Consider the following 461,373-nt stretch of genomic DNA (forward strand, 5'->3'; position numbering starts at 1 on the left):
GGTGCCAAAACCACCAACATCAAAACCACCGACACCAAAGCCGATACCAGTCCCAATACCGCCAGCACCAGCACCGAGACCACCAACACCGAAACCGCCAACACCGAGACCACCAGCACCAACGCCAAGACCGCCAACACCAGTACCACCATCCAAACCAACACCACCAAAACCAGCACCACCACCAGCAGTACAACCAACAGTGCCAGCTCCCATACCGTTACCAACGCCAACACCAACACCAATGCCGATGCCAATGCCAATGCATCCGCCACAAACATTTGCTCATCCGATGATAGGTATTCCGTGTGGGTGGATGCCGATTTTTGACGCAGATTGTTTCCCGTTCATGCATTCGGGGCAAATCCAGGCGATGCCAAGGCAAGAACAACCGATGCACCACGCTCCTTTACCATCGACTCAATTTCCGATGTATGAACAAGAATCACCGATTTTCTCTGGCCAAGGCCCTGCAACATCTCCTTTAGAAATACCTATGGTAGAAGGGTGGCAGTTGCTCGAATCGCCTGATTTTATGTTTGAAGAGACGGCTGAAATGGTTATGCAACCAGCCGCTGAGTATTCACCAGAGTATATGTATGAAGAATCACCTGAAATTGACCTGCAACCATCTGCTCCGTGTCCACCTGGGCCGGGCTACGTACCGCAGGCTATATCACCAGCTGTACAAGGTCAATGGAATCCCGGACAATTCGGTTATCCTGCAATGCCGCAACCAGGTTATCATCAAGGGTGTGGCTGCGAGGGTCAGCACCAACAACATCGTCAGCAAATGATGGTTCCGATCTTTTATGGTCATCCATGCAATTGCCCTTCATGCATGCAACAGGCAACTCCTTATTCTGGAATGCCTCCTAATCAAGGTTCCAACTGGTTCGGAGCGTATTGACCGGCATATGGCGCTGGATGGGAAATTAGAAAAAATAAAAGATAATGTGTGGAAGTTAGAGAGTGATGGCAAGCGCTTTTCGGTGAAGCGATATCAGTCCAACTCCACCGCGATGAAAGTACAACGTGTACATGAAGCTCTTCATTCTGTTTCTTTCCCGCATATTGTAGATGTAGTGTCCCAAGAGAATCAACTGACGTTTGTTCAGCCATGGTTGGATGGTGCGAAGGCAGTCAACTTCAAGAAAAGGGCAGATCGGACGGATTCGCTTGCTGCTCTTCATGCACTTCATGAAACAAAAGCACAACTCGACTGGCACGCCTCACCCTATCTGCATCCGTACCCCCTTATCGTGAAGTGGGAAGACCGGATCAGCCGTTTCCGCGAAATTGGTGGAGAGTGTGAGGCGTATATTGGAAAAGGCCTTGTCGATGAAATCTTATTTTATGCATTGAACGCGATTAGCGCAGTGAAGAAAACTTATAAAGACAATCTGAATGGTACATTGCTTCACGGTGATGTCGTCCATCATAATATATTGCGTGATAGAGATGGCGTCATCCGTTTCATCGATTTCGATCTAGCGAGTACGGGGCCAGCCGGTACTGAAATTGCGCTCTGGATTCATCGAGTGTTGCCACAAATAGGATACGACATTGATTTTCTGTTTGATGAACAGCCGTCGCTTCGAAGACTGAATTATGCTTCCAAGACACTGCTCCTATTTCCAAATGAAATTCTTCGGGAATGGCTTCATTTCTTCACATTGTCACCGTCTGGAAGAGAAAGACAGGCGAAGCAACTGGTCCCCTTTACTGAGTCCGCACTCTCACATTGGCCAAAATTATGGTATGATGTAGAACGGATTAACACATAGGGGGTAAGGTTATGGCAGGGCATTCTAAATGGAAAAATATCCAAAACCGTAAAGGCGCACAAGATGCAAAACGCGGTAAGGTTTTCCAAAAGATGTCGAAAGAAATTTTTGTAGCCGCAAAAGCAGGCGGACCTGATGCAGAATCGAACGCATCTCTTCGTTTGGCTATTGAAAAAGCAAAAGGCGTTAATGTTCCAAACGACGTGATTAAACGTGCAGTCGATAAAGCGACGGGTGCTGGCGCGGATGAAAACTATGAGGAAGTAATCTATGAAGGATATGGTCCTGGAGGAGTGGCAGTACTTGTTTACTGCTTAACAGAAAACCGTAATCGAACTGCGCCGAATATGCGCGTCGCCTTCAGCAAAAACGGCGGTAATCTCGGTGAAAGTGGTTCGGTAGGCTATATGTTTGACCGAAAGGGACGTCTTTTCATCGAACGGACGGACAGTACTGATGAAGATGCAGTTATGATGGCGGCGCTTGAAGCAGGTGCAGATGATATTGAGTCGACAGCAGATGGCTTTGAAATTATTACGCAACCAACGGACTTTTTAACAGTGAAAGAGACCCTTGAAGCGGAAGGAATCGAATTCATTTCGGCGGACATCGAGATGATTCCTTCTATGTACACGGTCCTTAGCGAAGATGCTGAAGAGCAATTTGAAAAGATGCTCGAAGTACTCGAAAATGATGAGGACGTTCAGGATATCTACCATAATGCGGAAGACCAAGATTAAACCCTTTAAATAGGATTCATTCTAATATCCATCCACCGTTTAAGAATGGTGGATGGATATTTATTGTGATAGATGAACAGTGAAAATAATATACATATCAATCAGTAAACTAGTGTACAATCTAATTGTGTCTGTGCATCTAGAAAAACAGTAATTACGTAATAGGAGTCGTGGGAAGGTGATTTCTTTTGATTGAAACATTATTATTGAACTTTTTGTTTTTACTCTTTCCGATTCTGATTGCTGTAATTTTCATTGAAAATGGGTTGACTAATATTAATAAATATTTGCTTATGTTACTGTCCTCTGTGACGCTCGTTTTTTGTATGGCATTCCCAATTAAATTGGAGTTAGGATATATCGTTGATTTAAGATATGTTCCGTTTATTATTGTCGCCCTTTTTGGCGGATACAAAATGGCCTTTCCACTTTATATAATTCTAAATGTGTATCGGTTCTTTATCGGTGGAGATGGGATTTTTCAGTCGCTTGCTCTCTCGACGGCGGTCCTTATTTTGGTACCGTTATTAAGTGCGAAATTTAAGCAACAAAACTCGCGATGGCGAATTTTTATTGCGATCTGCGTCACTTTTCTTACTATGACGTATTACTTTTTCACATTGAGCTTTAAATTTCCGAAACTGACAAGCGAATTTTGGTACTTGGTATTTTATACGCTTAGCACTTATCTAATGGCGACCTTTATACTAATGGCTTTAATTGAAAAAATTATTTCTAACATCAAAAGGCGCGAAATATATGTGCAAGCAGAAAGAATGAGAGACGTTAGTCATTTTTCGGCAAGTATTGCTCATGAAATCAGAAATCCACTTACTGTAACACGCGGGTTTCTCCAACTGTTAAATGAGTCCAAAACGATTAATGCCGATGAAAAAATATATATTGAATTTTCGTTGAAAGAATTAGGACGAGCAGAAACTATTGTCAGTGACTTTTTAACGTTTTCGAAACCACAATGTGAAAATATGGTTTTCTCTGATTTTGCAAAAGATATAAAGTATGTTGAGAATATTATGCAACCGTATGCGAAGAGGAATAGAGTTGAAATCCTTGTTCGTTCAACAAATACGCTGAAAGCAACATATGATGAAAATCAGATGCAGCAATGTCTCATTAATCTAGTTAAAAATGGTATCGAATCAATGCAGGATCACGGTGGCGTGCTTTATGTCGATGTGTCGGAACACAAGAAAAAAATCTTGATAAAGATTCAAGACAGTGGGAGCGGCATGACAAGAGAAGGGATTTCACAAATGGGAAAACCTTATTATTCTACAAAAACAGAAGGAACAGGCCTTGGGATGTTCATGGTTTATAGCACCATCAGGAATGTTAAAGGGGAAATTAAAGTAAAAAGTACGGTAGGGAAGGGAACAACTTTTCTGTTATACATACCTGTATAACTGTATTGATAAATAGTGTGGTAATTGCTATGATAAGTGTAATCTAGATTAATGTGAGTGAATGACCGATGACCGCCGATAAAGCGGTCATCTTTTCTTTTGCATACCAACAACCAATTAACTACGCCTGGTCATAATTATGATCACTTTTTGAATTGGGCTAGCCACTGGATACGGTGTTTTCAGTCTGAGTTCCACTAATCAGCAGGAACTTCTGAAGATTCAAGTTAAAGGTAGAAAGTGCGTTCGTATGGTATAATCGGTTCTATATATAGGGGGAGAGTAGCGTGTACGACTACATAAAAGGGCAGGTCACACGTGTGACGCCTGAACATATCACACTCGAACAGGGTGGGATTGGCTGGCTCATCATGACGCCCAATCCATATGCTTTTCATAAAACAGAAGAAATCCAACAAGTATTTACTTATCTGCATGTACGTGAAGATATTCAGTTGCTTCTTGGATTCAAATCCTTGGAACAGCGAGAGTTGTTCAAAAAATTGATCACGGTATCCGGTATTGGTCCAAAAGGTGCCTTGGCTATACTTGCTAGCGGCATCCCTTCACAAGTAATTGGTGCAATCGAACGGGAGGATGAAACGTTCCTTGTTCAATTTCCGGGAGTTGGGAAAAAAACGGCACGACAGATGATCCTCGATTTGAAAGGGAAGTTGTATGATCTATTTAATGCGATGGACATGCCAGATGAGGATATCACACTTCTGACAATGGCGGAAAATGGTGCACTTGATGAAGCAATACTTGCACTAGAAGCACTCGGTTACTCACAGCGCGAGCTGACAAAAGTGAAACCTAAATTAGAAAAAGAAGAACTTGATACAGAAGGCTACATGAAAATGGCACTTCGGTTATTATTAAAACAGAACTAATTGTATGGATAAATTGAAGTAATGAATCCCGTGTTTAAACTAAGCGAAGGCGCCTTACAAGTGGTAGCCGTAGCGAATTCAATGGAATTCTTTGTCTCAACATATATAGCAACGGCAGAAAGGGGGGCGGACAATGGAGGAACGTGTTATTTCCGGAGAAGCATCGGATTTCGATGAACGTTTTGAACAATCGCTTAGACCGCAATTTCTTAGTCAGTATATAGGACAGGAAAAAGTGAAGGAAAACCTCGGTATTTTCATCGAAGCAGCAAAAGGCCGTAGCGAAAGTTTGGATCATGTCCTATTGTATGGACCACCAGGTCTCGGTAAGACGACGCTTGCAACGGTCATTGCCAATGAGATGGACGTCAATATCCGCATGACCAGTGGCCCGGCAATTGAACGCCCTGGCGATCTCGCAGCGGTCGTTTCCTCTCTCGAACCAGGGGATGTATTATTCATCGATGAAATCCATAGGCTGAACCGTACAATCGAAGAAGTGCTGTATCCTGCCATGGAAGATTTCTGTTTGGATATCGTTGTCGGAAAAGGGCCCTCTGCGCGTTCTATCCGACTCGATTTGCCGCCATTCACACTGATTGGTGCGACAACCCGTGCAGGAGCATTATCGGCGCCGCTACGTGATCGTTTCGGTGTTCCACTGCGCCTCGAGTATTACGAAGTTGCGCCGCTCAAGGAAATTGTCATTCGTAGCTCAGGCCTTTTTGAAGTAGCAATTGATGAACAGGCTGCAGTAGAAATAGCACGCCGTTCTCGCGGCACCCCGCGTATTGCAAACCGACTGTTGCGCCGTGTGCGTGACTATGCACAAGTAAGAGGCAACGGGAGCATTACAATGGAAATGGCAAATGAAGCACTAGAAATGCTGCAAGTCGATTCACGTGGTCTTGATCATATTGACCATAAGTTGATTACGGGAATGATTGAGCGCTTTCGTGGCGGGCCTGTTGGAATTGATACGATATCTGCAAGTATTGGCGAGGAATCGGTAACGATTGAAGATGTCTACGAACCGTATCTCCTTCAAATCGGTTTTATCCAACGGACACCGCGTGGGCGGATTGCGACTCGTCTTGCATATGAACATTTTGGCTATCCAATTCCCGAGCACAACGATTTCTAATTCAATTATAAAGGGAGAATTTATAGACGATGGATGTAAATGATTTTGATTTCGATTTACCAGATAATCTAATAGCACAAACACCGTTACTAGATCGCACAGCAAGCCGTCTTATGGTGCTTGACCCAAAAACAGGGGAAGTAGAGCACCGTCATTTTCGTGATCTTCTCGAAGAGCTAGAGTCGGGAGATATGCTCGTACTCAATGATACGCGGGTGCTGCCTGCTCGATTAATGGGTGTGAAAGAAGATACTGGAGCCATGATTGAAGTGTTACTATTGAAGCAAACGGCAGATGACGAGTGGGAGACGCTAGCAAAACCTGCGAAACGTGTGAAACTTGGTACGATTGTCACTTTTGGTGACGGACGTCTGAAAGCAGAGTGCACGGGGATTTTGGAACAAGGTGGACGTACATTCAAATTTATCTATGACGGTATTTTTTATGAAATCCTAGATGAACTTGGGCAGATGCCACTACCACCATATATTACTGAAACGCTGGATGATCAAGCACGCTATCAGACTGTGTTCGCCAAAGAACGAGGTTCGGCAGCAGCACCGACTGCAGGACTTCATTTCACCGATGAAATCCTAGAAAGTATCCAGAATAAAGGCGTCAATATCGCATTCATTACACTGCATGTCGGTCTTGGCACATTCCGTCCAGTCAGTGCAGATACAATTGAGGATCACACGATGCATTCCGAATATTATCATGTCACTGAACAAACAGCGGATGCAATAAATGAAGCCAAAGCACAAGGTGGACGCGTCATAGGGGTCGGTACGACGTCTGCGAGAACACTAGAGACAATCGCTTCGGAAAATGCCGGTAAAATTGTGGCTTCAAGCGGCTGGACGTCGATTTTCATCTATCCAGGTTATACATTCAGTATTTTGGATGGACTATTAACCAATTTTCATTTACCTAAATCGACGTTGATCATGCTGATTTCAGCGCTAACAACTCGAGAACATATTTTAGCAGCATATAACAGAGCGGTTGAGGAAAAATATCGCTTCTTCAGCTTTGGAGATGCAATGTTCATAAAACCGTCACAAAGGAAGGAATCATAAAATGACAGCAGTTACATACGAACACATCAAAACTTGTAAACAAACCGGAGCACGTCTTGGAATCGTCCATACACCACACGGTTCATTTGAAACACCAGCATTTATGCCGGTTGGTACACAGGCAACTGTCAAAACATTATCACCTGAAGAGCTGAAAGAAGTCGGAGCAGGCATTATTTTAAGTAATACCTATCATCTGTGGCTTCGTCCGGGTCAGGATATCATTGAAGAGGCAGGCGGACTACATAAGTTCATGAACTGGGATAGACCGATTCTGACCGATTCAGGCGGTTTTCAAGTGTTTTCACTAAGCGAATTCCGTAAAATCGAAGAGGAAGGTGTCCATTTCAGACATCATTTGAACGGTAGTAAATTGTTCCTTAGCCCCGAGAAAGCGATGGAAATTCAGAATTCACTAGGCGCAGATATTATGATGGCTTTCGATGAATGTCCGCCGTTCCCTGCAACGCGTGAATATATGAAAGCTAGCGTTGAACGGACATCTAGATGGGCTGAAAGATGCCTAGGAGCACATGCACGTCCGGCAGATCAAGCACTATTCGGCATTATACAAGGTGGCGAGTTTGAGGATTTACGTGCTCAAAGTGCAAAAGATCTTGTGTCACTTGATTTCCCAGGTTATGCAATCGGCGGCTTGTCTGTTGGCGAGCCGAAAGATATTATGAACCGTATCCTTGAACACACAACACCCCTTCTACCACAGGACAAGCCGCGTTACTTGATGGGTGTAGGTTCGCCTGACTCACTTATTGACGGTGCTATCCGCGGTATAGACATGTTTGACTGTGTCCTACCGACTCGTATTGCGCGAAACGGTACGCTTATGACGAGTGAAGGACGTTTGAATATCCGCAATGCGAAATTCGAGCGTGATTTCCGTCCTCTTGATGAAAAATGTAGCTGCCATGTCTGTAAAACGTACAGCAGGGCTTATATTCGCCATCTTATCAGAGCGGATGAAACTTTCGGAATCAGGCTGACTTCTTATCATAATCTCCACTTCCTACTTAATTTAATGGAGCAGGTAAGGGATGCAATTCGCCATGATCGACTGGGAGATTTCCGTGAAGAATTTTTTGAGAGCTACGGATTTAATAAACCGAATGCAAAAAACTTTTAAATCTAGTATAATGAATCTTGATTGAAGGGGGGATATATATATGGGTTCATTAACACAACTATTGCCATTCGTTGCGATGTTCGCAGTGATGTGGTTCTTGCTAATCAGACCGGCGCAAAAGAAACAGAAAGCGACGAAGCAGATGCAAGGAGATTTGAAACGTGGAGATAAGGTCATCACAATTGGTGGCATTCACGGCACGATTGACGCTGTAGATGATTCATCGGTTTTTCTTAAAGTTTCTGAAGGCACGACACTTCAGTTCGATAGACAAGCTGTTGGACGTGTAACAGAATCAATTTAAGTATTGTAAGAATTTGAAGAGGCGATTGGCTGAGTGGGAAATTTCCCATTCAGGCAATCGCCTCTTTTTCCGTACTGAACGTGTATATAAGCAGAAGTGTAAAGGGCATCCTTTCGTAAAAGGGGTAGATCTTTATGAACGATTTATTAATTATCGGTTTTAGGACGGTATTTCTTTATGTGCTCATCTTGATCATCTTACGGATTATGGGTAAACGAGAAGTCGGCGAGCTGGGTGTAATCGATGTTGTGGTCTTCGTCTTTATGGCAGAGGTTGCCGCATTTGCACTCGATTCCCCCGACAAAGATCTGATTCAATCCGTCATACCGATGCTTATTTTACTCGTCATTCAAGTCGTTTCTTCTTATTTTTCAATGAGAAGTAAGAGGTTTAGAGATATTGTCGATGGTGAACCAACACTTATTATTAGGCACGGTAAAATAATTGAGCATGAAATGCGGAAACAACGGTATAATCTTGACGATTTATTTCAGCAACTTCGTGAACAACAGATTGGCTCTGTTCATGAAGTCTCATTCGCTTATTTGGAACCATCGGGAAATTTGTCCGTCTTTAAACACGACAGTATCCAACCAGTACTTTCGCTTATTTCCGATGGTGTTATCCAAGGTAAACATCTTGAACTTATCGATAAAACCGAAGAGTGGCTTTTAGAAGAACTACTGAACCTCGGAATAAATGATGTTGAACAGATTTTCTATTGTTCATTTGAAAATGATGGACTGAAGTTTCAGTTGAAAGAGAGTTATCAATGACTTTTCAGTAGTCTCCTGAACAGAAACAGATCACTTTTTTTAACTTGACCCGTTAAAATAAGTATCACAAGAAGGAAAACACTTGTGATTGCACATTCTGTGAATAAACCAAAATCTCCAATTGGGATGAAAATTGGTCGCATAATACAGGTCATGATAAATGAAGCATAAGGCAGAGCAAATATGGTGAAGCCGGAAGCGGTCGATTTGTTTTTCCGAAGTGTTGCTATATGAAGGAATGATGTAATAAGCACGCCAAAGCCGATCGCAAGGACTGCCCCAGTCACCTGTAAACCAGGCTGTGAAGCGAGGATGAACATGACCGCCAGTTTAGCAATACCACCGTATACGGAGTTCATCATCCCTGCCTTGGCGTCGCCCGTTGCTTGTAAAATTGAATAGAGCGGGCCTTGGATATAATAAAAGAAAAAAACTGGAGCAAGTAACGCCATATAGGAAGCACCCTGGGTGACATGGAATAACTTTACTGCCAAATCCTCACCGTGAATGAAAAACACAGTTGCTGCAAACGTACCTGTTAAAGCGGACAGACGGAGCGATAGATGAATTCGTTCTTTCAGTTTTCTCGTATTATTTGATGCGACTGCTCCGCTTACGGCGGGCACTAGGACAACAGACAAGGCATATGGGATGAACGCCGGAAATAGGAGCAACGGGACAAGGACACCGGATACAATGCCGTACAACGTTGTGGCAGCTACAGCTGAAACACCTGAAAACGCGAGTGCACGGAGGAAGATAATCGGCTCAAGGAACCAAGTGAAAGTACCGAATAGGCGGCTACCAGACGATGGCAAAGCGATGGCTAGCAAAGGTTCCATTGGATAGCGCTTGAGTTTCTCCTGCTGTTTTGGTATTCGCTTCTTTTGTTGCCTATATTTGAACAACAAATAAAGGACGGATAGCATTTCCGCAAGAAGCGTAACGCCCATCGCATAAGCGGCACTCAGTGCTGTATTATCAGCTACGAGGAGATGTGGTAAAAGCCATGTGATTAGCGTGATACGGCATATTTGTTCTATGATTTGTGACCATGCGGTTTCTTCGATTCGTGCGATACCTTGGAAATATCCGCGGATCAAACCCCCGATAGCAGCGATAGGTACGATTGCGATTCCGACATACAGTGTGGTGGATGAAGCAGAATTACCGAGAAGTGTTTCAGCTAAGTAGGGAACGAACAAAATAGAAGCTGGAATGAATACTACTGCCGTCAAGATAGTGATGAAGGAGGCTGTCTTCATAAGGGAAGGGATTCTTACGGATTGCCCTTTCGCTTCGAGTTCGGCAATCACTTTGGCTATGGCAATCGGTACACCAAGCTGGACAAGTGACAGGAAAAAAATAAAAGCGGGATAAGCGGTCATGTAGATGCCGACCGCCTCTTCGCCTGCAATCCGCATGAATTGAATCCGGAAGACGAATCCTAAAAGCTTGGTTAGGAAGACGGCAACCATCAGTACGACAGTTCCGCGGATGAATGAAGACAATTTAAACAACTCCTTCTCAATTCCGGTCATTTCGTATACACTAAACCTATGCAGAAATATCCATACTTACGACTGTCCAGGAAAGGGATGGAAAAGATGCCAAGACGATTCGGACAACTGTTCACACATATGCTGCCTGCAATTGAAAGCAAAAAGACTGAATTTCATCTGTACGGCTATACAACAGTAACCGAAGAGGACATTTGGACATTTTGCGTCCAGAAGAAATGGCGTAAAAAAAATATCGAGGACATGGGGATGCATGAAATTGCAAATGGAATCCTCAAAATCTCACCAGCAGAATATATGACGTTTACACAGATTGAAGAACAACGTGGTGCAAACTGGTTTACCGACTTGAACAGTGAAGAACTTCAAATCTTATTGACGCCACATAAATCGAAAAATGAGTTATGATAGAGTGAAACGTGACAATTTGACACATGAATGACTGTGTTTCATAATAGACATATTGTGTTTTTATAATTGTGTAGTATTCAGCGCCTAGTTGTTGCGGGGCGCTGTCGCTATTCTCGGAGTATGTACATAGATAAATGCCGTACAGTTGCACTCCATATTTAGAGGGGGAAATTGGATTATGAAAAGAAGAGGACGGATCGTAGCGTTTCTATTATTAATCGTCGTGTTTGGCTTGACGATTGGAACGACTGCGAAACCGGTAGTGAACGATGTAAAGTTGGGTCTGGATTTACAGGGCGGTTTTGAAGTTCTTTATCAAGTGACACCATTGAAAGACGAAGCCCCGAAAATTACGGAAGAAATGGTTCAAGATACAGCGAATGCACTAAGAAACCGGATTGACGTACTTGGGGTAAGTGAACCAAGCATCCAAATCGAGTCAGGAAACCGTATTCGCGTGCAACTTGCGGGAGTAGAGGACCAAGAATCAGCTAGGGAACTCCTGTCGACTCAGGCAAATCTGACTTTCAGGGATGCCGATGACAATCTCCTTTTAGACGGGAACGACTTGAAAGAGGGGAAGGCCAAGGCTAACTTTGGCGAAAATGGTAACCCAGTTGTTACCCTTGAAATGAAATCACCGACTAAATTCGGTGAAGTGACAACGAAAATTTCACAAAAAGCACCAGAGAACGTAATGGTCATCTGGTTAGACTTTATAGAAGGTGAAGATTCTTTTAGAGCGGAAGTAGCGAAAGAGAAACCTAAATTCGTTTCTGCTCCTTATGTGAAAAATCCTATCAACTCATCAGACGTTGAAATATCAGGATCATTCTCTTTAGAAGAGACGAAAAATCTTGCGGGGATTTTGAACGCTGGCGCACTACCTGTTCTTCTTGAGGAAGTCTATTCAACATCAGTCGGTGCACAGTTCGGTGAACAGGCACTCAACAAGACAATTTTCGCTGGAATTATAGGTATCTCGCTTATCTTTATTTTCATGATCGTTTATTACCGTTTGCCCGGTTTAGTGGCAGTTATTACATTATCAATTTATATCTTCATCATATTGCTCGTCTTCACACTTATTAATGGTGTCCTGACTCTGCCGGGAATTGCGGCACTTATGCTCGGGGTCGGAATGGCCGTTGATGCAAATATCTTAATGTATGAAAGAATACGCGAGGAATTGCGTGTTGGGAAATCCATTAAGACCTCGTTCATGGCGGGTGCTAAATCATCATTCTCTGCCATTCTCGATGCAAATATTACGACCATTATTGCAGCGTTAGTCTTATTCTATTTTGGGACAAGCTCTGTAAAAGGTTTCGCGCTAATCCTTATCATCAGTATTCTAACCAGCTTCTTAACAGCAGTATGGGGAGCACGCATATTCTTAGGGTTGTTAGTCAATAGTGGTGTATTTGACGGCAAAACAGCATGGTTCGGTATTTCGAAAAGTAAGGTTCATGCACCTGAAGAACAAATTGAAACATTAGAACTTACAACGAAGTTTGACCGATTCGATTTCGTTCAAACACGTAAAAAGTTTTATGCTATATCTGCCGTTTTGTTAATTTGCGGTGCAGTTATGCTAGGAATTTTCAAGTTGAATCTTGGAATTGATTTCTCGAGTGGTACACGCGTTGAAGTGCTTGCTGACCATCCCTTGACGACTGATGAACTATCTTCGTATTTGGATGAAATCGGACATCCAACAGATGATATCGTCATTTCCGGTGATGCAGGTGATATGGGTGTCATGCGTTACAAAGATGAGTTTAAGCAAGAAGAAGTCAATAAGCTAAAAGTGGATCTTGCTGCCGAATTTGGTTCTGACCCGAATATCTCGACGGTTTCAGACACAGTCGGTAAGGAACTCGTGCAAAATGCAATTACATCGTTGCTCCTTGCCATGCTTGGTATCGTCATTTACGTTGCATTTCGTTTCGAATGGCGTATGGGAGTTGCGACCATTATCGGTCTTTTCCATGATGTGTTCTTTATGGTCGCTGTGATAAGTATTATGCGCCTAGAAGTCGACATCACCTTCATCGCTGCGGTGTTGACGATTGTTGGTTATTCCATCAATGACACGATTGTGACATTTGACCGGATACGGGAAAATATCAACCACCGCGGTCGCATTGATAATGTAGCAGAACTAGCAGATATTGTTAACAAATCATTGCGTCAGACACTTGGACGTTCTGTTAATACAGTGCTTACAGTCGTCTTTGTTGTAGTGGCGCTTATGCTATTCGGAGCAGAGTCAATCCGGACTTTCTCAATTGCACTTCTGATTGGACTGTTTGCGGGAACTTATTCTTCGATATTCATCTCAGCTCAAATCTGGTTTGATCTGAAGAAACGTGAAATCAATAAAAAAGGCGCAATTAAAGTCGAAGACACGAAGAAACAATGGGGCTCAGACGAACCTATCGTATAAGAAGTATTATGATAAGTTTCGGTTATTCATGGGACAGGGTATACTTTATGTATACTCTGTTCTATTTTTTTCTTAATGAAAGGGGAAAACTATATGAAGTTTCAGTGGAATTTGCTGCTAGGTCTATTATTCGCCATTATTATCGCCATCTTTGCTGTTTTTAATGTTGACGCGGTTCAAGTCAATTATGTGTTTGGCAAAGCACAGTGGCCACTCGTTCTTATTATTTTAGGTGCAGCACTTCTTGGTGCCGTAGTTAGCGGATTTGTCGCGATGTTCCTGTCATTTCAATCAAGCCGTCGCATAAAAGAGCTTATGAAAGAAATGACCACCAAAGAGCTTACAATTGCAGCACAACAAAATGAAATTGCGGAACTGCAAAAGTACACAGCCTTACCATCCAATGATGAAGTAATTATCGAAAATAAAAATGTATAAGCAAAGAGCGTCTTCCAGCTACTAATACAGGGAAGATGCTCTTTTTTGTTAACGATTTAGTGCAGACTTCTACTTCAGGGAATTTTAGCAGTCTTTTCTTTTAGAGTCGGAGCCCATCCGCTATAATGAATGTAAGGATGTGAAGGAATTTGATCGAATCAATGAAAAGATGGAAAGTGGAACGACCGAATGAAGAAATTGTAGCAATGTTGACAAAGGATCTCGGTATTTCATCTGTCCAGGCAAAAATACTTACTTCAAGGGGAATAATAGATTCCGGAGTGGCAAAAGATTTTTTACATATGGATGCATCTAGCATGCATGACCCTTTTTTACTATATGATATGGACAAAGCGGTGTCGCTCATAACAACAGCAATCGCTTCAGATAAAAAAATTGCTGTTTATGGCGATTATGACGGTGATGGTGTGACGAGTGTGACGGTCCTTACAACGGCTTTGGAGCGAATGGGTGCAGATGTGTTCTATGCGATACCCAATCGGTTCCAGCACGGCTATGGACCGAATAAAGACCTTTTCTTGGAGCTATACGAAAAAGGGGCCTCGCTTATTATTACTGTCGACAATGGCATTTCGGGTGTTGATGAAATTGCATATGCGAAATCACTCGGAATGGACATCATCATTACAGACCACCATGAAATCGGAGAAGTGTTACCAGCAGCAGATGCCATCATCCATCCTCGACATCCAGAAGGGGAGTATCCGTTCGGAGAGCTTGCTGGGGTTGGTGTAGCATTCAAACTTGCGTGCGCATTACTTGAAGATGTTCCGGAAGACTTATTTGAACTTGTTGCTATCGGGACAGTTGCAGATTTAGTTCCGCTTCGCGATGAAAACAGATATTTCGTCAAAGAGGGCATCAGGCAGATGCGTGTTTCAAAACGTCCTGCAATCCAGGCGCTCGCACGCATCGCTAGCACTGAACAAGCAACACTTTCAGAGGAGTCAATCGGATTTATGATTGGGCCTCGTTTGAACGCAGCTGGGCGTCTAGGCGATGCTACCCCGGCAGTTCAACTATTGAAAACAGAAGACGCGACGCTGGCGACAACATTGGCAAAAGAACTTGACACGCTGAATAAGGAACGACAAGCGATTGTAGCTGAAATAGCTAAAGAAGCGGAAGACATGATATTAAAAATGTATGGTGATACAGTTCCGCTCGTCTTCGTTATCGGAGGAGAAGGCTGGAATTCTGGTGTGGTGGGAATCGTAGCGTCAAGATTAACTGAGAAATATTACCGTCCGTCAATTGTCTTGTCGATTGACAGGGAAACAGGAATTGCGAAAGGATCTGCAAGAAGTATTGCTGGTTTTGATATGTTTGCCGAACTAACCAAAAATGCACAGCTTCTACCTCACTTTGGAGGTCATCAGATGGCGGCGGGAATGTCTCTTGCAGTGACAGACGTTGTTACGCTACGTGAAAACCTGAATAAACAGGCAGTTGAGGTGTTGACTGAAGAAATGTTGACGCCTGAAGTTCGTATCGATGTTCCGTTGTCAATTAGTGAAATTGATGTTAGCGTTTTGGAATCACTGGAACTGCTGCGTCCATTTGGAATGGCTTTTGAAAAGCCTGTTTATATGATCGAAGATATTACAGCCACGACTGTGCGGAAAATTGGTGCGGCAAAGAATCATATGAAGCTGGAATTAGCGGATGAGGGCGTTTCACTTGATGCCATTGGATTCGGACTGGGTCCTATTGCGGACCAACTGACGCCAGGTGTAAAGTTGTCGGTTACGGGCGATTTGCAGGTGAATGAATGGAATGGTAATAAGAAGCCACAGTTATTAATCAGCGATATCCGTTCAGATGATTGGCAACTGTTCGATTTGCGTGGCGTACGCGAAGCAACAAGATGGCTGCCAACCATTCCGTTAGACGATACAGTGTTTGTTGCTTTCCATGAACAAACGGTGACACATTTTCAATCATCCATGAAGGGGATTGATATTACTCTATTTGGACAAGAAGCAATAGCGAAGGCTGAAAATCTCGTCCTTCTAGATATACCGGATGATGTTATCCAACTTGAAGAACTTGTAGGTTCTGTCCATCCTGACCGCGTCTATGCACATTTCCATGCTTCCGAATCAAGGTATTTTGATGGGATTCCTGATCGTGAGCAGTTTGGCTGGTATTACAGTTTCTTGAAAAAACGTGAGAAATTTGACTTCGTTACGAACGGTGCTCAGCTCACAAAACATAAAGCATGGAAAAAAGATACGGTTTATTTCATGTCAAAGGTGTTTTCTGAGCTTGGATTTGTTAAGATTGAAGATGGTTTTGTTTCCGTTCAGGAAACAGCCGGTAAACGCGATTTGACGGAAGCACCAGCTTATAAAGAGCGCGAACGTCAAATTGAGCTTGAGAAAAGACTGCTATATGCGCCTTATATGGAATTGAAACAATGGTTCGATACTGTGCGAAATGGAATTGTCGACAGGGAGGAACACTAATGGATTTGAAAGAATATGTGACGATTGTACCGGATTATCCGAAAAAGGGAATCAGCTTTAAGGATATTTCAACAATCATGGATAATGGTCAAGCTTATAAATTTGCAACAGATGAAATTGTTAAGTTTGCGAAAGAGGTTAATACTGATATAATTGTTGGCCCTGAAGCGCGTGGATTTATCATTGGTTGCCCAGTTGCCTATGCACTGGAAGTAGGATTTGCTCCTGTCCGTAAACCCGGAAAGTTGCCAAGAGAAACAATTGAAGTCGAATATGATCTTGAATATGGAAAAGATACATTAACAATTCACAAAGATGCCATAAAGCCTGGTCAACGTGTATTGATTGTCGATGATCTTCTTGCGACAGGCGGTACGGTGGGAGCGACAGTCGAGCTAGTTGAAAAACTAGGCGGAGTTGTTGCGGGCTGTGCGTTTATCATAGAGTTATCGTATTTAAGCGGTCGTGAAAAATTGCAAGGTTATGACATGCGTTCACTGATCACATATTGAAAAAGGTCCTCCGCGATAATAAGCGGGGGATCTTTTCATATGTTCAGAATGAAGGTGCGAACCACTTTTCCATATACTAACCCTTTACACGAGCATGTATTTATACATACAATAGGTAATACAATCATTTTTGCGGATAAAGTCGGAAGGGGTAATCGTATGGCGAAAAATCGTGACATGACGGCGGAAGAAATATTCACACTTGTTGCCTCTTATATGAATGAAGAACATGTTGAGTTCGTCAAAAAAGCATATGAGGCAGCGAAAACTGCACACGAAGGACAGCATAGAAGTTCAGGTGAGGTATATATTATTCACCCTGTCCAAGTAGCGGGTATTCTTGCCGAATTGGAAATGGACCCTTCGACAGTTGCAGCTGGGTTTCTACACGACGTTGTGGAAGATACAGACATCAGCAGGGACGACATCATCCGAGATTTTGGAGAAGAAGTGGCAATGCTTGTCGATGGTGTGACGAAACTCGAAAAATTACAATATAAATCCAAAGAAGAGAAACAGGCAGAAAATCATCGTAAAATGTTCGTAGCAATGGCTCAGGATATCCGTGTCATACTTATTAAATTAGCGGACCGGCTCCATAATATGCGAACGTTAAAACATGTCCCGGAAGAAAAACAGCGCCGGGTTGCGGCTGAAACGCTGGAAATCTTCGCACCACTTGCCCATCGTTTAGGTATTTCAGCTATTAAATGGGAGTTAGAAGATACAGCATTACGCTATTTGAACCCACAGCAATATTATCGAATTGTCAATATGATGAAGCGCAAACGCGTCGAACGAGAAAACTATTTAGTAAACGTTATGGAGCAAATCAAGACGGAAATTGGAGAGATGGAAATTGACGCTGATCTTTCAGGACGTCCAAAACATCTGTATTCAATTTACCGCAAGATGGTTATCCAAAAGAAAGAATTCAATGAGATTTATGACCTTCTGGCTGTCAGAATTCTCGTTTCAAGTATTAAAGATTGCTATGCGGTTCTTGGTATCATTCACACATTATGGAAGCCGATGCCTGGCAGATTCAAAGATTATATTGCGATGCCAAAACAGAATCTGTATCAGTCGTTGCATACGACCGTAGTAGGGCCGGCTGGCGATCCGCTTGAGGTACAAATTCGGACCGAAGAGATGCACAAAATTGCTGAATTCGGAGTTGCAGCACACTGGGCCTATAAAGAAGGAAAAACGGTAGCCGAAACCCCAAGTAATATTGATTCGAAATTGACTTGGTTCAGAGAGATACTCGAATTTCAAAACGAATCATCTAACGCTGAAGAATTTATGGAATCACTTAAATTCGATTTATTCTCGGATATGGTCTATGTCTTTACGCCGGACGGAGACGTTATTGAACTGCCGGCAAGTTCAGTCCCCATCGATTTTGCCTACCGTGTCCACTCAGAAATTGGGAATCGGACAATAGGTGCAAAAGTGAATGGAAAAATGGTCCCGCTTGATACAGAATTGTTTACGGGAGATATTATTGAAATTTTGACATCGAAGCAATCGCTTGGACCAAGCCGTGATTGGTTAAAACTTGCCAATACATCGCAGGCGAAAAATAAAATCCGGCAGTTTTTCAAGAAACAACTCCGGGAAGAAAACATCCTAAAAGGCCGAGAAATGATTGAAAAAGAAATAAAATCACAAGAGTTTGATGTGAAAGAAGTACTAACACAGGAAAATATTAAACGCACAATCGAAAAATTCAGCTTCACTTCCGAAGATGATATGTATGGAGCTGTTGGGTTCAATGGTATAACCGCCCAGCAGGTAGTTAATCGTCTTGCTGAAAAGTTACGGAAAGTACGTGAACAACAAGATACAATTGACAAAATCGTTTCAGACATGAAATCCCCTCAACCGGAAAAAATGACTGAATCAGGTGTTATTGTTAAAGGGATCGACAATTTGCTAATTAGGTTATCGAAGTGTTGTAATCCAGTCCCAGGTGATGAGATTGTAGGATTCATCACAAAAGGTCGCGGTGTTTCCGTCCATCGTACCGACTGCCCTAATATTGTGGTCGAAGATGATGAGCATGATCGAATTATCGACGTCGAATGGGCGATAGGGCCTTCTAGTTCAAGGAAAGAGTTCCTGGTTGATATAGAAGTGTCAGCTTTTGATCGACAAGGGTTGTTGAATGAAGTGATGATGGTTGTCGCCGATACGAAAACGCCGATGGTTGCGGTCAGTGGCAAAGCGGATCGAGACAAAATCGCCCGCATTCATATGACGATTAAAATTATGGATATTGCACATTTGCAAAGAATTGTTGATCGGATTAAACAAATCCGCGATATCTATTCTGTAGAACGTGTCATTAATTGATTGGAAGGTGTAACAGATGAAAGTTGTGTTGCAACGATCGGGTCCAGCTACTGTCCGCGTTGATGGGGAGACAACGGGGTCAATTGATAAGGGCTACGTGCTCCTTGTTGGTGTAACTCACTCGGATAGCGAAGAAGACGCTGCTTATCTTGCGAAGAAAATTGCAGGCCTTCGTTTATGGGAAGATACGGAGGGGAAGATGAACCATTCAATCCTTGAGGTAGGGGGGGATATTCTTTCAGTATCCCAGTTTACTTTGTTCGGAGACGTGAAAAAAGGACGTCGCCCAAGTTTCATTGAAGCGGCAAGACCCGAACAGGCAAAACCGCTTTGGGAATTCTTCAACCAAAAATTAGTAGAAGAAGGCTTGAAAGTTCAAACCGGTGTTTTTGGCGCAATGATGGATGTCGAGCTCATTAACGATGGGCCTGTAACGATTATTCTAGACTCGAAATGACATGGAAAAGGACCTTCCTCAATACCTGGGAAGGTCCTTTATGTTTTTGGAGAGTGTTTGGTACGTCCTTTTCTATACAGTGCGTGGTGTCAGTAACTGGCACATTGCATTATTCTTCATACTACTAGTAATTGTATTCTATACAAACTAAGCGAAGGCATCCCCTAGCGCCGTGGCGAATTCAATGGGATTCTTTATCTCAACATTTCTAGTTAATTAGCATTGAAATAGTCGAGAAGCCCTTGATATATACCATGCGTCGCACGTTCACGGAACATGTCGCTTGTGACCGTTCGTTCCTCAGCAGAATTCGATAGGAAACCTAGTTCAATCAGAATAGCATTTTGCCTATTCTCACGAAGAACTAGGAAATCGCCAGGCTGTGATCCTCGGTTACGCAAATTCACTGATGAGGCAAGCCCGTCATTAACCGAAGAAGCAAGCGCTTGTTGATGTGCGTGTGAGTAATACGTCGTAAAGCCCGCTACGCTAGAATCGGGATTGGCATCATAATGGAGACTGATGAATGCATCCGCAGCATGCTGATTACTGATAGCGACTCGTTTTCTCAACGATACATAAGTGTCTGTTTCACGAGTTGTGATCACATTCGCGCCTGCAGCTTTTAATTTAGCTGCTAATAATTCAGAAGTAAGAATTGTAATGTCCTTTTCGTCTGTTCCACGGGCTCCTGTTGTGCCGCGGTCATTACCGCCGTGTCCAGGATCAATCACGATAGTAAGCCCCTTTAAAGTGCCGGCAACACGTGGGACTGATTCTTTCATAACGGGTTCTGTCAATAGTGCCTCGTCGCCCGTAGAGACTACCCATGTAGCAATAAATGCAGAAGCCCCTGTCGGTAAAGAAATTTCATACCAGTCGCCATCTTGTTTAACAATTGGAAACTTTTCTCCTGCATCTGCTCGAGCGGCAATCTGTGAAGAAGTCGTAGCGGCTTCACGGATATTCGTCCCATTTGATAGGATGGTAACCGTTCCTAAATTTGAGCTTTCGGAAGTCTGGTTGCCATTCGATGTCAGCGCGCCGTGGAATGAGTAGACCCAACCCAATTCGTTATCATCTAATGAAATTTGTACCCAATTGCCATTGACTACCTTAACGTCATACGATTCACCTTGACGGATGAGTCCTACTCGTTTGGAGGTCAGGTCTGCATTTTTTCTGACGTTGAGTGCTTCAACTGAAACGGTAAATGACTCGGGTGTTGCGGCTTGATTGGTTGTCAGTGGTTCAGTTTGATCTGCCACCGGTGTAATATAATCTGTATGTACCCAACCGCTTGTGCCGTTAAATGTAATGGAAGTCCATTCACCATCATTTCCAGTGGCAATTGCTTCGTCCCCAGCGGCCATCCGACCAAGTACTGCTGAATTGGTGGAAGGACTGGATCTCACATTTAACTGACTGACGCGTGAAACGACTGCGGTACTTGTCCCAGTAGCTTGATCTGCGGAAGCAGTTAGCCAAGATGCAATCCATCCAGAACTGTTGCCATGCTGGATTTGGTACCAGTCTCCAGAAACAGCAATAACGTCTACCCGATCACCCTGTTTTAGCGAGCCGATTACAGCAGAAGTAAGCCCGGCACCGGACCGAATGTGTACGGATTTTGCATCAACGACGACTGATTCCGTATTAGCGTAAGTCGTTGGAATGTCGTGGAATACGCTGAATAAAAGTATGAATGCGATCATCCATTTGCTCATTTTTGACAAAATATCATACCCCCTACAGTCCATTGTAGAAGTTTTCACTACAAAAAACTACAATTAATCGAAAAAGGTTGACACTATGACGCAGAATCATTAAGATGATGATTAATTAACAATTTAACTCACACGGATAGTACGTGTTATATTTATGCCAACGACATGGAAAGTAATTGTATAATTGACTGACAAGAGAGGGACGGACGTGGCTGAAATCCATCCTACAGCGATTTACAATGAATAACACCATCGAGGCTCTGTGCTGAACGATTTCTAATTCAGTAAGTACAGACGGAACCGGCCGTTATCCGGTTTTAGAGTGGGCGCAAACTTTTGCGTCAATTTGGGTGGAACCGCGGAAGCTATAAAGGCTCTCGTCCCTTGCATAGGCAAGGGATGGGGGTCTTTTTTTGTGTACCGACTAAGCGTGTCTAGGCTTCGGCGTGCCTACAGGAAGTAGGTTATGCAGTGGATAGGGATTGAACTTCATCCCTCTTAGTTGCTACAGGTCGTGGTGTACTTAGACTGCAATTCTTATTTAGGAAGGGGAATTTATATGATTTTCAAAGTGCCAAGAGGAACTCAGGATATTTTGCCATCTGAAACATGGAAATGGCAGCAAGCAGAAAAAATCATTAACGAAGTATGCGATATCTACCGTTATAAAGAAATCCGTACACCGATATTTGAACAAACGGAATTATTTCAACGTCTCGTAGGTGAGACAACTGATGTCGTTCAAAAAGAGATGTATACCTTTACGGATAAAGGCGATCGTTCAATGACGCTACGACCTGAAGGAACTGCAGCTGTCGTACGCTCTTTCGTGGAGAATAAAATGTTTGGTTACCCGGATCAGCCTGTAAAGCTTTTTTACACAGGTCCAATGTTTCGTTATGAGCGTCAGCAAGCAGGACGTTACCGTCAATTCGTTCAATTTGGAGCAGAAGCAATTGGCAGTGCAGATCCTGCGATTGACGCAGAAGTGATTGCGTTGGCACTGGATGTTTATAAGCGTGTGGGATTGACAAAGTTGAAACTTGTTATTAACTCGCTAGGGGATACAGAGTGCAGAATAGCGCACCGCGAAGCGCTTATTGCGCACTTCAATCCGCATATAGGGGAATTCTGTTCTGATTGTCAATCTAGATTGGAAAAAAATCCACTACGCATATTAGATTGTAAAGTCGATAAAGGCAATCCGCTCATTGCTTCAGCACCATCCTTAGCTGACTATTTGAATGAAACGTCTGCTCAATACTTTGCAGATGTAAAAGGTTATCTCGACGATGCAGGGATTTCTTATGAGGTCGATGCAAATCTTGTGCGTGGCCTTGATTATTATAATCACACGGCATTTGAAATTATGAGCACTTCGGAAGGATTCGGAGCGATTACGACTTTGTGCGGCGGTGGTAGATACAATGGTCTCGCTGAGGAAATCGGTGGACCTTCTGCACCAGGTATCGGTTTTGCGATGAGTATTGAGCGTTTACTTCTTGCGATGGCTGCTGAAGGGAAATCTTTTGAAGCTGAGCCAGTACTTGACGTTTATATCGTTACTCTTGGGGAAACAGCACGTCGTCCAGGCTTTAAATTGCTTGGTGCACTTCGAGAAGCTGGTATTCGGTCGGATATGGATTATATGGACCGGAAAATGAAAGCGCAAATGAAATCGGCAGATAGATTGAATGCACGGACAGTCGTACTAATCGGTGAAGATGAAGTAGCGGAAGGCGTTGCTTTATTGAAAAATATGGCTGACGGGGCGCAAGTAAAAGTTCCTGTTGCTGAACTGGTTCAAAAACTTAAAGAAACATTGATTGGCTAAAGAGAGGCGGATGAAGGCAATGAAACGTACACATTATAGTGGTGAATTGACAGAAGAGGTAATCGGACAACCGGTTACATTACAAGGATGGGTTCAAAAAAGAAGGGATCTTGGGGGACTAATTTTCGTCGACGTACGGGACCGTTCAGGAATCGTTCAGGCAGTATTTAACCCGAGTTTTTCAAGCGAAGCAATCGTGACGGCAGACAAACTGCGCAATGAGTTCGTAATCGAGCTAACAGGTTTAGTTGTTGAGCGCGCAGAAGGCCAGAAAAATCCGCTATTGAAAACCGGTTCGATTGAAATTCAAGTTACTGAATTGAACATCGTGAATGAGGCGAAAAACCCGCCGTTCATGATTGAAGATGAAACAGACGTGAATGAAGAAATTAGACTGAAATATAGATACCTTGATTTACGCCGTCCAAAACTTGCGAATACGTTCAAAATGCGTTCAGACATCACTAAAACAGTCCGTAACTTCCTTGACGATGAAGGATTTTTCGAAGTAGAAACGCCGATTCTAACGAAATCTACACCTGAAGGCGCACGCGACTATCTAGTACCTAGCCGAGTTCACGAAGGCGAATTTTACGCGCTGCCACAGTCACCACAACTATTCAAACAAATGCTGATGGTAGCCGGATTCGACCGTTATTATCAAATTGCACGTTGTTTCCGCGATGAAGACCTTCGCGCTGATCGCCAGCCGGAGTTCACTCAGATCGATATGGAAATGAGTTTCATGTCAATTGAAGATATTATTGAATTGAATGAACGAATGATGCAAAAGGTAATGAAAGATGTAAAAGGAATCGATGTTCAAATTCCATTTAAACGTCTTCCTTATGACGAAGCAATGGCGCGTTTCGGTTCAGATAAACCGGATACGCGATTTGCATTGGAACTGACAGATGTCTCTGACGTCGTTAAAGATTCTTCATTCAAAGTATTTACGGCAGCAATCGAGTCAGGTGGGCAAGTTAAACTCATCAATGTAAAAGGAGTAGCGGATAGCTATTCTCGTAAGGACATCGACGCACTTGGCCAGTTTGCAGCAGTCTACGGCGCAAAAGGCCTTGCATGGTTGAAAGTCAATGCCGAAGGTCTGAAAGGACCTATCGCGAAGTTCTTCGAAGGAGAAGAGGGCGAAGGACTAAAAGCTGCAGCGAATGCTGAAGTAGGAGATCTATTGTTATTTGTAGCAGACAAAAAGAAAGTTGTCGCAGATACATTAGGAGCACTACGTACTAAGCTTGCCAAAGATCATGACTTAATTGACGAATCGAAGTTCAACTTCCTTTGGGTAACTGAATGGCCTCTGTTCGAATATAACGAAGAAGCCCGTCGCTACCAGGCAGCACATCATCCATTTACAATGCCAGCAGATGTGGAAGAACTAGTAGCAAGCCCTGAGACAGTTAAAGCACAAGCCTATGACCTTGTTTTAAATGGGTATGAACTTGGTGGTGGGTCACTACGGATTTACAAACGTGATGTTCAGGAAAAAATGTTCGAAGCACTTGGATTCAGTAAGGAACAGGCGAACGAACAATTCGGATTCCTTCTTGAAGCATTTGACTATGGAACACCTCCGCATGGCGGAATTGCATTCGGTCTCGACCGTATTGTAATGTTGTTATCTGGTTCGACGAACTTGCGCGACACTATTGCATTTCCGAAAACAGCGAGTGCAAGCTGCCTGTTAACGTCAGCGCCTGATCACGTTGACGATACTCAACTAGCTGAACTTGGAATTCGAGTGATGGCAAAGAGTAAACGGTAATCAGTAATCAGTTAAGTTAGAAAAATGTAAAAACTATTTCCGTGAAATCGTTGAACTGACTAAAGATGTATGTTATTATACAAGTAATACGAATCCTGAAGTGTTCGTTATTTGCCAATCAGTTTTGACCGAACATTTTTTCGTCGGGAGTCCGCATTTCGAGTCGGATGACATGCCTTTAGTCGGGACCTCAAAAGAATCGGATAGGACACCCACCTGCTGAGAGCGGGTTCAAAGCGATACTACAAAGACGGCACATTTGGGATTCGTTACTTACATGATCATACACCCCTCTGACTTACGTGCGGAGGGGTTTTTTATTGGGGAAAATTTAAATTTATAATGGATGGAAAGGCGGAATTTCAATTGTTACATCAATTTTCAAGAAATGAATTAGCCATAGGTACAGAAGGTGTAAATCGTATGCGGGACATGACTGTCGCGATACTTGGTGTTGGAGGAGTCGGTTCATTTGCGGCAGAAGCATGTGCGCGGAGCGGAATTGGACGGATTATCCTTGTCGATAAGGACGATATTGACATAACGAATATTAATAGACAGCTAATCGCTAATTTGTCGACAGTTGGCCGTTCTAAAGCAGAAGTGATGAAAGAGCGCATTGCTGATATTAATAAAGAGTGTGAAGTGATTTCGCTCCATATGTTTTATACGGAAGAGACAGCTGAAGAGTTTTTCAGTTACAAACCTGATTATGTCATCGATGCATCTGATACAATCATCTTTAAAATTCATTTGATTAAAGAATGTGTCGCACGTAACGTAAAAATTATATCGAGTATGGGTGCTGCTAATAAGATGGATCCGACCCGTTTTCAAATTGCGGATATTTCAAAGACGCATACAGATCCGGTAGCGAAAGTAATTCGCCGCAAACTTAAAAAAGAAGGTATTTATCAAGGAGTGTCAGTGGTCTTTTCTGATGAAAGCCCCATTGTCGTGAGACCGGAAGTTGTTGACACAGTTGGTAAACCTGATGCCTTCATTCGAAAAGCGAAAATGCCACCTGCATCGAACGCATTCGTTCCATCAGTTGCTGGTCTTGTTTGCGCCAGCTGGGTAATGAATGATATCGTTGCCGATATTCCTATCCGGCGAGTGAAAGATAAAGTATAATGAATAGTACCGTGTGGATAAGCTTTTTCATGCGGTACCTTTTTGGTTGTCACCAAAATATGGGTAGAGGTATAATAGAGTGATTGCTTATGAAAATGAACTTGGATTGCTAGAAAGGGTGTTTATGTGTGAATAAAGTGTTTAAGGTATTTGTTTTTGGGTTAGTTGCCCTTTTATTAACAGCATGTGGCAATGTGGAAGCGAAACAGGGGATGACGGCACAAGACGTTTTCGAAAAAGCGAAAGATGCCTCTGCTAAATTGAAAAATGTGCGTACACATATCTCTTATGATGATTTTTGGAAAACAACAGCACCTGATGAAAGATATAGCGTGAAATATGAAATGACTTCAGATGCTGCGCTACAACCAGAAATAGTTAAACAGGACGTAAAAGTGCGACCGCAACCGATAAATGGGGATCCATGGGATGCGGAAGTATATAAAGTAAATGACCGTGTTTTCATTAAGGATACGAAAGTAAAGGAATGGGAAGAGTTGCAGTCCGGTTCGATTGCCGAATTATTCGGTTCGATGATTGAAAATGTTCAGCCAACACTGGACCTTGCGTTTTTTAACGACTTTAAAAACGATTTTGTGTTAGAACCGATTGACTATGGTTATAACTTAAGGCTGTCATTATCGAGAGAACAATATAAAGAATTTAAAAAAACACTGTACCTGTCGAACAACGGTAGCGATACGGATGTAGATGTAGTGGACAGTGAGTTCCCTCTTATTAATAAATTCGACATTGTGATTGGAATTGATAGCAAATCATTCTATGTAACTGATTTCAAAATGACACTCGATACAACAACGTACTCAATGGTACAAGTTGATGGTAATTCCCATCGAGTTAAACAAACGATCAATGCAGTTTATAGTCACTACGACAACGTGGATGATGTAAAGGTTCCGGCAGAACTATTAGAAGCCGCAGCTAACTAAAAATTACTCAGTAAAAACCCTCCCGAAAGTTTAACTTTTAGGAGGGTTTTGTATATTCTATTTTGAATATCGAGTAATTGTCTCGCAGGAGCTTATATTGAAAGTGTGGCGGGCATAACAAGCTTTATGCTAATTGGGCTGAACAACCATCCACATTACTAAGAAAGAACTTTCATTTAATTACATATTAATATGGTTGATAACTGGGATTTCAATCATGAGGGGTTACTCCACTGTTAAATTCGAAGTTTCTTATGATAGAGTAAGACTTTCAATATTTAACTGGAATAAAATTGAACAAATCAACTAGGAGTGTAATATCATGCCACTAACTTTTGCTCACCCAGCAGCCATACTTCCGTTCTCAAGAAAAAGTAAATATATTAACTTTTCTGCAATGGTATTCGGTAGTATGGCTCCTGATTTTGAATACTTTTTGAGAGGCCAACCAATGGGGGACATTGGACATACTTTTACTGGGCTCGTTTTGTTTAATTTACCCTTGGTGACAATCGTTTATGTAATTTACCATATATTTGTACACCAAATTCTATTCAATCATTTACCAACTATTCTACAAGATACTTATGTGAAAAGAGTAGATTCGACTATTATATTAAAGGTAGTTGTATTTTGTTATTCTGCACTGTTCGGTATGTTAACTCACGTTGTATGGGATTCTTTCACTCATATAAACGGATATATGGTGTTAAAATTTCCGGCTTTATTCACTCACAGCTATAACATCTATGGTTTTGCTATACCTTTGTATAAATTTTTACAACATGGGAGTACATTATTTGGAATAACAATGATTTTAGTTTACATGTATTATAGAGCATTGACCCAGAGAAAACATAAGCATATTACTGTTTATCCTAAGAAAAAAATTATTTTTTGGTTTTCTTTATTCATTTTAACAGTATTATTTGTATCGTTGTGGTGTCTTATTGACCCTGTTTCGATAACCAGTTATGGGATATTGGTCGTTAGAATTATAGACTCTTCTTTACTAAGTTTATTCCTAATTTCTTTGTTGAAAAAATATGTTCGAATGTAATTAATATTTCCTGGATTTTAGGAACATGAAGATAAGTACAGATTGGGGTAGGTTCTGTGGAAAAACGTATTTCATTTGATTATCAAATCCTAAATAAAACCAAGTAAAGCATATAATAAGCGCCCCAGAAAAAGGGGTACTTATTATATTCTTACTCATAATCTAATTTAATGTTACCCACTGAAAGAACACTCCACCTATTTAATTTAAGTATTTATTCGCATCAACCACCGTACATACTCCGGATTCCTCCAAAAACTGTTTAATAAGATGAACGTGGCCGCCGCCGATTAATAGCAAAACTCGATCCTGTGGAGTTGATATCAACCTTCTCACATTTGTATAGAGTATTAAATTTCGTTTGTACCACCAAGTTAACCAATCCATTGCGTAATAATCTTTCTCTTTTCCAATCATCGCAAATTCCATGTAAAATTGGTGCATCTTTTTAACAGTTTCTGCTTCATTCACACGTTTATAGCCTTCTAAAATCGGGAGTTTGGACCATTCTTCTGCCTCACGTTGCATGGGTTCCATGTACGTTGTCATTATTTTCTTATAGCGTTCGGGTTCATACTCTTTTGCATACTGAAAAATATCGCCTATTGTTGCTATTTCATTATCGTCCCCCCTCCAATCGATACAAGAAACTTCGCTTATGCCCGATTCCTTCGCTAAAGGGAAACCAATCGTTTCTATTTCATTTTTCATTGGGGTCGGATCATTCAATAGATACTTTCGATAACTTTCATTTAACTTCGATTGTACTTCCCGATCAGCTTCGACAGCTAACTTTGTCGGATTAAACCGACTTAGTGCGTCAACAACTTCCTTTGCTTCTAGCTCTAAATCAATATCGTTTTTGCGTTCAACATTGATTAAATCCGATGTGTCTCCTAAATGATACACCCCGACGATCATCACTTCTGGAATCATGTTAACCCTCCACTGTAAAGATATTGTAGTTGAAGATTGTTATTACTCTTTCAATTAATTGTATATTATCCAAAATGTAGCTTTTAACCAGAAAAAGTAATAAGGTGAATACTTTTTTGTAGATAGTTAATTAAGCTATTCCAAGAATCAAAAACGGTCATATAAGATTTCAGTGTTTTTGTTTTTAAACATACTGTTATCTCTCTTTTTTCGTAATTTTCCGCTTAAAATTTATAGCTAGAGTTAGATAGCGATTAATCTTTTGGTACTAACAGTATAGAGTAAATGGACTTAATTATCGGTCTTAGAGTAATTAATATCAAATTTTTGTAACGTTAAATGAAAGATGATTTTTATTTATTGAAACTATTCAGTCACAATGAACGTACTAGTAGTAGAGAGATTTCTAATTTAAGTAATGTGTAGATCGATTGTACAAGGGACCTGTCAATTCTCCGACAGAAAAAAATACAGCTAATGCTTACTACATGACATATGGTGGTGCCGCTGGAGGTGTCAATCTATGGATAGAAATCACTTATAATGATGTGGATGATAAAATTGAGACAGTTTATTATAGTGATGCAAAAAGTTATTTTTCTATGGAGTGGAAGGATGAAAACACTTTATATATTATAAATGAAGAAATTAAGTATCCAAATTCAAATAGAAGTATTGAGTTGGAAATCGGCAAAGAAATTTATCACGAAAGTGGGTTAGTATGTCAAAGCTGATTAATGAAAGATCAGTATGAGACTTGCTATCAAAACTAACGACTCTTGTTTCGTGTAGGGGCAGGACTGTTGAACAAGAATGAAGAAACGAAAAATATAAAGGGGGGATTAGATATGATTGTTTTGCTTAATCTTGGCAGCTTAGTGCTTGGGCTAATTGCTTGGATACTCCCTGTTGTTAATCTGATGCGATATGAAAAGCAGAACCAAAAGAATTGGGTCCCTCTTACTATTATGAGCATCAGTGCTTGTGCTATTTCGCTATGTTTCCAGATTTTCTATAACTATCACTTGGTAAAGATTGAGGATTGGTCTGCTCTTATGGACACAACGGGTGCTGTGGCGATCGTTGCGGCAGTTCTTCTCATCGTTACCATTCTATTAAATGTAATTACGCTGATTGTATATCGTGACCGAGCAGCGAAGTAGGATGTCAAATTCCAGTTTATAAGGTTGAAATAATTAATTCACACTTCTCTTATTAGGTATTTGGGATTGTGAAAAGGGAAGGGAATGTAATGCATTGGGTGATGTGGGTTTTCTGGGGTTCCATTGTAACTTTGCTTGTAGGTGTCTATCTTGTGGATTTTTTGACTGGGCGAAAATATGATTTTAAAGAACAGGAAAAGTCAGTGAATCAGAACTCAGCGGTAGCCGGTTCTCTACGAGAAGTGGGGCGGCATGACCAGCAAAATGGACCGTTTTAATAAGAGGAAAGTTGAAGGGGGGAGTCTTAAATTAAAAGATTTTTATTTTATTTCGTTTCCGTAGTAGTTATGGGATTTATTTTTTATCTAGGAATGGATTATAAAGTGCGATTAAGAGAAGAGTCGGCAACAACATTTAATATAATGCCTTATTTAATTTTTATAACTATTTTTCCTGTTTTTATTGGATTTTTTTTACGATTCCCTAAATTAATTATAGAGATAAAAGAAAAAAAGCAATGGTCGTTTGATTGGATTAAGGTTGTTGCAATTGGAATTCCGTCTCTTTATATAGCAATGATACCTATTCTGTCTATTTATTTCGGGTTGAATTTGTTATTCGCAAAAGAGTTTCTGCTATTAGGAGATACTACATTCACGTCAACAGCTGGGATTGTATTTGGTTATGTTTTGTTAGACAGCTTAAAAAAATAACAATTCCTCAACTAAAAATGCGGCACTACTCATTTTGGGTAAACTAGGTGGTATACCTCTCCCAGATAACGAACAAATCTAGCGAAGGAGCGACAAGCGTGAGGCCGTCACCAAAAGAAGAAGCATAGTTGGAAAAAAACCCATTCGTTAAGTACAGACTATATAACTGGGTGCGTTTCTACAAAAAAGTAGAGGCGCATTTTTTGTAACTGGCAATTTAGATGGGAATAAGTGAAAAATTACACTTTTGACTGTTTCCCTTCTGTGTAAGAAGAATACAGAAATGAGCATGAAGACTGTATTATGGAAATCATATTCAAGAAAAATAGGCAGTCTATTCTCTATTAGATTGTAGAGAATAGACTGCCTATTTGGGGGTTTATATGGGTCTTATATCGCTTGGGAAATTCATTTAGGGTGGGGTTTTAGATATTCCAGTCACTTCTTTTTCCGAAATTCTTTCAACCTATCATAAATTGCAGCCATCTTTTTTTCTTCTCCTGCTATAACCGGCTTGTAAAACTCCGAGTTTTTTAATTTATCGGGTAAATACTGCTGGTTAGTCCAGCCTCCGAAGGAACCGAGTGGTGTGTCATGCGGGTATTTGTAGCCGACGTGACCGAGCTTCGCCGCACCGGCATAATGTGCGTCCCGTAAATGCAATGGAATATCTCCGGTTTTGCCCTCGTTAATCGCTTTTACAGCCGCATCGAATGCTTTATAAGCTGAATTCGACTTAGAGGCCAGGCACATTTCGATAACAGCGTTTGCGAGTGGGATACGCGCTTCCGGCATGCCGAGCTTCACCGCTGCGTCTGTCGCCGCTAATACGTGTGGTCCAACCTCTGGTGAAGCTAATCCGACATCTTCGTAGGCCATCACAAGCAAGCGTCTATTGACGGCTACTAAATCGCCAGTCTCGAGAAGATTTGCAAGATAATAAATAGCGGCATTAACGTCACTACCACGGACTGATTTTTGAAGTGCTGACAATAAATTATAAAAGTGTGAACCTTTTTTATCCCCAAATAACCCGATACGTCCAAGCAGATTTTCAAGTAGCCAGTCTTCGATGATTATTTTTTCATCGACTTCATCGCTTGCGGAAACGGCAGACTCAAGAACAGTTAACGCTTTTCGTGCATCACCGTTAACACCTTCCGCAATCAATGTAAGCTGCTCATCAGTTATGGTAATCGGCATTTTTCCAAGCCCGCGTTCTTCATCTGCCATCGCCTTTTGAAGCACTTCCATTAGGTCTATTGGCTCTAATCTGGATAATTGTCGGATTTCACCACATCTGGAACGTATGGCGGGATTGACGTCGTGGTATGGATTTTCAGTTGTTGCTCCTATTAAGACGATTGCTCCACTTTCGACGTGTGGCAGTAATGTATCTTGCTGTAATTTATTGAAACGATGAATTTCATCTAAGAATAGTAGAACTTTCCCTGTAATGCGTGATTCTGCTACAACGTCTTCGACATCTTTCTTCCCTGAAACTGTTGCATTCATGGCGATGAAAGGCAGATTGCTAGTACCTGCAATTGCATGGGCGAGTGACGTTTTACCGATTCCGGGTTCCCCGTACAACAACATAGATGGAACATGACCGTTTTTTATCATCCGGTAAAGTGCCGTCTTTTCACCAATAATATCCTTTTGTCCAGCAATTTCATCTATAGTTCTTGGGCGCATGCGAAACGCCAATGGCTCATTTTGCAACTTATTCACTCCTTACCTAGTACATCCGTTCCTCTATTATACACGTTAGACAACCGTAAATCATTTTAAGGAAGCTTGAGGGGCAGTTATGCTATAATATTTTGAAGCAATCGTAAAAGGACGGGATAGATATGAAGATTTCTACAAAAGGTAGATATGGATTAACAATAGTTGTTGAACTTGGCTCTAAATTCGGGGAAGGTCCAGTACCGCTACGGAAAATTGCGGAAGAACAGAAGTTGTCTGAAGCATATCTGGAGCAACTTATTCCCCCACTTCGTAACAGTGGAATTGTGAAAAGTGTTCGCGGCGCTTATGGCGGATATATGCTGGCTAAGCCACCGACGGAAATTACTGCGGGAGATGTTATCCGAATTCTTGAAGGACCCATCCAAGTTGTAGAGGGACTAGAGGGATCTGATATTCCGCAACAAGAACTTTGGAAACGGATTGGCGAGGCGGTACGCAGTGTCCTCGATACAACAACGATTGAAGACTTGATGAAGTCGGGTGAAAAAGATGAGCGCGATAGTTATATGTTTTACATTTAAAGGAGTCTTATTATGACTAAAATTTATCTTGACCATGCGGCGACGACACCGGTTCATCCGGCAGTAAGCGCTACTTATATAGAAACACTTGAATCTGTTTTCGGTAACCCTTCCAGTATCCATAGTTTTGGAAGAGAAGCACGGAAATGGCTAGATGACGCACGGAAAACGCTAGCACAGTCAATCCACGCAGAACCGTCGGAAATCATTTTCACTTCGGGCGGTACGGAAGCGGACAACACCGCGGTTTTTGGGACTGTTATGGCGATGAAGGTCAAAGGGAACCATATTATCACGACGAATATTGAGCATCACGCTGTATTAAATCCATGTAAACAACTAGAACTGCTAGGTTTCGAAGTAACTTACTTAGAAGTCGATGACAATGGACAAATAACTGTGGAACAAGTGCAAAAAGCACTGACAGACAAAACGGTTCTTATCTCGATTATGTATGGCAATAATGAAGTGGGTACCATTCAGCCGATTCGTGAAATTGGGGCATTGCTGAAGGAACACCAAGCCGTTTTCCATACGGACGCTGTTCAAGCTTATGGAATCGTTCCACTTCATGTGGATGAACTCGGCGTTGATTTGTTATCAGTTTCAGCTCATAAATTGAATGGTCCAAAAGGAATCGGTTTCCTTTATCAGCGTAAAGGACTTGATACAACACCAGTTCTTTTCGGGGGCGAACAGGAACGCAAACGACGCGCAGGAACCGAAAATATTCCAGCGATTGTTGCTTTTTCTGAAGCAGTATTAATTGCACAACAGGCGATGGAACAAAATACTGTGAATTATTCTAACTACGCAACCATTATGACTGACGTATTTAACCAACAAGATGTCACTTACGAAATGAATGTAAAAAGTGCGGAAAAACTGCCGCATATAATGAATGTCAGCTTCCCTGGGACAGATATTGAATCGCTCCTAGTGAATCTCGATATGGCGGGGATTGCCGTGTCTAGCGGATCTGCATGCACTGCGGGTTCACTTGATCCGTCGCATGTCTTGACTGCTATGTTTGGTAAAGGGTCTTCCAAATTACGAAATTCGGTCCGATTTAGTTTTGGTCTCGGTCTTACTGAGGAAACGATTAAGGAAGCAGCGCAACTAACGGCTGAAATCGTCAAACGGTCTGTGAAATGAAAATATAAAGGATGAAAAATAGAATGAAAACAACTAAATCACCAGCAGAAACACGCGTTGTTGTCGGTATGTCGGGCGGCGTAGATTCGTCTGTTGCAGCACTATTGCTGAAAGAGCAAGGCTATGAAGTTATCGGTATTTTCATGAAAAACTGGGACGACACAGACGAATTCGGTGTCTGTACTGCAACGGAAGACTATGAAGATGTTATCAGTGTTTGTAATGATATCGGAATACCCTATTACGCGGTCAATTTCGAAAAACAATATTGGGATAAAGTATTTACGTATTTCCTTGAAGAATATAAAGCGGGTCGTACACCGAACCCCGATGTCATGTGTAATAAAGAAATCAAGTTCAAAGCGTTTCTTGAGCATGCAATGAGTCTAGGTGCAGACTATTTAGCAACGGGTCATTATGCACAAGTCGTAGAAGTAGAAGGCGGCGTATCAATGTTGCGCGGGAAAGATGCAAATAAAGATCAAACGTATTTCTTGAATCAATTGACACAAGATCAACTACAAAAAGTGATGTTCCCAATTGGCAATATGGAAAAAAGCGCTGTGCGTGAAAAAGCGGTTGAAGCTGGGCTTTCGACAGCGGCGAAAAAGGATTCCACGGGCATTTGTTTCATCGGAGAGCGGAATTTCAAGGAATTCCTTGGTCAATATCTTCCTGCTCAACCAGGAGATATGACGACGATGGAAGGCGAAACTGTAGGCCGTCATGATGGGCTTATGTACTATACGATTGGTCAACGTCACGGTCTTGGTATTGGCGGAGCTGGAGAACCATGGTTCGTTATTGGCAAAGACTTGAAGAAAAATATCCTTCTCGTTGGTCAAAACTTTGATAACGATGCACTTTATTCCGATAGTTTGACAGCAATTGACGTCAGTTTTTCGACTGTACGTGAACTTCCGAAAAAATTCAGTTGTACAGCGAAATTCCGCTACCGTCAACCGGATACCAACGTCACAGTTGAACTAACTGAAGACGGAAGTGCAATCGTCCACTTTGCACAACCAGTGCGTGCAATCACACCTGGACAGGCCGTCGTTTTCTATGATGGAGACGAATGTCTCGGCGGGGGAACAATCGATACAGTTATCAAAAACGGTAAACAACTTGATTATGTTGGATAAGGGGAAGTTAACTATGGAATACAATGAAATTGGAATCGCCGCACTACAAAATGGCGAATATGAAAAAGCAGTCGAATCATTTATGCAAGGGGTCGAAAAGGACCCGGAAAATGCAGTCGGTTATATCAATTTAGGGAATGTTTTCGCTTCACTTGGAGATGCTGAAAGAGCAGAACCATTTTTCCAAAAAGCGATTACACTTGATGCTGAAGCAGGCACAGCGTTTTATGGTCTTGCCAATCTTTATTACAATAAAGATCGTTTTGAAGAAGCAGCAAAATTATATGAAAAGGCAGTCCGCAAAGGTGTCGAAGAGGCGGACGCTTATTTCATGCTCGGGAAAAGTCTCGAACGTTCGAGTAATGAGAAATTAGCGTTGCCTTATTTACAGCGAGCGACAGAACTGGCACCTGAGGATCTTGAAATTCGGTTATCTTATGGGATTGTTCTTGCCAATTTGGAGCTATTTAAAGAAGCCGGGAATGAATTCCGTTTTATCATCGAACAGGACGAAGCAAGTGCCGATGCTCATTATAACCTCGGTTTCTTATATGCAGTGTCAACAGAAGAGAAACAAGATGCGCTTAATCATCTTGAAAAAGCATTCACAATCGATCCAGAACATGTTCAAGCACGCTATATATATGACATGATCAAGTTGGGTGAAGAAGGAAAATAAGAAGGGGTGGCGGTGATGGAAGGGAACAACATGGCGGGAAATACGGATGAAGTTTTTTTGATTGGACGACCAGTCGTGACAATCTTCCATAACCCCGACAGCCTTTTTACGATCGCGAAATTAAAAGTTCGTGAAACGAATAGTGGGAATGAAGATAAAGAAATCATCGTTAAAGGCAGTTTTCCACAACTGAATCCTGAAGATGACTATAAATTTACAGGTAAGCTTGTTAATCATCCGACATACGGTGCGCAGTTTGATGTGCATACCTTTGCGAAAGAGATGCCGGCAACAGAAACGGGACTGGTCCATTATCTGTCAGGTGATTTGTTTCCGGGCATCGGGATGAAGACAGCACAAACAATTGTTAAAAAGTTAGGCAAGGATGCTATTAAAAAGATACTTGACGATCCGTCTGTTCTTGGTACTATTCCGAAACTAGCGGATGATAAAAAAGAGACATTGATTTCCGTTTTGGAGCAGAATATGGGACTTGAGCGGACAATTATCCAATTGAATGAATGGGGATTCGGACCGCAAATCGCTATGCGCATTTATCAGAAGTATCGTGAAGAATCGGTTTCATTGCTGTCTGAAAATCCATATCGACTTATTGAAGAAATTGAAGGGGTAGGTTTTCAGCGTGCGGACGAACTCGGCAAAAACCTAGGCATTACAGGAAACCACCCATCAAGAATCAAGGCAGCCATTCTTCATTCAATGAACCAGGCGGTGCAATCAGCGGGGCATGTATACGTTGAAGCGGAAGCCATTTTGCCAGATGTCAAACGCCTGCTCGAAATGAGTCAGCGCATTGATATTCCATTTGCAGATATTTCCCAGGCAATTATTGTGCTTGTCGAGGAAGGCAAGCTATCTGCTGAAGAACGTAGATTATACATACCGTCCCTCTACTTTTCAGAAATCGGAATCGCTGCGAAGCTTGAGCGCATTATGGAAAATGACACAGCGGATCAATTTCCTGTGTCTGAAATAAGAAAAGCGGTCGGGGAAGTTGAAGAGCGGCTAGGTGTTAATTATGCAGAAACACAAGTGGCAGCGATTGAAACAGCCCTTCATTCGCCATTAATGATATTAACTGGCGGTCCTGGAACCGGGAAAACGACTGTTATTCGTGGTTTTGTCGAAGTGTATGCAGAACTTCACGGATTGTCGCTCGACCCGAAAGAGTATGCCAAAAAGAAAGAACCATTTCCGATTGTATTAGCGGCGCCAACTGGGCGTGCAGCTAAGCGTATGTCGGAATCGACTGGATTACCTGCGATGACAATTCACCGTTTGCTTGGATTCAACGGGCAGGAAAAGGATGAAGAGACTGAGCGGGAAGTTGAAGGGCGTCTCATTATCATTGATGAAATGTCGATGGTCGATACATGGCTTGCCCATCAGTTATTAAAGGCACTTGCCAATGATGTACAACTATTATTCGTTGGTGACCAAGACCAGCTGCCGCCTGTAGGACCCGGTCAAGTACTTCGGGATATGCTAGATTCCGGTAAAGTCCCTATCATTGAGCTGACTGAAGTATTTCGGCAAAGTGAAGGTTCGTCGATTATCGAAATGGCTCATATGATTAAACGGTCAGAATGGACAGATGACATTACGAAGAAAACATCGGATCGTTCATTTATCAAAGCGGGTAGCGATCGAATTCTCGAAGTCGTCGAACAAGTCGTAAAAAATGCCATTACCAAAGGTCACCCCATTAAAGATATCCAAGTTCTTGCGCCGATGTATAGAGGACCGGCGGGTATTGATGGTTTAAACAAAATGATTCAGGAAATGGTCAATCCACCAGGACCCAAACGCAAAGAAGTGGTTTTTGGCGAAGCGATTTACCGAATTGGTGATAAAGTGCTTCAGCTTGTCAACCAACCCGAGAGTAATGTTTTTAACGGAGATATGGGTGAAGTCATTTCGATTATCAAAGCCAAAGAAACAATTGATAAAAAAGAACTACTCGTTGTTTCGTATGATGGAATTGAAGTTACCTATGAACGCAATGATCTTAACCAGCTGACACTTGCTTATTGCTGTTCAATCCATAAATCCCAGGGCAGCGAATTCCCAATCGTCATTATGCCAATCGTCCGCGGTCATCGTAAAATGTTGCGACGTAATTTACTGTATACCGGCATCACTCGTGCGAAAAACTTCCTTATCCTCTGTGGTGAGCCTGAAGAGTTCAGGGCAGGTATAGCACGAACTGACGAATTGGAAAGGCAGACGACATTAAAAGAACGGTTAAACGGCGATGTCGTTGAACTGGTAGCTATGGAGTCTCCTGATCCTGAGCGTGGAAAGGTTTCTAATGAGGCGCATGTGATTTCAGAGGATTCCCAACCTGTCATTTTCTCACTTACGATGGAAACTTTCCTATCAATCGACCCGCTGATTGGCATGAAAGGGGTAACGCCTTATGAATTTCTTGAAGTTTCAGATTGACAACAAGGCGGAACTTTTCTATAATCCAATTACAAATGTTATTCATATGTAATACGTTGACGGAGAAAGTAGACAAGTTTACTCGTCCAGAAAGGAGCCCCTTGGCTGAAAGGGCTCTCGAGCAAAAATGTTGAAAAGCTACTCCCGAGTGCAGCTCATCACTGCCGTCCGCCGCGTTAAGGCAACCAGAGATGCCGGATTCAATTCGTCCGGTAATTAGGGTGGTACCGCGAGACTAACATCTTCGTCCCTTGCATTAGGGGCGGGGATTTTTTTGTGCTCACAGGATGCGGGAATGCAGCCTTTGCGACAGGACGTCGCGCACTTAGGCTGCATTCCTTCAGCGGTTTGCAATTATATCCCGACGTCGCGCTTGGAAATCAGGAGTTGTCGTTACGATTCGAAAGTTGCCATTAGAAATCAAAAGTTGTGATTAGAATTTCGGAGTTGCCATTAGAGCCTCCAAGTTGACATTACGATTCGAAAGTTGCAATAAGAGGCCCACACCCGATATCCACATGTTTTCAATTTAAAAGGAGGATTCATTCATGAAAAAACTAACAACGTCACAAATACGTAACATGTTTTTGGACTACTTTAAGGAACAGGGGCACAGTGTTGAACCATCTGCGCCGCTTGTACCAATCGATGATGCATCACTTCTTTGGATTAACAGCGGCGTTGCAACAATGAAAAAGTATTTCGATGGTCGTGTTGTTCCAACTAATCCGCGTATCGTCAATGCACAAAAGTCAATCCGTACAAACGATATTGAAAATGTCGGGAAAACAGCTCGCCATCATACATTTTTTGAAATGCTTGGGAACTTCTCAATAGGTGATTATTTCAAGGAAGGAGCAATTGTTCAGGCATGGGAATTTTTAACTGATGAAAAATGGATCGGTTTTGACCCTGAGCTGCTATCCATCACAATCCATCCAGAAGACGAAGAGGCATATGGAATCTGGCGTGACAAAGTAGGGATTGCAGAAGATCGTATCATCCGTCTTGAAGGAAACTTCTGGGACATCGGGGAAGGCCCGAGTGGTCCGAACTCAGAAATCTTCTACGACCGTGGACCGACATACGGCGACGATTTCTCTGATCCTGAATTATATCCAGGCGGGGAAAATGAACGTTATCTAGAAATTTGGAACCTTGTATTCTCGGAATTTAACCATAATCCGGATAATACATACACCCCACTTCCGAAAAAGAACATTGATACAGGAATGGGACTCGAACGGATGGCATCAGTTATCCAAAACGTTCCGACAAACTTTGATACAGATCTATTCATGCCTATCATGAATGCTATTGAAAACTTTACCGAAGAGAGATACGGTTCAGATGAACAAAAAGATACTGCATTTAAAGTGATTGCAGACCATATCCGTACAGTGGCTTTTGCAATCGGTGATGGAGCACTTCCGTCCAATGAAGGTCGCGGTTATGTGCTTAGAAGATTGCTACGCAGAGCTGTTCGTTTTGCGAAACAGCTGGGCATCAACAAGCCGTTTATGTTTGAACTTGTACCAGTTGTAGGAGAAATCATGCAAGACTTCTATCCTGAAGTGACTGACAAGAAAGAGTTCATCATGAAAGTTATTAAAAATGAAGAGGAACGCTTCCATGAAACATTAACGGATGGAATGACAATCCTTTCTGGCGTGATCGAAACTGCAAAATCATCGGGAACTTCTATCGTTCCAGGAGCTATCGCATTCCGTCTCTATGACACATATGGCTTCCCATTCGAGTTGACAGAAGAATTTGCTGAAGAAGCAGGGGTTACGGTTGACCGCGCTGGGTTCGATTCGGAAATGGACAGCCAACGTAAGCGTGCGCGTGCAGCTCGTCAAGACGTCGATTCAATGCATGTTCAGTCGGGTGTACTTGGTGAAATTCATGATTCAAGCGAATTCATTGGGTACAATCAACTGCAATGTGATGCAACAGTTGTCGCGCTCTTACTCGAAGGAACATTAGTTGACACTGCATCAGAAGGTGATGAAATTCAATTCATCTTGGATCGTACTCCGTTCTACGCGGAAAGTGGCGGACAAGTAGCGGACAAAGGAACAATTAGCAGCGCAACATTTGTTGCGGATATTAAAGATGTACAAAAAGCTCCAAACGGTCAAAACTTGCATACGGCAATCATTCGTTCGGGTGAAATGCATAAAGGTGCAGCCGTTCAAGCAGAAGTAAATCAAGCAGCTAGAAAACTAACGGTTCGAAATCACACGGCAACGCATCTTCTTCACAAAGCATTGAAAGAAGTACTTGGAGAACACGTTAACCAGGCAGGTTCCTACGTCGGTCCTGACCGTTTGCGTTTTGACTTCTCGCATTTTGGTCAAGTGACGAAAGAAGAACTTGAGAAAATTGAGCAGATTGTCAATCAAAAAATCTGGGAAGACATCGCTGTCGATATTGCAGAAAGACCGATTGACGAAGCCAAAAAACTTGGTGCAATGGCACTCTTCGGTGAAAAGTATGGCAAAGTGGTTCGCGTTGTTTCAGTTGGGAATTACTCATTGGAACTTTGCGGTGGATGTCACGTCGCTTCAACGTCTGTCATCGGTTTGTTCAAACTTGTATCTGAAAGTGGAATCGGCGCAGGCACACGACGCATTGAAGCACTTACGGGGCAGCAAGCCTACCGTTCATTCAAAGATGAAGAGGAAGTGCTCGTTAACGCTGCAAGCCTTTTAAAATCGAATCCAAAAGACGTTGTGACGAAGATCGCATCAGTGTTAGCTGAAATGAAAGAACTTCAACGTGAAAATGAATCACTATCTGCTAAACTCGGAAACAGTCAATTGGCGGACATTATGGCATCTTCTCAGCAAATCAATGACGTGACAGTGATCTCTGCACGTGTTGATGTGAAAGATAATAATGGACTTCGTCAGATGATGGACGAAATGAAACAGAAGTTATCAAAAGGAGTCATTGTCCTAGGTGCAGCGGCAGACGGTAAAGTGATGCTGGTTTCAGGCGTGACAGAAGATTTGAAATCAGGGAACTATCATGCTGGGAAAATCGTCAATCATGTAGCTACACAGTGCGATGGAAAAGGCGGCGGTCGCCCGGATATGGCAATGGCAGGTGCGAAAGATGTGTCTAAACTTGATGATGCCCTTCAATCCGTGTATGATTATGTCAAATCTGTTTAACTGGTGAATCAAATCGGGTATAATTAGAAATGTAATTATATCCGATTCATAAAACGGATGATCTGAAAGCGGGGTGTCGATTATGGAGTCATACGATAAGACGATGAAATTTAACTTTCCTGAAGAGTCAATGGAGCAAGAAGTGAAGCAGGTTATGCTTCATGTGCACAAGGCACTTGACGAAAAGGGCTACAGTCCAATTAATCAGATTGTAGGTTATCTTCTTTCGGGCGATCCAGCTTATATACCACGTCATGACGATGCACGTAACTTAATCCGAAAGTTGGAACGGGATGAGATCCTAGAAGAACTTGTGAAGTTTTACGTTCGTGAAAACGGAGGGAAAACAGAGTGAGGACAATGGGGTTGGATGTTGGATCCAAAACGGTTGGCATCGCGATCAGTGATGCGCTTGGGTGGACTGCCCAAGGCATTGAAACAGTAAAGGTCGATGAAGGTGCTGGCCAGTTTGGCATGGAAAGAATCCAGGAACTCGTGAAAGAATACGAGGTGAGCGGATTTGTGGTAGGATTCCCTAAGAACATGAATAATACAGTCGGACCAAGAGCAGTAGCATCTCAAGATTATGCTGAGCTTTTGAAACAAACATTCGGCTTTCCTGTTGCATTATGGGACGAGCGATTGACGACGATGGCAGCGGAACGCGTGCTAATCGATGCAGATGTTAGTCGTAAGAAAAGAAAGACTGTTATCGATAAGATGGCAGCAATCATGATACTCCAAGGGTATCTTGATTCAAAAAATAGATGAGGTGATCGTAATGGAACACGGACAAGAAACAATGACGATTGTAGATGAAAACGGCGAGGAACACGTATGTGAAGTAATCTTTACATTTGATTCAGAGGAATTCGGTAAATCATACGTTCTTTATCATGTACTTGGTGAAGAAGATACGGATGACGACGAAGAAGTCGAAATCCATGCATCTGCATTTGTACCTTCTGAAGACAATGAAGATGGCGAATTGATGCCTATCGAAGACGACGCAGAGTGGGAAATGATTGAAGAAATGTTGAACACGTTCCTTGCAGAAGAGGACGAAGAAGACGAAGAGTAAACTATATGTGCACGGACGGGACGGTGCGGTACAGGCCGTTCCGTTTTTTCATTGAGAGATGAGAAAGAGTAGGTCAGAACCTTGAGCAATGTCTTGACTCGAGCGCCTAGCCCCTCGAGTCGCTTCAGTCCTTAAGGCCCTCCGACATACAGGACGTACTAGTGTCGACGTTGCCACAGAACATCGCGAATTTAGTCGGTCTGCGCTTTTTCTTAGTGTCTAGGCTTCAGGCGCCAGCCGCTCGGGTCATAAGCAATCCAGTTATGTGGCAAAGAGCGCCACGTCGCTGGATCGACTTATGCCCGTCGCGGGCCTACAGGATGTAGGTCATGCAGCTGTTGCCATAGGAAGTGGCGCATTTAAGCTGCGTTCCCTATAGGTAGGCGCCTTGCGCTTTTCTTATTATGCTTCGAACGAAAGAGGTGGATTACGCATGGATGATGGTTCGAAAAAAGATATCATGTTCGAGCGGATGCGTGAAAAGAAGAAAGAAGTGAAAATCGTTAGAAGGATTGTGCTAGTAATCGTACTTGTTCTAGTGCTTATTGGCTTAATTGGTGGCCGTTACGTCTATAAATACATAACAGGGGCCCTTCAACCCATGGACCCAGATTCCGAAAAAGTCATTGAAGTAGAAATTCCTATCGGGTCTGGTGTAGACACTATTGCAGCGAAACTTGAAGAAAATGGGATTGTTAAAGATGCTCGTCTGTTCAAATATTACGTGAAGTTCAATAACAATTCTCAGTTTCAAGCAGGGACGTATGGCTTAACGAAATCGATGACGCTTGACGAAATCATCGAAAGTTTAAAAACAGGAAAAGTTTATAGAGAACCAGTCTTTACAATGACTGTTCCAGAAGGACTGACATTGAAACAAATTGCTAAAATTGTCGAAAAAAGTACAGGGATTTCAGAGAAAGAATTCCTTGCTTATGTAAATGACGAAGCAACCGTCAATATGTTGATGGGGAAATATTCGAAAATCTTGACAGAAGATATTAAAGCAGAAAACGTTAAATATCCGTTGGAAGGTTATTTATTCCCAGCAACTTATCCGTTTTTTGAAGAAAAACCATCTCTTGAAACAATAGTCAATTCGATGATTCAGGGGACTGCGCTAAATGTAACGCCTTATCTCGATTATCTGCAAAGCAATGATAAATCAGTTCATTGGTTGTTGACATTCGCATCGCTGCTTGAAGAAGAGGCGACGGCGCAATCAGATAGAGAAACGATTGCCAGTGTATTTTACAATCGCTTGGAGATAGATATGCCGCTTCAAACGGATCCAACAGTCCTTTACGCACTAGGTGAGCACAAAGATAGAGTACTTTATTCAGATCTTGAAATAGAAGATCCCTATAATACGTATGTCGTCAAAGGATTGCCGCCTGGACCGATTGCGGGAGCAGGAAGGTCTTCAATCGAAGCAGTTATAGACCCTTCTAAAACGAACTATCTATTTTTCTTAGCCGATAAGAAAGGTGTCAATCATTTTACGGATTCTTATGATCAGCATTTGAAAAACCGGACACTTTATTTATCAGGGGATTGACGGTCTTGAACTGGAGATGAACGCAATGGATAACTATAAGACATATCTTGCAAGTTTTGTGAAAGAAAGAGATACACTCATTGTTGAGATAGAACAATATGCGAAAGAACATCATGTTCCAATCATGGATAATGAGGGCATCGACTTATTTATTAGCCTATTAAGAATTCAAAATCCGGAACGTATCCTTGAAATTGGTAGTGCAATCGGCTATTCGGCGATACGGATTGCTGGGGCACTACCTAAGGCTTCTATTGTGACTATTGAAAGAGATACTGATCGGTATTTGAAAGCGGTTGACTACATCACGCGGAGTGGTTTTGAACAAAGGATTGCTATTATTGAAGCGGACGCGCTGTTAACCGACAGTGCTGAGATTTTCGATAAGACTTACGATGCGCTTTTCATTGATGCTGCTAAAGGGCAATATAAACGATTCTTTGAAAAATATGCGTCTAGCCTCAAAGCCGGGGGCGTTATTTATTGCGATAATATGTTCATGCATGGTATAGTGCTGCTCGAAGATAAGGATATCCCGAGGCGAAATCGCACAATGATACGCAACTTGAAAGAGTTCACTGAATGGGTTATGAACAATCCTGAGTACGAAACGTCTTTGCTTCCGGTTGGAGACGGGCTTTTAATTGCGGTAAAAAAATAAAAAGACATTAATGTGGATATCCTAGAATAACGGGATATTCTGATGCGTAAAGGGAGTTTGAAATGAAATCTAGAAAACCTCTCGTCATCGGTATTGCAGGTGGCTCAGGATCGGGTAAAACAAGTGTTACCAATTCAATCTACGATGTGTTTAAAGAGCATTCTGTGGTTGTTATCGAACAGGATTATTATTATAAAGACCAGTCTCACTTGGAATTTGAGGAACGGTTGAAAACGAATTATGATCATCCGCTGGCGTTCGATACAGATCTACTAATTCATCATGTTGAAACCCTTATTGACCGAAAGCTCGTAGAAAAACCCGTGTATAATTATACATTACACACGCGGTCTGAAGAGACGATTATTATCGAACCGAAAGATGTCATTATCCTGGAAGGGATTTTGGTTCTTGAGGACGCGAGGTTACGTGATCTAATGGATATCAAATTATTTGTCGATACAGACGGGGATTTGCGTATCATTCGTCGTATTATGCGTGACATTAATGAGCGGGGTAGAACAATTGATTCGGTCATCGAGCAATATTTGTCTGTTGTACGCCCAATGCACAATCAATTCATCGAACCAACGAAAAGGTATGCCGATATTATTATTCCAGAAGGCGGTCATAATGAAGTCGCAATCGACCTAATGGTTACGAAAATAAAAACAATTCTTGAATCTGGAACAGAATTGTAATATGATAATGACAGAATTCTATACAGATTTAGCACTATGTCGCATACCTGTCGTAGGAGCGGCATAGTATTTTTATGAACAGGAATATTAGGGAGTGGTGTGTGTAATGATTACAGAAAAGAAATTTCCAATGACTGCATCAGGTAAACAAAAGCTTGAAGAAGAGCTAGACTTTCTAAAATCAGTTAAACGAAAAGAAGTTGTCGAGCGCATAAAAATCGCGCGTAGTCACGGGGATCTTTCGGAAAACTCGGAATACGATTCCGCGAAAGAAGATCAAGGTTTCCTTGAAGGTAAAATTGCTTCTATTGAGTCGATGATCCGCAATGCGGTAATCATCACAGCAGACGAACTAAATACTGACGAAGTACGCCTTGGGAAAACCGTCACATTTAAAGAACTGCCAGACGGAGATGAAGAGACGTATACGATTGTTGGTTCTGCAGAGGCGAATCCAATCGAAGGTCTTATTTCAAATGATTCACCGATTGCAAAAGGACTTATCGGTCGTTCTAAAGGTGATCAAGTGAAAATTATTACACCGGGTGGAGAAATGTCAGTTACAATTCTTGATATAAAATGATTTACTGATAGCCGCCCTCTATTGTGAGGGCGGTTTTCGTACTTTATGATTTACGATAAAAGTTGAATAAATGAATGCCTATAAATAAACTGAGAGAATGCACCTTAACAGGAGTAACCGAGGCCCTTAGGCTGATGCCATCCCCGAGCAGTGCAGCGAATTCAATGAAATACCTTTTTAGAACTTTATGAAACAAATTACGTTGCTACTCGTCTATTACATACTGGCAATCGTCAAAATCTTAACAGGAGTTGATATGTGAATGACAGAACGAGAACCTGATCTTTCGAGAGTTGAACGAAAAAAAGGTCGTAACCGAAATAAAATTTTGAACAGTATGATTGCAGTTGTTGTAGTTCTTATTGTTATCGCTACAGTGGCCATTTTCTCTGGCAACAAGAGTGATAATGAACCGAACGATATTGAAGAAACTGCAAATGATAGCACTGTCAATGATGATAAGGCAGAAGACGTTGAAGATGACGATAAGGATAATGCGACAGAAGATAGTAATCCAACAAAGGACGAAGAGAGATCTGCACCAGAAAACACTACAGAAACCGAACAAGTCGACGAAACAACTAATGAAGACGGTAGTGAGGAATCTGGCTCGGTAACATCCGTTCCTTCAGACGACGCAATCATTGCCGAGACGATTGTCAATAATGCATGGAAGCCTGTAGGTACGACACAAACAGGCGAGCACGTATCCCAGTATGATGGCACTTCAGTGGATTGGAATGAGAAAAAGCAAGCACTTGCCTATGCAACTGGTCTACCACAAGATTCAATGATCTTTTTGAAGATTAAAAACGGCGGTGGACCACAGAAGTCTATTGGAATCGTTTCGTCAAGAGATAGTACACAGAAATACCGTGTCTATCTCGAATGGGTGGATGGCGAAGGCTGGAAACCTGTAAAAATGGATAAATTAACAACATTGGACTTTGATTATTAAATGCAGTTTAGTGGAGGGAATACTATGAAGATAGCAGTAATTGGCGCAATGGAAGAAGAAGTAATACTCTTACGTGAAGAAATAGATTCAGGTCTTGCGACAACAATTGCAGGGTGTGAATTCATCGAAGGGAAAATCGGTGAGCATGATGTTGTACTTGTGAAAAGTGGGATTGGTAAAGTAAACGCCGCGATTGCAACGACGTTATTACTAAGCAATTATAAGCCGGATGTTGTTCTTAATACAGGTTCAGCAGGGGGATTCCATGATTCACTTGAAGTCGGCACGGTCGTTATTTCCAATGAAGTGCGTCATCATGATGTCGATGTAACTGCTTTTGGCTACGAGCATGGTCAAGTTCCAGGACAACCAGCAGCGTATCCAGCAGATTTAGGGCTTGTGGATGCAGCTCGTGCTGCTGTCGATGAAGTAGGAGCACATGCACATGCTACAGGACTTATCGCTTCGGGTGACACGTTTATGAGCAATACTGAACATGTTAAAAAAGTGAAAGAGACATTCCCTCTGATGATCGCTGCGGATATGGAAGCATCGGCCGTCGCTCAAGTATGCCATCAGTTTGGTACGCCGTTTGTTGTCATTCGGGCATTATCAGATATTGCAGGAAAAGAGTCACCAATTAGTTTTGATGAGTTCCTTCCAGTTGCGGCACGTCATTCCACAGATATTGTTTTAAAAGTCATCTCGAAACTTTAAGCATTTCATGGTAAGATAGGTATATGAATAGATCTTGCAGATATTCTTTTTCGAGGAGGGATTTAACTATGTTATTTTTAATGGCAGGCGTGTTTATCGCAACAACAATTATTGCAGTTGTCATCTCCCGTGAGGTTAGCGCGGACTGAGCTGTAAAAGAAGAGGCGTTTCCTATGCTGGGATCACTCCCGCGTGGAAACGCCTTTTCTTTATTACTTATGGAATTATAAAATCTTGCACTGTGGATAACCTACAAATGAAGGTAATTCACGTCAAGACTCTAGTGCCACTGAACAGGTGCTTGCGCTTTTGGTCCTTAATTTGAATCATTGTATTCATGTTTGAATAGCTGGTACAGTTTAACGATTGCGCGTTTTTCGATACGAGAGACATAGCTTCTCGAAATGTCGAGCTGCTCGGCAATTTCTTTTTGCGTCATAGGCAGGTCATCTAACAGACCATATCGTCTTTGAATGATTTCAAGTTCCCGGCCGTCAAGTTTTCCAAGATGTCTGTACAACCTTTCTTTTCTTTCTTTTTGTTCGACTGCATCGACCGGCGATTCATCATCTGTTTGAAGCAAATCAGCAATTTGCAAGGATTGGCCATCTTTATCCATACCGATCGGATCAAAGAGGGAGACGTCTTTTTGTACCTTTTTCTGTGTTCGTAAATACATGAGTATTTCATTTTCAATACAGCGAGCGGCGTATGTGGCCAGTTTCGTTTTGCGATCCGGAGTGAAACTGTTTACCGCCTTCATGAGTCCAATTGTTCCAATTGAGATATAATCATCAAGTAGTTCGTGTTTTGGGTGGAATTTTTTTACGATGTGGGCGACGAGCCGCATATTACGTTCAATCAATTCATCTCGAGCATCTTCGTCGCCTTCTGCAAGACGTTGCAGGCAAGCTGCTTCTTCCTCTTTGGATAGAGGGCGCTGGAAAGCCTGCCCTCTAATATAGCCAATCACTGCAGGAATTTCGAGCCATAGCTGGACAATCGCCATGACAAACCCGCTCATCGGGCCACCTCCTGTGTCGTTGTATGACAGCATATGCGGTCGGCTCTTGCCGTATCACCGTTTTTTTAGTCGGACAGGCGATAAAGGATGTCCTAATTTAAGCCAGCTTGATGTGAGATGAACGTAACTTGCGTTTCTCTAATCGAGTCGGCGCCTTGCGCTTTTCTTAGTGTCTAGACTCCGGGCGCCAGCCCCTCGAGTCGCTTCGGTCTTGCCGAAAAGGCAAAGAGCGCCTTTATCGTCAAGCCTTCCAGCGCTTTTCGGGGCTAAACGGCGCCTTGCGCTTTTCTTAGTGTCTAGGCTCCAGGCGCCAGCCCCTCGAGTCGCTTCGGTCTTGCCGAAAAGGCAAAGAGCGCCTTTATCGTCAAGCCTTCCAGCGCTTTTCGGGGCTAAACGGCGCCTTGCGCTTTTCTTATCAATGCGTGTAAGTTGCATTGTTATGTTATAATCGTTTCAGATTAAGTACTATATCGGAGTGGATATCGTGTATAAGTATTTTTTACCAGATGAGTATGTAAAAGACATTTTTCATATTCAACCTGAATTATTAAAAGATAAAGGAATCAAAGGGGTAATCACGGACCTGGACAATACGCTTGTCGCGTGGGACAGGCCGGATGCAACACCTGAAATCATCGAATGGATAACATCAATGCAAGATGCGGGCATACAGGTTACCATTGTTTCAAATAACAATGAAATGCGTGTTAAAGCCTTTTGCGAACCTCTTGGCATTCCATTCATAAATGATGCACGTAAGCCAATGCGGAAATCATTCCAAAAGGCACTCATTTCTATGAACGTCAAAAAAGAGGAAGTCGTCGTCATCGGTGACCAGTTGCTAACCGATATACTCGGCGGTAACAGAAAAGGGCTACATACGATACTCGTAGTGCCTGTCGCGACGTCAGACGCCGCTATTACGAAGTTCAACAGGAAGATTGAAAGAAGGATCATGGCGGGATTGAAACGCCGTGGCTTGATTAAGTGGGAGGAATAAGCTTGGAAGAAATTAAATGTATCGGTTGTGGAATAACAATCCAGACTGAAGACCCGAAATTGGAAGGCTATACGCCACCAGCTTCTTTAGAAAAAGAAGACGTTATTTGCAAGCGTTGTTTCCGACTGCGCAATTATAATGAATTACAACCCGTATCATTATCGGGCGATGATTTCCTCGCTATTTTAAATGGTATTGGTCAAAAAGACGGTTTGGTCGTTAAAATCGTCGATATTTTCGACTTCAATGGTAGCTGGATAAACGGTCTGCACCGCTTTGTTGGCAATAAAGATATTTTATTAATCGGTAATAAGGCAGATATTTTACCGAAATCAATTAACCCGAACCGTCTTATCAACTGGATGAAAGCTGAAGCGGCTAAACTTGGCTTAAAACCTGTTGATGTTTTACTTGTTTCTGCTCATAAAGGCAAAGGAATGGAAGAAGCACTCACAGCGATTGATAAACATCGCCGTGGGAAAGACGTCTATGTAGTCGGCTGCACGAACGTCGGGAAATCAACGTTCATCAATCGCATCATTAAAGGGGCGACTGGTATTGGAGAAGTAATTACGACTTCTCATTTCCCAGGAACAACTTTAGATCTTGTTGAAATTCCATTTGAAGATGGCAAAGCAATTTATGATACACCTGGTATTATTAATCATCATCAGATTGCACATCATTTGGATGCAAATGATTTGAAGGCAATCACACCTAAAAAAGAATTGAAACCGTCAGTATTCCAGCTGAACGCTGAACAGACACTATATATCGCTGGTCTTGCACGTTTTGACTTTATTTCTGGTGACCGTTCGTCGTTTACAATTCATGTTTCGAATGAATTATCAATTCACCGGACAAAGCTTTCCAATGCGGATCATTTGTACAAAGAACACCTTGGTGGGATGCTAGCGCCGCCGTCTGGTGAATCACTTGAAACGTTACCACCATTTGTCCGTCATGAATTTTCGATTAAAAAAGCGAAAACAGACATTGTAATTTCAGGGCTAGGTTGGATCACGATTCAGCATCCTAATGTAGTAGTCGCAATTCATGCACCTCGTGGGGTAGACGTTGTACTACGCCCTTCATTAATCTAAGGAGGGACTCATTATGAAAAAGTGGTATGCGGTTATCGGAGATCCAATCAAACAGTCAATGTCTCCGAGCATGCACGAAGCTTGGTTTGATGAAGAAAGTATAGACGCAGCCTATATCCCAATACATGTAACTGAAGACAGACTCCGGGAAGCAGTAGAGGGCTTAAAGAACTTAGGCTGTTCAGGATTTAATGTCACTGTTCCGCATAAAAGTGCTATTATCCCGTTTCTTAATCAGTTGGATTCTTCCGCGCGACAAATGAACGCAGTGAATACTGTCCACGTACTCGAGGATGGCACACTTGTGGGCTCCAATACGGACGGCAAGGGATTTGTCCGATCTTTGGAGGTAGCCTGTGGTGAGCAGTGTAAGGATAAAAAAGTTCTCGTTATTGGCGCAGGCGGCGCTGCACGCGGTATCGCTTTTGCACTTCATTCCGCGGGATACGGCCCTATCTTTATCACGAACCGTACACTGGAGAAAGCCGTACAATTAGCAACTGAACTTTCCGATTCGGCGGTTCTATCGGTAGCGGAGGCAGAATTATCTTTAGCCGAATTTGGTTTAATCGTCCAGACGACATCCGTTGGCATGAACTTTTCACAACAAGGAATGCCTTTAAACCCGGAAAATATGTCTGAAGGAACTGTTGTTGCCGATATTATCTATAACCCACTTGAAACGGCATTCCTTGCAGAAGCCCGTAAAAGGGGAGCAAGCACAATGAATGGGGTCGGCATGTTCGTCCATCAAGGAGCGCTTACGTTCGAGACATGGACAGAAGTCCGCCCTGAAACAGGATTTATGATTGACAAAATAACGACAACTCTTGGAGGATAAATAACTATGTTAACTAATAAACAAAAAAGCTTTCTTCGCGGCGAATCGAATCGTCTACAACCACTTGTCCATATTGGTAAAAGTGGTTTAACAGAATCGGTCATCACGCAGATTGAAGAAGCGCTTGAAGCAAAAGAATTAATCAAAGTAACAATTCTACAAAACTGTGACCAAGATAAAAATGAAATTGCAGCGAAACTTGAAGAACAAGTAGGCATTGAAGTCGTTCAAGTTATCGGCAAGATCATTGTTTTATATAAAGAATCAGTTGAGAAAAAACGGATCGAACTTCCATAAGTGAGGTAAGCCCATATGAAAAAGATTGGCATTCTTGGCGGTACATTTAACCCGCCTCATATCGGTCATCTAATTGTTGCGAATGAAGTAAAGCAATCCCTCGGTCTTGATGAAGTTCGATTAATGCCGACGGCGGTTCCACCGCATAAAACTGCACCTGGTGATGCGACTGCTGAACAGCGTTTGCAGATGGTGGAACTTGCTGTGATGGCTATTGATGGCTTGACTGTGTCTGCTTTTGAAGTAGGACGTGGCGGTGTTTCTTATACGTTTGATACAATGAGACAATTGACACAAATTGAACCGGAGATTGAATTTTACTTTATAATCGGCGGTGATATGATTGATTTGTTGCCTAAATGGCACCGGATTGAAGAACTTGTCACTCTTGTCAATTTCGTAGGTGTTGGACGTCCAGGGACTAACGGAACAACGGATTATCCAATCATTATGGTGGATATCCCACAAATTGAGTTGTCTTCAACATTGATTCGACAACGCTTTTCTGAGAATGGTGCCGTCCAATTGCTTATCCCGCCTGCAGTGGAAGCTTTTATTCGCGAGGAGGGTTTGTATGGAAGTTGCACAGTTGAAAATAGAAATCGCTAAACGTATGCCGAAACAACGTTATGAACACGTTTTACGGGTAACGGAAACGGCAAAAAGATTAGCTGAGAAGTATCGACTTCCAGTGATTAAAGCTGAGCAAGCGGCGCTATTTCATGATATTGCAAAATTCATGGACAAGGCTGACCTGCATCAAGTTTTAAACACAGCAAACGAAGATTCACGGCTCTTGTCATTTCATCATGAGTTGTGGCATGCTCCAGTTGGGGCGATTATCGCACGAGATGAATTTGGGATTAGTGACGCGGATATCCTAAACGCAATCCGCTATCATACAACCGGTCGGGCGACTATGTCCCCGCTCGAAAAGTTGATCTATGTTTCTGATATGATTGAACCTGGACGCCGCTTTCCAGGAGTGGATGAGTTAAGAGTAAAAGCTGAAGAAAACCTTGATACAGCAATGGAAGCTTGCATTTATCAGTCAGTGCAGTTTCTTGTGAATAAAAGAGTACCGGTTTTTCCGGACTCAATAGACTGTTACAATCAGTTAATAAGAAGGGAACAGTGAAATTATGACTACTACATTACTAGAAACAGCTTATAAAGCAATCGACGATAAAAAAGGCGAGGACATTGTTGTACTGAATATGGAAGGGGTATCACTTATCGCGGACCAATTTATTATCTGTCATGCAAATTCAGGACGCCAAGTCCAAGCAATTGCAAAAGAAGTAGCTGACAAAGCTTCTGAAGCTGGATTTATTACAAAAAGAATCGAAGGAATGGATATGGCAAGATGGGTACTCGTTGATTTAGGCGATGTTGTCGTTCACGTATTCCATAAAGATGAACGCGGTTACTACAACCTTGAAAAGCTTTGGGGAGACGCACCAATGTTGGACATGGCTGAAGAAAGATGAATCAGGCTTATTCCGAATTCGCTTCTGTCTACGATGAACTAATGACCGATATTCCCTATGACGCCTACATTGATATTATTGATGTAGCGGCAGGGGGGATTGATGGTAAACGTGTGCTAGATATCGGATGTGGAACAGGCCTTTTATCCATGAAACTTGCTAAGCAAGGAGCACAAGTGACTGGGATCGATCTTTCTGCCGACATGTTAGTGGTGGCAGAAGAGCGTGCACAGTCGCTTTCTTTGCCTGTGCAATTTATCGAACAACCTATGCAACAGCTAGAGGGGTTTGCGGACTATGATATCGCGGTTATCGCCATTGATTCGTTAAACTATTTATCGAATCGTGAAGATGTGCTATCGACATTTCGGCAAATCCATTCGGCCCTTGCGGTTGGTGGAAAATTGATCTTTGATGTCCATTCAACTTTTAAAACGGATGTCATCTTCATGGAAGGTCCTTTTACTTTTGATAATGGTCGAATAACATACATATGGATAACGGAAGAAGGCGAAGAACTTCACTCCGTTTATTCTGAACTGGCTTTTTTCGTTAAGAGCGAAAGTGGGTTGTATAGGCGTTTTGATGAGGTTCACACGCAACGAACGTTTCCAGTAAGTGACTATGCAGATATGCTTATGGACACAGGTTTTTCGATTGAACGGATTTTTGCAGATTGGGAAGATGAAGCGCCACACGAAGAAAGCGAACGAATATTTTTCCAAGTCAGAAAATAAACCTTTTCATTTTATTCGGTGAGGGGTTAGCCCTCACTGAATAAAATTAAGCCTCCGACGGATGTCACAGATTTTCAGATGAATTATCGAGCAAGGTCAGGCCTGCGTGATGCAGGTCAGTTAGCCATTGTCGCAAGGATGCGACGTTCTTTGGCTAACTTCTTTACTTGATCTGGACGCAAATACGCCAAGGCAGATTTGATTTTTGGTCGGCATTCATTTATAGTTGAATGTACTCCATATGGATGCCGCCGAAGAAAGGGTGACTGTACTGTTTCTTTCGTTTGTATCCGGTAAATGGCGTAAGATTATAACCCCAATTGCAGCAATCGCTGTCATATCCGCTTTTCTGTTCTTCCCCAAAGGACAGGCTGACGATAATACGTTTGTCATGAGCGAACAAAACCCATTCCCTGAATTGATTGAAGAAAAGATTGAAGAAGAAATTGTAAGTAGTATTCAAATTGCTCCAGCTCCCATCGTTGTCGATGTGAAAGGCGCTGTTAGGCACCCCGGTGTCTATTCGATGCAAGATGGAGACCGCCTGATAGATGCTATAAACGCAGCAGGCGGCTATTTACCAAACGCTGACTCTAGAATGTTGAACCATGCTATGAAACTGGCGGATGAATTCGTCGTCTATGTACCGATCATTGGAGAAGAAGTACTAGATATTTCTTTCACTCCATTAAGCGGTGCAAGTGCGCCCCAAGATGACGGAAAAGTCAATATTAATACCGCGGATGAAAAAGAATTGATGACGATCCCAGGTGTGGGACCCTCAAAAGCGGCAGCAATTGTTCAATACCGAACGGATCATGGCGATTTTAAATCACCGGAATCATTGATGGAAGTGTCTGGAATCGGTCAGAAAACATTTGAAAAACTAGAATCTCAGATTACTGTGAATTAAATGGAGTACATTCTATATTAATTGAACTATTGAATTTCATATAAGAGCTTAGCGTAGGCGCCTTCCAGGGGTAGCCGAAGCGGTATGGAGTGGAATCTTTCATATAGCCTATATAGTAGGGAAACATATTAAACGAAATAAATATTGGAGGCATTCACAATGGAGCGAATAACGTGGGACCAGTTTTTTATGGCCCAGTGCCATCTATTAGCAGTAAGAAGTACATGTACAAGACTTTCTGTCGGAGCATCAATTGTAAGAGATAACCGGATCATTGCAGGCGGCTACAACGGTTCCATATCAGGGGGAGACCACTGTATTGACCATGGTTGCTATGTCATTGAGAGCCACTGTGTGAGGACAATCCATGCAGAGATGAATGCATTGCTGCAATGTTCGAAGTATGGCATACCTGTTGCAGGATCAACGCTGTATGTGACGCACTTCCCATGCCTACAATGTTCGAAAGCAATTATTCAAGCAGGCATTAAGCATGTCATCTATGCAACAGATTATAAAAACGACGAATATGCATTAAAGTTATTTACACAGTCGGATGTTTCCGTTCAGCATATTCCGTTCAATGAAAAGAAAGTCGACTTTTCCAGCGAAAGTAAGTTAGAACTTATCAATGAAATGCTTCTAAAAATGCAGGCACTAGGCGCTGGGAATGAAGAACTTGCCCCCTATAAAAAAAGGGTGGATAGCTTATTCGACAAATGATTTCACGTGTACGTTTCATGTATTTAGCAATCCCGGTCGCCGTATCAGCATTTGCTGTATACGGTCCGGTTTATCTATTACTCTGTAATTTATTTCTTCTTCCCATCTTCTTGAGTAGAAAAGAAGATTTCCTCACACCTATCCTCGCGGTTGCGACCGCTACCTTCTCTTTTTTCTATATTTCAGCGACGATTCCTATAATCAAAGAATCCGGCGATGCAACCCTTAGCATCTCTTGGACCGATAATGTGAAAATTGATGGTGGCAAGATGAAGGGATTTGCTAAAACATCTACCGGTGAAACAGTATACGCCATCTATACAATTAGCAGTGAACAACAAAAAACTCGTTTTCTTGAGATGAATATCCCGTCCGTGACATTCACGATGTCAGGTTCATTTCGCAAACCGGATATTCCTTCACATGATTATTCTTTCGACATGACGAAGTATATGAGAATGTATGGAGCATCAGGGCTATTTGAATCTGAGACGATTATTCAGGTAGAAAAAAATTCTGGTATCAGTACACGATTATCTGGACAGAGGCGGAAAGTGAAAAATCATATCGGGGCTACATTCCCTGAGACGCTGAAAGTGGAAGCTGAAGCTTTGCTTATTGGTGATCGAAGCGGGATGGATGAAGAACTGGCATCAAGTTATCGGACACTTGGCATTACACATCTTTTTGCGATTTCAGGGTTGCACGTCGGACTGCTTACATTCATGTTGCGGGAATTGCTACTAAGAGCAACTATAAGGAAAGAAACAATTGATACACTTGTTATGGCACTGTTGCCTCTGTATGCCGTTATGGCTGGAGGGGCACCTTCAGTCTGGCGTGCGGTATCGGTGACTATACTCGTCCTTCTCGCGTCGTCAGGGAGGGTGAAGGTGAGACTGGATGATGCACTGGCGATAAGTGCAGCTTGTTTTATCCTCTATCAACCATTTATTCTATTTCAGCCAGGTTTTCAGTTGTCTTACTTGGCAGCTTGTTCACTCGTCTATTCTTCCGGTATTTTAGCCAAGGCAAAGACTGCTTTTGGTGTATCGTTTCTCGTCACGTCAATCAGCCAACTTTCTTTGTATCCAGTATTACTATTTCATTTTCATGAGCTGTCGATTTCATCATTTGTTGTTAATCTTGCTTATGTACCTCTATATTCACTCATTATTTTGCCAGCAAACATTGTTTTACTAATCATGACATCGATATTGCCGAAGGTTGCTGGTCTATTATTCATGGTATATGAGCCTTTCAGGGGAATCGTAGGAGGAGTAACAAGTTGGATATCTTATTTACCCTATCAACTATGGACTCCAGGAAAACCGGATGCGCTTTGGACATCTATAGCTGTAGCAGGAGTCTTGCTGTTCTTTATGCGCAGTGAAGAAGGGGCCAATGTTTTTAAGTCGTTGCCAATTGTGCTCGTGCCTGCACTCGTCATTCATTTCATACCGTACATGGACAGCTCGTTAAAGGTAACATTTTTAGATGTCGGACAAGGGGACAGTATCGTTATCGAATTGCCTTATCGGCAAGCGGTATATGTGATTGACGCGGGCGGAACCATTACATTTGGCGACCCGAATTGGAAAACGCCTACAAAGCAGTTTGAAGTAGGTCGAAAAATCGTTGTTCCTTATTTGAAAGGCCGAGGTATTGCAAAAATTGATAAACTAATTATTTCTCACGCCGATGCGGATCATATGGAAGGGGCAGATGAAGTTTTAGAAGAGCTGACAGTTGGTGAAATTCATATTGCACCAGGAAGTGAATTTGAAGTAGCGATGAAAGAAATCATGCAGATTGTAGGGGACAAACGCATTCCGATGTTGTCGATGAAAGAAGGAGTCTCTTGGACAAAAGGGAGCTCGAATTTTCATTATGTGGCACCTAAAGAAGGGAAATATGATGGGAATGCAAGTTCACTTGTCCTTTTCATGAAAACATCGGGACCTTCGTTTTTATTGACAGGAGATATGGAAAAAGAGGGAGAAGCTCAATTTCTTCGCGACTACGGGCATTCTGATTTCGGTCCCGTCATTTTGAAAGCGGGGCATCATGGCAGCAGGACATCGAGTACGGAGCCATTTGTCGACGTGCTTCGTCCAGAACTAACCATCTTTTCGGCAGGTCGAAACAGCAGATACGGACATCCTCACCCTGAGGTCGTCGCAACGTTTGAAAAGAAGGGGTTACCAACAATGTCAACCGCTGAATTTGGGTCGGTTACTGTAACTGTTAAAAAAGATCATTTCGAAGTTTCGAGTATGAAAAAATAAAAAAACGAACACAACACCCTGGATAGGATGTGTTGTCCGTTTTTTTCAAACATATTAGCCAGCGACTACGTCGATTATAGTAGCAATAACAAAAATAGCTGAGAATGCTACGAAAGCGACTACAAAGCCGATTCCTGAATCGATTAAATCATTACGTTTGGACTGTACATCATGTTCAAACTCATTCATTGCTACACCTCCTGATTCCATTATAGTATAGATGATTCCATGGTAAAAATCCATAGCAATCAACTTTTTAAACATGTCCGGCTGGAACTGACACAATTTGTCCATACAGTCGTTTTGCTATACTGTATAATTGGAATGTATTTAATTTGATTCAGCAATTTTTTTGTACTGAAAGCGAAGCGTCAGATATAGAAGTTCCCCCTATTATAAGCAGTGGGATGAATGGTAAAACGCTTATACATCGATGGTGGGCAAGTTTCTTGCTGATTAGGGGAACCCAGACTAAAATCGTCGGATCCTGCGGGCACAAGTGCAATTAAAAATTTGGACGAAATTGCGCTGAGGCGTAATCGATTTGGAAGAGGTGAATAATGTGGCAAATGCAATATGGAAAAAAATAGCTGCTGGGGAAATCGATCCGGTCTACTTATTGACTGGTCTCGAACAACATCTATTCGACTCCACAATTACACGGCTGAAAAAAGCATTACCTGACATTGATGCTGCATCAGTCATTCGGTTTGATTTGGATGAGACACCTGTAGAAGCAGTCATGGAAGAGGCGGATACACTACCATTCCTTGAAGACCGAAAATTAATTATAGCTGGAAACGCATCATTTTTAAAAGCATCAGATAAAACCAGAGAGAAAGTGACACATAATTTGGAGCTGTTGGAAGCTTGGCTGGCAAATCCTTCACCAACGGCAACGGTTGTATTTATAGCACCATATGAAAAACTGGATGCACGAAAACGGATTACCAAAATAATAAAAGAACATGCGACTGTCATAGAATCAAAACGACTGCAAGGGAAGGATCTGTTCACGTGGATTCAGCAGGAAGCGGGGGCAAATGGATCACGAATTGGACCAACTGAAGCAGAATTTCTCGTGAAAATGGCGGGGGATGACCTGCTTGCTTTGTCATCTGAAATTGGTAAAATGGCTACCTATTTGAATGGTAATGGGGATATTACGGCAGATGTAATTGAGTCGCTCGTACCACGGACTCCAGAAATGGATGTCTTCCGATTAACAGATGCCTACGTTTCTGGAAAAGTGTCGAATACCGTGGCCATCTACCATGACTTATTACGTAACGGTGAAGAGCCAATCATGTTGACTTCACTTATTGCAAGTCAAGTTAGGCTCATGGTCCATGTGGGTTTACTTCAGAAAAAAGGATACCAGCAACATCAAATTGCAAAAACGTTAAGTGTTCATCCGTACCGTGTGAAATTAATGATGGAGAATAGAAGTCTGCCAAGTTCTGAACGTTTGCTATTGATCTTAAGTAAGCTTGCGGCCATTGACTATAAATTGAAATCATCTAGTGGGAAAAGAGAACGAATTCTGGAGTTGTTCTTTATGGAGCCGTTGAGAAAATAAAAAATGACAATAAAAAAAGAAAGGTCGTCCGATAATCGGGCGGCCTTTCTTAGGTTGAAAATTAAAGTGCTTTTTTAGTAAGACGTGCTTTTTGACGTGATGCAGTATTTTTATGGATAAGGCCTTTACGTGCAGCAGTATCCATTTTTTTGATCGCATCTCTTAGTAGGCCAGTAGCGTTTTCGTCTTTAGCGTCAAGAGCAGTTTCAGCTTTACGTACAGCAGTACGCATCGCGTGCTTTGTATTCGAGTTTTGCTCGTTCGCAGCATTGCTTTGTTTTACGCGTTTGATTGCAGATTTAATGTTTGGCATTTCATTCACCTCCAATTTCAGGTAAGGCAAGAGTGTTTCCACGAAGTTTCGGATATCTCTTTCACAACAAGCATTATTTTATCAAATCAAGCGCCAGATTGCAAGAACAAATGCGCAAGCATCTGTTCAGCCCCATCAAGTACTGGACGTGAAATCCTTATGTTAGAAAATATCTACAAGTCGAGATTTTTATTAATTCCCCAGCAACTAGAAATTTAAAGAAGTGGTGGCGTAGTTCGTAGCGTTCTGTCGGCCCTGAGCATAGAGCATGCTGGAGACAGGATAATTAATCAAAGAACAAAGAATATTTCTGAGTCACATCGCACAAACTTAAAGGTGAGGTGATTGTATGGAGAAGTATGATTTTTATCGAACGGATCTTCTAGATGAGAGTGAAGAAGTAGTCCGTCACCGGACGGCGGATGACAAAAATAAGTTGAAAGAATCAGATGGGGTTTTGTTTGGCGAAAAAAGATTAGGTCGGGTCATTGTGACTTCTGTAAAAGTCGATGCGCAAGGTGAGGAAAAGATCGGGAAGAAGCAGGGAACTTATATTACGCTGACAGTTCCGGCACTTACAGCGGATGATCGAGAAGGACTTGCTGATATGTCGCGTGTGTTAATCGAAAAACTGGATGAAATCCTTGTGGATATTACCACGCTCAAAACGGGAAAGATTCTTTTAATAGGTCTTGGCAATCGTGACATCACGCCCGATGCTGTGGGCCCACTGACGATGGACAGGTTGCGAGATATTGTGCCTGGCTATTATTCCGAAGAGGGCAGCGAAGTATTCGTCTATGCGCCTGGTGTGACGATTCAAACGGGTTTGGAAACATCGGACTTTGTAAAAGCTCTTGTTACTGAAATAAAACCCGACTTACTTATCGTCATCGACGCACTTGCGGCAAGAGATAGTTCAAGGCTTTGCCGAACGATTCAATTGACGGATACGGGTATCCATCCAGGATCTGGTGTTGGCAATAGCCGTAAAGAGATTTCAAAAGAAGTACTTGGAATACCTGTAATCGCAATCGGAATTCCGACTGTCGTTGACGGTCCTGTTCTAATAGCGGATGCCATCAATTCCATGTTTGGTTATATTGCTTCAAAAATAGAGGAGAAGGACAGTCCTTCATCAAGACTTTCCGTTACGCCGTGGCTGCACACTGAAAATAAGGATGCTGACCGAGCTAATCTGCTACCAATCTTTGGTGATTGGGCGACGTGGCCGCACGAAGACCGTATCCAGTTGTTTGAAGAAGTGTTGACGAACCATGAATTACGGACATTTGTCTCTCCGAAAGAGATTGATTCATGGGTTTCACTTTATGCGGAATCACTTGCCGATTCATTGACGAACTGGATTTCGACTATAAAAAACAGTCATTAACTCGTGTTCCAACGCATATAGTTGGAACACGGAGGGATGCCATTTGAAAAAAACACTGCAAATATGGGGCACACTTATCTTATTTCTCTTCCTGTTTCCAATGATTATCACAACATTTCCGAAGGGACAGTCGGCGAAATCTTCTAATCTCGTGAAAGAGTCTACTTACATGGTATACGCCGCAAATATTTTGGAAGAGGAAACAGAAACAGAAACAGAAACAGAAAAAGAGCCAGAACCAGAGTCGGAGCTAATGCCAATACAAGCATCAGAGGCAGAAGGGAAAGCATTACTCTATTTCACCCATTACCACGAAGCCTTTAAACCTGTGACACAGGCGAAAGAAGGAAAAATCACTGTATCCCACCAAACTGAAAACATTACAAAATTTGGTGAGAAATTAAAAACGCAACTACAATTCAACGGAATTGAAACGGATATGATAGCTGTAGAGGTGCCCCATACCGGTGCCTATAATGCAATCCGACCACATGTCAAGAAGAAAATACAGGAAAAAAAGTATGATTTGATAATCGATCTTCACAGGGATTCGGCTGGTCCGGATATAACAACAATTGCGTTCAATGATGAACAATATGCGAAAGTGGCATTTGTTATAGGCATGGAACATTCGAACTTTGAGCGTAATCGAGCAAATGCTGTGCTACTGAAGAATGAAATGGAACTGCTTGTACCGGGGATAACACGAAACCTAGTCATGAAGCACGGGCCAGGTGTTGATGGAAAGTATAATCAGGACCTTGATCCGTCTCTTCTTGTCGTGGAACTAGGAGGAATCGGCAACACTGAAGATCAACTAAATCGAACAATTGCTGTCTTAGCGAAGGCGGCTACAACTGTCATTGAAAATTCTAATCGTGCCGAATATTGAAGTATGCGCGGTTCACTGCTATAATTCATATAGCTAAAATAGGAGTGAACTGACTATGAATCATGAACAGAGAGCAGCACGTCAAAAGAATATCCGGAACTTTTCCATCATCGCTCATATCGATCACGGGAAATCAACATTGGCGGATCGTATTCTAGAACAAACCCAAACGTTAACAGCAAGAGAAATGAAGACACAAACGTTGGATTCGATGGATCTTGAAAGAGAACGCGGAATCACAATCAAATTGAATGCGGTGCAGTTGACGTATGCAGCTAAAGACGGGCAGGAATACACATTCCACCTGATCGATACGCCAGGACACGTCGACTTTACATACGAAGTGTCTCGAAGTCTTGCAGCTTGTGAAGGTGCAATCCTTGTTGTCGATGCGGCGCAAGGAATTGAAGCACAAACACTGGCAAACGTTTACTTGGCAATTGATAATGAGCTTGAAATTTTACCGGTTATCAATAAAATTGATTTACCCGCAGCAGATCCGGAACGTGTGAGAAAAGAAATTGAAGATGTTATTGGGCTGGACGCTTCAGAAGCAGTCCTTGCATCGGCAAAAGCAGGTATCGGAATCGTAGATATTTTGGAACAGATTGTAGAAAAGGTTCCAGCTCCACTGGGGGATCCGGATGCTCCGCTCCAAGCGCTTATTTTTGACTCGCATTATGACCCATACAAAGGGGTTATTGTTAATATTCGAATTATGCAAGGTACGGTTAAGCCAGGCGATAAGATTCACATGATGGCGACTGGTAAAGATTTCGAGGTACTTGAAACAGGTGTCTTCACACCAAAAATATCACCCCGAGATGAATTGACTGTCGGAGACGTTGGCTATTTATCCGCTTCGATTAAGAATGTTGGAGATACACGAGTTGGGGACACGATTACAAGCGTGAAAAACCCTGCAAGCGAACCGCTAGCTGGTTATCGCCGGATGAATCCGATGGTGTTCTGTGGACTATATCCAATTGATACATCAAAATATAATGAACTGCGTGATGCACTTGAGAAATTAGAATTGAATGACTCAGCACTTGAATTCGAAGCAGAAACATCACAAGCACTTGGTTTCGGTTACCGTTGTGGATTCCTTGGTCTCTTGCATATGGAGATTATTCAGGAACGGATTGAACGAGAATTCAATGTAGACTTGATCACAACAGCACCGAGTGTTATTTATAATGTCGTACTTACAGATGGTTCTGAAATGAAAGTGGACAACCCTGCAATGATGCCGGATGCACAAAAAGTCGATTATGTTGAAGAACCATATGTAAAAGCATCTATTATGGTGCCTAACGAATATGTCGGTTCTGTTATGGAACTGTGCCAGCATAAACGGGGGAACTTCATGACAATGGACTACCTGGATTCAACACGTGTCAATATCATTTATGAACTGCCACTTGCAGAAATCGTCTATGACTTCTTTGACCAATTGAAATCTGGTACGAAAGGGTATGCATCACTTGACTATGAACTGATTGGCTACAAACAATCGAAACTCGTCAAAATGGACATTCTCCTAAACGGCGAGCACGTCGATGCATTCAGTTTTATCGTCCACAAAGACTTCTCATATGATCGCGGAAAAGCGATTGTTGAAAAGTTACGTAAACTAATCCCAAGACAACAGTTTGAAGTGCCTGTACAGGCAGCTATCGGACAAAAGATTGTCGCACGTTCAACAATCAAGTCAATGGGTAAAAACGTTCTTGCTAAATGTTACGGCGGAGATATCTCCCGTAAACGTAAACTTCTTGATAAACAAAAAGAAGGTAAAAAACGTATGAAACAAGTAGGATCGGTTGAAGTGCCTCAAGAAGCATTTATGGCTGTCTTGAAAATGGACGAGGATTAATCATTTTAGGTATAGGCTTTTGGAGTTTGTAGAACTTGCGAAAATGGTCGTTTGCCATCCCCTTGCCATCCTTTGAAAAAGCGGGATGGCAAGTTATTCAATATCACGTATGGCTTGTTCGAAAATATCAACTGACGCATTTTGCATCTTCTGCGTTAAGTGTGAGTAGGTATCAATCGTGATAGCAGACCTACTGTGACCAAGACGCGCTTGGATGTCTTTCACCTTTGCGCCGTTCTCCATGAGCATCGTGGCATGAATGTGGGGTAGCGAATGGAAGTTGAATTCAATTCCAAGTTTTTCTTGCATTTTTTGTGTATTATATTTAATAACAGACGGCGTGACGATGCTTCCACATTCCTTCACGCATACATGATTTGATTCAGTATAGTGAGCACCGTATTTTAGCTTATTCTTTATAAGCCAAATGCGGTGCTTTTTTAATATATACACTAAGGTTTGACCAATATGAATTTCTCTTTCTGAGGAAGCAGCCTTTGTTGGATCTAAAACCCAAACACCTTCTTTGTTAATCATTGCCTGTTCAATCCTTAGCGTACCTCTATCAGAATTTTTTTGGGGATTTCACAACTGGAAAATTAGTTTCTTCGCGATTGAAAATATGGACATCATGAGTGATATACGCTATTTAGAAGGCGGCAAAGGAATCATGGAAGGAAGTTCCTTGAAGAGAAAGACATCACTACTTAAACGATGACTGAGGACGACAATGGTAAGTAGATCCTCGTGAACAATGATACTGATGAAATACAAAAAGCAAGAAAACCACGGCCGAAATACTTAAAAGTCGTGAAATAAAAAACTCACTTTCTAAGCTGTAACTTAGAAAGTGAGCAAAAAGTGGGGGTAACCCAATACTATATGTCACCACTATATCCTAAATGACTGGATTTTAGTAGTGGGTGCTGTTTCCATAGAAAAGTAGTACCCCGTACCAAATGGTATTAACTCCTGGACTGTTGACTTATAAAGGGAAGGTACTGCTAATTCCTTAAAGGGAAGGGAAACGAAATTTGGTAATCAGCTCAAAACTCAACAGTCGTCTCCTCCGTTGTTTAAGAAACATGCGCCAACAATAATCAAAAGAATAAACAGAACAATTAGTAAGGCGAATCCTGAACCGAACCCTGAACGATTTTCAGGTCCGCAACCGTATCCGTAACCTGCATAACCCATAAAGTACACCTCCTAAAACGAATTAATTCATTCTATGCCGGTAATTATCGATTGTCTGGTTCATTTGTTTAGTAAAAAAATATTCTTTATTCGCTGTAGGCACGATGAGCGAGTGTGAGAGAGAGCGCGCATGTGTACCTACAGCTCTTAAATAGTATATTCAAATATATTAAGAATGCTGGGGATTCAACTCAGAAAGAAATAAAAATAGTAGGACCAAAATAAGTGCCACTCACTGCAGGATAACGAGATTCATGTACCAACGGAAGAGTGAATCCATATGCCATCCATTCCAAAAAGAAAACAGCGCAGACAATAATCAGCTTCATTGCGGCAAGCTCTTCTGAACTCACTAGCTGAACTTGAGTCATTGAAAAAAGAGTTATGTGAAAAGTGTAAGGGTGTCGGAAGTAATAATAAAAGCACGCTCTATATATGAGGCTGCGGGGCGGTTGATTACACGTGTGAAATCGGTCAGGAGTTATTGAATTCAATAATTGAATGTTCTGAAGCAGAAGTGGAAAAAGTGAAAAAGGTGGCGAGGAAAGAACCTGCTGAAATTACTGAAGAAGCGGTAAACGAAATGAGGGAAGCGGTATGAAGTATGCAGCGATTGCGAAGGAGATAGGTGTGATTTTGCAGCCACTCACTAATTGTCGTCAAAACTGGGATTTGCAAAAGTAAGGGAGCAGCACCAGGAGTGGAATCATCATTCCAAAATCTCGTTTTTATCCGGTCTTGTATCCCATTTGTGGTTTAGCAATCTCCACAAATTACGAAAAAGGAATGTCAGGTAAAATAGCTAGAGAAGGTGCTTTAAAAGATCATGTATACGACGTAGCGCCATCTATGACTCGCAATGACACAATTGTAGGCTTTTCACGTATCCATTGATGACAAGCAAGCTGTACAAGCCATTCCTTTTACACGTAGTATTTATCATGCAAGGGATGGTAAGGGCAAAGGCAATCGAGCATCCATCAGAATTGAAATATATTACAGCGAAAGTGGTGAACAGAAGTATTTAGCTGCAGAAGAAAATACTGTTGAATACGTCGCTCAAGTCTTGAAGCTATACGGATGGGGAATTGATCGTGTGAAATGGCATCGTGATTGGAGTGGCAAGAAATACCTACATAGGATCAACGGCGAGTAAGGTACTCAGACTGTTGAAGCCGTATTGCTAAGTTGTTGACCGAACTTAATAACCCGAAACCGCCGAATTTATTGAAAAATAGCAACGAAAAGTCTGAAGTAGTAGAAATAGAGGGGATATTAACTTCTATAAATATTCCTAATAATAAATTCGGATCAACTTCCGATGAACATAGGAAAATAATTAATAATTATTTGGAAGAAGAACATTCGACAAAAAATAAGTTGATATCTTTTACCCAGAAAAAAGCATCTCTCGCGAGGGGCTTTTTTGTTTGTCGAAATAGAGAGGTATTCATATTTATAAGATTGAATAGGGAACAAAGCTCAGTTCTTCTTTAATTGACGGGGCAGTTAATTCAATAAATGTTATATTTAATAGTGATGGTTAATTATTCGAAAGGAGAATTAATTATGATACATATTATAAAAGCCAAACCTAATCATGTTGAGGGAATATCAAAAGTTTGTAGTGATGGTTATTGGGCGACATACAGCGAAACACATTCTGAAATGTACATCAAAGGAATAATTAAAGAGTTTTATAATCATGAAAGAATACTAAAAGAGGTTTTAGAAATCAGTAAGGAATGGGGAGGATATTTTGTTGCAATAGAAGGGAGTGAAGTGATTGGGGCTGGTGGAGGGGGTATGATTGAGGATACCTCTGGAGAAGTTTTTGTATTGTATCTAAATCCTGCTAGACGTAACGAAGGTATTGGCACAATGATATTAGATGCTATTACCAAACAACAAAAAGAAGAGCTTAATGCAACGGAACAATGGGTTTCCGTTGCGAAGGAAAATCAAAAAGGAATTCCTTTCTATGAGGCAAAAGGATTTATTTTTAATAATGAATTTGATGGACATGGAATTGTTGATGGAGAAAGATATACTTCATTGAGGTATTTTCGAAATATTTAATGTTTTTTTAAAAACAAACTTCTTTTTCTTATTTAATTAAAGGGAGAATTAGGGGATGACGACTTTCGTGAACCGGAGTTGTATAAACCTGTTGTGTATTGCGTATACAAACCCGTTCAACGATCAAATAGATGGTTTTAGGGTTTGATCTCATGTAGCCAAACCTTCTCCTCCTTCACCAAACTTGCCCGTTGGTTGAAGGAGGAAAGTGTACTTTTATATAAAAGTACAATACATTGTATGGTTAAGTAGAGATATTAAGTAGGAGGAATCTTAGTGAAAAAAACAGCTGTTTTATTGTATCCACAGTTCAGTGAGTATGAACTAACTGTAGCCTTATCTATATTAATGCAAGGGAAAAAACAAGTTATTACGGTTGGATTAAACAAACAACCTATAAAAGGTGAGTCAGGGTTATCTTGTGTAGCTGACGCTACAGTTGATGAAATTAATTTCGAAGAAATAGATAGCCTCTTATTACCAGGTTGTATGGATATTATGTCGCTATATGAAGAAGAAAGAATAGTTGATTTCATTAAACAAGTAGTTACTAAAGAAACGGTGATTGCAAGTATATCTAGCTCTCCATTCTTATTAGCAAAAGCGGGTGTTTTAGGAGATAAAAAATATACTGTAGGGATTATAAAAGAAAATATGGAAAAATCCGGTGTCTTTAACCTGGAGAATTATTCAGAACAGATTGTAGTACAGGATGGTAACATAATTACAGCTAGAGGAAGAGGATTTGTTAGATTTGGAGAATATTTAGGGAAAGCGTTAAACCTGGAATTTGATAAAAGATGGTATTCGGAATAATGTAATAAAATTGAAATTAATGAAAAAATATCACTATAGCACTAGTTTTAGGTGAAGTTGTTCCATTTGACACACAATTAGGATTTGGGATTTTAATGCTTTATAGGATTATACCGCCATCGTTGAAATCAGCTTTTAACTTGGATAGTGATAATTGGATTACGCAACATCAGGCCGAGTCAAGTAAGTCTAGGGCATTAGGAGCAATAAATGAGCTGTGCTCTGAAAACGGAATCACTAAAGATGAAGTTAATAATTTTAGAATAGTTTAAATAAATTTATCTAAAAAAGCAGCTCTCACGAGGTGTTTTTTATTTACTTGCAATACGAACGTATATTCTGTATCGTGGGTAAAAAGGAGATGAAGGTTGCATGCCGATTGCGAAGGACAGAGTAGAAGTTGACTAGGATCTGATTAGAGAGTACTTGAATGGAAAAATGGACGAGGCTAATCGCGAGGTTTTGGGATATCAATGAAATGTCAAAACGGTTGTGTATGGGCAGAACATTCCTAGAAGAAGAATTTCTACACGATCCACGAATGAAATTTCTACAACGTCAAAAGGAAAGCGATTTTGGTTCTACGAGCCATCGTTGAAAGTAATTAAGTTCAATACAAACAAGCAATGGACTTTATCTTCTGAAAATATATATAGAATTGGAGAGATTTTATTTTGACATATTTTGAAACAGCTGCAGAGTCACGTAAAGTATTCGATGAACAATTTGAAAAAGGCTTTTCACCGTTGCAGGCTCGTCATGAACAAGCTGGTATTTTTAAATCACGTTTAAACGAAACTGGATTTTTTGCTTTGACCCTACAACGTATCGGTCATCAATTAATTTTCCTAACAGCTTTATACGAAAAAACTACTGATAAGGGAACAAAATCCGGGGTCCTTCAAGAGATTGAAGCCATTATTAATGGTGAAACTGTCTCTGGTGTAGGATCACATGTTGGGACTAAGTCTTATACTTTCATTACTCTAGCGCCTACTATCACTGGCTATACTAAAAACACAAGCGGTGTTACGGGTTCGAAAGAAATAGTCAATGGAGTATCTACAAGCAATAAGTACTTTTCAACTCCGACGGTTTCAGATGGTATTATTGAACCGACGTTAGATAACTACTTAAAAGATCTTGGCTATATTGATGGTGGATTTGAAACAGATCCGGGATTTGGTCTTATTTTAGTGGGATATACGAACATCTTAGCTAATTTAACTTTACTATCATCCCTAGACCCTACAGTCCGAACTCATGTAGAAGAAGGGGCAAAAATTATGTTCCAAAAGCTCGCAATTTATTATGCTCAAAACCCTAAATTTACCGAGAAAAATCAAGCTACTTCTGACTTTGATTTTACACATACAACTATCGCTCGTTTAGCAGAGAACTACGGTTCTTCTGACTTACAAATCTTCGATATTGGTATTGCTACAGATCTTTCTACAACTGATGGTTTCAAAGCAGCAACTGGTGTACTAAACACAATCTACACGCACATTGCTTCATTGGCTTATTATTTAGCAGTTGGACTAGGAAAATCAAAGTCACAACTCAAGACTATTGAAACATCTGAACTGTTAAGTGGAATTTCTACAAACTCACCATTGCGTACTGGTCAATTAAATCAATACTTCGAACAATTCCCTGACTACCTTAACAAAATCGGAAATCCAACAACTTTCAGCTCGATCATCGGTCTTGCTCTTGGGGTTGGTGGTGTAAGTCAAACGTTCGCTCTTATTTCTTCTCAAATATCTGAGGCTCGTCTTACTGAACTTGGTGTATCTTCTGTTTCTCAGTTGAACGCTTCAAGTACTACCGATGGGAATACTTATTACTCTCAAGATCATATGAGAGGCTACTTAGGCTCAAATGGTTACGATTCATACGTGTCTATGGCATTAGTATGGCTGTCACATGCATCTGGAACCGAAACTGTAACTGATCGATATGCTACTGCACCTCAATTAAGTGGGACTGCTTTCACAGTTGCCAAACAGCTTGGTCATGAGTACCGTCGAAAGCTAAGTAACACAACACTTAACAATCCTATCGCAATGCATCATGCATCTAAGTCTGATGATGGTTTAGCATTAACAGCTTATCTTGGTCAGTTCCAAAACTACATTAAGAATGCAAGTGCAACAGAAACTAATGGACTTTATCCAACATTCGTTGATTTTGTCGATAGAGTTAATTTAGATAATCCAGAGCCAACTGGTTTCTTATACTCATTTGCATCTAATGGTGATGCTGATTTATTCAAAGAAATCAATGATCGTGTAATTGCAACTGGTGAATTCAACAACTTACATAACACACCTGCTAATATTTCTGCAGTTCGAGGTTATATCCGGATTTCTCCTAAAACTTCTCATCGAGGTATTCATGGTTTAGCTGGATTACTAGAAAGAGGACTCACATCAAATTGCTAAGAGTGTTTATTGCGGATACCTTATTTGACACAGGCTATTGAATGGAAAGGTGGTCCGCTAAGCTGAGTGATATTAATGAGGTAGGGAAATCCTTGAAAGATACAAAACCTAGCTGGTTTGATATTGATTAATAAATGGAACCTCTTTAAGAAAATGAAAGAATTGCAGATTAATTCCCAAGGGGTACTGAATATTGATACAACGGAACTATCGGAATTGTAATCAGTGGCGGTAAGGCCCAGGTGCAGAGAATCCTCCACATGCTAATAAGACGAATAAAGAGAAAGGTGACTCCGTGTTAATTGGGATGAGGGGGGATTTTGAAAGATGATGTATACTAATCTGCAATTTAGTACAGATTCTTGCAACTGAGGAGGAAAAGACTGTAGAAATTAATCAAAAGAGATGATTGAAAAGGTCTTCCTGATGCTTATGCATGCTAGTTAGTCAAGAAGAGTACCAGGGCAAGAGGTAAGTCAAAAGAACAGCTGGTTGGTAAGGAAGGGGCTGAATTGATAGGGACTAATCAACAGACGTACAAGCTTGGTAATTCGTAGACGATAATTAGGGGAGGATTTATGACTGAAAAGCAGATTGAGCAGTTGTAGTTCCATACATCCCATTTAGCTGATTCCGCCGCTATTAATATACTACAGTAGTTTTTTCTCTCTCTTTTATATCTGTGGGCTTAGTCGGAGTATCGGATAGGTTGACTACTACGAACATTACTACAAATGCGATACCTAAAAAATTCAACTGCTTTTTGCGCAGCACCTTGTCCTTTTTTACTATGGCAATAATAGTTTGTATGAAAAAGTAAAAAAATGCAAACACCGATAATAAAGTGATGAGTGAAAGTATACTATCCAAATAGACTACTCCTCCTATTTGATAGTAGTTTCATAGTACGATAAAGTCTGTTAATTAACTATATATGATGCGAAAGCCATTAACTTAATTAAGTAGATGTTAATTTGCTCATTTTTAAAGAATGTTGCGATGTATCTGTACTAATAAAAATTGTATAATGAAAGTAAAGATGGCGATATGTGTACCCCATAATCATTATATTTAACTATAGGTCGCCGGAGTGGGAGGAAAACAAGTGGTTATTTTAAAATCAATGAATCAACAGGAATTTCAGCAGTATATTAGTAGTGCAATTGATGACTATGCAAAAGACAAGGTCGCTTCTGGAAATTGGAAGGAAGATGAGGCGATTGATTTATCTAAGCAGTCATTTGATGATCTATTGCCAAAAGATGAGGAATCCGAATTTAATTACTTATTCTCTATCTTTAACGCCGAACAGATTGTTGGAATGATATGGATCGCACAAAAATCACCTACAAATAAGGATGAAGGTTTTATTTATGATTTCAATATTTTTGAGCAATATCAAGGATTGGGATACGGTAAGGAAGCAATGCGAGAACTTGAATGTATTGCAAAGGATTTAGGAATGAAAAAGATTGGACTTCATGTTTTTGGTCATAACAAAACTGCGCGAGGATTATACGAAAAGTTGGGCTACGAAATTACAAATATAACGATGGAAAAGTTAATTTAAAGTTGTTATATAGCGTATAAAGTGACCTCCATAGTCATTCAAAGAAAAAGAGATCCATCCACAGATTCAATAGTGGATGGGTCTCTTTTTTATGAGTCAAGACACAGTCACCTTCTTAGTGGTATTCACATAGTTCACTTTTCTCTAACGAAATAAACAAGAGTTGGAAATAAAAAAATTCGTTTGCACCAGATGGTTCGTCCAATCATTACGCGTACTCGTCCATATAATACGTAGAAGGCTGGCCAGCTTTAAAGAATAACAAAGGGGGGATAGAAAATGTGTTTTGAAAATCAAAATCGAAATCGAAATCGGCGGGTAGAGTTGATTTGTGAATGTCGTGAAGTAAGGTCTGATCGTGATAATAAACATCATTGTGACCGTAATCGTGACCGTGACCGCGACGATAAGTTGAAATGTCACTGTAAAGAATCTCGTCGCAGACGTTGTAATTTTGGCTGGTAAACGTAGTAGAGATTAAAAGATGAAATAAAGAAAATCCTGATGCGAACAAGAATTTTCAAGCAAAAGGTGACCATTCCATACGGAACGGTCACCTTTTGCGTTTGTTTTTTACTAAAGAAATACACTTTATGCAATTTATAACGTTATATGCTTTGGCTTCTTCCAAAATAGTGCAATAATCGTACCGATTGCTAAAACGATTGCGGCAAAATAGTATGGGTAGTTTAAGTCGATGTCAAATAACACACCTCCGATGATCGGGCCAAAGATATTGCCAATACTGGTGAAGGTTGAGTTCATACCGCCAATAAAGCCTTGTTCATTGCCCGCAATTTTAGATAAATAGGATGTAATAGCTGGGCGTATTAAATCGAATCCAACAAACAGGAAGAATGTTGTCAGTAATATTGTGAAGTACGAGCTCACGAAGGTCATCAATAGGACAAGAATCGCTGATACAGCTAAGCTGTAGCGAATAAGATTAATTTCGCCTATGCTTTTTGATAAGCGATCGAAGAGCAATAGTTGCGCAAGAGCACCGACAATTCCGCTACCCGTGATGACGATGGCGATATCTTTTGGCGTGAAGCCGAATTTATGGTCGACGAATAAGCTGAAAAATGATTCAAACGCTGCAAGGCCAAACGACAAAACGAAAATTAAAATGAAAGCAATAGCGTACATTGGGATGAAGAGCCGACGAAACCCTGTTTTTTGTCCTGGGATAGGCGCATCTTCAGCCACGCGTTCGGGTTCTGTTAATAAAATAAGTGAAAGAATCGCAGCAACCGCTCCGAGTACACCGGCCGAATAGAATGGTACACGTGTACCAATTTCAGCTAAAAATCCACCAATCCCAGGTCCGATAATAAAGCCAGTGCTAATAGCAGCGGACATATAGCCAATTGCCTTTGGTCTTGTGGCGTTCGTTGTAATATCTGCGATAAAGGCTGTTACAGCAGGCATAATGAATGCCGCACTGACCCCGCCGAGCATGCGCGAGATAAATAATACCTCAACCGATTTACCAAACCCGAATAAAAACTCCGAGAAACCAAATACAAACAGGCCGAGCACGATCATAATTTTGCGACCGTATTTGTCAGCCCATCGCCCGGCAAACGGTGAGACGATAAGTTGTGTAATCGCAAATGCCGCCATCATGTAGCCAACGACCGTACCGTTAATGTTTAGCTCATTCATGATCGTAGGAAGAACGGGAATAACGAGCCCGATACCAAGAAAGGCGATAAATAAATTCAGTAATAAGATAGCTAATGTGACTTTTTGATTTTTCATAAACAAAACTCCTCTACATTTAAGTTGCTATAAACCACTTCTTTCGATTGATTTTATAACGATTACAATTGGTATCTATATATGATGAAGTGATGGGTAGTCGTGTACGGGATTTAAGCTTTGTGTGACACATCATAATGCTGTATGATACAAGTTAGTACATCCAATTAGCAAGAAGTATTTATTGCTATCTTGGAGATGGACAAGGATTAATAAATGAAGAAGGGGGCGACGAGCCCTCTTCTTTTCCATGTATAGACTCTAAGGCGTAGGAATTCGGGGTCATAAGCCCTGAACAAGGCGTTAACTAAAGGAAGGAAGTGACGGATATGAGGGGTATGTATATCCACATTCCGTTTTGCCACCAAATTTGTCATTACTGTGATTTTAATAAAGTGTTTTTCAAAAATCAGCCTGTCGATGAATATATCGAATCAATGGGTCAGGAACTGGCGATCATGCGGCAGGAAGGTATTTCATTCAAAGAAGTGGAAACGGTTTTCTTAGGAGGCGGCACACCAACTTCGCTGTCTGAAAAACAGCTTGAACGGTTGCTTGAGATCATCCATGAATATGTTGATGTCAGTTCATTGAAAGAGTTTTCGACGGAAGCAAATCCGGACGAGCTAACATTCGGCAAATTGATTGTCCTGAAAAATGGCGGTGTGGATCGATTGAGCATCGGTGTTCAGTCATTCGACGCAGACTTATTGACAAAAATCGGTAGGACGCATGGTCCAGACGACGCCGCACGTGTTGTAGGAGAAGCGAGAAAAGCTGGATTTGATAATATAAGTATCGACCTAATTTACGGGTTGCCGGGGCAAACAATCGCGCAATGGCAGGATACTCTTGATAAAGCACTTGCCCTCGATCTACCCCATTATTCAGGGTACTCGTTGATTGTCGAGCCAAAAACAGTATTTTATAATTTGATGAATAAAGGCAAATTGCCACTCCCAGGCGAAGACATGGAAACGGAAATGTTTACGATGTTAATCGAACAGATGGAGAGCAAAGGACGCAAGCGTTACGAAATTAGTAATTTTGCAACACCAGGTCACGAATCAATTCATAATCTCATCTATTGGGAAAATGCTACGTACGCTGGTGTTGGTGCAGGCGCACATGGCTATGTTGATGGCACCCGATATTCCAACATCGGACCGATTGCGAAATATATGGAGAAAACAGCATTGGGTGAACGACCAGTTCAACAGACACATGTAGTTACAGCAATCGAAGCAATGGAAGAGGAAATGTTTCTTGGCCTACGCAAATCAAATGGTGTATCCATCTCTTTATTCCAAGAGAAGTTCGGACGGTCACTTGAAGAGGTTTACGGGGAAACGTTACACTCGCTTATTAAAGATGGACTTGTCGAGCGATTGGATGATGCGGTTAAGTTAACGCACCGTGGTGTTTATAGAGGAAACGATGTATTTCAGCAATTTCTTAAATAATCCAGAGTCAATTCGTTGACACTTCGATCTGCATTTGTTAAATTATCAGTAGTATTAGCACTCGCAGTTATAGAGTGCTAACAGGAGTGATGACTATGTTGACGAACAGACAATTGCTTATATTGCAACTGACGGTTGACGATTTCATCGAATCCGCACAACCTGTCGGATCAAGGCAGCTATCCAAAAAGCCGGAAGCACCATTTAGTCCTGCGACAATACGGAACGAAATGGCTGACCTAGAAGAAATGGGTTATCTTGAAAAGACCCACACTTCATCCGGCAGAATACCATCTGAAAAAGGGTACAGGTTTTATGTAGATAATCTATTAACAAAAGAAAAGTTGAACACGGAAGACAGTATTCACCTGCGTTCGGTTTTTCGGGAAAAAATTGTGGAGACTGAAGAGTTAATACGAAAGTCAGCGACAATTTTGTCTGATTTGACGAATTACACGTCGATTCTCCTCGGCCCCGATACATCGCTACATGCAGTGAAGCGTTTTTCAATCGTTCCATTAGATGAGAAGACAGCTGTCGCTATTATTGTCACGGACAATGGACGTGTTGAGAATAGACTCTTCAATGTACCGGAAGGCTTCACCGCGTCAGATATTGAGAAAATGGTAAACATCCTGAACGAGCGGCTCATTGGTACTCCGCTTGTCCATATTCAGAAGATACTTGCTCAAGAGACGCAAATGGTGCTGGAACGTCATATCCACCATGCAGGCGACTTGTTCGCTTCATTCCAACGGGCGATTTCAATCGAACCGGAAGAACGGCTGTTTTTTGGTGGCAAAATGAATATGATGAAGCAACCCGAATTCAATGATATTCACAAGATGAAAACATTTTTTGAATTAATGGACAAGGGCGCACCTGCAATGACGTTTTTTCAGGAAGGTATGACAGGAATTCATGTCCGCATCGGTTCTGAAAATAATCACAATGCGATGGAAGATTGTAGTGTGATTACAGCGACATATTCGGCCGGCGACAATATGACGGGTTCCATCGCTATCATCGGACCTAAACGGATGGATTATGCAAGAGTTATCACGATGCTTGATTTAATGAGCAGTGATTTGTCCAGAGAATTGGCGAGACTGACAATCGGCGGAACAGCAGGGAGGAACGACTAATGACAAATGTAAACGACGAATTTAAAGAGAACGAAGAAGTAGTAATGGAAACGCCCGATAATACAGACGACATCATCGAATCAGGTGAAGATACTGAGGAGATTGAAATCGTTGAAAACGGGGAAGAGACTATTGTGCAAGAACTTACTGAAAAGCTACAAGAAGAAGAGAATAAACGACTTCGACTTCTAGCAGATTATGAAAACTTCAAGAGACGGGCTACGCTTGATAAAGAAGCGCTACAGAAGTATCGTGCACAGAACGTCGTGACGAATCTAATACCAGTTCTTGATAACTTTGCACGGGCACTTACTGTGGAAGCGACAACTGAAGAGGCTCAAACGATGATGACGGGATTAGATATGATTTATCGTACTTTCCTTCAAGCCCTTGAAGATGAAGGTCTTGTTGAAATCCAAGCGCTGGATCAGGAGTTTGATCCGAATTTCCATCAAGCAATTATGACGGGTTCAGATGAAGACAAACCAGCAGGCATCGTACTTGAACAAATGCAAGCTGGTTATATGTTGAAAGATCGTGTATTAAGACCAGCAATGGTTAAAGTAAACGAATAAAAAATGTAGCATATATATAGGAGGAATTTGATTATGAGCAAAATTATCGGTATTGACTTAGGGACAACAAACTCAGTAGTAGCAATTTATGAAGGCGGAGAGCCTAAAGTTATTCCAAATCCGGAAGGTAACCGTACAACTCCATCAGTCGTTGCTTTCAAAAACGGCGAACGTCAAGTCGGAGAAGTAGCAAAACGTCAATCAATCACAAACCCAAACACAATCATGTCTGTAAAACGACATATGGGAACAGATTTCAAAGTGAAAGCAGAAGACACTGAATATACACCTCAAGAAGTTTCAGCAATGATTCTTCAGTATTTGAAGGGTTATGCAGAAGAGTATCTCGGAGAAAAAGTAACGAAAGCAGTTATTACAGTCCCTGCTTACTTCAGCGATGCACAGCGCCAAGCAACACAAGATGCTGGTAGAATTGCAGGCCTTGAAGTAGAACGTATCATCAACGAGCCAACAGCAGCTGCACTGGCATACGGCCTTGATAAAACGGACGAAGACGAAACTATTCTTGTTTATGACCTTGGTGGCGGTACGTTCGACGTATCAATCCTAGAACTTGGCGACGGTGTATTCCAAGTTAAATCGACGGCGGGCGATAACAAGCTTGGCGGAGACGATTTTGACGATGTTATCATCGACTTCCTTGTTCAAGAATTCAAAAAAGACAATGGCGTTGACTTATCGAAAGATAAAATGGCGATGCAACGTTTGAAAGATGCTGCTGAAAAAGCGAAAAAAGACCTTTCAGGCGTAACAACTTCACAAATCTCATTGCCTTTCATTACAGCAGGAGATGCAGGTCCACTTCACCTTGAAGTTTCACTTTCACGTGCGAAATTCGATGAATTGACTGCTCACCTTGTTGAACGTTCAATGGTACCAACTCGTCAGGCCATGAAAGATGCTGGTCTTACTGCATCTGAGATTGACAAAGTAATTCTTGTTGGTGGATCGACTCGTATTCCTTCAGTTCAAGAAGCAATTAAGAAAGAAACGGGTAAAGAGCCATATAAAGGTGTTAACCCGGATGAAGTAGTTGCACTTGGTGCAGCTGTTCAAGGATCAATCTTAAGCGGAGACGTTACAGACGTTGTACTTCTAGACGTAACACCTCTATCACTTGGTATTGAAACAATGGGTAACGTGTTCACTAAACTAATCGAACGTAATACGACAATCCCGACTAGCAAATCACAAGTATTCTCAACAGCGGCTGATAGCCAGCCAGCGGTTGATATTCACGTATTGCAAGGGGAGCGTCCAATGTCCGCGGACAACAAAACGCTTGGTCGTTTCCAATTGACGGATATTCCGCCAGCACCACGTGGCGTTCCACAAATCGAAGTAACATTCGATATTGATAAAAACGGTATTGTTACTGTTAAAGCGAAAGATCTTGGAACACAAAAAGAACATAATATTACAATTCAAGCAAGCTCAGGTCTAACTGACGAAGAAATCGAACGTATGGTGAAAGATGCTGAAGCAAATGCTGAAGCGGACCAAAAGCGTAAAGAAGAAGCGGACTTGAAAAATGAAGCGGACCAACTTGTATTCATGGCTGAAAAGACATTGAAAGATCTTGAAGGAAAAGTTTCAGAAGAAGAAGTGAAAAGTGTCGAAGAAGCAAAAGAAGAGTTGAAAACTGCGCTCGAAGCTGCTGACTTTGACGAAATTCGTACTAAAAAAGAAAAATTGGATGAAATTGTCCAACAGATGACTATGAAGTTGTATGAACAAGCTGCAGCTGAATCTGCTGAAGGCGCTGAAAACGCAGGCGAACCTAAAGACGACGATATAGTCGACGCAGATTTTGAAGATGTAATCGACGAGAAAAAGTAAATAAGAATGATCGTTGACGGAAAAGTCAAAGTCCGATATTCCGGCTTTGGCTTTTCCGATTTTTATTGTGCGTTCTATACATCAGTACCTAGCTTCAGTCTAGTCTTTAATGGCAAAGAATGCCTTTAAATTCAAGCCTTCTAGCGCTTTTTTAGGCTGAACAGGCGCTTACGCTTTTCAGTTTTTAATGATACAATAGATGATATTCAAAGTATTTCGGGAGAGTGAAGTAATGAGTAAAAGAGATTATTATGACGTGCTTGGTATAACAAAATCGGCATCAAAAGATGAGATTAGGAAAGCGTATCGTTCGCTTTCGAAAAAATATCATCCCGACTTGAACAAAGCAGATGATGCAGTTGATAAGTTTAAAGAAGTGACCGAAGCATATGAAGTGCTGAGCGACGATTCGAAAAAAGCGAATTACGACCAATATGGACATACGGATCCGAATCAAGGATTTGGTGGTTTTGGTGGCGGAGGCGGCGGAGCTGATGGATTCGGCTTCGATGATATATTCAGTTCGTTTTTCGGTGGAAATACACGACGACGTGATCCAAATGCACCTAGAAAAGGCGACGATCTACAGTATTCGATGAACATTGATTTCATGGAAGCTGTTTTCGGTAAGGAAACGGAAGTTGAAATACCGAAAGAAGAAGACTGTGATACTTGTGATGGGTCAGGCGCTAAAAAAGGGACTAAACCTAAGACGTGTACACATTGTGGCGGCTCGGGTCAAATCAGCGTTACGCAAAACACGCCACTTGGCCAAATGGTTAATCGTCGAGCGTGTCAGCATTGTCAAGGAACTGGAAAAATAATTCCTGAGAAATGTTCGACTTGTCACGGAGCAGGTAAAGTGACGAAAAGGAAGAAGATTAAAGTAACGATTCCTGAGGGGGTCGATGATGGACAACAGCTTCGGGTATCTGGACAGGGAGAACCTGGTCATAAAGGTGGACCTGCGGGCGACTTATATATCGTATTCCGCGTCAGGGCTCATGAGAAATTTATCCGTGAAGACGACGACATCTATTTGGAACTCAACCTTTCCTTCCCGCAAGCTTCACTCGGTGATGAGATTGAAGTGCCAACTGTACAAGGCAATGTGAATTTGAAAATCCCAGCAGGCACGCAAACAGGAACACGATTCCGCCTAAAAGGTAAAGGTGTTAAAAACGTTCATGGCCGCGGTATTGGAGATCAGCATGTTGTTGTGAAAGTGTTGACGCCTAAAAAGATGACAGAAAAACAGAAAGAACTGATGCGTGAATTTGCGGCAATTAGCGGCGATTCGCTTGACGAGTATTCAAGTTCACTGTTCGATAAAATCAAACGTTCAATTAAAGGCGACTGAAAGGGATGAATTCATTTGAAGTGGTCGGAAATTTCTATTCATACGACGCATGAAGCAACTGAAGCAGTAGCGAATATTTTACACGAAGCAGGTGCAAGTGGAGTCGTTATCGAAGATTCAGCAGATCCAAGTCGAATCCACGAAGACCGGTTCGGTGAAATATGGGCACTCGACAAGAACGATTTCCCAGTAGATGGCGTTATCTTAAAAGCCTATTTACCAGTCACTACTTTTCTTATTGAAACGGTGAAAGATATCGACCAATCTATCAAAGGTTTATCGGAATTCGGAATAGACGCAGGGGAAAATGCCATTCAGACAAATGAAGTCGATGAAGAAGATTGGGCAACTGCCTGGAAAAAATACTATCATCCTGTCAAAATTTCTGGACGTTTTACAATTGTACCGACATGGGAAGAATATGAACCTGTTGAATCAGATGAATTGATTATTGAACTTGATCCTGGCATGGCGTTTGGAACGGGCACACATCCTACAACGGTAATGTGTTTACAAGCGCTTGAGAAATACGTCAAGCCGGGAGACACAGTTGTTGACGTGGGAACAGGTTCAGGCGTGTTATCTATCGGGGCAGCACTTCTAGGTGCTTCACGTGTCCACGCACTTGATTTGGACCAGGTTGCAGTTGTAGCTGCAAAAGAAAACATTGAGCTGAATCATGTTGAAGAAACAGTGGAAGTGAAGCACGGCAATCTTCTGGATTCTGTAAAAGAGCCGGCTGAAATCATCATCGCGAATATCCTTGCAGAAGTTATCATTTCCTTTTCGCAAGATGCGTATTCAATTTTACCGGAAAATGGCTTGTTTATTGTTTCGGGAATCATTGGACAAAAACGTGATCTAGTAAAAGACGACCTAATCAGCAAAGGATTTGAGATTGTCGAATCTGTACTTATGGAAGACTGGGTTGCTATCATCGCTCAAAAAAGGAGCGTGTAACGATTTGCAACGCTATTTTCTGCAATCTCCTTTTGATGAAGATGGAAATGCAATAATTACTGGTGATGACGCTAAACATATCGCGCGTGTTATGCGAATGACCGTTGATGATGACGTCATCGCTGTTACTAATGGCGAAGCCTTCGTCTCCCAAATTACAGAGCTTTTACCTGATGGCATCGTAATCCGTCGCAAAGGAGAACCTCTTCAGTCAAACGAAATGCCTGTTAAAGTAACGGTAGCTTGTGGTCTCCCGAAAGGTGACAAACTCGATTTAATCGTTCAAAAAGGAACGGAACTCGGCATGGCAGGGATTTTTCCGTTTCAAGCCGAGAGATCTATTGTAAAATGGGATGACAAAAAAGGTGACAAAAAAGTTGAACGGCTTCGCAAAATTGCCAAAGAAGCTGCTGAGCAATGTCATCGCACAGTTATCCCGGAAGTGCGAAATCCATTTTCTGTTAAGCAGTTAATCGCTGAATCAGAGAACTTTGATGTCCTTCTAGTTGCTGATGAAGAAGACGCGAAAAGTGGGGATCCACATAAAATTTCGGACCGTTTAAAAAGTGTATTACCTGGTCAAACAGTACTTGCTGTATTTGGTCCTGAAGGCGGATTGTCTAGGACAGAAGCCGAAACACTACGTTCGGCAGGTTTTTTACCGATAGCGTTAGGTCCGCGAATACTGCGGACGGAAACGGCTCCATTGTATTTATTGTCCGCAATGTCATACGAATTTGAATGAAAGTGGTGAGCAGTTGTGTCTTCGGTCGCATTCCATACGTTGGGCTGCAAAGTGAATCATTACGAAACCGAGGCAATCTGGCAACTTTTTAAAGAAGCCGGTTATGTCCGCGGGGATTTCGAAAAAAATTCTGATGTTTATGTCATTAATACATGTACAGTGACGAATACCGGTGATAAAAAAAGCCGGCAAGTCATCCGTCGTGCTGTTCGGAAAAATCCGGACGCTGTAATTTGCGTAACAGGTTGTTATGCACAAACGTCTCCTGCGGAAATTATGGCGATTCCGGGAGTAGATATCGTTGTTGGAACACAAGATCGGACAAAGCTCCTCGGACTCATTGATGAATTCCGTACGGAGCGTCAGCCAATCAATGCAGTCCGCAACATCATGAAAAACAGGATTTATGAAGAACTTGACGTACCTACATTTTCGGATCGTACACGTGCATCGCTCAAAATCCAAGAAGGGTGCAATAACTTCTGTACGTTCTGTATCATTCCTTGGGCGCGTGGACTAATGCGTTCACGTGATCCACAAGAAGTCATTCGACAAGCGCAACAGCTTGTTGATGCGGGTTACCTTGAAATTGTATTAACCGGTATACATACGGGCGGTTACGGTGAAGATTTGAAAGATTACAATCTTGCTCGTCTTCTTCGGGACCTTGAAACACAAGTCAAAGGACTGAAACGCCTTCGCATTAGTTCGATTGAAGCGAGTCAGCTGACGGATGAAGTAATTGATGTTCTTCGAGATTCAACAACTATCGTCCGCCACCTGCACATTCCGATTCAGTCCGGTTCAGACACGGTGCTTAAGCGTATGCGCCGGAAATATACAATGGCGTTTTTCGCAGAACGTCTAGACAGACTTCGTGAAGCGTTGCCGCACCTAGCAATCACTTCGGACGTCATCGTCGGTTTCCCAGGTGAGACAGAAGAAGAGTTCATGGAAACGTACAATTTTATTCGTGATCACAGATTTTCCGAACTTCACGTTTTTCCTTATTCAAAACGAACTGGTACTCCTGCCGCTAGAATGGAAGATCAGGTTCCGGAAGAAGTGAAAAACGAGCGTGTTCACCGTTTAATTGAATTGAATGATCAGCTAGCGAAACAATATGCATCTACTTTTGAAGATGAAGTACTTGAAGTCATCCCAGAAGAGAAGTATAAACTTGAACCGGAAAGTGGTCTGTATGAAGGCTATTCAGATAACTATTTGAAAGTTGTTTTCGCTGCCGATGAATCAATGGTAGGGAAAATTGTTCGTGTGAAAATTGCACAAGCAGGTTATCCATATAACGAAGGGCAATTTGTCCGCATTATGGAGGAAGAAATACAACTTGTTTAAGGTTTCCATAAAAGCTGTTCCTACTTTATTTTGAGTAGAAACAGCTTTTTTCGTGCAGAAATGAATTGTTCTTGATATGATGTGAGAAGTACGGACAACTCGAGGAGGTATTCATTTGAATACAAATTTTGCAACTTACATTGATCATACATTATTGAAAGCTGACGCAAAGAACAATGAAATCGTAACATTATGTGAAGAAGCTCGAAAATACACGTTTGCATCTGTTTGTGTAAACCCTACATGGGTGAAAACAGCAGCTGCTGCGCTAGAAGGATCACCTGTTAAAGTGTGTACAGTTATTGGTTTCCCTCTAGGAGCTTCAACTTCCGAAGTAAAAGCGTTTGAAACTAGGGACGCAATTACAAACGGTGCTAATGAAATTGATATGGTTATCAATATTGGCGCACTTCGTGGCGGTGATGATGAAACTGTGAAAAAAGAAATCGAAGCGGTAGTTAATGCTGCAAAAGGAAAAGCAATTGTTAAAGTCATCATTGAAACGTCCCTTTTAACGGATAAGGAAAAAAGGAAAGCATGTGAACTTTCTGTCCTTGCGGGTGCTGATTTCGTGAAAACATCGACAGGCTTTTCAACAGGCGGTGCGACTGAAGATGATGTGAAGTTAATGAGAGCTGTTGTCGGACCTGAAATGGGTGTTAAAGCTTCAGGTGGTGTCCGGAATTTAGAGGATATGAAGAAAATGATTGACGCAGGAGCTACAAGAATTGGTGCCAGTTCAGGCGTTCAGATTATGCAGGGTCTTGAATCACAATCTGATTATTAATTTAAAAGTTTTATATTGACCTATAGTTAAATCCGCGGTATAATTTATGAGTACATGGCACTTGGTCATGTTCTAGAAGTGTGTTTGGAGGGAGGGACAAGAGATATGTCGAAAACTGTTGTTCGTAAAAACGAATCGCTTGAAGATGCTCTTCGCCGCTTCAAACGTACTGTATCCAAAAGTGGAACAATACAAGAGGTAAGAAAGCGTGAGTTTTATGATAAGCCGAGTGAAAAACGTAAAAAGAAATCTGAAGCTGCAAGGAAACGTAAATTCTGATTTCCTGTGGTGATGAGTTCGACCTTGTTTTGAAATTAAAATTTGGTAAACCGGAAAATCCTTTATGGGTTTTCCGGTTTATTTGTATATGAGATAAAACAAAAAAATTAAGGGAAAGTGAAACTTCTGAGCATTTGGAACGTATATAGAGATATAATAGAATCTATAGAGAGAGGTGAAAAATACTATGCATAAAATGATAGGAAGGGTTCTCCTGTTCATTTTATTCGTATCTGTGTTAGCATTCCCACTCTTAGAAACGGGAGCTGCAGCTTCGAAAGTCTATAAAGTGCCAGTTGAGAACGTAGTTGAGAAAGGATTGTACGCATTTTTACAGCGGTCATTTACAGAAGCGGAGGCGGCGGGAGCAGAGGCGATCATCTTGGAGATTAATACACCGGGTGGATTTACTGATGCGGCCGACCAAATTGCCAGGCTGATAAATGAAAGTGATTTGCGGGTAATCGCTTACATTAATAATAAAGCAATCTCTGCTGGTGCATTCATAGCGCTTTATGCCGATGAAATCTATATGTCACCTACAGCCACAATGGGCGCATCACAAGTAATTGATTCGGAGGGAAATGCGGCGGATGCTAAGGCTCATAGTTTATGGGTCGCGGAAATGAAAACGGCTGCTGAGTCGAAGAAAGACCGAGAACCGAAATATGCAGAAGCAATGGCAGAACCTGATATTGACTTACCCGCATATCGGGCTGGAGTTGGGAAACTGTTAACGCTTAAAGCGGATGAAGCAAAAGAAGTCGGTTACAGTCAAGGAACAGTTGGATCTTTCAATGAATTGCTAAAAGTAACAGGGCTTGAAAATGCAGAAATCATTTCAACAAATGAAACATTTACGGAAAGTATTGCTCGTTTCATCACCCATCCGGTCGTTGTACCGATTCTTTTATCAATTGCGGGACTTGGATTTGTGTTGGAAATGTACTCGCCAGGATTTGGTGTAGCCGGAACGATGGCTGCTAGTTCATTAGCTCTATTCTTTTACGGACATCTTGTTGCCGGGCTTGCGGGTTATGAAACGATTATCCTGTTTCTAATAGGGGTCGTTCTCATCGTAGCGGAATTCTTCTTGCCCCATGGTATAGCAGGTGTCATTGGAACGCTCGCAATTATAGGTAGTATCATTATGGCGGGCGGCAATCCGATGTATATGGCGATTTCTGTCCTTATCGCGGTTGCTATCGCTGTTATAGGGATGGTGATTATTATGAAATTTTTCGGTAAAAAACTGCACTTGCTCAACAAGGTTGTGCTAATGGATACAACTGATACGGAAAGTGGTTATGTTTCGAATGTGAACAGGGTTGAATTGCTTGGACGCATTGCAAAAACATCGACTGCACTTAGACCATCTGGTGCAATTGAGTTAGATGGAGAACGAATCGATGTTGTTTCTGAAGGAAGCTACATCGCTAAAGGAATACATGTTATCATTGTAAAGGTTGAAGGTTCCCGGATTGTAGTCAGGGAATCAGTAGAAAAGGGGGAAATTAAATAATGGCAGGACTCTTAGGTTCAGGAAGTTTAGTAATGGTCGTTGTAATAGCAGTTGTAGCAATCATCGTATTGTCAGCATTTTTCACACTCGTTCCTGTGGCGCTGTGGATTTCAGCAATGGCAGCAGGCGTTAGAGTAAGTATATTCACATTGATCGGTATGCGTCTTCGCCGGGTTATTCCGAGTCGAATTGTTAATCCGCTTATTAAAGCACATAAAGCTGGACTCGATGTTTCAATTAATCAGCTTGAAAGTCATTATCTTGCGGGAGGGAACGTTGACCGTGTTGTCAATGCTCTGATCGCTGCACACCGTGCGAACATCGAACTTACATTTGAACGTGCTGCTGCAATCGATCTTGCAGGACGTGACGTTCTAGAAGCGGTTCAAATGTCCGTTAACCCGAAAGTTATTGAAACACCATTCATCGCCGGTGTGGCAATGAACGGGATTGAAGTAAAAGCAAAAGCGCGTATTACAGTACGTGCAAACATCGACCGTCTTGTCGGTGGTGCAGGTGAAGAAACAATCGTTGCCCGTGTTGGTGAGGGTATTATCTCGACAATCGGTTCATCTATCGACCATGCAAAAGTATTGGAAAATCCTGATATGATTTCTCAAACTGTTCTAGCAAAAGGTCTTGACTCAGGTACTGCATTCGAAATTCTATCGATTGATATCGCAGACGTTGATATTGGTAAAAACATCGGTGCAGAACTTCAAACTGAACAAGCAATGGCTGATAAAAACATTGCACAGGCAAAAGCAGAAGAACGCCGTGCAATGGCAGTTGCAAACGAACAGGAAATGAAAGCGAAAGTTGAAGAAATGCGTGCGAAAGTTGTCAGTGCTGAAGCGGAAGTTCCGCTTGCTATGGCAGAAGCGCTACGTAAGGGCAATATTGGTGTCATGGATTATGTGAATTATAAAAATATCCAGGCAGATACAGGAATGCGTGACTCCATCAGTAACTTTGGCGGAGATAAGGAATCTACAGAAATTAAGAAGAACTAATACTTGAGGAGCCATTTCCTGGAAAGGGGATGCACGAATGGAACAGATAATCATTTTTATCATTTTGGCAATTGTCGGATCTTTTTTTAGGGGCAAGAAAAAAGATCCAGCTGAGGGGCCAAAGCCTAAGCCGTCCACGGCAACGGGGAACGCTCCAGAGGGTCCTACAACTAAATTAAAAGAGATGTACCGTGAATTGCAGAGAGAAATGGCAGGAGCAGATGCGGAACCACCTATCCGCCAGCTGCCAAAACAGCAGCAACAGGCAACAGTAACGGTTCCTTCAGCTCCTGTAGTAGTACCACCTGCAAGACCAACTGCTGACAGAAAAGAACGTACTAATTCATCAGCGAATCGTCACATCGAACGCCCAGATTCATCCGTGAATCGACATAGTGGAAGATTGTCTGCACATGGTGGTCAACGTCCAACTGTGTCTGCTATACAATCGCACGATTTAATGCCGAAAAGTCAAGGGGACTTGCTGAAAGGCATTGTGTTCTCTGAAATTTATGGCCCACCGAAATCAAAAAGATAAGCATTGACCCTCTATCCGAATCATACGATGTGGATAGGGGGTTTTATATTTTGAAAAGACTATTTCAGACCGGTTCATCAGTTACAATTGAAGATTTCGCTTCATTACGAATTAATGGCCCTTATTCTTTGTTGAAACTTGGCCCCGATTTCGCGATCATTAGCAGTGGTGAATACAGGATTGAGGCGATAGGCACTGATTTAACAGTTGAAACTTTATCAGAAGAAGTTGCTGTTTTCACATTCACTTCAATTACCACAATGAATGTGACTACAGGTGCAGACAAGGAAGCGGAGCGCAATGCGTAAAAGGTATGCTATCAAAATATCAGGCGACGGCAACCTTTCCGGATTCCTCACTAAACTTGTCACAATTGGAACAAAAATTACATCGCTATCAGTTGTCGATGGGGTGGCATATTTTCAAACAGATCGTAGCGGACTTCGTGCTATCCGGCGTAACAGAAGGCATTATCGATTAAAAGTAGCCATTTCAATTGCGAATCTTGAATCAGGCTCAATTGGACTTTTCACATCTAGCCGTTTCCTAATCGCATGTCTCATTCCTTTTGTTGCCTCATTTTTCCTTTGGACAGTAGATGTTGAATCGGATATGCCGGAAGTAGTGGACAGAATTGAGCAGAAACTTGAAAAAAGCTCTATCGTTTTGTTAAGACCCTTAGCTTTAATTCCTGATGAAGGTGAAATTCGACGAGAGCTCATGCTCGATGATCCTGCTTTATCGTGGGTTAGATTTAGACGAGTTGGAACGTCTCTGACAATTATTCCGATGTTATCACCACCCACAACTAACATTATTGAAGAGAACGAATCACCGTCACACCTTGTAGCGCGTACAGGAGGCGTTATAACGCGTTTTGCGTTAGAAAAAGGGGAAAGGGTCGGCCATGTTCATCAGACTGTAAAGAAAGGGGACGTGCTAGCCACAGGTATATTGGAACAAGGTGATAAAACGACAGTTGTTGGAGCGGATGGTGCCGTGTATGCGGATTATTGGGTTGAATACACCTTTACTCTTCCGAAAAAAATTAAATTCCAGTTACAGGGTGAGGAAATTGTGAACTATTCTTTTAACCTCCCATGGAAGCAGCAAGGTAAAGAAGGATGGTCTCTAGGGTCTTTCATCGAAACAGAAAGATATATGGAGGAAACCGCAGGGCACTTTGAATTGATTGAGGGAATGGAAGAAACAGTTATAATTCCCTTATTAAAAAACAAATTAATGTCGGAATCTTTTTCGAAAGCAATTATTAAAGATGAAAAAGTTTTACACGTGACATTCGATAATGATAAAGTTAGAGGGACTATATTGTTTCTTATCAATGACAATATTGCTGAAAAAAGACTGATTCCCAAGGAGACTGAGCCTATTGGATGAGCAAATGATTCAACTACATGTTGAAGACCCGAATGAAACAGTAATGCTTCTCGGAATTTCTGATCAGAATATGAAACTGATTGAAGAGCAGTTAAATGTTTCAGTATTAACTAGAGGCGACACGATATCAATCAGTGGTGCTGAAGATAGTAGGAATTCGGCTAAAGAGCTTTTGGAACAGTTGTTGAAAGTAATACGTAAAGGCATTAATATCAATCAACGAGATGTCTCGACTGCGCTCGAGATGGTGAAAAGTGGCACAATTGAATACTTTGCAGAGTTGTACGATGAAGAAATTTCAAGGAATATGAAAGGTAAAGCGATTCGTGCGAAGACAATCGGTCAGCGTGAATATGTCAGCGCAATTCGATCGAGAGATCTTGTATTCTGTATCGGGCCGGCTGGGACGGGGAAAACGTACTTAGCGGTCGTACTAGCTGTTTTAGCTATGAAAACGGGCTCTGCGAAGCGAATTGTCTTAACCCGTCCCGCTGTTGAAGCAGGAGAGAGTCTAGGCTTCCTTCCAGGTGACTTAAAAGAGAAAGTTGACCCATACCTTCGTCCGCTGTACGACGCGCTACACGATGTTCTGGGAGCGGAACAAACGGATCGACTTATGGAACGAGGGGTAATCGAAATTGCGCCGCTCGCTTATATGAGGGGACGGACACTCGATGATGCATTCATTATTCTGGACGAAGCACAGAATACGACAAAAGCACAAATGAAAATGTTTTTAACACGTCTCGGTTTTGGGTCGAAAATGGTTATCAACGGCGACAAAACACAAATTGATTTACCAAGAAACACTGAATCCGGTTTAATCGTTGCAGAATCAATCCTTAAAAAAGTTGGAGATATTCACTTTCAGTACTTAGAGCAAGGTGATGTTGTTCGTCACCCACTTGTTGCGAAAATAATTGAAGCATACGAACAGGAGCAGTCATAGAAAGTGACTGCTTTTTCTTTAGAATCATCGCTACTCTGATTATATCTATAGAGAAGCAGGGGGAGAGATTCCAATGTTCCAACCAATTAGAAAGTTATTTAAATCACTTAAATTCAATTATTTATCCTTATTTTTAATCGGCCTATCCACTGTACTCCTTTTTTCATTCATGTATGGCAGTGTGAAAAAAGAAACGTATGAATTGAAAGCTTTTCAAATTGCACCAGATACTATCCGTTCCTTAAAAACGGTTGAGGACGCAGTAAAAACCGAACAGGACAGAGAACGTGCCGCTAATGAAGTAGGACCTTCCTATGTATTTTCAGAAGATGTTGTAAAAAATAGACAAGCAATCGCTACGTCTTTATTCGATTTTCTAATCGAAGTAAAAAACCAAGATGAGCCTGATCAAACTACATCGGAGATAGCTACTAAGCCCTCTAAAGAATTAGTAGCAGAAATGCGCACTAAACTTTCCAGTTTGGAAAAGGAAGAACCTAGTCTGCGACTTAGTGATGACGCCATAGTTAATCTTTTATCCCAGAGTACAGATGCTTTACTGAACGCGCAAAGCGTATTAGTAGGTGTACTAGGTGAGGAATTATCGAAGCCGGTACGAACTGCGGATCTGTCGACAGTCCGCTATGAGGTAGATCGGAAAATTAGGCTCACAGATTCAGTTTCATCTTCAATCTTACAGACTCTAATAACGCTTAGCCGCTCTCTGGTAGTAGAGACGGAATCGATTCATGAGGAAATGACAAAGGCTAGGGTTGAGCAGGCGCGGGAAAGCGTTGAACCTACCCGTATCTTGCAAGGACAAGTGATTGTCCGTGAAGGGCAGGTCATTGACAAAGAAATATACAGGCAATTAGAGCTTGCGGGCGTATTGTCAAATCAGTCGTCCATGAAACCGCTGGCAGGTCTCATTTTATTTGTCCTGTTTGTCGGTGCGATTATTTATATGCATTTCCTATCCTGGAGTGAAAATAGGGTTGTAAAGAAAAAGGCATTGCTCATTGTATTAGTTGTTTTTTTCCTGCTCGTCATCATAATGAAACTCATTTCCCTTATTGAAAAAGACTTTGATGTCCTATTAGCATTCTTGTTTCCGACAGCACTCGCTCCAATGCTTATTAAGCTTCTGACGAACGAGCGACTTGCACTAATGACGACAATTATCACAGCAGCAACAGCAGGAATTCTTCTTCAAGAAGGTTACGCGGCAATCATTCAGATGGAAGTCGCATTGTACATACTTTTCGGAGGTATTGTCAGTTTGTATTTACTCGGTGACAACGGCAGACGTTCGAATATTTTACGAACAAGCTTAGGGGTTTCTGTTTCAAATATGATGTTCATTGGATTTTACCTCTTAATGACACAGTCATCTTACGATTTGACGGAATTAGTGTATTATATGATAGCGGCAATTGTTTCGGGTATATTGTCAGGAGCTCTTACAATTGGGCTTATGCCATTTTTTGAATCTGCCTTTCGACTATTATCGGATATGCGACTTATCGAACTATCGAACCCGAATCACCCGCTACTGAAAAAAGTACTAACCGAAACGCCAGGCACTTATCATCATAGCGTTATGGTCGCAAATTTAGCCGACGCAGCATGTGAATCGATTGGTGCGAATGGACTTCTTGCCAGAGTGGGAAGTTATTATCATGATATTGGAAAGACGCTGAGACCGGGTTACTTCATCGAGAATCAGCATGCTGGTCAAAATCCACATGATTCATTGCCACCAGAAAAAAGTAGGGACATCATTATTGCCCACGGAGAAGACGGTGCGAGACTTCTGGAAAAGCATAAAATGCCAGTAGAAATCATTGATATCGCTCGTCAGCATCACGGAACAAGTACATTGAAGTATTTTTACTTTAAAGCTAAGGAATCTGGGGAAGATGTAAAAGAAGAGGATTTCCGTTATGCGGGACCCAAACCTCAAACAAAAGAAATTGCAATTATCTCAATAGCAGATAGTGTTGAGGCCGCTGTACGATCAATGAAAGAACCGACTTCAGAAAAAATTGCAGCTCTCGTACGATCTATCATTAATGATAAAATGAACGATGGACAATTCGATGAATGCGATCTTTCTATGAAAGAATTGAAGAAAGCGGAAAGAGTTATGTGTGAAACGTTAAATGGAATTTTCCATAACCGGATTGAATATCCGAAGTGAGTACGAAGGGAGCTAGTAGTAGATGTTGGAAATACATTTTGAGGATGAAACAGCTAGAGTCGATGACAAAATCGAGGATTTAATCCGAAAGCTGTTAAACCATACCGCTAAAGAAGAGGAACTAGCAGGCGAATTAGAGGTTTCGGTAACATTCATGACAGATGCAGATATTCAGGAAGTGAATGCAACTTATCGCGGTAAAAATGTACCGACGGATGTCATTTCATTTGCGCTCGAAGAATTAACGGAAGGTGAAGTAGCTATTATTCCTGAAGAAGGCATGCCAACCGCTTTAGGTGATATACTTATTTCAGTAGAAACAGCTGAGCGGCAAGCAGGGGAATACGGACATGATTTTAATCGTGAAATTGGATTTCTTGCGCTTCACGGCTTCCTTCACCTTCTCGGCTATGATCATTTAACTGAAGAAGAGGAAGCTGAGATGTTCCGCAGGCAAAAGGAGATCCTCGCATCATTCGGACTCGAGAGGTGATTGATCAATGCGGAAGTTCCTTCAATCTTTTGTCTACGCATGGAATGGGATTTGTTATGGCATAGGAGCGGAACGGAATACGAAAGTGCATGTGATGGCCGCAATCCTCGTCATTGTAGCGGGTTTTATGACGGGTCTTTCGCGGACAGAGTGGTTCATCGTCATTATTCTGATTTGCGGAATGCTGGCGCTTGAGCTGATGAATTCTGCAGTCGAACGTGTCGTCGATCTACTAACAACTGAACGTCATATACTCGCGAAACAAGCGAAAGACCTCGCAGCAGGCGCGGTCTTAGTGTATGCGATTGGAAGTGCAATAATCGGTTTAATGTTATTTATTCCGAAATGGTTTAACTAAATTAAAGAGGTGTCTTTATGGATGTAGAAAAATTAATTGCTGAATCGAAAAAAGCACGGGAGCAAGCGTATGTCCCGTATTCAAAATTCCCAGTTGGAGCGGCGTTGTTAGCCGAAGATGGGACTATCTATCACGGCTGTAATATTGAAAACTCCGCTTATAGCATGACCAATTGTGCAGAACGAACAGCATTTTTTAAAGCTGTTTCCGACGGCGTACGTAGCTTCAAAGCGCTTGCAGTAGTTGCAGATACAGAAGGACCTGTTTCCCCGTGTGGAGCATGCAGACAAGTAATTGCGGAGTTTTGTAATGGCTCGATGCCTGTCTACCTCACGAACCTAAAAGGGGACATTGAAGAAACAACTGTAGCAAAATTATTACCAGGCGCATTTTCAAAGGAGGATCTTTCATATGCAGCAGAACAATAAAAAGGGGTTCAAATCGGGATTCATCTCGATTATTGGACGTCCAAACGTAGGTAAATCGACATTTCTTAACCATGTAGTCGGACAAAAGATTGCGATTATGAGTGACAAACCACAGACAACTCGCAATAAAGTGCAAGGTGTTGTCACGACAGAAAAATCTCAAATCATATTCATCGATACACCGGGGATTCATAAGCCAAAACATAAACTTGGTGATTTCATGGTGAAAACGGCCCGTAACACATTGAAAGAAGTAGATGTGGTCATGTTCATGGTCAATGCAGATGAGCCGATTGGCCGTGGTGACCGCTTCATCATGGAACTTCTTGAGAATTCAAAGACACCGGTATTCCTTATAATTAATAAAATTGATCTTGTTCATCCGGATGAATTATTCAAAATCATTACTTCGTATACAGCAGAATATGACTTTGCTGAAATCGTGCCAATTTCCGCGATCAACGGAAATAATGTTGAACGCCTTCTCGAGACGATGATAAAATATTTACCAGAGGGACCAAAATACTATCCAGATGATCAAGTAACGGATCACCCGGAACGATTCATCATTTCTGAATTAGTTCGTGAAAAGGTATTGCATTTAACGAGAGAAGAGATTCCACACTCCATAGCGGTTGTAATTGAGAAGATTGAACGCGAAGAAGGACGGGAAATGGTAAATGTTATGGCGACAATTGTTGTCGACCGTGATTCCCAAAAAGGTATTGTCATCGGTAAAAGAGGTGCATTGCTAAAAGAAATTGGAACAAATGCTAGACATGACATCGAAATGCTACTTGGTTCGAAAGTATTTCTTGAGTTGTGGGTAAAAGTGCAGAAAGACTGGCGTAATAAACCCGGCCATCTGAAGGAATTCGGATTTAGGGAAGACGAGTATTAATGAATTGAACGCATCCTAAGTTCGCCGCGTCCTGCGGCAACGGATGCATGCCCCACTTCGTGTGAGCCCAAAGCGTAAGCGGCCCGCCAAGACGCGACAGGCATAAGACAGTCTGGCGGAGCGGCGTACTTTGCCGCATAGCTGGAATGACTTATGACCCGAGCGTCTGGGTCGCTGAAGCTAGACAAAGAAAAGCATAAGGTGCCGCATAGCTCCGACAGGCACAAGGTAGTGTGTGAGGAGGCGTCTTTTAGCCTCCGCAGCAAAATGACTTGTGACCCCGAGGAGCTGGCACCTGAAGCTAGACAAAGAAAAGCGTAAGGTGCCGCATAGCTCCGACAGGCACAAAGTAGTGTGTGAGGAGGCGTCTTTTAGCCTCCGCAGCAAAATGACTTGTGACCCCGAGGAGCTGGCACCTGAAGCTAGACAAAGAGGTGATTGCTTCGCTGAACAAATGGGAAGGAATCATTCTAAGAGGTATCCCGTACGGTGAGTCCAATAAAATTGTGACACTGTTTACTCGTGAAGGCGGTAAGATGACAGCAATGGCCCGTGGAGCGAAGAAACCGGCGAGCAGGCTAGCTGCTGTGACGCAGCCTTTCACACATGGTTCATTCTTGATCCGTACGGGTAGAGGAATGGGGACGCTTGAACAAGGCGAACCCATTGATTCGATGCGGCATATTCGTGAAGACTTGGAAGCAACAGCTTATGCAAGTTATGTTGTTGAATTGATTGATAAGTTAACGGAGGATAATGAGCGAATTTCTGGTATATACAGCTTGTTGTATGAAGCGCTTCACGCTATCAATGAACAATATGATCCAGAAGCAATTGCATTATTTGTTGAATGGAAAATGTTGCCGATCGCTGGTATCCATCCAATACTTCATCAGTGTGCAAATTGTGGAGCGACAGAAGGTGAATTTGCTTTTTCATTTATGCAAATCGGCTTCATTTGTCATCGATGCTTCCATGTAGATAAGCATGCGATTCGAATTTCACCCAGTCAATTGAAATTGATCCGAACCTTTTATACAGTTCCCATTAATCGGGTCGGTAATTTGACGTTAAAGAAGACGACAAAAATCTTCATGAAAAAACTCGTCCGAACAATTTACGATGAGCAAGTAGGGATTCGATTAAAATCGAGATCATTCCTTGATCAGCTCGACTCGACACCCGAACTGCTACCTAGAAAAGAGAAACCAAAAGAGAGTGACGAATAGTCCTCTTTACAATAAACCCCGAACCTTGGATCCTATGAAAAAGGGTCTAGATTCGGGGTTTTTATATAGAAATAAATTGAAGTAAAGATTACATTCAAATATGCTTGGGCACTAGGGGAAGCCTTCTGCCCTGGGCCAGACTAGTCTCATAGCTTCTTCTACCACTTATAAGGCGCCATCGCCCGGTTTATCCATCGTATTCAATACTTGAACTTATGTAAAAAATATTACACACTGTTTACCCGTTCAAATCCACTAAAACGAGTCCCCTGGAAAGTGAGCATTCCCACATCGCCATCAGCCAACATACCATATTGGGAACCGTTTACAGCTAATTCCATACGATCTCCGCTGTCTACTTGAAATGTAGCATAATACCAAGTACTTGCCGATGAATCGCCTGATCCGCCGGAAGTCTTGGTTCTTTTTGTCACAACTTCGGCTGGTACTGTCAGTTTAGGGGAGTTATTATTTGAATTCCACGTACCGATAGATTTCACAGCAATGAAGATTATTCCACCAAAAATGATAATTGCAACTCCGCCGATAAAGATGGGAACAAACGTAAATATAGCTTCTCCAAAAGGTGAAAACATGTACAAAACCTCCTTATGTATTTTGAATGGTAGTTATAGATAATATACGTTCTATTTTTGAAATAGTTTCATTACGTCTTTGATATTTTACTTGTATATCTTTATACTGATACGAAAGGAGGCGGGATTTATCTATGAAATACATAAAAATAGTTCTTCAAATCATAGTGTTGTACAGTTTTGTCTTGATGGGGAACTGGCTTCAATTTTTTCTTCATTTGCCGCTTCCTGGAAGCATAATAGGACTATTAGTATTGTTAGCGGCCCTTTCATTGAAAGTATTTCGGCTTGAATGGATTGAATCAGGTTCTTTCTTTCTTTTATCTTATTTACCATTATATTTTATCCCGGCGACTGTCGGTGTGATGAATTACGGACATGTTTTTGCAGGAAAAGGATTTCTATTAATACCAATCACAATGATTAGCACGTTTTTGACGATGTGGATTTCTAGTTATATAAGTCAATTTCTTGCCAAAAAATCTGCTAACAAGGAGGGGATTTCATGCAAGTAATGATGTATTCAATCCTATTTGTTATTGTAACGATTGCAGTTTATCTTGTTATGAACTTGTTATACTTTAAGTATCGTAAAGCATTTTTCATACCAATACTAACAACAACAATTGGCATTATTTTGATCCTCATTCTTTTCAAAGTCCCATATGAAACTTATATGCTTGGTGGAAAGTGGGTTGACCTGTTGCTGGGACCCGCGATTGTATCATTGGCCATCCCTTTATATAAACAAAGGGAGTTAATCAAACAGAATATGCTTCCCATACTTGGTGGTGTATTGACGGGCGTTCTTTTTGGTATGGTAAGCGGTGTGCTTTTTGCAAAAATGGCAGGATTCTCAAAAGAAATCGTTCTGTCATTATTACCTAAATCGATTACAACACCTATAGCTATACAGATTGCTTCGGCATTGGGTGGAGCAACTTCGCTAACAATCACTTTTGTCATGATTGCAGGATTTACCGGTATCATTCTTGGACCAACATTTTTGAAATGGTTTCGTATCGATACTGCAATCGGTCGTGGCATCGGACTGGGAGCAGCAGCTCATGCTCTTGGGACATCGAAAGCAATTGAAATCGGGGAGCAGGAAGCATCCTATAGTTCCATTGCAATGACGCTCTCCGCTATCATTGGTTCTATCGTTGGACCGGTGATAGCTTGGTTGTTTTATTGAATGGAATAAAATCTAAAGTGGATGAACAAATAGAAATCGAGTTATTACAACAAAAAGACAAAGAGGAATTGTGTATGTTAAGTACACATTAGTTATGTAATCAGTAGCAGAGAATATAACTATGCATTCTCCGCTACTGAGAAAATTCAAATTAGATGAATCGATTACTATTATGCTTGAAGTATATTCTTCAATTCTTTGACGGCATCAAGAGAAATGCCTGTACCTAATGGTCCCTGTAATAATGCTGCGACGGCAACAGCGACCGCAACAACATCAACGTTATTTGTAACAGTGATTGTTGGACTTCCTATATTTTCGAAGGTACTTGTATCAGTATCAGCTTGAGTTTGCTTCTGGTTTTGATCTTGATCTTGATACTGGAATTGTTTCTGGTATTGATTTTGATATTGGAATTGCCATTGATTTTGTTGTTGAAGTTGTATCAAAATATCATCTAATTTTGCTTCCATGTTTCTTAAATCCTTTTTATTCTCACAACAATCGTACTTATCATAATGATTCTTTTCATTACAATGATAACAATCACACTTTTTTGAATGATTTCCCATTTTTTCTCCTCCTATTCTTAATTACAATATGAAATCAAATCCATCATGTAAGTTTTTTGTTCTTCTTTGACCCTGAAAAACTAATAATTAAAAATTAAAAGGAAACTTGGGTTTTAATAGCTAGAAGCGGAAAGAGAAGTCAGACCTTACAAAGCTATTCGTATTCACGGACGTTAGTTCAGTAATTTGTGGCAGAAAATTTTAATCATATATGTTGAAATAAAGAATTCTATTAAATTCGCTAGGAGGCTACCCGTGTAAGACGCCTTCCCTCAGCTTATATAGCTATTCAATTATTCAATATATATAGGTGAAACAAATACTATTATGCTTGAAGCATATTCTTCAATTCTTTTACTGTATCAAAAGAAAGACCTGCTCCTAATGGACCTTGTAATAATGCTGCGACGGCAACAGCGACTGCAACAACATCTACGTTATTAGTAATAGTGATTGTTGGACTTCCGATATTTTCGAAGGTACTTGTATCAGTATCGACTTGAGCTTGCTTCTGGTCTTGATCTTGATACTGTAATTGATTTTGGTATTGATTTTGATTTTGATACTGGAATTGCCATTGCTTTTGTTGTTGAAGTTGTATCAAAATATCTTCTAATTTTGCTTCCATGCTTTTTGAATCCTTTTTCTTCTCACAATAGTTCTTCTCATAATGATTATTTTCATGATATCCCATTTTTTTCACCTCCTATTCTTAATTACAGTATGAAACTAAATTCCTCGTGTAAGGGTTATTGTCTTCCCCTTGTCCTTAAAACAATTAGACAGTAGGAATAAAAAGGGAAATAATTTTTGATCGTAAAAGCGGAAAGGGAAGTTAGATATTACAAAGTTCATCGTACCAATTATTTGAGGACGCTATTTATCACTAAAAAAGTAGGGTTGTTTAAGAAACATTATTTTAGGTATAAATATGTGGAATACTATCTGAATGGTTTTAAGGTGATTCAAATAAGGCTAAAGGAACGTATACGGATAATTAGCCAAATAAGTCAAGTTGACTCCGAATTTGCATTTAGGGAACAGGTAGAGGCTAGTAAGAATCCTTTAACCCTTGAATGTTTAGAAGTAAATTACGGAAAACAAATAGATAGTTACATAGACAAGGTTATTTTATATATTAAAGATTAAACACCTTTTCCAAAGTTGAGGAAATTTTAAAATGGAATAACTTTTTCGATAAAAGTAAGTAATGTTTAACAGGTAATTGTTAATGAGTGACTATTCATTCAAGCTTGAAAGTGATACTCTTTATTCAATGAAGTCAGATTAATAGTGGGAGCGATTGAATAATGAAGCTTAAAGTTGGGGCTATTTTCACGTGATTAAAAACGTTTAATGTGGAAGAAACACAACAGTTTTCAGAGGTAATAGGTGATAAGGGAAAATATCATATGGAATGAGATGAAAAAGGGAGCTTTATGTACAAGGTCTTTTACTGCGAGTATCGGGGATTTAGTTAATATTGCAAGAGAGATGTTAAGTGGTTACCTTCGCCCTGTCAGGGGACACGATTACTTGTGAATTCACGATAACAGAAGTTGAATTTAAGACAATAGCCATGATTACCTTTTATCATAATCAAAGCGGAAAAGAAGTTCTGATTGGAATGAGTCATGGAATTATTAGGGGTTAATTAGCCTGTAAAAAAATATTAAAGCTATACTGCTTTAATTTGAATTGCTTTTTTATTTCCATTGTATTGTTATTAAATTATTCTTAATAATGAACCTTCTTGCTCAAGAGGCGTCAAATAAATAAAAGGAAGGTGCCTTTATGAAAAGATTAGTGTATCGACTTTTCGTAATGACTGTCTTTTTATCAATGATGATAGTAAGCGTAAGTGTTTCTGCTACAAGTTGGATCGAGATGGACCCGCAAGAAGTTAGCGACGAAGCTGAAGTAGTTATAAGTGGAACTTACGACTTTTCAAGTAAGCCGATAGACAGTGAATTTATTTTTCAAGGATATACGTTTGCCGTTGAAAATGTTTATAAAGGAGAGGCTACTAAACAAATAATCGCTGGAATTGACATGTATGATGTCGGTTGGGCTGAGGGATTTCAGAACGAAGGCGGTGAGTTTCTTCTGTTTTTAGAAAAGAGTGATTCTGCGACATTTCTTACACCTGTAGGAGGGCCAAATGGTATGGTTCAAGTCCTTAACGGCATAATAAATAATGAAAATGAAGAAATCGCAACTTATTATGCTGATTTTCTAAAAACGAGTCACAAGAATCCTAGCAGTGGAAACAATGTAGCGCTTATTGACAAGGAGAACTCAGATATATTTAATCCATTATATATCTGCGTAATTGCTTTGTTTGCAATCGCAGTTCTTATTTTACTATATCGTTTCGCAAGGAAGGGGAGGCGTTGAAAAAAGTTTTATTCATTCTCATAGTTTCAATGAGTGTATTTTTTAGTGCATGGCAAACAAAAGAATTGACATTCGTTGGTGAAGGCGAAAATTGGTGGGCAGAAGTGACCGTGACCCAAACTGACGGAGATGAACAATATGAAATTCAGATTATTTATAAAGGTAATGAGTTAGACAGTGTTAAAACCTTTGATTATTTCGTTGAAACAAGCACCAATGGAGTGCTGAATTTTGGTACAAACAATGTTTCATTGAACGAAAAAGGTAAGTTTCAACACAAAAGTTTAAGTTCTAATAGCCCTTCAACGAAACAAGAAGAGAAGCTGGTTTTGAAGGTAGTATGGAACGGGATTACCGAAAAAATCTTTTTAGAAAATTAGTAAATTAAGAACTAAATATGTCGAAACAAAGAATTCAATTAAATTCGCTAGGGGCTGTGATTGAGGCATCTCACTTTCTAAACGGAACTTCATCTTATCGCACTTTGGTAGATTATACAGAAGAAATGATTAAACGAAATGCCTGATCGAATTGCTTATCAGTTAGGGTGGGAAGATTGAGCGTTAAAGAAGTTATTAGCAGAGCGTTGCCGAGGAAAATAATAACTGCGGCGATTACAGTTCCTATTTATGCAATATTATTAGCGTTAGTGACACCATACTTCTACGAAAGTAACGTGTACTCACTATGGCGATATTTGGGAAAGATTTTAGTTACAACGCAAGGGTATATTCTATACAGTTTTCCGGCCATTCTTCTATATGGGGTGTTTACTTCTTCTAGTAAGCGACTTACTTTCATCCAAATTCACGAAAAATGAGTCAGTAAAGTTAGAGTGTTTTCTATCGTTACTTTTTCATATGATTTTCGGATTATTATTACTTTGGATTAGTCTGCCCGCGGCTCTAATTTACTTTATGATAGATAGGTATTTTAGCAAGCGAAAAACTCTGTATAAATGGAGCGAAACTTATATAAGCTTAATGATTCCAATTGGATTATTTCTATTGATAATATTGATTTTAGTAGTAGGAGATTTCACTGTGAACTGGAAGGACTATATTGTCTTTTGATTCACTATAACAATGATTTTATTAGTAGAAATGGGGTACCAGTTATGGAAGTTACGTTAGAAAAAGCAAACGAATTTGATGCGCAATCTCTTTTTGATATACAAGTAAATGCATTTTTACCATTACTTGAAGTTTATGAGGATTACAATACTAATCCAGCGAATGAAACGATTCAGCGAATGATAACAAGGATAAACAACACGTCAGGAGGAGTTTATAAAATAAAATCGGATACTATTCTTGTTGGCGCTATTAGTATCTGGTGGAAAGAGGAAACTGAATTTTGGATCAGCCCAATGTTTATACAACCGAAATACCAGGGGCAAGGAATTGCCCAGAAAGCAATATCACAAATAGAGGGACTTTTTCCTCAAGCGGTTAGTTGGGAGTTGGCTACTATAGCGGAAGAAAAACGTAATTGTTATTTATATGAAAAGATGGGCTTTATAAAAACAGGAGAAACCAAGAAAATAAATGACAGCACGACACTTATTTATTATAAAAAAGGTTTATGACTCTTATAAATTATTCTTGACCAACAGAAAGTGATCGAAGGGATGGAACACAGATTGCTAGAAAACTAGCACGTTTCGTGTGGAACAGGAAAAAGGCAGGGATAACAATAAATACTTATCTATTGCGGACAGTTAGTTGTAATTGGAAATGTCTGGAAATATTAAGAGGGGGATAATTGTGGGATATAAGTTTGAAATTATGACACAAGAACAAGCGGAAGAGATTGCATATAATTGGCACTATAATGCGGAATATTCTTTTTACGATATGGTAGCAGATAAAGAAGATTTAGTTGAGTTCTTAGAAGCTCAAAAACGGGGTGACTCAAACTTCTTTGTTACTAAAGACAATGATGCTATAGGCTTCTATACTTTTAATGAAGTAGCTAACAACACCATTGATATAGGGTTAGGCATGAGACCAGATTTAACTGGTAATGGCAACGGTTTGGAATTTGTCCAAGCAGGTTTGGATTTTGCTAAATCAAAATACAGACCAGAAAAAATAACATTATCAGTAGCAACTTTCAATCAAAGAGCTATAAAAATATATAGTGAAATCGGGTTTGATGAAGTTGATACATTTATGCAGGAGACAAATGGAAGTAGATTTGAATTTATTAGAATGCTTTATCGATGCTAATACAGGTTCATTACCTTTAATAGCTGGGATAACTTTTTATGTATGGCACTAACTTTATGACGAAAACAGAAGAAAGAATCTTTTATTACTTAATGTTACTTAGTGGTTTTATAATGCGGAGGTATTTACATTGAAAAATGGTCGTAATAGCGGTTTAATTTACTGGAGATTGAATTATAGAAAAAAGTTTATTAGGACTTTATGGATGATTCCACCTAGTATTATTCTGATTATAATGCTACTTATTTCCGAGATCTCTTATTCACTAAAAATAGTATTAACTTTGGCATTAATAGTTACTTTGCCTATTCAATTATTTTACACGCATTATAAGTGGAAAAGTGACATAGAATTTTAAAAATGAACTATTAAATTTTCTTGATGAGGAGAATATTGTTTATGGAAATAAAAATACTGACATTACAAACAGGTAAATTAGAAATAATGAAAGAATTTTATACGCAATATTTAGGTTTTTCTCTTTGTGGTGAAAGTCCAAAAAGTTTTCAAATTCAAGTAGGAACTAGCATTTTAGAATTTACGAATGAAAATGTAGTAGGGGAGCCATATTATCACTTTGCATTTAATATTCCACCCAATCAATTTCAAGAAGCGAAGGAATGGTTAATAGGAAAAACAACGCTTTTATTAGAAGACGGAGAAGACGAGGCTGATTTTGCATTTTGGCCTGCACATGCTTGCTATTTTGAAGATCCAGCAGGAAATATAGTAGAACTCATAGCTCGATACTATGTAAATCCAAATAGCGAATCGACATTTGCAGTAAATAACATTTTGAATATCAGTGAAATTGGTTTAATTGTAAAAGATTCACCAAGGGTTGGTGAGCAATTCAAAGAAATAAATATTTTTGATAGTGATAATGATCCAATTACTACTTCTTCTTTAAACTTTATGCAAGAAAATAAAAATGGTGTTTTTATTATTTTAGCTAGCATAGGTAGAAGATGGCTGTTCTCGGAAAAGAAATCTGAAATTTTTCCAATGAAAATAACACTTGATAAACAATATTGCGTAGGTATAGATGAAGAACATGAATTTTTCATTAAAATTATTATGGAATGAAGTCATATAGGGACTTAGAATTTGTTGATGATAATGAATCAAAAGAATACCCTATTCAATTTTGAGGAGATGGATGGCAATTACTTTTTGGTAAACTTGAAAAGGTCGATTTCTCGTATGGGAAATCGACCTTTTCAAGTTTGTATGCTATTTGCACCGAATGAAAATATAACTCCCGATTTATTTTTTCATTCGACGAGAATATCAGCTTTTCTAAGTGCTTCTTCCGCTTTTCTGATATATTCTTCGTCGTCCGCCAATACCGTATGAAGATGAATACCACCTTCTGTTAGCTTTGATAAATAAATTGCATCTGCCTCTTTGATTCGCTTGATGAATTCTTTTACTTCATTCCGATTGGAAACCATTATTGACGCACTAAGATCTCCATAGACAGGATGCTCAATTTTGACGTCCTTTACTGTAACGCCGTTATCGACAAAAATGTTCAACTCTTCCATCGTTTGGTCCGGAGTATGTTTGCAAACAATCGTCTTTTCGATTCTCTTGGGTGCCGCTTGCACATGCATATAAATATAGCCCTGACTTGTTGCGACAATAGGTTCGTTTTTTGCTTTCAGCAATGTAATATCTCCAACAATCACCTGACGGCTGACATTTGTCATATCTCCGAGTATTCTTCCTGTAATAGGTTTATCGGACGTCTGTAACGTATCGACGATTAATTGGCGACGTTCATCCCCAAGAATTTTTTCGTTTTCATTCATTATATAACCACCTCGCATAGCTATTTTACCATATTTAACGTATGTATAACCCTAAATGATAGCTCTATATATGTTGACCAAATGAATACGGCGTATGCGCATTACAAAGGCTTTTGGGAGGCCACTGAAAAAGTCCCAATACTTAGAACTAATTAGAATTCCCGCCAATATCGCTTCGACGCTTTGTGCATGTCTCCCGCGATAAGCCAGAAAGAAGACCGCTTGGGAGGGATTGAACTGCATCCCTCCTTAGTCTTATCGCTCCGGCTACCACGAAGTCGCGCCTTCGCTGAGCGCCAAGCGTTCTACAACCTATAATATCCGGAATTACAACTCTCTCCTTATTGAGCGTCACAGCAGGTTCAAGGGATTCATTAATTCAACATATATAGCAAGTAATTTTCGAGTAGTAATTGAAACAGAGGCTAAAGGTTCCCAGGAAAGTATAAGTATCAGAAAATACATTGTATTCCGCGAACAAGTATGTTAAGGTAATAAAATAATTAATATGAAGTCAAAACTTCATTTGAAAAGATAATGACGGAAGAACTTCAAAAAGGAAGAGTGAAGATGAAATTAAAGGATCTGATTCACGAGTATTACGACCAACTGTCAAAAAGCCAGAAAAAAGTCGCGACTTATATAATCGATAACCCAAGAAATATTGCGATGTCTACGGCACAAGAAATTGGGAAGAAAATCGGTGTCAGCGAAACGACAGTCATTCGCTTTTGCTATAGCCTGCATCTCTCTGGTTATGGCGAACTACAAAAGGTCATCCGTGAACAATTGCTATTTCAAGAGAGTAGCTTCACAACATATCAGAAATCTAAACTGGAACTTGAACAGGCACCGCATTTTTTCACAAAAGTGATGGAGCGGGATCGAATAGCGATTGGAGAGACGATGAAACAAATTAAAGAAGAAGACTACGAAAAGGCAATCGAGCAGCTCTCTCAAGCAGAAACCATTTATATTCTTGGTCTGCGCTCTTCGTATACTGCAGCCAATTGGCTCTCATACACGCTTGGTTTAGTGAAAGGAAATGTCAGACTGTTACGACCGGAAACGGAGGATGTAATCCAAACGCTCAGTCAAATGAACGATAAGTCCGTTGTCATCGCCATTTCGTTTCATCGGTACTTGAAAGAAACAATTCAAATTGCGGAATTGGCACATAGACAACAAGCTTTCATTATCGGAATTACTGATTCAATGTTAGCCCCGATTCATACATTCAGTGATTTGTTATTTCCAATTTATTCGCCTAACAAGTCGACGCTCGATGCAACGGCTTCTCTATTTTCATTCATGAATGCGATTATTGCAGGATTGTCCGTGAAGGAGAAGGACAGTTTCGAAAAAAGACGTGAAACGTATCAATCGATACCAAGCGATTTCTTATTTGTTGAAGGAGTTGATTGAAAATGAAAGCAGTGTTACAAGAAATGAAGCCGATTGTTGAAAAGGTTTTTAACCATTTACACTCACATCCTGAAATTAGTTGGCAGGAATTTGAGACGACAAATTATTTGCAACAATTGTTAGAGAATGAAGGATTTCAAGTTACGACATTCGACGATTCAACGGGACTTGTAGTAACACTGGGGTCTGGTGATCCTTGTATTGGACTTCGAACAGATATCGATGCACTCTGGCAGGAAGTGGATGGGGTCTTTCAAGCGAACCATTCATGCGGACATGATGCGCATATGACGATTGCAATTGGCGCTTTACTCGTTTTGAAAAAGCTTAGGTATCCGAAAAACGGGCGACTAAAAGTGATTTTTCAACCAGCTGAGGAAAAGGGGACGGGCGCATTATCATTTGTGGAAAAAGGGATCGTTGACGATATCGACTATTTGTATGGTGTCCATCTCCGTCCGATTCAAGAAATCGGTCATGGCTATGCATCCCCAACCATTATGCATGGTGCTGCAAAAATGATTAAAGGAACAATCGTGGGGACAGATGCGCATGGAGCAAGACCGCATCTTGGACAAAACGCCATAGAAGTGATGGCACTTCTCGTACAGGCAATCCACTCCATCCACGTTGACCCAATGGTCCCGCATTCTGCAAAAATGACGATGTTCCAAGCGGGTGGAGAGTCAGCCAACATCATTCCCGGAAGTGCAGTATTTAGTCTGGATTTACGCGCCCAAACAAACGTGGTTATGGACAAACTGATGAATTTAGTTGATAAAGCGATTAGTTCGGTTGCAGAACTGTCTGATGTTATCATTAATTATGAAATAATCGCGGAAATTGCAGCTGCCCAAGTCGATGACACTGCTGTCGAAATGATGGCACAAGCGATAAGGGAAACAGTTGGGGAACAATTTTTGGTGCCGCCTATTGTCACACCAGGCGGAGAAGACTTCCATTACTACACATTAAAAAGACCTTCTGTTAAAGCGACAATGCTCGGTCTTGGCTGCGACTTATCGCCAGGCCTTCATCATCCCAACATGACATTCAATCATGATAGTATACTGACCGGAATTGAAATACTCGTTCGAACGGTCATCCATTCATTCGGGCAGTTAGAGAGAAGGAAGTGAACCAAATGGACGTCAACCTATCCATTCGCAAACTAGAAACCAATGAAGACATGCGCCTGGTCCAATCGCTTGAACGAGCAATCTGGGGCCTTGAACCGATACCGACTCATCAAACCTATACAGCAGCGAAAAATGGCGGGTTATTGTTAGGCGCTTTCTTAGGTGATGAAATCGTTGGCTTTTCATATGGTTTTCCGGGTTTCACCAATGGTAAGCCGTATTTATGTTCACATATGCTTGGCATTCTTCCGAACTATCAACTGATGGGAATCGGAAAGTTGCTAAAGGATGAACAGCTTAAAATTGCCAAGGAAATGGGATACAATTTGATTACTTGGACATTCGATCCATTGGAAAGTCGCAATGCTTATTTAAATGTGTCGAAACTGTACGCAATTTGTGATACTTATTTAGTGAATTGTTACGGTGAAATGGAAGATGGTTTGAACAAAGGATTACCATCAGACCGTCTTCAAGTCGAATGGTGGGTTTCGAGCGAAAGGGTCGAGGACAAGTGGACACCGCAAGTTTCCGACTATGATCGACCATTTATAGTTGAGAAATCCCATAAAGGAAATCCAACACTAGTTGTGGATTCGGAAAATGTCCTGTTAAACAGTGTTGGTGTTGAAGTTCCGGTACCAGAACAATTTCAGTCGATCAAAAAGAATGAACCTGAACTAGCGCTCGACTGGCGATTGAAAATAAGGACCGTTTTTCAATCGTTATTTGGTTCTGGCTATGCGCTAGTAGGAGTGAATAGGTCTGAAGAAGGCGTTCATTATTATCAATTTGTAAAAAGAAACACAATTCCACTGACAATAAAAAATAGAGGAGAATCCGAATGATTATAAAAGAAATCAACATCCGAAAAATGAAAATGAGAATGAAGCACCCGTTCACAACTAGTTTTGGTACGTTCCAAGATAAAGATTTTCTGTTACTTGAAGTGAAAGATGAGCTGGGTAATACGGGATGGGGGGAGTCAGTGGCATTTCACTCGCCTTGGTACAGCGAAGAAACACTTGAAACGAATTTACATATGATCCGTGATTTTCTGATACCTATCGTATTAGGAAGGGAAATCGGACATCCCGACGAAGTAAGTGAATTGTTCGCTGCCATCCGTAAAAATAATATGGCGAAATCCACTTTGGAAGGCGCAATTTGGGATCTTTATGCTAAGCGTAACAAATTGACATTGGCGAAGGCTCTTGGTGGCGAACGCGATAAAATTGAAGTGGGTATCAGTATCGGGATCCATGAAAATATTGCTAATCTAGTCGAAACGGTACGTGGTTTTGTGGAAGAGGGATACAAGCGTATTAAAGTGAAAATCAAACCGGGCTATGACGTTGATGTAATCCGCGAGTTGCGCAAGAATTTCCCGGATGTGCCACTTATGGCAGATGCCAACTCGGCTTATACATTGGACGACATTGAACTTCTCAAACAGCTGGATGAATTTAACTTGACGATGATTGAACAGCCGCTTGCTTCAGACGATATTATCGACCATGCGAAATTACAAAAACAATTGAAAACACCAATCTGTTTGGATGAAAGCATTCACTCCCTTGAAGATACACGAAAAGCGATTGAGCTTGGTAGTACGCAAATCATTAACATTAAAATCGGTCGTGTTGGAGGTCTTACTGAAGCGAAGAAAATTCATGATTATTGCATGGAACGTCAAATACCTGTTTGGTGCGGCGGAATGCTGGAATCAGGAATCGGCCGTGCGCATAATGTAGCGCTCACAACACTTCCAAACTTCATATTACCAGGCGACACTGCTGGATCCTCACGTTACTGGGAGGAAGACGTTATTACTCCAGAAGTTGTAGTGGAGGACGGCTATATTACTGTTCCAACCGCATATGGAATAGGTTACGAACCCAACTTGAAAGCTATGAATAAATTCACGGTAGACGAGTTACACTTCAAAGCTGAATGAGGTGTGATGAGAAAGGCTGAATAGGTGTAGGGAAGGATGACTTAAATCGTCCTTTCTGATTGGAGAAATCAGAAAATAAAATCTATTGTAGTAGTTTGACTATAAAGAGACACTGCGGCTAAAACGGGGGATGAGTAATGAGAAAAAGTTTTCAAATCGCTGGAGCTTTTATCGGAGTGATTGTTGGAGCAGGATTTGCATCAGGTCAGGAAATTTTACAGTTTTTCACTAGTTTTGGACCAATTAGTATCGTTGGAACACTTGTAGCAACTGTCTTATTTGCATTTTTAGGGATGAACTTGACACAATTGGGAAGTCGTTTGCAAACTAAGTCTCATCAACGTGTAATCTATCATATATGTGGTCGTTATTTAGGGGTACTTGTTGATGTTATTATTACATTTTTCCTTTTCGGGGTAACTGTAGTCATGTTCTCAGGGGCTGGCGCAATTTTTGAACAGCAATTTGGCATTCCTAGTTTCATTGGAAGTATTTTGATGGCGATTGTAACCATATTGACGGTAACGTTGAGTGTTCAAAAAGTGATTACACTCATCGGAGCATTTACTCCGTTTTTACTATTAATAGTGATCGTAATTACAGTTTACTCATTAATAAATTTTGACTTTGCTACTGCTGATCTGTCAGCCGCTGTTGTCACTCAAAATAGAGGTGCATCCCATTGGCTACTGGGCGCAATTTTATATGTCTCTTATAATTTGGCAGCTGGAGCCGCGATGCTCACGGTTATGGGTGGCACTGTAAAGGATGAGAAGATTGCGGCATGGGGTGGAATCATCGGTGGTCTTGGATTGGGACTACTCATCCTGCTTATCAATGTCTCAATGCTGACTCAGTTAAAAGCGATTGCAAGTGTACCGATGCCAATGCTGTTTTTGGCAAATAATATTAGCCCAATAATGGGGGCAATTATGTCCATTATCTTATTGGGGATGATTTACAATACAGCGGTTGGAATGTTATACGCATTTTCAGCTCGTATCGTTAAAACTGAAACAGTGCGTTTTAAAGGTGCCGTTACAATTTTTGGTGTAGCTGCGTTCGGCGCGAGTTTTATTGGATTCATCACACTTGTTGGTACTGTCTATCCAGTGATGGGCTACCTAGGTTTCACATTAATTGCTGCAATTATCTTCACATGGGCAAGGAAAAAAGGAACAGTTGGTAAAATAGATTCTTCGAATTAATCAATGCTTCACAAATCAAATTCAGTATTGTTTGGTTATTTGAAACTATCGGTAATTGAGTGGTGAAGAAGGAGTAATATGTGGCAATAAGGTGTGAAAGAGAATGGGATTTATCAGCTAGCGAATCCCAACATCACAAACTCCTGCATTTGCCTTCGTAATCTTATGCAAAAACATAGAGGGAATTATCGCCGCGAAAGTTAAGCCCAATCGTCCTTAATACCAGGACGATTGGGCTTTTACTGGGTATAGGAAGAAGAGAAGGTGGGTTTGCTACTTTTTACAACAATAACAAAATAGTAATATCTTAGATTGCAGAATGTTATTGTTACGGATTGAACATGTGTTGATTAACCAAAGTTAACCTGAAGATAGGAATTTTTTTCGAAATGCTGTGAAATAATCTTGAAGGTAGAATGGAACAGGTTGACACATGATTATATAGAACTATAATTAGTAGAGATTTATCTTATAATAGTTGTAAAGGAGAACCGATTTTGTTTACTCATCCTTCCATGGAATCATATAGTGTAGTTGTTGGTGAATACTCTTTTTCAATCATTCTTTTGTCCGTTATCATTGCGAGCTTTGCTTCCTATACCGCGATATCCATGAATGAGCGAATGCAAGAGAATAGCTTTTTTCATCGAAATTTGTGGCTCATATTAGCATCGGTTGCTTTGGGGTTCGGGATATGGTCCATGCATTTTATTGGAATGGGTGCCTATTTATTACCCATTTCGATGACTTACAAACCTGAGCTTACATTTTTGTCGATTATTCCAGCAATTGCAAGTTCATTTTTAGTGTTTACTTTAGTCAACCGCACGCGAAAAACGATTGGATTAAGTTTGATTTCGGGTGTCGCAATGGGAATTGGTATCTCTGCCATGCATTACATTGGGATGGCGTCTATGGAATCAGATGCTATCTATACATATGATCGCACAATTTTTACTGCATCTGTGGCGATTGCAATTAGTATTTCTTTTATCGCAATCTACATTTTTTCTTCTCTTCAGCATCTTTTGAAAAATAAACTCCTGAAAACAGTTACTTCGCTCGTTATGGGGTTAGCAATTTCTAGCATGCATTATACCGGACTCATGGGGACTACTTACTATATTCATCGTGACAAGATTGATAGTCTGCATGAGATTCATCAAATGGATATGAACTATCTTAACATTTCAGTTTCAATTGGTTTGGGTCTATTGCTGCTATTATTACTATTATCGAGTTTTATTGATCGGTATATTGATTACCGCGTAAACTATTTCGAGTCCTTAACGAGAATCCCAAACAGGCGGAGCTTTGAGAAAATGTTGAACAGTCCCTCTTATGATGGAAGTCTTGCAATGTGGTATATCCCCGACATTGAAAAAATCAATGTTGAACAAGGGTATATTTTCGGAGACAAAGTTATTCAGTATTTGGGACGTTTTTTCTCTCAGTGGTCATCATCCTCTATGAAACTTTACCAGCTTCAGGGCAAGCGTTTTGTCTTTCTTCTTCAGGGGGTGGACGGAATCGTTGAGTTTGAACGCACCATGAATAAGGTTGCAGAGCAACTTAAAGCACTGACTGAAATCGATGGCAAATTAATTAAGATTGAAGCGGTCTGCGCGATGTCAACTACGGAAGAACATCGGGATCCGAAGCGTTTGTATACAGAAGCGCTTACTGTGTTAGAGCATCCATCGACACGCTATGATTACCAGGTGATTCGTTTTGATAATGCAATCCATTCTCATTCATTCGAAGAAGAAATCCTAGAGAGTATAGAAGGTGCGATGCACGAAGGACAATTATTCATGGTTTATCAGCCGAAAGTAAGGGCTAGTACTAATGAATTGTCGGGGTTTGAAGCTTTGATTCGTTGGAAGCATCCGAAATACGGTATGCTATCTCCAGTAACTTTCATACCAATACTTGAACAAAGCACACGAATAGGAGACGTCACGAACTGGATAATCGAGCAAGTTTGCAAACAGATTGCAGAGTGGGGAAAAACGACTTTCCAAGTACACCCCGTTTCAATTAATATTCCTGGGGATTATGTTACATCACCAATCCTACTTAATGTATTAACGGAAATGGTGAAAAAGTATAAATTGGAACCGTATAATTTAGAATTAGAAATTACGGAAACGAGTGTAGTGAATTCGATTGAAGATGCGGTGAAAGCCCTCAATACGTTTCGAGAAAAAGGTTTTTCTGTAGCATTGGATGATTTCGGAACAGGAGTTTCATCTTTGTCTTACTTGAAAAGATTGCCGATTTCGACTTTGAAAATAGATAAGTCATTTATTGACGATGTACCACAATCTGAGAAAGATTCATCTATTCTCAAGGCGATTCTCGCAATCGGTCGAACGTTAAATTTAGATATTGTACTAGAAGGTGTAGAAACTGAAGAGCAAGTACAATTTCTAAGCCAAGAGTCGGAGTCGTTAATCTTCCAAGGCTATTATTTTGCTAAGCCAATGACTTCGACAGAACTTTTGAATTGGTTAGCGCAGCGCAAGCCGGTTTAATTTTAAGAAACTATGCTGAATGGTTTAAAAGATTAAATGTTATGGATAATCTATAGGGTGCTCTAAATAGTTGAAAAACGTTCTAAGCTTGAACTAACGAAAAAATGTATAAGAAATTCGTTCTATTCGCAATTCTACCTGTTGTTCTCGTCACCATCTTGCTCATAATAAAATGAACTTCTATGCCTGAAAAGGCACCGACATATGGGAGTATTACTATTTGTCATTACTTTAGAGGGGCAGTGACGATATTCATTGTCCGTTCATAATATCTGAAGTAAAAGTAGTTCACTCATACACGCTTGACAATTCAGTTAAGTGTTGTATGATTGTTTAAAATCTTCTAAAACTTGAACGGTGATGAAGGATTACTATGCGAATCCATGTTGTGAAAGAGAGCGGAATTTATCAGCTGTAAGATTCCGTCACGACAATCGCAGAACCTACCTTCGTAGTCTTATGTAAAACATAGGCGCCCCCCTCGGCGTTATGGGGATAAGTGGGATGTGTTCGCATGCATCCAATTATGGTGGTACCGCGGAAGCTAAGCCCTTTCGTCCTTAATATCAGGACGAGTGGGCTTTTTTTGTTTTCCACCACAAGAAGGAATGGGGTATAGGAATGAAAAAACAACGGATTGTCGTGAAAATAGGAAGCAGTTCTTTAACAAATGTAAAAGGTGAAATCGATCAAACGAAATTCAACGATCATATCGATGCGCTTGCCGTACTACGTAAAGCAGGGCATGAAGTGATCCTTGTTTCTTCTGGTGCAGTCGCGGCTGGGTTTGCAAAGTTAGGCTATTCATCGCGGCCAATAACAATCAAAGGGAAACAGGCGGCTTCGGCGGTGGGCCAGGGTTTGTTAATGCAATCTTATATTGAAAAGTTTAGTGTTCATGGAATCGTGCCAGCTCAGATTTTATTGACACGAATCGATTTTTCGAATCGTGAGCGCTATAGGAATGCATTTGCGACTATGACGGAACTGTTGGAACGCGGAATCGTGCCCATTATTAATGAAAACGACACAGTCTCTGTTGAAGAACTGACTTTCGGTGACAATGATATGCTGTCAGCACTTGTCAGTGGCTTTCTCCATGCGGACCAGCTTATTATTTTAACGGATATTAATGGACTTTATGAATCAAATCCACGCAAATATCCATTAGCGAAACGACTTGATTATCTTGAACAGATTACAGATGACTTACTAAAAGGAACTGCCGATACGGGATCAAAAGTGGGAACAGGTGGCATGAAATCAAAACTACTAGCTGCAAAAACAGCAACATCACTAGGTGTTTCCGTTTTCATCGGAAGGGGAGAAGGTTCGAATAAACTACTAACGATTTTACAGGGGGGAGGCGACGGCACCTATATTTCCAATCCAGCTATCGTTAAGATTAATACGAGCAGACAATGGATCGTGTTGCATTCCGAATCGACAGGTGAACTTCACGTTGATCAAGGGGCGGAAGTGGCTATTTTATATAACGGAAAAAGCTTATTACCTGCAGGTGTTGTTAAAGTAAACGGGGATTTTCACAAAGGTGACGTTGTTGAAGTATTTGGCGTGAATGGGATTTTAGGTAAAGGAGAAGTAAGTTATTCTTCTGGTGAATTAAGAAACGCGATTGAAGACAGAAACAAGGAAAAAGAAGGTGAACTAGTTTCATCGGCTGTTGAAGTCATTCACCGGGACCGCTGGGCACAAATATGAAATGAGGGGATTTAGCATGAGCGAAGTACACTTAAAAGGGAAAACTGCAAAAGAAGTAAGTTATTCGTTGGTGAACATCACAACCGACCAAAAGAACAAAGCACTGGCATTAATTGCCGAACAATTAGTGGCCGATCAAACGCCCATACTTGCTGAAAATCAGAAAGACTTGGACGATGGAAAAGCGAAAGGTTTTACTGACGCAATTCTTGACCGCATCCTACTCACTGGAAAACGAATAGAAGACATGGCGAATGCAATCCATCTGTTAATCGAATTACAGGATCCGATTGGAGAGACAGTGGAGACCATTGAAAAAGACAATGCATTGCTTATTGAAGTGAAGCGGGTACCAATTGGCGTTATCGGTATGATTTATGAAGCGAGACCGAATGTCACTGTTGACGCGGCGACGCTTGCCCTTAAAACGGGGAACGCCGTCATTTTACGCGGAAGTTCTTCTGCGAAATATTCGAACTTGGCTCTTATAAAGTCAATTCATGCTGCTCTTGATAAAAGTGATGTTCCCAAAATATCTATCCAATTAATTGAAGATACGAGCAGGGAGACGGCAAAAGAACTGTTCCGGCTTAATGAATACTTGGACGTTCTAATTCCAAGGGGTGGCAAAACACTTATTGAAACAGTAATTCGTGAAGCAACAGTTCCGGTCATTCAAACTGGGGCGGGTAATTGCCACATCTATATTGACGAATCAGCAGAGCTAGAAATGGCTACTAATATTGCATTGAATGCAAAGATTCAGCGTCCATCCGTTTGCAATGCCATTGAAACAATCTTAATCCATGACAAGTGGTTTACGTTGTATGGAAAAGGACTTATCGAAAAATTGCAGGAGAACGATGTGGAGATATACGGAGATGAAACTGTTGTTCGAGAATGTGAAAAGGTGCGAGCTGCATCCGAATCAGATTGGTCAACGGAATATCTCGGGTTAACAGTTAGTGTAAAAATTGTAACGAGTATGGAGGAAGCAATTACTCATATTACCAAATACGGGACAAAGCATTCCGAAGCGATTATCACCAATGATGAAAAGCATGCTACGATTTTCTTGAATTATGTCGATGCCGCCGCAGTCTATCATAATGCTTCGACTCGATTTACGGATGGTTTTGAATTTGGTTATGGCGCGGAGATTGGAATTAGCACACAGAAATTGCATGCACGGGGTCCGATGGGATTAAAGGCGTTGACAACGACAAAGTATGTCATCCGTGGAAATGGGCAAGTGCGGGTATAGAGAGAATTATTGGTGGATCCGAGGGTATGTTCGGAAATCACGGGTAAATCCGTGAAACAGTAGGTACACTCAAAAGCAGCAAGTGGAAACCCATAGCAAACAACATCAAAAAATCCGCGGAGTTTAACATTCCGCGGATTACTTTAATTCAATTCCAAATGTTGCTTCATGGTACCTGTAACTTCCTGTAATTCTGTTTCATCCATAATGTAATACCATATACCGCCGTTCATTCGCTTGCCTTCACCTTTTTCAAAATGAAGTTGCTCCACTTTACCAGCCGCGTCACGGTAATTCTTTTGGACGTCTACCATTTCATCGAACGTCATATTTGTTTTTACATTGTCACCCAGGGCATTGAAGACACTGCGGTATTTTAACAGACTCTTTATGGAGGTTCCTTCATGCAGTACTCCTTCAATTACCTGTTTCTGTCGATCTTGACGCCCGAAGTCGCCGTTAGGGTCGCCTTTCCGCATCCGCACATAGGATAGTGCTTCTTTGCCGTCCAAGGTGATGTCACCAGTAGCGTAATGAATCGAATCCTGTGTAAATTCAAAAGGATTGTTAACACTGATACCGCCGACGGTATCTACAATTGTCTGGAAACCTTCCATATTGACTTCCATAACATAATCAATGGGAATATCCAGTAGATTCTCGACCGAATCCAGTGACATCTGAATGCCACCGAATGCATACGCATGGTTTAATTTATCTGTGGTCCCGTGGCCAATGATCTCTGTGTACGTATCCCTTGGAATACTGACCATTTTCGTCGTTTTTAACTTAGGATTAACGGCCATTACAATCATCGTATCCGAGCGACCTTTATCACCTTCGCGTTCATCAACACCCAAGACAAGCACTGAAAACGGATCTTGGTTACCCAAAGTAATTCCTTCTGCTCGCTTCTCAGATAATTCGCGGTCAATCGGTTTATACATAGCTTTCAACGTTGACGTCAAGTCAAAATAGACATTCAATGCAAAACCGCCGATTATTAGGCTGATTACTGCAATGACCCATGGCCATTTTCTACGTTTCTTAATTTTCTTCATATCTGCTCGATTCATTATAGTTCCTCCAGTAGGTGTCATTCGAAAAAGTGTACCAGGATATAGACGCTCAACCTTACGTCTAAGTTTCAATTAGATTAAGAAAGATCCAGCTAGATTAGTAAGGCTTCTAGTTTTTGACAGTTTAGAGCCTGGAATTTAATCGAATACAATTCGCATCAGTAATTAAATAAGTGTTGAAACAGCATTGTAATGTAGAAACTCTGCTGCTATAATTCGTATACTTAGTTATGAAATGTTTGGTTATTTTTACAAGCAAAGCATTATAAAATTCACAACGGTGTTTAATGAAGGAGAGACTGCATTGGAAGATAAGACACGATTACGCCTCGTTTTGACGGGGATTTTATTGGGAATATTAATGGCTGCAATGGATAATACAATTGTAGCGACAGCGCTCGGTTCAATATTGGGAGATTTGGGCGGTGTGGACAGCTACATTTGGATTACGTCTGCTTATGCAGTAGCTGTACTTGCGGGTATGCCGATTTTCGGAAAGTTATCCGATATGTATGGACGAAAAAGGTTCTTTTTATTTGGTATCATTGTTTTCTTAGTTGGGTCTGCTCTTTGTGGGCTTGCACAAACGGTTCCGCAGCTTGCGGTATTCCGGGCGATCCAAGGAATTGGGGGAGGGGCATTATTACCAATTGCATTCACTATTGTCTTTGATGTATTTCCTCCTGAACAGCGTGGTAAAATGACAGGCCTTCTTGGTGCTGTATTTGGCGCTTCAAGTGTTCTAGGTCCTTTGCTAGGCGCATGGATTACGGAATCAATAAGCTGGCACTGGGTATTTTACGTCAATATTCCAATCGGCGCGATTTCTTTATTCTTGATCATTCGCTATTATAAAGAAGCTGCACAACCGATCAAGCAGACAATCGACTGGCTAGGAGCAATTACACTTGTTACAGCTGTCGTCAGCCTGATGTTTGGGCTTGAATTGGGCGGGAAAAAGTTTGAGTGGTTATCATGGCAAAGTATTACCCTCTTTAGTATATTTATTGTCTTTTTTATTGTCTTCATATGGGCTGAAACGAGAGCAAAAGAACCGATTATTTCATTTTGGATGTTCAAGAACAGACTTTTTGCTTCATCCCAGGCCCTGGCATTCTTATATGGTGCTACATTTATTGGCCTGACAATTTTCATCCCTCTTTTTGTGCAGGCTGTATACGGTGGATCTGCCACAAATGCGGGAATTATTCTTATGCCGATGCTTCTTGGTTCGGTCGCTGGAAGTGCACTTGGGGGAATATTGCAGACGAAAACATCGTATCGCAATATCATGGTGATCTCGGTTATCGCTTATTCAATCGGTATGGTGTTAATGAGCACAATCACACCTGATACATCACGAATCGCATTATCCCTATTTATGGTACTTGTTGGATTTGGCGTAGGGTTTTCATTTTCATTATTGCCCTCTGCGTCGATGCATGAAATGGACTACCGCTATAGGGGATCGGCTAACTCAACGAACTCGTTTTTCCGTTCGTTAGGCCTTGCCCTCGGGATTACCATCTTCGGTGCGATTCAAACGAAATTGCTAACAAGTGAAATGACCACTGGTTTTGCGAAACTTGGCGGAAACGGGCAGGGCGGTCCGGAATCACTTGGAAATATCCAAACGGTATTTCAGCCAGAAGCTCGCGCCAACATCCCCCCAGATATATTGGATGTGATTGTAAGTGCAATGTCTACATCAATTTCAGCCACATATCTCTGGTCACTTATACCAGTTGGAATTGCAGTTATTGCCGTTTTCTATATGGGTAATGAAAGACTAGATGTAACTAAAAAACAGTAAAACAGTAAAGCTGTCACATCCATTTTTTACAATGGGCGCGACAGCTTTTCTTTGATTTATGACAGTTGTTACTACAACTAGTTTCGTTTGAAGCGACTGGTTTTCTTGGATTTTAACCGTTGTATTCTGTCGTCTACTTCTTGTTCCATTTCAGCTGTTTTTCCTTCATCTACTTGGAATGAAATGATTTCATCACCTTGGATTTCAACTGAAAACCATGTGCCAGCCTTGCTGTCAATTGGGAGCGTGTTTATGTCGACATGGAATTCTTTCTGCAATTTTTCAACTAAAAGAAGTGCTTTATCGTCGTCTGTGAACCGATCGAGATATGCTAAATACATAATTATCCTCCTATGCACGCAATGCCTTGCGTGAGAATGTCGGTAATCCGGGCAGGTCCGATGCCTTTTATTTTACTAAGATCGTCAACTGATTGGTAAGGGCGGAGTTGGATCAAATCTTGTGAACGGGCGGGACCGATGTGGATAATGCGCTGTACCTCCACTTCACTTGCTGAGTTGATATTAACACATGAGGCACTTGAAACTGGCTGTGTCTCATTTTTTGGTTCAGGTGTAGGTACAACTTCAGTTTCTACTTCAGGTGGTGTGTGCTTTATAGTCCCTTGGTTATTTGTATGGACGCTAAAAGTCTTGCCATCTGTTTCGACAATAACTGTTCCATGAATATCCGTTCCATAAACAAGAACACCGCTTTTTTCAAGCCGATTAATCGTTTCGATATGCGGATGTCCGTATTGATTGTCAACACTTGCCGAATAAATCGCTATATCTGGTTGAACGGCCTTTAGAAAACTATCGGTTGTTGATGTTTTCGAGCCATGGTGACCAACTTGTAAAATATCTGCCTTTAGGTTTGCACCACTACTAAGCATTTCACTTTCTGCTTCCTCTTCACTGTCACCAGTAAAGAGGAAGGAAATCTCTCCGTATTGTAAACGAATCGCAATCGAATTGTTATTTGTATCGCCTGACAGCGATTTCGGATGAAGTACTGCAACCTCTAGCGGCCCAATGTCGAATACATCGCCAACCTCCGGCTCATAGTAATCTACGTTATTGTCTTCAATTGCAGCAAGTGCACTCGTGAAAACTTGCGAATTCGTAGTTTCACCATTCATCCATACTTCTGATACATCAAATGTACGGATGATTTTATCCAGTTGCCCAATGTGATCTGCATGGGGATGCGTAATCGCGACAATATCGATGTCTGTTATGTTGTGGGCTTGAAGATAGGACACAACTTCTGTGGAGCTCCAATCTCCGGTATCGATGAGTACTGCAAATGCTTCATCACCCTGGTTGTATTCAATCAATGTGGCGTCTGCCTGTCCGACATCTATGTAATGAACTTTCATCTTCGAGAGCGGTAGATTTTGCTGTTCAATGGAATCTGCATTCTCCACTTCAACAACTTTGTTCTGTTCTTCGTTTGCTTGTTCTTCTACTAATTCGGGATCCCCATTTACATTATCAGGTATAGGTGACTGTGTTGTACTTTGACCGCAACCTGCAAAAACAAGTAAACCCGCGATTAAATAAAGACTGGTAAATATATTCTTAATCATTTTTTCTCCTCTATCATTCGGGTATTTTCTTACTAGTATAGTGTAGCAGACATAGGTGCTGTGGATAACATTGTTATTATGTGATAAATTAATGGGATTTAATACCAACGACCAAGCGTTCATACTTTGTACAAGCATATCCAATAATTCCACCTGTTATAATAGCTCATCAGCCCTTATAATAGAAGTATATTCTAAAAGGAGTTGTCGTAGGCTTGAAGCATGTTTCGAAGTTTGCAACAAAGATTATGGTTCTCGTCCTCTTAGTCACTGGAACAGTAGCAAGTGTGGGGTGGTACTTCTTTGATGCAAATAAAGGAATCGCAGTATCGTTTTCCGAATTGGAAAAGACAATTCAAGCTCAAAACAATCAAGTTGTATCGCTTAAAGAAACGTCGAACGGAACATTATACTTACAGACGAAAGATGAGAAATACGTAACTCAAGTTCGTCCTGAAAGCCAGTTAGTCGAACAATTAGTCGAAAAATATAATATATCATATAACTATTCCGATCAAAGCAAATTTAGTAGTTTATTGTTCGGAGGAGTGTTCATTACGCTGCTCATTACATTAATAGTGCTTCATAAAAAAGGAAAGATCGGCGTAGGTGCCTCTTCTATGAAAAATAGCGCATCTAAATCGACGCCTTTACCCGATATAACATTACAAGATATTGGTGGGCTTCCTGAAGAAATGAAGGAAGAGATTTTACAGACGTTATCTATTGTGAAAGATCCGAAACGGTCGGCCCAAGTTGGTATTCAGCCACCTAACGGGATTCTTTTATATGGTCCACCCGGTACAGGGAAGACTTTACTTGCACAAGCAATTGCGCGCGAAATAGGTGCAACCTTTTTTTCGTCCAGCGGGTCAGCGTTCACAGAACTATTTGTTGGTGTAGGTGCTTCCCGTGTACGATCTCTGTTTGAAAATGCAAGAAAGCAACGACCAGCAGTCATATTTATTGATGAAGTCGATGCACTTGCAGGTAAACGGAAAACACATGGTGGGGAAGAAGCGGAAAAAACATTAACGGAACTTCTTGTTCAGCTAGATGGTGGCAATAATAACGACGGTGTGCTATTCATTGCAGCAACGAACCGAAAAGATATGTTAGATGAAGCTTTTCTTCGTCCAGGTCGAATCGATTATTCATTCCAAGTACCCTTACCTGATACGACTGGAAGAAGAGAAATTATTGATATTCACACGAGAGGTAAGCTGTTGGCTGATGAAGTCTTTGCTGCATTAGATACTCTTGCCGAAAGTACATCAGGATTTTCAGGAGCTGAACTGAGTTCTCTCTTTAAAACAGCGAGCAGAAGAGCAATTCGAGATGGACGTGAACAAATTGCTAAGAGTGATCTTGACTTTGCAATTGACCGCACCATTCTTGGAAGCGCCTCCCGTTCGATGAATGACCCGGAGACGAAGAGAAGAGTAGCCATTCATGAATCCGGTCACGCGCTAGTAGCTGCAGTAACAAAGCCTGGTTCAGTAAGGAAAGCAACAATTATTCCACGCGGCCAAGCACTTGGGTATGTAGCACCGATTCAGAAAGAGCTTCACTTGTCTACGTATAGTGAATTATTAGACCAAGTCAGTATGATCCTTGCTGGTGGCGTTGCCGAACGAATATATCTTGGCGAACACAGTATTGGCGTAAGCGGCGATGTTCAACAAGCGAAAGAAATCATCGAGCGCATGGTTGATACAGGTTTATTACAAAACGGCTTCACGCTAACTTTCAATAAAAGCGAGAAAGAAGCGAAGATGCAAATTCTTTTTGATGAAGCACTTCGCAAAACAGAAAACCTCATTAAAGAACACGCGTCAGAATTCAAACAGTTGGTGGATCTATTAATGCAAAAGGAAACACTGGACGGCTCAGAAATACAACAGATTGTTAGCAGGCACGTAGTCGAAATATAAATGTGTTAAAAAAAGTAATCAACGGGAGAGGCATTTGCCTCTTCTTTTTTTATGCAGTAGAAAACGATAGGAAGCCGTTTGGTTGAGCTTTCATCAGTAGAATTTGTTAGCCGACTATATCTGTAAGGCGAACGATCATATATGCTACTCAACCAATCATAAGTCAGCCCTGACCGATCATATATGCTACTCAACCAATCATAAGTTAGCCCCGACCAATCCTATATACTACTTAACCAATCATAAGTCAGACTCAACCAAGCATATCTATAAAAATCATCCCATTCCCTAGCGTTTGAATCCACAAGTTCGTTCTAATTTCCTCCCGTTCCTCCTACAGTGTAACAAGGCATAGAAATGGGGGAGATTATCTATGTTAATAGATGGAGTTTTTTCAGGAGGAGGATTAAAAGGATTCGCGTTAGTTGGGGCTTATCAAGTCCTCGAAGAAAAGGGGTATCGATTTCATCGTGTAGCTGGAACGAGTGCGGGCGCAATTCTTGCCAGTTTCATTGCGGCTGGTTATTCGGCTAAGGAAATTGAAAAGATGCTGGATGAACAAGATTTTCAGGTGCTTCTTGATCCACGGAAGACAATAATTCCTTTACCGTTAATGAAATGGTTTCAACTGTATTGGCGACTTGGTTTATACCAAGGTAATGCTTTGGAGAATTGGTTTTTAGAAAAATTAGCAGCAAAAGATGTCTATACATTTTCAGATTTACCGCCGGGAAAACTAAAGCTTGTTGCTTCGGATTTAACGAATGGAAAAATGATTGTGCTTCCCGACGATTTGGAGGGCTATGGAATATCAGCAGAAACGTTTCCAATTGCTCGTGCATTACGCATGAGTTGCGGAATTCCATTTTTCTTCGAACCGGTACGATTAAAAGTAGGGAAGGGAGAGACGATTGTTGTGGATGGGGGGGTGTTGAGCAACTTCCCTATGTGGATATTTAACGACGAAGGTGGAAATACAGAACGTCCAGTCCTTGGTTTGAAGTTAAGTCGTAGCCAAGAAGAAATGCCGGGACATAAAATTGACAATGCCTTAGATTTATTTGAAGCCCTTTTTTCGACGATGAAAAATTCGCATGATGAAAGGTATATTTCGCGAAAGCATGAAAGAAATATCATTTTCATCCCAGTTGATGATTATAGTGCAACCCAATTTGATATGGATCAAGAAACAAAAGAGGGACTTATAGAAGCGGGACGCAACAGCACGATTCAATTTTTGAAAACATGGTGAAAAATACCGGGTACCAAAACGATTATGAGTCGTTTCGGTACCCGGTACTTTTTTTTAGAGCTTAGGAAACTATAAAATCTCGTACTATGAATAACCTGCGAAATAGGCTATTTCACGTCTAGACTCTAGTGCCTAGGGGCTTGCACTTTTGTTTACTTTAAAATTAGTTTTTTGCCCATTCAGTATGGAAATGGCCTTCTTTATCCAGGCGTTCATAGGTATGTGCGCCAAAATAATCGCGTTGAGCTTGGATAAGATTGGCCGGTAATGTCTCCGTACGGTAACTATCATAGTAAGCCAATGCACTTGAGAGAGCAGGAATTGGAATCCCATGTTGAGTGGCTACGGCTACTACTTCGCGAAGCGAATTCTGATAGTCTCCTACTATTTCTTGGAAATAGGAATCAACTAAAAGGTTTGGCAAGTCACTGTTAGTATCAAATGCCTCTTTGATATTCTGTAAGAACTGGGCACGAATGATACATCCTCCACGGAAAATCATGGCTACTTCTCCGTAAGGGATTTTCCAATCATACTCCTCAGATGCTGCACGCATTTGCGCAAAACCTTGGGCATATGAACAAATTTTACTCATATATAAAGCTTTACGAATCGCTTCAATCAACTCTTTTGGATCACCTACATACTTTTTCAGTTCAGGACCTTTTAGTAGTTTACTTGCTGCAACGCGCTCTCCCTTAATAGAAGAAATAAATCGTGCAAATACGGACTCTGTGACGATTGGAAGGGACACGCCTAAGTCTAACGCATTTTGGCTAGTCCATTTTCCTGTGCCTTTTTGTCCGGCTACATCTAGAATTTGATCAATGAGCGGTTTCCCAGTTTCTTCATCCATCTTTGTGAAAATATCTGCTGTGATTTCAATGAGATAGCTGTCGAGTTCTCCTTTGTTCCATTCTGAAAATATTTCATGCAACTCCTGCGCTTCAAGACTAAGTGCATGTTTCATGATGAAATAGGCTTCGGAAATCAGTTGCATATCGCCATATTCAATGCCATTATGAACCATTTTCACATAATGTCCTGCTCCATCAAGACCCATATATGCACTGCAGGGAATGCCGTCAACTTTTGCCGAAATAGCATCAAGAATGGGCTTCACTTGTTCGTAAGCTTCTTTTGAGCCTCCAGGCATAATCGATGGGCCGTTACGAGCTCCTTCTTCTCCACCAGAAACACCTGCACCAATGAAATGTATGCCTGATTCTTTTAAGGTTGCTGTACGTCTATTCGTATCTTTAAAGAATGTATTTCCTCCATCGATAAGAATATCCCCTTGTTGAAGATGAGGGACAAGGGACTGGATCACTGTATCTGTTGTTTCCCCGGCTTTAACCATTAATAAGATCTTACGTGGGACTTCTAGCGAAGCGACTAGATCTTCAATGCTGTAGCTACCATGAATAGCTTTATCTTTCGCTTCTTTGTTGGAAAATTCATCTGTTCGATCTGTCCAATAATCATAGACAGCTACCGAATAGCCTTTACTTTCGATGTTTAGCGCAAGGTTCATCCCCATTACGCCCAAACCAATAACGCCCATTTGTTGTTTGATCATATTTTACTCTCATTCCTTTGTATACGTTATTTGATTTTATCTAAGCGACTTTCTAAACTTTGTTTTTCTACTTCAAAACCAGACTTGCCAAGTAGCGCAAACATATTCTGTTTATAAGCTTCTACCCCTGGTTGGTCAAATGGATTTACCCCGAGCAATGTTCCACTTATTGCACAAGCCTTTTCGAAGAAATATATCATTTCCCCAAAGGTAAATTCATTGAGTTCATCCAACTCAATAAGCAAGTTTGGAACACCTCCATCAATGTGAGCGAGGGCAGTACCCAGTGCAGCTTTCTTATTTACCTCATCCAATGTTTTTCCTGATAGGAAATTCAAACCGTCAATATTGTCTATATCATCTTGAATCGTTCGTTCAATTTGGGGCTTTTTTATCTGTAGGACTGTTTCAATGAAAAGACGACGCCCTTCTTGTATATACTGACCCATCGAATGTAAATCCGTTGTAAAATTAACTGATGCAGGGAAGAGTCCTTTTTCATCTTTACTTTCACTTTCTCCAAAGAGCTGCTTCCACCATTCAGCTACATAATGTAGACCAGGTTCATAATTCACAAGTAATTCAATTGATTTCCCTTTATTATAGAAAATATTTCTTACCGCTGCATACTGGTAACTTTCATTCGTTGCGAGAACGGGATCATCGTATTTGATATAGGCGGCTTTTGCTCCTGCCATCATTTTGTCAATATCGAGACCGGCTACTGCGATTGGAAGTAAGCCAACAGGCGTCAGAACTGAGTACCGCCCACCTATGTTATCCGGAATAACAAATGATTCATAACCTTCTTCGTAAGCAAGGTTTCGAAGTGCACCTTCATTTTGATCAGTAGTTACATAAATTCTACTTCTTGCCTCTTCTTTTCCATACTTTTGTTCCATATATTCACGGAGAATACGGAATGCTAAAGCGGGTTCTGTTGTTGTACCTGATTTGGAAATAACATTTATAGAAACGTCTTTCCCTTCTAACACATGTAGTAAATGTTCGATGTAGGTAGAACTGATATTTTGTCCAGCAAAGTATACTTCCGTATTACCTTTGATTTGGTTATGAAACGTATGTGATAATGCTTCAATTGCTGCTTTAGACCCCAGATAAGAACCTCCAATACCAATAACAACTAGCACGTCTGACTGTTGTTGAATTCGTTTAGCAGCTATCTTCACCCTGGTAAACTCCTCTGTATCATAGGTAACTGGCCAGTCAACCCATCCTAAGAAATCAGAACCTGGTCCTGTTTGTTGATGGATTTGGTTATGAGCTTGTTTTACAAATCCGCTTAGATTTTCAAGTTCACTATTTTTCATGAACGATAAAACATTGGTGTAATCAAATGAAACTGTCATTTTTTTATCTCCTTTGGACTTTATCTTTTATTTACCACCAATTAAATTGATTGGATTGCAATAGTTGATTGGCTGCTTCTGGACCTGTAGAGCCAGCAGGGTAAGGATATAAAGGCAACATATCCTCCTGAAATGCCTCCAAAATCGGTTGGATCCACTTCCATGATAATTCGACTTCTTTCCAATGGGCAAAGAATGTTTTATTACCGAGCATTGCATCAAATAGAAGTAGTTCATATGCTTCTGGTTGGTCTTTAGAATTGGTCGAGTGGTTCATATAAACAGGATAAAAACGGTTACTAGAAGGATTTTTCATATTCACCCTTAAAGATATACTTTCGTTTGGACTAATCTCGAATGTTAATAAATTAGGAGTTATCTCTTCAGTTTGAAGTGCATTTGATTCTTCTACCTTATTCTTTAACTCAAAGACAATTCGTGTAGACTTCTTATCCATCCGCTTCCCCGTGCGTATATAAATTGGGATTCCATTCCAAGACGGATTATCAATATATAGACGCGCTGCGAAATAAGTATCATTCATTGAAGAGTCATTCACCCCGGGCTCCTCTTTATAGCCAGCAACTGGTGTATCAAGAATCGCTCCAGATTCGTACTGTCCACGAACAACATCCAGGTAAACTTTATCTTTAAGAATTGGTCGAAGAGATTCTATGATTTCCATTTTCTTGATTTCGTTTTCTTTGGTCGTTACTTCCCCGGGGAGGTGCAGTGCTGTCATCATCACTAACTGAAAAAGGTGGTTCTGAACCATATCACGTAAGGCTCCAGCCTGATCATAATAATCAGCTCGTGTTTCTACCCCAACCGTTTCACTTGCTGTGATTTGAACATTGGAAATTTGTTTATGATCTAATAAAGCTTCTAATGCTGGGTTGGCTAGTACTAAGGTTTCAAAACTTTGGACCATTGGTTTTCCAAGATAGTGGTCGATTCTATAGATTTCTTTTTCGCTGAAGGCTTTGCTCAAAGTATCATTCAATTGCTGTGCCGATTTCAGGTCACTTCCAAACGGTTTTTCAACAATGATTCGCTTCCAGCCTAAAGTTTGACTTATACCATTTGCGTAAAGATTTGACGTAATAACATCAACCAACTTCGGTGCGACAGACAAATAGAAAAGTCGGTTTTCTGGTATATCTAACTCGTTTTCTCTGTTTTTGATGAGTTCGAACAAATTCAGATAGGATCCACGGTCTGTTGCATCAAATGCAAAGTAGCGAAACTTAGTTAGGAAATCTTGCAAACCAGAAGTTTGAACAGCTCTTCTGGAATATAACCGGAGTGCTTTTTCCACTTTAGATTGAAAAAATTCGTTAGAACAATAATATCTACCTAAACCGACTATTGAGATAGAATCCGGCATTTTTCCATCGAGAAATAAATTATATAAAGCAGGAAATAGCTTTCGTTGAGCTAAATCTCCCGTTGCTCCAAATAAAATAAAAGTCATGTCTTGCATGATCCATTCCTCTTGGGATTCCGTTAAACAATGTTTAACATCAAATCTTTCCGAGGGATTTTCGGTATCCATATTCGATTCCCCCTACTTTTACAATTAATATTCCGTTTAAGCTTTGAATGATAATCGCAACAGTTCTCACTATACTAACTGCGATCAATTAATGTAAGTACGCACTTTACCATCATATAGTGACTAAAAGTATACTGTAGCTTGTAATTATAAAAAGAAATGATAAGGAGTGTGAAAATGAAACAGTTGGCTTATGTATATGTTGAATTAAAGAATCACACTGAATCTGCTGTGGCGCTCATTAATGAGAGAGTTGTAATTCGGGGTGTGGATTGTAGAACGCTTGGCGCTTTGGGGATGCCTCTACCGCGCCTGCGTTGGGGAATTCATTATTAACGGAGTTGTGATTTAGAGATGTATGGATTGAAATATAATGTGATTACTATTTGATACTAACTTCATTGAAGAAAGACGCACTACATGCTGCACTAATCTCCGATAATGAAATGAGCTTCCCTATATAGAGACTATATCGCGGGAGGCATCCACAAAGCGTCGAAGCGGTATTGGGATGAATTGTAATTAGTGCTAAGTATCGGGATTTTTTCAGTTGCTTCCCAAAAGTCCTTGTAAAGCACATACGCCGTATTCATTTGTTCAACATATATAGAGGATAGTAATGTCAACAGACACTGAACTCATTTTTTTCAAGAAAACTTAACTTTTTTATAATCAATATATTGACTTAGAGGCAGTAATGAAATGATGAAATCAATTTGTTATCTTGTAACTCCATTACTTAAAAGGATTTTCACAGTATACTATTTGTCTGTATGTGATTTAAAAGTGCGTACTTCACAATTTTGACTTTAGGATATACACTAAGTTTGCACCGAAAAACGAATAAAAGGAGAATGAAAAAATGAAATTACAATTAGCATTAGATCTTGTTAACATCCCAGAGGCCATCGAACTTATTAAAGAAGTAGAGGAATATATCGATATCGTTGAAATCGGTACGCCAGTTATAAACAAAGAAGGACTAAAAGCAGTTGCAGAAGTAAAAGCTGCATATCCTAACCTAGAAGTTCTTGCAGACCTTAAAATCATGGATGCTGCAGGTTATGAAGTAGGTAATGCTTCTGATGCAGGCGCTGACATTATTACTATTCTTGCGCAAGCAGAAGATTCATCTATTAAAGGTGCTGTTGAAGCAGCAAAAAAACTTGGTAAAAAAATATTGGTCGATATGATTGCAGTAAAAGACATTAAAACACGTGCTGCAGAGCTTGATTTGATGGGCGTAGATTATATCTGTGTACACACAGGCTATGATTTGCAAGCAGAAGGTAAAGATTCATTCGCAGACCTACGCACAATTAAAAGCATTGTAAAAAATGCTAAAACTGCTATTGCTGGTGGTATTAAGCTTGAGACATTACCAGAAGTGATTAAAGCACAACCAGATCTAATCATTGTTGGTGGTGGAATCACAAGTAAAGACGACAAAAAAGCAGAAGCTGCACAAATTCAAAAGCTAATTAAAGAAGGCGTGATGGTGTAACATGAACACCACAAGTTACGCAGATGAAATTTTGGCTGAGCTAAAGCGAACCATTAATCTAATTAATAGTGAAGAAGCCGAAAAATTAGTAGAAGGAATTTTATGTGCGAAAAAGGTATTTGTTGCAGGTGGGGGACGATCTGGATTCATGGCTAAGGCATTCGTAATGCGAATGATGCACGTAGGTCTTGATTCGTATATTGTAGGCGAAACGGTAACTCCGAATCTAGAACCAGATGATATTTTCATTGTCGGTTCTGGATCCGGTGAGACCCAAAGTTTGGCTGCAATGACTAAAAAAGCGAAGAGCATTGGTGCAACAGTGGTAGCTGTTACCATTAATCCTGATTCTACAATTGGGAAGTTGGCAGATATTAAAATTGAAATACCCGCCCAAGCAAAAGGGGAAGGCAATAGTGGGAAGTCAATCCAACCGATGGGATCACTGTTCGAGCAATCGCTTCTCTTATTTTATGATGCAGTTATTTTGAGATTTATGGAGAAAAAAGGATTGAATTCTGAAGTGATGTATGGACGACATGCTAATTTGGAATGATATCTCTTACCTATGTACCGAGCCTGTATGGGGATATTTTCGGACTATAAAGGTACTTATTTGTTTCTAGTCCAAAGTGTGCAAACTTTATGTGAGCTAATCGTACAACCAAATCTGCGATGGTTAAAAGAATAAACAAAAGAACTGATTTCGCTTTTTCGAAAAGGAAATCAGTTCTTTTGTTCATTCATACTATCGGTGTACTTTTTTAGTATATCTATCCTGTAACCAAAGTTGCTTTACTAGACAGCTAACTGAATAACATGCGAGGATAGTTAGGTATTGCAATGTGCAAAGCAGGAAAGGAATTAAAAGAGAGCGCTGATTATCGAATAGGAAATAGTTAATGATTTAGTTTTTAATAAAGTCTGTATATGATTGAATTCAAAGTACGTACTTTTTTCATACATAGTGGTGAAAAGTATACTATGATAGAGAATGGAGGTGGAGTAAATGCCGAACTTAGGGGAGAAAGCGTTTAATTGTGAAAAAGAATTGACGCTTGCTATTATTGGCGGCAAGTGGAAAATGCTTGTGTTATGGCATCTTGGCAAGGAAGGAACTAAACGCTTCGGTGAATTAAAGACCCTCATACCTGGTATCACCCAACGGATGCTTGTAAATCAATTGCGTGAACTTGAAGACCATTTGATTGTCCATCGCGAAGTATATGCTGTTGTTCCTCCAAAAGTTGAGTATTCACTTACTGAACATGGTAGAAGTCTTATGCCAATTCTAGAAACAATGTATGAATGGGGTAAAGATTATATGGAGAATGTCTTGGAAGTGAAAACTGACGACCTATAAATGGGTACGTCAGTTTTTTGATTTAAGAAGACTTATGCAAATCACTGATACAATACGACGCCTTTCTACATATGGTATATAAGTACTTATGATTTTAGAAAGGGTGATAATAACAATGGATTCCTACAAAAGAAAATATCCCTACAAGAAGAAACAACCCAACATTCTGTTCTTAATGGTTGATCAGGAACGCTTTCCATCGGTTTATGAAACAAAGGAATTGAAGGAATGGCGAAAAGAAAATTTAGTTGTGCAAGAATTACTACGGAAGAATGGTATGGAGTTTTATAATCATTATGCTGGGAGTACAGCCTGCTCACCAAGCCGGGCAACATTATATACTGGACAATATCCTTCGCTTCACGGCGTTACTCAAACGCCAGGTGCTGCTAAGGGATCATTTGACCCAGATGTATTTTGGCTTGATCCAAACACTGTTCCAACGATGGGGGATTACTTTCGATCTGCAGGATATGATACATTTTGGAAAGGGAAATGGCATGCTTCAGACGAGGATATCTTAATCCCGGGCACGCATAATGCATTACCTAGCTATAATCCAGCAACTGGCGTTCCAAATAAAGAGCAAGAAAAAATATATGAAAAAGCGAACCGACTCGAAAACTTTGGATACTCCGATTGGATTGGACCGGAACCCCATGGCGCAGATCCTCGAAATTCCGGTTCGTCTGCGGGAATAGGCACAAGTGGGCGGGATGAAGTGTACGCTGCTGAAACAGTAAAGCTTATCGAATCCCTACATGAAATTTCAAAGTGTACGAATAACACGACACCTTGGTTTATAAAGTGCTCCTTCATAAACCCTCATGATATTGCGTTATATGGAGTGCTATCCGCAGTTTCCCCGAATTTCAATTTTGAAGTCGACCCAACTCTCCCATACATCCCACCGGCACCAACAGTAGGGGAATCATTGTTTACTAAACCATCTGCTCAGGAAAGCTATCGTGTTACGTATCCAAAAGCATTACAACCGATAATTGACAATAATTTTTATCGTCAATTGTATTACAGCTTACAAAAAAAGGCCGACAATGAAATGCTTAAGGTCCTAACCGCACTTCAAAACTCAAGTTTCTATGACAACACAATCATTGTATTCACGTCTGATCATGGAGAACAACTTGGAGCGCATGGCGGCCTCTGTCAAAAGTGGTATAATATGTATGAAGAATCGATTCATGTCCCATTAATCATTCATAATCCAACCCTATTCAGAGGAGCTAAATGTACAAATATGCTAACAAGCCATGTCGACATACTTCCAACATTGCTGGGACTAACGGGAATAAACGTAGACTTAATCCGTGAAAATCTTTCAAAAGATCACACCGAAGCACTTCCGTTAGTTGGTAGAAATTTGACTCCATTATTTTATGGGCATGAAAGGTTTTTTGGTGCAAATGAACCACTCTATTTCATGACAGATGATGATGTATTCAAAGGTTTACATCAAACAAATGCAATCACGGGCAAACCCTATAAATCGGTTGTTGAGCCGAATGACATCGAGGCGGTGATTACTAGGCTTGAAACTGGAATAGATAAGAGTGATGAGATATGGAAATTCGCCCGTTATTTTGACAACCCAAAGTTTTGGACGAATCCAGGATCTAGTGATACAGTCATAACCGAACAAAATGGTTGTTATGAGCCGATAACAAAAACAGAACCGGTTCCGGAGCAATATGAGCTCTACAATCTTACTAAGGATCCACTAGAAAAAACAAACCTTGCCGATCCAGCATTTGCAACAATCGAATCGGCTATTATTCAACGCGTGTTAACAAAGGTGCTTGAAGAGCAGTGCAGAAAAAAAAGACTGACGCCAGCGAGTGGGAAAGTTCCTGGCATGCCGAATTGCAGTAAGGGTGAATAATTAGTAGGTGAGAAGCACAACTATGGGTAAGGAAATAAATCTTATTTGTTTCTATATCTGGTACTTTTTCTTGATAGTTTTTCACACAAATAGTAATTAATAAGCCAGCGATTCAGTCGATTAATCCGACTGAACCGCTGGCTTGTTTATAATTAATTCGTTCACAAAGTACTACTGAAAAGTCCCATCTGCGTTTACTTTTTGGGAAGAGGAGCACCATTCATGGGGCCAATGTAAAAATCTAGGGAAAAAGCGTTAAGTTAGTGCTCCTATCTTCTTCTCTATTCGAGCAAATGATTTGAAACTTATTAGTGTAGCTATATATGCAAATACGCTACCAGTAAATAGTGGGATAATCCCAGGGAAAAGTGTAGAGACAAAGTAGATACCACCGGCTAAAGCGCCAATAGTGATGACTTCGATCGGAGATGTAATTGCGATTAAGAAAGACTGTTTGATGTATTGAAAGAACTTTAAGTTGAAATGTACATAGACTGGGAAGAAAAATAGTAATGTGATGATGCTTGAAATAAGTATGAAAATTAGTACGGGGAATAAAAACTGTAATTCACCACTATTTAACTGTAAGAAATAAAAATTGAAATAAAAGCAGTAGCTAATGACTAGAAAAATAAGTCCAAAACCATTTGTCTTTAAAAAGTCAGTCCGAAATAAAGTCCAAAACATAGGAAGTATTTTGAATTTCTCTTCACTTCGAATTAATTTACGGACAACTGCAAACATGGCAGCTGTAGCTGGAAAGATACCGAAAGCGATTAAGCCAACTAATGTAAAAAAAATCCAAAGCAAATTAATATAAGCTAACTCGATCATTCTATAAGAAATTCTATTAAATTTTTCCCAACCAACCATGTCTATCACCTCTCAATAGTTAACTATATATTAAAAACATTGAAATTAGCAACCATTAATATACACAAATATGGAAGGATTTTAAAAAATTAATAATCGCATGTCCCCAATTAAAGACGCTTTAGAGACTTGTCTCTTGATGAGAAATAATGTAATCTGATAAAAATGGACGCGCAATTCAATTACTTCAGTCTATTTAATTGTTTTGAAAAGGTAATCACAAGTATTTTTGTTAACTGTAGTAGAGAAAGTTTGAAGGAGTACTCAAAAGATTCTTACCCAATCGGTTTAGAGCCGAGAAAAGTATATTGTGCAGTGAGAGTCGCTACCGAATTGCAAAGGGAGGTAATTCATATTGTAGTTTAATAGACCAATTATAACTAAATCAAATCAATATAATTTGAGAGGGGTTATTTAGATGAGAAGAATTGGATTTTTTCTATTATTACTATTACTTGGAGCTTTAATTGTAGGATGTAGTTCTACTGATACTGACACTGGCGCTGAAAAAGAAGAAACTGGTGAAGAAAAACCAGAAGTGGTGGGAGAAGAAACAGAAAAGGAAACGGGGCTCTCTGGTGAAATAACAGTTTGGGCACATCCATTTACCGGCGATCAAGAAACTGAGGGCGCGATGTGGGATGAAGTCATCGCTTCTTATGAAGAGCAAACAGGTGTGAAAGTAAATTTTGAACAGATACCATGGGCCAATCGTGATCAAAAAGTACTTACAGCTTTAGCAGCAAACAATGGTCCTGATGTGTTTTACGTAATACCTGATCAGATGCCACAGTACGCTGATGCGGGTATGTTACTAGCGTTAGATCCCTATTTAGAAGGCTTTGATATTGATGATTTTGTAGATACAGCGTTAGTTTCTACAACTTGGAAAGATGAGTTATATGGACTGCCAATCTTACAAGAAGCCTACACATATTTATATAATGTCGATGTAATCAAAGCGATTGGTGAAGATCCTGCAAATTTACCTGCAACTTGGGAAGATTTTGAAAAGTGGGCTGAAAAAGCAAAAGACAAGGGCTTTTATGCAACAAGTTTTCAAGGTGGAGGATCAATGAATGGAACGTTATATCCATTCCTATGGCAAGCTGGCGGAGATGTTATTACGGCAGATAATGAAGTATTAATTAACAATGAAGCAGGAGTGGAAGCATTTGAGTTCATCAATAAAATGTATAACGAGGGCTGGATTCCGAAAGATTCAATTACTGCATTAGAACATGATGCACTATGGGAAGGCGGAAAAATGTTAGCAGTTCAAGGTTCAGGTATTTCAGTAAGTCGTATGTTAAGTCAAAACCTTTTTGAATTCGTTATTGCTCCACCAATGAAAAATAAGGAACAATTAACATATGGAACAACAGGGATGTTTGTAGCGCCAATTAATACGGATAATCCAGCAGCTGCAGCAGAATTTATCAAAGTCGTGACGGATTCGGATAATCAGAAGAAATTTAACACAGTCACACAGTATATCCCTACTAGAGAATCAGCTAAAGATATCTTTGGAGAGCAAAAATATCTTGCACAGCTAGCGGATTATACACAATTTGCATTACCGGGAGTTATCCATCCAGAAGGACGTACAATCATGCCGTTAATACAAGCTGAACTTCAAACAATGATGGAAGGGAAGAAAACACCAAAAGAAGCAGCAGATGCCGCCGCAAAAGCGATTGAAGGTAAGATCGGCAAATAAAATGTTAGTAAAGCAGAGAGTTTGATCAATAAACGATCAAGCTCTCTGTTACTAACTTACATATGAAAGGGTGATTACACTGAGTAATGCAGTAGCTTCTAAAAAGAGTAAATTGCCACTGGGAGAAAGAGTGAAGCGTGAGTGGAACCGTAATGCTATCGTATATATCTTTCTCATCCCTGTTTTAATCCATTTCATAATCTTTCAGATATATCCTTTTGCATTGAGCTTTTATTTAACATTTATGGATTGGAAAGTAATTGGTGACCCGGAATTTGTAGGACTTAAACATTGGAAGTACTTCTTGACCGATTCATTGGCGTGGAAAGCTATTTGGAATACAGTGAAATTTTCAGCATATTATATTGTGCCAACGATGGGCTTAGGGTTAATTTTAGCGTTAATTATCAATTCGGGTGTTAAATCAGCAGGATTTTTTAAAGGAATCTTTTTCTTGCCAGTGGTCACTTCATTCGTAATTATTGCCGGGATCTGGGGTTGGTTATTTAGAGGTACAGAGGCGGGAATGATCAACTACTTGCTTAGTTTTATTGGTATCGAACCACAATTGTTTTTATCTAATTCTAGCCAAGCCCTAGCTGTTTTAGCGGGATTGAGTATATTTAAAGTTGCCGGAAGTACGATGATTTATTACTTTGCTGGACTTCAGTCGATTGATCGACAATTGTATGAGGCGGCACGAATTGATGGGGCATCATCATTTAAAATATTTTGGACGATAACATTTCCATTATTAAAGCCCATTCACTTTTTTGTCGCAATAACAACAACAATCGGTTCGTTCCAAATTTTCGATTCAGCTTATTTATTAACAGGTGGAGGTCCGAATTATGCTACGACAACCATTGTATATTATTTGTATGAACAAGGATTTACAAGTCTTAACTTAAGTTATGCAGCTGTACTTTCTTATGTATTATTTTTTATTATCCTAGTTATCTCGCTTATACAGAGAAAATATTTAGGACAAGAATCGAATAATTACTAATGTGTAGATGACCGCAGAAAGGAGATTGAAAAAATGCTTAAAAAAATGATCTCGTATATAGCGTTAATTGTTTTGGGATTTTGTTTTCTATTGCCGTTTCTTATTATGATTTTAGGATCTTTTAAGGATGTTCAATATGCACAATTAGATCCATTATTCTGGATACCGGACCATCCTACAATGAAAAACTATTTATATATAATGAGAGACGGAATATTTATCAGATGGATTTTCAACTCTGTTATTATTACCGTCATTCCAGTAGCGAGTCAAATGATATTTTGTGCGGTTTTAGGCTATATTTTTGCGAAGAAGAAATTCCCAGGACGAGAAATCGTATTTTGGGTTTTCATGGCAGTTATCATGATTCCGCAGCAACTATTAATTATACCTAAATTCATTATGTTCTCTGATTTCGGTTGGATAAATACTTATTGGGCATTGATTGTTCCAGAGTTATGGGGAATTATGGGTGTATTTTTAGTTAGACAATTTCTACAAAATATACCGAATGATTTGGAAGAAGCTGCATATATTGACGGGGCGAATGATATACAAATATTTTTCAAAGTCATTTTGCCACTTTCGATACCTGTTGTAGCTACAGTGGGAACATTTTCATTTATTTCAAACTGGAATGATTTATTCCAACCACTGATTTACTTAACACAAGAGAAAATGTTCCCAGTGACGCTTGGTTTAGCTTCAATGCTTGGGAAAGAAGGGAACTTTGGTATTGAAATGGCTGGTTCGACAGTTTCTTTTATACCGACTTTCCTCATATTCCTATTCTTCCAGCGTTACTTTACGGAAGGAATTCAAATGTCAGGATTGAAATAAACTGTCCCACTGAATAAGCTTCGGCTCTAGAGGATGCCTTCTGTCATAAGCCAAGCAGTTTCGCCGCTAGTCTTAGAGATTTAGCTGCCTCTTGTAAAGCGTCTTCGCTCAGTGTATATAAGGTATTCATTTGTTCAACTTATATAGGTGAAAATGATTAGAAAGGAGTGGAGGATACCGTTTGTACTTTGAAAATCGGCATTATTGGGCTAGATACATCGCATGTGTTGGCATTTACCAAGTTATTAAATGATCCGAGTGAAAGATACCATGTGCAAGGTGGAAAAGTAGTGATTGCTTTTCCAGGAGGATCACCTAATTTCGAGCTTAGCATGTCCCGGATTGACGGCTTTACTAGAGAACTCAGGGATAGCTTTGATGTTGAAATCGTGGATTCTATTGAGGAAGTTGCGCATGAAAGTGATGCGATTTTGTTGGAATCAGTCGATGGGACAGTGCATCATGAGCAATTACAAAAGCTTGTTGCGTTTAAAAAACCTGTTTTTATCGATAAACCTTTTAGTCTAAGTTCAAAAGTTGCTATCGCCATGATTCAATTAGCTGAGGGCAATCAGACACCCATTATGAGTACATCTGCGCTACGTTATGCAGAAAATTTAACAAACGTTCTTAGAATTTCGGATAGAGGAAGAGTTATAGGTGCTGATTGTTTTGGACCCATGGAACTACTGGATAAACAACAAGGCTTTTTTTGGTATGGGATTCATATGATAGAGATGCTGTTTACTATTCTAGGTCAAGGCGCAAAGTCGGTAACGACCATAACAGACAAAGAACATGACGTTATTACAGGTGTTTGGAAGGATGGGCGTATAGGAACGGTTAGAGGTAATCGAAAAGGAAACGCTCAGTTTGGCGCATTGATTCACTTTGAGAATGGTACTGAATATGTCGATATTAATTTATACCAAAAACCTTATTACGCTAGTTTATTGGAGCAAATTATGGATTTTTTTCACGATGGAATTTCGAGGGTTCCTTTAAGTGAAACAAAAGAGGTTATCCGTTTCGTTGAGGCGGCTAACGAAAGTAGTCATTATAGAAAAACAATAATTATTTAACAAACAGTGAAAATACTATATCTTTCAGAGCTGAGGTTTTAGTAGTCAAATGAAAGCCGATGAAAAATACAGTGATTTTCCCATCGACTTATAAAGTTGTTTGTTATCTTTGCTCTTCCTCAATAAAGCTTAGTCGATAAATACGACGGGGCCTTCCTTTGTGCGATAATTTTTCTTCGCCAACAATATCAACCAGTTCAGCATCCATCCATTTTAATAGAATTCGGTTGGCGCTCCTAATGGTTACATTTAATGTCGAAGCTAATTCTTGGGCAGTATAATCAATTTTTTTATGCCTAGAAACGCGTGCCATTAATTTTGTCATATAGGAAGCTGACATCCCGGCCTTTTCAGCTTTATCTAACAAATGTGGGTCTGTAATGGCTAAATTATATCTTTCATATTGTTTATGGCTTGTTATATCGACAGGCCCCAAGACACTGCGATCTTCACGAACAATATAGCAAACGTTTCCACCTAAATCTTTTGATTGACGGAGCGCTAATCGTGCGTGATTGCCTGCTTCGGCAGCGGTACGGCCAAAGCCGACACCAAGACTTATCGTAATGCCAAGTTCATTTTTAATATCTTGGAGTAAGGGAATGAATTTATAGCCCCTTGTTTCACGTTCGAAAATACCGCGGGTGGTAATGAATGAATATTCTTCTCCACCTAAATTGATTAGATGCCCATCAAGCAGTTTAATATAATCAAGTAGCATTTGTTGGATAGTTAATTTTAATAATTGAACATCATGCTCAGAAGAATACTTTTCCGTTACGCCTTTGAAATTGTCTATATTAATTAAACCGAAAACAATTTGCGATTCTTTATTTCTGCGTGTATTCGTTGCTAAGAGGGCTCGTTCCAAAGAAACGATCATGTCCTGTTGAGTAGGTGTTACCCATTCATGGGGAATATGGCGAGCAGATAATTGAATCGCTACGTCCTGAATCCCTGTAAGTGCAATTGCATTATAGTCCTGATAATTGCCAATATGGAATTGTACTATTTCCTCAATGATTGTACTTTGTAAAGGGTTTTTATAGATAAGAAGTTCATAATTAACTTCTTCAAGTTCTGATAAAATTTGTTCAACATACTTTTCTTCAACTGTATCAATGGACAGGCATTTTAAACTGTACCTACTTTTAATGATAAATAATGACCTGTAAAGTCCAGTGCCCATTAAGGGCATATGATGCACAGGGATTATAAAATCGACAACTTGTTTGACGATGTTATATGAGTGATATTCAGTAAACATTAATACTTCGACATCGTTCATTAATTCCCTAGTTATTTCTGTGATAAGACTAGTAGGTTCGATGATTCGAAAAACAGGTTTAAAGTTTGGAAACGTTTTCAGTGTTTCCCGTGTTTGATCGACAAGTGCTTTTGGCCCGATGATACCGATATTAATATCTGAATTATCTTGTACATTATTCTTTCTATGCATAAATAGTTCCCTCCTTATCGTTGTAGAAAAGTGAAATAACGGGATAGTGTCTCTTAACCTAATGTTTTGTTTATAATACTTTTTTCTAGTAATTCTGTCAAAAATGAGAAATAACAGCGCTAATGCATGATAAAAGAAATTCGACATAAAAGGACTCAAATAAGACTTGTCTTTTAATGAAAGTCTACATACAATACTATTGAATAGCAATTTAGAAGTATCAGATAACTAGTTTTTATTAAATGAAAATAGGGAGTGTTGAAATGAAGACAATTGCAGAGCTTGAAGATCTTATGACGAAACCATCAACAGAACTAATCAATGATCTTAGATTAGTAGATGGTGATATCTTAATTTTAGGTATTGGTGGAAAAATGGGACCAACATTAGCGAAGATGACGAAACGGGCGATTGATGAAGCGGGTTTGGATAAGAAGGTGATTGGCGTTTCTCGGTTTTCAAATGGCAGTTTAAAAGAAGAGTTAGAGGACTTTGGAATTGAAACAATCGCTGTTGATTTACTAAATGATGAGCAACTACAATCACTCCCGGATGTAAAAAATATTATTTTAATGGCAGGGAATAAATTTGGAACTGCTGGCAATGAACATTTCACATGGGCAATGAATGCTTATTTACCGGGTAGGATTGCAAATAAGTTTAAAAATTCCCGTATCGTTGCATTTTCATCTGGTAATATTTATCCACTGACGAGTGTGGTGAGTGGTAATTGTTCTGAAGAGACAGCTGTTAGTCCGATTGGTGAGTATGCACAATCTTGTTTAGGGAGAGAGCGTATCCTAACAAACTTTTCTCGTAAAAATGAAACGCCACTGCTTCTATTTCGACTAAATTATGCAATTGATATGAGGTATGGAGTGTTAGTAGAAATCGCTCAACAAGTTTTAGAAGGTAAAACTATTGATTTAACAATGGGGAGTGTAAACGTAATTTGGCAAGGAGATGCAAACGAATACGCAGTACGGTCTTTGCTACATTGTGATACTCCACCGAAAATAGTGAATGTGACTGGACCGGAGACCATTTCAGTCCGTTGGTTGGCTGAAGAATTTGGAACGCGATTTGATAAGAAACCTATATATGACAATGAAGAACAGCCGACAGCATTGTTAAATAATGCTTCCAAAGCGCATCGGTTATTTGGCTATCCAAAAGTAACACTTCAACAAATGATTGATATGACGGCAGAGTGGTTAGTGAATAATGGAGAAACATATAATAAACCAACCCATTTTCAAGAACGAAAAGGAGCATTTTAAATGTTGAATCCTGCTGTGAAAAAACAATTACTTGAGGGAACTGTTATTCCGGCGCATCCATTAGCCCTAACAGAAGAACAGCAACTAGATGAAGCCGGTCAGCGCGCACTTACTCGCTATTATATTGATGCAGGTGTGGGTGGGGTAGCAGTTGGTGTCCATACAACTCAGTTTGAAATTCGTGATCCGCAGTTTAGTTTATTTGAAAAAGTATTAACCCTTGCGATTGAAGAGATGAGGAAGGCACTAGTTCCCGATTCATTCATAAAAATTGGCGGAATTAGTGGTCCCATAGAACAGGCGATTAATGAGGCGGAATTTATAAAAGCGATTGGCTATGACCTTGGATTGCTAAGTATGGGAGGTTTACACAACGCTTCTGAGGAAGAGCTACTTGATCGGACTGAAAAAATTGCTGAGATTATCCCGGTTATTGGATTTTACTTGCAGCCGGCGGTAGGGGGCCGGATTCTTTCCTATGATTTTTGGAGGAAGCTTGCTGATATACCGAATGTTCATGGCATAAAGATCGCACCTTTTAATCGATATCAATCTCACGATGTGATTCGAGCGGTTTGCCATTCCAAAAGAAATGAAGAAATAGCTATTTACACTGGAAATGATGACAATATCGTTAATGACTTGTTAACGACCTACCGTATTGATGTAGACGGTAAAAAGATAGAGAAACAGATTGTCGGGGGGCTACTTGGGCATTGGTCAGTCTGGACGAAAACAACAGTAGATATGTTTAATAAGATAAAAAACATTCGATCTAAAGAGGACATTCCAAGCGAATTATTAACCTTAGGGCAAGAAATAACCGATGCAAACGCTGCTTTTTTTGACCCGAATAATCAATTTAAAGGGAGCATTGCAGGTATTAATGAAGTGTTGGCAAGACAAGGGCTGTTGAAAGGTCGTTGGTGCTTACTTGATAAAGAAAAATTAAGCCCAAATCAATCGGAGGAAATAGATCGTGTGTATGTCGATTATCCGCATTTACATGATGATGCTTTTGTGAAAGAAAACTTAGACAAATGGTTTAAAGAGTAAGGAGCGGATGAAATGAAATCAATTGTCACGAGAAATCAAAATGTTCATATTGTTAAGTGTATGAAACCGGCGATTAAACCTTCCTATCTATTAATTAAAACACTGCACTCGGTCATTTCACCTGGGACTGAACTAAGCTTGATTGGAATTAGTGAGGATAGAGATATCACATTAGGCTATAGTGCGGTTGGTGTTGTTATGGAGTGTGGTGAAGGTGTGGAAGATTATCAAAAAGGGGATATTGTTGCCTGTTATGGTGCTCCATATGTAGGGCATTCTGACTGTCTATTAGTTCCAACGACATTATGTGCAAAGGTTCCGTCTGGCGTGGAGGCAAAGGAAGCAGCTTTAGCAGGAATTGGTGCGATTGCGATACATGCCCTAAGGATTGCAAAACTAGAATTCGGGGAAACAATTATTATTATTGGCCTAGGATTACTTGGCCAAATGATTGCTAAAATAGCCAATGCTGCTGCATATAATGTGATTGCTTTCGATATTCAAGCAGAAAGAGCCGCAATGCTTCATGAAGAAACGAGTATTCGTTCTTTTTCTACTATCCCAGAGATGGAAAGCGAAATCGAGAAATGTACGAAAAAATATGGGGCAGATGCGGTTCTATTATGTGCGGGTGTTAAACGTTCATCGCTGACAAATCAAAGTTTAGAGTGGATTCGACATCAAGGAAAAGTCGTAATTGTCGGTGACATTGAACCGGACTTTCCTAGAAATTTACTGTTTGCGAAGGAAGCGCAAATACTTATTTCACGCGCTGGTGGGCCAGGACGATATGACCAAGTTTATGAGAAACAGGCAATCGATTATCCATACGGTTACGTACGCTGGACAGAGGGAAGAAATGTGGCAGAGTACTTACGTTTAGTAAATGACAAGCGTATTAATGTCCAATCATTTTTAACGGATGAAGTTGATTTTCAGGATGCGCCAGCTGCCTATGATGAGTTGTTCAATAAAAAGTCAACGACATTGACGAAGATTATTAACTATTAATAAGTCGAAGTAAAGATTCCCATCAAATCCGCTTCGGCTATCCCTTGTAAGGCACCTTTACTCAGTTTATATAATTAGTATTTTGAATAATTTAACTATTTAAACGCGTACTATTCCTATTATATAGAAGGGAGTTATGTCTATGTTGAAAGTTGGTGTGATTGGAGGAGGTTCTATTTCCGAGTTTCATATTATTCCATATATGAAAAACGATGGAGTAGAGTTAGTGGCGTTATGTGATAGCAATGAACAGCGTCTAGCCAAAGTTGGTGAGCGCTATAGTGTCACTGAACTATATAGTAACTATGAAGAGTTATTGCAAAATCCGGAAATTGATGCGGTTAGTATTTGTACGTGGAATAACACACATGCAGTGATTGCAATTGCGGCATTGGAAGCAGGTAAGCATGTTTTGGTTGAGAAGCCATTATCTATGACTGTTGCACAAGCATTAGCTGTCGAAGCGGCGGTTAAGAAGTCCGGTAAAGTACTACAAGTTGGGTTTGTCAGACGTCATGGAGAAAATACAAAGCTACTAAAGCAATTTATCGACCAAGATGAACTTGGTGAAATTTATTACGCAAAGGCTTCCTGTTTAAGAAGGCTGGGAAATCCTGGTGGCTGGTTTAGCGATCAGTCGAAATCTGGTGGTGGGCCGCTTATTGATTTAGGTGTCCATATGATTGACATCTGTTGGTATATGATGGGGAAACCACGACCTGTCTCAGTTAGTGGTAATACATATTCAAAGTTAGGCAATCGTAGCCATATACAAAATCTATCGTTCTACCAAGCAGCTGATTACGACCCTGCATTAAATGATGTGGAAGATTTAGCAAATGCACTCATTCGGTTTGACAATGGAGCCTCTTTGTTTGTAGATGTTAGCTTTACACTTCATGCCAAAGAGGATGAGTTATACGTTAAATTGTTTGGTGAAAAAGGTGGAGCAGAAATTGAACCGAAATTAGTGATGGTAACGGAGAAAAGCAACACGATTTTAAATGTTACACCACAAGTTGATAATTTGAGCTTCGATTTTGAAAAAGCCTTTAAAAACGAAATCAATCATTTCGTTGACTGTTGTAAAGAAGGAAAAGAAACCATTGCACCTGTTGCTGATGGTGTGCAAATCATGAGAATGTTGAATGCCGTCTATGAGTCAGCAAAAACAGGCAAAGAGGTATATTTATAAATGAAAACGGTGGATAAAGATGTTGTCATCATAGGTGGTGGACTTGGTGGTTGTGCAGCAGCGTTATCGGCATGTGCCAATGGATTACACGTCTTGTTAACAGAAGAAACCGACTGGATCGGTGGTCAAGTCACTTCGCAAGGGGTGCCGCCTGATGAACATCAATGGATTGAAGAATTTGGTTCAACGAAGAGATACCAAGACTATCGTAAAAAAGTTCGAGACACTTATTTACGAACAATGGATGTAAAAGTTACTAAAACACTATTTAATCCGGGGAATGGTTTGGTCAGTAGCATTTGCCATGATCCGAGAGTCAGTCTACATGTATTGAATGAAATGCTCCTGCCATATGTCTTAACTAGCCAGCTTACGATTGTATTGAACACGGTAGCTACCTCGGTTGAAAGAAATGGCAGAACATTAACTAGCGTAACCTATAAAAATACTGTAACTGGAAAAGAAGAAGTGGTTACTGCACCCTATTTCATCGATGCTACAGAAGCTGGGGATCTATTGTCGTTAGCAGCTGTCGATTACGTAACAGGTGCGGAAGCGAAAGCAGATACACATGAACCGCATGCAATGAAAGTAGCCGATTCTGACGATATTCAAGCATTCACATTTGTACTCGGTATGGAATACCGGCAAGGAGAAAATCATACGATACCGAAGCCGGAGATGTACGAGTTTTGGAAAGAATTCCATCCAGCTATATGGCCCGATAACTATTTAAGCTTTTTTGCGCCACATCCGATTACGAAAGAGAAAAGAGAATATACGCTTTTTCGTGAAGAAACAGGCTTCCCTCTTTGGGAATACCGACGTAGCTTTGATAAGCAACAGTTTAATACGCCAGTCGATGCTGGTGATGTCAGCTTAATGAATTGGCCACAAAGTGATTATTTCTTAGGTAACATTTACGATGTGCCCGATGTAGAAAAAGAGAAACATATCTATCAAGCAAAACAGTTAAGCTTGTCCCTTTTGTATTGGTTACAAACCGAAGCGCCGCGGCCTGATGGCAGTAAAGGATATCCAGGGTTGAAACTTCGTAAAGATCTATTCGCAACTGAAGATGGCTTAGCAAAAGCAGCCTATATTAGGGAATCGAGACGGATCAAAGCGGAATACACAATCGTAGAGCAGGATGTTTCACCTGATTTTAATGAAGGGAAGACAGGAAAGTTATATGTTGATCGTATAGGGATTGGCTCATATAGCATCGATTTACATCCAAGTATGACCGGGAGAACCTATCTAGATATAAAAGCGTTACCCTTCCATATCCCTTTAGGTGCGCTGATTCCGAAAGATACAGATAACCTGTTAGCAGGTAGTAAAAATATTGGAACAACACATATAACAAACGGTTGCTATCGCCTTCATCCAACAGAGTGGAATATAGGGGAGGCATGCGGTGCATTAGTTGCATTTTGTATGAAGAACAACACAGATCCCAAAACAGTTCGTGAAAATAAACTGTTGTTATCAGAGTTTCAAGATCAGCTAAGAGCAGATGGTTTTGAATTAGAGTGGCCAGCAGAATTTTATCGTTAGTGAAAGTCAATCGACTTGGAGGGATCGCATGAATATTAGTGTAAGTATGTATAGCTTGGCATCCACTATCCGGAAGGAAAACTGGTCGATTGTCGACTTCATTGACTATGCCAGCAGTATTTCAACGGAAGGGGTGGAATTGCTCGATATTTATTGGACGAATAAGGACGAAAAAGACGAAGAAATCGGAGAAGTACTTACCGCATTGAAAAGCTATAATTTACAAGTGTCTGCATATGATATCACGAATAATTTTGTGAAAGAATCAGTTGAAGAACGTGCTGAAGAAGTGGCAAAGGTTTTACACGGTATTCAAGTTGCGAAAAAACTTGGAACGACAATTGTTCGCGTATTTTGTGGCGATATCCAAGGTGACTTAACATATGAAAATGGATCGGCCTGGATTATAGAAGGTTTGAAGAAATGTGCAGAAATAGCTGAAAAAGAGGGAATCTATTTAGCTATTGAAAATCATGGCTTATTAGCCGGTAAGAGTAAGCAAGTAAGCGAGATTATAAAGGCGGTGAATAGTCCTTTTGTAAAATCGACGTTTGATACCGGGAATTTTTTGCTTGTCCATGAAAAGCCGACAGAAGCATTTAAGCGGTTGAAAGATGAAATTGTTCATGTTCATTTTAAAGATTTTCGTGAAAAAGTAGAAAATGAGTCACTCCGTGGCTTTCGTTCATCAGAAGGGGTGGAACTAATCGGGGTTATTCCAGGTGATGGTGAAGTGGATCTCGCTTATATTGTAAAAGGATTAAAAAATCGTAAGTATGATGGTTGGTTGTCTATTGAATATGAAGGAAATGACGATGCGAAAATGGCTAATGAAGAAGCAGTTAATCGTTTAAGAAACCTATTGAAATAGGGAGTTGAAAGTAATCATGAAAATTATATTTGCTAACTTAGAGAAACTCGACTTTCGAAATATATTTAAAAATGTAAGTGTTATAGACTCGGTTGACCAACTAAAAAATGCTGCTAATGAAGATGTTACATATGTTTCAGTCATTTCTGAAGAGCATTTGAAAGTTGTATGGAATAGCAAAAATGAAGTTTATATTCCATTCACTGAATTAACAGCTGACCATCAAATGCTAGGCTGGCATGTGTATTTTGATTTAGCAAACTATTCATTTTATCAAAAGGTAAAAGAGCTGATTGGAAAAGGAGATAAGCCCAAAGGTGTTTTTCGTTTTAGACGGATGGTGAATCAATATGAAAATAACTCATTGTTCACTGGTGACTTATATGTATTATCGTCATTACTTGGGGAGCCTCAACGTATTCAAGTAAAACAAACGGATCAAACTGTGATTCCAGTACATACGATTATTTTGATGGATTTTGGTGGAGGAACAATGGCGCATATTGAATATACAGTGACTAATCAGGAGCGAATAGAGCTTGAATGGAGCGGAATTAAAACGATCTTAGAATTTGATAGTGATCAGATGAGACCGATTCAGCAAGGAAGTAAGGCGTCTCTACCATTAGCCTATTCGGTCGATGCCATTTTAGCAACAGCTCAGAAAGTAGATCAGGTGCTCGTTAATCGATTGAATTATTTTAGTAACCTATTCAATGGAGGTGCTCATTCATGAAGGTTGGCATGATGAGTTTTGCACATATGCATGCATACAGTTATGCGGATGGCGTAAAGAGATTACCGAACGTTGAGTTAGTGGGCATCTTTGATGAAGATATTGAAAGGGGCCAAGAAGTCGCCAAAACATATAATACGGACCACTACAGTGACCAAGCAGAATTTTTAGCATTGGAAATGGATGCTGTTATTATTTGCAGTGAAAACAATCGTCACAAAGAAATGGTTGTAAATGCCGCGAAAGCAAAGAAACATATCCTCTGTGAAAAACCAATTGCAACGAATCTTAGAGATGCTAAGGAAATGATTCAGGTATGTAAAGATCATGCTGTTATTTTGCAAATTGCTTACCCTGTACGCTTTAGCTCACCGATTCAACAAGTAAAAGAAATGATTGATAACGGAGAACTTGGTGATATTATAGCTTTCCGGACAACCAATCGGGGGCAGAATCCTGGTGACTGGTTTATTGATGAAGGACAATCTGGTGGTGGTGCTGTATTAGATCATACCGTACATATGGTCGATATCATGCGCTGGTATTTAAATGTAGAAGTAACGGAGGTCAATGCAATTATTGATTCCTATTTTCATGATATTGCTATTGATGATGCTGGTCTTCTCACACTAGAATTTGAAAACGGCGTGATTGCTTCTCATGATGCAAGTTGGTCCCGTTTTACAGAGTACCCAACATGGGGGGATGTAACGATTGAAGTGATTGGGACAAAGCAAACAGTGAAAGTAGATGCATTAAAAGAACATATTAGGATGTTCAGCAGTGGAGAAAAATCATTGCAACATGTTTTTTATGGAAACGATATGGACTTTGGATTAATAAATGATTTTATCAACTGTGTAAAAGAAGGAAGAGAACCTTCTATCACAGGTTATGACGGACTGAAATCATTAGAGGTTTCATTGGCGGCCTATGAATCAAGTAAATTTAAAAAGGCGATTAGGTTATAGACACTAATAAGGGCACTAGTTTTCGTCAATTATGATAGGAAGCTGTAGTGTCCTTTTAATGTTTAATTTTTGGATATAGGAGAAAGCATTTAGAAAATGGAAGTATTAAATTGCTTTATGTGGTAGGCATTGGAGAATGTTCAGTGTTATTGTATGAGTATTCGGTTTACTCGGCAGTTAACATAAAGGATGTAAAGTTGGAGGAAACCGGTTTTGCATTAGTAAAGATATATTAAAGGCAACTCCAAAATTAGTAGATTAGGGGGATTAACTAAAATGTCATTAAGAAATAAGATATTCATTACTTTTTCCTTATTACTATTACTTCCCCTAATAGTTGTTGGAATAGTTGTTCAGAATATATTTATGTCTTCTAAAAGTGAAGAAGTTATTACTAAAGTTGAAAATACGATTATACAACTAAATTATAATTTAGATTTAATGTTAGAAGATGCATCAAGGTCTACAATCTCAATATTATACAACAAAGAACTTGTTGGTGTTTTAAGGGAATATGATATGAATACTCCTATAACCCATAAAAAGTATAGTCATGTTAAATTACTTTCTTTATTTTTATCGAGCATGACTTTTAATAAAGATCAAATATATGGGATACATATATTTGCAAAAAATGGTCAATTATTTAGTCATATGGATAACTACAGAATTGAAGATCAAATTAATCTACAAGAGCAAGAATGGTATCTGAAAGCTAAGGAACAAGAAGGTGGTTGGATAACATATTATGATGTTAAACCTATTTATTATAAAAATAACAGTGAAAAGTATGTGAGTTTTCTTAGGTTGCTGAGAGATCCGGAGAATCACAATGAATTAGGAGTAATAAGAATTGACTTTGCACCTAAGTATATAAAGGAAATAACTGAGCAACTTGGAAGCGAGAATTGGCAAATATCCACAACGCATAATGAACCATTAATAGGAAGTCAAAGTGATTATCTATTATCTAGTTGCCAAAAAAATCAAAGTTGGATTAAGACTGAGCAATCTAATCAAGAGTATTTTTGTGTTACACATACATCAAGTAAAACTGGTTTAAAAATAAGTAATGTTATACCCAAAGATTATTTATACAGTGAAATCAGTGAGTTCAACAACATTTTGCTTTTATTAATTGGATTTTGTTTACTTATTTCTTTACTTATCTCTTACTATATGACGAACTATCTACTAAAACCATTGGAGTTATTAAAAACACGAATTAGATGGTTTCAAGAAAATAAGTTGGCAAATAGTAGTAGTATCCAATCTAAAAATGAATTAGTAGAATTACATGTTGCTTATGATGGAATGTTATCTGATATAGATTATTTGGTTGCGGAAGTGTATGAAATAAATTTGAGAAACTCGGAAGCTGAATATAAAGCGTTACAATCCCAAATGGACCCACATTTTATCTTTAATACACTAGAATCAATTAACATGAAGGCCATAAATAATGATCAGTTTGAAATTTCAGACATGATTGCCGAATTAGGAAAATTAATTAGATATCGTTTAAAAAATGAAGAACAACAGATCCCTTTGCAAGAAGAAATAATATTTGCGAAAACCTATGTAAGCATTATGAAGAATAGATTAGAGGATGCACTTGACGTTCATTGGGATTTGGAAGATGAGATTGTGGATCATCTAGTACCAAAATATATAATTCAACCAATAATTGAAAACTCGATAATGCATGGTTACAGTAAAAGGGTCAAAAGGGTTGAGATATTTGTGAAAGTTAAAATGGAAGGATCCGCACTTACTATATCAGTTTGTGATAATGGTACCGGGATAGACAACTGCAACCTATTAAAAATAAAAGAATCACTAAAATCTACTTTAATGAATAAAGATTATGGGGAACATCCTGAAAGCGTTAAAAATGGTATTGCATTAGTGAATATCAACAGGCGGTTAAGACTTATTCATGGACCTAATAGTATGTTGCTTATTTCATCGAAAGTAGGAATAGGTACCCAGGTAGATATTATCATTAGAAAGTAGGTAATGAAGTTGAAAAATGTCCTGTTAGTGGATGACGAAAAAGTAATAAGGAAAGGGATAAAGAAGTTACTGGAGGATGTTATAACCGGTTATAAGGTTATGTGGGAAGCATCTAATGGTTACGAAGCCCTTGAAATTGCAAATATAGAAATACCTGATCTTGTGATTACAGACATTAGAATGCCTGAAATGAATGGTATTGATTTTATATCGTATTTTAAAAAGAGACATCCGTTAGTATCGGTAATCGTAATCAGTGGTCATGACGATTTTATTTATGTAAGGGAGGCTTTAAAGTTAGGAGTGAAGGATTATTTGTTAAAACCAATAAGTCGAAGCGAACTTGCAAGTACTCTCCAAAATATAGATAAAGAGCGTACTAGTAATAACGATATTATTAACCCAGGTGAATCTGTGAATATAAGTAAAATTAAAGATGTAATCAATCGGAACTTAGAAAAAGAGATAACTTTAAATTTCATTTCAAATACGTTAAATCTTCATCCAAATTATATTAGTCAACTGTTTAAACAAAAAACAAATATAAAATTATCCGAGTACATAATGCAGCAAAGAATAGAAAAATCCAAAGAATTATTAACTCAAACTCAACTTAAAATATATGATATTGCACATTTAGTTGGTTATGTGAACTCGAAACATTTTTCAGTGGTCTTTAAAAAAATAGTTGGGAAGACTCCTTATCAATACAGACAAAAGATTTGAATAATCTTAACATTACAAACCATTTCTTAATACTAACCGATTATGAAGCGCTTACATTATTGGTATTATGATAATAAGAAAAGGGGGCAGGGATATGAAAAAGTATTTATTGATTTTTTTCAGTCTAGTATTGATTTTTCTTGCAGCATGTAGTAAAGAAGATTCAAAAGACCAGAGTAAAGATGATGGAACAGCTAAAAGTGATGATAAAAAAGAGGATGTTGAATTGACGTTTTCAATATGGGGAAATGATCAACACGCAGAAATGTATGAGGAAGTTCTAAAAGGGTTTTATGATGAAAATCCAAACATTAAAGTGAAAATTGATCTTATTCCGTTTCCAGACTATCAGCAAAAGATGTCAGTACTTGCTGCAGGAAGTGAATTACCAGACGTAGGTTGGGTTTCCGAAGCAATGGTCTCTCAATTTACTAAGAATGATATTTTAAGTGATATTTCAGAGTTTAGTAAGGATGACGACTTTAATATGAATGATTTTATTCCGTCGACATTGGAATTATGGAAACATGACGGAAAGTTATTAGGGTTACCGTTTTCTACACCACCTATGATTTTATACTATAACAAAACAATGTTTGAAAAGGCTGGATTAGAAACACCGACTGAACTGGCTATGAAAGATGAATGGACATGGGAACAATTTGAGGAAGCTGCTAAAGCATTATCAGCGGGTGAAGGAATAAATAGAACTTATGGCGCAAGATTATTTAGGGAATGGACTAACTTTGCAACGTTACCTTCTCATACAATCTCATATGGAGGGTCAATCTTTTCCGATGATATGAAAGAGTTTAAGTGGAATTCTACAGAAGGCATTAAGACCTTTGAAATGCTGAATCGAATGATGTTTGAGGATAAGTCACATGTACCACCAGGTGAGAATATTGAATATGAAGGTGGAAAAGTTGGTATGTACTCCGCAATGTATAGCTATATGACAAATGCAAGAGAGATTACTGACTTCGAATGGGATATTGCCCCACTTCCTAAAGGTCCTGAAGGAAGGGCTCCATTACTTGGGCAAGCGGGAATTGTTGCATTCGAGGGTAGTAAGCATCCAGAAGAGGCAAAGGTATTATTGAAGTTCTTGGCTAGTAAAGAAGGTATTCAGGCACAGTCTGTATTCTTTGTTCCAGCAAGAAAAAGTGTACTAGAATCCGATGAATTTATTAATATCCCTAATAACCCTTCAAGAGAATCTATTCAGTTGGCCATGATTGATCAGATGAACCATGGTTATACGTATCCATTACATGAAGACTGGACAAAAATCGAAAGTGAAATTATCAAAGGTATTGATAAGCTGTTTGCACAAATGGAAACTCCAACTATAATACTTGAGCAAATGGAAAAAGATATAAAACCTTTATTAAAGTGAGAAAAGTTACAAGATTAAAAGTAACGGTTTCTAATCCGTTACTTTTAATCTTATAAAGGGGGATATTGGAAATGGAAACAACATTAAAAAAGATGTTATTTCGTAAGGAAATATCTATAATTGCTAGCCTTCCAGAGAATCGTATAGATTTAGCGCAAGCAGCTATAGATGCAGGAGTAGATGGACTTAAATTTCATATTAATGTTTCTCATCGGGCTAGTCGGAATGAATTTAAAGATATAGAGCATTATTTTGAGATATTTGAAGAAGTAAGACGAAAATTTAGTGGACCAATAGGTTTAGTTATTGGTGATGAAATTGAAAAGGTACTTGGCACAAATACGAAACAGTTAAAAAATTTAGGATTTGACTATTATTCACTATATGCAAAAGATATTGGGTCGAAAATGCTACTTCAGAATGACTTGGAGCGTACAGTAGCGGTCAATGATAATTTTTGTTTCGAACAGGTGCGGATTATTGAGTCATTTAACATCCAGGCAGTTGAACTGTCAATCGTGAGAAAGGAAGACTACGGACTTCCGATGAACTTTGAAGACTTTATTACTTATAAAAGTTATAGGGATAATACAAAGCTACCGCTTATTATACCTTCTCAAAAAAATCTTGTACCGGATGATATGGTTATTCTTCAAGAAATAGGTATCAATGCAATTATGCTAGGCGCGATAACAATTGGTAGTACAGTAGAGTCTATTTTTGAAACGATTTCACGGTTTACGAAAAAATAGAATGATTATTGAGGGTGAGATAAAATGCTTAGACACTTCACCAAAGGAAAAAGACTTAGTTCTAAATGGAGTGACAATATAGCAGGTTGGTTATTTGTCTCGCCTATGTTAATAGGATTTACAATATTTATGTTTGGACCTTTGCTATATGCTTTTTTTATTAGTTTGAATGACTGGCCACTACTAGGAGAAGAAACTTTTATAGGCTTAAAAAACTACGAAACGCTGGTTCATGATCCTACATTTATTAAATCCTTAGTTAATACATTATTATTTAGTTTAGGATTGGTCCCTTTTAACATAATACTGGCTATGTTTTTAGCATCTTTGTTAAAAACAAAGTTCTTTGGGATTGGCTTATTTAGAACTGCTATATTTGTTCCGGTAGTGACTTCTTTAATAGTCTGGTCGATTGTCTGGAAGTATTTATTGGCTTCTGAATTAGGATTTATTAATCAAATGTTAGCTTTAATTGGTATAGAAGGACCTTCATGGCTTTTAAGTGTATCAACTGCTTTACCAGTAGTTATTTTTGTAAGTGTGCTTAAAAATGTTGGACTAAATATGATCTTATTTTTAACGGCAATGCAACAAGTTCCGATAGAATTATATGAAGCATCTGAGCTTGATGGTGCATCTAATTTCAGGAAATTTAGAAGCGTAACATTACCATTAATTACTCCGACAGTATTTTTAACTATGATTATTACTACAATTGGTGCTATGAAAGTTTTTGGACAAATCTACGTCATGACCCGCGGAGGGCCAGTCGATAGCACTAAAGTCCTGGTTTACTATATTTGGGAAACTGCTTTTAAACATTTCGATATGGGCTATGCTTCAGCTTTAGCATTTGTGTTGTTCTTTATCTTATTAGCATTTACTATTCTATCTTGGATTGTTAGGAAGAGGTGGGTTTTCTATGAGGAATAAAGGAAGAAATCTGTTTAAGTATTTTACGCTTTTGATAATAACATCTTTAATGATCGGTCCTTTATTATGGATGATTGCAACCTCATTAAAAGAACCCGCCAAAACGTTCACACAAATCCTACCTAATCCGATAAGATGGGCAAATTATGCTGAAGTATTAGGTAATTCAACTTTTTTGAAGCAATACTGGAATAGTATTTATATCTCTATATTAGTAACACTTCTGGTTTTGCTGTTCTCTTCAATGGCAGGGTATGCTTTTGCTAGAATAAAATTTATGGGCAGGAATGTAATTTTTCTATTGTTATTAAGTGTACTAATGATCCCAGCAGAAGTGACTATTATTCCATTATTTTTATTCATGCGAGAACTTGGACTTATCAACACTCACCTTCCATTGATTTTACTGCCTACATTTGGTGCTTCAGGTGCATTTGGTATTTTTTTAATGCGACAATTTTTTATTATGATACCAAAAGAATTAGAAGAGGCAGCGATAATCGATGGTTGTTCAAAGTTTAAGGTTTATTGGAGAATTATGTTGCCATTATCTGTACCAGCTCTATCAACATTAACTATATTTACATTTTTGGCAAATTGGGATGAATTTTTGTATCCTCTGATATTCATAAATTCACGGGAACTCATGACACTGCCTATAGGATTATCACTATTTACTGATGAGACAGGTACAGCATGGCATCACTTAATGAGTGCAACAACATTAGCTACAATACCATTATTGATAATATTTTTCTTTGCCCAAAAGAAATTTATAGAAGGAATGACGGCAGGGAGCATTAAGTGAATTAAAATGTCAATAAGGGCACTAGTTTTCGTCAATTATGATAGGAAGCTGTAGTGTCCTTTTGTTGTTTGATGGAAAAGGGGTAAAACCTTCCATTATATATTGAACAAATGAATAACTATATCAACTGAGTGAAGGCGCTTTACAAGGGGGAGTGCGGGAGACATCCCCTAGCGCCGTAGCGGATTTGAAGGGAATCTTTATTTCAACTTCTATATTTAAGAAAGGTGTTGTTAATCATAGACAAAATTATTTACTGGAATAATCACGAAACGGTTTTGTTCGCTGTTGAAGAGTTAAGAAGGTTAATGAGAGAAGCAGGACATGAAAGTACAATCGATGCCCAGGCGGAATTCACTGCACTTAATAAAAACATGAATAGAGTTATCCTGCTAACAACAAACGAATATCATTCTTTGAAGGATATGAGAAAAACAATCATACTAAATGATGATGGTTTTGCATTGATTAGATCAGAGCATGATATGTGGATTATTGGGAATGAGCCCCGTTCTATTCTCTATGGTGTTTATATGTATTGTAAAAAGCAGTTTGGTTATCAGTGGATTGATTTGGACAAAGAAACAATCGTTAACCCTCATTCACCAAAGAAAGAAGAACTATATATCCATGAACCGATGTTTGCTAGACGTGGAAATATTATTGAAACCATTAATGATCCCGGTTATATCAATACCCTCATAGATTGGGGAGTTAAAAACGGACAAAATGAATATTTCTTCACGTTCTTCTTATGGAATGAGGTTAAATCATACGTAACTTCTGCGTTACGTAAAAGAGATGTTCAAGTGACGTTAGGCGGTCATAGTTTAAGTTACTTGCTTAGAGAGATACAAAAGGATACGAACGAGAATATGCTCAAGCAAGAAGAGAAACTAAAGTTCTTTGCTGAAAATACATATCTTCAGGATAAAGTCATTCAAAAAATAGTCGCTATCTGTTTGGAAAACAAAGTGATTACTAGAATATCGTTGTGGCCTGAAGATATCGGAATTGACGAGAAAAACGCGAGTGGATTTTTACCGACATATATTCGATTTACTGAAAAAATGAAAGAAGCGCTTGATAAAGAAGGATTACACGTAGAAGTAGAATATATTGTGTACAATGCTGGGTTGTCTTGGGACATGCTGGAAAGGGAAAAACAAACAGAAGCATCTGATCAAGTCGATGCGTTATATGCCTATTGGGGAAGGGATTATTCATCAGCCATAAATTCAAGTGATTCTAGGCAAGTTAGAGCCTATCAAACATTGCAAGACTGGAATGAGCAAACGAAAAAATGCGGGAAATCGTTAACAGTTCTTGAGTACTATAGTGATCATTTTATGTTAACGGAGCTATTCCCGCCACTTCTTATGAGAATACAGCAAGATTTACATGATTATAAACAATTGACTATAAACGGTGTATTAAATTTAATTGTACCAACGCATCAAAAACAACACTATCCAGAGCTAGAAGTTAACTACCCCTGGAAATGGATTCACCATTTTAATAATTACGTATACACAAGGATTGCCTGGGGTGAAAAATATGAAGTGATTGCAGAAGAATATTTCACTGTTTTTAATGAGGATAAAGCAGCATTTCATGAGATGCTGCTCGAATTAGAAAAACTTTTATCACAGCATACGAAGTGGAATGCACCACTTTTTCCTGCTCGAGTAGTGGATCCAGAAAAAGTCCGTGAGCCGATGAGTCAATTAAAGATACCTTCCTATTTACGCGATGTATATGAGCATTTGGCGAAGCTGGATATGACGGAGACTGAATCATTACTTGTCATTCAGACAAAGGATAATTTTAAATCATTTACAACAAAAGAAATGATGTCGATCTACTTCTATTATTTAAAAAAAGGAACCGAGATTTATTCAACTGCATGGGCATTAAAAGAAGAACAATAAAGCCTAACAGAATATACGGAGGTTTTACTTATGGATTTTAGTAATCTGCATTATTATGTACCAACAAAAAAAGTCAACAAGCCAACGTTAATTGAAAAAAACCTGATTATATACGGAGGAACACCAGCGGGAATAACGGCAGCTATTCAAGCGACAAGAATGGGTCTCACTGTAGCAATCATTGAGTTTAGCAGAAATATTGGTGGGATGACTGCGAGCGGATTAGGAGCTACAGATCTTGGCGCTGAAAATGCTGTTGGTGGTCTTTCAAGAGAATTTTATAATGAAATAGCGAAGTACTACCAAAAAGAGAAACAATGGAAATTCGAACCGAAGGCGGCTCAGTATGTATTTGATAAATGGATGAAAGATTATGATATCCCGGTTTATTTAAACCAACATCTAGCAGAGGTAATTAAAGAGAATGGGGCAATCATTGAAATTATAATGGAAAATGGGTCTCGCTATAAAGGAAAAGTCTTTATGGATTGTAGTTATGAAGGTGATTTATTAGCTAAATCAGATGTTAGTTATTTTGTTGGACGAGAATCAAATGCAACGTATCAAGAGATTTATAATGGCGTCCAATTTGGAGCACCGCATCATAAATTTGAAAAGTGGATTGATCCTTATGTTGTGGAGGGGGAGGCAGAGAGTGGTTTGTTGCCGGGAATTACAGAAGATGATCCCAAACAGTTAGGTTATCAAGGGCAGGGAGATCATCGAATTCAAGCGTATAATTTCCGGATTTGCTTGACGAAGGAACGAAAGAATCGTATTCCATTTCCAAAGCCATCACATTATGAATCAGATCGATATCAGCTTCTACTTCGTTATATTCAAGCGGGTGTTTGGGATGCGATGAACCTTCACACGAAGTTGCCAAACGGAAAATCCGATTTAAATAATTATGGCGCCATTTCGACGGACAATCTTGGGATGAATTATGACTGGCCTGAAGGTAGTTATCATAGACGTGAGGAGATTTTTCAAGATCATTTGAATTATGATTTGGGGATGTTGTACTTTTTAGCTAATGATTTACGTGTACCAGTAGAAATCCGTGAGGAAGTAGCTGCCTGGGGATTACCGAAAGATGAATTTGAAAAAACGGGAAACTGGCCACATCAATTGTATATCCGTGAAGGAAGAAGAATGATTTCTGATTATGTCATGACAGATCATAATTGTCTAAAGCAGACATTTGTTGATGATCCGATCGGTTTGGCATCATTCCATATGGATTCTCATAACTGCCGACGTGTCGTGATTGATGGCAGGTGTGTGAATGAGGGAGATGTTCAAGTACCAATTGCTCCTTATGCGATTTCGTATCGTTCCATTCGTCCAAAGTTTGAGGAATGTACGAATTTACTTGTTCCCGTTTGCTTATCAAGTTCACATATTGCTTATGGTTCGATTCGAATGGAGCCGATATTTATGATTCTTGGGCAGACAGCAGGAACGGCGGCAGCTCTTGCCTATAAACATGAAATAGCTGTCCAAAATGTAGATTATGAAGAATTGAAACAGGAACTTCTAAAGGCGGATCAAGTTGTCGAATGGGGAGAGGAGATGATGGATGATCCGATTAAACGAATGGAAGAAACGTTCGGAAAGGAATAACCATTACAGTAGTGGAGGGGTCTAGATGAAAATCATTGCTTGGAAACGCGATAGATTAGAAGAGCTAGTAGAGTTATGGAATAAAGAATTAGCCGTAGATTTTCCGATGCGTAAAGAGCTGTTTATACAGAATAGTTTCAATGACGTGAACGTTAGCTATGAAGGTTCTTATATCGCAGTAGATGATCAAGACCATGTGATTGGATTTGTAGTTGCTAAACGATGGCAAGAAACAATAGACGTGAAAATGGATCCTAAAAGGGGCTGGATCCAAGTGTTATTAATAGACAGTACACACCGGGGGAAAGGGCTTGGAACAAAGCTTCTTAAACGTGCAGAAGCACAATTAAAAGGAAATGGTGTTGAGGAGATGCAATTGGGTGGTGACCCCTTTCACTATTTCTCGGGTATACCGGATCAATATAAGAATGCTCAAAAGTTGGCGGAAAAACATGGCTACACTAAAAGAGTAGACACATATGACTTGATTAATCACCTGGATAAAAAATATGACTTACCTGTTGATAATTCAGTTGTATTTTCAATCCTTAAAAAGGAGGAAGAAGTTGATCTAATTTTATTTCTAGAAAGATGTTTTCCCGGAAGATGGGTCTATGAAACGATGAAGTACTTTGAAATGAATGGGGATGGACGAGAATTTGTTGTCGTCAAAAAGAAAGGTCAAATCATAGGTTTTTGTAGAATAAATGATAGCCACTCGCCATTCATTGCACAAAACGTTTATTGGAGTCCCCTTTTTGAACAAGAGGTCGGTGGGATTGGTCCATTAGGGATTGATGCGAATGAACAAAAGCAAGGGTACGGATTAGCGATTGTTCAAGCTGCAATAGCTTATTTACAAGAACGAAATACTGAAACTATCATTATTGATTGGACAATTTTAGTGGACTTTTATAAAAAACTAGACTTTAATCCATGGAAAATATATGGCGTTTATTTAAAGGATTTGAAGTGAAGATTTTAAAGAAGGTGTAGTGAGTAATGGGGGTCCGCCAACACGAAACCAAATTGTTTGAACAGGTGATCCAATTGGCTTATGAAACATTTCTTGAATAGGGCCAGACATCGATGGGGTGGCCTAAATAAGTTTTATCCCGCATTAACGGGCAGTAAGATCCCCACTTCAAACACGAGAAGAATAAGTGGAGAGTCAACTAATCGTAATAGCCCGAATGGTTATGCTAACAATCAGTGGAGGATGAAGAATCCCCACTGATTGAAGACTTTTTTAATTGCGGTGTAATTTCCGCAGTTTATACATAGCTTTGTTGCAGAAAAAATGAAAGCGATTAACATACATTCTTTATAGTTTACATTCAAGGTTTATGGTAAGATACTTTGAATGTAATTGGATAAAGAAGGGAAGTGTAGTAATGGCATCAGCCGAAACTGCAAAAAAACCAGACAAAAAACTGAATTTATTTCATTTAACATGGCCAATTTTTTTAGAAGTCTTTCTTTTTATGTTGATGGGTATCGCGGATACATTCATGTTGAGTGCATTGTCAGATGATGCTGTGTCAGGTGTAGGGGCGGCAAATCAGTATGTTCATATTGCCATTCTCATCCTAGAAGTTGTTGGGAACGGGGCGGCAATTGTTGTATCACAATATCTCGGCTCGAAAAGGTATCTTGAAGCATCCAAAATTTCAGCATTAGCGGTTACATTAAATTTAATTGTCGGTCTTCTTATGAGTGTTATTTTCGTTATATTTTCAAAAAACATGATGATTGCTATGAATTTACAAGGCGATGTACTGGAGCATGCTTCAAAATATTTAATCATTGTGGGCGGAGCGATTTTCTTACAAGCTATTATTAATTCGTTATCAGCGATTATTCGTGTACATGGCTTTACAAAACAAACGATGTTTGTTTCATTAGGTATGAACATTGTTCACGTAGTCGGCAACTATGCACTAATTTTCGGGAATTTTGGTTTTCCAGAGTTAGGGGTACAGGGTGCAGCAATTTCTTCTGTTGTCAGTCGCTTGCTTGCATTGATTGTTTTCTTTTGGATACTTTATCGAGTAATGGAATACCGTGTAGAGTTCCGCTATTATATTACATTGTCAAAAGAATATATTCGTAAAATATTACAGATAGGCATTCCATCCGCATTCGAACAGGTGATGTATCAAGGGTGTCAAATTGTCTTCTTATACTATGTAACTTACTTAGGAGCGGAATCATTAGCAGCAAGACAATATGCTGTGAACATATCAATGTTTACGTATTTATTCGCGATTGCGATTGGTATGGGAACGGCGATTATTGTTGGAAGGTTTGTTGGCGGAAACGAGCAAGACGAGGCATATACGAGTGTTTGGACAAGTGTCAAATGGGCATTTCTGTTTACGTTATGTATGGTGACACTCGTTATCATATTCCGCTATCCATTGATGAGGTTGTTTACTGATAACACTGAAATCATTGAAATAGGGGCATCCGTTTTACTTCTTAGTATTTTACTAGAAACCGGGCGTACGTTGAACATTGTTATTATCTCCTCATTGCGTGCAGCTGGAGATGCAAAATATCCGGTTATCATTGGTTCTTTTTCAATGGTAGCGATGAGTTTGCCATTAGGCTATTTTCTAGTGTTCGAATTAAACCTTGGACTCGTTGGAGTATGGCTAGCGATTACTGTAGATGAATGGACGCGTGCTATTATTATGTATTACCGATGGAAGAGTAGGAAATGGGAAAGATACGCTCTTGTATCGCCGAAAAAGAGTCGTCAGTGAATACAGATAGTCAAACATAGAACTTGGAACAGTTGAATAATATATAAAGCGTGTCACTTAGAGTTTTACTATCTAAGTGGCATTTATTTGACTCGGTGTAAAGTGGATATGCAATTTTAACGAGGTAAATAACTAAAGCCCCAGCAACTCAGGCGAAATTAATCGACAGAGTTACTGGGGTTTTTAGTTTAATACAATCATAATATCTTCTCTAAAAAGTCTTGTGCACGTTGACTTTTTGGTGCAGAAAAGAATGCGGCAGGGGGGGCGTCTTCAACTAATTGCCCATCGTCCAAAAATAACACGCGATCTGCGACTTCTCGCGCAAATCCCATTTCATGGGTTACAATCGCCATCGTCATACCGGTAAGTGCTAACGATTTAATAACTTCCAGTACTTCCTTCACCATTTCAGGGTCAAGGGCAGAAGTTGGCTCATCGAACAACATCATTTCGGGTGACATTGCCAAAGCTCTTGCAATGGCTACACGTTGTTTTTGTCCGCCCGATAATCGAACTGGATGTTCGTTCTCTTTTTCAGCGAGTCCTACCTTTTTTAATAATTCTCGCCCCTGTTCTTCTGCTACATCCTTAGAAGTTCCTTTGACCATCATCGGTGCATAGATAATGTTTTCAAGAACAGTCTTATGGGGGAAGAGGTTAAATTGTTGAAATACCATTCCAACTTGCTCTCTCACCTTCATAATATTGACCTTGGGATTTGTTACTTCAGCTTCATTCACCCATATATGTCCGCTTGTAGGTGTTTCAAGTAAATTAATGCAACGAAGAAATGTCGATTTTCCAGAACCTGAAGGACCAATAATTGCAATGATTTCCCCTTTTTGAATGGTGGTTGAAATCCCTTTTAACACTTCAACTTTTCCGAAGTTTTTACGAAGATCCTGAATTTTAATCACTTCGTCTCATCCTCCTTTCAACCGCTTTACCAATCAGTGTTAAAACAATTACCATCAGATAATAGATAACACCCGCGAAGATTAGCGATTCAAAATAACGATAAGTATTGCCGCCTACGATATACGATCTTCTCATAATATCTGTTACACCAATGACGGTGACAATCGCAGATTCCTTCGTTAAGGTAATAAATTCATTCATCAAAGCAGGTAAGATGTTTTTCAAAGCTTGCGGTAAAACAATATCCATCATCATTTTCTTATAAGGGATGCCGAGGGCCATTGAAGCTTCCAGTTGCCCTTTATCTACAGCTAAAATACCGGCTCTAATAATTTCAGAAATGTATGCGCCCGAATTAAAACCGAATGCCAAGACAGCTGCAGTATATGCAGTGACTTTAATATCGAATAACTGTGGGGTACCATAATAGATTAAAAGAAGTTGGAGAATCAATGGGGTTCCACGGAAAATGGACGTATAGATGTCCGCAAACCATTTTAGTCCTTTAAATCTCCCAATTTTACATAACGCTAAAAGAATTCCGATTACAAAACCTATAATTGCTGCAACGCCGACAATTTTCAGAGTGACCCCAATTCCTTGTAGAATATAAGGAATTGAGGGGGCAATTTGGGAAAAGTCTAAATTCATGGGCTAACATCCCTTTCTTTCCCGAATGAATTAGTTACTGAACCATTTCAAAACTAGTTTCTCTACTTCACCTTTATCCTGTAATTCCTTGAGGACACGGTCAAATTCAGCAGTTAAATCGCTGTCTTTTTGGAAAGCCATTGATAAACCTAATTTGTGCTCCTCTGGAAGTTCAAAGCTAGACAGTTCCTTATTTGACTCGATATAGCCATTTGCCACTACATCTGCAATGACGATTGCATCAAGATGACCAGATTTGATTTCTTGGAAAAGATCCGGAACGCGGTCACGGCTTTCAACAGAGTAACCATATTGTTCTTCAAGTGATTTCGCACCTTTTTCTTGAACAGATGCCGTTTGAGCACCAATTTTTTTGCCTTTTAGATCTTCCGCGCTATTGATGTTGCTGTCCTTCATCGTAATAACTAGATTTGTAGCTGTAAAATAAGCAGTTGAGAAATCAATTACTTTTTTACGTTCTTCATTGTTGCCATCCATACCTGCAACGACCATATCAATGCTTTTTGCTTGGAGCGCGGGAATTAAACCATTGAAATCCATGTCTTCAATTTCTAATTCATAACCTAGTTCTTTGGCAACCATTTTTGCCAAATCAATATCAAAACCGATGATTTCATCACTTACTGCTGTGTCGACATATTCGAATGGGGGATAATCTGCTGAAGTTCCCATTTTAAGTATCTTCGTATCTGATGCACCTGTTTTCTCACCATCTGCTTCATCTTTGGTTCCACATGCCACAAGTACGCTCATCATTAGAACGAGTAGAAGTGCAATCCCTGACCACTTTTTCATAATAAATCACTCCATTTCTAATTTGTTTTATTTTCAAATTCCGTTAAAGCTTCATCCAATACAGTCAATCCGTCATCGATCTGCTCTTTTGTTATTGTAAGCGGGGGAATCATTCGAATAACTTCACCAGAGTTGCCGCACAAGTAGAACAGTACACCTTTGTGGAGACAACCATCCAGGACAGCCATTACTGCTTCGCCGTCAGGTTCACCCGTTTCTGGATTGCCAAGCTCGATACCAATCATTAAACCAACACCTCTAACGTCATTTATGGTTGGATGTTGTAGTTTCATTTCAAGTAAGCGTTCCACTGCATAGGCGCCCATTGCTGTTGCGTTTTCCAATAGCTTTTCTTCTTTCAACACTTCAAGAGATGCGAGAGCAGCGGAACAAGCGATAGGATTGCCGCCAAAGGTCGTTCCATGTGTGCCGAGCGGCCATTGGTCCATTAGTTCTTTCGAGGCAACAGTAGCGCTAAGCGGAAGCCCTGCGGCAATCCCTTTAGCGATCGCCATGATATCCGGTTTGACATCGAATGTCTGTGCAGCGAACCAATTGCCTGTGCGGCCGAATCCAGTTTGAACTTCATCGAAAATAAGTAGAATGCCATGGCGGTCACAAATTTCCCGAACTTTTTTCAGCCAAGCTTTTGGTGGAATGATGTATCCACCTTCGCCGAGAATCGGTTCGATAATCATACAAGCGACTTCTTCCGGATCTACTTGGTGGTTGAATAGTTTTTTCGCATCTTGCTCAAGTTTTTCAGGGAAGAAGACGTCAGGATCTGCTCCTTCAGGAAGGTATTCAGGCAGTGCATATGGCAACTGATAGGAAAGCCATGTGGGCTGCAAATGTTTCCGGTATTTACTTTTCGATGTTGTCACACTTAATGCGCCCATTGAACGTCCATGGAAACAGCCAGTGAAAGAAACGATATAAGGTCTTCTTGACGTATATTTTGCAAGTTTTAACGCACCTTCAATTGCTTCAGTGCCACTGTTCGCGAAAAAGAAGTTATCGAGTTTTGGTGGTAAAATCGTTTGCAGTTCGGCTGCAAGTTTTAAGATGGATTCGTAGATGATAACACCTGATGGACCATGAATAAGGTGGTCTGCACTATCTTTGATCGCCTGTACGACTTTAGGGTGCCGATGTCCTACGTTCTCGACAGCAATGCCAGAAGTGAAATCTAGGTACCTCTTACCATCAGCGCCGTAATAATAACATCCTTCTGCTTTTACAACAGGTAAGTTCGGGTGATCTTTTGCCATACTTGGTGCGAGAAAGTTTCCAATGTTGTCGACCATATGAAGCCAGTCTTGTTGTTCTCCTATTTTTTGCTGCACAGTAAATCCTCCTACTCAATATCGGTATATTTTTTCAGTTTGCGAACGACAGAAGGTTGGCTTATTCCAAGGAACTTAGCGATTTCAGTCGTTGTACGATAGCGCTCCTGCGCATCCCTTAACACTTTCATTTCAACATCATCTAAAATACTTGGTAGTGTTCGTCCTTCAAGATGAATAATAGACAAGTCATCGTCTGTTTTTTTACGGTATTCTGGAGGCAAGTCTTTTGCCGTGATAATAGGGGAAGTACTTTGGACAACCAACCGTTCGATAACATTTTTGAGTTCGCTATGGTTTCCATGCCAATCAAGAAGTAGTAACTGGTTAAAGACATCATCTGAGAGCTTCTTTGTAGTAGTGTGTGCAATTGAAAACTGACTTAAATAGATGGAAATCAAAGCACTCAAATCTTCTTTACGTTCACGAAGCGGTTTTAAATGAATTGGAACAATATGGAGCATGTAATACAAATCTTGATGGAACTTTTTAACAGCAATTGATTCTGTCAATGCATTTTCAGCTGAGCTAATTAGCCTCACATCAAGTGGAGAAAATGTAGTTGCATTTATAGGGGTAAATCTACGTTCTTTCAGTACATTGGCAACTTTTCCTTGAAGATGAACCGAAAGTTTATCGATTCCCTTTAAATAGAGGGTTCCTTCATGGGCTAACGTCAACAGACCCGTTACCCTTTGCTCGAACTCTCCACCGAACAGTTCACGTTCAAACATCGCTTCCGGCATTGTTTCGCAGTCAATTTCAATGAAAGGTCCATTTTTTCGCTTACTTTCGTTATGAATGAACTTTGCCATTGTTGTTTTCCCAGTTCCTTGTTCTCCATAAAAGATGACAGAAACATCGAGTGCGGCCGCATTCCTAGCGGTTTCATAAGCAATTCGTGTCGTCCTGTTTTCCATCGTCAATCCATCGATTGTAAGATTCTCTTTTCGGAGTAGCGAGAGTTCCTCTTTTGCCAGGGACATTTCATTTTCAAGTTCTTTCATATATTCCTGAATGACGAGAAGTTCGGCTACTTCATAGGAATAACTAAGGACAAATTCAACTTCGCCTGACTCATTAAAGAATGGCACGCCTGTAATAAGTGCTTTTCGTCCAGAAGGGGTAGCTTGTATGACAACTACCTTCTTTTTTTGTAGAAGGACGAGTGGAGTAATAGCTGGAGAGAAAATACCCCTTTTTTCTAAATCATATACGGATTTTCCGAGGAGATCCTCAGCACGTATCCCGTAATAGCGTCCACTAATTTGTGAAGCTTTTACGATAATACCTGCGTGATTAGTAACAATGATATCTTCATCATACGAATCAATAATTTCTTCTTTTGAATTTGGATGTAAGAAAAATCCTGTCATACGACCACCTTTCCTAGAGGTAACAGTATTCAATAATGAATAATTATTTGTTTGTAAATAAAATATACGTTATTATCGGAAGATTAGCAATATATTTTTAACTCATTGGTGAATGTACTAGATACTTGTATTGGCGATGTCGAAAATTATAACATGCATTCAAATGCATTTACAAGTATAATTATACAAATAGGAGATATAAGTACTGAGAAGTTCCTTTTTTCGCTTATCTATGATTAGATACAGGTCAAGTGACTCGTTTATTATTCAGAAATGAATTGAAGGAAAGGGGATTAGATGATGTTAAAAGAAATACTAATCAATAGTATAGAGGAATCTATTGAAGAAATGATTCAGGTGCGTCGTCATTTACATATGCACCCAGAATTATCACATCAGGAAATTGAAACACCAGCCTTCATCGCGAACTACTTGGATGACTTAGGAATCGAAGTGCGCCGGGGAGTTGGGGGGAGAGGTGTGGTAGGAATAATACGCGGAGGAAAGTCGGGGAAAACGATTGCTTTCCGAGCTGATTTCGATGCATTGCCAATCCAGGATGCAAAGGATATCCCGTACCAGTCAACCGTACCGGGCGTTATGCATGCCTGTGGACACGATGGTCATACTGCAGCATTATTAGGCTTTGCAAAAGCGGTAAATGCAGTGAAAGATCAATTGCAAGGAACCATTATCCTCATTCACCAGTTCGGGGAGGAATTGCCGCCAGGTGGGGCGAGAGCCATGATTGCGGATGGTTGTTTAGATGGAGTGGATGCGATTTACGGTGCCCATCTTCAGTCTACTATGGATTCAGGTCATGTTTATGTACGTGACGGTTATTTACAAGCTGGTGAAGATACCGTCAAGATTATTGTAAATGGTTCTGGAGCACATGGGGCAGAACCACAAAAAGGAGCAGATCCAATTTTAGCAGCCAGTCACATCATGGTTGCACTTCAATCCATTGTGAGCCGGAATACAGATCCAATGAAAGAGCTTGTTATTTCAATTGGGAAGTTTCATGCTGGGGATGCAGATAATGTCATTCCAGAAAAAGCAGTGATGGAAGGGACGATTCGTGTTTTTGATGAAGAGTTGCGTACGTTGGCCGGCGAACGTCTGACGGATCTTGCACGTTCTGTGGGTCGCGGACTTGGTTGTGAGGTGGATGTGCAAATTGAAAGAGGGTACGATGCACTTTGGAATCATGCCGAGCAGGTGGACATCGTTCGAAAAGCAGCTTCGGATACATTTGGTAGTGATGCTGTAATTGAAACACAACCGATTATGCCAGTCGAGGACTTTTCCTATTACCTGCAACAAGTTCCAGGTGCCTATTTTTTTGTCGGTGCAAAAATGGAGGATACTAAAAAGGTGTTCCCACATCACCATGAAAAATTTGATTTTCATGAGCCAGCAATGGAAATGATTACTAAGACATTTGCTGGGATTTTGCTTGATTATCAAAAATAGTGAGGGCGTATCAGTTGGATGCAAGACCCATTTAAGGTAATCCGCAATTCCATGCTGGTTATGCAGTTCATTCAACAAGTTGGTTGCGGAATAGAGAACACAAAAAACTATAAAAAGGGATTGTATAGCAATGGAAATCAAAACGGTTGTTTTGTTTACAAAAGATTTAGTACAAATGAAAAATTTCTATATTAATATACTAGGTTTTTCTTTACTGAATGAAGACAAGAATAGCTTCCGAATCGCCATTGGTACAAGCGAATTAGAGTTTTCCACAAAAGTAGTAGAAGGCAATCCCTATTACCACTTTGCATTTAACATACCAGCTAACAAATTTTTTGAAGCAAAATTATGGACGAAAGAAAGAGTAAGTCTATTAGTTGAAGAGGGGAAAGATGAAGTTGAATTTGTTCATTTACCAGCTCATGCGTTGTACTTCTATGACCCAGCCGGTAATATAGTAGAGTTTATTTCGAGACAGTCAGTATCCAAAGATAGTAAGGAAGCATTTTCGATTAAAAGTATTTTAAATATTAGTGAAATCAGTATGACTGTAGATGATGCTATAAGTGTGGGCGAAAAACTTTCCGTTATTGGTGTGACTGAACGTGACAATAATGCAATAAGTACAAACATGCTTAATTTTTTGGGTGATAGAAAGAATGGGGTATTCATTTTATTAACTCAACCAGGAAGGAAGTGGTTATTTTCTGATAAAAAAGCTGCCATCTATCCTCTTGAGATAACATTAACGGATAATAATAAAATAGTAATCAAGCCCGATAATGAAGTACAAACATTTCCGGTTAAGCATGAAAAAACGTCTATAGAGTTGAAATAAAGAATTCTTTTCAATCATATAAACGTTTTGGAACTTTGGAGATGTCTACGCCCACATCGTAATTAAATAAGCTGCCAATCATGTTATTAACTGGTTACTTTTGGTTAATCAACAGGTGTGATTTAAATTAAGAATAGGGAAGTTCTTGATTTTCCAAATATGCGTTTAGATTTGCCAATGAATAGGCGAATCCTTCTTGGTTAAATTCTACTCTTGTTCCGTCAGGTTCAGAGCTTAATTCAATCGAAAAAAGTATTTGATTTGAATCCCAGTAATACGAAAATTTTTGATTTTGCACGACTTCTTTAATCGTAAATTTCATTGTCATGCTCTCTTCTTTTTTAAGATCATTGTATGAACTTGGCCTCAATGTGAAAGTGGCTTGCTCTCCAGCCTTAAAAATGGGTATGTTCCACTTGGAACCTGGAGCATACCAAATTGAAAAAACTTCATCATTGGCAATGGCATTCCAAACTGTTTCTAAATCTTTTTTGATTAATATGGACTTACTGTTAGTCTTCAATATAACAACCTCCGATACATAGTCTCTCAAGTATAAAAAAGGAATGATGGAAACACAAACATATGTCGATGGTCAGATGATCTAACAAAAGATATGATGACTCATGAAAGTAATTGGACAGTAATGGATAATGAAAAGTCGCTTGCAGTCTATGATAATCAAACGTTACAGGGGCATTCGCTTGTAATCCGAAGAAATAGTTACTAAGCCGAGCTGTAGTATCGCCCTTGGTGACGGTAAATACTTTTAATTTTGAATAAAAACAAGAGCCTTCTGGAAAGTATCCCGGAAGGCTCTAACGCATTTTTCATTCAAGTAGGTAAGATGAGATTAATTCCATAACCCTGCTTTTTCAAGTTTCTTTTTACCTCTAAACGCTAAGATGATAAAGACTATATTGAAAACAAGCATTGCAACGATTGTATAAAGTACTAATGTGTAAGTACCAGTTAATTCAAATACAAACCCATATCCAGGTAAAGCTACGATACCCGCAACAGCTAGTCCTAATGCAGCAGTAGAATAAATTTGACTGAATTCTTTATTGCCGAAAAGGGAAGTTGTAAGAATAGGTCCGAGTGTTCCAACCGATGCAGATACAACACCGAAAATCCCGATTGCAATCATAAAAATTGTTGAGTTATCTGCAATCGTAAGCAACATTCCGATTGAAACCAATCCCGTAATCATTGAGAAGATGGCTGTATTTCGTGCGCCAATCTTGTCGCTTAAGAAACCAAAAACGATAGATCCAACTAGCATACCAATCATCCAAATACCTAATGCATTACCGGCGAATTGAACGGAGTAACCAAGACCCATTGCGAATGTGGGAATATGTTGACCAAAGCTAGCAATTGCTGTTATGAAGAAGAAAAAGATAACTAATGCATAAAATGCAGTAGATTTTCTTGCTACAGCAGCAATTACACCTTTATTAGGCTCAACTATAGTTTCACTTGCACCTTTTTTAACTTCGTCCATGCCAATTGGTAGCAGACCTTTTTGTTGAGGTGCCATTCTGATTGTTAAAATAATAATGGGAATAACGATTGCCATTACGACAAGTCCTAATGTAATGTAAGCGGATCTCCAACCGTTGTTAGCAATAAGGTTTCCAACGATAGGTGAGATGATAGCGCCACCTATTCCAACAAATGCCATCATGGCCCCCATTGCTAATCCATTATGTTTTTTAAACCAGTTATTGATCAATACTGGCCCAGCCATTGTTGCAACGAAAACCGAACCAATTGCCATTGGAATAGCGAATAAATACCATCCCCACACTGAATCCATTAAGCCAAACATAGCAAAAGAACCAGCTTGTAAAATTACACCGACAATAAGTAGTAATCTGATGTCATATTTCGCCATCATCTTACCGGCAATCGGTAAAAATAGCATTGTAGCAATTGAAGAAACACTAAAGTATAATGTCAAACTACCCATACCAATTCCTAAGTCCTGAGAAACGGGTGTTAAAAATAATGCACCTGAGCTATTAATTCCACCTCGTGTAAATGCCGCCATAAGTGACACACCGATGAGTAACCACCAGCCAAAGTGAATTTTTTTCTTGTTATTCATTAAGTTAAACCATCCTTTTTTCTTGTACTTTGATCGTTCCGTATATCGAAATGTTCATTACCTTTTTCCACGATAATACTTACAGCCATATTAATTTAACATTAAACTATCTTATGTGTCAATAAGGTGAATTTTTTTAGTTGGTTAGATTTGAACGCAAAAAATTCTAAATAGTAATGTTGAAATAAAGAAATCCATTGGATTGATATGGCACTAGGGGATGCATTATGCCTAATTAGATAAGCTTCTGCGGCGTCATCACTCAGTAAATATTGCAATCCCTCAGTTCAATATTACATGTGTTGATTGGCCAAAGTTAACCAGTAAATGACTGCTTACTCCTTCTTTATAGCATTACTTTTTCGAATGTAAGGCAGTTACACTTGCAACCTTTCTTGAAAAATAGTTGCATTTTTTACTTGAACAATATAGACACGCGGTAAAGGTGTTGTGATCGTTTCGTCCAAAGCGAGCAAGAAATGTTCAAGTGAAAATGTAGACTTTTATGCATTTCTTACAAGTCCTTTATGTAAGAATGTAGTTAATCAACAGATGTGGTTCAATCTGTATGTACATTCGTAACGCGATCATTCCGCGTCTACTTTCACCTTGTGCATTTACCAAGTAGATCTGTATTAAATTTGGGGAATATCCGAACTTGGGTAACAGATGAATCCTTTTCCATTTATGAGTAGCATCCTTTCACTGAATAACTTTTGTACAGAAATCTAAAACATGATTTTGCTATTATCAATGAAAATGGAGACACTAGTACTTGTAACATATAGTGGAATGCCGATTTACTTTGTGGGCTAACCGAACAAGCGGTGTAGATACAATGATGCATTGGGTAACGAGGACATGGTTTTGAATGAATAGCTAAAAAGCACTAAGTACGGAATCTGAATTGATTCCGTGCTTAGTGCTGTTATTGTGAATTTATAGAAGGCGTGTATGCATTATTTAACCGCAGAAATCTCCTGCAAAATCCCATAGCCATTTTTCACTTTCAAGTGCGCCATCAATCGGCCTTTCGCTGATAAATCTTCAAGTTCTTTGCCGGTGTTTTCCGGTACGAAGTAGCGTTCCAAGCCAAAATCGATGGAATGGACGTTAACACCATCAACATTCTGGTAATCATAACTGCTCAGTTTCCCGGTTAAATAGACGCTACCTCTAGGCTTTTTATCAGATAAACTATCCAACACATAGATATCGTCTTGCTTAACAAGTTTTCCGTAAACAGTTAACCCATTGGAATTCACCGACTTGTTGAGTTTGTCCAAAATCACAGTCGAAATTTCATTTTTCGGAACTTCCTCAATTTCATAACGGAGTGTGACATAATCACCGTACAGTAAATCTCTTGGATCTACTGGCACTGTCAGCAATGCTATATCATCTCCGTATGTCAATGTCCATAATGGTTTGACTGTCAGGCCGATTAATAGGAGAAGGGGGACAGTTAGTGCAACAATGAAACCAATACCCTTATTTTTCATCATGTTCATGTGCAATCACCGTTCCTCTCCGAGTTTTCTCGAACCAAAAACCAAAACCGATTAAAATCAAGCCTCCAACGATAAAGAATAACGATTTTGGCATAAAATTATATGACAAATCGGCGTAGAAGCGGAAGATCAATGTGCACACAATAAGAACCGCTGGCAAACTGCCAATCTTCAAGAAGTACAACAGTATTATTGAAAAAATGATTGTGAAAATAATCGCTGCTATTCCTGTATTGTTTGCCGGTATAAAATCCCCCCATGTACTTGGGAAAGTCAGAAACAGCCCCGCCATTCCATAGACTACTGAACCAAGCCATTCGGATGGCAACTGGTATCGGCCAAATGGATAGAAGGCAAGAAACAATCCAAGTGCAAAGAATGTACATAAAATTAGTACTTCATGCAGATCAAAATAAATGAATAAATTGAATGAAAATAGTATAGTCAAAATGACATTGGAAATAAATAAAACTTTGGAATGACCCATCCGTCTTTCATTCATCCAAAATAGTAGCGGAATAATTAGTAGAAGCAGATAAGGTAATTCAACCGTTCCATTCAACACTTTGAAACCGTAAATGATGAAGAATAAGCTAGCAGTCGCAAAAATGAGTTTGTCTTTCAAGTGATAGGCGAGTGGTAAAATACCGAGGCCCCACATGAAGAAATCTGTATAAACACCTTCACCCAGATTAAACATTTGACCAATTAGAAAAATCCCGGCGCCAAACACAAATACACCAATATAATAGAGACTTCGTGAAGTTTTCGGGTAAATATCTTCCATCTTATGACCACCTGCATAAAAGCCGGCTGTCCCAAGGAATAATAGTAAGAACTTCGCAAGTTTCGGTATTTCTTGCCAATTACCTGCGATGAAGCTAAGAATGCCAACGCCGATTAAAATCGCTCCGATGACTAGCAATACCCGTACAAAACTTAGTCGCTCAGTAGGCAAATATTCTGCTAGAAGTTTGCGTGCCTGATTTGTTTCCAATTGTCCTGTTTGTTCCAAAAAGAGGAATTCCTTCTCAAGGATACGGTACTCTGATTTACTAATTTTCCTCTTCATCTCATTGACCTCCGTTTCTTTTAGACTCCCTTATGCTAAGTATACCCGCAATTATTGAGATGCAACAGTTTCCGTTTTTCGTAAATTAAGTACAATGTCCCTTATCTACTCCTTTCTTTTTTCTATTATCATTCCTGCTTTTTTTACAATTTTGATGGAATTTAACAAAATAAAAAGCACTCATATTGAGCGCTTTTTATCTTAATTTTTGTTTTCTCATCCATTGCGTTGCGACCCACTTTTCTCCGGCTATAACTGGTGCTCCACCATGTAAAGTTAACTTGTTTAAATCATCATCACTATAGAAATATTCGAAATAAACTGCCATACCCTTGTGTGGGGTTACTGAGAGATTCAGTTTAGGGAAAAAAGTTTCTCCGCCTTGTTCTACATCATTTAAGTACATAATGAGCGTACTAATTCTATTATTGTTTGCTACTTTACTTGTTGATGAAAAAAAATCATAATGAGCTTTATACTCTTGACCAGGAGTATACTTAAGGATTTGAATTCCCTCTCCGTGTTCAATAGGAATATTCATGATAGTCGCAATTCTCTTTTCGACTCTAGCAACAGTTTCGTTTTCACTTTCACTTTCTTGAAAAAACATACTACTACTTGTTCTCAGTTCATCTATTTCACGAGTCTTCCCAATTTTTGAACGTTGCATTTTGTCCTTTGACAATTTGATTAGTTCATCACATTCTTCGTTACTTAAAACATTACCTAAAATTACTATCAATGGCTCTTCGAATCTAGTGATTATATCAATTTCTCTGTCTGTTTTTATTTTATTTCCAGCGTGATCAAATATAGTTTGTTCTTTATTCTCCGTTATCATCTTCAAACGACCCCTTAAACTATCTAATTTTCAGAACGAGTACGTTTTATCCCGCATTAACGGGCAGTAAGACCCCCACTTCAAGTCTTAAAGGACACAAGAAGAATAAGTGGGGGATCAAATGCCCGTAAAAGCCCGAATGGTTAGGGCCAACGAGGAAGAATTGCAGTTCATTCCTCCCTGTTGGTTACTTAGGCTTTGCCACAGGACGTGGCGCACTTAGCCTAAGTTCTTTAAACAATCAGTGGGGGATGAAGAACCCCCCTCTGATTGAAGATTAACTTTATTGGTAATGATTATACGTGTTAACGGTCTACTTTCACTTCAAATATTTGATTATAAGAGCATGCTCTTATAGTTTCTTCTTTGAATGATTTTATTTTATCATAGAATTTTAACATATCGCAAATTTGGTAACCATTTTAATGTTGGGATCTTTTCGTTAATATTGTGGCTAATAGTGAGGAAATTTAGATGTGGAAAATGACAACGTGTCGGCTCAATCTGTTGTAAAAGTAATAGTTGAAGTGATTTCAATGGGGAGAATGGAAGATTGGAAGGGAACAAAAGAGGACCTTTTATTATTTTTATTGCCTTTACAAACCGATCAATTTAGAAAACTGCCTTCATCGATTTATAGTGAATTTCACAAGTAAAAGAACCAAGTGTCGGATTAGAACAATTCCGACGCTTGGTTCTTTATTAAATCATCTTTATATGTCAAAAATAGAGATGCAATACTGATCACAGAGAAATGAATAAGTCTTATCAGACGCCGCGTTTATTCCCCCATAGCAGAGTATGCAATTGTGGCAACACTTTGGCATCATTCATTATAGGGGAGTGGACTGTTAAATCAATTAACCACTCATATCGTTGTAACAATGTCGAAACGAGAAGTGCATCGTCAGTTGTCGTCGTATCGTCATTTCCTGTCTGTAGAAAGAAAGGAAACGCCGGATATCGCAGATGGACCTCTTCCGCAAACTTGAAATCCTTTTCATCGAAAATGACGACTTTCAAAGTAGCAGTCGTTTCAATCAGTTTCTCCATGAACGTATCCAGTTTACTGAAATCCGTCACCATCCCTGAACTTGGTGGTTTTGGGGAAAGCGTGATGTCATCAATTTTCAATAACCAATCCTGCCAAAAAGAAGCTTGCGTTTCAACTGCGACCTTCCAACCTTGTTCGTGGCACAAATCGACAAGTTCCCCAATTCCTTTATGAAGGGCAGGGTTCCCACCTGAAATTGTGACATGTGAAAATGACTGTCCGCCTATTGCTTTAAGTTCATCTATGATTTCTGCCGGCTGTTTCGAAGTGCTTTTTCCCGAACCGTCCCAAGTAAAACTGGAATCGCACCAAGAACAAGAATAATCACATCCAGCTGTTCGAACAAACATCGTCTTTAACCCCATGACCATTCCTTCGCCTTGAATAGTCGGACCGAATACTTCCATAACAGGAATCTTCATAGGACTACCTCCTGTTCAGGACGATAGATGACATAGCTAGTCGGCGTTTCTCGGACTATGACTTGAAGGCAGACAGGCTTGTTGTTTCTAGTTAGAAGAACTTCCTGGATTGATTTGCAAACCTGTTCTGCCAATTTCTCGGTCGTCGGGAAATTGTTCTTAAATTCAGGATGATCATTCAACACAGAATGATCGTATTTATCATGAATGAGGTTTTTGAGTTCCTTGAAATCAATCAGGAAACCGATTGAATCCAGTTCATTTCCTCCAATTGTTATGTTTAAGTAATACGTATGACCGTGCATTACTTGGCATTTTCCAGCATCTTCGCTTGGAATGAAATGTGCCGCAGAAAAATGCATGTCTTTGTTTAATTCAAAACGATATGAATGCTGAACTTGCGGATAAAATTGCTGCATCATTCAGAGACACCTACAGACTTTTTAGATAAATAGGTAGCGAGACCGTCATTCCGTAACACACAGGCAGGACATTTCCCGCAGCCTGTACTCGGAACTCCGTTGTAGCAAGTAAGTGTCTTGTTCTGCACAAAGTCGAACGCACCAAGTTCGTCAGACAAAGCCCAAACTTCGGACTTATCGAGCCACATCAAAGGCGTATGGATGACAAACCGCCCGTCCATAGCTAAATTCAGTGTCACATTCAACGATTTTATAAAATTGTCACGGCAATCAGGATAACCGCTAAAATCCGTTTCACTGACACCCGTAATTAAGTGCCGAGCACCAATCGCATCTGCATAGACCGCGGCAAATGACAGGAATAAATGATTCCTGCCTGGAACGAAAGTCGACGGCAATTCACCTTCTACTTCATTCACTTCGATATCATCTCGCGTCAAGGCATTTGCTGACAGTTGGTTGATCAAATTCATATCCAGTACTTTAAACGATACCCCAAGCTCATCTGCAATTTTTCTAGCACACTCGATTTCCTCCGAATGGCGCTGACCATAGTCAAACGTCACCGTAGCAACTTCACGGAAATTTTTCAATGCCCAAAACAGGCATGTCGTACTATCTTGGCCGCCGCTAAAGACGACAACCGCTTTTTCATTTTTCACTATAAAACATCTCCTTAGTTTTTTAGAGAGGGAGTTTTCGAACCTCTTTTTTTGAACAACGTTAATGATAACATAAATAGGTGATGGAAGGGATTAGAAGAGGGGTTTGGAAACAGTTGCGCACACAATTCTTATAATACAATCCGCGTATTATAAGTCTATCGTTTAATGAATTGTTTAATTAGGTGTATGATAACTATGCAAACAACTTAAGGAGATGAATTATCAATGAGAGCAGCAGTATGGTATAAAGCCAATGATATTCGTGTTGAAGAGCGTGAAGTGAAAGAAGTTCTTGCAAATGATGTAAAAGTACGAGTGGCATGGACTGGTATTTGCGGCAGTGACTTGCATGAATACCATGAAGGCCCAGTATTAATTCCAGGAAATGGTCCGGATCCATTGACAAACCAGGAAGCGCCACTAACGTTAGGGCATGAGTTTTCAGGTATTGTTGAGGAAGTTGGTTCTGATGTGACACGCTTTAAAGCAGGAGATCGTGTCGTTATCAATCCGTTGATTACATATGGCAATAAATCGTCTGAGTATGATATATATGATGGCTTCACGTTTGTTGGACTAGGTTCTGACGGTGGATTTGCAGACTTTGCAGTCGTATCTGAGAAAAACGTTTATGCACTTCCGAAAGGTTTATCTCTTGAAGAAGGCGCACTTGTAGAACCGATGGCAGTTACTGTACAGGCCGTGAAAGAAGGCGGATTGCAAGCTGGTCAAACGGTTGCTGTATTTGGTGCTGGCCCGATTGGATTATTGACAATCATTGCTGCAAAAGCACAGGGTGCTAACAAAATTGTTGTATTTGACTTGTCTGAAGAGCGCTTGGAAAAGGCGTTGGCAGTAGGAGCTACACATGTGTTCAACTCAGGTAAAGTGAATCCTTTGGAAGTTGGAAAAGAGATTGAACCTGAAGGCTTTGATGTCTCGTTCGAGGTAGCTGGCGTAGAAATTACGTTGAACCAGGCAATTAAAATCACAAAAACGAGGGGGACGGTTGTTATTGTATCTATATTCCCGAAACCAGTTTCCTTCTCACCAATGGATTTAACGGCTTCCGGTATTAAAATTACATCAACACTAGCTTATGAGCCTGCAGTATTCCAGAAAACAATTGATATGATGGATTCTGGCGAAATTAACCCTAAAGAAATTATTACGAGCCGTATTGAGCTTGAAGAGCTTGTTGAAAAAGGTTTTGATGCGTTAACGAATGACAAAACGCAAGCGAAGATTCTTGTTAAATTGAGCGGCGAACAATAATACGAAAGAATAGTTAAAAGTAAAGTACCCTGGTTGCATCTTTGGATGTTACTTAGGTACTTTTTTTAGGTGAATACCGTGGCGGACTAGGTTTATCTATCGCAAAAATAATCATTGATCTTCATGGCTAAAAAAACTATACAAAGCGAGAAGGGGAAGGGAACAATTTTTACGGTTACCATTACTCTCTAACTTTGTTCGGTAATTGATGTGATAAAGTGAGGGAAACAACAGATGTCATTTACAACTATTTTATTAATTTTGCTCGTCTTAGTGATCTATTTACTGTTATGTTTTTATATCGGATACAATGGCTGGGTATGGCTGAAAACAACGCAATTTGCTGCCTTCAAGAAAACCTATATAATGCTCATGATCTTACTTAGTTTGTCCTTTTTCATCGGACGGTTTTGGTCATGGATACCTATCCAATTCATCGGCGGATTTTGGCTCGTGATTTTTGGCTATAGTTTACTATTATTACCTTTGATCAATCTCGCGATCTGCTTATTGAAAAAGAAATGGATTTTTCAAATCGGATTAGGGACGATATTATTCTTTGTTGTTGTGCTTATCTACGGTTCGTACAATGCTTGGAGTCCCGTTGTCACAACGTATGAGGTAGCTATTGATAAACCAGCTACAGAAAAAGAGTTAAAACTTGTCGTTGTATCCGATCTTCATCTCGGAAGCATTGTCGGTGAAAAGCATTTGGAACGTTTAGTTGCCGAAATTGAGGTATTACGCCCCGATCTAATCTTAATTCCTGGTGATATTATCGATGACTACATTGCTCCATACCTGGATAAAGAGATGGGGAAAATATTAGGGAAACTTCATGCACCACTTGGCGTTTACGCAGTACCTGGGAATCATGATTATTATGGCAATGATGTTGATCAATTAGTTATCGAAATGGATAAAATCGGCATCCATGTACTAGCAGACGAAACAGCACTCGTTTCCGATGACTTTTACATCATTGGTCGAAAAGATCTGGCGGCAAAGAGTAGGATTACAACAACTGCATTAGTTGCCGACTTAGACCAAAACAAACCAATGATTATGATGGACCACCAGCCCGTTGAATTTGACGAGGCAAGTGACAGTGGCATCGATTTACTGTTATCGGGACATACGCATAGAGGTCAACTATTTCCAGCTAATCTAATTACTCGATGGATTTTTGAAAATCATTATGGCCACATAATGAAAGGTCAGCTTCACTCAATCGTAACTTCTGGTTTTGGTACATGGGGCCCCCCTCTTAGAATCGGTAGCCGTGCTGAAATCGTTGAAATCAATCTCAAATTCCAGAAATGAAACGCAAAATAACAGGAGACATTGAGACATTGAGACATTGAGACAATGGCAAGCTGAAAGTTGGGGTTCTTTACAAAAAGGAAAAAACAGCTGAAAGAAAAGGATTTCCTTTTCTTTCAGCTGTTTTACTTATGGGTATTTGTTTTCAAAATCACAGTCTTTCAATGGAATCAATTTTGATTTGTGTTCTACTTTATAGACTAGCCAAACGATTAAGAACAATAGTAAACCGACGTAGGGAATGACTACGCTATTCCAATCAATTCCGCTACCCATGAAAGCTTGAAAGTTTTGATCTAAAATAATGAAAATACATAGAAATAGCACCAATAATGGACCAAGCAGGAACCATTTTGTACGATTTGGAAGCTCTTTTATTTCGTGCGCCAAGTCCCAAAGAACGCGAGTGGACGTATACATGCCAGAGTTACCTGCAGATAATACGGCTGTTAGAATAATCGCATTCATAACGGATTCCATTGGTTTTACGAGTCAGGGTTTCTTTTTACAGCCGTTTAAAACTATCAAATTTTGATTTCCAGTAGCTGTTACTTAAGCTTGTTACTTGCGACTGCTTGCCCCCAGCATGCACGAACTTATTATTGCCAATATAAATGCCGACGTGTGAAATGCCTTTACGATATGTATTTTTGAAAAAGACCAAATCACCTGGTTTGGGCGAGGTTACTTTCTTCGATTGCGCAAATTGGCTAAGCGTGGTGCGTGAGATTTTTTTCCCTGATTGTTTGAAAGCATATTGTACGAAACCACTACAGTCAAAGCCGTTTTTTGTCGTCCCGCCAAATAGGTAGGGTATAAACCTTAGCTTCATTGCCTGATCAACAACGTTTTGAGAAGCAGTGGATGATTTGGAAGTTGATTTGTTTGCACTTGTTAAAAGAGAACTAAGTATCCATCCGGATGTTTTGTTAACTTTTACGTGAAACCAAACATCGTTCCCCAACTTTTTTTGCTGTGAAACAGTTAACGTCGTCCCTTTTTTTACCTTAGCAACAACCTTATTTGTTGTACCAGCAGCGGAACGCACATTGACATTGGATTTTGTCTTAAAGGTTCCCTTTTTTGCTGAAATGCCGTTAGACGCTGAATTGGTTTTCTTAGCTGATGTTTGTAAGATTTGATTTGGATAGAGTGAATCTGACGTTAAGTTATTCCATTTTTTTAGATTGGTTATGGATACCTTGCTTGATTTTGAAATGTTCCATAGTGACTCCCCATTTTTAACTGTATGCGTGCTCGCTTCTACATCGCTATTTGCTATTCCGAATACTAAAGTGCCTGCTAAAAGTAGTGAACATGCAATTTTTCTCATTATGTATTTCAGCCACCTTTTCTATTAATCATTGACTGGTCAATGCCTATACGTTTAATAGTAGAGAACTGAATATGCAAGTACAACAGCAATTTGATTACAGATTCATTACGCGTCCGTAAAAATAACGGGATATCTTGGACTTGCATCCAACTTTAGTTAACATTTGCCGTAGGTAGCTTAAATCATAGACTTCTCTCGGTTCACTGGTTGAACTGGGGAGAGGTTTTTTTATTGAATATGGCACAAAACAAACATTCATTTGTGGATTTCTCATTATTGTGCTTAACTGGAACTAAATTCCTGAAAATGAAAATGAATAATCTGTCCTAATTCTTGTTTCTAATCAATATACATATACAAAGGCTTGTACTTCAATTAAGAAGAATGGGGGGTCAACATGAAGGTCAAAAAATCTTTAGCTTTATTGTTAGCGGGAGTTTTGGTGGTAGGTATGTTAGTGGGCTGTGGTTCAAAGCCCAAAACGACTGGGGGAAAAGATTTACCGATTATTAAAATCGCTACTCAGACACCACTATCAGGAGGTAGTGCCGCAATTGGAGAAGTAATTAAGCTAGGTGCACAGCTTGCATTAGACGACCAAAAGGAAAAGTTTAAAGAATTAGGATTTGAGTTGCAACTCGTCCCTTTCGATGACCAAGCCGATCCCAAAAAAGGGGTGGCCAATGCTCAATTAATAGGTGCAGATAAATCTATATTCGCAGTTGTCGGTCACTTCAACTCAGGTGTTGCTATCCCATCTTCAGAAGTATATGAAAAATACAGTATTCCAATGGTTTCACCAGCCAACTCAGCAACTGAAGTTACAGATAGAGGATTAAAAACAGTGAATCGTATTGTTGCTCGAGATGATTCTCAAGGTCCAGCAGGGGCTGATTATGCAGTTAACACTTTAAAAGTAAAGAAAATCTTTATCGTTCAAGATAAAACAGCATACGGTACGGGGCTTGCGAAAGCCTTCGAAAAAGGTGCTGAAGATGCAGGAGCTGAAATTCTTGGGTTTGAAGGGATTACGCTTGGAGAGAAAGATTTTAATGGAGTTCTAAACCAAATCCTTTCTAAGAAACCAGATCTAGTATACTTCGGGGGAATCTACGCAGAAGGCGGGCTATTAATAAAACAAGCGAGAGAAAAAGGTATTGATATCCCGATTATGGGTGGAGACGGATTAGATTCTTCTACACTCGTTGAAATTGCTGGAGATGCAATTAAAAATACGTACATTACTACTCTAGCAGGAGATCCTGCTGAATCAGAAGCTGGAAAAGAGTTTATGGAAAGGTACAAAGAAATTAACAATCGTGATGCAGAAGCATACTCAGTATACGGCTATGACACTATGGGAGTGGTATTAAAAGGTATCGAGAATGCAATTACAGCAAATAATAATAAATTGCCGACACGCGAGCAAGTAAGAGATGCTGTTCGTGGAATAAAAGATTATCAAGGTGTGTTGACAACAGTAAGCTTTGATGACATTGGCGACAATAAGTATGCAAAAGTATTTATTTTTAATTATAAAGAAGCTAGTTATCCACCGCAATTAGAAGGTGAAGTCGAAAATTAAGTAGCTTGGAAGGGTACGATTCATTTTGACTGTCTAGCTCCAGGCGCCAGCTCCTCGGTCATAAGTCAGACCGGCTTATGTCTGTCGGAGCTGTGCGGCGCCTTGCGCTTTCTTTTATACACCTTGGACAAGGAGGTAGCTTATGCTGAACGAAATAATACAAACGATCCCGCAAGTCTTGATTGATGGCCTTGCCCTAGGAACTGTGTATGCTGTAATTGCTTTAGGGTACACAATGGTTTATGGGATATTAGAATTAATTAACTTTGCACACGGGGAAATCTTTATGACAGGTGCTTTTATTGGGACAGCCCTATTAATCTTTATGACAGGCACTGGATGGGGGGCGGCGCTACCTGCCATTGTTATGCTAATTATTGTACTCATTGTAACTGCTTTCCTTACAGGTTTTTTGGGGATGGGTATTGAAAGATTGGCATATAGACCATTACGCAATGCACCTAGATTAATCCCGCTTATTACAGCGATTGGCATTTCATTTTTATTACAAGATATTGTAAGATTCATAGCAGAATTAACAAAAGGAAACTACATTGTAACGGGACCTAGTCTTTTTACAGAACAAGTTTTGATTAAAACTTCTTCCATAAGTTCCATTTTTAATGATGCATCTATAAAAACATCATTTATTATTGTGTTAGTTACAGCGGTAATTATGATGATTGCTCTAGATATATTTGTGAATAGGACAAGATGGGGAATGGCGATGCGGGCTGTTGCACAAGATCGAGAAACAGCTTCCTTGATGACAGTAAATGTGAATAAAGTTATTTCAATAACCTTTTTTGTAGGATCTGCTCTTGGGGGCGCAACGGGGGTATTATTTGCTGTACAATACGGAACCATAGATCCTTATATTGGATTTATTCTTGGGTTGAAGGCATTTACCGCGGCAGTAATAGGGGGCATAGGAAATATTCGTGGCGCAATGATTGGCGGTTTACTACTTGGGGTATTAGAAATGTTTGCATCTGCTAATTTAACACTTTTAACTGGTGGAGTATTTGGTGCCGAATACAAAGATGTGTTTGCGTTTGCGATATTGATCATCGTGTTACTTTTTAAACCGGAGGGCTTATTAGGCAAACCGGTCACTGAGAAAGTGTAGGTGAGAAGATTGAAAACTCTATGGAAAAAATATGAACAAAACAAACTTGCGCATGGAATCTTTCTTCTAATTTACATCGGAGTTACATCACTAAGTTTATATACGGCACAGAAGTCAGTTGCCGCCTTTCTACTTCTATTAACTTCGTTATTACTACTATATTTTACAAAGTTTACTAATCTCACAAAATGGTTGATAGCGGGTTTTGTACTAGTGTTTTTACTGCCGTTCACAGCTAGTAATGGTGATGCTTATCAATCTTACATGGAAGTTTCGACACTTGTTGGTATCTATATTGCTATGGCTTTAGGATTAAATATTGTAGTTGGTATGGCTGGGCTTCTTGATTTGGGTTTTGTAGCATTTTTCGCAGTTGGGGCATACACATATGGTATTTTTGCTACAGCGCAAGCATCTAATTTTATGCCATTTGGAACTTTCCCTTTATCGGGAGAAAGCTTTTGGCTATTTATTATCATAGGTGGATTGGTAGCTGCGTTGTTTGGAATTCTACTTGGAATTCCAGTTCTCCGGGTTAAGGGAGATTATCTAGCTATTGTTACGTTAGGTTTTGGAGAGATCATTAGAATTATATTTAATAATCTAGATCGCCCCATTAATATAACAAACGGTGCAATGGGAATTTCTTCCGTAACTCCACCTAGATTATTTGGGATCGATTTCCTATATCCTAGCCAATTTTATTACATTGTACTTGTTCTCCTATTTTTCACGATCTTTACAGTTCGTCGTTTTGAACACTCCAAAATAGGGCGTTCGTGGAAGGCTGTTAGGGAAAATGAAATAGCTGCTCAAGCTATGGGTGTACCTTTAGTTCGGACAAAACTAATGGCGTTTGCGATTGGTGCTACCTTCTCAGGGATGATGGGTGTCGTCTTTGCTGCTAAACAAGCATTTGTAGACCCTACAAGCTTTACACTACTTGAGTCAATTACGATATTAGTAATGGTGGTTTTGGGTGGTATGGGAAGTGTCCCGGGCGTTATTCTTGGGGCGGCCGTTATGACGATTCTGAATCTCCAAGTATTGACGGAAATGACAAATTGGTTAAATCAACTAAGCTTGTCGGGGATAATTTCGATTCCATATGCATTATCACCAGCTAAAATGCAACGTTTCATATTTGGAGCCCTATTAATCCTCTTTGCTTTATATAGACCAAAGGGACTCTTGCCAGCAAAAAACCGTATATTTATCGAAAAGGATTTACAAGGAGTAAATAGGAAAGCTAAGTTAGTAACAACGCAGGAACAATCGGAAAATGAGAAGCTGTAGCAGAAGGGGGTGCAGTAATTGTCTATTTTAGAAGTTCGAAATATAACAAAAAAATTTGGCGGTCTAACAGCAAATCAAGATGTATCAATGACAGTAGAGAAAAACTCAATTACAGCAGTTATTGGACCGAATGGTGCTGGAAAAACAACATTTTTTAATATGATAACCGGTATTTATCAGCCAACGTCGGGCATAATCCTCCTTGAAAATGAAAAAATAAACGGATTAAAGCCGCATGACGTTTCAAAAAAAGGGATTTCGAGGACATTTCAAAATATCCGTTTGTTTAATGAAATGTCAGTACTTGAAAATGTCCTCGTTGGTATGCATACCCATTTAAAAGCAGGTCTAATGGGTATTTTATTAAATCTTCCTGCCATTCGGAAGGAAGAGAAGGCTTCAGAAATGAATGCATATAACTTATTGGAATATGTAGGACTAGCTCATCTTTTAAATGAAAAAGCATGTAATCTAAGCTATGGCGCACAAAGAAGACTGGAAATTGCAAGAGCCCTTGCTGCTAATCCAAAGGTTTTATTATTAGATGAACCTGCGGCAGGCATGAATCCAAAAGAAACAAAAAATCTAACTCAGCTTATACAGAGCATGAAACATGAATTCAATCTAACCGTTATCTTGATTGAGCACGATATGAAGCTCGTCATGGAAATCTCCGAACATATTGTTGTATTGGATCATGGCGAAAAAATTGCGGAAGGTAAGCCTGAGAACATCAGAAATAATCCAAAGGTTATAGAAGCATACCTAGGATCGGGAGCTATTCAAACGGGATAGGGGGACACTATATGCTTCAATTAGTAAATGTTGAATCCTATTATGGTGGTATACATGCCTTAAAGGGTATAGACGTGTTAGTGAAAAAGGGAGAAATTGTAACACTTATAGGTAGTAATGGAGCTGGAAAATCAACCACACTAAAAACCATAAGCGGATTGGTGAAAGTAAAGACTGGCAACATTATATATAATGGACAGGAAATCTCAAACAAGCCTGCCCATGAAACGACTTTATTAGGAATTGCTCATGTTCCCGAAGGTAGAAGGATTTTTTCGAAACTGTCGGTTAAGGAGAATTTGCTAATGGGAGCATTCTCTGTGAAAAATAAAAATGTGATTAATGAAAGAATGGAAAGAGTATTTCACTATTTCCCGAAATTAAAAGATCGTATCGAGCAAAAGGGCGGTACGATGAGCGGAGGGGAACAGCAAATGCTTGCCATTGGGAGAGCACTCATGATGGAACCGGATTTATTAATGCTAGACGAACCTTCAATGGGGCTTGCCCCAATAATTGTGGAACAAATTTTTGAAATCATAAAAGAATTAAATCGAGAAGGCATAACCATTTTACTTGTGGAACAAAATGCTTATCAAGCGCTGCAAATTGCGCATAGAGGTTATGTTATTCAAACAGGAGAAATAAAACTTCAAGGAAACGGCTATGATTTGATTACTAATGAAGAAGTCCGCGAAGCGTATTTGGCATAGTAGCAAGTAAGATTTTAAGTTTAGGATTTTGTAGCCAATCTATTCAAAAACGCTTAGATATTAAATATCCAAGCGTTTTTTTTAGGTGTTGTAACAGATGTATTAGGTACGTATTAGCATTGCGTTAGTTAAGAAGGCTGGGTTCGCGTTGATTTCGGAATTTCTTTATATCCTACTCACTTAATACTGAATTGTGTCGTAATTATATGCCTAATTTAGTATATAAATACTTTCACTTAGAGAAAGAGCTATCTTCTGTAAATAGTTGCAGAAAATTTCTTAGCGTAAAAGAATTATACGCATCTTTTTTCGTTTTAATACCTAATCTCCATTTATTGCCGGAATATACTCAGCCATTCTAGGGTTGTTACTCCCTTCAGACGGTGGAAAGTGGATTGTGGAAGCGCCGTACTTGCTCGCTGCCTCAAAAGGATTAAATATGAGCATGGCCTGGATTGTGCAAGTATACAATGCTTCAGAAGCACTTCCCAACATGATAAATCCATTCTTTATGTTACCTTTATTGGGTGTCCTTGATGTCAAAGCAAAAGATCGCGCTGGATATTCCATTTTGCAACTGATTTTTCACGCTCCCGTTGTCCTTTTCTTAGCGTAGATCTTAGCAAAACAATGCCCTATATTTGAATAGTATGTTTAATAGATTTTGAGCCCTTGGGAACTCCAGTAAGAGTTTCCAAGGGCTCTTTGTAGTATTGTGTTATGGGATATTCACTAGTGTTGTTGTTTTCCCTTAAAGGAGATTTCAAATGAAGTGAGAAGTAGCACACCTTCATACAAATTTTCAACTGACCAATCCTCTTAGCTCAGTAGATTTTCGGACTTTGATAACAATGCGTTCATTATTTGTCTGATAGACTATCGTATTTTTATCTGCTTGCATTAACGCTTTTGTTGCGTCCTCAACTATGTCTTGTTGATTTTGGGGCAATTATTTCATCGTTCCTATCAATAGTGGTAATTTTATCATTAAAGTCAGTGTTATCTTTGTAAAAATTCCGAGCAGATTCAAGGATTTGTTTCGTATTTCCATAATTAATGGCGAGTACATTTGACCTGCACAAAAGTCTAATCCTGTGTCATTTAAAACCCAAAATAATTCCGAAGTAAATAAGCCACCCATTTACAATGAGGATGATTTCGAATGTTTTCGAGTAACCCTTTCACAAGAGCAGGACTTAAAGTAGGTTTAAGTAGCTGTTGCTTAAGCAGAATTAACGATTCTTTTTCAATAGAATCCTCAATTTCTTTTATATTTTGTTCAATGATTTCAAGGATTTGCTCCTTTGTTGTTTCTTCCTGCATTGGTTGTTTAAACAGTTGAACTAGCTCGTTTGAAATAAATGGAAGGGTAATGTGCTTGGCTAGTATATTCGTTTTCTCAACCAGCGATTGAGCAAGTAATTTCGAATCTAATGGCAAGTTATAGAATAAAAATAACTCTGAATAGTTTTTCATAAAGCCTTTAATGCAGTAAATTAAATCGTGCTTTATCTGTTCAATTTCTTCGCCGTATAATCGTTCAACCATCGATAAAATTACTTTCTCCATCAATTGATCGTATGCACGAATTTTTAAGATGAACTCTTCGTTAAATGATTGCATTTGTTCTTTAATAAGAATTTTGCCAAAGTCAGAGTGCTTATGAAAAGAATCGAAAGTCGTGTAATAAAAATTGAATAACAAATCTTCATCATTTTTCGTGGTATTGACTTCATAGTCAATACTGGTTATAAATTGGATCATAAAATGATCAATCAATGCTAAAATCAATTCGTCCTTTGACTTGAAAGATAGGTAGAAGGCGCCTTTAGAAATCCCGCAATGTGCTGTTATTTGTTGTACGGAGGTAGCTTCAAAGCCTTTTTCTGCAAAAAGCTCTAAAGCTTTATCCATAATTAATTGTTTTTTTATCATTATGTTTTTTCGCTCCTAAGGTTTATTGTTGACAACTGACTCGTTAGTCATTAGTATAAATAATTGAGTTCGCAAAGTCAATTAAGGGATGGTGTAAGAATGAAAGGGTTAGTCAATTTTGTCCTAAAGAATAAATTAGCAGTCTGGTTGCTAACAATCATCATTGTTGTATCTGGAGTTTATTCAAGTACACAAATGAAAACGGAGACGTTGCCAGATATATCAATTCCTTACTTAATGGTAATGGGTGTCTATCCTGGAGCTACTCCAGAGCAAGTGATGAAAGATGTCTCCATTCCATTAGAGAAAGCGGTAGACAATCTTGAACATGTGAAAGCCGTTTTTTCAAATTCTTATTCTAATATGTCAAGTATTCAAGTGGAATACGAATATGGCATAGATATGGAAGAGGCGAAACGTGCATTAACTTCCGCACTAGATGCAGTGTCTTTACCAGAAGGAGCACAAGCGCCAACGATTACAGCAATTAGCATGAATATGATGCCGGTTGTCGCACTAAGTGTAAGTAGTCAAACAGAAGATATTGTTGAATTAACGTCAACAGTAGAGGAAATACTACTTCCGAAAATCGAGAAAATCGATGGAATTGCATCTGCAACGATTGCAGGTCAGCATATTGAAGAAGTGCAACTTACGTATAAAGATGAAAAGATGGCTGCACTGGGCATAACGCCAGATACAGTCAAGCAAATGATCGAAGCAAGTGATTTAGCTGTGTCACTGGGTCTTTACGAGTTTGAAGAAGGTGAGCAAGCTGTTTCAGTAGACGGCAAGTTCATGACTGCTGATGAATTAAAGGAAATGCTTATTCCTGTAACACCATCCGCAACAAACACAGCACCATTTGTGAAGCTTAGCGATATTGCTACAATTGATGTCGTAGGTAGAGAAGAGTCGGTTTCACGTACAAACGGTGAAAATGCCATTGCCATTCAAATTATTAAAGGGCAACAAGCAAACACAGTTGATGTTGTAAACGCTGTGAAGGACTTAATTAAAGAAGAACAGAAAACAATAGACGGTCTTGTCATCGATGTATCACTTGACCAAGGTGCGCCAATTGAAGCTTCAGTATCAACGATGATTGAAAAAGCGTTATTTGGTGGTTTGATCGCCATTTTAATCATTCTTCTGTTCCTTCGTGATTTCAAATCAACAATTATTTCGATCATATCCATTCCAGTTTCGATTTTCATGGCTTTACTGTTACTAAACTGGTTGGGTATTACGTTAAATATTATGACGCTTGGTGCGATTACGGTTGCCATCGGACGTGTAATCGATGACTCGATTGTCGTCGTTGAAAATATTTATCGTCGTTTGCATTTAAAAACAGAAAAATTATCAGGCCGGGCACTTGTGCGTGAAGCGACGATTGAAATGTTCAAACCAATCATGTCTTCAACATTAGTGACAGTTGCGGTATTTGCGCCACTTATTTTCGTTGGTGGTATGGTCGGTGAGCTATTCTTACCGTTTGCATTAACAATGACGTTTGCGCTTGTTGCTTCGTTAATTGTTGCCATTACAATTGTACCTGCATTATCTCACTTCTTATTTAAGAAAAAGTTATATAGTGAAAAGACAGAAAGCCGCCATAAAGAGGTCGGTAAATTAGCTACATGGTACAAAGGTGTTCTGGGCTGGACATTAAACCATAAAGTCATTACTTCACTAATTGCTGTCGTTATGTTGGCAGGCAGTGTGGCATTAACGCCATTAATTGGTTTTAGCTTTATGGGTAGTGAAGAAGAAAAAGTGATGTACTTAACGTACACGCCGGAAACAGGCGAGCTAATGGAAGATACGTTAGCAAATATTGAAATTGTAGAACAAAAGTTATTGAAAAATAAAGATATTGACATTGTTCAACTATCTGTTACTGATTCCGGCGATGCAATGTCCGCGATGATGGGCGGAGGATCTGGTGGCGCTTTAATGTACCTCATTTTCGACCCGGATATGAAGAACTTTGCGGAAGCTCGTACGGAAATTGAAGACTATGTGTTCGACATTGGTCAATCAGGCGAATGGAAGAGCCAAGACTTCACTTCAATGTCAATGCCTACGGGTGGGGTTAGCTACACATTCTACAGTGAAAATTTAGATAAACTAAATGAAGCTGTAAAAATGGTAGAAGGTGTTATAAATGAAAACGATCGCTTAGAAGATGTTTCTTCAAGTGCAAAAGATGCTTACGTTGAATACAAATTCAAAGTAGAGCAAGATGAATTACTGCAGTATGGCTTAACAACGGGGCAAATCGTCATGATGCTAAACCCGATGCGTACAAACGATGTATTAACAACGGTTGAAAAAGATAAAAATACATTAGAAGTAATTGTGCAGCAAGAAGAAGCTGTACAACCAAAATCAATCGATGATCTTTTGGCGACAGAGATACCGACAGCACTCGGTACGACAATGAAACTTTCTGAGCTGGTAACAGTTGAGGAAGGGACAACGTTAAATGCACTTGCTCGAAGCCAAGGTGAATATTACGCAACAGTTTCAGGAACAATCATTGATGCTGATATTTCAAAAGCGACATCTGAAGTAGATAAAGCAATTGATAAACTTGATTTACCTAAAGGTGTTACGGTCGGTGTTGCTGGTGTGGCAGCGGATATGACGGAAACATTTACACAACTTATTGTGGCAATGCTTGCGGCAGTAGCAATTGTCTTCTTCATCCTGGTTGTAACATTCCGTGAGGGCGTCGCACCATTCGCGATTCTCGTCTCGTTACCATTTGCAGTCATTGGTTCATTTGTTGGTTTATTAATCGCGGGTGAAACAATCTCTGTATCGGTCATGATGGGGCTATTAATGTTAATCGGTATCGTTGTTACGAACGCGATTGTACTAGTAGACCGTATTATCCGTATGGAACGTAGCGGTTTGAAAATGCGTGAAGCAGTTCTTGAAGCGGGTGTGACGCGTTTACGTCCAATTCTTATGACTGCGATTGCTACGATCGGTGCACTAATTCCATTAGCAATTGGATCAGGCGGCGGTGGCGGTTTGATCTCCAAAGGTCTTGGTATTACAGTAATCGGTGGTTTAATCAGTTCAACGTTATTGACACTGATTGTTGTTCCGATCGCTTACGAACTATTATCCAAGCTTTTCAAGAAAAACCGTAAAGAAATAGAAGAAGATTAATTGATCTAACTAACAAAAACGACCTCATCTATTTATAGATGAGGTCGTTTTTGTTAGTGGATGCTACCTACGGATACCAAACAAAATCACTTTCACATGTGGCACTCTATATTAAGCAATAAAATCAATTCATCTTTCTGAATTTCTCAATTGCTTCCTTTGAAAGTTAGTTTCAAGTTCTTTAAACCAATGATCCCCGCTCAATCTATTCGATTATTATGACGATGTGTCACATGGATTAATCGACAAAGCCATATTTTTCGATGTTTTTATGAAGTTTGATGTGTCAGTGGAGTTAAAGCTTCCTTGGTGAATTAAAGTGAAATCGAGGTATAATTGGGGCAGCAGTACTGTGTTTTGGCGGTGAAAATTGGGTCAGGTTGAATTGCAAGTGTATGCTAAATGCCACAAGCAGCTAGCTGGAAACTTCGATCAGTTTCAAGAGCGCTGTATATCGATCGAATACATTGATGAATATATGATATTTACAGTCTCTTTAGCGGATGAAGAGCAAGAGCCTGTTTATGCTTGGAGAGGATTTGGAAATTATAGGACGAGCATGGAATACGCTGTCTGATTGACCAGAGGATTTCGTATCGTCCATTGAAAAGGGCATACTATTTTCTGGGGATGGAGGAAGAAAGTCTACTTACTTCGGTCTCAATTCATGTATTTATGTTTTACAATAAAGGAGTTCTGACTGAAGTATTTTAAGAGTACTTGAAAGTTTATATGGTCAAATTATTGTTATCAAATGGCTCGCTGTGAAGGGTGCCTGGGACTAACGTATTAGTACTATATATGTTGAATTAAAGAATCCATTGAATTTACTGTGGCGCTCAATAAGGAGAGAGTTGTATTTCGGGGTGTGGATTGTAGAACACTCGGCGCTTTGGAGATGCCTTTTCCGCGCCTGCACTAGGGTATTCATTATCGAGAGAAATGTGATTTTGAGATGTATATGCCGAGACTATAATGTGATTACTAGTTGCTACTAATTCTATTCAAGAAAGACGCAGACCAGGTTGTAGATATCATCACGAATTATGAAATGCTCTTTCTTACATAGACCATCCACAAAGCGTCGAAGCGGTATTGGTGGGAATTCTAATTAGTTCTAAGTATTGGGACTTTTTTAGTGGCCTCCCAAAAGCCCTTGTAAAGCGCATACGCCGTATTCATTTGTTCAACATATATAGATCCCTAAAATTAAGTGGAAATGCCCAAAGTTAAATACGATAGAAAAGTGAATACCAATAGAACACGAACACTCAGACAACTTTTGTGACCAAATGTAATATTAAGTGAAAGCGTTTTCGAGTATAGTTTTTGTAAGGGGGAGCTAGTTATGTTGGAGAGCAGAAGCTTGAATACATATTTCCAATTAATGAAATTGAAGCCAGTACAGCTATCCTGGTTTATTGACATGCTGAACTTATCCGGACGTCAGTTTCAATATGATGTAGAAAAAATAAATAACTACTTAATTGGCGAGGGAATGTCACCGATTCGCATTTCAAATGACCGAATTCTCATCCCACCTGAGGTTATTAATTATTGGAAAGATAACAACACAGATTTTACAACAAATCAATTTTCTTTTGACCAGGAAGAACGCGTGATCATTATCTTGTTATATACCTTTATCAGGCGCGAACCCCTTTCTAATTTTCACTTTCAAAATACTTTTGGAATTAGTAAAAATACTGTCAGTGCAGATGTAAAACGGGTCAATCGGTTTTGTATCGATTTCCGAGTTGAGATGCGCTATACACGTGAGCAAGGATATCATTTAAAAGGATCAGAAGAAGATAAGCGGAATTTGATGCTCAAGGCGATTTCAAAATTGAAAGTTAAGCCACATGCACATGAGAAATTCACTTTTATATTTCAGCAGCAACAGTTTGAGAATCAATATGATCTTTATCAGCGAATTTTGAAGGATTTTGAACAGCAATATTCATTTACATTCATTGAAGAAAGATTGGATGAATTTATTTACTTACTCCAAATGATCCATATTCGCCAACAGCAACAAAAAAGGGTGTTGATTTATCCGGATACGGTGAGTTTTCTAGAAAAGAAAAAAGCTTTCATAGTTTCGGGATTGATTCAGCAACGTTTAGGATATACGACTCACCCTGAAGAAGTTTCCTTTCTAACAATCCAGCTGCTCGGTATATGCCAAGGAGAAGTTAGCCCTACTAGGACTGATACTCTGCTTGAAATCACGGAACAAATTGTTGTTAGTTTTGAACGTTATGCATGTATCCAATTGCTAGATAGAAACAAAGCAATTGAAACGTTATATTTGCATTTTAAACCGGCTTATTACCGAATGCTCTTTAAAATACCAATTACAAATGCGTTGCTTGCTGAAATTAAGGAAGAGCATCATGATTTGTTTACAGTTGTAAAGGAAGTACTAAAACCTATTGAAGAAATGCTGAATATTAAAATACCTGAAGATGAGGTTGGCTTCCTCACCCTTCATTTTGGTGGGTTACTTAAGCTGGATAGTGAGAGTCAAAGTAAAGTATTCAGGGCTCTAATTGTTTGTCCAAATGGGATTAGTTCCAGCATAATGCTAGAAAACCAATTAAAATCGCTTTTTCCGCAATTTCATTGGACTTCATCGCTTTCATCCTATGACTTTCAGCATCTCGATGAAGCGAAGTATGATTTAGTATTTTCCACTGTTTTACTTAAAACAAAAAAACCGTTGTATATGATTAGACCGATCATGAGCGAAATGGAAAAGAATGAACTCGTCCAAACGGTAAAAGGGATGACGCTTCAACAGCCTTACCATTATCCAACTTCGGATGAATTAATGAAAATCGTTCGCCAATATGCAGACATCAAACAGCCAGAGTTGTTAAAAAGTGCATTGCAGCACGCGTTATTTCAAAAGGATAGCTTGAATACGAGGAGGAAACAACCGGTGCTAAAAGATTTATTAATCGAAGAAAATATTCAATTTATGGATGAAATCGAAAATTGGAAAGATGCAATCAAGAAAGCAGCAGAACCGCTACTGTTAAACGATTCAATTACAAATCAATATATTGACGTAATGATTGAGAACGTTGAGACAATGGGACCGTACATTATCATTGGAGAGCAAATTGCAATCCCACATGCACGCCCAGAATTCGGTGTAAAAAAATTAGGAATGAGCTTGTTGAAACTAAAAAAATCTGCACACTTATTAAACAGTGAAGCCAATCAAGTTGAAATATTTATTTGTTTAGCTGCAATTGATAATCAAACACACCTAAAGGCGTTGGCTCAATTGACAAAGTTGTTAAGTGATCCTATTAAATTGCAACATTTAAAGGAGGCGGAGACAAAACAGGATATTCTTGACTTGGTTTCAGAGTTCTCAGTTCAGTAGGTTTGTAACGTTCTATATAAGAAATTGAAAAGTACGATTAAAACAATCAATCATAGGAGGAATATAAGATGAAAATTTTAGCAGTGTGTGGGAACGGATTAGGAACGAGTTTTATTCTGTCAATGAACGTAAATAAAGCACTAAAAGAATTGAATATTGATGCCGAATGCAAAAATATGGACTTAGCGAGTGCAAAATCAGAGGCAGCTGATTACTACATTGGTACCCCTGAAATTATGGAACAATTGCAAGACGGTAATAGAAAAACAATTGGTATCATTAATATGGTCAGTGCAGTTGAAATCCAGAAAGCGTTGACTTCTCATATCTTAGGGGAGCAATAATATGTTTGATCTGATAATGAAGGATATTTTAGGAACACCTGCCATTTTGGTTGGTTTGTTCGCTTTATTTGGTTTACTATTGCAGAAGAAAGCAATTACTGATGTTGTTTCTGGAACATTAAAAACCATAATGGGCTTCATTATTCTTGGAGCAGGTGCGGCTGTATTAGTAGGTTCACTTGACATCTTCGGAAATATGTTTGAAAAAGCATTCAATATTCAAGGTGTTATCCCGAACAATGAAGCAATTGTAGCTATGGCACAAACTGCTTTCGGTGCTGAAACAGCTATGATTATGTTAATTGGTATGCTGGTTAACATAGTCATAGCAAGATACACGAAATTTAAATACATCTTCTTAACTGGGCATCACACAATGTTCATGGCCTGTTTACTTGCTGCTGTTCTGTCAACTTCGGGCATGGGTAGTGTAATGATAGTAATCGTAGGCTCACTTATTTTAGGTGCATTAATGGTTCTACTACCTGCAATGCTACAACCTACAGTAAGAGAAATTACGGGCTCGGATGATATTGCTGTAGGTCACTTCGGTTCATTCGGTTATTTTGTAGCAGCTAAAGTTGCTAAATTGACTGGAGACAAAACGAAATCGACTGAAGATGTAAAAGTGCCAAAATCACTTGGGTTCTTACGTGATTCTTCTGTAGCATTGGCATTAACAATGGCAATTATGTTCTTTGTGGTTGCTTTGGTTGTTGGTCCTACATACATTGAAGAAAACCTGAGCGATGGTGCAAACTTCTTAGTGTTCTCTTTGTTACAGGCAATTACGTTCGCCGCGGGTGTATTCATTATCTTGGCGGGTGTTCGTATGTTAATAGCGGAAATCGTTCCTGCATTTAAGGGAATCGCAGATAAAATTGTTCCAAATGCGAAACCTGCATTAGACGTTCCTATCGTATTCCCATTTGCACCAAACGCAGTTATCATTGGATTCTTATCAAGCTTTGCAGCAGGACTGTTAAGTATGTTTTTACTACCGCTTGCAGGGTTAGCTGTTATCGTCCCCGGACTCGTTCCACACTTCTTCTGTGGAGCTGCTTCCGGAGTATTCGGCAACGCAGTGGGTGGGCGTAGAGGTGCTATAATTGGTGCTTTTGTACAAGGATTGTTAATCAGTTTCCTTCCCGCAATGTTGATGCCCGTTCTAGGTTCACTTGGATTTGAAGGTACAACTTTTGGTGATTCTGATTTCGGTGTTATAGGTATTCTAATAGGATATATAATCAATTTCTTCAACTAATTCAACTAATAACCCTAAGGGCTCCTTTTATGGAGTGCTTAGGGTTATTTTCATTTCTGTATATAGGAGTTTGAATCTCGGAAAATGTCCTTGTAATTGGAATGAATTAGGATTCCCCCTAATACCGCTTCGACGCTTTGTGGATGCCTCCCGCGATAAGCCAGAAAGGAAACCACTTTCAGTCTTATCGCTCCGGCTAGCACGAAGACGCTCCTGCGCTGGATGGTCTATTTGAGAAAGCGCATTTCATTATCTGTGATGGAATCTGCAACCTAGAGTGCGTCTTTCTTGAATACAATTAGTATCAAGTAGTAATCGCCTTGTGATCTCGGCATATTCATCTCAAAATCACATTTCTCTCGATAATGAACACCCTATCGAAGGTATGGAAAAGGCATCTCCAAAGCGCTAAGTGTTCTACAATCCACACCCCGAAATACAACTCTCTCCTTATTGAGCGCCACAGTAAATTCAATGGTAACCTTTAAATCAACATATATAATCAATTTCTTTTCAAAAAGAGTATCCTTTTGCGGATTCTAACCTAAATAAAGTGTGAAAACGCAATGATCAGTCGGTCATTGCGTGTAGGGAGCGATTATTTAGTGAAGTTCCAACCGGTTAAAACAAAAGAAATATTAAATGAAGCTGTATCATTAGTTCGACGATTCTATATGGGGATGAAAGTGCTTAAGGAATCATTTGCTCAGTGAATCTTCGGAACAGGTCCAACTTTAAACGTGGCGACCGACAATGGCCTTGCGCATGCAGCGAAACTATTCGGTGTTACGGTCTAGACTCCATAGAAATCGGTCGTCATCCGGGTGTGATTACAGTCACTTTGCAGGTACGGAAGTCATATCTTGCTCAAGCAAAGCTATGGGATATTGTTGATTAAGATGAAAAACAGAGTGGGCTACCAATTTTGGTAGTTCACTCTGTTTTTTGCGAAGAACTATAGGTAGAAACTGTTCGCCTTAATTTAAACATCAATATTATACTGTTTAATTTTATTATAAAGACTGACTCTCGAAATACCTAATTTTTTTGCTGCGGCACTTTTGTTTCCGTATGTTTCAATAAGTACTTCTTTGATACGCTCATGTTCCAATTGAGCTTTCTCTTGGGCTAATCCTTTTTTGTTTACAAGGTTGTCAGTTGTGACGGGGAATATAGCCATAATGTCTTCTGCATGAATCGTTGAATTATCAATAATGATAATCATTCGTTCAACAACATTTCGTAGTTCTCGAATATTACCTGGCCACTGGTAGTTTATGAACATCTCCATGGCGCTGTTCAGAAGTGTGGGTATTTCTTTTTGATATTTTGCGCAATACTCTTGAACGAAACTAGTGACTAAAATTGGGATATCCTCGATTCGCTCTCGGAGTGGGGAGATTTTCAAAGTAACAACATTTAAGCGGTAATATAAATCTTCGCGGAATAGCCCTTTTTTAATCATGTCTTCTAAATTACTATTAGTTGCAGCGACGATTCGGCTATTTACTTTTATTGATACGTTGCCTCCTATTCGAGAAACTTCTCTTTCTTGTAAGACACGAAGTAACTTTACTTGCATATCAAGAGGTAACATCCCAATTTCGTCTAGAAATAATGTACCGCCGTCAGCCATCTCCACTTTTCCAGCTTTTCCGTCCTTGTGAGCGCCTGTAAAAGATCCTTTTTCATACCCAAAGAACTCGCTTTCAAAAAGAGCTTCGGGAATTGCACCACAATTTATGGGGATAAAAGGTTGATCTTTACGTAAGCTTGCTTCGTGTACGCCTTGTGCAAAAAGTTCTTTACCTACACCACTTTCCCCTTGAATTAACACCGTCGCATCTGTCTTCGCAACTTTTAAAGCTAAATCCTTTGTGGATTGTATGGCACTACTATGTCCTTTAATTTCAGAGAAAGGACCTATTTGTCCCTGTAAATTATATTGTTGTTTGACCTTTTGTAATTCTGTAGTTGTTAATGATAACTTTTCATTTAATTTTACAATGCTTGTAATGTCTTGATCGATTGAAATGGCTCCGATTAAGTTCCCATCACTATCTAGAATAGGGGATGAGCTTATGAGGACATGCTTATCCGGGAGGGGTTGATGATAGACATTATAAACGGGCTTTTTCGTTTCAAGAATCTCTAATAACTTTAAATCTTCCTTTTTAAAAAAGGTACTAATCTTGTTGTTTTTTATAGCTGCCAGCGGTATTCCGTAAATTTGTTCAGCTTGAGAATTCCAATATTCTACTTCTCCTAAGGCGTTAATAATGGCAATTGCATCAGAACTCGTTTCGATTAATGTGTTCAAATAATAGTGCGAATGTTCAATGGGAATAGTATTCATTGCTTACAACATCCTCCCTGAGTAAAGTTGTTAGTGTTAATTTTGTATTTACAATACTGTAAACATAATGAACAGTTCCTATTGTAATGAATTATACGAACGATTGCAATATGGTGATTAGATATACTTTTGTGAGTTGGCACGCTTCTTGCAAGTATAGTAGTGAGCAAGAAATAACTATGTACTTGGGAGGTATAAACGCTTTATGGTGATGATAGGGAAAAGTATACGGACGATTGATGCTCATACTATGGGTGAAGCAGCCAGAATAGTGATTGATGGGATCCCATCAATCCAAGGGAATAGCATGATGCAAAAGAAAAACTATATGCAAACTGAAATGGATCATATACGGAAGCTGCTGATGCATGAACCAAGAGGTCATTTGAATATGTTTGGTGCAATTTTAACCGAACCTTGCAATGTGGAATGTGATCTTGGTGTATTATTTATGGATAGTGGCGGCTATCTAAATATGTGTGGGCATGGAACGATTGCGGCTGTAACAATAGCAATCGATCAAGGGCTGATTGAGAAACGGGACAAGGTAATATTGGATACACCCTCTGGAGTTGTTGAATGTTATATCGTGTACGAAAATGACAAAGTTAAAGAAGTTTCCTTTATTAACGTACCCGCATTTTTGTTGAAAAGGAATGTAAGCGTTTTAGTAGATAGCGTAGGGCATATCAATTTGGATATATCATTCGGCGGTAGTTTCTTTGCGATTGTGGATGCCAAGCAATTCAATTTGGAATTAAATATTGAAGAACAAGATAAAATTGCGGCACTTGGAATTGCGATTAGGAAAGCTGTAAATGAGCAACTAACAATAGTACATCCTGAAATTCCAGAAATTAATACAGTTGACCTTGTGGAATTTAGTTTAGAAGTAGAAAAGAATCACTATAAAAATACAGTTGTTTTTGGAGACGGACAAATTGACAGATCGCCTTGTGGAACAGGGACATGCGCGAAACTTGCAACATTAGATCTTAACAAAGGTGAAGAAATCATCCAAGAAAGTATCATTGGATCACGATTTAAAGGGGCAGTCGTTGATTATACGGAAGTCCAAAATATTAAAGCAATTATACCGAAGATTACTGGATCTGCTTGGATGACAGGGATTCATCAGTTTTCATTGGATGCAACAGACCCATATGTAGAAGGTTTTTTATTAAAATAATTAATAGTAATCACACAAAATGGAGGTATTGATCATGGGATTAACAAGAGATTTCTTTATTTTACTGTCACAAAACAAAGTTTTGAATAGCGGTGCAAAACGATGGGGGTTAAAACTAGGGGCACAGTCAGTTGTTGCAGGAACGAGCGTTGAACAAATGGTAGAAAGCGTAAAGCAATTAAATGCAAAAGGTATTGCTGCAACAATCGATAACCTTGGGGAATTTGTTTTCGAGAAGCAAGAGGCGATTGAGGCAAAAACACAAATCCTAGCAGTCATCGAAGCGATTCATGAACATGCATTGGACGCGCATATTTCTTTGAAGCCTACACAGCTTGGCTTAGATATTGACTATGATTTCTGCTTAGATAATCTAAAAGAAATTGTTGCGAAAGCAAACGACTATGCTATATTCATCAATTTTGATATGGAGGATTATGGACATTTACAGCCATCCTTTGACATCATTGATGAGCTTTCAAATGACTACACGAATATCGGAACAGTTATCCAAGCCTATTTTTATGAGGCGGATGAAAACCTTCAGAAATACAAAGACTACCGCATGCGAATCGTTAAAGGTGCTTACAAAGAGCCAGAAAACTTAGCGTATCAAGATAAAAAAGATATTGATCAGAATTATATTCGATTGATTGAATATCATTTGCTGAATGGTAAATTTTCGTCTATCGCAACACATGACCATCATGTTATCAATCATGTTAAAAAGTTTGCGAAAGATAATAATATCTCCAAGGACAAGTTTGAATTCCAAATGCTATATGGCTTTCGGAATGAATTACAACTGGAGCTTGCTAATGAGGGGTATAAATTCTGTACATATGTACCATTTGGAGTAGATTGGTATGGCTATTTCATGCGTCGACTGGCGGAGCGGCCACAAAACCTTAATCTTGTTGCGAAGCAGATGTTCAATAAAAAGACCAATACAATGATTGGCATTGGGGCTAGCGCATTTTTATTAGGTAGAGTCAGTAAAAAGAAAAGGATCTAAGCATATCAGCTAGCTATTTTTGGGGATGTACTAAACGATCTTATATGAAAATATGCATTTTTAGATGCGAAATTTAGGGGGAATTTACATGGAGAAAAAAATGCCGTTTTCACAATTAATAGCGATTGGTTTTATGCTTTTTGCTATGTTCTTAGGTGCTGGAAACGTTATTTTTGCACCAATGTTAGGTCAAGAGGCAGGAACAAATACATGGATTGCGATGGGGGGATTCTTAATAACAGGTGTTGGAATGGTTCTTCTTGCAATTATTGCATTAACGCGTGGGGGAGGAACTGTTGAAAAACTAGCGGGAAGGGTACATCCCCTATTTGCAACAGTATTCTCGATACTACTATTCCTAACGCTAGGGCCGATTTATGTGGTTCCACGAACAACATCGGTGGTCTATGAAATTGCAATCAATCCGTTAGTGCTAGATAAATCAAACACCAGTCTCTTTCTTTTTATTTTCTCGTTGTTATTTATAGTCCTGACGATTTACCTATCATGGAACACAACAAAGTTTGTGGATCGCTTAGGCAAAATCATAACGCCGATTTTTGTAGTGCTCTTAATTGTACTTGTTGGCAAGTCCATTATTACACCTATGGGGAGTTTTGGGGAACCCCAAGGTGATTATATAAAGGGGGCCTTCTTAAAAGGATTCACCCAAGGCTATTATACAATGGATGTTCTAGCGGCTTTTGTATTCGGGGGAATATTCATCAAATCAATTAGTGCCTTTGGCATAAAGTCTGAAAAAGAAGTATCCAAGTTATTTATTAAAGCTGGAATAATTACAATTATTGGTTTGGTGGCTTTACAAATCTCAATGGCATGGATAGGTGCTTCCAGTGTCAATCCAATTGGCTATATGGCTAATGGTGGAGAAGTATTAGCGCAAAGTGCTATCGTCTTATTTGGACAGTTTGGAATTTATATTATAGGAACTGTTATTTTGTTAACAGGAATTACAACAAACGTTGCTTGTTTAGCAGCTGTTGCGGAGTATTTTGAAAGAATTATGCCTACTGTTTCATATAAAAAGTGGTTGATAGTATTTGCTACTTTAGGTCTAGTTATTACAAACTTTGGACTTACGACTATTCTGACGTTGGCGTCTCCAATTTTGCTTTTACTCTATCCTATAGCAATTGCTTTAATCGTTCTAATATTTGCAAATAACTTGTTTAATGGCCATCAATCGGTTTATGTAGGAACTGTGATTGGTGTCGGTTTTGTTGCAATTCTTGATGCTTTAAAGGAGGCGACTATTTTTCCAGAAGCCATCAATACGATGTTTGGATTTATCCCATTATTTGAAAATGGTGCGGGATGGGTTGTAACGGGGATCATTGGGTTTGTTATTGGTCTAGTCGTAGCGAAATCGAGAAAAGAATCTGTTACATTAATCAATATCGCTGGTGAAGAAGTCCATTAATGATTAGTGGATTGAATAGTAGTTAGTTTTTATATGAAAGGTAAAATGCCGCAGGGGACATAAAAAATCCTGTGGCATTTTTATATCAAAGTTTTTTAAGGAACCTATACAAGATGTACCGTTAAAAGTTTAACTACCTCGCGCCAACTCATTGACTTCTATAAATCACATACGTATAATACCTAGTAAATAGGTAAGAATAGTTTATTTGGAGAGTATCCTTGAAAGGGTGTTTACTATGACAAGTAAAGCGATTTCAATTTATGCTAATCAACTTTATCTTTCGGGGGTTCTTCATTTTCCAGAAAGAGTGCATCATAGAAAGGTTCCGCTTATTGTATTATTACATGGATTTGTCGGTAGCAAAGTCGGAGAACATCGGTTATTTGTGAAAGCAGCACGGTATTTCACAGAGAAGGGTTATGCGGTTTTTCGATTTGATTTTAGTGGTTGTGGGGAAAGCGACGGGGATTATGCGGATGTTACGGTCACGAAGCAATTAAGTGAGGTTCAGGCGGTGTTAAATTATGTATCCATGTTACCTGAAATAGATGCAAACAATATTATATTAATCGGTCATAGTCTTGGAGGTGCTGTCGCTTCATTAACTGCTGCAGTAGATTGTCGAATTCGTAAACTTATTTTATGGTCACCAGTTGGGAAACCTTATAAAGATATTACCGGAATTTTAGGCGAGAACGCTATGAAAACAGCGGCACTAAATGGGGTAGTTGATTATCATGGGTTTTATGTGAGTCAATCATTTTTAACTGATTTGAAAAACCATCACCCTCTTGAAGCGATTCGTTCGTACCAAGAGGCAGCGTTGATCATTCATGCACAACAGGATAAGGATATACCGAAAGAACATGCTGCGCGTTATTCTGCATCATTGCAACAAAGACTTGTTCCTGACCGAGTAAACACGCATTATATTGAGGATGCAGATCATACATTTTCAAGCTACACATTTGAAAATGAATTATTCATGAAATCTACCGAATGGCTTGGTGATTGTTATGAGCATCCTGGAAAAGTAGCATTGTAGTTTTAAAGATGATTCAAAGAAGTTGATGGACTTAATAAAAGAGTCCGTCAACTTCTTTGAATTTCTTTTCAAAAAGAGTATCCCTTCTGCAGATTCCAACAGTTTACAAAAGAAAACTCTTTTATTAATAATATTGATTTTGATGAAAAATAAAAGGACCATAAATAACTTAGTATTAAGGGTGCTAAGTTACTCCTGGCCTTCTAATAAGAATAATTGCTCCCTTTCACTGGACTATTACGAATACTTTGATTGAGAAATGGTTTGTGATAGTCAAACAGTCATTTTTCTTTCATTTCATGATATAGGTTGCGATTATCCCAAGAATGATTCCAATTATTATGGTAGCACCAAATATTAATACTTGTTTCAATTCTCCATCCCTTCATTGTTATTATTTAAAGTTTATTGACGAGGTCTGGAACATATACAGTGGAAAAAATAGATATTCAATATAGTTTTGAAGATCTCCCAGGTGACGCGATTATTCGTATACATGGTTTTATAAAGAAAATGATGGTCGTATCACTTTGGGCGTAAAAGCCCTATATATACAATAAAAACAATTATCCTTGAAATTTTTTTTCGTAATTGGTAAGCGCAAGCAAAGGAAAGATATATTGATAGCTATGATAGTGGATATAAAAACCTCCACCCATTCCTTGTCCAACCGGATAGAATAACGTCCAATCGACTTTATTATAGGTTTCTAGCAAATAGGAAATCCCTGCATCAATTACGGGTGTTGCCTTTTCTGAAACCGCAATGAGTGTATCCAGTGCCCATGCTGTTTGAGTTAGGTTGCTGGAACCAAGAGGGATGTACTTAGATGCGAGGTCGCTTTTGCAAGATTCTCCCCAACCGCCGTCATGATTTTGTATCGAAAGTAACCAGTTTACAGCTTTTTGAATAGTTGGACTCCCTGGGCTTACACCTACCGCGATAAGACCAGTAATTGCCGCCCATGTTCCGTAAATATAGCAAATTCCCCAGCGCCCGTACCATGAACCATCCACTTCTTGATTATGAATTAGCCAATCTACCCCGCGTTTCATAAGGTCATGATTTTTCGGTAAGTTCGTATATTCACCTAGAAATTCAAGTGTTCTACCGGTTAAATCGGCACTGCTTGGATCTGTCAATAAAAATTTACCGCCTTCAATTGGAAGCAAGTTCAATAATTGATTATCAACATTTTTTTCGAATGCAGGCCATCCACCGTCACTATTTTGCATAGACATTACCCAAAGAATTCCTTTGTCCCAAGCTTGATGAATGCGAGTGTCTTTCTGAACTAGCTGTGAAATAGCCCTTAGTGAAGCCGTTGAGTCATCTATATCAGGATTCATCGTATTTACAGCTGAGAATCCCCAGCCCCCGGGTAAAACTCCAGGATTATGAATCGCCCAATCGCCATATTTAGTTTGCTGCTGCTCTAACAAGTATTCGCTTGCCTTTTCGATTACCGAATCAGTCGAAGGAACTCCTGCTTTTTGAAGAGCGTAGCTAATTAAGGACGTATTCCACACCGTTGCAGTTGTATATTGTATATGCTGCTGACCATGAATCGTACATTTCATCGCTTTTAGTCCTTCGACCGCCTTTAAAATTATCGGGTCGCTGTTGGAGTGACCAAGAGAGAGCAGGGAAAATATCATCAGAAACGTAGGACTAAAATAACTGTAAAGGGTTCCATCTGGCTCAATGTGATTGAGCATATACTGTTTTGTTTGATTGATGGCTAAAGAATTGAAAGTTTGAGATAAACCCAGAAAACTTTTAAGGTCATGTTCAATTATAGAAAAAAGTTCTTGGATATCTTGTATATTGAAAAAATCATCAGCTGTCTCTGGAAGGAATAATTCAGATAGATTAGGGCTGCTTTTTGTTGTTTTTACGTATTTCTTATTTGCTAAAATCATAATTGGAGCAAGATTTGCTCTTCCATACACAGAAAGGTCATAGAAATTGATGGGGAAATTGAGTGGCAAGAGGATAATTTCAACCGGTATTGGGAAATATGCGGGCCATGGATATTGACCGGTTAACGCCAGCATGATTTTTGTTAACATATGTGATTTTTCAAGACCACCGTTTGCCAAAATAAACTTTTTTGCCGCAAGCAATCTATAGTCTTCCTTGCTGACATAGCCTGAATAAAGAAGTGAGTAATAGGCTTCAACCGTAGCGGATATGTTCCCATCACCTTCATCATGGAAAAGTTTCCAAGCGCCATTTGCCTCCTGTTTACTCAATATTCTTTCAGTTAATTCGCGAACTAAATTTTCATCATCTATTTCCAGTGTCCTTACTAAAATAATCATATAGGCATCTGTTGAAATACCCGTTTCAAAGGGGTAATCCCACGAACCATCGGGTGTCTGGTCAGTTTTTAGTTGTTGGACTAATTGGCTAATCAACTGTTCGGTACGATATGTCAACGTCTCATCATCTCCTTAGTAAAGGTTATTCATATCTATATATCCCTATTCATAATCCTAAAGGAGGAATGATTTTTAGTAGGGGGGCGGCCCGTGTTTAATTTATTAAGAAAAATAGGGGGAAAACAACAACTTCCGGAAAGTTTACTATTAATTAAAGCTGATTTGAAGAAGTATAACTCTGTTCCTATTCTGGAGGAACAGCACTTATCTTGGGGGGATCAGCAACTTCTTCAACTGATTCGTTTAAAAACGAAACAGTTGAACCTGAATAATGTGACGAGAACAAAAGCTTACCTCGATTTCTATATTTTTCGGCCAGAAATTCACTGGGCATTCCTAGGACATATGGTTTCGAGAAATGGCGGATGGAATATGACGGATTTAAAAGGAGAGTTCCTTTCTAGACTTATGAATGAAAAAACAAAACAAGATTTCTATTCATTCTTGGAACGTGGGAACTGGCTTATATTCCAAGATGTATATCCGCAGTTCTTATTATATGAAGAAAGTCTATTTCAAAGTCGAAATTTGTTTTATTTGTTGCCTTACTTAAATGTTTCTGCTTTTATGGAAGTGATTTGGAATCGTTTCTGGGAGGAAAGTGATTCCTATACGCTTGCGATTGCACTCATAATTAATGAACAAAATTACTTGGAGAACAGAATCGTGCGAAATTCCTTCTATCAAAGAAAGGTTTTTCAGACGTTCGAATTCGTACTCCAGGATCTGCTTTCATTCAATCAAATTTTGTTTCCCTTTACTGACAGTGGAAAGTCAACTGAAAAGGCACCTCTTACGGGATTAACGCTTCATCAATTTGGATCGCTACATGAACGTATTATGCTCGGAAAGGATTTGTATCGATTACTATTTCATGAGGCAGACCTATTAGAAAAAGTTTATCGCTGGGCAACTACCCACCCACATACTGGTTCGCGTAAGGACTATTGGCCGGATGTTTTTAATGATGTGTTCGAAGGGGTGCCAGGATTGGCTATTACGAGGAGGTTAAAGTCTTGTGCGCTAAGAAAAGGAGCGCTTAGGTTGTATAGCCCGCGGCTTGAATATGTGTGGGAAAACATCCCTCATCACGAAGCGGAAACTGGAGATTGGTTCGAGCATTGGCGTGTTGTTGATTACTTAGTAGAAGTAAAAGAACCGATTAATGGAAAGGTGATGGGTGAATACTGTGAAACACTTGAAAGGCTTGAACTCGCCGCTATCGCGAAAACGGCTATCTTCACGTAATGCATTCTTGTATTTGCCATCTATTTTAGTGGCTTCTTTACTGGGTACCTATTTAGATTTGTATTTTGTTGGAAAACAATTATATGAGTTCCCGGTTCGCCCTTTCCCAGATGTATTTCCGATTAATATTGTATTTACATTAATCATCCTACCTATGTTAATAGGGCTATATCTTTATTTGGTAGATAAAATGTCAAAATGGAGTAGGCTGATTTTTACTTTTTTTCTTAGCGCACTCGTTCCATTCATTGAGAAAAAGTCAATGCAATTAGGTTTTTTTTATCATGAGAATCAATGGAACCATATCTATTCGTTCATAGGTTATTTCCTATTTCTGTTGCTGATTTGGAAGATTTTTGAATGGGTGAAATCAGAAGTTAGACTATATATGTTGACATAAAGAATTCTCTCAACAATGCCCGCGCTAGGGGATGCCTCTCGCAATAAGCCAGACAGAAAACCGCTGTCAGTCTTATTGCTTCGGCTACCCCTATGAGGCGCCTTCGCTGGACATTATATAGAATCATTAGTGCAACATATATAGGTCTGTATATGCTGAAGAATCATGGAGAGGAACTTATTTATTCTAGAGCCTAGATTATGGCGGTTAGTCTGGTGTCACCGCTATAGGAATAACGAAAGAAAAAATGACCGGAGATGAAAGTCAAGGAGTTAGTTGCTAAACGAAGTACAATTGAAGCTTTCGGTAATTTTTTTCAAGCGATAGGGAACACAGCACTATTCAACAATGAGCTACTTAAAAAAGCAGTGATTGTCGGTAATAAGCGATAATCACTGCTTTTTTATTTTGAAATTCAACTTATGGGTATCTGGACTAAGTATGATTTAAAGTATATTGAATTACATGAGTACCTTTTTTTACGTGTGTATGACAAGGGGAAAATCAATTATAAATATAACTTGATGCAGCAGCTACAGCGAAGCGAGGGAAACAATTGAATCAGGAAATACCATTTAGCATCAGTCTAGCGCCGGCAAGTAGTGAGACGGTTGTAGTAACTTGATACGTCTGATGATAGTGGTCGGTACCATGAATGGTGAAAATAGTGTTAGCACCATTCATGGAAGAACCATCTAGACATTGGTTGGTGGGGGGGAACGCTGGTACACCAAGCAATACTAAAATAGTACCCCCGATTGTATAGGAGACACCTATAAGAGGTAGAGGTCAAAGTTGTCACCGTAGGCTATGGTGGACTATTAGTTCCGTTAGAATATACAGTTGCCAAAAAATGCACCTATAATAATCATTTCTACTTTTTATGTCCTTTCTCTATTGAATTTTTTTGGCACAGCTTGCTTATGTGTGTAATAAAAAATAAGTCATTACCACTCTCAAAAAGCGGAATCCTTGTGTTATTCTATTTTATCTGATAAATGGTATACTAATAGGAAGAAATGAAATTGCTTTACTACCATTTAGGGGGTTCATAATGATTAATTTTCCGAAACCAACAGTCGAGCAATTTTTCCGTACGTATACGATTACAAACTTTGCAGTAAGTAGCGATGAAAAGCGATTAGTGTTTAACGCTAATTTAAATGGCAAAATGAATTTGTGGGCGATGGATTTGCCGGACACTTATCCATATCTGTTTGCTCATAGGGATGAATCATGTAATTTTATAAAATTCGATCCAGAGAACCGGTATGTGTTAGCGGGATTTGATAAGGATGGAGATGAGAATTATCAAATTTATGCGATACCGAACGAAGGTGGATTGCCGCATCCACTTATTACAGGAGATGCATCTGAAAAGTATTATTTTAGCCATCTGAGTGCAGACGGAAAGTGCGTGTACTATGAGACATCAAAAGAGAATCCATCTTTTTTGAACACGCGGATTCGTAATTTGGAAACAGGAGAGGATAGACTGCTGAATGTCGGAGAAGTATCAACTACCGAACTAGCTGCAGTATCCGAGAATGAAGAATCATTTGTTTATTTACGAGCATTTGCCAATACATATATCGTTGGCTTTGTAAAGATGGGGGTAGAGACCTTCAACATTACACCGGACCCAGAGAAGGTCCATGTTGCCATGGAACCAGTTTTCACAGATAATGAAACAATTTACTTTGCAACGGATTACGACAGCGACGAAATGTATTTGGCTAAGTTCGATTTGACATCCAAAGAGTTTTCCAAAGTCCTAGCCTTTGATGGGGAAAGTATTCAATCGGTTAAATGGGATAAGGACAACAAAGCGTTCTATCTTATCACTGTCAAAGGTGTTACAGATATTTTATATCGGTATGACGTTGCCACCGACAAAGTTGAAGAATGCTCGTTGCCTGTTGATATCATAGAACAAATACAAGTGGCGAAATCGGGAAATCTTTATATATTAGGACGCAGTGCAACCGTACCACATAATGTCTATCAATCGTCTAACGGTGTAGAGTGGAAGCAATTGACGAACAATCGTGTCTTGGGATTAAGTCCAGAGGATATGGTGGAGCCAGACATTGTTTCCTATACAAGCTTTGATGGGATGGAAATCGAGGCTTTATTGTTCAAAGCGAAGCCCGAAAATGATAACGGTTATACGATTTTCTGGCCACATGGTGGACCGCAATCAGCTGAGCGGAAAATGTTCCGTTCGATGTTCCAATGCTTCATTAATAGAGGCTATACAATTTTTGCGCCGAACTTCCGTGGAAGTACAGGATATGGATCGGCATTCACAAAGCTAGTTGAGCTGGATTGGGGCGAGGGACCAAGACTTGACTGTATCGCTGGAATCGAGTGGTTGTTTGAAAGTGGGTTTACAGACCGAAATAAGCTGTTCCTTGTCGGCGGTAGCTATGGCGGATACATGGCACTATTATTGCATGGGCGACATTCAGACTATTTCAGAGCAGTTGTTGATATTTTCGGGCCGTCTGATTTATTTACCTTCATCAACTCTGTTCCACCACACTGGAAGCCGATAATGGAACGATGGCTTGGGGATCCCGAGCGCGATAAAGAACGTTTCATCAAAGACTCACCTGTTACTTACTTAGACGGCATGGTAAAGCCTATGCTTGTCATTCAAGGAGCAAAAGATCCACGAGTCGTCAAAGAAGAGTCTGACCAAATCGTTGCAAAATTAAAAGAAAAGGGCCGTGATGTCGAGTATCTCGTTTTGGAAGATGAAGGACATGGGTTCTCGAAAAAAGAGAATGAAATTAAAGTATATAGTTTGATGCTGGCATTTTTGGAAAAGCATCAGGCGTAGATTATTAATTCAATACGAATAGCCGCTTTGAGAGATGGAACTCCCAATCTTAAAGTGGCTATTTTTTTCATTATTCCGTGGCACACGGCGTTGAAATTTAACCTAGACAAACACTAATGTATTGATTCACACACAAATTAGTAAATCGATAGGAGGTCGTTCTATGGACATAAGAACAAGCACTTGGCCCAAAGGCGTAGTTTACAAGAACTATTGAAAAGTAATATTTCCTGTCATACCAATAATTGCATGATTGGATTCAGTCAATGCTAAGCATTCACATCCTCCCGTTAGACCTGCTTAATAGGTATCGAAAATTAAAATAACGTGATTAGTCTTTAGATTTTCACGAATTATAATTTAATGTATTAAAACACTCTATTGGCAGAAGATAAGAACAAGTCTTAGCGATTTACGGATGAATTGTTTTTATTGTGACCATTCCTGAAGGTATCATCCAGACAGCACTCGGGAAAGATCTTACGATGAGAAAAAAGAATATTTCATTAGTGATTGCGGCGGCGATTAGTTTATAAAACGGAATAGTAATATGGAGGAGGTGTTAATTCATGAGAGCGATACAACGGATTGCTTTGGCATTAGTAATTATTGGTGCTATTAACTGGGGTTTAATTGGGATTTTTAAATTTGATTTAGTAGCATCAATATTTGGTGGGCAAGAGGCATTTTTGTCAAGGGTGATTTATGTTCTTGTTGGTCTAAGTGGACTGGTTTGCTTAGGGATTTTGTTTAAACCAATGGAAGAAGTAGTTGAGGATACAAATCATCGCAACTTTAACAATCTCAACTACGACACAGAATTCGGGGAGGAGACAGACTTTTCAAAAGAACAGGTATCAGTCGAAAAGAAATTTGTTGAAAATAATATTAAGGGTAAGAGTAAAGGTTCTTCAAAAAAGAAGAAATAATGGAAACAGAGTGAAGTTGCGATATTATTGGAAATATCCCTGTCTATGTCAACAGAACATAGACAGGGATATTTATTTGGGGAAAAGTATCTGATACAAATACAAATTGGTATTTCATCCGAACTAGGAGCCAGAAATTCCGGATACCGATAAGTAATTGATATCGGGAAATTTTTAAACCTTTATATGTTTGCATCAATTTTACGATTAAGAAAGCTACGTCAAAGGAAGCGCTATATAAAGTCGATATTGAGGATGCATTGACGAATTCAAATTTTGCTTAATCAAATCGGCCGAGGTGATTTTTTATAATCAGTGCGATGAATACCAATCCTGAATCGTCATTTTCTGTTTAATAATGAAAGGCGAATTGAAACAGATACTGGCTATGATTATGTATGAGACAATCTCGAATTTACGTCCATTACTTTTACTTGGCAATCGGTTTGAATTCAGATTTGGCGAGCGAAGAGCGGACCTCGAATAATGCCATTCCATTTATTATTCGAGGTCCTCTGAAAAAATACAGAGTAATTGCAGCCGAGAATTTCACCCTTTCTATGTATTACAATGCCCAATTGAACAAGCAAAGAATGATGATCTATCGCTCTGAACAGTTACGTTCATTTTCAAAATAACTAAAAGGCTATGCAGAAACTACAGTTGCATATTAATAATTAGAGTATCAGGTATGTAAGTGAATGTCTGGTATCTTTTGTATGTTTATATGGATATGTGAGTTGATAGTAATTTCGCATAAAGAAAATGCCTTACTAAAAACCGAATAGAACTCGTCTACAAACTGAAATTCTATCATATAATCAGAAGGTATTGTCTGGAAATTTAAAAAAGGGTGGAGGGGTGTTTAATGGAGGATTTTGTAAATGGACTGAATAACATTTTATGGAGTACCCCAGTCATTTATATTTTACTTGGGGTCGGTTTATTATTTTCTGTATTGACGCGTTTTTTGCAGGTGAGGCACATTAAAGAGATGGTTACATTGATGTTTCAGGGGAAAAGTTCAAATGCTGGTATTTCCTCCTTCCAGGCGTTATCAATTGCACTTTCCGGGCGGGTTGGGACAGGTAATATTGCGGGTGTGGCAACGGCAATTTATTACGGAGGACCAGGAGCTGTCTTTTGGATGTGGGCAATCGCTTTCATTGGGGCCTCAAGTGCCTTTGTTGAATCCACACTAGCACAAATATACAAAGTGAAACAAGATGGACAATATCGCGGTGGTCCAGCTTATTTTATTGAGAAAGGAATAGGATGGAAGTGGTTTGGAACTCTATTTGCAATTGCTGCTCTAATTGCGATGGCAGTCCTCATGCCAGGTGTCCAATCCAATTCAATTGCCGTTGGGATGAATAATGCATTTAGTATTCCCCAATGGGGAACAGGGCTTGTAATTGTAGCTATCTTAGGTTTCATCATTTTAGGTGGAGTCAAGCGAATTGCGAACGTTGCACAGATTATCGTTCCATTCATGGCATTGGGGTATATGCTGGTTGCACTCGTAATTATTGTAATGAATATCAATCTATTACCTGAAGTCTTTGCATTGATTTTTAAAAGTGCTTTTGCCATAGATTCCGCTTTTGGCGGTATCATTGGTATGGCGATTATGTGGGGCGTGAAGAGGGGAATATTTTCAAACGAAGCAGGACAGGGAACTGGAGCTCATGCGGCCGCGGCGGCAGAAGTATCCCATCCAGTCAAACAAGGTTTGGTTCAGTCTTTTTCCGTCTACATTGACACATTGTTCGTCTGTTCAGCGACAGCATTTATGATCCTGTTTACGGGAATGTATAACACACAGGCAGAGGATGGAACATATATCGTCAATAATATCCCTGGTGTAGAACAGGGCCCAGGATATACACAGGCAGCAGTTGACAGTGCTCTTCCTGGTTTTGGAGCAGGCTTTGTAGCCATTGCGCTATTTTTCTTCGCTTTTACAACAATCATGGCCTATTATTATATTGCAGAAACAAACATAGCTTATTTAATACGAAAAAAGAACACGAAAATGGCCATGCTCATATTGAAAATCGTCATTCTAATCATGACTTTTTGGGGAACAATCAGAACGGCAGAGTTGGCCTGGGCACTTGGAGATGCGGGTTTAGGTATTATGGTATGGCTGAATGTCATTGCGATTTTACTACTGTCCAAACCAGCGCTACTTGCCTTGAAAGATTATGAAAGTCAGAAGAAATTAGGGCTTGATCCTGTTTTTGATCCCAAGAAGCTGGGCATAAAAAATGCTGATTTTTGGGAAGAGGATTATAAGCAGGATTCCGATGATCGTTTATGAACCTAAATTTAATAACATAGTATGTATTTGGTATTTAAAATCATACAAAAGAGAATGGAATCGGATTCTAACATAATTCAGAATTAGGTTCCGGAAATATAGTTAAAATCAGCCATTTATGTGAATGGCTGATTTATTTTTGTGTTTTTATTCTTTTAAATGAAATTGTTAGTCATTTACTGTCATGAGACGGTCCTTATATATGTGGGCGAATACGGTAAATTTAGTGTGGTAAAATAGGGTAAGCAATGATCTGTGGAGTTGAACGGAATCAAGAGCAAACAGATTGTTTACGATGTAAATGGAGGAAACAATATGAGGCTGAATCAATTTATTAGTTCATCGGGGCTTTGTTCCAGGCGAAAGGTCGATGTGTTGATAAAAGAGGGGAAAGTGACTGTGAATGGGAATCAGATTTCACTAGGACATGTGATTTGTGAAGGGGACCGGGTAGAAGTGGATGGGCAACTTATCAAAGCGAAAGAAAATGATATTTATCTTATGCTCAATAAACCAACGGGTGTGACGTGCACCTCGGCGAGCCGAATTGAAGGGAATATTATCGATTTCGTCAATTACCCGGAAAGGATTTTTCCTGTTGGACGTCTAGATAAGCAGTCTGAAGGGTTAATTCTTCTGACGAATGATGGCAGCATTGTAAACGAGCTTTTACTGGAAGAAAATAATAATGAAAAAGACTATATGGTCACAGTTGATAAAAAAATAACGGCGGCGTTTATAGATGAAATGGCTAAAGGCGTGGAAATTTATAATCCTAGAAAAAAGGGGAATGTACTAACAAAGCCGTGTAAAGTCATTCAAATAGATGATAATTGCTTTAGAATCACCTTGTCACAAGGATTGAACCGACAAATTAGAAGAATGTGTAGACGGTTTCAAATTAATGTCACTCGTTTACAACGTGTGAGGATTAAAAAACTCCCCCTTGGTACGTTAGCTCTTGGTGAATGGCGTCAATTATCGAAAGAAGAAGTAGCTGGGTTAAAATGAAAGGTTGTATGATTAAATGTATATTCACGGGAGTGTATATACAACATTTGGACATACTATAATTTGAACTAAAAAATTGTAGTATGTCTAAATGGAGGTGAAAGAACTAATGACGAAAAACAAAAATATCAATAGTGATCACAATAACGATAAAGGGAAGAAAGCCACTAGTGTAACGCCTCAAGGTTATGGAGATACTGAATTCGCTGAAGAGCCAAAAAGCAAACTGGAAGAAAGAGCTAAAAAGAAAAATACCAAATAGACTTTAGGTGTTCAACACATTGGTATGACCAGATAGAAAATGCCCTGTCTCGAAACAAGAGACAGGGCATTTTCATTTTTACTATAAAAGACTATTTACGAATCACAGGACTTGTATTTTGTTCCGTTGGTTCTTATTTTTTCGTATTTGATAAATAGCAATCAGCAAAATGAACCAAACAGGAGTAATGAACAAAGCAACACGTGTATCTTCTGCAAGTGCTAGTACGACAAGAACGAATGCAAGGAAAATAAGGATTAAGTAATTGGAAAATGGATGAAGTGGCATTTTAAACTTGTTCACTTTCGCAAGGTCTGGTCTAGTTTTACGGTATTTCAAATGACAGATGACAGTTATTCCCCAAATAAAGATGAAACACACTGTAGAAATACTTGTAATCAGTGTAAATACGCCTTCCGGCATCACATAGTTCAAAACAACAGCGATCAGAATAATAACGGTTGAAAAGAACAGTGCATTGGAAGGGACTTTGTTGGTAGTCAGTTTTGTAAATGGTACAGGTGCATTATTATCTTTAGCTAGCGAGTATATCATACGGCTTGTGCTGAAGACGGCGCTGTTACATGCCGAAGCTGCAGATGTTAGGACGACGAAATTAACGATACCAGCAGCTGCAGCGATACCGACTGCAACGAAGACTTGGACAAACGGGCTTTCCAGTGGATTGATAGCATTCCACGGATAAATACTCATAATAACAATCAGAGCACCGATATAGAATATTAAAATCCTAATAGGAATATTATTGATTGCTTTCGGGATAACTTTTTCCGGGTCTTCGGTTTCCCCTGCTGTCAGTCCTACAAGTTCAATGCCTACAAATGCAAATACAACCATCTGGAATGATAAGATAAAGCCATGAATGCCATTAGGGAACATACCACCGTGGCTCCATAGATTAGAGAAGCTGGATGGACCTGAATCGGTAGAAAAACCTTTTATAATCATGAAGATTCCGATAACAATGAGTCCAAGAATCGCGATGATTTTAATTAATGCAAACCAAAATTCCATTTCGCCAAAAAGTTTAACAGTTGCAAGATTCATAAATAGCAAAATGACAAGTGCAATTAATCCTGGCATCCACTGTGGCACTGTAGGGAACCAAAACTGGGTATACAGACCAACGGCAGTTAAGTCAGCCATTGCGATTGAAATCCAGCAGAACCAATAAGTCCAGCCTGTAACGAACGCAGCCATATTCCCCATATAGTCTTGTACAAAGTCAACAAAAGAGTTATATTCCAAATTGGTTAAGAGCAGTTCTCCAAGTGCGCGCATGATTAAAAAGCAAACTATGCCTGTAATCAAATAAGCAAATAAAATGGAGGGTCCTGCTAAATGAATCGACTTTCCGGCACCAAGGAATAATCCTGTTCCGATTGCTCCCCCAATGGCAATTAGTTGTACGTGCCTGTTTTTTAGGCCTCTTGCCAATTGTTGTTCCTGCATACGAATTTCCCACTCTCTACTAGTTATATGTCTTGTTTAAAATATCATACAATTGCAAATTAATACCCTAATGAAAGTTTAACATGTTTTCAGTTAACCGAACAATAGAGGGGTTAATAGTCATTATATTGCGATAAAAAAGTTTTATCCAAAACTATTCTAGGTGTCTGCAGTAATGCTTCTTTATTGTTTTATTTTGAACTTGAAACTACGCTTGATTCTGAAGAGGTTGGTATAGTGAATTGAAAGAACCAAATTCACCGGACTAGGCTAAAATAGGACATAAGTATAAAAAAGCGTATCGATTCAGCAACTTTTGCTGTCCAATACGCTTTTACAAGACATGATTTTCTGTTTCAATAAATGTTCCGGAAACCGAAATTGAATTCGTTCCAGTTCTGAATTTCATATGTAGGTTTAGCGGTAGTTGAGTTTTTCTTTTGTTGCGGATTGAACCAACAAGTATCGATACCAAAGTTATTTCCGCCTTGAATATCAGATGAAAGTGAATCCCCAATCATTAGGACACGGGACTTGTCTGTTAGTTGCAATTTATTGAATGTATACTCGAATATCTTTGACTGTGGTTTTTGGTAACCTGCCTCTTCAGATGTAATAATAGCTTCGAAAGAGTTTTTTAAGACTGATCCACCGATTCGAGCTAACTGAACATCTTTAAATCCGTTCGTCAATATCGCCAATCTGGAACCTTTAAGGCTACTCAGCATTTCTGTCACACCGTCAATAAGATGAACTTCTTTACCCAAGTTATCAAGATAAGTTTGCCCAAAAACTTCCGCATTCATATCGAGGCCGTGTTGCATGAACAATCGCTTAAACCTTTCTGTTTTTAACTCCATCAGTGTGATATGCGCTTGTTCCAAATCATCCCATAGCAACTTGCTGATTGCGTTGTAACTATCCCTATAGTCCTTCAACCCATTCGGAAAGCCGTTTGATTCGAAAGAGTGAGTGAACGCCCGTTTTTCTGTTTCGCCAAAATCAAACAATGTATCGTCTAAATCAAATAAAAATACATCATATATCATAAAAATTTCATCCTTTACAAATTAAAATTTTCTATTGGATGATAGTATAACATGGTTTACACTTTTAACATCAGCAATAATTGGCACACAGAACTAGTTCCATTCATTAAAAAAGTGCGACTGCAGAACTAGCTCATCTGCACGCGCACTTTTTAGATTTTCGGAAATAACTTTCTTGCTGCTATAAATAACCAAGTACATAAGATGAAAGGGAACGTTAGCGCAGGCAGACCAAGTGGATCGAGAAGGAACTCCAATCCTGCAGTAATTGGAACTGTCAAGGTGGCAGCTACTATTCCAGTCAGCGGCGTTTTTTCTGGTTTATTATCAAATACGAGACTGACGGCTATGATTGTCAAAACAGCGTTGTAATTATATAAACCTAAATTCAATGATTGCGCATCTACACCCATAAAATAAGCAGCAAGCCAGGATACAAACGTACCGATAATTGCATAAACTCCAAATCGCCAACCTGCCAAGAAAAGCCCTACAAGAATTAGGGAGCCTGTCAAAAGAGAGTCAATGATGAAAACTTCACCAATTCCTTTTATCAATCCAACTAATAAAGTTGGCGTTCCCTCAGTTTGTAAATTCCAACGCGCGGGGGAGCTGATGACGAAACCAGGATCCATGTGAAGCACGTCGGTCCTGTAAGTAACAAGTAGCCCAATCCAAGTAATAAAAACGAACGGCACTGTTAGTATAGGGATTCCCCATTTAGCAATCCATTTCGTTAGTATAGCCATTGATAAAGCAGCAATTGCAGCGGCAATCAGTGCAATCAGCCAGCGATTTCCCCCAGTTAAAAAAAGAACTGCCGCCATTCCACTTAGAACGGAATTAAAACTGTAAATTCCAGCCCGAATCAGCGAATGATCTCCACCGCAATACTGCGCGGTTAGGGTTCCTATTATAGAAGAAAGAAAAGCCATTAGACCAAGAAATGGTGAATGAAGCGTAATCCCCATTAGTATTAAAAACCCTGAAAAAGCATTATCAACTAAAATAACTTGCGAAAAGCCTTTTAATGACGCTGAAATAAGAATTATAAACTTATTAAGAAGTGTGGGATTTGAATTAATTTGCCGCATTTGGACATCTCCTGTTTATTATTTGCGTTAAAGAGTTCATAATTAGTTGTCCAATGAGCGCAAAAAATAGTGATATAAAGTACCTTTTAAATACTATTTAAGTATAGTACCACGAAAAGGGCTTTACTTATACAAAAAAAAGTGTAAAATGTTAATTTGTAAATAAAAACTCATTTAGGAGTGTCCAATGAAATTATCAGAAAAAAATGTTCTGATTGCCACAGGCGTATTGTTTGTAATTGTTGTCGCCATGTTGAACCTTGGTAATAATGAGACTGCTAAGCAACTTGAGAATCAGTCTAATATAGAAATTTCTTCATCATCCTATAATGTGAATGATGGAAAATTAACATTGGGATTCGAGAAACCGACTAAAGAATTTGAATTAGCACGTATAACGATAATTGATCAGAACAGTAATTCGTTTAACGGAGAGCCTACGAAGCAGAAAAATTATATACTAATTGATGCCTATATCCCTGAATTAACTAAAGGGGATTTATTAAATATAGTAATCGAAGAAACTATTTCAACAAAGGAATTAAAGATCGAGTACAAGATTCCTAAAAATATAAGTATCACGATTTAATTATAAGTTGAAGACATTCGAGGGCTTTTAGGTGCAATATCCTTGTCTTCATTATAAGATTGAAAAACCTGTGACTGATTGTTTCCGAATATGGAGCAATCAGTTTTTAGTTGTCCAAATATAGGTCTGGAAATGTGGCCTTTATAAATCAGATTAACTGTCACCTCTATTAGTAATTGAACCAATTGAGTGATTGTATACATTTATCCTGAATACAGTGTCATACTTAAGAATAGACCCAATTTACGAAAGGAAGGCATGCTTAATGGGACATAAATCAACCATAAATGTGGCGATGCGCTGTGGGCTTGAAATTACGGCTAACGCACGCAAAGAACTCATAAAATGGTCAACGGATGAGCACGCCTTTTTTTCGATGCAGGTTGCCTTCGATGTACATATTGAAAAGCGTCCCAATAATAGACAGGGCAATATGTCCTTTTCGTTGTTCTTCGACAATGGCTCAAACGAAGCTTTATCGAAGCGTTTAAACGATAGAGTAGCTGTAATGGAATGTGTTTATCAAAATGATGGTTTTTTAGCGACTGGTTTCCACGTTAGGGGCCGTAGAGAACCCGTACAGACGAACAGACGTCTTCCAGTACGATTGAAGTTTCTTCTAGGCCGTAGTGCCGGCGTCGCGATGCCTATCGATTTGTACACAAGCATTAGAGAATTACCGATTGCACAAGAACGTTCTGAGTACGTGAAGAAAAGAATTGCCAGCTGGGAAGGTTATTTACGAATTCAAGAAAGTAATGCGGATGTTGCAGATTTGACAGCAACTTTTTCAATGGCCAGTTTTAATGAAGATTTCAGTAAACTGAGTATTGTTTGCAGTGGGTTAAAAGGAAATGAATGGAATACAATTAAAGGTTTTGGTGCCAAGATGAAAGGGCTATCAAATGACATTGGTAGCGTCATAAATACAGATAGGTCTAAGAAAGTTATTGAAATCGAACTGAGTCGGAATTATAAAGAGATGGCAAGACGGAATGAATGGCATCCGAAATCGTATAAGGAAGTTGTATTTAGTAACTTTGCTGAACTTAGCCAAGTAAAAAGATTAAGGAAAGGTTTTAAAGATCTCCAAGATGGTCTAGCTGCCAATGCAAATTTAGAAAAGGTCCTTTTCGAGGAGCGGCCAGTCGTTCGTATTTCAAAAAAACAGCAAGAGCTTGTTTTTCATAATGAATTAAATGAGTTTCAACAAGAAGCTGTAACTGGGGCCATGACGTCAAATGATTTGTACGTGATTCAAGGGCCTCCGGGGACCGGAAAGACGACAGTTATCTCTGAAATTTGTCATCAAAATGTCAAGGCGGGGTTGCGTACACTCGTCGCCTCACAAGCAAATCTAGCGGTGGACAATGCGCTCGGTAGATTATTAACGCATCAAGATATTCGGATTTTACGTTACGGTCGGACAGATAGTATTGAAGAAGAAGGAAAAAAGTTTATTGAAGAAAATGTAGCTTTGAACTGGAAAAACGTAACGTTAGATGCAGTGAATAATCAACTTCAGTCAAATACTGAAAAAGAAGCACAACTTCAAGATGAGTTAGTGAATTGTGAAGTGCGATTGAAAAAACTTCAACAGGACCTGCTGTCGCTAGATGAAAAAATAAAGCAAAAAGAAGAGGCCGAAGCACAACATCTTCTCCTCTCTAGCGAAATCATGAAGCTCAGTAAAAAAGCAGTAATCTATAAAAAGGAATGTGAAGAATTAGTAGGAAATGAAGCTGACTTCAACAAATTAGCGGACGCATTAAACAAGGAAATCACTCAACTTGAACAAGTTATACAAGTTGAAAACATGAGTCCAGAGACAATTGAACAGATGGAGAAATTAGAACCTCAATTAGAGCAAATGCGTTTTTACATAAGCTATCGTCAAACAATACACATGATTGACGAGTCAGAAAATGCTATCGCAAGTATAGGTAAAGAACTGGAACTAAAAAGCAATAAAATTGATACTATTCATGTGTTTGTGAAACAGTTAGATTCAATAACCAAAATTGACTTATTGAAAAATCGACTAGAGTTTTTCGGAATAGTGCCGACATTCAATACGAATTGGAAAATGACCGAATTAAATAAGTTGATTGATTCAATTAAATCCGACACGTCTAGTGGCGAATACAGTGAATGGCAAGAATTACAAAAAAGACTTTTAGCGGCTATTGAGATGATAGAGCGTTTGTTGAAAGAGCATGGATTTTTGCCAAATGCAGTTAAAAGAACTGTGAACCAAAAGTATAGTTCAGTAACAGATATTCATGGGCTCATTGATCGTGTTGGGAAATTTCTAATCGATCCAGCGACTAAAAGTAGTCTTGAAACGAGGAATTATTCGGCTCAAAAATATGATAATCTTGATAAAATCGCGATTGCTTTAGAAATGTTACGTGAAAGAAAGAATTATGTGCAGACACAGGGCGGAAATTTGGAAAAACAAAATCAAATTAGGTTGGATGCCAAAAAAATGTTTGCTGTTATTAAGACAGAAATAATTGATCATACCAATCAATTTATATCAGAAATAGAACAGGAAAGAAGCGCAATGCAGCGCAATGCGGAGAGTCACCAAATAACGCTAAGTGACCTTCAGCGAACTGCTGAAAAAATTCAAGAAGAAGTTGGAACTGTCGATGAAACGGTATCACTTAGAGCAGCGAAAGAAAAATTGAAGCAAAAAGAACAAGTCTATGCCGACTATATGGATAAGAAGGCGACACTTAAACGATATATCAATGAGTTGGATGCTAAAAACAGTGAAGTCGACGTTAATAATCAAAGATTACAAAACAATAGAGCTAGGCTTCAAGTCATAAGTGAAGAACTTGATTCGATAAATGCAGAGCGCCTGGAGCAGGAAAGTCAACTAGCACCTTTAGTGGAATTGCTAGCCCAGAATCCCGAAGAACAGCGTCAACAAGCGCAAACTTCACTCATGACTTTATCGAAAAAAGTGAAGAAACTCAAAATCGATAAAGAACGTTTGCCTATCAACCATTCACTTCAAAATGAATGGAGGACACTGCTCACGGAAGCGAATGAATATGATCTTGACGAAATCCGAAAACTATATGTACAGCATGCGAATGTCATAGGGACAACTTGCGTCGCGTCTGCGAGACGTGATTTCATGGAGGAGTATCCGACATTCGATGTGGTCATTATAGATGAAGTTTCTAAAGCAACACCTCCCGAATTATTGCTACCAATGTTAAAAGGGAAAATGATTATTTTAGTGGGGGATCATCATCAGTTACCACCACTTATGGGGCAAGATACACTGGAGGAATTACTTGAGGAGAGCGACAATACTGAAGAAAAGAATGAACTAGAAAAATTGTTGAAAGAATCATTATTTGAACGTCTTTTTAGAACATTACCGAAGCAAAACAAAACGATGCTAGCCATCCAGTATCGTATGCACGAAAGTATAATGGAAACAATTACGCCTTTTTACAAAGAAGGAAATTATGGTCTTCAGTGTGGTTTAACGGACTCAGATTCTGTTCGTGATCACTTGATGGAATCCCGCTATGTGCATAGGAAAGATCATCTTCTCTGGTTTGACATGCCAAATGAACCGAAGTATTTCGAGGAGAAGGTTAAAGGGGGTACTAGTCGCTTTAATCAGGCTGAATTGACGATGATAAAAAAACTCTTGATGGATTTAGATAAGGCAACTGAAAATGCGAAAAATGCTGGAAGAATGAAGCAGGAAGACAAAAAAAGTGTTGGTGTAATAAGCTTCTATGGTGAACAGGTGAAAAGAGTAGACCGGTTAATTCAGCAAGAATTAATCCCGCAGCATCTACATTGCAGAACAGGTTCAGTGGACAAGTTTCAAGGCATGGAAATGGACGTCATTATTTTAAGTTTCGTTCGGAATCACCAGGATAAGGGTGGTGACATTGGGTTTGCGAGGGACTACAGGCGTCTAAATGTTGCTTTGTCACGTGCACGCGAGTTGCTCATAATCGTGGGGAGTTCGGGTATGTTCACGATGAGGACAAAACATCCAAGTTCAAGGGAAATGTATGGACGTCTTTTAGAAAGCATCAAATTGAAAAATGGGCTTAGGAATCTTGAAGGAACTGCAAAAGTATGATTTATAGGGGGATCCCTGTGTATGAATGACTTAAAGGGACGGTTAACAAAAGAACTTCAACAGGACTTTAATGTAAAAATAAAGGGTTCTCTATCATGGAGTTTACCTGTTAATTCAGTCGAAATTGTCTACCAAACCGTTATGCGCACGAAAGTGGATATTCTGATGAAAATGATGTTGATTGCTTTTGGAAAAGCCGATATTGCAACTGCTGAAGAGTTGAGTGATATTCTACTCGTTGAACAGCTTTTTATCAATGATTTGATTGATAAAATGTCGAGAACTGGTGTAATCGAAAAAAGAGAAGGTTTTTACTCTTTAACAGAAGTTGGGGTCCGGCAGTTTAAAACGGGTATTTTCGTACATGAACCAGAAAGTGGCTCTACACATGCGCTTTACAGTCCATGCCATCAAGCATTTCTGAATGGAGAAATAAAGAATATTGCGTATGAAGAGAAGGAACTTTATCGCTTTAAAAGCGAAATTGATGATTGGTCTGTAGCGAAGCTTGAGGATTCGGTTCTCATAGATGCGCTTAAAGCGATGGGCGTAGAATCAGGAGAAGGAAACGTTCAGATTGTTGTGTCTGAAATTGTATCTGCTTCTGACATTCAAGTCGATTTGGTTCCATGCATTGAATATCATCTGTATAACGAGGCAGAGGATTTACTCTATGCAAGGGTGTGGAATACGCTGTCAGAACACTGGGATGAGACGCTCGAAGCACAATTGAATGAAAAAGAACGGAAAAAGTGGCGAGAGATATATTTATAATGAATTTGATACAGATATCTAGGTGAAACGGGAGAATCCTTTAGTTGGGGAATCTCCCGTTTATTCATTGCATAAACTTCGCCTTGTAGTTGTCCTAGTAGTACGTATGAAATAATTGTTAGAGTGTCAGATAGAAGTATTAAAAGGTCTCTTATTTGGGTGGATAGAATCAAAGACTTGTGCTACAGTTAATTCGCAGACAAGTTCAACTAGTTTAGTGTATAAAAAATAAGAAATGTAGGGATGGAATATATGAAAATAGTAGCAGTGGATATTGGGGGAACATCTATTAAGATGTGTATAGCTGATGAGAAAGGGAATGCTTCTGCTTTTAAAGAATTCGATTCTGAAGCTGAGAAGGGTGGACCACATTTAGTTGATAATATAATCACGAAAATCATAGACGCTTATACAGTATTTGATGCCATTGGTATTAGTACAGCCAGTCAAGTAAATAGTGAAGAGGGCTCTATCATTTATGCGAATGAAAATTTTCCGAATTATACGGGTATGAAAATAAAAGCGATTTTTGAAGCTAAGTTCGGCGTTCCTGTGAAAGTTGAGAACGATGTGAATGCGGCTGCACTAGGGGAAAACTATTTTGGTGCTGGTAAGAACTTTAACGATTTCTTATGCTTAACTTACGGAACAGGTATAGGCGGAGCAATAGTAATTGATTCCACTGTTTATAAGGGGCTTAATGGAGGTGCAGGTGAATTTGGACATATGATTTTGCATCCTGGAGGCGAGAAGTGTAATTGTGGCTGTGTGGGATGTTACGAGATGTATGGATCGACCACAGCTTTAGTAAAAAAAGCATCGCAACTTGATAAAAAGTATATCAATGGTCGAAAGATTTTTGAAGGCCTTGAACAAGGTGATGTGAAATTAGAAGAGGTTCTTAATGACTGGGTACTTGAAGTAGCATATGGCCTCGTTTCACTAACACATATCTTTAATCCTCCTGCGATTATTATAGGTGGTGGGGTCATGGAGCAAGAAAGATTAGTAGCAATGGTGACTAATAAAGCAAAAGAATTAATGTTGAAAAGTTTTTCTAATGTGGAAATATTGAAAGCTTCGCTTGGTAATAAAGCAGGATTATTAGGTGCGGCATCATTGCATTTTCCTAGCAAGGACTAGAGAAAGTATACACTATAAAGCTTTGTGAAGGTCGAAACTTTGAGAGATAGCTCCTTTTGTTACTTCTATGATTGAGAGTGATCACATTAAGTGGTTAACTCTCTTTTTGGTATTTGTATACGATGACACCATTCAATTTAGAAAATAGGGAGTGATATAAGTATGAACAACAAAACGGGTTTTATGGGTGGCTTGTATGCCATTAGTGAATGGATTATGAAGTTTTCTTTGATTAATCTATTTTGGATTCTCTTTAATATACCAATTGTTTTTTTGCTTTTAAATCTATTATTTATTGAACAAATAGAAGAATTACCCCTTTTATTGATTCCCTTAATACTATTAATGCCAATTTTATTCTTCCCTGCAACGACCGCAATGTTTGGGATGGTAAGAGGGTGGATTATTAAAGATGAAGATAGTAGTCATCTTTTCAAGACTTATTGGCGGTACTATAAAGAAAATTATAAAAGAAGTGCTTCAAGTGGCCTTATTTTAACAATAGCTTGGATGATTTGGGCGGTAGATGTCTATTATTTTGTTGATAAAAGTAGTATTTTGATGTTTCTTTTTATGATTTTGGGTATTATCTTATTTGTCTTTTCAATCAATCTTTTTTCGGTTACAGTTCATTATCATATGAAGTTGATTACTGCATTAAAAAATACATTTCTCCTAACGATAGGAAGTCCAGTATTATTTATTGCTGTGGCAATTAGTAGTGGTGTAGTCCTATATATAAGCCTAAACGTTTTCAGATTCTTCCTTCCCTTTTTAACAGGCTCGCTTATTGCCTTTTTATGCTTTTCCGCTTTTTATAGAAATTACCTAAAAATAATTGATAAAAGTAAAAACTGAAATCACCTAAAATTTAATGGAATCTAATAAATCAATTATTTGTATTGCACAAATAGAAATTGGATGTTAGTCTAAAGATGTAAATCAATGCAACCGGTTTCATGATTGGTCTAGGGGGATAAGTCGATAATTAATGGCTACTAGAATTAAATTGTGCAACCGCTTTCATTGGGGGAAAACAAAAAAGGGGAGATTATATTGAGAAAAAAGAAGCGTTTTTGGGGTTTAGTTTCCGTATTTCTAATTTCTAGTCTTGCATTAGTCGGATGCTCAGGTTCGGAAGGCGAAGGAAAAGACAATGCATCTGGGGATCAGGTAACAGTTGATATTTTTCAATTTAAAGTAGAAATTAAAGATCAATTTGAAAATCTTGTAGAAGTATATGAAAAAGAAAATCCTGATGTAAAGATTAATGTTAAAACTGTCGGTGGGGGAAATGATTATGGCGCATCTTTAAAAACGGCATTTTCTTCAGGTGAAGAACCAGATATTTTTAATGTAGGTGGGCCATCTGCTGTTGAAGAGTATAAAGACTATTTAGCAGACGTATCCGATACAGATGCAGCAAAAATTGCCCTTGAAGGTACACTAGACACTGTGCGAAATGGTGATGAAGTTCTGGGATTGCCGTTTAATCAAGAAGGCTATGGCTTAATTTATAATAAAAGAATTTTTAAAGAGGCTGGAATTAATCCAGATGAAATTATTACTTTTGACGATTTAGAGAATGCGGTTGAGTCATTGGACAGCCAAAAGAAGAAACTAGGCATCGACGCTGTATTTGCACTTGCAGCTAAAGAAAAATGGGTAATTGGAAACCATTTAGCAAACATCTTCTTTGCACCAGAATTCAATAATGATGCTATAGAGGCTTTTAATGGTAAGACGATAGCATTTGAAAAAAGTGATGAATTGAAAAGGCATCTTGACCTGGAGAATAAATATTCTGTTCAACCTGTTCTCAGCTTAGATTACTCCCAACAAGTAGAACAATTATTTTCTTTAGAAAAAGTTGCTATCATTCAACAAGGTAACTGGGTTTATAACTCGATTTATGATATGGATCCAGAATTAGCTGAAAATAACATCGGTATTATTCCAGTTCCTGTTGAAGGATTGGAAGGTCATATTCCAGCCGGAGTTCCGATGTATTGGGCTGTAAATAGTAATAGTGATGAAAAAGTAGTTCAAGCAAGTAAAGATTTCTTGAATTGGATGTATACATCTGAGACTGGTAAAAATGCTGTATTAGAAGACTTTAAATTTATTCCTGCGTATAAAGATTATGATTCATCTAAAATAGCAGATCCTCTATCTCAAACAATTTATGAATATGCTTCCAAGGGGAACACTATACAAGGATGGGTGTTCCAGGGGGCTCCAACGGGCTGGAGTGAAAATGTACTTGGAGCTAGCATGCAAAAGTATTTAAGTGGTGGTATCGCTTGGGATGAAATGATTAATGAAGTACAAGTTAAATGGGAAGAAGAACGAAAATGATTTGATCTACAGAAAAATACAGCTAACAAAAATTCATGCAAATTTTTGTTAGCTGTACTACATATTGGGGGTGCAAGTAATGCGTAACCGTGATTTATCATTTTGGTTATTTCTAATGCCAGTGATTTTGAGTTTAGGTATTGTGATTATTATCCCATTTATTTATGGTGTTATTTACTCCTTTACAAATTGGAATGGTATGGTAGTAACTGACTTTGTCGGCTTTAAGAATTATATCACTTTATTTAAAGATGCAGAATTCAGAGCAGCGATATGGTTTACTACTAAATTTGCAGTAACTTCCGTCATACTCCTTAACTTTTTAGGACTAGGTCTAGCTTTGCTAGTGACACGGAAAATGAAAACGAGTAGTTTTATGCGAACTGTTTTCTTTATGCCAAACTTAATTGGTGGGCTCATTTTAGGATTCATTTGGCAGTTTGTTTTCATAAGTGTTTTTGGGAGATTAGGAGATTTGCTGGGAATTGAGGCCTTAACAGGTTGGTTGTCTACGACCGCAACTGGCTTTTGGGGACTAGTCATTTTAACATCTTGGCAAATGGCTGGGTACATTATGATTATTTATATTGCTTACTTGGAAAACATACCAAAAGATTTGATAGAAGCGGCAGAAATTGATGGAGCATCTAGCTATCAGCGTTTTTGGAAAATCACTTTTCCACTAGTAGCACCTGCATTTACGGTTAGTATGTTTTTAACACTGTCTAGTTCATTTCAGATCTATGACCAAAACCTGTCGTTGACTAATGGCGGACCTTATAACTCCACGCAAATGGTTGCGATGAGTATTGTTAAAGCAGCTTTTACTGAAAATAAAATGGCCTATGCCCAGACGCAAGCCGTTATTTTCTTCCTGATTATAGCCGCTGTTGCCGTCACGCAAGTTTACTTTAATAAAAAAAGAGAGGTGGATTTGTAATGAAGCAAAGTAAACGTAATTTATATATTATAGAATTTTTTGGCCTATTGCTTGCTTTATTATGGCTCTCACCTTTTTACTTAATGATTGTTAATGCATTTAAAACAAAGCGGGAAATTTTCACGGATGTACTCGGATTACCTAAAGAATATACGATGGATAACTTTGTGAAGGCTTTTATTGATTTAGATTTTATGAGTGCCCTTTTGAACTCTATACTAATTACTGTTTCAGGTGTAGGAATTATCATTATTTTCTCATCTATGGCGGGATATGCATTGGCACGGAATAAGAGTAAGCTTAGTGGCATTATTTTCTTAGTTTTTGTTGCTGCTATGTTAATTCCATTTCAATCAGTTATGATTCCACTTGTCTCATTATTTGGACAAGCGGATATGTTGAATCGTCCAGGCCTTATCTTTATGTACTTAGGATTTGGTTCTAGTTTATCTATATTTTTATATCATGGTGCAATGACTGGAATATCAAGTTCAATGGATGAGGCTGCCATTATCGATGGAGCGAATAGATTTCAAGTGTTTTGGAAGATCATATTCCCATTACTTAAGCCTATTTCAGTTACAGTAGGAATATTAAATGTGATTTGGATTTGGAATGATTACTTATTACCATCTCTGATATTATCGGACTCGAGTGCGACAATTCCTATAAAAATGTTCCTATTCTTTGGTCAATACACAAAACAATGGCATTTAGCATTAGCAGGGTTAACAATCGCCGTGATTCCAGTTATTATCGGTTATTTCTTTGCGCAAAAGCAAATTATCGAAGGGGTATCAGAAGGTGCCGTTAAATAAAACTATAAAGGATGAAGGTTATGTCAGTAACGATCAAAGATGTTGCGGCTCAAGCAAATGTAGCCCCATCTACGGTTTCACGTGTAATTTCAGATAGCCCCCTCATTAGTGAGAAAACGAAACGAAAAGTCCAAAAAGTTATGGATGAAATGGGTTACCATTTAAACTATAATGCGCAAATGCTTGCTACACAATCAACGAAGACAATCGGTATTATTATGAAAAACTCTACGTCAGAGTTTATGCATAGCTCCTTTTTCCCAGAAGTTATTCGGGGTATCAGCGCCTTGTGCAGCAAGTATGACTTTAGTATCAGTTTAACCACAGGGGAATCTGAGGAAGAAATCTTTGCTGATACTGTAAAAATGGTACGCGGAAAAAGAGTGGATGGCATGATCGTTTTATACTCAAAAAAAGATGATAAAGTCGTTCCTTATTTAATAGAATCTGGTATTCCATTCGTCGTCATAGGCAAACCTCTAATTCAATCCAGTAAGATCATGTTTGTAGATAATGACAACGTCCAAGCGGCGAAAGAAGCTACTGATTTTTTACTAAACCTTGGACATAAAAAGATCGCATTTATTGGTGAAGATGATCAGTTTGAAGTAAGTGAAGCCAGGTTAAATGGCTTCATTCAAGCGGTAAAAGCGCAGGGGTTGGCTGTATCAGAGGGCTATATCAAAAATATTCAATTCGATCCTCATCATGGGAAACAAGTTATCACTGAATTAATGGGCTTAGCTGAACCGCCTACTGCATTAGTTGTCTCAGATGACTTAAATGCGTTAATTGTGTTGACTGCTTTGAGTGAGAAAAACATTAAAGTACCAGACGATATGAGTATGATTGTTTTTAATAATTCAGTGATATCAAAAGTAGCCAATCCACCATTAACAACTGTGGATACACAAATATTTCAATTAGGGTATGAATCGGCAAACTGTTTAATCGAACTGGTGAAAGATCCGCAAATGTTTAGAAAAAGTGTTATCATACCAACTGTTATTGTGGAAAGAAATTCGTGTTCAGCTTTGTAAATAAGGAGAATACGTAATTTTATATATAAATGCAACCGGTTGCTTAAATTCGTGCAACAGACTATTTGAAGGAGGAACTATTTATGAATATCGTCGTATGGAATGAAAATCGTCATGAACAAAAAAATCCAGTTGTTTCGGGTATTTATCCAAAAGGAATACACGGAGCAATTGCAGATTTCTTACAACAGGACGCTCAACATGTAAAAACAGCAACACTCGATGAACCAGAGCATGGTTTAACGCAAGAGGTTTTGAATGATACAGATGTACTCGTCTGGTGGGGTCATCTTGCGCATGATGAAGTACAAGATGAGGTAGTAGAAAGAGTTAAGAAGCGTGTATTGGAAGGTATGGGCTTAATTGTTTTGCATTCGGCTCATTTTTCTAAGATATTCAAGACGTTGATGGGAACGACTTGTGATCTTAAATGGCGCGAAGCAGATGAGAAAGAACGATTATGGGTTGTTGATCCGAGCCATCCCATTACAGAAGGCATCGGGGAGTATATCGAACTTGAAAAAGAAGAGATGTATGGGGAGCATTTTGATATCCCAGCACCTGATGAGCTAGTCTTTGTTAGTTGGTTTGAAGGTGGGGAAATATTTAGAAGTGGCGCAACATTTAAGCGTGGCAAAGGGAAGATCTTCTATTTCCGACCAGGACATGAAACATATCCTACATACTACAATAAAGATGTGCAACAGGTGATTCGTAATGCAGCAAAATGGGCTACCAATTCGAACACACCAACGCCAATCTATGGCAATGCTAAACCGTTAGAGAAAATTACTAATATGTTGAACAAATGAATACTTTTATAACTCAGTGAAGCCCTCTTAAAGGGATAGCCGCAATCCTAAGGCTGGCGGGGAAAATCCTTGGTTTAGGCAGGAAGCAGCCTCTCACGCTGTAGCGGATGTAATGGGATTCTTAATTACAACATATATATTCATATTCAATGAAAACAATAAGAGGAGTGAAAAAAGTGTCGAAATTACGAGTTGCTGTTATTGGATGTGGAAGTATTGCTAAAAATAGACATTTAGGAGAATTTAATAGCCATTCCGGAGTAGAAATTGTCGCAGTCTGTGACATTATCGAAGAAAGAGCACAAGAGATTGCACTACAATATGGAGCAAAAGCTTATACTAGCTATGAAAAGTTATTTGAAGTGGAAAAGCCGGATGCAGTGAGTGTTTGTTTACCAAACTATTTACATGCTCCTGTTTCCATTGCTGCTTTACAAGCGGGCTGTCATGTCTTATGCGAAAAACCGATGGCAACATCGAGAGTTGAAGCTACGGAAATGATTGAAGCTGCAAAAAATAATAATAAAAAATTAATGATCGCGCATAATCAACGCTTTGTAGCATCGCATGCTAAGGCCCGAGATTTAATTGCAAAAGGTGAGGTAGGTAAAATCTATAGCTTCAGAACTGCATTTGGACATGGCGGGCCAGAAGGATGGAGTGTTGACGGTAAAGACAGTTGGTTCTTCAATAAAGAGCAAGCCTTTATTGGTGCGATGGGGGATCTTGGCGTACATAAAGCTGATTTGCTTCGCTACTTACTTGGTGAAGAATTTGTCGAAGTAGCTGGTTTTATTGAAACAAGTGCGAAAGAAAATACAGATGTTGATGATAATGCCGTTTGTATTTTGAAATCTGAAAGCGGTGTGATTGGAACACTTGCAGCTAGTTGGGCTTATACGGCAAAAGAAGATAATTCCACAATTATCTATGGTGAACATGCTACATTACGTCTAGAAGATGATCCAAACTATTCGTTAATTGTTCAGTATAAAAATGGTGAAGTCGTTAACTATGAATTAGGTGGAATTCAGTCTAATGCCGAAGGTGGTCAAACAACAACACACATCATCGAACATTTTGTGGACTCGATTGTGCAAGATACTGAACCACTCATTAATGGCGAGGAAGGTATGAAGTCATTAGAGATAATTCTGGCGGCTTTGGAATCAATGGAAACAAAACGATTTACCAAAATTTGACTAACCATTGGAGGTACGATTCATGAAACTAGGCGTATTTGCAGTTTTATTTTCACAAATGCCATTTGAAGAGATGCTAGACTATGTAAAAGATGCAGGTTTACAAGCAATAGAAATTGGAACGGGTGGAAATCCAGGGGATGCCCATTGTAATGTAGATGAGCTACTTGCAAGTGAGGATAAACGGAAGGCGTATCTTGATAAAATTCAGTCCCGCGGATTAACGATTAGTGCGTTCAGCTGTCACGACAATCCAGTTTCTCCAAATAAACAAGTCGCACAAAACGCTCATGACACATTCGTGAAAACGGTTAAACTAGCACAGTTATTAAATGTGCCCGTTGTCAATACATTCTCAGGAACGCCGGGATCACATGAGGGCTCAAAACATTCAAACTGGCCGATATCTCCATGGCCAACAGAGTACTCGGATATTTATAACTGGCAATGGGAGCAAAAACTCATTCCTTACTGGAAAGAACAAGGGAAATTCGCGGAAGATCACGGTGTAAAAATAGGGATTGAGCTTCATGGTGGGTTTTCAGTACATACACCTTATACCCTGTTGAAATTAAGAGAAGCAACTTCACCGGCCATTGGAGCCAATTTGGATCCAAGCCATCTCTGGTGGCAAGGGATCGATCCGGTTGCGGCTATTAAAATTTTAGGGAAAGAAAATGCCATTCATCATTTCCATGCCAAAGATACTTTTATTGACCAGGACAATGTGAACATGCATGGCTTAACAGATATGCAACCCTACGGAGATGTGCAATCTCGCGCGTGGACATTTAGATCTGTCGGATGTGGGCATAGTATCCAAGATTGGTCGGATATGATGAGTGCATTACGCACATATGGCTATGATTATGTTGTGAGTATTGAACATGAGGATCCGTTAATGTCAGTTGATGAAGGGCTTTCACGTGCAGTGACGAATTTGAAATCTGTAATGATAAAAGATCAGCCTACTGATATGTGGTGGGTGTAACAAACGGAAAAAAGTTGCGTTGTATGAGGTAGATTTTCATGCAGCGCAATTTTTTTGACGAGTAAATTAATGAATGTATTCATATAGTAGACCTGTATTGAATGATCAACAACAACTTATAGACAATCCAAAACGAAAAGAGTGTTATGAATGAGTGTATTGAGAGTTGGAATCATTGGTGCTGGGGGAATTGCAAGTGGTGTACACATCCCTAATTATTTGAACAGCGGGTATAAGGTGGAAATAGTCGCTATTGCTGATGTTGTAGAGGAACGTGCACAACAAGTTGCAGAACAATTTACAATTCCTCATGTCTTTACTTCCTATAAAGAAATGCTTAAGAACGTAGAATTAGATGCGATAAGCGTTTGCGTGCCTAATAAATTTCATGCAGAAGCCACGATTGCTGCGCTTGAGGCAGGTTGTCATGTGTTGTGTGAAAAACCACCGGCAATGACTGTGGAAGAAGCACAATTGATGGTAAAAGCGGCTAGCGATTCAGGGAAAATTTTAACGTACGGTTTCCATTATCGCTATCGACCTGAAGTAGAAATCGCAAAATCGTTTATTGATGCTGGAGAAATGGGCGATATTTACTCAGCACGCATTCATGCTATCCGTAGGAGAGGTATTCCGGGTTGGGGGGTATTTACGAATAAGGAATTACAAGGCGGTGGTCCGCTAATCGATATTGGCGTTCATATGCTAGATACCGCGCTCTATCTCATGGGCTATCCAGAGCCTGAAGTTGTATTGGGGAAAATCCATCAACAAATTGGCCATAAAAAAGGAGTAGGGCTGTTTGGTGAGTGGGACTTTGAAAACTATACAGTAGAAGATATGGCTGTTGGTATGGTGACATTTAAAAATGGAGCTACCTTAACTTTGGAAACTGCTTTTGCTGCAAATGTCGAAAAAGATGAGACGATGCAGGTTTCCTTGATGGGGAATAAAGGGGGAGCCGATATTTTCCCTTTGAAAATTTATCAAGAGAAATACAACACATTAATCGATAGTACTCCTGCTTATCTACCAGAAGTAAATGGACATCAACTTGAAATCAATCAATTTGTAGCGTGCTGTTTGGAAGGCAAGACCCCATTAAGTACGCCAGAACAAGGGTTAATTATTCAAAAGATTGTTAATGCGATTTATGAATCTGCGGAGACTGGGAAAGCGATAGTGTTTTGAAGTATTTAGATGAGGAAAAAGCACGGGTGCACTAGATTTACAATTTTGGTCCATTCGAGAAGAAGTGGAAAAGGATAAATTGGGGATGATTGAAAGGTAGCGAAGATGGATGAGATAGGTATTAAACAGCGGGGCTATTGTTCAGATTGCAGACCTCGAATATAATCTTGATAAAATACCATAAAACGATTAGAAATGATTTGATATTCCAAAAAAGAATATAGAGGGGAGGAGTATAATTGAAAATAAAAGTTGGAATTATTGGATGCGGTTCAATCGCTAAACTACGGCATGCACCAGAATATAAAGCCAATCCATATGTTAGTGAGATTATTTTTTATGATAGAAATATAGAACGTGCACAAGCGTTAGCAGATTTATTCGGCGGTGGTGTAGCGGAAACTGCGGAAGAATTACTAGCCGACCCTTCTATTTTGGTGATCAGTGACTGCTCATCGAATGAATTTCATCATATTTTTTCTACAAAAGCATTACTGAGTGGAAAGCATGTATTATGTGAAAAACCAATCGCTTTAACAATCGAACATGCAGAAAAAATAATTGAAGCCCAAAGTAGATCGGGGAGAAAACTGATGGTTGATCATAATCAACGATTAACCCGGGCACATCAAAGGGCGAAGGAAATAATAGAGAAAAACCAATTGGGTGATGTGCTCACTTTTAGGACGACGTTTGGACACTCGGGACCGGAAAAGTGGGGAGTGGATAAAACAAACTCAACTTGGTTCTTTAAAAAAGATCGATCTGGCTTTGGTGTAGCAGGTGATTTAGGCATTCACAAAATCGATTTACTCCACTACTTATTAGACGATGAAATTGATCAAGTAAATGCTATGCAAGGAACACTTGATAAAGTGGATAAAGACGGAAATCCAATTGAAGTATGCGACAATATCGTATGTGTGTTAAAAACGAAACAAGGACGAATTGGAACGGCTACCTTTTCATGGACATATTATGGAGAAGAAGATAATAGTACGACAATCTACTGTGCAAATGGCATATTAAAAATATATAATAACCCTGACTACCCAATTGAAGTGATTATGAAAGAAGGAGAAAGAATCAACTACCAGCTTGAATCAATCCAGACGAATGACAATCAAATAAATAGCGGTGTTATCGATGCATTTATTGATAGTGTCCGGTTAGATCAAGAGCCGATTGTTACTGGGTTAGATGCATTGGCCTCATTGAAAGTAGTATTGGGTATTATCGAAGCCGCGGAAACGGGGAAAAGTGTAAGGATTGAGTAAAGATCGAATAAGTGTAACAAGTAATAAAAAAGGTTGTGCAGTATGAATGTTGAATTCATACTGCACAACCTTTTTTTATAAAGTAAGAACTTTTGTCACACTGCGAGAAATTTCATGCGTATTAATTGTAGATTCTATTTGATTATTTTTCACGCATTTTATAAACTCTTCAACTTCATAGTACATAGTATTAAATTCATGTTTAATAGAAATATCCTCAGTTTGACCGTCTTTGTATTTAATAATAATTTTTTCCGGATCACTGATTTTATCGATTTCGATGACGCCATTCTCGCCCTGTATTTCATTTGGTGAATGGGAATCTGAAATTTTTGAGTACATAATAACAGCTTCAAATTCATCGTAATTTAAGATCATACTTCCTTGACCATCTGCACCAGTGGATAGTAAATAAGTATTTTTAAGTACAGATTTAGGTTCGCCGACTAGATGCACAATAGGCGCGATACAGTAAACCCCTAAGTCTGTTTTAGCGCCATTCCCCAGTTCGGGTTTAAAAGCATTTTCAATAATGCCATCCTTATATTTATCGTAACGCGAAGAATACTGGTTATAATGAAATACGAATCGTCGGAGTGGACCAATCTTAGCTAGGTTCTCTTTTAAGTTGAGAAATGTAGGTGTAACTGTTGATTTCATTGCTTCCATATAGGTTGTTTGATGGTCATTAGATGCTTTAATTACTTGATCCATTTCAATTAAGGAAGTGACAGCGGGTTTTTCGCAAAGAACGTGAATGCCATTATTCATAGCTAAAATACTTTGTTCTGCATGAAACGCATTGGGTGATGCAATATAAACGGCTTCAATATCACCGCTTTGAAACATTTCTATCATATCTGTATACACATGTTCGATATTATGTTTCTCTGCAAATGCTCTCCCTGTCTCCTCAGTCCTTGAATAGACTGCACCGACACTAAATTCGGGATGTTCTTTAGCTGCTGCCAGTAATCGATCTGTAATCCAATTCGTTCCGATAATTCCAAACTTCATAGAAATAGCCCCTTTTAGTTATATATGTTGATGTAAAGAATTTCATTAAAATCGCTACTGCGCTCGGGGATGCCTCACGCTCTAAGACGAGCAGCTTCGCTCAGTTTATATAGATGTTCATTTGTACAATATATAGTTGATAATAAGTAGTTCTTGCCCTATAAGGCGGATCTAGCCCTCAATGCCAAATGAAAACACTGTTTGTTTGTCATATAATTCATGGGCCTCTAAGATAACGGAAGGAAAGCCCTTGTGATGCAATGAGGCAGGGGAGGCTTGTGTTTCAAAACAGACACCTAAATAAGGTTTTGAATTACCTTCTGCTAGATTAAGTCCTTCATCGAGAGTATTCGATGTGTACATAACCACGCCTGGTTGGTTGGTCTTAATCGTCATCAGGCGGCCACTCGTTTCTTCTTTTACACGGATGTTTTGTTGTTGAGTTTGATTGAGAATAAAGTAATGATCATATCCATGATTAGCAACCCTATTTTGTGTTGATATGGAGTTAATGCCGTCAACAAGTTTTCTTCCAGTTCGGAAATCAAATGGCGTATTCACTACATTGATTTTTTTACCTGTTGGAATTAGTTCCGTATCAAGTTCAACAAAGTCATCACTCTCCATTGTAACATGATGGTTGTGGATCGTGGCGGCTAGATTTCCACTTAAGTTAAAATAGGAATGATTTGTCATAGTAAGCACAGTCGTTTTATCGGATGTTCCTGAATAATCAAGGATGAGCTCGTTATTATTAGTCAATGTATAGGTAACAGCAACTTCAATAGTACCAGGATATCCACCTTCACCATCTAAACTTTTATGGTTTAATTTCACGCCAACTGTATCATCTGACTGAAAGGGACTAGACTGCCAGATTACTTGATGAAATCCTTCGTCTGCTCCATGTAAATGATGGCCACCTTCATTTGCTGCCAATGAATATGGTTGATCTTGGATAGTAAATGAAGCATCTTGAATTCTTCCGGCAACGCGGCCGATTATCGCACCAAAAAAATTTGGGTTTTCTTCATAATCGGTATAATTTGTATAGCCAAGGACCACATTTTCTAGTTGATTATGCCTGTTTGGAACGCTTATGTCAGTGATGATACCACCGAAGTTCAAAAAACTTACTGTCATACCGTTATTATTTGTTAATGTATACAACTTCCACTTATTCAGTATATCTTGGGTCTCTATTTTCATCTGGCTAGCCACCTACCTATTTAATGTTTGGATGAATCGTTCACACTCACTTTGTACTTTAAAAACGCCTGCATCTCCAAGCACTTTGGCGAATTTAATCCCAAGTTCTTTTTCTAAAATGGACTCAATTTGCTCTAGGTTTGATAATTCTCCATAGTTAGCTTTCATTTGCTCTGCCCATTGTTGATGATAGGGGGCTACAGAAGTTGTTTGATCGAGTAAAAACTTCTTGATTTCAGCTAATTCATCTTTAAGACGAGCCGGTAAAACTGCCAGACCCATTACTTCAATAAGCCCAATATTTTCTTTTTTTATATGATGGACATCTGCATGGGGATGGAAAATCCCTAGTGGATGTTCTTCAGTTGTTCGATTGTTGCGTAAGACGAGATCGAGTTCAAACTTGTTAGCACGCATTCGGGCAATCGGTGTAATTGTATTATGTGGAGTTTCATTACTAAAGGCTCTGATATCCGCTTCCTCATCACTATAACTTTTCCATGTGGTAAGGACATGGTCAGCTGCTTGAATCAATGGCTCAATCTCATCGCTCTGCAAGCGAATGGTTGTTAACGGCCATTCCAGGACAGATGCAGTTATGTTTGGAAAGTTTTCTAACGTAAACGAAAGTGCAGTTGTTGCAGTTGTCATTGGAAAATTATAACTTCCTGCTTGATAATGATCATGATTCAAAATAGAGCCACCGACAATAGGTAAATCGGCATTTGAGCCAATAAAATAATGTGGGAATTTCTCTATAAAAGTAAGTAACCGTTTAAAAGTATCCTTACCAATTTTCATATCACGATGTTCTTCAGCAAGTAAAATACTATGTTCATTATAATAAACATAGGGTGAATATTGCAGATACCAATTTTCATTTACAAGTGGTACTTGAATGATACGATGATTTGCCCTAGCTGGATAACCTGTCCGGCCAGCGTATCCTTCGTTTTCGATACATAATAGACATTTTGGATAATCAACATCATGTTTCAATTCGCTTTCTCTCTTGATTTGTTCAGGGTCTTTCTCGGGTTTTGACATGTTAATGGTAATGTCCATTTCACCATAGATTGTTGTAGCTTTAAAATGGATGTTTTTCTTGATGCGGTTCATCTGAATATAATTGCTGTTTTTACTTAATTCATAAAAATAATCTGTTGCGTTTTTTGGGGAGTTACTATATTTTTTCTGGAAAATTGCATTGATAACAGATGGCCTTTCCACAAAGCAATTCATGATTGTGGCTGAAAGTATTTCTTTGTCATCAAAAACATTGTCAATGACATTATTTTCGGTAGCATAGGCAATAATTTTGTCGAGTAGATTTGGAATTGAATCATCTGTTGTGCCTTCAGTTGTTGCAGGCATAGATTCGAGATGGAGCAGTGCAAGTACTTGATTCGTCACATAATTCTGATCAGCGGTATCGATTAGTCCCACTTCGATACCTTTTTGAAGGAGTCCTCTAATATCTGAGTAAATCATTTAGCTGTCACGTCCTTCTGGTAACCATTTGGGTTGTTGACATGCCAGTTCCAAGCATCTTGAATGATTTTTTCAATTGAAGTTCGCGTTGGCTGCCAACCTAAAAGAGTGGCAGCTTTATCAGAGCTTGCGATTAGGATACTAGGATCACCCGCACGACGTTTACCTGAATTCTCAGGGATTTCTTTACCTGTAACTGCTCGTGCTGTATCAATCATTTCTTTGACTGAAAATCCTTGATTACTGCCAAGATTGAAAATATCGCTTTCTCCATCATTTTTTAAATAATTAAGTGCTAGAAGATGCGCTTGAATAAGGTCTTCTACATGGACATAATCACGGATACATGTGCCATCGGGTGTATCATAATCTTCTCCGAAAATAGTGATATTTGAACGTTGTTCGAGTGCTGCTTGGAGAATGATTGGTACGAGATGTGTTTCAGGATGATGATCCTCGCCGATTTCTCCAGATTCCCGTGCACCTGCCACATTGAAGTAGCGTAAAGCAACATAGCGAATGCCATAGGCTTGTTCGCACCATTTCATCATTTTTTCCATCGTCAGTTTTGTTTCGCCATAAGTACTTGTCGGATTGGTTGGCATCTCTTCTGTGATTGGGACAGATTCTGGCTCCCCGTAAGTGGCTGCTGTTGATGAAAAGACAATTTTTTTGACATTAAACTCTGTCATCACTTGCAGTAATATTTGTGTGCCATAGACATTATTATCATAATACTCCAATGGATTTGCCATGGAATCACCGACAAGGGAATTCGCAGCAAAATGGACAACTGCATCAATAGGTTCATTAGTAAATACATTACGCATAAACTCGATGTCTCGACTATCACCTTCGTAAAATGTCGCATCAGGATGGATAGCTTCTCTGTGCCCAGTTTGTAGATTATCAATCACTACGACGTCCGTCTGTTGATCAATTAACTGATAAACCGCATGTGAACCGATATATCCAGCTCCACCTAGAACTAATACACTCATTTAGTACACTCCTTCAGTAAGTTCTCTTGCTCCGTCACCAATTGCAGCGGTGTAAAATGATGCCTCATAACCAATTTTTCCTCTATATATTTTATTTACATTGTTCTTGAAGCTATCAACTTTGTCTATTTCAACAATTGCAATTGCACAACCACCAAAACCTGCGCCTGTCATGCGGGCGCCCACAACGCCTGGTTGATCCCATGCTGCTTGGATAATCGTATCTAGTTCGATGCCTGTTACTTCATAATCCAGTTGAAGAGATTTATGTGACTCATTCATTAATTGCCCAAATGCCTCTAAATTGCCTTGTTGTAATTGCTGAAGAGCCTCAACAGTCCGTAGATTTTCATAGACAGCATGTTTTGCACGTTTTTGGTTTGTTTCATCAGTAATAAGGTGTTTGTGTTGTTCAAATTGTTCTTTCGTCAAGTCACCAAGCCCCTTAATTTGAAGATCTGTTTGCAAGTTCGTCAAAGCCTGTTCACATTGCACGCGACGTTCATTATATTTTGAACCAGCAAGTGTTCGTTGTTTATTGGTATTAATGATGATAATCACATGGTCAGCAAGCTCGATAGGGGCATAGTTGTAGGCTAAAGTTTGGCAGTTTAATAGGATGGCATGCCCTTTTTTACCTTTACCAATTGCAAACTGATCCATAATTCCACTGTTGACGCCGATATAATCATTTTCTACTTTTTGCCCAAGTTGAATCATCTTTACACGATCAATATTTAAATCAAATAGTCCTTCCAAAAGGACACCAGTGACCATTTCAATAGAAGCAGAAGAGGAGAGCCCGGCGCCGGTAGGAATGTCACCATAAAATAAGATATCCATTCCAGTCGTTATTTGGAGTCCGCTTTCCTTCATATAATGAATCATACCTTTGGGGAAGTTCGCCCAATCATGTGCTTCATTATAGTCTAAATCGGCAAGATCACATTCAATGGTCCCAATAGAGGGGAAGTTCAACGAGTAAAAACGTAACTTTTGATCATTGCGTTTTTGAGCAAGTGCGTACGTTCCAAATGAGATTGAGGCGGGGAATACATGGCCTCCATTATAATCCGTATGTTCACCAATTAGATTAATTCGTCCTGGTGCAAAAAACGTGCGTGGTGTTTCGGTAGAGTCGAAGATTGATCGGAATTTATTTGGCAGATCTGGATTAGTCAAAGGTGTTACCTCCCGAAGTTAATAAATTAATTTAATTAAGTATAGTGTACTATACTTTGAAAGACTATTCAATATAGTCCGCTATATGTTGAGGTGGGGATAAAGATGCGTATTCAATCAACTGAAAGGTTGAAAAATAGATTTCTTTCAAAACTGCTTCTGCGCTCTGGGATACCTTTGTTCGGTTTATAATCCGTATTCAATATCTAAGCTTATATAAAAAATGTTATAGCACGAAAATTGGTTAGTTGATTTCCGTCAAACTAGCGATTACTCTAGAAGAAAAAAAATGAAGTTAATCTATAATACGAATTAGGATCTATGAATAGTAGTGTGATTTTTTAAAATGTTAATACTCTTACGGATGAAGGGGAAAAGTGAATAATAGGTGGCTGCTTCTAATGATTTATTGCTACACGTGCAACGTGGTCAATTACTTAGTCTCGGAAAAACACCTTTAGCTATTTCAGCAATAGGAATTGTAATATAGAACTAGCTAGTATGGCTACTAAGACTTTAACAATAATTAATATCCCGAAAAAAGAAATAGGTAGAACACTAGCAGACCAATTAAGCTATCAAATCATTGGAAAGGCACATTATGACCGGATAGTTCAATATGATGTGGATTTAATAATAAGAGAGTCTTCCAAAAATACTTGACATTAAAGTATTTTTCAGTATATTCTTAATACTAGGAATGTATTTTTTTGGGTTCAGGAGTTCGATTTGGTGAAAACTGGTTTTTATTTTGATATCTGGTAAAAGACAGTTAATGAAATGTGTACAATATACGCTATTCAACAGAAACAAGGTATAGTAGCGATGTTAGATGGAACAAACTTACCGGTTCATCAGATTTACGTGTTTAGCATTCTTTATCGTTTATCACAAACAATGATGACTAGGCTTGGCCGACTACAATTCATGTGTATTTATATAATAAGAATGATCTTTTTGTTTTTTAGCGAAATTCAAAACAAAGTTGGAACAATCGTTTTTAGTATTGAAATAACTTTGGGGGCCAGAATATTGGCCTCCTTTTCTATAGTAATAAGACTTCTCTTGCAATAACTTACATATAGAATCAGGGAAATAGTTTAATGAAAACGGAAGGTATGTATTTACGAATTCGTATATTAAATAATGTTAAAGTAATCGAAATAACGACAGTTGGAAATGGACAAGGGCAGTATATTATTAATTGTTCAGATATATATATCAAGTGGTTGGATTGATTTACATGTCCATGCGTTCCCATCATTCAATGCTTATGGCGATGATATCAATGAAATCAGAGTTAAGCAGGGAGTGACAATGATTGTTGAAGTAGGAAGATGTGGCACCGAACGAATTTCAGATTTAATTGCTAGAGGTGAATGAGGTATACAGAATATATCGGCTTTTTTATTGTTTCAGTAATTTCTTGCAGGTTGATGAATTATCAAATTAGAATGGATTAATCGAGCAGTGAGAAAGTATTCGGATCATATCTTCAAATTAAAGGTGCTGATGAGTAAAAGTGTAAATGGAGACAACGGGAATAAACCGTAAAAAATTGCTCGCAAATTTGCGAATGAAATGTCACTCCTATTAAAGTTACATATCGGTTCAGGACCAATAGCTATATTGATATTATGACGTTCTTAGAAAGCCACTTTAAGTAGTAATTGATGTAACCGAACGTGGTGTTTAATTGACGGTGGACATGGAGTGTATTAAAAGGATGAAGGACTAAGTAGTGATTTACTTTTATTTGATTTATTAAGATTTTCTATATTAATATTCTTCCGTATAGATTTAATAAAGCGAATAATATGAACCCTGGATCTAGTAATGAAACTTTTGGCTGAAATCGGTTCTATCTATAGTTGGGTTGAAGATGATTTAAAGGAGGAACTAATCGTATGAAATCTTTAAATGGTATCTTTAAAGCGATTTTTGAAATAGGAAAATGGCTTAGTAAAATGATGTATCTCCACCTCTTATGGGTTATATTCTCATTAATGGGTCTTGTGGTGTTTGGTGTTATGCCGGCGACGACAGCAATGTTTACGGTAATTCGTAAATGGATGGAAGATGATAACGATATTCCAGTATTTCAGACCTTCCTCGCATCGTATAAAACCCACTTTCTAAAATCCAATGCGTTAGGGACATTTTTAGTAGCTATTGGTATATTTTTATATATTGATATGAAAATTTCAAAGCAGCTAGTCCAATCTTTTTATTTACATATTATTTTATTGATTATTGGTTTCTTGTATTTAATTACTTTACTATACTTTTTCCCTGTATTTGTACGATATAAGCTTAAGTATTCTCAGAACTTTAAGCAATCGTTTTATATTGCATTGGCTAGACCATTTGAAACAATCGCAATGGTTATTAGTTTGATACTTCTCTATTATTTATTTAACTTTCTACCGATTCTCTTGATATTTGTAGGGTCTTCACTTATTGCGTATTCGCTTATGTGGTTCGCCTCTCAAGCATTCAAACAAATAGAAGGAAAGAAAGCAACCTAGAATATTTACAACTTTTTTGTACAGAAAGGAAGTTGAATATATGCATTGGCTTAAGAGGACAAAATCCCGATTATTATTTAAGTACATTGTGTCGTATTTATTAGTTTTCCTCATTCCTTTCATGTTAATGAGTGCATTTATTTATTATAGTTCGGTTTACAATTTACGAGAGGAAATCGAACAATCTAATATTAATAAATTGAAACAAGTAGAAAACATTACAAACGAACGGATAAAGGAGCTAGAAAAAATTGCGACAAATATAGCCTATGATCCCCGCTTGACACCGTACATGATGAAACATAATTATTACAGTGGAGAGGCAATTGAAGAGTTGAAAAAATATAAGTCAAACAGTTCAATTATTGAAGATTTGTTTGTTTATTACTATGAAAATGACCATATATATACCTTAAGTGGCTCCTTTTCGCTGGATACATTTACACAGAGAATGTATAAATTCGATAAAGAAGAACAAGAGAGCTTGATAAATGATTTATATATTACAAAGCCAATGTTAAAGACTGTTGGGAACGTAACGCTGAATAATGGTACGCAAGATCGTATAATTGCTTTCCTATACCCAATAGTTCCAAATAGTCTTTACCCTTACGGAACCGTTATGTATTTTATCAAAGAAAAGGTCCTGACAGATCTCACTCAAAACATATTAGGTAACTTTCAAGGAAATACGTATATTTTTGACGAGAATAATCAGAAGGTTGCATCTAGTATTAATGTACAGGAGATTAGTGAGGGGAATTTAAATTTAACAACTATTAATGATCAAGAGATAAGGAATGTAGAGATAAATGGAAAAGAGTACTCTCTCGTTTCTGTCAAATCAGAAATTAGTGGATGGACATTTATAACACTGATGGATACAGATCAGTTTCTTGAACGGGTTTTCCATATGCGAACATTTATCATCACAATTTTGATTTTCCTCCTTTTTGTTGGTATTATAATAGCTGTTTTATTTGGGAGTAAACAATATAAACCAATTCGAAAGTTATTTGAACTAACACAAAAAAACGACAAACAAAATGTGGAAATTATGGAGTTAAATGAATTCGAGAACATCGGAAATACAATTGCAAAGGCATTCCTAACGCATCAGAGTTTGAATGAAACAATCTTTTTACAAAAACCATTTGCAAAAGAGCAACTACTTATTAATTTACTGAAAGGTGATTTAAGGGATAACAAAGAAATAGATTCATTAATGCATGCGCTAAATGTTGTAATGAGGGATGATTGTTATTTTGTTACAATTGTATATTTCGATAAAATGAAAGAAAAAGAGAATTTTCTACAGCTATTATCGAAACTAACAATACAGGATGCCGCAGTACATGGAGTTGATTTGATTTATAATGATGCATTGGCATTAATTATAAGTATGAACCAAGATCCAAATAAAGCTGTCAATCAACGCCGAATACTTGTCTCACAAATCCAACAGTATATACAGGAAACTACTGTAATTAACCCTACTGTTGCAGTAGGGAAAATGTATGAGGAAAAAAGCTATATTAATCGATCTTATATTGAAGCACTTGCGGCAATAGAATATAAGTTTGCAGTACCACAGGGGAGTATCATTTATTTTGAGGAAATAAGTTCCCAGTCAGAACGGGGGTTGGGTTATCCAGTAGAAGACCAAATAAAGCTTGCCCAAAGTCTGAAGCAAGGGGATCATATAGTTGCAACAGAAACACTGCGCGACATGTTTACAAGACTTGCGAAAGAGGAATTGTCCATACAAGTTTTAAAATGTATCTGTTTTGATATTATCAATACGGTAATGAAAACGGCTTCTGAAATGGAATTAACGAAGTATATAGACGACTTCAATAGCATTGTAGATTTTAATTCTATAAAACAATTAGAAGAACAGCTTTGCGAAGTAGCCATAAAAATATGTAAAAAGGTTGAGAGTAAGAAGAGGTCAAATAATGAGGAATTGCGAAATGATGTTCTTGAATACATTAAAGTGAAATATAAAATGTTCGATTTAAGTCTGGAAAGCATAGCAATAAATTTTCATCTTACCTTACCTTATCTTAGCCGATTTATTAAAGATCAAACTGGTAGCACTTTTACGGAGTATGTATTGAAACTGCGCATGGAAGATGTAAAGAGAAAATTAAAGGACACGGATTGGCCAATTAAGAAAATTGTTCTCGATGTTGGCTACAAGGATGTATCAAATTTCACACGGAAATTCAGGGAGAGGGAAGGAATCCCACCTGGTGAATATCGTAAATTGAATAGAAAGTAATCAAATAACTCTAAAGTCCTTCGTATTGTGTGAGGGCTTTTTTTTTTCGTTAATTTAAATGTAGGTTTAAGAACGGATTGGCAGTATGTGCTTCAGTTTCACTCTAAACATGACCTAAATCCTTATGTATTAAATCGACATATGAATATAAAATCGACATATCCATTTCATTATCAATCCCATGTCTCGCAAGTCTGAATTGCGTTACTACTCATCGCGGAAACAAGAATTAATAAAATCAACATATTGCTTACAAATTACATAACGAGCTAAGATGATGGTAGTTTCACATTAATGGATAAAGGAGGATATTTGAATGAGCATGAGTACAGCTACCCAACAAAAGGAAGCAAAATCAAAAAAAAAGCTTGGATCAAGTAAAATCCTACAGAATTGGCAATTATACATATTTATATTGCCAGCATTTTTATACTTTTTGATATTTCACTATATTCCAATGTATGGGGTGCAAATCGCATTTAAAGACTTTATTCCATCATTGGGTATATGGGGTAGTGAATGGGTAGGTTTCGAACATTTTATCCGATTTTTCGAGTCATATTATTTTTGGGATTTAATTAAGAATACATTAGGAATTAGCGTTTATGAGTTGATTGTAGGTTTCCCGTTACCAATTATTTTGGCACTAGCAATAAACGAAGCAAAAGATGGTTTATATAAAAGAACTGTGCAAACGGTTACATATGCACCACACTTTATATCAATAGTCGTAATGACAGGGATGGTCATTGCATTCCTTGCCCCAACAACAGGCATAATAAATCATGCTATTCAATTACTTGGTTTTGAACCTATTTCTTTTATGACGGATCCAAAATGGTTTAAGACGGTCTATGTATTTTCGGGAGTATGGCAAAATGCAGGTTGGGGAACAATTATTTACTTGGCTGCTTTAGCCGGTGTTGATACACAGCAACATGAGGCGGCCATTGTAGATGGAGCTTCACGTTTACAACGAATATGGTATATAAACATTCCGGGGATATTCCCAACAATGGTTATTCTATTAATATTGAACGTCGGGAATATGTTAGCAATTGGCTTCGAGAAAATTTTATTATTACAAAATCCGCTTAACCTCGAATCCTCGAACGTTATCGCTACATTTGTTTATCAAGCTGGATTATTAGATGGCCAATATAGTTTTGCTTCTGCAGTTGGATTGTTCAATGCAGTTATTAATGCTATTTTACTCATTAGTGTAAACCAAATTGCGAAAAAAACGAGTGAAACAAGTCTATGGTGAGGAGGTAAGAATATGGGGGCAGTAATAAAAGAAACAAATAAAGACAAATTGTTCAATGTTTTTAACTATATTTTTCTTACACTGGCAGCGGTAGTAGTGTTGTATCCCTTGCTTTATATTGTTAGTGCATCAATAAGTGATCCCGCAGCTGTAAACTCAGGAACGATGTGGCTACTTCCTAAAGGGATAACATTTGACGGATACAAGTTAATTTTTGAAAATAGTGATATTTGGAGGGGATATCTTAATACTATTTTTTATACCGTACTCGGTACATTTATAAACTTAGCCATTACAATTCCAGCTGCTTATGCATTATCACGTAGAGATCTTGCAGGTAGAAATCTATTCATGGGTATGTTTGTTCTGACAATGTTTTTTGGTGGTGGATTGATTCCAACTTATTTAGTTGTTAAAAATTTAGGGCTTATTGATACAATTTGGGCGATGCTTTTACCTAATGCCGCTGCGGTTTATAATATAATAATTGCTCGTGTATTTTTCGAAGTTACGATTCCAAAAGAATTGGAAGAATCGGCAACTATTGATGGAGCCACCAATTTTAAAATGTTTTTTAAAGTTATACTACCATTATCGGCTCCAATAATAGCGGTTATGGCACTATTCTATGGGGTAGCACATTGGAATGGCTATTTCAACGCCTTAATCTATTTATCAGACAGAAATCTTTATCCGCTACAATTAGTATTAAGAGAAATACTGGTATTACAGGAAATGTCATCACAGAATATAAATATGTCAAGTAGTATGGCTGAGGTACTTCATAGTAAGCAACAACTAGCCTCTATTATCAAATATGGAGTTATGATTGTGTCTACCCTACCTATTATCATTATGTATCCATTTATGCAACGTCACTTCGTTAAAGGGGTCATGATTGGATCACTTAAAGGCTAGTTAAGATGAACGCATAAACATAGATGATATTTAGGGGGTGATGCGTATAAGGATTGAAGCAATTCTTGGGAAATAATAGTAGTTAAAAAAGGAGAATGGAGCATGAAAAAAACAATTACGTTACTTTTTGTAGCTATATTAACTATATTGATTATGGTAGCTTGCTCATCAGATAAAGGGGAAAAGGATAAAGATGCATCCAAAAGTACAAATGTTGAAGTAAATAAAACAGGATTTCCAATTGTTGAGGAAAAAATAAAGTTATCTATGATTGCACCAGGTATTGGCCTAGCTGAATGGAAAGACATGGCTACATTACAAGAATATGAGGAAATGACGAATATCTCTTTTGATTATGAAACACCTCCAATGAGCGACTTTAAAACAAAATTAAATTTGGCATTTGCTAGTGGAGGAATAGCAGATATTATATATGCAGCTGGAACAAATAATTTAACACCAGCTATGGAAACTGACTATGGAGAACAAGGGGTTTTATTACCTTTAGAAGACCTTATAGAAGAGTATGCTCCTAATCTGAAAAAAGTACTTGAAGAAAGACCGGATGTGAAAAAGTCTATTACTACAATCGATGGACATATTTATTCATTACCAGTGATTTCTAGTGGGCCAACATCTATCTGGTATAAAGGACCAATGTGGTATAACGGTAAATGGCTAAAAGCGTTGAATGTTAAAGAGTTACCGAAAACTACAGATGAGTTTTATGAACTATTAAAACGATTCAAAAACGAAGATCCCAATGGAAATGGAAAAGCAGATGAAATTCCATTGCTTGATGTAAAAATGGATGGCACTCGTGCATGGTTTCTAGGTGCTTTTGGCATGAAAGAACAGGGGATTGAAGAAATTAATGGTAAAGTACGATATGCGCCGAAACTTCCGGAATATAAAGAGTATCTAACGTATATGAATAAGCTTTATGAGGAAAAACTATTAGACCCAGAGACATTCTCCCAATCCGATGAACAGAAAAAAGCAAAAGGACAAGCTAATAGAGTTGGGATATTCCCAGATTACTTTTCATTCTTTACAACAGGAGAAAAGGAAGAAGATGCAATGACTAATCCCATGTTTCAACCGTTAACTAGCCCCTTTTCGGATAAACCATTGGTACCACGCAGTCCGGGAATCAAAAGAGGGGCTTTCTCGATCTCAAGTGGGAATCAAAATCCAGAGGCTTCTATACGATGGATTGACTATTTCTATTCACCAGAGGGCTATGCATTTTTAAATATGGGTCCTAAGGGGGCACTTTGGGAATGGGCTGACGAAGAAGGAGGGGCTATAGTAAATCTTGATCCGCCAGAGGGCTATGAATCCTCAGAGGAATACCGTGGGACATTAACACCTGATTACGGAATTCCCGCACCTTCTTTAAGTGGTCCAGTAGAAGGGAAGAAGATATCAGAATTTGATAAGTTTATCGAGTCTGAAACTAATGGGAAAATCGATCCATTTGCAGAAGTACCTTTTCCACTTGTGTACTTAACGTCAGAAGAGCAGAAACAAGTTAACACAATTGAAATAGACCTACAATCGTATATTCAGCAAATGGAAGCAAAATTCATCACAGGTGTTGAGCCATTATCTAATTGGGATAAATATGTAAAAACAATCGAAGATATGAATATTGACAAGTACATTGAAATCTACCAGGTAGCTTATGATCGTTGGGCAGCAAGTTAAGTGAATTGATATAACTTGTAGTTCAAAGAGATGGAAAAGGTTAAAGTTTTCCTTTAGGAAAGGATTGAATATGACCAACTTCCAAATAAATAACAAAGCAAAGAATTAATCTGTTACCGAATTTTGAATAACGAGATATGGCCAGATTTAGATTGTCTGAATGAGGGGTTATTTTTGATGAAACCAAGTGCTGGCTGTTACTCATCTACACTGACATTGTAGATGAGTAGAGCGTTTGGGAATTTTGATTCGTAAGATTGGGAAAATAGGAAGTCCAAGGAGGAAAAAAATGATGGAAAAATTAAAACTGGGTATAGTTGGTTGTGGCGGAATTGCAAATGGGAAGCACCTCCCAAGCTTAAGTAAACTAAAGAACGTTGAACTTGTTGCATTTTGTGATATAGAACTAGATAAGGCTGAAAAAGCAGTTAAACAATATGGGACTGAAAATGCTAAGGTTTATGAGAATTATCAAGAATTATTAAAAGATGATTCAATTGATGTTATTCATGTTTTAACTCCAAATATCTCTCATGCAGAAATTTCAATTGCTTCAATGGAAGCAGGGAAGCACGTTTTATGTGAAAAACCAATGGCTAAAACATCTGAAGAAGCGCGACGAATGGTTGAAGTAGCTAAACGAACTGGTAAAAAGCTCACAATTGGTTATGACAATCGCTTTAGGCCTGATAGTCAGAGCTTGCATAAAATTACAAGACGTGGTGACCTAGGAGACATTTACTTTGCCAAAGCACATGCAATTCGTAGACGTGCTGTGCCGACTTGGGGAGTGTTCCTCGATGAGGAGAAGCAAGGTGGCGGTCCGCTAATTGATATTGGGACACATGCACTTGATCTAACATTATGGATGATGGATAATTATAAGCCGAAATCTGTAATGGGTAATGTTTATCATGTATTGGGTAAAAACGAAAATGCTGCAAATGCTTGGGGACCTTGGGATCCTGAAAAATTCAAAGTTGAAGACTCTGCATTTGGCTTTATTACAATGAAAAATGGTGCAACAATTACCTTAGAAGCAAGTTGGGCATTAAATACACTTGATGTTGATGAAGCTAAATGTTCCCTAAGTGGTTCAAAAGGTGGGGCAGATATGAAAAATGGTCTGCGTATTAATGGAGAAGACATGGGCAACTTGTATACTAGAAATGTAGAATTAGGTGCAGGTGGTGTTGCTTATTATGACGGCGCATCAGAAAGCAATGCCGATCTTGAAGCGCGTTTATGGATTGACTGCATTATTAATGACACAGAACCAACTGTTAAACCAGAAGAAGCTTTTGTTGTGACGCAAATTTTAGAAGCAATTTATGAGTCTGCTAAAACTGGTAAAGCTGTTTATTTCGACTAATAAGTATCTGTATTAAAATGGCGAGATTTGAAAGCGAGTACATTTAGCTTATGAAGTATTTATGTTTTAAATATAAAATATAGAAAAGTGAGTGATAAAAATGATTAAAGTAGCCTTATTAAGTAGATGGCATGTACACGCTGATGACTATGCTGGTAATGTTAAAGAAAACGACAACATGTCGATTGAAGTTGTTTGGGATGAAGAAGTCGAACGGGGAGAAGGCTGGGCAAATGAGCTAAATGTTCCATTTGAACAAGACTTGGAAGTTGTTTTAGCTAATCCAGATATTGATGCAGTCATCGTAAATACACCAACAAATATGCACAAAGAAGTTATCATTGCTGCAGCGAAACATAAAAAACATATTTTCACTGAAAAGGTTTTAGCATTTACGGTTCAGGACGCTGAAGAGATATATGCAGCCGTTCAAGAAGCTGGCGTCAAGCTAATGGTTTCTTTACCGAGACTAACTGATAATAACTTCCTATATGCTGAGAAATCAATTAATGAAGGTTGGATAGGAAAAGTTACAATGGTTCGTTGTCGTTTCGCTCATAACGGTGGCGTAGCGCCAGAAGGACAAGAAAATGGATGGTTGCCTGCACGTTTCTATGATAAGAAACAAACTGGTGGGGGAGCTATGATTGACCTTGGCGCACATCCAATCTATTTGACGAATCGCTTAGCTGGAAAAGCAGCAGGTGTTTATGCACGTCTTCATAAAGCAAACAGTACAACTGTAGATGATAATTCTGCACTATTAGTAGATTATGAGTCGGGAGCACTTGGTATTATTGAAACAAGTTTTGTGTCAAATGGCAGCCCGTTCCAGTTGGAGTTATATGGAACGGAAGGGACGTTACGTATTAGTGATGATAAAATTCACATTAATAGTGCCAATATAAAATCACAAGACTTAACAGAAGTATTACCGGCATTACCAATGCCAATGGTGCAGTGGGTTAATGCGATTAAAACAGGGGCACCGCCAACGATTACCAAAGAAGATGTCATTAATTTAACACTAATTAATGAAGCGGCAGTGAAATCTCATGATGAAGGACGTCGGATTGAGTTGTAATGCATTTCAAGTGAAATATTGAACTGTTATGTGGAACTGAAAATAGCTAATTATATAATTGAAACAAGAAAAAATAGTATGTTAAGAATTAGGGAGTATGACCAGCAAAATTAGTTATAAACTAAGTTTATAAAACCTTGCTGATCATCTCTCTTTTTTATTTTATTTACATTTTCAAGGGAGTAGATTATATGTTGAAAGTTGGAGTTATTGGGGTAGGTTCAATATCGGAGATGCATCTTACACCGTATTCTCAAAATAAGGAAGTAGAGTTAGTCGCATTATGTGATATTCATGAAGAGCGCTTAGTTGAGAAAGGTAAGTTATTTGGTGTTAGCCAGTTATACACTAATTATCAGGAACTATTAAATAATCAGGGAATTGACGCTGTAAGTATTTGTACGTGGAACAACACGCATGCGGAAATTGCTATTACTGCGCTCGAAGCTGGTAAACACGTCTTAGTTGAAAAACCATTAAGTATGACTGTCGAAGAAGCATTTGCAGTTGAGGCTGCAGCTAAAAAGTCTGGAAAAACTGTACAAGTTGGTTTTGTCAGACGACATGCAGATAATGTGAAAATTTTAAAGGCATTTATCGATAATGATGAGCTTGGTGAAATATATTATGCAAAAGCATCATACTTGAGACGATTGGGAAATCCAGGTGGTTGGTTTAGTGATCAAACAAAATCAGGCGGCGGTCCGTTGATAGACCTGGGCGTTCATGTAGTTGATATTATGTGGTATTTAATGGGGAAACCGCGACCCGTTTCAGTAAGTGGAAATACATACCATAGGCTTGGCAATCGTAGTCATATTGAAAATCTATCATCTTATCAAGCAGCAGACTATAATCCAACATTAAATGATGTAGAAGATCTAACAAATGCACTCATCCGTTTTGAAAATGGAGCATCACTTTTTGTTGATGTTAGTTTTACACTACACGCTAAGGAGGATGAAACGTCGGTTAAACTATATGGAGACAAGGGCGGGGCTGAAATTGAGCCTGCATTAGCACTTGTTTTGGAGAAGAATAATACAATCTTGAATGTTACTCCTCAAATTGACAATTTAGGTTTTGACTTTGTAAAATCATTCGCAAATGAAATCAATCATTTTGTAGAATGCTGTCAATCTGGCCATGAAACAATTGCACCTATAGCTGATGGTGTCGAAGTAATGAAAATGCTTAATGCAATTTATGAATCCGCAAAAATAGGTAAAGAAGTTTATTTATAAGGGGACTTTAGTAATAAAGTAGGAGGCTCTTTAAATTGATGAAAATGATATTCAGTAGATTTGACAGGATCGACTTTAGAACGACTTTAGAAAATGTAAGTGTTTTGGAGTCTGCTGAACAATTAAGAGAAAATGAAAATGGCGAAGCGATTATCGTCCTAGCAGCTACAGTTGAAAACTTGCAAGCAGTAAAGAATCATGCACACCAAGTTTATATTCCATCAAATCTGATAACAACCAACAATCAAAATCTGGATTCGAGTGTTTATTTTGATTTAGAAAACTATCCATTTTACCAAAAGGCGAAAGAGATTATTAGTAAAGAAGATAAACGTAAAGGTGTTTTTCGCTTTAGACGCACTGTGAAGCATGTTGAAGATGTTTCATTACTTGCGGGAGATTTATATGTGTTATCAGCACTTTTAGGTGAGCCACAAGATGTTCATGTAAAACGGACTGATCAAACTGTGACCCCGGCTTATATCATTATTATGTTGTATTTCGGTAGCGGAACAATGGCTCATATTGAGTATACGGTTACTGATCAGGAACGAATTGAGTTTGAATGGAGTGGGATTAATACTATTATTGAATTTGACAGTGATGAAATGAGACCAGTCCGACCTGGAAGTAAGACGGCATTGCCGTTAACCTATTCAGTTGATTCCATTTTAGCTACAGCATACAAAGTTGATCAGGCGCTTATTGATCGAATGAATCATCTTGGATTGCTTGTCGATGGAGGTGCAACTAAATGAAAATAGGTATGATGAGTTTCGCACATATGCACGCATATAGTTATGCAGAGGGGTTAAAGAACATACCCAATGTTGAATTAGTTGGTATCTATGATGATAACGTTGAAAGAGGACAAGAAGTCGCGGTGAACTATAATACAATACATTACAGTGATCAAGCAGACTTCTTAGCACAAGAAATGGATGCCGTCATTATTTGCAGTGAAAACAATCGACATAAAGAAATGGTTTTGAACGCAGCAAAGGCAAAGAAACATATCTTGTGTGAAAAGCCAATTGCAACCAATCTTGATGATGCTACAGAAATGATTCAAGTTTGCGAAGACAATAATGTTACTTTACAAATCGCTTACCCAGTAAGATTTAGCTCACCAATTAGAGAATTGAAAGAGATGATAGATAAAGGGGAACTCGGTGATATTGTCGCATTTCGTTCAACAAACCGTGGCCAAAATCCTGGAGGCTGGTTTATTGATGAAGAGCAATCAGGTGGTGGGGCTGTACTCGACCATACTGTTCATATGCTTGATATTATGCGTTGGTATTTAAATGAAGAAGTAACCGAGGTAAGAGCGTTTGTCGATTCTTATTTTCATGATGTTGACATTGATGATGCAGGGATTCTTACGTTTGAATTTAACAATGGTGTGATAGCTTCCCATGATGCCAGTTGGTCACGCTTTACTGAATACCCAACATGGGGTGACGCAACAATTGAAGTGATTGGAACGAAACAAACAGTAAAAGTTGACGCGTTTAAAGAGCACTTTAGAATGTTTGGTAGTGGTAGCAAGTCTTTAGAGCACGTGTTTTTTGGAAATGATATGGACTATGGTTTGATTCTTGATTTCGTAAACTGTGTGAAAGAAGGCAGGGAACCCTCCATTACCGGCTATGATGGACTCAAATCACTCGAAGTGTCGCTAGCAGCATATCAATCAAGTGAATTGAAAAGGGCTATTAAGTTATAAGTAACAGGATATAACTAATGAGTAAATGTGGAATTTGAAGGAGGAGAAAGTAATGGGGAAGTTAGGATTACAATTGTATTCAATTAAAGATGCAGCTGAACAAGATTTACTTGGTGTACTTGAGCAAGTTGCTAATATGGGGTATGAAGGTGCTCAATTTGCAGGTTTCTTTGACCATACAGCAAAAGATGTAAAAGCTAAAATGGATGAAGTAGGAATCAAGGCAGCAGGTGCACATATTCAAATTGAGGAATTACAAGATGATGTTGATGGTTTACTACGTTATCATGAAGGTATAGATAATCGTCTACTGATTTGTCCATATCTACCAGAAAACATGCGGACAACTGAGGATGATTATAAACGGACAGCTGAATTATTTAATAATTTGGGTGAGAAAGTAGCTAAAGCAGGTTTTTCATTTGGCTATCATAATCACGCATTTGAATTTGATTTATTTAATGGGAAATCAGGTTTTGAACTATTATATGAAAATACGAATCCGCAATATGTGAAAATGGAGTTAGATTGTTTTTGGGCTGCACATGCTGGGAACAGTCCAGTTGAAATAATAAAAAAGTATGCAGATCGCTGTGTTTCGTTACATATTAAAGATCTAAAGCTTGTTAATAGTAAGCCTGTTTCAACTGAAATTGGTACAGGAACACTTGATATTGCCCAGTTTTTAGAAGCGGGTAGAGAACATAAAGTTGACTGGTTTGTTATTGAACAAGAAGACTTTACAGGTGACCCAGTAGAAAGTGCAGCACAAAATGCTAAAGAACTAAGGAGAATTAGTGAAAAATCATAAATGTGAAGAAAGGTTATGCAAGTATAACGATACTCCGACCATTTTTCTATATGGAGATCAATTTAGCTCCATGAAAAAGTCTGTTGCTTTAAGGAAATGAATAACTCTATTATAGCTGATAATAAAAGAGTCTAAACGAAGAATAGGTTGTTGAAAATAATATTGAATGTATCTTATATGAACGATATCAAACTGATCAAATAAATTGATAAATAGTGTGCATTGACTATGCTCGACTACTTCAATAAAATTGTTTTGGTTTTCTATTGGACATAAAAATATAGATTTTAAAAACTGAATATATAGAATTGCTAATTTCGTAATTAGTATAATAATCTGGAGGATTAAGTGATGACAAAAGTAATTAAAATAGGCATTATTGGCAGTGGTGGAATTGCAGTCAGTCATGCAAAAGCTTATCAAGCAATGGCAGATGTTCAGATTGTAGGGGTGGCAGATGTTGTACCACGAAAGGCACAGGAATTCATTAATAACTTAGCGATTGAGGATGCCCAAGCATTTGAAAATCATAAACAAATGCTCGATCTAGATATAGATGGTGTTAGTATTTGCACCCCAAATATTTTTCATCATATGACAAGTATTGATGCATTGCAAGCCGGAAAACATGTACTTGTCGAAAAGCCTTTAGCAGTCACACTTGATCAAGGAATTGAAATGGTTCAAGTAGCGAAAAAGACAGGGAAAATGCTCTCTGTTGGTTTTCAACCACGATATGATCCAAATATGCAAAAGGTAACAAACATTGTTCAGTCTGGCCAGCTTGGAGACATCTACTATGTAGAAGTAGGGGGAGGACGCCGTCGCGGGATGCCAGGTGGCACGTTTATTAATAAAGCATTGGCGGGTGTAGGAGCTATGGGTGATATAGGAACATACTCGCTTGACTTAGCGCTAAATGCATTAGGTCATCCAAAGCCGCTAACAGTCTCGGCATATACATCGAATCATTTTGGGAAGAATCCGATTTATCATCCTGAAGCGGATAAGTTCGAAGTAGAAGATTTTGGTGTTGCCATGATTCGTTTAGAAGGCGGTATGGTACTTAACTTTAAAATATCTTGGGCAATGCATATGGATACATTAGGGCCTACGATTTTTCTTGGAAAAGATGCTGGTTTAAAGTTAATGCCTGCAGGTAGTGGACCCTGGAGTGGGGTTTGGGATGGAGGAATTGGATCAATTAGCATGTTTCATGATGTGGATAGTCATCAAACAGAAACAGCTATTCCTCTACAAGTACATGACATCAACATTTTTGATGCGAAAGTACGCGATTTTGTTGTTGCTATCAAAGAAGATAAACCTGCACCAATTCCAGGGGAAGAAATCCTAATCAACCAAGCAATCATTGATGGTATTTTCAGGTCTTCTGAAAAAGGGAAGGAAGTAGATATTCATATTCCAGTATTATAAATTGGATCCGTTATAAGGCCACTATTTAGACGAATTAAAGAACTTAAGAGAAATATAGACTGCCTTTTTCCTAACAGTAACAGGATATAAGCAGTCTATACTTCTAAAATAAATGTATTAGTTTACAGTTATTTCAGCACAAAAGTTAACTACCTATGCGACTAAAATTGGGAGGGAAAATAATTATGAAATTAGGAGTCTTTGCAGTACTATTTGCGGGGAAAACATTTGAAGAAATGCTAGATTATGTGCAAATAGCTGGATTGCACGGGGTAGAGATTGGTACAGGTGGATATCCAGGTAATGCCCATTGTAATTTAGATGAATTACTTGGGAGTGAAGATAAAAGAAAAGAATATATTGATCACGTGCATTCACGTGGTTTAACCATTAGTGCGTTTAGTTGTCATGATAATCCTGTTTCGCCCAATAAAGAAATTGCCCGAAATGCACATGAGACATTTACCAAAACGGTAAGATTGGCAAAATTATTAGATGTGCCTGTTGTTAATACCTTTTCTGGGACACCCGGGTCTCATCCAGATTCGAAATATTCAAATTGGCCAATATCTCCATGGCCATCGGAATATTCCGATATTTATAAATGGCAATGGGAAGAAAAGTTGATTCCTTATTGGAAAGAACAGGGTAAATTTGCCGAAGATCATGGTGTAAAGATTGGCTTAGAGCTACATGGTGGGTTTTCAGTTCATACACCATACACGATGCTGAAATTGAGAGATGCTACAAACAATTCTATCGGTGCTAACTTGGATCCGAGTCATCTCTGGTGGCAGGGTATTGATCCAGTAGCAGCGATTAAGATTTTGGGTAAAGAAAATGCAATTCATCATTTCCATGCAAAAGATACTTTTATTGACCAGGAAAATGTAAACATGCACGGATTAACTGATATGCAGTCTTATGGAGAGGTACAAAGTCGAGCATGGACATTCAGGTCTGTTGGATGTGGGCATAGTATTCAAGAGTGGTCAGATATGATGAGTGCTCTGCGAACATATGGGTATGATTATGTTGTGAGCATTGAACATGAGGATCCATTGATGTCGATTGAAGAAGGATTTTCGCGCGCAGTAAAGAATTTGAAGTCAGTCTTAATTGAAGAGCAACCTACTGATATGTGGTGGGCATAGAATATTTTATCGCAAGCATTATTTTAGACTAAAGATTTAACTAACATATACCAAAATTTCTAGACTAGCCCCGCTATACTACTATAGAAGGAGATGCTTATTATGAAAGTTGGTTTAAGTTCTTACAGTCTATATGGAATATTGAAAAGTAAGGAAATGTCAATTATTGAGGCGATCCAATGGGTAGCTGATCAGGGGGGAGAGCATATTGAAATTGTCCCGAATCTTGGTTTTAAACTTGAAGATAATCCAGCATTAGTTGATGCTATTCGAGAGAAAGCTAGTGTTGTTGGGATTGATATTTCTAATTATGCGATTGGAGCTAATTTTATCACAGAGGGTGAAGAAGCTTTTCAAACAGAAATTGAGCGAGTTAAAAAAGAAGTAGATATTGCTAATCGTCTTGGGATAAAATTCATGCGCCATGATGTAGCGTCACTACCTATTTCCGACTCAACAATCAAACAATTCGAATCTGACTTACCTAAGCTAACAAAAGCTTGTCAAATAGTTGCAGATTATGCTAGGAAATATGGAATTACAACTAGTGTAGAAAATCATGGCTTTTTTATTCAAGCAAGTGATCGAGTACAGTCGTTAATAAATCATGTAAATCGTTCTAACTTTAAAACAACATTAGATGTTGGGAACTTTATGTGTGTAGATGAAGATCCAGTATCTGCTGTTAAGAAAAACATCTCATATGCATCTGTAGTACATATCAAGGACTTTTATCTGAGACAAGCACATCTTTATCCTGGAGAAGGCTGGATGCAAACAACATCAGGTAATTATTTAAGAGGTTCAATTGTGGGTCATGGGGATATTAATATGAGAGAAGTTATCAAAGTTATTAAAGAGTCAGGTTTTAACGGCTATATATCAGTTGAATTTGAAGGAATAGAAGAGTGTAAACAAGCTTCGAAAATGGGTATGGATAATGTACGTCGTTTATGGGACGAAGCTTGAATAGAACAGTGTATAAAGCAATAGAAGATCACTGAGAGTTCAGTTGGAAATGTTAAGAAAAGTATTGTAGGTACTGCTCCTGTAATTAGTCAATGCAAGAAGGGATTGTGAGTCGTAAAACTTCACCGAATGACATTCTATTGAAATAACTTAGTTTGTTAAAGTAATAGAAGAGAGTGAATTTTGAGGTGTATCAAAAATAAAACAAATTGTTTAAGCTCATTGGCAGATGTGTCAGCAGATAAGGAAATTTTTGATCTACCTATTCATAAAGCATCTGCTCATTTAAATGAAACAAGGTTAGAAATGCTGGTTGTTAGAGTGGAAATAATTGAATTGCTAGAAGCAGCGCCATACGAGAAAAAGGCCATTTAACAAGCCAGCCAGTGGCGCCACAGTTCAATCAATTCAAACTTGCCATAACGCAGAAAATCCCTAATTCGATTTCCGCTAAACCAGTGATTACTATAGAAGGAATAAAATCAAGTTAATGGGGGAGTTATATTGACTATAAATGTAGGGATTATTGGAACAGGTTACTTCAGCATATTCCATGCAAAGATTTTATCGGGTTTAGCAGGTGTCAAAATAACAGCTATATATGGGACAAGTATAGAAAAAGCGGAGTCAATGGCATCAAAGTTTACGCATGCGAGAGGGTATAACAATTTGGAAGGTATGCTGGACGCCATTCACTTGGATGCTGTCTATATTTGTGTCCCGCCAATGGCACATGGAGAGATAGAACTGGAATTAATTAAGCGAGGAATTCCGTTTTTTGTGGAGAAACCATTGAGTCAAGACAATGAAACACCTTTAACTATATTTACGGAGATCAAACAAAAGTCTTTGCTTACATCAGTAGGCTATCATTATCGCTATAGTGATTCGATTTCGCATTTAAAAAGTATTCTAAATGACCAGAATATCGGTATTGTCCTTGGGCAGTATATGGGGAGTATGCCAAAAGTGCCGTGGTGGCGATATCAAGCTAGTTCCGGGGGACAATTTATCGAACAGACAACGCATATTGTCGATTTACTTCGCTATATTTGTGGGGAAGTAGAAGAAGTTTATGCGGTATTTGGTAGCCAGATTCTTTCTACGCAAGACGAATCTGTCACAGTTGCGGATGTAGGAACGGTAACCATGAAACTACGTAATGGGATTGTAGCTAATATATCGAATACTTGTATACTCCCAGAAAGCGTTGGGAAATCGGGAATCACCTTATTTACAAATCAAGGAATGGTAGATTGGTCACCCAAACGTTTAGAGATTAAGATGAAAGGGTCTACAGCAGACTATATCGACACGGTTAATCCTTATCAAACAGAAAATGAAGTATTTATCAATGCAGTACGCACAGGTGACCCATCTAGAATTTTGTCAGACTACGGAGATGCTTATAAGACGCATAAAGTAACCACGGCTGCGTTAGAATCGGCAATAAAAGGATCACCTGTGAAATTGAGCAATGCATTTTGAGTTAAAAAATAGATGATTGCTATGTATCGATAAAAAACAACAAAGAAACTCCTCTATAATTAGATAGACAATCGAAGAGGGGGATTTTGATAGATAAAGGAACTATAAGTTTTTCGATATGGAACAGTGTCTATGTCCATCTGTCGGCTTCTTCGAGTTGCCTAAGAATTGATGGCAATGGACAAGATTGCCCTTTCCATCAATTCCTCCAGCGCTTTCGCAATGAGGAGCGATTGAACGGCATCCCTCCTTATTGCGAAAGGATGTCGTGAACTAAGGCTACGTTCAAATATAACGGTGCCTTACGACTTACTTAATTTAAAGTTGACGTTGCAGAATAGCTTCAATTGCTAATCCAACACCATCATGTTCATTTGTTGTTGTGATTTCAGTGCAAGCAGCTTTAATTGCTGCTGGAGCATTACCCATAGCAACAGCGCGTCCTGCACGTACCATCATTGATAAATCATTATAGCTATCACCGATTACCATAACATTTTCCATTGAAATCCCTTTACTCTTGGCGTATTTTTCAACTGCTATTCCTTTTTGTGCATTGATATTTGTAATCTCGAGGTTTCCCGCTCCAGATGAACTGATAGCAAGTCCAGGCAACAACTGAAGTGCTTCTCTAGCTTTATCCAAATTCAGTCTATTAAAGGACGTTCCAAATACTTTATATATTTCACTTCCACGTTGGTTTATCAGCTCTTTGTAAGAATCAACTTGGCGGATATAACCTTGTTCTACTCTATCCATTACTTCTTGTCGAATTTTATCTACGACGGGGATCTGGTTAGCTGCCTCAGCAAGTTGAATGAAAGTATCGATTTGATCTTCAATACTATTAATATAAATGAGCGTATCAATATATAATTGATAATCGATTGTGTGAGTATCTAAAATAGATGTGATTTTTGTGATGTCATTTTCGACTATATGGGTTGCGGAAATCAATTCCCCAAATGCATCTCTAATTTCTGCGCCATTAAGACAAATGTATGAAAGATTCAATCCACTATCCCTAACAGGACCATAGGCTTCTGAGAAACCTCTTCCAGTAGCGATTACAACCTCAATTCCATTTGACTGCGCAGCTAAAATTGCTTGTTTGTTTCTAGTACTGATGCTGTGGTCAGGGCTTAATATTGTTCCATCCATATCAATTGCAATTAGGTGTATCATAATTGTCCCCTTTCTTATACATAGAGACTGATAATACCAATGAATGCGATAAATATCAACTTGCCTGTTCGACAGAGTTTTTCTTGTCCTAGCGAAATAATTATTATCAAAATTAAGAAGCTTCCAATGGAATGAATGAAATGCCTGACAATGAATTCATGAATTAGTATGGAATCTATAGTGAATCTAAATAAGCCAACTTAACGGGTAGTTTTGAGATAACCATTGATGAATTTTTTGCAAACTATGTTCGTTTGTAGGAAAATGGAAATCGTGCAAAGAATCACTGGGGAAGCTTCAATCGATTTGGAATTTGTCTAATTGCAGCAGATACTAGTTCTATATTTGATTTATAGAAAAGAGATTACATTGCTCAGCAATTGGGTGAATAGTAGAACGGTTTGGCTCGAATTCATGCGGCCAAAGGCAATTGGAAAAACATCAAAGAAAAATTGAACTTTTCACACTCAAACAATGCTGTCTGTCTATTCTACTAAAGAGATAAGTGGTAGTATTAATGCTAATGAGCGAAGCGTGTAATGATAATAATGGTTAGCCTTTCGAGCATAAATTGAGAAGCTAATAAATATCAACTAGTTAAAGCGGTTTCCTGTCATGAAAAAACGATTTGATTGGTATTATAGATTAATGTGTTAGAAGTAACATAGGGATGTTATTTATCTATAAATCTATAATAATAGGAGGCTTTAATATGCGGCAAGGCACATTCCAGTGGATGAAATCAGTAAACAAGTCCATTATATTAAATAAAATAAGGACGGACGCACCCATCTCTAGAGCGCAAATTGCTAAAGAGACTAAATTAACGCCGCCTACGGTTAGTAGTAATGTGAAAGAGTTGATTGAGCAAGGGCTTGTAAAAGAAAGTAAGCTTGGTGAGTCTCAAGGTGGCCGTAAGCCAACGATGCTCTTAATCAATAACCAAGAATTTTATGTAGTAGGAGTAGACGCGGGACCGGAAATGATAGAGTGTATCCTCACCGATTTGTCGGGAAAAATTTTGAATCGGACTTTAAGTAAGTTGACTACACCACTAACAAACAACCAATTTCTCATTATTTTAAAAGACTGTATTCACAATTGTATAAAAGACATACCCTCAACTAGTAAAAAAATTATTGGTATAGGTATAGCTATGCATGGAGTTGTGGACGTAGAAACTGGTACATCATTGTTTGCTCCTATTTTAAGTCTGACAAATGTTCCGATTAAAGAAGAATTGGAAAAAGAATTTGAACTAGAAGTTAAAGTAGAAAATGATGCACGCGCTATGGCGTTAGGCGAATCTTGGTTTGGAGATCACGGTGAATTAACGAGTATGTTAGTTGTGAATATTGGACGGGGTGTCGGCGCGGGCCTGATCATTGATGGGAATTTATACCACGGTGCACAAGATATTGCAGGTGAAGTGGGACATATGACTATCGATTTGAACGGAGAAATTTGTGAATGTGGTAATCGCGGTTGTTTGCAAACGTTCACAACGGGTCCCGCGATTGCTAGGCGAGCAATGAAGAGCATATCCCAAGAACTTATCACTGCAGAGGAAGTCTATGAATTAGCTATTAGGGGTAATGAAGAGTTTGTGACGTTATTAAAAGAAACTGGAAGAGTTATTGGAATAGGTTTAACAAATTTAATACATATCATTAATCCGCAAAAAATTGTACTTGGTGGTGGGGTAACAAAAGCAAAAGAATTTATTTTACCAGTCATACTAAAAACGATTGAAGAATGTGCATTGACACCACGGGCAAAGCAGACTGAAGTAACCATAACTAAACTGGGGGATGATGCAACACTTATAGGTGCTGTGTCTTTGCTTTTAGTTGACGTATTTGACCCAAATTGAATATATAATTAAACTAGAATATAACGTATAGCGGTTAGCTTAGCTAGTAAATTTAAATGAAAGAAGTGCAAGAAAACACTCAAATTACTACGTTGTTAAGCCGTTAAAGTAAATTTGAGCTAGATAAGTATCTGGTACTCATTTAATAGTTATTGAAGAAGTATGCTAATCTCTTATGTCCTTAGCGACATAAGGGATTTTTTAATGAGAGCATTTACATACAAATATTTTTTGTATTCTGTATAGACGGAATAATCCATGTATGTTATTATTGGAAAAACGTTAAGTAAACATTTTACTTACTAGATTTACTAAAGGTTTACTTGAATGCGAAAGCTTATTTATTGAGCAGCTAAAAAGAATGTGTGGTGAAATATATTTTGGGTGCAGATGGTCACACTCATGCGAATTGAACGCTATAAAAATACAGAAATTCGGCGGCAAGTGATTTTGTAGGTATGGAAAAATATGAGAACGAGTAATGAAACGTATTGTACAGATTTATAATTGGTTTCTCTAAAGTACTCTATTCTTGTGCATTGCGAAGTGCGAAGTGCCAAAAAGGCATGTTTACTTGTTTGAGTTATTTGAAAAATAATATACCAGTTTGAGAGATAAGTAGAGGAGGTAATCGATTTGAAGAATTATAAAACTGTTTGGATTATTAGTATGATGCTCGTACTTAGTGTGTTATTAGCAGCGTGTGGTGACGTAAAAGAAAGCGCTGACATTATTGATGGAGTAGAAAAAGAGGCGACAGAAGGATCGTTAAAAGATGTATCACAAGTTCTGAACTTGATTGAAGTAGCGGAAATTGCATCTGCTGACTCAGCAATTGCTGAAGACGCAATAAGCACTAAGGTACTCAATAACGTAATGGAAGGACTATACCGTGTGAATCAGGAAGGATTACTAACGCCAGCTATGGCTGAAGCGGAGCCTGAAATCAGTGCAGATGGAATGACGTATACGTTCAAAATTCGTGACGCACAATGGTCCAATGGAACACCTGTAACTGCGCATGACTTCGTATATGCATGGCAACGTGCTATCGATCCTGACATGGCTTCACCTTACGGACCGTATTTGATGGCGGGCATGATTGAAAATGCGACTGAAATCGAAGAAGGTGAGATGGAAGTAGCAGACCTTGGTATTAAGGCAGAAGACGATAAAACGCTTGTTGTTCAACTGGAACGCCCAGTTGCTTACTTCCTATCTCTTACTGCTTTTGCGACATTTTTACCACTTAACGAAGAATTCGTAACTGCCCAAGGTGACAAATATGCTGCTAGCTCTGATGCAATGATTTATAATGGTCCATTCTCATTGGGAGATTGGGACGGTACAGGTAGCTGGAAATACGTTAAAAATAACACGTATTGGGACGCTGCTTCTGTAAAACTCGATGAAATCATTGTTGATATTATTAAAGAAACAGCTACGGCAGTAAAATTATATGAACAAGGCAAGAAAGATCGTGTAGTACTGACTGCTGAGTATGCAATGCAATATGCCGATGATCCAAACATTATCAATGAGGTTGAAACGGCCGTATTCTATTTCAAAATGAACCAAATGCGTGATGGTAAACCAACGCTGCTTGCCAACGCTGACATTCGTAAAGCGATTGCAAGAGCATTCAATAAAGAAGAACTTGCAGAAGTGGTCTTAGCGAATGGTGCTGAAGCTGCTAACTTCCTCGTAGCAAATGACTTCGTGCTCGATGAAAACGGTAAAGACTTCCGTGATTACAGTAAGGATTTCACTGTTTACGATGTTAAAGAAGCTCAAGCTTTTTGGGAAAAAGGACTAAAAGCACTCGGGACAGATAACGTAACAATCGAGCTTCTTGGTGGAGACGCTGAAAGCTCTAAGAAACAACAAGAGTGGTTCAAGTCGGAACTTGAAAGAAATCTACCAGGTTTAACAATCAAACTAAAAGAAGTTCCTTCGGCAGTGCGTCTGGAACTTGATGATACTAGTGATTATGATATCCAAGCAACAGGGTGGGGCCCTGACTTCCAGGATCCAATTTCATTTATGGAATTGTTTGTAACGGGAAGCCCGCAGAATAAAATGGGTTACACAAACCCAGCATATGACGCACTAATTGAATCTACAAAAACAACTTATGCTAATGATCCAATCAAACGTTTTGAAGTATTTGCGGAAGCTGAAAAAATTCTACTTGAAGATGATGCAGCAATTGCGCCGACGTATCAACGCGGAGGAATGTTTCTTAGGAATCCAGCTGTAAAAGGGATTGCTATCAATCCCTTCGGAAGCGATTTCAGTTATAAGTGGATGTATATCGAAGCGGCCGGGAAGTAAGAAGCGTAAAAGAATTCTTTTACTCATTTCCTTGTAATAGTAACTTGAGGAGCGTCTTAGTTTTTGGCAACAGTTGTAGTGTAGTTTTTGTGGAGGGGATTATTTACTACTAACACTCTATATAGACAGAATAATGAGTGTCTGTTAGTATAAAAAACATTAGTAATAGTTTTACTTGTAATTTTACTTGGTTTCAGAGTCAGATAGAAAAGTAGATGAAGAGATTGTGTGGTGAATTATGTGGCATATGCATTGGGTGTTGATATTGGTGGTACAAAAATTGCGACCGTGATAATTGATCAATATGGAGAAATATATAAACGTTCAGAAGTTGCAAGTGATCCATCAGATAAAGAAAAGATGTTTGAGCAGGTCATTAAAAGTATTGAAATGGTGTTAGAAGGTTCAAAAATACATCTTAAAGACATCAAAGGTATGGGGGTTGGTGTACCAGGAAAAATAGATCGTGAGAATGGGATTGCGGTTTTTCAAAACAATTTACCTTGGAGGGACTTTCCAATTGTAAGTCGGTTGCAAGATTACTTTTCTTTTCAAAACATTGTAATCGATAATGATGTATATATGGCTACATTTGCAGAATGGAAAGTATCAGATACAAATAAACAGGATACATTTGTATATTTAACAATTAGTACAGGAATTTCCTGCGCTATTATTCATCAAGGCTCGTTTATGCGCGGGAATGGTTTTGCGGGTGAACTTGGTTTGTTTCCAGTTTTGGCAGGATCATCATTAAATGGAATCGAAAACTTGGAAAAGTCAGCATCTGGCCCAGCTATAAAAAAAATTGCGGAAAAGCGATTTAACAATCCAAATCTAACAACAGGCGAATTTTTCTCGAAATATGAAGAGAATGATGAAGATGCAATAGTGTTAATGAATGAAGTCGTCGGATCTTTAGCGCATGGTATTTATTCAATTATATGTTTGTTAGATCCACACAGGATTGTACTTGGTGGTGGAGTTATTAATAACAATACTCTTTTATTAAATTTAATAAAAGAGTCATTGAAACAATACTTAATCCCTGAACAACAACATATCCTAGAACGCTTATTTACAAGTAAATTAAAAGGAGATTCAGGGATTGTTGGTGCAGGTTTAAAAGGGATTGAGTAGTTAATTAGCAACTATAGAAAGGGGAGCGATAAAGTATTGGGAAGTATATTTTAGCGAATTTAGTAATGTTTAAGTCGAAAAGGGAATGAAATATGGGGAAAAGGGGTTTTTAAAAATGAGGAAAATTGTAGGATTACTTTTTGGTCTATTTTTACTCGTTATTCTTGGAGCTTGTGGAAGTAATAGCGAAGGTGCTAAAGCTGATAATGAAATAACTTTGTGGTATTGGAACAGAGGACTTGATGAAAGTGTTTTGGAGAAAGTGAAAGAAGAGTTCCCGGAAGTTGAGTTTAAAGCTCAGAAGTTACCACCAGGCGGTGATTATAAAACGAAATTGAGTTCTTTATTAGCATCTAAAAATAGTGATGATGCGCCTGATATGGTTTTAATGAACATCTGGGTTTCGGAGTTTTTACCCCATGCTGATCGATTTGTAAATTTATATGATTATGGTGGGGAAGAAATTGAAGAAATATATCCTAAATGGAAAACAAGTCAAGCTATCACTGGTGATGGAAAGACTATGATAGCGGTCCCAGTTGATACATCTCCAACAGGTTTCTTCTATAGAGAAGATGTTTTCTCACAAGCAGGAATAGCTAATTCACCAGAAGAATTATCAAAGAAAATGAGTACATGGGATGGCTATGTGAATGTGTTAACAGCACTTAAAGATAAAACAGACGGATATGCTGTTTCTTCAATTAAAGACGCTTTTTCTGGCCAAGTTAATAAACTAGATCAGCGCGTCTTTGATGAAGAGGACAACTTTATTGGTGACCAAAAACATATTAAAGAAATTTGGGATAAAGTAATTGAATTAAATGAAAAAGGACTTGTTTTTGGTAATATCGAAGAACAGTCACAAGAGTGGAATGCGGCAATTAATAATGATGAACTTGTTGGTTATGATGGACCAGTTTGGGCAAAGGACATACTAATTGATGCAACGCCGGATACTGCAGGTAAGTGGAAGGTTTCCAGATCACCAGTTAGTGATGGAAATGATGGTGGGTCATTCTTAGCAGTATTAAATTCATCGAAAAATCCTAAAGTAAGTGCAGAAATCGCTAAATTTATTAATTCGACTGATAATCAAGTTACTTCATATAAAAATTTGAGTTTATTTCCAGCAGAAATAAAAGCATTAGAGAGTGATGAGATTAATCATGACGAAGAGTTCTTTGGCGGTCAAAACACAACGGAAATATTTGCTGAATCTGCTAAAAATGTAAAAGAAGCATATAGAGGACCTAAAGAATCTATTGTGTTTACAGCGTTTAGGGACGAATTAGATTTAGTTAAAATAAAAAATAAAGATCCTGAAAAAGCGTGGAAAGATGCTCTCGCTAAAATAGAACGGGACCTCGGTCTGTAATATTTAATAGGGGGAATAGCCATTCCTCCTATTAAAATATAAATTCAGGTGGTGAGTTAAAATCGGGATTAACAATAGTCAAGTAATTAAAAAAGATACATGGAAAGAAATAAAGAAGAATAAAGGAGCCTATTTACTAATATCACCATTTTTCTTGATTTTTTTAGTATTTGGTGTATTCCCACTTTTATTCTCTATTTACCTTGCACTGTCTAGTTGGGACGGAATAGGAACGATGGAATTTGTAGGGTTACGAAACTTCGAATTTCTAGTTAAGGACTCCCTATTTTGGAAGTCGATTGCAAATACACTTATCATTTGGTTTTTATCAACACTACCTATGATAATTTTAGCTCTAGTTATTGCATTTTTGTTAAATTCAGCGTTTGTTAAGTTTAGTGGATTCTATAAGACTTTGTATTTCCTACCAAACGTAACAGCAATTGTAGCTGTTGCAATCGTTTTCAGTGTAATATTCGCACCAAGTTATGGGTTAATAAACTATTTTGTTACCTTACTTGGATTTGAAGCCATTGATTGGCATAATAATTCGGCTGGGGTGAAACTAGCTATTTCCGCTATGATTATTTGGAGATGGACAGGATATAATGCGATTATTTTTCTTGCTGGTTTACAAAAGATATCCGGTGATTTATATGAAGCTGCTAGAATTGATGGGGCAAATTCATTTGAAATTTTTACTAAGATAACAATACCATTATTAAAACCAGTTCTATTATTCGTTGTAATTACTTCTACTATTGGTGGAATGCAGACCTTTGTAGAGCCACAACTACTCGTAGGTAATTCTGGAGGAGCTGGGGGAGAAGGGTTAACAATCGTTTTATACCTTTATCAACAAGCGTTTGTGAAAAACCTTTATGGTTATGGTTCAGCAATCGCAATCGGGTTATTTGTAATAATAATGCTATTTTCATTGATTAACTGGAAGGTTATACAACGAAAAAGTTGATAAAGATAAAAGAGGTGAAATAATTTGACTAAAATGAAGAAAATAGTATTACATGCAAGTTTAACCTTAGGAGTTATTATATCAATATTTCCATTCTATTGGTTAATAGTTATGGCAACGAATGATTCAAGTGCAAGTTTTAAATTTCCACCTGTTTGGACATTTGGAGATCAACTCTTTGTAAATATCCAAAAGGTGTTTGCAGAAGTTGACTTTTTAAAATCAATTGCTAATACAATTCTTGTTTCAACGATATCAACAGTATTAGTTTTGTTCTTTAGTTCATTAGCAGGATTTGTTTTCGCTAAATTTGATTTTCCTGGTAAGAACAAACTATTTGTATTTACGCTTGCTACGATGATGATTCCGGCTCAACTATCTCTAATTCCAATGTTTATTATGATGCAACAATTTGGTTGGATTGATAGTTATAAAGCTTTAATAATTCCGGGACTTGTTAGTGCGTTTGGGATATTTTGGGTCAAGCAGTATGCTGAGGGAGCAATTCATGACGATCTATTGAATGCAGCGAGAATCGATGGTTGTGGTATTTTCAGGATGTACTGGAGTATTGCATTGCCAGTTCTAAGGCCAGCATTAGCCTTTTTAGGGATATTTACTTTTATGGGCGTATGGAACGACTACCTATGGCCGCTAATTGTATTGAATGACCCCTCTAAATACACATTAATGGTCGCTTTAGCAAATTTAAAAGGATTACATCAAACAGATGTTGCAGCTGTTATGACTGGAACATTACTAGGGACATTACCGCTGATTATATTATTCTTAATTGTAAGTAGACAATTTATTTCGGATATTGCAGCAGGAGCAGTTAAAGATTAAAAAAAGAAGGATGAGTAGACTTTGAAAAAGACAAAAGCTGTATTAATTGGTGCCGGTGACAGGGGAGCTAAAGCGTACGCTCCTTATGCCAACGATTATCCACACGAATTAGAATTTGTAGCTGTTGCTGAGCTAAATCCTGAGAGAAGAAAGGCGTTCGCACAACAGTACTCACTTTTAGAAAACCAATGTTATGCCACGTGGGAAGAGATGCTAGAAGCTGACATCGATGCAGATATAGCTTTCATCTGTACATTGGATAGGGAACATTATGAACCTACAGTAAGAGCAATCGAAAAAGGATACCATGTTTTACTAGAAAAACCTATGTCACCTGATCCTAAAGAGTGTATTTCCATGGTGGAGATTGCAAAGAAACATGATAAACTGCTAACGATTTGCCATGTTCTTAGGTATACACCATTTTGGCAAAAAATCAAAAGTATCATCGATGAAGGGAAGATAGGGGACATTGTTTCGATTCAATTGAATGAAAATGTCGAAGTTATGCATATGTCACACAGTTTTGTACGGGGAAACTGGAATAATAGTGATATATCTAGTCCAATGATTTTACAAAAGTCATGTCATGATATGGACATCTTAATGTATTTGATGGATCAGAAATGTAAGCATGTCAGTTCCTTCGGATCGTTGATGCATTTTAAGGAATCAAATGCGCCTAAAGACGGCCCTTTACGTTGTTTGGATGGATGTCCTATCGAAAACGACTGCGCATTTCATGCTGGGAAATATTATTTAGGTGAAGGTAAAGGTTGGGCGAAAAAGTTTACAACAGATCATTCGCGAGAAGGTATTATTCATGCGTTAAATACAACGTCATATGGAAAATGTGTCTATCGATCGGATAATAATGTTGTCGATCATCAAGTAGTCAATCTGGAATTTGAAAATGGGGCTACAGCTACTTTTAGTATGTGTGGATTCACAAGAGAGCAAACGAGGATTGTACAAATCATGGGCACAAAAGGTGAAATTAGAGGGAAAATGGATGAAAACTTGATATCTGTATTTGATTTCCTAACAAAAAATGAAACAATTACGAAATTGAATGAACCAAGTAGTGGCCATGGTGGTGGCGATGAAGCCATTGTTAGAGACTTTTTACAAGAAGCAAGAAACTACGATGGAAATGAAAGCAAATCATCCGCTGCTGTATCACTTGAAAGTCATTTATTAGCATTTGGGGCCGAAGCTTCAAGGCGACAAAATGGTAAAGTCATTCATATTGCTAATTTTGCTAACGAAGCTCTCTAACTAAAAAATAAAGGGGTTGCTTATTGTGTCGAATTTAATAGTACAAGGAAAAAGTCTATACATAAACAACGAGCCCATACAACTTATCTCTGGTGCAATCCATTATTTTAGAATTGTACCGGAATACTGGGAAGACCGTTTATTGAAGTTAAAAGCATGTGGTTTTAACTGTGTCGAAACATATGTACCATGGAATTTACATGAGCCAAAAGAAGGTGAATTTAACTTTGAAGGAATTGCTAATATAGAGGAATTCATTCGGATAGCAGATCGTGTAGGATTGCATGTCATTGTTCGCCCTAGTCCATACATATGTGCAGAGTGGGAGTTTGGTGGTTTGCCTGCTTGGTTATTAGCGGATAGTAATATGAGATTTAGGTCATATCATGAACCGTATTTAGAAAAAGTTGATAAGTATTATGACGTTTTATTAAAAAAACTAGTCCCATATTTAACAACAAATGGCGGTCCCATTATTGCGATGCAGATTGAGAATGAATATGGGAGTTATGGAAATGATAAAAAGTATCTTACGCATATAAAAGATGCGATGCTTATAAGAGATATAGATGTATTATTATTTACGTCTGATGGGCCAACAGATTCGATGCTCCAAGGTGGTTCGGTTGAGAACGTTCTTGCGACAGTTAATTTTGGATCTAGACCAACAGAAGCGTTTAACAAGTTGCAAGAGTATTTCCCGAATACACCTAATATCGTCATGGAGTACTGGAATGGGTGGTTTGATCACTGGGGCGAAGAGCATCATCAGCGGGACCCAGCTGAAACCGCCGCAACTTTTTCGGAGATGCTTGAACGTGGGGATTCGGTTAATTTCTATATGTTCCACGGAGGCACAAATTTCGGTTTTTACAATGGTGCCAACTACGGTGATGAATATCAGCCGACGGTTACGAGTTACGACTATGATTGTCCAGTAAGTGAGGCAGGTGATATCACACCTAAATTCCATGCAGTACGTAAGGAAATTGCCAAGCATAAAGACATTGGCGAATTAATATTACCTGAATCAATCCCTAAAATGAATTATGGACCTGTTACAATGACGGAGTCAGTTCAGTTATTTGATGCACTAGAAATGATTAGTAAGCCAATCCAAAAGGCAAACCCGGAAACAATGGAGAAGTTGGGCCAAGATTATGGATTTACACTTTATCGTACGTTTTTAGAAGGCCCAAAAGAAGAAGCGGCATTAACAATCCAAGAAGTCCGTGATCGTGCGCTGGTATTTGTTGATAATGAGTATAAGGGAGTCATTGATCGGTGGAAAAATAACACCATTTCATTTGCAGTACCTAAAGAAGGTGTACAAATCGATTTACTAGTTGAAAATATGGGGCGTATTAATTATGGCCCTTTGATGAATGATCCAAAAGGAATTACAGAAGGTGTTCGGTTTGAACGACAATTCTTATTTGACTGGACGATGTATCCTTTACCAATGGACAATCTTCAATTACTGTCGTTTAAGGAAAACAATGAAAAGACTACTGGGCCTGCATTTTACAAAGGAACATTTAATGTAGAAGAGATTGGCGATACTTTTGTGGAATTACCTGGGTGGACAAAAGGATTTGTCGTTGTTAATGGATTTAATCTGGGCAGGTACTGGGAAGTTGGGCCGCAAGAAACATTATACTTGCCAGGTCCGTTAGTAAGAAAAGGTGAAAATGAAATTATTATTTTTGAATTACATGGAACAGCGGCTCCTAAAGTCTCGCTAATAGACACACATAAACTAGGCTAAATCATAGGACAGTTGCTAATCTGTTCTATGACTATAAATACTGTATGATGTATATATTGTAGGTAATCTACTAAATACGGTAATTATAGAAATGGAAAAGGTGATTGAGAGTGGCAACGATTAAAGATATAGCAGAAAAAGCGGGTGTCTCTTCTGCAACAGTTTCTCGGGTGCTTAATTATGATGCAAGCTTATCGGTAGCAGATGAAACGAAGAAGAAGATATTTGAAGTAGCAGAAGAATTATCATACCGAAAAACTTCGTCAAAGAGGTATGTCGATCAAAAGGTCGCTGTTGTGCATTGGTATACGGAAAAAGAAGAATTAAATGACCTTTATTATTTATCAATAAGGCTTGGAATCGAAAAACGATGTAAAGAAATTGGTATGAAGCCAGAAGTATATTTTTTCAATAATATTAAAGATATAAAGGCTGCTGAAATAGAGGGTATTATTGCTGTTGGTAAATTTAGCGAACAACAAGTTAAGGAATTAACAACTATTAATCCAATGGTTGTCTTTGTCGATTACAGTCCTAATGAAGATAAATATGATTCAATTGTCATTGATTTTGAAAAAGCTACAAAGAAAATAATCGATTTTTTCCTTTCCACTGATCATCGTAAAATAGGATTTATTGGCGGGAGAGAATTACTGAAAGGCCAGACCGAACCTATAGAAGATTTAAGGGAAAAGACGTATAAATCCTATATGTGGGAAAATGGACTGTTTGATGAACGATTTGTCTATGTGGGCTCATTTTCAGTTGAAGATGGCTACAACTTAATGAAACAAGCTATAGAAGACTTAGGCGAAGACTTACCGACTGCCTTTTTTATGAGTAGTGATGTTATGGCCATTGGTAGTTTAAGAGCACTTCATGAGGCTAATATAACAATCCCAGACCGGGTCAGTATTATTGGGATAAATGACATGACAGTTTCGAAATATATGTACCCATCATTAAGTACGATTAGAGTATATACGGAAGTTATGGGTGAAACAGCTGTAGATACATTATTAGAACGACTAGAAGGCAGAAAAATAGCGAAGAAAATACTTGTTTCGACCAAACTTATTATTCGCGATAGTGTGAAAAAGTAAGGGAAGTATTCATTGAAGAAGTGGAGGATGTTAAAATGTTTAATCTAACTTCAGACCAAATTAAGGAAAGCAATGCGGTACATACGACAAGGGAAATACATCAACAGCCAGTTGTATGGAAGGAACTGGTTACAGATTTAGTAGAGCAGCAAGAAACTTTAAAAGGATTTCTTACATCCATTTACAAAAAACATGATACTGTTCGAGTTATTTTAACTGGTGCCGGTACATCTGCATTTGTTGGCGACACTTTAGTTCCAGAATTAGCACGACAAAATCAACAAAACGTCCAATTTGAATCAATCCCAACAACTGATATTGTCTCCAATCCAACAGAATACTTATTTAAAGAGATACCAACAATCTTGGTGTCATTTGCACGGTCCGGTAATAGCCCGGAAAGTGTTGCGACTGTTACATTAGGGCAAGAGATTGTTACTGACTTTTATCAAGTTGTTATTACATGTAATAAGGATGGACAATTAGCGAAAAATATTCAAGGCGATGACAAAAGTATTACGCTGTTAATGCCTGAAAAAGCAAATGATCAATCATTAGCAATGACAAGTAGTTTCACGAGTATGACCATTGCTGCTTATGTGTTGTTTACTGAGGATGTCTTTACGAAAGACGTAGCAACACAAGTTATTACTAGTGCGGAACAGTTAATTGAAAGACTAGGGAACACTGTTGATGAAGTATTGGGATTTGATTTTGAACGAATTGCATATTTAGGTTCAGGTTTACTTGCTCAACTGTCACATGAAGCAGCTTTAAAAATGCTTGAACTCTCCGGTGGACAAGTTGTTGCAATCCACGAATCATCACTCGGATTCCGTCATGGTCCGAAATCAATTTTGAATGACAAATCAGCAGTCGTTTTATTCATGTCACAAGATCCCTATACAAGAAAATACGATCTGGATATTTTACAGGAATTAGCGGCAGCAAAATCTGGCATGAAAATTGTAGCACTTACTGAAACGAAGGATGAAGAAGTTGAAAAACTAGCTGACTGGGTTATTTCAGTAAATACTGGCACAGAATCACTTTCAAGCGACTTCCATCTTGCATTATTGTATATCATTTTCGCCCAAGCTCTAGCATTGAAAAAATCAATTCAATTAGGAATCACACCAGACAATCCGAGTCCGGATGGAGCGATTAGCCGTGTCGTTAAAGGTGTTACTATTTACGACTATAAAAAATAAGTTATCCAGTTATCAAATCGATTCAATTCATTAATGGAATAACTAGGGGGAAAAGTGATGGGATACGTACAAAACACGAAAGAAATGCTCATTAAAGCTAGAAAAGAAGGGTATGCTGTTCCTGCTTTTAATATTCATAATCTAGAAACAATCCAAGTGGTCATTGAGGCAGCAGTTGAATTAAGATCGCCCGTCATCCTAGCGGCGACTCCTGGAACGATGGCTTATGGTGGTCGTGAATATATTCAAGCAATTGCTGAAGTAGCAGCAAAGAGCAATGATATACCAATTGCATTGCACTTAGATCATCATGAAACAGTTGAATCGATTGTAGAATCGCTTGAGTTAGGTGTAAAAGCGGTCATGGTGGATGGATCACATGGTACTTTTGAAGAAAATATTGCTCTCTCTAAAAAAGTAGTAGATGAAGCTCACAAATATGGTGCGACTGTCGAAGCTGAACTAGGGAAATTAGTTGGGCAAGAAGATGATATTATTGTTGAAGCAGCAGATGCAGCGTATACAGATCCAGATACTGTACAAGAATTTATTGAGAGAACAGGTATTGACTCACTCGCTGTTGCGATTGGCACAGGTCACGGTCTTTATGAGACTAAACCGAATCTTGACTTTGATCGTCTAGAAAAGATAAAAAACTTAGTAGAAATTCCAATTGTGCTTCATGGTGCTTCGGGAATTTCACAAGAGGATGTTCGAACATGTATTTCACTTGGTTGTGCAAAAGTAAATATTTCGACGGAGCTAAAGATCCCGTTCTCTGAAGCATTGCGCACGTATTTAATAGAAAATCCAAATGAAACAGATACAAGAAAGTATATGAAACCAGCTAAAGACGCTATGAGGAACGCAGTTAAAGAGAAAATAATCATGTGCATGAGTGACGGAAAAGCATGACGATGTGGAGTGAGGGAATATTCTCACTCCATTTGAGTATACAGGGGTAAACTTTGTAATGTATTATTGAGGATGGAGTGGTATACGATGATATTAACGATTACATTAAATCCAGCAGTAGATATTAGTTATAAGCTTGATAACTTATTGCTTGATACGGTAAACAGGGTCGAAGATGTATCTAAAACTGCGGGCGGAAAAGGGTTGAATGTAGCACGGGTATTGCAACAACTAGGCGAAGATGTCGCTGCATCGGGCTTTTTAGGTGGTAGCTTAGGAGATTTCATTCGTACGCAACTTGCGGTAATTGGAATTCAAGATTTTTTTGTTCCGATAGATGGTGAAACGCGCAATTGCATAGCTGTAATCCATGAAGGAAAACAGACGGAGATATTAGAAACTGGCCCAGTAATATCAGTAGGTGAAGCGGCACTTTTTTTAGATAAATTTACTGAATATGCAGAACAGGTTGAGATTGTAACACTATCTGGAAGTCTGCCAAAAGGCTTGCCGACGGATTTTTATGTTGAATTAGTGAAGATTTGCAACCAATATGATACCCAGGTTTTACTAGATGCGAATGGGGCTTTATTAACAGCACAAGTAGCAAGTGAACATAAGCCTTATTTAATTAAACCGAATGAGGAAGAACTTGCAGATTTACTTGGTCAAACGTCTCTTGATGAAACACAAATTATGGAAGCGCTAGAATCAGCGCTGTTTGCAGATATCCCTTGGGTTGTTGTCACGCTAGGCGCGGATGGCGCGATTGTGAAAAATAACAAGACTCTTTACAGAGCAAAGGCCCCTAAGATTAAGGCGATTAATCCTGTAGGTTCTGGTGATTCCGTAATTGCGGGGTTTGCTGCGGGAATAGCCCGTGGTTTAGAAGATGCAGCCTTAATCAAATATGGACTATCAATTGGTGTTCTAAATGCGCTGGAAGAAAAAACGGGTCACATTAATGCAGAAAAAGTAGAGTGGGCTGTTGAGCAGATGTTGGTCGATAGAATCGAAAGAGGATAAGTGTGATTGTGCATAATTGAATGAGTGTCGATTTATATTGCAATACTAGACTGAACGTATGGAAGGAAGTTATTCTTGGGAAACTTATATTTAATTAACGCTACACTAGTTTTGGAAGATAGTGTATTGCACGAAGGGTTTATACATATTAAAGAAGAAAAAATCGAGTCTATTGGTGTGATGGGAGATTGCCCCTCTTTGGCTACGGCAGATCGAGTAATCGATTGTAAAGGGAAACAATATGTGATTCCAGGTATGATTGATATTCATGTTCATGGAGCGGCAGGATTCGACTTTATGGATGGTAAACAGGAAGCTTTTGAAGGAATAGCGCTTGCTCTAGCAAAAGAGGGGACAACCTCATTCCTGGCAACAACCATAACGAATCCAGTCTCTTATACTAGTGAAACGCTAAAAAGTCTTGGGAGATATCGAGTAGAAAGCAATGATCCGGGAACCGCGGAAATGCTAGGTATTCATTTAGAAGGCCCTTTTATTAATAAAACACAAAAAGGGGCCCAACCAGAAAATGCTATTATTACGCCGGATGCTAATTTATTTAAAGAATGGCAGGAATTATCTGGATGTTCTATTAAAATCATCACATATGCGCCGGAGTTGGACAACGATTTTGAACTTCTAACTGAACTTAACAAAACCAATGTGATTCCATCGATGGGTCATACAAATGCATCCTATGATGAATCAGTTCATGCCATATCACACGGTGTTAGCCATGCAACGCATTTGTTTAATGGCATGAAAGGAATGCACCATCGTGATCCTGGAGTTGTTGGAGCAGTTCTTTTACAGGACGATATCCATGTTGAAATTATTCCAGATGGCATTCATTTTCATCCGGATTTAATGAAACTCATTGTGAAAATGAAAGGGCTTGAAAAAGTACTAGTCATAACTGACGGGATGCGTGCGAAAGGGATGCCAGATGGGGAGTATGATTTGGGCGGCCAGGAAGTGACTGTGCGCGACGACAAATGTTTATTAACGTCGACTGGTTCTTTGGCTGGAAGCATAGTGACGATGAATAGCGCTAGATTGAACCTCGCCAAGTGGCTAGAGTTGTCTATCCATGAACAACTGCAAATCACCTCAATAAACCAAGCGAATCGTTTAGGGCTATCAGGACGAAAAGGATCATTAATGACTGGTAAAGATGCTGATGTTGTTGTTCTAGGGCAAGAAGGTTCAGTCGAGTTGACAATTTGTAGGGGTTCTGTAGCATATGAACGTAGTGGTGCATTCAAATGACTTTGGGAGGTTATTCATGTGGCGTGGCAAGATGGAGCAGCAAAATGGTTTAATTATGGTGATTTAGAAGTTGCACTAAAGCAACAACTTCTGGTTGAAAAAAACAATAAAGAATTACTGGAAGATTGTTTTTATAAAAATCTCTCATTCGGCACGGCCGGCTTGCGCGGAGAACTGGGGTTTGGTACGAATCGGATGAATATCTACACTGTTAGGAAAGCGGCACTTGGGCTTGCTTTATATATAAAAAGCTGCGGGGAGGTTGCAGAAAATAGGGGCGTCGTAATTGCTTATGATCCGAGGCATCAATCTGCGGAATTTGGTCTTGAAGTGGCGAAAGTCCTTGGGTTTAATGGCATTCGTTGTTATTTGTTTGATGAACTTCAATCTACTCCATTGTTATCCTTTGCAGTGCGGGAGTTGAATACGTTTTCGGGCATTGTCATTACAGCAAGCCATAATCCATCAGAATACAATGGACTGAAGGTATACGGAGAAGATGGTGGACAAGTAACTTTAGAAGCCGCAAATGCGATTACTGCTCATACGGAGAGTATTAATGATCTATTTTCGGTTGAGGTCGCGGAAGAGGCTATTCTCTTAAAAGAGGGATTGCTTACTTATTTGAATCATGAAATGAGCGACCGGTATGTATTGCATTTGAATGGAATACTTTTAGGCGGAGAGCCGGATAAAGGTCTATCGATTGTATATTCTCCACTTCACGGAGCAGGGGGCAAATTAGTTAGTAGAGGACTAGAGGTAGCAGGCTTCTCGGACGTAACCATAGTTAGTGAACAGGCAATTCCAGATCCGAATTTTACAACCGTTAAGTACCCAAATCCGGAGGAATCACAAGCCTTCGAAATGGCACTTACATATGGCTATAAAGTGAAAGCGGATCTACTCATAGCTACTGATCCAGATGCAGACCGAATGGGAGTTGCAGTACGGGATTTAGAAGGAGAATATGTTTTTTTAACAGGTAATCAGATTGGTGCATTACTATTAAATGCATTGTTGGAAGATAAGTCGGACCGCGATACAATGCCGAAAAATGGTGTTGTTTTAAAAACAATCGTCACATCAGAACTTGGTAGGGCGATTGCAGACAAGTATGGTGTTAAAACGATGGACGTCCTTACAGGGTTTAAATTTATAAGTGAAAAAATCTTAGAATTTGAAGAAACTGCAGAGTCAACTTTCTTATTTGGTTATGAGGAGAGCTATGGCTACCTGATTGGCGATTTCGTACGGGATAAAGACGCTGTCCAAGCATCGGTTTTAATTGCTGAAGTGGCCGCTCGTTATAAAGCAAAAGGCCAAACATTATTGGATGGACTACACGAACTGTATGAAGAGCACGGCTTTTATCAAGAAAGTTTGGAATCAATAACGCTAAGAGGGAAGACTGGAATGGCGAAAATTGATGAAATCGTGAATTATTTCCGGTCGACATCATTTGTAAAAGAGTTTACCAAACCCCTTTCAATCATTGAAGATTATTCATCTGGACATTTTGTTAACGTTGAAACGGGGGATCGGCGGCCACTCAATTTACCTATCGCGAATGCTCTTAAATTTATATTGTCTAATGGTGCATGGTTCGCCATCCGTCCATCTGGAACAGAACCGAAAATTAAGTTCTATTTTGGAGTGAAGGGCGCGACAAAAGTTGAAAGTGACGCGCTTTTATTGAAATTAAAAGAGGCAGTTATGACGGTAGTAGAGGGGTTAACTTCTGACTCGTAATGAGGAGGCAAGTAGAAACTGGGAATGTTGAAAAGGAAACTTTGAATTAGTAGATATAAAGTTGTTAGAACTTATGGGCAAGATTTCCTTGTCATAGGGGATAGCAACTTTTTTGAAGTCAATGAATCGATAGATATTCCTTTCGAACAGATTACTAGTAGACTAAAGGATCATAGAAATCAAAATAAATTGATTGACAATTTAGAATATCGGTTCTATAATTCGTTGTAAGCTCATATATTAGTTTTTAAACAAAATCTAAAACGATTTCGCAAATGGTCATATTGAGCATCTCAATCAAAGCGTATATTTTTTTAGTTTAAAACTAAAACGTTTTCGTGAATTAATGAAAGCGTATTCACTGAAGGGAGGACTTTCATTGTATGATGAATTATTCGCAAGGTAAAGGAGAACTCAAGAATTGGGTTGTTTCCGAAGTTGAGTTTTCTCCTGATACATTAGGGAAAAGTGAATCAATTATGTATCTTGGAAATGGATATATGGGATTGAGATCTACTACTGAAGAGCCATACATAAAAGACAAAAGAAATTTGCTTATAAGTGGAACATTTAATAGAGCTGAGGAAAATGAAGTTACGGAGTTACCAAATTTAGCGGATGTTACAAGGTTTGATATACGGATAGATGGTGAACGTTTTAGCCTTGAATTTGGAGAAACGAAGAATTACCAGCGACAATTAAATCTGAAAACGGCTGAGCTGACAAGGTATTTTGACTGGACTTCACCAAGAGGAAAAGAATTACGATTCCATTTTAGACGGTTTGTTTCACTGGATAACTTACATTTAATTGGGATGAAAATGATGGTTGAAAGTCTTACAGATCCAGTTCGAATTTCCCTTGATTCCGGTATTGATGCACAAATGAGCAATTCTGGATCACAACATTTTCTTGAAGGTGAACGAAGAATTTTTGATAAGCAATTCATTCAGTTAGTCCAAACAACTAATGAATCTAAAATTGATGTTGTAATTAACACAACTCATAAAATTACGGTTAATGATGAGGAAAGAATCAAAGTTCCTGAGATGAATATGGATCGTCGAAAAGTATGGTTGACTTATGATTTCAGTCTTCAGCCTACTGATAAACTGGAAATAGAAAAAATAACAACAGTGTTCACTAGCCGAGATAAGGAATTCGAAAAAGCTGAATACAATATACAACAACTTCGCGACCATTCATTACAAGATTTACAAGACAGCTCCGGAAAAGGATATGATACACTTTTTCAGTCACATTTGGAGACGTGGCAGAACAAGATATGGGAAGCATATAATTTCGAGATTAATAGCGATGATGACTTTGATCAACTTGCATTGCGTTTTTCGCTTTACCATTTAACCATTATGACACCAGCACACGATGACAGAATGGGAATCGCAGCAAAAGCGTTAAGTGGAGAAGGTTATAAAGGACATTCGTTTTGGGATACAGAATTATTCATTCTTCCATTTTTCATCTATTCTAATCCCAAAGTTGCAAAATCGCTATTAACCTATCGTTACCATGGTTTAGTAGGAGCAAGGAAAAAAGCTAGAGAAAATGGTTACCTTGGTGCGATGTATCCGTGGGAAGTAGCCTGGCCGACAGATGGAGAAGTAACGCCAGTTTGGGGAGATATTGATATCGTTACTGGAAATCAGACGAAAATTTGGTCAGGATTTATCGAACAGCACATTACTGCAGATATCGCCTTTGCTGTTTATCAATACTATAATGTTACAGCTGATCAGGGATTCATGGACCACTATGGTTATGAGATTATTTTTGATACAGCAACGTTTTGGGCAAGTCGGCTTGAGTGGAACGAGAAAAAACAAAAATATCATATCAATGATGTAATTGGTCCGGATGAGTACAAAGAACATGTAGATAACAATGCCTTTACGAATTATATGGCGTATTTCAATATGAAACTAGCAATCCGCTATTATGAAAAGTTAACAATGGAAAACCCGATGTGTTTAAAAGAACTAACCAAAAAGTTGAATTTGGATAAAGCATATCAACATTGGCAGGATAAAGCAGGAAAAATCTATTTACCAGAACCGCGCGAAGAAGATCTAGTAATACCGCAAGATGATACGTATTTACTGTTAAAAGAAATTGATCTCGCGAAATATAAAAATCAGGAGAAAGTTAGAGGTATCTATCGAGATTATAATTCGGAACAAATAAATAAATTGCAGATTACGAAACAGGCGGACACATTAATCTTGTTTTACTTGTTAGAACAAACTTTTTTAAATGATGATGAACGCATTTCAGAAGCTGTTAAACGAGCAAATTTTAATTATTATGAACCGAAGACATTACATGATTCATCGCTAAGTTTGGCGACACACGCAATCGTAGCAAATGATATTGGTGACATTGATTTAGCCTATTCTTTATTTAAAAAATCTAGTGAAATCGACTTAGGACCACTGATGAATACATCAGATGATGGTGTTCATGCGGCTTCTATTGGTGGTATTTGGAAATCAGCAATCTTTGGTTTTGCTGGAATCAGGCTTGTCGATGGAAGACTTAGAATAAACCCAAGAATACCAAAACATTGGCATCATATGAAGTTTACGATTCATTGGCAGGCTCAGCCGGTTACTATTTCAATAACAAAATCTACCTTGTCAGTGAAGGTGGAAAACAAGGAGAGCATAACATTTGAGGTTTTTGGTGAAATTCATGAGTGTGATGATTTTATAGAAATACCATTTGGTTTAACAGAGTGAAATATCACTCGATGGAGGACCTGCATCCTCTGCATATAAAGCTAACTAATGCAGGATAACTAGTAAAGGGTGTATTAAATGTTGGTAGTTATAAAATGATTATTCATTTTATTTACTATAAAAATTCAAATGATAAGAGGGGGAAATTAAATGAAGCATCAAAAAAGAAAGATTGGTAGTCTATTGCTAATAGCTTTATTACTTCTTTTAACTGCATGTAGTAGTGGAAAAGAAGATGGTGAAAAATCGGAAGAAAGTACTAAAGAGCCTGAAAAATCAGCAGCTCAAAAAATCACGATTTTCCAAAGTAAGGTTGAAATATCTGATCAGTTGGAAGCACTGACAAAAGAATATACGAAAGAAACAGGCGTCGAAGTGGAAGTCTGGGGGACAACAGGTGATGATTACTTCCAACAACTACAAATTCGTCTGAACAGTAATCAAGGTCCGTCTATTTTTAGTCTTCAAAATGTGACAGAAGCTGAAAAACTAAAATCGTATGCTTACGATATGACTTCTGAAGGATATGTAAAACACATTGCTCCTGGAATGGAATTAGAAATTGATGATAAGATCGTTGGTGTTCCATATGGCGTCGAAGGATTTGGTATGGTTTACAACAAAGATTTAGTTAAACCTGAAGACGTTGCCGACTATGAATCTTTTGTACGTACATTAGAAAAGTTTAAAGCTGAAGATATTAATGGTTTTGGTCTTTCTAAAGAAGCTTATTTCTTAATTGGCCATATTGCAAACTATCCTTTCGCATTGCAAAACGATCATTACGAGTTCATCGATAAATTGACAGATGGTGGAGTTACGATGGCAGGCACGAAAGAATTCCAAGAGTTTGGGAAATTTATGGATGCTATTAAAACGAATACGGTAAGTCCATTGGATGTAACGTATGACAAAGAAGTAGGTGACTTTGCTGCTGGTAAATCTGCAATGATTCATCAAGGTAACTGGGCGTGGGGTATGCTGTCTGATTTCGATGTGGATTTTGAAGTAGGCATGTTACCGTTCCCATTAATGGGCAATGATAAATTGGCTGTTGGAGTCGGTAACAACTGGACGATTAATGGGGAAAAAGATGAGGCTGAAGTTAAAGCAGCAAATGACTTTTTGAACTGGATGTTTACAACTGAAACGGGTCATCAATACATTGTTGAGGAATTCGGATTTGTTCCAGCTTTGACAAATATCGATGCAGGCAATTTAGATCCACTATCTCAAGATGTATTAAAAGCTTCAAATAGTGGTCAAACAATACCTTGGGCACTAAATTATTTCCCAGCTAATATTATTCCGAATGATTTTGCGCCAGCTGCAGAAGAATTCTTCTTGTCAAAAGATATGACAGGTGATGAATTCATTCAAAAAATGGATGGAGCATGGAAAAACGCTGTGAAATAATATCACTATAACATCATAGTTATCATGAATAGGAAGATAGATTTTTATAATCTATCTTCCTTTATTAACTAGTTGAAAGATAGAAAAACTACTAGAAAGTGGTGGTTACATGCCAGGAAAAAATAATAAAGGGTGGTACATATTATTTACTGCTCCGCTATTGCTAATTTTTGTTACGGTAGTGATTATTCCTTTTTTAATAGGAATTTACTACTCCTTTTTCGAATGGGATGGGATTGCAGCAAACCCAAAAGTATTTGTAGGATTTGATAATTTCATCAAGTTATTTGGTGACACACGTTTTCTTGCATCTACATGGAAAACGACATTGTTTACATTTTTAGCAGTTATTTCAGTAAATGTGGTAGGACTAGCTTTTGCTTTACTGGTGACATCCAAACTCAGAATTGCAAATATGGCACGTACAATGGTATTTATGCCCTATTTGATCGGTGGACTAATACTAGGATACATTTGGCAATTTATCTTTTTGGATGTATTTACATTGATAGGTAAAGTGACTGGACTAGACAATGTATTTTTTAATTGGCTAATCGATATTGATTATGCATTATATGCCCTAGTTCTCGTTTTCACATGGCAAATGGCGGGATACATTATGATCATTTATATCGCGGGAATTCAAGGTATTCCCAATGACGTAGTCGAAGCATCTAAAATTGATGGTGCAAGTGGGTGGCAAAGACTTAGAAAAATCACTTTTCCTTTATTAATGCCAGCTTTTACAATCAGTTTATTTTTAACTCTTTCATCAGCATTTAAAATTTATGATGTAAACTTGTCCTTAACAGGTGGTGGCCCAGCTAATTCGACGGAAATGTTTGCGATGAATATTTATAATGAAATTTTTGGTTATGGTAATTATGGATTTGGTCAAGCGAAAGCAATTGTATTTTTCTTTGTTGTTGCTGCTATTACACTGACTCAAGTCTATATTACGAAGAAGCGGGAGGTAGAGATGTGATGGGAAAAATACGAGGAATTACAAAAGAAGTATTACTCTTATTGGCAGCACTTTTCTTCTTATCTCCCATTTACATAATCATTGTAAACTCATTTAAAGATCGCCGTGAACTTTATGAAAATGCACTTGCATTGCCTGGGAAATTCAGTTTTCAGTATTATCTAGAAGCTATGGAAAAGATGAATTTTTTGACTGCGCTGGGAAACTCATTATATATTACTATTTTCTCAGTTGTGATTATTGTTGTTTTATCTTCGATGACTGCATGGATGTTAGCTAGAACGGACAATAAGTTGAGCAAAATTATTTTCATGACTTTTATAGCAACGATGCTTATACCTTTCCAAACATTGATGATGCCTTTAATGCAACTCATGAGTACTATTACGAATACGTTACACATTCCAATGTTCAATACTCGTGAAGGTTTAATTTTTATGCATGTTGGATTTAGTTCAAGTATTTCTGTCTTTCTATATCATGGTTTTATTAAGTCTATTCCAATCACTCTGGAAGAAGCAGCTACGATTGATGGAGCTTCAAAGTTTGGGGTCTTTTGGAAAATCATTTTCCCGATGTTGAAACCGATTACTGTTACTGTGATGATCCTAAACGTTATTAATATTTGGAATGATTATCTATTACCGTCCCTAACACTTACTGACAAGGGGCTTCGAACAATACCACTATCAACTTTTTATTTCTTTGGCGAATTTACGATTAAGTGGAATTTAGCAATGGCGGGATTGATGTTGACAATCATTCCAGTTGTAATTTTCTATGTACTTGCACAAAAACATATTATTAAAGGTATTGGGGAAGGCGCAGTGAAATAAATTCGTTCTTGCAGTGGGAAAGAGAATGCAAGTTTTTTCGGGTTTTATGAGAGCATTATCGGGTTCGACTCTATAGATAATGCGATTGCCCGTTATTAATATTAACTAATTAAGGAAGTGATTCTAAAATGACTACAATAAAAGATGTTGCAAAAAAAGCAGGTGTATCCATTGGTGTCGTATCAAAAGCTTTCAATAATTATGTTGATATTAGTGAAAAAACACGACAAAGAATTTTCGCTATCGCAAAAGAATTGAATTATACACCTAATGTTGTAGCCAAAAATTTATCATCAAAAAAGCAAATGACTATTGGATTGATTTCATCTGGCGTTCTTAACAATAATGAAAAAGATAACAACGCATTCGATATATTCAAAGGAGTGTATACCGCTGTTGAAGAAAGTCAAAATGAATTGTCGATTTTTCTAATAGATTCATTGAAGCAGAAACAAAAAAGTTATGCTCAATATTGTCGGGAGCGAAATATTGGTGGTGCGATTTTACAGGGAATACGCACTGATGATCCATATTATAAAGAACTAATCGATACCAATATCCCCTGTGTGATTGTCGACATTATGACAGATATGAACAATGGATTGATTGGCAGTGTCTCTATTGACAACGCCAAAGCTAGTAGAGAGATTGCTGGTTACTTAATAGAACGCAATCATCGAGACATTGTTATCGTGGCGGGGACAAAAGAAACCGATGTAAATGCAGAGAGGATTAAAGGAGTTCAGGAAGCATTTAAAGAAAATGACTTGGTGATGTGTGATGAAGACGTGCTGTATGCTCAATTTTCCGAGCAGCAAGCGTATATTTTGGCGGAAAAGTATCTGCAAACTAAACAACCAACAGCGTTTCTTTGCTTTAGTGATTTGATGGCATTTGGTGTAATGAGGGCGGTAAAAGAAGCAGGATTAAGAATTCCTGAGGATATTTCTATTACTGGGTTTGATGATTTAGTACTTAGTGGCTATACCCAACCGAAACTTACTACAATTCGACAGGATTTCATTGAAATCGGAAGGCTTTCAGCGCAGTTGCTACAAAGTTTGATGGAAAACAAACTAGATAAGAAGCATATTTATGTCGACTATCAGTTACTCGAACGGGAAAGTGTCAAGGCGTTACGTAAGTAAAGAAGCTGCCAAATCCCGATATAATTACTTAAAAAGAAAGGGGAGTAAGACATGACACACTACCCAAAAGCTTTTATATTCGACCTTGATGGCGTTATCACAGATACAGCAGAGTTCCACTTTTTGGCGTGGCAAAAGCTTGCACAGGAACTTGGTGTATCGATGGATAGACAGTTTAATGAACAACTTAAAGGAATAAGTCGTATGGAATCTTTAGAGCGTATTTTGGAATTGACCCCCTCCTCGCGAAGCTTGTCTTATGAGGAGCGATTAAGACTGGCAAATCAAAAGAATGACCATTATTTGGAGTTTATAGACTTGATAAATCCAGATTATATATTGCCTGGCATTGAAAGTCTATTGAAGAAAATCAAAGCTCAGCATATTAAAATTGCGCTTGGCTCAGCTAGTAAAAATGCACTTAAGGTATTAGAGAAACTTTTATTGACAAATTATTTTGATTACGTTGTAGATGCTACAAAAGTAACGAAAGGAAAACCTAATCCTGAAACGTTTACAACAGCAGCGGACTTCTTGAATATTCCCTACTCTGAATGTATCGGTCTAGAAGATGCAGCCGTAGGTGTAGAGGCAATTAATAAAGCAAATATGTTTTCTGTTGGCGTTGGTGCATTAGAACATTTATCGCATGCAGACTATCTAGTAGGAAATACGTCTGAATTGATGTTTGAAGAAATTGTAAAACGATATAATGAGAAAATATAATTTAATCAAATTTGAATAAAGAAATTTAAATCTTCATACAAATATTAATTGACTAAGGAATGATATATCAATGACGTGGAAATTAACGAAGTCAGAGTTAGATAATGAAAACTTACTGCTAAATGAAAGTCTTTTGTCCTTAGGCAATGGGTATCTAGGTGTGAGAGGGAATTTCGAGGAGGGCTATAAGGATACATATAAATCGATTCGAGGTACATATATAAATGCTTTTCATGATGAAACAGAAATAAATTATGGAGAGAAGTTGCATGGGTTTCCAGAAACACAGCAAAAGATCCTGAATGTCATTGATGGGCAATTTATACATATTTATTTGGATGACGAACTATTTTCTATGTTTGAAGGGGAAGTAATTAATGTCCAACGAAATCTGCATATGGATGCGGGTTTTGCCGAACGAATTGTACATTGGAGATCACCTAAAGGAAAAGAAGTTAAAATCCATTTTAAACGACTCATTTCTTTTGTTAGAAGGGAATTATTTGCAGTAGATATTAATATAGAGCCTTTAAGCCATATTCAGCAGCTAAAAATTGTTTCGACTGTTAATGGCGATGTCTCTAACTTTGTTGATAAAAATGACCCCCGGGTAGCCTCAGGTCATGCTAAAAGACTACATGTAACGGAAGTTCGAAAAGAAAAAGAATTTAGCATAGTAAAAAATAGTACCTATGTTACCAAGCTTGAAGTGGCTTGTGTTACTTCTTCTGTGATTGAATCTGGAAAGTATATGTATGAAAGTAAAACCGCAGATAATTACGTAGAAGAGACTTACTCATGCGTTGGTGATGAAACAGTGCAATTTACAAAATACAATGTTTATACAGATACACTCAGACATGGAGAAACAGTTATTGAAAATGCAATTGCTATTCAACGGCAGCTTAAAGGATCTTCTTTTGAAGATCTTTTACTGGAGCAAAGAGAATATCTAGATAATTTCTGGAGTAAATCCGATGTGAAGATTGATGGTGATGCACAGCTTCAAGAAGGCATTCGTTTTAATCTCTTTCAACTTTTACAATCAGTCGGCAAAGATCCGGTAAGTAATATTGCAGCAAAAGGTTTATCTGGTGAAGGTTATGAAGGGCATTATTTCTGGGATACTGAAATCTATATGTTTCCGGTATTCTTAATGACGAGCCCTGAAATTGCGAAAAACTTATTACTTCATAGATACTCTATTTTAGGGAGTGCTAAGGAAAGAGCTATGGAGATGGGACATGAAAAAGGGGCTTTATTCCCTTGGAGAACGATTTCCGGTCCGGAAAGCTCGTCGTTTTTCCCTGCCGGAACTGCGCAGTATCATATAAGTGCAGATATCGCATATAGTTATATTCAATATTATTTAGTAACGAAGGACGAGGCATTTTTAAAAGAGTATATGGCAGAAGTCCTATTTGAAACTGCACGTTTATGGGGTGATGTTGGTCACATGAAAAATGGCTTATTTAGAATTGATAGTGTAACTGGTCCAGACGAATATACATGCGTTGTGAATAATAATTATTATACGAATGTCATGGCAAAACATAATTTACTGTGGGCTGCTAAAGTATATTATCTGTTAAAAGAAGAGGATGGTAATCATCTAAAACAATTAGCTGAAAGGTTAGAACTGACAGAATTAGAAGTAAGCAAATGGACTGAAGCAGGTGAAAAAATGTATCTGCCATATGATGAAACTTATAAAATCAATGCTCAGGACGATAGTTTTTTGCAAAAAGCGCGTTGGGATTTAGAGAATACTCCGAAAGATAAGTTCCCACTTTTATTGAATTATCATCCGTTAACACTTTATAGATATCAAGTATGCAAACAAGCAGATACTGTCTTGGCTCATTTTCTGCTAGAAGATGAACAAGATTTCGAAACAATTAAAAGATCCTACGATTATTACGAACAAATCACCACTCATGATTCATCATTATCTTCCTGTGTATTTAGCATAATGGCTTCCAAACTAGGCTACGAAAAGAAAGCATATGATTATTTTAATGAAACGGTTCGCCTAGATTTGGATAATACACATGGAAATACAAAAGATGGCCTTCATATGGCCAATATGGGTGGGACTTGGCTAGCAATCGTTTATGGATTTGCTGGTTTACGAGTGAAAGAAGGGGGGCTTTCATTAACACCCTCTCTTCCTAGTGAATGGGATTCACTCGGTTTTTATTTACAATATCTAGGCAGGCTACTAAAAATCCATATGGATAGAACTGAAGTAACTTATTTGGTAATAGAGGGAGAGGCGTTAACTATCTCACACAACGGAAAGTCTATTAATCTTGAAAATGGAAAAGAAGTGAAGGTCCAGTAACTTGAAATATGGGGAATATTATATATATATTGATATGCGGAATATTGAATCCCATTGAATTTACTATGACATGGGGGATTTTCCCCCGACGCTAAGTCAAGGAGCTTCGGCGCAACTCTTAGGGCTTAAGCTACACCTTTTAAGCACCTTTACTTAGTTTATTTAGGTACCCAGTTATACAATATATAGATTTATAAAAACTTAATAATAATACGTTGTTATATAGTACTGATATTATATCCTAGATTCCAGGCTAATCGAAACCCAGTATTATCAAATGATTCAAGGAAAGGGCTTGTTATCCCAAAACATCGCAAAGCTTAATTTAATCGAAGGACAATGAGAAAATAGTTCATTCGTGCTTCATGTCATTGTGATGTAATAGTTTATATACTTCTGTTTGTGTTTACTCAATCAAAAAAGACATGTGATTCCTATTGGAACACATGTCTTTTTGGGGTGATATTTGCTTCCACTCAGTTTAAATACAGGAATCTTTATATCCTTTCTTTATAAATAAAATAATCGAAATCAGCATGTCGATTCTGACCTGATGTATCTTGACACTGCATACCGACAAATGCACCAGTAAAGAAGCCTCCACCTTTGATATAGTCATCAGAAAGCTTATGTGACGCAAATTTGACAGGTATAACAGTCCAATTCACTCCGTCAAAGGAATAAGAATACTCGTAAAAATTGGTTTTTACATCAACTCTGAGGTGAACATATTCTATAGTATCTGGAATGACGATTTCTTTACCTTGAAGCGGTTGAGCAAATATAAAGTTATCGTAAGTGCTGAGTTCAAGGATTCTACCTTTCTCTTCGTGCCAGGAAATCTGAAGTGCTGTCCAGTTTTCTGTATTATAATAGTTGACTAGTCCTGCAGATTGCTGGAAAGAGTTTGGAGTGAAGTTCACTTTCGTTTCTGCAGTAAAGTTAAAATGTTGCCAACGTCTAGCTATAAAAGCCTGAGTGAACTTTGAAGTCAAGGATTCTTTTCCGTATAGTCGCAGGTGGCCAGGATTGTCTTTTAGTGAAACAATATCTTCGCCTAATGGGATACGCAGTGATTGAAAATGATTATTTAATTCATCAATATCAAAGTCATCTTTCTCATCATAATCATTCTTCCATTTTACTTCTTCGATATCAGGTCCTTCAATTTCAAGGGACGGTCCGTTACCCCCAACCACATATGGCCAATCATTTTTCCACTCCATTCTTTGAATGGCAGTTTCCCGTCCAAGTGGGCAATAGCCTCGATCATCCAACAATGGTTGGTTTTCTCTTGGTAAGGGCCTGCCTGTTAAGTGTACTAAAAACCATTCATCTGTATGTGTATGAACAATTGAAGCATGTCCAGACTTTTGAAGTGGATTTCTAGGATATGGCCATGATGTAATCAATGGATTCTCGGGATGCACTTCATATGGTCCCCAAAGATTTTTTGATCGTGCGATCGTGGCAGCATGATCGTATTTTGTACCACCCTCTGCTGTTAATAAGTAGTAATAATCATTGATTTTATATATATGAGGGGCTTCAACTAATTTGATATCTGTCCCTTTAAAAATTATTTTAGATTCTCCAACTAGTTTTTGTTCCTCGACGTTATATTCTTGAAGAACTATACCATAAAAATTATGATGATCGATACGATGATCCCAGTACATGTTCGCTAGATACTTTCTACCGTCTTCGTCATGATACAATGATGGATCGAAGCCGGAGCTGTTTAAGTAAGTACGCTCAGACCATTCTCCATCAATAGTTTCACTGGTTACAAGGTAATTGTGGCAATCTTTCCATTGTCCTTCTGTTACCTTCACATCCGTATAGATTAGCCAAAACTTACCGTCACTATGTGAGAGTTGGGGGGCCCATACACCCCCTGAATTAGGATTTCCCATCATATTTAATTGGCTTAATCGATTAAGGGGCCTTGAAACTAATCTCCAATTATTTAAATCCTTGGAATGATATATACCCACACCAGGGAACCACTCAAAGGTAGAAACGGCAATATAATAATCTTCTCCTACGCGGCAAATGCTTGGATCTGGATTGAATCCAGGTAAAATTGGATTTCGAATGATTGTCATTTTAATTCACCCTTTACATAATTTTTATCTTTCACCAAATCTGAGCACCCTGAAAAATAGTGAATGCATGTAAGTGCTTACAAAATGGAGAAAGGTTAAATACAATTATAAAAATACTAATTAATGACCTATTGTTTATCAATAATCCGACAGTTATTGGCAGGGGAGTAATGGGATTAATAAATAAATGAAATCATTAATTAGCAATTTTCACAATACTATATTAGATAATACACTAGTTAATTGAATTAGCAAATTAGTGATAGTTGATTAACGAATGACTAAAGTAACAAAAGGTTTGCCGTTACTACTACTTTAAATTTGAATTATACTTCTTTGTTGGATACTAACACTCAAAAAGTTTTCTATTGAAAAAGCAGCTACGCCTAATGCGGACGAGAGTGTGGATAACTCCGAAAAATCAATTTGTAAATCACTTCGTTGAAACCATAGAGCTTGGTTAGCTACTCTTGTATTCAAAGATTCCTCTAGCCACTTTTTAGAAGAGGCCATCCGGTTACCAATAATCACTTGTTGTGGATTAAAGATATTAATAATGTTATTTATGCCTACACCTAAATAGTCCCCAGTTTGTTCAAATAGTTTGATAACCTCTTTATTGCCATTCTCTGCGAGAGTTAATAAATTATTTAAGTCGCCTTCTTTGTTAGAAGGGAGGGGGATATCTAACAGTCCAGCGTTATTGATTAATGCTTGTTCTGACGCATACAATTCCCAACAACCATCATTTCCACAACGACATTTAGAACCATTAACTTGTATTGTCATATGGCCAAGCTCACCAGAAAAACCATTGGACCCTTTATACAAAGAACCATTAAGAATAAGTCCGACACCTATTCCAATCCCAGCACTTACATAAATGATATTTTCAAACTCTTTTCCAGCACCAAATTTCTTCTCTCCGTAGGCACCAGCATTTGCCTCGTTTTCAATAATGACTGGAAGGTTATATTTTTTTTGTAAAATTGACTTTAAATTAACGTTTGTCCAGTTTAGATTTGGCGCTAGCAAAACTTCCCCACTATTATCAACTATTCCCGGTACACCAACACCGATTCCAACGATTCCGTGAGGGCTAGGTGGCACAGAAGAAATTAGGGAATCGATGGTGTTAAATAATTGTTCTTCAATTTCATTATAAGAAAGGTTCTTAAAAGTCATTACTTTCTCTTGAAAAATATTTCCGTCTAGGTCAGTTAAAACGCCAAGTAAGTAATTCACCCCTAGATCTATTCCTATCGAATAGCCAGCTGAATTGTTAAATAATAACATGACAGGTCTTCTCCCGCCGCTAGATTCACCTGGACCAGACTCATAGATTAAGTGATCCTCTAGTAATTCGCTCACTAAGGATGAGACAGTTCCTTTGTTTAAACCAGTTTGATTTGCAACAGCAGCCCTTGAAATAGGGGAGTTATTTTTAATTTTATCTAAAACTAAAGATTTATTGCCTTTTTTGACTACATGATGATTCCAAGTTTGATTAGCATCCATCTTCATTCCATTCAACTCTTTCTCTCTTTTTTTTCATTCTAACAAATAAAAACTTGATTAGATACAACTTCGTATTCAACTGATTTGAGTGTCTACCTAACTTTTGTGGAAAGAATTATAACGTCATTTTCCTATTTTCGGGAAAAACACAATTGAAAATCACAAAAATAGACGTAGAAAAAACTTTGTTCATCCACTAGACTAACAACTTCCTCTTTGCTATAATGAAAATGCATACAACAATCTGAATATTGTTGTTTCAAAAACTTGAGTTGGGGGAGATAAATAATGAGGAAAAAGAAAGCGTTTACAATTCTGTTATCCACTTTTGTTTTGTCTTTATTATTAGTAGGTTGTTCAGATTCAGGTAAAACATCTAGTGATACTGAAATAAAGTTTATGCATCTATGGCCCGAGGGGAGCTCTAAACAGCATCATGAAATTGTAAGTGAAATTATTGCTGATTTTGAAAAGGAACATGAAGGTGTCAAAATTGATTTAGAAGTGTTAAGCAATGAGCAATACAAAGATAAGTTAAAGGTTCTATCAACATCTAAAGAATTACCAGACGTTGGAATGACTTGGGCAGCAGGATTTTTAGAACCCTATGTAGGTGGTAATATGTTTGCTCCATTAGATGATCTTATTGATAAAGAATTAAGCGATACATTCATTCCAGGAACTGTAGAGGCTTATGCAATAGATGGGGTGACTTACGGTCTTCCACTAGAATTGAACATTGCGACAATATATTATAATAAAACTATGTTTGCAGAGCATAATCTCGAAGCACCAGAAACATTTGAGGAACTAGAAAATGTAATTAATGTATTTAAGGCAGATGGAATACAACCTATCGCTTTAGGTAACAAAGATCCTTGGACAGGTTCGTTATGGTATATGTATCTAGCAGACCGAATTGGTGGTGCTGAAGTCCTTAATAAAGCGATCGATAGATCCGGTACTTTCGAGGATCCAGCATTAATTGAAGCAGCAGAAAAAGTACAAAACCTTGTTGATATGGGGGCATTTGTCAAAGGATTTAATGGTCTTTCTGATGAAGAAGCGAAAAGTATGTTTATGAATGAACAAGCACCAATGTATTTAATTGCAACATGGGATTTACCAAATTACACAACAAATGAAGATGTACCTCAAGAATTTAGAGATTCTGTAGAGTATCTCAAGTTTCCAACTGTGGATGGAAAGGGAGATATGAATAGTTTTATTGGGGGACCTGGAGTTGGATTATTTGTTGCGGAAGATTCTGATGTAAAAGAAGAAGCTAAAGAATTTGCCGCATTTTTTGTTAAACAATGGGGCGAGAAATCTGTCACAAAAGCTGGCGTTATTCCAGCATCAAAAGTGGATGCTGGATCCTTAGACCTGCCACAAATGTATATCGATATATTGGATGAACTTAATTCAGCAAGCAATATTACTATGTTTGCTGACGTTCAAATGAGTCCAAGTGTAGCACAAGTGCATTTAGATGCGATTCAAGCACTTTTTGGGAATCAAATGACACCTGAAGAGTTTGCGAAAGCGCACGAAGAAGCCCTTTCGAAATAGTAAAAAGCATTCTGCATTGCGTAAAGTCAAATTAACAATGAAGAGGACATATCCTTAACATCGGATGGTCCTCTTCTACTTCATAAGATATGGGGTTGAGTGTAATGAATAAAGTAATGTCAAATAAGCTATATATAGCACTTTATATTTTACCAGCACTCCTGTTGATTACTGTACTAATATTTATTCCGTTAATCCTTACGGGGTACTATGGATTAATGGACTGGGACGGCATTGGTGCAATGAAATTTATTGGATTAGAAAATTATATTAATGGGATTAAGGATCTCAAATTTTGGAGTAGTGCTTATCATTCGTTTTTACTAGCAATTTTCTCAACAATGAGCTTAGCGCTATATTTGTTAGTTTCATTAATATTGGCATCCAAAATAAAAGGCGCTGATTTACTGAGGAAAATATACCTGATTCCGATGCTTTTATCTTCAGTTGCAATCGCTCAACTTTGGATAAAAGTATATAATCCGTCGAATGGTATTTTAAATGCTATTCTTATCAAGATAGGGATTGATAATCCACCCGCGTGGTTGGCCGAGCCTTCACTAGTATTATTTGCTATTTTCATACCAATTTTGTGGCAATATGCTGGGTTTTATATTTTGATTTACTATGCAGCACTTAAAAATATTCCTGAGTCGATGATAGAGGCAGCGAAAATTGATGGTGCATCTGCTTTTCAAATTGCCCTTAGGATTAAGTTACCTCTAATTAAAGAAGTAGTAAGCGTCACGGTCGTATTAGCTATTGTTGGATCACTAAAGTACTTCGATTTGATTTATGTTATGACTGGTGGAGGACCAAATGGAGCGAGTGAGGTCATGGCGTCCTATATGTATAAATTAGCTTTTTCAAGTTATGATTTTGGATATGGAAGTGCCATTGGATTCTTATTGTTGATCATTACCTTAGTAGTAACGTTAGTTGTTCGGAAATTTACTACTTCCAACGAGCCAATAGAATATTAGAAGGAGGTTTATGATATGGGGCGCATTGGTTACTTTTTTCTTTACGTTTGTCTAGCAGTTGTAGCATTATTCCAGATACTCCCAATAATATGGCTTTTCATTTTCTCATTAAAAGATAATAAAGAGATATTTGCTGGATCGCCATTTGCTCTACCGTCGGAGTTTAGATGGGAAAACTACCAAAAGGTTTGGGATGGTGGAATAGGCATTTATTTCTTCAATAGTGTTTGGATTACTGGTCTAGCGATTATCCTAACAGTATTGTTTGCGAGCATGGCGACTTTCGCAATTACAAGAATGAAATGGAGGTTAAGCGGTTTCGTATTGGGATTGTTTATGGTTGGACTAATGATTCCAATACACTCTGCTTTGATACCACTTTTCAGTATGTTCTTAAGCATAGACTTAATTGATAATCCTTTCGCTGTTGTCATTACATATACGGCTTATAATTTACCAATCACAATGATGATATTACTCGGCTTTTATTACACATTACCTCGTGAAATAGAAGAAGCCGCAATTATAGATGGATCTTCAGTTCATCGATTGTTTTTCCAAATTATTCTTCCAATGACTGTACCAGTAATGTCTACTACTGTGGTTATTAATATGATTTATAATTGGAATGAATTTGTATTTGTAAATACGTTTATAAGTTCAGAAAAATATAAAACATTAACAGTAGGTATTCAAAACTTTATTGGGCAATATATGACAGACTGGGGAGCAATCGGAGCAACGTTAATCATTAGTGTGTTACCAATTATTCTTGCATTCATCTTCTTTAGTAATAAAGTCGTTGAAGGGATTTCTGCTAGTGCAGTGAAAGGGTAATAAGTGTATGGCACATAAAAAACTTCACACAACGGGGGATTGAGTTGCTCCGTTGTGTGAAGTTTTTTTCGTGAAAATAGTCGTTAATTCTCGATATTAACGGGATTGCCATTTTTCTTATTCGTTTTATTAAAAGCATGTAAACTGATCCACATTGTTATGTATGCGTATGAACTTCCACCAAATATGAATGCCAAGGCAGGAAAACCTTTCATAATAAAAAAGAGTGGTACAAGACAGAGTATTATCAATAAACTATTGAAGGGGTTTATTAACATAATAAAAAAGCTGTTTTTCATAACATATTGTACTTTTATATCGTAATGAACAAAGGCAGGAAAGATATAAAATAATAACATAATGAAAAGTAACATAAATGCAAATAAAGGTATATATGTCCATGTTAAATCCCCATTAGTATTACTTTGAATGTAAATAATATCAATCGTAATTAAGAAGATTATTATACTAATAAATATTCCCAAAAGATTGCTTTTTAAGAAGTCTCTCCGATAGTATTCCCAAAAGGCTTTTAAAATTGGCTTTTCTGTATTTCCTTTTAACCATTCTCTGGTTATTGCAAACATTGCTATAGTAGCTGGGAAAAAGCCGAAAATTATTCCGCCTGCTAATGAAAAAAGTATCCACAATAAATTTAAATAGGCAAACCTTGTTATCCATTCAAAAACGTTATAAATAAAGCCACTAGTAGGATTCATTGACAACCACCCTTATTTCCTGACTTATAGAATAAGCCAATCTCATTATTTAATAGAAAGAGGAATCATTAAAAGCATACACTACTCGTATAAAAAGTTCATCATTTCCAGTGATAAATGCAATCAGTTTTATAGTTGAAAACTTTGTTTAACTAATAGACAAACTAATGATTTGTGTTATAATTACAAATGTAAGCCTTTACATTCACTGTTGCTTTGTAACATAAAAAATCTAGGAGGTACAAACAATGACTTATTTCCTAAACATTGACAAGATTAAATTCGAGGGTTCATTATCAACAAATCCATATGCATTTAAATTTTATAATCCCGAGGAAAAAATCGGTGATAAAACAATGGAAGAAATATTACGCTACGGAGTCTCGTATTGGCATACATTTACGATGAATGGCTCAGATCCATTTGGCGGAGGCAACATGATTCGCTCGTGGGATAAGTTTAGTGGTATGGATTTAGCTAAAGCCCGCGTAGATGCTTCATTTGAATTTTACGATAAAATTGATGTACCATTTTTCTGTTTCCATGATATTGATATAGCACCAGAGGGTAGCAGTTTAAGAGAGTCTAATCAAAACTTAGATACAATTGTAAGTATGATCAAGGACTATATGAAAGATAGTAAAGCAAAATTACTTTGGAATACGGCGAATAACTTTACACACCCACGATTTGTTCATGGTGCTGCCACTTCAAGTAGTGCAGATGTATTTGCTTATTCTGCAGCTAAAGTGAAAAAGGGATTAGAAATCGGTAAGGAACTTGGTGCAGAAAACTACGTATTCTGGGGTGGCCGCGAAGGTTATGAAACACTTCTGAATACAAACATGAAGCTGGAGCTGGATAACTTAGCACGTTTCTATAATATGGCTATTGACTACGCCAAAGAAATTGGCTTTGATGCCCAATTTTTAATTGAACCTAAGCCAAAAGAGCCTTCAACACATCAATATGATTATGACGTAGCTACTGCACATGCATTCTTGCAAAGTTATGGTCTTGTAGATCATTTCAAGTTCAATATTGAAGCAAACCACGCGACATTAGCGGGACATACATTTGAACATGAACTTCACTATGCACGCATTAATAATATGCTGGGTTCAGTTGATGCAAACCAAGGGGATCCACTTATCGGATGGGATACAGATGAATTCCCTACGGATTTATGGTCAACAACACTTGCAATGTATGAAATTCTTAAAAATGGCGGACTTGGTAGGGGCGGCCTAAACTTCGATGCGAAAGTAAGAAGAGGTTCATTTGAGCCAGAAGATTTATTCCATGCACATATTGCTGGAATGGATGCTTTTGCAGTAGGTTTAAGGGTGGCACAAAATTTAATTGATGATAAGGTCTTGGAAAGTATAGTCGAAAATCGCTACCAGACTTACACAGAAGGTATTGGACTTGCTATTGTTGAAGGAAAAACAGACTTCCGTAAACTGGAAGAGTATGCTTATGGTTTATCAGATATAAAACAGACATCTGGTCGCTTAGAACAAATTAAAGCAACAATCAATCAATACTTATTGAAAGCTTTCGCTAACTAATTAAGTTTTGAATGGCAGGAGAGATGTAGCTATGAAGTATGTAATAGGTATAGATTTAGGAACAAGTGCTGTTAAAATTTTACTCGTCAATCAACATGGCGCTGTTGTTCAAGAGGTATCGAAATCTTACCCACTAATTCAAGAGAAAACGGGATATAGTGAGCAAAACCCTAAAGATTGGGTTGATCAGACTGTATCGGGTCTACTTGATCTTTTGAAGGATTTCGATGGGGATCCAGAAGATATTGAAGGCATTAGTTTTTCTGGGCAAATGCATGGACTTGTTTTGTTAGATGAAAATAATGAAGTATTACGTCATGCGATTCTCTGGAATGATACAAGGACAACAGCGGAGTGCAAGCGAATTTATGAAGTCGTTGGAGAAAAGCGTTTGTTATCTATTACAAAAAACCACGCATTAGAAGGATTCACTTTACCAAAAATAGTATGGGTTAAAGAACATGAGCCAGAGTTATTTAGTAAGGTTAAGACGTTTGTTCTTCCAAAAGATTACTTGCGTTACAAGCTTACAGGTAAATTACAAATGGAGTACTCTGATGCAGCTGGAACACTTCTATTGGATGTCAGTAAAAAAGAATGGAGTACAGAAATCTGTGAATTACTGGATATTGATACCAGTCTTTGTCCACCATTAGTTCACTCCTATCAGGAAGTAGGTAAGATAACATCTGAATTTGCAGAATCTACTGGTCTTGCCAACTCTACACGTGTATTTGCAGGTGGTGCTGATAATGCTTGTGGTGCTATTGGTTCAGGGATTTTAGAGGATGGAAAAACACTTTGTAGTATTGGGACATCTGGTGTTGTTTTGTCTTATGAAGCAAGTCCTGATAAAGATTTTCAAGGAAAGGTTCATTACTTTAATCATGGTGCTCCCGACGCGTTTTATACAATGGGTGTCACTCTTGCAGCGGGTTATAGCTTAACTTGGTTTAAAGACGTTTTTGCGGGGGACGAATCTTTCGATGATTTACTAGTCGATGTTGGGTCTGTCCCTGTTGGATCTAATGGACTGGTATTTACTCCTTATTTGGTGGGTGAAAGAACACCACATGCAGATGCTGCAATTCGTGCAAGCTTTATTGGAATGGACAGTTCTCATCACAGAAAAGATTTTGTTCGAGCAATTCTTGAAGGGATTACATTTTCGCTAAATGAAACTATTGATATTTTTCGTCAAAAGGGCAAACAAATCGATACGGTCATATCAATTGGCGGTGGTGCGAAAAATGAAGATTGGCTTCAGATGCAGGCTGATATTTTCGATGCTGATATTGTTAGACTTAAAAGCGAACAAGGACCAGGTATGGGGGCAGCCATGTTAGCAGCTTATGGATGTTCATGGTTTGATTCATTGAAGGATTGCGCGAATGAGTTCTTGAAGGAAGATAAACGATTTCATCCCAATAAAACTAATGTGGAAAAATATAAAAAGATGTTCGCTATTTATCAGGATATTTACGGTCAAACAAAAGATATTAATCGAAGGCTTTTAGAATTCCGTAGGTAGTCCTTTTAAATAAGAGTCTCAACTAGTTAGTTGGGACTCTTATTTATAGAAATACTAGTAACTATTCTGCATAACGGTGAAGAAGTTAATGACGAACATAACAGATAAGTGTGAAATTCTGACATAAAAGTCACTAATGAGATCTAACAAGAACAAGTGAATCCAAATAGGATAGAACTATTATATACAGTTTGAAGCATGTTCACCGAAGTTTTGCGGAAATGAAATGGATATGATTTGTTCGTAAAAGAGTGAATAATTAATATTATCGTGAGTACCAAAACGGCTTTTATTCATTAGTATACGTATTAAAGCTATTGTTCTTGTATTTCAAATCTGTTGTTATAGGCTTTGTTAAAAAATACTTGGATAAGTGGAGTGAGGAAAAATGAATTATCGTCAAATTGGCAATACAGATTTAAAGGTAAGTGAGCTCAGCTTTGGTACTTGGGCAATTGGCGGAGCTTGGGGAAGAACGAATGATCTAGAAGCATTGAAAGCTTTAGACCACGCAATAGGAAAAGGTGTAAACTTTTTCGATACGGCAGATGTTTATGGAGATGGCCATAGTGAGGAACTATTAGCGAAAGCAACCAAAGGAAAACAATCTGAAATTCATATAGCAACTAAATTCTGTCGAGCAGGGGATGTACATGACCCTAAAACATACTCAATGGAAAGTGTTACAAAGTATTGTGAAGACAGCTTAAGACGACTTAATCGCGATCAACTTGATTTGTTTCAAATTCATTGTCCACCAATGGAGATTTTAAAGAATGGTCAAGTGTTTGAAGTACTTGATCGTTTGAAAGAACAGGGGAAAATTCGCTATTATGGTGTTAGTGTTGAAACTGTTGAAGAGGGTTTATTTTGCTTGGAGCAACCTAATGTTAGTGCATTGCAAGTCATATTTAACCTATTTCGTCAAAAGCCGTTAGAAGCACTATTTCCGCAAGCAAAGGAACAGGGGGTTGGTATTCTCGCGCGAGTTCCACTAGCAAGTGGGTTATTAACAGGGAAGTTTAGAGCCAATTCACAGTTTGAAACAGATGATCATCGTAATTTTAATCGAGATGGAGAAGCATTTAATATTGGAGAAACATTTGCAGGGGTAGAATTTGCAAAGGGTATAGAGTTAAGTGACAAACTTACTTGGATAGCTGAAAATAGAGGGAATATGACACGGGCAGCACTCAAGTGGATTTTAGAACACGATGCAATTTCTTGTGTAATACCTGGATTTAAAAGCGTTGCTCAAGTAGAAGATAACTTGCAAACTGTAAACGTAGAAAGTTTTACGGAAAAGGAAATGACCAAATTGGCGAAATTTTACAAGGATGAAGTGCAACGGGAAATTAGAGGGGCGTATTGAGTTTGTAATGAGGCTGTAAAAAGCGTCTATGCTTGTTTCAGCAGAAACTTTTACTAATACATTGGTTATCACAAAAATGCCAAAGGGAAAATTCCTTAGGCATTTTTACATTACTTTGTTTTACTGGAACTGCATCATATTTATGTTTATGTGTAGTTGCAAAAACGGAATCATCTAATTGCAAGGCGTATGTAAGTATTAATGTGGTACTATTAATTTTGACATAATAATCTAAAGTAAAATGTTTTTCGAAAAAGGTAAAGAGGTGCTTTGATGATCAATCAATTACGTAAAATTTATTCTTCACTTCTTGTATATTCTGAGAGAAAGGATAACCTAGACCGTACATATAAGTGGTTTGTGACAGACGACAATGAAATTATTGGTATTAGTGAAGAAGAATTAACTTCCAAAGATTTATCATTATTAACTACTTTCTTATTACCATATAATATAAACTTACCATTACCTACCGCTGAAGAACAAAAGTGGAGAAACACAGTTCATTCGACTGAAGTAAATCCTAACTTTGAAATTAAAAATCCCTATCGCTTTATTTACTTTTCAATCAAAAAAAATCAAATTGACCCAATTATATTTAAAGATGCCATTCATGAACTATTTGCAAATCCAGTTCCTATTCTATGGGAAAATGGACATGAAGGGATTATCATAGAAGAACAGACAGTCTATGAAGATAGCATCTCTTTTGAAGAGATTAAAGATATACTCATGAGCGATTTATATGTGAAAATCAACTTCTTTATAGGATCTTATAAAGACGGTTTGGAGGACATCGCTCAGTATTATCACTCATTAATAAATGCGGCTAAGAAAGTATTTATATATACGAATAAGACAGTAGTAACGTATATTGATGCTGTGCCCTATCTACTTATCAATCAAACAGAATCAGATTTACGTTCCGATATTGGCAAAACTATTTTACAAGAATACATAAACGATGAAGAAACACTGAAAATGATTGAAACGTTTCTTCAATGTAATTTAAATATATCGGAGACTGCAAAAGTATTACATATGCACCGAAATAGCCTACAATATCGGTTGGATCGTTTTTTTGAAAAGACGGGGATTGATGTCCGACAATTTCATCATGCAATGACAGTTTACCTGGCACTTTTAGCCAGAAAGTAACTCCATTTGTTCGGAAACACCGTTCATAGTAAATATGCACGAATACTGTCCAGATCTTTGTGCATATTCACCATTACTCAAATAGTGTAAATATTGTATTCTATTAATAGTAGATGAAAGCACTTACATACACTGGAGGGAATAAAATGGCAGACTTGAAATTGGTAAATATAAGAAAAGTATATGATAAAGATGTTGTTTCCGTTAAAGATTTTAGTTTGGAAATTAGAGATAAAGAATTTTTAGTATTAGTTGGTCCATCAGGTTGTGGAAAATCAACAACACTTAGAATGATTGCTGGTTTGGAAGAAATATCAGGAGGCGATCTTTTCATCGGGGGTAAAAGAGTGAACGATGTCCCACCAAAAGATCGTGACATTGCTATGGTTTTCCAAAACTATGCATTATATCCACATATGGACGTTTACAATAATATGGCATTTGGTTTGAAGCTACGTAAATTTAAAAAAGATGAAATAAAAAAACGTGTTGATAATGCGGCTAAAATTTTGGGACTTGAGGACCTCTTAAATCGTAAACCAAAGGCACTTTCAGGTGGACAGCGTCAACGTGTTGCTTTAGGACGTGCTATTGTACGTGATGCCGAAGTATTCTTAATGGATGAGCCATTATCTAACTTAGATGCTAAGTTACGCGTACAAATGCGTGCGGAGATTCAAAAGTTGCACAGGCGCCTGCAAACAACAACTGTTTATGTAACCCATGACCAAACGGAAGCGATGACAATGGCCACGCGGCTCGTAGTAATGAAGGATGGATTTATTCAGCAAGTAGGAGCCCCTAAAGAAGTTTACGATGAACCTAACAATGTTTTTGTTGGTGGTTTTATTGGTTCTCCAGCAATGAACTTCTTAAACGGTAAACTAGAAGAGAATCATTTTGTCATGGGAGATGTAAAGGTTCTGGTACCCGAGGGTAAAATGAAATATCTTCGCGAGCAAAACTATATTGGTAAAGATATCATTCTAGGAGTTCGTCCAGAAGATATTCATGATGAACCGTTATTCCTTGATTTTTCTCCTGAAACAAAAATCAGGGCTTCGATTGAAGTTGCTGAATTAATGGGAGCCGAGATTATACTTTATTCTAAAGTAAATGACCAAGACTTTGTTGCACGTGTAGATGCGCGTTTCAATGTTGTGGCTGGAGAAACAATCGACTTAGCATTTGACCTTAATAAAGCACACTTTTTCGATAGCGAATCAGAATTACGAATTAAATAAGATTAAAAAGTAAAGCCACTAAGGGAATTAATTTTCCTTTAGTGGCTTTGTATTTGGATTCTTTGATGTTGAAAATGGTTGCCAAACACCACCTATATATCTATTTAACATCTTATCTACAAACACTACTTATTGTCGATCATAAAACTCATCTACCGGAACAAATAAACCGACTTTTCCATGTGTTTCATGATCTAACGTGGCGAAAACAATGCCAATCACCAGCCCCTTGCTATTAAATACGGGGCTACCGCTATTACCTCGATAAACCGGTGCCTTCATCATAACGACAGGTACATCCCAATCTGGTAGCTGGATATAATCAATTATCGTACCTTCATTTGCAATGCCCTTAAAACTTAAAGGATTACCAATAAAGTTTATGGCTTCATTAGCTGTAAAAGTCGTTTTTTCAGCGAGTTCTAAATGGGGTAGGTCTTGTCCATTGACTTTTAATACAGCAAGATCGACTGATGGATAGGTATATACAACTTCTGCCGTAAAACGTCCTTCTACTGGGAAAAAGACATTTACTGTGTCGGTTCCTTCGACAACATGATAGTTTGTTAGAATAGTTCCGTCACTCGAAATGGAGAAACCTGTGCCTTTGCTTTCAGCGGATTGAATAACAACAACAGATTTCTTATAGGTAGCAATGTTTTCTTGCTTCGATAATTTTGAGGAAGTTTGTAAGAATTCAATGGCTGGTATTGAATACACTTCAAAAATGATCGCAAATGTGTTGAAAACCATCACAATGGAGATAAGCCAAAATAGCCATGTTGGAAATGGGCGTTTCGTTTTGGGGTTTGTTTTTTCTTGCGCCTCTCTATAAAGGACCTCCTGTTGTGCTTCTAATACCAGTGCTTGTAGCTCTTCATCATCAATTTCCTCATTTGAATCAACGTCTTTTAAATCAGGCGGTTGTTTTTCATTCGAATTCATGCACGCACACCCTAACTATTAAATACATTTCGTTATAGTTCATTATAGCAAAGGAAAGAATACAACGTTTTTTCTTTTATTTGTTTGTCATCATTTATTAAGTCAGAACATATAATGAATGGTTCAATGACATTTAGATGGAAGAATGAATATTGTCCAAGCGTATTTTTCTTACACAATTATTTAGTAAAAGGGGAATGAGATATGAGCAGAGAAAAGCAGAGAATGTTGGTCCTTTCTATAGCATTAGCACTTGGGATTGGCGGAGTGATGCCATCTTATACTTTCGCAGCGGTGGAACAAGCTGGATCACACTTTCAAATTGGACAGATTGTCAAAGGGACAGTCGTTGAAAATTGGGGTAATGAAATAATCGTTAAAGGTGATAGCGGTGAACGCTACCATGTAGGATTGCATACTTTTACTGAGGAGAAAATCCAGGCGATGAATTTCTCAGTTGGAGCTTTGGTGCAAATCGAAGGAGAAGTCCTGGAAAGCATTGCGGATTTTTATAGCTTTGACTACTTTGTTAAAAATCTACCGCTCGGGGTGACAAAAGATGAAATTAAAAAGCTTGAACTTCTTTACAATGAGGTAATGACTTTAGAAAAGGATGAGTTATGGGAGGAGGCAGGAGAACTATGGGTGCAAATTAATCGAATAACCAATCCATATTATCTTGCAAATTGGGAGCCTGAAGCATTTGACGTCTATATAAGTATGTTTGAATATCCATTTACGTCTAATGACCTGCTGCAAATGGAAGAACTATATTATCAATGGGTTTCACTTGCAAAAAGTGGGGCGGAGATAGAATCTGGCGTTAAATTAGATCAGTTTTTTGAAATTGTCAATACTTATTATGTAGAGCCCACATTTGAAGAGTATATTATAGATTTAGGTACGACTATTTCCAAAACAGATTTTCCGGTGATAAAGAAATTATATGAGGATGCTCGCCAGGCTAGTAGTGATGGAGACGATCAACTGGCGATGGATAAATGGGAGGCATTTGACTCCGTGATGCGACCGTATTATCGCGCTGCCAATCCAATGCCCACATTTGATGAACAAATGGCTTATTATGATTTCGAAGTATCTAAGGAAAATCTTTCTAAACTACAAAAAATTTATACTGGCATCATTGACTTGGAGCTTAATGGTAAATATGATGAAGTAGATAGTCAATGGGAGTCATTTTATAGCATTTTGGAGCCGTATTTCTCAATGAATGTAAATATCCCATTCCGTGCCACACAAGTCATAATCAACGGCGAGACTTTTCAAAGATAAAACGTATGTTAAAATGTCTATCGTTTCGGTAGGCATTTTTGTGTTGTCTTAAATATAACGTAAATATTTCTAAAGCATTGAAAATTAGTTTTAGGTAGACGTCTGTGTAAAGCTACTCAGTCAATACACCCTAATTTCACTACAGCTTCCAATTGCTAGCCTGAATAACTTATGACAAGTAAGAGCATATTGATAAGTAAATTACATTTTCACCGCCGATAAACGCATTTAATAATTTACTCTTTAAATGCATTTATCATTGAAAGTAAATGAATATCTTCATTTTATGTAGAAATTCATAGGAGGACCTCCATGAAAAGTATTGTCAGGGTAACCAAAGTAGAAATAACTAATTTGAAAAACGTTAAAAATGGTGAGTTTCACACAAATTCAACTTTCAATACATTGGAGAAAGCTGATGTCATAGGGTTTTATGGTCAAAATGGTTCTGGGAAAACTGCGGCAGTGGAAGCGTTCAATCTGTTAAAGACTTTATTATCAGCCAATTATAATGCTCCACTTCCCAAGCTCACATCTAATTTGCTATATTTTAATGAAAAGACTATTCGTTTATTGTTTCAATTTATTGTTGAAAATCAATTCGGTGAATTCTACGTTAACTATTCAGTTTCTTTGACGGCGGGAAAAGGAAGGTATCAAGTTGTCGAAGAACAAGTAGTATATCGAGAAAATAAGGAAAATGAGCCATTCAAAGTTCTAATTTCGAAAACTGTTAAAGGATTAACGATAGGAGCTAATGAATCACATGAAATGAATGAATCTGCAAGGGTCTCAGTCATAGTAGCCAATAGAATGGCCACTAGTAACTCAACTTCTTTTGTATTTCGAGAAGAGTTAAAGGAAGTATATGAAGAGCATTTAGAAGAAACTGAAATTGAAATCATGAAAAGTCTTTCAGATGACCTTAATCGTGATTTACACATCATTGATACGATTCAATATGGTTTATTAGTTGCCAATCTTGTTATGCCTTTTAGTGTTCATTTGGAAAGAAAGCGTGGACATATACCCTATGAGATGGCGGACACAATGGTGTTACCACTGGACTTATTTAAAACGATTGACCAAGTGGTTAGTCAGACGAATATTGTCTTGCAGACCATTATCCCAGGCCTTCTAATAAAGATAAGGCAAATTAATAAGCAGAAGTTGAGTGATGGCAGTGAAGGGGTTCGCTTTGAGTTTCTATCAAAACAAGGGGAGATTGAACTTCCTTTACGAAGTGAATCGGAAGGTACATTGAAAATTATTTCTATCTTAAGTACTCTTATTGCAGTTTATAATAATCCGAACGCTTGTGTTGTAATTGATGAGCTCGATGCAGGGATTTTTGAATACTTACTTGGCGAAATATTAGAAGTTCTGAACGAAAATGCACAAGGTCAACTTTTTTTCACTTCTCATAATTTAAGAATATTAGAAGTGCTTCCAATTAGAAACTTATGGTTTACGACTCTTAACGAAGAGGATAGATACCAACAATTAAAAGGGGTTGAAAGGCTAAGCAATGCACGGGATATCTATCTACGTGCAGTGCAACTGGGCGGTCAAGACGAAGAAGTCTATGCAGAAACAAATTTATATGATATTAAAACGGCATTCCGAAAAGCTGGGATTATACATGACAAATACTAAAAAGAAGGTCGTGTTATTACTTGTCGAGGGAAGCTGCGAAGAGGTATTGCTATACAATCGGTTACGCAGTCTTTTCGAGCAGCATAATATACGTTTCCATATTCAGCACGGCGATATTTTATATGACTTGGACAGGCCGGAAGAACCTATCAAGTCTGTGATTGGAAATGCAGTAAATGAATTTATGATAAAAAGTAAATTTCGTCCTGAAGATGTATTCTGTGTGTTGCATATTATTGATATGGATGGCTGTTTCATCCCAGAAGATGCAATTGTTATTGATGACACCCAAAAAGAATTAACGCTTTACCACGAGGATCGAATAACTGTTCCGCATGAAAAACAAAAGCAACAAATAGCAGCTAGAAATATGGATAGAAGTACAAATATCAATATAATGAAGGCATTGGATAAGATAATTGCTGGTGAAATTGACTACCGTATGTATTACTTTTCAAGAAATTTGGAACATGTTCTATTCAAAGAACCCAATCCAGAAAAGGATAGGAAATTTCCAGAAGTAGAACGATTTATTGAGCAGTTGGAGATACCAATTGAAGACTTTTTACAGGGATCTATGCCATTGGTAGACGGTGCAGATTCTTATAAGGAAAGCTGGGAAAGGATTTCTGAAAGGACGGCTTCATTGCAAAAATATAGTAATGTGCCTTTGTTATTCGAATTTGTTAAATTACGGTCTGGCTTTCAGAGTCCCTAAAATAGCATATAGTCAGGTGTTAGTGTTCAGTTATAAGACAAAGAAAAAACCACTTTATTTCAAAAGTGGTTTCTTTTCTATGGCTTTCTATTTGATGTATTGACCTGCAACCTTACATGGAACGAATTAAAATATCTCTGACACTTTCTCGATCTAATTCTTTGTAAAGGCCAACCCCAGGTTTAATAAAAGTTTTATCGATAATTAATTCAATATCTTTGTCGTCAATCCCATAGTCGCTCAAACGATTGGGAGCATCGAGAGAATCCCAGAATGTACGAAGCGCTTTCGCTCCTTCTTTTGCGACTTCAATATCACTCTTGCCTTTATCAGAAATACCAAAAACGTTCATTGCCAACATTTTTACTCGGGATGGATCATCTTCAAGTACATGCTCTAACCAGTTTGGGAACAATATGGCCAGTCCTCCACCGTGTGGTATGTCATAAACAGCCGAAAGTGCATGTTCTATTCGATGAGACCCCCAGTCACCGCCATCTGTTCCATTCGACAATGTTTCATTAAATGCAGTTGTACTAATATACATCATCGTCTCACGATGTTCATAAGAAGTTAAGTCTTCAAGTAATTTTGGTGCAGTTCGAATCGCTGTTCGGAGTAGTGATTCAATGAATCCATCGATCATAGGCGTGTTTCTTGTACGATGGAAATAACTTTCAAGAGCATGAGACATACTATCGACAATTCCATATACTGTTTGTTTACGGGACACCGAGTACGTATAAGTCGGATCCAGGATTGAAAACTGCGGGAATACATGTGGCGAACCCCAACCAAGTTTATCCTTTGTGTCCCAGTTTGAAATAACAGATATCGGATTCATTTCAGAGCCAGTTGCCGCTAATGTAAGGACAGTTCCGATTGGGAGAGCTGATGTTATCGGAGCTTTTCGGGTAATTAAATCCCAAACATCTCCATCATACTTAGCTCCAACAGCAATAGCTTTCGTACAATCAATTGCACTTCCGCCACCGACGGCTAAAAGAATATCGATTTCCTCTGATTTGCAAATTTCAACGCCTCTATGCACCGTTGTTAAACGTGGATTTTGTTCCACACCAGGTAATTCAAATACCGTAGCTTCTGCTTTAGTGAGTTCTTTCATCACATCTTCATAGACACCATTTTGCTTAATACTGCCTCCACCATAAACTAGAAGGACTTTCTTATGAGCAACTTCTGTTGATAATTGACTAATTTGCCCCCTACCAAAATATAACTTCGTCGGGTTGTGTTGTGTAAATATATTCATCATTATTGCACCTCTTCTTAATAAAATCTTTCATCTCGCTGCAAAGGGGGATATGAGCCCCATTTAAAAAATTACAGTACGAACATTCTAGGTGGGATAACAGCTGAGAAAAGCCCTATTCGTTCAATTAATACTTTATCACGACTAGTGTTCAATCGTCGCAGATGCTGATCTAGGGTAAGGTATGTATCACTATATCTCCTATATATGTTAAGATAATGATGTCTGAAATATTGGACAATATTTTTCGGCTTGGCGACTAAAAAGATCCATCGAGCCTAAGTTCTTATTTTCTATCATAATTGAAGAGAAGAAAATCGTAACGATGTCCAATTCATTATCGAATTGCTTCATTAGATAGTTAGTGTAGCAGGGAATTAACCACCAAGCAAAGTGTATCAGTAGAGATTCAATCTCATTCAAGCTGATATACCGATTCAATTTCCTAGTTAGTTTCGGCAGTTGTCATTTAAATAATACTTTCGGGAGTGAACTACTTTTGGAGAATAATACGATATTTTTAATTGATCAAAAAGAGGGGTTAAGTCTAGAGTTCAGTAAACTGGTTTCTATGATGGATTATACTAGAGTTACAACGATTCGTGAAATCGAAAGTTTAACAGTTGAAGAATTGGATTTTCTTTATGGAGAAGAATCGAATTCAATCGGAATGTTGCTTGCTCATATGATATCGGTTGAAAAGGCATACCAAATCTTCACGTTCGAAAATCGAGATATTACAGATGATGATAGTAGTACGCTAAATCCAGGATTAGATTTAGGGAATAGTGCGCGAGATCAAATTAAAGGAAATAGCATTGATTTCTATTTGGAACAATTAGCTGAAACAAGGAACAAAACAATTGAAACGTTTAAAACATTGAAAGATGAATGGTTATTTGAACAAATGTCATTTTGGGATGGACTACCCACGAACAATTATTTTAAATGGTTTCATGTGTTTGAAGACGAACTAAATCATCGAGGTCAGATTCGAATTATAAAAAAGATGATAAATAAACCTAAAGGGCGATAAAGTGAAATAGGTGTCAAGTGACAGAATCTAACGCAAACAAGATTGTTGCAAATACTAGTTTAAAAGAGAGTAGAGAAGGGTTTCATTCGAAAAAAATGCAAATTGCAACTAAATATGTTGAATTAAAGAATCCCATTGAATTTACTGTGGCGCTCAATAATGAGAGAGGTGTGATTCGGGGTATGTAGAACGCTTGACGCCTCGCATCTAGTCTCACGGCTTCGGCTACCCCTTTGCCGCGCCTACGCTAGCGTTGTTCATTGTTGAAGAGAGTTATGATTCGGAGTGTATATGCCGAGGTTATAATGTGATTATTTTTTGATGGTGATTTAATTCAAGAAAGACGCACTAGAGATTGCAGGTCTCATTCCGGTAACGAAATGCTCTTTCTCACATAGTCCATCCAGCGAAGGTGCGTCTTCGTGGTAGCCGGAGCGATGAGACTGAAAGGGGTCTTCTTTCTGGCTTATCGCGGGAGGCATCCACAAAGCGTCGAAGCGGTATTGGCAGGAATTCTAATTTGCTCTATGTAGTGGGGCTTTTTCAGTGGCCACCCAAAAGCCTTTGTAAAGCGTATACGCCGTATTCATTTGTTCAACATATATAGTCGAAAAGCCTATCAACAGCGGAGTGAAATTATAGGACATTATCAACGAGCATGTGGTCAAAATGGTGCTGTCCCAGTCACTGACGAGTTGAAGCGGAAATACGATAGGCGACCAGCTTTTTAGATGAATTGAGGAATATGTACAGTGGAATTGAAACCCAATACATTATGATGAAAAACGGTTCAAGGGTATTATTCCTTGAACCGTTTTTATGTCCATATTAATCATTGTATCTTATTAGAAGTTTTTAGTATTTGTTGAAGTGCCTCCCCGATTGTACCAAATGTAAACTGAAAACCTTCCTTTTCTAATCGATCAGGAACAACCCAACGGCTTTTTAAAATCAATTCCGTTTCAGTGTTCATAAAGATGGCTCCCATTTCGAGCATCCATTTTGGCGAGGGTAATCCGATCTTTCGGTTCATCGTTTTTCGCAGTTGTGTCATGAATACTCGATTCGTGATCGGCTGGGGGGCTGAACAATTGAATATGCCATTCAATTGTTCGTTGCTTTGAAGAAATAAGATGACTCGAAACACATCTTCTATATGAATCCAACTAAACATTTGATTACCTGTTCCTTGTACTCCGCCGAGCCCAAAGCGCACGAGGTTGAGGTAGGGCTCCATCACTCCACCATCCTCACCGAGGACAATAGCAATTCTTAAAGCGACTTTCCTTGTTTGGGGTAGCTGAAAATCAAATAGGGATTTCTCCCAAGCTTGTGCTACTTCTACGGAGAATCCGGTTCCAATATCGCCACTAGCCTCCGTCATAGATCGATCCTCCGCATGTCGATAAATCGTAGCCGAGCTTGAATTGATCCATAATGGCGGTGGGTTTTTACAGGCTAGCAGAGCACTTCCAAGTATTTCTGTGGTCCCAGTTCTGGAGTCTAGGATTTCTTTTTTATTCTTCTCATTATAACGGCAGTTGACGGACTTCCCAGCAAGATTGATGAGCATCTCGGCACCTTCTAAGGCATCTACAATGCCTACGCTATCCGTCCAAAAAAGATGATGGGGTTGTCTTGAAATGATAATTACTTCATAGCCTATATTCGTAAACTTCTCTTCAAAGTATTGACCTATAAAACCCGTTCCACCAGCTATGACTATTTTCTTTTTCATATCATCCACTCGTTTCTTGTAGTTCTTCCTAATTGGACGATGCTTTGCTCAGTTATGTTGCAAAGTTAGATTTTGACTTAGAGAACCAAGCTCCCTTGTTGTTAGCATGAATTAAGCGACGAAAAATAATGAAACCAATGTTCTTATTGTGATACAATACATGCAAAGCATTTGCATAAGCAGGGGGAGTATGGCGTGTATCTTACCAATATCTGAATCAATATATTAAGGATTTCACTAGCTATATAGAAATCTATTTTCCCAGCTTAATTAGGAGGTAAATAGAATGATTTATGTAAAAGGAATTGTATCTTTTCTGTCCAACAGTAAATTACCAAAAACAAAAACATATATGAAAAACAAATTTGTAAGTATGAAAATTATTGAAATAACCGAGCGGTATTCAACTACTGAGGAAGAACAATCTGTAGTGATCACATGTAGTTTTACTGTTTCTATGGACGAAGACTATGTATGCAAATCACTTGAGGATTACAACGGAAAAGTTAAACCTTTTTTACAGAAACATATAAAAAGTTTAATTTATAGAGTAGAAATTCATCACTTAAATTATTTAAGGAACAGTGAAATGAAATCAACTGCTCGTATATCTTCATATTAATTAATCAAAAATTTCTTCTGATGTGTAAGCAATACTAATCGTTTAGTCCTATGACCGTTTAAATGTGTGAGATATGTATAATGAGCTCTGAAATAATCTGTGTAAATAAGGGAGGCAAAACGATGGTCCAAGCATTCGATACAGCAGAAAGTTACCAATGTCCTATTTGTAAAGGCAATAATAATTGCTGTAATTCAACAGAAAAATCTCTAGGTATATGTTGGTGTAGTGGAGAGTTCTTTCCGAAAGCAATTTTCGACCTAGTACCTTACGATCAATTGAGAAAATCATGCATATGTAAAAAATGTCTAGACGAGTTCGTAGGGTGATAGAAGAGAGGGGGTATAAAATATGTACGAACAAAAAATGAAGGCAACAGACAATGATGTTATTGAATTTATTGAGAATGTAGAAAATCCGAAAAAACGTGCAGATGCTTACACGCTACTCGATATATTTAAAGAGACGACTGGCTTTGAAGCAAAAATGTGGGGACCAAGCATTATTGGTTTTGGATCGTATCATTATGTATACAAAACGGGCCACGAAGGTGACGCACCTTTGGCAGGTTTCTCTCCGCGAAAAGCAAAAACTAGTTTGTATTTTGCACCCGGAGATAGCGAACGTGATGCATTGTTGGCGACATTTGGAAAACACACTTCTGGCAAAGCATGTGTGTACATTAATAAAGTCGATGATATCGATACGAACGTATTAAAAGAGTTAATTACTCAATCGGTTACGTTTTTGCAAACACAATATCCGGAGAATTAATTACGATTTATCAGCAGATAGATATGCGTTGACCATTAACTAGATCGAGAACTATTAATTCTGACAATAAAGCAGAGCTATGCGTATACTTAGTTCCATCAAGCACACACATGGCAACAATAGAAGTGACAAAATAGCGTTTACATTCAATTGCTTAACGAATGTAAACGCTTTATTATTGGTAGTAATCAAACAGTTGTCGCTTTATAAAAAAGGAAGGGAGTGTATGTTTATGGAAAATGAACAGCAAACAAATTCAGGATTCAAAATGAAAGTCCAACGTTTTGGAAGTTTTTTAAGTGGGATGATCATGCCGAATATCGGTGCATTTATTGCTTGGGGGATTATTACAGCATTATTTATTCCAACGGGTTGGATTCCGAACGCAAGCTTTAGTGAACTGGTAGATCCTATGATTTATTACTTATTACCAATTTTAATCGGTTTTACAGGTGGCCGTCTTGTCCATGATATTCGTGGGGGAGTCGTTGGGGCAATTGTCACAATGGGGGTTATTGTTGGAGCGCCAGATGCTCCAATGTTCCTCGGTGCAATGATTGTAGGACCTTTAGGTGGATGGTCCATTAAACAATTTGATAAATTAGTTGAAGGAAAAATAAAATCAGGTTTTGAAATGCTTGTCAATAACTTTTCATCAGGTATTATTGGCTTCATTTTAGCTTTAGTTGCTTTTAAAGGAATTGGCCCAGTTGTAGAGGCGTTGAATAAAGCTCTTGGAGCAGGTGTGCAAGCGATTGTCGATGCGAATTTATTGCCAATTGCTAGCATATTGATAGAGCCAGCAAAAGTGTTGTTTTTAAATAATGCTATTAACCATGGTGTGTTAAGTCCGATTGGGCTTGAGCAAGCTACACAAACAGGTAAATCAATTCTCTTTCTATTAGAGGCCAATCCAGGACCCGGTCTCGGGATATTACTTGCGTATATGATTTTTGGTAAAGGGATGGCGAAGCAAACGGCATCGGGGGCAGGAATCATTCATTTCCTCGGGGGGATTCATGAAATTTATTTCCCGTACATTTTAATGAGACCATTGCTATTGGTTGCTGCCATTGCAGGAGGCGCTACGGGCGTATTTACATTTCAATTATTGGGAGGCGGCTTGGTTGCCACGGCATCGCCAGGTAGTATTTTTGCCATCCTTGCCATGACGCCAAAAGGTGGCTTTGTAGCTGTTATCGCGGGCGTGCTCTTTGCAACAGTTGTGTCATTCATTGTAGCATCGATTATCTTAAAAACAGGCAAGGAAACTGAAGAGGATGACTTGTTAAAAGCTACGGAAAAAACGTCTGCGTTAAAAGGTAAAGAGAGCCGTGCAGCAGACTTTATGCAACAATCGATTGCTGAAGAAGCTGTTCAAGAAGTGTCATTTGCAAATGTCGAAAGTATTATTTTTGCATGTGATGCGGGCATGGGTTCCAGCGCAATGGGTGCCTCAATTTTGAGGAATAAAGTGAAAAAAGCTGATATTGATGTTGCGGTTTCGAATATGGCTATCAGTAACTTACCGCCTGATGCGGAAGTAGTAATCACTCATAAAGATTTAACTGAACGTGCGAAAGCAAAATCACCAAACGCATATCATATTTCTGTCGAAAACTTTTTAAATAGTCCGAGATACGATGAACTTCTTGAAAAACTGAAAAAGTAATGAGTGTACACTTAAACTCAGCCTAATTCGAAAGAAATTAGGCTGAGTTTTACCAATGATTATAGAGCATTTCAGTGGGGTGTTTAACGTGGATATTTCAGCTCGGGAAAAAGTTATCTTGGATGAATTGATCAACAGAAGTGAAGAAGTAACAATTAAAGAGTTATCGGAGAAAATAGCAGTCAGCCCTCGGACCATTCACCGCGATTTGAATACGATAGAAAAGTTATTGCGTCCATACAACCTTGAACTTATAAGGAAAACTGGGGTTGGCATTCAGATTCTAGGGGAAGAAACAAATAAGGAAATATTAAAAAAAAAGCTAAACACTTTCTCCTCTCGCGAGTATACATTGGACGAAAGGCGAACAATGATTCTTTGCACATTATATGAATCAACAGAACCTGTGAAGCTGTTTGCGCTCGCCAATGAACTAGGAGTGGCGATTGCAACGATTAGTTCAGATTTACTAAAGCTAGAGGAACAATTAAAACCCTTTCAACTTTTAATAGTGAAAAAAAGAGGGTATGGAATTAAAATAAGCGGATCCGAAAAAGCAAAACGAAGAGCAATGAGTTACGTGATTGCCAAGACTTTAAAAGAAGACGAGTTGTTTTCATTTATTAAAGAACGTATCCAGAAGAAGTCTGGGAATCACGAAAGTTCTATATCCAAACGGTTATTACATCTTGTTGATAGGAAAAAATTACTTGTTATTGAAGATGTCATGCAACAATTAAATCGAGTACTCCCATTTCCAATTACGGACAATGCTTATGTCGGACTCATCGTTCATTTAACTTTGGCAATTGAACGTATTATGTTAGGTGAAAACATTCAGATGGATACGATATATTTGGAGCAGTTAACAAAGGAACCGGAATACCATATTGCACACGAAATTATCACTAAATTAGCGACCCGTTTCCAGATTGATATCCCTAATGCTGAGATTGGATATATTACGATGCATCTTCAAGGAGCTAAGCTTCGTCATAATGAAGGACAATTACTTGAAGCTTCCAATTTGGAAACGTTCATGCAAGCGAAGAAACTGATTCAGTACATGGAAGATGCTACGGGTGAAGATTTGAAGGATAACGCGCCCCTCTTAGAAGGTCTTGTTACACATTTGAAGCCTGCGATTTATCGAATTCGACAGAATATGGGTATCACCAATCCATTGTTGAAAAATATTCGTAAAGACTATGAAGAACTGTTTCAACTAGTTAAGGATGCAGTAGGAGAAGTATTTCCAGAATTACGAGTTCCCGATGAAGAGACAGGTTACTTAGTTATGCACTTCGGATCTGTTTTACTTGGCTTGAGGGGCGAAAAGGACTTAAAAGCCTATATTGTTTGTTCTAGTGGCATTGGAACATCGAAAATGCTTGTATCGCGACTTCAACGGGTAATACCAGAAATTGCAGAAGTAGTGAATGTATCTCTATTTGAATTGAATGAACTTCAAATCTCAGATAGAGACTTAATTATTTCCACTATTTACTTACAAGATTTTACTAAGGAATATATGATCGTCAGTCCGTTTATGACACAAGAAGAAATTAAGCAAGTTCAGCTGTATGCAAGAAGGCAGATGCTGATAAAAAAACCGGTTGCCTTGTTAAATCGCGTTCGTTCAAGCGTTGATGAAATAATTAACAGAATGAAAAATATCCAATTATACACGGAAACTATAGCCGAGTTATTATCGGGTTTTCAGCATTCATCACAAAATGAATATATGTCGATAAAAAAGTGTATACGGGTAGCATGCCATCAATTGGAAAAACAAAAAATTATAAAAGATGATGAAATTGTAGCAAATGCTCTATTTGCAAGAGAAGCTCTTGGTGGGATAGGAATACCTGAAACAAAGCTCGCTTTATTTCACACCCGTCATGAACAAGTTCTAAAGCCTTCTTTTACGATTCAAACACTCAAAGACCCAATCGTTATGACAGCAATGGACGGAACTGATAGCGAAGTCAAGCATTTATTACTGTTGTTAGCCCCCCATCAATACCATAAGCAGGGTTTAGAAGTACTGAGTTTCATTAGTGCACTAATTATCGAAAACGAAAAAAGTGTCGAATTGTTTGAATCCAATCAGGGGACGCTTATCCATTCTTATTTGGCACAGAAATTTGAGCAGTTCATAGATGAAAAAATAAATTGACTAGAGGAGTTTTTATAATGACATTACCAATTTTATCAATCGAAAACATTGTGTTGAATCAAGTACTGGCAACAAAAGAAGAAGCAATCCGCTTAACAGGGAAAATCCTTTTTGACAGAGGCTATGTTCAGTCAAGTTATATAGAAAAAATGCTTCAACGTGAAGAAATGACATCTACGTACATGGGCAATTTTGTAGCCATTCCACATGGTACAGACGATGCAAAACAAGAAGTGAAGGAGTCAGGTATTGCGATTATTCAAGTGCCTGGGGGTGTGGATTTCGGAGATGGGAATATCGTGAAATTGATCTTTGGGATTGCTGGAAAAGGGGATGAGCATTTAGAAATCCTGTCGAATATTGCAATCGTAGTTTCTGATGAAGAAAATGTAGAAGCAATTGTGTATGCATCATCTAAAGATGAAGTCTTATCCTTCTTTGAAGGAGTGAACTAACATGATCGCTGTTCATTTTGGCGCTGGAAATATAGGAAGAGGTTTCATTGGAAACTTATTGTATCAATCCGGATTTGAAACATGCTTTGTAGATGTGAACAGCGAGCTTGTTAATTTGATAAACGAAAAAAAACAATACCGTGTTGAACTTGCAAATGAAGCTCACGAAGGACTACTTGTGAAAAATGTTCGGGCTATTAATAGTGCGACGAATCCGGAATTAGTAATCGAAACAATTGCCAAAGCCGATCTTGTTACAGCGGCGGTTGGGCCGAATGTATTGCCCTTTATCGCGGGATTACTTGCTGATGGACTTAAGGAGCGTCTCATTCAAACGGGACAACCGTTAACAATCATCGCTTGTGAAAATATGATTGGTGGAAGTGCTTTTCTAAAAGAAAAAGTATATGAAAAGTTAACTGAAGACGAAAAATCCCAATTCGATAACTGTTTTAGCTTTCCGAATGCAGCGGTAGATCGGATTGTTCCTAACCAGATAAATGAAGACAAGACAGCGGTTCAAGTGGAGCCTTTTTATGAATGGGTAGTTGAGGAATCAGAGATCATTGGTGAAAATCCGCCTGTTAAAGGGATTACGTTCGTTAAAGATTTGGAACCATATATTGAAAGGAAATTATATACGGTAAATACAGGCCATGCTGCCGTTGCTTACTTTGGTTATTTGGCAGGTATCAGGAGAATGGACGAAGCACTTGCGAGTGAAGAAATCAAAACTATGACTGAGAATGTCTTGCAAGAAACCGGTAAATTACTCATTGCTAAATATCAATTTAATGAGCAAGAGCATGGCGATTATATACAAAAAATTATGGGGCGTTTTGCAAATCCCTTTATATCTGATGATGTAACACGAGTGGGTCGTTCACCTTTACGTAAACTCAAATTCAATGATAGGCTGGTCGGCCCAGCAACTCAATACGTGGAGTTGTTTGACGAGACACCGACTTTCTTGGCGCTGGGAATTGCAGCAGCATTGCGTTATGATTATTTGGAAGATCCCGAAGCAAAGCTCATTCAAGAAACAATTCAGCGGCAAGGTGTTCGTCATGCAATTGAAACATTTACTGGTTTGAAGGCTGGAACAGCTCTATTTACAGCGATTGAAGAGGGATATCAAAAACTTAAGGGAAATTAAATTACAGTAATGACATAATTGAATGATGGCTGAAAGTATAAGGAGTTGTCATCTATATAAAAAGAAGCTCATTTGCATGCAGATGAGCTTCTTTTTATATAAGAAAAAATGAAGTTAAAATCGATCTTGTTTTGTCAGGTAGAGATGGATTAGCTGCTTAAGCATTTAGAATTTGAGATGGCTATCCATGTTTTCGAGATTACTTGCGGCAGTGATAATCATCCACTTACAACTTTTTCTAAGGGCTTAAGTGCGGGTTTTTCGCCTTCCACTTGAACTTTTCTAATATCAACTCTGATTAATATGGAAATAACGAATGCAACTACAAACAAACCAGCGAAATAGAGCAAGCTGCTTTCGTAACTACCCGTCATATCTTTCATCCATGCAGCGAACATAGGCCCAGCAAGACCAGCTGCCGACCAAGCAGTTAGTATATAACCGTGGATTGCACCAAGCTGTTTCGTTCCGAAAATGTCGGCAATGTATGCGGGAATGGATGCGAAACCACCGCCATAGCATGTGTAAATGACTGCGAGCATAATTTGAAATAGCAGTGCATTTGTTGTGAAAGGCAATAGTGCAAACAAAAAGATTTGGATTACAAAAAATGTGGTATATGTGTTTTGTCTACCTATATAATCAGAAGTAGCCGCCCAGCCAAGTCTGCCGGCTCCATTAAAGATACCGAGGACCCCGACGAGTGCTGCAGCCTGTATAGTTGTCATACCGATACTGTCAATTGCGAGTGGTTTTGCGGCTGATAATATACCAATGCCACATGTGACATTAATAAAGAGCATTAGCCATAAATAGTAAAAACGTTTGGTTTTCACTGCTTCATTCGCTGTCAATTGTGCCAAGTCTCTCTTTTGTTCGATTTTTCCTGCTTTAACTTTTTCAATAAATCCAGCGGGTGCCCAGCCTTCTTCAGGCTTTTCAAGATATAAAGAGGATAAAATCATAACTAAAAAGTAAGAAACACCCAAAATAAAGAATGTGTTTTTTAGCCCAACAGAAGTAATAAGCGCTTCCATAATTGGGCTACTAATAGCTGCAGCAAAACCGAATCCCATAATGGCAAGACCGGTCGCAAGTCCACGGCGGTCAGGGAACCATTTTACAAGAGTGGAAACTGGCGCAATGTAACCAACGCCAAGCCCAATCCCACCCAGTACCCCATAAAATAAATATAGTAATGGAAGCGAGGAAGCGCTTACAGCAAACCCGGAACCAATTACACCCGAGCCAAAACAAATAGCTGCCATGATTCCCGCTTTCCTTGGCCCATATTTCTCCACGAAGTGACCAAGAAATGCTGCAGACAGCCCCAAAAATAGAATGGCGATACTGAATGTGAGTTGTACTTGACTTGTGGACCAACCAAACTGATCGATTAATGGATTTGTAAAATTGCTCCAAGCATATACGGAGCCGATAGAAATATGAATACCAACTGCGGATGCGGCAATCAACCACCTGTTCTTCGTTTTACTCCCCTTCAAACCTTTTCCCCCTTTATGAAAATATGAAATTAAACAGATATAAACCTGTAATCCCCAAAGGTAATTTCGAGCAGCTGAGCCCCTATATTTAAATAGCCTTTTATTTACATGAAAGATGTATAATGTGTTAATGTTAGACATTTCAGTCATCTTAGCATTCATTGCCAATTTTGTCACGAATGTTTTTTTAGTGTTGAAAAATATTGTTGTTTTCTTCGATAATGATCCGATCCGGGTGAGTGTACAGATTGAATGAATTTTGCCGTATAAATCCGACTGTAGTAATTCCGAGTTCTTCTGCGAGTGTCAATGCCAATTCAGTAGGGGCTGATTTTGAAAGTACAATTTCACAGCCGATTTTTGCCACTTTCAATAAAATCTCCGATGAGATACGGCCACTAAACACAATTATTTTGTCTTTTACTGAAATAGTATTTCTTAAACAATGACCGTAAATTTTATCTAAAGCATTATGTCTGCCAATATCCATCCTTGACAGCACAATGCCAGTAGGATCACAGAGTGCTGCATTATGGACACCTCCAGTTTTATGAAACATGTCTGCTGATTGATCCATTTGCTCCATCAGAAAAAAGCAATCTTCCGGGGTAAGCGTTACATGGGTTCCTGTCATTCTTTTCACTGTTAATGCATCGTTAGCAAACACAAAACCTTGTCGGCTCATGCCGCAACAGGAGGTGATGTAGCGTTTGTTCAGCAATTTTTCGTAAAAAGGATACATCTTGTCCGTTTTGATATGGACAATACCCAATTCTTCCTGTAGAGAAATGTCTTTGATATCTTCATACTTTGGGATGACACCTTCAGATGCCAAAAAACCGACCGCCATGTCTTCGATGTACTCAGGCGAGCAAACGATTGTTGCAAATTCTTGGTCATTGATTTTGATAGTGACGGGGTGTTCGACTACAATTTGGTCTTCCTTTTTCGAGAAATATCCGTTTGAGTATCGAAAAACAGTCCGTTTCTTATCTTGTTCCATCTACTTTCCCCCCTTGTGTTCAATTTGCCGGTCGAAAAGAAATACGGAAATTGCAATGTCCTCTTCCAATTTGATGTCCGAGAAAAGGTGGACAAATTTAGCCCCGACGAGTTCTTCCATGCCATCGGGTGGTGCTTTTTGATAGACATCTTGAATCATTCTAGTTCTTGCAGCATGGATCATTTCTTTTCCTTCTGGTGTACTGGCAATAAATTTTTCAGTTGGAGTCAAGTTCCCGTAGAGTGTTGAAATAATCATATTATCAACAAAAACCGTGTGGATTCTTTCAGGTCCCTTCCCGAATAAGTCTTTGCGTAGCTTTCTGATAATATCATTAAAATCATGTATTCTTTTTAACATGTATTTATTCCTCCTCCGTGGTAAAAGAAAATAGTTCAAAAGCTGAAAAATAGATTGTTTATTCTTTCAACTTAAAATATACTAGTGTCTAAGAGGTGTTACAGTATGAACTGCTGTGGCATTATCGAACGTTAAATAGAAATATGGATTGGTAGTTTAACATGTCCTGTTAGAAGACTATTCCACTATGAAAGTGCACTTGTCAAGTCGGTGTATTTTTTCATGGTGGTTTTTTATTTATAAAAAAGGAGGCGCATACATGCCAATCAAGATTAACGGTTCCAATTATGACTTCGTGGAAGGCAAGACGATCCTTGAGGTGATCAATCAGTATCAAATTGATCATCCGCAAATATGTTACTTACCTGAAGTGGACCCAATTGAGACATGTGATACGTGTATCTTGGAAGTAGATGGCCGTCTAATGCGTGCTTGTTCAACAAAAGCTGTCTCTGGAATGAGCGTAGAGCTGGCTTCAACTCGTGCTAAAGAAGCGCAGACGGAGGCAATGGATCGAATTCTAGAAAATCACCTTTTGTATTGTACAGTGTGTGACAACAATAATGGCAACTGTAAAATACATAATACGGTGGATATGATGGAAATCGAACATCAAAAATATCCATATGAACCAAAATGCACACAGGAAAGTGTTGATTTTACACACCCATTTTACCGTTACGACCCAAATCAGTGCATTGCTTGCGGCCAGTGTGTTGAAGTATGCCAAAATTTACAGGTAAATGAAACCTTATCGATTGATTGGGAGAGGGACCGTCCAATTGTTCTGTGGGATGGGGGCGCGAAAATTAATGACTCATCTTGTGTAGGCTGCGGCCACTGTGTTACCGTATGCCCATGCAATGCACTAATGGAAAAATCAATGCTTGGTGAAGCCGGATTCATGACCGGGCTAAAAGAGGAAATCCTGACGCCGATGATTGAACTTGTCAAAGATGTTGAGCCCGGGTATAGCGGCATTATGGCCGTATCAGATGTTGAATCGGCGATGCGCGATACGAGGACGAAGAAAACGAAAACAGTATGTACATTCTGCGGTGTTGGGTGCTCATTTGAAGTGTGGACGAAAGATAGAAAAATTTTGAAAATCCAGCCCGTTTCAGATGCCCCAGTCAACGCGATTTCGACATGTATAAAAGGGAAATTCGGGTGGGATTTCGTCAACAGCGAGGAACGAATTACGACACCACTTATCCGAAAAGGCGATTCTTTTGTTGAAGCTACGTGGGAAGAAGCGCTTGACCTTGTTGCTTTGAAACTAGGTACAATAAAAAAAGAGTATGGAAAAGAAGCTGTTGGCATCATTTCATCTTCGAAGATTACAAATGAGGAAAACTATGTGATTCAAAAATTAGCACGTCAAGTATTTGAAACAAATAACGTTGATAACTGCTCACGCTATTGTCAGTCACCAGCGACAGACGGTCTATTCCGTACAGTAGGGATGGGCGGAGACGCTGGAACTATTAAAGACATAGCGAAGGCTGGTCTTGTCATTATTGTCGGGGCTAACCCAGCCGAAGGACATCCAGTTCTGGCCACTCGTGTGAAGCGTGCACATAAGCTGCACGGACAAAAATTGATTGTCGCCGATTTGCGAAAAAATGAAATGGCTGATCGCTCTGATATCTTTATAAGTCCGAAGCAGGGAACTGATCAAGTATGGCTCATGGCAGTGACAAAGTACATGATTGATAAAGGATGGCATGATCAGTCGTTTATTGATGAAAATGTCCATTACTTGGGTGAATTCAAAGAAGTTCTTGAGAAATATACACTCGACTATGCTGAAACAGTATGTGGTGTATCAAGGGATATGCTAATCAAGACAGCGGAAATGATTCGTGATGCAGACGGTACTTGTATTCTTTGGGGAATGGGTGTCACACAAAATACTGGTGGATCGGATACTTCCGCAGCAATCTCCAATTTGTTACTTGCGACAGGTAATTATCGACGTCCTGGTGCTGGGGCTTATCCACTACGTGGACATAATAACGTACAGGGTGCATGTGATATGGGATCGCTACCAGGATGGCTACCAGGCTATCAACACGTCACTGATGATAAAGCACGTCAAAAGTTCGAAAAGGCATACGGCGTGAAAATCCATGATAAGCCCGGACTTGATAATATTCAGATGCTCCATTCCGTCGATGCTGGAATCATGAAAGCCATGTATATAGTTGGTGAAGATATGGCGCTCGTCGATTCTAATGCGAACTATGTACACGATGTCATGTCTAAGCTAGACTTTCTCGTCGTGCAGGATATTTTCTTCTCAAGGACTGCGCAATATGCAGATGTCATTTTACCGGCGGTTCCATCACTTGAAAAAGACGGAACATTTACAAATACGGAAAGACGTGTGCAGCGTTTATACAAAGCACTTCCGGAATTGGGAGACGCACGGGCGGACTGGTGGATTGTACAGGAAATCGCTAACCGTCTCGGTGCAGAATGGAACTACAGTCATCCGAGTGAGATTTTTGCGGAAATGGCTAGCCTTTCACCGTTATTTAGTCAAGCTGATTATAGCGTAATGGAAGATTGGGACAGCTTCTTATGGGGCAGTTTGGATGGCGAAAGTACACCGCTGTTGTACGTGAACGGATTTAATTTCCCTGATAAAAAGGCTCGTTTTGCTCTGTCTGACTGGGTGGAACCTGTAGAGTTTCCCTTAGAATATGATCTCCACATCAATAACGGGCGTTTGCTAGAACATTTCCACGAAGGCAATATGACGAATAAATCGGATGGAATTCAGAAGAAAGTGCCGGAGGTTTTCGTTGAAGTTTCACCGGAACTTGCGAAAGAGCGTGGTGTGTTAAGCGGTTCCCTTGTACGCTTGATTTCGCCATATGGCGCTTTAAAATTACCAGCACTCGTAACGGACCGTGTAAAGAAAAATGAATTGTTCTTGCCGATGAACTCAGTTGAAAAAGAATCAGCCATTAATTTCCTAACCGGTCCTGCAGTCGATCAGCGCACGAATACACCAGCGTATAAACAGACGATGGTACGAATGGAAGTACTTCGAAAAGAAGGCGAAAACCCGTTGCCTAAGTCGAACCATCGTAATAAAGAGCGTCACCCACAAAATGGTGTTGAAGTGGGGCGGAAATGGGCTCGTCCAGGATATATACAATTAACTGAAGCTAAGAAAGAAAGGTGATATACGATGGCGGCACCAATTACTTCTATTAAATGGAACGAACTGACACCACAAGAAATCAAACAGAATAAACTGGGTGAGCTACAGTCATTAATTGCCGAACAAGACCAGGCACTCAATAAAATACTTGAAATTACTGGGGAGTTGGATGACGCAGGCGTCTTCGATGCACTGAAGGCGATGGTGAAAGCAAAGGATGATATCGCAAAAATTGCAGTAGACCAAGCATCACGTGACCCAGTAACCAATATTATCAACCATGTGCTATATGCAACTAGTGTGATTTCATCTATTGACCCTGATGTTACAGCGAAACTTGCTGCGAGCGTTAAAAGTGGATTGAATGAAGCTGAGCTTTATAGCGGTAATGGGCAAAAAGTAAGTATTTTTCAATTGATGACTGCATTAAATGATCCTGATACGAACCGTGCCGTGAAATTTGGACTAGATTTTCTGAAAGGGATGGGCAAAGGGTTAGAATAAGATAGCAAGTAGTAGAAGGTTCGAAAAAGTACCAGTAATACGTCTCGATTACACACAAATAAAATGAAATCAGCCATACATGTTAATGGCTGATTTCATTTTGTGTTACACAGTACTTAATTACGTCGATAACTCCATTGTTGGTATTGGAAGCGTATAAAGCAACCTATGCAAAAACCTAGGATTGCGATGAGTGCAGCTATGCCAACCATCGTCGTAGCGATATTAAATAATATAGTCCAATTCAATAAAAAGCTTACACATGCAACGAATAAAAATCCGACAGCCAACCATTGGTTAAATCGTAACTGCGCGTAGTCTTCTTGAATATATTGATTAGCTGGTTTAGCTAAAAAATGCTTAACAAGTACTAAAATCGGATGGAATCCCGTCAATAAACTTGAAAGATTTGCGATTAATGGAATGAGTAATATCCAAGCTGACTGTGTTAGAAGTGCAATAATTACAGTCAAAACAATCGTCCATTGATTTGCCATTACTAAAGGTTTTGGTATTGTTTTCACATTAAAACCTACTATTCTAATTGGATTTTATACTATTATATGTTATGGTGACCGGAATGTACATGAGTAAGAGGAATAAAAATAGTGTAAATGGACTTCTATAACTTCTTAGTGAAAAGTAGAAGCGATTTTTGGTATTTAGCTAAAATTGAAGTTCAAGGTTACCATGCATAAAAAAGAACTCAATTATATTTCGATTGACTTTAACTTGTGATTCTATTCAGTGTCTTGTATAAATATTCCATCTTCCTTTATTAGTTAAAATTTCAGGAATGAGATGAAGGTCGACTATCAGCTCTAGATGTACATAGCTGAAAAATGATTTTAGGAAATGATTACTGTATGAATGAATAAAAAAGCTTTTTTACTCGCGCTGTTTACAGTCATTGTATGGGGATCAGGTTCGCTGCTATACGTGCTAGTTTACTAGGTGGATATTCACTGAGCCATTTGATAAATACTCGCTTTTTAATAGCATCTAGCGTTTTCGTTATTTATGCCCTCTGGTCTGTAGTTAAATTCCTGTTACCCCTAAAAAAGAATATTCTAAAGATGGGTTTACTTGGTTGGATTGGGATTAGTATCTATCACTGGGGAGTTATATATAGAAGAAGTGACGGTGTCTGCAGGTGCCGCAGAAATGTTCATTGCTTCTGCAACAGCATTGATAGCTGTCATATTTCTGAAAGAGCGGTAAAGTACTCTCACGGGGATGTTTGTCGGGATTATCGAAATTGTTCTCATTACAGTTGGATCTAAGGGAACATCTTTCACTATTTCAAAAGGAGTTATTTTCGTTTTGAGCGCATCTATTGTAACATCTTTTTTCTTCGTTTTCCAAAAATCACTATTGAGATGTTATCGTCCCAATGAAATAACCACATACTTCACTTGGGGGGGAACTGCCATTCTTCATTTACTTCCCAGGTCTCTTACAAGGCATTCAGGGTGCTACAAATGAAGCTAATTTGTCGACTATTTATTTGGAGGTTTTCCGGAGGCAGCTGCTTATGTTACATGGGTTACGGAACTTTCATTGGGAGAGACGGGTTCAGTTGCAAGTATGTTATATGCTGAACCAGTTGTTGCCATTAATGTCGGCATTGCGAGTGATCCGATTTATGTAAATAAACACGTTATAAATTGTTAATTATTCAAGAAAATGAAAGACACCAGATTCCAAAACAGTCAGAATTGCTTTAGAATCTGGCGCTTTCCACAGTGCATGATACTAAGCTTGAACTAAATTATAAATAATCGAATACGTCGTCATTCAATCTCTTGGCACGAATGTTTTACAATCCGTTTCTTCACTACTTGTTGCTTTTTTTCCTTTTTGGCTGACTACGTAGATAGAATTCGCTTTACATTTGTTTCCGGGACCCCAGAATTTACAGTTACTCACTTCGCAAAGAATTTCTTGAGCCATAGTATCACACCTCCTTTTTATTATGATGAGCAAAAACAGAGGATTAATACTTTTTTCTTTTAAAAGCATCTATTAAGAAAACTATCATGATTTTAAAAAATGGGGTACAATTAAAAACATTGCTCAAGAGCGTAGTATGACCAATAATATTAACTATAGTAGTTGAATAAATGAATACCCTATATAAACTTACATGAGGGCACCTTACAAGGTGTAGCCGAAGTCCTAATGCTGCAGCGAAGCAAGTTAGCTTAGGGCGGGAAGTATCCTTAGCGATATAGTTAGTTCAATGGAGTTCTTTATTTCAACACATATAGCATGATTATCATTAGGAGCTGTTCGTAAATGTCTAGTAAAACAGAAGTTGAAATGAAATTGAAGCAACAGGGAAATCAAAGTGAAAATCGGGGGCGACTGTTAGTAAAATGTCCGGATAAACCTGGAATTGTATCGATGTTGTCGACATTTTTACTTAATCATGATTCGAATATCATTGAATCAAGTCAGTATTCGAATGATCCCGAAAAGGGAAACTTTTTTATTCGAATGGAATTTTACTGTGAAAATTTGAAAGAAAAGTCAGCGCAAATGGAAAGTGATTTTGAGGAAATTGCTACCAATCATTCTATGGATTACCACTTTGCTTACGAAAGTGAACGGAAGCGGACAGCTATTTTTGTTTCAAAAGAGCCACATTGTTTGATTGAACTTTTGTGGGAATGGCAAAATGGTGACTTGGACACAGATATTGTAGTCGTTGTAAGTAACCATGAGGACGCACGGGAGATGGTCGAATCTTTAGGAATTCCTTTTCACTATATTCCTGCCAATAAGGACATTCGGAAAAAAGTAGAAGAAGAACAGATTCGCCTAATGGAAGAATATAGTGTTGATTTACTAATTCTTGCTCGCTATATGCAAATTCTTTCGCCTGACTTTGTAAATCATTTTCAACATCGAATCATTAACATTCATCACTCTTTCTTGCCGGCGTTTATTGGAGCCCGACCATATGAACGGGCATATGATCGTGGTGTGAAACTGATAGGGGCTACTTCCCATTATGTAACAAACGATCTTGACGAAGGTCCAATAATTGAACAGGATATCGAGCGGGTAGATCATCGTGACGACGTAATAGATTTGAAGAAAATTGGAAGTCGAATTGAGCGACGTGTTCTTGCAAAAGCTGTAAAGTGGCACCTCGAAAATCGAATTATTGTTGAAGGTAACAAAACGATTGTGTTTCATTAATATGGGTTTTTGCGTTTGGTACAGATTTTAAATAGTTAAGGAATCTAGTTTCATAGCGCCTGGAATCGGTATGTAAGTCAATGTAACGACATAATAAATAAGGCCAATTTCTCAATTAAACACGAATGATTACAATGTCGTGTTTAGTAGAAACTGGTCCTTTTTATTTATTGAATTATTACTATGTGCACTGAAAAGATATGATTTTATCCAAGTCTATTCTCCATGGAAGCCATGCATAGCCATCCCATTTAAAACCCGTGGTTGTAATATAATCGATGTAAGTTGGATGAAACCAAAATGATGTTCGGTTTACGAGACTTAGGTAAGTATCGCGGTATAAGCAACCTCGCAACGCGCCTGGATCTATGGAAAGTGGTCCTGTTTGTTGTTTTGGTATAGAAGATGGCGGTGGATTGGTCGGTGCTGCACCTTGTTTCGTAAATTGAACTGGTTCTTGATTTTTTGGATAATGTGGCTGTCCAAAGGGGAGTTCCGAGTTATTGGGATTGTGCGGGACTGGAAACTGATCGTCAGACAAAATTGAGTGCCTCCTTTTTCGATATATACCTAGTAGTATATGTGAGAATCATATTTTGGGACCTGGTTAGTAAAGTGCTACCTTGCCGGAATCAAGTAAGTGAAGAGAATTTAGCTGTCTGCTAAGGGAAGAAGCCAGTATAGGAGTTATGTCCGTTCCTTATATGAGTAAGGGCCGATGATAACATATCGATTACAATTAAATGAAGGATCAGAAATGTGTAATGAAGATGTAAAAGAGTAGTTTTTTTGGGTTAGATCCTTTTCTATCCCGACCCAAAATGATAAGCTTGGTAAGTAAGTATTATTTTAATGAGGGAGTATGATTTAAATGGTTGAAAAACAATTTATAGTTACGGATGAGCAGGGGATTCATGCGCGACCCGCTTCAATATTAGTAAGTACAGCAACCAAATTCAAATCCGATATAAACTTGGTTTACAATGAGAAAAACGTCAATTTAAAATCAATTCTTGGCGTAATGTCTTTAGGTATTGGTTTAGGTGGAGAATTTAAAATTAGCGCCACTGGAATCGATGAACAGGATGCACTTAACGAACTTGAAGAAGCGTTGAAAAACGGAGGACTGACTAACTAATGAGCCTACTTCATGGGATTTCTGCATCAAATGGTATAGCGATAGCAAAAGCGTACCGTTTTGTTGAGCCAGATCTATCTTTCAGTAAAAAAACTGTTGAAGACATTCCGGAAGAACTTTCACGTTTTCAGTCAGCTGTCTCTATTTCGAAAAGTGAGTTAGAGTCAATTCGCGATACCGCTGCAAAAGGACTTGGTGCAGATGAAGCAGCTATCTTCGATGCACATATATTAGTTTTACTTGATCCGGAGCTTCTGACTTCAATTGAAGATAAAATTAAAACAGATCATGTGAATGCTGAACACGCACTCAAAGAAACGTCTGATATGTTTATTACAATGTTCGAGCAAATGGATAATGAATATATGAGAGAACGGGCTTCGGACATTCGTGATGTTGCGAAACGTTTGCTGTCCCATTTGCTAAATGTTGAAATTGTAAATCCGAGCATGATTTCTGAAAAAGTAATTATTATCGCAGAAGATTTAACACCTTCAGACACGGCGCAGTTAAATCGTGAATTTGTAAAAGGTTTTACAACTAATATTGGTGGGAAGACTTCCCATTCTGCGATTATGGCGCGCACATTGGAAATTCCCGCAGTTGTAGGTACGAAGGAGGCGACTAAGCTTATTCAGGACGGTGACATCATTATTGTTGATGGGTTTAAAGGAGAGGTACATATTAATCCTACTCCGGATGTCATTGCTACATACGAAAATGAACAATTGAAGTATGAGCAACAAAAAGCTGAATGGACAAAGCTAGTAGATGAAAAAACAACTACTGCTGATGGTCATCATGTTGAGTTAGCTGCAAATATCGGCACCCCGGAAGACTTAGAGGGAGTCATCAGTAATGGTGGAGAAGGGATCGGATTATACAGAACCGAGTTTTTGTATATGGGCAGAAACCAACTCCCAACTGAAGAAGAGCAGTACGAGGCATATAAGAAGGTTCTACAGGGAATGTCAGGTAAACCGGTCGTTGTTCGGACCCTTGATATTGGCGGGGATAAAGAACTCCCTTATTTAAATCTCCCTAAAGAAATGAATCCATTCCTAGGACTTCGCGCTATTCGTTTATGTTTGGAAGAGCAGGATATTTTCAGAACGCAATTAAGAGCTCTTTTAAGAGCCAGTTCATATGGGAATTTGAAAATCATGTTCCCGATGATTGCAACTCTTGATGAGTTCCGCCAGGCTAAAGCAATTTTGGAGGAAGAGAAACAAGAACTCCTAAATAACAATATAAATGTTGCCACTACTATTGAGGTTGGCATCATGGTAGAAATCCCTTCCACTGCAATACTGGCAGATCAGTTCGCGAAGGAAGTTGATTTCTTTAGTATTGGAACCAACGATTTAATCCAATATACGATGGCTGCTGATCGTATGAATGAACGCGTTGCCTATTTATATCAACCTTATAATCCAGCAATTCTACGGTTGGTCAAGATGGTTATTGACGCCTCACATAAGGAAGGAAAATGGACTGGGATGTGTGGGGAAATGGCAGGGGATGAAATCGCTATTCCTTTACTATTGGGACTAGGCCTTGATGAATTCTCGATGAGTGCCACATCCATTTTAAAGGCCCGTACTCAAATTCTAAAATTGAACAAAAGCGATATGGTAGAACTTGCGAATGAAGCCTTGCAGATGTCAACAGCTGAGGATGTAGTTCAAGCAGTTATGGCCCGCAGCAATTTGTAATTCAAAACAGTTATCATAAAACAGCATCCCAGAACTTGATTAATCGTTCAGGGGTGTTGTCTTTATTTATTGTTTTGCTGTATTCTTGTGTCAAACACCAACACCACTGTTATTCCTACGACGCCATTCTAAAGAATCTTATTTGTTGATGTATGTTAGAATTACCCCGCAATTAGCCTCGAATTAGTATGAAATAAGAATCACACTTTTAAAATTGAACCAAATATGAATTCATTCTGTAATGGGGGAAATAAAATGACTAAAAAAATGATTATGTTTGATATTGACGGAACTCTTTTAGACCACGATAAGAAATTACCTGCTTCTGCGAAGGAAGCTGTTAAATCTTTAAAAGAAGCAGGACATGAAGTTGCCTTTGCGACGGGGCGTGCTCCTTACTTTATCGAAGATTTGAGGAAAGAATTGGAGATTGATTCTTTCATTTGTTTTAATGGTCAGTATGTTGAAATTGAAAATGAAGTCATTTATAAAAACCCTATTGATAGAGAATTATTAGCGCATTTATCGGGTTTTTCCACAACGCAAAATCATCCACTTGTTTATATGGGTGCAGAATTTATGAGATCCACTTTTGACTATCATTCTGATATAGAAGAATCTCTTACCTCCCTTAATATTGATACTACTCAAATAGAAATGGACGCTAGTTACTACAACGATACTGAAATTTATCAAACACTCCTGTATTGCAAAGAACATGAAGAAACATTATATCGAGACAATTTGCGAAAATTGAACTTTATCCGTTGGCATGAATATTCGATGGATGTTCTACCTCTTGGCGGCTCTAAAGCGAAGGGAATTGAAAAGTTCATTGAGAAGAAAGGATTCTCGAAAGATCAAGTCTATGCTTTTGGTGATAATTTAAATGATATTGAAATGCTTCAGTATGCTGGACATAGTGTTGCGATGGGGAATGCACCTGAGGAAGTGAAAAAAGCAGCAAGATATGTTACGAAAGATGTGGGCGAAGATGGTATTGCTTACGGATTGCAGATGGTTGGATTATTATCTTAACTAATTGGAGACATAAATGATCTATTACAATTGCCTACAGTGAAAACAACAATTAGTCATTCAAATGAATGGCTGATTGTTGTTTTTATTTTCGTGGATTTAATTCGATAACTTACACATTATGTAATAAGATTTCATCGCTAAATCGCTAATAATACCCTATTCTCAAAACAAATTTTAGTTGTTTTGGAGAAGGGTTTCTTTTTATTTAATTAGAATGTTTGTTTTTCAAAGATTCGGGGCAATACTTGTGGAAACAAATTATCGATTGCTGTTTAGGATAAGCAATCGTATTTGAAATGAAGGAGGAGACTTTTGTTGAAAACGAAAATATTTTTGTTAGCTCTAATTTTTGCGTTTTCCACTTATTCAGTAACAGATGCGGCGATACTCTCAGATGCCCAACTGAGTGATGATGAACTGACATATTTACAAACCCTTTCAAATGCAGTTGACATGATTTTGGGAGAAGCAGAAGAAAGTAAGGTACCTGATCAAGAAGTAGTAGATCAGGAATTAGTCGCACCAGTGGAATCAACTCCGAAGCCGAAAAGCTATACAGTAAACGCAGGCGATAATTTGTATCGAATTGCACTTAATCATAACATTACTATAGATTCTCTCACGAGTTGGAACGGCCTAACAGGCGAGGTGATCCACCCTGGTGATGTATTAATCGTCAGTGGGCATGTAGCAGATGCGGGAACGAAAGATACAATTGCGGCTGCAATCGTGCCAACGCCACCACCTGCAAGTGATGGAAAAGAGATGCTGGTTACAGCGACAGCCTATACAGCCTACTGTACGGGCTGTTCAGGAACTACCGCTTACGGCATTGACTTACGTTCTAATCCAAATCAGAAAGTAATTGCAGTAGATCCAAAACTTATTCCGCTAGGTACAAAGGTTTGGGTGGAAGGCTATGGAGAAGCGATAGCTGGAGATACAGGAGGAGCCATTAAAGGGAATAAAATCGATGTTTTCATTCCATCTTATAATAATGCAATGGAGTGGGGAGTCAAAAAAGTGAAACTTAAAGTACTCAATTAATAAAGAAAACCTGTGCAAAAATAGTATTTTTGCACAGGTTTTTCATTTTGGTTAAGATAGACGGTTTCTAAAATCGTCATACCCAAACTGTTTAATCACTTGAATACCATCACTAACGGTATTTAAGGCGATAGAAGGTAAGTTAACACCATTAAATGTATTGTTTTTCACCATCGAGTAGTGGCCCATATCACAAAAGACAAGCTTATCACCAGGCTTTAAAGGCTCATCAAAAGAATAATCACCAATGACGTCTCCAGCTAGGCAAGTAGGTCCACCGAATCGATAGGTGTAAGCCTTTTCGTTTGGCATTCCTGCACCAATGATTTCAGGGCGATAAGGCATCTCCAGTACATCAGGCATATGACATGCTGCTGAAGTATCTAAAATAGCAATTGGCATACCGTTGTGGAGGGTGTCCAAAACAGTCGCAACAAGATAGCCAGTATTCAATGCAACAGCTTCACCAGGCTCTAAATACACTTGTACACCGTATTTATTCTTCATAAACAGTATCGAACGGATAAGTGTTTCGATATCATAATCGGGTCTTGTGATATGATGCCCACCGCCGAAGTTGATCCACTTCATATTTTTAATGTATTCCCCAAACTTTTCATCGACAACTTGCACGGTGCGCTCCAGCGTATCAGAGTTTTGTTCGCACATCGTATGGAAGTGTAAGCCATCGATGCCTTCAAGTTGATCCGCTTCAAAATTCTCAAGCGTAACGCCAAACCTTGAATGCGAAAAACAAGGATTGTACATATCGACTTCGATTTCAGAGTATTCAGGATTAATGCGAAGTCCAATTTCTATTTGTTTTGGATGGTTTTTAATTTTTTCTTTGAATTGATTATATTGTTGAAACGAATTAAAGACGATGTGATCTGAATAAGAAAGAATCTCATCAATCTCTGTTTCCGAAAAGGCAGGGGCGTAGGTGTGTACTTCCTTGCCCATTTCTTCGAAGCCCAGTCTTGCTTCGTGTACGGAACTAGATGTTACCCCGTTCAAGTATTCTCCGATTAACGGATAAACTGAGAACATCGAAAATCCTTTTTGAGCAAGTAGAATCTTACAGCCCGTCTGGTCAATAACAGACTTCATTTTTTCCAAGTTTTTAATAAGCAATCCTTCGTCCACTACATAGCAGGGGGAGGGGAGTGCATTTAAATCAATATTCAATTTCAAGCCCTCCTCAGTCAATCAATTCAGGATTGAAGCTTTCCTGCCATGGTAGACCATATTTGTTGAGTGCTTCCATGAATGGATCAGGATTGAACTCTTCGATATTGTGTACGCCAGGATTCTTCCATTTACCCGTCATTACCAGCATCGCACCGATCATTGCAGGGACACCTGTTGTATACGAAATTGCTTGTGAACCTACTTCTTTGTAACATTCTTGATGGTCACAAATATTGTAAACATAATACGTTTTCTCTTCGCCGTCTTTGATACCTTGGAAAATACAGCCGATATTCGTTTTTCCTATTGTTCTTGGCCCAAGAGAAGCTGGATCCGGTAGCACAGCTTTTAAGAATTGAAGGGGAGCGATTTCTTTCCCTTCGAAAAGGATTGGTTCAATAGAAGTCATTCCAACGTTTTCAAGCACTTTTAAGTGGTTCAAATAGTTCTCTGAGAACGTCATCCAGAAACGAATTTTTTTGATACCTGTAATATTGAGTGCAAGGGATTCCAGTTCCTCGTGATGTAATAAGTAAACATCTTTTGGACCGATTTCAGGAAGATTATAGACACGTTTAATTGATAATGGTTCAGTTTCGATGAACTCACCATTTTCAAAATAGCTTCCATTAGCTGTGATTTCACGGATGTTAATTTCAGGATTAAAGTTAGTAGCGAACGGATAGCCGTGATCACCAGCGTTTGCGTCCACAATGTCAATCGTATGAATTTCATCGAAATGATGTTTTAGTGCATGCGCAGAGAAGACACCTGTAACGCCCGGATCGAAGCCGCTTCCAAGTAGTGCAGTGATGCCAGCTTTTTCAAAACGTTCTCTGTAAGCCCATTGCCAGCTGTATTCAAACTTAGCTTCGTCAAGAGGTTCGTAGTTTGCAGTATCGACATAGTCAACGCCAGTAGCAAGACATGCATCCATGATCGTTAAATCCTGATATGGCAATGCAACGTTAATGACGATATCTGGTTGGAATTTATTAATAAGTTCAACCAGTTCTTCCACATTATCAGCATCTACTTGCGCCGTTTGAATTTTAGTACGGCCGCCATCCAGTTTTTCTTTTAACGCATCACATTTAGATACTGTACGACTTGCGATACAGATTTCTTCGAATACGTCAGGAACCTGACAACATTTATGAACAACTACTCCTGCAACTCCACCAGCACCAATAATTAACGCTTTTCCCATAATGAACACCCGCCTATAATATAGTTTTTTTTAGATTGAAAAGTTGAAGTAAAGAATTCCTTCAAATCTGCTGCGGCGCTAGGGGATGCCTCCCGCCAAGATTAGTCGAGATATCCTTGAACCTAAAGGAAATAACCTCTGGACATTAACTGTATAATTTCTGCAAAGTACTCAGAAATTATACAAACCGAACTCTTCGTTGTTCGGTTGGCTATCCCTTTTAAGGCGCCTACGCTCAGTTTGTACATGTATCCAAACGCCACACCCCGGTGCCAGTTACTGCCACCGAATTCAAATTGCCAATAACAATTCGCGTAGTACTTTACATGCTACCGCTGTCGAGACACCGCTTTGATCGTAAATCGGAGATAGCTCGTTTACATCACAAGCAACAATATTGAGGCCGCTTACTGTTAACATGGCATTCAGTAATTCCATAAAGCTGACTCCGCCGGCTTCAGGTGTACCTGTTCCAGGAAATACAGAAGGGTCCAATACATCCAAATCGATGGTTAAATAGACTGGTTTACCTTTAAGCTTTTCAACGACTTCTTCTAATCCGTTAAAGTTAAACTTGTTCGTAAACACATGGTCTTTACCCCATTGGAATTCACTGCGGTCTCCAGAGCGGATACCGAATTGGAAGATCTTGTCGTCTCCGAGTAAGTCCCATACTCTGTGAATAACGGTGGCATGAGAAAGGGTTTCCCCAAGATAGTCCTCACGTAAATCTGCATGTGCGTCAAATTGAATGACATGAAGGTCAGGATGTTTTTTGGCAACAGCACGCATTGCACCGAGTGTCACCAGATGTTCCCCGCCAATCATGCAGGGAATCTTGCCGTCATCCAAAATTTGAGTTGTGAAATCTTCAATTTGTCCTAATGCTCTTGTCGTGTTCCCAAAACTTAATTCTAAATCGCCACCGTCAAATACAGCGATATCCTCTAAGTCTTTATCCTGATAAGGGCTATACGTCTCAATTCCAAACGATTCACCACGCATTGCTTTACTTGCGAAGCGTGTACCAGGACGAAAAGAAGTTGTAGAGTCAAATGGAGCCCCAAAAATAACGATTTTCGATTCTTCATACTCATTGTCACAACCAATAAACGTTTCAACATTTCTATTCAACATCTTTTAATTGCTCCTTTACATAGTTTGGAAGTGCAAATGAACCAACATGAATGTCTGTATTGTAATACCTTGTTTTCAGGTCAAGGTCATTCCATGCTGTTGCATCCAAATCTTGAATAGGGTCAAATTTCTTTGACGCAAAACCAAACAACCAATGACCGGATGGATAAGTTGGCATGTGAAATTGATAAACTTTACAAACAGGGAAGAAGCCCACGATTTTTTGGTGTGCTTTCCTCATACCAAGCGCATCCTCAGCGTAAAAGGGACTTTCATGTTGATTCACAAGAATTCCATCTTCTTTCAGCGCTTTATAACAGTTGCCGTAGAATTCTTTTGTGAATAGCCCTTCACCTGGACCGAATGGATCTGTCGAGTCCACAATGATCAAATCATAATCATTTTCGATTTTACGAACAAATTTTAGCCCGTCTTCAAAGTACAGATTAACCCTCGGGTCATCTAATTTCGAGGCTGTCTGCGGTAAATATTCTCTGCAGACATCAACAACCATCTTATCAATTTCAACCATGTCGATTTGTTCAATAGTTGGGTAAGCAGACAATTCACGGATTGTTCCACCATCACCAGCCCCAATGACTAGTACTTTTTTTATAGTCGGATTGGTTGCCATTGCTACATGCGTAATCATCTCGTGATATATAAATTCATCTTTTTCAGTACACATTACGAGTCCATCTAGTGTAAGAACACGGCCAAACTCCGACGTTTGTAAAATATCGATTTTTTGAAAATCACTTTTACCCGTGTAGAGGTGCTCTTCCACTTCCAATGAAAAACGGACATTAGGCGAATGATTTTCTGTATACCATAAATTCATTTCGCCAACTCCTTCAACACATTAATATTTGCAATGTCGCTGTCTTCAGTACCTGTTAAGAAACAGCCTTTATCTTTGGAGTATTGAATGAAATCCAAAATTTCCTCTGTAATCCGTTCACCAGGCGCCAAAATCGGGATACCTGGGGGGTAACACATAACGAATTCACTGGAAATATAACCTGCGCTCTCCGAAATGGGCAACTTTTGCTTAGGCGCATAAAAGGCTTCTTGCGGTGTGAACGCAACTTGCGGACGAATGTAATCATGGATGAAAACGCTGTTTTTATTCTTAGAATAGCGGCGTTTTATTTCAGCGAGTGCTGCGACTAACCGTTCCAAATCTAGATGCCTGTCACCGACAGAAATATAAGCCAAAATATTACCGATATCGCCAAATTCAATTTGAATATCATACTCATCTCTAAGAATGTCATAGACTTCAATTCCGGCTAAGCCAATGTCGCGGGTATCCACCGAAAGTTTCGTAACATCAAAGTCGAAAATCGTATCTCCATTAATCAATTCTTTCGAATAGGCGTAATAGCCGCCAATCTTATTGATTTCAGTCCTTGTATAGTGTGCCATTTCGGCAACCTTTTGAAATATCTCTTTTCCGTTAAGCGCTAAACTTCTTCTCGAGATATCCAGGGAAGAGAGCAGTAAATAAGATCCGCTTGTCGTTTGTGTCAAATTGATAATCTGCCTCGTATAACCTTCGCTTACGTCATTGTTTATCAACAAAAAAGAGCTTTGTGTCAATGACCCGCCGGATTTGTGCATACTAACGGATGCCATATCAGCACCAACTGACATAGCAGAAGCGGGAAGATTATCACCAAAGTAAAAATGAGTACCATGTGCCTCATCGACAAGGACGAGCATATCGTGTTGATGTGCAAGATCGGTAAGAGCTTGCAGGTTTGAACAAATCCCATAATAAGTAGGATTGTTGATGAGAATGGCTTTAGCATCTGTGTTTTCTAAGATAGCTTGTTCTACATCTTTTACGGCCATACCTAAAGGAATGCCAAGTTCACTGTGTACGCCCGGATTAACATAGATAGGAACGGCACCACTTAAAATGAGGGCATTAATCGCACTGCGATGTACATTGCGTGGCATAATGATTTTATCCCCAGCTTTGCATGCCGTCATGATCATTGCCTGTACTGCAGATGTGGTACCATTCACCATGAAAAAGGCGTGCTTAGCATTAAATGCTTGAGCTGCTAATTCTTCTGCCTCTTTTATAACCGAAACAGGGTGGCAGAGATTATCAAGTGGTTTCATGGAATTGACATCCATACTCAAGCATTGTTCACCTAAAAATGCAGCTAATTCAGGATTACCTCTTCCACGTTTATGACCTGGAACGTCAAAAGGGACGACGCGCATTGATTTGTATTGATTCAGCGCCTCCATTATGGGGGCTTTATGTTGCAAAAGATGTGTCACGTAATCACCCCTCATTCATCTATATTAGAACCATTAAAAATTTCAGTCATCTCTTTTCGTAGCATGGTTGTGATTTCAAGCCTTTCATTAAGAGGTAGCTCCGAGACATCTGTATTGAACAAATAGTCCTGCAGGTTTATGTCTTTGATAAGTAGCTTTGTATGAAAGATATTGGATTGGTGTACATTTATATCTTTCCAATGGTATTTCAGCAATGTATTGCTGTCAATATAATCCCGAATGGACTCTATAGAATGATCTATATACAATTTTTCGCCTTCCATATTGCGTGTAAATCCACGCACTCGGTAATCAGTTGTAATAATGTCTGAGTCGAAACTCCCGATCAGATAATCAAGTGCATTCAACGGGGAAATTGTGCCGCACGTTGAAACATCAATATCGACTCGAAAAGTAGCGATAGAATTATCGGGATGATATTCCGGATATGTGTGAACGGTAACGTGACTTTTATCCAGGTGACCAACGACTGTTTTACGAGTTCCCAAAATGGTACGTTCACCTTTATTACACGATTCATCAATCAATGCGATAGGAAAGGCTTCCTCCGAAATAAGAATGGTCACACTTGCACCTTGTGGATCATAATCCTGTTTACTGACATTCAAGACATGTGCCCCGATAATATCTGTCACTTCGTACAGGATACTGGTTAATCTATCGGAATTATATTGCTCATCAATATAAGCAATATATTCACTTTGCTCCCGCTCACTTTTCGCATAGCAAACATCATAGATGTTGAAGCTAAGAGTCTTTGTGAGGTTGTTAAAGCCATAAAGCTTCAGCTTATTTTCCAACCCTACCATCACGCCTTTCATGTAAAACAAATCTTATTATAAAGTATAACATTTCTTAGTCAATAGAATTTATTCTTCATAAATTAAAATAAAGAATCCCATTGAATTCGCTTCGGCGCTAGGGGATGCCTCTCGCCTTAAGCCAAGCAGCTTCGCGGCCAGTCTTAAGGCTTCGGCTACCCTTTGTAAGGCGCCTACGCTCGGTTGATATAGGTATATGCAGATAAAATATTTAGTAGGCATTCACTAGAGTTGCAGTAGAAAAAAAGTGGAACTACTTTAAAATATTATTAATTACTTGCGAAAAAATGCCCCTAATTAGTAGTAAGGAAACGACGACTAAATCAGTTACCTATACTATTAAAAGGAGCTTCATGAAAAGTGTAAACTAAAGTTTAATCTTTCGTCAATAGTTTTTAAATTCAGTGTTAGTTGACTGTGAAAAAAATGGGATAGAAAATAGGTTGAAGTAGTGTAAATAAAAATGGAGAATTAATATTTTTGTAATATATATTAATTGTAAAAATTTATTTATTAATTAATTTTGTTCTTCGGGAAATAGGATGCTTTCAAAATGTTAGAAGATTATTTCCTGGGAAACTAATTTTGATTATTCTTAATACAAGGAATTCTTAACGAGAGTATGTGTATTTTAAAGATTACTTTGCGTTAGATAATTTATCTGACACGGTAAAAGATGGGAATAATATCTTTCGTGGCTGTATTTTCAGAAAAATACAACATGTTAATAAAGTGTATCCATTCCGCTTGTAGTTCATACGCTATTGAGTGAGTATGAAACGGAGGGAATATTGCATGATAGATGTTGTGAATTTACAGGCGATTATTGAGGAGCATCGAAGACAAATAAAGCCTAGGAGAATGACAAGTGGAGAGAAGCGAGTTCTTTCACTGCAAAAAGAGGACAGACGACTTAACGGGCAAAAGCCCTGACAGTCGTTTTTTTGATTATTTTAAAGGACGTGTGTCGTAGTATAGATGAGTATCCATTGTTCTAATAATTATCTTCAAAACTGATTCTGATTAGGGAAGAGTTATAAATCCATACCAATATAAACTGAGCGAAGGAGCTTTACAAGGGGCAGTCGAAGCCCTAGCGTCGTAGCGAATTCAATAAGGTTCTTTATTTCTACATTTATAGTACCGTAAATACACACGTTGTAGATGAATACACCAAACTGGCAAACTAAAATGTACACTTATTATTTTTGTATAGTCATGTTACACTTAAATGTATTCTTAATTAGTTAAAGGACGTGTTTATGTGATTGGACGTAATGATCCGTGCCTCTGTGGCAGTGGGAAAAAATATAAAAAATGTTGTGAATCGAAAGCGACATTTTCAATAGAAGAAGTGCAATCGGAAGAGCTTGAAAGAATTTTGCAAGCGTTTTATGAAGAGTATCCTGAAAAACGTGACCTAAATGAATTCTTGAGCTTGGTGAAAAAATGGAGTGAGCCACTTAAGGAATATTTAGTCGAGGAAATGATTGAAGCGATTGTCATGGATGAATTCTTTTTCCATCACAAACCGGACATTTGGACGAATTATATGAAGAAACAACAAAAGAAAATTATCCGTCCATCTGTAGTGAAAGTGTTAGAAACATGGTCTGATCCACGTATTTTCATTGGAGAAGTAGTAGCTGTAGATGATACATATATGTCCATTAAAAATATATTAGAAGACGAAACGATACGTTTACGACGTGAAAGTGAAAAGCCTGTTCCAGTAGGCGTCCATGTGTATTGCTTCATTTTACCGGATGGCTCATCCAAAGATAATCACTATTTGGCGATTTCAAGCTTGATTTTCTTCCCAACCGATTATACAAAAGCATTCGGGAGATTTGTGAAGCAATTTGAATCACAAGAAGAACAATCTGTTCCCTCATTTTTAAAAGAAAATGGAATTGCATTTTGGAAGCTACTTGGTGAGGATGGCTACGACGGAGGAGAATTTACAAACTTTGAAGCGGGTGTACTCCAAAAAGCAATAGAGTTTTTAGAGGAAAATGAACGTGAATCTGAGCAATTAATAGAAATAATAGAAGATTATTTAGTAGAACAGCAGCCGAACGCACGTAAAGAAGTGGCGATTGCAGCTGGAGCAATTCGATTTGGCCAAGAAAATGCCTTATTTGAACCTCTTACGATAACTGTGAAAGAGATTGCTGAATGGTTTGAAGTGTCTACCTCTTCATTGAATAAATATTATAATGATTTAAATGCGTATTATACTAGCAAAGATTGATCCATATTTTTATAAAGAACATCCTACTCATTTGAAAAAATGGAGTGGGATGTTCTTTTTTTATTTCATCAAAAAATGAATTGATTTGTATCTTAAACTCGTTATAGCAAGTGAATATGCTGACTCTTCACGGGTGGCATTGTCATTCAAAGTCTTGGAGAAAAACAAAAAATCATAAAAACTGTATTTAGTATGAAGAAAACAAAGAGAAATGGGAGGTGCCATTATATAGGTAGATTCACATATTTGTTTTGTCATGAAGCACTGCAAAGGAGGAACTCCATAAATTTTGGAGTCTTTTTTTTATTGCTTATAAGTGTTGGGATTTTCTTGCAAATGTTGGTGAATGGTAATCCTTTAATTGTAATGAAATAATTTAAGTTTGTTAGGGCAAGTGCTGATATAATGGAATTTAACTCTTTGGAATAATCGGTTCTCAGTAAACGCAGGAGGTGACGTAGTCATTTAAGTAATTGGTTATTATGTTAATGGCATACATAGAACTTCTTAACTGGAACGTACGTACTTTTGTGGAAGGGAGTAGAATACATGAAACTGCATTTTTATAATCATGCTTTTGCTAAACTCATAGAAAACTATACACTAACTAGCGAACAGCAACGATTTACGGGAACCCCAAAAGATTCTATTGATCTTTCGAATACGGAAGAGAATCGCTATTCGATTTTAGCGGTAGAAAATGAGCAACTTGTAACGTTCTTTAGCTTACATAAAGGTGAAGGGGTTAACCCTTTTTCTCCTAATGACGATGCTATATTAATTAGAAGCTTTTCAACGGATTTTCATCAGCAAGGTAAAGGTTATGGGAAGAAAGCATTGATGCTTATACCAGAATTTGTTAGAAGTAATTTTATTGGCATTGATGAGATCGTACTAGCTGTAAATATTAAAAATGAGATAGCTCAAGCCCTGTATAAAAAGTGTGGCTATATTGATGAAGGCGTTCGGGAGATGGGGAGAAGTGGTGAACTCATTGTGATGAGCTACCACCTGTAGGGAATTCTTTCATAACGAGCAAGTGGAGGGAATAAACAGTGGACCAACAAGTAATAGTGGAAGAATATCGTAATGACATTTTAGAAAACGTTCATATGGGTGTTATTTGTGGAATCAATGCAGATGGCGATATCCTTTATTCTGTTGGCAACGAAAATCATATGACATTTCTTCGTTCGGCAGCAAAACCATTTCAGGCGATTCCAGTTATTCAAAATGGAGTAGATGACAAGTTCGGACTTACATCCAAAGAAGCTACTTTATTTGCTGCTTCGCATCGTGGAGAAGACTATCACATTGAGGCGCTGGATTCGATTTTACAAAAGGTCGGAATTAATGAAGAGCAATTTTATTGCTGTCCAACCTATCCGCTGAATGAAGAACCAAAAGCGGACTATCATCGAAAGCACGGGAAGCAGCGAAAGCTTTACCATAACTGTTCAGGAAAGCATAGCGGTTTTATCGCTTTGGCAAAAGTGCTGGGATACGACATTGACGGTTATTGGAAGTTGGAACATCCGGTACAGCAGCTGAGCTTGGCCGCGATGGCTGATATGGCCAATTATCCGAAGAAAGACTTTGGCATTGGAATTGATGGATGTGGATTCCCTGTGTATGCAATGCCGCTTCAGAACATTGCTCAAGCGTACCTGAAACTTGCTTGTCCAGATTTGATTCAGCAACGAGAAATGAGAGAAGCTGTCGTTAAAATTACTCGCTATATGAATGCACATCCGGAAATGATTGCGAGTCATGATTTCATTTGCTCTGTTTTATTGGCGGACCCAAATATCGTTGCTAAAGGTGGAGCTAAGGGCGTGTATGGTTTTGCACTTAAGAATGAGCGAATGGGCTTTGCATTAAAAGTAATGGATGGATCCGAGCTTGTGTGGCCAATCATTATTGCATCTATTTTGGAGCAGATCGGTTATGAAAACCATGAAACGATTGAGCGTTTGTATAAGTTAGCGCCAAAAGAAATTATAAATGATAATAATGTGATTGTCGGGGAAAGAAAAGTCGTATTTGATTTACAAAAATAAAATGCATTCATAGGAGGTGTAACCAAAATGATGTTAGAAATTATAGCTACAAGTTTGACGGATGCAATTGCTGCAGAACGAAGTGGTGCCGACCGATTGGAACTTTGCGCAGCTTTGACTGAAGGTGGCCTAACGCCAAGTTTGGGATTGGTGGAAGCAGTGGTTGCAGGTGTAAATATTCCAGTCCATGTAATCGTTCGGCCACATAGTCGAACTTTTCACTATGATGACAACGATTTAGCTGTAATGATAGCTGACATTCGCCATATTAAACGTGCGGGAGCTGCGGGAGTTGTTGTTGGAGTACTAACTGAAGAGCGTAAAGTGAATACGGATGCCCTCTCACGTTTGTTGGAGGAAACTGGAGAGATGAAAGTCACTTTTCACCGTGCATTTGATGAGATAGAAGATCAGCTGGAAGCTTTAGAAGTCATTGCTCGTTTCCCACAGATTCAGCGGATTTTGACTTCAGGGGGACAAGCACCAGCGCCAGAAGCTGCTGAACAGCTGAAAAAGTTGGTGGACAAGTCTAAAGATACTTCTGTCCTAATTTTAGCGGGGAATGGTATGAACCCTGAAACGCTGTCTTCATTGGTGTCTGCAACAGGGATAGAAGAAGTTCATTTTGGGTCGGCTGTCCGTGTTAACAGGAGCTTCATGTATCCGATTGATGGAGCGATTATTACAGCGATAAAAAGTGAACTTGAGCATAGTTAAATTTGGAGAAAAGTGAAATTGTACCTACAAACATTGGGATTACGACAAATGAGATTATAGAAATAATAGTTGAAATAGGTTCGGAGGATCGAATGGAAAACAAAACCTTTATTGGAAATGTGAAATTACTAATACAAATGCATGCTGAAGGGTTGCTTGGTGGTGAAATAATGCCAGAGGATGCTCTGATTGGAATTGTTCCCAAAGATGATTTAATGAATGTACTGACATTAGGAATGGCTTTAAATTATCAAAGAAACTCATATAAATTATGGGAGTCGGTTGCACAAGCTTATTTGGATAAAAGTTCTCGTTGGATCTTTAATCCAAAAGTCGTATCTGAAAGTAATTTGGATGAATTACGTAGTATTTTGGTTTATTACCGAGTTGCTTTACAACCCAATCGCCACCCGGAAATTTGGCAACGTGTGTCTAAGGGAATAACTCAATCATCTCAAAGAGGTGACGTAATAGGATTGATTGAATCTGCTCAATTTGATATAGCCATCTTAAAAAGCATTATGGAAATCAATAGAAAGCCAGAATTTCCATATCTTTCTGGACCTAAGATTTTCAATTACTGGTTATATGCCATGGAAAGGTATACGGGAGTTTGCTGGAGGTCTCGAGAATTGATTACAATAGCTCCTGATACGCATATTTTGAAAGCTAGCGTAAATTTAGGTCTATGTTCTTCTGAGGTATTAGATGGTTCGTCGGATAATAGACAGATAGTTGCTAAATCATGGGAAAAGGCACTAATTGATAGTGAGTTATCTCCAATTGATGTTCATACCCCTTTATGGTTGTGGAGTCGTGCGGGTTTTCCATCTCTTTCAGTCTAATAACTTTGAAATGTTACACAAAAGCTAGCTATTAAAATGAATAGAATTATATGTTTGAGTAAGCAGTAACTGATAATTATAGTGTAGTTACAACTAGATAAGTAAGAGAACCGCTTGTGTTATTAGAATCAAATTATTCCCTTGTATGACATCGGGATAGCAGGATACTTTGATACAAAAGCTAATTAATCTTGACTGACTTTTTGTTCTTAAACCAATTGAATATAGGACGAGTAATCAGCCATTTAACGAAAGTGACTGATTTTTTTGATTTCCCAAAACTGTTGTGATCTCACTATCATTCTGCATATATTAGTGAATAGGGGGATTAGAAAAAAATCTAGTCTTACTCTCTTTATTTATTGACAAAAAAACAGCAAGTTATGTAAGATGATAAAGTTGATTCATAGCTACTAGTACTAGATAAGCTATTGGTCACCGCGTGTAAAAGGAGTGAAAATCGCGCGTTAAATGTAAATCGGAAAACAGTTAAAGCGCCAGTGCTGAAGAAATCGGACGTTACTAATTTTCAGCAGACGAGGTGGAGGAGTATCGAACTTTCGGCGGAAGCCTCCCAATCGCAATTGCCCGGTTGTATTTTTTGCTAGTAAATCATTTGAGCAATCGAATGGACAAAGGAGCAAAAAGGCAAAATCATTCAAGCAATATGTAAGGACACTTCGCTAATTCAGCTGAGGTGTAGTTAAGTATTGCTTATTTTGCAAATATCGGAGGAAAAAATATGTGTGGAATAGTAGGTTATATTGGTGATTTAGATGCGAAAGAAATTCTATTAAAGGGACTTGAAAGGTTAGAATATCGTGGGTATGACTCGGCGGGAATCGCACTCCGCAATGAAAAAGGTGTTACTGTTATAAAAGAAAAAGGACGTATTGCAGACCTACGTGCAGCAGTAGATTCAACAGTGTTAGCGTCAACTGGAATTGGTCAAACACGCTGGGCGACTCATGGCGTTCCAAATCAAACGAATGCACATCCACATCAAAGTACATCGAGTCGGTTTACACTTGTGCATAATGGTGTAATCGAGAATTATCATAACCTTCAAAAAGAATATTTACAGGACGTTCAAATGATTTCTGACACGGATACAGAAATTATCGTACAACTTGTTGAAAAGTTTGTTAAAGATGGTATGACTACTGAAACAGCTTTCCGTCACACACTGTCTTTACTCCATGGTTCCTATGCAATCGCCATGTTAGATGCTGATGAGGCAGACACTATTTTTGTTGCCAAAAACAAGAGCCCATTATTAATAGGAGTTGGAGACAACTTCAATGTGGTTGCTTCTGATGCGATGGCGATGTTACAAGTAACAAACCAATACGTTGAACTACATGATCAAGAAGTTGTCATTGTTCGTAAACAAGCAATCGAACTGATGACATTGGCTGGCGAAACTATTGACCGTGCACCTTTTACAGCAGAGCTTGATATGAGTGATATTGAGAAAGGCACGTACCCTCACTTTATGCTGAAAGAAATGGACGAACAGCCAGGTGTTATTCGTAAAATTCTTCAAGCATATGAAAACGAGCAAGGTGAACTTGCAATGGATGAGAATATTGTAAATGCGTTTAACGAAGCTGACCGTCTTTATATAATTGCAGCGGGCACAAGCTATCACGCTGGTCTAATCGGCAAGCACTATTTTGAAAAAATTGCTGGTATTCCGGTTGAAGTGCATATTTCAAGTGAATTTGGCTATAACATGCCACTTCTTTCGGAAAAACCGTTATTTCTTTTCATTACACAATCTGGAGAGACTGCGGACAGCCGTCAAGTATTGGTGAAAATAAAAGCGTTAGGCTACCCAAGCATTACGTTAACAAACGCTACAGGCTCCACACTTTCTCGTGAAGCGGATCATACATTACTGTTATACGCTGGTCCGGAAATTGCTGTAGCTTCGACAAAAGCATATACAGCTCAAGTAGCAGTTCTTGCTATCGCAGCTTATGTTGTAGCCAAAAAACGAGGGAAAACAGTAGAAATTGACTTGAAGAAAGAGCTTGCCATCACAGCGAATGCAATCCAAACACTTGTGGATTCAAAAGAGGAAATGGAGCAAATCGCACATGAATTCTTAGCAGTTTCTCGAAATGCTTTCTTCATCGGGCGGAACCTAGACTATTACGTTAGCTTAGAAGGTGCACTTAAAGTAAAAGAAATTTCCTACATTCAAGCAGAGGGCTTCGCAGGTGGGGAATTAAAACATGGGACGATTGCGCTGATTGAAGAGGGCACACCTGTGTTTGCAATTGTTACACAACAAGCAGTGAGTCTCAACACTCGTGGTAATGTTAAAGAAGTTGTCGCGCGCGGAGCGAATCCTTGCATACTGTCAATGGAAGGGTTGGAAGAAGAGAATGATCGTTTTGTTCTGCCCAAAGTGCATGCCTTACTTACACCTCTTGTTGCCGTTATCCCCTTGCAGCTAATTAGCTATTACGCTGCTCTTCATAGAGGATGCGACGTTGACAAACCTCGTAATTTAGCAAAATCAGTTACGGTGGAGTGAGGTTAGTTTGAGTATCAATTTTTTTGATGTGATGTAGCTTTGAAATAAAGTTGTGGATTTAAAATAAAGTCGCGATGTTTGTAAAAAAATGCGACGTTTATAAAAAAGTTACGAAACACCCCTTTGGATTTTTATCCAAAGGGGTGTTTCGTTGTAAAAGGGCTTATTTAATGAAATAGTTGAGTGTAAACTGGATTTATAGAAATAAATGAAATGATATATGGAAGTTTGTTGAGGAATGTACTTAAACTCCTAGGAAAATAAAAAAACTCATATTATTGATAATAGTGCATAAATGTACAAGGGGAGTTGAAACTGTACGGGTTCATTAAGGGAAATCTAAAGTAGAGAGCTTCATTCGTACTCGTTTAGCGCATATGGTGATCGCAATGAAGCCGTACTTCAAGACAGATTAAAGGTATGGAAATTTTTTCTTGGATGCGGAGATATGAATCATCCAAAATGGATAAGATGGTAAACAAAATCATTACGGAATTAATCAAGAAATAAGTTCGGAGTACACGAGTCTCTTTGAATGACTAATGGTTTCAGAACCTGGTATCATTCAATAAAAAGTATACTCGAAGTATTCTATAATTAAGGGAATATAGATTTTAAGGAAGGAGACATTTTACAATGGGAACTTCAAACAGGAGCTTACGAATATGTAGCAACGGACACAACTATTATAAAAGTAGTGATTGTCCAAGCTGTCCGATATGCGAGAAAGAACGTGAGCCGGACAAGGGATTTCTCTCAAAGCTCTCAGCACCTGCAAGGAGAGCGTTAGAGCATCACGGTATTGGAACGTTACAACAACTATCAATGTTTAGCGAAAAAGAAATTTTACAATTTCACGGTATTGGCCCAGCTTCTCTGCCTATACTTAGAAACTCTTTGGAGGAAATTGGATTAGTATTTAAACCTTAAAGACAGGATCGGTCTTCTTATTTTTGCGAAGGTACCAAAGCGAATTCAATGGGATTTATTGTATGAGTGTATCTAGATCGGTACTACGTGTTTGAATTATGAAATCTGCATACCAATCATTTTCAATTAATGTGGAAATAAATGCCATTTTAGTAATCAAAGAGGAGGTTAATCATGTATATTCCCAAGTATTTTAAAGTTACAGACGTAGATGAAATTAAAGAATTTGTTCAAGAGAACTCATTTGGAACTATTGTTACAATAAAACAAAATAAACCAATTGCTAGTCATTTACCTTTGGCGCTAAATAAAAAAGGAGATGATTATTATATTACCGGGCACATGGCATATGGGAATCCACAATGGAGAACATTCGAAGGCTGTGATGATGTACTAGTTGTGTTCCAGGGGCCACATGCTTATATTTCTTCTTCTTGGTACGGGCATGAAAATGTTCCAACATGGAATTATCAAGCCGTACATGTATATGGCATTGCGAGCATTTTGGATGAGGAAGAGTTAAAACAAGACCTAATAATGATGCTACAAAAATACGAGAAGCATCGAAAGAATCCGGTTTTATGGAACAAACTATCTCCTCAGTTAGTAGAAAAAGAACTAAAAGGAATTGTTGGATTTAAAATTAAAGTAGGAGAAATTCAAGCTGCCTATAAATTAAGTCAGAATCGCAATGAGGAGGATTATCTTAACATCGTTGATAAACTGCATGGGGAAGAAGAAACAAGTTCCCAACAAATGGCGAAGGTGATGAAAAAGAGAGTAGAGAATTACGGATATTCTGATTAATGTGTTAATAAATCCGATAATGGCGTGGAAAATCCTTTCCCTAAACGCCAAATAATGCTTACTTGAAAATCAAAAGGGTATTATTTGGCGTTTAGAATAAGAGGTTCACTAAATAGAAATACAAACAACAAATTTGAACTTCAAATCGGTATAATATTTCTTGGTCATGTCCTAACAAAATTTCTTTCGAGTAAAGCCCAATATAATATAGTTAAGTAGAATAATTCACTTGTGAATATAAGTATATTCTTATATGATGATCTAAGGAGGGATGACTAATGAATGAAACAGTAACGATTGATATGCAGCAAGCATCGCAACTCTTAAAATTACTCGGAGATCCAACCCGTTTGACCATGATGCAGCTACTCAAGTCACATGAATGCTGTGTGTGTGAATTTGTTGAGATTTTTAATATGAGTCAGCCAGCAATCAGCCAACACTTGCGTAAACTTAGAGATATTAAGGTAGTGAAAGAAGAACGTAGAGGACAATGGATTTTCTTCTCGATTAACAAAAATCATGAAGACTATCCGTTTATTCAAAGCATTCTTGAACAGCTTCCTGAACAGAATGAGTCTATAGCTAGACTGGAAGCGCAAGGGCTTAGAGTTTGCTGCGAGTAGGAAGGGGAATGGGCGTTGGTTTCAGTAATAATGGCATCATTGATATTCATCATTACAATTATTTTTGTTATTTGGCAGCCTAGAAATTTATCAATTGGATGGTCCGCTTGTATTGGAGCAATAATCGCTTTATTAGTAGGAGTGGTTAACTTTCAAGACGTTATTGATGTTACAGGGATTGTATGGAATGCTACTCTTGCTTTCATCGCCATTATAATCATCTCATTGATCTTAGATGAAATCGGATTCTTTGAGTGGGCTGCCTTACATATGGCTAGATTAGCTAAAGGCAGTGGGATTCGCATGTTTGTTTACGTCAGTATTTTAGGTGCAGTTGTTGCGGCTTTGTTCGCAAACGATGGGGCTGCATTAATACTAACGCCAATTGTTCTTGCAATGGTAAGAAATTTGAATTTCAATGAAAAGATGATTTTTCCATTTATTATTGCCAGTGGTTTTATAGCTGATACCACTTCGTTGCCATTAGTTGTGAGTAACTTAGTCAATATTGTTTCAGCAGACTTTTTCGGTATCGGATTTGTTGAATATGCAACCAGAATGATTGTTCCGAATTTATTTGCATTAGTTGCGAGCATTTTAGTGTTGTTGTTATTCTTCCGTAAAAGTATTCCTAAAGACTATGATGTCTCGGATTTAAAAGAACCGAAGGATGCTATCAAGGATATAAAAATGTTCCGACTAACTTGGCTGATTTTAAGCGTATTACTCTTAGGTTATTTCTCTAGTGGGTTTACGGGATTGCCTGTTTCTATTATTGCTGGGCTTACGGCGATATTCTTTATGGCCATGGCACAAAGAAGCCCAGCTGTACACACGAAGCAAGTACTTAAGGGGGCACCTTGGGCCATCGTTTTCTTCTCTGTTGGGATGTACGTTGTTGTCTACGGATTGCGTAATGTTGGTCTTACAGCTGTATTGGGCGATGTCATTCAATTGGCAGCCAATCAAGGACTCTTTATTGCAACGATTTCTATGGGATTTATTGCAGCGATATTGTCCTCACTTATGAATAATATGCCTACGGTCATGATTAACGCGTTAGCTATATCAGAAACGACTACGACAGGTCCTATTCGCGAGGCTTTGATTTATGCAAATATCATCGGATCGGATTTAGGTCCCAAAATAACGCCAATCGGTTCGTTGGCCACTTTACTATGGCTACATGTTTTATCTCAAAAAGGTGTGAAGATATCTTGGGGTAGCTATTTTAAAATCGGAATTATTTTAACGGTTCCTACACTTCTGATTACACTAATAGGACTGTATTTATGGCTGTCAATCATACAATAAAACACAAAAGGTGGCTTTAATTATGTCGAAAAAAACACTCTATTTCTTATGTACAGGTAACTCATGCCGTAGCCAAATGGCTGAAGGTTGGGGCAAAAAGTATCTTGGTGAAGAATGGCAGGTTCTCAGTGCTGGAATTGAAGCACATGGAGTTAATCCAAATGCTGTCAAAGCCATGAATGAGGCTGGCGTCGACATTTCGAATCAAACTTCGGATAGTATTGATCCACAAATCTTAAATGATGCAGATTTTATCGTCACGCTTTGTGGGGATGCTGCTGACAAGTGTCCGATGACACCACCCCATGTAAAGCGTGATCATTGGGGATTTGATGATCCTGCAAAGGCAGAAGGAACGAATGAAGAGAAGTGGGCTTTTTTCCAACGTGTTCGTAATGAAATTGGTGATCGTATTAGGTACTTTGCTGAAACTGGGAAATAAATAATTAATAAAGGTCGGGAGAAACCATCTCTCGACCTTTATTCCGAAATGCATATAAGTATATTATTATCTTTTTATGAAGGGGTCGATCCCAAGATGAATATCTAACGTACGACTTTGAATCAGCACAAAAAGTGGAACTGGATTTACCAAAAACAGGAGTATGCAATGTGAATCTGACACCAATAAGCAAGAACAGTCTTGATGCTGTTAAGTCAGCTAATGATTCTGCAATAATATAGGCGTTAGGTGATGAGATGAATAAAGAGGATCATGATTTTTATGCAAAAGGAAAAGTATTGTAAACCATTAGTCTTAAAAATAGAGTTGGATTAGTATTGAAGGGAAATCGAAAGCCTCAAGAACGCAACTGGGAGGGGATGGAAGAACGTGATATGCATTGACATACCATTAGGAACAAGTTAGTATAATTTAAGCTTTGAAAGGAGCGATAGAGGTGGGATTTTTACAACTATACTGATCGATATGTACATATTTTGTTAACCACTCTTTTGAGGGGTTATTTGTTGTGCGTACTAGGTTAGATAGGAAGTAGAAGCTTTATCGCTCTACAGATATCTTTACCATTTTTTAAGTAAGCAGTAAAATGCGTACTTTTTTTATAGAATCAGGGAGATAGGTGCTATAGTCGTTTCTAAGCAGTCGCATTGTGATTTTATGATCTGGAGGGATTTCACTATGATGATGTTACTTTTCTATTGATACGGGCTTAGTAAGTCAAGCTCGTATCGGTGAAGAATCGATACGCAAATTCAGGAGGTATCGATTATAATGGAAAATAGAAATTGGAAACGAAAATTTATTGCGTTATATACAGGACAGTTTTTCTCATTGCTGAGTAGTGCCGCTGTTCAATTTAGTATTATTTGGTGGTTGACAGATATAACGGGTTCTCCACTTGTATTAGCACTGGCTGGGATAGCCGGCTTTTTACCGCAAGCCTTGCTCGGTCCATTTGCAGGGACGATAGTTGATCGTCATTCCCGTAAAGTGATGATGATTTTAGCAGATCTGATTATTGCACTGGGTAGTTTATTCTTGTTTTTATGGATGTATTATAGCGAGCCAAATATCACGTTAGTCATACTTGTGTTAATTGTTCGATCCCTTGCGACTGCTTTTCATATGCCGGCAATGCAAGCTTCTGTACCATTGCTTGCACCAAAAGAGCATCTTACAAAGGTTGCAGGCTGGGGGCAGATGGTGAGTTCAATGACCAATATTGCAGGACCCGCAGTAGGGGTGTCGTTACTAGCAGTTAGCTCCCTTGAATGGGTGTTATTGTTCGATGTTTTTGGCGCTATTATCGCTTGTAGCGTGCTATTGTTCATCCGAATTCCGAGCGTAACAAGAACAGAAGAAATGGCCACTGATAACTTGATAGCTGAAATGAAAGAAGGCTATCATGCGATTGTGAAACATCGCCTTGTCTTAAAGCTAACCATCGTGATGATTGTTGTAGCTGTTCTATTCATTCCCGTTGGAACTTATTTCCCGCTTATGGTACGGAATCATTTTGAAAAAGGCGTAGTAGAAGCAGGTATCGTTGAGATCGTATTTGCAATTGGTTTGATTGTAGGCGCTTCGTTTTTAGGTGTACTGGGAGATCGGTTCGATAAGGTTAAAACAATGGCAGCAGGCATGATCTTGATGGGCATTTCCTTATTTATTTCCGGTCTGCTTTTGCCGTCGATGTTCTATGTGTTCGTAGTGATGAGTTTTTTAGTCGGTTTAGCTGGTCCATTATTTTCAGCGCCATTCTATGCTTTTATCCAAGCGGAAATTGAACCTCAATTGCTTGGACGGGTATTCAGTTTTGTGACAAGTCTATCGTTATTGGCAGCACCAATTGGATTAGGTTTAGCTGGATTTTTTACGGAACTCACGAATGTAGCCGTCTTCTTTAGCGCGGCAGGTCTCCTTATTGTTCTAAATGCGGCAGTGACTATAAAAGTGAAGGAGGAGGAAGCGACATGCAATTTTTATTATTCTTTTAATACGAGCTTGAAATAGAAGCTCGTATCGATTCTAGCTATCGGTACGAAATTATAATATTTCGGAGGTAGTGAATTTAGAACAAATCTGTTTTGAAATAAAAAATGTTGCTGGGAAAAGTACATTATTGAAATTGCTAGCTAATAATATTAAACCGACACGTGGAACAGTGAAACTTCATGTGGAGGGCGGTTACTTTGAGCAACTGGAAGCCCCACTGTTGTAGAAGCGGAAGGGGCCTTACTTGGAAGATTGGCAGTTCCGCAATATTCTGAAGAGCTAAGTGGTGGTGAGTAAACAAGGTTGAAGTTGGCACAGTTGTTTACGCATTATTACGAAGCACTATTGATTGATGAGCCGACTACGCATTTAGATCAAGAAGGTATATCTTTTTTACTCGATGAACTGCGCTATTACTACGGGGCACTAGTATTAATTAGCCATGACCGCGCTGTTTTAGACTCGCTCGTTACCACAGTATGGGAAGTGAATGACGGAGTAGTACATGTCTATTCAGGAAATTACAGTGATTACCAGACGCAAAAACAGCTCGAACGTGAACAACAAAGTCAATCGCACGAACAATTCGTAAAAGAGAAGAATCGTCTTGAAAAAGCAGTGCAAGAAAAAATGAAAATAAACAATTGAATCAAGTGTAATTTCAGTGGCCTGATGGAGAATATTCTGTTCGAGAACTGTTCACATCAGTCAAACTGATATATTGTACAGTAGGAAACCCTTTTTTTATATTAAATTTCTCTAAATTTGCTAAGAACCTGGTTTTTACAAAATTAGTAAGGATATCGATTGCTTACGCTTAGATAAACAAATCCGCAAATGATTTGCAGAAGAGGGGGTTAATTTCAGATTGAAGTAACTTTTGCAAGCTATGGATTTGATTGAGCGGGATAGGTTTTGCTTGACTGTCAAGGCTATGGTTCGATTTTCCAAGAAATTATCATTGTAATATATAAATACGATTAGTGTAGAGTGCTTCTCAATTCTTGTGGATAAAATAGTTACATGTGCATGAAAAGATAGAGCAAATCCCACAGTGAGTGGAATAGAAAAGCATTAGGAAATTAAACGTAGCAGGCAAGATTAATAATTGCATTGGTACAAAGAGGCTGTCCCATCAGCCGATAATTTACAACTCATGGACAGCCCCTTTTTAATTTGGGTAGTACAATACCATACTTAAACGAGTCAATGTTTCTCCTGAATTATGATAGCTATGGGGTCTGTCGGCTTTAAATCGGATGGAATCACCGCTTTCAATGGTATACTCCTCGTAATTTACACGTACCGTTAGCTCCCCCTCAAAAATTGTTAATAGCTCTTCGGTCCCCTCCATATGTGAATCTGCACTTAGGAATCCACCTTTGTCTATCTCAACTGCATACACTTCAAAGCGTTTGTCTTCATCAAATGGAAAATGGGGGTATACTCGATATTTTCCATTATCTTCGGACAAGATTTGAATATCACTTTTCGATACTATTATTGTGTCGGGCTGAGGGTGATTGATGAGTGAAGTAAAAGAAACTTTCAAACCATTGGCTATTTTCCAGATAGTTGTAATGGTTGGAGCTGATTCGCCACGTTCAATTTGACCGATCATTGTTTTACTTACACCAGTCAATTCAGCCACTTTTTCAAGACTTAACTTTTTACTCTCTCTTATTGCTTTTAAATTCTTGGCAATGATAAGATGAATTTCCATTTTTAAAACACTCCTATTTCTCTGTACAATATAACGTCTGAACTGTACAATAAAAAGAAAACGTTATAGTGCCCGTTATGGACAGTATAACATATTCATTAGGGGGAGGTCGAATATGCCAGTACTAACATTCTTGTTGTATGTTTTTGTCATGAGTTTTACGCCAGGTCCGAATAATATTATGGCGATGTTATTTGCGAATCAGTATGGATTTAAGAAGACACTTCGATTTTGCCTAGGCGTAGGCGCAGGTTTTTTTGTCATCATGATATTATCGAGTTACTTTAATCTAATCCTACATAACTTCATTCCGAAAATTGAGTTGCCTATGATGCTTCTAGGTGCGGCCTATATGCTGTATCTGGCAATCAAAATAATTACTAGTTCGACTAGTACTAATGGTGATGAGGGCGGTAAATATAACAGTTTTTTGGCAGGGATGCTGTTACAGTTTGTCAATCCGAAAGGTGTTTTATATGGTATTACGGTAATTGCAACGTTCATTCTTCCATATTATAGTTCAACAATTGACTTACTACTATTTTCGTTGTTTCTAGGTTTCGTCGGTATAATGAGCACTTGTTGTTGGAGCCTTTTTGGTTCGATATTTCAGAAATTCCTCTCGGATTATAGAAAGCAATTTAATATTGTGATGGCATTGTTATTGATGTATAGTGCAGTTTCGATTTTTTTGTAATAAGTAATATTAAGTGCGAGGGTTACAAATGAGGCTGTTGTTAAAAGATGCGCGAAGTGGATTGAATATTCTGAAGTACGCAAAACGCATTTAGAACTTGTTTTATCATGGAAGTTAAAATGAAAATACTGAGCTGTCAGTAATAATCTTGATGTTGTTTTCATTCAATTAAGATCTCCCTAAATAGAAAATCCAATCAAGATATAAAATATCTTGATTGGATTTTTAATAGCTATAAATTTTCAGTACACTTTATCTCCATTAAAAATGGAGTTTTTTACAATGACATAATCCACTGTTCGGATGGCTTCAAGTTTGCTACCGCCAGCATAGGAGATGGACGATTGTAAATCTTGTTGCATTTCGTCTAAAGTGTCCATTAGTGGACCTTTATATTCGACGTACATTTTTTTACCTTCAACGTTTTTCTTTTCGCCCTTTTGGAATTCAGAGGCTGAGCCAAAGTATTCTTTGAAACGTTGTCCATCTTTTTCAATTGTTTGACCGGGAGATTCTTCGTGTCCAGCAAATAGAGAACCGATCATGACCATTGAAGCACCGAAACGTACCGATTTAGCAATGTCACCGTGTGTACGTATGCCGCCGTCTGCAATGATAGGTTTAGTAGCTGCTTTCGCACACCAACGTAGTGCAGCTAACTGCCAACCGCCTGTACCGAAGCCTGTTTTTATTTTTGTAATACATACTTTACCAGGTCCAATACCAACTTTCGTAGCATCTGCCCCGGCATTTTCAAGTTCGCGTACGGCTTCTGGTGTGCCAACGTTACCAGCGATGACAAAGCTTTCAGGCAGATGCTTTTTAATATGTTGAATCATATTAATGACTGCATTGGAATGTCCATGAGCAATGTCGATTGTGATGAATTCAGGTGTAAGTTCGTCAGCAGCTAGTTGTACAATAAAAGTGTAGTCCTCATCTTTAACACCAACGCTAATAGAAGCGATTAAACTACGTGATTGCATGTCTTTAACAAAGTTTGCTCGTTTTTCTGGGTTAAAACGATGCATAATATAGAAGTAACCACTTTCAGCTAATTGGATAGCGATACTTTCATCAATAATTGTTTGCATATTTGCTGGTACAACTGGAATTTTAAATGTATGTCCGCCAAGTAGTATAGAAGTGTCACACTCAGAACGACTATTTACCACACACTTTGCAGGAATCAGCTGGATATCTTCGTAATCAAATACGTTTTCCATAGATAGCACCTCGAAATCCGAATAATATCATTCGTTTAGTTTGGAACGTTCGCACTTTAATAATTTACAACAATTTAGGTAGTATGTCAAAATATTTAATAGTGATTGGCAAAACGTATAAAATCTGATTCCATTTCCTTTTGAGTTTAATAACTACTTTTTGTTATACAAATAATTAAAAAATAAGCAAAAAGAGCTTTCGTGGACTCTTTTTGCTTATTCCTATGTGTCGATAGCATCTACTGTACAAACACGCAAAGAGAGGCATTGAATGGTGAGTATCCCATATTACCGAATCGGGGGTATCGAAGTTTCAATGGTTTAAAAGTCTGTTATCTTCTTACGAGACCTTTTTATCAATAGATCTTCATATAACGTTCAACTTCCCAAGGGTGTACGGTAATTCGGTAACTTTCCCATTCTAATTTTTTCTCTGCCATAAAGTTTGTGAAAATGTGATTGCCAAGAGCTTCTTGGATAATTTCATCCTTACCTAGCGCGATGAGTGCATGGTCAAGGTCAGTAGGTAGTGTCCCGATACCTAATTCTTGAAGTTCGAAAGGTTTCATTTCGTAAATATTGCGGTCGACTGGCATTGGCGGTTCGAGTTCACGTTTAATGCCATTTAAACCTGCTTTTAATATAGCCGCCATTGCAAGATATGGGTTTGCAGCCGAGTCGACGGAACGGACTTCGATGCGAGTGCTTATTCCCCGAGATGCTGGAATTCGGATAAGAGGGCTGCGGTTTTGGGCAGACCAGGCGATGTAACAGGGCGCTTCGTAGCCGGGAACAAGTCGCTTATAAGAGTTAACTGTTGGATTTGTAATTGCTGTAAATCCAGGAACATGTTCGAGAACGCCAGCCATGAACTGATATGCTGTTGTACTTAATTGTAATTCACCATTTTCGTCAACAAAGGCATTTTCACCGTCTTTGAATAGGGAAACATTACAATGCATACCTGATCCGCTGACACCGAAAAGGGGTTTTGGCATGAACGTTGCGTGCAAGCCATGTTTACGAGCAATTGTTTTGACGACGAGTTTGAATGTTTGAATGTTGTCACAAGCGGTAAGAACATCCGCATATTTAAAGTCGATTTCGTGTTGTCCTGGAGCGCACTCATGGTGCGATGCTTCAACCTCGAAGCCCATTTCCTCTAACTCCAAGACGATATCTCGTCGACAGTTTTCTCCAAGGTCCATTGGTGCAAGATCGAAATAGCCGCCGTTGTCATTCAATTCCATTGTCGGTTGCATATTTTCATCGAGCTTGAATAAGAAGAATTCTGGTTCTGGTCCCAGATTGAAATCAGTAAATCCAAGCTCCTTCATTTCTGTCAATACACGTTTTAAATTGCCACGAGGATCACCTGTAAACGGAGAACCATTGGCAAGAGAAATATCACAGATAAGACGTGCTACCCTTCCTTTTCCTGAGGGCCAAGGGAACACCATCCATGTGTTAAGATCTGGTATGAGGTACATATCGGATTCCTCGATACGCACAAATCCTTCAATTGAAGAGCCGTCGAACATCATTTTATTGTTAAGCGCCTTATCGAGCTGGCTGATGGGAATTTCCACGTTTTTGATCATACCTAAAATATCTGTGAATTGAAGTCGAACGAAATTCACATTTTCTTCTCCTACAAATTTGCGAATGTCTTCTTTTGTATAATTCCTCATCATACCACTCTCCTTAAGTATCATTAATTACGGATTACTCCATAACATTTTTCTATAATAAAGCAAAAAGTTACCATTAACAAGAATTTTATTTAAATCTAATTAATTTGTATAAAGCTAGCTTTCAATAATCTAATCATAATACTGAAAATAAACCATTTGTTGGAAAAATAAGGTAGGGGATTGCTTATTATTCTTAATCTTCATTTTTAGGGTGAACCGGAAATAATTCAACAGTAATTGAGATAAAAGAGTAAATAGGCTTGCGTAAGCAAATTAAAAAAAGCGAAGCCCCTTTTATTGAAATGGGCTTCGCTTTTTTTTGACAGAATCTATTATACTATAATATGTTGGCATAAAGAATCCTCTCAACAACGCTCGGGGATGCCTTTGCTGGAGATTATATAGAATCATTAGTTCAACATATAAATATATTTTTAGTTCGTTTTCAAGTTTTTGAGTCGTCTGTCCAAAATGAAATTGCCAAAGGGGATAAATGCTGAAAGAAGGGCACCAATCGTAAACCTAAACGGCCATTTCACCTTAATCATCGTATATACAATTGCTGCGATATAAGCTAGAAATATATAGCCATGAAGTGTTCCGACGATTGTTACTGCACTCTTCATACCGAACCAATACTTTAATGGCATTGCGATAAACAATAGGATCAGTAGTGAACTGCCTTCCAATATACCAATCAAACGAAAACGTCCTAAAGCATTTTTTAACATGATTCCACTTCCTCTACTTACTACATTTCATCAATTACTTTACAATATGAAAATTATCATGTACAGGAATGTGACTTGCTGTGAAGGAAAGGGGCAGGGAGAGTTGAAACTCAGGATTATTGACCTTCAGCCTGTAGCACCTATACTTCAAAGTAGAAATACAGTTAAAATCGTCGATACATTATTTAATTCTCTGGCTTTATTTTAATACCAACGATTGTTGTTTGAGAGAGCTTGCCAATTGTTCGGTGATTTTTTTCATCTTTCATTAATTTGTGGAGGTTACTTTTGAACACTTTTCAAGAACTTGCAAAAACAGTTATTATTAGAAAGGAAAATCGTTGCATTCCTATATAAAAAAGGACTCTTGTCATCATATAGGTCATGATTTAGGTTTTATTGTTCAAATTGAACGCATTATGGTCTAGGGACTAATCGTATGCTATTTCCGTATGTGAATTGACTGATAAAATAGAAAAACTATAGGTTTTTTAATTAATTTTAGAAAATCCCCAGTAGTCATCGAATTTCGGTTATACTAGAGAGAAGTAAAATCAATCATTATTCAATAGTAAGGAGGATTTTAAATGACTGAAAACAATGAAACAAATGAACACGAAGCGCCAAAGAAAAAGATAAGCTTAAAAGAAGTGATACAACAACAGTTAGAAGCGAAGAAGAACCAAACTGCTGATAACAACGCAAAAGGCAATCCAGCACAATCTGCTAAAAAAATGCAAAGCCAACAAGCAAAAAAAGTTAGCAGTGCCCGTAGAAAAATGGGGTCATAATGTAACAGCGCAAACCGATTACCTATTGGTTTGCGTTTTTTTTGAGAAATAAAACGTCTGTTGATTAACCATTTTATTGAATTACGTGCAGGTAATAAAGGATTGAAAAACTCCATATTCACTGGATCATTTCCGGTCCGCTTTCGATGAATTATTCAAGGCATCTCGATAATGGTATAGAAGTGGTTCAATTCAAAGCGAACCAAAAGCAACTATACACGGAGTACTTGATATTTGAGTAAGTCTTTTTGGTGAATTTTGGTTAATCAACACATGTGTAAGTCCAGGGGAGATCTAGTACTTTATGTGTTCCATTAATTAAAATACAAAGTTCGAAAAGTTGGCTATATTGAAGAAGAAACAAGCTCATTTTGAATGGTATACTGTCAATATTGGAGATGATGAACTTTGAGTTTACAGACTGAAAAACATAGATTACATCTAGAAGCCGAGCAATTCATACATAGATGTTATGCAGAACTTGGGATGACAACAGAGCAACAGATGAAGCGAATAGAGGAAGTGCGAAGTGAAATAAATGAAACTGGAACGTATAGCCATACTTCGCAAGAACTTCAACATGGAGCTAGAATGGCTTGGCGTAATAATAATCGTTGTATTGGACGTTTATTTTGGGACAGGCTTCAAGTGTTTGACGAGAGGGCATTAGAAACCGCTGAAGATGTGTACAGCGCATTATTGAACCATATTGAATATGCGACAAATGACGGAAAAATTCGTTCATCGATTACGATTTTCCCACCACGACATGGCGGAATTGATCCGATACGAATATGGAACCATCAGCTTATACGCTACGCAGGATATGAAGAGGCTGAACAGATTATTGGAGATTCCACATCAGTTGAATTTACGAGGATGTGCGAAATGTTAGGTTGGAAAGGGGAGAGGACTCCTTATGATGTTCTTCCTCTTGTCTTTCGATTGGAAGGAGAATCGCCCCGAATCATTGAAATACCAAAAAAACTAGTAAAAGAAGTGACGATTACCCATCCACAACTAGAGTGTTTTGAAGAACTGGGTATAAAATGGTATGCGGTGCCAATTATCTCGGATATGCGGTTGGAGATTGGTGGGATTAACTATCCGACCGCTCCATTTAATGGATGGTATATGGGAACCGAAATCGGTGCGAGAAATTTGGCGGATGAAGATCGTTATAATCTACTCCCAAAAGTTGCAGAGTTGATGGGACTGGATACAAGATCAAACCGTTCACTATGGAAGGATAAAGCGCTAGTAGAACTAAATATTGCGGTGTTGAATTCTTATCAAAAAGCGGGTGTTACGTTAGTCGACCATCATACTGCCGCCAAGCAATTTAAAAGTTTTGAAAAAAATGAGTGTACAGTAGGGCGAGGTATCACAGGAAATTGGACTTGGCTGATTCCACCGCTTTCGCCTGCAACGACTCATGTCTTTCACAAACCTTATAGCAATGACGTCGTTAAACCTAATTACTTTCATCAGAAAAATCCGGGTGAAAGCTAATAGGATTTTATACTTCCGCAAAAAATAAGAGTATCCATTTGCACACTTGTTTGAAAAACATAAATATATGAGATAAGAATAAAAACAGCCATGTAAGAGAATGGCTGTTTCGGGCAATCTATATTCAGGATATAGTAAGGGGAAAAATTAACTTTACTTTCATGGAAATCTATCTCGCAAAAAATATTTGAGCGGTTTTATCACTTTTAATTACCCGGTTATACAAGGGTGCATTTTTCTAAGATAACACCAATCCATCTTTCATTGTAATGATATGATCCGCAAAAGAAAGCATTTCTTCATCATGAGTTACCATCAACGTTGTAATGTTCAATGTTTTCGTCAACTCACGGATCAATGTCATGACGTCTTTCGATCTTTTAGAATCTAGGCTTGCTGTCGGCTCATCTGCAAACAACATCTTCGGTTTGTGGATAATCGCACGGGCAATTGCCACACGCTGTTTTTCACCCCCTGATAATGAAGCAGGGTAGGCATCTTTTCGATGATTCATATCCACCAATTTGAGGATTTTTTCGACTTCCACTTTTTGTTCACGTTTTTTAAGCTTGGTTTCAGAAACGTCAAGCATCAGCAATAATTGTTCTTCTACGGTTAGAAAAGGGACTAGGTGTGAGGATTGAAAGACAAATCCGAACTCGCTCGCTCTAATTTTTCTGATCTGATCCTGATTCATGTCAGTCATGTTTTGACCTTCAAATAGCACTTTTCCGTCCGTTGCACTTTGAAGTCCCGCTGCTATTGTAAGAATCGTACTTTTACCAGAACCTGAAGCGCCTACTAACGCTGTTATTTCACCTTCTCGAAGTGAAATATTAATCCCTTTTAATACTTGTTCGTCCACTTCACCATTCGTAAATGTTTTTGTAACTTCATCAATTGTGAAAATCGTCATATTAAACCTCTCCTTGTTGGATAGCTTGCAATGGTTCTACTTTTTTAATTTGCAGACCGGACAGCGTCGCCCCTATAAAGCCAATGATAAGGAATACAACCGATAATTGAACAGTTGTTTCAAGTGTTAAACTAAATGGCATTCCTTGAGGTGCAATTAAAGAGAAGCCTTGGCTTAAAGCAACTGACAGTCCAAGTGCAATCACGGTGATGAAAATCATCTGGTACCACATCATACCGAACAATCTGCTTGTTTTAACGCCAAGTGCTTTTAAGATGCCATATAATCCAATCTTTTGAACGTTCATCATGTAGAAGAATATTGCGAACAACATTCCGCTAATGGCAACCAAAAACCAAATGATCATATTAAGTGACATCTGTTCTGCACTGTAACTTGGAATTGTATTGAGGAATTCTTTATTTGAAAATGATTGTAAACCCGTCACCACTGGTGCATGTTCTGTACCTGGTACAAAAATCAATTGCATTTCATTGACACGGTAAATTTCTTTATAGTTTTCCATGTTAATAAAAGCAACAGGCGCATGGCTGTATTTCTTTTGTTCAACAAAGCCCATTACTTTAAATTCACCACTGAACTGATTATTGGTTAATATATCGCCAACCTTAATCCCTTCATCTTCTAATGAACGATCTAGGATGACTTCTCCTTTACCGACAGATTCAAACGATTTTGAATCTGTTGAAGTAACGAAAGCTATACTATACTGCTTGTCGTCCATATCGTTGACAAAACCCATCTGAATGGAGAGTGCAGCTGCATCTTTTTGTTCATTTAAAACAGTGGTTTGTACGCTTTCATCTATTCTTGAAAGGTTGTATGTTTCGTTTGCATCAGCGTTCATGTAAAATTGACCATCTGGTAAATCTTTAATTAACGCTGCGTTATCTTGGGATAAACCGTTCGATAACCCCGAGATGATAAATGTTAAAAAGCTGACGAGAAAAATGATTGATCCTAAAATAATAAATTTTGTTTTATTCTTCTTAATTTCTTTCCATGCAATATTCATCTTTGCGCCCCCCGTATTTCTTAATAACTTAACTATAATCTGACTAGGTGAACGGAATATGAACAGATGATTACATGAAAAAAGGTATGTAGTTCAGCAGATAATGGTACAATACATATTGAAGGGTATTGTATTTAATATGTAGCGTTACCCTTAACTAAACAGGATATTGAAATAGAAGGAGATTGGATCACTTGACTAATGGAATTAAAAACGAAATGCCGCCAAATTACGATGAATTACGGAAGGCAGTTAACCGAGCATCGAATTGGAGACTACGTTTAGAAGCTATTGAAGAATTAGGACAATGGAAACATAAACGGACTATCGATGTACTTTTACACAGAATGAACAACGATGCCGTATATAAAGTGGTAGAAGCCTCTCACCGTAATCTTGTGAAATTTGGTGAAGATGTTGAATTACCACCACGAAATCGATTTGAACTGATTAAAGATGCCAACAAAGTTTTCCTTCGAATTAAGAAAAGCTTGCCAAGAGATCACTCGTTCGAAGAGTACAAAGAAAAGTTGAAAAATATGAGACTTGATTTGTATGATACCTATGAAGGTGACAAAGGCGATGAATTTGAAGCATGGCTTGAAAACGTTTGGGAGACGGCAAATAAAAAGTAAAACGTTTCAAAGTTATATACATACTGAAAAACGATTGCAAAATAGCTGCAATCGTTTTTCAGTATGTGTTGATTGTCATATTAAGTCGCGGGTAGTTCTTTAGTGGTGTATTATACCTATAGGAAATATGGAGATGAGTCAATAACATGAAATATAGTGGTAGAATAATCGCGATGTTAGTAGTTAGTTTATTCAATATTCTACGGTATTTTTATTATCATCAATATTTGGAGCTTCCATTTAAAGCGAACTTTTTTATTTTGACATTCATCTTTTTATCGGTTGCTTTGTGGTGTGGAATGCAGTTCGATCGAGTAAAATACTACTCTGAAAAAGATCCTTTAACGGATACTTACAACCGTCGAACGGTAGAAAAATATTTTCGGGAAATCACACGAACAATTAGAAACAAGGATCAAAAATTAGGTGTCATTATGATCGACCTCAACAAATTTAAAGAAATTAACGATACATATGGACATCATAAAGGTGATGAACTATTGATCCATCTTGCCTATATTATAAACAAGTCTGTTAAGAAGAGTGATAGGGTAGCACGTTGGGGTGGAGATGAATTTTTGATTCTAGTACCTACAAGTACTAATGATTTTGAGTCAGATTATATACAGGAATTTCAACGAAAATTGGAAAATGAGAACTTTGATGAATTCCCATCTGTAGGAGTATCTCTTGGCTTTTCGATTTATCCGGATGATGGGCAAGATTTTCAAGAGTTGATACAAATTGCTGATGGGGCGATGTATAAGGCAAAAGGAAAAGAAGTGGCTATATGAATATTAATGGTCACTTAATTCCCTTAATCTGGTGTAACGTCTGTACTCCTCCTTCTGATGTGCTAAGTTTTTTGCGCATTAGAAGGAGGAGTATTTTTATATTCATATCTCATATGTTTAGTATTGGCTTTGTTTGAGTACGAGGCGAGAGGAAAAAAGGATGAATTTCTCTTGTTAGAGACCTGTCCAAACTCCCATTGTTTAGCACACGGGAATTTTTATCGGAATTGCTATAATTGGAGTTCCAAAGCGCTCAAAAGTCTATTAACTTGTTACGAATTATTGAGTAATCGATTTTAATTGGACTATATTCTTGTTCGATAATCGAAAAAAACACTGCCTACACCGCACGATGTTTAACGATTTATTGAGGATATGAATCTATATAAAACCATGTCTTTTTACTTGTTTAATTTACAGAAATTATTGAATTATTAGATATGTAGATTGACTTTCAAATACCTTTGTTCGATAATAAAGGAATAGGAAAGATGGTAGTTGCGCTACTGAGTACGGGGAAATTGGCAGGATAGATTATATTAACAGTGACTTTATCAGTATTTTAGTTGTATGATTCTTTAGTTTCTATTGCCATTCTAGTGTGTATGGAAAGCTAGTAAGCGTTTTCAATTCACATGAGACTAAACTGTTTTATCTGATGAAAAATGGAGAAAACAGATTAAAATAGTATGTAAATAGAAGGGGGAAAAGAAATGAAGAAGAATCTAATTTTGGTACTAATCACGATTTTTATGATTGGTATTATTGTGGGTTGTGGTACAGATAACGAAAAAGGGCAAGAAAAAGAAAGCAGTGGAAAAGGCGTGTTGGATCGCATTGAAAAATCGAAAGTATTGAATGTCGCTTTCGAAGGCACATATCCTCCCTTTAATTTTTTAAATGACAAAGATGAGTTTCAAGGTTTTGACGTAGATATCTCCAATGAAATAGCCAATAAATTAGGCGTCAAAGCCAACTTTATTGCAACAAAATGGGATGGACTAATCGGCGGTCTAAAGGCCGATAAATTTGATATCATCATTGGGCAGATGACTGTAACGGAAGAACGCAAAAAAAGCGTTGATTTCACTGACCCGTATGTCATAACTGGTTCCGTATTAATAACTCGTGAAGATACCGATGACATTACAAAACTTGAGGACATTAAAGGCAAGAAAGTCGGCGTTGGTGGTGGAACAACTTTTGAAGAAGTTGCGAATAGCGTCGAAGGTGCTGACGTGAAATTATACAAAGCTGTAAGTGACTATATTCAAGACCTTACGAATAAAAGGTTGGATGTCATTATCAACGACCAGTTATTAATGGCCTACAATATTAAAGAAAATAGCCTTCCATTAAAAATTACAAGTGACATAGTAAATAAAGATGAAATAGGGATGGCAGTTAATAAAGGAAACGAAGATTTTATTACGGAGGTAAATAAAGCATTGAGTGAAATGAAAGAGGATGGAACATATAATGATATTTATAAAAAATGGTTTGGAACAGAGCCTTTAGACAAATAAAAGTAAGCATAGAGTGATCAAAGGGGAGATATTGATTGCTCTATGTTTTATTACATGTAAAAACCAAGTATTGGGGGCAGATTAATTTGCATATTGCCATATTGGGAACCGGAATGATAGGTACGACAGTAGTTAGTGAAATTGCTAAATTTACTGGTATTGATGCAATTACAGCTGTTGATGTTAGTCAAGGGAGTATTGATAAGTGTTTAGAAATCGCCAATAATCCCAAAGTGATAGGGAAAGTGGCCACGTTAGAAACTGAGGATGATATTGCAAAAGTGCTAAAAGATGTAGACGTAGCTGTGGCATGTCTACCACACTCTTTGAGCTTATTAGCCGTAAAAGCTGCAATAAAAGCAAAATGCCATCTAGTGGACCTTGTCGGATCAAACTTTAATGAAAAAATAGCATTGGATAACGAAGCACAAGAAGCAGGTGTAATCATCATCCCTGGCTGTGGTGTTGCTCCCGGAATAACAAACTTTTTAGCTGCGCAAGGAATTGAGATGTTAGATGAAGCAGAAGAGGCAATCATGACTTGCGGTGGCATTCCAAGATATCCTGTTCCACCACTATGGTATCAAGTAGTTTTCCGTCTTGAAAGCGTATTAGGTCTTTATACAAAACCTGCAATGGCCGTTAAAGATGGAAAACTTGTAAAGTTGCCTCCTCTTTCAGGGCTAGAGAAGATTATTTTTCCAGATCCGGTAGGTGTCTGTGAAGCTGTTATTACAGATGCACATAGCACAGCGTTCATATTAAAAGATAAAGTGAAAAATTTATATGAAAAAACGGTTCGCTATCCAGGACATTGGGGGAAAATGAGTGTTTTAGGCGAATTAGGTTTTTTAGATATCGATCCCATTACAATTGATGGAATTACAACTACGCCTCGTGCATTAGCAGAAAAAATACTAGCAACAAAAATGGTTGGAGATTCGAATGAAGATATTACTGTAGTAAGGGTTGAGGTAAGCGGGGTTAAAGGTGGAAAGTCCACAAAGTATACTTGGGAAATGATTGACTACTATGATCATGGCCGGAATATCACTTCAATGGCAAAAACTACTGCTATTCCTGCTTCATTGGCAGCCAAATGGATTGCTATGAAAAAAATAACAGAGACAGGTGTTGTTCCAATAGAAAGCATAATCATCAAAGATCGGTTTCAACCATTTATTGAAGAGTTGGCCAGTTTAGGAATTGAAATTGAACGTAAAGAGGAAACCATAGTATAATCAATGGTTTTACTGAGTAGCTTGTCTGACAGGGGGAGGATGTATGGACGCCACAATCATTATTGATTCATTACCATCTCTACTTAAAGCTACGTTGATGACCATTTTTTTGGCAGCTATATCAATAGTAATTGCACTCATTATTGGTTTTTTCACAGCAATCGTAAGGATAGTAAAAGTTAAAATCTTAAATGGGATCGCTAGTACCTACATTTCAATAATCCGTGGAACGCCACTTCTTGTGCAAATTTTTGTTATCTATTATGGTTTACCGCAAGTAGGAATTGCTTTAGACCCGATATCATCGGGGATCTTAGCCTTAAGTTTAAATGCAGGTGCTTATCTGTCTGAATCTTTTCGCGCATCAATACTTGCTGTGGACAATGGGCAAATGGAAGCGTCAATGTCAATGGGAATGACCTATTCTCAAGCCTTAAGGAGAATAATACTACCACAGAGTCTACGAATTGCTATTCCCACATTGTCAAACACATTTATCGTGCTTATTAAAGATACTTCACTTGTCTCTGTCATCACTGTAACGGAATTATTACAAATGTCGAGCTTGATAATCGCAAAAACATTTGAACCCCTCACGATTTATTTAATTGCCGCTGCAATTTATTGGGTTCTCATAACTTTCTTTACAACGCTATTAAACAAACTAGAGATTAAAACATCCAACTATTTAGTTCGTTAAATAAAATATTTGAAAATACTAATGTGAGGAGAAAACCATGAGTATTATTCAAATTACCAATTTGAAAAAGAGCTTTGGATTGAATGAAGTTTTGCAGGGAATCGACCTAACTATAAATAAGAGTGAAGTGGTCGTAATAATGGGGCCAAGTGGATCTGGGAAATCAACTTTTTTACGTTGTTTAACTTTCTTGGAGGAACCATCCGATGGAATCATTGAAATTGGTGAGTTTACAGTGCTTGCAGGTGGAAAAATAGAACGCAAACGAAAAAAAGTAATAAGAGAATTAAGGAAAAAAACAGGATTTGTGTTTCAGTCGTTCAATCTATTCCCTCATAAAACCGCCATTGAAAATGTAATGGAAGGACCTATTATTATTCATGGAACTAAACCGGTCGAGGCGAGGAAATTAGCGGAAGCATTGCTTATTAAAGTTGGACTTGGGGACCGTTGTGATCATTATCCAGCCCAACTGTCGGGTGGCCAACAGCAAAGGGTAGCAATCGCCAGGTCGCTTGCATTGAATCCGTTGGTTATGCTCTTTGATGAACCTACTTCTGCTCTCGACCCAGAACTTGTTCGTGAAGTTTTGCAAGTTATTAAAGATTTGGCTCAAGAGGGAATGACTATGATAATTGTGACACATGAAATGAACTTTGCGAAAGATGTCGCCGATAGGATCGTATTTATGGATGAAGGATTAATTGTTGAGCAAGGAACGTCAGCAGAAATATTTCAAACTCCAAAAGAGGAAAGGACAAGACGATTTTTGTCAAAAGTAGAATAATTGCAGCGCCTCCTTCTATGGCATAAAGTCTTGTAAGTAGTTTTTATGTCTATAAAAATTACAAATTAACGCTTGATGCATATATGTTGAAAACACCTTTTCGCCTTTCATTTAATCTGAAATAATAGGAGCGCAATGAAGTTAATCATCAATCATAGTGGGGGGTCTTACTGCCCGTTAGTGCGCAATAAAGAATATCATATTATAATCAATGAAAATGGCTATAATTTAATTACAGATGTCTGTATTTCTGATTAAATTGGCATCGTGTATGAGGCTGTTAGTTAAGTAATCTTTTAACCATATAATATCTAATACCTCTTTCGATTTAGAAAGGGGTATTTTTTATCGTAAATTCATAAAAAAGCGAATTATCTTGACAGAGTAATTATTCGTAGCTTACTATTAGTTAAATTCCGATGAAACCTATCGGAATGATTAGTATAATATAAACTACTAATTAAAAGATAGCTTAGCTTCATTAGAAGACATTAGGGGGAGAAATGGTGAATAGCATATTTGTCAAAACAGAACGTCAAAAGACTTGGTTAGAGAAGTTGTATAAGAAAGAAATGAATTTCAAAAATACGTCAGCACAAACTGATGAGTTAGCCATCTTCCCTACGGAAAACATTCAAGAGTTAATCCAAATGGGTTATACGAGTAGTACAATTCCAACAGCATACGGCGGAGAAGGGTTAAAGGTGTACGATATGGTACTCCTTCAAGAAACATTAGCGAGTTTTGATGGAAATACAGCACTTTCCATCGGATGGAATCTCGGAGTTGTCGGAGAACTTTTCGGAAAAGGGTTATGGAATGATAAAAATCTTGAATTCTTTGCCAAGGAAGTTCTGAATGGAGCTTTAGTGAACCGCTCTGTGAGTGAAGCACAAACAGGGAGTCCAACTCGGGGAGGACGTCCTGGTACAAATGCGGTAAAACAAGATGGTTCATGGGTATTATCGGGACGTAAAACATTTACAACGGCTTCTCCAGTATTAACATATTTTCTAACATCTGCGTGGATTGAAGAACAACAACAAGTAGGATTCTTCCTGCTTCACAAAGATTTAGAAGGACTAACAATTGATCATACATGGGACGTCATTTCAATGAGAGGAACTGGAAGTCACGATCTCGTTCTCGATAATGTCAAAGTCGAAGAGTCAAAACTTGTTGAACTTCCTGACAAGCCAAGTGCCGCTCCGTTTAGTGGTTGGCTTCTTCACATCCCAGCATGTTATCTAGGAATTGCACAGGCAGCACGTGATTATGCTGTGCATTTTGCAAATAATTATTCACCTAACAGCCTGAATGGACCAATTAGTCAATTGCCAAATGTTCAACAATTACTAGGAGAAATTGATTTGGAATTAACCCAGGCAAGGCATCTGATTTATAGTGTGGCGGAGGCCTATGATGATGAATCACGAAGAGGCTATCTGACAAATGAGGTCGCTGTTGTCAAGCACACCATTACGAATTCAGCCATTACGATTGTCGATAAAGCAATGAGAATTGTAGGTGCAAAAAGTCTTCAACGGACGAATCCATTACAGCGCTATTATCGGGATGTCAGGGCAGGTTTGCACAATCCTCCTATGGACGATATGACAATTAAGAAATTGGCACTGACTGCAATTGAACAAGATACAATAAAAAACGCTATCCAAATGTAAGCATATTGGATTGAAGCGAAAAAGGGGATTTCATGATGAGAAGAAGAAGCGTGTTTCAACTTGCGACAATTGGTTTAGCATTAACTACTATTTTAGCTGGATGTAACTCAAGTAAAGCGGCCGATGGTAATGATTCAGACATACAAAAAGTAAAAATCGCCTATGATCAAGCTTCAAAACCAATGTCCTGGTTGGATGAAAAAGGAAATGCAACTGGATATGATGTTGAAGTGATGAAACTAGTTGATGAATTACTTCCACAATACGAATTTGAGTACGTTGGAACGACAAGCGATGACCTACTTGTGGGTGTCGAACAAGGGAAATACCAGGTAGGGGTTAAAAATGCATTTTGGACACAGGAAAGAACAGAAAAATTTATCTTCCCGAAAGAATTTATCGGCTTAAGCAGTGCGGGTCTTGTGCTTAAGAAAGAGAATGAACATATCAAATCCCTATCAGACTTCGCTTCTGCCGGCTTTTCGTTGGCACCTATTGCAGCTAATAATGCTCAATACACTGTAATTGATGAATATAACAAAGAAAATCCGGGTAATAAAGTGCAGTTGAAAGCTGGAGATGCTTTCACAGTTGACGTTGTTCAGTGGGTGAATGAAGGTCGCGTAGATGGTGGTGTTATCATTGAGGGTCCTTTTGAAAAGCAAGTGACTGCTGAAGATGGCCCGTATCATAATCTGGCAGACGAGGTTGTTTACAATGAATTTGCAGTCATAAAAACATGGCCTTTATTCAATAAGAAAGAACAGGAATTTGCGGATGCCTATGATCAAGCAGTTAAACAATTGAAAGAAGAAAAGAAGACAAGTGAATTAAGCACATCGTTTTACGGCAGAGATTTGTTTGAAGTGTTGGATGCTGTAGAGAGATAACGCTAAAGATATAAAGGCTGTTGGGTGTGCGATATGCTCAACAGCCTTTGTCAATCAAATGGTTACAATTTGAAAATGAAAGCGGGGTGGATACATGGAGAAGTATTTTGACGCATCATATATATGGGAGTCCATCCCACTATTAATTCCTTTTTTAAAAATGACATTTATGGTTGCAGGTCTTTCCGTCCTGTTCGGTACGTTCCTGGGCTTTATCTTAACGGCGGCGAAAATAGGGAAAAGTAAATTTGCAAGGAAGGTAGCTAATGGTTATACAACGATATTAAGGTGTATACCCTCTATCGTACTCCTTTTTTTAGTATATTATGGACTTCCTGCAATCGGTGATCGTGTCGGTCTGAATTTGAACAATATACACACAGCTGTATTTGTCATAATCACTTTTACACTTCAATTTGCGGCGGCTATGTCCGAGGTCATGCGCTCAGCTTTTCAATCAATTGACAAGGGACAATTTGAGGCTGCAGTAAGTGTTGGGCTAAGCAATTCACAGGCTTATAGACGAATCGTATTTCCCCAAGCTTTTGTAGTCGCATTACCGAACTTTGGAAACAGCTTGCTGGCAGTACTTCAAGAAGGATCGTTAGCTTATACAATCGGGTTGATAGATGTTGTCGGAAAAGCAAATCTTATTATTGCGGGCAACTATAACGCACATGCATTAGAAATATTTCTTGCATTAGCAATTATTTACTGGATACTTTCAATAGCAATTGAACAGTTCTTCTTAAAATTAGAGAAAGTATTTAGTAAGGGGAAACAAGGATTGAAAACTGCATAAGGGGGTGAGAAAGTGTCTGAAGGATTAAATTACAAGTTTTTAGTAGATACATTTTTTATCGCATTATCAGGTGTTCCTATAGCGCTATTCATTACAATTGTAGCTTTGCTCTTTGCGTTGCCGTTAGGATTTTTACTGGCACTAACAAGAATCAATCGAATTCCCGTGTTACATCGTTTTGCACAAGTATACGTTTCTTTTGTCAGAGGAACCCCAATTATCATTCAGATTTTCATCGTCTATAGTAGTGTCCCCTTATTGCTAAGTTCACTATTTACAAAGTTTAATATTGGGATGAATGTGTATGATGTGAATCCAATTTGGTACGCATTCATTGTCTTCACTTTTAACACTACAGCGGTCCTGATTGAAGTTTTTCGCTCTGCACTAAGCACGGTGAACAAGGGGCAGTTGGAAGCTGCCCAATCAGTGGGGCTAACGAATGTGCAAGCATACAGAAGAATTATTATCCCACAGGCATTGGTCGTTGCAATGCCGAATATCTGTACAGCGACAGTCAACTTAATCAAAGCGACATCTCTCGGGTATGCAATGTCATTACAAGAAATTACGCTGAAAGCAAAAGTGGCAGCGAACGCAGGCTACAATTATGTTGAGGCCTATATCGATATCTTTCTTGTCTATTTACTGTTATGCAGTGCAGTCGAATTCGCATTTAAACTATATGAAAAACGTTTGAGTAAATATAAACCGTCAGTCGTTTAAGTATGAAAAGGAGGGATCCGAAGCATGTTAGAAATTAGAGATATCCATAAGTCATTCGGTAAAACTGAAATCTTAAAAGGTGTTGACGTAACAATAGATAAAGGCGATGTTGTTGTTATACTGGGGCCAAGTGGATCCGGTAAGACAACATTACTGAGATGTATCAATTTTTTAGAAAAAGCGGATCAAGGCCGTGCTATTTTTGGGGATATAGACGTGAATTTAAAAACAGCATCCAAAAAACAAATCCATCAGATTAGACAGAAAATCGCTTTTGTATTTCAAAACAATAATTTGTTCAATAATAAAACAGCTTTAGAAAACGTTACAGAAGGACTTATTATCGGAAGAAAAATCCCGACAGCAGAAGCGGTTGAGATAGGGAAAAAAGCGTTGGATAAAGTGGGGCTATCGGATAAATACAATGCATATCCCAGTGAATTATCGGGAGGGCAGCAGCAAAGGGTAGGCATTGCAAGAGCAGTTGCTTTGGATCCAGACATTATTTTATTTGACGAACCAACTTCTGCATTGGATCCAGAATTAGTCGGGGAAGTTTTGACAGTTATGAAGAATATCGCGAAAGAAGGAACAACTATGTTAGTTGTCACACATGAAATGGGTTTTGCGAAGGATGTAGCTAACAAAGTAATATTTATGGATGGGGGAGTCGTAGTAGAGGAAGGAGCACCCCATGAAATCTTTGTAAATCCAAAGGAAGAACGAACACAGAAATTTTTAAAAAGGGTATTGCCCGAGGACTTTACGTATCATATTTAATAGTCATTATCCATGAGGGTGACTTTCATTATATTAATAATGAAAGATAATTGAAATTTCATTCAAACTGATTCATTATAATAACTAGACCGTCTTTTTAGTAAACCTTGGCTTAAGGTTGCTCAGAAGAAATAAGTTCATAAAGGAAGTTTGTCAATGCAAGAGACTAACATTACGAGAATAGAATTAGACGGTAGAGAACTAATACTTATTGGAACTGCCCATGTTTCCAAGCAAAGTGCAGAACAAGTAAAAGAGGTAATCGACAAGGAAAGACCCGATTCAGTATGCATTGAATTGGATGAACAAAGGTTTCAATCTATAATGGATAGTAATAAGTGGAAAGAAACGGATATTTTCAAGGTGATTAAAGAGAAGAAAGCTACATTGCTCTTAATGAATCTGGCAATATCCTCCTTTCAAAATCGTTTGGCAAAGCAATTTGATATTAAACCTGGACAGGAAATGATTCAGGGGATTGAATCAGCAAAAGAAGTCGGTGCAAATTTGGTGCTGGCTGACCGTAATATCCAAATTACTTTTTCCCGAATTTGGGGGAATATTGGACTTAAGGGGAAAAGTCAGCTTCTGATGTCGGTTTTTTATAGTATCTTCAGCAAAGAGACGATTTCTGAAGAAGAATTGGAGAAAATGAAATCAAAGGACACGCTAAATGCCGTTCTAACTGACTTTACGGAATCATTTCCAAGGTTAAAGACGCCCTTAATCGATGAGAGAGACCAGTATTTAGCACAGAAAATCAAAGATGCACCAGGTAAAAAGGTCGTTGCAGTCATTGGTGCAGCACATGTTCCAGGGATTACAAAAGAAATCTATAATGACCATGATTTAGTCGCATTAGCGCAAACACCACCAAAATCAAAAATCCCAAAAATTATCGGATGGGCAATTCCGATTCTTCTATTATCAATTATCGCCTACACCTTTATCGCAAATCCATCTGCCGGTTTCGATCAAGCGTTAAGCTGGGTCTTATGGACAGGTAGCCTGTCAGCTATTGGTGCTGCGGTGGCTCTTGGACACCCGCTGGCCATTTTAGCGGCCTTTGTTTCAGCCCCTATTACTACCTTGCATCCACTGATAGCGGCCGGTTGGGTTTCAGGAATTGTTCAAGCATTTTTTCGCCGCCCAAGTGTTGGTGACTTTGAAACGCTTTCTGCAGATGTTTTTACGATTAAAGGTTTTTGGGCAAATAAGGTGACACGGGTCTTGCTGGTAATTGTTTTGACTAACTTGGGAGGAACGTTGGGGACCTTCTTAGGCGGAGCCGACGTTATCCGTGTATTCTTTGAAAACTTAAAGTGAAATCAATTGATCAGCATTTTCTTTTAAACGTTTTATAGTAATAATGAGGTGGGGACCGGATGAATCGAATCAGTTTTTGCTTGTTAGTGATTTTGACGACTGGACTAATGGGTTCTTCTTTTACAATAGGGAAGTTAGGGTTAGCCTATTCGTCTCCACTCCTATTAGTCGCTCTGCGTTTTACGCTTGCAGGGATTATTATGGCAACTATCGTTAAAATCTTAAACAAGCCACATCCAGTAAAAGCAATCGACTGGGTGTGGCTTGTTCTAATTGGACTTTTCCAAACAGCTTTTGTGATGGGCTGTATATTTATGGCACTGCGTACAATCACTTCTGGAGAGACGTCTATCCTAACGTTTATGAATCCTTTACTCGTTGTCGTTTTTGGGACGCTTTTTTTAAAATCGCGTTACCATATTCAGCAATGGATAGGTGTACTGTTAGGTTTTATCGGGGTTTTTCTCACGTTAGGTTCACATCTTGACTTTAAAGTCGGTACCATATTAGGGCTTTTGTCGGCTGTTTCATGGGCGATTGCTACGCTATTGATAAAAATACATGGTTTCAAATTTGATACGTATGTAATGACAGCCTATCAAATGCTTTTTGGTGGATTAATTCTCTTTCTGGGAAGCTTACTACTGGAAGAGACTTTCTTTAAAATGACTACTCAATCTATCCTGATTTTGTTATGGCTTACCATTGCAGCCTCAATTATTCAGTTTTCTATTTGGTTTTATCTTCTCCAAAGAGGTAATCAAGAACGAACTAGTGCATTCCTTTTTTTAGCGCCATTCTTCGGTGTACTCACAGGATGGTTTTTACTCCATGAAAGACTAACCTGGTCTATCCTTTTTGGTGGATTACTAATATTTGCAGGAATCTTTCTTGTTAATTGGAAAAATAATTATGAAAAGGAAATAGAGAAAACCGATGAGAACAACGAAAGGTTAAGTGAGAGTTAACTAACATGTTTCCTAGCGCACTGAAAAGTAGTTTAAAGTGCCTATTATATCTGCAAGAAGATCGCCTTTAATTCCAACTAAACTGATATGATTGAAAATAAATTCTGATAAGTCATTGACTTTGAATTTTCGATAATGTAGTATTGGTCTCAACTTAATAGTTTATATCTTATCTAGAGAGGTTGAGGGACTGGCCCGATGAAACCTCGGCAACAGACTGTTTAGTACTGTGCCAATTCCAGTAAACGAAAGTTTAGCAGATAAGAGGAGTAATATGTGTTCGATTCTATTAACCTCTTCTTGCTCTATTTAGAAGTGGTTTTTTTATTTCTTTACTGTAAAGGTTGTAAGTCATTTATCATTTTAACAATTTCATACATGCTAATTAGACAACTAAAGGCAACTTTCTAATCGATTATTTGAATCGGAAAAAGGTGTCTTTTTTGTATATAAAAATTAAACTGAAACAAATGATTTAGGGGGGCAAACAATGACAGAGTCTACAAATATCGTTTGGCATGAATCAGAGGTAACAAAAGAAAATCGTCAAGAACTAAAGGGCCATAAGAGTGCTATTCTTTGGTTCACTGGGCTATCAGGGTCAGGGAAATCAACAGTTTCAGTAGCGCTAGAAACAGAGTTACACGCGAAAGGCATTCATACTTATCGACTGGATGGAGATAATGTCCGGCACGGTTTAAATAAGAATCTAGGGTTTAGTCCAAATGATCGGACGGAAAATATTCGCAGAATCGGTGAAGTTTCAAAACTAATGGTCGACGCTGGCTTATTCACATTGACAGCATTCATATCGCCTTATCAGGAAGATCGAGATCAGGTGCGAGAAATTGTCAAATCCGATGAGTTTATCGAAATATACGTTAAGGCAAGTTTAGAAACTTGTGAAGAACGGGATCCGAAGGGGCTTTATAAGAAAGCAAGATTGGGTGAAATTAAAGGTTTTACAGGAATTGATGCTCCTTATGAAGAACCTGTTAACCCGGAAATAATCATTGATACCAATCAATTAAATATTGTAGAGTCTGTCAAAGCCATCGTTTCTTATTTAAAAGAAAATAACTATATCTAAAAAAATTACTAAATGCGTAACATATTGGGGTTTTAGGAATAGAATGTATTTAAACCTACTTGACACATAGGATTAATAAAGTTAGTATAAACGCTAATCACATGCCGACTGGAAATCAAGAAGCTAATGGACAATCGTGAACATACGAACAATTCGCTGACTAAAAAATTAGAGGCGACTTTAATCAATAGTAGATTAAAGTCGCCTTTTTTAAAAAAAGATAATGTAATAGAGTTATTGAGTTTAGAGGGGGGATTAGTATGGCGAAGTTGACGTACAAATCTTGGGCTGAGACTAGTGAAGTTTTTCCAATCGATGACGAGTCAAAAGGTGCGTTAAACGTCTTGCGATGGGCTTACGGAGAATACGACGATGAACTTGTATATGCGTGTAGTTTTGGGGTTGAAGGTATAGTAATGATAGATTTAATCTCGCAAATAAAACCAACTGCTAAAGTGGTCTTTCTCGAAACCGGATTTCATTTTCAAGAAACGCATACCTTAATCGATGAAGTAAAGAAACGTTATCCAAAGCTTGTAATTGAAATGAAGACTCCCGGCTTAACGGTTGAGGAACAAGCTGACAAGTATGGCGATCGACTATGGGAAAGACAGCCGGATCGTTGTTGTCATATGAGGAAAGTAATTCCACTCCGTGAAGCAATGAGCGGTACGACCGCTTGGTTATCAGGACTTAGGCGTGAACAATCACCATCAAGAAGTCAAACAAACTTTGTGAACAAAGATGAAACCTTTCAATCGGTTAAAATTTGCCCGCTGATTCATTGGACGTGGATTGATATTTGGGATTATGTAAAAAAACATAATTTGCCTTATAATCCACTCCATGACCAAGGCTATCCCAGTATCGGTTGTTCACACTGCACATTCAAAGGGGATACAACGACGGGGTCGAGGTCAGGGCGCTGGGCAAATCAGGCGAAGACAGAGTGTGGCTTGCATAATGCTAACGAAAATGGGGGAATTTAAATGAGTTTGAGTCAACCGCATGGTGGTACATTAATTAATCGCTGGAATCCTGGTTTTCAATACGAAGGAATAACTGAAACAGTTGAATTAGACGAAATTGCTAGTAGTGACTTGGATTTGATTGGTACGGGTGCTTATAGCCCTTTAAGTGGATTTCTTACAGAAGTAGACTACAATTCTGTTGTTACAACAATGAGATTATCTACTGGAGTACCTTGGACAATTCCGATTACATTGCCAACGACAGAGGTGAACGCACAAGGTATCGCTGTTGGGAAATTTGTGAAATTGGTGAGAGATGGAGTTGTCTATGGTGTTCTCGAAGTATCGGATATTTTCACACCAGATAAGGAAAAAGAAGCTAAACTAGTCTATCAAACGACAGACCGTGAGCACCCAGGCGTCAAGAAGTTGTTTGAGCGCCCTAATGTCTACCTGGGTGGAACCATCACACTGATTCAGCGAAGGCCGCTGAATGAGTTTTCGGAGTACCTATATGACCCGATTGAAACAAGAGGGAAATTCCAAGAGCTAGGCTGGGAAACAGTCGTCGGTTTCCAAACGAGAAACCCAGTTCATAGGGCACATGAATATATTCAAAAGACTGCATTGGAAATTGTAGATGGATTATTTTTGAATCCCCTTGTAGGTGAAACGAAATCAGATGATATTCCAGCAGATGTGCGCCTGGAAAGCTATGAAGTCTTACTAGAAAAATATTATGCGAAAGAGCACGTGTTTTTAGGTGTGTTTACAGCAGCAATGCGCTATGCCGGACCAAGAGAAGCTGTTTTTCATGCGATGGTTCGAAAGAATTTTGGTTGCACACACTTTATCGTCGGTCGTGATCATGCGGGTGTTGGTAATTATTACGGTACGTATGATGCTCAGAAAATCTTTAGCAACTTTACGCTTGGAGAACTTGGGATCACGTTATTATTTTTCGAGCATAGCTTTTACTGCAATAAATGCGGTAACATGGCAACACCAAAAACTTGTCCGCATGATGCCAGTCACCATGTGATCTTGTCGGGAACAAAAGTGAGAGAAATGCTTCGTAAGGGAGAACAACTGCCATCGACATTTAGCCGACCGGAAGTGATCGAAGTATTAATTGCAGGAATGCAAAAAGAAGAGATTCATTCATAACGATGATTTTATTGTAGAACTGAGCGGTGAGAGGAGAGATGAGAATGGGAAAAGTATTTATAGTTGGAGCTGGACCTGGAGATGTTGATTTAATCACCGTTAAAGGGATGAAATGTATTCAACAAGCGGATGTCATCTTGTATGATCGTTTAATTAATAAAGAGTTGCTCTCCTATGCAAAACCGGGAGCGGACTTAATTTATTGCGGAAAACTCCCAAATTACCATGCAATGATTCAGGAGACGATTAACCACTTTTTAGTGAAATATGCGAAGCAGGGAAAAATCGTCACACGCTTAAAAGGTGGAGATCCATTCGTTTTTGGCAGAGGTGCTGAAGAGGCGGAAGTTCTTGCAGACAACGGAATCCCTTTTGAGGTGGTTCCAGGAATTACTGCTGGAATTGCGGCTCCTGCTTATGCGGGAATCCCAGTCACGCATCGTGATTTAAGTTCTAGTTTTGCGATTGTAACTGGCCATATGCGTGCTGGAAAAAGCGATTCCATTCATTGGGAAAGTCTTGCAGTTGGTATTGATACATTAGCGATTTATATGGGTGTCGGAAACTTACCTTATATTTGTGAGCAACTGACTAAGCATGGCCGACCTGAAAACACGCCAGTTGCACTTGTTCATTGGGGGACGACAGAAGCGCAGTATACGATTACAGGTACACTGTCGACCATTGTAGAGATTGCGAGAGAATCTGAAATTAAAAACCCAAGTATGATCATTGTCGGCGAAGTTGTGAAATTGCGTGAGAAGATTCAATGGTTTGAACAAACAGAGTTGAACCAAAATAGTATTAAAGAAGTATCTGCATACTAGCAGTTTAACTTCATTCAGCAGGGGTGAAAATCCCCGCTTAATAATAAAGAAAGGTTACCTTATTACGCCGAGGCGTACTTGATACGAGGAGGGATTAGCATGCAGGCAGTTTTATATGTGGGCCACGGTAGCCGAATTAAAGCAGGTGTCGAAGAAGCCATTCAGTTTATTAAGAGCAGTCAAGCAATGATCGATGTTCCGATTCAAGAGATTTGTTTTTTAGAACTAGCGGCACCAAGCGTGGATGAAGGGATTACGAAATGCGTGGAACGCGGAGCTACTAAAATTGCCATTGTACCTATACTTTTATTAACCGCAGCGCATGCAAATGAAGATATTCCATTTGAAATCGAAGTGGGAAAAATCATGTATCCCGATATCGAATTTACATACGGAAAAGCATTTGGCATTCATCCGAAGATTGTTGATAGTTTATATGACCGAGTTGTTGAACAAAAAGTAGCGATTGCAGAAGATACTCAAGTGTTAATCGTAGGCAGGGGGAGTAGTGATCCCGCAGTTAAGCATGATTTAAACGAAATTGCACAGCTTCTTGCTGACAAGTACGCCTTTAATAAAGTAACTGTTTGTTTTCTTTACGGAGCAGATCCTCATTTCGATGAAGCATTACTGCAACTACAGGAAGCACCTCAAAAGCAAGTTTTCATTATTCCGTACTTATTATTTACAGGTATTTTAATGAATGGCATTGAGAAAAAGATTGTGACACAGTCTCCTAATGACCAGCAGCTTATTCTTTGTGAAAATCTTGGTTATCACAAATATGTCCAGGATGTACTTGTAGAACGGGTGAATGAGTTACTTGAAAAAGAGCAAATCAGTCAGCTTATTTAAATGAAGATATTTTGTCTGAGAGGATGAAAGGGACTATGGAGAAACGGGAACAAAATCTTGAACTTACTATTGAAAATGTTAAAAAGATGCTGAGCACGATGAATTATGGCTCTATCACATTGGTTATTCAAGACAATGTTGTGGTTCAAATAGAGAGAAACGAGAAAATCAGATTAAAATAATGCTCTTTTTATAGCTGTGTATGTTGAAATAAAGAATTCTTTTGAATTCGATATGACGCTTGAGGAGACCTCAGCTTAGTTTATATAAGTATTCGCGTGTTCAGCATATATATGTAAAATACTAATTTTGCGGGGTGGGAAATTTTGGCGCTTCAAGTGATAAACAGTCCTTTTAATCAGGAGCAGGTAGAACTCCTAAATCAACTTTTACCGATACTGACAGAGACACAACAAATCTGGTTGGGCGGCTATCTGAGTGCGAGTCAATTAGCTACGCAATCAAACGCTTCTGGCAGCGTAGCAGTTCTGGAAGCTCCGTCAAAACAAATAGAAGTCATCTCAAAAGAAGTGACAATTCTCTATGGATCTCAGACTGGTAACGGGCAGGCTTTAGCTGAAAAACTGACGAAGAATTTAAAAGCAGACGAGTTCCAAGTAACGCTTGCTTCTATGAATGAATTCAAACCGAATTCGCTTAAGAAGATTGAGAACTTACTACTTATTGTAAGTACACATGGTGAAGGTGATCCACCAGATAATGCATTGCCATTCTATGAATTTCTTCATGGTAAAAGAGCGCCACAATTGGATAATCTGCACTATTCGATCCTGTCTTTGGGAGATAGTTCTTATGAGTTTTTCTGTCAGACAGGTAAACAATTTGATGAACGATTACTGGAGTTAGGTGCAAAACAGCTTAGTCCACGCGTCGATTGCGACTTGGATTATGATGAATCTGCCGCGGAATGGTTTACGAATGTTTTAGCCGCATTAAATGAGCAACGAGGAAGCAGTTCTACAACGGTCCAACAACCAGTCAACAAGGGTGTTACGGAACAGCTGGAGTATTCTAGAACAAATCCATTTAAAGCTGAAATCCTAGAGAATTTGAATTTAAATGGCCGTGGTTCAAACAAGGAAACGCGTCATCTTGAGTTATCACTTGAAGGATCGAACCTCGAGTTTGAACCGGGAGATAGTTTGGGCATTTATCCGAAAAATGATACTGGATTAGTGGATAGCTTGATTGCAGAGATGGGCTGGAATGCTAGCGAAGCAGTGAAGGTCAATAACCAGGGGGAGCTTAAGCCCTTGCGCGAGGCATTGATTTCTAGTTTTGAAATCACTGTATTGACGAAACCATTACTACAAAAAGCAGTGCAATTTACCGCTAACAATGAATTAAAGGAACTCTTGGAATCAGCAAGGGAGCAAGAATGCAGGGATTATCTCTATGGTCGTGATCTATTGGATCTAGTACGGGATTTTGCACCATGGGAAGTCTCTCTAAGTAATTTTGTCGCAATATTACGTAAAATACCCGCGCGCTTATATTCAATTGCCAGTAGTTCAAAAGCAAATCCAGATGAAGTACATCTCACGATTGGAACTGTTCGTTATGAGGCACATGGTCGCGATCGGGTTGGTGTCTGTTCAGATGAATGTGCTGTACGTGCGCAACCAGGAGATCATTTACCGGTATATGTTCAGCGTAACTCGAACTTTAAATTACCAGAAGATCCTAACAAGCCTTTGATTATGATTGGACCTGGTACTGGAATAGCTCCGTTCAGATCATTCTTGGAAGAACGCGAGGAGATTGGCGCCGAAGGGAAAACATGGTTGTTCTTTGGTGATCAACACTTCGTAACAGACTTTCTGTATCAGGTTGAATGGCAACAATGGCTCAAAGAGGGTGTATTGACGAGAATGGATGTTGCATTTTCCCGTGATACGAAAGATAAAGTCTATGTCCAACACAGAATGATTGAGAACAGCCAAGCTATTTTTAAGTGGCTAGAAGAGGGTGCTGTACTCTACGTCTGCGGTGATGAAAAGCATATGGCTGCTGACGTCCATACTACTTTGGAAAAAATCATTGAAAAAGAAGGTGCCATGAGTACCAAGGAAGCATCTGATTATTTAGCTGACATGCAACAGCAGAAACGTTATCAACGTGATGTCTATTGAAACAAGTGAGAGAGGAGCTAGTTACATGACTAAAAAAATAATTCTTCCGCCACAACCCGGTCCACCTAGTGATGTTGAGCGGATTAAGAGTGAGAGTAACTATTTACGAGGAACGCTTGTGGAGACGCTTGAATATCCGATTAGTTCGGGGATACCTGACGACGATAATCGATTGATGAAACACCATGGGAGTTATCTGCAAGATGATCGGGATTTACGCAATGAGCGACAACGTCAAAAATTAGAGCCGGCATACCAGTTCATGGTCCGTGTTCGCGCTCCGGGCGGCGTTGCAACCTCGGCGCAATGGCTAGCAATGGACGGTGTTGCCAATAAATTTGGTAATGGAACGTTGAAATTGACTACCCGACAAGCATTTCAAATGCATGGGATTTTAAAGTGGAATATGAAGGAAAATATTCAGGAAATTAATGCGGCATTGATGGATACACTAGCGGCTTGTGGTGATGTGAACCGGAATGTCATGTGTAACCCAAACCCTTATCAATCGGATATTCATGCCGAGGTCTATGGTTGGGCTCAGAAACTAAGTGATTATCTTTCGCCACGGACCAATGCGTACCATGAAATTTGGCTTGATGGTGAAAAAGTAATCGACAGTCAAGAAACAGAGGAAGAAATCGAACCATTATATGGTGCGCTCTATTTACCACGGAAATTTAAAATTGGTGTAGCAGTTCCTCCTAATAATGATGTTGACGTCTTTTCGCAGGATCTTGGTCTAATTGCCATTTTAGAAGAAGGTAAATTAGTAGGATTCAACATTGCAGTCGGAGGCGGCATGGGGATGACACATGGAGATACAGACACCTATCCTCAGTTAGCACGGGTGATTGGATTTTGTACAACAGATCAGATTATCGAAGTAGCCGAAAAAATCATTACGATTCAACGTGATTACGGGAATCGTTCTGTTCGAAAGTATGCACGTTTTAAATACACTATTGATACACGTGGACTTGATTGGGTCGTAAAAGAACTCAATGAGCGATTAGGCTGGGAACTAGAAACCGCGCGTGATTATCATTTTGAACATAATGGAGATCGTTATGGTTGGATAGAAGGAAGCGATGGCACTTGGCATTTCACGCTCTTTATCCAAAATGGTCGAATCCAAGACTTGGATGATTATCCACTGATGACTGGCTTGCGCGAAATTGCCAAGATTCACACAGGAGATTTCCGCCTTAGCCCAAACCAAAACCTGATTATCAGCAATGTTTCGAGTCAAAATAAGAAAAAAATCGTCGAACTGATTGAACAGCATGGATTGACTGATGGACAGCATCATTCTGCATTACGTCGAAGTTCAATGGCTTGTGTTGCTTTTCCAACTTGCGGACTAGCGATGGCTGAAGCTGAACGTTATCTGCCTTCGCTGTTGGATAAGATGGAACTGATTTTGGATGAAGCGGGATTGCGTGAAAAAGAGATTATCATACGAATTTCAGGGTGTCCAAACGGTTGTTCTCGTCCTTCTTTAGGGGAAATAGCCTTTATCGGTAAATCTCCTGGAAAATATAATATGTATCTAGGGGCTGGCTTTGTTGGAGATCGACTAAACAAATTATACCGGGAAAACATTGGAGAAGAAGAGATTCTAGCACTACTTAGACCACTATTTTTCCAATACGCGAAGGAAAGACAAGAAGGCGAGCATTTTGGAGATTTTGTTATCCGTGCAGGACATGTGAAAGCAGTCCAATCTGGATTGGACTTTCACGATTAATAAGAAAAGCGCAAGCGCCTAGGTAGACCCGAAAAGCGCTAGAGGGCCAAAAGATAAAGGCGTACTTTGCCTTTAACTTAAGGACTGAAGCGACTCGAGGGTCTAGGCGCTGGAGTCTAGACAATAAGAAAAGCGCAAGCGCCTAGGTAGACCCGAAAAGCGCTAGAGGGCCTAAAGATAAAGGCGTACTTTGCCTTTAACTTAAGGACTGAAGCGACTCGAGGGTCTAGGCGCTGGAGTCTAGACAATAAGAAAAGCGCAAGCGCCTAGGTAGACCCGAAAAGCGCTGGAGGGCCTAAAGATAAAGGCGTACTTTGCCTTTAACTTAAGGACTGAAGCGACTCGAGGGTCTAGGCGCTGGAGTCTAGACAATGCTCCAAGTGAAAAACTTATACTTTTTAATAATATAAAAAAGCTAAGTAGGACCGCTGATTTTACGGTCTTTTCCAGAATAACTTTACAGCGGCAGGTGGATAAAACAATGAAATCCTACCCGATTATGTTGAACATCGAAGGCAAAGCTGTAGTAGTAGTTGGTGGTGGTCTGATTGCCTACAGAAAAATTACCGGCTTGCTACAGGCAGGTGCTTATATAACTGTGATTAGTCCGGTGATTCATTCGAAAATAGAACAACTCTTTATTGAGAACAAGATTTCCTGGAAAAATAAATTGTTTGAACCGGTTGATCTTGATTCCGCATTGATTGTTATTGCAGCCACAAATAGTGAAATCGTGAACACATTCGTTGCATCGTCTGCTGGCAAGCATCAACTGGTCAATATCGTTGATAATCCGGAGTTAAGCACCTTTCATGTCCCTGCAAAGCTGACAAGGGGTGACCTAACGATAAGTGTTGCAACGGGCGGCGGAAGTCCGACACTTTCCAAAAGCATTCGTGATGAACTTGCCGTAATTTACGACGATACTTATGGCGATTATCTTGAATTTCTAACGCTGTCGAGAGAAAAAGTTAAGCATTCTATCTTTGATCAAACAATAAAAACGAAATTACTTAAAGCAATCACGAATGACACGTACAGGCAATCTAACAACATGCAAAATGCCTTTCTAGAATTAATAAGTGGATATCAAAACATGTCCTAAATGTAACTGGGAGGATGACAGATATGCGCGTCGTAAACAATATAGCTGAATTGATTGGAAATACTCCGCTTGTGAGATTGAATAGACTGCCAGATTCAGAAGGAGCAGCTGTCTATGTGAAACTTGAATATTTTAATCCAAGCGGGAGCGTAAAAGACCGAGCTGCATACAATATGATTGTCGAAGCAGAAAAAAGTGGGGAATTGGTTGCGGCGGCAACGATTATTGAACCGACATCAGGCAATACAGGAATAGGATTGGCAATGAATGCCGCGGCAAGAGGTTATGGAGCGATTTTCGTCATGCCGGATAATGCAACGATTGAACGCATTAATTTAATGAAAGCATATGGTGCGGAGGTCGTTCTAACTCCAAGTGAGGAAAGAATGCCAGGTGCAATCGCCAAAGCAAATGAATTAGCTGCACAAATTGAAAACAGTTTTATCCCCATGCAATTTGAAAACTCTGCAAATCCGGATATTCATCGGACAACAACGGCTGTTGAAATTAGTGAAGCGATGAAGTCCGTTGGAAGAAAGCTTAATGCTTTTGTTTGTACATCAGGAACGGGAGGGACAGTGACAGGTACCGGAGAAGCACTTAAAGAACTTGATGCTAGAATAACGGTTCATGTTGTTGAGCCCGCCGGATCACCTGTCTTATCGGGCGGAGAGCCTGGTAAGCATAAGCTTGTTGGAACAAGTCCAGGTTTTATTCCTTCCGTTTTGAATACGAACGTCTATGATGAAATATTTATGATACAAGACGATGAAGCTTACGAGACAGTACGGTCTTTAGCTGCGAATGAAGGGATTCTTATTGGCCCTTCGGGAGGCGCCGCCGTATACGCGGCTTTGACTGTTGCAAGACGATTGACTCCAAATGATACGGTCGTCTGTATTGCACCAGATTCCGGTGAACGCTATTTATCGAGCGATCTGTTCGGATTTTAAAACCAAATCTTCAATTTACGGAGTGCGTGAATAATAAATATTGCTACTAAATTAGTTGAACATATGAAAACCTATATAAACTGAACGAAGTGGCCTTAAAAGGAATTCTTTATTTCAACCTATATAGATTTACTTGTAGGGAATTTTAGGGAAGGGGTATTTGAATGTATTTAACAATAGACGGCATTGTGAAAAGTTTTCCGCACAAAGAAAATGGTCATGTCAAAGTGCTGGATAATATCTCGTTAGACGTGGAAAAAGGACAGTTTGTTTCAATTGTTGGTCCTTCCGGTTGCGGGAAGTCGACATTGCTCTATCTGATTGCTGGTCTTGAAAAGGCTGATCAAGGGGAAATTCGGATTGCTGGAAAAGTAGTGACGGATCCCGGACCAGATCGTGTCGTTGTATTCCAACAGGATGGATTATTTCCATGGTTAACGGTTCTTGATAATGTCACGTATGGCTTACGTTTAAAGGGTCTGCCAAAAAAAGAGGCAGAGGACAAAGCGAGAGAAATGTTGAAAATGGTCCATCTAAGTAATTTTATCGACGCCTATCCACATCAGCTGTCCGGAGGTATGAAACAACGTGTTGCTATCGCACGCGCACTTGTTATGGAGCCCGCAATTTTACTAATGGATGAGCCATTTGCGGCATTGGATGAGCAGACCAGAATGGTGTTACATAATGAACTTCTGGAAATTTGGCAAAAAACGAAGGTGACAATCTTTTTCGTTACGCATAACATTCGGGAAGCTGTCCTTTTATCCGAAAAGATTGTTGTATTTGAAACACGTCCTGGAAGAATAAAAGAGATTTATTCTTCAAAAACAATGAAAGACGGCGTTATGCCAAATGATGTAACCTTTCATTTGGAAAAACAGATATTGGCATCACTGCAAGGTGAAATTGAGAAAGTGTTAAAGGAGGAAATGGGGGATGACTACATTTTTAAGACGAACCCTCTTCATCGGGATTCTAGCGGCGATATGGGAAGTCACATCTAGATTATCAAGCTTACCCGATTTCATGTTTCCGAGTCTCAGCCAAGTATTGCATACACTTTACACAGGTATTTTGAGTGGTCAAATAATGACTGCAATCCTTACTAGCATGAGTCGTCTATTAATAGGATTTACAATTGCGACAATCCTTGGTCTTTTTTTAGGTTACCTCATATGGCGTTCTGAGTTAGTGGAAGACACACTTGGATTTCTTGTCACGGCATTGCAATCGATTCCGAGTATTGTTTGGTTCCCACTTGCAATCATTTGGTTCGGTTTGAACGATTTCTCTATTCTTTTTATTGTAACAATCGGAGCGACTTGGACAATGACAATCAATGCGACAAGTGGTTTTAAAAATGTGCCAAGGCTTTATCAACAAGTAGCTAAAACATTAGGTTCTAGCGGTTTTCACTTTTTGCGAACAGTTATTATGCCAGCATCTGTCCCGCAGCTCATATCTGGATTACGAATCGCCTGGGCATTTTCCTGGCGCGCGTTAATGGCAGGGGAACTTCTTGGTGGTGGGGGAGGGCTTGGATATCTCTTGGAAATGGGAAGGTCACTCGGACAAATGGATTTGGTAATCTCGGTAATGATCATCATTGGTGTTATCGGTACAATCATGGATAATCTTGTCTTTTTACGACTGGAGCGCAGTGTGCAGAAAAAATGGGGAATTAGTTAAGGGAAAAGCGGAAACAGCATGCTAAGACGTGACAGGCATAATCAGGAATGACTTTGAAAGATGGTAGTCTAAATACGTGATATTCATGGCGCAACAAGGAGGGGGAAGTTCAATCCCTCCCCACTGCATGACCCGCATCGTGCAGACCAACTGTCTGGGCGTTGAAGAATAGATAATAGAAAAAAAGGGGAGAGAACGAAATGAAACGTAATTTGTTCTTACTTGGGCTTATTTCTTTAGCTGTATTGGCAATTGTATCTGGCTGTGGAAAGACAGAAAAAGGAGCACAAGACAGTAAAGAAGTGAACATTGGTTATTTCCCTAATTTAACGCATATCGCTACAATTGTGGCGCTAGAGAAAGATTATTTCACTGAAGCGTTTGGAGAAGATATTAAAATCAACACAAAAACCGTCAGTAACGGCGGCTTGTTTATGGAGGCGATGGTGACTAAATCCATTGATGTAGGAACAGTAGGACCCGGTCCATTACTGAACTTCTACGTAAAAGATCCCAACTATCATATTATTTCAGGCGCTGTAAACGGGGGAGCCGTCCTCGTCGCGAGTGAACATAGTAATATTAAAGAACTTGCTGATTTAGACGGGAAGAAAGTTGCGATTCCTGTAATAGGAAGTACCCAAGATGTAATGTTACGTAAAGCACTAAAAGATGTGGGTCTGAAGCCGACGTCAAATGGTGGCACAGTCGAAATGTTTGCTGCAGCACCAGCTGATACAGCAACGCTCTTTATTCAAAAGTCTGTGGATGCTGCAGCAACCCAGGAACCATGGGGCTACATTTTGGAAACGCAGGCGAACGGTCAATTGTTGTTAGATTGGGAATCATTCGCTTGGGGGAAAGAATCGACAAATACCGTGGTTGCAGCAAGTAAGAAATTTTTGGGAAATGAAACATTAGTGAAGGCCTATTTAACAGCACATGTAAAAGCAGTAGAGTTTATTGAGCAAAATCCTGAAGAAAGTCAGGATCTAGTTATAAAGCACATCAAAGAATTAACAGGAAAAGAGATTGATAAAACTGAGCTCGCAGCCGCATTTAAGCGCCTGAAAGTAACCACGTCTGTCAATGAAGAAGTTATTCAGGAGATGGCTGATATTAGTAAAGAGGCAGGGTATGTTACTAGTAATGATATTGACGGTTTAATTCAATTGAAACAGTTGAAGTCAATAGAAGCAAAATAATAAAATGTAAAGCGTTACTGATTTAGTAGGATTATAAACATCATAATGATGTTTATAATCCTACTGCGTTCGTTAATGGTGCAGTAGTCGTTTAGTCCAAACTGATCCGAAAGCACCTGTACATAGGGTATCTAGTGTTTTATCACAAAAGTAAGCAATCATTTACTGGTTAGCTTAGGTTAATCAACACATGTAATAGGTAATGATCATTATTGGCGGCATCGATACAAACGTAGATAATCTAGTTTTTTTCGACTGGAGAGCAGTGTGCAGAATAAATGGGGAATAAGTTAAGAGGTTATTTATAGAAACAGATGGGGAGAGAAAAGGATGAAACGTAAATTTTTCGTACTTGCGCTTATTTCCTTAGTTATATTGAGTATTTGTGCTGCATGCGCTAAAGCAGAACAAGGAGCACCAGGCAGTAAAGTCGTGAACATTGGATATTTCCCGAACTTAACGCACATGGCTACAATCGTTGCGCTGGAGGAAGGTTATTTCACTGAAGCGTTTGGGGAAGATATTACAATCAACACAAAGACCGTCAGTAACGGCGGACTGTTCATGGAAGCGATGGCTACTAAATCCATTGATGTGGGAACAGTAGGACCAGGTCCTGTACTGAACTTTTACGTAAGAGACCCTAACTATCATATAATTTCAGGCGCTGTAAATGGTGGTGCAGTCCTTATTGCTAGTGAAGATAGTAACGTTAATGAGCTTGCTGATTTGGATAGGAAGAGAGTTGCGATACCTGGAATTGGGGGTACTCAAGATATCATGTTGCGTAAAGCACTAAAAGATGTGGGTCTGAAGCCGACAGCAAATGGAGGAACAGTCGAAATGTTTGCGGCAGCACCAGCCGATACAGCAACACTATTTATTCAAAAGTCTCTAGATGCAGCTGCAATACCAGAACCCTGGGGCTATATTTTGGAAACACAGGCAAATGGTAAGCTTTTATTGGACTGGGAATCATTCGCATGGGGGAAAGAATCACCAAATACTGTTGTCGCCGCAAGTAAGAATTTTTTGGAGAATGACAAGTTGGTGAAAGCCTACTTAACAGCTCATGTAAAAGCAGTTGAGTTTATTGAGCAAAATCCTGAAGAAAGTCAAAATCTTGTCATTAAACACATCAAAGAATTAACGGGAAAAGAGATTAACAAAGCTGAAGTCGCATTTAAGCGCCTAAAAGTAACTACTTCAGTCAATGACGAAGTAATTCAGGAAATGGCTGATATCAGTAAGGAAGCAGGATATATCCCTAGTAGCGATATTGAAGGTTTAATTCAATTGGATCAGTTGAAGTTTATAGAAGGAAAATAATAAAACGTAACTAATTTTATTGAATTGGAAACATCATATTGATGTTTCCAATTCTTTTTTCTCGTAGTTTTGAAAATGTCACAAAGCTTTCCTTTGTCTTACTTGAAAACTAAGAGTAAAATGGAGTTAAGTATGCCAGCCACTGAACGAATTGGGAATCCACCAAATTGGAAAAGCACCTGGCTTTTTTGAGGAGAGACGAATTGATGACTAAAGTAATGGATCCTTCTTGGGAGAAGGTTAATGAAAAAACTGTTTCGAAAGAAAAAAATCTTTCTACGCTATTCGCAGATCTTAAATCTTTATTTAAGGCGATAGTCTTAATCTCTAATGTGCTACCTGTCCTTACTGGATTTTGGTTAGCACTCTATTTTACGAATGGAACTTTTTTAGCAAACTGGGATGTATTTTTGTTGACGATTTCAGGCAGTACACTTGTTATGGCTGGGGCACTTATCTTGAATAACTGGTACGACGTCGATATTGATACAGTGATGGAGCGGACCAAAAACCGTCCGACAGTTACTGGAAACTTTACACTTAAGTTTGTCTTTAGATTAGGAATCATATTATCTGTAGTAGGTTTAGTACTTCTAGCTTTTACAACAATTGAAGCGGCTGTCTACGCATTTATTGGATGGTTTACGTATGTTATTTTGTACACAATGTGGTCAAAACGTAGATATACGCTAAATACAGTCATTGGCAGTGTATCAGGTGCGGTGACACCTTTAATTGGATGGGCTGCAATTGCACCTGGTTATCATATCGTGCCAATCGTACTGACGCTTATCCTATTCATTTGGCAAATGCCGCATACGTTTGCTATTGCCATGAAGAAAGTGGAAGAATACAGTTTGGCAAAAGTGGCGATGCTTCCAGTCGTTCACGGGTTTAATTTTACAAAGCGGCAAATGGTTATCTATGTCGCATGCTTACTGCCATTACCATTCTTTTTAGGATCGCTTGGTACAGTATTTGTTATTATTGCCTCGTTGATGAACATTGGGTGGTTAATTGCGACTATCGCCGGATTTTTCACGAAAAACGATATGAAGTGGGCACATCTGATGTTCATGTGTTCGGTGAATTATGTAGCTATCCTGTTTACACTGATGATTCTTGTTACATTGCCAGCATTTAATTAAACAAGAAATTTCAAGCTATCTTAGAATGGTCAAACCACGTAAGTGTCAGGGTGATAAATAATACAAGTATGCAAAAATGAAAATCCTCTCGTGTCTATTATGACATGAGAGGATTTTTAAATTACAGGAACCTATTTATCCCGAAATTATTTGAGAACTTGTACAAATTATTTACTGAAATACACAGCTATTTCTTTTGTGATTTCTTCAGGTACTTTTAAACTTAGCGGTTCTCCGTGCAAGAAATTGAATACGTTCATATCACTTGTTTGGAGTGCGCCCATAGTCAATCGGGGAACAATTCGAACGTGAACACGGTCAGATGAATTCTTACTTACAGGGATAAACAAGGCGAGGTTAAAGCTTGCGATACCGATTGATTCAAAGTAATTGAAAAAGCCCGTGAGACTTTCTGCGAGATCCTGCCAGTTGGTATCCGTTAATTCACCTAACGAAGAAGCACCTAAAACTCCAATGAAATCAATATGACTTTTAGGTGCGAATGCATGAACCCAGTCGATGGAACCCACCGTCGCGATAAAACGTTCACCAATATCTTGCTCACTTTCTATTAATGTATCATAATAGTTTCTTCCTGTTTCTGTGTGAAATTGCTCGCTGCTTGCTAATGTTATCAATTGATAGTTGGTCGGCATCTCAGAGGCCAGCACATGAATATGTGGGTGTAAAATGCTACCGCCTGAAGGGGGTAAGTAGTTCCAGTTGATGGATGCATATGCAGTTTCCGGATCCTGGGCAATAACTTTATTCAAATAGTTATGTGCGGCAGAAAAGGAGTTGGCAATCATTGGTGTTGTGAACTCATCGAGTTTAACGTAATGCTGATCACACATTCGGACCACCGCATTATGCTTGCTGTAAGGGAAGAGGTTTGGAAAAACGACGGCTTCTCCTTGAATTATCCTGCCGTCTTCGGTTATATCATTCGGGAATTTAGGTGTGACTGTGTGTACGTTTTCAATGCAGAATGGACATTTACTACCCGCGGTTTGTGTTGCGAGCTCAGAATAATCTATTGACGTAAAGGATGCACCTGGGTCGAAAATGATTCGGGATGTTTCTCCTGTTAGCGGATCCATTCGAATTTCAGTTTTGCGGTCAATCAATTTTCCATCTTGCATCGGATCATGAAACGTAAAAAATTCTTCTTTTGCTATAAAAGTAATAGACATCTATAGTTTCCCCCTACTGTATATTCTAAATACACTTTCTATTCTACCTGTGATTCACATAAAAGTCAGTAGTATCATAGTGAATGTCTAAAAGGGTGTAGGGATAGGGATTGCCTATAAAAAAAGAGTGTTCCTCGCATTATTATGCGAAGTACACTCCTTATTTGCTTCAATAATTAATCTTCAGAACCAACAGCTGCTTCCACCTCGTGCCAAGAAACACCAAGTGCATCTGCTACACCTTGACCATAAGCAGGGTCCGCTTTGTAACAGTGAACAATATGACGAAGCTGAATATGTTTCTCAACGCCATTCATATTACGACCCGTATTTTCGAACAAAACTTGTTGTTGTTCTATGCTCATTAAGTTGAAGAGTTTACCTGGTTGCTCAAAGTAATTATCGTCATCTTCTCTGAAATTCCATTGGTCTGCTGCACCGAAAAGATCTAGTGCTGGATCTTTATATTTTGGTTGTTCTTTCCACTCACCATAGCTGTTCGGCTCATAATGAAGTGTGCTACCCATATTGCCATCGACTCTCATCGCGCCGTCACGGTGGAAACTATGAACTGGGCATTTCGGTTGGTTGACCGGAATTTGGTGATGGTTCACGCCTAAACGGTAACGCTGTGCATCTCCATAGGAGAAGAGACGACCTTGTAGCATTTTGTCCGGAGAGAAACTGATACCTGGTACAACGTTTGCGGGTGTAAAAGCAGCTTGCTCTACTTCTGCAAAATAGTTATCAGGATTTCGGTTTAATTCCCATTCGCCAACTTCAATAAGAGGGAAGTCTTTTTTATACCATACTTTTGTCAAATCAAACGGGTTGTAAGGCATATTGTTGGCTTGTTCTTCTGTCATTACTTGGATGTACATTTTCCATTTCGGGAAGTTCCCATTTTCGATATTGTCATATAGATCGCGTTGATGGCTTTCACGGTCTTTCCCAACAACTGCCTCGGCTTCTTGGTCAGTCAAGTTTTCAATGCCTTGCTGTGAACGCATATGGAATTTCACCCAAACACGTTTGTTGTCAGCGTTGATCATACTAAAGGTATGGCTTCCGAAACCATGCATATTTCTGTACGAATTTGGAAGTCCGCGGTCACTCATAACAATTGTTACTTGGTGAAGTGCCTCAGGTAGTGATGTCCAGAAGTCCCAGTTGTTATTGGCGCTACGCATATTTGTACGTGGATCACGCTTAACAGCATGGTTCAAGTCTGGGAATTGCATTGGGTCTCTAAAGAAGAACACAGGTGTGTTATTTCCGACAAGGTCCCAGTTACCTTCTTCTGTATAATATCTCATTGAAAATCCGCGAATATCGCGTTCTGCGTCAGCACCACCACGTTCACCGGCTACTGTTGAGAAACGAACGAACATATCTGTTTTCTTACCAATTTCAGAGAAGATTTTTGCTTTTGTATACTGTGAAATATCATGTGTTACGGTAAATGAACCATACGCAGCAGATCCTTTTGCATGCATACGCCGTTCAGGAATAACCTCGCGATCAAAATGCGCGAGCTTCTCCAATAGCCAAACATCTTGTAATAGTATTGGCCCTCTAGGCCCAGCAGTCATTGAGTTTTGATTATCCACAACTGGAGCACCAGCAGCAGTTGTTAATTTTTTATTATTGTCTTTTTCTGTCATAGATTCTCACTCCCTAGATTGTTTTAATTCCTACATGATAATCATACTAAAAAAGAAACAATATATCTACTAATAACATCTACTAAAATTAATTCTTTTATAAAGGCTGCATATCCTCAAGTCGTAAGTAGCTTCGTATGCACTTTTACTGAATGAAGAGGGGGAGAATTACATATATCCATTCTCAATTAGAAGGTATATAAAAAACTTAGAAATGAGACGCAGGCAATTCGGAAAATAGGATTCTCCTTCTATATTAACTTTTATTAACGGAAAAGTCAGTAAAATTATACGGGTATGATAAAAATTAATTAAACGTTAAAGAGAATTCTGTGATTCGGCATATCTCAACAATGAAAAACTGCCTGAACAGTCAACGATAAGGTAGATTGTTCAGGCAGTTCATTTTCTCGATAAAGAGGCAATGTTAACTTGAATCAGCAGAAATCCCTACTGATTAGGAGAATTCAGACTAAAATCGCCTCGTCCTACGGAAACAAGCGCAATTCAAAATTCGGACGCAATTACACCTAGGCGCAATTGCTCTCGCTCGATTGTATGAAGAACTTTTTGAAATGCGTCTTCTATATTTTTCGCATCGATATCTACTTTCTGTATGTCAGTATTTTGATAACCAGAATGTTTATACCTTGGATCGTAATAGTGTTCAAGTAGCAACTCGACTACCCATGCAAACTCACCATTTTCCAAATGCGTTTCAATCTCCTTGGCAATGGGGGTATGTAATCGTTTTTTAATTAATTGAAAAGCCTCCTTGAAACGTTCCGGGTTGTTCCACGGTTCATAGTCTGCTAAAACAATTTTGACCCGTTCCTCAAGAGGGAGTTGAATGACAATTTGCATCCCAATTTCCTTTTTCTCATAAATAAATTGCGGTAAACTTACTTTCCCAATCCGTCTGCTCTCACCTTCTATGAAAACATACTGCTCAGTTTTAAAACGTTCTAATTCACGGACTAATAATGAGTCGAATTTTTTTTGATTGCTTGGCTCAAGTCCTATTTGTCCGAAAATAGAACCGCGATGACCAGCAATGTGTTCGAAATCGATGACTGGATAGCCATTGTTCGCTAGACGCTTCAAAATCTCTGTTTTACCAGTACCCGTATAGCCATTCAATACAATGAAGTTTGGCGGAAAGTTCTCCTTTTCCAATTCATGAACGATCCATTGGCGATACGAACGGATCCCTCCACTTAGTCGAGTGGTATGAATGCCCATTAAATCAAGGACAGTAGCCGCTGTCTTACTGCGCATGCCGCCACGCCAACAGAATACCGTCATAGGCGTTTTAATAAGTTTGAAAGCACGAATAAAATCCGGCAATTTCTCTGAAAAGACTTCAAGCCCTCTTTCCATGGCAACTTCTTGTCCATTGTGTTTATAAAGAGTTCCGATTTCCGCGCGTTCCTCATCATCAAAGACAGGAATGTTAATGCTTCCAGGAATCGTCGCCTCATTAAACTCTTTAGGAGAACGGACATCAATGAATGTATGTGGGCCTTTTTCTTGCAATGTAAATATATCTTCCAACATCAGATCTCGAAACATTCAATACACCTTCTAACCAAAATTTACACTTTATCAAATGACAGTGATCCGTCCTTTATTATCTTCTGTTACTACGCCGATTACCCGTGCGTCTACGCCTTTTTGTTGAAGTTCATCCAACAGTTGACTCGCCTGGTCTCCAGGGAGTGCTATGAGCAGTCCACCAGAAGTAACTGCATCACATAAAATCCAACGGTCGAATTGGTCCATTGTTTCCGAGTACGTGACAACATCCGCTAAGTGGGCGAAATTGTTCTTTGTTCCGCCAGGTACTTTTCCAGCTTCCGCCAGTTCTTTTGTGCGGGGGAGTGTTGGTACTTGGTCTGCAAAGATTCGAATACCCACGTCGCTTGCTTTCGCTATTTCAGATGCATGTCCAAGTAGTCCGAAGCCAGTTACATCTGTGGCAGCATGGACATCGTATGTCGCCATTGTTTCTGCCGCCGTTTTATTAAGTGTGGTCATAATTTTTGTAACATAGACAATTTCATCTTCCGATAATAAACCATTTTTCAATGAAGTTGTGTAAATCCCGACACCGATTGGTTTTGTTAAAAGTAATTTATCACCTGGTTGTGCACCGGCATTTGTTCGTACTTTATCGGGATGAACGATTCCGGTTACGGCAAGACCGAATTTTGGTTCTTGATCATCTATTGAATGTCCGCCGACGAGTGTAACTCCTGCTTCTTTTAATTTATCACCGGAACCACGAAGGATCTCTGTCAGGATTTTTTTATCCAGCGTAGCGATTGGAAAAGCAACGATGTTTAGCGCTGTAATTGGAGTTCCACCCATTGCGTAGATGTCACTGATTGCATTTGTTGCAGCAATTTGACCGAAATCGTAAGGATCGTCGACAATTGGCGTGAAAAAGTCGAGCGTCTGTACCATGGCTATTTCATCAGTCAGTTTATAAACACCCGCGTCATCGCTCGTATCGAGACCAACGAGCAAATTAGGATTGGGAGTCGCAACTGGTAGGCTACGTAATACCTCCGCCAAATCTGCAGGTCCGATTTTACAGCCACAGCCTCCTTTTTTTGTAAGGGAAGTCAATTTTACTGGTTCAGTTTTCTCCATTATTTTTCCACCTTTCGATTACAATTCTATTTATAATCTTAACACAATGGGAAAATAGATTTAGTATAGCAAGTCCTCGCAATCTATTTCTTATGGTAGAATATTCATAGTTCGTGCAAATTTTAAGGGGGTACAGGTTTGATTCAAAAAAGAATAGCACTATCGTTACTATCTGTATTATTGTTCGTTGGAATGCTATTTACAACGGTTCCAGAACATTCAACCGTGTCTGCAGCTGTTTCGTATGAGGGTTTGGAAAACACCATTAATACGATTATGGCAGATAGTAGAATGCGTGCAGCTTCTAGCAGCGTAACCGTGCGCAAAGCTTCAACTGGGGAAATCATCTACCAAAAACAGGGTGATAAAGGGATTACACCCGCCTCCACGCTGAAAATACTCACAGCAGCGGCAGCACTTGAGACACTTGGTGAAAATTATCGTTTCACTACAGATGTATTAACAAATGGCAAAGTAACAAATGGAATACTAGACGGAAATCTATACCTTCGCGGGACAGGCGATCCTACGTTGTTGAAAAAAGACTTTGATGATTTTGCTTCGAAGTTGGCTACACTTGGAGTCAAACGGATTTCAGGTAATCTGGTAGGGGATGACACTTGGTTCGATACGATTCGTTTATCACCAGGTATTGATAAAAATGATGAATCTTATTACTATGCAGCTCAGATTTCAGCATTGACTGTATCTCCGAATACGGATTACGATGCTGGAACGGTCATTGTAGACGCAAAGCCAGCTGCACGCGGGAAAGTAGCAAAAGTAATGCTAACCCCGGAAACTGGCGTTGTTCGAGTGGTCAATCGTTCTAAGACAGTTCCTAAGGGGACTAAAAACACTTTGAAAATTGAACGTCAATACGGTACGAATAACATTATGATTACTGGAAATGTCCCGATTGGTTCCGCTGGCAGGAAAGAGTGGATTACTGTGTCCAACCCAACTGCCTATTCACTTGATATTTTTAAAAAATCATTACTAGCAAAAGGGATAAATTTTGATCCCTCATCTAAAGTATTACGGGGAAAAACTCTAGAAGAATCCAAAATTCTCGTAACTAAAAATTCCATGCCATTAAAGAGCTTGATGAGACCTTTTATGAAATTAAGTAATAACTCACATGCTGAAGTATTGGCGAAGGCAATGGGGAAAATGAAGTATGGGGATGGCAGCTGGAATGCAGGTTTACGGGTGATGCGCGACTATGCTGAGTCAGTCGGTTTAGATGTGAACGAATGGTTGTTTGAAGATGCATCCGGTATGTCCCATGCGAATAAAGTGACATCTGCACAACTGACTGAGTTATTGTATCAAGTGCGAACGGCACCCTGGTACGGGTCGTTTGCGCAAGGACTACCTGTTGCTGGGGCACCGGACCGATTCATCGGAGGTACGCTTAGGAATCGCATGAAAACGGGAACTGCTAAAGGTAATGTCATTGCGAAAACGGGGAGCTTGACAAATGTCAGTGCATTGGCAGGATATGCACAAACAAAAGATGGAGAAACGCTCATTTTCAGTGTCCTAACGCAGGATCACAAATCCAGTACGATTCCTATCCTAGACCGTATTGCAACTGCTATAACTAATTCAACAATTAAATAATAATGTGAATTTGAACATCGGGATATATTTACCTCGATGTTTTTTTAGTGTCATGTATTTTTTTGTAATAATTACTTTCTGGACATTTTGGGTATAGCAAGAAATACATATGTACAATTTGAGTATTCAATGCATAAATCAGATGTCGGGAGGAAGTTATGTGGAGTATAAAGGCAGAAAAGGAAGTTCGAATGTTGAAGATCGAAGAGGCAAGGGAAAAGGGGGTATAGCATTAGCCGGGGGCGGTATTGGCGGCTTAATTCTTATACTTATTATTACTTTTCTTGGAGGCAGTCCAAGTGAAGTTTTGAATGACTTACAAGGTGCGGATTCGGGTCCCTCGGTTCCATATGAAGAAACGGCTGAAGAAAAGGAGCTTGCGGAATTTGTTTCAGTAGTTCTTGCAGATACAGAAGTTGTTTGGACAAAATTGTTCCGCGAACAAGGGTTGGAATACGAGGAACCAATCCTCGTGTTATATACAGATAGCGTTCAATCTGCGTGTGGAGCAGCAGGAGCATCCGTTGGACCATTTTATTGTCCAGGCGACCACAAACTTTATATTGATTTAAGTTTCTATCAAGAACTTCAAGACAAGTTCCAAGCTCCTGGGGATTTTGCGATGGCCTATGTTGTGGCGCATGAGGTAGGACATCATGTACAAACCCTTTTAGGCATCAATGAGCAAGTGAATGCTCTTCGCCCAAAACTGAGCACAGAAGAGTTTAATAAATATTCGGTACGCCTTGAATTACAGGCAGATTATTTTGCTGGTGTGTGGGCAAGGCATCAGAAGGACATGAATTTTCTTGAAGAAGGTGATCTTGATGAAGCCATTACAGCAGCGAGTGCTGTAGGTGATGACCGCATTCAGGAACAAGCCCAAGGGTATATTGTCCCCGACAGCTTTACTCACGGAACTTCTGAACAAAGGAAGCGCTGGTTTACTAAAGGATTTGAAAACGGCACCATTGAGGGTGGAGATACATTTAAAGCAAGTGGATTGTAAAAGAAACAGGGAGGTGACAAGGGTTTCCTCCGTGGCACAATGAAAAAATCTTGCTTAGGACATAATCGCCATAAGCAAGATTTTATTTATCAAAAAGCAAGTTAGATAAGTAACTCAAATAACGTGCTATCATTGTTAACCTCTTTAAAAGAGAAACCGCAATCATGCATTCGCTGAATAAGTCCTTCGTAGTCTGACTTCCTCTTTACTTCAATGCCTACAAGTCCAGGGCCGCTTTCTTTGTTGTTTTTCTTTGTATATTCAAATGTAGTGATATCGTCGTCAGGTCCAAGTACTTCATCTAAGAATTGACGTAATGCACCAGAACGCTGAGGAAAGTTAACAATGAAATAATAAAGAAGTCCTTCATAAATCAATGATTTATCTTTAATTTCCTGCATTCGACCAATATCATTATTCCCGCCACTTATGACACATACGACAGACTTCCCCCTAATCTCATCTTTATAAAAATCCAATGCGGCGATAGATAACGCCCCTGCTGGTTCTACGATAATTGCATGTTGGTTATATAATTCCAAGATAGACGTACACACTTTACCTTCTGGAACTAGTACAATGTCTTCCAGGTACTTACGGCAAATTTCAAATGTGTGTTGGCCGGCACTTTGTACGGCTGCCCCATCAACGAATTTATCGATTGTATCCAAGGTTGTCACTTCATTATTCTTTAATGCTGCTTTCATACTAGCAGCACCTTCAGGCTCTACACCAATCATACGTGTATGTGGTGACAGGTTTTTAATATAAGTACTCAAACCAGACATAAGGCCGCCGCCCCCAATACTGGCAAAGACAAAATCAACAGGTTCCTCTATATCATTCATGATTTCAACCGCGACTGTTCCTTGTCCGGCAATGACATCGTAATCGTCAAATGGGTGGATGAAAATTCTGTCTTCAGCAGTCGCACATTCGACCGCTGAAGCGGATGAATCATCAAATGTATCGCCTACTAAAATGATTTCTACATAATTCCGTCCAAACATTTTCACTTGGTTAATTTTTTGCTTCGGAGTTGTCTGTGGCATGAATATTTTTGCGTCAATACCTAGATGCGCACAAGCAAAAGCGACTCCTTGCGCATGATTACCTGCGCTGGCACAGACAACACCTTTTTCAAGCGCAGCTGCTTCTATGGTTTTGATTTTATAATAGGCACCCCGTAATTTAAAGGAACGAACATGTTGTAAATCTTCCCTTTTTACATAGACTCGACAGTCGTATTTTTCTGATAGTCGTTCATTCTTTTGTAGAGGAGTATGTGCGACTACATCTTTTAGTAATTGATTGGCAATCAGTATATCCTCGACTTGAATTCCAGTTGGTTCCGTCTTTGTTAGATTCATAGTAATCTCAGCACCCTCCATATAAATAGATCATTTTTCTATACTAACATGACAGAAGGAGAATAAACACATCAATGTTTGTAATTATGAGTTAATTTCGAAAGGGAAAATGGCAATCTGTCTTATCTAGTTAGAATAAGATTCAATGCTTTTTCATGAATTGCAACATGGAGTGGGGTGGACTTTATAACTTCTCCATCGATGATTGCGAGAATTGGCCTGTCTGTTTCAGTTGTGATTTCTTTTCCCGTTCTGTATGTAACGCCTTTCCTGAGAATCGGTTGACCCCGAAGCAAAGCAGGAAATAGGCGCATTAAGATATTCATCCGCCCTACATCATGAAGCATTGTAATATTTAACATACTATCTGTTGGAGAGGCTCCGGGACAAACGACTAATCCGCCGCCATAGGAGGAATTATTTCCACAAGCAGTGAGCCAGGTAATAGCGTATGTATAGGTCATATCATCGATTGTGACTGTACTTTTAAACGGCTTAAATGACAGTAACTCAATTATCGCAGCAATGGTATAAGTGAATGAACTTAAGCCAAGCTTATTTAATATCGGTTTGTAAAATGAGTGATTTACACGTTGACCAATCCTTGCATCAAGCCCGATTCCAGCGACAGTAATGCCAAAACGGTCATTTATGTTTAATAAATCAATGGCAACAGTCCGATGCTCTAATAGTCCTTTGATAAACTGATCAGGGTGAGTAGTTAGGCGGAACATCCGAGCAGTGTCATTTCCTGAACCAGCAGGTAGAATAGCGAGTGGAATACCGGTTCCAGCAATTTCTTCTCGATTTCATCCCATAATGAGCAAGCTTGGCCATTTCCCGATAATGGATTTACGATGAAAAGATACATAACATACCCCAATGCTACTATTTTCATAGTAGCACATTTGGATCTATAGGCTTACGAAGTTAAAGCTTCCTCTCAATATGATTTAATGTTAAAGTATATTGAGTGGTACTATCTAAATTGGAAATTGAGAGGGGTAAATTTATGGGAAGAGTACAGGATAAAGTTGCATTAGTAACAGGTGGGGCATCAGGTATCGGGTTGTCTACTGCTACACTTCTTGCAAAAGAAGGTGCAAAAGTGGTCGTTGCAGACTTTAATCTGGAAGGTGCGAAACAAGTTGCCCAAAATATCTTAAACGACGGTGGAGAAGCCGTTGCTGTATTTTTGGATGCTGGGAGTGAACAATCAATTAAAGATGCGATTGATTTCACGGTTGAACAGTTTGGTACCATTACAATCCTCTATAACAATGTAGGGACGACAAATTTGCAAAAAGATTTGGATGTCGTGAATATTGATTTAGATGAGTGGGATCGTTTAATGAATGTGAATGCAAAAAGTGTTTTACTAGGAAGCCGATATGCAATTCCACATATGCAAAAAGCAGGCGGAGGTTCTATTATTAATACTGCATCCATGGCTGCCTTTGCGGGGGATTCTGTCCGTTCAGCTTATGGTGCATCGAAGGCTGCAGTTGTAAACTTGACGAAATATATCGCAACGCAATATGGAAAAGACAATATACGTTGTAATGGAGTTGCTCCTGGTTTGATTTTAACACCTGCTGCAAAACAAAATATGTCACAAGAAGTACTTGATATTTTTGAGAAATATAACGCATTACCATACCATGGGGAAGCTGACGATATTGGAAATACCGTCTTATTTTTAGCTTCTGATGAATCCAAGTTTATTACTGGCCAAACGATTCAAGTTGAAGGTGGTCACTATTTAAGCAACCCAAGTATTGCTGACTTTCATCAGTTAATGTCACAAGCAAAATCGTAAGAATTCAATAGATAATCCATATAGAAAAGTTAACAATAGACGATTTAAGAGAGGGTTTGATTAATTATGAAACTTCAAGACAAAGTTGCAATTATTACTGGCGGAGCCGGAGGTATTGGTAAAGGGATGGCGACTGCATTCGTAAAAGAAGGTGCTAAAGTTGTCATCGTCGATTTAAATGGGGAATTAGGGGAACAGGCAATTAAGGAATTGCAAGTTTATCAACCGGAATCGATTTTTATCCAAGCGAATTTAGCCGAGCATGATAAATTGCCGGAAATAGTGAAGCAAACCGTCGAGAAATTCGGTAAGTTGGATATTTTAGTAAACAATGCACACGCATCGACAAATAAGCCATTCGAAGAGATTACGCAAGCGGATCTAGACTTATCGTTCAACACAGGATTTTATCCGACGTTCTATTTAATGCAGGCTGCATTGCCTTATTTAAAGGAGACGAAAGGTAAAATCATTAACTTCGCTTCTGGAGCAGGTATAAACGGAGACGCTAACCAAGCTACATACGCTGCGGCAAAAGAAGCAATCCGGGCGATTACGCGTGTTACTGCAAATGAATTTGGTCCATTCGGAATCAATGTGAACTTAATTGCACCACTTGCGGATTCTCCTGGGATTCAGCAATGGGCAAAAGCACAACCTGAAGCTTTCGAAACAATGGTGTCTAAGATTCCGTTAAAACGACTTGGTGACCTAGAAAATGATATCGGGAGGGCTGCTGTATTCTTGGCAGGTGCCGATTCTGATTACATTACAGGACAAACATTAATGGTCGATGGTGGAATTACTAAACTTAGGTAAACCAACTAATTGAACAGACTAAAAGAGCATCTCCGTTGAGAAGATGCTCTTTTTTCATATTAACGACTTATTTAACTTTGTGTAAATGGAAAGTAACGATTGCTGCTCTGTTTCTGTTAAATGTGAAAAGACCTTCATGCGGAGATGTTGACCGTCTTTTTGTGCTTGATTCAATAAATCTTCGCCTTTTTGCGTAATTTTCCAATAGATGATACGGCGGTCAGTATCGTCCTGCCGACGCGTGATTAGTTCTTTGTTCGATAGTTTAGTGGAAAGGTGTGTGAGAGATGCAGGTGTAAAGTTTAATAGGCGGGCAAGCTCGGAAGGTCGGCTTTCCCCATTCATCTGTAATTCGTGCAAGGCAACAATATGCGATACACCAAGATCGTAATCTACTTGCTGCCGCCACTTTACATGCATTTTATGTGTTACTTGTTCAATCGTATGTAGTAGTTCAAAGATTGTCTGAGTAGACATGATTTTCCCCATCCTTTTCTCATAATACGTCTCCAAATAACTTTTTATTTTTTCGCGCATTACTAGTGTACCATCATTAAGGGGGATTTTGGGGTGGTAGTTTCGTTCAATTATGTATACCATCATAATGAGGTGAGATTAACATGCAAGGCAAAGAAACCAAACGATATGAAGTTGATTTATATAAACCAGTAAAAGAATATTTCACACAACAAGGTTATGATGTCCATGGTGAAGTAAATGAGTGTGACGTTGCGGCTGTAAGAGATCAAGAGCTGGTCCTTATTGAATTGAAATTATCGCTATCAATTGATCTTTTAATCCAAGCGACAAAAAGACAGCGGCTGACTAATGAAGTCTATGTCGCAATTCCTAGACCTAAACTCAACTTTCGTTCGAAAAAGTGGAAAGATAGTTGTCATTTGGTGAGAAGACTAGAGTTAGGCCTCATCCTTGTCTCATTCTTGGAAAATGATGCACAGGTGGAAATAGTGTTTCATCCCGCGTCTTTTGATCGGAAGAAAAATATGCAACGTAGTAAGAAAAAAAGAAATGCGATGTTGACTGAAATGGAAGGCAGACTTGGAGACTATAATATTGGCGGGAGTTGCCAGACTAAGATAATGACAGCCTATAAAGAAAACTGCATTCATATAGCTTGTTGCCTTTTGGAATCGGGACCTTTATCTCCAAAATCGTTACGGAAGATGGGGACTGGGGAAAAAACGTTAACAATTTTAAATAAAAACTATTATGGTTGGTTTGATAAAATTCAACGAGGAATATATATGATTAGTGACATTGGAAAAAATGAGTTGCACGAATTCCCGGATCTCTTTAGCTATTATCATGAGGTGGTAAGAGAAACTGCTAGCGCTTACTTGGATATCGATGATGTCGGGGGAAATATGTGAAGGGGAGAACTTGCAATACGTGTTACTATTGAATTAGGCATTTACATATCAAAAGCAAGAAGCTTTTGAATTGGAGGATTATATATGTTAAAAGAAAGTCAATTAATTGCGATTAAACAGCTTCAAAAAGAATGTGAAAAAACGGATGGTATTCAACTGAAGTTAAATTGGGAGATGCTCAGAGAACGAGAAGGACGTCAAATGGATTTTTTTCATGAAGAGGATGGAGAACTTGTCGCTTATTTAGCTTTATTTGGTTTTGGCTCTACCGTTGAAGTATGTGGAATGGTTAATCCGAGGAATAGAAGGAAAGGGCATTTTACCGAACTATGGCAACAAGCATTAGCACCAATCGAACAATATGGTTTTCAAACAATTTTATTGAACACCCCGTCTTTGTCCAATACCGCTAAGGGATGGTTAGCAAGTCAGCCCTATTCCTATGCGTTTTCTGAATATCAGATGCGTTGGTCAGAACAGCCGATTGAAGCGAGCGACGAGGTTCTGATTCGTTTGGCGAAAAAAAGTGATGCGAACCTTGAAGTGAAGCTCGATGTCCTTGCATTCGGAATGGATGAAGAAGATGCGCGTTCTCATCTGGAGCGCATAAAAGAAAGACAGGACGAGCAGTTTTTGATGATTGAGGCAGATAACAGAACGATTGGTAAGGTCCGGATCAATCGCATGGATGGTGAAGCATGGATTTACGGATTCGCCATTTTACCCGAGTTCCAGGGGAGAGGGTACGGTAGGAAGGTACTCCGCAATATCGTGAAAAGTGAGCACGATGCTGGCAATCAAATCTGGCTTGAAGTAGAAGCGAAAAATAATCGTGCACTTGGCCTATATGAATCAGTCGGTTTCGTGAAAATGCAAGGTCAGGATTATTATAAAAAGAATAGGGGCAACTAGAAAAAAGCTAACCGGAATCAATGCTACGAGCCATTCCGGTTAGCTTTTTTTGTCATTTTTTATAGACGAATGTCAAAAACATCTTCTAAGAAGTGTACTTTCTCTTCTATTGAAAGTATTGTTTTAGTTTTAATATTATTTTCGGTTATAGTTACTGTCTGATCTGATAATGTAATTCGACCGGTAGTAGTGGCGCGGGTGACGATATCTGAGTGTGTAAAAGATGATTCTTTTGCAACTTGATTAAATACACAGCCCTCATGAAAATCGACAAGTGCTTTTGAGGTTAAATCGAATCGATATAACGTTTTTATCTCAGTGTCACTGATTCGTTCCAGATAAAATGATTGATCTAGCTGTTGAATAACCCTATATGTATCGCTTATATCAGTTTGTTCCTCCCCGTTTAGTGGAATCGGTAAAGAAGTGGAGTCACCAAAACCTACGTCTATAAGATAGGGTTGATCAAGTTGTACAATAATAGCTGCATGAGTATCTGCTTTTGCCCACTCTCCGCTTGGCCTTAGAACTGTAGCTGCAACTAAATGTGCATCGTACCCCAATTCGGTTAGTAGCCAACTGAAAAGCCCGTTCAACTCGTAGCAATAACCGCCACGTTTACGACGGACGATTTTATCATAAATATGTTGTAAGTTAAGATAAATTGGTACCCTGCGAATCACATCCAAATTTTCAAAAGGGATATGTTGGACATGCAATCGTTGTAACTCGGTTAAATCAAAGAGGGATATCTCTTTGTTCTGTGTTCCGCAAAACCTAGCTAAGTAGTTGAGGACTTCCATTTCAGCACCCCATTTCATTATTTCGAGAAAAATATACTAGTTAACTGCTCATTAAAAGTACGTATTAATTATTATACTCCATTGAAGTAGAATAATTAAATGAATCTATTTAAGGCGTAGCGGACTCAATGGAATTCTTTATTTCACCATATCTTTATATGTTGAACAAATGAATACGGCGTATGCGCTTAATAAAGGCTTTTAGGAGGTCACTGAAAAAGTCCCACTATTTAGAGCAAATTAGAATTCCTGCCAATACCGCTTCGACGCTTTGTGGATGCCTCCCGCGATAAGCCAGAAAGAAGACCCCTTGGGAGGGATTGAACTGCATCCCTCCTTAGTCTTATCGCTCCGGCTACCACGAAGTCGCGCCTTCGCTGGATGGTCTATGTGAGAAAGAGCATTTCATTATTAGTGGTGAAATCTGCAACCTGGATTGCGTCTTTCTTGACTATAATTATACAGTTAATGCCAAGAGGTTATTCCAGATAGGTTAAAGAATACCTCATCTGGCTTATGGTGAGAGGCATCCCCTAGCGCCAAGTGTTCTACAATCCACACCCCGAATTACACCTCTCTTATTATTGAGTGCCACGACAGATTCAATGGGATTCTTTAATTCAACATATCTAATTATATTATTTATCCGTAGGCAATACAGAAGATAATCCCCTCTTATCATAGAAGATAACATCAAAAATAACAGAAATTTGTCTAATTAGGCATGAAACGGACGAATAATCTATGTCTTACGGACTTTGTTTTTGTTGATTTATAGAGTATTATAGACTAGTAGAATAGTAGGGGGAAAAACAATGAGAAATACACTAACGGTACAATTGGGAACGATTATTGTCGGTATCATGGTTGCAATGTTAGCGATTACGTCCATCGCAACATATAAAACAGCTTACGATAAATTATATGATGCCGCAGGTGTTGAAGCGTATGGATGCGCGAGTATTACAACAGGTTTGATCCGGCCGGAAGACGTGGGAAAAATGCTTAAAGGTGACCGCGAAACGATGGATGAGGTTGGTCAACAGCTTAACTGGACACTCAATCATAAAGCTATTTTCGAGACTCAATACATCATTGATCTAGATGGGAAAATTCTAGCACTTGATGACCATTTAAGTGCAAAAGGATTCGAACCAGGTGATTCGGTTCCGGTTGATGAAAAAGCGCTTGCAATGCTCTTGGATATGAAGCATTCAACTTACACAGAGCTCTATGAATTTGCAGGTCTAAAACGTCTATCTGGTTATGCACCGATATTTGAAAATCACGATCCAAATGGAGAAATCATCGCAATCAGCGTTATCGATTTTGATGGTTCAATTGTTGCTGGAAGAACATGGGATGTTGTTCGGAATGGTATTTTAATCAGCCTTATTCCAATGATCATCGCATCGATCATTACAATTATGCTAATCAGACGTAAAACAAAGTCGATTTCAGCTTTAATCGCACATGCGAAAGAAATTGCGAATGGAAATCTCGGCATTGAAGATACAGTTGTAACAAGTAAAGATGAAGTTGGCGATTTAGGACGAACATTAAACATGATGACAGCGAACTTGCGCAATACGATTGGGACAGTCAAAACAACAGCTGTTCAATTAACGCAAAACTCACTTGACACAGCTGCTTCATTAAATGAAATGCAGATGGCGATTCAACAGGTCGCACACAATATGAGTGAAACCGCAGCTTCTATCTCCGACGGGACAATCAATGCAGAACATGCATCCAAAATCTTGTCTTCTCTGGCGAATGATCTTCAGGATTCAAAAGAGAAAGCTGAACTAAGTGCGGGGAACTCTGAGCGGACAATGAAAATTGCAGAAGAAGGTCAGCATAGCGTAAATGACATTAGTAATGATATGGAGAAAATCAGAGTCTCCTCAAATGAAGCAGGTGGTACGATTCAAAATCTAATTGAATCTACAACTAAAATTCAAAATATCACCAGTTCAATTGCAGGCATTGCTGCCCAAACGAATTTACTTGCGCTTAATGCATCGATAGAAGCTGCACGTGCTGGTGAACATGGCAAAGGATTTGCGGTCGTTGCGGAGGAAGTAAGAAAACTTGCAGAACAGTCCAATAAAGAAGTTCTTGAAGTAGAAAAGCTAGTGCAAGATATTACTGAAAGTATCGGTCGAGTTGTTACTTCTACATCAGAGAGCACAAAACTTATTGAATCCGGAACAGAAACGGTTCGTTTGACTGCAACTTCCTTAAGTAACATTTCAATTGCCGTCTCTGAAACTGTTAAGGAAATTAACTTAATTTCAGAATTAACGACAGCTGAAGCAGAAAGTTCAAATCGTGTAGTAGTACTCATCAATGACTTGACGCAATCGATTCATTCAATTGAAGATATGTCTAACAATATCTCGGCTGCAACAGAGCAGACATCAGCTTCAATTGAAGAAGTTGCAACACGTTCTACTGAAATGAGTCATATGGCACAAGATCTGGAGAAACTTGTCGGGCAGTTCAGATTGGAATAATTAAGAAAAGCGAAAGCGCCTGGAGCTAGACACTATTCTAAGTCAAAAAACTAATATTTTCTTATTCTTATTAAAAAAAGACCCGCAAAAAGCTAATTGCTTTTGCGGGTCTTTACACATTTTAATTATGTATTTTCTTGCTACTTTTCTGTGATTTGTGGCTCAAATATGGGTATCGTTCTCCTCATCGCTAAAAATAGCCATGTACTAATGATAAAGGGAGATGTTAATACGGGAAGCCCTTTCGGATAAAGAATTAAATCCATACCTGCTGCAATTGGGACTGTCATTGCAGCTGCAAATATACCCATTAGGGGGAAATTATTTTTTTCATCGAACATTAGACCCACGGCAATCATTGCTAACACGGCATTATAATTATAGAGACCTAAATCTAGCAATTCAACATCGACCCCTAGCGAGTATGCAGTTAGCCAAGACACAAATGTCCCAATAATCGCATAGACACCAAATCTCCATCCAGCCACGAAGAGAGCAATTAGAATAAGCGAACCTGCCCATAGAGAGTCAATAATGAATACTTCACCTACACCTTTTATTAAACCGAGAAAGAAATTGGGTTTACCTTCAACTGGAAGATTCCAGTTAGCAGGAGATGATGTGACAAATGACGGGTTTACATGCATTGCGCTAAAACGATATGCCGCAAAAAGGCTAACCCATGTTACAAAAAGAAATGGAAAAGTGAGCAAGGGAATATTCCACTTGGCTAAAAACTTCGATAAGATAGCCATAAGCAAAGCAGCTGCTATTGCAGCAAATAGTGCAATAACCCAGTTCCAATCATTTTGTAAAAATAACATTACCGCGATACCGGAAAGGATGGCGTTAAACCCATATATTCCATGGCTAACTGCAATTTGGTCTCCTCCACAATATTTTCCCGTCACCGTACCAATCATGGAAGACAGTAGTGCCATTAATCCAAGAAGGGGAGAGTGTAGCATTATCCCTAAAAGAATTAACCCTCCTGAGATTGCATTGTCGATTAACATTACTTGAGAAAACCCTTTAAGTGAAATACGTATCAGGTCTTTAATGCTATCCAACTTGAAAGATCCCCACATTTGGGAACATCTCCTTTTACTCTGAATATAAAACTAATTGTTTATGAATATACCATAATCCCATCACTATTTTTCATTTTTCTCTAATAACCCCCCAATTCTAAACTATCTGTATTCCTAATTTAGAATCATAAGGGTTACATCTTAACTAAGAATGTATTATAATTTTCAGTGGACAATTATTTGTAAAATACTATTTTCAAAAGGAGAATCTCGATGACAAAAGAAAAACATCTTAGTAAAATCTTCCTGTCTTTATTACTATTTTCAATGATGGTTGTTTTAGCTGCTTGTGGTGCTAGTGGCGATACAAATAAGGAGAGTGGTTCTAAAACTTCCACTTGGGAGAACATTCAAGAAAAAGGTGAAATTGTTGTCGCAACGTCTGGAACTCTTTATCCAGCATCATACCATGACGGCGAAAGCAAGGAACTAACGGGGTACGAAGTTGAAATAATGAACGAGCTAGGAAAGCGTCTGAAGCTGGAGATCAAATACGTTGAAATGGGTCTAGACGGAATGCTTACTTCTTTGAATAGTGGGCAAGCTGATCTAGCAGTGAATGATATTGAAATCACACCCGAACGGGAAGAGAAATTCACTTTTTCTGAGCCTTATAAGTATTCATTCGGTACTGCTATCGTACGGAAATCGGATCATTCAGGTATTGAGTCTCTTGAAGATTTGAAAGGAAAAAAAGCGGCTGGGGCTGCAACTTCCGTTTATATGCAAGTTGGACGCGACCACGGTGCTGAAGAGGTGATTTATGATAACGTCACAAATGATGTGTATTTGCGTGATGTTTCTATAGGCCGTACGGATGTCATCTTGAATGATTACTACTTACAAAAATTGGCACTTGCTGCATTTCCGGAGTTTGAAATCATGATCCATCCGGATATCAAATATCATCCGAATGTCCAAGCAATCATCATGAAAAAAGACAATGATGAACTACTAAAGCAAGTGAACTCCGTACTTGTCGAAATGCACGCGGATGGAACAATTTCTGAATTGTCGAAGCAATTCTTTGGTGGGGAAGATGTATCAGTTGAACAAGACTATGATTTTGAATAATCGAAAAGGCGGCTTGTAATGTGAGTGGAATTGAATGGCAACACATTTTCGATTTGCAGCTTGCCATCGAGTCATTTCCGTATATTTTGCAGGGGGTTGGTTACACCATACTCATTTCCTTTGGGGGCATGGTGTGCGGGCTGATATTGGGCTTCTTCCTGGCGCTAGGCAGAACGTCTAAATTAGTACTATTTAGGTGGCCAGCACGTATCTTCATATCCTATATGCGGGGTACACCGATGCTTGTATTCCTATTTTTACTCTATTTTGGTTTGCCTAATATCGGAATTCAATTTTCAGCTGTCACTGCCGCTTTAATAGGCTTCAGCCTTCACTCTTCAGCTTATATGGCTGAGATTATCCGATCGTCGCTTAACTCAATTGATAAGGGACAATGGGAAGCTGCCACTGCATTAGGGATGTCCTATTGGCAGTCATTGCTTTTTGTAATTTTACCACAAGCAACACGAATCGCAATTCCGCCATTGTCTAATGTTCTACTAGATTTGATCAAAGCATCTTCATTGGCTGCGATGATTACTGTGCCCGATCTGTTTCAACGCGCAAAAATCGTTGGGGGCAGGGAATTCGACTATATGACGGTTTATATTTTGGTAGGTCTAATCTATTGGGGCATTTGCTTACTTGTCGAAGTGTGGCAAAATTATCTGGAAAAAAGTTCTTTGAACAACTAATGATTCTGTAACCAGTTATCATTTCAGCAAAAGCACGGTCGTGTGATATAATTAAAAAATAAAAAACAATATTGAGGAGCATATAACATGTTAAAAGACTTCTTTATCGGATTGTCCCAAAACCAGCTTTTGAATAGCGCGGCAAAAAAATACGGCTTAAAAATGGGAGCACAAAATGTTGTAGCAGGAACTAATGTAGCTGAAACTATCCAAAGTATTAAAGAACTGAATGCACATGGGATTTCTTGTACGGTAGATAACCTTGGGGAATTCGTCTTTGAAAAAGAGGAAGCATTAGCTGCGAAAAAACAAATTTTGGAAGTCATCGAAGCTATTCACGAACACGGGGTCGATGCTCATATTTCTCTAAAACCATCTCAATTAGGTTTAGATATAGATATTGATTTCTGTTTGGAAAATCTAAAAGAAATTGCAGCTAAAGCAAAAAGTTATGAAATTTTTATTAACTTTGATATGGAAGATCATGCTCGTTTGCAACCATCATTTGATCTCCTCGATGAGTTGTCTAAGGACTATGACAATATCGGAACGGTAATTCAAGCTTATTTCTTCCGCGCGGTAGAAGATATTCAAAATTACAAAAATTTCCGTTTGCGTATTGTAAAAGGTGCTTATAAAGAGACTGAAGAATATGCTTATCAAGATAAAAAAGAAATCGATGAAAACTATATTCAATTGATCGAATGGCATTTGTTAAATGGTAAATTCACGTCAATTGCAACACATGATCATCATGTCATTAATCATGTAAAACAATTTGTTAAAGAAAATGACATCCCGAATGATAAATTCGAGTTCCAAATGCTATACGGTTTTAGAAAGGACATGCAATTGCAATTGGCTAGCGAAGGGTATAATTTCTGTACATACGTTCCTTTTGGGAATGACTGGTACGGCTATTTCATGCGTCGCCTTGCTGAAAGACCACAAAACTTGAATCTTGTTGTTAAACAAGTGTTCAATAAGAAAACAAATACAATTCTTGGCTTGGCTGTCGGAGCTTTCGCTCTTGGAAGAGTTACCAAGAAGAAATAAGTATAAAAAACAAAAGCGCAAGTGCAAGTGCAAGTGCAAGTGCCTGTTCGGAGGCTTAGGAGTCTGGACGTGAAATCTCTATGTGGTAACTTATCCATAGTACGAGTTTTTATAATATCCTAAGAAACGGAAAAGGATGTAAAATGGGGAACCCCTCAATTTACATCCTTTTTTCAATTCATCCGACAGTCACGATCACTATGAAATAAATAACCATTGCAATCAAGCCAATCGGAACACCAAAACGAGCCCACTCACTGCTTTTAATATTAAGTTTTCCGGCAGCTATGATATTTGGGATGTTTCCGGGTATTAACATACCTCCGCTGATTAACAGTCCAAGTAAAAGGGCTTTAATTGTCGAATCATTCATAACAGGGCTGATTTCTGCTGCAGCTAATGTAGCATTATCAAGCACTGCTGAAATCATGTTAATCCAATATAATACAAGAGGGTTTAAATCTAATAGGTATCTTTCGATAAATGGTTCGAAACCTGCACCAAGCAGTGTAAGGGCCATTACGAACAGATATACTTTAATCCCACGAATAATAATATCCATATACGATTCGGTTCCTTGATTAACTTTTAAACTGTTCAACTTGTTTGAAGGCTTGATTATGATTGCGGCCAGTATTCCAAAAGCAATGACGCCTGGAATGATATCAGGACCGATTAATCGTAGTAAATAGAAAAAGTCTGCATCCAATTTGCTTGTTGCGATTGTTGATAGAGGTTCCCCGATTGGTGTAAGAACAGCACCAAGCCCAATTGAATAACAAGCAATGATGACAAGACGGATTTCTGATTTACGGTCAAGGCGCAAAACGCCTACTATTGCGACCAGGACAATTGCTGCAATAATTGCTGTAATGACGCTAGAAAGGATTCCTAAAACGATAACGATAAGTGCTAAGAATAAGCGAAATGGAATTGCTTTGCTCATGCCTCGTATACTTTTTTCGAAAGGTTTTTGTAACCAGCGGAATACTAATCCAGCGATAATAACGGCTAGGGTTATATGTATCGGATCCTCCAGGGCTTTAACGATCAAAGTTGAGTCAAGTACTTGACTGACAAGGACCGCGGAAATCCCCATAATGAATAAAAACACTTCTAAGTTCCGTTCAACTATTTTTACTGTGAACGGCAAAAATAAAACTAGTATTAAAATAATAGACAAGCCAACAATCATAATTATCCTCCCTTTCATTCTAATCTAAAAATAGGGTCAAATTCATCTTATCATTGAAATAGTAATAGAAAAACAATTTATTATAAAAATGAATTCAACAGGATAATTAATTTCTTCTATTCTGAAATTAAAAAAGTATGATTGAGTTGAGATTCCAAATTCTCTATTTGAATGAAGCAAAAAAACAGAAGAAATCGTACTTTTTCAGAAGTTAAATAAACAAAAAAACCACCTAGATTCACTAAGTGGTTTAATTTCTCGCTAAATCTAAATAAAAATTTTGTGTATAGTGCAAAAGATATGTTGAAATTAAGAACCCATTGAATTATCTAGGGGGAGGTGATGCCTACTTTCCTTCGTTAGGCGACTTCGCTCTCTATTTGTTCAATATAAATAAGTACTTTTTTATTCCTTCGAATGTTTCGCCCTTAACAGTTCAAATAGTAGGGGCGAAGTTATCGCTATTTTGTCGCTTAAATTTTTATCAGTCGTAATAGATGCTTGAAACGTAACAGGTTCTTAAAAGTTAAGGTCTTAATCAAGAAACTCGAAATATAATAATTCTCCTTTTGTCACATTAGAGTTATCAGCATTCAAAAAGTCTTGTATATTGATTGTTCTGCGTTGAAAAGACTGCGATTTGTTATTTACTAAGCTATTTAGTTGTTTTGTCCGCCTCAAGGGAATTCATTACGCTTGTGACCGTGGTTTTGTAATTCATATGGAGAATAGAGGGACATGGTAGAATCGGTGGTTATTGCGAACTGACGATGATTTAATCTTAATCAGTACAATTTGTTATCATAATCATAATTTTGGAAAGTAGATGACGAATAATTTAGTGAAGCTTGTAAACGAATTAAAAACTGATATTTTCAAGTGAGTTTGTATCTCGCGATTTTACTCCACTCAATTTGCGTATTTAATTTTCTTTTGTATCGTCTTCCTTTTCTAAGCGTTTAACAATTATCTCCAAAAACTTATTGAGTTTCTCAATATCAGTACTCTGCGAGTTATTCTGTACTTGATCATTTTTTAATTCGTCAATTTGATTCTGTAATTTATCAAGTTCTTGTTGCTGTTGGATGTCAGAAATCCTACTTTCTTCGATTGAAATAGCGGCCCCTAGGGTTTGTAGGGCATCCCCTAAGGTAGAAATTGCTGAACCCCATAATGAAATTTTAGCACCAGTATCCGTTGAACTATCATTATTTTGTAATCCCGTATTGAATACTGAGTCGCTTCTTCTCAAAGTTATCACTCCTTGACCATATTAACTAACGTATTATTTCATTCTATTAGATACTATATGTTCATCCAATAGAACGGGGAACTAACTGTAAACTATCCTATGTTTAGTTTACTCGAGGTTGTTAAATGCAAGATTTAAGACTTATGTTGAAACAAAACAAGCAGCCCTGTAAACTCACAGGGCTGCTTGTTTTGTTTCAATTGTATTAGCGTACGCCTTTCATAAATCGTTGGATAACCGGCGACATTGCGAATAAGAGGAAACTTAATAGAATCGCTGTTCCACCGATGATTCCAAAATACATCATTTCAGTTTCAGGTTTATATAATTTAACGATCTGTGCGTTAAGCGCTTGTGCAGCAGCATTCGATAGGAACCACAGACTCATCGTCTGCGCAGAGAACGCTACCGGCGCCAGTTTAGTCGTAGCTGACAATCCTACCGGAGATAAGCACAGTTCCCCTAAGACGACGACAAAGATGCTTAGGATGAGCCATAGTGGGTTCACGAGAGCATCTGTCCCACCTAAATAGCCGGGCACTAAAATAATGATGAATGATAAACCGGCAAACAGAAGACCTAACGAGAACTTCTGCGGAATATTCGGTTGCCGATCACCAAGTTTCATCCATAGCCATGCAAAGACAGGAGCCATTGTAATGATAAACAATGGGTTAAATGATTGGAAAAAGGCTGGTGAAATTTGATAGCCAAAAATATTAAGGTTTGTTCGTGTATCTGCATAAACTGCAAGAATTGTTGAACCTTGCTCGGCAATTGCCCAAAATACGACAGCTGATAAGAAGAGCGGGATGAACGCAATTATTCGGGACCGTTCCACATCATTTGTTTTTGGACTCCTATACATAACAATAAAATAAACCGTTGGGATAAGGAAGCCGAGAATACCGACAATTATAATGAATGATTCAAAAGTCAGCCAACCTCGAGGGATGGCAATTGCAACAAGAATCCCAATCACTACAGCCGCAATTGCGAAAATTGAGAATACTTTTCTTTTCTCGGACGGTTGTAATGGATTCGCTACTTGTGTACCCGCTAAGCCGAGACTTTTCTTTTTTGTCAAAACGAACATTAATAAACCGAAAAACATTCCAATAGCAGCAACACCGAATCCTAGATGGAAACTTGTTTTCATTAAACTACCAACGATAAGTGGTGAGATGAATGCACCTAAGTTAATACCCATATAGAAGATGCTGAATCCTGAATCACGACGGTTGTCGTTTTCAGGGTAAATATCACCAACTACACTGGAGACGTTTGGTTTTAGTAACCCTGTACCAATTACGATAAGAATCATCGAAACGAAGAACAGTGAAATGTTACCGGGAATTGCAAGCGCGATATGACCAAGCATAATGAATATTCCACCATAAAAAATTGCTTTTGAGGTACCGAATACCCGGTCAGCTAACCAGCCGCCAATAATACCTGACATGTAGACCAGCGAACCATAGATTGACACGATGGACAAGGCGATAGTTTTATCTAATCCAAGTCCGCCATTTGATACTTCGTAGTACATATAGTACACGAGTATTGCTCTCATACCATAATACGAGAACCGTTCCCAGAATTCCGTGAAGAATAATGTGAACAAACCTTTCGGGTGCCCGAAGAAGCCTTTTTGCGGAACACTCTCCACGATCTGTTTCTTAGTTAGCTGTGACATGATGATGCCTCCTTCATATTTCACTATAATACAATTAAACGTTTTCAATTGTCAAAAATAATTATTGGAAACGCTGTTATTTCAATTAACGTTTATATTACAACGTTTCGATATAATGATAATTTTCTAAATCTAATAAATAGATATTTTATGATAATAAATTAATTATATAGTAAAAGTCTGGGAGATTAATACACATGTATCCATGTCACTTTTCATAGAGTGTAGGAGATGTAGATGCTAAATTAGATGAAAATCCTTAAAAGGTGCAGCTCAAAGTGTGCAATGCACGTCAGTTGTCATAGTATTCATGCACTCTATTTCCCGGCAAAGGCTGATTGTTAGTTCATTACATAACCATTGGCTCTATATGCAACCAACAATTCTGTACATTCACATCCAATCCGTTGAACCTCCACTGGATTTCACAAGTAAATTTACGTATTCATTTACTTTATTGAGCAGTTATCCGATTGTAGACTAATTATTCGAGGAGGAGAAACGTTGGAAATCTATGATGTCGTTTTAATTCCGCTTATCATCGGAATCGTGGAATTATTGAAGATGTATGGGATGCCAAGGCGGCTACTGCCGTTCATATCACTACTCTTCGGTGTTGTAGGGGGCATTATTTATATTTATCCAGAAGACATTAAGGCAGGTATACTTGTGGGTTTGATGATGGGCTTATCCGCAAGTGGGTTGTATGCGGGAGGGAGAACGGTAATCGAGAAAACTGAATAGAGAAAATGTGGAAAACCCCTTAGGCAATGGATAGCTTAAGGGGGATCGATACCTATTTTTCATCTAGTAAAAGAGCGATTTTCAATAAAACTGCATCATGAAAGAGGGTTGGGTTATAGCCGCTTATTTCTTCTATTTTTCGAAGCCGGTACGTTAATGTGTGGCGGTGAACTTCTAAGGTTGCAGCAGCTATAGTGTTGTTCTGATTACAAGAAAAATAGATGGAGAGTGAACGTTTCATTTGTTCATTCAATCCCTTTAACACTCTACTTGAAAATCTGAACGTCTCACTCGATGAGGCGTTTTTTTTCAGTAGGGCCAATAACTCGACATCCTCAAAGTATATGAGATGTTGTGTTGGTTGTGCAAATTGCAATGCATTTTTGGCGGTAGTATAGGAGTAGCGAATTTCATCTAAAGAATTGACGGGATAGCCAACGCCAATTCTGACAAGGGAGTCTTTCTGCAAAGTAAGTAGTAAAATAGAAAGTTTTCTCTTCAAAGTAGTTTCAGTCATTCCGCTAATTAAAATGAATACCTCATTCAATTGTGAATGTCCAATGAGAACAGAGTTTTTTTCAAATTGATCCTCCAATTTTTCAATGATTCTTTGAGAGGAAGGTAGGAAGCTCTTAAATTCGATTAAAAGTGTTGTGTATGGATTTATTGTGCTAAATCCCAAAAGAGAAAGTCTCTCCTTAACAATCAACGAAAGCGGCTCACCGCTAATTAACTCTTCAAAAATCAGTTCTTTCATCTTCCGTTTCCATTCCGCCCGCGAGGTAATGAGTGACTGGTGAACCATCATTTCAGTTGTTAATTGTACAAGTGTTGCGATTTCTCGGAGATCTGCAGGATTACCGGTTATTCCAATGACACCAACTAATTGTTGCTGAAAATGAATCGGCATATTGACGCCTGGTTTTGTGCCATGCCAATTTACCATGTTTTCTTCTGTAATCCATAATATTTCCTTCGTTTTTGCGACGTATGCTGCACCTTCATGTATTTTGTTGATGCGCTGTTCTTCACCTGAAGCCAAAATCATTCCATTCGTATCCATGACATTCAAATTACGGTTTAACCGGACCATCGTTTGTTCAACAATTTCATCTGCAAGTTGCTTTGTCAGCATTATTCTATCCCCCATGTATAACTTTTCCGGAAATATTACGGGTAATTCTATACAATTAGCATAACGTATTATCTGAATAGCTCAACTATACTATTAGTAAGCGCTTTAGTTAAGGGGGAAGTATTTTTGAAAGTAGTTGTGGCACCAGATTCATTTAAAGGTAGTTTAACGGCCGTTGAAGCAGCTGAAGCGATGGTGGCAGGCATTTATGATGCTGACCCCTCTATCGAGACAGTTATGCTTCCTGCGGCTGATGGTGGGGAAGGAACGATGAGCAGTTTGGTTGGCGCTACGGGGGGAGAAATCGTATCCGTCGTCGTACAAGATCCGCTTGGCCGAGAAGTCGGGGCGGCTTATGGCGTTCTTGGAGATAGGAAAACGTCTGTCATTGAAATCGCGGAAGCATCTGGATTGATGCTGTTGCACGAAGAGGAAAGAAATCCACTTGTTACATCGACTTATGGCACGGGCGAATTGATTGTTCATGCACTTGACGCGGGCTTACGCAATTTTATTATTGGGCTTGGGGGAAGTGCGACAAACGACGGTGGTGTAGGAATGTTACAGGCACTTGGAATGCGTTTTCTGGGTGGAAACGGAGTGGAATTGTCAAGGGGGGGAGGTTCACTTGGTAATCTTCATGCAATCGATATGCATGATTTTGATAAACGAATTTCAGAAAGCACTTTCCTAATTGCGTGTGATGTCAGTAACCCATTTGTCGGGCCAACTGGTGCTTCCGCTGTTTTCGGTCCACAAAAAGGGGCTTGTCCTGCGATGGTAAATAGACTTGACGAAAACTTGATGAGGTTAGCCCATGTAATTGAACAACTAACCGGCATTTCTCTTCACGGGAAAAAAGGAGCAGGTGCAGCAGGGGGAGCCGGAGGTGCTTTTCAAGCTTTTTTTCCTGGGGAAATGGAACAGGGTATCGACGTTGTGTTGAATGCGATTTCATTCGACAAACAAATTACTGACGCAGATTTAATTATTACAGGTGAAGGCAAAACTGATAGTCAGACATTATCGGGTAAAACACCATTTGGAGTTGCGAAAGTGGCCTATAAAGAGGGAAAGCCAATCATTCTTATTTCAGGTGTGATAGATCAAGAGAGCCGGGATCTATTGGCGCCCATATTCAACGAATTACATGCGATTACAGACGGAACGGTTTCATCACAAGAGTCGATTGCGCATGCAAGTCATTATTTAAGAGCGAAAACAAAGTTGGTAATGGAGAATTATTTAACTAACTATACAAAAGGGGTGTAGAGATGTTATTTGCAGTTATTGCACTTAGTGTTGTGCTCGTTGTTGTGTTGACAGCTGTTTTTAAAGTTCATCCGTTTTTATCTTTACTGCTCGGCGCATTTTTCGTCGGTATTGCTTCAGGCATGCCGTTGCTCACAGTAGTGGAAAATGTCAATGAAGGATTCGGCGGATTAATGAAATCGATTGGGATTGTCATTGTCGCGGGGACTATTATTGGAGTCATTCTAGAAAAGTCGGGTGCGGCATATAGAATGGCGGAAGTCGTTTTACGAGTAATCGGTGAAAAGCGCCCTCAGTTGGCAATGTCAATCATCGGTTATATCGTATCAATCCCTGTTTTTTGTGATTCTGGCTTCATTATATTAGCAAGTTTGAAAAAGGCATTGGCGAAACGTTCAAAAGTGGCGATTGCATCCATGTCAGTTGCACTTGCAACCGGACTGTATGCGACACACACGTTAGTTCCGCCAACACCGGGACCAATTGCTGCAGCTGGTAATATCGGCGCGGAAAATTATCTAGGGACTATTATTTTAATTGGACTTTTCGTTGCGATTCCAGCAGTTATTGTTGGTTATTTCTGGGCGGTAAAAGTAGCCTCAAAAATCGAAGTACCGGAAGATACTGAGGAAGGCGGACTGAATTACGAAGAGATTGTTGAATCGTTCGGAAAAATGCCCTCCACATTCAAAGCATTCTTGCCAATTGTACTGCCAATAGTATTGATTGGAATCGGTTCTGTGGCAGCACTTACTGGCGAAGACACTGCTTTTATCAACTTCCTACGATTTTTAGGAGCACCATCCGTCGCGCTTCTATTCGGTGTGCTGGCATCGTTTTTGTTACTTCCTAAATTTAATGAGGAAACGCTTTCAGGTTGGATTGGCGATGCATTGAAGGAAGCTGCTCCTATTCTTCTTATTACTGGGGCAGGAGGAGCATTCGGGAAAGTTATTTCAAATTCAGGTATTGCAGACCTTATCGCAAACATGAATATGGAGGCGTTAGCGGGTGGTGCTCTGTTCCTCCTTATTCCATTTATTATCGCAGCCGCATTGAAAACAGCCCAAGGATCTTCGACTGCTTCACTTGTCATCACCTCAACATTAATAGCACCACTATTGCCTTCAATGGGAATTGAAGGAGCGATTCCACTTGCGCTTGTAGTAATGGCGATTGGTGCCGGAGCAATGACTGTTAGCCATGTGAATGACAGCTTCTTCTGGGTTGTTACACAATTTAGTGGCATGACAGTGACGGATGCGTATAAGGCACAAACGATGGCAACGCTGTTACAAGGCGTAACAACAATTATAGTTACGATGCTACTTTGGACCGTTCTAGTGTAAAGCATGAGATAAGGAAGTCTGATCTGTTAGTGAGCTTTCTAGCTAACAGATCAGACTTTTTCCATTCTATTAATAAATCATATCCATATTAATTACTCACTAAGTTGCACAATTGCTAATGACAGAAAATTCAAGGTGTTATATACTATATCAAAATGGTGAGGTGATCTATATGGATATGCCACTAGTATTACCGCAATTTCTCGATCGAGCAGTTGCTTTGTATGGAGAAAAGGATGCGGTACATTGTGAAGAACGTGTTTTTACATACCGACAACTGAATAATAGAGTAAACCAACTTTCTAGAGGGCTACGCGAGTTAGGGATTGGAAAAGAGGACAGGGTCGCTTATTTAGCAGGGAATTCTCTTGAAATGTTGGAAGGGTTTTATGGCGTTTTTCAAATTGGTGCAGTAATGGTTCCGCTCAATATTCGTTTAAAGCCGGAAGATTACGTATTCATCTTAAATCATAGTGAAGCCAAAGTTCTTTTTGTCGACCAAGATCTCTATGGCTTAATTAAACCAGTGATCGATCAATTTGAAACGGTAAAGCATATTATTGTTCACTACAAAGATCAAGAAACACTAGAAACGGGCTATGACGACTGGCTTGCTACTTACTCATCTGATGCATTTGACCGTGCAGAACTGGATGAAAATGATGTCTGTAGCTTACTGTATACGAGTGGAACAACGGGAGATCCAAAAGGGGTCATGTTGACGCATCGTAATAATTATCTACATGCGCTTAGTACGATGCATCATTTGAGGGTCACTGACTCGGACGTCTATTTGCACGTTCTTCCAATGTTCCATGTCAATGGCTGGGGCTCTCCTTTTTACTACACGGCAAATGGGGCTACACATATATGTTCAAGAAAATCGACGCCTGAATCCATATTTAAAGCACTTCAAGAACATAAAGTATCCATCTTGCATATGGCACCAACCGTATTAAATGCGTTGCTGCTGTATCATGATCAGCATCATCCGGTCATCAATCAAGACATTCGCGTGGTGATTGCAGGATCTGCACCACCTCCTGCCTTCATCGTCAGGGTCGAAGAAGAGCTGGGTTGGGAGTTCATCCAAGTATATGGTATGACGGAATCCTCTCCGCTTAGCCTCATTTCAACGATCCACTCGCATTTGACCGGGTTGTCAAAAAATGAACAGACTGAATTGAAAGCGAAGGCTGGATTCTCGATGATTGGTAGCGATGTTAGGATTGTCGATGAAAATGGAGTGGAAGTTGCCCATGACGGGAAACAAGTCGGGGAAGTGGCAGTGCGGAGTCATGGTGTTATGAAAGGCTATTGGAAAAACGATCATGCAACGGAACAAGCGTTGCAAAATGGCCGGCTTTTAACAGGGGACATGGGGACTATTGATGAAAATGGTTATATCAACATCGTAGACCGAAAGAAAGATGTCATCATTAGTGGCGGAGAGAATATATCATCGATTGAAGTAGAAGGTGTCCTATACGAACACCCTGCGGTACTGGAAGCTGCTGTCATTGCGGTTCCACATGAGAAGTGGGGAGAGACACCTCACGCATATATTGTATTACGCGAGCATAGAAACGCAACCGAACAGGAAATTATTGCTTTCTGCAAAGAAAAGTTAGCCCATTTCAAAGTAGTTACAGGCATAACTTTCGTCAATGAACTTCCAAAAACAGCATCTGGCAAAATTCAAAAAGTCCAAATTCGCGATGCTTACTGGGAAGCGCAAGGAATAACGGGACGTTTGGTGAATTAATGAATGACATAAAAGCTTGCACGTGCATTGAGGAACACCCTCTATGTGCACGTGTAAGCTTATTTATTTTTCCTTCGCATAACAAGTAACGATAGTCCGAAAAAAAGCAATGTTGTACCACAGAGATACATAATACTAAATAACTGGGTAGTTTTTTTACCATTGATGTCGTATAACATGCCCATATCAATTTCGAATGCTTGCTTCATGGCAACTGGCGCGGTAGAGAAGGCCTCTAGAAGGGGTGCCTCCATTATTAATTGCCGAAACAGTGCGGCTGAATGGGAAACCGGGAACAGCTTGACAACTGATTGGATGTAATCAGGCAGTCCACCAATCGGAATATAGATGCCAGCTAAAAAACCAAGAAGTGTTCCGATAACCGTGCTTGCTGCGGCAAATGCATTTGACGTTTTGAAAAAGGAAACCAACAGAAGCACCATTGATCCGCTAGCTAATACGGATAAGATAATTACACCGCTTGCCGCCATCATTTTACCGAACGACAGCACCACTTCTCCGGAAACGAAGAGAAATAGATTTGAAACAAGAAGCGTAATCATACACATGATAAAACCTATAACCAATGCGCTGATGATATAGCCACCCACCAACTTTGTTCTTGAAATAGGGGAAGAGTAAAAATCCATGTATGTTTTATTTGCGCGATCTTCTACCAGGATGCCAAATGAGCCGAGTGTCGTTGTCATAGAGGTTACCGCTAGGATCCCTGCAATGAACCAGGTAGTGAGCACTGCCTTTTTTGCAGGGAAGTCCGGAAGCCCTTTGGCGGTCATATCCCCTAAGAATAAAACGTACAATGCGATTAAAATAATGACGGCTAGAAGTGAGAAAAAGACAGTGGCTTTATCCCGAAAATACAATAAGATATTCCGTTTAGCAAATGCGATCATCCGGATTCCCAACCTTTCCATTGATGGCGATAAAAACATCATCCAAACTGGATTTCTTCACTTCAAAAGATGAGATGAAAGAAGTGAATTTCACCAAAATTGGTATCGCTTCCGTCGTATGATTAAGGCGGATAGTAAACAGCGACTTTTCGTCATCGAAATCCAATCCATCTAACATGAGCAAGCTTCGCAGCTCATCTGCTCGCTCCGTAGAAATTGTCAGTAAATCTGTTGAATAGTTATTTTTCAACTGTTCAGGAGTTCCTTTTGCCACGATGCTGCCTTTTTTCATAACGACAACATAATCCGAGTTTGCTGCTTCTTCAATGTAATGTGTCGTTAGAAAAACAGTCATACCTGTTTCTTTTTGAAGTTGCAGTATGGTAGCCCATATGTTTTTTCGACTTTCTGGATCAAGCCCTGTTGTCGGTTCGTCTAAAATTAAGATGTTCGGTTTATGAATAAGGGCGCGGGCAATATCCACTCGTCGTCGTTGTCCACCTGATAATTTCCCATAAGGTCGATTCGAAATAGACTGTATATCCACGATATCCATAACTCGAGTAATCGCAACGTTACGTTCTTGCCGCGGCATCCCATAAAAAGATCCCCGAATCGCTAAATTCTCTTTGACGGTCAATAAAGGATCAAGTAAGCTCTCTTGAAATACGACGCCGATTTCCTGGCGAATGGCTTGGTCGTGCTTGCCGACAGTATAACCATTTACATAGACATGACCACTGTCTAGCTGGAGGAGCGTCAAGAGAATTGAAATAGTCGTCGATTTCCCAGCACCATTCGTACCTAAAAAAGAAAAGAGGGCGCCTTTTTCTACATAGAAACTGATGTCGTTTACAGCTTTTATTTTTCCGAATGATTTCGACAATCCAATTACCTCAATTATGTTAGTCAATAGGGACTCCCCTTTTTTTACCTGCAATGGCGGCGTTAATTTGCGTAGCGCTCATTTGATTACCCATAAACGTAACGATAATGACTACGATATAAGTCAATATTCCAGTAGTGATAATGAACGGTGTATCATACCAAGTGAATGGGAAAACTTTGAAAACTGCACCTGCAACAAGAAGTACAATGATGACATCTAGTAATTCAATGAACCTTAAAATGAGCGGATTTTGAATGGGTAACTGATGCGTAATAAAAATCAAACAGATAATGCAAATTGAAATAATCAGCATATGAACAATCATTGCTTCATCCATAGGTGGGAAAACTTTTAACCAACTAAAAAAAAGATAAAATAGACTACTAAATGTGAATGAAATACAACTTGCTGAAATGTAGTGCTTAACTAGGTCCATAATGATCTCCTCCTCACGTTAAAAATTTTTCTTTGAAAGATTTGACGTAATGTCTATTGACGATGACTTTTTCACTGTTCATCAAAGACGCTTCAAACTTCCCATTAAATAAGGCTCGCACACTGTCAATTAGAGCTGTATTGACAATTAAGTTTTTACTAATGCGGATGAAATGTGTGCTTGCCAGCAACTTCTCAATCTCGTATAGCTTCAAGTCACTTTCGTAGATATCTTTTTCATTGTAAAGAAACGAACGGTTATCAATCGATTCAATATAATACACGTTATCGACGAGAAGGGAATATGTCCGCCCATCTTTTGTTCCAGTTAAGGTTATATGTAGTTGGTTAATCTGTTTGATTAATCGTTCAAGTTCATTGTCAATTTGTGGACAGTTGATAGTGATTTCAACCTCGTTATAGGTATTGGATTCATTAACTGTCAAACGAATGATCATCACATCCTTTCGCGGAAATCTTATGGATAGAATCGTACCATTTTGTGGAATTTGGAACAATACTTCTCGGGTAACATGCATTTTTCAACTAATAAGATGCATGCGATAGTACAATACTCTTTTAAAAAGCAAGGTAAATCGGCTATGATAGGATGAGGTACATATTAGAAATGGAAGTGTTGTTATGAGTCAATTGATAATCGAAAACCTCACGAAGACTGTTGGGGAGAAAACATTGTTTAAAAATATAGCGTTTACGGTCATAAGCGGAGAAAAAGTAGGCCTACTCGGAATCAATGGAACAGGCAAATCGACGTTATTGTCAATCATTGCAGGAGTCGAACAAGCTGATTCGATTTCGGCCGAACATCCGAATAGATACCGTATTGTTTATTTACCACAAGAGCCAGAAATTGACCCGGACCTTACAGTGATGGAAACGGTGTTCAAGAGTGACGCACCGATTATCAAGGTCAACTTAGAGTATGAGTACGCACTTCAAGCACTTTCTGCGGATCCGGAATCTACACTAAACCAGGAACAATATTCAAAGTTTCAAATCGAGATGGACGATCTATCTGGTTGGGATATAAACTCAAAAGCACGGACGATTTTGTCGAAACTTGGTATTGAAACGTTCGATAAGAAGATGGGCGAGCTTTCAGGCGGACAGAAAAAACGGGTAACACTTGCAAAAGTATTGATTGAGCCTGCCGATCTCTTGTTACTCGATGAACCGACAAACCATCTCGACGTCGATTCAATTATGTGGCTGTCAGATTACTTGAAAAATGAACAAGGAGCTGTCATCTTTGTTACCCATGACCGCTACTTTTTGGACGAGTTATCCACCAATATTTATGAACTTGCAGATAAAACGTTATATGCACATACAGGTAACTACGGGAATTATCTTGAATCGAAAGCCATTCGTGCGGAGATGGCTGCATCGACGGACGATAAACTCCGAAATCGCTACCGTTCAGAACTGAAATGGATTAGACGAGGTGCGAAAGCGAGATCGACAAAGCAAAAAGCACGAATTGACCGCTTCGATGACCTATCGGAGAAAGTCAAAAAAGAAGATACGGGTGGAGAAATGGAAGTCGCGCTTAAGTCGACACGTCTTGGTAAGAAAGTGATTGAAGCGGTCGGCATCTCGAAGTCGTTCGGCGGAAGAAAAATCATTGATAATTTCTCTAGTATCCTTCAATCAGGTGATCGTATCGCTGTTGTCGGACCTAACGGGGCAGGGAAAACGACGTTATTGAATATGTTTTCTGGAGAAAGTCAACCGGACAGTGGAATCATCGACAAAGGAACGACAGTGAAAATTGCTCATTTCCAACAACACACGCCAATTATGGATGAGAAAAAGCGAATTATCGAATACATTCGTGATACGTCAAATGATATTGAGGGTGCTGATGGAGTACGAATTTCAGCTTCGCAAATGCTAGAACGGTTTTTATTCCCCACACAAGCACACGGGACACCCATCGGTAAATTATCAGGTGGCGAACGAAAAAGACTCTATTTGTTGAAACTGTTAATGGAACAACCGAACGTCATGCTCTTGGATGAACCGACAAATGACCTCGATCTTGAGACTCTTTCAGTACTGGAAACGTTCATCGATACATTCCCAGGCGTTGTCATCACCATTTCACATGATCGATTCTTCCTAGATCGAACATCAACAAAGCTATGGGTAATGGATGGATCAGGGGATGTCGACACATGGTTTGGTATCTATTCTGACTTCCTTGAAACCTATGTACCTAAAGAAAAAGTGGCACATGAGCCAATCGTTGAGGTAGAGATACCGGTTCAGCAGGAAACCAAAAAGAAAATGTCGTACGCTGAAAAGAAAGAGTACGAAACAATTGAATCAGCTATTGAAAATGTAGAGAAGTCAATCGAAGCTACGGAGGCAGAAATGGCATCCACTGGCTCCGATTACGATAAGCTAAGAGAACTGACGGCAACACTTGACGAATTGAACGGCAAATATGAAACACTCATTGAACGTTGGTCTTTTTTACAAGAATTGAATAAATCCTAACGAAAGGGGCAAATACAAATGAAAATCGTAACAATCGAACCAACACCAAGTCCCAATTCCATGAAAATCGTGCTCGACACAGAGTTACCAAAAGGGACGAGTCATAATTATAAAAAAAGTGATGCAGAAACAGCATCCTATCCAGCTTCAGCATTATTGAACATTCATGGCGTAAAAGGAATCTATCATGTCATGAACTTCATGGCCGTCGAGCGAATTGGTAATGTCGCATGGGAATCAATTCTTGCAGACGTTCAGGCTGTTTTCAATGAAGAGAAAAGTGATCAGACTGAATCTATGGAAGAGATTGACGACAACTACGGAGAAGTATACGTACACGTTCAGACCTACAAAGATATTCCCCTTCAAGTGAAAGTATTCGATAGCGAATCTGAGGAACGTTTTGGACTAAGTGAACGTTTTGTGCAAGCTATGGAAAAGATTCATGGACGTGAAGTGGAAAACTATATATTATTGCGTAAATGGGCAGATTACGGAATCCGTTACGGAGAAAAAGCTGAAATTGGTGAAACGGTGATCCAAGAAATAGAGGCGGCGTATCCAGAAGAACGTTTGCTAGCGATTATCCGTATGGCAAATGAAGGACAAAGTGAAAATATCCAACGCGGAAGAAAAATTTCACTGGAGGAGTTCTCAGTGGATCAATGGGAGACTAGATTCCAACTGCTGGATCAAATCCCTGACCCCGACATGTCGGATGCACCACTTCTCGAACGAGCACTGGACGATGAAAAGATGTCAATCAGACGCCTTGCAACGGTCTATCTTGGTATGATTGAAGACGAAGCTGTCATTCCATATGTAGAAAAAGCGCTTAAAGATAAAAGTTGGGCAGTGCGTCGAACGGCTGGAGACTGCATGAGCGACCTTGGATTTGAAGGGTTCGAACAGGCGGCAATCGAAACATTGAATGATAAAAACAAACTGGTTCGTTGGCGTGCGGCTATGTTTTTATATGAAACAGGAACTGACAAGGCGTTGCCTGCTTTGAAAGAGGCTGAAAACGATTTAGAGTTTGAAGTGAAACTCCAAATCCGGATGGCCATTGCTCGAATTGCTGAAGGTGAAGATGCTAAAGGTTCTGTTTGGAAGCAAATGACAGAGGCGCGTACGGCTTCAAAAGAGTAAAGTAACGACTACAATTATCAATATGTTAAACGTTAGTGGATGTGAAAAATTACATTCTGCTAACGTTTTTTCTAAAGAACAAAAACGCTGGAGTCTAGATATGAAATCTCTATGTTGCAGCTTATCCACGCTATGAGATTTTATAGTTTCCTAATCTATTGAAAATGGGAGGAAGACATATGAAACTGTTGAAGATCCTTCTCCTCATCGTATTAATTATTGGTGCAGCTGGGTATGGAATCTATTATGTTGGAACTAATATTGCATCCGACAAAGTAATGAACGTTGTAACTGCTGAATTAGAAAATAGCGGACAGTTAAACGAAATTAAACAAATGGTAGCAAATGACCCTGAATTAATGCGTTTCATTGAAGAAGGTGCAAATGTTGAAAGTAGTAATCTTCCTTTCACAACGAAAGAGCAGGCAACAAGAGTATTAATCAAAAAAATTGGGTTTAGTGAAATCCAAGCTATTCAATCCAACGCCCAAAAGGGAATGTCGAATGAGGAAATACAAGAGCTGTTAAAAGATATTGAAGGAAAGTTAACGGAGGAAGAAATTCTAGCATTAAAGGTTATCGCTTATAAAGAATTCCTTAAATAATGCTGATTTCATTGATAAAGTAGGGGGGATGGTTTGAAACTAAATCATCCTTCTTTAATGTATGGCATTTTGGTGATATAGTAGGATACTTGTGATTCTTCTTTAGAGATTTCATCACATACATAGGAAGTTTTTAAATTATAGAAAGGTCGTTAGTAATCATGGGACCACTTAAAGGAAATAAACGAATACGATTTGCATTACTTCTCGGAACACTAGCAGCGATGGGTCCGTTAACAATTGATATGTATCTACCCTCATTCCCGACAATCGTAAGTGCTTTTGGCACTACGGCTACCTATGTACAGGTAAGCCTAACCGCCTGCCTACTAGGTATCGGGTTAGGTCAACTAATTCTTGGCCCAATGAGTGATGTCCATGGACGGAAAAAGCCGTTACTTATTGCACTTATTGTCTATTTTGTCGCTTCAGTTTTATGTGTATTTTCCCCGAATATCGGGTTCTTCATTGCGGCACGTTTCTTGCAAGGCTTTGCTGCTGCTGCGGGTATCGTCATTTCAAGGGCTGTCGTCAGAGATTTATATAGCGGACGAGAATTGACGAAGTTTTTCGCTTTACTCATGCTAATTAATAACTTAGCGCCAATCCTCGCACCAGTTCTTGGAGGGGGCATCCTTGCGTTTACTGAGTGGACTGGTGTATTTGCGGTTTTAAGCGTAATCGGCTTTTTACTATTTGTCATTGTTCTATGGAGAATGGATGAAACATTGCCAGAAGAAATGCGCGTACCAAGTAATCTATCTCATACATTAAAAAACTTTCTGTCTCTGTTAAAAAACAGACAGTTCATGGGGTATGCACTTGCACAAGGTTTCATCATGGCCGGCATTTTTGCTTATGTCGCCGGGACACCGTTTGTTTATCAAAATATATACGGAGTCTCACCACAGACATTCAGCATATTATTCGGTATGAATGGATTTGGACTAATCATCGGGACCCAGGTAGTAGGGCGCTTAACGGGTGTGGTCTCAGAAAAACGATTTTTAGAATCGGGTTTATTCATCTCTATCACTTCAGGTACATTGCTATTGATAGCCGTGTTAATGAATGGTCCACTTTTCACAATCGTTGTGCCTATCTTCTTTTTCGTCGCTTCGATTGGTGTTATTTCGACATCATCCTTTTCACTCGCAATGGAAAAGCAAGGGCATATTGCGGGTAGTGCATCCGCATTACTTGGTTTACTGCCATTCATTTTAGGCGCAATTACGGCACCACTTGTCGGAATAGCAGGGGAAGAAACCGCAATTCCGATGGGAGCCATTATCTTCGCTTCAAGTTTAATTGCAGTCCTCGCGTATTTCGGACTTTCAAGAGAAAAAGTCGAACAAAACTAACAGAGTTTAAAAGCAGCCACTTACTCATTTGAGTAGGTGGCTGCTTTTTATTGTCTGATAATGTAGACACTGTCTTTCGTGACCTGAATATAATGACTATATCGGCTAAATAAAGGAGAGAAGGCAGTGAAAGAAGTCATCATCGCGTTAGTCAGTTCTTCAATTACAATCATCATCACAAGTTTTTTTAACTATCATTTTCAACTAATGAAAGAGATTCGAAACGAAGCGGTTAAATATAAAACAGAAATCCTGAAAAACGTTTACACTCCAGTATTAAAGTTACTAGTAGCTGCAATTGTGCCAGGCGACGGATATGATGGGATTACAAAAGAGTCTTTTTTTGAAATTGAAGACGTTATTAAAAGAAACTATGAGCTAGTTGATCCTGATTTAGATTCGATTATTTGGTCCATTAAAAAGGAAATCCGATGGGAACACTACGAAGATAGTTTAAAGTTATTTGATAAAAATAAGCGTTTATTGCACCACGTCGAACTGAATTTCAATTTTTATAGGAAACAATTAGGATTGCCGTTTAACAAAACTAAACTCAAAAAGTCTTGAGAATCAACTAAATATATTTGTTGAAATAAAGAAGTCTAGTTCCGGTACAAGGGGATATCGCCGGTCTTAGGGCTCCGGCTACTTTTTTAAAAGCGCCTTCGCTTTGTTTATATAATTATTCATTTGTTCAATATAATTGAGACATCTGAAAACGTTAAGTTTTGGCATGTCCTCTACATATTTGTTTAAAATCGGACAAGTGCCGCCATTCAAAAACGCTTTGTGAATAGTATAGATAGAAAAGTATCTTTGGATTGCTGTGGCAATTTAAAAAAACAAATACTTTTTAATAGGGCACAAAAAGGAGGTGTCACAAAATGGTTAAAATCGTAATCGATGCTGGGCACGGATTCAATACACCAGGTAAACGTTCACCGGATGACGAACGGGAGTGGTCGTTTAACAATAAAGTAGCCAAATACGCTATTGCTAAACTAAAGACATACAAAAATGTGGAAATTCTACGTGTGGATGATCCGACCGGTCAGACAGATGTTCCGCTTGCTACACGCACAACTCTAGCGAACGAATGGCAAGCCGATGTATATGCTTCTATCCATCATAATACCCTTACGGATAAGTGGGGCAGCCATAGCGGTATTGAAACATATACAATGGACAACCCAACAGCGAATCCAAAATCAAAGGAAATTGCTGGTGCTATTCATCCTAGGATTGTTATGGCCATGGGGTTGAGTGATCGTGGTATGAAGCGTGCCAACTTCCACGTTCTTCGGGAATCTGCTATGCCAGCATTCTTAAGTGAGGGAGGCTTTATGGATTCAACAGTTGACATACTAAAGTTACGGGATGATCACTATTTGCAAGCCCAAGGTGAGGCAATCGCAGAAGGATTGGCTATATACTTTAAATTGCAACTGCTAACTGCTTCCGTAGGCAATCAGATACTTTCACCAAAGGAAGGAACAAATAAGTTGTATACACCATCATCGCAATCACTTATCAATTCGACAAGCGCCGTTTTAAAACGACTTGAAAAGATGCCAGATGGCCCGTTATCAGCAACTTGGCATGAAAAGTTATTGAAGGGAACATTGACGGACTCGGATGCAATTGGGCTCTTGTATGTAGCGATTGAGCGTGGCCTTTTGGTAGATGGTAAGTAAGTGCGTGTCATTTATTTTGAGGAGTGTGAAATAAGAACCATCAGCTGCAATAGCGATTATGGTGAGTTTGAAATAGCATAAAGAGCGAACTTAGAAAATAATAGCTGTTACTATTTCATCTTCATCGAATAAGGGGGAAATTATTGTGCCGCACAACGATAATGCCATCGAAAGGGATTTGCCAAACGGATTATCAAAACCGGCAACACGAGCGCTTTCAGGTACCGGTTACTTGCGGCATGAACAGTTCGCTAAACCTCTGGGAAGCTATTTACATGGTACGGGTCCAAAAGCCATGGATCTTATCAGTGATACTCTTGCCACCAAAGGGCTGTCGTTCGCCAAGGGTTCTTGAAAGATCCTAATTTTATGGTGTAAAACGAAACAAGCCATCTTTTCCTAATAAGGGAAGATGGTTTGTTTTAATTTTCATCAGATTACTCCGAGGGGAAAAAGGTGTACAACCCTATATCACGTATCCATAAATTTGCATTGCCACCATCAATATCAGCCACCGATAAATCACCTTTAGCAGAAACGAAATCGCTTTTTCGTAACCAAGTTATTTTATCGATTGAAGGTAAATATTCGGGCTTATAATCACCTTTATTTTTTGGTGGTGTCGTTATTTTTAGTTGTTTTTGACCAGCTAGCGTTAAAAAGTATAAGGAAGCTTTAGGGCGTTTCTCAGCGTCATTTGACCACTCACTTTCCTTTACCCTTGAAACAATAAGCGAACTATCATTAACCCATGAAAAATCCATCTCCGCATAGTTTTTTGGCGTTAGGTTTATAGAATGATAAGTGGAAATTTCCGTTACCTTTAGATTTTTATTTTTAAAACCAAAAACAATTCTTCCGCCGCCGGCAATATAACCGAGTAAGTTTTCGCTATATGCCCATTTTGGAGTGAATGCCCAGATAACTTCATCTAATACTTCAAATTCTTTTCCGTCTACAGAAATCACACATAGCATATCACTATCCATCGCCCATGAAGCTGTTGGAGTCACAAAGAAGGATATCCATTGTTTATCTGAAGAATAAGCAAATGATTCCGCGTTTATCGAAGGAACTTTCACGTCGTCTTTCACTACTTCTTTTGGAATCACGAAGAATTCTGTCGCGTTTTTCGTTAAATTTCCGATGTTTTGATAACCATTCGCTATAGAAATCGTATACAGGACAGGATTGGTCCATCCATCCGGCCGAAGAGAAGCACTAGAGGAGGCAATAAAACCCTTCCCATCAGGCTGCCATTCGTAATCGTTTACTCCTAAAGCAATATTATAGAATTTCTTAAAATCCGATACATTCAATACGCCACCATCACTAAAAGCAACAATATTTTCAGTTGGAGACCATTTTGGATTTCGTCCATCATAAAAGATTTTACTGTGCTTTTTTGTTTTCATATCATATACCCACAATTGATTTGAGGTCTGTTTATGTTCATTTACTAATTCCTCGACTTCTTTTTGATAAAGAAGCAAGTTCCCATCGAAGGACCATAGTGGAGGAGAAGGGTATGTTGCTTTTTCAACAGTCAGTACTTCTTCTTTATCATCAATTTTCACCCACAAATAGCCATCCCAAATAAACGCTACTTTTGCATCTGAAGCATTTGTTTCCGAATAAATAATGGATGGAAAAATCAAGCATAAAATAACAAGGATATGAAATAACTTTGCCATAAAATCACCTCTTACGACGTATGTTCTCCCAATAATGAATAATTAGGTATGTAAAATAATGTTTAGTATTTGGGGTAGAATTTTCATTGCAATCCTCGAACTAATCGAAAAGTTGAAATTAAGTTAGCTATATAGTCGCTATTTAGTGAAAAAATACGTAGGACAAGGTAATATGAAAGATGGAAAAACCATTAACAACAAGCACTATTTAAATAGATTGAAAGGGGATTATTAAATATGAACGCTTACGATGATTACATGAAGGGCATCGTTAAACCGATGCGTGAAGAACTTGCACAAAATGGATTTACGGAACTGACGACGGCTGAGGCTGTTGAAGAAACAATGAAGACACTTGAGGGGACAGCTCTTGTCGTTATCAACTCGGTTTGTGGATGTGCTGCAGGTCTTGCGCGTCCGGCGGTGAGAGAAGCATTACAGGAAGCTGAACATAAACCAAATCACTTATTCACAGTATTTGCAGGACAAGATAAAGAAGCGACAGCTATGATGCGGGATTATTTCCCAGAAGTACCGCCTAGCTCACCTTCTATCGCGCTTTGGAAAGATGGGGCACTTGCGTACTTTATTCCAAGGGAACAAATTGAGAATTTTGAGATGGGGCAAATTAAAGACCATCTATCGGAAGTACTCGATCAAGTTTGTAAATAATGAGTACAGTCATCACGACCGCTGGCAGGCCTGATGATCAATCGCTACAGCTAGCACTAGAAGCGTCTGAAACTCTAGGCTATCCTATTGTCGAACGTAAAAAGCAAGCGGTTTCCCGAATACAAAACACGCACAGTTCGGATGTTATTGTAGCGGGAAAAAACCGCTATGATTTGTATCGTATTGGAATGGATGAACCGTTTTTCTTTCATCCCAATTCTGCTGCGTTCAGATTGAAAAGGTTATTGAATGGGGAAATGGACCCGTTAATTGAGATAGCTCAATTACAAGAAGATGATTCGTTTCTCGATTGTACACTTGGGCTTGGCTCCGACAGTATCATTGCTTCTTTCGTTACTGGTGAAGGCGGCAAAGTGTTGGGCGTCGAAGCAGACCCTGCCGTCGCATTCATTACTGGACGGGGGCTTCGTTCGTTTCCATCTGAGTCGGAGCAACTTGTTCAGGCCATGACTCGAATTGAGGTCGTCCAGTCGGAAGCGATTGAGTTTTTGAGCCATCAAGCTGATTCATCGTGGGATATTGTCTATATGGATCCGATGTTTCATGCACCTATTACGGAATCGTCCAATTTTACGCCGCTACGTCAAGCTGGCGTACATAGTGTGCTGACAGCTGAGTGGATTAAGCAAGCACTTCGTGTATGTAAACGACGTGTTGTTGTGAAAGACCGGTTTGATTCACCTGTATTTGAGCAATTCAATATGGAGCGAAAAATCAGACCGAATACGAAGTTTCATTTCGCTTTTATCGAAAAATGAAAAACGCCGTCCTCCTCAAATTAGAGGGCGACGGCGTTTATTGATATTAGTGGGTGAAATTCAATGAGCTAAGATACACAAGCAATGCCAGCATTCCGATACCGATAAACAGATTCACATCCATCAGTGATACCCTCCTTCAAAAAAACATACAATTATCTTCATTTTTATTGTACAATGAAAATAAGAAAGAAGAAACCTTTTCAATACTTTTTCGTCAAATAAACTACTAATAAACAAAAATTTAATCAATTGCGGGTGAGATGTTATGAAAAAATGGTTACAAAAAACGCTCATTGTTGCCGTAGCACTCTTGACATTCGGTGCTATTTCACCGAATCATGAAATTTGGACAAACTTGCAAGACAAAAATGTATCGAAACATGCAGTTGGGCCATCACAAAGTAATGATTATTCAATCGGATTAGAAGACTCGTTAGTCGATGATAGTTTAGAAGATAATTCGGACTCAATAGAAGATTTATTTATCACGTCTGCGAAGAAGCTATCGTACATGAAATTTGGAACAAAAGTCGGTCCGGTAATCGCCGATGAGTTTGACAGCGTTATTTTCCCGAAAATTGAGGAAGCCATCCAATCGACACTTGCAAGTTCAGGAGACGTACATAAACGCCGACTTGCTATCAGTGAAAAACCTGCCGGAGACTACTCAGAGAAAATTTTCAATGTATACGACCTAGAAGACAGAAAAGATCTTATCCGTTTCCACGTACGTACTGAAAAAAGGCCAAAAGACGGCTACTACTACAATTTTCACTATCATATTGCCGCTGATGAATTTACAGCTCATCATTCAATCGGTGATATCTATTGGGCAAAAGACACACCACCGAAATGGTTATCCTAAAATTGTTGAAACGCCCGTTGAAATTACGAGCGTTTTTTATTTTGTAAACATTGATATATCAGCGTTTATGGAGTTTCTGCAATACGTAAACCCCAAGTGGTTTTGTTGTTGATAAATGAGCAAATACCACGTACCCCAATTTCACTCTTTATCTTTTTCGAAAGAATCTAAACTGACGATTTCATCCATTAAATTAGATGCCTGAATTTCATCTTTCTCAAACGAGTGAGCGTATGTTTTATAAATCGTTTCGGGGGTATCTCCCACTTGTGCAGCAACAGTGGAAATCGTTATGTTATTTGATAACTGGATCGTAACGAATGTATGCCTAAAATAATGGGGTGTGAAGTGGGTAATTTTTTCTTTTTCGCATATCAAGTCGATCACACACTTCATGTCCCGTTCTCCAAGGGGTTCTCCGGCGTAAGTAATGAAAATACATAGCCAAGCGGGTTCCGGGACTGGTAAGGCGCCATAGACTGCTCATGCCACTCTTTGTAAACAAGTAAAAGATTATTGATATTTTCACTCATGGGAAACTCTCGGTAACTGTTCTTAGTATTCGGGCTCCTTGTCCCGAAGCGATTTACGCAGGAAATGGTCGAAGAGAAATTCGGCTACAACGCTGAATCCTTTATTGAGTTTGACTAGTCACCGGAGGGAGCTGTGCAATTGCTCCTTTCGGAACTTGGCGAAGAGGAGGCGATGGCGGCATGAAGCAAATGCAGAGGGATTATCTTATCCAGCAGCTACAGGCTATGAGAGTCGAGAATGGCCGTAACGGGGAACTGTTGTCTGAAATCGGACGGTCGAAGGCTGCTTTTGATAAACGAGAGAAAAATGTAATGTATTATGTGGTTATGCGGCGGAGGAATACGTTATAAACGGAGTGTGGGGTTGTTGTATCAGTGGGAGGGATGGAAGTTATGACGACAATGATTACTGCGTTTGAAGGCCGGGCATTTATTATTTCTGCCTTGTTACTCGCGTTAGGGATTTATTATATTGGTCGGATGCACGATCGGGCAAATTAACGGGCTGGGTTCAAAATCCGATATAAATTAAAAAAAGAAAGAGTAAGTTACTCTTTCAATTGGAAAACAAAAATAATAGCACTAAAGATGTTGTTAAAAACTACTTCGAAATAATTTGGTTTTGGACTTTTTTAGTTAGTTTTTCAAAAACTAACTTATAGGAATGCAGAATTAGATTTTCTAATAGATCGTTGGATAGATTTGAATCAAAATAAATAGAGTTCCAGTGTGTTTTATTCATATAATGCCCAGGAATAATTCCTTGATAGGTTTCTCTTAACTCTTCAGCACGAGTAGGTTCGCACTTTAAAGTGATAATTGGCTTTCTTTGAGAGTCTCCTCCCATCATAGCAAACATCTTCCCGCCAACATGATAACGATCTGCTTGCCAGTCTACTTGGTAATCATGTGTCGTTCCGGGTAGTGTCTGACAAAATAATTGAAGTCTAGCTTTATCCATTTTTAAGTCTCCTTTTATAAAACGGTCACTAAATACACACGTTCGATTACATTTATTATAATCAATAACCTATGTATTTCAATAACATTATTGTAAATGCGGCTTTACTTGTAATAAAACAAGAAAAAATTATGCGTAGTTCAAACAAAAAGCGAAGGAATAAAAAGACCACTGATTAAAAATAATCAGTGGTCTTTATCACAGTCATCTTGTGATATAGCAACAGTATTGGTGAACAAGAAAAACATTAAACGTAGAAGTTTTTGGCAATAGACATAATGATCGATTTTGGCTTTGTTAATAATTATTCATAAAATATAAAAACCAAACGGCATGATTTTGTTCGTCAGCTGAGGCCCGTGTAAAAGCGTCTCTAATAACTGGGTTATCGGTATTTCTTGAAATATCGTGATAGAAGTCAACGGTTTCCTGTTCATCTATAAATGCAGCGAGTACCCCACTTCTATAATCGGCAGGACATTGTTTTGTGATTTGAGGAGAAGGTTTTTTTCCTGTTAAAGAAATATAAAGATGCCAAAAGGTTTCGTAGTGTCTGATTTCATCACTTCTAATTTCAAGAATGCGTTTTTTTATTTCGTTGTTTGGAGCCTGGTTCGCTAATAGTTCATAGCAGTAAATTGCTGTGTACTCACCATTAATTGCTTTCGAAATATCATTTAGAACTTCTTTATTTGGGGAAGATTGCATGGAACTTTGATTCATTTTGTAATCAGCTCATTTACTCAGTGTATGAGTAAGACTAAAAATATGGACCTTGTCTTATGGGAGTGAAAGATTTATTCATAGATGAACAAAGTGATTATTGATTGCTCAAAAAATCAGGATTTAATTTTTGATAATTCACTTGTCAAGACGTCAATTTGTTTTTGCATCTTTTGGAATTTCTGATCTTGTTCTTTTTGATCTTGTTGTTGCTGGACATCATCGAGTATTGATTCTTCTAATGACATAATTGCTGCAATGGTTGAAATAGCATCACCAATTGTGGAAATCGCTGATCCCACAAAGGCGAGTTTATCACTAAGATGATCTTCAAGATTATTTGGATTCAATTTTTTCGCCTCCATAACTTAGTCATTTTAAAAGAGCTTCATTGTAATTTAATGCATTAAATTACCTTTGGTGCGGATTTAAAACGAAAGTAAAATAATCAGCAGTATGGTATGCCAAACATTTTGTGAAGGAGGGATAGTAGTGGTGCAGAAACTCACTATTTTTGATACGGTGCCAACAATAGCGTTTGGGCTTGGTGACATGGTTGAACTCGTCGTCAATGTGGAGAAGAAAGAGGTTGAGGATTATTACTATCTCAAATCGCATGAGGGACGGGTTATAAAGGTTTTGCCCAGACAGCCGTACGAGGTTTGGTTTACGAAGTCTAATCGGATTGGGATATTTCGGCATGGTGAATTGAAGAGGAGGAATTATGGATGATTCATAAATCTTTATTTTTCAACCGTTCGTATTCATTTAATAATAAATCAAGCAATTGGCTTGTTTCAACGACTATTGGGTCAGATAGAGCTTTCTCCTTAGCTAGTTTGTTGAGTTGCTTTCTTACTGTTTCAATTTGATTGTCCATATCTTCAAGTTTTTTATTGGTCATGTTTGTACCTCCCGATTTTATCTTAGTATCTATAACGAAGGTAGAAAATATACATGTCAATAAAATTTCAAAAGTGCTTTATTTTCATATTAATTTAGATTTTTACCAATAATAAAATAAAAATCAGGTGTAATTGATGACTACTTCTAAATTATTATTGGATCAAAACTCATTTGTCATATGACTCAGAAAGAGTGGAGAAGGATGAACAACGACCATGAACGTGAAAAGTTTAAAAGATTGATGGAGAGCTTTTCGATCGCTGAGTGTGCGAATGCTTTAGGGGAAATGGGGAAAATCAACTCTCGAAAACTTATGGCTGAGATGTCGGAAGGATCCAAGATATTCCGTCAATATTTGGAACATCATCCGAGTATTGAAACGGATATCACGGACGAGGACATGTTGTTGTTACAGACTGATATGGCGCTTGATGCGGGGGATATGGAGCATTTAAGGGGTGCGTGCGAGCGATATAACCTCTCTTACTAGCCCCGATACATACGAGAGATAAATAGAGGGTTTCCCCTTTTTATGACGAATGATGTCATGTGGAGGGGTTATATATTGAGGGAATAAATAGCTGTTTATTCCAAGTGTTAGTAATGCATGTTAATAAATTTTTGGACAAATATAATTAAATGAGTAAGGTTGTGATTCTAATGAGTAATGAAATTCCGTTTAGTAGATGTAGTTGGGCTGAAACGAATACAACTGAAAGAGAATATCATGATAATGAGTGGGGGGTTCCCGTTCATGACGAAAATAAACTGTTTGAGCTACTTATTTTAGAAGGTAAACAGGCGGGCTTAAGCTGGATAACGATTCTGAAAAAACGGGAAACTATAAATGAGGCATTTGATTTTTTTGATCCTAAGATAATCGTGAAGTATGATCAAGACAAGATAGATGAACTTTTGAGTAATACAGGTATTATCAGGAATAAGTTAAAGGTTAATGCTGTCATTACAAATGCTAATGCGTATTTATCATTAATTGATGAATATGGGAGCTTAGATTCTTTTCTATGGAAGTACGTGAATCATGAGCCGATTAAAAATAAATGGACTAAAATATCGGATGTTCCTGCGTCAACGGAATTATCAGATCTGATCAGCAAGGACTTAAAAAAACTAGGATTCAAATTTGTAGGCTCTACAACCATTTATGCATACATGCAGGCAATAGGAATGGTTAATGATCATCTTGTAGAATGTTATCGACACTCGATGTTGAACTAATCCATCTATTTTCGCACCCGTCGTGGTGCTTTTTCTATGCCAAAAATAACGGAGGTGGACGGTGATGTGCCAAACTGGGAAGAGATACAGAAAGAGTGGGAAACAAGTGAAATATCATTCAATGATTTAGCGGAAAGCATAGCGTGAAAGATTCCACCATTCGCAGTAGAAAGAATCGAGAAAAATAGTCAAGAGAAAACGTGAAGCGCGACGCAACGAAAAAGGTAGTCAAAGAAGTGTTTGTCGAGACGGATGATTTAACCGATAAGCAGAGGCTTTTTTGTATTTACTACATTAAAAGCTTTAACGCGACAATGGCAGCTATCAAGGGTGGGTATGCAAGAAATAGTGCTCACGTCGATGGAAGTCGGTTGCTTAGAAATGTTAAGGTGGCAGTCGAAGTCAGAAGACTGAAAGGTGAAATGCACCAGGAAGTCTTCATTACCGCGATGGATGTGTTGAATAAGTACATTCAAATAGCCTTTGCAGACATAACAGACTTTGTAGAGTTCGGAAGTATCGAGATGGAACAACGGCATCCGGAAACGGGCAAGGTTATGTTGGATGCTAATTTCAAACCGATCACCTATAAGATGAGTCATCTTGATTTCAAGAATGCGTTTAGCTGTCTGTTGTTGTCAAACCTACGAATGTCGCCAATTTCCGCTATGATTCGGACGGCCGTGTTCGCTCCAATAGCAGGGAGACTACGTAAAATTTCATATTCTTTAAGTTCCTCGGCAAGGGACTCCATTTTGTCGATGCATTGATTCTTCTGAAGAAGGAGCTCTTGATATCGTTTTGCATATACACGTACTTGATCACACAGTACATCAGTTGAAGAGGCGGCTGGGTAAGATTGTTTTGCTGCCTTGAGTAGTTCAACTGCCTTTTCCTCCGCTTTTTTAACGGACAATCGTTTATTTGTATTGGCAAGTATCCGATTTTTAATGACCGTCTTTGATTGATTTATGACAAGATCTGGATGCGGATATAATTGTACTACGTTCAGGAATAGCTCGGATTTGGTTGTGAATATCTTCTCGAGCTCAGGAAAGGTTTCCTGAATGACCTTATGCATTCGGCTCCGGGCGACGCTCAATTCATCGTCCAATTCACTGTAATGCCTAGACATTCGTTTCAGTTGTCTGTAAACATCATCCGACACTGTTTCAATCCGTCTTTCGGTCGTAAAGTGTGTGAGTGCCAATTGATGTGCATCACTTCGATCCGTTTTGTGCATACGCAAAGAATCGCATTGGAGTTTTGCTTCCAAGGGATTTAAAAGACAATACCTGTATTTGTTCTCTATCATAAAACGTTCCAGAGGCCTTGAGTAGACACCTGACGCTTCAAATACGATGTGAGGATGCTCTCCATATCCGTCAATTAAGTCATCGATCAAAACTTTGAGTTCGATGAACTCGGGACGATTGTGCTCGATTTCTTTCTCCAACTCACACTTCTTCAGCGCGTTATAAACGACCATATAGCTCTTTCCCATACTGACATCAAATGCGATGACGTGTTTCATATTCACCCTCCTTGTGTGTTTTAAAGACCTCACCTTCACCTTATCGATTCCCATTTCTTATACACGATCTCGATGGATCCAACATACTTAAACCTGATTCAAATAAGGGGAGTGAAGTAGGTCGGTTTTTTATACGGATTCAAGACCCCAAAGCTGCCACGACCTATTCTTCACCTCTATTATATAAAAAAATAGTAGTGCTAACCAATGCCTTGGTCTGCACTACTGATCTTAGTATGTTTTTTATTTGTCAAATTCCAGAGGTATTCAAATGAATAAGAACGAATAGAGAATAATGCACTGTTTTTGTTTAACCAACACAGCAGTTAAGTGGAAGAAGAAAAGCTATACATAGTCAATTAGTTAAACAGAGGGCGGATTTTGGATATTATCGAAGCTTAGAAAAGGGAGGATGTCGTAAATTGGTCAAAAGACGTGGTAATTATGAAATAAGGATTGTAGGTAAACAGCTAAGCTGTACCCACTGTGAAGGTGTCATTTTTAGTCATCGGGAAGTATATATTGATGTAGTACCGTTTGTTGATGAAGAGCAAAAGCAGCAATTAACACTGCAGTCTTTAACTTGCAAAGACTGTGGTAATATTCAGCAGTTCCAACAACTAGCGAAAGGGATGGAAACGAATATCGTTTACAAACAGGTAGATTAGATATGGTAGAAGATTTAAGCTGTGAGGAAAGTCGAATTACTATTTTGAACCGACCGCTTATTTGTCTTTTCTGCGCACATGATGTATTTATTCCGTATAGGACGTACAGAAATGTGGAAAAGCCAGGGATTGATGTGTTTTATGTAAACTATACGGCAGTTTGTACGCATTGTGGTGGTGTGATACAGTTTGGAGATCCGAGCTACTTTAATAATCGAGAGGGTGTTTACGTCTGGGCTTTTGATCAAACTCTCCTTCATGCACGTCCCCCAGAGCCACCTATTATCCGCATAGTAGATGAGGTAAAATTGCAGGCACAAAAAAAATGCTTACATTTAGCACTTCGGCTACTCGTGCAAGAGAAAAATGTAGTTGATACAGTGCTTTCCTTAGCCAAGGAGGAACAGTATTGTAAAGTAATAGCATTATTGGAGTCAAAAACGTGTAAGTTAGTTGAAGAAATCAATGCTGAAAAATGTTTAGCGTCAGCCCTACATCAGTTAATGACGCACTGTATCGTCGACAGTAATCAATTGCTCTCCATCGTAATAAATGAAAGCTATCCAGGAATTGAGCCATTTTTAAAGCAGTATATGAAATGAAAAAGCCTACAGTTGTGGTGCTTTAGTTCAACAAGAGGAGATCGTCAATTGACGGTCTTTTTTATTGGTCCAGTTTTCTGTGGAAAGGTTAAACAAGACCAAATAAAAAGCGGCCCCTCTACAGAATTAATTGTGGTTGGCCGCTTTTTATTGAGTAATGAAGTTAAATACTTCCTCATTCGGGTGTTATGTCTATTAGAAGTAAATGTACCTACATCACCGTTTGGGTCAGATTATGCATCAAATTTCTGTCTCGCTGTTCAATTACATCTATTAAACATTGGAGAAAAGTGCCCAGCTGTTCGTTCAACTCCTTCATTCGTAATCCAACTTTCATCTAATAGCCGATCTAGCAGGAATTATTAGATGTTGCAAAACTGTAAGGTAAACGTCACCCGAACCGATGGATAGGTATTGGGATTTATCCTACAATGAAATCAGAAATGGAGTGGAGAAATATAGAATGAATAAACGAATTGAGGAACTGGATTATATACGTGGATTCGCCTTGTTGGGAATCATTCTGGTAAATATGTTGGCTTTGCTTCAAATAGGTATTCCTGAGCCGCATACAATAGATGCAAGTTATCAACGATTTTTATTTTTATTTGTAGAAGGTCGTTTTTACTCCATTTTTTCATTTTTGTTTGGAGTGGGATTTTATATCTTTCTTACGCGGGCACGAAGTAAAAAACAAAATGGATATGTATTGTTTTTACGTAGAATAGTAATTCTATTTGTATTTGGGATGGTTCATATGTTTTTTCAACCGGGAGAAGCATTAGCAGTTTATGCTGTATGCGGATTACTTGTATTACCGTTCTTTAAAGTAAACAAGCATGTGAACCTTGCTATATGCATGATGTTGCTTGTCGTGTTTGCAGTTATGGGAGAGAAACTACTCTTAACATTTCCATTGATTTTATTGGGCTTGGTATGTGGCCAATATCGTATTTTTGAAAACCTTGGTGAAAAAAGACGTCTCTTTATCTTTACAGCAAGCGCGTTAATCTTCAGTGGATTCGCCTTATATGCACAGTATCAATTAGTACCTTACGAACCGTTTTTCAGTATGATAGTTATAGATGAAGAAGGGCCAATTGACGCGGTAAGTAAATTTTTGAGGGCCGGTATAATGGTCGGCCCAGTACTGTCAGCATTTTATGTAGGATTGTTGCTTCTTTTATTACAATCAAAAATAATAAAACTTGTTCTTTCACCGCTAAAGCATTATGGTCGGATGGCCTTGACCAATTATGTAGGACAAACTGCACTTATTCTACTTGCTGGTAGAGTTTTTAATCTATCAGCAAACCTTTCGTATATGGGAACCTTATATATATGCATAGTAATTTGTGCCATTCAGATGGTGTTCAGTATGATTTGGCTACGCTATTTTAAAATGGGCCCACTTGAATGGATCTGGAGAGTTATTACGTATTGGACAATCATTCCTTTGGTTAAAGAAAAATAATGTACCGGCACAACAGAAATATGTTGGATTTTTTATCGTGCGCCCTGCATGGGAGTAGTCTATAGGGTGCAAGTCCCGAACTTTGAAGGCAGAAGTAACAGTTAGCCTAACGCAAGGGTGTCCATGGGGACGTGGAATCCGAAAGAAAGAAGGGTTTGCAAAAAAAACAACGACCAATCAGATTAGGGAAAGTTCGTTATATTTGTTTTATTGAACTTCTAATATAATCTCGTCAATTACTTCCTCTAACTCTTTCCTAAAAATCGGACCCGTACATTCAAGTTCAAAGGTATCTTCAGTGATAAGGTCCTCTAGCGTGTGAATGTCATTCTTTTTAAGTATCTTAGTCAACCGTACACTTAGTTCCAGTATTTCAATTGGTTCTTTCAAATATTTTTTTTGTCAAAGTGGATATCTTAACCGTGTGGGGGGGTTCTATTAACATGGTGTACGAACTGACAAATTTAAGTATAAACATACAGTAAAAAAGGTAATCCAACCTCGATAAGATTGAGGTAGGATTACCTTTTTGAAAATTACATTGACTTTTCCAACAGCCTTCATCTATTTAACCTTTTTGTTGCCTCGATGGCGCATGAAATAAATATACTGTGCCATTAATGTCGCGGGTAAATTAAAGAGATTACCTTGTAGATTAAGTTGTAACTGTTGCTGCTCAAAACTCATTACTTCATATGTATCGTTATGCGTTAAACCAGATTCTTCAAGCTCTTTTTTTGTAGCTACAATATTGCTATATTGAACTGGAATCATAACAAGAAAGTACATCACGAAAACCGAACCGATGATCCAGAATTCCATTACTTCGTTCTCCTCCTTGTCGAATAATTAGTAGTTAGTAGTTTTACGAAAGAAACTGGAAAAGGTTTCATTTTGGGTTATTAATTATTTCGAAATCGATTTTTTGCAGGAAACTCCCTGTCCTGCTATGATAAAGAAGTAAATAGAGAGGGGTTTGATTAACATGAATATGAATTTTGATCTTTATATGAATGATATCCTTAGACAAGCACGTTCAGAGATGGAAGCTAGCGGTTATGAGCAGCTGACAACGCCTGAGCTTGTTGAAGATGCGTTTAAACGTTCTGGCACAACACTTGTAATGGTGAACTCGGTTTGCGGTTGTGCAGGTGGTATCGCACGTCCAGCAGCTGCACACGCAGTGCATTATGACAAACGTCCGGATCACTTAGTAACTGTGTTTGCAGGACAAGACAAAGAAGCGACTGCACAAGCACGTATGCTTTTCGGAGAAGATCACCTGCCTTCATCACCATCATTCGTACTTCTGAAAGACGGCAAGCTTGTCGCTGAAGTTGGACGTTATGAAATCGAAGGACATGATCCAATGTCTGTTGTGACAAATCTACAAAGTCAATTTGAGGAATATTGCGAAGAACTATAAGAAAAGTGCTGGGCGTCTGAAAATGAACTTAGGCTAGACATATAATGCAAAAAACAGTCCGTATGTGCTAGATTGCACATACGGACTGTTTTTTGCTTTTACATGATCATGCTAAGACCGAACATAACACTTGAAGCAAGCATTGCTCCAACCATTACCAAAACAACGACTTTCTGTACTTTACGATTGCTCATTAGTCAAAACTCCTTAAGCTTTATAATTCTATTTTAACAGAATTTATGAATATCACAACATCTAGCCGTTTAATGAGGTAAAATGTACAATAGGGGGAGGGGGAATTGTTATGCAAAAAGTAGACCACGTTGGAATCGCTGTCAAAAGTATCGATGTATCAATAGACTATTACATACATACGCTCGGGCTTACGCTTTTAGCAGTTGAAGAGGTCCCAAGTCAGAACGTGCGCGTCGCGTTCATTGGCGCTGGGAATATTAAGCTTGAGTTATTGGAACCACTGGGGGAAGATGGAGCAATTGCGAAATTCATCGAAAAACGTGGTGAAGGGGTTCATCATATCGCATTCGGTGTGACGGATATTCGTTCAAGGATGGCTGAACTGCGGGAAAAAGGCGTTCAGTTACTGCAAGAAGAACCGAAACCAGGTGCTGGTGGAGCGGATGTGGCGTTCCTCCATCCAAAATCATCATTCGGCGTATTGTATGAGCTATGCGATAAAAGCGGCAAAGGGGACTGACAAAATGGATATCTATGATAAAATCAATGAATTATATGATAGAAAAAGAGTGATTGAACTTGGTGGCGGAGACGAGCGAATTGCTAAACAGCATGAAAAAGGGAAGTTGACCGCAAGGGAACGAATTGACTTGCTGCTAGATCCGAATTCATTTGTTGAATTAAATCCGTTTGTTATCCACCGTACGCGGGACTTTGGGATGGACAAGCAAGTCGGCCCAGGCGATGGCGTGGTAACTGGCTACGGGAAAGTTAACGGTAGACCAATATATTTATTTTCACAGGACTTTACTGTTTTTGGAGGAGCGCTAGGGGAAATGCATGCCATGAAAATCGCCAATGTCATGGATCTCGCTGCTAAAAATGGTGCACCATTCATCGGACTGAATGATTCGGGTGGAGCCCGCATTCAAGAAGGTGTCGTCTCACTTGACGGTTATGGTGAAATTTTCTACCGTAATGCTATCTACTCGGGTGTTATTCCACAAATATCAGTCATTCTTGGGCCTTGTGCAGGTGGCGCAGTTTATTCGCCAGCCATCACGGACTTTGTATTCATGACGGATGAAACAAGCCAGATGTTCATCACTGGACCGAAAGTAATTGAGACGGTTACTGGGGAGAAGATTTCGTCTGAAGACCTCGGCGGTTCGAAAGTACATAACTCAATCAGCGGGAATGCCCATTTCCGTGGTAAAGATGAGAAGACTGTTCTCGAAAATGTCCGCAAATTACTTGCTTATTTACCACAAAACAATACAGAAAAACCGCCAGTCGCAGCTTATGACGAAGCTGATGATTACCGTGCAAATCTGGCTGATGTTGTGCCCTATGAAACCATTCGTCCATATGACATTCGGAAGGTTATCGAACAAGTCGTTGATACGGATTCCTTCATGGAAGTTCAAGCTGAATTTGCAAGAAATGCTGTCGTCGGATTGGCCCGTATGAAAGGGGAACCGGTCGGACTCGTTTGTAATCAGCCGAAAGTAATGGCGGGTGGCCTTGATATTGATTCATCCGATAAAATTGCACGTTTTATCCGATTCTGTGACTCTTTCAATATTCCAATCATTACTTTTGAAGATGTAACTGGATTCTTCCCGGGCATTAAACAGGAGCATGGTGGTATAATTCGCCACGGTGCAAAAATTTTGTACGCTTATTCGGAAGCAACTGTGCCAAAAATAACGGTTATCCTACGCAAGGCATTTGGCGGTGCTTATGTAGCACTGAACTCTAAATCAATCGGAGCGGATATTGTCTATGCATGGCCAAATGCTGAAATTGCAGTTATGGGTGCGCAAGGCGCTGCGAATATCATCTTTGCCAGAGAAATTGCCAATAGCGACGATCCGGAAGCGATGCGCGCAGAAAAAATCGAGGAATATCGAGAGAAATTCTCAAATCCTTACGTTGCGGCATCACACGGCATGGTCGATGACGTTATTGATCCTCGTGAAACACGCATTAAACTATTGCAAGCACTTGACATGATGCGCAACAAGCAAGAGACTAGACCGAAGAAGAAACACGGTAATATACCGTTATAATTAAGGGGATGCTTTAAATGAATAAACAAAGACTACTAGAAGAATTTTTGGAACTCGTACAAATTGATTCTGAAACGAAAAACGAACGGGCGATTGCTGATGTTTTAACACTAAAAATGGAAGCACTCGGTTTTGATGTTGAGGAAGATGATTCTGACGATCGCACTGGACATGGCGCAGGTAACCTTATTGCGACTTTGAAAGGGACTGCTGAAGGCATCGATCCAATTTATTTCACATGTCATATGGATACTGTCGTTCCTGGTCAAAGTATTAAACCGGAATTGCGTGATGACGGTTATGTCTATTCTGACGGTACGACAATTCTTGGCGCAGATGATAAAGCAGGAATTGCGGCCCTATTTGAAATGGCACGTACTTTGAAAGAAAGTGGTAAACCACACGGCGTTATTCAGTTCATTATAACAGCAGGTGAAGAAAGTGGCCTAGTCGGTGCGAAAGAAATGGATGCATCATTGATTACGGCGAAATACGGCTATGCTGTCGACAGTGACCAAAAAGTTGGCGGTATCGTAACTGCTGCACCTTTCCAAGCAAAATTATGGACGACAATCCATGGCAGAACAGCACATGCTGGCGTTGCACCTGAAAAAGGAGTTTCGGCCATCAATATCGCGGCTAAATCGATTTCTGCAATGTCCCTGGGTCGTATTGACTCAGAAACAACTGCTAATATCGGACGCTTTGAAGGCGGACAAGCAACGAATATTGTCTGTGATGAAGTTCGTATTTTAGCGGAAGCAAGATCTATCAATCAGGAAAAGCTGAATGAACAGATAGAACATATGATTCGTACATTTGAGCGGACTGCTGAACTAATGGGCGGAACAGCTGAAACAGAAGTTCAGCTGATGTATCCTGGATTTAGTTTTGAAGAAGACGCAGAAGTCGTGCAAACGGCGATGAAGGCCATTAAGAATATCGGACTAACGCCACAGTTAATGACTAGCGGCGGTGGAAGTGACGGTAATGTATTCAATGGCGCAGGTATTCCAACAGTTACACTAGCTGTTGGTTACGAAGAAATTCACACGAAAAATGAGCGGATGCCTGTTGATGAGTTGAACAAGCTGACAGAACTCTTGCTTGAAATCATCCATGTAACGGCAAATAAGTAAAGGGGGGAAAAGGATGAGTGATTTAAAAGCAGTTATTGTCCAATGTGGTAACGAGGAATACGCGATTGCTGTTGATACTGTCGTGTCAATTGAGCGTCTTGAACAAATAAACCCGATCCCACATCTTCCTGAATATATGCTCGGACTTATGCGGATTCGTGGGGAACTTGTTCCAATTCTGGATTTTGAACAGATTCTCTATGGTAAAACTGCACAAGGATATGAAGATGCACGTGTTGTTGTAGTTCAAACTGGCAGTTTATACATTGGTTTACTTGTACTGAATGCGAAAGAAATTCTTGATATTCCAGAAAGTGCTTTAACTTCCTCGGGGCTTATTGCGTACTCAAGAACACCTTATTTCACGACAGTTGCAAATTTAGAAAACCGAATGATTACCGTTGTCGATCCTGAGATTTTATCCCAAACGCTTGCTGGGATGGATAAAATCGGCGAGTATGTGGAAGCACAACTAGCACAAGAAAAGTAACCTGTAAGCCGGGCAGTGCCATCTGTCCGGTTTTTGCATGTTATAATTAAATATATTAAACAAATGAATACTAAATAACCTAACTGAAGACGCCTTAAATGGGGTAGACGAAGCCCTAAGAATGGTGGCAAAGCTGCTTGGCTTAGGGCGGGAGATATCCCCCTTGCACCTGAGCGAATTCAATGGCATTCTTTATTTCTACATAAGAAGTATAAAAGTGAAGGAGGGGAATATGTCTTGACGACGGTTAGTGATTCACAAGCAAAGGTCATTCTTCATCTGGATATGAATAGTTTTTTTGCATCCGTTGAACAAGCGCATGACCCTTCCTTGAAAGGTATCGCAATGGCGGTTGCCGGTAATCCAAAAGCACGAAAAGGCATTCTTGTGACGTGTTCGTATGAAGCAAGATCGTTTGGCATTTACACGACGATGACCGTCGGTGAGGCGAAACGGCTATGTCCAGATCTGGTAATTGTCCCGCCAGATTTCGAAAAATATCGAATCGCTTCGTCTGCTGTTTTCGACTTGTTACGAACCTTTACTAACCTTGTAGAACCGGTGTCAATTGATGAGGCGTATATCGATATTACTGCGATTGGTGGATTGACCAATGCTGTGAATATTGCATCTGGTATGCAACAACGTCTTTTGCAGGAGCTTGACCTGCCGTGTTCGATTGGTATCGCGCCGAATAAGTTTCTTGCGAAGACTGCATCAGATATGAAAAAACCGATGGGTATTACGATTTTACGAAAGAGGGAAATTGAATCTATCTTGTGGCCACTTCCGGTTATTGAAATGCATGGAATTGGGAAGAGTACAGAGAAAAAGATGAATGAGTTGGGCCTTTTCACAATCGGGGATTTGGCAAAAACAGATGAGATCACCATAAAATCGTCTTTTGGGAAACACGGCATCCGACTGCATGAACGTGCAAATGGTATTGACCACCGTCTTGTAGACCCTGAAGCTGCTGAAGAACGAAAAAGTTTCGGCAGCTCAACGACATTACCGGTAGATGAAACTGATTTGGATGAATGCCTGAAGGTTTTCAAATGGTTGGCGTCCAAAGTAGCGGCCCGTCTTGATACTAAACAATTAGCCGGCACAGTCGTCATGATCCAAATACGTACAGCAGACTGGCGTAATCATTCTCGAAGCAGGACGGTCCTTAATCCACTCTATAAAGAACAAGATATTTATAAAGAAGCTGCTGATTTATTTACAAGGCATTGGGATGGCGAACCAATTCGTCTTCTTGGTATTACCGTATCAAATGTGGTTATGATGAATGAACTGCATGAACAGCTATCAATTTATAACTTTGAAAAACATGCGAAAGAAGAGACAATGGATACTTTGCTTTCGCAGTTGGAACAAAAATTCGGTCCTGGAACAGTGAAGCGGGGCATGAAATGAAAGGTGGATATCCGTTATGGAACTACAATTTTTAGGAACTGGGGCGGGTATGCCGTCCAAAATGCGTAATACGTCAGCTGTCGTTTTGAATTTATCGGCCGAAGGGGACGGTTATTGGCTATTCGATTGTGGGGAAGCGACGCAACACCAGATATTACATACATCGCTAAAACCACGGAAAATAGGCAAGATATTTATCACGCATTTGCACGGCGATCATATTTTCGGATTACCCGGATTGATTGGCTCGCGCTCATTCCTTGGTGGCGAGGAGCAACTTGACATTTATGGGCCAACTGGGTTGAATGAATGGATTAGGACAACGTTGCGCGTAACCAATACGCATTTAAACTATGAGTTAATTGTTCATGAAATCGGGGAAGGCGTTGTTTTTGAAGATGCCGATTACCGTGTGACTGCGAAAAGTTTACAGCATATTATCCCATGTTTAGGTTATCGGATTGAGCAAAAACCACTTCCAGGAAAGTTACTCATCACCAAAGCAAAAGAAGCGGGTGTACCAAACGGTCCGCTACTGAAACAGTTGAAGAGCGGAGAAGATGTGATATTGGAGGACGGGCGAGTTGTTGCCAGTTCGGACGTCACCGGGGAACCGCAAGAAGGATTTATAGTTGCCATTCTTGGTGATACAAATTATTGTAGTGCCGCTGTTGAACTGGCGCAAGACACGGATATTCTCGTTCACGAGGCTACGTTCGATATAGATACGGGAAATTTGGCGAAAGAATATGGACATTCAACAATCGGTGATGCAGCACGGGTAGCGCAAGAAGCAGGAGCTAAAACGCTTATTGCCAATCATATTAGTGCCCGTTTCATGCCTAGCGACGTGGCGCAATTGCAAAAACAAGGGGAAGCCATTTTCCCTGCACTCCATATTGCAGAAGACTTCTCACGGTTCGAATGGAAAAACGGCGAAGTTATTCGGGACTAAACATGAATTCAGGGTGATATAGGTGCTTTTCAGCCGTGACATCTACTTGAACATAGCAATATCTTATGTGAAAATATGTAAGCTGAAACCCGATTTTTCCTATTGCAGGAAGAATCGGGTTTAGTGTATTTATCAAACATTATTTCACAGAAATAACTTGTCCATTTGTCATTTTCTCGAGTTCATCTGGTGTTAATTGAAATACTACTTTCGGATGTCCAGCAGCAGCCCAGATCGTTTCATACTTGAAAAGGTCTTCGTCAATTAAGGTTAGTACAGAGTTTTTATGCCCTAATGGGGGAACCCCGCCAATAACAAAACCTGTGGATTCACGGACAAAATCAGCATCTGCTTTACCTAGTTTGTCATTTAGTGTTTGAGCAACTAGTTTCTCATCAATGCGATTGATTCCACTCGCAACAACTAATAGCGGCTCGTTTGTACTTTTTAGTTTAAAAATAATCGATTTAGCAATCTGCGCGACCTCACATCCTAAGGCATCTGCCGCTTCTTGAGCAGTCCGAGCGCTGTCTGTCAATTTGACGACCTCGTTTGGATGTCCTAATTCCAATAGTTTCTCTTGTACTTGTTTAACACTCGTTGTTAAGTTCTGCATTTATCCCAATCCCTTCAAACATTTTCGTTTAATAGACAATATTCTACAAAGTTATAACCATTACCTTTGTTTTTGGAGAACACTCAAAAAAGTTATATAACTCCATTGGAAAATATTTGTAAACACTATGTAGAATTGAATGAGTTTGACAAATACTTTATCTGGTTCGTGAAGTTTCCACGAATTTAATATCTCGAGTAGGTGAATAAATTATATTTACTATTTGTAGATACCTAAGAGGATACTCTACAGGCATATCACTAAAAAAGTAGTAGTGCGAACCCGTGCCAGGGTTTGCACTACTACTTTTTCATTTATAAATTACTGTCCAATATTGGCAGGATAACTTATTTAAAACATCCAGCCTCGCTCATACTGTTTCGGCGACTGGATCTCAACACGAAGGTCTTTTGCCGCTGTATATGCCCAGTACGGGTCGCGCAATAGTTCGCGTGCCAGCAAAATCATATCGGCACGGCCGTTTTTCAAGATTTCTTCTGCTTGGATACCAGTTGTGATCAGGCCAACTGCGCCCGTTAATATATCGGCACCATCTTTAATTGTTTCCGAAAATTTCACTTGATAGCCAGGAAATGAATCAATTGCGGCTGGGACGACCGCTCCGGAACTAACATCAATTAGATCGACGCCTTGCTCTTTCATCCACTTCGCCATTTCAATGTA

At 38.9% G+C, this 461,373-nt stretch carries 419 protein-coding genes, 1 other RNA gene, 5 pseudogenes, 2 riboswitches and 2 other annotated features (2 of these 429 running past the window's edge); of the genes and pseudogenes, 320 read left to right on the forward strand and 105 right to left on the reverse strand.

Annotated features, from left to right (window positions below; genetic code table 11):
• A protein-coding gene (locus ACP8HG_RS03620) for a hypothetical protein (protein ID WP_338656960.1) crosses the window boundary here: on the reverse strand, positions 1 to 216 show its 5' portion. 126 nt of this gene lie to the left of the window's left edge; 216 of the gene's 342 nt are visible here — the first part of the coding sequence; it begins with the start codon at positions 214 to 216; its stop codon lies beyond the left edge, outside the window.
• Between ACP8HG_RS03620 and ACP8HG_RS03625 the strand changes: the two genes are divergently transcribed.
• From ACP8HG_RS03625 to ACP8HG_RS03670, 10 genes are all read left to right on the forward strand, one after another.
• Positions 203 to 910, forward strand: coding sequence for a hypothetical protein (locus ACP8HG_RS03625; RefSeq protein WP_438298197.1), 708 nt, complete (start codon positions 203 to 205; stop codon positions 908 to 910). The two genes, ACP8HG_RS03620 and ACP8HG_RS03625, sit on opposite strands and share 14 nt — an antisense overlap.
• A 7-nt stretch (positions 911 to 917) precedes the next feature.
• On the forward strand, positions 918 to 1,787 hold the full coding sequence (locus ACP8HG_RS03630) for a phosphotransferase (RefSeq protein ID WP_438298198.1): 870 nt from the start codon (positions 918 to 920) through the stop codon (positions 1,785 to 1,787).
• Positions 1,788 to 1,798: 11 nt separating this feature from the next.
• Complete coding sequence (locus ACP8HG_RS03635; protein ID WP_354314541.1) at positions 1,799 to 2,527, forward strand: YebC/PmpR family DNA-binding transcriptional regulator; 729 nt, start codon at positions 1,799 to 1,801, stop codon at positions 2,525 to 2,527.
• A 188-nt stretch (positions 2,528 to 2,715) separates the two neighbouring features.
• Positions 2,716 to 3,951 carry an ATP-binding protein gene (locus tag ACP8HG_RS03640; RefSeq protein WP_354314540.1) on the forward strand — a complete coding sequence of 412 codons (1,236 nt, stop codon included), beginning with the start codon at positions 2,716 to 2,718 and terminating at the stop codon, positions 3,949 to 3,951.
• A 287-nt stretch (positions 3,952 to 4,238) separates the two neighbouring features.
• Entirely contained in the window at positions 4,239 to 4,844 is a 606-nt protein-coding gene (gene ruvA, locus ACP8HG_RS03645; RefSeq protein ID WP_338652746.1) for a Holliday junction branch migration protein RuvA, read from the forward strand.
• A gap of 133 nt (positions 4,845 to 4,977) precedes the next feature.
• On the forward strand, positions 4,978 to 5,988 hold the full coding sequence (ruvB, locus tag ACP8HG_RS03650) for a Holliday junction branch migration DNA helicase RuvB (RefSeq protein ID WP_187047471.1): 1,011 nt from the start codon (positions 4,978 to 4,980) through the stop codon (positions 5,986 to 5,988).
• 29 nt (positions 5,989 to 6,017) lie between these two features.
• Positions 6,018 to 7,067, forward strand: a complete 1,050-nt coding sequence (gene queA, locus ACP8HG_RS03655) for a tRNA preQ1(34) S-adenosylmethionine ribosyltransferase-isomerase QueA (protein ID WP_067208188.1) — start codon at positions 6,018 to 6,020, stop codon at positions 7,065 to 7,067.
• A 1-nt stretch (position 7,068) separates the two neighbouring features.
• Complete coding sequence (gene tgt / locus ACP8HG_RS03660) at positions 7,069 to 8,208, forward strand: tRNA guanosine(34) transglycosylase Tgt (RefSeq protein WP_067208191.1); 1,140 nt, start codon at positions 7,069 to 7,071, stop codon at positions 8,206 to 8,208.
• Positions 8,209 to 8,248: 40 nt separating this feature from the next.
• A complete protein-coding gene (gene yajC / locus ACP8HG_RS03665) occupies positions 8,249 to 8,512 on the forward strand; it encodes a preprotein translocase subunit YajC (protein ID WP_067208193.1) in 264 nt (87 codons plus the stop codon).
• A gap of 134 nt (positions 8,513 to 8,646) precedes the next feature.
• The gene (locus ACP8HG_RS03670; protein ID WP_067208196.1) at positions 8,647 to 9,288 is read left to right on the forward strand and encodes a DUF421 domain-containing protein; all 642 of its coding nucleotides are present in this window, start codon (positions 8,647 to 8,649) and stop codon (positions 9,286 to 9,288) included.
• Here the strand turns inward: ACP8HG_RS03670 and ACP8HG_RS03675 are convergent.
• Complete coding sequence (locus tag ACP8HG_RS03675; protein ID WP_338652741.1) at positions 9,282 to 10,799, reverse strand: putative polysaccharide biosynthesis protein; 1,518 nt, start codon at positions 10,797 to 10,799, stop codon at positions 9,282 to 9,284. The genes ACP8HG_RS03670 and ACP8HG_RS03675 overlap by 7 nt on opposite strands.
• 87 nt (positions 10,800 to 10,886) lie before the next feature.
• On the opposite strand from ACP8HG_RS03675, the gene ACP8HG_RS03680 reads away from it, so the two are divergent.
• From ACP8HG_RS03680 to dtd, 7 genes are all read left to right on the forward strand, one after another.
• Positions 10,887 to 11,216, forward strand: a complete 330-nt coding sequence (locus ACP8HG_RS03680; RefSeq protein ID WP_438298199.1) for a post-transcriptional regulator — start codon at positions 10,887 to 10,889, stop codon at positions 11,214 to 11,216.
• 181 nt (positions 11,217 to 11,397) lie between these two features.
• Positions 11,398 to 13,668: a protein translocase subunit SecDF gene (secDF, locus tag ACP8HG_RS03685; RefSeq protein WP_438298200.1), complete on the forward strand. Its 2,271-nt coding sequence runs from the start codon at positions 11,398 to 11,400 to the stop codon at positions 13,666 to 13,668.
• A 93-nt stretch (positions 13,669 to 13,761) separates the two neighbouring features.
• Positions 13,762 to 14,106 carry a LapA family protein gene (locus ACP8HG_RS03690; protein WP_438298201.1) on the forward strand — a complete coding sequence of 115 codons (345 nt, stop codon included), beginning with the start codon at positions 13,762 to 13,764 and terminating at the stop codon, positions 14,104 to 14,106.
• A 161-nt stretch (positions 14,107 to 14,267) separates the two neighbouring features.
• A complete protein-coding gene (recJ, locus tag ACP8HG_RS03695; protein ID WP_438298202.1) occupies positions 14,268 to 16,595 on the forward strand; it encodes a single-stranded-DNA-specific exonuclease RecJ in 2,328 nt (775 codons plus the stop codon).
• Positions 16,595 to 17,107: an adenine phosphoribosyltransferase gene (locus tag ACP8HG_RS03700; RefSeq protein WP_067208211.1), complete on the forward strand. Its 513-nt coding sequence runs from the start codon at positions 16,595 to 16,597 to the stop codon at positions 17,105 to 17,107. Before recJ ends, ACP8HG_RS03700 begins: the two co-directional genes overlap by 1 nt.
• A 159-nt stretch (positions 17,108 to 17,266) precedes the next feature.
• On the forward strand, positions 17,267 to 19,465 hold the full coding sequence (locus tag ACP8HG_RS03705; RefSeq protein ID WP_067208213.1) for a RelA/SpoT family protein: 2,199 nt from the start codon (positions 17,267 to 17,269) through the stop codon (positions 19,463 to 19,465).
• Between the two features lie 16 nt (positions 19,466 to 19,481).
• A complete protein-coding gene (gene dtd, locus ACP8HG_RS03710) occupies positions 19,482 to 19,922 on the forward strand; it encodes a D-aminoacyl-tRNA deacylase (RefSeq protein ID WP_438298203.1) in 441 nt (146 codons plus the stop codon).
• Positions 19,923 to 20,134: 212 nt separating this feature from the next.
• On the opposite strand, the gene ACP8HG_RS03715 is transcribed toward dtd, so the two are convergent.
• The gene (locus ACP8HG_RS03715; RefSeq protein WP_438298623.1) at positions 20,135 to 21,649 is read right to left on the reverse strand and encodes an N-acetylmuramoyl-L-alanine amidase; all 1,515 of its coding nucleotides are present in this window, start codon (positions 21,647 to 21,649) and stop codon (positions 20,135 to 20,137) included.
• Positions 21,650 to 21,800: 151 nt separating this feature from the next.
• Positions 21,801 to 22,037: a binding site (T-box leader), on the forward strand.
• Positions 22,038 to 22,208: 171 nt separating this feature from the next.
• Here ACP8HG_RS03715 and hisS point away from each other — a divergent pair.
• From hisS to ACP8HG_RS03745, 6 genes are all read left to right on the forward strand, one after another.
• Positions 22,209 to 23,483, forward strand: coding sequence for a histidine--tRNA ligase (gene hisS / locus ACP8HG_RS03720; protein WP_067208221.1), 1,275 nt, complete (start codon positions 22,209 to 22,211; stop codon positions 23,481 to 23,483).
• A gap of 19 nt (positions 23,484 to 23,502) precedes the next feature.
• Positions 23,503 to 25,269 carry an aspartate--tRNA ligase gene (gene aspS / locus ACP8HG_RS03725; protein WP_438298204.1) on the forward strand — a complete coding sequence of 589 codons (1,767 nt, stop codon included), beginning with the start codon at positions 23,503 to 23,505 and terminating at the stop codon, positions 25,267 to 25,269.
• Between the two features lie 89 nt (positions 25,270 to 25,358).
• A non-coding RNA gene (gene ssrS, locus ACP8HG_RS03730) (6S RNA) lies at positions 25,359 to 25,539 on the forward strand.
• Positions 25,540 to 25,635: 96 nt separating this feature from the next.
• Positions 25,636 to 26,403, forward strand: coding sequence for a tRNA threonylcarbamoyladenosine dehydratase (locus ACP8HG_RS03735; protein ID WP_067213910.1), 768 nt, complete (start codon positions 25,636 to 25,638; stop codon positions 26,401 to 26,403).
• 128 nt (positions 26,404 to 26,531) lie between these two features.
• Positions 26,532 to 27,353 carry a DUF6612 family protein gene (locus ACP8HG_RS03740; RefSeq protein ID WP_438298205.1) on the forward strand — a complete coding sequence of 274 codons (822 nt, stop codon included), beginning with the start codon at positions 26,532 to 26,534 and terminating at the stop codon, positions 27,351 to 27,353.
• A 322-nt stretch (positions 27,354 to 27,675) separates the two neighbouring features.
• The gene (locus tag ACP8HG_RS03745; protein ID WP_438298206.1) at positions 27,676 to 28,413 is read left to right on the forward strand and encodes a DUF4184 family protein; all 738 of its coding nucleotides are present in this window, start codon (positions 27,676 to 27,678) and stop codon (positions 28,411 to 28,413) included.
• 201 nt (positions 28,414 to 28,614) lie between these two features.
• Here the strand turns inward: ACP8HG_RS03745 and ACP8HG_RS03750 are convergent, their stop codons facing one another.
• Positions 28,615 to 29,349 carry a DUF5694 domain-containing protein gene (locus tag ACP8HG_RS03750; protein ID WP_187047483.1) on the reverse strand — a complete coding sequence of 245 codons (735 nt, stop codon included), beginning with the start codon at positions 29,347 to 29,349 and terminating at the stop codon, positions 28,615 to 28,617.
• A gap of 431 nt (positions 29,350 to 29,780) precedes the next feature.
• On the opposite strand from ACP8HG_RS03750, the gene ACP8HG_RS03755 reads away from it, so the two are divergent.
• The 4 genes from ACP8HG_RS03755 (at position 29,781) to ACP8HG_RS03770 (ending at position 31,225) form a co-directional block, all read left to right on the forward strand.
• Positions 29,781 to 30,083 (forward strand): DUF5412 family protein, encoded by a 303-nt coding sequence (locus ACP8HG_RS03755; protein WP_222618013.1) that lies wholly within the window; start codon positions 29,781 to 29,783, stop codon positions 30,081 to 30,083.
• Positions 30,084 to 30,197: 114 nt separating this feature from the next.
• Positions 30,198 to 30,512 carry a hypothetical protein gene (locus tag ACP8HG_RS03760; RefSeq protein WP_438298624.1) on the forward strand — a complete coding sequence of 105 codons (315 nt, stop codon included), beginning with the start codon at positions 30,198 to 30,200 and terminating at the stop codon, positions 30,510 to 30,512.
• 89 nt (positions 30,513 to 30,601) lie between these two features.
• A complete protein-coding gene (locus ACP8HG_RS03765) occupies positions 30,602 to 30,790 on the forward strand; it encodes a hypothetical protein (protein ID WP_187047484.1) in 189 nt (62 codons plus the stop codon).
• Between the two features lie 69 nt (positions 30,791 to 30,859).
• On the forward strand, positions 30,860 to 31,225 hold the full coding sequence (locus tag ACP8HG_RS03770; protein ID WP_340764902.1) for a hypothetical protein: 366 nt from the start codon (positions 30,860 to 30,862) through the stop codon (positions 31,223 to 31,225).
• 438 nt (positions 31,226 to 31,663) lie between these two features.
• Here ACP8HG_RS03770 and ACP8HG_RS03775 read toward each other — a convergent pair whose 3' ends face one another.
• A complete protein-coding gene (locus tag ACP8HG_RS03775) occupies positions 31,664 to 32,950 on the reverse strand; it encodes a replication-associated recombination protein A (RefSeq protein ID WP_187047485.1) in 1,287 nt (428 codons plus the stop codon).
• Positions 32,951 to 33,081: 131 nt separating this feature from the next.
• Here ACP8HG_RS03775 and cymR point away from each other — a divergent pair, with 131 nt between their 5' ends.
• The 15 genes from cymR to mtnN all read left to right on the forward strand — a co-directional run bounded on the left by cymR (position 33,082) and on the right by mtnN (position 48,387).
• The gene (cymR, locus tag ACP8HG_RS03780; RefSeq protein WP_067208248.1) at positions 33,082 to 33,501 is read left to right on the forward strand and encodes a cysteine metabolism transcriptional regulator CymR; all 420 of its coding nucleotides are present in this window, start codon (positions 33,082 to 33,084) and stop codon (positions 33,499 to 33,501) included.
• A gap of 12 nt (positions 33,502 to 33,513) precedes the next feature.
• Positions 33,514 to 34,656 (forward strand): cysteine desulfurase family protein, encoded by a 1,143-nt coding sequence (locus ACP8HG_RS03785; protein WP_067208251.1) that lies wholly within the window; start codon positions 33,514 to 33,516, stop codon positions 34,654 to 34,656.
• A gap of 23 nt (positions 34,657 to 34,679) precedes the next feature.
• A complete protein-coding gene (gene mnmA / locus ACP8HG_RS03790) occupies positions 34,680 to 35,801 on the forward strand; it encodes a tRNA 2-thiouridine(34) synthase MnmA (RefSeq protein ID WP_067208253.1) in 1,122 nt (373 codons plus the stop codon).
• A 13-nt stretch (positions 35,802 to 35,814) separates the two neighbouring features.
• Positions 35,815 to 36,480, forward strand: coding sequence for a tetratricopeptide repeat protein (locus tag ACP8HG_RS03795; RefSeq protein ID WP_067208256.1), 666 nt, complete (start codon positions 35,815 to 35,817; stop codon positions 36,478 to 36,480).
• Between the two features lie 15 nt (positions 36,481 to 36,495).
• Entirely contained in the window at positions 36,496 to 38,946 is a 2,451-nt protein-coding gene (gene recD2 / locus ACP8HG_RS03800) for an SF1B family DNA helicase RecD2 (RefSeq protein WP_438298207.1), read from the forward strand.
• 47 nt (positions 38,947 to 38,993) lie between these two features.
• Positions 38,994 to 39,201: a binding site (T-box leader), on the forward strand.
• Between the two features lie 293 nt (positions 39,202 to 39,494).
• Positions 39,495 to 42,128, forward strand: coding sequence for an alanine--tRNA ligase (gene alaS, locus ACP8HG_RS03805; protein WP_438298208.1), 2,634 nt, complete (start codon positions 39,495 to 39,497; stop codon positions 42,126 to 42,128).
• Positions 42,129 to 42,210: 82 nt separating this feature from the next.
• Positions 42,211 to 42,483, forward strand: coding sequence for an IreB family regulatory phosphoprotein (locus tag ACP8HG_RS03810; RefSeq protein ID WP_067208264.1), 273 nt, complete (start codon positions 42,211 to 42,213; stop codon positions 42,481 to 42,483).
• Entirely contained in the window at positions 42,480 to 42,899 is a 420-nt protein-coding gene (gene ruvX / locus ACP8HG_RS03815) for a Holliday junction resolvase RuvX (protein ID WP_067208266.1), read from the forward strand. Before ACP8HG_RS03810 ends, ruvX begins: the two co-directional genes overlap by 4 nt.
• Positions 42,900 to 42,909: 10 nt before the next feature.
• A complete protein-coding gene (locus ACP8HG_RS03820) occupies positions 42,910 to 43,209 on the forward strand; it encodes a DUF1292 domain-containing protein (protein WP_067208268.1) in 300 nt (99 codons plus the stop codon).
• Between the two features lie 433 nt (positions 43,210 to 43,642).
• Positions 43,643 to 44,767, forward strand: a complete 1,125-nt coding sequence (gene mltG, locus ACP8HG_RS03825) for an endolytic transglycosylase MltG (protein ID WP_340741937.1) — start codon at positions 43,643 to 43,645, stop codon at positions 44,765 to 44,767.
• Between the two features lie 25 nt (positions 44,768 to 44,792).
• Positions 44,793 to 45,428 carry an O-methyltransferase gene (locus tag ACP8HG_RS03830; protein WP_082786540.1) on the forward strand — a complete coding sequence of 212 codons (636 nt, stop codon included), beginning with the start codon at positions 44,793 to 44,795 and terminating at the stop codon, positions 45,426 to 45,428.
• Between the two features lie 62 nt (positions 45,429 to 45,490).
• Positions 45,491 to 46,129 carry a uridine kinase gene (gene udk / locus ACP8HG_RS03835; RefSeq protein WP_067208274.1) on the forward strand — a complete coding sequence of 213 codons (639 nt, stop codon included), beginning with the start codon at positions 45,491 to 45,493 and terminating at the stop codon, positions 46,127 to 46,129.
• A gap of 106 nt (positions 46,130 to 46,235) precedes the next feature.
• Entirely contained in the window at positions 46,236 to 46,712 is a 477-nt protein-coding gene (gene greA / locus ACP8HG_RS03840; protein ID WP_067208276.1) for a transcription elongation factor GreA, read from the forward strand.
• 262 nt (positions 46,713 to 46,974) lie between these two features.
• Positions 46,975 to 47,670: a YrrS family protein gene (locus tag ACP8HG_RS03845; RefSeq protein ID WP_067208279.1), complete on the forward strand. Its 696-nt coding sequence runs from the start codon at positions 46,975 to 46,977 to the stop codon at positions 47,668 to 47,670.
• 24 nt (positions 47,671 to 47,694) lie between these two features.
• Positions 47,695 to 48,387: a 5'-methylthioadenosine/S-adenosylhomocysteine nucleosidase gene (gene mtnN, locus ACP8HG_RS03850; RefSeq protein WP_067208280.1), complete on the forward strand. Its 693-nt coding sequence runs from the start codon at positions 47,695 to 47,697 to the stop codon at positions 48,385 to 48,387.
• 316 nt (positions 48,388 to 48,703) lie between these two features.
• Here the strand turns inward: mtnN and sigK are convergent, their stop codons facing one another.
• A complete protein-coding gene (gene sigK, locus ACP8HG_RS03855) occupies positions 48,704 to 49,411 on the reverse strand; it encodes an RNA polymerase sporulation sigma factor SigK (protein WP_067208284.1) in 708 nt (235 codons plus the stop codon).
• A 481-nt stretch (positions 49,412 to 49,892) separates the two neighbouring features.
• Here sigK and ACP8HG_RS03860 point away from each other — a divergent pair, with 481 nt between their 5' ends.
• From ACP8HG_RS03860 to ACP8HG_RS03910, 11 genes are all read left to right on the forward strand, one after another.
• Positions 49,893 to 50,411, forward strand: a complete 519-nt coding sequence (locus ACP8HG_RS03860; protein WP_067213911.1) for a YqeG family HAD IIIA-type phosphatase — start codon at positions 49,893 to 49,895, stop codon at positions 50,409 to 50,411.
• A 2-nt stretch (positions 50,412 to 50,413) separates the two neighbouring features.
• The gene (yqeH, locus tag ACP8HG_RS03865; RefSeq protein ID WP_187047491.1) at positions 50,414 to 51,514 is read left to right on the forward strand and encodes a ribosome biogenesis GTPase YqeH; all 1,101 of its coding nucleotides are present in this window, start codon (positions 50,414 to 50,416) and stop codon (positions 51,512 to 51,514) included.
• A 13-nt stretch (positions 51,515 to 51,527) separates the two neighbouring features.
• Entirely contained in the window at positions 51,528 to 52,355 is an 828-nt protein-coding gene (gene aroE / locus ACP8HG_RS03870; protein ID WP_438298209.1) for a shikimate dehydrogenase, read from the forward strand.
• Positions 52,356 to 52,361: 6 nt separating this feature from the next.
• Positions 52,362 to 52,652 (forward strand): ribosome assembly RNA-binding protein YhbY, encoded by a 291-nt coding sequence (yhbY, locus tag ACP8HG_RS03875; protein WP_067208293.1) that lies wholly within the window; start codon positions 52,362 to 52,364, stop codon positions 52,650 to 52,652.
• Between the two features lie 15 nt (positions 52,653 to 52,667).
• Positions 52,668 to 53,261, forward strand: a complete 594-nt coding sequence (locus tag ACP8HG_RS03880; protein WP_067208296.1) for a nicotinate-nucleotide adenylyltransferase — start codon at positions 52,668 to 52,670, stop codon at positions 53,259 to 53,261.
• Positions 53,227 to 53,790, forward strand: coding sequence for a bis(5'-nucleosyl)-tetraphosphatase (symmetrical) YqeK (gene yqeK / locus ACP8HG_RS03885; RefSeq protein WP_438298210.1), 564 nt, complete (start codon positions 53,227 to 53,229; stop codon positions 53,788 to 53,790). Before ACP8HG_RS03880 ends, yqeK begins: the two co-directional genes overlap by 35 nt.
• A gap of 4 nt (positions 53,791 to 53,794) precedes the next feature.
• Positions 53,795 to 54,142: a ribosome silencing factor gene (rsfS, locus tag ACP8HG_RS03890; protein WP_067208302.1), complete on the forward strand. Its 348-nt coding sequence runs from the start codon at positions 53,795 to 53,797 to the stop codon at positions 54,140 to 54,142.
• A complete protein-coding gene (locus ACP8HG_RS03895; protein ID WP_067208305.1) occupies positions 54,139 to 54,879 on the forward strand; it encodes a class I SAM-dependent DNA methyltransferase in 741 nt (246 codons plus the stop codon). Before rsfS ends, ACP8HG_RS03895 begins: the two co-directional genes overlap by 4 nt.
• Before the next feature lie 226 nt (positions 54,880 to 55,105).
• Positions 55,106 to 55,792 carry a helix-hairpin-helix domain-containing protein gene (locus tag ACP8HG_RS03900; protein WP_438298211.1) on the forward strand — a complete coding sequence of 229 codons (687 nt, stop codon included), beginning with the start codon at positions 55,106 to 55,108 and terminating at the stop codon, positions 55,790 to 55,792.
• 159 nt (positions 55,793 to 55,951) lie between these two features.
• A complete protein-coding gene (locus ACP8HG_RS03905; protein ID WP_438298212.1) occupies positions 55,952 to 56,515 on the forward strand; it encodes a ComE operon protein 2 in 564 nt (187 codons plus the stop codon).
• Positions 56,512 to 58,803, forward strand: a complete 2,292-nt coding sequence (locus ACP8HG_RS03910; RefSeq protein ID WP_438298213.1) for a DNA internalization-related competence protein ComEC/Rec2 — start codon at positions 56,512 to 56,514, stop codon at positions 58,801 to 58,803. Before ACP8HG_RS03905 ends, ACP8HG_RS03910 begins: the two co-directional genes overlap by 4 nt.
• A 54-nt stretch (positions 58,804 to 58,857) precedes the next feature.
• Here the strand turns inward: ACP8HG_RS03910 and ACP8HG_RS03915 are convergent, their stop codons facing one another.
• Complete coding sequence (locus ACP8HG_RS03915; protein ID WP_082786541.1) at positions 58,858 to 58,992, reverse strand: YqzM family protein; 135 nt, start codon at positions 58,990 to 58,992, stop codon at positions 58,858 to 58,860.
• A 373-nt stretch (positions 58,993 to 59,365) separates the two neighbouring features.
• Between ACP8HG_RS03915 and holA the strand changes: the two genes are divergently transcribed.
• Positions 59,366 to 60,382: a DNA polymerase III subunit delta gene (gene holA, locus ACP8HG_RS03920; RefSeq protein WP_438298214.1), complete on the forward strand. Its 1,017-nt coding sequence runs from the start codon at positions 59,366 to 59,368 to the stop codon at positions 60,380 to 60,382.
• Positions 60,383 to 60,443: 61 nt separating this feature from the next.
• On the opposite strand, the gene rpsT is transcribed toward holA, so the two are convergent.
• Positions 60,444 to 60,695 (reverse strand): 30S ribosomal protein S20, encoded by a 252-nt coding sequence (gene rpsT / locus ACP8HG_RS03925; RefSeq protein WP_067208317.1) that lies wholly within the window; start codon positions 60,693 to 60,695, stop codon positions 60,444 to 60,446.
• A 349-nt stretch (positions 60,696 to 61,044) separates the two neighbouring features.
• Between rpsT and gpr the strand changes: the two genes are divergently transcribed.
• Genes gpr through lepA form a run of 3 tightly spaced genes read left to right on the forward strand, consistent with a single transcriptional unit; the run spans position 61,045 to position 64,859 of the window.
• The gene (gene gpr, locus ACP8HG_RS03930; RefSeq protein WP_067208319.1) at positions 61,045 to 62,088 is read left to right on the forward strand and encodes a GPR endopeptidase; all 1,044 of its coding nucleotides are present in this window, start codon (positions 61,045 to 61,047) and stop codon (positions 62,086 to 62,088) included.
• A 43-nt stretch (positions 62,089 to 62,131) separates the two neighbouring features.
• Positions 62,132 to 62,980 carry a stage II sporulation protein P gene (spoIIP, locus tag ACP8HG_RS03935; RefSeq protein WP_399631914.1) on the forward strand — a complete coding sequence of 283 codons (849 nt, stop codon included), beginning with the start codon at positions 62,132 to 62,134 and terminating at the stop codon, positions 62,978 to 62,980.
• A gap of 55 nt (positions 62,981 to 63,035) precedes the next feature.
• Positions 63,036 to 64,859: a translation elongation factor 4 gene (gene lepA / locus ACP8HG_RS03940; RefSeq protein WP_067208324.1), complete on the forward strand. Its 1,824-nt coding sequence runs from the start codon at positions 63,036 to 63,038 to the stop codon at positions 64,857 to 64,859.
• A 93-nt stretch (positions 64,860 to 64,952) separates the two neighbouring features.
• On the opposite strand, the gene ACP8HG_RS03945 is transcribed toward lepA, so the two are convergent.
• The 3 genes from ACP8HG_RS03945 to ACP8HG_RS03955 all read right to left on the reverse strand — a co-directional run bounded on the left by ACP8HG_RS03945 (position 64,953) and on the right by ACP8HG_RS03955 (position 66,427).
• Positions 64,953 to 65,408, reverse strand: a complete 456-nt coding sequence (locus ACP8HG_RS03945) for a tyrosine-type recombinase/integrase (RefSeq protein ID WP_257722514.1) — start codon at positions 65,406 to 65,408, stop codon at positions 64,953 to 64,955.
• Between the two features lie 504 nt (positions 65,409 to 65,912).
• The gene (locus ACP8HG_RS03950) at positions 65,913 to 66,056 is read right to left on the reverse strand and encodes a YjcZ family sporulation protein (protein ID WP_082786542.1); all 144 of its coding nucleotides are present in this window, start codon (positions 66,054 to 66,056) and stop codon (positions 65,913 to 65,915) included.
• A gap of 191 nt (positions 66,057 to 66,247) precedes the next feature.
• Complete coding sequence (locus tag ACP8HG_RS03955) at positions 66,248 to 66,427, reverse strand: hypothetical protein (RefSeq protein WP_438298215.1); 180 nt, start codon at positions 66,425 to 66,427, stop codon at positions 66,248 to 66,250.
• A 563-nt stretch (positions 66,428 to 66,990) separates the two neighbouring features.
• Between ACP8HG_RS03955 and ACP8HG_RS03960 the strand changes: the two genes are divergently transcribed.
• From ACP8HG_RS03960 to ACP8HG_RS03980, 5 genes are all read left to right on the forward strand, one after another.
• The gene (locus tag ACP8HG_RS03960) at positions 66,991 to 67,212 is read left to right on the forward strand and encodes a hypothetical protein (protein WP_438298625.1); all 222 of its coding nucleotides are present in this window, start codon (positions 66,991 to 66,993) and stop codon (positions 67,210 to 67,212) included.
• A 413-nt stretch (positions 67,213 to 67,625) separates the two neighbouring features.
• Positions 67,626 to 68,135, forward strand: a complete 510-nt coding sequence (locus tag ACP8HG_RS03965; protein WP_438298216.1) for a GNAT family N-acetyltransferase — start codon at positions 67,626 to 67,628, stop codon at positions 68,133 to 68,135.
• Positions 68,136 to 68,411: 276 nt separating this feature from the next.
• A complete protein-coding gene (locus tag ACP8HG_RS03970; protein WP_067208332.1) occupies positions 68,412 to 68,951 on the forward strand; it encodes a DJ-1/PfpI family protein in 540 nt (179 codons plus the stop codon).
• 674 nt (positions 68,952 to 69,625) lie between these two features.
• Positions 69,626 to 71,398 (forward strand): hypothetical protein, encoded by a 1,773-nt coding sequence (locus tag ACP8HG_RS03975; protein ID WP_438298217.1) that lies wholly within the window; start codon positions 69,626 to 69,628, stop codon positions 71,396 to 71,398.
• A gap of 1,105 nt (positions 71,399 to 72,503) precedes the next feature.
• Complete coding sequence (locus ACP8HG_RS03980; protein ID WP_187047501.1) at positions 72,504 to 72,968, forward strand: GNAT family N-acetyltransferase; 465 nt, start codon at positions 72,504 to 72,506, stop codon at positions 72,966 to 72,968.
• 600 nt (positions 72,969 to 73,568) lie between these two features.
• On the opposite strand, the gene norA is transcribed toward ACP8HG_RS03980, so the two are convergent.
• The gene (gene norA, locus ACP8HG_RS03985; RefSeq protein WP_338652656.1) at positions 73,569 to 74,732 is read right to left on the reverse strand and encodes a multidrug efflux MFS transporter NorA; all 1,164 of its coding nucleotides are present in this window, start codon (positions 74,730 to 74,732) and stop codon (positions 73,569 to 73,571) included.
• 329 nt (positions 74,733 to 75,061) lie between these two features.
• Between norA and hemW the strand changes: the two genes are divergently transcribed.
• The 22 genes from hemW to recO all read left to right on the forward strand — a co-directional run bounded on the left by hemW (position 75,062) and on the right by recO (position 96,291).
• Entirely contained in the window at positions 75,062 to 76,195 is a 1,134-nt protein-coding gene (gene hemW / locus ACP8HG_RS03990; protein ID WP_438298218.1) for a radical SAM family heme chaperone HemW, read from the forward strand.
• A gap of 95 nt (positions 76,196 to 76,290) precedes the next feature.
• Positions 76,291 to 77,340, forward strand: a complete 1,050-nt coding sequence (gene hrcA, locus ACP8HG_RS03995) for a heat-inducible transcriptional repressor HrcA (RefSeq protein WP_067208344.1) — start codon at positions 76,291 to 76,293, stop codon at positions 77,338 to 77,340.
• Entirely contained in the window at positions 77,340 to 77,915 is a 576-nt protein-coding gene (gene grpE, locus ACP8HG_RS04000; RefSeq protein WP_067208347.1) for a nucleotide exchange factor GrpE, read from the forward strand. Before hrcA ends, grpE begins: the two co-directional genes overlap by 1 nt.
• A gap of 33 nt (positions 77,916 to 77,948) precedes the next feature.
• Positions 77,949 to 79,775 carry a molecular chaperone DnaK gene (gene dnaK, locus ACP8HG_RS04005; RefSeq protein ID WP_067208349.1) on the forward strand — a complete coding sequence of 609 codons (1,827 nt, stop codon included), beginning with the start codon at positions 77,949 to 77,951 and terminating at the stop codon, positions 79,773 to 79,775.
• 232 nt (positions 79,776 to 80,007) lie between these two features.
• Positions 80,008 to 81,135 (forward strand): molecular chaperone DnaJ, encoded by a 1,128-nt coding sequence (gene dnaJ / locus ACP8HG_RS04010; RefSeq protein WP_338652654.1) that lies wholly within the window; start codon positions 80,008 to 80,010, stop codon positions 81,133 to 81,135.
• Positions 81,136 to 81,150: 15 nt separating this feature from the next.
• A complete protein-coding gene (gene prmA, locus ACP8HG_RS04015; RefSeq protein WP_187047504.1) occupies positions 81,151 to 82,095 on the forward strand; it encodes a 50S ribosomal protein L11 methyltransferase in 945 nt (314 codons plus the stop codon).
• Between the two features lie 4 nt (positions 82,096 to 82,099).
• A complete protein-coding gene (locus ACP8HG_RS04020) occupies positions 82,100 to 82,840 on the forward strand; it encodes a 16S rRNA (uracil(1498)-N(3))-methyltransferase (protein WP_067208359.1) in 741 nt (246 codons plus the stop codon).
• 15 nt (positions 82,841 to 82,855) lie between these two features.
• Complete coding sequence (gene mtaB, locus ACP8HG_RS04025) at positions 82,856 to 84,196, forward strand: tRNA (N(6)-L-threonylcarbamoyladenosine(37)-C(2))-methylthiotransferase MtaB (RefSeq protein WP_067208362.1); 1,341 nt, start codon at positions 82,856 to 82,858, stop codon at positions 84,194 to 84,196.
• Between the two features lie 115 nt (positions 84,197 to 84,311).
• Positions 84,312 to 84,983, forward strand: a complete 672-nt coding sequence (deoC, locus tag ACP8HG_RS04030; protein ID WP_067208365.1) for a deoxyribose-phosphate aldolase — start codon at positions 84,312 to 84,314, stop codon at positions 84,981 to 84,983.
• 105 nt (positions 84,984 to 85,088) lie between these two features.
• Positions 85,089 to 85,262, forward strand: a complete 174-nt coding sequence (gene rpsU / locus ACP8HG_RS04035; protein ID WP_067208368.1) for a 30S ribosomal protein S21 — start codon at positions 85,089 to 85,091, stop codon at positions 85,260 to 85,262.
• Between the two features lie 187 nt (positions 85,263 to 85,449).
• Positions 85,450 to 86,784, forward strand: a complete 1,335-nt coding sequence (locus tag ACP8HG_RS04040; RefSeq protein WP_067208371.1) for an NfeD family protein — start codon at positions 85,450 to 85,452, stop codon at positions 86,782 to 86,784.
• A gap of 32 nt (positions 86,785 to 86,816) precedes the next feature.
• Complete coding sequence (gene floA, locus ACP8HG_RS04045) at positions 86,817 to 87,797, forward strand: flotillin-like protein FloA (RefSeq protein WP_156476156.1); 981 nt, start codon at positions 86,817 to 86,819, stop codon at positions 87,795 to 87,797.
• 37 nt (positions 87,798 to 87,834) lie between these two features.
• Positions 87,835 to 88,335, forward strand: coding sequence for a hypothetical protein (locus ACP8HG_RS04050; protein WP_187047508.1), 501 nt, complete (start codon positions 87,835 to 87,837; stop codon positions 88,333 to 88,335).
• A gap of 50 nt (positions 88,336 to 88,385) precedes the next feature.
• Positions 88,386 to 88,643 (forward strand): hypothetical protein, encoded by a 258-nt coding sequence (locus ACP8HG_RS04055; RefSeq protein WP_067208378.1) that lies wholly within the window; start codon positions 88,386 to 88,388, stop codon positions 88,641 to 88,643.
• On the forward strand, positions 88,636 to 89,733 hold the full coding sequence (locus tag ACP8HG_RS04060; protein WP_067208381.1) for a sporulation protein YqfD: 1,098 nt from the start codon (positions 88,636 to 88,638) through the stop codon (positions 89,731 to 89,733). The genes ACP8HG_RS04055 and ACP8HG_RS04060 overlap by 8 nt, the downstream gene beginning before the upstream one ends.
• Before the next feature lie 4 nt (positions 89,734 to 89,737).
• Positions 89,738 to 90,682 (forward strand): PhoH family protein, encoded by a 945-nt coding sequence (locus ACP8HG_RS04065; RefSeq protein WP_370569999.1) that lies wholly within the window; start codon positions 89,738 to 89,740, stop codon positions 90,680 to 90,682.
• A 73-nt stretch (positions 90,683 to 90,755) separates the two neighbouring features.
• A complete protein-coding gene (locus ACP8HG_RS04070) occupies positions 90,756 to 92,882 on the forward strand; it encodes an HD family phosphohydrolase (RefSeq protein ID WP_187047509.1) in 2,127 nt (708 codons plus the stop codon).
• A 22-nt stretch (positions 92,883 to 92,904) separates the two neighbouring features.
• Positions 92,905 to 93,375, forward strand: coding sequence for an rRNA maturation RNase YbeY (gene ybeY, locus ACP8HG_RS04075; RefSeq protein WP_438298219.1), 471 nt, complete (start codon positions 92,905 to 92,907; stop codon positions 93,373 to 93,375).
• A 7-nt stretch (positions 93,376 to 93,382) separates the two neighbouring features.
• Positions 93,383 to 93,733 carry a diacylglycerol kinase family protein gene (locus ACP8HG_RS04080; RefSeq protein ID WP_067208388.1) on the forward strand — a complete coding sequence of 117 codons (351 nt, stop codon included), beginning with the start codon at positions 93,383 to 93,385 and terminating at the stop codon, positions 93,731 to 93,733.
• Between the two features lie 17 nt (positions 93,734 to 93,750).
• Positions 93,751 to 94,161: a cytidine deaminase gene (locus tag ACP8HG_RS04085; protein ID WP_067208391.1), complete on the forward strand. Its 411-nt coding sequence runs from the start codon at positions 93,751 to 93,753 to the stop codon at positions 94,159 to 94,161.
• Positions 94,145 to 95,062, forward strand: a complete 918-nt coding sequence (gene era / locus ACP8HG_RS04090; protein ID WP_067208394.1) for a GTPase Era — start codon at positions 94,145 to 94,147, stop codon at positions 95,060 to 95,062. The genes ACP8HG_RS04085 and era overlap by 17 nt, the downstream gene beginning before the upstream one ends.
• A gap of 395 nt (positions 95,063 to 95,457) precedes the next feature.
• Positions 95,458 to 96,291, forward strand: coding sequence for a DNA repair protein RecO (gene recO / locus ACP8HG_RS04095; protein WP_438298220.1), 834 nt, complete (start codon positions 95,458 to 95,460; stop codon positions 96,289 to 96,291).
• A 227-nt stretch (positions 96,292 to 96,518) separates the two neighbouring features.
• On the opposite strand, the gene ACP8HG_RS04100 is transcribed toward recO, so the two are convergent.
• Positions 96,519 to 96,887, reverse strand: coding sequence for a DUF2500 domain-containing protein (locus ACP8HG_RS04100; protein WP_338652647.1), 369 nt, complete (start codon positions 96,885 to 96,887; stop codon positions 96,519 to 96,521).
• Between the two features lie 134 nt (positions 96,888 to 97,021).
• Here ACP8HG_RS04100 and ACP8HG_RS04105 point away from each other — a divergent pair, with 134 nt between their 5' ends.
• Together ACP8HG_RS04105 and ACP8HG_RS04110 are read left to right on the forward strand one after the other, a co-directional pair.
• Positions 97,022 to 97,402 (forward strand): CidA/LrgA family holin-like protein, encoded by a 381-nt coding sequence (locus tag ACP8HG_RS04105; RefSeq protein ID WP_338652645.1) that lies wholly within the window; start codon positions 97,022 to 97,024, stop codon positions 97,400 to 97,402.
• Positions 97,393 to 98,082, forward strand: coding sequence for an LrgB family protein (locus tag ACP8HG_RS04110; protein WP_338652644.1), 690 nt, complete (start codon positions 97,393 to 97,395; stop codon positions 98,080 to 98,082). The genes ACP8HG_RS04105 and ACP8HG_RS04110 overlap by 10 nt, the downstream gene beginning before the upstream one ends.
• A 170-nt stretch (positions 98,083 to 98,252) precedes the next feature.
• Here ACP8HG_RS04110 and ACP8HG_RS04115 read toward each other — a convergent pair whose 3' ends face one another.
• Together ACP8HG_RS04115 and ACP8HG_RS04120 are read right to left on the reverse strand one after the other, a co-directional pair.
• Positions 98,253 to 98,654, reverse strand: coding sequence for a hypothetical protein (locus ACP8HG_RS04115; RefSeq protein ID WP_338652643.1), 402 nt, complete (start codon positions 98,652 to 98,654; stop codon positions 98,253 to 98,255).
• Between the two features lie 325 nt (positions 98,655 to 98,979).
• Entirely contained in the window at positions 98,980 to 99,348 is a 369-nt protein-coding gene (locus ACP8HG_RS04120) for a hypothetical protein (protein ID WP_187047516.1), read from the reverse strand.
• Between the two features lie 1,100 nt (positions 99,349 to 100,448).
• On the opposite strand from ACP8HG_RS04120, the gene ACP8HG_RS04125 reads away from it, so the two are divergent.
• From ACP8HG_RS04125 to ACP8HG_RS04145, 5 genes are all read left to right on the forward strand, one after another.
• Positions 100,449 to 101,051 carry a hypothetical protein gene (locus ACP8HG_RS04125; RefSeq protein ID WP_338652642.1) on the forward strand — a complete coding sequence of 201 codons (603 nt, stop codon included), beginning with the start codon at positions 100,449 to 100,451 and terminating at the stop codon, positions 101,049 to 101,051.
• On the forward strand, positions 101,048 to 101,431 hold the full coding sequence (locus ACP8HG_RS04130; RefSeq protein WP_067208416.1) for a hypothetical protein: 384 nt from the start codon (positions 101,048 to 101,050) through the stop codon (positions 101,429 to 101,431). Before ACP8HG_RS04125 ends, ACP8HG_RS04130 begins: the two co-directional genes overlap by 4 nt.
• Before the next feature lie 737 nt (positions 101,432 to 102,168).
• Entirely contained in the window at positions 102,169 to 102,639 is a 471-nt protein-coding gene (locus ACP8HG_RS04135) for a GNAT family N-acetyltransferase (RefSeq protein ID WP_338652641.1), read from the forward strand.
• Between the two features lie 178 nt (positions 102,640 to 102,817).
• Entirely contained in the window at positions 102,818 to 103,282 is a 465-nt protein-coding gene (locus tag ACP8HG_RS04140) for a GNAT family N-acetyltransferase (protein WP_338652640.1), read from the forward strand.
• A gap of 399 nt (positions 103,283 to 103,681) precedes the next feature.
• On the forward strand, positions 103,682 to 104,368 hold the full coding sequence (locus tag ACP8HG_RS04145) for a hypothetical protein (protein WP_338652639.1): 687 nt from the start codon (positions 103,682 to 103,684) through the stop codon (positions 104,366 to 104,368).
• A 188-nt stretch (positions 104,369 to 104,556) separates the two neighbouring features.
• On the opposite strand, the gene ACP8HG_RS04150 is transcribed toward ACP8HG_RS04145, so the two are convergent.
• Entirely contained in the window at positions 104,557 to 105,096 is a 540-nt protein-coding gene (locus tag ACP8HG_RS04150; RefSeq protein WP_338652638.1) for a transcription repressor NadR, read from the reverse strand.
• A 537-nt stretch (positions 105,097 to 105,633) separates the two neighbouring features.
• Between ACP8HG_RS04150 and ACP8HG_RS04155 the strand changes: the two genes are divergently transcribed.
• From ACP8HG_RS04155 to ACP8HG_RS04190, 8 genes are all read left to right on the forward strand, one after another.
• The gene (locus tag ACP8HG_RS04155; protein WP_438298221.1) at positions 105,634 to 106,521 is read left to right on the forward strand and encodes a MurR/RpiR family transcriptional regulator; all 888 of its coding nucleotides are present in this window, start codon (positions 105,634 to 105,636) and stop codon (positions 106,519 to 106,521) included.
• A gap of 2 nt (positions 106,522 to 106,523) precedes the next feature.
• The gene (locus tag ACP8HG_RS04160; RefSeq protein ID WP_438298222.1) at positions 106,524 to 107,660 is read left to right on the forward strand and encodes a M20 peptidase aminoacylase family protein; all 1,137 of its coding nucleotides are present in this window, start codon (positions 106,524 to 106,526) and stop codon (positions 107,658 to 107,660) included.
• Positions 107,661 to 107,665: 5 nt separating this feature from the next.
• The gene (locus ACP8HG_RS04165; RefSeq protein ID WP_067208436.1) at positions 107,666 to 108,508 is read left to right on the forward strand and encodes a GNAT family N-acetyltransferase; all 843 of its coding nucleotides are present in this window, start codon (positions 107,666 to 107,668) and stop codon (positions 108,506 to 108,508) included.
• Positions 108,505 to 109,617, forward strand: a complete 1,113-nt coding sequence (gene menC, locus ACP8HG_RS04170; protein ID WP_067208439.1) for an o-succinylbenzoate synthase — start codon at positions 108,505 to 108,507, stop codon at positions 109,615 to 109,617. Before ACP8HG_RS04165 ends, menC begins: the two co-directional genes overlap by 4 nt.
• 137 nt (positions 109,618 to 109,754) lie before the next feature.
• Positions 109,755 to 110,825, forward strand: a complete 1,071-nt coding sequence (locus ACP8HG_RS04175) for a YkvI family membrane protein (RefSeq protein ID WP_438298223.1) — start codon at positions 109,755 to 109,757, stop codon at positions 110,823 to 110,825.
• 515 nt (positions 110,826 to 111,340) lie between these two features.
• Positions 111,341 to 113,362: a bifunctional diguanylate cyclase/phosphodiesterase gene (locus tag ACP8HG_RS04180; protein WP_438298225.1), complete on the forward strand. Its 2,022-nt coding sequence runs from the start codon at positions 111,341 to 111,343 to the stop codon at positions 113,360 to 113,362.
• A 621-nt stretch (positions 113,363 to 113,983) separates the two neighbouring features.
• The gene (gene proB / locus ACP8HG_RS04185; protein WP_438298226.1) at positions 113,984 to 115,084 is read left to right on the forward strand and encodes a glutamate 5-kinase; all 1,101 of its coding nucleotides are present in this window, start codon (positions 113,984 to 113,986) and stop codon (positions 115,082 to 115,084) included.
• A 16-nt stretch (positions 115,085 to 115,100) separates the two neighbouring features.
• Positions 115,101 to 116,348: a glutamate-5-semialdehyde dehydrogenase gene (locus ACP8HG_RS04190; RefSeq protein WP_438298227.1), complete on the forward strand. Its 1,248-nt coding sequence runs from the start codon at positions 115,101 to 115,103 to the stop codon at positions 116,346 to 116,348.
• A gap of 143 nt (positions 116,349 to 116,491) precedes the next feature.
• On the opposite strand, the gene ACP8HG_RS04195 is transcribed toward ACP8HG_RS04190, so the two are convergent.
• Positions 116,492 to 117,424: an LCP family glycopolymer transferase gene (locus ACP8HG_RS04195; protein WP_304627123.1), complete on the reverse strand. Its 933-nt coding sequence runs from the start codon at positions 117,422 to 117,424 to the stop codon at positions 116,492 to 116,494.
• A gap of 307 nt (positions 117,425 to 117,731) precedes the next feature.
• Here ACP8HG_RS04195 and ACP8HG_RS04200 point away from each other — a divergent pair, with 307 nt between their 5' ends.
• On the forward strand, positions 117,732 to 119,240 hold the full coding sequence (locus ACP8HG_RS04200; protein ID WP_438298228.1) for an MDR family MFS transporter: 1,509 nt from the start codon (positions 117,732 to 117,734) through the stop codon (positions 119,238 to 119,240).
• 77 nt (positions 119,241 to 119,317) lie between these two features.
• Here ACP8HG_RS04200 and ACP8HG_RS04205 read toward each other — a convergent pair whose 3' ends face one another.
• Both ACP8HG_RS04205 and ACP8HG_RS04210 read right to left on the reverse strand, forming a co-directional pair.
• Positions 119,318 to 119,581 carry a DUF3006 family protein gene (locus ACP8HG_RS04205; protein ID WP_067208454.1) on the reverse strand — a complete coding sequence of 88 codons (264 nt, stop codon included), beginning with the start codon at positions 119,579 to 119,581 and terminating at the stop codon, positions 119,318 to 119,320.
• 2 nt (positions 119,582 to 119,583) lie between these two features.
• The gene (locus ACP8HG_RS04210; protein WP_438298229.1) at positions 119,584 to 120,831 is read right to left on the reverse strand and encodes an MBL fold metallo-hydrolase; all 1,248 of its coding nucleotides are present in this window, start codon (positions 120,829 to 120,831) and stop codon (positions 119,584 to 119,586) included.
• 215 nt (positions 120,832 to 121,046) lie between these two features.
• Between ACP8HG_RS04210 and ACP8HG_RS04215 the strand changes: the two genes are divergently transcribed.
• On the forward strand, positions 121,047 to 122,765 hold the full coding sequence (locus tag ACP8HG_RS04215) for an AAA family ATPase (RefSeq protein WP_438298230.1): 1,719 nt from the start codon (positions 121,047 to 121,049) through the stop codon (positions 122,763 to 122,765).
• Positions 122,766 to 123,138: 373 nt separating this feature from the next.
• On the forward strand, positions 123,139 to 124,017 hold the full coding sequence (locus ACP8HG_RS04220) for a patatin-like phospholipase family protein (protein ID WP_342538075.1): 879 nt from the start codon (positions 123,139 to 123,141) through the stop codon (positions 124,015 to 124,017).
• A gap of 163 nt (positions 124,018 to 124,180) precedes the next feature.
• Here the strand turns inward: ACP8HG_RS04220 and gndA are convergent, their stop codons facing one another.
• Genes gndA through zwf form a run of 3 tightly spaced genes read right to left on the reverse strand, consistent with a single transcriptional unit; the run spans position 124,181 to position 128,449 of the window.
• The gene (gene gndA, locus ACP8HG_RS04225) at positions 124,181 to 125,596 is read right to left on the reverse strand and encodes an NADP-dependent phosphogluconate dehydrogenase (protein ID WP_438298231.1); all 1,416 of its coding nucleotides are present in this window, start codon (positions 125,594 to 125,596) and stop codon (positions 124,181 to 124,183) included.
• 26 nt (positions 125,597 to 125,622) lie between these two features.
• Positions 125,623 to 126,966, reverse strand: coding sequence for a glucose-6-phosphate isomerase (locus ACP8HG_RS04230; RefSeq protein WP_438298232.1), 1,344 nt, complete (start codon positions 126,964 to 126,966; stop codon positions 125,623 to 125,625).
• Between the two features lie 31 nt (positions 126,967 to 126,997).
• Complete coding sequence (gene zwf, locus ACP8HG_RS04235) at positions 126,998 to 128,449, reverse strand: glucose-6-phosphate dehydrogenase (protein ID WP_438298626.1); 1,452 nt, start codon at positions 128,447 to 128,449, stop codon at positions 126,998 to 127,000.
• Positions 128,450 to 128,698: 249 nt separating this feature from the next.
• Between zwf and ACP8HG_RS04240 the strand changes: the two genes are divergently transcribed.
• The 5 genes from ACP8HG_RS04240 to ACP8HG_RS04260 all read left to right on the forward strand — a co-directional run bounded on the left by ACP8HG_RS04240 (position 128,699) and on the right by ACP8HG_RS04260 (position 133,288).
• The gene (locus ACP8HG_RS04240; RefSeq protein ID WP_338652620.1) at positions 128,699 to 128,857 is read left to right on the forward strand and encodes a hypothetical protein; all 159 of its coding nucleotides are present in this window, start codon (positions 128,699 to 128,701) and stop codon (positions 128,855 to 128,857) included.
• Between the two features lie 526 nt (positions 128,858 to 129,383).
• Entirely contained in the window at positions 129,384 to 130,025 is a 642-nt protein-coding gene (hxlA, locus tag ACP8HG_RS04245; RefSeq protein WP_187047530.1) for a 3-hexulose-6-phosphate synthase, read from the forward strand.
• 1 nt (position 130,026) lies between these two features.
• The gene (gene hxlB / locus ACP8HG_RS04250) at positions 130,027 to 130,581 is read left to right on the forward strand and encodes a 6-phospho-3-hexuloisomerase (RefSeq protein ID WP_399631991.1); all 555 of its coding nucleotides are present in this window, start codon (positions 130,027 to 130,029) and stop codon (positions 130,579 to 130,581) included.
• Between the two features lie 453 nt (positions 130,582 to 131,034).
• Positions 131,035 to 131,388, forward strand: coding sequence for a winged helix-turn-helix transcriptional regulator (locus ACP8HG_RS04255; protein ID WP_067208470.1), 354 nt, complete (start codon positions 131,035 to 131,037; stop codon positions 131,386 to 131,388).
• Between the two features lie 115 nt (positions 131,389 to 131,503).
• The gene (locus tag ACP8HG_RS04260; protein WP_438298233.1) at positions 131,504 to 133,288 is read left to right on the forward strand and encodes a sulfatase-like hydrolase/transferase; all 1,785 of its coding nucleotides are present in this window, start codon (positions 131,504 to 131,506) and stop codon (positions 133,286 to 133,288) included.
• Between the two features lie 255 nt (positions 133,289 to 133,543).
• On the opposite strand, the gene ACP8HG_RS04265 is transcribed toward ACP8HG_RS04260, so the two are convergent.
• Positions 133,544 to 134,161: a YesL family protein gene (locus ACP8HG_RS04265; protein WP_438298234.1), complete on the reverse strand. Its 618-nt coding sequence runs from the start codon at positions 134,159 to 134,161 to the stop codon at positions 133,544 to 133,546.
• 418 nt (positions 134,162 to 134,579) lie between these two features.
• Here ACP8HG_RS04265 and ACP8HG_RS04270 point away from each other — a divergent pair, with 418 nt between their 5' ends.
• The 4 genes from ACP8HG_RS04270 to ACP8HG_RS04285 all read left to right on the forward strand — a co-directional run bounded on the left by ACP8HG_RS04270 (position 134,580) and on the right by ACP8HG_RS04285 (position 138,812).
• Complete coding sequence (locus ACP8HG_RS04270; RefSeq protein ID WP_067208477.1) at positions 134,580 to 135,881, forward strand: sugar ABC transporter substrate-binding protein; 1,302 nt, start codon at positions 134,580 to 134,582, stop codon at positions 135,879 to 135,881.
• A 79-nt stretch (positions 135,882 to 135,960) separates the two neighbouring features.
• Positions 135,961 to 136,890, forward strand: a complete 930-nt coding sequence (locus ACP8HG_RS04275) for a carbohydrate ABC transporter permease (RefSeq protein ID WP_067213918.1) — start codon at positions 135,961 to 135,963, stop codon at positions 136,888 to 136,890.
• A 33-nt stretch (positions 136,891 to 136,923) separates the two neighbouring features.
• Positions 136,924 to 137,730 carry a carbohydrate ABC transporter permease gene (locus ACP8HG_RS04280; protein WP_067208479.1) on the forward strand — a complete coding sequence of 269 codons (807 nt, stop codon included), beginning with the start codon at positions 136,924 to 136,926 and terminating at the stop codon, positions 137,728 to 137,730.
• Between the two features lie 188 nt (positions 137,731 to 137,918).
• Positions 137,919 to 138,812, forward strand: a complete 894-nt coding sequence (locus ACP8HG_RS04285; protein WP_438298235.1) for a Gfo/Idh/MocA family oxidoreductase — start codon at positions 137,919 to 137,921, stop codon at positions 138,810 to 138,812.
• Between the two features lie 103 nt (positions 138,813 to 138,915).
• On the opposite strand, the gene ACP8HG_RS04290 is transcribed toward ACP8HG_RS04285, so the two are convergent.
• Positions 138,916 to 140,271: a hypothetical protein gene (locus ACP8HG_RS04290; RefSeq protein WP_187047534.1), complete on the reverse strand. Its 1,356-nt coding sequence runs from the start codon at positions 140,269 to 140,271 to the stop codon at positions 138,916 to 138,918.
• A 263-nt stretch (positions 140,272 to 140,534) separates the two neighbouring features.
• Here ACP8HG_RS04290 and ACP8HG_RS04295 point away from each other — a divergent pair, with 263 nt between their 5' ends.
• From ACP8HG_RS04295 to ACP8HG_RS04380, 18 genes are all read left to right on the forward strand, one after another.
• Complete coding sequence (locus tag ACP8HG_RS04295; RefSeq protein WP_187047535.1) at positions 140,535 to 141,551, forward strand: NAD-dependent epimerase/dehydratase family protein; 1,017 nt, start codon at positions 140,535 to 140,537, stop codon at positions 141,549 to 141,551.
• Entirely contained in the window at positions 141,552 to 142,607 is a 1,056-nt protein-coding gene (locus ACP8HG_RS04300) for a dihydrodipicolinate synthase family protein (RefSeq protein WP_438298236.1), read from the forward strand.
• 12 nt (positions 142,608 to 142,619) lie between these two features.
• The gene (locus ACP8HG_RS04305) at positions 142,620 to 143,618 is read left to right on the forward strand and encodes a zinc-binding dehydrogenase (RefSeq protein ID WP_438298237.1); all 999 of its coding nucleotides are present in this window, start codon (positions 142,620 to 142,622) and stop codon (positions 143,616 to 143,618) included.
• Between the two features lie 142 nt (positions 143,619 to 143,760).
• The gene (locus ACP8HG_RS04310; protein ID WP_438298238.1) at positions 143,761 to 144,813 is read left to right on the forward strand and encodes a Gfo/Idh/MocA family protein; all 1,053 of its coding nucleotides are present in this window, start codon (positions 143,761 to 143,763) and stop codon (positions 144,811 to 144,813) included.
• Entirely contained in the window at positions 144,814 to 146,373 is a 1,560-nt protein-coding gene (locus ACP8HG_RS04315; RefSeq protein ID WP_438298239.1) for an FAD-dependent oxidoreductase, read from the forward strand.
• A gap of 28 nt (positions 146,374 to 146,401) precedes the next feature.
• The gene (locus ACP8HG_RS04320; protein WP_438298240.1) at positions 146,402 to 147,244 is read left to right on the forward strand and encodes a sugar phosphate isomerase/epimerase family protein; all 843 of its coding nucleotides are present in this window, start codon (positions 146,402 to 146,404) and stop codon (positions 147,242 to 147,244) included.
• Between the two features lie 16 nt (positions 147,245 to 147,260).
• Positions 147,261 to 147,980 (forward strand): hypothetical protein, encoded by a 720-nt coding sequence (locus ACP8HG_RS04325; RefSeq protein ID WP_438298241.1) that lies wholly within the window; start codon positions 147,261 to 147,263, stop codon positions 147,978 to 147,980.
• A complete protein-coding gene (locus ACP8HG_RS04330; RefSeq protein ID WP_438298242.1) occupies positions 147,977 to 148,951 on the forward strand; it encodes a Gfo/Idh/MocA family protein in 975 nt (324 codons plus the stop codon). Before ACP8HG_RS04325 ends, ACP8HG_RS04330 begins: the two co-directional genes overlap by 4 nt.
• 276 nt (positions 148,952 to 149,227) lie before the next feature.
• Positions 149,228 to 150,967, forward strand: coding sequence for a cache domain-containing sensor histidine kinase (locus ACP8HG_RS04335; protein ID WP_438298243.1), 1,740 nt, complete (start codon positions 149,228 to 149,230; stop codon positions 150,965 to 150,967).
• Positions 150,968 to 150,970: 3 nt separating this feature from the next.
• The gene (locus ACP8HG_RS04340; protein WP_438298244.1) at positions 150,971 to 151,693 is read left to right on the forward strand and encodes a response regulator transcription factor; all 723 of its coding nucleotides are present in this window, start codon (positions 150,971 to 150,973) and stop codon (positions 151,691 to 151,693) included.
• Between the two features lie 94 nt (positions 151,694 to 151,787).
• A complete protein-coding gene (locus ACP8HG_RS04345; RefSeq protein WP_338652601.1) occupies positions 151,788 to 153,092 on the forward strand; it encodes an extracellular solute-binding protein in 1,305 nt (434 codons plus the stop codon).
• A gap of 71 nt (positions 153,093 to 153,163) precedes the next feature.
• A complete protein-coding gene (locus tag ACP8HG_RS04350; protein ID WP_438298245.1) occupies positions 153,164 to 153,844 on the forward strand; it encodes a hypothetical protein in 681 nt (226 codons plus the stop codon).
• 24 nt (positions 153,845 to 153,868) lie between these two features.
• Positions 153,869 to 154,777, forward strand: coding sequence for a carbohydrate ABC transporter permease (locus ACP8HG_RS04355; protein ID WP_438298246.1), 909 nt, complete (start codon positions 153,869 to 153,871; stop codon positions 154,775 to 154,777).
• Positions 154,767 to 155,585: a carbohydrate ABC transporter permease gene (locus ACP8HG_RS04360; protein ID WP_438298247.1), complete on the forward strand. Its 819-nt coding sequence runs from the start codon at positions 154,767 to 154,769 to the stop codon at positions 155,583 to 155,585. The genes ACP8HG_RS04355 and ACP8HG_RS04360 overlap by 11 nt, the downstream gene beginning before the upstream one ends.
• Positions 155,586 to 155,812: 227 nt before the next feature.
• Positions 155,813 to 157,516 carry an alpha-glucuronidase family glycosyl hydrolase gene (locus tag ACP8HG_RS04365; RefSeq protein WP_438298248.1) on the forward strand — a complete coding sequence of 568 codons (1,704 nt, stop codon included), beginning with the start codon at positions 155,813 to 155,815 and terminating at the stop codon, positions 157,514 to 157,516.
• A gap of 30 nt (positions 157,517 to 157,546) precedes the next feature.
• A complete protein-coding gene (locus tag ACP8HG_RS04370; RefSeq protein WP_354312866.1) occupies positions 157,547 to 159,142 on the forward strand; it encodes an FAD-dependent oxidoreductase in 1,596 nt (531 codons plus the stop codon).
• Positions 159,143 to 159,167: 25 nt separating this feature from the next.
• On the forward strand, positions 159,168 to 160,118 hold the full coding sequence (locus ACP8HG_RS04375; RefSeq protein WP_340741975.1) for a GNAT family N-acetyltransferase: 951 nt from the start codon (positions 159,168 to 159,170) through the stop codon (positions 160,116 to 160,118).
• 418 nt (positions 160,119 to 160,536) lie between these two features.
• Positions 160,537 to 161,910: an MATE family efflux transporter gene (locus tag ACP8HG_RS04380; RefSeq protein WP_421102837.1), complete on the forward strand. Its 1,374-nt coding sequence runs from the start codon at positions 160,537 to 160,539 to the stop codon at positions 161,908 to 161,910.
• A 197-nt stretch (positions 161,911 to 162,107) separates the two neighbouring features.
• On the opposite strand, the gene ACP8HG_RS04385 is transcribed toward ACP8HG_RS04380, so the two are convergent.
• Genes ACP8HG_RS04385 through ACP8HG_RS04405 form a run of 5 tightly spaced genes read right to left on the reverse strand, consistent with a single transcriptional unit; the run spans position 162,108 to position 167,020 of the window.
• Positions 162,108 to 162,830, reverse strand: coding sequence for an amino acid ABC transporter ATP-binding protein (locus ACP8HG_RS04385; protein ID WP_067208515.1), 723 nt, complete (start codon positions 162,828 to 162,830; stop codon positions 162,108 to 162,110).
• Positions 162,823 to 163,482 carry an amino acid ABC transporter permease gene (locus tag ACP8HG_RS04390; RefSeq protein WP_187047547.1) on the reverse strand — a complete coding sequence of 220 codons (660 nt, stop codon included), beginning with the start codon at positions 163,480 to 163,482 and terminating at the stop codon, positions 162,823 to 162,825. The genes ACP8HG_RS04385 and ACP8HG_RS04390 overlap by 8 nt, the downstream gene beginning before the upstream one ends.
• 30 nt (positions 163,483 to 163,512) lie before the next feature.
• On the reverse strand, positions 163,513 to 164,298 hold the full coding sequence (locus tag ACP8HG_RS04395; protein ID WP_354312872.1) for a transporter substrate-binding domain-containing protein: 786 nt from the start codon (positions 164,296 to 164,298) through the stop codon (positions 163,513 to 163,515).
• Between the two features lie 17 nt (positions 164,299 to 164,315).
• Positions 164,316 to 165,644, reverse strand: a complete 1,329-nt coding sequence (locus ACP8HG_RS04400) for an aspartate aminotransferase family protein (protein ID WP_438298249.1) — start codon at positions 165,642 to 165,644, stop codon at positions 164,316 to 164,318.
• Positions 165,645 to 165,655: 11 nt separating this feature from the next.
• A complete protein-coding gene (locus tag ACP8HG_RS04405) occupies positions 165,656 to 167,020 on the reverse strand; it encodes a sigma 54-interacting transcriptional regulator (RefSeq protein WP_067208524.1) in 1,365 nt (454 codons plus the stop codon).
• A gap of 300 nt (positions 167,021 to 167,320) precedes the next feature.
• On the opposite strand from ACP8HG_RS04405, the gene ACP8HG_RS04410 reads away from it, so the two are divergent.
• Both ACP8HG_RS04410 and ACP8HG_RS04415 read left to right on the forward strand, forming a co-directional pair.
• Positions 167,321 to 168,496 carry a M20 metallopeptidase family protein gene (locus ACP8HG_RS04410; RefSeq protein ID WP_340741979.1) on the forward strand — a complete coding sequence of 392 codons (1,176 nt, stop codon included), beginning with the start codon at positions 167,321 to 167,323 and terminating at the stop codon, positions 168,494 to 168,496.
• Between the two features lie 130 nt (positions 168,497 to 168,626).
• Positions 168,627 to 169,337, forward strand: a complete 711-nt coding sequence (locus ACP8HG_RS04415; RefSeq protein WP_438298250.1) for a VOC family protein — start codon at positions 168,627 to 168,629, stop codon at positions 169,335 to 169,337.
• 127 nt (positions 169,338 to 169,464) lie between these two features.
• Here ACP8HG_RS04415 and ACP8HG_RS04420 read toward each other — a convergent pair whose 3' ends face one another.
• From ACP8HG_RS04420 to ACP8HG_RS04440, 5 genes are all read right to left on the reverse strand, one after another.
• Complete coding sequence (locus ACP8HG_RS04420) at positions 169,465 to 169,860, reverse strand: SRPBCC family protein (RefSeq protein ID WP_340741981.1); 396 nt, start codon at positions 169,858 to 169,860, stop codon at positions 169,465 to 169,467.
• 330 nt (positions 169,861 to 170,190) lie between these two features.
• Positions 170,191 to 171,450, reverse strand: coding sequence for an MFS transporter (locus tag ACP8HG_RS04425; protein WP_187047553.1), 1,260 nt, complete (start codon positions 171,448 to 171,450; stop codon positions 170,191 to 170,193).
• A 959-nt stretch (positions 171,451 to 172,409) separates the two neighbouring features.
• Positions 172,410 to 172,955 (reverse strand): GDYXXLXY domain-containing protein, encoded by a 546-nt coding sequence (locus ACP8HG_RS04430; RefSeq protein WP_338652576.1) that lies wholly within the window; start codon positions 172,953 to 172,955, stop codon positions 172,410 to 172,412.
• Positions 172,942 to 174,033 (reverse strand): DUF2157 domain-containing protein, encoded by a 1,092-nt coding sequence (locus ACP8HG_RS04435; protein ID WP_438298251.1) that lies wholly within the window; start codon positions 174,031 to 174,033, stop codon positions 172,942 to 172,944. Before ACP8HG_RS04435 ends, ACP8HG_RS04430 begins: the two co-directional genes overlap by 14 nt.
• A 196-nt stretch (positions 174,034 to 174,229) precedes the next feature.
• Positions 174,230 to 174,874: a 2OG-Fe(II) oxygenase gene (locus tag ACP8HG_RS04440; RefSeq protein WP_067208541.1), complete on the reverse strand. Its 645-nt coding sequence runs from the start codon at positions 174,872 to 174,874 to the stop codon at positions 174,230 to 174,232.
• Between the two features lie 476 nt (positions 174,875 to 175,350).
• On the opposite strand from ACP8HG_RS04440, the gene ACP8HG_RS04445 reads away from it, so the two are divergent.
• Complete coding sequence (locus ACP8HG_RS04445) at positions 175,351 to 175,530, forward strand: hypothetical protein (RefSeq protein WP_340741983.1); 180 nt, start codon at positions 175,351 to 175,353, stop codon at positions 175,528 to 175,530.
• Between the two features lie 112 nt (positions 175,531 to 175,642).
• Here the strand turns inward: ACP8HG_RS04445 and queE are convergent, their stop codons facing one another.
• From queE to queC, 3 genes are read right to left on the reverse strand one after another with little or no spacing between them, the layout of a single operon-like run.
• Positions 175,643 to 176,350, reverse strand: a complete 708-nt coding sequence (gene queE, locus ACP8HG_RS04450) for a 7-carboxy-7-deazaguanine synthase QueE (RefSeq protein WP_067208547.1) — start codon at positions 176,348 to 176,350, stop codon at positions 175,643 to 175,645.
• The gene (gene queD / locus ACP8HG_RS04455) at positions 176,347 to 176,772 is read right to left on the reverse strand and encodes a 6-carboxytetrahydropterin synthase QueD (protein ID WP_067208550.1); all 426 of its coding nucleotides are present in this window, start codon (positions 176,770 to 176,772) and stop codon (positions 176,347 to 176,349) included. Before queD ends, queE begins: the two co-directional genes overlap by 4 nt.
• Complete coding sequence (gene queC / locus ACP8HG_RS04460; protein WP_340742598.1) at positions 176,769 to 177,437, reverse strand: 7-cyano-7-deazaguanine synthase QueC; 669 nt, start codon at positions 177,435 to 177,437, stop codon at positions 176,769 to 176,771. Before queC ends, queD begins: the two co-directional genes overlap by 4 nt.
• Positions 177,438 to 177,442: 5 nt before the next feature.
• Positions 177,443 to 177,486, reverse strand: a riboswitch (PreQ1 riboswitch).
• Positions 177,487 to 177,662: 176 nt separating this feature from the next.
• On the opposite strand from queC, the gene ACP8HG_RS04465 reads away from it, so the two are divergent.
• Positions 177,663 to 178,712: a 2,3-butanediol dehydrogenase gene (locus tag ACP8HG_RS04465; RefSeq protein WP_067208552.1), complete on the forward strand. Its 1,050-nt coding sequence runs from the start codon at positions 177,663 to 177,665 to the stop codon at positions 178,710 to 178,712.
• 234 nt (positions 178,713 to 178,946) lie between these two features.
• Positions 178,947 to 180,035: a metallophosphoesterase gene (locus ACP8HG_RS04470; protein ID WP_438298252.1), complete on the forward strand. Its 1,089-nt coding sequence runs from the start codon at positions 178,947 to 178,949 to the stop codon at positions 180,033 to 180,035.
• Positions 180,036 to 180,164: 129 nt separating this feature from the next.
• On the opposite strand, the pseudogene ACP8HG_RS04475 reads toward ACP8HG_RS04470, so the two are convergent.
• Both ACP8HG_RS04475 and ACP8HG_RS04480 read right to left on the reverse strand, forming a co-directional pair.
• Positions 180,165 to 180,509, reverse strand: a pseudogene (locus tag ACP8HG_RS04475) (hypothetical protein); the annotation flags it as partial.
• Between the two features lie 31 nt (positions 180,510 to 180,540).
• Complete coding sequence (locus ACP8HG_RS04480; RefSeq protein ID WP_338652568.1) at positions 180,541 to 181,368, reverse strand: C40 family peptidase; 828 nt, start codon at positions 181,366 to 181,368, stop codon at positions 180,541 to 180,543.
• Positions 181,369 to 181,768: 400 nt separating this feature from the next.
• On the opposite strand from ACP8HG_RS04480, the gene ACP8HG_RS04485 reads away from it, so the two are divergent.
• From ACP8HG_RS04485 to ACP8HG_RS04510, 6 genes are all read left to right on the forward strand, one after another.
• A complete protein-coding gene (locus ACP8HG_RS04485; RefSeq protein WP_338652567.1) occupies positions 181,769 to 182,956 on the forward strand; it encodes a branched-chain amino acid ABC transporter substrate-binding protein in 1,188 nt (395 codons plus the stop codon).
• Between the two features lie 142 nt (positions 182,957 to 183,098).
• Complete coding sequence (locus ACP8HG_RS04490; protein WP_187047564.1) at positions 183,099 to 184,085, forward strand: branched-chain amino acid ABC transporter permease; 987 nt, start codon at positions 183,099 to 183,101, stop codon at positions 184,083 to 184,085.
• A 9-nt stretch (positions 184,086 to 184,094) separates the two neighbouring features.
• Positions 184,095 to 185,381: a branched-chain amino acid ABC transporter permease gene (locus ACP8HG_RS04495; protein WP_067208567.1), complete on the forward strand. Its 1,287-nt coding sequence runs from the start codon at positions 184,095 to 184,097 to the stop codon at positions 185,379 to 185,381.
• Positions 185,382 to 185,399: 18 nt separating this feature from the next.
• Positions 185,400 to 186,176, forward strand: a complete 777-nt coding sequence (locus ACP8HG_RS04500) for an ABC transporter ATP-binding protein (protein ID WP_067208570.1) — start codon at positions 185,400 to 185,402, stop codon at positions 186,174 to 186,176.
• Between the two features lie 11 nt (positions 186,177 to 186,187).
• Positions 186,188 to 186,889, forward strand: a complete 702-nt coding sequence (locus ACP8HG_RS04505) for an ABC transporter ATP-binding protein (RefSeq protein ID WP_187047565.1) — start codon at positions 186,188 to 186,190, stop codon at positions 186,887 to 186,889.
• Between the two features lie 364 nt (positions 186,890 to 187,253).
• The gene (locus tag ACP8HG_RS04510) at positions 187,254 to 187,505 is read left to right on the forward strand and encodes a TIGR00366 family protein (protein ID WP_438298253.1); all 252 of its coding nucleotides are present in this window, start codon (positions 187,254 to 187,256) and stop codon (positions 187,503 to 187,505) included.
• 485 nt (positions 187,506 to 187,990) lie between these two features.
• On the opposite strand, the gene ACP8HG_RS04515 is transcribed toward ACP8HG_RS04510, so the two are convergent.
• Positions 187,991 to 188,824, reverse strand: coding sequence for a TetR/AcrR family transcriptional regulator (locus ACP8HG_RS04515; protein ID WP_438298254.1), 834 nt, complete (start codon positions 188,822 to 188,824; stop codon positions 187,991 to 187,993).
• A 99-nt stretch (positions 188,825 to 188,923) separates the two neighbouring features.
• Between ACP8HG_RS04515 and ACP8HG_RS04520 the strand changes: the two genes are divergently transcribed.
• From ACP8HG_RS04520 to ACP8HG_RS04540, 5 genes are all read left to right on the forward strand, one after another.
• Positions 188,924 to 192,010 carry an efflux RND transporter permease subunit gene (locus ACP8HG_RS04520; protein ID WP_438298255.1) on the forward strand — a complete coding sequence of 1,029 codons (3,087 nt, stop codon included), beginning with the start codon at positions 188,924 to 188,926 and terminating at the stop codon, positions 192,008 to 192,010.
• A gap of 370 nt (positions 192,011 to 192,380) precedes the next feature.
• The gene (locus ACP8HG_RS04525) at positions 192,381 to 192,587 is read left to right on the forward strand and encodes a hypothetical protein (RefSeq protein ID WP_438298256.1); all 207 of its coding nucleotides are present in this window, start codon (positions 192,381 to 192,383) and stop codon (positions 192,585 to 192,587) included.
• 771 nt (positions 192,588 to 193,358) lie between these two features.
• Entirely contained in the window at positions 193,359 to 195,407 is a 2,049-nt protein-coding gene (locus ACP8HG_RS04530; protein WP_438298257.1) for a BglG family transcription antiterminator, read from the forward strand.
• 68 nt (positions 195,408 to 195,475) lie between these two features.
• Positions 195,476 to 195,751, forward strand: a complete 276-nt coding sequence (locus ACP8HG_RS04535) for a PTS sugar transporter subunit IIB (protein ID WP_067208583.1) — start codon at positions 195,476 to 195,478, stop codon at positions 195,749 to 195,751.
• Position 195,752: 1 nt separating this feature from the next.
• The gene (locus ACP8HG_RS04540; RefSeq protein ID WP_067208586.1) at positions 195,753 to 197,015 is read left to right on the forward strand and encodes a PTS ascorbate transporter subunit IIC; all 1,263 of its coding nucleotides are present in this window, start codon (positions 195,753 to 195,755) and stop codon (positions 197,013 to 197,015) included.
• A gap of 982 nt (positions 197,016 to 197,997) precedes the next feature.
• Here the strand turns inward: ACP8HG_RS04540 and ACP8HG_RS04545 are convergent.
• On the reverse strand, positions 197,998 to 199,371 hold the full coding sequence (locus ACP8HG_RS04545) for a sigma-54 interaction domain-containing protein (RefSeq protein WP_438298258.1): 1,374 nt from the start codon (positions 199,369 to 199,371) through the stop codon (positions 197,998 to 198,000).
• 205 nt (positions 199,372 to 199,576) lie between these two features.
• Between ACP8HG_RS04545 and ACP8HG_RS04550 the strand changes: the two genes are divergently transcribed.
• The 4 genes from ACP8HG_RS04550 to ACP8HG_RS04565 all read left to right on the forward strand — a co-directional run bounded on the left by ACP8HG_RS04550 (position 199,577) and on the right by ACP8HG_RS04565 (position 204,064).
• The gene (locus ACP8HG_RS04550; RefSeq protein ID WP_438298259.1) at positions 199,577 to 200,560 is read left to right on the forward strand and encodes a proline racemase family protein; all 984 of its coding nucleotides are present in this window, start codon (positions 199,577 to 199,579) and stop codon (positions 200,558 to 200,560) included.
• Positions 200,561 to 200,594: 34 nt separating this feature from the next.
• Positions 200,595 to 201,575, forward strand: coding sequence for a proline dehydrogenase family protein (locus ACP8HG_RS04555; protein WP_187047569.1), 981 nt, complete (start codon positions 200,595 to 200,597; stop codon positions 201,573 to 201,575).
• Between the two features lie 88 nt (positions 201,576 to 201,663).
• Positions 201,664 to 203,016, forward strand: a complete 1,353-nt coding sequence (gene brnQ / locus ACP8HG_RS04560) for a branched-chain amino acid transport system II carrier protein (RefSeq protein WP_438298260.1) — start codon at positions 201,664 to 201,666, stop codon at positions 203,014 to 203,016.
• A 238-nt stretch (positions 203,017 to 203,254) separates the two neighbouring features.
• Positions 203,255 to 204,064, forward strand: coding sequence for an alpha/beta hydrolase family protein (locus ACP8HG_RS04565; protein WP_438298261.1), 810 nt, complete (start codon positions 203,255 to 203,257; stop codon positions 204,062 to 204,064).
• A 566-nt stretch (positions 204,065 to 204,630) separates the two neighbouring features.
• Here ACP8HG_RS04565 and shc read toward each other — a convergent pair.
• A complete protein-coding gene (gene shc / locus ACP8HG_RS04570; RefSeq protein ID WP_438298262.1) occupies positions 204,631 to 206,505 on the reverse strand; it encodes a squalene--hopene cyclase in 1,875 nt (624 codons plus the stop codon).
• Between the two features lie 93 nt (positions 206,506 to 206,598).
• Between shc and ACP8HG_RS04575 the strand changes: the two genes are divergently transcribed.
• The gene (locus tag ACP8HG_RS04575) at positions 206,599 to 207,756 is read left to right on the forward strand and encodes a DUF2515 family protein (protein WP_187047571.1); all 1,158 of its coding nucleotides are present in this window, start codon (positions 206,599 to 206,601) and stop codon (positions 207,754 to 207,756) included.
• A gap of 7 nt (positions 207,757 to 207,763) precedes the next feature.
• Positions 207,764 to 208,156 carry a CBO0543 family protein gene (locus ACP8HG_RS04580; RefSeq protein ID WP_438298263.1) on the forward strand — a complete coding sequence of 131 codons (393 nt, stop codon included), beginning with the start codon at positions 207,764 to 207,766 and terminating at the stop codon, positions 208,154 to 208,156.
• Positions 208,157 to 208,717: 561 nt separating this feature from the next.
• Here ACP8HG_RS04580 and ACP8HG_RS04585 read toward each other — a convergent pair.
• On the reverse strand, positions 208,718 to 208,933 hold the full coding sequence (locus tag ACP8HG_RS04585; RefSeq protein WP_354313172.1) for a BclA C-terminal domain-containing protein: 216 nt from the start codon (positions 208,931 to 208,933) through the stop codon (positions 208,718 to 208,720).
• A 277-nt stretch (positions 208,934 to 209,210) separates the two neighbouring features.
• On the opposite strand from ACP8HG_RS04585, the gene ACP8HG_RS04590 reads away from it, so the two are divergent.
• The 6 genes from ACP8HG_RS04590 (at position 209,211) to sspL (ending at position 215,526) form a co-directional block, all read left to right on the forward strand.
• Positions 209,211 to 211,001 carry a prolyl oligopeptidase family serine peptidase gene (locus ACP8HG_RS04590; protein WP_438298264.1) on the forward strand — a complete coding sequence of 597 codons (1,791 nt, stop codon included), beginning with the start codon at positions 209,211 to 209,213 and terminating at the stop codon, positions 210,999 to 211,001.
• A 569-nt stretch (positions 211,002 to 211,570) separates the two neighbouring features.
• Positions 211,571 to 211,930, forward strand: a complete 360-nt coding sequence (locus tag ACP8HG_RS04595) for a DUF378 domain-containing protein (protein WP_438298265.1) — start codon at positions 211,571 to 211,573, stop codon at positions 211,928 to 211,930.
• Between the two features lie 398 nt (positions 211,931 to 212,328).
• The gene (locus ACP8HG_RS04600) at positions 212,329 to 212,568 is read left to right on the forward strand and encodes a hypothetical protein (RefSeq protein WP_156476005.1); all 240 of its coding nucleotides are present in this window, start codon (positions 212,329 to 212,331) and stop codon (positions 212,566 to 212,568) included.
• Between the two features lie 230 nt (positions 212,569 to 212,798).
• A complete protein-coding gene (locus tag ACP8HG_RS04605) occupies positions 212,799 to 214,253 on the forward strand; it encodes an alanine/glycine:cation symporter family protein (protein ID WP_438298266.1) in 1,455 nt (484 codons plus the stop codon).
• A gap of 315 nt (positions 214,254 to 214,568) precedes the next feature.
• Entirely contained in the window at positions 214,569 to 215,264 is a 696-nt protein-coding gene (locus tag ACP8HG_RS04610) for a pseudouridine synthase (RefSeq protein WP_338652540.1), read from the forward strand.
• Positions 215,265 to 215,373: 109 nt separating this feature from the next.
• Entirely contained in the window at positions 215,374 to 215,526 is a 153-nt protein-coding gene (gene sspL, locus ACP8HG_RS04615; protein WP_067208623.1) for a small, acid-soluble spore protein L, read from the forward strand.
• Positions 215,527 to 215,628: 102 nt separating this feature from the next.
• Here the strand turns inward: sspL and ACP8HG_RS04620 are convergent, their stop codons facing one another.
• From ACP8HG_RS04620 to ACP8HG_RS04630, 3 genes are all read right to left on the reverse strand, one after another.
• The gene (locus tag ACP8HG_RS04620) at positions 215,629 to 216,999 is read right to left on the reverse strand and encodes an amino acid permease (protein WP_067208625.1); all 1,371 of its coding nucleotides are present in this window, start codon (positions 216,997 to 216,999) and stop codon (positions 215,629 to 215,631) included.
• A 356-nt stretch (positions 217,000 to 217,355) separates the two neighbouring features.
• The gene (locus ACP8HG_RS04625; protein WP_067208628.1) at positions 217,356 to 218,048 is read right to left on the reverse strand and encodes a YjjG family noncanonical pyrimidine nucleotidase; all 693 of its coding nucleotides are present in this window, start codon (positions 218,046 to 218,048) and stop codon (positions 217,356 to 217,358) included.
• A gap of 152 nt (positions 218,049 to 218,200) precedes the next feature.
• Positions 218,201 to 219,142, reverse strand: a complete 942-nt coding sequence (locus ACP8HG_RS04630; protein ID WP_067208631.1) for an urea transporter — start codon at positions 219,140 to 219,142, stop codon at positions 218,201 to 218,203.
• A gap of 187 nt (positions 219,143 to 219,329) precedes the next feature.
• Here ACP8HG_RS04630 and ACP8HG_RS04635 point away from each other — a divergent pair, with 187 nt between their 5' ends.
• The 14 genes from ACP8HG_RS04635 (at position 219,330) to ACP8HG_RS04700 (ending at position 236,403) form a co-directional block, all read left to right on the forward strand.
• On the forward strand, positions 219,330 to 219,731 hold the full coding sequence (locus ACP8HG_RS04635) for a hypothetical protein (RefSeq protein WP_438298267.1): 402 nt from the start codon (positions 219,330 to 219,332) through the stop codon (positions 219,729 to 219,731).
• A 265-nt stretch (positions 219,732 to 219,996) separates the two neighbouring features.
• On the forward strand, positions 219,997 to 223,857 hold the full coding sequence (locus tag ACP8HG_RS04640; RefSeq protein ID WP_438298268.1) for an AAA domain-containing protein: 3,861 nt from the start codon (positions 219,997 to 219,999) through the stop codon (positions 223,855 to 223,857).
• A 21-nt stretch (positions 223,858 to 223,878) separates the two neighbouring features.
• Positions 223,879 to 224,631, forward strand: coding sequence for a hypothetical protein (locus ACP8HG_RS04645; RefSeq protein WP_438298269.1), 753 nt, complete (start codon positions 223,879 to 223,881; stop codon positions 224,629 to 224,631).
• A 252-nt stretch (positions 224,632 to 224,883) separates the two neighbouring features.
• Positions 224,884 to 225,774, forward strand: a complete 891-nt coding sequence (locus ACP8HG_RS04650; protein ID WP_438298270.1) for an ROK family protein — start codon at positions 224,884 to 224,886, stop codon at positions 225,772 to 225,774.
• 162 nt (positions 225,775 to 225,936) lie between these two features.
• Complete coding sequence (locus ACP8HG_RS04655) at positions 225,937 to 226,632, forward strand: YesL family protein (RefSeq protein ID WP_067208645.1); 696 nt, start codon at positions 225,937 to 225,939, stop codon at positions 226,630 to 226,632.
• Between the two features lie 198 nt (positions 226,633 to 226,830).
• The gene (locus ACP8HG_RS04660) at positions 226,831 to 228,132 is read left to right on the forward strand and encodes an ABC transporter substrate-binding protein (protein ID WP_187047579.1); all 1,302 of its coding nucleotides are present in this window, start codon (positions 226,831 to 226,833) and stop codon (positions 228,130 to 228,132) included.
• 79 nt (positions 228,133 to 228,211) lie between these two features.
• A complete protein-coding gene (locus ACP8HG_RS04665) occupies positions 228,212 to 229,072 on the forward strand; it encodes a carbohydrate ABC transporter permease (RefSeq protein WP_067208651.1) in 861 nt (286 codons plus the stop codon).
• Positions 229,072 to 229,890 carry a carbohydrate ABC transporter permease gene (locus ACP8HG_RS04670; RefSeq protein WP_067208654.1) on the forward strand — a complete coding sequence of 273 codons (819 nt, stop codon included), beginning with the start codon at positions 229,072 to 229,074 and terminating at the stop codon, positions 229,888 to 229,890. Before ACP8HG_RS04665 ends, ACP8HG_RS04670 begins: the two co-directional genes overlap by 1 nt.
• A 20-nt stretch (positions 229,891 to 229,910) precedes the next feature.
• Positions 229,911 to 230,930 carry a LacI family DNA-binding transcriptional regulator gene (locus ACP8HG_RS04675; RefSeq protein ID WP_187047580.1) on the forward strand — a complete coding sequence of 340 codons (1,020 nt, stop codon included), beginning with the start codon at positions 229,911 to 229,913 and terminating at the stop codon, positions 230,928 to 230,930.
• An 83-nt stretch (positions 230,931 to 231,013) separates the two neighbouring features.
• Complete coding sequence (locus ACP8HG_RS04680; protein ID WP_187047581.1) at positions 231,014 to 231,742, forward strand: ThuA domain-containing protein; 729 nt, start codon at positions 231,014 to 231,016, stop codon at positions 231,740 to 231,742.
• A 176-nt stretch (positions 231,743 to 231,918) separates the two neighbouring features.
• The gene (locus tag ACP8HG_RS04685; RefSeq protein WP_438298271.1) at positions 231,919 to 232,944 is read left to right on the forward strand and encodes a Gfo/Idh/MocA family protein; all 1,026 of its coding nucleotides are present in this window, start codon (positions 231,919 to 231,921) and stop codon (positions 232,942 to 232,944) included.
• A 22-nt stretch (positions 232,945 to 232,966) separates the two neighbouring features.
• Complete coding sequence (locus ACP8HG_RS04690) at positions 232,967 to 233,935, forward strand: sugar phosphate isomerase/epimerase family protein (protein ID WP_067208664.1); 969 nt, start codon at positions 232,967 to 232,969, stop codon at positions 233,933 to 233,935.
• Positions 233,936 to 234,085: 150 nt separating this feature from the next.
• On the forward strand, positions 234,086 to 235,126 hold the full coding sequence (locus ACP8HG_RS04695; RefSeq protein ID WP_187047583.1) for a Gfo/Idh/MocA family protein: 1,041 nt from the start codon (positions 234,086 to 234,088) through the stop codon (positions 235,124 to 235,126).
• Between the two features lie 239 nt (positions 235,127 to 235,365).
• On the forward strand, positions 235,366 to 236,403 hold the full coding sequence (locus ACP8HG_RS04700; protein WP_342538100.1) for a Gfo/Idh/MocA family protein: 1,038 nt from the start codon (positions 235,366 to 235,368) through the stop codon (positions 236,401 to 236,403).
• 75 nt (positions 236,404 to 236,478) lie between these two features.
• On the opposite strand, the gene ACP8HG_RS04705 is transcribed toward ACP8HG_RS04700, so the two are convergent.
• From ACP8HG_RS04705 to ACP8HG_RS04725, 5 genes are all read right to left on the reverse strand, one after another.
• Positions 236,479 to 237,420, reverse strand: a complete 942-nt coding sequence (locus tag ACP8HG_RS04705) for a Gfo/Idh/MocA family protein (RefSeq protein ID WP_187047585.1) — start codon at positions 237,418 to 237,420, stop codon at positions 236,479 to 236,481.
• A gap of 171 nt (positions 237,421 to 237,591) precedes the next feature.
• Positions 237,592 to 238,629 (reverse strand): aldose epimerase family protein, encoded by a 1,038-nt coding sequence (locus tag ACP8HG_RS04710; RefSeq protein WP_187047586.1) that lies wholly within the window; start codon positions 238,627 to 238,629, stop codon positions 237,592 to 237,594.
• 12 nt (positions 238,630 to 238,641) lie between these two features.
• Positions 238,642 to 240,120, reverse strand: a complete 1,479-nt coding sequence (gene galT / locus ACP8HG_RS04715; RefSeq protein WP_187047587.1) for a UDP-glucose--hexose-1-phosphate uridylyltransferase — start codon at positions 240,118 to 240,120, stop codon at positions 238,642 to 238,644.
• Positions 240,117 to 241,121, reverse strand: a complete 1,005-nt coding sequence (gene galE, locus ACP8HG_RS04720; protein ID WP_187047588.1) for a UDP-glucose 4-epimerase GalE — start codon at positions 241,119 to 241,121, stop codon at positions 240,117 to 240,119. The genes galT and galE overlap by 4 nt, the downstream gene beginning before the upstream one ends.
• Positions 241,122 to 242,303 (reverse strand): galactokinase, encoded by a 1,182-nt coding sequence (locus ACP8HG_RS04725; RefSeq protein WP_187047589.1) that lies wholly within the window; start codon positions 242,301 to 242,303, stop codon positions 241,122 to 241,124.
• Positions 242,304 to 243,482: 1,179 nt separating this feature from the next.
• On the opposite strand from ACP8HG_RS04725, the gene ACP8HG_RS04730 reads away from it, so the two are divergent.
• The 17 genes from ACP8HG_RS04730 (at position 243,483) to ACP8HG_RS04810 (ending at position 262,298) form a co-directional block, all read left to right on the forward strand.
• Complete coding sequence (locus tag ACP8HG_RS04730) at positions 243,483 to 243,686, forward strand: hypothetical protein (RefSeq protein ID WP_187047590.1); 204 nt, start codon at positions 243,483 to 243,485, stop codon at positions 243,684 to 243,686.
• Positions 243,687 to 244,210: 524 nt separating this feature from the next.
• Positions 244,211 to 244,831 carry a YesL family protein gene (locus tag ACP8HG_RS04735; RefSeq protein WP_187047591.1) on the forward strand — a complete coding sequence of 207 codons (621 nt, stop codon included), beginning with the start codon at positions 244,211 to 244,213 and terminating at the stop codon, positions 244,829 to 244,831.
• An 88-nt stretch (positions 244,832 to 244,919) separates the two neighbouring features.
• Entirely contained in the window at positions 244,920 to 247,115 is a 2,196-nt protein-coding gene (locus ACP8HG_RS04740; RefSeq protein WP_438298272.1) for a helix-turn-helix domain-containing protein, read from the forward strand.
• 322 nt (positions 247,116 to 247,437) lie between these two features.
• Positions 247,438 to 248,382, forward strand: coding sequence for an ABC transporter permease (locus ACP8HG_RS04745; protein WP_255428686.1), 945 nt, complete (start codon positions 247,438 to 247,440; stop codon positions 248,380 to 248,382).
• 12 nt (positions 248,383 to 248,394) lie between these two features.
• Positions 248,395 to 249,300, forward strand: coding sequence for a carbohydrate ABC transporter permease (locus tag ACP8HG_RS04750; protein WP_187047594.1), 906 nt, complete (start codon positions 248,395 to 248,397; stop codon positions 249,298 to 249,300).
• Between the two features lie 102 nt (positions 249,301 to 249,402).
• Positions 249,403 to 251,010, forward strand: coding sequence for an extracellular solute-binding protein (locus ACP8HG_RS04755; protein ID WP_438298273.1), 1,608 nt, complete (start codon positions 249,403 to 249,405; stop codon positions 251,008 to 251,010).
• Between the two features lie 289 nt (positions 251,011 to 251,299).
• Positions 251,300 to 252,382, forward strand: coding sequence for a Gfo/Idh/MocA family protein (locus tag ACP8HG_RS04760; protein WP_438298274.1), 1,083 nt, complete (start codon positions 251,300 to 251,302; stop codon positions 252,380 to 252,382).
• Between the two features lie 100 nt (positions 252,383 to 252,482).
• On the forward strand, positions 252,483 to 253,466 hold the full coding sequence (locus tag ACP8HG_RS04765; protein ID WP_187047597.1) for a Gfo/Idh/MocA family protein: 984 nt from the start codon (positions 252,483 to 252,485) through the stop codon (positions 253,464 to 253,466).
• A 191-nt stretch (positions 253,467 to 253,657) separates the two neighbouring features.
• Complete coding sequence (locus ACP8HG_RS04770) at positions 253,658 to 254,710, forward strand: Gfo/Idh/MocA family protein (protein ID WP_187047598.1); 1,053 nt, start codon at positions 253,658 to 253,660, stop codon at positions 254,708 to 254,710.
• A 35-nt stretch (positions 254,711 to 254,745) separates the two neighbouring features.
• Entirely contained in the window at positions 254,746 to 255,468 is a 723-nt protein-coding gene (locus tag ACP8HG_RS04775) for a hypothetical protein (RefSeq protein ID WP_187047599.1), read from the forward strand.
• A complete protein-coding gene (locus ACP8HG_RS04780) occupies positions 255,465 to 256,439 on the forward strand; it encodes a Gfo/Idh/MocA family protein (RefSeq protein ID WP_187047600.1) in 975 nt (324 codons plus the stop codon). The genes ACP8HG_RS04775 and ACP8HG_RS04780 overlap by 4 nt, the downstream gene beginning before the upstream one ends.
• 52 nt (positions 256,440 to 256,491) lie before the next feature.
• Positions 256,492 to 257,250, forward strand: a complete 759-nt coding sequence (locus tag ACP8HG_RS04785; protein WP_187047601.1) for a sugar phosphate isomerase/epimerase family protein — start codon at positions 256,492 to 256,494, stop codon at positions 257,248 to 257,250.
• 351 nt (positions 257,251 to 257,601) lie between these two features.
• Positions 257,602 to 258,687 (forward strand): Gfo/Idh/MocA family protein, encoded by a 1,086-nt coding sequence (locus ACP8HG_RS04790; protein ID WP_438298275.1) that lies wholly within the window; start codon positions 257,602 to 257,604, stop codon positions 258,685 to 258,687.
• A gap of 185 nt (positions 258,688 to 258,872) precedes the next feature.
• Positions 258,873 to 259,841, forward strand: coding sequence for a sugar phosphate isomerase/epimerase family protein (locus ACP8HG_RS04795; protein WP_338652526.1), 969 nt, complete (start codon positions 258,873 to 258,875; stop codon positions 259,839 to 259,841).
• A 102-nt stretch (positions 259,842 to 259,943) separates the two neighbouring features.
• Positions 259,944 to 260,810 carry a sugar phosphate isomerase/epimerase family protein gene (locus ACP8HG_RS04800; RefSeq protein WP_187047604.1) on the forward strand — a complete coding sequence of 289 codons (867 nt, stop codon included), beginning with the start codon at positions 259,944 to 259,946 and terminating at the stop codon, positions 260,808 to 260,810.
• Between the two features lie 183 nt (positions 260,811 to 260,993).
• Complete coding sequence (locus tag ACP8HG_RS04805) at positions 260,994 to 261,185, forward strand: hypothetical protein (protein WP_187047605.1); 192 nt, start codon at positions 260,994 to 260,996, stop codon at positions 261,183 to 261,185.
• Positions 261,186 to 261,314: 129 nt separating this feature from the next.
• Positions 261,315 to 262,298 carry a Gfo/Idh/MocA family protein gene (locus ACP8HG_RS04810; protein WP_338652524.1) on the forward strand — a complete coding sequence of 328 codons (984 nt, stop codon included), beginning with the start codon at positions 261,315 to 261,317 and terminating at the stop codon, positions 262,296 to 262,298.
• Between the two features lie 318 nt (positions 262,299 to 262,616).
• Here the strand turns inward: ACP8HG_RS04810 and ACP8HG_RS04815 are convergent, their stop codons facing one another.
• Positions 262,617 to 263,483: a Cof-type HAD-IIB family hydrolase gene (locus ACP8HG_RS04815; RefSeq protein WP_187047607.1), complete on the reverse strand. Its 867-nt coding sequence runs from the start codon at positions 263,481 to 263,483 to the stop codon at positions 262,617 to 262,619.
• Between the two features lie 712 nt (positions 263,484 to 264,195).
• Here ACP8HG_RS04815 and ACP8HG_RS04820 point away from each other — a divergent pair.
• The 21 genes from ACP8HG_RS04820 (at position 264,196) to ACP8HG_RS04920 (ending at position 292,560) form a co-directional block, all read left to right on the forward strand.
• Positions 264,196 to 265,356 (forward strand): ROK family transcriptional regulator, encoded by a 1,161-nt coding sequence (locus ACP8HG_RS04820; protein ID WP_338652523.1) that lies wholly within the window; start codon positions 264,196 to 264,198, stop codon positions 265,354 to 265,356.
• 636 nt (positions 265,357 to 265,992) lie between these two features.
• Entirely contained in the window at positions 265,993 to 267,690 is a 1,698-nt protein-coding gene (locus ACP8HG_RS04825; protein WP_438298276.1) for a peptide ABC transporter substrate-binding protein, read from the forward strand.
• Positions 267,691 to 267,930: 240 nt separating this feature from the next.
• The gene (locus ACP8HG_RS04830) at positions 267,931 to 268,830 is read left to right on the forward strand and encodes an ROK family protein (RefSeq protein WP_187047862.1); all 900 of its coding nucleotides are present in this window, start codon (positions 267,931 to 267,933) and stop codon (positions 268,828 to 268,830) included.
• A 115-nt stretch (positions 268,831 to 268,945) separates the two neighbouring features.
• Positions 268,946 to 270,208 carry an ABC transporter substrate-binding protein gene (locus tag ACP8HG_RS04835; RefSeq protein ID WP_187047610.1) on the forward strand — a complete coding sequence of 421 codons (1,263 nt, stop codon included), beginning with the start codon at positions 268,946 to 268,948 and terminating at the stop codon, positions 270,206 to 270,208.
• A 154-nt stretch (positions 270,209 to 270,362) separates the two neighbouring features.
• Positions 270,363 to 271,181, forward strand: a complete 819-nt coding sequence (locus ACP8HG_RS04840) for a carbohydrate ABC transporter permease (RefSeq protein WP_338652520.1) — start codon at positions 270,363 to 270,365, stop codon at positions 271,179 to 271,181.
• Positions 271,182 to 271,214: 33 nt separating this feature from the next.
• The gene (locus tag ACP8HG_RS04845; RefSeq protein ID WP_187047864.1) at positions 271,215 to 272,027 is read left to right on the forward strand and encodes a carbohydrate ABC transporter permease; all 813 of its coding nucleotides are present in this window, start codon (positions 271,215 to 271,217) and stop codon (positions 272,025 to 272,027) included.
• Between the two features lie 21 nt (positions 272,028 to 272,048).
• Positions 272,049 to 273,305: a Gfo/Idh/MocA family protein gene (locus ACP8HG_RS04850; protein ID WP_338652519.1), complete on the forward strand. Its 1,257-nt coding sequence runs from the start codon at positions 272,049 to 272,051 to the stop codon at positions 273,303 to 273,305.
• A gap of 25 nt (positions 273,306 to 273,330) precedes the next feature.
• Complete coding sequence (locus ACP8HG_RS04855; protein ID WP_187047612.1) at positions 273,331 to 275,073, forward strand: glycoside hydrolase family 35 protein; 1,743 nt, start codon at positions 273,331 to 273,333, stop codon at positions 275,071 to 275,073.
• Between the two features lie 110 nt (positions 275,074 to 275,183).
• Positions 275,184 to 276,176 carry a LacI family DNA-binding transcriptional regulator gene (locus tag ACP8HG_RS04860; RefSeq protein WP_187047613.1) on the forward strand — a complete coding sequence of 331 codons (993 nt, stop codon included), beginning with the start codon at positions 275,184 to 275,186 and terminating at the stop codon, positions 276,174 to 276,176.
• Positions 276,177 to 276,211: 35 nt separating this feature from the next.
• Positions 276,212 to 277,387, forward strand: coding sequence for an SIS domain-containing protein (locus ACP8HG_RS04865; protein WP_438298277.1), 1,176 nt, complete (start codon positions 276,212 to 276,214; stop codon positions 277,385 to 277,387).
• A gap of 57 nt (positions 277,388 to 277,444) precedes the next feature.
• Positions 277,445 to 278,302, forward strand: a complete 858-nt coding sequence (gene gatY / locus ACP8HG_RS04870; RefSeq protein WP_187047615.1) for a tagatose-bisphosphate aldolase subunit GatY — start codon at positions 277,445 to 277,447, stop codon at positions 278,300 to 278,302.
• An 87-nt stretch (positions 278,303 to 278,389) separates the two neighbouring features.
• Positions 278,390 to 279,328: a hexose kinase gene (locus tag ACP8HG_RS04875; RefSeq protein WP_187047616.1), complete on the forward strand. Its 939-nt coding sequence runs from the start codon at positions 278,390 to 278,392 to the stop codon at positions 279,326 to 279,328.
• A gap of 75 nt (positions 279,329 to 279,403) precedes the next feature.
• Positions 279,404 to 280,597 (forward strand): N-acetylglucosamine-6-phosphate deacetylase, encoded by a 1,194-nt coding sequence (gene nagA / locus ACP8HG_RS04880; protein WP_187047617.1) that lies wholly within the window; start codon positions 279,404 to 279,406, stop codon positions 280,595 to 280,597.
• Positions 280,598 to 280,609: 12 nt separating this feature from the next.
• The gene (locus tag ACP8HG_RS04885) at positions 280,610 to 282,349 is read left to right on the forward strand and encodes a phospho-sugar mutase (RefSeq protein ID WP_422397648.1); all 1,740 of its coding nucleotides are present in this window, start codon (positions 280,610 to 280,612) and stop codon (positions 282,347 to 282,349) included.
• A 383-nt stretch (positions 282,350 to 282,732) separates the two neighbouring features.
• Complete coding sequence (locus tag ACP8HG_RS04890; RefSeq protein WP_438298278.1) at positions 282,733 to 285,105, forward strand: glycoside hydrolase family 65 protein; 2,373 nt, start codon at positions 282,733 to 282,735, stop codon at positions 285,103 to 285,105.
• 150 nt (positions 285,106 to 285,255) lie between these two features.
• Positions 285,256 to 286,521, forward strand: a complete 1,266-nt coding sequence (locus ACP8HG_RS04895) for a sugar ABC transporter substrate-binding protein (protein ID WP_340742019.1) — start codon at positions 285,256 to 285,258, stop codon at positions 286,519 to 286,521.
• A 109-nt stretch (positions 286,522 to 286,630) separates the two neighbouring features.
• Complete coding sequence (locus ACP8HG_RS04900; protein ID WP_340742020.1) at positions 286,631 to 287,506, forward strand: carbohydrate ABC transporter permease; 876 nt, start codon at positions 286,631 to 286,633, stop codon at positions 287,504 to 287,506.
• Positions 287,506 to 288,342 (forward strand): carbohydrate ABC transporter permease, encoded by an 837-nt coding sequence (locus ACP8HG_RS04905; protein WP_340742021.1) that lies wholly within the window; start codon positions 287,506 to 287,508, stop codon positions 288,340 to 288,342. The genes ACP8HG_RS04900 and ACP8HG_RS04905 overlap by 1 nt, the downstream gene beginning before the upstream one ends.
• A gap of 128 nt (positions 288,343 to 288,470) precedes the next feature.
• The gene (locus ACP8HG_RS04910) at positions 288,471 to 289,490 is read left to right on the forward strand and encodes a LacI family DNA-binding transcriptional regulator (RefSeq protein ID WP_340742022.1); all 1,020 of its coding nucleotides are present in this window, start codon (positions 288,471 to 288,473) and stop codon (positions 289,488 to 289,490) included.
• 51 nt (positions 289,491 to 289,541) lie between these two features.
• On the forward strand, positions 289,542 to 290,216 hold the full coding sequence (gene pgmB / locus ACP8HG_RS04915; RefSeq protein WP_340742023.1) for a beta-phosphoglucomutase: 675 nt from the start codon (positions 289,542 to 289,544) through the stop codon (positions 290,214 to 290,216).
• A gap of 70 nt (positions 290,217 to 290,286) precedes the next feature.
• Positions 290,287 to 292,560: a glycoside hydrolase family 65 protein gene (locus ACP8HG_RS04920; RefSeq protein WP_438298279.1), complete on the forward strand. Its 2,274-nt coding sequence runs from the start codon at positions 290,287 to 290,289 to the stop codon at positions 292,558 to 292,560.
• A gap of 497 nt (positions 292,561 to 293,057) precedes the next feature.
• Here ACP8HG_RS04920 and ACP8HG_RS04925 read toward each other — a convergent pair whose 3' ends face one another.
• Both ACP8HG_RS04925 and ACP8HG_RS04930 read right to left on the reverse strand, forming a co-directional pair.
• Positions 293,058 to 294,668, reverse strand: coding sequence for a glycoside hydrolase family 43 protein (locus ACP8HG_RS04925; RefSeq protein ID WP_342538122.1), 1,611 nt, complete (start codon positions 294,666 to 294,668; stop codon positions 293,058 to 293,060).
• A gap of 315 nt (positions 294,669 to 294,983) precedes the next feature.
• Positions 294,984 to 296,186, reverse strand: coding sequence for an ROK family transcriptional regulator (locus tag ACP8HG_RS04930; RefSeq protein ID WP_067213924.1), 1,203 nt, complete (start codon positions 296,184 to 296,186; stop codon positions 294,984 to 294,986).
• Positions 296,187 to 296,474: 288 nt separating this feature from the next.
• On the opposite strand from ACP8HG_RS04930, the gene ACP8HG_RS04935 reads away from it, so the two are divergent.
• The 3 genes from ACP8HG_RS04935 to ACP8HG_RS04945 all read left to right on the forward strand — a co-directional run bounded on the left by ACP8HG_RS04935 (position 296,475) and on the right by ACP8HG_RS04945 (position 299,578).
• Positions 296,475 to 297,758 (forward strand): extracellular solute-binding protein, encoded by a 1,284-nt coding sequence (locus ACP8HG_RS04935; protein WP_067208771.1) that lies wholly within the window; start codon positions 296,475 to 296,477, stop codon positions 297,756 to 297,758.
• A 104-nt stretch (positions 297,759 to 297,862) separates the two neighbouring features.
• The gene (locus tag ACP8HG_RS04940; RefSeq protein WP_187047656.1) at positions 297,863 to 298,741 is read left to right on the forward strand and encodes a carbohydrate ABC transporter permease; all 879 of its coding nucleotides are present in this window, start codon (positions 297,863 to 297,865) and stop codon (positions 298,739 to 298,741) included.
• A gap of 15 nt (positions 298,742 to 298,756) precedes the next feature.
• Positions 298,757 to 299,578 carry a carbohydrate ABC transporter permease gene (locus ACP8HG_RS04945; protein ID WP_438298280.1) on the forward strand — a complete coding sequence of 274 codons (822 nt, stop codon included), beginning with the start codon at positions 298,757 to 298,759 and terminating at the stop codon, positions 299,576 to 299,578.
• Between the two features lie 83 nt (positions 299,579 to 299,661).
• Here ACP8HG_RS04945 and ACP8HG_RS04950 read toward each other — a convergent pair whose 3' ends face one another.
• The gene (locus ACP8HG_RS04950; protein WP_187047658.1) at positions 299,662 to 300,297 is read right to left on the reverse strand and encodes a YesL family protein; all 636 of its coding nucleotides are present in this window, start codon (positions 300,295 to 300,297) and stop codon (positions 299,662 to 299,664) included.
• A gap of 248 nt (positions 300,298 to 300,545) precedes the next feature.
• Between ACP8HG_RS04950 and xylA the strand changes: the two genes are divergently transcribed.
• The 5 genes from xylA to ACP8HG_RS04975 all read left to right on the forward strand — a co-directional run bounded on the left by xylA (position 300,546) and on the right by ACP8HG_RS04975 (position 307,173).
• Positions 300,546 to 301,868, forward strand: a complete 1,323-nt coding sequence (xylA, locus tag ACP8HG_RS04955; protein ID WP_067208782.1) for a xylose isomerase — start codon at positions 300,546 to 300,548, stop codon at positions 301,866 to 301,868.
• Positions 301,869 to 301,899: 31 nt separating this feature from the next.
• Positions 301,900 to 303,399, forward strand: a complete 1,500-nt coding sequence (gene xylB / locus ACP8HG_RS04960; protein WP_340742029.1) for a xylulokinase — start codon at positions 301,900 to 301,902, stop codon at positions 303,397 to 303,399.
• Between the two features lie 388 nt (positions 303,400 to 303,787).
• Positions 303,788 to 304,771, forward strand: a complete 984-nt coding sequence (locus ACP8HG_RS04965; protein WP_438298281.1) for an aldo/keto reductase — start codon at positions 303,788 to 303,790, stop codon at positions 304,769 to 304,771.
• 273 nt (positions 304,772 to 305,044) lie between these two features.
• Entirely contained in the window at positions 305,045 to 305,929 is an 885-nt protein-coding gene (locus tag ACP8HG_RS04970; RefSeq protein ID WP_438298282.1) for a PucR family transcriptional regulator, read from the forward strand.
• 146 nt (positions 305,930 to 306,075) lie between these two features.
• Complete coding sequence (locus tag ACP8HG_RS04975) at positions 306,076 to 307,173, forward strand: ABC transporter ATP-binding protein (RefSeq protein WP_067208792.1); 1,098 nt, start codon at positions 306,076 to 306,078, stop codon at positions 307,171 to 307,173.
• A 129-nt stretch (positions 307,174 to 307,302) separates the two neighbouring features.
• On the opposite strand, the gene ACP8HG_RS04980 is transcribed toward ACP8HG_RS04975, so the two are convergent.
• Entirely contained in the window at positions 307,303 to 308,118 is an 816-nt protein-coding gene (locus ACP8HG_RS04980; protein WP_438298283.1) for a S1C family serine protease, read from the reverse strand.
• Positions 308,119 to 308,322: 204 nt separating this feature from the next.
• Here ACP8HG_RS04980 and ACP8HG_RS04985 point away from each other — a divergent pair, with 204 nt between their 5' ends.
• The 3 genes from ACP8HG_RS04985 (at position 308,323) to ACP8HG_RS04995 (ending at position 311,785) form a co-directional block, all read left to right on the forward strand.
• On the forward strand, positions 308,323 to 309,411 hold the full coding sequence (locus ACP8HG_RS04985; RefSeq protein WP_438298284.1) for a hypothetical protein: 1,089 nt from the start codon (positions 308,323 to 308,325) through the stop codon (positions 309,409 to 309,411).
• Positions 309,412 to 309,723: 312 nt separating this feature from the next.
• On the forward strand, positions 309,724 to 311,067 hold the full coding sequence (locus tag ACP8HG_RS04990) for an AAA family ATPase (RefSeq protein ID WP_187047665.1): 1,344 nt from the start codon (positions 309,724 to 309,726) through the stop codon (positions 311,065 to 311,067).
• A complete protein-coding gene (locus ACP8HG_RS04995; RefSeq protein WP_438298285.1) occupies positions 311,054 to 311,785 on the forward strand; it encodes a hypothetical protein in 732 nt (243 codons plus the stop codon). Before ACP8HG_RS04990 ends, ACP8HG_RS04995 begins: the two co-directional genes overlap by 14 nt.
• Before the next feature lie 112 nt (positions 311,786 to 311,897).
• Here the strand turns inward: ACP8HG_RS04995 and ACP8HG_RS05000 are convergent, their stop codons facing one another.
• Positions 311,898 to 313,058 carry an iron-containing alcohol dehydrogenase gene (locus ACP8HG_RS05000; RefSeq protein ID WP_342539781.1) on the reverse strand — a complete coding sequence of 387 codons (1,161 nt, stop codon included), beginning with the start codon at positions 313,056 to 313,058 and terminating at the stop codon, positions 311,898 to 311,900.
• Between the two features lie 571 nt (positions 313,059 to 313,629).
• Here ACP8HG_RS05000 and ACP8HG_RS05005 point away from each other — a divergent pair.
• The gene (locus ACP8HG_RS05005; protein ID WP_067213926.1) at positions 313,630 to 314,094 is read left to right on the forward strand and encodes a DinB family protein; all 465 of its coding nucleotides are present in this window, start codon (positions 313,630 to 313,632) and stop codon (positions 314,092 to 314,094) included.
• 832 nt (positions 314,095 to 314,926) lie between these two features.
• Here the strand turns inward: ACP8HG_RS05005 and ACP8HG_RS05010 are convergent.
• On the reverse strand, positions 314,927 to 315,832 hold the full coding sequence (locus ACP8HG_RS05010) for a TIGR01777 family oxidoreductase (protein ID WP_438298286.1): 906 nt from the start codon (positions 315,830 to 315,832) through the stop codon (positions 314,927 to 314,929).
• A gap of 286 nt (positions 315,833 to 316,118) precedes the next feature.
• Between ACP8HG_RS05010 and ACP8HG_RS05015 the strand changes: the two genes are divergently transcribed.
• From ACP8HG_RS05015 to ACP8HG_RS05045, 7 genes are all read left to right on the forward strand, one after another.
• Entirely contained in the window at positions 316,119 to 316,454 is a 336-nt protein-coding gene (locus tag ACP8HG_RS05015) for a hypothetical protein (protein WP_342538129.1), read from the forward strand.
• Positions 316,455 to 316,576: 122 nt separating this feature from the next.
• A complete protein-coding gene (locus ACP8HG_RS05020) occupies positions 316,577 to 316,783 on the forward strand; it encodes a cysteine-rich CWC family protein (RefSeq protein ID WP_187047868.1) in 207 nt (68 codons plus the stop codon).
• A gap of 22 nt (positions 316,784 to 316,805) precedes the next feature.
• On the forward strand, positions 316,806 to 317,228 hold the full coding sequence (locus ACP8HG_RS05025; RefSeq protein WP_187047668.1) for a DUF1801 domain-containing protein: 423 nt from the start codon (positions 316,806 to 316,808) through the stop codon (positions 317,226 to 317,228).
• A 232-nt stretch (positions 317,229 to 317,460) separates the two neighbouring features.
• Positions 317,461 to 318,900 carry a PTS mannitol transporter subunit IICB gene (locus tag ACP8HG_RS05030; RefSeq protein WP_067213927.1) on the forward strand — a complete coding sequence of 480 codons (1,440 nt, stop codon included), beginning with the start codon at positions 317,461 to 317,463 and terminating at the stop codon, positions 318,898 to 318,900.
• Between the two features lie 55 nt (positions 318,901 to 318,955).
• Positions 318,956 to 321,079: a BglG family transcription antiterminator gene (locus ACP8HG_RS05035; protein ID WP_438298287.1), complete on the forward strand. Its 2,124-nt coding sequence runs from the start codon at positions 318,956 to 318,958 to the stop codon at positions 321,077 to 321,079.
• A 17-nt stretch (positions 321,080 to 321,096) separates the two neighbouring features.
• Positions 321,097 to 321,534, forward strand: coding sequence for a PTS sugar transporter subunit IIA (locus ACP8HG_RS05040; protein WP_067208818.1), 438 nt, complete (start codon positions 321,097 to 321,099; stop codon positions 321,532 to 321,534).
• A gap of 1 nt (position 321,535) precedes the next feature.
• Entirely contained in the window at positions 321,536 to 322,690 is a 1,155-nt protein-coding gene (locus ACP8HG_RS05045; protein WP_438298288.1) for a mannitol-1-phosphate 5-dehydrogenase, read from the forward strand.
• A 218-nt stretch (positions 322,691 to 322,908) separates the two neighbouring features.
• On the opposite strand, the gene ACP8HG_RS05050 is transcribed toward ACP8HG_RS05045, so the two are convergent.
• The 3 genes from ACP8HG_RS05050 to ACP8HG_RS05060 all read right to left on the reverse strand — a co-directional run bounded on the left by ACP8HG_RS05050 (position 322,909) and on the right by ACP8HG_RS05060 (position 325,558).
• Positions 322,909 to 324,195 carry an L-lactate MFS transporter gene (locus ACP8HG_RS05050; RefSeq protein WP_438298289.1) on the reverse strand — a complete coding sequence of 429 codons (1,287 nt, stop codon included), beginning with the start codon at positions 324,193 to 324,195 and terminating at the stop codon, positions 322,909 to 322,911.
• Between the two features lie 187 nt (positions 324,196 to 324,382).
• On the reverse strand, positions 324,383 to 325,198 hold the full coding sequence (gene fdhD, locus ACP8HG_RS05055; protein ID WP_187047673.1) for a formate dehydrogenase accessory sulfurtransferase FdhD: 816 nt from the start codon (positions 325,196 to 325,198) through the stop codon (positions 324,383 to 324,385).
• Complete coding sequence (locus ACP8HG_RS05060) at positions 325,199 to 325,558, reverse strand: DUF2294 domain-containing protein (protein ID WP_067208827.1); 360 nt, start codon at positions 325,556 to 325,558, stop codon at positions 325,199 to 325,201.
• A 259-nt stretch (positions 325,559 to 325,817) separates the two neighbouring features.
• Here ACP8HG_RS05060 and fdhF point away from each other — a divergent pair, with 259 nt between their 5' ends.
• Positions 325,818 to 328,754: a formate dehydrogenase subunit alpha gene (gene fdhF, locus ACP8HG_RS05065; protein ID WP_354312936.1), complete on the forward strand. Its 2,937-nt coding sequence runs from the start codon at positions 325,818 to 325,820 to the stop codon at positions 328,752 to 328,754.
• A gap of 6 nt (positions 328,755 to 328,760) precedes the next feature.
• A complete protein-coding gene (locus ACP8HG_RS05070; RefSeq protein ID WP_340742040.1) occupies positions 328,761 to 329,237 on the forward strand; it encodes a DUF1641 domain-containing protein in 477 nt (158 codons plus the stop codon).
• A gap of 116 nt (positions 329,238 to 329,353) precedes the next feature.
• On the opposite strand, the gene ACP8HG_RS05075 is transcribed toward ACP8HG_RS05070, so the two are convergent.
• Complete coding sequence (locus ACP8HG_RS05075; RefSeq protein ID WP_340742041.1) at positions 329,354 to 329,761, reverse strand: DUF4395 domain-containing protein; 408 nt, start codon at positions 329,759 to 329,761, stop codon at positions 329,354 to 329,356.
• Between the two features lie 571 nt (positions 329,762 to 330,332).
• On the opposite strand from ACP8HG_RS05075, the gene ACP8HG_RS05080 reads away from it, so the two are divergent.
• Complete coding sequence (locus ACP8HG_RS05080; RefSeq protein ID WP_438298290.1) at positions 330,333 to 330,458, forward strand: hypothetical protein; 126 nt, start codon at positions 330,333 to 330,335, stop codon at positions 330,456 to 330,458.
• Between the two features lie 576 nt (positions 330,459 to 331,034).
• Here ACP8HG_RS05080 and ACP8HG_RS05085 read toward each other — a convergent pair.
• Positions 331,035 to 331,190 carry a DUF1540 domain-containing protein gene (locus ACP8HG_RS05085; protein ID WP_082786555.1) on the reverse strand — a complete coding sequence of 52 codons (156 nt, stop codon included), beginning with the start codon at positions 331,188 to 331,190 and terminating at the stop codon, positions 331,035 to 331,037.
• Positions 331,191 to 331,535: 345 nt separating this feature from the next.
• Here ACP8HG_RS05085 and purU point away from each other — a divergent pair, with 345 nt between their 5' ends.
• Positions 331,536 to 332,444, forward strand: a complete 909-nt coding sequence (purU, locus tag ACP8HG_RS05090; protein ID WP_438298291.1) for a formyltetrahydrofolate deformylase — start codon at positions 331,536 to 331,538, stop codon at positions 332,442 to 332,444.
• A gap of 181 nt (positions 332,445 to 332,625) precedes the next feature.
• Here purU and ACP8HG_RS05095 read toward each other — a convergent pair whose 3' ends face one another.
• Entirely contained in the window at positions 332,626 to 332,985 is a 360-nt protein-coding gene (locus ACP8HG_RS05095) for a collagen-like protein (RefSeq protein ID WP_338652483.1), read from the reverse strand.
• Between the two features lie 330 nt (positions 332,986 to 333,315).
• Between ACP8HG_RS05095 and ACP8HG_RS05100 the strand changes: the two genes are divergently transcribed.
• The 4 genes from ACP8HG_RS05100 (at position 333,316) to ACP8HG_RS05115 (ending at position 337,385) form a co-directional block, all read left to right on the forward strand.
• Complete coding sequence (locus ACP8HG_RS05100) at positions 333,316 to 333,582, forward strand: phosphocarrier protein HPr (RefSeq protein ID WP_067208839.1); 267 nt, start codon at positions 333,316 to 333,318, stop codon at positions 333,580 to 333,582.
• Entirely contained in the window at positions 333,582 to 335,297 is a 1,716-nt protein-coding gene (ptsP, locus tag ACP8HG_RS05105; protein WP_340742044.1) for a phosphoenolpyruvate--protein phosphotransferase, read from the forward strand. Before ACP8HG_RS05100 ends, ptsP begins: the two co-directional genes overlap by 1 nt.
• Before the next feature lie 255 nt (positions 335,298 to 335,552).
• Entirely contained in the window at positions 335,553 to 336,335 is a 783-nt protein-coding gene (locus tag ACP8HG_RS05110; RefSeq protein ID WP_342538136.1) for a Cof-type HAD-IIB family hydrolase, read from the forward strand.
• 318 nt (positions 336,336 to 336,653) lie between these two features.
• Positions 336,654 to 337,385, forward strand: coding sequence for a 3D domain-containing protein (locus tag ACP8HG_RS05115; RefSeq protein ID WP_438298292.1), 732 nt, complete (start codon positions 336,654 to 336,656; stop codon positions 337,383 to 337,385).
• Between the two features lie 51 nt (positions 337,386 to 337,436).
• On the opposite strand, the gene nspC is transcribed toward ACP8HG_RS05115, so the two are convergent.
• The 6 genes from nspC to speD form a co-directional block, all read right to left on the reverse strand.
• The gene (nspC, locus tag ACP8HG_RS05120; protein WP_067208849.1) at positions 337,437 to 338,573 is read right to left on the reverse strand and encodes a carboxynorspermidine decarboxylase; all 1,137 of its coding nucleotides are present in this window, start codon (positions 338,571 to 338,573) and stop codon (positions 337,437 to 337,439) included.
• Between the two features lie 13 nt (positions 338,574 to 338,586).
• On the reverse strand, positions 338,587 to 339,786 hold the full coding sequence (locus tag ACP8HG_RS05125) for a saccharopine dehydrogenase family protein (RefSeq protein ID WP_187047683.1): 1,200 nt from the start codon (positions 339,784 to 339,786) through the stop codon (positions 338,587 to 338,589).
• 291 nt (positions 339,787 to 340,077) lie between these two features.
• Positions 340,078 to 340,923 carry an agmatinase gene (gene speB, locus ACP8HG_RS05130; RefSeq protein WP_187047684.1) on the reverse strand — a complete coding sequence of 282 codons (846 nt, stop codon included), beginning with the start codon at positions 340,921 to 340,923 and terminating at the stop codon, positions 340,078 to 340,080.
• On the reverse strand, positions 340,913 to 341,764 hold the full coding sequence (gene speE, locus ACP8HG_RS05135; protein WP_187047685.1) for a polyamine aminopropyltransferase: 852 nt from the start codon (positions 341,762 to 341,764) through the stop codon (positions 340,913 to 340,915). The genes speB and speE overlap by 11 nt, the downstream gene beginning before the upstream one ends.
• Complete coding sequence (locus ACP8HG_RS05140) at positions 341,761 to 343,188, reverse strand: aminotransferase class I/II-fold pyridoxal phosphate-dependent enzyme (protein WP_340742603.1); 1,428 nt, start codon at positions 343,186 to 343,188, stop codon at positions 341,761 to 341,763. Before ACP8HG_RS05140 ends, speE begins: the two co-directional genes overlap by 4 nt.
• Before the next feature lie 44 nt (positions 343,189 to 343,232).
• Positions 343,233 to 344,063 (reverse strand): adenosylmethionine decarboxylase, encoded by an 831-nt coding sequence (gene speD / locus ACP8HG_RS05145; RefSeq protein ID WP_231885804.1) that lies wholly within the window; start codon positions 344,061 to 344,063, stop codon positions 343,233 to 343,235.
• 1,264 nt (positions 344,064 to 345,327) lie between these two features.
• On the opposite strand from speD, the gene ACP8HG_RS05150 reads away from it, so the two are divergent.
• The 13 genes and pseudogenes from ACP8HG_RS05150 to ACP8HG_RS05210 all read left to right on the forward strand — a co-directional run.
• On the forward strand, positions 345,328 to 346,317 hold the full coding sequence (locus tag ACP8HG_RS05150) for a YecA family protein (RefSeq protein WP_067208860.1): 990 nt from the start codon (positions 345,328 to 345,330) through the stop codon (positions 346,315 to 346,317).
• Between the two features lie 549 nt (positions 346,318 to 346,866).
• On the forward strand, positions 346,867 to 347,334 hold the full coding sequence (locus ACP8HG_RS05155; protein WP_067208863.1) for a GNAT family N-acetyltransferase: 468 nt from the start codon (positions 346,867 to 346,869) through the stop codon (positions 347,332 to 347,334).
• A 38-nt stretch (positions 347,335 to 347,372) separates the two neighbouring features.
• Positions 347,373 to 348,377 (forward strand): asparaginase, encoded by a 1,005-nt coding sequence (locus tag ACP8HG_RS05160; RefSeq protein ID WP_342538139.1) that lies wholly within the window; start codon positions 347,373 to 347,375, stop codon positions 348,375 to 348,377.
• Between the two features lie 27 nt (positions 348,378 to 348,404).
• Positions 348,405 to 349,094 carry a copper homeostasis protein CutC gene (locus ACP8HG_RS05165; RefSeq protein ID WP_187047688.1) on the forward strand — a complete coding sequence of 230 codons (690 nt, stop codon included), beginning with the start codon at positions 348,405 to 348,407 and terminating at the stop codon, positions 349,092 to 349,094.
• Positions 349,095 to 349,096: 2 nt separating this feature from the next.
• Positions 349,097 to 349,939: a hypothetical protein gene (locus tag ACP8HG_RS05170; RefSeq protein WP_438298293.1), complete on the forward strand. Its 843-nt coding sequence runs from the start codon at positions 349,097 to 349,099 to the stop codon at positions 349,937 to 349,939.
• A gap of 742 nt (positions 349,940 to 350,681) precedes the next feature.
• On the forward strand, positions 350,682 to 352,484 hold the full coding sequence (glmS, locus tag ACP8HG_RS05175; protein WP_338652475.1) for a glutamine--fructose-6-phosphate transaminase (isomerizing): 1,803 nt from the start codon (positions 350,682 to 350,684) through the stop codon (positions 352,482 to 352,484).
• A 636-nt stretch (positions 352,485 to 353,120) separates the two neighbouring features.
• On the forward strand, positions 353,121 to 353,414 hold the full coding sequence (locus ACP8HG_RS05180; protein ID WP_340764549.1) for an RNA polymerase alpha subunit C-terminal domain-containing protein: 294 nt from the start codon (positions 353,121 to 353,123) through the stop codon (positions 353,412 to 353,414).
• 174 nt (positions 353,415 to 353,588) lie between these two features.
• On the forward strand, positions 353,589 to 354,221 hold the full coding sequence (locus ACP8HG_RS05185; protein WP_421102942.1) for an FMN-binding negative transcriptional regulator: 633 nt from the start codon (positions 353,589 to 353,591) through the stop codon (positions 354,219 to 354,221).
• 278 nt (positions 354,222 to 354,499) lie between these two features.
• Positions 354,500 to 354,847 (forward strand): ArsR/SmtB family transcription factor, encoded by a 348-nt coding sequence (locus tag ACP8HG_RS05190; RefSeq protein WP_067208877.1) that lies wholly within the window; start codon positions 354,500 to 354,502, stop codon positions 354,845 to 354,847.
• A 15-nt stretch (positions 354,848 to 354,862) separates the two neighbouring features.
• Positions 354,863 to 356,161 (forward strand): arsenic transporter, encoded by a 1,299-nt coding sequence (locus ACP8HG_RS05195; protein ID WP_304627124.1) that lies wholly within the window; start codon positions 354,863 to 354,865, stop codon positions 356,159 to 356,161.
• A gap of 22 nt (positions 356,162 to 356,183) precedes the next feature.
• Positions 356,184 to 356,603, forward strand: coding sequence for an arsenate reductase (thioredoxin) (gene arsC, locus ACP8HG_RS05200; protein WP_067208883.1), 420 nt, complete (start codon positions 356,184 to 356,186; stop codon positions 356,601 to 356,603).
• A 792-nt stretch (positions 356,604 to 357,395) separates the two neighbouring features.
• Complete coding sequence (locus ACP8HG_RS05205) at positions 357,396 to 358,637, forward strand: MFS transporter (protein WP_438298294.1); 1,242 nt, start codon at positions 357,396 to 357,398, stop codon at positions 358,635 to 358,637.
• A gap of 40 nt (positions 358,638 to 358,677) precedes the next feature.
• Positions 358,678 to 359,255: pseudogene (locus tag ACP8HG_RS05210) on the forward strand (ABC-F type ribosomal protection protein); the annotation flags it as partial.
• 535 nt (positions 359,256 to 359,790) lie between these two features.
• On the opposite strand, the gene ACP8HG_RS05215 reads toward ACP8HG_RS05210, so the two are convergent.
• Positions 359,791 to 360,342, reverse strand: coding sequence for a helix-turn-helix domain-containing protein (locus ACP8HG_RS05215; RefSeq protein WP_067208887.1), 552 nt, complete (start codon positions 360,340 to 360,342; stop codon positions 359,791 to 359,793).
• A gap of 115 nt (positions 360,343 to 360,457) precedes the next feature.
• Here ACP8HG_RS05215 and ACP8HG_RS05220 point away from each other — a divergent pair, with 115 nt between their 5' ends.
• Positions 360,458 to 361,039, forward strand: coding sequence for a LysE family transporter (locus tag ACP8HG_RS05220; RefSeq protein WP_067208889.1), 582 nt, complete (start codon positions 360,458 to 360,460; stop codon positions 361,037 to 361,039).
• Positions 361,040 to 361,281: 242 nt separating this feature from the next.
• On the opposite strand, the gene guaC is transcribed toward ACP8HG_RS05220, so the two are convergent.
• From guaC to ACP8HG_RS05235, 3 genes are all read right to left on the reverse strand, one after another.
• Positions 361,282 to 362,265, reverse strand: a complete 984-nt coding sequence (guaC, locus tag ACP8HG_RS05225; protein WP_187047692.1) for a GMP reductase — start codon at positions 362,263 to 362,265, stop codon at positions 361,282 to 361,284.
• 356 nt (positions 362,266 to 362,621) lie between these two features.
• On the reverse strand, positions 362,622 to 363,956 hold the full coding sequence (gene glnA / locus ACP8HG_RS05230; RefSeq protein ID WP_067208894.1) for a type I glutamate--ammonia ligase: 1,335 nt from the start codon (positions 363,954 to 363,956) through the stop codon (positions 362,622 to 362,624).
• Positions 363,957 to 364,393: 437 nt separating this feature from the next.
• The gene (locus tag ACP8HG_RS05235) at positions 364,394 to 364,690 is read right to left on the reverse strand and encodes a DUF3817 domain-containing protein (RefSeq protein ID WP_187047693.1); all 297 of its coding nucleotides are present in this window, start codon (positions 364,688 to 364,690) and stop codon (positions 364,394 to 364,396) included.
• A gap of 587 nt (positions 364,691 to 365,277) precedes the next feature.
• On the opposite strand from ACP8HG_RS05235, the gene ACP8HG_RS05240 reads away from it, so the two are divergent.
• Positions 365,278 to 365,481 carry a hypothetical protein gene (locus tag ACP8HG_RS05240; RefSeq protein WP_067208898.1) on the forward strand — a complete coding sequence of 68 codons (204 nt, stop codon included), beginning with the start codon at positions 365,278 to 365,280 and terminating at the stop codon, positions 365,479 to 365,481.
• A gap of 408 nt (positions 365,482 to 365,889) precedes the next feature.
• A complete protein-coding gene (locus ACP8HG_RS05245) occupies positions 365,890 to 366,993 on the forward strand; it encodes a nitric oxide synthase oxygenase (protein WP_438298295.1) in 1,104 nt (367 codons plus the stop codon).
• A 238-nt stretch (positions 366,994 to 367,231) separates the two neighbouring features.
• Here ACP8HG_RS05245 and ACP8HG_RS05250 read toward each other — a convergent pair whose 3' ends face one another.
• Positions 367,232 to 367,909 carry an ABC transporter ATP-binding protein gene (locus ACP8HG_RS05250; protein WP_067208901.1) on the reverse strand — a complete coding sequence of 226 codons (678 nt, stop codon included), beginning with the start codon at positions 367,907 to 367,909 and terminating at the stop codon, positions 367,232 to 367,234.
• 1 nt (position 367,910) lies between these two features.
• The gene (locus ACP8HG_RS05255) at positions 367,911 to 368,945 is read right to left on the reverse strand and encodes an ABC transporter permease (RefSeq protein ID WP_342538145.1); all 1,035 of its coding nucleotides are present in this window, start codon (positions 368,943 to 368,945) and stop codon (positions 367,911 to 367,913) included.
• 218 nt (positions 368,946 to 369,163) lie between these two features.
• Here ACP8HG_RS05255 and ACP8HG_RS05260 point away from each other — a divergent pair, with 218 nt between their 5' ends.
• The 28 genes from ACP8HG_RS05260 to cyoE all read left to right on the forward strand — a co-directional run bounded on the left by ACP8HG_RS05260 (position 369,164) and on the right by cyoE (position 398,047).
• A complete protein-coding gene (locus ACP8HG_RS05260) occupies positions 369,164 to 369,580 on the forward strand; it encodes a HEAT repeat domain-containing protein (protein ID WP_187047873.1) in 417 nt (138 codons plus the stop codon).
• Between the two features lie 146 nt (positions 369,581 to 369,726).
• Positions 369,727 to 370,374 carry a GGDEF domain-containing protein gene (locus ACP8HG_RS05265; RefSeq protein ID WP_067208910.1) on the forward strand — a complete coding sequence of 216 codons (648 nt, stop codon included), beginning with the start codon at positions 369,727 to 369,729 and terminating at the stop codon, positions 370,372 to 370,374.
• Positions 370,375 to 371,087: 713 nt separating this feature from the next.
• Positions 371,088 to 371,900, forward strand: coding sequence for a transporter substrate-binding domain-containing protein (locus tag ACP8HG_RS05270; RefSeq protein ID WP_067208912.1), 813 nt, complete (start codon positions 371,088 to 371,090; stop codon positions 371,898 to 371,900).
• Positions 371,901 to 371,986: 86 nt separating this feature from the next.
• Positions 371,987 to 373,141, forward strand: coding sequence for a saccharopine dehydrogenase family protein (locus ACP8HG_RS05275; RefSeq protein WP_067208915.1), 1,155 nt, complete (start codon positions 371,987 to 371,989; stop codon positions 373,139 to 373,141).
• Positions 373,142 to 373,184: 43 nt separating this feature from the next.
• Positions 373,185 to 373,841 (forward strand): amino acid ABC transporter permease, encoded by a 657-nt coding sequence (locus tag ACP8HG_RS05280; protein WP_067208918.1) that lies wholly within the window; start codon positions 373,185 to 373,187, stop codon positions 373,839 to 373,841.
• 43 nt (positions 373,842 to 373,884) lie between these two features.
• Positions 373,885 to 374,628, forward strand: a complete 744-nt coding sequence (locus tag ACP8HG_RS05285) for an amino acid ABC transporter ATP-binding protein (RefSeq protein WP_067213936.1) — start codon at positions 373,885 to 373,887, stop codon at positions 374,626 to 374,628.
• 506 nt (positions 374,629 to 375,134) lie between these two features.
• Positions 375,135 to 376,310 carry an acyl-CoA dehydrogenase family protein gene (locus ACP8HG_RS05290; protein ID WP_435531891.1) on the forward strand — a complete coding sequence of 392 codons (1,176 nt, stop codon included), beginning with the start codon at positions 375,135 to 375,137 and terminating at the stop codon, positions 376,308 to 376,310.
• Positions 376,311 to 376,345: 35 nt separating this feature from the next.
• Entirely contained in the window at positions 376,346 to 377,200 is an 855-nt protein-coding gene (locus tag ACP8HG_RS05295; protein WP_438298296.1) for a transporter substrate-binding domain-containing protein, read from the forward strand.
• A gap of 94 nt (positions 377,201 to 377,294) precedes the next feature.
• Positions 377,295 to 378,002 (forward strand): amino acid ABC transporter permease, encoded by a 708-nt coding sequence (locus tag ACP8HG_RS05300; RefSeq protein ID WP_438298297.1) that lies wholly within the window; start codon positions 377,295 to 377,297, stop codon positions 378,000 to 378,002.
• A gap of 12 nt (positions 378,003 to 378,014) precedes the next feature.
• Complete coding sequence (locus tag ACP8HG_RS05305) at positions 378,015 to 378,728, forward strand: amino acid ABC transporter permease (protein ID WP_438298298.1); 714 nt, start codon at positions 378,015 to 378,017, stop codon at positions 378,726 to 378,728.
• Between the two features lie 24 nt (positions 378,729 to 378,752).
• A complete protein-coding gene (locus tag ACP8HG_RS05310) occupies positions 378,753 to 379,508 on the forward strand; it encodes an amino acid ABC transporter ATP-binding protein (protein WP_438298299.1) in 756 nt (251 codons plus the stop codon).
• Between the two features lie 156 nt (positions 379,509 to 379,664).
• The gene (locus tag ACP8HG_RS05315; protein WP_067208930.1) at positions 379,665 to 380,834 is read left to right on the forward strand and encodes a TraB/GumN family protein; all 1,170 of its coding nucleotides are present in this window, start codon (positions 379,665 to 379,667) and stop codon (positions 380,832 to 380,834) included.
• Between the two features lie 59 nt (positions 380,835 to 380,893).
• Positions 380,894 to 381,802, forward strand: a complete 909-nt coding sequence (locus ACP8HG_RS05320) for a DMT family transporter (protein WP_338652457.1) — start codon at positions 380,894 to 380,896, stop codon at positions 381,800 to 381,802.
• A gap of 166 nt (positions 381,803 to 381,968) precedes the next feature.
• Positions 381,969 to 382,069, forward strand: a riboswitch (SAM riboswitch).
• A 223-nt stretch (positions 382,070 to 382,292) separates the two neighbouring features.
• Positions 382,293 to 382,892 carry an adenylyl-sulfate kinase gene (gene cysC / locus ACP8HG_RS05325; RefSeq protein ID WP_187047699.1) on the forward strand — a complete coding sequence of 200 codons (600 nt, stop codon included), beginning with the start codon at positions 382,293 to 382,295 and terminating at the stop codon, positions 382,890 to 382,892.
• A gap of 260 nt (positions 382,893 to 383,152) precedes the next feature.
• Positions 383,153 to 383,881: a phosphoadenylyl-sulfate reductase gene (locus ACP8HG_RS05330; RefSeq protein WP_067208939.1), complete on the forward strand. Its 729-nt coding sequence runs from the start codon at positions 383,153 to 383,155 to the stop codon at positions 383,879 to 383,881.
• Positions 383,882 to 385,030, forward strand: a complete 1,149-nt coding sequence (gene sat, locus ACP8HG_RS05335) for a sulfate adenylyltransferase (RefSeq protein WP_067208941.1) — start codon at positions 383,882 to 383,884, stop codon at positions 385,028 to 385,030. It abuts the gene before it with no gap.
• A 44-nt stretch (positions 385,031 to 385,074) separates the two neighbouring features.
• On the forward strand, positions 385,075 to 385,857 hold the full coding sequence (gene cobA / locus ACP8HG_RS05340; protein ID WP_338652453.1) for a uroporphyrinogen-III C-methyltransferase: 783 nt from the start codon (positions 385,075 to 385,077) through the stop codon (positions 385,855 to 385,857).
• A gap of 99 nt (positions 385,858 to 385,956) precedes the next feature.
• Positions 385,957 to 386,712, forward strand: coding sequence for a sirohydrochlorin chelatase (locus tag ACP8HG_RS05345; RefSeq protein WP_438298300.1), 756 nt, complete (start codon positions 385,957 to 385,959; stop codon positions 386,710 to 386,712).
• A 23-nt stretch (positions 386,713 to 386,735) separates the two neighbouring features.
• Positions 386,736 to 386,894 (forward strand): YezD family protein, encoded by a 159-nt coding sequence (locus ACP8HG_RS05350; protein WP_438298301.1) that lies wholly within the window; start codon positions 386,736 to 386,738, stop codon positions 386,892 to 386,894.
• Between the two features lie 144 nt (positions 386,895 to 387,038).
• Complete coding sequence (locus ACP8HG_RS05355) at positions 387,039 to 388,865, forward strand: assimilatory sulfite reductase (NADPH) flavoprotein subunit (protein ID WP_438298302.1); 1,827 nt, start codon at positions 387,039 to 387,041, stop codon at positions 388,863 to 388,865.
• Between the two features lie 25 nt (positions 388,866 to 388,890).
• Complete coding sequence (cysI, locus tag ACP8HG_RS05360) at positions 388,891 to 390,615, forward strand: assimilatory sulfite reductase (NADPH) hemoprotein subunit (RefSeq protein ID WP_438298303.1); 1,725 nt, start codon at positions 388,891 to 388,893, stop codon at positions 390,613 to 390,615.
• 481 nt (positions 390,616 to 391,096) lie between these two features.
• Positions 391,097 to 391,720: a precorrin-2 dehydrogenase/sirohydrochlorin ferrochelatase family protein gene (locus tag ACP8HG_RS05365; protein ID WP_187047705.1), complete on the forward strand. Its 624-nt coding sequence runs from the start codon at positions 391,097 to 391,099 to the stop codon at positions 391,718 to 391,720.
• Between the two features lie 23 nt (positions 391,721 to 391,743).
• Positions 391,744 to 392,673, forward strand: coding sequence for a cysteine synthase A (gene cysK, locus ACP8HG_RS05370; protein WP_438298304.1), 930 nt, complete (start codon positions 391,744 to 391,746; stop codon positions 392,671 to 392,673).
• Between the two features lie 164 nt (positions 392,674 to 392,837).
• Positions 392,838 to 393,680, forward strand: a complete 843-nt coding sequence (locus tag ACP8HG_RS05375; RefSeq protein WP_399632188.1) for an ABC transporter ATP-binding protein — start codon at positions 392,838 to 392,840, stop codon at positions 393,678 to 393,680.
• Entirely contained in the window at positions 393,613 to 394,365 is a 753-nt protein-coding gene (locus ACP8HG_RS05380; protein WP_067208970.1) for an ABC transporter permease, read from the forward strand. The genes ACP8HG_RS05375 and ACP8HG_RS05380 overlap by 68 nt, the downstream gene beginning before the upstream one ends.
• A gap of 200 nt (positions 394,366 to 394,565) precedes the next feature.
• The gene (locus ACP8HG_RS05385) at positions 394,566 to 395,570 is read left to right on the forward strand and encodes an ABC transporter substrate-binding protein (RefSeq protein ID WP_338652444.1); all 1,005 of its coding nucleotides are present in this window, start codon (positions 394,566 to 394,568) and stop codon (positions 395,568 to 395,570) included.
• A 330-nt stretch (positions 395,571 to 395,900) separates the two neighbouring features.
• Positions 395,901 to 396,899, forward strand: coding sequence for an aliphatic sulfonate ABC transporter substrate-binding protein (locus ACP8HG_RS05390; RefSeq protein ID WP_438298305.1), 999 nt, complete (start codon positions 395,901 to 395,903; stop codon positions 396,897 to 396,899).
• A gap of 206 nt (positions 396,900 to 397,105) precedes the next feature.
• Positions 397,106 to 398,047, forward strand: a complete 942-nt coding sequence (gene cyoE, locus ACP8HG_RS05395; protein WP_067208977.1) for a heme o synthase — start codon at positions 397,106 to 397,108, stop codon at positions 398,045 to 398,047.
• 167 nt (positions 398,048 to 398,214) lie between these two features.
• Here cyoE and ACP8HG_RS05400 read toward each other — a convergent pair whose 3' ends face one another.
• The 4 genes from ACP8HG_RS05400 to selD all read right to left on the reverse strand — a co-directional run bounded on the left by ACP8HG_RS05400 (position 398,215) and on the right by selD (position 403,559).
• Entirely contained in the window at positions 398,215 to 399,240 is a 1,026-nt protein-coding gene (locus ACP8HG_RS05400) for a hypothetical protein (RefSeq protein WP_438298306.1), read from the reverse strand.
• Positions 399,241 to 399,416: 176 nt separating this feature from the next.
• A complete protein-coding gene (locus ACP8HG_RS05405; RefSeq protein WP_067208981.1) occupies positions 399,417 to 400,904 on the reverse strand; it encodes a catalase in 1,488 nt (495 codons plus the stop codon).
• Between the two features lie 507 nt (positions 400,905 to 401,411).
• Positions 401,412 to 402,476, reverse strand: coding sequence for a tRNA 2-selenouridine(34) synthase MnmH (gene mnmH / locus ACP8HG_RS05410; protein WP_438298307.1), 1,065 nt, complete (start codon positions 402,474 to 402,476; stop codon positions 401,412 to 401,414).
• Positions 402,477 to 402,509: 33 nt separating this feature from the next.
• The gene (selD, locus tag ACP8HG_RS05415; protein ID WP_438298308.1) at positions 402,510 to 403,559 is read right to left on the reverse strand and encodes a selenide, water dikinase SelD; all 1,050 of its coding nucleotides are present in this window, start codon (positions 403,557 to 403,559) and stop codon (positions 402,510 to 402,512) included.
• A 138-nt stretch (positions 403,560 to 403,697) separates the two neighbouring features.
• Between selD and dacB the strand changes: the two genes are divergently transcribed.
• Positions 403,698 to 405,185: a D-alanyl-D-alanine carboxypeptidase/D-alanyl-D-alanine endopeptidase gene (gene dacB, locus ACP8HG_RS05420; RefSeq protein ID WP_438298309.1), complete on the forward strand. Its 1,488-nt coding sequence runs from the start codon at positions 403,698 to 403,700 to the stop codon at positions 405,183 to 405,185.
• Positions 405,186 to 405,345: 160 nt separating this feature from the next.
• Positions 405,346 to 406,194 (forward strand): KPN_02809 family neutral zinc metallopeptidase, encoded by an 849-nt coding sequence (gene ypfJ, locus ACP8HG_RS05425; protein ID WP_338652439.1) that lies wholly within the window; start codon positions 405,346 to 405,348, stop codon positions 406,192 to 406,194.
• Positions 406,195 to 406,295: 101 nt separating this feature from the next.
• Here ypfJ and ilvA read toward each other — a convergent pair whose 3' ends face one another.
• Entirely contained in the window at positions 406,296 to 407,564 is a 1,269-nt protein-coding gene (gene ilvA / locus ACP8HG_RS05430) for a threonine ammonia-lyase IlvA (RefSeq protein WP_067208991.1), read from the reverse strand.
• 122 nt (positions 407,565 to 407,686) lie between these two features.
• On the reverse strand, positions 407,687 to 408,361 hold the full coding sequence (locus tag ACP8HG_RS05435; protein ID WP_438298627.1) for a diacylglycerol/lipid kinase family protein: 675 nt from the start codon (positions 408,359 to 408,361) through the stop codon (positions 407,687 to 407,689).
• A gap of 215 nt (positions 408,362 to 408,576) precedes the next feature.
• On the opposite strand from ACP8HG_RS05435, the gene ACP8HG_RS05440 reads away from it, so the two are divergent.
• Both ACP8HG_RS05440 and ACP8HG_RS05445 read left to right on the forward strand, forming a co-directional pair.
• Complete coding sequence (locus ACP8HG_RS05440; protein WP_067208996.1) at positions 408,577 to 409,383, forward strand: SDR family NAD(P)-dependent oxidoreductase; 807 nt, start codon at positions 408,577 to 408,579, stop codon at positions 409,381 to 409,383.
• A 63-nt stretch (positions 409,384 to 409,446) separates the two neighbouring features.
• Positions 409,447 to 410,202 (forward strand): SDR family NAD(P)-dependent oxidoreductase, encoded by a 756-nt coding sequence (locus ACP8HG_RS05445; RefSeq protein WP_082786558.1) that lies wholly within the window; start codon positions 409,447 to 409,449, stop codon positions 410,200 to 410,202.
• Between the two features lie 54 nt (positions 410,203 to 410,256).
• On the opposite strand, the gene ACP8HG_RS05450 is transcribed toward ACP8HG_RS05445, so the two are convergent.
• Entirely contained in the window at positions 410,257 to 410,679 is a 423-nt protein-coding gene (locus ACP8HG_RS05450; RefSeq protein WP_067209002.1) for a MarR family winged helix-turn-helix transcriptional regulator, read from the reverse strand.
• A 143-nt stretch (positions 410,680 to 410,822) separates the two neighbouring features.
• On the opposite strand from ACP8HG_RS05450, the gene ACP8HG_RS05455 reads away from it, so the two are divergent.
• The gene (locus ACP8HG_RS05455) at positions 410,823 to 411,593 is read left to right on the forward strand and encodes a DUF2161 domain-containing phosphodiesterase (RefSeq protein WP_438298310.1); all 771 of its coding nucleotides are present in this window, start codon (positions 410,823 to 410,825) and stop codon (positions 411,591 to 411,593) included.
• Positions 411,594 to 411,677: 84 nt separating this feature from the next.
• Entirely contained in the window at positions 411,678 to 412,505 is an 828-nt protein-coding gene (locus ACP8HG_RS05460; protein WP_438298311.1) for a GNAT family N-acetyltransferase, read from the forward strand.
• A 59-nt stretch (positions 412,506 to 412,564) separates the two neighbouring features.
• Here ACP8HG_RS05460 and ACP8HG_RS05465 read toward each other — a convergent pair whose 3' ends face one another.
• Positions 412,565 to 413,326, reverse strand: a complete 762-nt coding sequence (locus ACP8HG_RS05465) for an arylamine N-acetyltransferase family protein (RefSeq protein WP_438298312.1) — start codon at positions 413,324 to 413,326, stop codon at positions 412,565 to 412,567.
• 797 nt (positions 413,327 to 414,123) lie between these two features.
• Here ACP8HG_RS05465 and ACP8HG_RS05470 point away from each other — a divergent pair.
• Positions 414,124 to 415,827 (forward strand): methyl-accepting chemotaxis protein, encoded by a 1,704-nt coding sequence (locus ACP8HG_RS05470; protein ID WP_187047718.1) that lies wholly within the window; start codon positions 414,124 to 414,126, stop codon positions 415,825 to 415,827.
• A gap of 140 nt (positions 415,828 to 415,967) precedes the next feature.
• Here ACP8HG_RS05470 and ACP8HG_RS05475 read toward each other — a convergent pair whose 3' ends face one another.
• Positions 415,968 to 416,915, reverse strand: coding sequence for an urea transporter (locus tag ACP8HG_RS05475; RefSeq protein WP_067209014.1), 948 nt, complete (start codon positions 416,913 to 416,915; stop codon positions 415,968 to 415,970).
• A 216-nt stretch (positions 416,916 to 417,131) separates the two neighbouring features.
• Between ACP8HG_RS05475 and ACP8HG_RS05480 the strand changes: the two genes are divergently transcribed.
• From ACP8HG_RS05480 to ACP8HG_RS05490, 3 genes are all read left to right on the forward strand, one after another.
• On the forward strand, positions 417,132 to 417,992 hold the full coding sequence (locus ACP8HG_RS05480) for a transporter substrate-binding domain-containing protein (protein ID WP_187047720.1): 861 nt from the start codon (positions 417,132 to 417,134) through the stop codon (positions 417,990 to 417,992).
• A gap of 20 nt (positions 417,993 to 418,012) precedes the next feature.
• Positions 418,013 to 418,687 carry an amino acid ABC transporter permease gene (locus tag ACP8HG_RS05485; RefSeq protein ID WP_067209019.1) on the forward strand — a complete coding sequence of 225 codons (675 nt, stop codon included), beginning with the start codon at positions 418,013 to 418,015 and terminating at the stop codon, positions 418,685 to 418,687.
• An 87-nt stretch (positions 418,688 to 418,774) separates the two neighbouring features.
• Positions 418,775 to 419,743: a proline dehydrogenase family protein gene (locus ACP8HG_RS05490; RefSeq protein ID WP_067209021.1), complete on the forward strand. Its 969-nt coding sequence runs from the start codon at positions 418,775 to 418,777 to the stop codon at positions 419,741 to 419,743.
• Between the two features lie 178 nt (positions 419,744 to 419,921).
• Here ACP8HG_RS05490 and ACP8HG_RS05495 read toward each other — a convergent pair whose 3' ends face one another.
• From ACP8HG_RS05495 to ACP8HG_RS05505, 3 genes are all read right to left on the reverse strand, one after another.
• Positions 419,922 to 420,938, reverse strand: coding sequence for a DUF1646 family protein (locus ACP8HG_RS05495; RefSeq protein ID WP_340742067.1), 1,017 nt, complete (start codon positions 420,936 to 420,938; stop codon positions 419,922 to 419,924).
• Positions 420,939 to 421,860: 922 nt separating this feature from the next.
• On the reverse strand, positions 421,861 to 422,190 hold the full coding sequence (locus ACP8HG_RS05500) for a hypothetical protein (protein ID WP_067209027.1): 330 nt from the start codon (positions 422,188 to 422,190) through the stop codon (positions 421,861 to 421,863).
• Positions 422,191 to 422,395: 205 nt separating this feature from the next.
• Positions 422,396 to 423,886: a peptide MFS transporter gene (locus tag ACP8HG_RS05505; RefSeq protein ID WP_067209029.1), complete on the reverse strand. Its 1,491-nt coding sequence runs from the start codon at positions 423,884 to 423,886 to the stop codon at positions 422,396 to 422,398.
• Between the two features lie 307 nt (positions 423,887 to 424,193).
• Between ACP8HG_RS05505 and ACP8HG_RS05510 the strand changes: the two are divergent.
• Both ACP8HG_RS05510 and ACP8HG_RS05515 read left to right on the forward strand, forming a co-directional pair.
• Positions 424,194 to 424,370 (forward strand): annotated as a pseudogene (locus ACP8HG_RS05510) (DUF1259 domain-containing protein); the annotation flags it as partial.
• 20 nt (positions 424,371 to 424,390) lie between these two features.
• Entirely contained in the window at positions 424,391 to 424,630 is a 240-nt protein-coding gene (locus ACP8HG_RS05515) for a hypothetical protein (protein ID WP_067209032.1), read from the forward strand.
• Positions 424,631 to 424,682: 52 nt separating this feature from the next.
• Here ACP8HG_RS05515 and ACP8HG_RS05520 read toward each other — a convergent pair whose 3' ends face one another.
• Positions 424,683 to 425,765, reverse strand: coding sequence for a CdaR family transcriptional regulator (locus ACP8HG_RS05520; RefSeq protein ID WP_342538168.1), 1,083 nt, complete (start codon positions 425,763 to 425,765; stop codon positions 424,683 to 424,685).
• Between the two features lie 126 nt (positions 425,766 to 425,891).
• Here ACP8HG_RS05520 and ACP8HG_RS05525 point away from each other — a divergent pair, with 126 nt between their 5' ends.
• The 3 genes from ACP8HG_RS05525 (at position 425,892) to ACP8HG_RS05535 (ending at position 430,151) form a co-directional block, all read left to right on the forward strand.
• Entirely contained in the window at positions 425,892 to 427,037 is a 1,146-nt protein-coding gene (locus tag ACP8HG_RS05525; protein WP_338652429.1) for a glycerate kinase, read from the forward strand.
• Between the two features lie 2 nt (positions 427,038 to 427,039).
• The gene (locus ACP8HG_RS05530; protein ID WP_338652428.1) at positions 427,040 to 428,386 is read left to right on the forward strand and encodes a GntP family permease; all 1,347 of its coding nucleotides are present in this window, start codon (positions 427,040 to 427,042) and stop codon (positions 428,384 to 428,386) included.
• A 172-nt stretch (positions 428,387 to 428,558) separates the two neighbouring features.
• The gene (locus ACP8HG_RS05535; protein ID WP_438298313.1) at positions 428,559 to 430,151 is read left to right on the forward strand and encodes a long-chain-fatty-acid--CoA ligase; all 1,593 of its coding nucleotides are present in this window, start codon (positions 428,559 to 428,561) and stop codon (positions 430,149 to 430,151) included.
• Positions 430,152 to 430,210: 59 nt separating this feature from the next.
• On the opposite strand, the gene ACP8HG_RS05540 is transcribed toward ACP8HG_RS05535, so the two are convergent.
• Genes ACP8HG_RS05540 through ACP8HG_RS05555 form a run of 4 tightly spaced genes read right to left on the reverse strand, consistent with a single transcriptional unit; the run spans position 430,211 to position 432,847 of the window.
• Positions 430,211 to 431,086, reverse strand: a complete 876-nt coding sequence (locus tag ACP8HG_RS05540; protein WP_438298314.1) for an ABC transporter permease — start codon at positions 431,084 to 431,086, stop codon at positions 430,211 to 430,213.
• The gene (locus ACP8HG_RS05545; protein ID WP_067209047.1) at positions 431,049 to 431,978 is read right to left on the reverse strand and encodes an ABC transporter ATP-binding protein; all 930 of its coding nucleotides are present in this window, start codon (positions 431,976 to 431,978) and stop codon (positions 431,049 to 431,051) included. The genes ACP8HG_RS05540 and ACP8HG_RS05545 overlap by 38 nt, the downstream gene beginning before the upstream one ends.
• A complete protein-coding gene (locus ACP8HG_RS05550; protein WP_187047728.1) occupies positions 431,971 to 432,390 on the reverse strand; it encodes a hypothetical protein in 420 nt (139 codons plus the stop codon). Before ACP8HG_RS05550 ends, ACP8HG_RS05545 begins: the two co-directional genes overlap by 8 nt.
• 13 nt (positions 432,391 to 432,403) lie before the next feature.
• Positions 432,404 to 432,847, reverse strand: coding sequence for a LytTR family DNA-binding domain-containing protein (locus ACP8HG_RS05555; protein WP_197485394.1), 444 nt, complete (start codon positions 432,845 to 432,847; stop codon positions 432,404 to 432,406).
• Between the two features lie 184 nt (positions 432,848 to 433,031).
• Between ACP8HG_RS05555 and ACP8HG_RS05560 the strand changes: the two genes are divergently transcribed.
• The 7 genes from ACP8HG_RS05560 (at position 433,032) to ACP8HG_RS05590 (ending at position 440,076) form a co-directional block, all read left to right on the forward strand.
• Complete coding sequence (locus ACP8HG_RS05560; protein ID WP_067209059.1) at positions 433,032 to 434,912, forward strand: ABC-F family ATP-binding cassette domain-containing protein; 1,881 nt, start codon at positions 433,032 to 433,034, stop codon at positions 434,910 to 434,912.
• An 18-nt stretch (positions 434,913 to 434,930) separates the two neighbouring features.
• Positions 434,931 to 436,061, forward strand: coding sequence for a conserved virulence factor C family protein (locus tag ACP8HG_RS05565; protein WP_438298315.1), 1,131 nt, complete (start codon positions 434,931 to 434,933; stop codon positions 436,059 to 436,061).
• Positions 436,062 to 436,240: 179 nt separating this feature from the next.
• Positions 436,241 to 436,666 carry a hypothetical protein gene (locus ACP8HG_RS05570; protein WP_342538174.1) on the forward strand — a complete coding sequence of 142 codons (426 nt, stop codon included), beginning with the start codon at positions 436,241 to 436,243 and terminating at the stop codon, positions 436,664 to 436,666.
• A gap of 161 nt (positions 436,667 to 436,827) precedes the next feature.
• Complete coding sequence (locus tag ACP8HG_RS05575) at positions 436,828 to 438,027, forward strand: Bcr/CflA family multidrug efflux MFS transporter (RefSeq protein ID WP_438298316.1); 1,200 nt, start codon at positions 436,828 to 436,830, stop codon at positions 438,025 to 438,027.
• 126 nt (positions 438,028 to 438,153) lie between these two features.
• Positions 438,154 to 438,594 (forward strand): hypothetical protein, encoded by a 441-nt coding sequence (locus ACP8HG_RS05580; RefSeq protein ID WP_067209070.1) that lies wholly within the window; start codon positions 438,154 to 438,156, stop codon positions 438,592 to 438,594.
• 317 nt (positions 438,595 to 438,911) lie between these two features.
• Entirely contained in the window at positions 438,912 to 439,721 is an 810-nt protein-coding gene (locus tag ACP8HG_RS05585; protein WP_342538176.1) for an N-acetylmuramoyl-L-alanine amidase family protein, read from the forward strand.
• A gap of 145 nt (positions 439,722 to 439,866) precedes the next feature.
• Positions 439,867 to 440,076, forward strand: a complete 210-nt coding sequence (locus ACP8HG_RS05590) for a DNA-binding protein (protein WP_340742073.1) — start codon at positions 439,867 to 439,869, stop codon at positions 440,074 to 440,076.
• An 82-nt stretch (positions 440,077 to 440,158) separates the two neighbouring features.
• Here the strand turns inward: ACP8HG_RS05590 and ACP8HG_RS05595 are convergent, their stop codons facing one another.
• Entirely contained in the window at positions 440,159 to 441,298 is a 1,140-nt protein-coding gene (locus ACP8HG_RS05595) for a TolB domain-containing protein (protein ID WP_438298317.1), read from the reverse strand.
• A 354-nt stretch (positions 441,299 to 441,652) separates the two neighbouring features.
• Here ACP8HG_RS05595 and ACP8HG_RS05600 point away from each other — a divergent pair, with 354 nt between their 5' ends.
• The 3 genes from ACP8HG_RS05600 (at position 441,653) to ACP8HG_RS05610 (ending at position 443,734) form a co-directional block, all read left to right on the forward strand.
• Positions 441,653 to 442,087, forward strand: coding sequence for a BrxA/BrxB family bacilliredoxin (locus ACP8HG_RS05600; RefSeq protein ID WP_340764452.1), 435 nt, complete (start codon positions 441,653 to 441,655; stop codon positions 442,085 to 442,087).
• A complete protein-coding gene (locus ACP8HG_RS05605) occupies positions 442,087 to 442,866 on the forward strand; it encodes a class I SAM-dependent methyltransferase (RefSeq protein WP_438298318.1) in 780 nt (259 codons plus the stop codon). The genes ACP8HG_RS05600 and ACP8HG_RS05605 overlap by 1 nt, the downstream gene beginning before the upstream one ends.
• 268 nt (positions 442,867 to 443,134) lie before the next feature.
• Positions 443,135 to 443,734: a YpjP family protein gene (locus ACP8HG_RS05610; protein ID WP_342538180.1), complete on the forward strand. Its 600-nt coding sequence runs from the start codon at positions 443,135 to 443,137 to the stop codon at positions 443,732 to 443,734.
• Positions 443,735 to 443,875: 141 nt separating this feature from the next.
• Here the strand turns inward: ACP8HG_RS05610 and ACP8HG_RS05615 are convergent, their stop codons facing one another.
• Complete coding sequence (locus ACP8HG_RS05615) at positions 443,876 to 444,172, reverse strand: tyrosine-type recombinase/integrase (RefSeq protein WP_438298628.1); 297 nt, start codon at positions 444,170 to 444,172, stop codon at positions 443,876 to 443,878.
• A 275-nt stretch (positions 444,173 to 444,447) separates the two neighbouring features.
• Here ACP8HG_RS05615 and ACP8HG_RS05620 point away from each other — a divergent pair, with 275 nt between their 5' ends.
• Positions 444,448 to 444,618, forward strand: a complete 171-nt coding sequence (locus ACP8HG_RS05620; RefSeq protein ID WP_342538182.1) for a hypothetical protein — start codon at positions 444,448 to 444,450, stop codon at positions 444,616 to 444,618.
• A gap of 250 nt (positions 444,619 to 444,868) precedes the next feature.
• Here ACP8HG_RS05620 and ACP8HG_RS05625 read toward each other — a convergent pair whose 3' ends face one another.
• The 3 genes from ACP8HG_RS05625 to ACP8HG_RS05635 form a co-directional block, all read right to left on the reverse strand.
• Positions 444,869 to 445,228, reverse strand: a complete 360-nt coding sequence (locus ACP8HG_RS05625) for an MmcQ/YjbR family DNA-binding protein (protein WP_342538184.1) — start codon at positions 445,226 to 445,228, stop codon at positions 444,869 to 444,871.
• Between the two features lie 297 nt (positions 445,229 to 445,525).
• Positions 445,526 to 445,951 (reverse strand): ferritin-like domain-containing protein, encoded by a 426-nt coding sequence (locus tag ACP8HG_RS05630; protein WP_338652401.1) that lies wholly within the window; start codon positions 445,949 to 445,951, stop codon positions 445,526 to 445,528.
• Positions 445,952 to 446,067: 116 nt separating this feature from the next.
• Positions 446,068 to 446,316, reverse strand: coding sequence for a hypothetical protein (locus tag ACP8HG_RS05635; RefSeq protein WP_438298319.1), 249 nt, complete (start codon positions 446,314 to 446,316; stop codon positions 446,068 to 446,070).
• A 127-nt stretch (positions 446,317 to 446,443) separates the two neighbouring features.
• On the opposite strand from ACP8HG_RS05635, the gene ACP8HG_RS05640 reads away from it, so the two are divergent.
• A complete protein-coding gene (locus ACP8HG_RS05640) occupies positions 446,444 to 446,683 on the forward strand; it encodes a hypothetical protein (RefSeq protein WP_067209103.1) in 240 nt (79 codons plus the stop codon).
• Between the two features lies 1 nt (position 446,684).
• On the opposite strand, the gene ACP8HG_RS05645 is transcribed toward ACP8HG_RS05640, so the two are convergent.
• Positions 446,685 to 446,855: an aspartyl-phosphate phosphatase Spo0E family protein gene (locus ACP8HG_RS05645; protein WP_342538186.1), complete on the reverse strand. Its 171-nt coding sequence runs from the start codon at positions 446,853 to 446,855 to the stop codon at positions 446,685 to 446,687.
• A 204-nt stretch (positions 446,856 to 447,059) separates the two neighbouring features.
• Here ACP8HG_RS05645 and ACP8HG_RS05650 point away from each other — a divergent pair, with 204 nt between their 5' ends.
• From ACP8HG_RS05650 to ACP8HG_RS05660, 3 genes and pseudogenes are all read left to right on the forward strand, one after another.
• Positions 447,060 to 447,347 carry a hypothetical protein gene (locus tag ACP8HG_RS05650; protein ID WP_067209106.1) on the forward strand — a complete coding sequence of 96 codons (288 nt, stop codon included), beginning with the start codon at positions 447,060 to 447,062 and terminating at the stop codon, positions 447,345 to 447,347.
• Positions 447,348 to 447,517: 170 nt separating this feature from the next.
• Positions 447,518 to 448,096, forward strand: a complete 579-nt coding sequence (locus tag ACP8HG_RS05655; RefSeq protein WP_067209109.1) for a DNA-3-methyladenine glycosylase I — start codon at positions 447,518 to 447,520, stop codon at positions 448,094 to 448,096.
• A 314-nt stretch (positions 448,097 to 448,410) separates the two neighbouring features.
• Positions 448,411 to 448,560, forward strand: a pseudogene (locus tag ACP8HG_RS05660) (terminase small subunit); the annotation flags it as partial.
• Positions 448,561 to 448,709: 149 nt separating this feature from the next.
• On the opposite strand, the pseudogene ACP8HG_RS05665 reads toward ACP8HG_RS05660, so the two are convergent.
• Positions 448,710 to 449,630, reverse strand: a pseudogene (locus ACP8HG_RS05665) (IS110 family transposase); the annotation flags it as partial.
• Between the two features lie 422 nt (positions 449,631 to 450,052).
• Here ACP8HG_RS05665 and ACP8HG_RS05670 point away from each other — a divergent pair.
• From ACP8HG_RS05670 to ACP8HG_RS05680, 3 genes are all read left to right on the forward strand, one after another.
• Entirely contained in the window at positions 450,053 to 450,298 is a 246-nt protein-coding gene (locus tag ACP8HG_RS05670; RefSeq protein ID WP_067209120.1) for a hypothetical protein, read from the forward strand.
• A gap of 113 nt (positions 450,299 to 450,411) precedes the next feature.
• Positions 450,412 to 450,900, forward strand: a complete 489-nt coding sequence (locus ACP8HG_RS05675) for a hypothetical protein (RefSeq protein ID WP_187047738.1) — start codon at positions 450,412 to 450,414, stop codon at positions 450,898 to 450,900.
• Positions 450,901 to 451,363: 463 nt separating this feature from the next.
• A complete protein-coding gene (locus ACP8HG_RS05680) occupies positions 451,364 to 452,374 on the forward strand; it encodes a DUF418 domain-containing protein (protein ID WP_438298320.1) in 1,011 nt (336 codons plus the stop codon).
• A gap of 207 nt (positions 452,375 to 452,581) precedes the next feature.
• Here ACP8HG_RS05680 and ACP8HG_RS05685 read toward each other — a convergent pair whose 3' ends face one another.
• Positions 452,582 to 452,764, reverse strand: coding sequence for a DNA-directed RNA polymerase subunit alpha C-terminal domain-containing protein (locus tag ACP8HG_RS05685; RefSeq protein ID WP_067209128.1), 183 nt, complete (start codon positions 452,762 to 452,764; stop codon positions 452,582 to 452,584).
• A gap of 174 nt (positions 452,765 to 452,938) precedes the next feature.
• Positions 452,939 to 453,196 (reverse strand): DUF3949 domain-containing protein, encoded by a 258-nt coding sequence (locus ACP8HG_RS05690; RefSeq protein ID WP_187044798.1) that lies wholly within the window; start codon positions 453,194 to 453,196, stop codon positions 452,939 to 452,941.
• A 163-nt stretch (positions 453,197 to 453,359) separates the two neighbouring features.
• On the opposite strand from ACP8HG_RS05690, the gene ACP8HG_RS05695 reads away from it, so the two are divergent.
• Positions 453,360 to 453,800, forward strand: coding sequence for a BrxA/BrxB family bacilliredoxin (locus ACP8HG_RS05695; protein ID WP_067209130.1), 441 nt, complete (start codon positions 453,360 to 453,362; stop codon positions 453,798 to 453,800).
• A gap of 98 nt (positions 453,801 to 453,898) precedes the next feature.
• Here ACP8HG_RS05695 and prli42 read toward each other — a convergent pair whose 3' ends face one another.
• Positions 453,899 to 453,994: a stressosome-associated protein Prli42 gene (gene prli42 / locus ACP8HG_RS05700; RefSeq protein WP_156476017.1), complete on the reverse strand. Its 96-nt coding sequence runs from the start codon at positions 453,992 to 453,994 to the stop codon at positions 453,899 to 453,901.
• Between the two features lie 110 nt (positions 453,995 to 454,104).
• On the opposite strand from prli42, the gene mce reads away from it, so the two are divergent.
• The 6 genes from mce to rnz all read left to right on the forward strand — a co-directional run bounded on the left by mce (position 454,105) and on the right by rnz (position 460,073).
• Complete coding sequence (mce, locus tag ACP8HG_RS05705) at positions 454,105 to 454,515, forward strand: methylmalonyl-CoA epimerase (protein WP_438298321.1); 411 nt, start codon at positions 454,105 to 454,107, stop codon at positions 454,513 to 454,515.
• 4 nt (positions 454,516 to 454,519) lie between these two features.
• Entirely contained in the window at positions 454,520 to 456,067 is a 1,548-nt protein-coding gene (locus tag ACP8HG_RS05710; protein ID WP_187044800.1) for an acyl-CoA carboxylase subunit beta, read from the forward strand.
• A gap of 17 nt (positions 456,068 to 456,084) precedes the next feature.
• Positions 456,085 to 457,206: a M20/M25/M40 family metallo-hydrolase gene (locus tag ACP8HG_RS05715; RefSeq protein WP_438298322.1), complete on the forward strand. Its 1,122-nt coding sequence runs from the start codon at positions 456,085 to 456,087 to the stop codon at positions 457,204 to 457,206.
• A 13-nt stretch (positions 457,207 to 457,219) separates the two neighbouring features.
• A complete protein-coding gene (locus ACP8HG_RS05720; RefSeq protein ID WP_067209139.1) occupies positions 457,220 to 457,696 on the forward strand; it encodes a chemotaxis protein CheW in 477 nt (158 codons plus the stop codon).
• 237 nt (positions 457,697 to 457,933) lie between these two features.
• Positions 457,934 to 459,118 (forward strand): DNA polymerase IV, encoded by a 1,185-nt coding sequence (locus tag ACP8HG_RS05725; protein WP_438298323.1) that lies wholly within the window; start codon positions 457,934 to 457,936, stop codon positions 459,116 to 459,118.
• Between the two features lie 16 nt (positions 459,119 to 459,134).
• Complete coding sequence (rnz, locus tag ACP8HG_RS05730; RefSeq protein ID WP_438298324.1) at positions 459,135 to 460,073, forward strand: ribonuclease Z; 939 nt, start codon at positions 459,135 to 459,137, stop codon at positions 460,071 to 460,073.
• 139 nt (positions 460,074 to 460,212) lie between these two features.
• Here the strand turns inward: rnz and ACP8HG_RS05735 are convergent, their stop codons facing one another.
• Entirely contained in the window at positions 460,213 to 460,689 is a 477-nt protein-coding gene (locus tag ACP8HG_RS05735; protein ID WP_340764294.1) for a YbaK/EbsC family protein, read from the reverse strand.
• Between the two features lie 351 nt (positions 460,690 to 461,040).
• Positions 461,041 to 461,373, reverse strand: the final stretch of a protein-coding gene (gene namA / locus ACP8HG_RS05740) for an NADPH dehydrogenase NamA (RefSeq protein WP_438298325.1). The gene runs 687 nt beyond the window's last position; 333 of the gene's 1,020 nt are visible here — the last part of the coding sequence; its start codon lies beyond the right edge, outside the window — the gene reads right to left on this strand; the stop codon is at positions 461,041 to 461,043.

Origin of the sequence: Sporosarcina sp. FA15 (genome assembly GCF_051550195.1) — a bacterium.
GTDB classification, from domain to species: Bacteria; Bacillota; Bacilli; order Bacillales_A; family Planococcaceae; genus Sporosarcina; species Sporosarcina psychrophila.

Excerpts from the sequence above, each read along its gene's own strand:
- ACP8HG_RS05265 (WP_067208910.1), top strand. The coding sequence starts at position 369,727 with ATGAAATATAGTGGTAGAATAATCGCGATGTTAGTAGTTAGTTTATTC.
- hxlA (WP_187047530.1), top strand. The coding sequence starts at position 129,384 with ATGAAATTACAATTAGCATTAGATCTTGTTAACATCCCAGAGGCCATC.
- yqeK (WP_438298210.1), top strand. The coding sequence starts at position 53,227 with ATGGAAGTTGCACAGTTGAAAATAGAAATCGCTAAACGTATGCCGAAA.
- speD (WP_231885804.1), bottom strand. The coding sequence starts at position 344,063 with ATGAAAGGCGTGATGGTAGGGTTGGAAAATAAGCTGAAGCTTTATGGC.
- ACP8HG_RS05280 (WP_067208918.1), top strand. The coding sequence starts at position 373,185 with ATGGACGCCACAATCATTATTGATTCATTACCATCTCTACTTAAAGCT.
- ACP8HG_RS05715 (WP_438298322.1), top strand. The coding sequence starts at position 456,085 with ATGAATAAACAAAGACTACTAGAAGAATTTTTGGAACTCGTACAAATT.
- arsC (WP_067208883.1), top strand. The coding sequence starts at position 356,184 with ATGTCGAAAAAAACACTCTATTTCTTATGTACAGGTAACTCATGCCGT.
- ACP8HG_RS04900 (WP_340742020.1), top strand. The coding sequence starts at position 286,631 with ATGCCAGGAAAAAATAATAAAGGGTGGTACATATTATTTACTGCTCCG.
- ACP8HG_RS05555 (WP_197485394.1), bottom strand. The coding sequence starts at position 432,847 with ATGATCATTCGTTTGACAGTTAATGAATCCAATACCTATAACGAGGTT.
- cysC (WP_187047699.1), top strand. The coding sequence starts at position 382,293 with ATGACAGAGTCTACAAATATCGTTTGGCATGAATCAGAGGTAACAAAA.
- ACP8HG_RS04180 (WP_438298225.1), top strand. The coding sequence starts at position 111,341 with ATGGAATCATATAGTGTAGTTGTTGGTGAATACTCTTTTTCAATCATT.
- ACP8HG_RS04240 (WP_338652620.1), top strand. The coding sequence starts at position 128,699 with ATGAAACAGTTGGCTTATGTATATGTTGAATTAAAGAATCACACTGAA.
- ACP8HG_RS03715 (WP_438298623.1), bottom strand. The coding sequence starts at position 21,649 with ATGAGCAAATGGATGATCGCATTCATACTTTTATTCAGCGTATTCCAC.
- ACP8HG_RS05655 (WP_067209109.1), top strand. The coding sequence starts at position 447,518 with ATGAGTAATGAAATTCCGTTTAGTAGATGTAGTTGGGCTGAAACGAAT.
- recD2 (WP_438298207.1), top strand. The coding sequence starts at position 36,496 with ATGGAAGGGAACAACATGGCGGGAAATACGGATGAAGTTTTTTTGATT.
- ACP8HG_RS05455 (WP_438298310.1), top strand. The coding sequence starts at position 410,823 with ATGCAAGGCAAAGAAACCAAACGATATGAAGTTGATTTATATAAACCA.
- ACP8HG_RS04375 (WP_340741975.1), top strand. The coding sequence starts at position 159,168 with ATGAAAATCATTGCTTGGAAACGCGATAGATTAGAAGAGCTAGTAGAG.
- ACP8HG_RS05045 (WP_438298288.1), top strand. The coding sequence starts at position 321,536 with ATGATCGCTGTTCATTTTGGCGCTGGAAATATAGGAAGAGGTTTCATT.
- ACP8HG_RS04925 (WP_342538122.1), bottom strand. The coding sequence starts at position 294,668 with ATGACAATCATTCGAAATCCAATTTTACCTGGATTCAATCCAGATCCA.
- ACP8HG_RS04970 (WP_438298282.1), top strand. The coding sequence starts at position 305,045 with ATGATCAATCAATTACGTAAAATTTATTCTTCACTTCTTGTATATTCT.
- ACP8HG_RS04480 (WP_338652568.1), bottom strand. The coding sequence starts at position 181,368 with ATGAGAAAAATTGCATGTTCACTACTTTTAGCAGGCACTTTAGTATTC.
- ACP8HG_RS05610 (WP_342538180.1), top strand. The coding sequence starts at position 443,135 with ATGAAAAAATGGTTACAAAAAACGCTCATTGTTGCCGTAGCACTCTTG.
- ACP8HG_RS04610 (WP_338652540.1), top strand. The coding sequence starts at position 214,569 with ATGAGGCTGAATCAATTTATTAGTTCATCGGGGCTTTGTTCCAGGCGA.
- ACP8HG_RS05220 (WP_067208889.1), top strand. The coding sequence starts at position 360,458 with ATGCCAGTACTAACATTCTTGTTGTATGTTTTTGTCATGAGTTTTACG.
- ACP8HG_RS05465 (WP_438298312.1), bottom strand. The coding sequence starts at position 413,326 with ATGAAATGGGGTGCTGAAATGGAAGTCCTCAACTACTTAGCTAGGTTT.
- ACP8HG_RS03880 (WP_067208296.1), top strand. The coding sequence starts at position 52,668 with ATGAAAAAGATTGGCATTCTTGGCGGTACATTTAACCCGCCTCATATC.
- ACP8HG_RS04530 (WP_438298257.1), top strand. The coding sequence starts at position 193,359 with ATGTTGGAGAGCAGAAGCTTGAATACATATTTCCAATTAATGAAATTG.
- ACP8HG_RS03750 (WP_187047483.1), bottom strand. The coding sequence starts at position 29,349 with ATGATTCCAGAAGTGATGATCGTCGGGGTGTATCATTTAGGAGACACA.
- ACP8HG_RS04145 (WP_338652639.1), top strand. The coding sequence starts at position 103,682 with ATGGAAATAAAAATACTGACATTACAAACAGGTAAATTAGAAATAATG.
- alaS (WP_438298208.1), top strand. The coding sequence starts at position 39,495 with ATGAAAAAACTAACAACGTCACAAATACGTAACATGTTTTTGGACTAC.
- ACP8HG_RS05470 (WP_187047718.1), top strand. The coding sequence starts at position 414,124 with ATGAGAAATACACTAACGGTACAATTGGGAACGATTATTGTCGGTATC.
- ACP8HG_RS03910 (WP_438298213.1), top strand. The coding sequence starts at position 56,512 with ATGATTTCACGTGTACGTTTCATGTATTTAGCAATCCCGGTCGCCGTA.
- ACP8HG_RS04995 (WP_438298285.1), top strand. The coding sequence starts at position 311,054 with ATGACAAATACTAAAAAGAAGGTCGTGTTATTACTTGTCGAGGGAAGC.
- ACP8HG_RS03705 (WP_067208213.1), top strand. The coding sequence starts at position 17,267 with ATGGCGAAAAATCGTGACATGACGGCGGAAGAAATATTCACACTTGTT.
- ACP8HG_RS04115 (WP_338652643.1), bottom strand. The coding sequence starts at position 98,654 with ATGGGAAATCATTCAAAAAAGTGTGATTGTTATCATTGTAATGAAAAG.
- ACP8HG_RS05575 (WP_438298316.1), top strand. The coding sequence starts at position 436,828 with ATGGGACCACTTAAAGGAAATAAACGAATACGATTTGCATTACTTCTC.
- ACP8HG_RS04550 (WP_438298259.1), top strand. The coding sequence starts at position 199,577 with ATGGTGATGATAGGGAAAAGTATACGGACGATTGATGCTCATACTATG.
- xylA (WP_067208782.1), top strand. The coding sequence starts at position 300,546 with ATGACTTATTTCCTAAACATTGACAAGATTAAATTCGAGGGTTCATTA.
- ptsP (WP_340742044.1), top strand. The coding sequence starts at position 333,582 with ATGAGCCTACTTCATGGGATTTCTGCATCAAATGGTATAGCGATAGCA.
- ACP8HG_RS04380 (WP_421102837.1), top strand. The coding sequence starts at position 160,537 with ATGGCATCAGCCGAAACTGCAAAAAAACCAGACAAAAAACTGAATTTA.
- ACP8HG_RS04210 (WP_438298229.1), bottom strand. The coding sequence starts at position 120,831 with ATGATTAAGAATATATTTACCAGTCTTTATTTAATCGCGGGTTTACTT.
- sigK (WP_067208284.1), bottom strand. The coding sequence starts at position 49,411 with ATGAGCGGGTTTGTCATGGCGATTGTCCAGCTATGGCTCGAAATTCCT.
- ACP8HG_RS05645 (WP_342538186.1), bottom strand. The coding sequence starts at position 446,855 with ATGACCAATAAAAAACTTGAAGATATGGACAATCAAATTGAAACAGTA.
- ACP8HG_RS04350 (WP_438298245.1), top strand. The coding sequence starts at position 153,164 with ATGGAAACAACATTAAAAAAGATGTTATTTCGTAAGGAAATATCTATA.
- ACP8HG_RS04795 (WP_338652526.1), top strand. The coding sequence starts at position 258,873 with ATGAAATTAGGAGTCTTTGCAGTACTATTTGCGGGGAAAACATTTGAA.
- ACP8HG_RS05605 (WP_438298318.1), top strand. The coding sequence starts at position 442,087 with ATGAGTACAGTCATCACGACCGCTGGCAGGCCTGATGATCAATCGCTA.
- ACP8HG_RS04065 (WP_370569999.1), top strand. The coding sequence starts at position 89,738 with ATGATTCAACTACATGTTGAAGACCCGAATGAAACAGTAATGCTTCTC.
- ACP8HG_RS05540 (WP_438298314.1), bottom strand. The coding sequence starts at position 431,086 with ATGGAAAGGTTGGGAATCCGGATGATCGCATTTGCTAAACGGAATATC.
- dtd (WP_438298203.1), top strand. The coding sequence starts at position 19,482 with ATGAAAGTTGTGTTGCAACGATCGGGTCCAGCTACTGTCCGCGTTGAT.
- xylB (WP_340742029.1), top strand. The coding sequence starts at position 301,900 with ATGAAGTATGTAATAGGTATAGATTTAGGAACAAGTGCTGTTAAAATT.
- ACP8HG_RS03830 (WP_082786540.1), top strand. The coding sequence starts at position 44,793 with ATGGATAACTATAAGACATATCTTGCAAGTTTTGTGAAAGAAAGAGAT.
- ACP8HG_RS04670 (WP_067208654.1), top strand. The coding sequence starts at position 229,072 with ATGAAGCAAAGTAAACGTAATTTATATATTATAGAATTTTTTGGCCTA.
- recJ (WP_438298202.1), top strand. The coding sequence starts at position 14,268 with ATGAAAAGATGGAAAGTGGAACGACCGAATGAAGAAATTGTAGCAATG.
- ACP8HG_RS04545 (WP_438298258.1), bottom strand. The coding sequence starts at position 199,371 with ATGAATACTATTCCCATTGAACATTCGCACTATTATTTGAACACATTA.
- ACP8HG_RS05630 (WP_338652401.1), bottom strand. The coding sequence starts at position 445,951 with ATGAATCAAAGTTCCATGCAATCTTCCCCAAATAAAGAAGTTCTAAAT.
- ACP8HG_RS04605 (WP_438298266.1), top strand. The coding sequence starts at position 212,799 with ATGGAGGATTTTGTAAATGGACTGAATAACATTTTATGGAGTACCCCA.
- queE (WP_067208547.1), bottom strand. The coding sequence starts at position 176,350 with ATGAAGATTCCTGTTATGGAAGTATTCGGTCCGACTATTCAAGGCGAA.
- ACP8HG_RS05635 (WP_438298319.1), bottom strand. The coding sequence starts at position 446,316 with ATGGAGGCGAAAAAATTGAATCCAAATAATCTTGAAGATCATCTTAGT.
- dnaK (WP_067208349.1), top strand. The coding sequence starts at position 77,949 with ATGAGCAAAATTATCGGTATTGACTTAGGGACAACAAACTCAGTAGTA.
- secDF (WP_438298200.1), top strand. The coding sequence starts at position 11,398 with ATGAAAAGAAGAGGACGGATCGTAGCGTTTCTATTATTAATCGTCGTG.
- ACP8HG_RS05560 (WP_067209059.1), top strand. The coding sequence starts at position 433,032 with ATGAGTCAATTGATAATCGAAAACCTCACGAAGACTGTTGGGGAGAAA.
- fdhF (WP_354312936.1), top strand. The coding sequence starts at position 325,818 with ATGCCAATCAAGATTAACGGTTCCAATTATGACTTCGTGGAAGGCAAG.
- ACP8HG_RS04820 (WP_338652523.1), top strand. The coding sequence starts at position 264,196 with ATGCGGCAAGGCACATTCCAGTGGATGAAATCAGTAAACAAGTCCATT.
- ACP8HG_RS03745 (WP_438298206.1), top strand. The coding sequence starts at position 27,676 with ATGCCACTAACTTTTGCTCACCCAGCAGCCATACTTCCGTTCTCAAGA.
- guaC (WP_187047692.1), bottom strand. The coding sequence starts at position 362,265 with ATGGAAAACGTATTTGATTACGAAGATATCCAGCTGATTCCTGCAAAG.
- ACP8HG_RS04040 (WP_067208371.1), top strand. The coding sequence starts at position 85,450 with ATGCATAAAATGATAGGAAGGGTTCTCCTGTTCATTTTATTCGTATCT.
- ACP8HG_RS03630 (WP_438298198.1), top strand. The coding sequence starts at position 918 with ATGGCGCTGGATGGGAAATTAGAAAAAATAAAAGATAATGTGTGGAAG.
- ACP8HG_RS04305 (WP_438298237.1), top strand. The coding sequence starts at position 142,620 with ATGAAATCAATTGTCACGAGAAATCAAAATGTTCATATTGTTAAGTGT.
- ACP8HG_RS04945 (WP_438298280.1), top strand. The coding sequence starts at position 298,757 with ATGGGGCGCATTGGTTACTTTTTTCTTTACGTTTGTCTAGCAGTTGTA.
- ACP8HG_RS04425 (WP_187047553.1), bottom strand. The coding sequence starts at position 171,450 with ATGAATAACAAGAAAAAAATTCACTTTGGCTGGTGGTTACTCATCGGT.
- cysI (WP_438298303.1), top strand. The coding sequence starts at position 388,891 with ATGACTAAAAAAATAATTCTTCCGCCACAACCCGGTCCACCTAGTGAT.
- ACP8HG_RS04785 (WP_187047601.1), top strand. The coding sequence starts at position 256,492 with ATGGGGAAGTTAGGATTACAATTGTATTCAATTAAAGATGCAGCTGAA.
- menC (WP_067208439.1), top strand. The coding sequence starts at position 108,505 with ATGATTATAAAAGAAATCAACATCCGAAAAATGAAAATGAGAATGAAG.
- ACP8HG_RS05100 (WP_067208839.1), top strand. The coding sequence starts at position 333,316 with ATGGTTGAAAAACAATTTATAGTTACGGATGAGCAGGGGATTCATGCG.
- galT (WP_187047587.1), bottom strand. The coding sequence starts at position 240,120 with ATGATTTACTCAGATATTAGAGGACTCCTTCAAAAAGGTATCGAAGTG.
- ACP8HG_RS04770 (WP_187047598.1), top strand. The coding sequence starts at position 253,658 with ATGTTGAAAGTTGGAGTTATTGGGGTAGGTTCAATATCGGAGATGCAT.
- ACP8HG_RS04325 (WP_438298241.1), top strand. The coding sequence starts at position 147,261 with ATGAAAATTATATTTGCTAACTTAGAGAAACTCGACTTTCGAAATATA.
- ACP8HG_RS04620 (WP_067208625.1), bottom strand. The coding sequence starts at position 216,999 with ATGCAGGAACAACAATTGGCAAGAGGCCTAAAAAACAGGCACGTACAA.
- ACP8HG_RS04600 (WP_156476005.1), top strand. The coding sequence starts at position 212,329 with ATGAGACAATCTCGAATTTACGTCCATTACTTTTACTTGGCAATCGGT.
- cysK (WP_438298304.1), top strand. The coding sequence starts at position 391,744 with ATGCGCGTCGTAAACAATATAGCTGAATTGATTGGAAATACTCCGCTT.
- ACP8HG_RS04165 (WP_067208436.1), top strand. The coding sequence starts at position 107,666 with ATGGACGTCAACCTATCCATTCGCAAACTAGAAACCAATGAAGACATG.
- ACP8HG_RS04675 (WP_187047580.1), top strand. The coding sequence starts at position 229,911 with ATGTCAGTAACGATCAAAGATGTTGCGGCTCAAGCAAATGTAGCCCCA.
- pgmB (WP_340742023.1), top strand. The coding sequence starts at position 289,542 with ATGACACACTACCCAAAAGCTTTTATATTCGACCTTGATGGCGTTATC.
- ACP8HG_RS04540 (WP_067208586.1), top strand. The coding sequence starts at position 195,753 with ATGTTTGATCTGATAATGAAGGATATTTTAGGAACACCTGCCATTTTG.
- cobA (WP_338652453.1), top strand. The coding sequence starts at position 385,075 with ATGGGAAAAGTATTTATAGTTGGAGCTGGACCTGGAGATGTTGATTTA.
- ACP8HG_RS04865 (WP_438298277.1), top strand. The coding sequence starts at position 276,212 with ATGTTTAATCTAACTTCAGACCAAATTAAGGAAAGCAATGCGGTACAT.
- ACP8HG_RS04280 (WP_067208479.1), top strand. The coding sequence starts at position 136,924 with ATGCTTAAAAAAATGATCTCGTATATAGCGTTAATTGTTTTGGGATTT.
- ACP8HG_RS05550 (WP_187047728.1), bottom strand. The coding sequence starts at position 432,390 with ATGGACCTAGTTAAGCACTACATTTCAGCAAGTTGTATTTCATTCACA.
- speE (WP_187047685.1), bottom strand. The coding sequence starts at position 341,764 with ATGAATTTATGGTATACAGAAAATCATTCGCCTAATGTCCGTTTTTCA.
- ACP8HG_RS04875 (WP_187047616.1), top strand. The coding sequence starts at position 278,390 with ATGATATTAACGATTACATTAAATCCAGCAGTAGATATTAGTTATAAG.
- ACP8HG_RS05020 (WP_187047868.1), top strand. The coding sequence starts at position 316,577 with ATGGTCCAAGCATTCGATACAGCAGAAAGTTACCAATGTCCTATTTGT.
- ACP8HG_RS04370 (WP_354312866.1), top strand. The coding sequence starts at position 157,547 with ATGGATTTTAGTAATCTGCATTATTATGTACCAACAAAAAAAGTCAAC.
- ACP8HG_RS04410 (WP_340741979.1), top strand. The coding sequence starts at position 167,321 with ATGTTAAAAGAAATACTAATCAATAGTATAGAGGAATCTATTGAAGAA.
- ACP8HG_RS03765 (WP_187047484.1), top strand. The coding sequence starts at position 30,602 with ATGCATTGGGTGATGTGGGTTTTCTGGGGTTCCATTGTAACTTTGCTT.
- ACP8HG_RS05385 (WP_338652444.1), top strand. The coding sequence starts at position 394,566 with ATGAAACGTAATTTGTTCTTACTTGGGCTTATTTCTTTAGCTGTATTG.
- ACP8HG_RS05250 (WP_067208901.1), bottom strand. The coding sequence starts at position 367,909 with ATGACGATTTTCACAATTGATGAAGTTACAAAAACATTTACGAATGGT.
- ACP8HG_RS05585 (WP_342538176.1), top strand. The coding sequence starts at position 438,912 with ATGGTTAAAATCGTAATCGATGCTGGGCACGGATTCAATACACCAGGT.
- ACP8HG_RS05390 (WP_438298305.1), top strand. The coding sequence starts at position 395,901 with ATGAAACGTAAATTTTTCGTACTTGCGCTTATTTCCTTAGTTATATTG.
- ACP8HG_RS04355 (WP_438298246.1), top strand. The coding sequence starts at position 153,869 with ATGCTTAGACACTTCACCAAAGGAAAAAGACTTAGTTCTAAATGGAGT.
- ACP8HG_RS05185 (WP_421102942.1), top strand. The coding sequence starts at position 353,589 with ATGTATATTCCCAAGTATTTTAAAGTTACAGACGTAGATGAAATTAAA.
- ACP8HG_RS05650 (WP_067209106.1), top strand. The coding sequence starts at position 447,060 with ATGAACAACGACCATGAACGTGAAAAGTTTAAAAGATTGATGGAGAGC.
- ACP8HG_RS03965 (WP_438298216.1), top strand. The coding sequence starts at position 67,626 with ATGATACATATTATAAAAGCCAAACCTAATCATGTTGAGGGAATATCA.
- ACP8HG_RS03670 (WP_067208196.1), top strand. The coding sequence starts at position 8,647 with ATGAACGATTTATTAATTATCGGTTTTAGGACGGTATTTCTTTATGTG.
- ACP8HG_RS03635 (WP_354314541.1), top strand. The coding sequence starts at position 1,799 with ATGGCAGGGCATTCTAAATGGAAAAATATCCAAAACCGTAAAGGCGCA.
- ACP8HG_RS05680 (WP_438298320.1), top strand. The coding sequence starts at position 451,364 with ATGAATAAACGAATTGAGGAACTGGATTATATACGTGGATTCGCCTTG.
- ACP8HG_RS04125 (WP_338652642.1), top strand. The coding sequence starts at position 100,449 with ATGAAAAGATTAGTGTATCGACTTTTCGTAATGACTGTCTTTTTATCA.
- prli42 (WP_156476017.1), bottom strand. The coding sequence starts at position 453,994 with ATGAGCAATCGTAAAGTACAGAAAGTCGTTGTTTTGGTAATGGTTGGA.
- ACP8HG_RS04465 (WP_067208552.1), top strand. The coding sequence starts at position 177,663 with ATGAGAGCAGCAGTATGGTATAAAGCCAATGATATTCGTGTTGAAGAG.
- ACP8HG_RS04985 (WP_438298284.1), top strand. The coding sequence starts at position 308,323 with ATGAGCAGAGAAAAGCAGAGAATGTTGGTCCTTTCTATAGCATTAGCA.
- ACP8HG_RS05005 (WP_067213926.1), top strand. The coding sequence starts at position 313,630 with ATGATGGATTATACTAGAGTTACAACGATTCGTGAAATCGAAAGTTTA.
- ACP8HG_RS04415 (WP_438298250.1), top strand. The coding sequence starts at position 168,627 with ATGGAAATCAAAACGGTTGTTTTGTTTACAAAAGATTTAGTACAAATG.
- speB (WP_187047684.1), bottom strand. The coding sequence starts at position 340,923 with ATGTTGAATAGAAATGTTGAAACGTTTATTGGTTGTGACAATGAGTAT.
- ACP8HG_RS04515 (WP_438298254.1), bottom strand. The coding sequence starts at position 188,824 with ATGATAAAAAAACAATTAATTATGGATAAAGCTTTAGAGCTTTTTGCA.
- ACP8HG_RS04950 (WP_187047658.1), bottom strand. The coding sequence starts at position 300,297 with ATGAATCCTACTAGTGGCTTTATTTATAACGTTTTTGAATGGATAACA.
- ACP8HG_RS05215 (WP_067208887.1), bottom strand. The coding sequence starts at position 360,342 with ATGGAAATTCATCTTATCATTGCCAAGAATTTAAAAGCAATAAGAGAG.
- era (WP_067208394.1), top strand. The coding sequence starts at position 94,145 with ATGCAGCAGAACAATAAAAAGGGGTTCAAATCGGGATTCATCTCGATT.
- ACP8HG_RS05035 (WP_438298287.1), top strand. The coding sequence starts at position 318,956 with ATGATTATAGAGCATTTCAGTGGGGTGTTTAACGTGGATATTTCAGCT.
- ACP8HG_RS03915 (WP_082786541.1), bottom strand. The coding sequence starts at position 58,992 with ATGAATGAGTTTGAACATGATGTACAGTCCAAACGTAATGATTTAATC.
- ACP8HG_RS04965 (WP_438298281.1), top strand. The coding sequence starts at position 303,788 with ATGAATTATCGTCAAATTGGCAATACAGATTTAAAGGTAAGTGAGCTC.
- ACP8HG_RS04295 (WP_187047535.1), top strand. The coding sequence starts at position 140,535 with ATGAAGACAATTGCAGAGCTTGAAGATCTTATGACGAAACCATCAACA.
- ACP8HG_RS05070 (WP_340742040.1), top strand. The coding sequence starts at position 328,761 with ATGGCGGCACCAATTACTTCTATTAAATGGAACGAACTGACACCACAA.
- ACP8HG_RS04190 (WP_438298227.1), top strand. The coding sequence starts at position 115,101 with ATGAGCGAAGTACACTTAAAAGGGAAAACTGCAAAAGAAGTAAGTTAT.
- ACP8HG_RS03770 (WP_340764902.1), top strand. The coding sequence starts at position 30,860 with ATGGGATTTATTTTTTATCTAGGAATGGATTATAAAGTGCGATTAAGA.
- ACP8HG_RS04690 (WP_067208664.1), top strand. The coding sequence starts at position 232,967 with ATGAAACTAGGCGTATTTGCAGTTTTATTTTCACAAATGCCATTTGAA.
- ACP8HG_RS04335 (WP_438298243.1), top strand. The coding sequence starts at position 149,228 with ATGTCATTAAGAAATAAGATATTCATTACTTTTTCCTTATTACTATTA.
- ACP8HG_RS04070 (WP_187047509.1), top strand. The coding sequence starts at position 90,756 with ATGTTCCAACCAATTAGAAAGTTATTTAAATCACTTAAATTCAATTAT.
- ACP8HG_RS05450 (WP_067209002.1), bottom strand. The coding sequence starts at position 410,679 with ATGTCTACTCAGACAATCTTTGAACTACTACATACGATTGAACAAGTA.
- rnz (WP_438298324.1), top strand. The coding sequence starts at position 459,135 with ATGGAACTACAATTTTTAGGAACTGGGGCGGGTATGCCGTCCAAAATG.
- ACP8HG_RS04635 (WP_438298267.1), top strand. The coding sequence starts at position 219,330 with ATGAAATTATCAGAAAAAAATGTTCTGATTGCCACAGGCGTATTGTTT.
- aroE (WP_438298209.1), top strand. The coding sequence starts at position 51,528 with ATGAAAAAGTGGTATGCGGTTATCGGAGATCCAATCAAACAGTCAATG.
- sat (WP_067208941.1), top strand. The coding sequence starts at position 383,882 with ATGAGTTTGAGTCAACCGCATGGTGGTACATTAATTAATCGCTGGAAT.
- ACP8HG_RS04430 (WP_338652576.1), bottom strand. The coding sequence starts at position 172,955 with ATGATGAAAAATAAGGGTATTGGTTTCATTGTTGCACTAACTGTCCCC.
- ACP8HG_RS03795 (WP_067208256.1), top strand. The coding sequence starts at position 35,815 with ATGGAATACAATGAAATTGGAATCGCCGCACTACAAAATGGCGAATAT.
- fdhD (WP_187047673.1), bottom strand. The coding sequence starts at position 325,198 with ATGGAACAAGATAAGAAACGGACTGTTTTTCGATACTCAAACGGATAT.
- ACP8HG_RS05440 (WP_067208996.1), top strand. The coding sequence starts at position 408,577 with ATGGGAAGAGTACAGGATAAAGTTGCATTAGTAACAGGTGGGGCATCA.
- cymR (WP_067208248.1), top strand. The coding sequence starts at position 33,082 with ATGAAGATTTCTACAAAAGGTAGATATGGATTAACAATAGTTGTTGAA.
- ACP8HG_RS05475 (WP_067209014.1), bottom strand. The coding sequence starts at position 416,915 with ATGTGGGGATCTTTCAAGTTGGATAGCATTAAAGACCTGATACGTATT.
- ACP8HG_RS04175 (WP_438298223.1), top strand. The coding sequence starts at position 109,755 with ATGAGAAAAAGTTTTCAAATCGCTGGAGCTTTTATCGGAGTGATTGTT.
- ACP8HG_RS05165 (WP_187047688.1), top strand. The coding sequence starts at position 348,405 with ATGATGTTAGAAATTATAGCTACAAGTTTGACGGATGCAATTGCTGCA.
- ACP8HG_RS04835 (WP_187047610.1), top strand. The coding sequence starts at position 268,946 with ATGAGGAAAATTGTAGGATTACTTTTTGGTCTATTTTTACTCGTTATT.
- ACP8HG_RS04395 (WP_354312872.1), bottom strand. The coding sequence starts at position 164,298 with ATGAAAAAGTGGTCAGGGATTGCACTTCTACTCGTTCTAATGATGAGC.
- ACP8HG_RS04910 (WP_340742022.1), top strand. The coding sequence starts at position 288,471 with ATGACTACAATAAAAGATGTTGCAAAAAAAGCAGGTGTATCCATTGGT.
- rsfS (WP_067208302.1), top strand. The coding sequence starts at position 53,795 with ATGACTACTACATTACTAGAAACAGCTTATAAAGCAATCGACGATAAA.
- ACP8HG_RS04780 (WP_187047600.1), top strand. The coding sequence starts at position 255,465 with ATGAAAATAGGTATGATGAGTTTCGCACATATGCACGCATATAGTTAT.
- ACP8HG_RS05235 (WP_187047693.1), bottom strand. The coding sequence starts at position 364,690 with ATGTTAAAAAATGCTTTAGGACGTTTTCGTTTGATTGGTATATTGGAA.
- gpr (WP_067208319.1), top strand. The coding sequence starts at position 61,045 with ATGGAGAAGTATGATTTTTATCGAACGGATCTTCTAGATGAGAGTGAA.
- udk (WP_067208274.1), top strand. The coding sequence starts at position 45,491 with ATGAAATCTAGAAAACCTCTCGTCATCGGTATTGCAGGTGGCTCAGGA.
- rpsU (WP_067208368.1), top strand. The coding sequence starts at position 85,089 with ATGTCGAAAACTGTTGTTCGTAAAAACGAATCGCTTGAAGATGCTCTT.
- ACP8HG_RS04315 (WP_438298239.1), top strand. The coding sequence starts at position 144,814 with ATGAAAACGGTGGATAAAGATGTTGTCATCATAGGTGGTGGACTTGGT.
- ACP8HG_RS05735 (WP_340764294.1), bottom strand. The coding sequence starts at position 460,689 with ATGCAGAACTTAACAACGAGTGTTAAACAAGTACAAGAGAAACTATTG.
- ilvA (WP_067208991.1), bottom strand. The coding sequence starts at position 407,564 with ATGAATCTAACAAAGACGGAACCAACTGGAATTCAAGTCGAGGATATA.
- queA (WP_067208188.1), top strand. The coding sequence starts at position 6,018 with ATGGATGTAAATGATTTTGATTTCGATTTACCAGATAATCTAATAGCA.
- ACP8HG_RS05320 (WP_338652457.1), top strand. The coding sequence starts at position 380,894 with ATGAATCGAATCAGTTTTTGCTTGTTAGTGATTTTGACGACTGGACTA.
- ACP8HG_RS05600 (WP_340764452.1), top strand. The coding sequence starts at position 441,653 with ATGAACGCTTACGATGATTACATGAAGGGCATCGTTAAACCGATGCGT.
- ACP8HG_RS04260 (WP_438298233.1), top strand. The coding sequence starts at position 131,504 with ATGGATTCCTACAAAAGAAAATATCCCTACAAGAAGAAACAACCCAAC.
- norA (WP_338652656.1), bottom strand. The coding sequence starts at position 74,732 with ATGAAAAATCAAAAAGTCACATTAGCTATCTTATTACTGAATTTATTT.
- ACP8HG_RS05300 (WP_438298297.1), top strand. The coding sequence starts at position 377,295 with ATGGAGAAGTATTTTGACGCATCATATATATGGGAGTCCATCCCACTA.
- ACP8HG_RS03760 (WP_438298624.1), top strand. The coding sequence starts at position 30,198 with ATGATTGTTTTGCTTAATCTTGGCAGCTTAGTGCTTGGGCTAATTGCT.
- ACP8HG_RS05190 (WP_067208877.1), top strand. The coding sequence starts at position 354,500 with ATGAATGAAACAGTAACGATTGATATGCAGCAAGCATCGCAACTCTTA.
- ACP8HG_RS04440 (WP_067208541.1), bottom strand. The coding sequence starts at position 174,874 with ATGATAACGGAGAATAAAGAACAAACTATATTTGATCACGCTGGAAAT.
- ACP8HG_RS04935 (WP_067208771.1), top strand. The coding sequence starts at position 296,475 with ATGAGGAAAAAGAAAGCGTTTACAATTCTGTTATCCACTTTTGTTTTG.
- ACP8HG_RS04100 (WP_338652647.1), bottom strand. The coding sequence starts at position 96,887 with ATGTTTTCACCTTTTGGAGAAGCTATATTTACGTTTGTTCCCATCTTT.
- glnA (WP_067208894.1), bottom strand. The coding sequence starts at position 363,956 with ATGAGGAATTATACAAAAGAAGACATTCGCAAATTTGTAGGAGAAGAA.
- ACP8HG_RS05365 (WP_187047705.1), top strand. The coding sequence starts at position 391,097 with ATGAAATCCTACCCGATTATGTTGAACATCGAAGGCAAAGCTGTAGTA.
- ACP8HG_RS04680 (WP_187047581.1), top strand. The coding sequence starts at position 231,014 with ATGAATATCGTCGTATGGAATGAAAATCGTCATGAACAAAAAAATCCA.
- ACP8HG_RS05140 (WP_340742603.1), bottom strand. The coding sequence starts at position 343,188 with ATGGAGGCGCTGAATCAATACAAATCAATGCGCGTCGTCCCTTTTGAC.
- ACP8HG_RS04895 (WP_340742019.1), top strand. The coding sequence starts at position 285,256 with ATGAAGCATCAAAAAAGAAAGATTGGTAGTCTATTGCTAATAGCTTTA.
- ACP8HG_RS04230 (WP_438298232.1), bottom strand. The coding sequence starts at position 126,966 with ATGACAGTTTCATTTGATTACACCAATGTTTTATCGTTCATGAAAAAT.
- ACP8HG_RS03845 (WP_067208279.1), top strand. The coding sequence starts at position 46,975 with ATGACAGAACGAGAACCTGATCTTTCGAGAGTTGAACGAAAAAAAGGT.
- ACP8HG_RS04630 (WP_067208631.1), bottom strand. The coding sequence starts at position 219,142 with ATGCGGCAAATTAATTCAAATCCCACACTTCTTAATAAGTTTATAATT.
- ACP8HG_RS04320 (WP_438298240.1), top strand. The coding sequence starts at position 146,402 with ATGAATATTAGTGTAAGTATGTATAGCTTGGCATCCACTATCCGGAAG.
- ACP8HG_RS05480 (WP_187047720.1), top strand. The coding sequence starts at position 417,132 with ATGACAAAAGAAAAACATCTTAGTAAAATCTTCCTGTCTTTATTACTA.
- ACP8HG_RS05085 (WP_082786555.1), bottom strand. The coding sequence starts at position 331,190 with ATGGCTCAAGAAATTCTTTGCGAAGTGAGTAACTGTAAATTCTGGGGT.
- ACP8HG_RS04790 (WP_438298275.1), top strand. The coding sequence starts at position 257,602 with ATGACAAAAGTAATTAAAATAGGCATTATTGGCAGTGGTGGAATTGCA.
- ACP8HG_RS05010 (WP_438298286.1), bottom strand. The coding sequence starts at position 315,832 with ATGAAAAAGAAAATAGTCATAGCTGGTGGAACGGGTTTTATAGGTCAA.
- ACP8HG_RS04655 (WP_067208645.1), top strand. The coding sequence starts at position 225,937 with ATGAACAACAAAACGGGTTTTATGGGTGGCTTGTATGCCATTAGTGAA.
- ACP8HG_RS05270 (WP_067208912.1), top strand. The coding sequence starts at position 371,088 with ATGAAGAAGAATCTAATTTTGGTACTAATCACGATTTTTATGATTGGT.
- ACP8HG_RS04980 (WP_438298283.1), bottom strand. The coding sequence starts at position 308,118 with ATGAATTCGAATGAAAAACAACCGCCTGATTTAAAAGACGTTGATTCA.
- ACP8HG_RS04155 (WP_438298221.1), top strand. The coding sequence starts at position 105,634 with ATGACGGAAGAACTTCAAAAAGGAAGAGTGAAGATGAAATTAAAGGAT.
- ACP8HG_RS04800 (WP_187047604.1), top strand. The coding sequence starts at position 259,944 with ATGAAAGTTGGTTTAAGTTCTTACAGTCTATATGGAATATTGAAAAGT.
- ACP8HG_RS05155 (WP_067208863.1), top strand. The coding sequence starts at position 346,867 with ATGAAACTGCATTTTTATAATCATGCTTTTGCTAAACTCATAGAAAAC.
- mce (WP_438298321.1), top strand. The coding sequence starts at position 454,105 with ATGCAAAAAGTAGACCACGTTGGAATCGCTGTCAAAAGTATCGATGTA.
- ACP8HG_RS05695 (WP_067209130.1), top strand. The coding sequence starts at position 453,360 with ATGAATATGAATTTTGATCTTTATATGAATGATATCCTTAGACAAGCA.
- ACP8HG_RS05110 (WP_342538136.1), top strand. The coding sequence starts at position 335,553 with ATGACTAAAAAAATGATTATGTTTGATATTGACGGAACTCTTTTAGAC.
- lepA (WP_067208324.1), top strand. The coding sequence starts at position 63,036 with ATGAATCATGAACAGAGAGCAGCACGTCAAAAGAATATCCGGAACTTT.
- ACP8HG_RS05720 (WP_067209139.1), top strand. The coding sequence starts at position 457,220 with ATGAGTGATTTAAAAGCAGTTATTGTCCAATGTGGTAACGAGGAATAC.
- ACP8HG_RS04590 (WP_438298264.1), top strand. The coding sequence starts at position 209,211 with ATGATTAATTTTCCGAAACCAACAGTCGAGCAATTTTTCCGTACGTAT.
- ACP8HG_RS05520 (WP_342538168.1), bottom strand. The coding sequence starts at position 425,765 with ATGCTGACAAAGCAACTTGCAGATGAAATTGTTGAACAAACGATGGTC.
- ACP8HG_RS04330 (WP_438298242.1), top strand. The coding sequence starts at position 147,977 with ATGAAGGTTGGCATGATGAGTTTTGCACATATGCATGCATACAGTTAT.
- ACP8HG_RS05015 (WP_342538129.1), top strand. The coding sequence starts at position 316,119 with ATGATTTATGTAAAAGGAATTGTATCTTTTCTGTCCAACAGTAAATTA.
- sspL (WP_067208623.1), top strand. The coding sequence starts at position 215,374 with ATGACGAAAAACAAAAATATCAATAGTGATCACAATAACGATAAAGGG.
- ACP8HG_RS03955 (WP_438298215.1), bottom strand. The coding sequence starts at position 66,427 with ATGACTCAAGTTCAGCTAGTGAGTTCAGAAGAGCTTGCCGCAATGAAG.
- rpsT (WP_067208317.1), bottom strand. The coding sequence starts at position 60,695 with ATGCCAAACATTAAATCTGCAATCAAACGCGTAAAACAAAGCAATGCT.
- ACP8HG_RS04085 (WP_067208391.1), top strand. The coding sequence starts at position 93,751 with ATGGATGTAGAAAAATTAATTGCTGAATCGAAAAAAGCACGGGAGCAA.
- ACP8HG_RS04975 (WP_067208792.1), top strand. The coding sequence starts at position 306,076 with ATGGCAGACTTGAAATTGGTAAATATAAGAAAAGTATATGATAAAGAT.
- ACP8HG_RS04650 (WP_438298270.1), top strand. The coding sequence starts at position 224,884 with ATGAAAATAGTAGCAGTGGATATTGGGGGAACATCTATTAAGATGTGT.
- ACP8HG_RS04755 (WP_438298273.1), top strand. The coding sequence starts at position 249,403 with ATGAAAAAAACAATTACGTTACTTTTTGTAGCTATATTAACTATATTG.
- ACP8HG_RS05000 (WP_342539781.1), bottom strand. The coding sequence starts at position 313,058 with ATGAATATATTTACACAACACAACCCGACGAAGTTATATTTTGGTAGG.
- ACP8HG_RS04595 (WP_438298265.1), top strand. The coding sequence starts at position 211,571 with ATGAGAGCGATACAACGGATTGCTTTGGCATTAGTAATTATTGGTGCT.
- queD (WP_067208550.1), bottom strand. The coding sequence starts at position 176,772 with ATGATGCAGCAATTTTATCCGCAAGTTCAGCATTCATATCGTTTTGAA.
- dnaJ (WP_338652654.1), top strand. The coding sequence starts at position 80,008 with ATGAGTAAAAGAGATTATTATGACGTGCTTGGTATAACAAAATCGGCA.
- ACP8HG_RS05310 (WP_438298299.1), top strand. The coding sequence starts at position 378,753 with ATGTTAGAAATTAGAGATATCCATAAGTCATTCGGTAAAACTGAAATC.
- hemW (WP_438298218.1), top strand. The coding sequence starts at position 75,062 with ATGAGGGGTATGTATATCCACATTCCGTTTTGCCACCAAATTTGTCAT.
- ACP8HG_RS04555 (WP_187047569.1), top strand. The coding sequence starts at position 200,595 with ATGGGATTAACAAGAGATTTCTTTATTTTACTGTCACAAAACAAAGTT.
- ACP8HG_RS05380 (WP_067208970.1), top strand. The coding sequence starts at position 393,613 with ATGACTACATTTTTAAGACGAACCCTCTTCATCGGGATTCTAGCGGCG.
- ACP8HG_RS04730 (WP_187047590.1), top strand. The coding sequence starts at position 243,483 with ATGGACAAGGGCAGTATATTATTAATTGTTCAGATATATATATCAAGT.
- greA (WP_067208276.1), top strand. The coding sequence starts at position 46,236 with ATGATTACAGAAAAGAAATTTCCAATGACTGCATCAGGTAAACAAAAG.
- ACP8HG_RS05535 (WP_438298313.1), top strand. The coding sequence starts at position 428,559 with ATGGATATGCCACTAGTATTACCGCAATTTCTCGATCGAGCAGTTGCT.
- ACP8HG_RS05040 (WP_067208818.1), top strand. The coding sequence starts at position 321,097 with ATGACATTACCAATTTTATCAATCGAAAACATTGTGTTGAATCAAGTA.
- ACP8HG_RS05205 (WP_438298294.1), top strand. The coding sequence starts at position 357,396 with ATGGAAAATAGAAATTGGAAACGAAAATTTATTGCGTTATATACAGGA.
- ACP8HG_RS04920 (WP_438298279.1), top strand. The coding sequence starts at position 290,287 with ATGACGTGGAAATTAACGAAGTCAGAGTTAGATAATGAAAACTTACTG.
- ACP8HG_RS05690 (WP_187044798.1), bottom strand. The coding sequence starts at position 453,196 with ATGGAATTCTGGATCATCGGTTCGGTTTTCGTGATGTACTTTCTTGTT.
- ACP8HG_RS04645 (WP_438298269.1), top strand. The coding sequence starts at position 223,879 with ATGAATGACTTAAAGGGACGGTTAACAAAAGAACTTCAACAGGACTTT.
- ACP8HG_RS04695 (WP_187047583.1), top strand. The coding sequence starts at position 234,086 with ATGAGTGTATTGAGAGTTGGAATCATTGGTGCTGGGGGAATTGCAAGT.
- ACP8HG_RS04135 (WP_338652641.1), top strand. The coding sequence starts at position 102,169 with ATGGAAGTTACGTTAGAAAAAGCAAACGAATTTGATGCGCAATCTCTT.
- selD (WP_438298308.1), bottom strand. The coding sequence starts at position 403,559 with ATGGAGAAAACTGAACCAGTAAAATTGACTTCCCTTACAAAAAAAGGA.
- ACP8HG_RS04940 (WP_187047656.1), top strand. The coding sequence starts at position 297,863 with ATGAATAAAGTAATGTCAAATAAGCTATATATAGCACTTTATATTTTA.
- ACP8HG_RS04060 (WP_067208381.1), top strand. The coding sequence starts at position 88,636 with ATGCGTAAAAGGTATGCTATCAAAATATCAGGCGACGGCAACCTTTCC.
- ACP8HG_RS04735 (WP_187047591.1), top strand. The coding sequence starts at position 244,211 with ATGAAATCTTTAAATGGTATCTTTAAAGCGATTTTTGAAATAGGAAAA.
- ACP8HG_RS05025 (WP_187047668.1), top strand. The coding sequence starts at position 316,806 with ATGTACGAACAAAAAATGAAGGCAACAGACAATGATGTTATTGAATTT.
- ACP8HG_RS04150 (WP_338652638.1), bottom strand. The coding sequence starts at position 105,096 with ATGAATGAAAACGAAAAAATTCTTGGGGATGAACGTCGCCAATTAATC.
- ACP8HG_RS04815 (WP_187047607.1), bottom strand. The coding sequence starts at position 263,483 with ATGATACACCTAATTGCAATTGATATGGATGGAACAATATTAAGCCCT.
- ACP8HG_RS04505 (WP_187047565.1), top strand. The coding sequence starts at position 186,188 with ATGCTTCAATTAGTAAATGTTGAATCCTATTATGGTGGTATACATGCC.
- ACP8HG_RS05400 (WP_438298306.1), bottom strand. The coding sequence starts at position 399,240 with ATGTCTATTACTTTTATAGCAAAAGAAGAATTTTTTACGTTTCATGAT.
- ACP8HG_RS04470 (WP_438298252.1), top strand. The coding sequence starts at position 178,947 with ATGTCATTTACAACTATTTTATTAATTTTGCTCGTCTTAGTGATCTAT.
- ACP8HG_RS04750 (WP_187047594.1), top strand. The coding sequence starts at position 248,395 with ATGGGGGCAGTAATAAAAGAAACAAATAAAGACAAATTGTTCAATGTT.
- ACP8HG_RS04640 (WP_438298268.1), top strand. The coding sequence starts at position 219,997 with ATGGGACATAAATCAACCATAAATGTGGCGATGCGCTGTGGGCTTGAA.
- ACP8HG_RS04745 (WP_255428686.1), top strand. The coding sequence starts at position 247,438 with ATGAGTACAGCTACCCAACAAAAGGAAGCAAAATCAAAAAAAAAGCTT.
- ACP8HG_RS04405 (WP_067208524.1), bottom strand. The coding sequence starts at position 167,020 with ATGACAGGATTTTTCTTACATCCAAATTCAAAAGAAGAAATTATTGAT.
- ACP8HG_RS05255 (WP_342538145.1), bottom strand. The coding sequence starts at position 368,945 with ATGAATATTGCATGGAAAGAAATTAAGAAGAATAAAACAAAATTTATT.
- ACP8HG_RS04340 (WP_438298244.1), top strand. The coding sequence starts at position 150,971 with ATGAAGTTGAAAAATGTCCTGTTAGTGGATGACGAAAAAGTAATAAGG.
- ACP8HG_RS05620 (WP_342538182.1), top strand. The coding sequence starts at position 444,448 with ATGAAGCAAATGCAGAGGGATTATCTTATCCAGCAGCTACAGGCTATG.
- ACP8HG_RS05570 (WP_342538174.1), top strand. The coding sequence starts at position 436,241 with ATGAAACTGTTGAAGATCCTTCTCCTCATCGTATTAATTATTGGTGCA.
- ACP8HG_RS04205 (WP_067208454.1), bottom strand. The coding sequence starts at position 119,581 with ATGTATTTAGCATATCTCGATCGGTTCACAGACGACGATAAAGCACTT.
- ACP8HG_RS04845 (WP_187047864.1), top strand. The coding sequence starts at position 271,215 with ATGAAGAAAATAGTATTACATGCAAGTTTAACCTTAGGAGTTATTATA.
- ACP8HG_RS05495 (WP_340742067.1), bottom strand. The coding sequence starts at position 420,938 with ATGATTGTTGGCTTGTCTATTATTTTAATACTAGTTTTATTTTTGCCG.
- ACP8HG_RS05460 (WP_438298311.1), top strand. The coding sequence starts at position 411,678 with ATGTTAAAAGAAAGTCAATTAATTGCGATTAAACAGCTTCAAAAAGAA.
- yhbY (WP_067208293.1), top strand. The coding sequence starts at position 52,362 with ATGTTAACTAATAAACAAAAAAGCTTTCTTCGCGGCGAATCGAATCGT.
- floA (WP_156476156.1), top strand. The coding sequence starts at position 86,817 with ATGGTCGTTGTAATAGCAGTTGTAGCAATCATCGTATTGTCAGCATTT.
- ACP8HG_RS05260 (WP_187047873.1), top strand. The coding sequence starts at position 369,164 with ATGCCGCCAAATTACGATGAATTACGGAAGGCAGTTAACCGAGCATCG.
- ACP8HG_RS03905 (WP_438298212.1), top strand. The coding sequence starts at position 55,952 with ATGGAGCGAATAACGTGGGACCAGTTTTTTATGGCCCAGTGCCATCTA.
- ACP8HG_RS04490 (WP_187047564.1), top strand. The coding sequence starts at position 183,099 with ATGCTGAACGAAATAATACAAACGATCCCGCAAGTCTTGATTGATGGC.
- glmS (WP_338652475.1), top strand. The coding sequence starts at position 350,682 with ATGTGTGGAATAGTAGGTTATATTGGTGATTTAGATGCGAAAGAAATT.
- brnQ (WP_438298260.1), top strand. The coding sequence starts at position 201,664 with ATGGAGAAAAAAATGCCGTTTTCACAATTAATAGCGATTGGTTTTATG.
- hxlB (WP_399631991.1), top strand. The coding sequence starts at position 130,027 with ATGAACACCACAAGTTACGCAGATGAAATTTTGGCTGAGCTAAAGCGA.
- ACP8HG_RS03810 (WP_067208264.1), top strand. The coding sequence starts at position 42,211 with ATGGAGTCATACGATAAGACGATGAAATTTAACTTTCCTGAAGAGTCA.
- ACP8HG_RS05030 (WP_067213927.1), top strand. The coding sequence starts at position 317,461 with ATGGAAAATGAACAGCAAACAAATTCAGGATTCAAAATGAAAGTCCAA.
- ACP8HG_RS05375 (WP_399632188.1), top strand. The coding sequence starts at position 392,838 with ATGTATTTAACAATAGACGGCATTGTGAAAAGTTTTCCGCACAAAGAA.
- ACP8HG_RS04105 (WP_338652645.1), top strand. The coding sequence starts at position 97,022 with ATGAAATACATAAAAATAGTTCTTCAAATCATAGTGTTGTACAGTTTT.
- ACP8HG_RS04300 (WP_438298236.1), top strand. The coding sequence starts at position 141,552 with ATGTTGAATCCTGCTGTGAAAAAACAATTACTTGAGGGAACTGTTATT.
- ACP8HG_RS03950 (WP_082786542.1), bottom strand. The coding sequence starts at position 66,056 with ATGGGTTATGCAGGTTACGGATACGGTTGCGGACCTGAAAATCGTTCA.
- cyoE (WP_067208977.1), top strand. The coding sequence starts at position 397,106 with ATGACTAAAGTAATGGATCCTTCTTGGGAGAAGGTTAATGAAAAAACT.
- tgt (WP_067208191.1), top strand. The coding sequence starts at position 7,069 with ATGACAGCAGTTACATACGAACACATCAAAACTTGTAAACAAACCGGA.
- ACP8HG_RS04360 (WP_438298247.1), top strand. The coding sequence starts at position 154,767 with ATGAGGAATAAAGGAAGAAATCTGTTTAAGTATTTTACGCTTTTGATA.
- ACP8HG_RS05530 (WP_338652428.1), top strand. The coding sequence starts at position 427,040 with ATGTTATTTGCAGTTATTGCACTTAGTGTTGTGCTCGTTGTTGTGTTG.
- ACP8HG_RS04160 (WP_438298222.1), top strand. The coding sequence starts at position 106,524 with ATGAAAGCAGTGTTACAAGAAATGAAGCCGATTGTTGAAAAGGTTTTT.
- galE (WP_187047588.1), bottom strand. The coding sequence starts at position 241,121 with ATGAGTGTATTAGTTCTAGGTGGAGCTGGATATATCGGTTCACATGCG.
- ACP8HG_RS04390 (WP_187047547.1), bottom strand. The coding sequence starts at position 163,482 with ATGAATTTAGACTTTTCCCAAATTGCCCCCTCAATTCCTTATATTCTA.
- ACP8HG_RS05490 (WP_067209021.1), top strand. The coding sequence starts at position 418,775 with ATGTTAAAAGACTTCTTTATCGGATTGTCCCAAAACCAGCTTTTGAAT.
- ACP8HG_RS05330 (WP_067208939.1), top strand. The coding sequence starts at position 383,153 with ATGGCGAAGTTGACGTACAAATCTTGGGCTGAGACTAGTGAAGTTTTT.
- ACP8HG_RS04765 (WP_187047597.1), top strand. The coding sequence starts at position 252,483 with ATGATTAAAGTAGCCTTATTAAGTAGATGGCATGTACACGCTGATGAC.
- gndA (WP_438298231.1), bottom strand. The coding sequence starts at position 125,596 with ATGATCAAACAACAAATGGGCGTTATTGGTTTGGGCGTAATGGGGATG.
- ACP8HG_RS05345 (WP_438298300.1), top strand. The coding sequence starts at position 385,957 with ATGCAGGCAGTTTTATATGTGGGCCACGGTAGCCGAATTAAAGCAGGT.
- mltG (WP_340741937.1), top strand. The coding sequence starts at position 43,643 with ATGGATGATGGTTCGAAAAAAGATATCATGTTCGAGCGGATGCGTGAA.
- ACP8HG_RS04890 (WP_438298278.1), top strand. The coding sequence starts at position 282,733 with ATGATGAATTATTCGCAAGGTAAAGGAGAACTCAAGAATTGGGTTGTT.
- mnmA (WP_067208253.1), top strand. The coding sequence starts at position 34,680 with ATGAAAACAACTAAATCACCAGCAGAAACACGCGTTGTTGTCGGTATG.
- ACP8HG_RS04990 (WP_187047665.1), top strand. The coding sequence starts at position 309,724 with ATGAAAAGTATTGTCAGGGTAACCAAAGTAGAAATAACTAATTTGAAA.
- purU (WP_438298291.1), top strand. The coding sequence starts at position 331,536 with ATGTCTAGTAAAACAGAAGTTGAAATGAAATTGAAGCAACAGGGAAAT.
- ACP8HG_RS05625 (WP_342538184.1), bottom strand. The coding sequence starts at position 445,228 with ATGGATAAAGCTAGACTTCAATTATTTTGTCAGACACTACCCGGAACG.
- ACP8HG_RS04705 (WP_187047585.1), bottom strand. The coding sequence starts at position 237,420 with ATGAAGTTTGGAATTATCGGAACGAATTGGATTACAGATCGATTACTG.
- ACP8HG_RS04310 (WP_438298238.1), top strand. The coding sequence starts at position 143,761 with ATGTTGAAAGTTGGTGTGATTGGAGGAGGTTCTATTTCCGAGTTTCAT.
- ACP8HG_RS04665 (WP_067208651.1), top strand. The coding sequence starts at position 228,212 with ATGCGTAACCGTGATTTATCATTTTGGTTATTTCTAATGCCAGTGATT.
- ACP8HG_RS05505 (WP_067209029.1), bottom strand. The coding sequence starts at position 423,886 with ATGTCACAGCTAACTAAGAAACAGATCGTGGAGAGTGTTCCGCAAAAA.
- ACP8HG_RS03820 (WP_067208268.1), top strand. The coding sequence starts at position 42,910 with ATGGAACACGGACAAGAAACAATGACGATTGTAGATGAAAACGGCGAG.
- ACP8HG_RS04220 (WP_342538075.1), top strand. The coding sequence starts at position 123,139 with ATGTTAATAGATGGAGTTTTTTCAGGAGGAGGATTAAAAGGATTCGCG.
- ACP8HG_RS04050 (WP_187047508.1), top strand. The coding sequence starts at position 87,835 with ATGGAACAGATAATCATTTTTATCATTTTGGCAATTGTCGGATCTTTT.
- gatY (WP_187047615.1), top strand. The coding sequence starts at position 277,445 with ATGGGATACGTACAAAACACGAAAGAAATGCTCATTAAAGCTAGAAAA.
- ACP8HG_RS05710 (WP_187044800.1), top strand. The coding sequence starts at position 454,520 with ATGGATATCTATGATAAAATCAATGAATTATATGATAGAAAAAGAGTG.
- ACP8HG_RS04345 (WP_338652601.1), top strand. The coding sequence starts at position 151,788 with ATGAAAAAGTATTTATTGATTTTTTTCAGTCTAGTATTGATTTTTCTT.
- hrcA (WP_067208344.1), top strand. The coding sequence starts at position 76,291 with ATGTTGACGAACAGACAATTGCTTATATTGCAACTGACGGTTGACGAT.
- ACP8HG_RS05350 (WP_438298301.1), top strand. The coding sequence starts at position 386,736 with ATGAAAGGGACTATGGAGAAACGGGAACAAAATCTTGAACTTACTATT.
- ACP8HG_RS04120 (WP_187047516.1), bottom strand. The coding sequence starts at position 99,348 with ATGGGATATCATGAAAATAATCATTATGAGAAGAACTATTGTGAGAAG.
- ACP8HG_RS05180 (WP_340764549.1), top strand. The coding sequence starts at position 353,121 with ATGGGAACTTCAAACAGGAGCTTACGAATATGTAGCAACGGACACAAC.
- ybeY (WP_438298219.1), top strand. The coding sequence starts at position 92,905 with ATGTTGGAAATACATTTTGAGGATGAAACAGCTAGAGTCGATGACAAA.
- mtnN (WP_067208280.1), top strand. The coding sequence starts at position 47,695 with ATGAAGATAGCAGTAATTGGCGCAATGGAAGAAGAAGTAATACTCTTA.
- ACP8HG_RS04270 (WP_067208477.1), top strand. The coding sequence starts at position 134,580 with ATGAGAAGAATTGGATTTTTTCTATTATTACTATTACTTGGAGCTTTA.
- ACP8HG_RS05315 (WP_067208930.1), top strand. The coding sequence starts at position 379,665 with ATGCAAGAGACTAACATTACGAGAATAGAATTAGACGGTAGAGAACTA.
- grpE (WP_067208347.1), top strand. The coding sequence starts at position 77,340 with ATGACAAATGTAAACGACGAATTTAAAGAGAACGAAGAAGTAGTAATG.
- ACP8HG_RS05295 (WP_438298296.1), top strand. The coding sequence starts at position 376,346 with ATGAGAAGAAGAAGCGTGTTTCAACTTGCGACAATTGGTTTAGCATTA.
- ACP8HG_RS03690 (WP_438298201.1), top strand. The coding sequence starts at position 13,762 with ATGAAGTTTCAGTGGAATTTGCTGCTAGGTCTATTATTCGCCATTATT.
- proB (WP_438298226.1), top strand. The coding sequence starts at position 113,984 with ATGAAAAAACAACGGATTGTCGTGAAAATAGGAAGCAGTTCTTTAACA.
- yajC (WP_067208193.1), top strand. The coding sequence starts at position 8,249 with ATGGGTTCATTAACACAACTATTGCCATTCGTTGCGATGTTCGCAGTG.
- ACP8HG_RS03895 (WP_067208305.1), top strand. The coding sequence starts at position 54,139 with ATGAATCAGGCTTATTCCGAATTCGCTTCTGTCTACGATGAACTAATG.
- ACP8HG_RS04255 (WP_067208470.1), top strand. The coding sequence starts at position 131,035 with ATGCCGAACTTAGGGGAGAAAGCGTTTAATTGTGAAAAAGAATTGACG.
- ACP8HG_RS04625 (WP_067208628.1), bottom strand. The coding sequence starts at position 218,048 with ATGATATATGATGTATTTTTATTTGATTTAGACGATACATTGTTTGAT.
- mnmH (WP_438298307.1), bottom strand. The coding sequence starts at position 402,476 with ATGTTTCGAGATCTGATGTTGGAAGATATATTTACATTGCAAGAAAAA.
- ACP8HG_RS03680 (WP_438298199.1), top strand. The coding sequence starts at position 10,887 with ATGGAAAAGATGCCAAGACGATTCGGACAACTGTTCACACATATGCTG.
- ACP8HG_RS04485 (WP_338652567.1), top strand. The coding sequence starts at position 181,769 with ATGAAGGTCAAAAAATCTTTAGCTTTATTGTTAGCGGGAGTTTTGGTG.
- ACP8HG_RS04265 (WP_438298234.1), bottom strand. The coding sequence starts at position 134,161 with ATGGTTGGTTGGGAAAAATTTAATAGAATTTCTTATAGAATGATCGAG.
- ACP8HG_RS05125 (WP_187047683.1), bottom strand. The coding sequence starts at position 339,786 with ATGGGAAAAGCGTTAATTATTGGTGCTGGTGGAGTTGCAGGAGTAGTT.
- ACP8HG_RS04435 (WP_438298251.1), bottom strand. The coding sequence starts at position 174,033 with ATGAAGAGGAAAATTAGTAAATCAGAGTACCGTATCCTTGAGAAGGAA.
- ACP8HG_RS03700 (WP_067208211.1), top strand. The coding sequence starts at position 16,595 with ATGGATTTGAAAGAATATGTGACGATTGTACCGGATTATCCGAAAAAG.
- ACP8HG_RS04710 (WP_187047586.1), bottom strand. The coding sequence starts at position 238,629 with ATGAAAATAGAGACCCAAGATATACTGAATAAGTGGAAGTTGTATACA.
- ACP8HG_RS05565 (WP_438298315.1), top strand. The coding sequence starts at position 434,931 with ATGAAAATCGTAACAATCGAACCAACACCAAGTCCCAATTCCATGAAA.
- ACP8HG_RS03785 (WP_067208251.1), top strand. The coding sequence starts at position 33,514 with ATGACTAAAATTTATCTTGACCATGCGGCGACGACACCGGTTCATCCG.
- ACP8HG_RS04905 (WP_340742021.1), top strand. The coding sequence starts at position 287,506 with ATGGGAAAAATACGAGGAATTACAAAAGAAGTATTACTCTTATTGGCA.
- zwf (WP_438298626.1), bottom strand. The coding sequence starts at position 128,449 with ATGCAAGACATGACTTTTATTTTATTTGGAGCAACGGGAGATTTAGCT.
- ACP8HG_RS04290 (WP_187047534.1), bottom strand. The coding sequence starts at position 140,271 with ATGCATAGAAAGAATAATGTACAAGATAATTCAGATATTAATATCGGT.
- ruvB (WP_187047471.1), top strand. The coding sequence starts at position 4,978 with ATGGAGGAACGTGTTATTTCCGGAGAAGCATCGGATTTCGATGAACGT.
- ACP8HG_RS04195 (WP_304627123.1), bottom strand. The coding sequence starts at position 117,424 with ATGAATCGAGCAGATATGAAGAAAATTAAGAAACGTAGAAAATGGCCA.
- ACP8HG_RS04930 (WP_067213924.1), bottom strand. The coding sequence starts at position 296,186 with ATGGATGCTAATCAAACTTGGAATCATCATGTAGTCAAAAAAGGCAAT.
- ACP8HG_RS04110 (WP_338652644.1), top strand. The coding sequence starts at position 97,393 with ATGCAAGTAATGATGTATTCAATCCTATTTGTTATTGTAACGATTGCA.
- ACP8HG_RS04520 (WP_438298255.1), top strand. The coding sequence starts at position 188,924 with ATGAAAGGGTTAGTCAATTTTGTCCTAAAGAATAAATTAGCAGTCTGG.
- ACP8HG_RS05405 (WP_067208981.1), bottom strand. The coding sequence starts at position 400,904 with ATGACAGAAAAAGACAATAATAAAAAATTAACAACTGCTGCTGGTGCT.
- aspS (WP_438298204.1), top strand. The coding sequence starts at position 23,503 with ATGAAACGTACACATTATAGTGGTGAATTGACAGAAGAGGTAATCGGA.
- ACP8HG_RS05240 (WP_067208898.1), top strand. The coding sequence starts at position 365,278 with ATGACTGAAAACAATGAAACAAATGAACACGAAGCGCCAAAGAAAAAG.
- ACP8HG_RS05060 (WP_067208827.1), bottom strand. The coding sequence starts at position 325,558 with ATGTTAAAAAGAATACATGATTTTAATGATATTATCAGAAAGCTACGC.
- ACP8HG_RS04080 (WP_067208388.1), top strand. The coding sequence starts at position 93,383 with ATGCGGAAGTTCCTTCAATCTTTTGTCTACGCATGGAATGGGATTTGT.
- hisS (WP_067208221.1), top strand. The coding sequence starts at position 22,209 with ATGATTTTCAAAGTGCCAAGAGGAACTCAGGATATTTTGCCATCTGAA.
- ACP8HG_RS04760 (WP_438298274.1), top strand. The coding sequence starts at position 251,300 with ATGATGGAAAAATTAAAACTGGGTATAGTTGGTTGTGGCGGAATTGCA.
- ACP8HG_RS04535 (WP_067208583.1), top strand. The coding sequence starts at position 195,476 with ATGAAAATTTTAGCAGTGTGTGGGAACGGATTAGGAACGAGTTTTATT.
- ACP8HG_RS04565 (WP_438298261.1), top strand. The coding sequence starts at position 203,255 with ATGACAAGTAAAGCGATTTCAATTTATGCTAATCAACTTTATCTTTCG.